The 458,206-nt window shown below is 36.8% G+C and carries 473 protein-coding genes, 24 tRNA genes, 2 rRNA genes, 3 pseudogenes, 2 riboswitches and 9 other annotated features (1 of these 513 only partly in view); of the genes and pseudogenes, 353 read left to right on the top strand and 149 right to left on the bottom strand.

Annotated features, from left to right (window positions below; translation table 11 throughout):
* The 24 genes from ACHZK0_RS23935 to ACHZK0_RS23820 form a co-directional block, all read left to right on the top strand.
* Nucleotides 1-1,413 (top strand): 23S ribosomal RNA (locus ACHZK0_RS23935); it begins 1,509 nt to the left of the window's first position.
* Nucleotides 1,414-1,514: 101 nt separating this feature from the next.
* A 5S ribosomal RNA gene (rrf, locus tag ACHZK0_RS23930) occupies nucleotides 1,515-1,630 on the top strand.
* Nucleotides 1,631-1,634: 4 nt separating this feature from the next.
* A tRNA-Val gene (locus tag ACHZK0_RS23925) sits at nucleotides 1,635-1,710 on the top strand.
* A 4-nt stretch (nucleotides 1,711-1,714) separates the two neighbouring features.
* Nucleotides 1,715-1,790, top strand: a tRNA-Thr gene (locus ACHZK0_RS23920).
* Between the two features lie 10 nt (nucleotides 1,791-1,800).
* Nucleotides 1,801-1,876 (top strand) — tRNA-His (locus ACHZK0_RS23915).
* A gap of 23 nt (nucleotides 1,877-1,899) precedes the next feature.
* Nucleotides 1,900-1,980 (top strand) — tRNA-Leu (locus tag ACHZK0_RS23910).
* 29 nt (nucleotides 1,981-2,009) lie between these two features.
* Nucleotides 2,010-2,084 (top strand) — tRNA-Gly (locus tag ACHZK0_RS23905).
* Nucleotides 2,085-2,100: 16 nt separating this feature from the next.
* Nucleotides 2,101-2,189: transfer RNA gene (locus ACHZK0_RS23900), tRNA-Leu, on the top strand.
* 3 nt (nucleotides 2,190-2,192) lie between these two features.
* Nucleotides 2,193-2,266, top strand: a tRNA-Arg gene (locus ACHZK0_RS23895).
* A 10-nt stretch (nucleotides 2,267-2,276) separates the two neighbouring features.
* Nucleotides 2,277-2,350 (top strand) — tRNA-Pro (locus ACHZK0_RS23890).
* A gap of 14 nt (nucleotides 2,351-2,364) precedes the next feature.
* Nucleotides 2,365-2,437: transfer RNA gene (locus tag ACHZK0_RS23885), tRNA-Ala, on the top strand.
* Between the two features lie 20 nt (nucleotides 2,438-2,457).
* Nucleotides 2,458-2,534, top strand: a tRNA-Met gene (locus ACHZK0_RS23880).
* 4 nt (nucleotides 2,535-2,538) lie between these two features.
* Nucleotides 2,539-2,615, top strand: a tRNA-Ile gene (locus ACHZK0_RS23875).
* A gap of 17 nt (nucleotides 2,616-2,632) precedes the next feature.
* Nucleotides 2,633-2,725 (top strand) — tRNA-Ser (locus ACHZK0_RS23870).
* Between the two features lie 27 nt (nucleotides 2,726-2,752).
* Nucleotides 2,753-2,829 (top strand) — tRNA-Met (locus ACHZK0_RS23865).
* A 3-nt stretch (nucleotides 2,830-2,832) separates the two neighbouring features.
* Nucleotides 2,833-2,908, top strand: a tRNA-Asp gene (locus tag ACHZK0_RS23860).
* A gap of 13 nt (nucleotides 2,909-2,921) precedes the next feature.
* Nucleotides 2,922-2,997: transfer RNA gene (locus ACHZK0_RS23855), tRNA-Phe, on the top strand.
* 14 nt (nucleotides 2,998-3,011) lie between these two features.
* A tRNA-Thr gene (locus tag ACHZK0_RS23850) sits at nucleotides 3,012-3,087 on the top strand.
* Nucleotides 3,088-3,097: 10 nt separating this feature from the next.
* Nucleotides 3,098-3,173: transfer RNA gene (locus tag ACHZK0_RS23845), tRNA-Lys, on the top strand.
* Nucleotides 3,174-3,186: 13 nt separating this feature from the next.
* Nucleotides 3,187-3,257, top strand: a tRNA-Gly gene (locus tag ACHZK0_RS23840).
* A gap of 10 nt (nucleotides 3,258-3,267) precedes the next feature.
* Nucleotides 3,268-3,344, top strand: a tRNA-Ile gene (locus tag ACHZK0_RS23835).
* Between the two features lie 7 nt (nucleotides 3,345-3,351).
* Nucleotides 3,352-3,426 (top strand) — tRNA-Asn (locus tag ACHZK0_RS23830).
* Between the two features lie 7 nt (nucleotides 3,427-3,433).
* A tRNA-Ser gene (locus ACHZK0_RS23825) sits at nucleotides 3,434-3,524 on the top strand.
* Between the two features lie 5 nt (nucleotides 3,525-3,529).
* Nucleotides 3,530-3,601: transfer RNA gene (locus ACHZK0_RS23820), tRNA-Glu, on the top strand.
* A 164-nt stretch (nucleotides 3,602-3,765) separates the two neighbouring features.
* On the opposite strand, the gene ACHZK0_RS23815 is transcribed toward ACHZK0_RS23820, so the two are convergent.
* Entirely contained in the window at nucleotides 3,766-4,989 is a 1,224-nt protein-coding gene (locus ACHZK0_RS23815; protein ID WP_395760953.1) for an MFS transporter, read from the bottom strand.
* A gap of 323 nt (nucleotides 4,990-5,312) precedes the next feature.
* Here ACHZK0_RS23815 and ACHZK0_RS23810 point away from each other — a divergent pair, with 323 nt between their 5' ends.
* On the top strand, nucleotides 5,313-5,912 hold the full coding sequence (locus ACHZK0_RS23810; protein ID WP_270341285.1) for a TetR/AcrR family transcriptional regulator: 600 nt from the start codon (nucleotides 5,313-5,315) through the stop codon (nucleotides 5,910-5,912).
* A gap of 417 nt (nucleotides 5,913-6,329) precedes the next feature.
* Nucleotides 6,330-7,274 carry an L-lactate dehydrogenase gene (locus ACHZK0_RS23805; RefSeq protein WP_000715331.1) on the top strand — a complete coding sequence of 315 codons (945 nt, stop codon included), beginning with the start codon at nucleotides 6,330-6,332 and terminating at the stop codon, nucleotides 7,272-7,274.
* A gap of 327 nt (nucleotides 7,275-7,601) precedes the next feature.
* On the opposite strand, the gene ACHZK0_RS23800 is transcribed toward ACHZK0_RS23805, so the two are convergent.
* The gene (locus tag ACHZK0_RS23800) at nucleotides 7,602-11,825 is read right to left on the bottom strand and encodes a S8 family serine peptidase (RefSeq protein ID WP_395760952.1); all 4,224 of its coding nucleotides are present in this window, start codon (nucleotides 11,823-11,825) and stop codon (nucleotides 7,602-7,604) included.
* Between the two features lie 32 nt (nucleotides 11,826-11,857).
* The gene (locus tag ACHZK0_RS23795) at nucleotides 11,858-12,463 is read right to left on the bottom strand and encodes a CalY family protein (RefSeq protein WP_262741753.1); all 606 of its coding nucleotides are present in this window, start codon (nucleotides 12,461-12,463) and stop codon (nucleotides 11,858-11,860) included.
* Nucleotides 12,464-12,934: 471 nt separating this feature from the next.
* Here ACHZK0_RS23795 and glgB point away from each other — a divergent pair, with 471 nt between their 5' ends.
* The 5 genes from glgB to glgP all read left to right on the top strand — a co-directional run bounded on the left by glgB (nucleotide 12,935) and on the right by glgP (nucleotide 20,974).
* On the top strand, nucleotides 12,935-14,872 hold the full coding sequence (glgB, locus tag ACHZK0_RS23790) for a 1,4-alpha-glucan branching protein GlgB (protein WP_395760951.1): 1,938 nt from the start codon (nucleotides 12,935-12,937) through the stop codon (nucleotides 14,870-14,872).
* Nucleotides 14,820-15,950 carry a glucose-1-phosphate adenylyltransferase gene (glgC, locus tag ACHZK0_RS23785; protein ID WP_395760950.1) on the top strand — a complete coding sequence of 377 codons (1,131 nt, stop codon included), beginning with the start codon at nucleotides 14,820-14,822 and terminating at the stop codon, nucleotides 15,948-15,950. The genes glgB and glgC overlap by 53 nt, the downstream gene beginning before the upstream one ends.
* 18 nt (nucleotides 15,951-15,968) lie before the next feature.
* Nucleotides 15,969-17,003, top strand: a complete 1,035-nt coding sequence (gene glgD / locus ACHZK0_RS23780; protein ID WP_395760949.1) for a glucose-1-phosphate adenylyltransferase subunit GlgD — start codon at nucleotides 15,969-15,971, stop codon at nucleotides 17,001-17,003.
* 113 nt (nucleotides 17,004-17,116) lie between these two features.
* Nucleotides 17,117-18,547 carry a glycogen synthase GlgA gene (glgA, locus tag ACHZK0_RS23775; protein WP_262741756.1) on the top strand — a complete coding sequence of 477 codons (1,431 nt, stop codon included), beginning with the start codon at nucleotides 17,117-17,119 and terminating at the stop codon, nucleotides 18,545-18,547.
* A gap of 18 nt (nucleotides 18,548-18,565) precedes the next feature.
* Complete coding sequence (gene glgP / locus ACHZK0_RS23770; protein WP_097865227.1) at nucleotides 18,566-20,974, top strand: glycogen phosphorylase; 2,409 nt, start codon at nucleotides 18,566-18,568, stop codon at nucleotides 20,972-20,974.
* A gap of 81 nt (nucleotides 20,975-21,055) precedes the next feature.
* Here glgP and ACHZK0_RS23765 read toward each other — a convergent pair whose 3' ends face one another.
* The 3 genes from ACHZK0_RS23765 to ACHZK0_RS23755 form a co-directional block, all read right to left on the bottom strand.
* On the bottom strand, nucleotides 21,056-21,190 hold the full coding sequence (locus ACHZK0_RS23765) for a hypothetical protein (RefSeq protein WP_097816484.1): 135 nt from the start codon (nucleotides 21,188-21,190) through the stop codon (nucleotides 21,056-21,058).
* Nucleotides 21,191-21,266: 76 nt separating this feature from the next.
* Nucleotides 21,267-21,989 (bottom strand): lipase family protein, encoded by a 723-nt coding sequence (locus ACHZK0_RS23760; protein ID WP_001260118.1) that lies wholly within the window; start codon nucleotides 21,987-21,989, stop codon nucleotides 21,267-21,269.
* Nucleotides 21,990-22,280: 291 nt separating this feature from the next.
* Complete coding sequence (locus ACHZK0_RS23755; RefSeq protein ID WP_395760948.1) at nucleotides 22,281-23,063, bottom strand: TIGR00266 family protein; 783 nt, start codon at nucleotides 23,061-23,063, stop codon at nucleotides 22,281-22,283.
* A gap of 320 nt (nucleotides 23,064-23,383) precedes the next feature.
* On the opposite strand from ACHZK0_RS23755, the gene cspD reads away from it, so the two are divergent.
* Nucleotides 23,384-23,584: a cold-shock protein CspD gene (cspD, locus tag ACHZK0_RS23750; RefSeq protein ID WP_001193053.1), complete on the top strand. Its 201-nt coding sequence runs from the start codon at nucleotides 23,384-23,386 to the stop codon at nucleotides 23,582-23,584.
* Nucleotides 23,585-23,628: 44 nt separating this feature from the next.
* On the opposite strand, the gene ACHZK0_RS23745 is transcribed toward cspD, so the two are convergent.
* Nucleotides 23,629-24,360, bottom strand: coding sequence for a yteA family sporulation protein (locus tag ACHZK0_RS23745; protein WP_262741757.1), 732 nt, complete (start codon nucleotides 24,358-24,360; stop codon nucleotides 23,629-23,631).
* A gap of 110 nt (nucleotides 24,361-24,470) precedes the next feature.
* On the bottom strand, nucleotides 24,471-25,424 hold the full coding sequence (locus ACHZK0_RS23740) for a 1,4-dihydroxy-2-naphthoate polyprenyltransferase (RefSeq protein WP_000425753.1): 954 nt from the start codon (nucleotides 25,422-25,424) through the stop codon (nucleotides 24,471-24,473).
* Nucleotides 25,425-25,618: 194 nt separating this feature from the next.
* On the opposite strand from ACHZK0_RS23740, the gene ACHZK0_RS23735 reads away from it, so the two are divergent.
* From ACHZK0_RS23735 to ACHZK0_RS23695, 9 genes are all read left to right on the top strand, one after another.
* Nucleotides 25,619-27,013 (top strand): isochorismate synthase, encoded by a 1,395-nt coding sequence (locus ACHZK0_RS23735; RefSeq protein WP_270341304.1) that lies wholly within the window; start codon nucleotides 25,619-25,621, stop codon nucleotides 27,011-27,013.
* Nucleotides 27,010-28,764, top strand: coding sequence for a 2-succinyl-5-enolpyruvyl-6-hydroxy-3-cyclohexene-1-carboxylic-acid synthase (gene menD / locus ACHZK0_RS23730; protein WP_262741760.1), 1,755 nt, complete (start codon nucleotides 27,010-27,012; stop codon nucleotides 28,762-28,764). Before ACHZK0_RS23735 ends, menD begins: the two co-directional genes overlap by 4 nt.
* On the top strand, nucleotides 28,761-29,573 hold the full coding sequence (gene menH, locus ACHZK0_RS23725; RefSeq protein ID WP_395760947.1) for a 2-succinyl-6-hydroxy-2,4-cyclohexadiene-1-carboxylate synthase: 813 nt from the start codon (nucleotides 28,761-28,763) through the stop codon (nucleotides 29,571-29,573). The genes menD and menH overlap by 4 nt, the downstream gene beginning before the upstream one ends.
* Nucleotides 29,574-29,641: 68 nt before the next feature.
* Complete coding sequence (gene menB / locus ACHZK0_RS23720) at nucleotides 29,642-30,460, top strand: 1,4-dihydroxy-2-naphthoyl-CoA synthase (protein ID WP_016079909.1); 819 nt, start codon at nucleotides 29,642-29,644, stop codon at nucleotides 30,458-30,460.
* 323 nt (nucleotides 30,461-30,783) lie between these two features.
* On the top strand, nucleotides 30,784-32,229 hold the full coding sequence (locus ACHZK0_RS23715; protein WP_395761742.1) for an o-succinylbenzoate--CoA ligase: 1,446 nt from the start codon (nucleotides 30,784-30,786) through the stop codon (nucleotides 32,227-32,229).
* Nucleotides 32,230-33,336, top strand: a complete 1,107-nt coding sequence (menC, locus tag ACHZK0_RS23710; protein WP_262741762.1) for an o-succinylbenzoate synthase — start codon at nucleotides 32,230-32,232, stop codon at nucleotides 33,334-33,336.
* Between the two features lie 178 nt (nucleotides 33,337-33,514).
* The gene (locus ACHZK0_RS23705) at nucleotides 33,515-34,213 is read left to right on the top strand and encodes a response regulator transcription factor (protein ID WP_262741763.1); all 699 of its coding nucleotides are present in this window, start codon (nucleotides 33,515-33,517) and stop codon (nucleotides 34,211-34,213) included.
* Entirely contained in the window at nucleotides 34,206-35,312 is a 1,107-nt protein-coding gene (locus tag ACHZK0_RS23700) for a HAMP domain-containing sensor histidine kinase (RefSeq protein WP_270605927.1), read from the top strand. Before ACHZK0_RS23705 ends, ACHZK0_RS23700 begins: the two co-directional genes overlap by 8 nt.
* Nucleotides 35,313-35,394: 82 nt before the next feature.
* Nucleotides 35,395-36,255 carry a M15 family metallopeptidase gene (locus ACHZK0_RS23695; protein WP_270341316.1) on the top strand — a complete coding sequence of 287 codons (861 nt, stop codon included), beginning with the start codon at nucleotides 35,395-35,397 and terminating at the stop codon, nucleotides 36,253-36,255.
* Between the two features lie 68 nt (nucleotides 36,256-36,323).
* Here ACHZK0_RS23695 and ACHZK0_RS23690 read toward each other — a convergent pair whose 3' ends face one another.
* Entirely contained in the window at nucleotides 36,324-37,553 is a 1,230-nt protein-coding gene (locus ACHZK0_RS23690) for a translocation protein TolB (RefSeq protein ID WP_262741766.1), read from the bottom strand.
* 192 nt (nucleotides 37,554-37,745) lie between these two features.
* On the opposite strand from ACHZK0_RS23690, the gene ACHZK0_RS23685 reads away from it, so the two are divergent.
* The 6 genes from ACHZK0_RS23685 to gntP all read left to right on the top strand — a co-directional run bounded on the left by ACHZK0_RS23685 (nucleotide 37,746) and on the right by gntP (nucleotide 43,856).
* Nucleotides 37,746-38,846 (top strand): amidohydrolase/deacetylase family metallohydrolase, encoded by a 1,101-nt coding sequence (locus ACHZK0_RS23685; protein WP_270341318.1) that lies wholly within the window; start codon nucleotides 37,746-37,748, stop codon nucleotides 38,844-38,846.
* Nucleotides 38,824-39,927 carry a DgaE family pyridoxal phosphate-dependent ammonia lyase gene (locus ACHZK0_RS23680; protein ID WP_098763538.1) on the top strand — a complete coding sequence of 368 codons (1,104 nt, stop codon included), beginning with the start codon at nucleotides 38,824-38,826 and terminating at the stop codon, nucleotides 39,925-39,927. Before ACHZK0_RS23685 ends, ACHZK0_RS23680 begins: the two co-directional genes overlap by 23 nt.
* A 1-nt stretch (nucleotide 39,928) precedes the next feature.
* Entirely contained in the window at nucleotides 39,929-40,684 is a 756-nt protein-coding gene (gene dagF / locus ACHZK0_RS23675) for a 2-dehydro-3-deoxy-phosphogluconate aldolase (protein WP_002191030.1), read from the top strand.
* Nucleotides 40,677-41,693 (top strand): sugar kinase, encoded by a 1,017-nt coding sequence (locus tag ACHZK0_RS23670; RefSeq protein ID WP_395760946.1) that lies wholly within the window; start codon nucleotides 40,677-40,679, stop codon nucleotides 41,691-41,693. The genes dagF and ACHZK0_RS23670 overlap by 8 nt, the downstream gene beginning before the upstream one ends.
* Entirely contained in the window at nucleotides 41,693-42,418 is a 726-nt protein-coding gene (locus ACHZK0_RS23665) for a GntR family transcriptional regulator (protein WP_061677598.1), read from the top strand. The genes ACHZK0_RS23670 and ACHZK0_RS23665 overlap by 1 nt, the downstream gene beginning before the upstream one ends.
* Nucleotides 42,419-42,530: 112 nt before the next feature.
* The gene (gene gntP, locus ACHZK0_RS23660; protein ID WP_395760945.1) at nucleotides 42,531-43,856 is read left to right on the top strand and encodes a gluconate permease GntP; all 1,326 of its coding nucleotides are present in this window, start codon (nucleotides 42,531-42,533) and stop codon (nucleotides 43,854-43,856) included.
* 85 nt (nucleotides 43,857-43,941) lie between these two features.
* Here the strand turns inward: gntP and ACHZK0_RS23655 are convergent, their stop codons facing one another.
* Both ACHZK0_RS23655 and ACHZK0_RS23650 read right to left on the bottom strand, forming a co-directional pair.
* Nucleotides 43,942-44,613, bottom strand: a complete 672-nt coding sequence (locus ACHZK0_RS23655) for a hypothetical protein (RefSeq protein WP_375808511.1) — start codon at nucleotides 44,611-44,613, stop codon at nucleotides 43,942-43,944.
* A gap of 46 nt (nucleotides 44,614-44,659) precedes the next feature.
* A complete protein-coding gene (locus ACHZK0_RS23650) occupies nucleotides 44,660-45,253 on the bottom strand; it encodes a TetR/AcrR family transcriptional regulator (RefSeq protein ID WP_375808509.1) in 594 nt (197 codons plus the stop codon).
* Between the two features lie 276 nt (nucleotides 45,254-45,529).
* Here ACHZK0_RS23650 and ACHZK0_RS23645 point away from each other — a divergent pair, with 276 nt between their 5' ends.
* Entirely contained in the window at nucleotides 45,530-45,721 is a 192-nt protein-coding gene (locus ACHZK0_RS23645) for a YjcZ family sporulation protein (protein WP_001290392.1), read from the top strand.
* 50 nt (nucleotides 45,722-45,771) lie between these two features.
* Here the strand turns inward: ACHZK0_RS23645 and ACHZK0_RS23640 are convergent, their stop codons facing one another.
* The 6 genes from ACHZK0_RS23640 to ACHZK0_RS23615 all read right to left on the bottom strand — a co-directional run bounded on the left by ACHZK0_RS23640 (nucleotide 45,772) and on the right by ACHZK0_RS23615 (nucleotide 54,341).
* A complete protein-coding gene (locus tag ACHZK0_RS23640; RefSeq protein ID WP_395760944.1) occupies nucleotides 45,772-47,751 on the bottom strand; it encodes an FtsX-like permease family protein in 1,980 nt (659 codons plus the stop codon).
* Nucleotides 47,748-48,500 carry an ABC transporter ATP-binding protein gene (locus ACHZK0_RS23635; protein ID WP_000393250.1) on the bottom strand — a complete coding sequence of 251 codons (753 nt, stop codon included), beginning with the start codon at nucleotides 48,498-48,500 and terminating at the stop codon, nucleotides 47,748-47,750. Before ACHZK0_RS23635 ends, ACHZK0_RS23640 begins: the two co-directional genes overlap by 4 nt.
* A gap of 19 nt (nucleotides 48,501-48,519) precedes the next feature.
* Nucleotides 48,520-50,475: an ABC transporter permease gene (locus ACHZK0_RS23630; RefSeq protein WP_270341334.1), complete on the bottom strand. Its 1,956-nt coding sequence runs from the start codon at nucleotides 50,473-50,475 to the stop codon at nucleotides 48,520-48,522.
* 80 nt (nucleotides 50,476-50,555) lie between these two features.
* A complete protein-coding gene (locus ACHZK0_RS23625; RefSeq protein WP_395760943.1) occupies nucleotides 50,556-52,526 on the bottom strand; it encodes an FtsX-like permease family protein in 1,971 nt (656 codons plus the stop codon).
* A gap of 94 nt (nucleotides 52,527-52,620) precedes the next feature.
* On the bottom strand, nucleotides 52,621-53,643 hold the full coding sequence (locus ACHZK0_RS23620; RefSeq protein WP_395760942.1) for a sensor histidine kinase: 1,023 nt from the start codon (nucleotides 53,641-53,643) through the stop codon (nucleotides 52,621-52,623).
* Between the two features lie 2 nt (nucleotides 53,644-53,645).
* Nucleotides 53,646-54,341 (bottom strand): response regulator transcription factor, encoded by a 696-nt coding sequence (locus tag ACHZK0_RS23615; protein WP_000276736.1) that lies wholly within the window; start codon nucleotides 54,339-54,341, stop codon nucleotides 53,646-53,648.
* 208 nt (nucleotides 54,342-54,549) lie between these two features.
* On the opposite strand from ACHZK0_RS23615, the gene ACHZK0_RS23610 reads away from it, so the two are divergent.
* Complete coding sequence (locus tag ACHZK0_RS23610) at nucleotides 54,550-54,822, top strand: autorepressor SdpR family transcription factor (protein WP_001070529.1); 273 nt, start codon at nucleotides 54,550-54,552, stop codon at nucleotides 54,820-54,822.
* Nucleotides 54,819-55,454, top strand: coding sequence for an SdpI family protein (locus ACHZK0_RS23605; RefSeq protein WP_029440261.1), 636 nt, complete (start codon nucleotides 54,819-54,821; stop codon nucleotides 55,452-55,454). Before ACHZK0_RS23610 ends, ACHZK0_RS23605 begins: the two co-directional genes overlap by 4 nt.
* Nucleotides 55,455-55,496: 42 nt before the next feature.
* Here ACHZK0_RS23605 and ACHZK0_RS23600 read toward each other — a convergent pair whose 3' ends face one another.
* Complete coding sequence (locus ACHZK0_RS23600; RefSeq protein WP_270341343.1) at nucleotides 55,497-56,369, bottom strand: AraC family transcriptional regulator; 873 nt, start codon at nucleotides 56,367-56,369, stop codon at nucleotides 55,497-55,499.
* A gap of 306 nt (nucleotides 56,370-56,675) precedes the next feature.
* Between ACHZK0_RS23600 and ACHZK0_RS23595 the strand changes: the two genes are divergently transcribed.
* Nucleotides 56,676-57,446, top strand: a complete 771-nt coding sequence (locus tag ACHZK0_RS23595) for an ABC transporter ATP-binding protein (protein WP_000859656.1) — start codon at nucleotides 56,676-56,678, stop codon at nucleotides 57,444-57,446.
* Nucleotides 57,433-59,382 carry an ABC transporter permease gene (locus tag ACHZK0_RS23590; RefSeq protein WP_270341346.1) on the top strand — a complete coding sequence of 650 codons (1,950 nt, stop codon included), beginning with the start codon at nucleotides 57,433-57,435 and terminating at the stop codon, nucleotides 59,380-59,382. Before ACHZK0_RS23595 ends, ACHZK0_RS23590 begins: the two co-directional genes overlap by 14 nt.
* 77 nt (nucleotides 59,383-59,459) lie before the next feature.
* Here the strand turns inward: ACHZK0_RS23590 and ACHZK0_RS23585 are convergent, their stop codons facing one another.
* The gene (locus ACHZK0_RS23585) at nucleotides 59,460-59,729 is read right to left on the bottom strand and encodes a YolD-like family protein (RefSeq protein ID WP_395760941.1); all 270 of its coding nucleotides are present in this window, start codon (nucleotides 59,727-59,729) and stop codon (nucleotides 59,460-59,462) included.
* Between the two features lie 257 nt (nucleotides 59,730-59,986).
* The gene (locus tag ACHZK0_RS23580; protein ID WP_395760940.1) at nucleotides 59,987-61,216 is read right to left on the bottom strand and encodes a helix-turn-helix domain-containing protein; all 1,230 of its coding nucleotides are present in this window, start codon (nucleotides 61,214-61,216) and stop codon (nucleotides 59,987-59,989) included.
* Between the two features lie 380 nt (nucleotides 61,217-61,596).
* Between ACHZK0_RS23580 and ACHZK0_RS23575 the strand changes: the two genes are divergently transcribed.
* Entirely contained in the window at nucleotides 61,597-62,175 is a 579-nt protein-coding gene (locus ACHZK0_RS23575) for a class I SAM-dependent methyltransferase (protein WP_395760939.1), read from the top strand.
* The gene (locus ACHZK0_RS23570) at nucleotides 62,175-62,774 is read left to right on the top strand and encodes a DedA family protein (RefSeq protein WP_395760938.1); all 600 of its coding nucleotides are present in this window, start codon (nucleotides 62,175-62,177) and stop codon (nucleotides 62,772-62,774) included. The genes ACHZK0_RS23575 and ACHZK0_RS23570 overlap by 1 nt, the downstream gene beginning before the upstream one ends.
* 71 nt (nucleotides 62,775-62,845) lie before the next feature.
* Here the strand turns inward: ACHZK0_RS23570 and ACHZK0_RS23565 are convergent, their stop codons facing one another.
* Nucleotides 62,846-63,229 (bottom strand): hypothetical protein, encoded by a 384-nt coding sequence (locus tag ACHZK0_RS23565; protein WP_395760937.1) that lies wholly within the window; start codon nucleotides 63,227-63,229, stop codon nucleotides 62,846-62,848.
* Nucleotides 63,230-63,301: 72 nt separating this feature from the next.
* Nucleotides 63,302-63,760, bottom strand: a complete 459-nt coding sequence (locus tag ACHZK0_RS23560; RefSeq protein ID WP_262740257.1) for a helix-turn-helix transcriptional regulator — start codon at nucleotides 63,758-63,760, stop codon at nucleotides 63,302-63,304.
* A gap of 205 nt (nucleotides 63,761-63,965) precedes the next feature.
* Between ACHZK0_RS23560 and ACHZK0_RS23555 the strand changes: the two genes are divergently transcribed.
* Together ACHZK0_RS23555 and ACHZK0_RS23550 are read left to right on the top strand one after the other, a co-directional pair.
* A complete protein-coding gene (locus ACHZK0_RS23555; RefSeq protein WP_262740256.1) occupies nucleotides 63,966-64,313 on the top strand; it encodes a YxeA family protein in 348 nt (115 codons plus the stop codon).
* A gap of 74 nt (nucleotides 64,314-64,387) precedes the next feature.
* Nucleotides 64,388-64,567, top strand: coding sequence for a hypothetical protein (locus ACHZK0_RS23550; RefSeq protein ID WP_395760936.1), 180 nt, complete (start codon nucleotides 64,388-64,390; stop codon nucleotides 64,565-64,567).
* A 122-nt stretch (nucleotides 64,568-64,689) separates the two neighbouring features.
* On the opposite strand, the gene ACHZK0_RS23545 is transcribed toward ACHZK0_RS23550, so the two are convergent.
* The 3 genes from ACHZK0_RS23545 to hpt all read right to left on the bottom strand — a co-directional run bounded on the left by ACHZK0_RS23545 (nucleotide 64,690) and on the right by hpt (nucleotide 67,334).
* Nucleotides 64,690-65,409: a hypothetical protein gene (locus ACHZK0_RS23545; RefSeq protein WP_395760935.1), complete on the bottom strand. Its 720-nt coding sequence runs from the start codon at nucleotides 65,407-65,409 to the stop codon at nucleotides 64,690-64,692.
* A 411-nt stretch (nucleotides 65,410-65,820) separates the two neighbouring features.
* The gene (locus ACHZK0_RS23540) at nucleotides 65,821-66,723 is read right to left on the bottom strand and encodes a diacylglycerol/lipid kinase family protein (RefSeq protein WP_270605937.1); all 903 of its coding nucleotides are present in this window, start codon (nucleotides 66,721-66,723) and stop codon (nucleotides 65,821-65,823) included.
* A gap of 83 nt (nucleotides 66,724-66,806) precedes the next feature.
* On the bottom strand, nucleotides 66,807-67,334 hold the full coding sequence (gene hpt, locus ACHZK0_RS23535; RefSeq protein ID WP_001019304.1) for a hypoxanthine phosphoribosyltransferase: 528 nt from the start codon (nucleotides 67,332-67,334) through the stop codon (nucleotides 66,807-66,809).
* 161 nt (nucleotides 67,335-67,495) lie between these two features.
* On the opposite strand from hpt, the gene ACHZK0_RS23530 reads away from it, so the two are divergent.
* From ACHZK0_RS23530 to ACHZK0_RS23500, 7 genes are all read left to right on the top strand, one after another.
* Nucleotides 67,496-67,711, top strand: coding sequence for a hypothetical protein (locus ACHZK0_RS23530; RefSeq protein WP_262740266.1), 216 nt, complete (start codon nucleotides 67,496-67,498; stop codon nucleotides 67,709-67,711).
* Nucleotides 67,712-67,894: 183 nt separating this feature from the next.
* Complete coding sequence (locus tag ACHZK0_RS23525) at nucleotides 67,895-68,227, top strand: hypothetical protein (RefSeq protein WP_270341371.1); 333 nt, start codon at nucleotides 67,895-67,897, stop codon at nucleotides 68,225-68,227.
* 166 nt (nucleotides 68,228-68,393) lie between these two features.
* Nucleotides 68,394-71,099 carry an S-layer homology domain-containing protein gene (locus ACHZK0_RS23520; RefSeq protein WP_395760934.1) on the top strand — a complete coding sequence of 902 codons (2,706 nt, stop codon included), beginning with the start codon at nucleotides 68,394-68,396 and terminating at the stop codon, nucleotides 71,097-71,099.
* A gap of 163 nt (nucleotides 71,100-71,262) precedes the next feature.
* Nucleotides 71,263-71,652: an LPXTG cell wall anchor domain-containing protein gene (locus ACHZK0_RS23515; protein ID WP_395760933.1), complete on the top strand. Its 390-nt coding sequence runs from the start codon at nucleotides 71,263-71,265 to the stop codon at nucleotides 71,650-71,652.
* A gap of 89 nt (nucleotides 71,653-71,741) precedes the next feature.
* Nucleotides 71,742-72,362 (top strand): class D sortase, encoded by a 621-nt coding sequence (locus tag ACHZK0_RS23510; RefSeq protein WP_395760932.1) that lies wholly within the window; start codon nucleotides 71,742-71,744, stop codon nucleotides 72,360-72,362.
* Nucleotides 72,363-72,401: 39 nt separating this feature from the next.
* Nucleotides 72,402-73,091, top strand: coding sequence for a response regulator transcription factor (locus tag ACHZK0_RS23505; RefSeq protein ID WP_395760931.1), 690 nt, complete (start codon nucleotides 72,402-72,404; stop codon nucleotides 73,089-73,091).
* The gene (locus ACHZK0_RS23500) at nucleotides 73,088-74,962 is read left to right on the top strand and encodes a sensor histidine kinase (RefSeq protein WP_395760930.1); all 1,875 of its coding nucleotides are present in this window, start codon (nucleotides 73,088-73,090) and stop codon (nucleotides 74,960-74,962) included. Before ACHZK0_RS23505 ends, ACHZK0_RS23500 begins: the two co-directional genes overlap by 4 nt.
* A gap of 209 nt (nucleotides 74,963-75,171) precedes the next feature.
* Here ACHZK0_RS23500 and thiT read toward each other — a convergent pair whose 3' ends face one another.
* Entirely contained in the window at nucleotides 75,172-75,840 is a 669-nt protein-coding gene (gene thiT / locus ACHZK0_RS23495) for an energy-coupled thiamine transporter ThiT (protein WP_270341377.1), read from the bottom strand.
* 86 nt (nucleotides 75,841-75,926) lie between these two features.
* Nucleotides 75,927-76,028, bottom strand: a riboswitch (TPP riboswitch).
* Between the two features lie 194 nt (nucleotides 76,029-76,222).
* On the opposite strand from thiT, the gene ACHZK0_RS23490 reads away from it, so the two are divergent.
* Genes ACHZK0_RS23490 through ACHZK0_RS23480 form a run of 3 tightly spaced genes read left to right on the top strand, consistent with a single transcriptional unit; the run spans nucleotide 76,223 to nucleotide 78,619 of the window.
* A complete protein-coding gene (locus ACHZK0_RS23490) occupies nucleotides 76,223-76,450 on the top strand; it encodes a FeoA family protein (protein WP_061677566.1) in 228 nt (75 codons plus the stop codon).
* Nucleotides 76,447-78,435: a ferrous iron transport protein B gene (gene feoB, locus ACHZK0_RS23485; RefSeq protein ID WP_270605942.1), complete on the top strand. Its 1,989-nt coding sequence runs from the start codon at nucleotides 76,447-76,449 to the stop codon at nucleotides 78,433-78,435. The genes ACHZK0_RS23490 and feoB overlap by 4 nt, the downstream gene beginning before the upstream one ends.
* 16 nt (nucleotides 78,436-78,451) lie before the next feature.
* Nucleotides 78,452-78,619, top strand: coding sequence for a FeoB-associated Cys-rich membrane protein (locus ACHZK0_RS23480; RefSeq protein WP_061677562.1), 168 nt, complete (start codon nucleotides 78,452-78,454; stop codon nucleotides 78,617-78,619).
* A gap of 37 nt (nucleotides 78,620-78,656) precedes the next feature.
* On the opposite strand, the gene ACHZK0_RS23475 is transcribed toward ACHZK0_RS23480, so the two are convergent.
* A complete protein-coding gene (locus ACHZK0_RS23475) occupies nucleotides 78,657-79,235 on the bottom strand; it encodes a lipoprotein BA_5634 family protein (protein WP_395760929.1) in 579 nt (192 codons plus the stop codon).
* Between the two features lie 404 nt (nucleotides 79,236-79,639).
* Here ACHZK0_RS23475 and ACHZK0_RS23470 point away from each other — a divergent pair, with 404 nt between their 5' ends.
* The 5 genes from ACHZK0_RS23470 (at nucleotide 79,640) to ACHZK0_RS23450 (ending at nucleotide 82,462) form a co-directional block, all read left to right on the top strand.
* Nucleotides 79,640-80,305, top strand: a complete 666-nt coding sequence (locus tag ACHZK0_RS23470; RefSeq protein WP_000110287.1) for a PspA/IM30 family protein — start codon at nucleotides 79,640-79,642, stop codon at nucleotides 80,303-80,305.
* A 79-nt stretch (nucleotides 80,306-80,384) separates the two neighbouring features.
* Entirely contained in the window at nucleotides 80,385-80,789 is a 405-nt protein-coding gene (locus ACHZK0_RS23465) for a DUF350 domain-containing protein (RefSeq protein ID WP_061677558.1), read from the top strand.
* A 21-nt stretch (nucleotides 80,790-80,810) separates the two neighbouring features.
* Nucleotides 80,811-81,317, top strand: a complete 507-nt coding sequence (locus ACHZK0_RS23460; RefSeq protein WP_000051744.1) for a DUF4178 domain-containing protein — start codon at nucleotides 80,811-80,813, stop codon at nucleotides 81,315-81,317.
* Nucleotides 81,318-81,329: 12 nt separating this feature from the next.
* The gene (locus ACHZK0_RS23455; protein ID WP_073516842.1) at nucleotides 81,330-82,145 is read left to right on the top strand and encodes a DUF4247 domain-containing protein; all 816 of its coding nucleotides are present in this window, start codon (nucleotides 81,330-81,332) and stop codon (nucleotides 82,143-82,145) included.
* Between the two features lie 98 nt (nucleotides 82,146-82,243).
* Nucleotides 82,244-82,462 (top strand): hypothetical protein, encoded by a 219-nt coding sequence (locus ACHZK0_RS23450; RefSeq protein WP_262740243.1) that lies wholly within the window; start codon nucleotides 82,244-82,246, stop codon nucleotides 82,460-82,462.
* A 95-nt stretch (nucleotides 82,463-82,557) separates the two neighbouring features.
* On the opposite strand, the gene ACHZK0_RS23445 is transcribed toward ACHZK0_RS23450, so the two are convergent.
* Nucleotides 82,558-83,430, bottom strand: coding sequence for a YitT family protein (locus ACHZK0_RS23445; RefSeq protein ID WP_097816536.1), 873 nt, complete (start codon nucleotides 83,428-83,430; stop codon nucleotides 82,558-82,560).
* 187 nt (nucleotides 83,431-83,617) lie between these two features.
* Nucleotides 83,618-84,652, bottom strand: a complete 1,035-nt coding sequence (locus tag ACHZK0_RS23440; protein ID WP_395760928.1) for a YdcF family protein — start codon at nucleotides 84,650-84,652, stop codon at nucleotides 83,618-83,620.
* A 710-nt stretch (nucleotides 84,653-85,362) separates the two neighbouring features.
* Here ACHZK0_RS23440 and ACHZK0_RS23435 point away from each other — a divergent pair.
* Both ACHZK0_RS23435 and ACHZK0_RS23430 read left to right on the top strand, forming a co-directional pair.
* Nucleotides 85,363-86,169, top strand: coding sequence for an S-layer homology domain-containing protein (locus tag ACHZK0_RS23435; protein WP_395760927.1), 807 nt, complete (start codon nucleotides 85,363-85,365; stop codon nucleotides 86,167-86,169).
* Nucleotides 86,170-86,251: 82 nt separating this feature from the next.
* Complete coding sequence (locus ACHZK0_RS23430; protein ID WP_270341394.1) at nucleotides 86,252-86,485, top strand: spore germination protein; 234 nt, start codon at nucleotides 86,252-86,254, stop codon at nucleotides 86,483-86,485.
* Nucleotides 86,486-86,650: 165 nt separating this feature from the next.
* On the opposite strand, the gene cydB is transcribed toward ACHZK0_RS23430, so the two are convergent.
* Complete coding sequence (gene cydB / locus ACHZK0_RS23425) at nucleotides 86,651-87,679, bottom strand: cytochrome d ubiquinol oxidase subunit II (protein WP_395760926.1); 1,029 nt, start codon at nucleotides 87,677-87,679, stop codon at nucleotides 86,651-86,653.
* Nucleotides 87,669-89,018: a cytochrome ubiquinol oxidase subunit I gene (gene cydA, locus ACHZK0_RS23420; RefSeq protein ID WP_395760925.1), complete on the bottom strand. Its 1,350-nt coding sequence runs from the start codon at nucleotides 89,016-89,018 to the stop codon at nucleotides 87,669-87,671. The genes cydB and cydA overlap by 11 nt, the downstream gene beginning before the upstream one ends.
* A 224-nt stretch (nucleotides 89,019-89,242) precedes the next feature.
* Here cydA and ACHZK0_RS23415 point away from each other — a divergent pair, with 224 nt between their 5' ends.
* The gene (locus ACHZK0_RS23415) at nucleotides 89,243-89,806 is read left to right on the top strand and encodes a beta-class carbonic anhydrase (RefSeq protein ID WP_000838167.1); all 564 of its coding nucleotides are present in this window, start codon (nucleotides 89,243-89,245) and stop codon (nucleotides 89,804-89,806) included.
* Here the strand turns inward: ACHZK0_RS23415 and yidD are convergent.
* Nucleotides 89,803-90,039, bottom strand: coding sequence for a membrane protein insertion efficiency factor YidD (gene yidD / locus ACHZK0_RS23410; protein WP_000809334.1), 237 nt, complete (start codon nucleotides 90,037-90,039; stop codon nucleotides 89,803-89,805). The genes ACHZK0_RS23415 and yidD overlap by 4 nt on opposite strands.
* 128 nt (nucleotides 90,040-90,167) lie before the next feature.
* On the opposite strand from yidD, the gene luxS reads away from it, so the two are divergent.
* Nucleotides 90,168-90,641 (top strand): S-ribosylhomocysteine lyase LuxS, encoded by a 474-nt coding sequence (luxS, locus tag ACHZK0_RS23405; RefSeq protein WP_001141371.1) that lies wholly within the window; start codon nucleotides 90,168-90,170, stop codon nucleotides 90,639-90,641.
* Between the two features lie 59 nt (nucleotides 90,642-90,700).
* On the opposite strand, the gene ACHZK0_RS23400 is transcribed toward luxS, so the two are convergent.
* The 6 genes and pseudogenes from ACHZK0_RS23400 to ytzI form a co-directional block, all read right to left on the bottom strand.
* On the bottom strand, nucleotides 90,701-90,931 hold the full coding sequence (locus ACHZK0_RS23400; RefSeq protein ID WP_262740238.1) for a DUF3953 domain-containing protein: 231 nt from the start codon (nucleotides 90,929-90,931) through the stop codon (nucleotides 90,701-90,703).
* Between the two features lie 11 nt (nucleotides 90,932-90,942).
* The gene (locus ACHZK0_RS23395; protein ID WP_262740237.1) at nucleotides 90,943-91,173 is read right to left on the bottom strand and encodes a hypothetical protein; all 231 of its coding nucleotides are present in this window, start codon (nucleotides 91,171-91,173) and stop codon (nucleotides 90,943-90,945) included.
* 24 nt (nucleotides 91,174-91,197) lie between these two features.
* The gene (locus ACHZK0_RS23390; RefSeq protein ID WP_262740236.1) at nucleotides 91,198-91,431 is read right to left on the bottom strand and encodes a DUF3953 domain-containing protein; all 234 of its coding nucleotides are present in this window, start codon (nucleotides 91,429-91,431) and stop codon (nucleotides 91,198-91,200) included.
* A gap of 28 nt (nucleotides 91,432-91,459) precedes the next feature.
* Nucleotides 91,460-91,690 (bottom strand): YczI family protein, encoded by a 231-nt coding sequence (locus ACHZK0_RS23385; RefSeq protein ID WP_262740235.1) that lies wholly within the window; start codon nucleotides 91,688-91,690, stop codon nucleotides 91,460-91,462.
* 63 nt (nucleotides 91,691-91,753) lie between these two features.
* Nucleotides 91,754-91,982, bottom strand: a pseudogene (locus ACHZK0_RS23380) (DUF3953 domain-containing protein).
* Nucleotide 91,983: 1 nt separating this feature from the next.
* Nucleotides 91,984-92,133, bottom strand: coding sequence for a YtzI protein (gene ytzI, locus ACHZK0_RS23375; protein ID WP_071721094.1), 150 nt, complete (start codon nucleotides 92,131-92,133; stop codon nucleotides 91,984-91,986).
* A gap of 83 nt (nucleotides 92,134-92,216) precedes the next feature.
* On the opposite strand from ytzI, the gene ACHZK0_RS23370 reads away from it, so the two are divergent.
* The 3 genes from ACHZK0_RS23370 to ACHZK0_RS23360 all read left to right on the top strand — a co-directional run bounded on the left by ACHZK0_RS23370 (nucleotide 92,217) and on the right by ACHZK0_RS23360 (nucleotide 93,750).
* The gene (locus tag ACHZK0_RS23370; protein WP_000448410.1) at nucleotides 92,217-92,534 is read left to right on the top strand and encodes a hypothetical protein; all 318 of its coding nucleotides are present in this window, start codon (nucleotides 92,217-92,219) and stop codon (nucleotides 92,532-92,534) included.
* A gap of 84 nt (nucleotides 92,535-92,618) precedes the next feature.
* A complete protein-coding gene (gene mutTA, locus ACHZK0_RS23365) occupies nucleotides 92,619-93,098 on the top strand; it encodes an antimutator 8-oxo-(dGTP/GTP)ase (protein WP_000276386.1) in 480 nt (159 codons plus the stop codon).
* 112 nt (nucleotides 93,099-93,210) lie between these two features.
* A complete protein-coding gene (locus ACHZK0_RS23360) occupies nucleotides 93,211-93,750 on the top strand; it encodes a DUF3267 domain-containing protein (protein ID WP_262740233.1) in 540 nt (179 codons plus the stop codon).
* A 99-nt stretch (nucleotides 93,751-93,849) separates the two neighbouring features.
* Here the strand turns inward: ACHZK0_RS23360 and ACHZK0_RS23355 are convergent, their stop codons facing one another.
* Nucleotides 93,850-94,521, bottom strand: a complete 672-nt coding sequence (locus tag ACHZK0_RS23355; RefSeq protein WP_395760924.1) for an HAD family hydrolase — start codon at nucleotides 94,519-94,521, stop codon at nucleotides 93,850-93,852.
* A gap of 93 nt (nucleotides 94,522-94,614) precedes the next feature.
* Here ACHZK0_RS23355 and ACHZK0_RS23350 point away from each other — a divergent pair, with 93 nt between their 5' ends.
* Both ACHZK0_RS23350 and ACHZK0_RS23345 read left to right on the top strand, forming a co-directional pair.
* Complete coding sequence (locus ACHZK0_RS23350; protein ID WP_262740231.1) at nucleotides 94,615-95,727, top strand: recombinase family protein; 1,113 nt, start codon at nucleotides 94,615-94,617, stop codon at nucleotides 95,725-95,727.
* Between the two features lie 209 nt (nucleotides 95,728-95,936).
* Nucleotides 95,937-96,164 (top strand): hypothetical protein, encoded by a 228-nt coding sequence (locus ACHZK0_RS23345; protein WP_000849119.1) that lies wholly within the window; start codon nucleotides 95,937-95,939, stop codon nucleotides 96,162-96,164.
* 33 nt (nucleotides 96,165-96,197) lie between these two features.
* On the opposite strand, the gene ACHZK0_RS23340 is transcribed toward ACHZK0_RS23345, so the two are convergent.
* The 3 genes from ACHZK0_RS23340 to ACHZK0_RS23330 are packed head-to-tail and all read right to left on the bottom strand — an operon-like array spanning nucleotide 96,198 to nucleotide 98,780.
* Complete coding sequence (locus ACHZK0_RS23340) at nucleotides 96,198-97,004, bottom strand: ABC transporter permease (protein ID WP_262740230.1); 807 nt, start codon at nucleotides 97,002-97,004, stop codon at nucleotides 96,198-96,200.
* Complete coding sequence (locus tag ACHZK0_RS23335) at nucleotides 96,997-97,761, bottom strand: ABC transporter ATP-binding protein (protein WP_262740229.1); 765 nt, start codon at nucleotides 97,759-97,761, stop codon at nucleotides 96,997-96,999. The genes ACHZK0_RS23340 and ACHZK0_RS23335 overlap by 8 nt, the downstream gene beginning before the upstream one ends.
* A gap of 11 nt (nucleotides 97,762-97,772) precedes the next feature.
* Entirely contained in the window at nucleotides 97,773-98,780 is a 1,008-nt protein-coding gene (locus ACHZK0_RS23330) for an ABC transporter substrate-binding protein (RefSeq protein WP_262740228.1), read from the bottom strand.
* Between the two features lie 120 nt (nucleotides 98,781-98,900).
* On the opposite strand from ACHZK0_RS23330, the gene ACHZK0_RS23325 reads away from it, so the two are divergent.
* The 3 genes from ACHZK0_RS23325 to ACHZK0_RS23315 all read left to right on the top strand — a co-directional run bounded on the left by ACHZK0_RS23325 (nucleotide 98,901) and on the right by ACHZK0_RS23315 (nucleotide 101,856).
* Entirely contained in the window at nucleotides 98,901-99,197 is a 297-nt protein-coding gene (locus ACHZK0_RS23325) for a DUF3986 family protein (RefSeq protein WP_000455571.1), read from the top strand.
* 11 nt (nucleotides 99,198-99,208) lie between these two features.
* The gene (locus ACHZK0_RS23320; RefSeq protein WP_073516824.1) at nucleotides 99,209-99,439 is read left to right on the top strand and encodes a hypothetical protein; all 231 of its coding nucleotides are present in this window, start codon (nucleotides 99,209-99,211) and stop codon (nucleotides 99,437-99,439) included.
* A 272-nt stretch (nucleotides 99,440-99,711) separates the two neighbouring features.
* Nucleotides 99,712-101,856, top strand: coding sequence for an LTA synthase family protein (locus ACHZK0_RS23315; RefSeq protein WP_395761741.1), 2,145 nt, complete (start codon nucleotides 99,712-99,714; stop codon nucleotides 101,854-101,856).
* 234 nt (nucleotides 101,857-102,090) lie between these two features.
* Here the strand turns inward: ACHZK0_RS23315 and ACHZK0_RS23310 are convergent, their stop codons facing one another.
* Nucleotides 102,091-102,897 carry an alpha/beta fold hydrolase gene (locus tag ACHZK0_RS23310; protein WP_262740227.1) on the bottom strand — a complete coding sequence of 269 codons (807 nt, stop codon included), beginning with the start codon at nucleotides 102,895-102,897 and terminating at the stop codon, nucleotides 102,091-102,093.
* Nucleotides 102,898-102,913: 16 nt separating this feature from the next.
* Nucleotides 102,914-104,944: a catalase gene (locus tag ACHZK0_RS23305; protein ID WP_395760923.1), complete on the bottom strand. Its 2,031-nt coding sequence runs from the start codon at nucleotides 104,942-104,944 to the stop codon at nucleotides 102,914-102,916.
* A gap of 184 nt (nucleotides 104,945-105,128) precedes the next feature.
* Here ACHZK0_RS23305 and ACHZK0_RS23300 point away from each other — a divergent pair, with 184 nt between their 5' ends.
* Both ACHZK0_RS23300 and ACHZK0_RS23295 read left to right on the top strand, forming a co-directional pair.
* Nucleotides 105,129-106,382 (top strand): ATP-binding protein, encoded by a 1,254-nt coding sequence (locus ACHZK0_RS23300; protein ID WP_262740225.1) that lies wholly within the window; start codon nucleotides 105,129-105,131, stop codon nucleotides 106,380-106,382.
* Entirely contained in the window at nucleotides 106,379-107,599 is a 1,221-nt protein-coding gene (locus ACHZK0_RS23295; protein ID WP_270605954.1) for an ATP-binding protein, read from the top strand. Before ACHZK0_RS23300 ends, ACHZK0_RS23295 begins: the two co-directional genes overlap by 4 nt.
* A 77-nt stretch (nucleotides 107,600-107,676) precedes the next feature.
* On the opposite strand, the gene ACHZK0_RS23290 is transcribed toward ACHZK0_RS23295, so the two are convergent.
* Entirely contained in the window at nucleotides 107,677-108,138 is a 462-nt protein-coding gene (locus tag ACHZK0_RS23290) for a hypothetical protein (protein ID WP_395760922.1), read from the bottom strand.
* A 28-nt stretch (nucleotides 108,139-108,166) separates the two neighbouring features.
* Between ACHZK0_RS23290 and ACHZK0_RS23285 the strand changes: the two genes are divergently transcribed.
* Nucleotides 108,167-109,048: a hypothetical protein gene (locus ACHZK0_RS23285; RefSeq protein WP_395760921.1), complete on the top strand. Its 882-nt coding sequence runs from the start codon at nucleotides 108,167-108,169 to the stop codon at nucleotides 109,046-109,048.
* Between the two features lie 474 nt (nucleotides 109,049-109,522).
* Here ACHZK0_RS23285 and ACHZK0_RS23280 read toward each other — a convergent pair whose 3' ends face one another.
* Nucleotides 109,523-109,726: a hypothetical protein gene (locus tag ACHZK0_RS23280; RefSeq protein ID WP_395761740.1), complete on the bottom strand. Its 204-nt coding sequence runs from the start codon at nucleotides 109,724-109,726 to the stop codon at nucleotides 109,523-109,525.
* Between the two features lie 90 nt (nucleotides 109,727-109,816).
* On the opposite strand from ACHZK0_RS23280, the gene ACHZK0_RS23275 reads away from it, so the two are divergent.
* Both ACHZK0_RS23275 and ACHZK0_RS23270 read left to right on the top strand, forming a co-directional pair.
* A complete protein-coding gene (locus ACHZK0_RS23275; RefSeq protein WP_000289565.1) occupies nucleotides 109,817-110,140 on the top strand; it encodes an iron-sulfur cluster biosynthesis family protein in 324 nt (107 codons plus the stop codon).
* A gap of 228 nt (nucleotides 110,141-110,368) precedes the next feature.
* A complete protein-coding gene (locus ACHZK0_RS23270) occupies nucleotides 110,369-111,274 on the top strand; it encodes a DMT family transporter (RefSeq protein ID WP_242241105.1) in 906 nt (301 codons plus the stop codon).
* 28 nt (nucleotides 111,275-111,302) lie between these two features.
* On the opposite strand, the gene ACHZK0_RS23265 is transcribed toward ACHZK0_RS23270, so the two are convergent.
* On the bottom strand, nucleotides 111,303-111,524 hold the full coding sequence (locus tag ACHZK0_RS23265; RefSeq protein ID WP_000639043.1) for a hypothetical protein: 222 nt from the start codon (nucleotides 111,522-111,524) through the stop codon (nucleotides 111,303-111,305).
* A gap of 292 nt (nucleotides 111,525-111,816) precedes the next feature.
* Here ACHZK0_RS23265 and ACHZK0_RS23260 point away from each other — a divergent pair, with 292 nt between their 5' ends.
* Nucleotides 111,817-112,200, top strand: a complete 384-nt coding sequence (locus ACHZK0_RS23260) for an ATP synthase subunit I (RefSeq protein ID WP_000624932.1) — start codon at nucleotides 111,817-111,819, stop codon at nucleotides 112,198-112,200.
* A 248-nt stretch (nucleotides 112,201-112,448) separates the two neighbouring features.
* Here ACHZK0_RS23260 and ACHZK0_RS23255 read toward each other — a convergent pair whose 3' ends face one another.
* Nucleotides 112,449-112,655 (bottom strand): hypothetical protein, encoded by a 207-nt coding sequence (locus ACHZK0_RS23255; RefSeq protein ID WP_262740221.1) that lies wholly within the window; start codon nucleotides 112,653-112,655, stop codon nucleotides 112,449-112,451.
* Nucleotides 112,656-112,919: 264 nt separating this feature from the next.
* Nucleotides 112,920-114,506, bottom strand: coding sequence for a phosphoenolpyruvate carboxykinase (ATP) (gene pckA, locus ACHZK0_RS23250; RefSeq protein WP_061676768.1), 1,587 nt, complete (start codon nucleotides 114,504-114,506; stop codon nucleotides 112,920-112,922).
* Between the two features lie 228 nt (nucleotides 114,507-114,734).
* Nucleotides 114,735-114,856, top strand: a riboswitch (SAM riboswitch).
* 169 nt (nucleotides 114,857-115,025) lie between these two features.
* On the opposite strand from pckA, the gene metK reads away from it, so the two are divergent.
* Complete coding sequence (metK, locus tag ACHZK0_RS23245) at nucleotides 115,026-116,225, top strand: methionine adenosyltransferase (RefSeq protein ID WP_000163113.1); 1,200 nt, start codon at nucleotides 115,026-115,028, stop codon at nucleotides 116,223-116,225.
* Nucleotides 116,226-116,266: 41 nt separating this feature from the next.
* Here the strand turns inward: metK and ACHZK0_RS23240 are convergent, their stop codons facing one another.
* The 3 genes from ACHZK0_RS23240 to ACHZK0_RS23230 are packed head-to-tail and all read right to left on the bottom strand — an operon-like array spanning nucleotide 116,267 to nucleotide 116,851.
* Nucleotides 116,267-116,446: a hypothetical protein gene (locus tag ACHZK0_RS23240; RefSeq protein WP_395760920.1), complete on the bottom strand. Its 180-nt coding sequence runs from the start codon at nucleotides 116,444-116,446 to the stop codon at nucleotides 116,267-116,269.
* A gap of 6 nt (nucleotides 116,447-116,452) precedes the next feature.
* A complete protein-coding gene (locus tag ACHZK0_RS23235; protein WP_000424805.1) occupies nucleotides 116,453-116,632 on the bottom strand; it encodes a hypothetical protein in 180 nt (59 codons plus the stop codon).
* A 15-nt stretch (nucleotides 116,633-116,647) separates the two neighbouring features.
* Complete coding sequence (locus ACHZK0_RS23230; RefSeq protein WP_395760919.1) at nucleotides 116,648-116,851, bottom strand: hypothetical protein; 204 nt, start codon at nucleotides 116,849-116,851, stop codon at nucleotides 116,648-116,650.
* 113 nt (nucleotides 116,852-116,964) lie between these two features.
* Between ACHZK0_RS23230 and ACHZK0_RS23225 the strand changes: the two genes are divergently transcribed.
* Together ACHZK0_RS23225 and ACHZK0_RS23220 are read left to right on the top strand one after the other, a co-directional pair.
* The gene (locus ACHZK0_RS23225; protein ID WP_262740218.1) at nucleotides 116,965-117,474 is read left to right on the top strand and encodes a MogA/MoaB family molybdenum cofactor biosynthesis protein; all 510 of its coding nucleotides are present in this window, start codon (nucleotides 116,965-116,967) and stop codon (nucleotides 117,472-117,474) included.
* Nucleotides 117,471-118,073: a molybdenum cofactor guanylyltransferase gene (locus ACHZK0_RS23220; RefSeq protein WP_262740217.1), complete on the top strand. Its 603-nt coding sequence runs from the start codon at nucleotides 117,471-117,473 to the stop codon at nucleotides 118,071-118,073. Before ACHZK0_RS23225 ends, ACHZK0_RS23220 begins: the two co-directional genes overlap by 4 nt.
* 282 nt (nucleotides 118,074-118,355) lie before the next feature.
* On the opposite strand, the gene ACHZK0_RS23215 is transcribed toward ACHZK0_RS23220, so the two are convergent.
* From ACHZK0_RS23215 to ACHZK0_RS23205, 3 genes are all read right to left on the bottom strand, one after another.
* A complete protein-coding gene (locus ACHZK0_RS23215; protein ID WP_262740216.1) occupies nucleotides 118,356-119,498 on the bottom strand; it encodes a glycosyltransferase family 4 protein in 1,143 nt (380 codons plus the stop codon).
* Between the two features lie 12 nt (nucleotides 119,499-119,510).
* On the bottom strand, nucleotides 119,511-120,044 hold the full coding sequence (locus ACHZK0_RS23210) for a phosphatase PAP2 family protein (RefSeq protein WP_061676773.1): 534 nt from the start codon (nucleotides 120,042-120,044) through the stop codon (nucleotides 119,511-119,513).
* Nucleotides 120,045-120,187: 143 nt separating this feature from the next.
* Complete coding sequence (locus tag ACHZK0_RS23205; RefSeq protein ID WP_000640203.1) at nucleotides 120,188-120,700, bottom strand: gamma carbonic anhydrase family protein; 513 nt, start codon at nucleotides 120,698-120,700, stop codon at nucleotides 120,188-120,190.
* A gap of 74 nt (nucleotides 120,701-120,774) precedes the next feature.
* On the opposite strand from ACHZK0_RS23205, the gene ACHZK0_RS23200 reads away from it, so the two are divergent.
* The 3 genes from ACHZK0_RS23200 to ACHZK0_RS23190 are packed head-to-tail and all read left to right on the top strand — an operon-like array spanning nucleotide 120,775 to nucleotide 122,952.
* The gene (locus ACHZK0_RS23200; protein ID WP_262740215.1) at nucleotides 120,775-121,578 is read left to right on the top strand and encodes an alpha/beta hydrolase; all 804 of its coding nucleotides are present in this window, start codon (nucleotides 120,775-120,777) and stop codon (nucleotides 121,576-121,578) included.
* Between the two features lie 37 nt (nucleotides 121,579-121,615).
* Nucleotides 121,616-122,680, top strand: a complete 1,065-nt coding sequence (locus ACHZK0_RS23195; protein WP_262740214.1) for a tetraprenyl-beta-curcumene synthase family protein — start codon at nucleotides 121,616-121,618, stop codon at nucleotides 122,678-122,680.
* A 59-nt stretch (nucleotides 122,681-122,739) separates the two neighbouring features.
* Complete coding sequence (locus tag ACHZK0_RS23190) at nucleotides 122,740-122,952, top strand: hypothetical protein (RefSeq protein ID WP_262740213.1); 213 nt, start codon at nucleotides 122,740-122,742, stop codon at nucleotides 122,950-122,952.
* A gap of 35 nt (nucleotides 122,953-122,987) precedes the next feature.
* Here ACHZK0_RS23190 and ACHZK0_RS23185 read toward each other — a convergent pair whose 3' ends face one another.
* The 6 genes from ACHZK0_RS23185 to ACHZK0_RS23160 form a co-directional block, all read right to left on the bottom strand.
* On the bottom strand, nucleotides 122,988-124,289 hold the full coding sequence (locus tag ACHZK0_RS23185) for a PepSY-associated TM helix domain-containing protein (protein WP_262740212.1): 1,302 nt from the start codon (nucleotides 124,287-124,289) through the stop codon (nucleotides 122,988-122,990).
* Between the two features lie 277 nt (nucleotides 124,290-124,566).
* Nucleotides 124,567-125,238 carry an aspartate/glutamate racemase family protein gene (locus ACHZK0_RS23180; protein WP_270605958.1) on the bottom strand — a complete coding sequence of 224 codons (672 nt, stop codon included), beginning with the start codon at nucleotides 125,236-125,238 and terminating at the stop codon, nucleotides 124,567-124,569.
* A 24-nt stretch (nucleotides 125,239-125,262) separates the two neighbouring features.
* Entirely contained in the window at nucleotides 125,263-125,943 is a 681-nt protein-coding gene (locus tag ACHZK0_RS23175; RefSeq protein WP_262740210.1) for an ABC transporter permease, read from the bottom strand.
* Between the two features lie 18 nt (nucleotides 125,944-125,961).
* Nucleotides 125,962-126,795, bottom strand: coding sequence for an ABC transporter ATP-binding protein (locus ACHZK0_RS23170; protein WP_395760918.1), 834 nt, complete (start codon nucleotides 126,793-126,795; stop codon nucleotides 125,962-125,964).
* A 136-nt stretch (nucleotides 126,796-126,931) separates the two neighbouring features.
* Nucleotides 126,932-127,504, bottom strand: coding sequence for a class I SAM-dependent methyltransferase (locus ACHZK0_RS23165; RefSeq protein WP_088064619.1), 573 nt, complete (start codon nucleotides 127,502-127,504; stop codon nucleotides 126,932-126,934).
* Nucleotides 127,501-128,460: a TIGR01212 family radical SAM protein gene (locus tag ACHZK0_RS23160; protein ID WP_000868034.1), complete on the bottom strand. Its 960-nt coding sequence runs from the start codon at nucleotides 128,458-128,460 to the stop codon at nucleotides 127,501-127,503. The genes ACHZK0_RS23165 and ACHZK0_RS23160 overlap by 4 nt, the downstream gene beginning before the upstream one ends.
* Before the next feature lie 111 nt (nucleotides 128,461-128,571).
* On the opposite strand from ACHZK0_RS23160, the gene ACHZK0_RS23155 reads away from it, so the two are divergent.
* The 10 genes from ACHZK0_RS23155 (at nucleotide 128,572) to leuS (ending at nucleotide 140,006) form a co-directional block, all read left to right on the top strand.
* Nucleotides 128,572-128,835 (top strand): YtzC family protein, encoded by a 264-nt coding sequence (locus ACHZK0_RS23155; protein ID WP_061676783.1) that lies wholly within the window; start codon nucleotides 128,572-128,574, stop codon nucleotides 128,833-128,835.
* Nucleotides 128,836-128,850: 15 nt separating this feature from the next.
* Nucleotides 128,851-129,000: a hypothetical protein gene (locus ACHZK0_RS23150; RefSeq protein WP_001129345.1), complete on the top strand. Its 150-nt coding sequence runs from the start codon at nucleotides 128,851-128,853 to the stop codon at nucleotides 128,998-129,000.
* A gap of 136 nt (nucleotides 129,001-129,136) precedes the next feature.
* Nucleotides 129,137-130,159, top strand: coding sequence for a DUF418 domain-containing protein (locus ACHZK0_RS23145; protein ID WP_395760917.1), 1,023 nt, complete (start codon nucleotides 129,137-129,139; stop codon nucleotides 130,157-130,159).
* 231 nt (nucleotides 130,160-130,390) lie between these two features.
* On the top strand, nucleotides 130,391-131,152 hold the full coding sequence (locus ACHZK0_RS23140; protein ID WP_029440190.1) for an ABC transporter ATP-binding protein: 762 nt from the start codon (nucleotides 130,391-130,393) through the stop codon (nucleotides 131,150-131,152).
* Between the two features lie 17 nt (nucleotides 131,153-131,169).
* Complete coding sequence (locus ACHZK0_RS23135) at nucleotides 131,170-133,029, top strand: FtsX-like permease family protein (RefSeq protein WP_395760916.1); 1,860 nt, start codon at nucleotides 131,170-131,172, stop codon at nucleotides 133,027-133,029.
* Between the two features lie 341 nt (nucleotides 133,030-133,370).
* Nucleotides 133,371-133,937, top strand: a complete 567-nt coding sequence (locus tag ACHZK0_RS23130) for a tyrosine-type recombinase/integrase (RefSeq protein WP_395760915.1) — start codon at nucleotides 133,371-133,373, stop codon at nucleotides 133,935-133,937.
* Between the two features lie 34 nt (nucleotides 133,938-133,971).
* Nucleotides 133,972-134,469: a cation:proton antiporter regulatory subunit gene (locus ACHZK0_RS23125; RefSeq protein WP_113935778.1), complete on the top strand. Its 498-nt coding sequence runs from the start codon at nucleotides 133,972-133,974 to the stop codon at nucleotides 134,467-134,469.
* 3 nt (nucleotides 134,470-134,472) lie between these two features.
* The gene (locus ACHZK0_RS23120) at nucleotides 134,473-135,696 is read left to right on the top strand and encodes a cation:proton antiporter (RefSeq protein ID WP_395760914.1); all 1,224 of its coding nucleotides are present in this window, start codon (nucleotides 134,473-134,475) and stop codon (nucleotides 135,694-135,696) included.
* Between the two features lie 237 nt (nucleotides 135,697-135,933).
* Entirely contained in the window at nucleotides 135,934-137,127 is a 1,194-nt protein-coding gene (locus ACHZK0_RS23115; protein ID WP_395760913.1) for an MDR family MFS transporter, read from the top strand.
* 185 nt (nucleotides 137,128-137,312) lie between these two features.
* Nucleotides 137,313-137,532, top strand: a binding site (T-box leader).
* A gap of 65 nt (nucleotides 137,533-137,597) precedes the next feature.
* Complete coding sequence (leuS, locus tag ACHZK0_RS23110) at nucleotides 137,598-140,006, top strand: leucine--tRNA ligase (protein ID WP_262740201.1); 2,409 nt, start codon at nucleotides 137,598-137,600, stop codon at nucleotides 140,004-140,006.
* A gap of 27 nt (nucleotides 140,007-140,033) precedes the next feature.
* On the opposite strand, the gene ACHZK0_RS23105 is transcribed toward leuS, so the two are convergent.
* Entirely contained in the window at nucleotides 140,034-140,462 is a 429-nt protein-coding gene (locus tag ACHZK0_RS23105; RefSeq protein WP_270605966.1) for a GNAT family N-acetyltransferase, read from the bottom strand.
* A 150-nt stretch (nucleotides 140,463-140,612) separates the two neighbouring features.
* Here ACHZK0_RS23105 and ACHZK0_RS23100 point away from each other — a divergent pair, with 150 nt between their 5' ends.
* The gene (locus ACHZK0_RS23100; RefSeq protein WP_395760912.1) at nucleotides 140,613-141,659 is read left to right on the top strand and encodes a hypothetical protein; all 1,047 of its coding nucleotides are present in this window, start codon (nucleotides 140,613-140,615) and stop codon (nucleotides 141,657-141,659) included.
* Between the two features lie 44 nt (nucleotides 141,660-141,703).
* Here the strand turns inward: ACHZK0_RS23100 and ACHZK0_RS23095 are convergent, their stop codons facing one another.
* From ACHZK0_RS23095 to ACHZK0_RS23075, 5 genes are all read right to left on the bottom strand, one after another.
* Nucleotides 141,704-142,126: a hypothetical protein gene (locus tag ACHZK0_RS23095; RefSeq protein WP_000180554.1), complete on the bottom strand. Its 423-nt coding sequence runs from the start codon at nucleotides 142,124-142,126 to the stop codon at nucleotides 141,704-141,706.
* Between the two features lie 188 nt (nucleotides 142,127-142,314).
* Nucleotides 142,315-142,500 carry a hypothetical protein gene (locus ACHZK0_RS23090; RefSeq protein WP_000038779.1) on the bottom strand — a complete coding sequence of 62 codons (186 nt, stop codon included), beginning with the start codon at nucleotides 142,498-142,500 and terminating at the stop codon, nucleotides 142,315-142,317.
* A 92-nt stretch (nucleotides 142,501-142,592) separates the two neighbouring features.
* Entirely contained in the window at nucleotides 142,593-143,678 is a 1,086-nt protein-coding gene (locus tag ACHZK0_RS23085; protein WP_262740198.1) for a Ger(x)C family spore germination protein, read from the bottom strand.
* Entirely contained in the window at nucleotides 143,648-144,748 is a 1,101-nt protein-coding gene (locus ACHZK0_RS23080) for a spore germination protein (RefSeq protein WP_262740197.1), read from the bottom strand. The genes ACHZK0_RS23085 and ACHZK0_RS23080 overlap by 31 nt, the downstream gene beginning before the upstream one ends.
* A 17-nt stretch (nucleotides 144,749-144,765) precedes the next feature.
* Nucleotides 144,766-147,123 (bottom strand): spore germination protein, encoded by a 2,358-nt coding sequence (locus ACHZK0_RS23075; protein ID WP_395760911.1) that lies wholly within the window; start codon nucleotides 147,121-147,123, stop codon nucleotides 144,766-144,768.
* Nucleotides 147,124-147,275: 152 nt separating this feature from the next.
* On the opposite strand from ACHZK0_RS23075, the gene ACHZK0_RS23070 reads away from it, so the two are divergent.
* A complete protein-coding gene (locus tag ACHZK0_RS23070) occupies nucleotides 147,276-148,400 on the top strand; it encodes an alpha/beta fold hydrolase (protein WP_395760910.1) in 1,125 nt (374 codons plus the stop codon).
* Nucleotides 148,401-148,449: 49 nt separating this feature from the next.
* Here the strand turns inward: ACHZK0_RS23070 and ACHZK0_RS23065 are convergent, their stop codons facing one another.
* On the bottom strand, nucleotides 148,450-148,632 hold the full coding sequence (locus ACHZK0_RS23065; protein WP_016085879.1) for a hypothetical protein: 183 nt from the start codon (nucleotides 148,630-148,632) through the stop codon (nucleotides 148,450-148,452).
* A 198-nt stretch (nucleotides 148,633-148,830) separates the two neighbouring features.
* On the opposite strand from ACHZK0_RS23065, the gene ACHZK0_RS23060 reads away from it, so the two are divergent.
* The 6 genes from ACHZK0_RS23060 to ACHZK0_RS23035 all read left to right on the top strand — a co-directional run bounded on the left by ACHZK0_RS23060 (nucleotide 148,831) and on the right by ACHZK0_RS23035 (nucleotide 155,995).
* On the top strand, nucleotides 148,831-149,136 hold the full coding sequence (locus tag ACHZK0_RS23060) for a rhodanese-like domain-containing protein (protein ID WP_097819376.1): 306 nt from the start codon (nucleotides 148,831-148,833) through the stop codon (nucleotides 149,134-149,136).
* 77 nt (nucleotides 149,137-149,213) lie between these two features.
* Complete coding sequence (locus ACHZK0_RS23055) at nucleotides 149,214-149,438, top strand: spore germination protein (protein WP_002067672.1); 225 nt, start codon at nucleotides 149,214-149,216, stop codon at nucleotides 149,436-149,438.
* A 20-nt stretch (nucleotides 149,439-149,458) separates the two neighbouring features.
* Nucleotides 149,459-149,782 (top strand): hypothetical protein, encoded by a 324-nt coding sequence (locus ACHZK0_RS23050; RefSeq protein ID WP_262740195.1) that lies wholly within the window; start codon nucleotides 149,459-149,461, stop codon nucleotides 149,780-149,782.
* A 121-nt stretch (nucleotides 149,783-149,903) separates the two neighbouring features.
* Entirely contained in the window at nucleotides 149,904-153,779 is a 3,876-nt protein-coding gene (locus tag ACHZK0_RS23045) for a BclA-related collagen-like exosporium protein (RefSeq protein WP_395760909.1), read from the top strand.
* A gap of 172 nt (nucleotides 153,780-153,951) precedes the next feature.
* Nucleotides 153,952-154,965 (top strand): GTP 3',8-cyclase MoaA, encoded by a 1,014-nt coding sequence (gene moaA / locus ACHZK0_RS23040; RefSeq protein WP_395760908.1) that lies wholly within the window; start codon nucleotides 153,952-153,954, stop codon nucleotides 154,963-154,965.
* A gap of 16 nt (nucleotides 154,966-154,981) precedes the next feature.
* Nucleotides 154,982-155,995, top strand: a complete 1,014-nt coding sequence (locus ACHZK0_RS23035; protein ID WP_097819372.1) for a molybdopterin-synthase adenylyltransferase MoeB — start codon at nucleotides 154,982-154,984, stop codon at nucleotides 155,993-155,995.
* Nucleotides 155,996-156,033: 38 nt separating this feature from the next.
* On the opposite strand, the gene moaC is transcribed toward ACHZK0_RS23035, so the two are convergent.
* Nucleotides 156,034-156,519: a cyclic pyranopterin monophosphate synthase MoaC gene (gene moaC / locus ACHZK0_RS23030; protein WP_395760907.1), complete on the bottom strand. Its 486-nt coding sequence runs from the start codon at nucleotides 156,517-156,519 to the stop codon at nucleotides 156,034-156,036.
* Nucleotides 156,520-156,602: 83 nt separating this feature from the next.
* On the opposite strand from moaC, the gene moeA reads away from it, so the two are divergent.
* The 7 genes from moeA to ACHZK0_RS22995 all read left to right on the top strand — a co-directional run bounded on the left by moeA (nucleotide 156,603) and on the right by ACHZK0_RS22995 (nucleotide 161,428).
* Nucleotides 156,603-157,892 (top strand): molybdopterin molybdotransferase MoeA, encoded by a 1,290-nt coding sequence (gene moeA / locus ACHZK0_RS23025; protein WP_395760906.1) that lies wholly within the window; start codon nucleotides 156,603-156,605, stop codon nucleotides 157,890-157,892.
* Entirely contained in the window at nucleotides 157,862-158,377 is a 516-nt protein-coding gene (gene mobB / locus ACHZK0_RS23020; protein WP_270605973.1) for a molybdopterin-guanine dinucleotide biosynthesis protein B, read from the top strand. Before moeA ends, mobB begins: the two co-directional genes overlap by 31 nt.
* The gene (moaE, locus tag ACHZK0_RS23015) at nucleotides 158,374-158,838 is read left to right on the top strand and encodes a molybdopterin synthase catalytic subunit MoaE (protein WP_000185928.1); all 465 of its coding nucleotides are present in this window, start codon (nucleotides 158,374-158,376) and stop codon (nucleotides 158,836-158,838) included. Before mobB ends, moaE begins: the two co-directional genes overlap by 4 nt.
* A gap of 2 nt (nucleotides 158,839-158,840) precedes the next feature.
* Nucleotides 158,841-159,074 (top strand): molybdopterin converting factor subunit 1, encoded by a 234-nt coding sequence (gene moaD / locus ACHZK0_RS23010; protein ID WP_061676801.1) that lies wholly within the window; start codon nucleotides 158,841-158,843, stop codon nucleotides 159,072-159,074.
* A gap of 241 nt (nucleotides 159,075-159,315) precedes the next feature.
* Nucleotides 159,316-159,735: a DUF3888 domain-containing protein gene (locus tag ACHZK0_RS23005; RefSeq protein ID WP_340421086.1), complete on the top strand. Its 420-nt coding sequence runs from the start codon at nucleotides 159,316-159,318 to the stop codon at nucleotides 159,733-159,735.
* Between the two features lie 36 nt (nucleotides 159,736-159,771).
* Nucleotides 159,772-160,629: a glucose uptake protein GlcU gene (gene glcU, locus ACHZK0_RS23000; RefSeq protein WP_395760905.1), complete on the top strand. Its 858-nt coding sequence runs from the start codon at nucleotides 159,772-159,774 to the stop codon at nucleotides 160,627-160,629.
* Nucleotides 160,630-160,642: 13 nt separating this feature from the next.
* Complete coding sequence (locus ACHZK0_RS22995; protein WP_063262115.1) at nucleotides 160,643-161,428, top strand: glucose 1-dehydrogenase; 786 nt, start codon at nucleotides 160,643-160,645, stop codon at nucleotides 161,426-161,428.
* Between the two features lie 73 nt (nucleotides 161,429-161,501).
* Here the strand turns inward: ACHZK0_RS22995 and ACHZK0_RS22990 are convergent, their stop codons facing one another.
* A complete protein-coding gene (locus ACHZK0_RS22990; RefSeq protein WP_227023483.1) occupies nucleotides 161,502-161,996 on the bottom strand; it encodes a CarD family transcriptional regulator in 495 nt (164 codons plus the stop codon).
* Nucleotides 161,997-162,250: 254 nt separating this feature from the next.
* Here ACHZK0_RS22990 and ACHZK0_RS22985 point away from each other — a divergent pair, with 254 nt between their 5' ends.
* Together ACHZK0_RS22985 and ACHZK0_RS22980 are read left to right on the top strand one after the other, a co-directional pair.
* Complete coding sequence (locus ACHZK0_RS22985) at nucleotides 162,251-162,487, top strand: DUF2553 family protein (protein WP_000533797.1); 237 nt, start codon at nucleotides 162,251-162,253, stop codon at nucleotides 162,485-162,487.
* Between the two features lies 1 nt (nucleotide 162,488).
* On the top strand, nucleotides 162,489-162,671 hold the full coding sequence (locus ACHZK0_RS22980; RefSeq protein WP_000621751.1) for a sporulation protein Cse60: 183 nt from the start codon (nucleotides 162,489-162,491) through the stop codon (nucleotides 162,669-162,671).
* A gap of 34 nt (nucleotides 162,672-162,705) precedes the next feature.
* On the opposite strand, the gene ACHZK0_RS22975 is transcribed toward ACHZK0_RS22980, so the two are convergent.
* Nucleotides 162,706-162,933: a DUF3973 domain-containing protein gene (locus ACHZK0_RS22975; protein ID WP_395760904.1), complete on the bottom strand. Its 228-nt coding sequence runs from the start codon at nucleotides 162,931-162,933 to the stop codon at nucleotides 162,706-162,708.
* 424 nt (nucleotides 162,934-163,357) lie between these two features.
* Between ACHZK0_RS22975 and ACHZK0_RS22970 the strand changes: the two genes are divergently transcribed.
* The gene (locus ACHZK0_RS22970; protein WP_262740187.1) at nucleotides 163,358-163,789 is read left to right on the top strand and encodes an SRPBCC family protein; all 432 of its coding nucleotides are present in this window, start codon (nucleotides 163,358-163,360) and stop codon (nucleotides 163,787-163,789) included.
* A complete protein-coding gene (locus ACHZK0_RS22965; RefSeq protein WP_000098837.1) occupies nucleotides 163,790-164,113 on the top strand; it encodes an ArsR/SmtB family transcription factor in 324 nt (107 codons plus the stop codon). It begins immediately after the preceding gene.
* A gap of 29 nt (nucleotides 164,114-164,142) precedes the next feature.
* Here ACHZK0_RS22965 and ACHZK0_RS22960 read toward each other — a convergent pair whose 3' ends face one another.
* Complete coding sequence (locus tag ACHZK0_RS22960; RefSeq protein WP_270341507.1) at nucleotides 164,143-165,585, bottom strand: MDR family MFS transporter; 1,443 nt, start codon at nucleotides 165,583-165,585, stop codon at nucleotides 164,143-164,145.
* Between the two features lie 264 nt (nucleotides 165,586-165,849).
* Nucleotides 165,850-167,121: an NAD(P)/FAD-dependent oxidoreductase gene (locus tag ACHZK0_RS22955; RefSeq protein WP_061676809.1), complete on the bottom strand. Its 1,272-nt coding sequence runs from the start codon at nucleotides 167,119-167,121 to the stop codon at nucleotides 165,850-165,852.
* A 297-nt stretch (nucleotides 167,122-167,418) separates the two neighbouring features.
* Here ACHZK0_RS22955 and ACHZK0_RS22950 point away from each other — a divergent pair, with 297 nt between their 5' ends.
* Both ACHZK0_RS22950 and ACHZK0_RS22945 read left to right on the top strand, forming a co-directional pair.
* Nucleotides 167,419-169,071, top strand: coding sequence for a putative polysaccharide biosynthesis protein (locus tag ACHZK0_RS22950; protein WP_262740185.1), 1,653 nt, complete (start codon nucleotides 167,419-167,421; stop codon nucleotides 169,069-169,071).
* A gap of 41 nt (nucleotides 169,072-169,112) precedes the next feature.
* On the top strand, nucleotides 169,113-169,841 hold the full coding sequence (locus tag ACHZK0_RS22945; protein WP_262740184.1) for a pseudouridine synthase: 729 nt from the start codon (nucleotides 169,113-169,115) through the stop codon (nucleotides 169,839-169,841).
* A gap of 82 nt (nucleotides 169,842-169,923) precedes the next feature.
* Here the strand turns inward: ACHZK0_RS22945 and ACHZK0_RS22940 are convergent, their stop codons facing one another.
* Nucleotides 169,924-170,145, bottom strand: a complete 222-nt coding sequence (locus ACHZK0_RS22940; RefSeq protein ID WP_000805512.1) for a DeoR family transcriptional regulator — start codon at nucleotides 170,143-170,145, stop codon at nucleotides 169,924-169,926.
* 357 nt (nucleotides 170,146-170,502) lie between these two features.
* On the opposite strand from ACHZK0_RS22940, the gene pepV reads away from it, so the two are divergent.
* The 4 genes from pepV (at nucleotide 170,503) to ACHZK0_RS22920 (ending at nucleotide 175,978) form a co-directional block, all read left to right on the top strand.
* Nucleotides 170,503-171,909, top strand: coding sequence for a dipeptidase PepV (gene pepV / locus ACHZK0_RS22935; RefSeq protein WP_395760903.1), 1,407 nt, complete (start codon nucleotides 170,503-170,505; stop codon nucleotides 171,907-171,909).
* A 219-nt stretch (nucleotides 171,910-172,128) separates the two neighbouring features.
* The gene (thpR, locus tag ACHZK0_RS22930) at nucleotides 172,129-172,674 is read left to right on the top strand and encodes an RNA 2',3'-cyclic phosphodiesterase (RefSeq protein WP_395760902.1); all 546 of its coding nucleotides are present in this window, start codon (nucleotides 172,129-172,131) and stop codon (nucleotides 172,672-172,674) included.
* Nucleotides 172,675-172,811: 137 nt separating this feature from the next.
* Nucleotides 172,812-174,953: a type I pullulanase gene (gene pulA / locus ACHZK0_RS22925; RefSeq protein WP_270605977.1), complete on the top strand. Its 2,142-nt coding sequence runs from the start codon at nucleotides 172,812-172,814 to the stop codon at nucleotides 174,951-174,953.
* 227 nt (nucleotides 174,954-175,180) lie between these two features.
* Nucleotides 175,181-175,978 carry a phosphotransferase family protein gene (locus tag ACHZK0_RS22920; protein ID WP_071722493.1) on the top strand — a complete coding sequence of 266 codons (798 nt, stop codon included), beginning with the start codon at nucleotides 175,181-175,183 and terminating at the stop codon, nucleotides 175,976-175,978.
* A gap of 3 nt (nucleotides 175,979-175,981) precedes the next feature.
* On the opposite strand, the gene ACHZK0_RS22915 is transcribed toward ACHZK0_RS22920, so the two are convergent.
* Complete coding sequence (locus ACHZK0_RS22915; RefSeq protein WP_001122236.1) at nucleotides 175,982-176,260, bottom strand: YtzH-like family protein; 279 nt, start codon at nucleotides 176,258-176,260, stop codon at nucleotides 175,982-175,984.
* 232 nt (nucleotides 176,261-176,492) lie between these two features.
* Between ACHZK0_RS22915 and trmB the strand changes: the two genes are divergently transcribed.
* Both trmB and ACHZK0_RS22905 read left to right on the top strand, forming a co-directional pair.
* Nucleotides 176,493-177,146, top strand: coding sequence for a tRNA (guanosine(46)-N7)-methyltransferase TrmB (gene trmB / locus ACHZK0_RS22910; protein WP_001239381.1), 654 nt, complete (start codon nucleotides 176,493-176,495; stop codon nucleotides 177,144-177,146).
* A gap of 69 nt (nucleotides 177,147-177,215) precedes the next feature.
* Nucleotides 177,216-178,070, top strand: a complete 855-nt coding sequence (locus ACHZK0_RS22905) for a YtnP family quorum-quenching lactonase (protein ID WP_270341527.1) — start codon at nucleotides 177,216-177,218, stop codon at nucleotides 178,068-178,070.
* A gap of 194 nt (nucleotides 178,071-178,264) precedes the next feature.
* Here ACHZK0_RS22905 and ACHZK0_RS22900 read toward each other — a convergent pair whose 3' ends face one another.
* A complete protein-coding gene (locus ACHZK0_RS22900) occupies nucleotides 178,265-178,576 on the bottom strand; it encodes a PepSY domain-containing protein (protein ID WP_000118541.1) in 312 nt (103 codons plus the stop codon).
* Between the two features lie 148 nt (nucleotides 178,577-178,724).
* On the opposite strand from ACHZK0_RS22900, the gene ACHZK0_RS22895 reads away from it, so the two are divergent.
* The 10 genes from ACHZK0_RS22895 (at nucleotide 178,725) to murC (ending at nucleotide 190,805) form a co-directional block, all read left to right on the top strand.
* Nucleotides 178,725-179,798: a M42 family metallopeptidase gene (locus tag ACHZK0_RS22895; protein ID WP_002123132.1), complete on the top strand. Its 1,074-nt coding sequence runs from the start codon at nucleotides 178,725-178,727 to the stop codon at nucleotides 179,796-179,798.
* Nucleotides 179,799-180,066: 268 nt separating this feature from the next.
* A complete protein-coding gene (locus ACHZK0_RS22890) occupies nucleotides 180,067-180,576 on the top strand; it encodes a DUF84 family protein (RefSeq protein WP_262740178.1) in 510 nt (169 codons plus the stop codon).
* 83 nt (nucleotides 180,577-180,659) lie between these two features.
* Entirely contained in the window at nucleotides 180,660-180,974 is a 315-nt protein-coding gene (locus ACHZK0_RS22885) for a thioredoxin family protein (protein WP_000838193.1), read from the top strand.
* Nucleotides 180,975-181,052: 78 nt separating this feature from the next.
* Nucleotides 181,053-181,865 carry a DUF1444 domain-containing protein gene (locus ACHZK0_RS22880; protein ID WP_000784603.1) on the top strand — a complete coding sequence of 271 codons (813 nt, stop codon included), beginning with the start codon at nucleotides 181,053-181,055 and terminating at the stop codon, nucleotides 181,863-181,865.
* Nucleotides 181,862-182,476, top strand: coding sequence for a YtpR family tRNA-binding protein (gene ytpR / locus ACHZK0_RS22875; RefSeq protein WP_001006763.1), 615 nt, complete (start codon nucleotides 181,862-181,864; stop codon nucleotides 182,474-182,476). Before ACHZK0_RS22880 ends, ytpR begins: the two co-directional genes overlap by 4 nt.
* A 195-nt stretch (nucleotides 182,477-182,671) precedes the next feature.
* Complete coding sequence (locus ACHZK0_RS22870) at nucleotides 182,672-183,016, top strand: thiamine transporter (RefSeq protein ID WP_262740177.1); 345 nt, start codon at nucleotides 182,672-182,674, stop codon at nucleotides 183,014-183,016.
* A gap of 40 nt (nucleotides 183,017-183,056) precedes the next feature.
* On the top strand, nucleotides 183,057-184,013 hold the full coding sequence (locus ACHZK0_RS22865; RefSeq protein ID WP_262740176.1) for an N-acetylmuramoyl-L-alanine amidase: 957 nt from the start codon (nucleotides 183,057-183,059) through the stop codon (nucleotides 184,011-184,013).
* 155 nt (nucleotides 184,014-184,168) lie between these two features.
* Nucleotides 184,169-188,062: a DNA translocase FtsK gene (locus ACHZK0_RS22860; protein WP_395760901.1), complete on the top strand. Its 3,894-nt coding sequence runs from the start codon at nucleotides 184,169-184,171 to the stop codon at nucleotides 188,060-188,062.
* A 61-nt stretch (nucleotides 188,063-188,123) separates the two neighbouring features.
* Nucleotides 188,124-189,242, top strand: coding sequence for a nicotinate phosphoribosyltransferase (locus tag ACHZK0_RS22855; RefSeq protein ID WP_000658380.1), 1,119 nt, complete (start codon nucleotides 188,124-188,126; stop codon nucleotides 189,240-189,242).
* A 252-nt stretch (nucleotides 189,243-189,494) separates the two neighbouring features.
* Nucleotides 189,495-190,805 carry a UDP-N-acetylmuramate--L-alanine ligase gene (gene murC, locus ACHZK0_RS22850; protein WP_000219461.1) on the top strand — a complete coding sequence of 437 codons (1,311 nt, stop codon included), beginning with the start codon at nucleotides 189,495-189,497 and terminating at the stop codon, nucleotides 190,803-190,805.
* A gap of 54 nt (nucleotides 190,806-190,859) precedes the next feature.
* Here murC and ACHZK0_RS22845 read toward each other — a convergent pair whose 3' ends face one another.
* Together ACHZK0_RS22845 and ACHZK0_RS22840 are read right to left on the bottom strand one after the other, a co-directional pair.
* The gene (locus tag ACHZK0_RS22845; protein ID WP_395760900.1) at nucleotides 190,860-191,522 is read right to left on the bottom strand and encodes an HAAS signaling domain-containing protein; all 663 of its coding nucleotides are present in this window, start codon (nucleotides 191,520-191,522) and stop codon (nucleotides 190,860-190,862) included.
* Entirely contained in the window at nucleotides 191,519-191,863 is a 345-nt protein-coding gene (locus ACHZK0_RS22840; protein ID WP_270605982.1) for a PadR family transcriptional regulator, read from the bottom strand. Before ACHZK0_RS22840 ends, ACHZK0_RS22845 begins: the two co-directional genes overlap by 4 nt.
* A 138-nt stretch (nucleotides 191,864-192,001) precedes the next feature.
* On the opposite strand from ACHZK0_RS22840, the gene ACHZK0_RS22835 reads away from it, so the two are divergent.
* From ACHZK0_RS22835 to ACHZK0_RS22815, 5 genes are all read left to right on the top strand, one after another.
* Nucleotides 192,002-192,550, top strand: a complete 549-nt coding sequence (locus tag ACHZK0_RS22835; protein ID WP_395760899.1) for a GNAT family N-acetyltransferase — start codon at nucleotides 192,002-192,004, stop codon at nucleotides 192,548-192,550.
* Nucleotides 192,547-193,038, top strand: a complete 492-nt coding sequence (locus tag ACHZK0_RS22830; RefSeq protein ID WP_395760898.1) for a GNAT family N-acetyltransferase — start codon at nucleotides 192,547-192,549, stop codon at nucleotides 193,036-193,038. Before ACHZK0_RS22835 ends, ACHZK0_RS22830 begins: the two co-directional genes overlap by 4 nt.
* 77 nt (nucleotides 193,039-193,115) lie before the next feature.
* Nucleotides 193,116-193,520 carry a PH domain-containing protein gene (locus ACHZK0_RS22825; protein ID WP_395760897.1) on the top strand — a complete coding sequence of 135 codons (405 nt, stop codon included), beginning with the start codon at nucleotides 193,116-193,118 and terminating at the stop codon, nucleotides 193,518-193,520.
* Nucleotides 193,517-193,699: a hypothetical protein gene (locus tag ACHZK0_RS22820; protein WP_395760896.1), complete on the top strand. Its 183-nt coding sequence runs from the start codon at nucleotides 193,517-193,519 to the stop codon at nucleotides 193,697-193,699. The genes ACHZK0_RS22825 and ACHZK0_RS22820 overlap by 4 nt, the downstream gene beginning before the upstream one ends.
* A 15-nt stretch (nucleotides 193,700-193,714) precedes the next feature.
* Nucleotides 193,715-194,149 (top strand): hypothetical protein, encoded by a 435-nt coding sequence (locus ACHZK0_RS22815; protein WP_262740169.1) that lies wholly within the window; start codon nucleotides 193,715-193,717, stop codon nucleotides 194,147-194,149.
* A gap of 36 nt (nucleotides 194,150-194,185) precedes the next feature.
* On the opposite strand, the gene ACHZK0_RS22810 is transcribed toward ACHZK0_RS22815, so the two are convergent.
* The gene (locus ACHZK0_RS22810; RefSeq protein ID WP_000654740.1) at nucleotides 194,186-195,301 is read right to left on the bottom strand and encodes an aminopeptidase; all 1,116 of its coding nucleotides are present in this window, start codon (nucleotides 195,299-195,301) and stop codon (nucleotides 194,186-194,188) included.
* A gap of 187 nt (nucleotides 195,302-195,488) precedes the next feature.
* Here ACHZK0_RS22810 and ACHZK0_RS22805 point away from each other — a divergent pair, with 187 nt between their 5' ends.
* The 4 genes from ACHZK0_RS22805 (at nucleotide 195,489) to ccpA (ending at nucleotide 199,069) form a co-directional block, all read left to right on the top strand.
* Nucleotides 195,489-196,001, top strand: coding sequence for a DUF948 domain-containing protein (locus ACHZK0_RS22805; RefSeq protein ID WP_001197726.1), 513 nt, complete (start codon nucleotides 195,489-195,491; stop codon nucleotides 195,999-196,001).
* The gene (ytxJ, locus tag ACHZK0_RS22800) at nucleotides 196,001-196,327 is read left to right on the top strand and encodes a bacillithiol system redox-active protein YtxJ (protein ID WP_001057490.1); all 327 of its coding nucleotides are present in this window, start codon (nucleotides 196,001-196,003) and stop codon (nucleotides 196,325-196,327) included. Before ACHZK0_RS22805 ends, ytxJ begins: the two co-directional genes overlap by 1 nt.
* 117 nt (nucleotides 196,328-196,444) lie before the next feature.
* The gene (locus ACHZK0_RS22795; protein WP_270341825.1) at nucleotides 196,445-197,461 is read left to right on the top strand and encodes a CamS family sex pheromone protein; all 1,017 of its coding nucleotides are present in this window, start codon (nucleotides 196,445-196,447) and stop codon (nucleotides 197,459-197,461) included.
* Between the two features lie 609 nt (nucleotides 197,462-198,070).
* On the top strand, nucleotides 198,071-199,069 hold the full coding sequence (gene ccpA / locus ACHZK0_RS22790; protein WP_262740166.1) for a catabolite control protein A: 999 nt from the start codon (nucleotides 198,071-198,073) through the stop codon (nucleotides 199,067-199,069).
* Between the two features lie 35 nt (nucleotides 199,070-199,104).
* Here ccpA and ACHZK0_RS22785 read toward each other — a convergent pair whose 3' ends face one another.
* The 3 genes from ACHZK0_RS22785 to ACHZK0_RS22775 form a co-directional block, all read right to left on the bottom strand.
* Nucleotides 199,105-199,467, bottom strand: coding sequence for a DUF4288 domain-containing protein (locus tag ACHZK0_RS22785; protein ID WP_395761739.1), 363 nt, complete (start codon nucleotides 199,465-199,467; stop codon nucleotides 199,105-199,107).
* Between the two features lies 1 nt (nucleotide 199,468).
* Nucleotides 199,469-199,705 carry a DUF3949 domain-containing protein gene (locus ACHZK0_RS22780; protein ID WP_262740165.1) on the bottom strand — a complete coding sequence of 79 codons (237 nt, stop codon included), beginning with the start codon at nucleotides 199,703-199,705 and terminating at the stop codon, nucleotides 199,469-199,471.
* A 69-nt stretch (nucleotides 199,706-199,774) separates the two neighbouring features.
* A complete protein-coding gene (locus ACHZK0_RS22775) occupies nucleotides 199,775-200,071 on the bottom strand; it encodes a hypothetical protein (RefSeq protein ID WP_262740164.1) in 297 nt (98 codons plus the stop codon).
* A 152-nt stretch (nucleotides 200,072-200,223) separates the two neighbouring features.
* Between ACHZK0_RS22775 and ACHZK0_RS22770 the strand changes: the two genes are divergently transcribed.
* The gene (locus tag ACHZK0_RS22770; RefSeq protein ID WP_061680140.1) at nucleotides 200,224-200,496 is read left to right on the top strand and encodes a DUF3917 domain-containing protein; all 273 of its coding nucleotides are present in this window, start codon (nucleotides 200,224-200,226) and stop codon (nucleotides 200,494-200,496) included.
* A 48-nt stretch (nucleotides 200,497-200,544) separates the two neighbouring features.
* On the opposite strand, the gene mscL is transcribed toward ACHZK0_RS22770, so the two are convergent.
* From mscL to ACHZK0_RS22755, 3 genes are all read right to left on the bottom strand, one after another.
* Entirely contained in the window at nucleotides 200,545-200,943 is a 399-nt protein-coding gene (gene mscL, locus ACHZK0_RS22765) for a large-conductance mechanosensitive channel protein MscL (RefSeq protein ID WP_000266996.1), read from the bottom strand.
* Nucleotides 200,944-201,071: 128 nt separating this feature from the next.
* Complete coding sequence (locus tag ACHZK0_RS22760) at nucleotides 201,072-201,998, bottom strand: Gfo/Idh/MocA family protein (RefSeq protein WP_395760895.1); 927 nt, start codon at nucleotides 201,996-201,998, stop codon at nucleotides 201,072-201,074.
* Between the two features lie 88 nt (nucleotides 201,999-202,086).
* On the bottom strand, nucleotides 202,087-202,758 hold the full coding sequence (locus ACHZK0_RS22755) for an ankyrin repeat domain-containing protein (RefSeq protein WP_262740162.1): 672 nt from the start codon (nucleotides 202,756-202,758) through the stop codon (nucleotides 202,087-202,089).
* A gap of 149 nt (nucleotides 202,759-202,907) precedes the next feature.
* Here ACHZK0_RS22755 and ACHZK0_RS22750 point away from each other — a divergent pair, with 149 nt between their 5' ends.
* The 3 genes from ACHZK0_RS22750 (at nucleotide 202,908) to ACHZK0_RS22740 (ending at nucleotide 205,448) form a co-directional block, all read left to right on the top strand.
* Nucleotides 202,908-204,362: a sensor histidine kinase gene (locus ACHZK0_RS22750; protein ID WP_395760894.1), complete on the top strand. Its 1,455-nt coding sequence runs from the start codon at nucleotides 202,908-202,910 to the stop codon at nucleotides 204,360-204,362.
* A gap of 1 nt (nucleotide 204,363) precedes the next feature.
* Nucleotides 204,364-205,053 (top strand): response regulator transcription factor, encoded by a 690-nt coding sequence (locus ACHZK0_RS22745; RefSeq protein ID WP_000821764.1) that lies wholly within the window; start codon nucleotides 204,364-204,366, stop codon nucleotides 205,051-205,053.
* Between the two features lie 167 nt (nucleotides 205,054-205,220).
* Nucleotides 205,221-205,448, top strand: a complete 228-nt coding sequence (locus tag ACHZK0_RS22740) for a hypothetical protein (protein ID WP_395761738.1) — start codon at nucleotides 205,221-205,223, stop codon at nucleotides 205,446-205,448.
* Nucleotides 205,449-205,668: 220 nt separating this feature from the next.
* Here the strand turns inward: ACHZK0_RS22740 and ACHZK0_RS22735 are convergent, their stop codons facing one another.
* The 4 genes from ACHZK0_RS22735 to acuA form a co-directional block, all read right to left on the bottom strand.
* Nucleotides 205,669-206,529 (bottom strand): alpha/beta fold hydrolase, encoded by an 861-nt coding sequence (locus ACHZK0_RS22735; RefSeq protein WP_395760893.1) that lies wholly within the window; start codon nucleotides 206,527-206,529, stop codon nucleotides 205,669-205,671.
* 121 nt (nucleotides 206,530-206,650) lie between these two features.
* Complete coding sequence (gene acuC, locus ACHZK0_RS22730) at nucleotides 206,651-207,817, bottom strand: acetoin utilization protein AcuC (RefSeq protein WP_395760892.1); 1,167 nt, start codon at nucleotides 207,815-207,817, stop codon at nucleotides 206,651-206,653.
* Entirely contained in the window at nucleotides 207,814-208,458 is a 645-nt protein-coding gene (locus ACHZK0_RS22725; RefSeq protein ID WP_000634568.1) for an acetoin utilization AcuB family protein, read from the bottom strand. Before ACHZK0_RS22725 ends, acuC begins: the two co-directional genes overlap by 4 nt.
* 17 nt (nucleotides 208,459-208,475) lie before the next feature.
* Nucleotides 208,476-209,108, bottom strand: a complete 633-nt coding sequence (gene acuA, locus ACHZK0_RS22720) for an acetoin utilization protein acetyltransferase AcuA (protein WP_000581394.1) — start codon at nucleotides 209,106-209,108, stop codon at nucleotides 208,476-208,478.
* A 176-nt stretch (nucleotides 209,109-209,284) separates the two neighbouring features.
* Here acuA and acsA point away from each other — a divergent pair, with 176 nt between their 5' ends.
* From acsA to tyrS, 6 genes are all read left to right on the top strand, one after another.
* Complete coding sequence (gene acsA / locus ACHZK0_RS22715) at nucleotides 209,285-211,003, top strand: acetate--CoA ligase (RefSeq protein ID WP_270605992.1); 1,719 nt, start codon at nucleotides 209,285-209,287, stop codon at nucleotides 211,001-211,003.
* Between the two features lie 85 nt (nucleotides 211,004-211,088).
* Nucleotides 211,089-211,646 (top strand): maltose acetyltransferase domain-containing protein, encoded by a 558-nt coding sequence (locus ACHZK0_RS22710; RefSeq protein WP_395760891.1) that lies wholly within the window; start codon nucleotides 211,089-211,091, stop codon nucleotides 211,644-211,646.
* A 67-nt stretch (nucleotides 211,647-211,713) separates the two neighbouring features.
* On the top strand, nucleotides 211,714-212,169 hold the full coding sequence (locus ACHZK0_RS22705; protein WP_270341849.1) for a hypothetical protein: 456 nt from the start codon (nucleotides 211,714-211,716) through the stop codon (nucleotides 212,167-212,169).
* Nucleotides 212,150-212,695, top strand: coding sequence for an RNA polymerase sigma factor (locus tag ACHZK0_RS22700; RefSeq protein WP_270341851.1), 546 nt, complete (start codon nucleotides 212,150-212,152; stop codon nucleotides 212,693-212,695). The genes ACHZK0_RS22705 and ACHZK0_RS22700 overlap by 20 nt, the downstream gene beginning before the upstream one ends.
* Complete coding sequence (locus tag ACHZK0_RS22695; RefSeq protein WP_270341852.1) at nucleotides 212,676-212,921, top strand: hypothetical protein; 246 nt, start codon at nucleotides 212,676-212,678, stop codon at nucleotides 212,919-212,921. The genes ACHZK0_RS22700 and ACHZK0_RS22695 overlap by 20 nt, the downstream gene beginning before the upstream one ends.
* A gap of 77 nt (nucleotides 212,922-212,998) precedes the next feature.
* Nucleotides 212,999-213,226, top strand: a binding site (T-box leader).
* A 70-nt stretch (nucleotides 213,227-213,296) separates the two neighbouring features.
* The gene (gene tyrS / locus ACHZK0_RS22690; RefSeq protein ID WP_395760890.1) at nucleotides 213,297-214,553 is read left to right on the top strand and encodes a tyrosine--tRNA ligase; all 1,257 of its coding nucleotides are present in this window, start codon (nucleotides 213,297-213,299) and stop codon (nucleotides 214,551-214,553) included.
* A gap of 79 nt (nucleotides 214,554-214,632) precedes the next feature.
* On the opposite strand, the gene ACHZK0_RS22685 is transcribed toward tyrS, so the two are convergent.
* Nucleotides 214,633-214,935 (bottom strand): YjdJ family protein, encoded by a 303-nt coding sequence (locus ACHZK0_RS22685; RefSeq protein ID WP_270341855.1) that lies wholly within the window; start codon nucleotides 214,933-214,935, stop codon nucleotides 214,633-214,635.
* 150 nt (nucleotides 214,936-215,085) lie between these two features.
* Here ACHZK0_RS22685 and ACHZK0_RS22680 point away from each other — a divergent pair, with 150 nt between their 5' ends.
* Nucleotides 215,086-215,214, top strand: a complete 129-nt coding sequence (locus ACHZK0_RS22680) for a hypothetical protein (protein WP_000050944.1) — start codon at nucleotides 215,086-215,088, stop codon at nucleotides 215,212-215,214.
* A gap of 54 nt (nucleotides 215,215-215,268) precedes the next feature.
* On the opposite strand, the gene rpsD is transcribed toward ACHZK0_RS22680, so the two are convergent.
* On the bottom strand, nucleotides 215,269-215,871 hold the full coding sequence (rpsD, locus tag ACHZK0_RS22675; RefSeq protein WP_000135322.1) for a 30S ribosomal protein S4: 603 nt from the start codon (nucleotides 215,869-215,871) through the stop codon (nucleotides 215,269-215,271).
* Between the two features lie 400 nt (nucleotides 215,872-216,271).
* On the opposite strand from rpsD, the gene megL reads away from it, so the two are divergent.
* The gene (gene megL / locus ACHZK0_RS22670; RefSeq protein ID WP_071724304.1) at nucleotides 216,272-217,447 is read left to right on the top strand and encodes a methionine gamma-lyase; all 1,176 of its coding nucleotides are present in this window, start codon (nucleotides 216,272-216,274) and stop codon (nucleotides 217,445-217,447) included.
* A 62-nt stretch (nucleotides 217,448-217,509) separates the two neighbouring features.
* Here megL and ACHZK0_RS22665 read toward each other — a convergent pair whose 3' ends face one another.
* The gene (locus ACHZK0_RS22665) at nucleotides 217,510-217,989 is read right to left on the bottom strand and encodes a GAF domain-containing protein (RefSeq protein ID WP_262740154.1); all 480 of its coding nucleotides are present in this window, start codon (nucleotides 217,987-217,989) and stop codon (nucleotides 217,510-217,512) included.
* Nucleotides 217,990-218,136: 147 nt separating this feature from the next.
* Between ACHZK0_RS22665 and refZ the strand changes: the two genes are divergently transcribed.
* Nucleotides 218,137-218,775: a forespore capture DNA-binding protein RefZ gene (gene refZ, locus ACHZK0_RS22660; RefSeq protein WP_061679867.1), complete on the top strand. Its 639-nt coding sequence runs from the start codon at nucleotides 218,137-218,139 to the stop codon at nucleotides 218,773-218,775.
* A gap of 11 nt (nucleotides 218,776-218,786) precedes the next feature.
* Here the strand turns inward: refZ and ACHZK0_RS22655 are convergent, their stop codons facing one another.
* Nucleotides 218,787-219,731, bottom strand: a complete 945-nt coding sequence (locus ACHZK0_RS22655; protein WP_395760889.1) for a DMT family transporter — start codon at nucleotides 219,729-219,731, stop codon at nucleotides 218,787-218,789.
* Between the two features lie 124 nt (nucleotides 219,732-219,855).
* Between ACHZK0_RS22655 and ACHZK0_RS22650 the strand changes: the two genes are divergently transcribed.
* The 8 genes from ACHZK0_RS22650 to ACHZK0_RS22615 all read left to right on the top strand — a co-directional run bounded on the left by ACHZK0_RS22650 (nucleotide 219,856) and on the right by ACHZK0_RS22615 (nucleotide 229,363).
* Nucleotides 219,856-220,698, top strand: coding sequence for a LysR family transcriptional regulator (locus ACHZK0_RS22650; RefSeq protein ID WP_395760888.1), 843 nt, complete (start codon nucleotides 219,856-219,858; stop codon nucleotides 220,696-220,698).
* Between the two features lie 208 nt (nucleotides 220,699-220,906).
* The gene (ezrA, locus tag ACHZK0_RS22645; protein ID WP_262740151.1) at nucleotides 220,907-222,619 is read left to right on the top strand and encodes a septation ring formation regulator EzrA; all 1,713 of its coding nucleotides are present in this window, start codon (nucleotides 220,907-220,909) and stop codon (nucleotides 222,617-222,619) included.
* A gap of 168 nt (nucleotides 222,620-222,787) precedes the next feature.
* Entirely contained in the window at nucleotides 222,788-223,930 is a 1,143-nt protein-coding gene (locus tag ACHZK0_RS22640; protein ID WP_063260703.1) for a cysteine desulfurase family protein, read from the top strand.
* Between the two features lie 6 nt (nucleotides 223,931-223,936).
* Nucleotides 223,937-225,151, top strand: a complete 1,215-nt coding sequence (gene thiI, locus ACHZK0_RS22635; RefSeq protein ID WP_000989279.1) for a tRNA uracil 4-sulfurtransferase ThiI — start codon at nucleotides 223,937-223,939, stop codon at nucleotides 225,149-225,151.
* Nucleotides 225,152-225,231: 80 nt separating this feature from the next.
* Nucleotides 225,232-225,426: an alpha/beta-type small acid-soluble spore protein gene (locus ACHZK0_RS22630; protein ID WP_042980319.1), complete on the top strand. Its 195-nt coding sequence runs from the start codon at nucleotides 225,232-225,234 to the stop codon at nucleotides 225,424-225,426.
* 176 nt (nucleotides 225,427-225,602) lie between these two features.
* Nucleotides 225,603-227,189: an acyl-CoA synthetase MbcS gene (gene mbcS, locus ACHZK0_RS22625; protein WP_262740149.1), complete on the top strand. Its 1,587-nt coding sequence runs from the start codon at nucleotides 225,603-225,605 to the stop codon at nucleotides 227,187-227,189.
* A gap of 103 nt (nucleotides 227,190-227,292) precedes the next feature.
* Nucleotides 227,293-227,724, top strand: a complete 432-nt coding sequence (locus ACHZK0_RS22620) for a VOC family protein (protein ID WP_270341870.1) — start codon at nucleotides 227,293-227,295, stop codon at nucleotides 227,722-227,724.
* A gap of 70 nt (nucleotides 227,725-227,794) precedes the next feature.
* The gene (locus ACHZK0_RS22615; RefSeq protein ID WP_395760887.1) at nucleotides 227,795-229,363 is read left to right on the top strand and encodes an amidohydrolase; all 1,569 of its coding nucleotides are present in this window, start codon (nucleotides 227,795-227,797) and stop codon (nucleotides 229,361-229,363) included.
* A gap of 198 nt (nucleotides 229,364-229,561) precedes the next feature.
* Here the strand turns inward: ACHZK0_RS22615 and ACHZK0_RS22610 are convergent, their stop codons facing one another.
* Together ACHZK0_RS22610 and ACHZK0_RS22605 are read right to left on the bottom strand one after the other, a co-directional pair.
* The gene (locus tag ACHZK0_RS22610) at nucleotides 229,562-230,044 is read right to left on the bottom strand and encodes a PH domain-containing protein (protein ID WP_262740146.1); all 483 of its coding nucleotides are present in this window, start codon (nucleotides 230,042-230,044) and stop codon (nucleotides 229,562-229,564) included.
* A 313-nt stretch (nucleotides 230,045-230,357) separates the two neighbouring features.
* On the bottom strand, nucleotides 230,358-231,161 hold the full coding sequence (locus ACHZK0_RS22605; RefSeq protein WP_000785181.1) for an NAD kinase: 804 nt from the start codon (nucleotides 231,159-231,161) through the stop codon (nucleotides 230,358-230,360).
* 205 nt (nucleotides 231,162-231,366) lie between these two features.
* Here ACHZK0_RS22605 and ACHZK0_RS22600 point away from each other — a divergent pair, with 205 nt between their 5' ends.
* From ACHZK0_RS22600 to ackA, 5 genes are all read left to right on the top strand, one after another.
* Nucleotides 231,367-232,005 (top strand): DUF2953 domain-containing protein, encoded by a 639-nt coding sequence (locus tag ACHZK0_RS22600; RefSeq protein ID WP_395760886.1) that lies wholly within the window; start codon nucleotides 231,367-231,369, stop codon nucleotides 232,003-232,005.
* 12 nt (nucleotides 232,006-232,017) lie between these two features.
* Entirely contained in the window at nucleotides 232,018-232,410 is a 393-nt protein-coding gene (gene ytfJ, locus ACHZK0_RS22595; RefSeq protein ID WP_063260710.1) for a GerW family sporulation protein, read from the top strand.
* Between the two features lie 134 nt (nucleotides 232,411-232,544).
* On the top strand, nucleotides 232,545-233,045 hold the full coding sequence (gene tpx / locus ACHZK0_RS22590; protein WP_000024525.1) for a thiol peroxidase: 501 nt from the start codon (nucleotides 232,545-232,547) through the stop codon (nucleotides 233,043-233,045).
* A 199-nt stretch (nucleotides 233,046-233,244) separates the two neighbouring features.
* The gene (locus ACHZK0_RS22585; RefSeq protein ID WP_000084362.1) at nucleotides 233,245-234,231 is read left to right on the top strand and encodes a class I SAM-dependent methyltransferase; all 987 of its coding nucleotides are present in this window, start codon (nucleotides 233,245-233,247) and stop codon (nucleotides 234,229-234,231) included.
* A 299-nt stretch (nucleotides 234,232-234,530) separates the two neighbouring features.
* Nucleotides 234,531-235,724: an acetate kinase gene (gene ackA, locus ACHZK0_RS22580; RefSeq protein ID WP_262740144.1), complete on the top strand. Its 1,194-nt coding sequence runs from the start codon at nucleotides 234,531-234,533 to the stop codon at nucleotides 235,722-235,724.
* 26 nt (nucleotides 235,725-235,750) lie between these two features.
* Here ackA and ACHZK0_RS22575 read toward each other — a convergent pair whose 3' ends face one another.
* Nucleotides 235,751-236,185, bottom strand: coding sequence for an NUDIX hydrolase (locus tag ACHZK0_RS22575; protein ID WP_270341879.1), 435 nt, complete (start codon nucleotides 236,183-236,185; stop codon nucleotides 235,751-235,753).
* Between the two features lie 72 nt (nucleotides 236,186-236,257).
* Complete coding sequence (locus tag ACHZK0_RS22570) at nucleotides 236,258-236,893, bottom strand: DUF1796 family putative cysteine peptidase (RefSeq protein WP_163096271.1); 636 nt, start codon at nucleotides 236,891-236,893, stop codon at nucleotides 236,258-236,260.
* Between the two features lie 137 nt (nucleotides 236,894-237,030).
* Here ACHZK0_RS22570 and ACHZK0_RS22565 point away from each other — a divergent pair, with 137 nt between their 5' ends.
* Nucleotides 237,031-237,864: an EcsC family protein gene (locus ACHZK0_RS22565; protein ID WP_262740141.1), complete on the top strand. Its 834-nt coding sequence runs from the start codon at nucleotides 237,031-237,033 to the stop codon at nucleotides 237,862-237,864.
* A gap of 32 nt (nucleotides 237,865-237,896) precedes the next feature.
* Here ACHZK0_RS22565 and ACHZK0_RS22560 read toward each other — a convergent pair whose 3' ends face one another.
* Nucleotides 237,897-238,559, bottom strand: a complete 663-nt coding sequence (locus ACHZK0_RS22560) for a YitT family protein (RefSeq protein ID WP_001244511.1) — start codon at nucleotides 238,557-238,559, stop codon at nucleotides 237,897-237,899.
* 854 nt (nucleotides 238,560-239,413) lie between these two features.
* Here ACHZK0_RS22560 and ACHZK0_RS22555 point away from each other — a divergent pair.
* Nucleotides 239,414-239,608: a hypothetical protein gene (locus ACHZK0_RS22555; RefSeq protein WP_262740140.1), complete on the top strand. Its 195-nt coding sequence runs from the start codon at nucleotides 239,414-239,416 to the stop codon at nucleotides 239,606-239,608.
* 28 nt (nucleotides 239,609-239,636) lie between these two features.
* Here the strand turns inward: ACHZK0_RS22555 and ACHZK0_RS22550 are convergent, their stop codons facing one another.
* On the bottom strand, nucleotides 239,637-239,954 hold the full coding sequence (locus ACHZK0_RS22550; protein ID WP_063245305.1) for a hypothetical protein: 318 nt from the start codon (nucleotides 239,952-239,954) through the stop codon (nucleotides 239,637-239,639).
* A gap of 166 nt (nucleotides 239,955-240,120) precedes the next feature.
* Between ACHZK0_RS22550 and ACHZK0_RS22545 the strand changes: the two genes are divergently transcribed.
* Nucleotides 240,121-241,326 (top strand): argininosuccinate synthase, encoded by a 1,206-nt coding sequence (locus ACHZK0_RS22545; RefSeq protein ID WP_073516716.1) that lies wholly within the window; start codon nucleotides 240,121-240,123, stop codon nucleotides 241,324-241,326.
* Nucleotides 241,323-242,714: an argininosuccinate lyase gene (gene argH, locus ACHZK0_RS22540; RefSeq protein ID WP_262740139.1), complete on the top strand. Its 1,392-nt coding sequence runs from the start codon at nucleotides 241,323-241,325 to the stop codon at nucleotides 242,712-242,714. Before ACHZK0_RS22545 ends, argH begins: the two co-directional genes overlap by 4 nt.
* A 54-nt stretch (nucleotides 242,715-242,768) precedes the next feature.
* Here the strand turns inward: argH and ACHZK0_RS22535 are convergent, their stop codons facing one another.
* Both ACHZK0_RS22535 and ACHZK0_RS22530 read right to left on the bottom strand, forming a co-directional pair.
* Nucleotides 242,769-243,335 (bottom strand): DinB family protein, encoded by a 567-nt coding sequence (locus tag ACHZK0_RS22535; protein WP_270606001.1) that lies wholly within the window; start codon nucleotides 243,333-243,335, stop codon nucleotides 242,769-242,771.
* A 96-nt stretch (nucleotides 243,336-243,431) separates the two neighbouring features.
* The gene (locus tag ACHZK0_RS22530; RefSeq protein WP_052943339.1) at nucleotides 243,432-243,611 is read right to left on the bottom strand and encodes a hypothetical protein; all 180 of its coding nucleotides are present in this window, start codon (nucleotides 243,609-243,611) and stop codon (nucleotides 243,432-243,434) included.
* 95 nt (nucleotides 243,612-243,706) lie between these two features.
* On the opposite strand from ACHZK0_RS22530, the gene ACHZK0_RS22525 reads away from it, so the two are divergent.
* Nucleotides 243,707-244,402, top strand: a complete 696-nt coding sequence (locus tag ACHZK0_RS22525) for a hypothetical protein (protein ID WP_262740137.1) — start codon at nucleotides 243,707-243,709, stop codon at nucleotides 244,400-244,402.
* 98 nt (nucleotides 244,403-244,500) lie between these two features.
* Nucleotides 244,501-244,923 (top strand): VOC family protein, encoded by a 423-nt coding sequence (locus ACHZK0_RS22520; protein ID WP_063260720.1) that lies wholly within the window; start codon nucleotides 244,501-244,503, stop codon nucleotides 244,921-244,923.
* A 204-nt stretch (nucleotides 244,924-245,127) separates the two neighbouring features.
* On the opposite strand, the gene ACHZK0_RS22515 is transcribed toward ACHZK0_RS22520, so the two are convergent.
* Entirely contained in the window at nucleotides 245,128-245,586 is a 459-nt protein-coding gene (locus ACHZK0_RS22515; protein WP_063260721.1) for a universal stress protein, read from the bottom strand.
* A gap of 147 nt (nucleotides 245,587-245,733) precedes the next feature.
* Between ACHZK0_RS22515 and ACHZK0_RS22510 the strand changes: the two genes are divergently transcribed.
* From ACHZK0_RS22510 to ACHZK0_RS22470, 9 genes are all read left to right on the top strand, one after another.
* Nucleotides 245,734-246,525: an SDR family oxidoreductase gene (locus tag ACHZK0_RS22510; RefSeq protein ID WP_262740136.1), complete on the top strand. Its 792-nt coding sequence runs from the start codon at nucleotides 245,734-245,736 to the stop codon at nucleotides 246,523-246,525.
* A 213-nt stretch (nucleotides 246,526-246,738) separates the two neighbouring features.
* Complete coding sequence (gene ald, locus ACHZK0_RS22505) at nucleotides 246,739-247,872, top strand: alanine dehydrogenase (protein ID WP_001219387.1); 1,134 nt, start codon at nucleotides 246,739-246,741, stop codon at nucleotides 247,870-247,872.
* 139 nt (nucleotides 247,873-248,011) lie between these two features.
* Complete coding sequence (locus tag ACHZK0_RS22500) at nucleotides 248,012-248,437, top strand: hypothetical protein (protein ID WP_375810561.1); 426 nt, start codon at nucleotides 248,012-248,014, stop codon at nucleotides 248,435-248,437.
* Nucleotides 248,438-248,481: 44 nt separating this feature from the next.
* Nucleotides 248,482-248,814, top strand: coding sequence for a cupin domain-containing protein (locus ACHZK0_RS22495; protein ID WP_375810562.1), 333 nt, complete (start codon nucleotides 248,482-248,484; stop codon nucleotides 248,812-248,814).
* Nucleotides 248,811-249,599, top strand: a complete 789-nt coding sequence (locus ACHZK0_RS22490; protein ID WP_395760885.1) for a GNAT family N-acetyltransferase — start codon at nucleotides 248,811-248,813, stop codon at nucleotides 249,597-249,599. Before ACHZK0_RS22495 ends, ACHZK0_RS22490 begins: the two co-directional genes overlap by 4 nt.
* Before the next feature lie 2 nt (nucleotides 249,600-249,601).
* On the top strand, nucleotides 249,602-249,946 hold the full coding sequence (locus ACHZK0_RS22485) for a DUF6176 family protein (RefSeq protein ID WP_063260726.1): 345 nt from the start codon (nucleotides 249,602-249,604) through the stop codon (nucleotides 249,944-249,946).
* A gap of 122 nt (nucleotides 249,947-250,068) precedes the next feature.
* Nucleotides 250,069-250,578, top strand: coding sequence for an RNA polymerase sigma factor (locus tag ACHZK0_RS22480; protein ID WP_375810568.1), 510 nt, complete (start codon nucleotides 250,069-250,071; stop codon nucleotides 250,576-250,578).
* Complete coding sequence (locus ACHZK0_RS22475) at nucleotides 250,559-251,572, top strand: anti-sigma factor (RefSeq protein ID WP_262740130.1); 1,014 nt, start codon at nucleotides 250,559-250,561, stop codon at nucleotides 251,570-251,572. Before ACHZK0_RS22480 ends, ACHZK0_RS22475 begins: the two co-directional genes overlap by 20 nt.
* A 63-nt stretch (nucleotides 251,573-251,635) precedes the next feature.
* Complete coding sequence (locus tag ACHZK0_RS22470) at nucleotides 251,636-251,842, top strand: hypothetical protein (RefSeq protein ID WP_001248905.1); 207 nt, start codon at nucleotides 251,636-251,638, stop codon at nucleotides 251,840-251,842.
* Nucleotides 251,843-251,856: 14 nt separating this feature from the next.
* Here ACHZK0_RS22470 and ACHZK0_RS22465 read toward each other — a convergent pair whose 3' ends face one another.
* On the bottom strand, nucleotides 251,857-252,684 hold the full coding sequence (locus tag ACHZK0_RS22465; protein WP_395760884.1) for a DUF2785 domain-containing protein: 828 nt from the start codon (nucleotides 252,682-252,684) through the stop codon (nucleotides 251,857-251,859).
* 92 nt (nucleotides 252,685-252,776) lie between these two features.
* On the opposite strand from ACHZK0_RS22465, the gene ACHZK0_RS22460 reads away from it, so the two are divergent.
* Nucleotides 252,777-253,151, top strand: coding sequence for a hypothetical protein (locus tag ACHZK0_RS22460; RefSeq protein ID WP_262740128.1), 375 nt, complete (start codon nucleotides 252,777-252,779; stop codon nucleotides 253,149-253,151).
* A gap of 20 nt (nucleotides 253,152-253,171) precedes the next feature.
* Complete coding sequence (locus tag ACHZK0_RS22455) at nucleotides 253,172-253,576, top strand: DUF3221 domain-containing protein (RefSeq protein WP_395760883.1); 405 nt, start codon at nucleotides 253,172-253,174, stop codon at nucleotides 253,574-253,576.
* Here the strand turns inward: ACHZK0_RS22455 and pepQ are convergent.
* Nucleotides 253,559-254,656 (bottom strand): Xaa-Pro dipeptidase, encoded by a 1,098-nt coding sequence (gene pepQ, locus ACHZK0_RS22450; protein ID WP_061677028.1) that lies wholly within the window; start codon nucleotides 254,654-254,656, stop codon nucleotides 253,559-253,561. The two genes, ACHZK0_RS22455 and pepQ, sit on opposite strands and share 18 nt — an antisense overlap.
* 149 nt (nucleotides 254,657-254,805) lie before the next feature.
* On the opposite strand from pepQ, the gene ACHZK0_RS22445 reads away from it, so the two are divergent.
* On the top strand, nucleotides 254,806-255,489 hold the full coding sequence (locus ACHZK0_RS22445) for a metal-dependent hydrolase (protein WP_270341907.1): 684 nt from the start codon (nucleotides 254,806-254,808) through the stop codon (nucleotides 255,487-255,489).
* Nucleotides 255,490-255,529: 40 nt separating this feature from the next.
* Here the strand turns inward: ACHZK0_RS22445 and ACHZK0_RS22440 are convergent, their stop codons facing one another.
* A complete protein-coding gene (locus tag ACHZK0_RS22440) occupies nucleotides 255,530-255,691 on the bottom strand; it encodes a hypothetical protein (protein ID WP_000976299.1) in 162 nt (53 codons plus the stop codon).
* Nucleotides 255,692-255,935: 244 nt separating this feature from the next.
* Between ACHZK0_RS22440 and ACHZK0_RS22435 the strand changes: the two genes are divergently transcribed.
* The 4 genes from ACHZK0_RS22435 to ACHZK0_RS22420 all read left to right on the top strand — a co-directional run bounded on the left by ACHZK0_RS22435 (nucleotide 255,936) and on the right by ACHZK0_RS22420 (nucleotide 259,161).
* Entirely contained in the window at nucleotides 255,936-257,249 is a 1,314-nt protein-coding gene (locus ACHZK0_RS22435; protein ID WP_262740125.1) for a CBS domain-containing protein, read from the top strand.
* Nucleotides 257,250-257,418: 169 nt separating this feature from the next.
* Nucleotides 257,419-257,742, top strand: coding sequence for a hypothetical protein (locus tag ACHZK0_RS22430; RefSeq protein ID WP_262740124.1), 324 nt, complete (start codon nucleotides 257,419-257,421; stop codon nucleotides 257,740-257,742).
* A gap of 126 nt (nucleotides 257,743-257,868) precedes the next feature.
* Complete coding sequence (locus ACHZK0_RS22425; protein ID WP_395760882.1) at nucleotides 257,869-258,810, top strand: phosphotransferase enzyme family protein; 942 nt, start codon at nucleotides 257,869-257,871, stop codon at nucleotides 258,808-258,810.
* Nucleotides 258,811-258,897: 87 nt separating this feature from the next.
* Entirely contained in the window at nucleotides 258,898-259,161 is a 264-nt protein-coding gene (locus ACHZK0_RS22420; RefSeq protein WP_061677033.1) for a DUF3949 domain-containing protein, read from the top strand.
* 18 nt (nucleotides 259,162-259,179) lie between these two features.
* On the opposite strand, the gene ACHZK0_RS22415 is transcribed toward ACHZK0_RS22420, so the two are convergent.
* Entirely contained in the window at nucleotides 259,180-259,476 is a 297-nt protein-coding gene (locus ACHZK0_RS22415; RefSeq protein WP_001144772.1) for a YtpI family protein, read from the bottom strand.
* Between the two features lie 160 nt (nucleotides 259,477-259,636).
* Here ACHZK0_RS22415 and ACHZK0_RS22410 point away from each other — a divergent pair, with 160 nt between their 5' ends.
* A complete protein-coding gene (locus ACHZK0_RS22410) occupies nucleotides 259,637-260,569 on the top strand; it encodes a DHH family phosphoesterase (RefSeq protein WP_080492535.1) in 933 nt (310 codons plus the stop codon).
* A 51-nt stretch (nucleotides 260,570-260,620) separates the two neighbouring features.
* Here the strand turns inward: ACHZK0_RS22410 and ytrI are convergent, their stop codons facing one another.
* Nucleotides 260,621-261,124, bottom strand: coding sequence for a sporulation membrane protein YtrI (gene ytrI, locus ACHZK0_RS22405; RefSeq protein WP_270341954.1), 504 nt, complete (start codon nucleotides 261,122-261,124; stop codon nucleotides 260,621-260,623).
* Nucleotides 261,121-261,534: a YtrH family sporulation protein gene (locus ACHZK0_RS22400; RefSeq protein WP_073516695.1), complete on the bottom strand. Its 414-nt coding sequence runs from the start codon at nucleotides 261,532-261,534 to the stop codon at nucleotides 261,121-261,123. Before ACHZK0_RS22400 ends, ytrI begins: the two co-directional genes overlap by 4 nt.
* A 42-nt stretch (nucleotides 261,535-261,576) precedes the next feature.
* Between ACHZK0_RS22400 and dnaE the strand changes: the two genes are divergently transcribed.
* The 8 genes from dnaE (at nucleotide 261,577) to ACHZK0_RS22360 (ending at nucleotide 272,407) form a co-directional block, all read left to right on the top strand.
* Nucleotides 261,577-264,903 (top strand): DNA polymerase III subunit alpha, encoded by a 3,327-nt coding sequence (dnaE, locus tag ACHZK0_RS22395; protein ID WP_395760881.1) that lies wholly within the window; start codon nucleotides 261,577-261,579, stop codon nucleotides 264,901-264,903.
* 133 nt (nucleotides 264,904-265,036) lie between these two features.
* Entirely contained in the window at nucleotides 265,037-266,245 is a 1,209-nt protein-coding gene (locus tag ACHZK0_RS22390) for an NAD(P)-dependent malic enzyme (RefSeq protein ID WP_168216092.1), read from the top strand.
* A gap of 14 nt (nucleotides 266,246-266,259) precedes the next feature.
* Nucleotides 266,260-266,904 (top strand): FadR/GntR family transcriptional regulator, encoded by a 645-nt coding sequence (locus ACHZK0_RS22385; RefSeq protein WP_061677038.1) that lies wholly within the window; start codon nucleotides 266,260-266,262, stop codon nucleotides 266,902-266,904.
* 185 nt (nucleotides 266,905-267,089) lie between these two features.
* A complete protein-coding gene (accD, locus tag ACHZK0_RS22380; protein WP_262740120.1) occupies nucleotides 267,090-267,959 on the top strand; it encodes an acetyl-CoA carboxylase, carboxyltransferase subunit beta in 870 nt (289 codons plus the stop codon).
* Nucleotides 267,947-268,921, top strand: a complete 975-nt coding sequence (accA, locus tag ACHZK0_RS22375; RefSeq protein WP_000818786.1) for an acetyl-CoA carboxylase carboxyl transferase subunit alpha — start codon at nucleotides 267,947-267,949, stop codon at nucleotides 268,919-268,921. The genes accD and accA overlap by 13 nt, the downstream gene beginning before the upstream one ends.
* A gap of 128 nt (nucleotides 268,922-269,049) precedes the next feature.
* Nucleotides 269,050-270,009 carry a 6-phosphofructokinase gene (pfkA, locus tag ACHZK0_RS22370; RefSeq protein WP_000821161.1) on the top strand — a complete coding sequence of 320 codons (960 nt, stop codon included), beginning with the start codon at nucleotides 269,050-269,052 and terminating at the stop codon, nucleotides 270,007-270,009.
* Between the two features lie 53 nt (nucleotides 270,010-270,062).
* The gene (gene pyk, locus ACHZK0_RS22365; RefSeq protein ID WP_063262648.1) at nucleotides 270,063-271,820 is read left to right on the top strand and encodes a pyruvate kinase; all 1,758 of its coding nucleotides are present in this window, start codon (nucleotides 270,063-270,065) and stop codon (nucleotides 271,818-271,820) included.
* 197 nt (nucleotides 271,821-272,017) lie between these two features.
* Nucleotides 272,018-272,407, top strand: coding sequence for an FxsA family protein (locus tag ACHZK0_RS22360; protein WP_097818355.1), 390 nt, complete (start codon nucleotides 272,018-272,020; stop codon nucleotides 272,405-272,407).
* A gap of 628 nt (nucleotides 272,408-273,035) precedes the next feature.
* Here ACHZK0_RS22360 and ytvI read toward each other — a convergent pair.
* Nucleotides 273,036-274,154 (bottom strand): sporulation integral membrane protein YtvI, encoded by a 1,119-nt coding sequence (gene ytvI, locus ACHZK0_RS22355; RefSeq protein WP_001081377.1) that lies wholly within the window; start codon nucleotides 274,152-274,154, stop codon nucleotides 273,036-273,038.
* 421 nt (nucleotides 274,155-274,575) lie between these two features.
* Here ytvI and ACHZK0_RS22350 point away from each other — a divergent pair, with 421 nt between their 5' ends.
* The 24 genes from ACHZK0_RS22350 to ACHZK0_RS22235 all read left to right on the top strand — a co-directional run bounded on the left by ACHZK0_RS22350 (nucleotide 274,576) and on the right by ACHZK0_RS22235 (nucleotide 300,177).
* A complete protein-coding gene (locus ACHZK0_RS22350) occupies nucleotides 274,576-275,037 on the top strand; it encodes a DUF441 domain-containing protein (protein WP_000625507.1) in 462 nt (153 codons plus the stop codon).
* Between the two features lie 386 nt (nucleotides 275,038-275,423).
* On the top strand, nucleotides 275,424-276,572 hold the full coding sequence (citZ, locus tag ACHZK0_RS22345; protein ID WP_170956880.1) for a citrate synthase: 1,149 nt from the start codon (nucleotides 275,424-275,426) through the stop codon (nucleotides 276,570-276,572).
* Nucleotides 276,573-276,732: 160 nt separating this feature from the next.
* Nucleotides 276,733-278,025, top strand: a complete 1,293-nt coding sequence (gene icd / locus ACHZK0_RS22340) for an NADP-dependent isocitrate dehydrogenase (RefSeq protein WP_000206899.1) — start codon at nucleotides 276,733-276,735, stop codon at nucleotides 278,023-278,025.
* A 19-nt stretch (nucleotides 278,026-278,044) separates the two neighbouring features.
* Nucleotides 278,045-278,983, top strand: a complete 939-nt coding sequence (gene mdh / locus ACHZK0_RS22335; RefSeq protein WP_000153234.1) for a malate dehydrogenase — start codon at nucleotides 278,045-278,047, stop codon at nucleotides 278,981-278,983.
* A gap of 216 nt (nucleotides 278,984-279,199) precedes the next feature.
* Complete coding sequence (locus ACHZK0_RS22330) at nucleotides 279,200-279,673, top strand: MaoC family dehydratase (RefSeq protein WP_000914190.1); 474 nt, start codon at nucleotides 279,200-279,202, stop codon at nucleotides 279,671-279,673.
* Nucleotides 279,674-279,962: 289 nt separating this feature from the next.
* Nucleotides 279,963-280,199 carry a hypothetical protein gene (locus tag ACHZK0_RS22325; RefSeq protein ID WP_262740118.1) on the top strand — a complete coding sequence of 79 codons (237 nt, stop codon included), beginning with the start codon at nucleotides 279,963-279,965 and terminating at the stop codon, nucleotides 280,197-280,199.
* Between the two features lie 159 nt (nucleotides 280,200-280,358).
* Nucleotides 280,359-281,078 (top strand): two-component system response regulator PhoP, encoded by a 720-nt coding sequence (gene phoP, locus ACHZK0_RS22320; protein ID WP_061677044.1) that lies wholly within the window; start codon nucleotides 280,359-280,361, stop codon nucleotides 281,076-281,078.
* Nucleotides 281,071-282,834 carry a sensory box histidine kinase PhoR gene (gene phoR, locus ACHZK0_RS22315; protein WP_395760880.1) on the top strand — a complete coding sequence of 588 codons (1,764 nt, stop codon included), beginning with the start codon at nucleotides 281,071-281,073 and terminating at the stop codon, nucleotides 282,832-282,834. Before phoP ends, phoR begins: the two co-directional genes overlap by 8 nt.
* Nucleotides 282,835-283,119: 285 nt before the next feature.
* Complete coding sequence (gene polA / locus ACHZK0_RS22310; protein WP_262740116.1) at nucleotides 283,120-285,753, top strand: DNA polymerase I; 2,634 nt, start codon at nucleotides 283,120-283,122, stop codon at nucleotides 285,751-285,753.
* Nucleotides 285,754-285,765: 12 nt separating this feature from the next.
* Nucleotides 285,766-286,596: a DNA-formamidopyrimidine glycosylase gene (mutM, locus tag ACHZK0_RS22305; protein ID WP_061677047.1), complete on the top strand. Its 831-nt coding sequence runs from the start codon at nucleotides 285,766-285,768 to the stop codon at nucleotides 286,594-286,596.
* 72 nt (nucleotides 286,597-286,668) lie between these two features.
* Nucleotides 286,669-287,301, top strand: coding sequence for a sporulation membrane protein YtaF (gene ytaF / locus ACHZK0_RS22300; protein WP_270341945.1), 633 nt, complete (start codon nucleotides 286,669-286,671; stop codon nucleotides 287,299-287,301).
* A 51-nt stretch (nucleotides 287,302-287,352) separates the two neighbouring features.
* Complete coding sequence (coaE, locus tag ACHZK0_RS22295) at nucleotides 287,353-287,955, top strand: dephospho-CoA kinase (RefSeq protein WP_262740115.1); 603 nt, start codon at nucleotides 287,353-287,355, stop codon at nucleotides 287,953-287,955.
* Between the two features lie 109 nt (nucleotides 287,956-288,064).
* Nucleotides 288,065-289,093, top strand: coding sequence for a glyceraldehyde-3-phosphate dehydrogenase (locus ACHZK0_RS22290; protein WP_061677050.1), 1,029 nt, complete (start codon nucleotides 288,065-288,067; stop codon nucleotides 289,091-289,093).
* A 388-nt stretch (nucleotides 289,094-289,481) separates the two neighbouring features.
* Nucleotides 289,482-289,865, top strand: a complete 384-nt coding sequence (speD, locus tag ACHZK0_RS22285) for an adenosylmethionine decarboxylase (protein ID WP_002003660.1) — start codon at nucleotides 289,482-289,484, stop codon at nucleotides 289,863-289,865.
* A 285-nt stretch (nucleotides 289,866-290,150) separates the two neighbouring features.
* Nucleotides 290,151-290,612, top strand: a complete 462-nt coding sequence (gene nrdR, locus ACHZK0_RS22280; protein WP_001203687.1) for a transcriptional regulator NrdR — start codon at nucleotides 290,151-290,153, stop codon at nucleotides 290,610-290,612.
* A 152-nt stretch (nucleotides 290,613-290,764) separates the two neighbouring features.
* Entirely contained in the window at nucleotides 290,765-292,171 is a 1,407-nt protein-coding gene (locus tag ACHZK0_RS22275) for a replication initiation and membrane attachment family protein (protein WP_395760879.1), read from the top strand.
* Between the two features lie 33 nt (nucleotides 292,172-292,204).
* The gene (dnaI, locus tag ACHZK0_RS22270) at nucleotides 292,205-293,143 is read left to right on the top strand and encodes a primosomal protein DnaI (protein WP_000400114.1); all 939 of its coding nucleotides are present in this window, start codon (nucleotides 292,205-292,207) and stop codon (nucleotides 293,141-293,143) included.
* A gap of 277 nt (nucleotides 293,144-293,420) precedes the next feature.
* Nucleotides 293,421-294,302: a putative sporulation protein YtxC gene (ytxC, locus tag ACHZK0_RS22265; protein ID WP_262740113.1), complete on the top strand. Its 882-nt coding sequence runs from the start codon at nucleotides 293,421-293,423 to the stop codon at nucleotides 294,300-294,302.
* A gap of 31 nt (nucleotides 294,303-294,333) precedes the next feature.
* Nucleotides 294,334-294,562 (top strand) — a binding site (T-box leader).
* Nucleotides 294,563-294,609: 47 nt separating this feature from the next.
* Nucleotides 294,610-296,547 carry a threonine--tRNA ligase gene (gene thrS, locus ACHZK0_RS22260; protein WP_000786073.1) on the top strand — a complete coding sequence of 646 codons (1,938 nt, stop codon included), beginning with the start codon at nucleotides 294,610-294,612 and terminating at the stop codon, nucleotides 296,545-296,547.
* Nucleotides 296,548-296,757: 210 nt separating this feature from the next.
* Nucleotides 296,758-296,878, top strand: a sequence feature (ribosomal protein L20 leader region).
* 62 nt (nucleotides 296,879-296,940) lie between these two features.
* Nucleotides 296,941-297,444, top strand: a complete 504-nt coding sequence (gene infC / locus ACHZK0_RS22255; protein WP_000973214.1) for a translation initiation factor IF-3 — start codon at nucleotides 296,941-296,943, stop codon at nucleotides 297,442-297,444.
* Nucleotides 297,445-297,465: 21 nt separating this feature from the next.
* Nucleotides 297,466-297,666 carry a 50S ribosomal protein L35 gene (gene rpmI, locus ACHZK0_RS22250; RefSeq protein WP_001125946.1) on the top strand — a complete coding sequence of 67 codons (201 nt, stop codon included), beginning with the start codon at nucleotides 297,466-297,468 and terminating at the stop codon, nucleotides 297,664-297,666.
* A 37-nt stretch (nucleotides 297,667-297,703) separates the two neighbouring features.
* Nucleotides 297,704-298,060 carry a 50S ribosomal protein L20 gene (gene rplT / locus ACHZK0_RS22245; protein WP_001138364.1) on the top strand — a complete coding sequence of 119 codons (357 nt, stop codon included), beginning with the start codon at nucleotides 297,704-297,706 and terminating at the stop codon, nucleotides 298,058-298,060.
* Between the two features lie 470 nt (nucleotides 298,061-298,530).
* Entirely contained in the window at nucleotides 298,531-299,022 is a 492-nt protein-coding gene (locus tag ACHZK0_RS22240; protein WP_000365056.1) for a dUTP diphosphatase, read from the top strand.
* Between the two features lie 69 nt (nucleotides 299,023-299,091).
* The gene (locus ACHZK0_RS22235; protein WP_000163547.1) at nucleotides 299,092-300,177 is read left to right on the top strand and encodes a M42 family metallopeptidase; all 1,086 of its coding nucleotides are present in this window, start codon (nucleotides 299,092-299,094) and stop codon (nucleotides 300,175-300,177) included.
* Between the two features lie 40 nt (nucleotides 300,178-300,217).
* On the opposite strand, the gene ACHZK0_RS22230 is transcribed toward ACHZK0_RS22235, so the two are convergent.
* Nucleotides 300,218-300,835 carry a TetR/AcrR family transcriptional regulator gene (locus tag ACHZK0_RS22230; RefSeq protein ID WP_395760878.1) on the bottom strand — a complete coding sequence of 206 codons (618 nt, stop codon included), beginning with the start codon at nucleotides 300,833-300,835 and terminating at the stop codon, nucleotides 300,218-300,220.
* A 297-nt stretch (nucleotides 300,836-301,132) separates the two neighbouring features.
* Between ACHZK0_RS22230 and ACHZK0_RS22225 the strand changes: the two genes are divergently transcribed.
* Together ACHZK0_RS22225 and ACHZK0_RS22220 are read left to right on the top strand one after the other, a co-directional pair.
* Nucleotides 301,133-301,786: an HlyD family secretion protein gene (locus ACHZK0_RS22225; protein ID WP_395760877.1), complete on the top strand. Its 654-nt coding sequence runs from the start codon at nucleotides 301,133-301,135 to the stop codon at nucleotides 301,784-301,786.
* 12 nt (nucleotides 301,787-301,798) lie between these two features.
* Nucleotides 301,799-303,598: a DHA2 family efflux MFS transporter permease subunit gene (locus tag ACHZK0_RS22220; RefSeq protein ID WP_270341947.1), complete on the top strand. Its 1,800-nt coding sequence runs from the start codon at nucleotides 301,799-301,801 to the stop codon at nucleotides 303,596-303,598.
* 21 nt (nucleotides 303,599-303,619) lie between these two features.
* Here ACHZK0_RS22220 and ACHZK0_RS22215 read toward each other — a convergent pair whose 3' ends face one another.
* Entirely contained in the window at nucleotides 303,620-303,982 is a 363-nt protein-coding gene (locus ACHZK0_RS22215) for an ammonia permease (RefSeq protein ID WP_262740110.1), read from the bottom strand.
* Between the two features lie 13 nt (nucleotides 303,983-303,995).
* Nucleotides 303,996-304,370 carry an ammonia permease gene (locus ACHZK0_RS22210; RefSeq protein WP_262740109.1) on the bottom strand — a complete coding sequence of 125 codons (375 nt, stop codon included), beginning with the start codon at nucleotides 304,368-304,370 and terminating at the stop codon, nucleotides 303,996-303,998.
* A gap of 146 nt (nucleotides 304,371-304,516) precedes the next feature.
* Between ACHZK0_RS22210 and ACHZK0_RS22205 the strand changes: the two genes are divergently transcribed.
* On the top strand, nucleotides 304,517-305,059 hold the full coding sequence (locus ACHZK0_RS22205) for a sigma-70 family RNA polymerase sigma factor (protein WP_262740108.1): 543 nt from the start codon (nucleotides 304,517-304,519) through the stop codon (nucleotides 305,057-305,059).
* Between the two features lie 21 nt (nucleotides 305,060-305,080).
* Complete coding sequence (locus ACHZK0_RS22200; RefSeq protein ID WP_395760876.1) at nucleotides 305,081-306,106, top strand: DUF4179 domain-containing protein; 1,026 nt, start codon at nucleotides 305,081-305,083, stop codon at nucleotides 306,104-306,106.
* Nucleotides 306,107-306,133: 27 nt separating this feature from the next.
* Here the strand turns inward: ACHZK0_RS22200 and ACHZK0_RS22195 are convergent, their stop codons facing one another.
* The 4 genes from ACHZK0_RS22195 to sspI form a co-directional block, all read right to left on the bottom strand.
* Nucleotides 306,134-306,808: a CPBP family intramembrane glutamic endopeptidase gene (locus ACHZK0_RS22195; protein ID WP_262740106.1), complete on the bottom strand. Its 675-nt coding sequence runs from the start codon at nucleotides 306,806-306,808 to the stop codon at nucleotides 306,134-306,136.
* 247 nt (nucleotides 306,809-307,055) lie between these two features.
* Entirely contained in the window at nucleotides 307,056-307,769 is a 714-nt protein-coding gene (locus ACHZK0_RS22190) for a CPBP family intramembrane glutamic endopeptidase (protein ID WP_262740105.1), read from the bottom strand.
* A 139-nt stretch (nucleotides 307,770-307,908) separates the two neighbouring features.
* On the bottom strand, nucleotides 307,909-308,466 hold the full coding sequence (locus tag ACHZK0_RS22185) for an HD domain-containing protein (RefSeq protein ID WP_395760875.1): 558 nt from the start codon (nucleotides 308,464-308,466) through the stop codon (nucleotides 307,909-307,911).
* Between the two features lie 178 nt (nucleotides 308,467-308,644).
* Nucleotides 308,645-308,854 carry a small acid-soluble spore protein SspI gene (gene sspI / locus ACHZK0_RS22180; RefSeq protein ID WP_000009509.1) on the bottom strand — a complete coding sequence of 70 codons (210 nt, stop codon included), beginning with the start codon at nucleotides 308,852-308,854 and terminating at the stop codon, nucleotides 308,645-308,647.
* 82 nt (nucleotides 308,855-308,936) lie between these two features.
* Between sspI and ACHZK0_RS22175 the strand changes: the two genes are divergently transcribed.
* From ACHZK0_RS22175 to ACHZK0_RS22155, 5 genes are all read left to right on the top strand, one after another.
* Nucleotides 308,937-309,734: a TrmH family RNA methyltransferase gene (locus ACHZK0_RS22175; RefSeq protein WP_262740103.1), complete on the top strand. Its 798-nt coding sequence runs from the start codon at nucleotides 308,937-308,939 to the stop codon at nucleotides 309,732-309,734.
* Between the two features lie 48 nt (nucleotides 309,735-309,782).
* Nucleotides 309,783-310,011: a binding site (T-box leader), on the top strand.
* A gap of 43 nt (nucleotides 310,012-310,054) precedes the next feature.
* The gene (gene pheS / locus ACHZK0_RS22170; protein WP_000388217.1) at nucleotides 310,055-311,089 is read left to right on the top strand and encodes a phenylalanine--tRNA ligase subunit alpha; all 1,035 of its coding nucleotides are present in this window, start codon (nucleotides 310,055-310,057) and stop codon (nucleotides 311,087-311,089) included.
* Between the two features lie 18 nt (nucleotides 311,090-311,107).
* Nucleotides 311,108-313,528: a phenylalanine--tRNA ligase subunit beta gene (gene pheT, locus ACHZK0_RS22165; protein ID WP_395760874.1), complete on the top strand. Its 2,421-nt coding sequence runs from the start codon at nucleotides 311,108-311,110 to the stop codon at nucleotides 313,526-313,528.
* A 134-nt stretch (nucleotides 313,529-313,662) separates the two neighbouring features.
* Nucleotides 313,663-313,914 (top strand) — a binding site (T-box leader).
* A 52-nt stretch (nucleotides 313,915-313,966) separates the two neighbouring features.
* Nucleotides 313,967-315,358, top strand: coding sequence for an asparagine--tRNA ligase (asnS, locus tag ACHZK0_RS22160; RefSeq protein WP_000432171.1), 1,392 nt, complete (start codon nucleotides 313,967-313,969; stop codon nucleotides 315,356-315,358).
* 99 nt (nucleotides 315,359-315,457) lie between these two features.
* Nucleotides 315,458-315,592 (top strand): YuzL family protein, encoded by a 135-nt coding sequence (locus ACHZK0_RS22155; RefSeq protein ID WP_046958756.1) that lies wholly within the window; start codon nucleotides 315,458-315,460, stop codon nucleotides 315,590-315,592.
* 42 nt (nucleotides 315,593-315,634) lie between these two features.
* Here ACHZK0_RS22155 and ACHZK0_RS22150 read toward each other — a convergent pair whose 3' ends face one another.
* The 3 genes from ACHZK0_RS22150 to rnhC all read right to left on the bottom strand — a co-directional run bounded on the left by ACHZK0_RS22150 (nucleotide 315,635) and on the right by rnhC (nucleotide 317,221).
* Nucleotides 315,635-315,886: a hypothetical protein gene (locus tag ACHZK0_RS22150; RefSeq protein ID WP_262740101.1), complete on the bottom strand. Its 252-nt coding sequence runs from the start codon at nucleotides 315,884-315,886 to the stop codon at nucleotides 315,635-315,637.
* A gap of 13 nt (nucleotides 315,887-315,899) precedes the next feature.
* Entirely contained in the window at nucleotides 315,900-316,169 is a 270-nt protein-coding gene (locus tag ACHZK0_RS22145) for a hypothetical protein (RefSeq protein ID WP_000925541.1), read from the bottom strand.
* A 116-nt stretch (nucleotides 316,170-316,285) separates the two neighbouring features.
* Nucleotides 316,286-317,221, bottom strand: coding sequence for a ribonuclease HIII (gene rnhC / locus ACHZK0_RS22140; protein WP_262740100.1), 936 nt, complete (start codon nucleotides 317,219-317,221; stop codon nucleotides 316,286-316,288).
* 124 nt (nucleotides 317,222-317,345) lie between these two features.
* On the opposite strand from rnhC, the gene zapA reads away from it, so the two are divergent.
* The 12 genes from zapA to srtB all read left to right on the top strand — a co-directional run bounded on the left by zapA (nucleotide 317,346) and on the right by srtB (nucleotide 332,571).
* Nucleotides 317,346-317,615, top strand: a complete 270-nt coding sequence (gene zapA, locus ACHZK0_RS22135; protein ID WP_000082701.1) for a cell division protein ZapA — start codon at nucleotides 317,346-317,348, stop codon at nucleotides 317,613-317,615.
* Nucleotide 317,616: 1 nt separating this feature from the next.
* Complete coding sequence (locus tag ACHZK0_RS22130) at nucleotides 317,617-318,156, top strand: CvpA family protein (RefSeq protein ID WP_000565411.1); 540 nt, start codon at nucleotides 317,617-317,619, stop codon at nucleotides 318,154-318,156.
* Nucleotides 318,157-318,211: 55 nt separating this feature from the next.
* Entirely contained in the window at nucleotides 318,212-319,930 is a 1,719-nt protein-coding gene (gene polX, locus ACHZK0_RS22125) for a DNA polymerase/3'-5' exonuclease PolX (RefSeq protein ID WP_262740261.1), read from the top strand.
* Nucleotides 319,931-319,949: 19 nt separating this feature from the next.
* The gene (locus tag ACHZK0_RS22120) at nucleotides 319,950-322,310 is read left to right on the top strand and encodes an endonuclease MutS2 (RefSeq protein WP_262740099.1); all 2,361 of its coding nucleotides are present in this window, start codon (nucleotides 319,950-319,952) and stop codon (nucleotides 322,308-322,310) included.
* Nucleotides 322,311-322,505: 195 nt separating this feature from the next.
* The gene (locus tag ACHZK0_RS22115; RefSeq protein WP_270344152.1) at nucleotides 322,506-323,195 is read left to right on the top strand and encodes a 23S rRNA pseudouridine(2604) synthase RluF; all 690 of its coding nucleotides are present in this window, start codon (nucleotides 322,506-322,508) and stop codon (nucleotides 323,193-323,195) included.
* A gap of 108 nt (nucleotides 323,196-323,303) precedes the next feature.
* Nucleotides 323,304-323,554: a binding site (T-box leader), on the top strand.
* A gap of 114 nt (nucleotides 323,555-323,668) precedes the next feature.
* Complete coding sequence (gene brnQ6 / locus ACHZK0_RS22110; protein ID WP_262743031.1) at nucleotides 323,669-324,994, top strand: branched-chain amino acid transport system II carrier protein BrnQ6; 1,326 nt, start codon at nucleotides 323,669-323,671, stop codon at nucleotides 324,992-324,994.
* Between the two features lie 500 nt (nucleotides 324,995-325,494).
* On the top strand, nucleotides 325,495-326,202 hold the full coding sequence (gene isdC / locus ACHZK0_RS22105; RefSeq protein ID WP_262743030.1) for a heme uptake protein IsdC: 708 nt from the start codon (nucleotides 325,495-325,497) through the stop codon (nucleotides 326,200-326,202).
* A 19-nt stretch (nucleotides 326,203-326,221) separates the two neighbouring features.
* On the top strand, nucleotides 326,222-329,053 hold the full coding sequence (locus ACHZK0_RS22100) for an NEAT domain-containing protein (protein ID WP_395760873.1): 2,832 nt from the start codon (nucleotides 326,222-326,224) through the stop codon (nucleotides 329,051-329,053).
* 69 nt (nucleotides 329,054-329,122) lie between these two features.
* The gene (gene isdE / locus ACHZK0_RS22095; RefSeq protein WP_395760872.1) at nucleotides 329,123-330,004 is read left to right on the top strand and encodes a heme ABC transporter substrate-binding protein IsdE; all 882 of its coding nucleotides are present in this window, start codon (nucleotides 329,123-329,125) and stop codon (nucleotides 330,002-330,004) included.
* Nucleotides 330,005-330,031: 27 nt separating this feature from the next.
* Complete coding sequence (locus ACHZK0_RS22090; RefSeq protein WP_097818329.1) at nucleotides 330,032-331,015, top strand: FecCD family ABC transporter permease; 984 nt, start codon at nucleotides 330,032-330,034, stop codon at nucleotides 331,013-331,015.
* Nucleotides 331,005-331,775 (top strand): ABC transporter ATP-binding protein, encoded by a 771-nt coding sequence (locus tag ACHZK0_RS22085; protein ID WP_262743026.1) that lies wholly within the window; start codon nucleotides 331,005-331,007, stop codon nucleotides 331,773-331,775. Before ACHZK0_RS22090 ends, ACHZK0_RS22085 begins: the two co-directional genes overlap by 11 nt.
* A gap of 31 nt (nucleotides 331,776-331,806) precedes the next feature.
* Entirely contained in the window at nucleotides 331,807-332,571 is a 765-nt protein-coding gene (gene srtB / locus ACHZK0_RS22080) for a class B sortase (protein WP_270344155.1), read from the top strand.
* 69 nt (nucleotides 332,572-332,640) lie between these two features.
* On the opposite strand, the gene isdG is transcribed toward srtB, so the two are convergent.
* Nucleotides 332,641-332,964, bottom strand: a complete 324-nt coding sequence (isdG, locus tag ACHZK0_RS22075; RefSeq protein ID WP_000587815.1) for a heme oxygenase — start codon at nucleotides 332,962-332,964, stop codon at nucleotides 332,641-332,643.
* 299 nt (nucleotides 332,965-333,263) lie between these two features.
* On the opposite strand from isdG, the gene ACHZK0_RS22070 reads away from it, so the two are divergent.
* A complete protein-coding gene (locus ACHZK0_RS22070; RefSeq protein WP_395760871.1) occupies nucleotides 333,264-334,463 on the top strand; it encodes a class I SAM-dependent rRNA methyltransferase in 1,200 nt (399 codons plus the stop codon).
* Nucleotides 334,464-334,502: 39 nt separating this feature from the next.
* Here the strand turns inward: ACHZK0_RS22070 and ACHZK0_RS22065 are convergent, their stop codons facing one another.
* Both ACHZK0_RS22065 and ACHZK0_RS22060 read right to left on the bottom strand, forming a co-directional pair.
* A complete protein-coding gene (locus tag ACHZK0_RS22065) occupies nucleotides 334,503-334,697 on the bottom strand; it encodes a YwbE family protein (protein ID WP_001014310.1) in 195 nt (64 codons plus the stop codon).
* Entirely contained in the window at nucleotides 334,698-334,871 is a 174-nt protein-coding gene (locus ACHZK0_RS22060; protein ID WP_001293582.1) for a hypothetical protein, read from the bottom strand.
* Between the two features lie 171 nt (nucleotides 334,872-335,042).
* Here ACHZK0_RS22060 and ACHZK0_RS22055 point away from each other — a divergent pair, with 171 nt between their 5' ends.
* The 7 genes from ACHZK0_RS22055 to ACHZK0_RS22025 all read left to right on the top strand — a co-directional run bounded on the left by ACHZK0_RS22055 (nucleotide 335,043) and on the right by ACHZK0_RS22025 (nucleotide 340,229).
* The gene (locus tag ACHZK0_RS22055; RefSeq protein ID WP_262743023.1) at nucleotides 335,043-335,735 is read left to right on the top strand and encodes a response regulator transcription factor; all 693 of its coding nucleotides are present in this window, start codon (nucleotides 335,043-335,045) and stop codon (nucleotides 335,733-335,735) included.
* 1 nt (nucleotide 335,736) lies between these two features.
* Nucleotides 335,737-336,672, top strand: coding sequence for a HAMP domain-containing histidine kinase (locus tag ACHZK0_RS22050; RefSeq protein ID WP_262743022.1), 936 nt, complete (start codon nucleotides 335,737-335,739; stop codon nucleotides 336,670-336,672).
* A 125-nt stretch (nucleotides 336,673-336,797) separates the two neighbouring features.
* On the top strand, nucleotides 336,798-337,721 hold the full coding sequence (locus ACHZK0_RS22045) for an ABC transporter ATP-binding protein (protein ID WP_262743021.1): 924 nt from the start codon (nucleotides 336,798-336,800) through the stop codon (nucleotides 337,719-337,721).
* Complete coding sequence (locus ACHZK0_RS22040; protein ID WP_002112131.1) at nucleotides 337,714-337,875, top strand: hypothetical protein; 162 nt, start codon at nucleotides 337,714-337,716, stop codon at nucleotides 337,873-337,875. The genes ACHZK0_RS22045 and ACHZK0_RS22040 overlap by 8 nt, the downstream gene beginning before the upstream one ends.
* Before the next feature lie 34 nt (nucleotides 337,876-337,909).
* Nucleotides 337,910-338,605 carry an ABC transporter permease gene (locus ACHZK0_RS22035; RefSeq protein WP_262743020.1) on the top strand — a complete coding sequence of 232 codons (696 nt, stop codon included), beginning with the start codon at nucleotides 337,910-337,912 and terminating at the stop codon, nucleotides 338,603-338,605.
* 34 nt (nucleotides 338,606-338,639) lie between these two features.
* Nucleotides 338,640-339,512 carry a DUF4097 domain-containing protein gene (locus ACHZK0_RS22030; protein ID WP_262743019.1) on the top strand — a complete coding sequence of 291 codons (873 nt, stop codon included), beginning with the start codon at nucleotides 338,640-338,642 and terminating at the stop codon, nucleotides 339,510-339,512.
* Between the two features lie 24 nt (nucleotides 339,513-339,536).
* Nucleotides 339,537-340,229, top strand: coding sequence for an ABC transporter permease (locus tag ACHZK0_RS22025; RefSeq protein WP_262743018.1), 693 nt, complete (start codon nucleotides 339,537-339,539; stop codon nucleotides 340,227-340,229).
* 61 nt (nucleotides 340,230-340,290) lie between these two features.
* Here ACHZK0_RS22025 and ACHZK0_RS22020 read toward each other — a convergent pair whose 3' ends face one another.
* From ACHZK0_RS22020 to ACHZK0_RS22010, 3 genes and pseudogenes are all read right to left on the bottom strand, one after another.
* Nucleotides 340,291-340,623 (bottom strand): spore coat protein C, encoded by a 333-nt coding sequence (locus tag ACHZK0_RS22020; RefSeq protein ID WP_262743017.1) that lies wholly within the window; start codon nucleotides 340,621-340,623, stop codon nucleotides 340,291-340,293.
* A gap of 138 nt (nucleotides 340,624-340,761) precedes the next feature.
* Nucleotides 340,762-341,265, bottom strand: a complete 504-nt coding sequence (locus ACHZK0_RS22015; RefSeq protein ID WP_262743016.1) for a DinB family protein — start codon at nucleotides 341,263-341,265, stop codon at nucleotides 340,762-340,764.
* 170 nt (nucleotides 341,266-341,435) lie between these two features.
* A pseudogene (locus ACHZK0_RS22010) lies at nucleotides 341,436-341,608 on the bottom strand (iron chelate uptake ABC transporter family permease subunit); the annotation flags it as partial.
* A 193-nt stretch (nucleotides 341,609-341,801) separates the two neighbouring features.
* Here ACHZK0_RS22010 and ACHZK0_RS22005 point away from each other — a divergent pair.
* From ACHZK0_RS22005 to uvrC, 8 genes are all read left to right on the top strand, one after another.
* Nucleotides 341,802-343,316: a BclA C-terminal domain-containing protein gene (locus tag ACHZK0_RS22005; RefSeq protein ID WP_395760870.1), complete on the top strand. Its 1,515-nt coding sequence runs from the start codon at nucleotides 341,802-341,804 to the stop codon at nucleotides 343,314-343,316.
* 190 nt (nucleotides 343,317-343,506) lie between these two features.
* Nucleotides 343,507-345,192 (top strand): long-chain-fatty-acid--CoA ligase, encoded by a 1,686-nt coding sequence (locus ACHZK0_RS22000; RefSeq protein WP_270339849.1) that lies wholly within the window; start codon nucleotides 343,507-343,509, stop codon nucleotides 345,190-345,192.
* A gap of 61 nt (nucleotides 345,193-345,253) precedes the next feature.
* Nucleotides 345,254-345,886 (top strand): TetR/AcrR family transcriptional regulator, encoded by a 633-nt coding sequence (locus tag ACHZK0_RS21995; protein WP_073516650.1) that lies wholly within the window; start codon nucleotides 345,254-345,256, stop codon nucleotides 345,884-345,886.
* 11 nt (nucleotides 345,887-345,897) lie between these two features.
* On the top strand, nucleotides 345,898-346,674 hold the full coding sequence (locus ACHZK0_RS21990) for an enoyl-CoA hydratase (RefSeq protein WP_000911294.1): 777 nt from the start codon (nucleotides 345,898-345,900) through the stop codon (nucleotides 346,672-346,674).
* Between the two features lie 78 nt (nucleotides 346,675-346,752).
* Nucleotides 346,753-347,526 carry an electron transfer flavoprotein subunit beta gene (gene etfB, locus ACHZK0_RS21985; protein ID WP_001029031.1) on the top strand — a complete coding sequence of 258 codons (774 nt, stop codon included), beginning with the start codon at nucleotides 346,753-346,755 and terminating at the stop codon, nucleotides 347,524-347,526.
* 36 nt (nucleotides 347,527-347,562) lie between these two features.
* Nucleotides 347,563-348,540 carry an electron transfer flavoprotein subunit alpha gene (gene etfA, locus ACHZK0_RS21980; RefSeq protein ID WP_061677092.1) on the top strand — a complete coding sequence of 326 codons (978 nt, stop codon included), beginning with the start codon at nucleotides 347,563-347,565 and terminating at the stop codon, nucleotides 348,538-348,540.
* A 211-nt stretch (nucleotides 348,541-348,751) separates the two neighbouring features.
* Entirely contained in the window at nucleotides 348,752-349,066 is a 315-nt protein-coding gene (gene trxA, locus ACHZK0_RS21975; RefSeq protein WP_001018946.1) for a thioredoxin, read from the top strand.
* A 148-nt stretch (nucleotides 349,067-349,214) separates the two neighbouring features.
* A complete protein-coding gene (gene uvrC, locus ACHZK0_RS21970; RefSeq protein WP_061677093.1) occupies nucleotides 349,215-350,999 on the top strand; it encodes an excinuclease ABC subunit C in 1,785 nt (594 codons plus the stop codon).
* 114 nt (nucleotides 351,000-351,113) lie between these two features.
* Here the strand turns inward: uvrC and ACHZK0_RS21965 are convergent, their stop codons facing one another.
* On the bottom strand, nucleotides 351,114-351,563 hold the full coding sequence (locus ACHZK0_RS21965; RefSeq protein ID WP_000042227.1) for a YslB family protein: 450 nt from the start codon (nucleotides 351,561-351,563) through the stop codon (nucleotides 351,114-351,116).
* Nucleotides 351,564-351,863: 300 nt separating this feature from the next.
* On the opposite strand from ACHZK0_RS21965, the gene sdhC reads away from it, so the two are divergent.
* From sdhC to ACHZK0_RS21945, 4 genes are all read left to right on the top strand, one after another.
* Nucleotides 351,864-352,490 (top strand): succinate dehydrogenase cytochrome B558, encoded by a 627-nt coding sequence (gene sdhC, locus ACHZK0_RS21960; RefSeq protein ID WP_000678354.1) that lies wholly within the window; start codon nucleotides 351,864-351,866, stop codon nucleotides 352,488-352,490.
* A gap of 13 nt (nucleotides 352,491-352,503) precedes the next feature.
* Entirely contained in the window at nucleotides 352,504-354,297 is a 1,794-nt protein-coding gene (gene sdhA / locus ACHZK0_RS21955; protein WP_000676747.1) for a succinate dehydrogenase flavoprotein subunit, read from the top strand.
* Entirely contained in the window at nucleotides 354,290-355,051 is a 762-nt protein-coding gene (gene sdhB, locus ACHZK0_RS21950; RefSeq protein WP_001291830.1) for a succinate dehydrogenase iron-sulfur subunit, read from the top strand. The genes sdhA and sdhB overlap by 8 nt, the downstream gene beginning before the upstream one ends.
* Before the next feature lie 92 nt (nucleotides 355,052-355,143).
* Nucleotides 355,144-355,590, top strand: coding sequence for an acyl-CoA thioesterase (locus ACHZK0_RS21945; RefSeq protein WP_000822734.1), 447 nt, complete (start codon nucleotides 355,144-355,146; stop codon nucleotides 355,588-355,590).
* 36 nt (nucleotides 355,591-355,626) lie between these two features.
* On the opposite strand, the gene ACHZK0_RS21940 is transcribed toward ACHZK0_RS21945, so the two are convergent.
* Nucleotides 355,627-356,406 carry a M15 family metallopeptidase gene (locus ACHZK0_RS21940; protein WP_088097912.1) on the bottom strand — a complete coding sequence of 260 codons (780 nt, stop codon included), beginning with the start codon at nucleotides 356,404-356,406 and terminating at the stop codon, nucleotides 355,627-355,629.
* Between the two features lie 264 nt (nucleotides 356,407-356,670).
* On the opposite strand from ACHZK0_RS21940, the gene motA reads away from it, so the two are divergent.
* Entirely contained in the window at nucleotides 356,671-357,465 is a 795-nt protein-coding gene (gene motA / locus ACHZK0_RS21935; RefSeq protein WP_395760869.1) for a flagellar motor stator protein MotA, read from the top strand.
* Nucleotides 357,455-358,243 carry a flagellar motor protein MotB gene (gene motB, locus ACHZK0_RS21930; protein WP_016080148.1) on the top strand — a complete coding sequence of 263 codons (789 nt, stop codon included), beginning with the start codon at nucleotides 357,455-357,457 and terminating at the stop codon, nucleotides 358,241-358,243. The genes motA and motB overlap by 11 nt, the downstream gene beginning before the upstream one ends.
* A gap of 26 nt (nucleotides 358,244-358,269) precedes the next feature.
* On the opposite strand, the gene ACHZK0_RS21925 is transcribed toward motB, so the two are convergent.
* Nucleotides 358,270-359,097, bottom strand: coding sequence for a 5'-nucleotidase, lipoprotein e(P4) family (locus ACHZK0_RS21925; protein WP_395760868.1), 828 nt, complete (start codon nucleotides 359,095-359,097; stop codon nucleotides 358,270-358,272).
* A 343-nt stretch (nucleotides 359,098-359,440) separates the two neighbouring features.
* On the opposite strand from ACHZK0_RS21925, the gene ACHZK0_RS21920 reads away from it, so the two are divergent.
* The 3 genes from ACHZK0_RS21920 (at nucleotide 359,441) to ACHZK0_RS21910 (ending at nucleotide 362,104) form a co-directional block, all read left to right on the top strand.
* Complete coding sequence (locus ACHZK0_RS21920) at nucleotides 359,441-360,325, top strand: ABC transporter ATP-binding protein (RefSeq protein ID WP_270339854.1); 885 nt, start codon at nucleotides 359,441-359,443, stop codon at nucleotides 360,323-360,325.
* 2 nt (nucleotides 360,326-360,327) lie between these two features.
* Nucleotides 360,328-361,554: an ABC transporter permease gene (locus tag ACHZK0_RS21915; RefSeq protein ID WP_262742300.1), complete on the top strand. Its 1,227-nt coding sequence runs from the start codon at nucleotides 360,328-360,330 to the stop codon at nucleotides 361,552-361,554.
* A gap of 118 nt (nucleotides 361,555-361,672) precedes the next feature.
* Nucleotides 361,673-362,104: an Rrf2 family transcriptional regulator gene (locus ACHZK0_RS21910; protein ID WP_000512998.1), complete on the top strand. Its 432-nt coding sequence runs from the start codon at nucleotides 361,673-361,675 to the stop codon at nucleotides 362,102-362,104.
* A 59-nt stretch (nucleotides 362,105-362,163) separates the two neighbouring features.
* Here ACHZK0_RS21910 and ACHZK0_RS21905 read toward each other — a convergent pair whose 3' ends face one another.
* Both ACHZK0_RS21905 and ACHZK0_RS21900 read right to left on the bottom strand, forming a co-directional pair.
* A complete protein-coding gene (locus ACHZK0_RS21905; RefSeq protein WP_000913204.1) occupies nucleotides 362,164-362,829 on the bottom strand; it encodes an MIP/aquaporin family protein in 666 nt (221 codons plus the stop codon).
* Between the two features lie 142 nt (nucleotides 362,830-362,971).
* Entirely contained in the window at nucleotides 362,972-363,937 is a 966-nt protein-coding gene (locus ACHZK0_RS21900) for a multidrug resistance efflux transporter family protein (protein WP_088028312.1), read from the bottom strand.
* A gap of 100 nt (nucleotides 363,938-364,037) precedes the next feature.
* Here ACHZK0_RS21900 and ACHZK0_RS21895 point away from each other — a divergent pair, with 100 nt between their 5' ends.
* Entirely contained in the window at nucleotides 364,038-364,610 is a 573-nt protein-coding gene (locus ACHZK0_RS21895) for a helix-turn-helix domain-containing protein (RefSeq protein WP_063261301.1), read from the top strand.
* A 65-nt stretch (nucleotides 364,611-364,675) separates the two neighbouring features.
* Here ACHZK0_RS21895 and ACHZK0_RS21890 read toward each other — a convergent pair whose 3' ends face one another.
* The 8 genes from ACHZK0_RS21890 to nikC all read right to left on the bottom strand — a co-directional run bounded on the left by ACHZK0_RS21890 (nucleotide 364,676) and on the right by nikC (nucleotide 371,786).
* Entirely contained in the window at nucleotides 364,676-364,861 is a 186-nt protein-coding gene (locus ACHZK0_RS21890) for a PspC domain-containing protein (RefSeq protein WP_000044337.1), read from the bottom strand.
* A gap of 236 nt (nucleotides 364,862-365,097) precedes the next feature.
* Nucleotides 365,098-366,393: a sodium:solute symporter gene (locus tag ACHZK0_RS21885; RefSeq protein ID WP_395760867.1), complete on the bottom strand. Its 1,296-nt coding sequence runs from the start codon at nucleotides 366,391-366,393 to the stop codon at nucleotides 365,098-365,100.
* 3 nt (nucleotides 366,394-366,396) lie between these two features.
* Nucleotides 366,397-367,092, bottom strand: a complete 696-nt coding sequence (locus ACHZK0_RS21880; protein WP_071720569.1) for a response regulator transcription factor — start codon at nucleotides 367,090-367,092, stop codon at nucleotides 366,397-366,399.
* The gene (locus ACHZK0_RS21875) at nucleotides 367,089-367,862 is read right to left on the bottom strand and encodes a sensor histidine kinase (RefSeq protein ID WP_395760866.1); all 774 of its coding nucleotides are present in this window, start codon (nucleotides 367,860-367,862) and stop codon (nucleotides 367,089-367,091) included. Before ACHZK0_RS21875 ends, ACHZK0_RS21880 begins: the two co-directional genes overlap by 4 nt.
* A 69-nt stretch (nucleotides 367,863-367,931) precedes the next feature.
* Entirely contained in the window at nucleotides 367,932-368,915 is a 984-nt protein-coding gene (locus ACHZK0_RS21870; RefSeq protein ID WP_262742296.1) for an ABC transporter ATP-binding protein, read from the bottom strand.
* 1 nt (nucleotide 368,916) lies between these two features.
* On the bottom strand, nucleotides 368,917-369,933 hold the full coding sequence (locus ACHZK0_RS21865; RefSeq protein WP_395760865.1) for an ABC transporter ATP-binding protein: 1,017 nt from the start codon (nucleotides 369,931-369,933) through the stop codon (nucleotides 368,917-368,919).
* A gap of 14 nt (nucleotides 369,934-369,947) precedes the next feature.
* Complete coding sequence (nikB, locus tag ACHZK0_RS21860; protein ID WP_000928487.1) at nucleotides 369,948-370,868, bottom strand: nickel ABC transporter permease; 921 nt, start codon at nucleotides 370,866-370,868, stop codon at nucleotides 369,948-369,950.
* Between the two features lie 18 nt (nucleotides 370,869-370,886).
* Nucleotides 370,887-371,786, bottom strand: a complete 900-nt coding sequence (nikC, locus tag ACHZK0_RS21855; protein ID WP_084669438.1) for a nickel transporter permease — start codon at nucleotides 371,784-371,786, stop codon at nucleotides 370,887-370,889.
* 328 nt (nucleotides 371,787-372,114) lie between these two features.
* Here nikC and ACHZK0_RS21850 point away from each other — a divergent pair, with 328 nt between their 5' ends.
* The 8 genes from ACHZK0_RS21850 to ACHZK0_RS21815 all read left to right on the top strand — a co-directional run bounded on the left by ACHZK0_RS21850 (nucleotide 372,115) and on the right by ACHZK0_RS21815 (nucleotide 380,542).
* Nucleotides 372,115-373,680, top strand: coding sequence for a glutathione ABC transporter substrate-binding protein (locus ACHZK0_RS21850; RefSeq protein ID WP_071720577.1), 1,566 nt, complete (start codon nucleotides 372,115-372,117; stop codon nucleotides 373,678-373,680).
* 72 nt (nucleotides 373,681-373,752) lie between these two features.
* Entirely contained in the window at nucleotides 373,753-375,003 is a 1,251-nt protein-coding gene (locus ACHZK0_RS21845) for an amidohydrolase family protein (protein WP_262742294.1), read from the top strand.
* Nucleotides 375,004-375,016: 13 nt separating this feature from the next.
* Nucleotides 375,017-376,261: an amidohydrolase family protein gene (locus ACHZK0_RS21840; RefSeq protein ID WP_262742293.1), complete on the top strand. Its 1,245-nt coding sequence runs from the start codon at nucleotides 375,017-375,019 to the stop codon at nucleotides 376,259-376,261.
* Between the two features lie 93 nt (nucleotides 376,262-376,354).
* Entirely contained in the window at nucleotides 376,355-377,254 is a 900-nt protein-coding gene (locus ACHZK0_RS21835; protein WP_163096193.1) for a DMT family transporter, read from the top strand.
* 38 nt (nucleotides 377,255-377,292) lie between these two features.
* Nucleotides 377,293-378,588, top strand: coding sequence for a purine/pyrimidine permease (locus ACHZK0_RS21830; RefSeq protein ID WP_262742290.1), 1,296 nt, complete (start codon nucleotides 377,293-377,295; stop codon nucleotides 378,586-378,588).
* Nucleotides 378,589-378,753: 165 nt separating this feature from the next.
* On the top strand, nucleotides 378,754-378,978 hold the full coding sequence (gene gerE, locus ACHZK0_RS21825) for a spore germination transcription factor GerE (protein ID WP_000659484.1): 225 nt from the start codon (nucleotides 378,754-378,756) through the stop codon (nucleotides 378,976-378,978).
* A 107-nt stretch (nucleotides 378,979-379,085) separates the two neighbouring features.
* Complete coding sequence (locus tag ACHZK0_RS21820) at nucleotides 379,086-379,748, top strand: type 1 glutamine amidotransferase domain-containing protein (RefSeq protein ID WP_270605840.1); 663 nt, start codon at nucleotides 379,086-379,088, stop codon at nucleotides 379,746-379,748.
* Nucleotides 379,749-379,903: 155 nt separating this feature from the next.
* Complete coding sequence (locus ACHZK0_RS21815) at nucleotides 379,904-380,542, top strand: TetR/AcrR family transcriptional regulator (protein ID WP_063261294.1); 639 nt, start codon at nucleotides 379,904-379,906, stop codon at nucleotides 380,540-380,542.
* Between the two features lie 50 nt (nucleotides 380,543-380,592).
* Here the strand turns inward: ACHZK0_RS21815 and ACHZK0_RS21810 are convergent, their stop codons facing one another.
* A complete protein-coding gene (locus tag ACHZK0_RS21810; RefSeq protein ID WP_270605841.1) occupies nucleotides 380,593-381,276 on the bottom strand; it encodes a type 1 glutamine amidotransferase domain-containing protein in 684 nt (227 codons plus the stop codon).
* 524 nt (nucleotides 381,277-381,800) lie between these two features.
* Here ACHZK0_RS21810 and ACHZK0_RS21805 point away from each other — a divergent pair.
* The 9 genes from ACHZK0_RS21805 (at nucleotide 381,801) to ACHZK0_RS21765 (ending at nucleotide 388,342) form a co-directional block, all read left to right on the top strand.
* Nucleotides 381,801-383,126 carry an MFS transporter gene (locus tag ACHZK0_RS21805; protein ID WP_262740346.1) on the top strand — a complete coding sequence of 442 codons (1,326 nt, stop codon included), beginning with the start codon at nucleotides 381,801-381,803 and terminating at the stop codon, nucleotides 383,124-383,126.
* Nucleotides 383,127-383,338: 212 nt separating this feature from the next.
* Nucleotides 383,339-384,148, top strand: a complete 810-nt coding sequence (gene racE / locus ACHZK0_RS21800; RefSeq protein ID WP_000774001.1) for a glutamate racemase — start codon at nucleotides 383,339-383,341, stop codon at nucleotides 384,146-384,148.
* A 272-nt stretch (nucleotides 384,149-384,420) separates the two neighbouring features.
* Complete coding sequence (gerM, locus tag ACHZK0_RS21795) at nucleotides 384,421-385,470, top strand: spore germination protein GerM (protein ID WP_242256444.1); 1,050 nt, start codon at nucleotides 384,421-384,423, stop codon at nucleotides 385,468-385,470.
* Between the two features lie 128 nt (nucleotides 385,471-385,598).
* Nucleotides 385,599-386,336, top strand: coding sequence for a ribonuclease PH (rph, locus tag ACHZK0_RS21790; RefSeq protein ID WP_016118680.1), 738 nt, complete (start codon nucleotides 385,599-385,601; stop codon nucleotides 386,334-386,336).
* An 11-nt stretch (nucleotides 386,337-386,347) separates the two neighbouring features.
* Complete coding sequence (locus ACHZK0_RS21785) at nucleotides 386,348-386,956, top strand: XTP/dITP diphosphatase (protein WP_063261290.1); 609 nt, start codon at nucleotides 386,348-386,350, stop codon at nucleotides 386,954-386,956.
* A 13-nt stretch (nucleotides 386,957-386,969) separates the two neighbouring features.
* Entirely contained in the window at nucleotides 386,970-387,473 is a 504-nt protein-coding gene (locus tag ACHZK0_RS21780; RefSeq protein ID WP_270605842.1) for a metallophosphoesterase, read from the top strand.
* A 109-nt stretch (nucleotides 387,474-387,582) separates the two neighbouring features.
* A tRNA-Gly gene (locus ACHZK0_RS21775) sits at nucleotides 387,583-387,656 on the top strand.
* Nucleotide 387,657: 1 nt separating this feature from the next.
* Nucleotides 387,658-387,731, top strand: a tRNA-Arg gene (locus ACHZK0_RS21770).
* Between the two features lie 410 nt (nucleotides 387,732-388,141).
* Nucleotides 388,142-388,342, top strand: a complete 201-nt coding sequence (locus ACHZK0_RS21765) for a hypothetical protein (RefSeq protein WP_000124458.1) — start codon at nucleotides 388,142-388,144, stop codon at nucleotides 388,340-388,342.
* Between the two features lie 85 nt (nucleotides 388,343-388,427).
* Here ACHZK0_RS21765 and ACHZK0_RS21760 read toward each other — a convergent pair whose 3' ends face one another.
* Entirely contained in the window at nucleotides 388,428-389,042 is a 615-nt protein-coding gene (locus ACHZK0_RS21760) for a PH domain-containing protein (RefSeq protein WP_270605843.1), read from the bottom strand.
* A 506-nt stretch (nucleotides 389,043-389,548) separates the two neighbouring features.
* Between ACHZK0_RS21760 and ACHZK0_RS21755 the strand changes: the two genes are divergently transcribed.
* From ACHZK0_RS21755 to ysxC, 7 genes are all read left to right on the top strand, one after another.
* Nucleotides 389,549-389,797, top strand: coding sequence for a hypothetical protein (locus tag ACHZK0_RS21755; RefSeq protein ID WP_071720601.1), 249 nt, complete (start codon nucleotides 389,549-389,551; stop codon nucleotides 389,795-389,797).
* Nucleotides 389,798-389,994: 197 nt separating this feature from the next.
* Nucleotides 389,995-390,993, top strand: a complete 999-nt coding sequence (locus tag ACHZK0_RS21750; RefSeq protein WP_395760864.1) for a hypothetical protein — start codon at nucleotides 389,995-389,997, stop codon at nucleotides 390,991-390,993.
* A 309-nt stretch (nucleotides 390,994-391,302) separates the two neighbouring features.
* Nucleotides 391,303-392,580 carry a trigger factor gene (gene tig / locus ACHZK0_RS21745; protein ID WP_061677124.1) on the top strand — a complete coding sequence of 426 codons (1,278 nt, stop codon included), beginning with the start codon at nucleotides 391,303-391,305 and terminating at the stop codon, nucleotides 392,578-392,580.
* A 264-nt stretch (nucleotides 392,581-392,844) separates the two neighbouring features.
* Nucleotides 392,845-394,104 (top strand): ATP-dependent protease ATP-binding subunit ClpX, encoded by a 1,260-nt coding sequence (gene clpX / locus ACHZK0_RS21740; RefSeq protein ID WP_063261287.1) that lies wholly within the window; start codon nucleotides 392,845-392,847, stop codon nucleotides 394,102-394,104.
* Nucleotides 394,105-394,210: 106 nt separating this feature from the next.
* On the top strand, nucleotides 394,211-395,881 hold the full coding sequence (lonB, locus tag ACHZK0_RS21735; protein WP_071720686.1) for an ATP-dependent protease LonB: 1,671 nt from the start codon (nucleotides 394,211-394,213) through the stop codon (nucleotides 395,879-395,881).
* Nucleotides 395,882-396,064: 183 nt separating this feature from the next.
* Nucleotides 396,065-398,395, top strand: a complete 2,331-nt coding sequence (lon, locus tag ACHZK0_RS21730; protein WP_061677126.1) for an endopeptidase La — start codon at nucleotides 396,065-396,067, stop codon at nucleotides 398,393-398,395.
* Nucleotides 398,392-398,988 carry a ribosome biogenesis GTP-binding protein YsxC gene (gene ysxC, locus ACHZK0_RS21725; protein ID WP_000869114.1) on the top strand — a complete coding sequence of 199 codons (597 nt, stop codon included), beginning with the start codon at nucleotides 398,392-398,394 and terminating at the stop codon, nucleotides 398,986-398,988. Before lon ends, ysxC begins: the two co-directional genes overlap by 4 nt.
* Nucleotides 398,989-399,023: 35 nt before the next feature.
* On the opposite strand, the gene ACHZK0_RS21720 is transcribed toward ysxC, so the two are convergent.
* Nucleotides 399,024-399,440 (bottom strand): organic hydroperoxide resistance protein, encoded by a 417-nt coding sequence (locus ACHZK0_RS21720; RefSeq protein WP_242254967.1) that lies wholly within the window; start codon nucleotides 399,438-399,440, stop codon nucleotides 399,024-399,026.
* A gap of 2 nt (nucleotides 399,441-399,442) precedes the next feature.
* The gene (locus tag ACHZK0_RS21715; protein WP_220775387.1) at nucleotides 399,443-399,895 is read right to left on the bottom strand and encodes a MarR family winged helix-turn-helix transcriptional regulator; all 453 of its coding nucleotides are present in this window, start codon (nucleotides 399,893-399,895) and stop codon (nucleotides 399,443-399,445) included.
* Between the two features lie 415 nt (nucleotides 399,896-400,310).
* Here ACHZK0_RS21715 and hemA point away from each other — a divergent pair, with 415 nt between their 5' ends.
* The 32 genes from hemA (at nucleotide 400,311) to pheA (ending at nucleotide 433,768) form a co-directional block, all read left to right on the top strand.
* A complete protein-coding gene (hemA, locus tag ACHZK0_RS21710; protein WP_242254964.1) occupies nucleotides 400,311-401,645 on the top strand; it encodes a glutamyl-tRNA reductase in 1,335 nt (444 codons plus the stop codon).
* 17 nt (nucleotides 401,646-401,662) lie between these two features.
* Entirely contained in the window at nucleotides 401,663-402,496 is an 834-nt protein-coding gene (locus ACHZK0_RS21705; protein ID WP_098819426.1) for a cytochrome c biogenesis protein, read from the top strand.
* 15 nt (nucleotides 402,497-402,511) lie between these two features.
* On the top strand, nucleotides 402,512-403,441 hold the full coding sequence (hemC, locus tag ACHZK0_RS21700) for a hydroxymethylbilane synthase (RefSeq protein ID WP_242254962.1): 930 nt from the start codon (nucleotides 402,512-402,514) through the stop codon (nucleotides 403,439-403,441).
* A 2-nt stretch (nucleotides 403,442-403,443) separates the two neighbouring features.
* On the top strand, nucleotides 403,444-404,196 hold the full coding sequence (hemD, locus tag ACHZK0_RS21695) for a uroporphyrinogen-III synthase (RefSeq protein ID WP_242254960.1): 753 nt from the start codon (nucleotides 403,444-403,446) through the stop codon (nucleotides 404,194-404,196).
* A 69-nt stretch (nucleotides 404,197-404,265) separates the two neighbouring features.
* Entirely contained in the window at nucleotides 404,266-405,255 is a 990-nt protein-coding gene (hemB, locus tag ACHZK0_RS21690) for a porphobilinogen synthase (RefSeq protein ID WP_001087079.1), read from the top strand.
* Entirely contained in the window at nucleotides 405,255-406,544 is a 1,290-nt protein-coding gene (hemL, locus tag ACHZK0_RS21685; RefSeq protein WP_097864812.1) for a glutamate-1-semialdehyde 2,1-aminomutase, read from the top strand. The genes hemB and hemL overlap by 1 nt, the downstream gene beginning before the upstream one ends.
* Before the next feature lie 109 nt (nucleotides 406,545-406,653).
* Nucleotides 406,654-407,637: a stage VI sporulation protein D gene (gene spoVID / locus ACHZK0_RS21680; protein WP_395760863.1), complete on the top strand. Its 984-nt coding sequence runs from the start codon at nucleotides 406,654-406,656 to the stop codon at nucleotides 407,635-407,637.
* 62 nt (nucleotides 407,638-407,699) lie between these two features.
* Nucleotides 407,700-408,725: a spore coat protein YsxE gene (gene ysxE, locus ACHZK0_RS21675; protein ID WP_000366996.1), complete on the top strand. Its 1,026-nt coding sequence runs from the start codon at nucleotides 407,700-407,702 to the stop codon at nucleotides 408,723-408,725.
* Between the two features lie 120 nt (nucleotides 408,726-408,845).
* Nucleotides 408,846-409,077: a binding site (T-box leader), on the top strand.
* A 38-nt stretch (nucleotides 409,078-409,115) separates the two neighbouring features.
* Nucleotides 409,116-411,761: a valine--tRNA ligase gene (locus ACHZK0_RS21670; RefSeq protein ID WP_242254954.1), complete on the top strand. Its 2,646-nt coding sequence runs from the start codon at nucleotides 409,116-409,118 to the stop codon at nucleotides 411,759-411,761.
* 92 nt (nucleotides 411,762-411,853) lie between these two features.
* Nucleotides 411,854-413,155: a bifunctional folylpolyglutamate synthase/dihydrofolate synthase gene (locus tag ACHZK0_RS21665; protein ID WP_242254951.1), complete on the top strand. Its 1,302-nt coding sequence runs from the start codon at nucleotides 411,854-411,856 to the stop codon at nucleotides 413,153-413,155.
* 165 nt (nucleotides 413,156-413,320) lie between these two features.
* The gene (locus ACHZK0_RS21660; protein ID WP_242254949.1) at nucleotides 413,321-414,283 is read left to right on the top strand and encodes a stage II sporulation protein B; all 963 of its coding nucleotides are present in this window, start codon (nucleotides 413,321-413,323) and stop codon (nucleotides 414,281-414,283) included.
* A gap of 221 nt (nucleotides 414,284-414,504) precedes the next feature.
* Entirely contained in the window at nucleotides 414,505-415,080 is a 576-nt protein-coding gene (locus ACHZK0_RS21655) for a Maf family protein (protein ID WP_242254947.1), read from the top strand.
* A gap of 47 nt (nucleotides 415,081-415,127) precedes the next feature.
* Nucleotides 415,128-415,805, top strand: coding sequence for a DNA repair protein RadC (gene radC / locus ACHZK0_RS21650; RefSeq protein WP_001013378.1), 678 nt, complete (start codon nucleotides 415,128-415,130; stop codon nucleotides 415,803-415,805).
* Between the two features lie 157 nt (nucleotides 415,806-415,962).
* Entirely contained in the window at nucleotides 415,963-416,982 is a 1,020-nt protein-coding gene (mreB, locus tag ACHZK0_RS21645; protein WP_000466737.1) for a cell shape-determining protein MreB, read from the top strand.
* 41 nt (nucleotides 416,983-417,023) lie between these two features.
* The gene (mreC, locus tag ACHZK0_RS21640) at nucleotides 417,024-417,875 is read left to right on the top strand and encodes a rod shape-determining protein MreC (protein ID WP_242240561.1); all 852 of its coding nucleotides are present in this window, start codon (nucleotides 417,024-417,026) and stop codon (nucleotides 417,873-417,875) included.
* A 14-nt stretch (nucleotides 417,876-417,889) separates the two neighbouring features.
* Nucleotides 417,890-418,435 carry a rod shape-determining protein MreD gene (gene mreD, locus ACHZK0_RS21635; RefSeq protein ID WP_242240559.1) on the top strand — a complete coding sequence of 182 codons (546 nt, stop codon included), beginning with the start codon at nucleotides 417,890-417,892 and terminating at the stop codon, nucleotides 418,433-418,435.
* Between the two features lie 35 nt (nucleotides 418,436-418,470).
* A complete protein-coding gene (gene minC, locus ACHZK0_RS21630; RefSeq protein WP_000391511.1) occupies nucleotides 418,471-419,157 on the top strand; it encodes a septum site-determining protein MinC in 687 nt (228 codons plus the stop codon).
* A gap of 2 nt (nucleotides 419,158-419,159) precedes the next feature.
* On the top strand, nucleotides 419,160-419,957 hold the full coding sequence (minD, locus tag ACHZK0_RS21625) for a septum site-determining protein MinD (RefSeq protein ID WP_000503310.1): 798 nt from the start codon (nucleotides 419,160-419,162) through the stop codon (nucleotides 419,955-419,957).
* A 133-nt stretch (nucleotides 419,958-420,090) separates the two neighbouring features.
* On the top strand, nucleotides 420,091-420,837 hold the full coding sequence (spoIVFA, locus tag ACHZK0_RS21620; RefSeq protein ID WP_242254945.1) for a stage IV sporulation protein SpoIVFA: 747 nt from the start codon (nucleotides 420,091-420,093) through the stop codon (nucleotides 420,835-420,837).
* Nucleotides 420,830-421,690: a stage IV sporulation intramembrane metalloprotease SpoIVFB gene (gene spoIVFB / locus ACHZK0_RS21615; RefSeq protein ID WP_242254943.1), complete on the top strand. Its 861-nt coding sequence runs from the start codon at nucleotides 420,830-420,832 to the stop codon at nucleotides 421,688-421,690. The genes spoIVFA and spoIVFB overlap by 8 nt, the downstream gene beginning before the upstream one ends.
* 67 nt (nucleotides 421,691-421,757) lie before the next feature.
* Nucleotides 421,758-423,146: an Rne/Rng family ribonuclease gene (locus ACHZK0_RS21610; RefSeq protein ID WP_270605850.1), complete on the top strand. Its 1,389-nt coding sequence runs from the start codon at nucleotides 421,758-421,760 to the stop codon at nucleotides 423,144-423,146.
* Between the two features lie 77 nt (nucleotides 423,147-423,223).
* Nucleotides 423,224-423,301 (top strand) — a sequence feature (ribosomal protein L21 leader region).
* Between the two features lie 14 nt (nucleotides 423,302-423,315).
* Complete coding sequence (rplU, locus tag ACHZK0_RS21605) at nucleotides 423,316-423,624, top strand: 50S ribosomal protein L21 (RefSeq protein ID WP_000270907.1); 309 nt, start codon at nucleotides 423,316-423,318, stop codon at nucleotides 423,622-423,624.
* Between the two features lie 11 nt (nucleotides 423,625-423,635).
* The gene (locus tag ACHZK0_RS21600) at nucleotides 423,636-423,980 is read left to right on the top strand and encodes a ribosomal-processing cysteine protease Prp (RefSeq protein WP_061677162.1); all 345 of its coding nucleotides are present in this window, start codon (nucleotides 423,636-423,638) and stop codon (nucleotides 423,978-423,980) included.
* A 3-nt stretch (nucleotides 423,981-423,983) separates the two neighbouring features.
* A complete protein-coding gene (rpmA, locus tag ACHZK0_RS21595; protein WP_000944957.1) occupies nucleotides 423,984-424,274 on the top strand; it encodes a 50S ribosomal protein L27 in 291 nt (96 codons plus the stop codon).
* Nucleotides 424,275-424,337: 63 nt separating this feature from the next.
* Complete coding sequence (locus tag ACHZK0_RS21590; protein WP_061677164.1) at nucleotides 424,338-424,886, top strand: sporulation initiation phosphotransferase B; 549 nt, start codon at nucleotides 424,338-424,340, stop codon at nucleotides 424,884-424,886.
* Entirely contained in the window at nucleotides 424,886-426,172 is a 1,287-nt protein-coding gene (gene obgE, locus ACHZK0_RS21585; protein ID WP_000497121.1) for a GTPase ObgE, read from the top strand. Before ACHZK0_RS21590 ends, obgE begins: the two co-directional genes overlap by 1 nt.
* 138 nt (nucleotides 426,173-426,310) lie before the next feature.
* The gene (locus ACHZK0_RS21580; protein ID WP_063261314.1) at nucleotides 426,311-427,018 is read left to right on the top strand and encodes a response regulator transcription factor; all 708 of its coding nucleotides are present in this window, start codon (nucleotides 426,311-426,313) and stop codon (nucleotides 427,016-427,018) included.
* The gene (locus ACHZK0_RS21575; protein ID WP_262740336.1) at nucleotides 427,008-428,090 is read left to right on the top strand and encodes a HAMP domain-containing histidine kinase; all 1,083 of its coding nucleotides are present in this window, start codon (nucleotides 427,008-427,010) and stop codon (nucleotides 428,088-428,090) included. Before ACHZK0_RS21580 ends, ACHZK0_RS21575 begins: the two co-directional genes overlap by 11 nt.
* Nucleotides 428,091-428,183: 93 nt before the next feature.
* Nucleotides 428,184-428,960, top strand: coding sequence for an ABC transporter ATP-binding protein (locus ACHZK0_RS21570; RefSeq protein WP_395760862.1), 777 nt, complete (start codon nucleotides 428,184-428,186; stop codon nucleotides 428,958-428,960).
* Nucleotides 428,935-430,857, top strand: coding sequence for an FtsX-like permease family protein (locus ACHZK0_RS21565; protein ID WP_395760861.1), 1,923 nt, complete (start codon nucleotides 428,935-428,937; stop codon nucleotides 430,855-430,857). The genes ACHZK0_RS21570 and ACHZK0_RS21565 overlap by 26 nt, the downstream gene beginning before the upstream one ends.
* A gap of 49 nt (nucleotides 430,858-430,906) precedes the next feature.
* Entirely contained in the window at nucleotides 430,907-432,820 is a 1,914-nt protein-coding gene (locus tag ACHZK0_RS21560) for an ABC transporter permease (RefSeq protein ID WP_395760860.1), read from the top strand.
* A gap of 96 nt (nucleotides 432,821-432,916) precedes the next feature.
* Nucleotides 432,917-433,768, top strand: a complete 852-nt coding sequence (gene pheA, locus ACHZK0_RS21555) for a prephenate dehydratase (RefSeq protein ID WP_097951044.1) — start codon at nucleotides 432,917-432,919, stop codon at nucleotides 433,766-433,768.
* A 77-nt stretch (nucleotides 433,769-433,845) separates the two neighbouring features.
* On the opposite strand, the gene ACHZK0_RS21550 is transcribed toward pheA, so the two are convergent.
* From ACHZK0_RS21550 to ACHZK0_RS21540, 3 genes are all read right to left on the bottom strand, one after another.
* Nucleotides 433,846-434,493, bottom strand: a complete 648-nt coding sequence (locus tag ACHZK0_RS21550) for an MOSC domain-containing protein (RefSeq protein ID WP_242254923.1) — start codon at nucleotides 434,491-434,493, stop codon at nucleotides 433,846-433,848.
* An 83-nt stretch (nucleotides 434,494-434,576) separates the two neighbouring features.
* Nucleotides 434,577-435,119, bottom strand: a complete 543-nt coding sequence (locus ACHZK0_RS21545; RefSeq protein ID WP_000812272.1) for a transcription repressor NadR — start codon at nucleotides 435,117-435,119, stop codon at nucleotides 434,577-434,579.
* Complete coding sequence (locus ACHZK0_RS21540; RefSeq protein ID WP_262740333.1) at nucleotides 435,119-436,261, bottom strand: IscS subfamily cysteine desulfurase; 1,143 nt, start codon at nucleotides 436,259-436,261, stop codon at nucleotides 435,119-435,121. The genes ACHZK0_RS21545 and ACHZK0_RS21540 overlap by 1 nt, the downstream gene beginning before the upstream one ends.
* Nucleotides 436,262-436,413: 152 nt before the next feature.
* Between ACHZK0_RS21540 and nadB the strand changes: the two genes are divergently transcribed.
* The 5 genes and pseudogenes from nadB (at nucleotide 436,414) to ACHZK0_RS21515 (ending at nucleotide 442,870) form a co-directional block, all read left to right on the top strand.
* Nucleotides 436,414-437,943, top strand: coding sequence for an L-aspartate oxidase (gene nadB / locus ACHZK0_RS21535; RefSeq protein ID WP_395760859.1), 1,530 nt, complete (start codon nucleotides 436,414-436,416; stop codon nucleotides 437,941-437,943).
* Nucleotides 437,944-437,962: 19 nt separating this feature from the next.
* Nucleotides 437,963-438,796: a carboxylating nicotinate-nucleotide diphosphorylase gene (gene nadC, locus ACHZK0_RS21530; RefSeq protein ID WP_098238413.1), complete on the top strand. Its 834-nt coding sequence runs from the start codon at nucleotides 437,963-437,965 to the stop codon at nucleotides 438,794-438,796.
* A 30-nt stretch (nucleotides 438,797-438,826) separates the two neighbouring features.
* Entirely contained in the window at nucleotides 438,827-439,933 is a 1,107-nt protein-coding gene (gene nadA / locus ACHZK0_RS21525) for a quinolinate synthase NadA (protein WP_098374098.1), read from the top strand.
* 226 nt (nucleotides 439,934-440,159) lie between these two features.
* A pseudogene (safA, locus tag ACHZK0_RS21520) lies at nucleotides 440,160-440,316 on the top strand (SafA/ExsA family spore coat assembly protein); the annotation flags it as partial.
* Nucleotides 440,317-442,222: 1,906 nt separating this feature from the next.
* On the top strand, nucleotides 442,223-442,870 hold the full coding sequence (locus tag ACHZK0_RS21515; protein ID WP_061677182.1) for a YhcN/YlaJ family sporulation lipoprotein: 648 nt from the start codon (nucleotides 442,223-442,225) through the stop codon (nucleotides 442,868-442,870).
* A 33-nt stretch (nucleotides 442,871-442,903) separates the two neighbouring features.
* Here the strand turns inward: ACHZK0_RS21515 and ACHZK0_RS21510 are convergent, their stop codons facing one another.
* On the bottom strand, nucleotides 442,904-443,338 hold the full coding sequence (locus ACHZK0_RS21510) for a hypothetical protein (RefSeq protein WP_063260733.1): 435 nt from the start codon (nucleotides 443,336-443,338) through the stop codon (nucleotides 442,904-442,906).
* 446 nt (nucleotides 443,339-443,784) lie between these two features.
* Between ACHZK0_RS21510 and ACHZK0_RS21505 the strand changes: the two genes are divergently transcribed.
* From ACHZK0_RS21505 to ACHZK0_RS21495, 3 genes are all read left to right on the top strand, one after another.
* Nucleotides 443,785-444,105 (top strand): ArsR/SmtB family transcription factor, encoded by a 321-nt coding sequence (locus ACHZK0_RS21505; protein WP_242253482.1) that lies wholly within the window; start codon nucleotides 443,785-443,787, stop codon nucleotides 444,103-444,105.
* A 67-nt stretch (nucleotides 444,106-444,172) separates the two neighbouring features.
* Complete coding sequence (locus ACHZK0_RS21500) at nucleotides 444,173-445,102, top strand: DMT family transporter (RefSeq protein WP_395760858.1); 930 nt, start codon at nucleotides 444,173-444,175, stop codon at nucleotides 445,100-445,102.
* 120 nt (nucleotides 445,103-445,222) lie between these two features.
* On the top strand, nucleotides 445,223-445,753 hold the full coding sequence (locus tag ACHZK0_RS21495) for a BofC C-terminal domain-containing protein (protein WP_212957567.1): 531 nt from the start codon (nucleotides 445,223-445,225) through the stop codon (nucleotides 445,751-445,753).
* 12 nt (nucleotides 445,754-445,765) lie between these two features.
* On the opposite strand, the gene ACHZK0_RS21490 is transcribed toward ACHZK0_RS21495, so the two are convergent.
* On the bottom strand, nucleotides 445,766-446,710 hold the full coding sequence (locus ACHZK0_RS21490; protein WP_242253471.1) for an iron-hydroxamate ABC transporter substrate-binding protein: 945 nt from the start codon (nucleotides 446,708-446,710) through the stop codon (nucleotides 445,766-445,768).
* A 188-nt stretch (nucleotides 446,711-446,898) separates the two neighbouring features.
* Here ACHZK0_RS21490 and ruvA point away from each other — a divergent pair, with 188 nt between their 5' ends.
* The 6 genes from ruvA to yajC are packed head-to-tail and all read left to right on the top strand — an operon-like array spanning nucleotide 446,899 to nucleotide 451,232.
* On the top strand, nucleotides 446,899-447,516 hold the full coding sequence (ruvA, locus tag ACHZK0_RS21485) for a Holliday junction DNA helicase RuvA (RefSeq protein WP_061677193.1): 618 nt from the start codon (nucleotides 446,899-446,901) through the stop codon (nucleotides 447,514-447,516).
* 5 nt (nucleotides 447,517-447,521) lie between these two features.
* Nucleotides 447,522-448,523 (top strand): Holliday junction branch migration DNA helicase RuvB, encoded by a 1,002-nt coding sequence (gene ruvB, locus ACHZK0_RS21480; protein WP_000344467.1) that lies wholly within the window; start codon nucleotides 447,522-447,524, stop codon nucleotides 448,521-448,523.
* Complete coding sequence (locus ACHZK0_RS21475; protein ID WP_000138162.1) at nucleotides 448,520-448,720, top strand: DUF2905 domain-containing protein; 201 nt, start codon at nucleotides 448,520-448,522, stop codon at nucleotides 448,718-448,720. The genes ruvB and ACHZK0_RS21475 overlap by 4 nt, the downstream gene beginning before the upstream one ends.
* 19 nt (nucleotides 448,721-448,739) lie before the next feature.
* Nucleotides 448,740-449,792 (top strand): tRNA preQ1(34) S-adenosylmethionine ribosyltransferase-isomerase QueA, encoded by a 1,053-nt coding sequence (queA, locus tag ACHZK0_RS21470; protein WP_242253469.1) that lies wholly within the window; start codon nucleotides 448,740-448,742, stop codon nucleotides 449,790-449,792.
* 12 nt (nucleotides 449,793-449,804) lie between these two features.
* Complete coding sequence (gene tgt / locus ACHZK0_RS21465; protein WP_000125362.1) at nucleotides 449,805-450,944, top strand: tRNA guanosine(34) transglycosylase Tgt; 1,140 nt, start codon at nucleotides 449,805-449,807, stop codon at nucleotides 450,942-450,944.
* A 27-nt stretch (nucleotides 450,945-450,971) separates the two neighbouring features.
* Nucleotides 450,972-451,232 carry a preprotein translocase subunit YajC gene (gene yajC / locus ACHZK0_RS21460; protein ID WP_001068068.1) on the top strand — a complete coding sequence of 87 codons (261 nt, stop codon included), beginning with the start codon at nucleotides 450,972-450,974 and terminating at the stop codon, nucleotides 451,230-451,232.
* A gap of 36 nt (nucleotides 451,233-451,268) precedes the next feature.
* Here yajC and ACHZK0_RS21455 read toward each other — a convergent pair whose 3' ends face one another.
* Nucleotides 451,269-451,652: a TIGR04086 family membrane protein gene (locus tag ACHZK0_RS21455; protein WP_000349143.1), complete on the bottom strand. Its 384-nt coding sequence runs from the start codon at nucleotides 451,650-451,652 to the stop codon at nucleotides 451,269-451,271.
* Between the two features lie 103 nt (nucleotides 451,653-451,755).
* Between ACHZK0_RS21455 and ACHZK0_RS21450 the strand changes: the two genes are divergently transcribed.
* Nucleotides 451,756-452,412, top strand: coding sequence for a DUF421 domain-containing protein (locus ACHZK0_RS21450; RefSeq protein ID WP_262740330.1), 657 nt, complete (start codon nucleotides 451,756-451,758; stop codon nucleotides 452,410-452,412).
* A 29-nt stretch (nucleotides 452,413-452,441) separates the two neighbouring features.
* Here ACHZK0_RS21450 and spoVB read toward each other — a convergent pair whose 3' ends face one another.
* The gene (gene spoVB / locus ACHZK0_RS21445) at nucleotides 452,442-454,001 is read right to left on the bottom strand and encodes a stage V sporulation protein B (protein ID WP_395760857.1); all 1,560 of its coding nucleotides are present in this window, start codon (nucleotides 453,999-454,001) and stop codon (nucleotides 452,442-452,444) included.
* 185 nt (nucleotides 454,002-454,186) lie between these two features.
* On the opposite strand from spoVB, the gene ACHZK0_RS21440 reads away from it, so the two are divergent.
* From ACHZK0_RS21440 to ACHZK0_RS21430, 3 genes are all read left to right on the top strand, one after another.
* Nucleotides 454,187-454,471 carry a post-transcriptional regulator gene (locus ACHZK0_RS21440; protein ID WP_242253439.1) on the top strand — a complete coding sequence of 95 codons (285 nt, stop codon included), beginning with the start codon at nucleotides 454,187-454,189 and terminating at the stop codon, nucleotides 454,469-454,471.
* Nucleotides 454,472-454,741: 270 nt separating this feature from the next.
* Nucleotides 454,742-457,006, top strand: coding sequence for a protein translocase subunit SecDF (gene secDF, locus ACHZK0_RS21435; RefSeq protein ID WP_061677198.1), 2,265 nt, complete (start codon nucleotides 454,742-454,744; stop codon nucleotides 457,004-457,006).
* 305 nt (nucleotides 457,007-457,311) lie between these two features.
* Complete coding sequence (locus tag ACHZK0_RS21430) at nucleotides 457,312-458,205, top strand: cation diffusion facilitator family transporter (protein WP_242253437.1); 894 nt, start codon at nucleotides 457,312-457,314, stop codon at nucleotides 458,203-458,205.
* The last annotated feature ends 1 nt before the right edge of the window (nucleotide 458,206 follow it).

Raw genomic sequence — 458,206 nt, 5'->3', positions numbered from 1 at the left:
GTGCACGTCCAAGCAATTAGGCTGATAAGTAGGCAAATCCGCTTATCGTGAAGGCTGAGTTGTGATGGGGAAGCTCCTTATGGAGCGAAGTCTTTGATTCCCCGCTGCCAAGAAAAGCTTCTAGCGAGATAAAAGGTGCCTGTACCGCAAACCGACACAGGTAGGCGAGGAGAGAATCCTAAGGTGTGCGAGAGAACTCTGGTTAAGGAACTCGGCAAAATGACCCCGTAACTTCGGGAGAAGGGGTGCTTTCTTAACGGAAAGCCGCAGTGAATAGGCCCAAGCGACTGTTTAGCAAAAACACAGCTCTCTGCGAAGCCGTAAGGCGAAGTATAGGGGGTGACACCTGCCCGGTGCTGGAAGGTTAAGGAGAGGGGTTAGCGTAAGCGAAGCTCTGAACTGAAGCCCCAGTAAACGGCGGCCGTAACTATAACGGTCCTAAGGTAGCGAAATTCCTTGTCGGGTAAGTTCCGACCCGCACGAAAGGTGTAACGATTTGGGCACTGTCTCAACCAGAGACTCGGTGAAATTATAGTACCTGTGAAGATGCAGGTTACCCGCGACAGGACGGAAAGACCCCGTGGAGCTTTACTGTAGCCTGATATTGAATTTTGGTACAGTTTGTACAGGATAGGCGGGAGCCATTGAAACCGGAGCGCTAGCTTCGGTGGAGGCGCTGGTGGGATACCGCCCTGACTGTATTGAAATTCTAACCTACGGGTCTTATCGACCCGGGAGACAGTGTCAGGTGGGCAGTTTGACTGGGGCGGTCGCCTCCTAAAGTGTAACGGAGGCGCCCAAAGGTTCCCTCAGAATGGTTGGAAATCATTCGTAGAGTGCAAAGGCATAAGGGAGCTTGACTGCGAGACCTACAAGTCGAGCAGGGACGAAAGTCGGGCTTAGTGATCCGGTGGTTCCGCATGGAAGGGCCATCGCTCAACGGATAAAAGCTACCCCGGGGATAACAGGCTTATCTCCCCCAAGAGTCCACATCGACGGGGAGGTTTGGCACCTCGATGTCGGCTCATCGCATCCTGGGGCTGTAGTCGGTCCCAAGGGTTGGGCTGTTCGCCCATTAAAGCGGTACGCGAGCTGGGTTCAGAACGTCGTGAGACAGTTCGGTCCCTATCCGTCGTGGGCGTAGGAAATTTGAGAGGAGCTGTCCTTAGTACGAGAGGACCGGGATGGACGCACCGCTGGTGTACCAGTTGTTCTGCCAAGGGCATAGCTGGGTAGCTATGTGCGGAAGGGATAAGTGCTGAAAGCATCTAAGCATGAAGCCCCCCTCAAGATGAGATTTCCCATAGCGTAAGCTAGTAAGATCCCTGAAAGATGATCAGGTTGATAGGTTCGAGGTGGAAGCATGGTGACATGTGGAGCTGACGAATACTAATAGATCGAGGACTTAACCATATAATATGAAGCAATGTTATCTAGTTTTGAAAGAATATAAAAAACTTGTTGACTTTAAAAGTTAAATGAGTTACAATAATTCTTGTCTTAAATGAATACAGTCTGGTAATGATGGCAGAGAGGTCACACCCGTTCCCATACCGAACACGGAAGTTAAGCTCTCTAGCGCCGATGGTAGTTGGGACCTTGTCCCTGTGAGAGTAGGACGTTGCCAGGCAAATGGAGGATTAGCTCAGCTGGGAGAGCACCTGCCTTACAAGCAGGGGGTCGGCGGTTCGATCCCGTCATCCTCCACCATTTAGCCGACTTAGCTCAATTGGTAGAGCAACTGACTTGTAATCAGTAGGTTGGGGGTTCAAGTCCTCTAGTCGGCACCAGAAAATCATGGCGGTTGTGGCGAAGTGGTTAACGCACCGGATTGTGGCTCCGGCATTCGTGGGTTCGATTCCCATCAGTCGCCCCATTTTTTCTTTAAATCATTAATATGCGGGTGTGGCGGAATTGGCAGACGCACTAGACTTAGGATCTAGCGCCTTTGGCGTGGGGGTTCGACTCCCTTCACCCGCACTTTTAATAAAATAACTCATACATGTCTTGCGGAAGTAGTTCAGTGGTAGAATACAACCTTGCCAAGGTTGGGGTCGCGGGTTCGAATCCCGTCTTCCGCTCCAATTTTCAATATGACATGCCGGGGTGGCGGAACAGGCAGACGCACAGGACTTAAAATCCTGCGGTGGGTGACCACCGTGCGGGTTCGACCCCCGCCCTCGGCACCATATGCGCCCGTAGCTCAATTGGATAGAGCGTTTGACTACGGATCAAGAGGTTAGGGGTTCGACTCCTCTCGGGCGCGCTTTTATTAACGGGAAGTGGCTCAGCTTGGTAGAGCACCTGGTTTGGGACCAGGGGGTCGCAGGTTCAAATCCTGTCTTCCCGATTTTCCAAAAACATGGGGCCTTAGCTCAGCTGGGAGAGCGCCTGCCTTGCACGCAGGAGGTCAGCGGTTCGATCCCGCTAGGCTCCACTTTTTTTAATATCATTTATGGCGGTGTAGCTCAGCTGGCTAGAGCGTACGGTTCATACCCGTGAGGTCGGGGGTTCGATCCCCTCCGCCGCTACCATAAAGGACCTTTAGCTCAGCTGGTTAGAGCAGACGGCTCATAACCGTCCGGTCGTAGGTTCGAGTCCTACAAGGTCCACCATTAGACGTTTCTATCTCGGAGGTATACCCAAGTTCGGCTGAAGGGATCGGTCTTGAAAACCGACAGGCGGCGAGAGTCGCGCGGGGGTTCGAATCCCTCTACCTCCTCCATTTTTTCTAAAGTAAATATTTTATTATCGCGGGGTGGAGCAGCACGGTAGCTCGTCGGGCTCATAACCCGAAGGTCGCAGGTTCAAATCCTGTCCCCGCAACCAAATGGTCCCGTGGTGTAGTGGTTAACATGCCTGCCTGTCACGCAGGAGATCGCCGGTTCGACCCCGGTCGGGACCGCCATTTTTTACATAAAGGCTCGGTAGCTCAGTCGGTAGAGCAGAGGACTGAAAATCCTCGTGTCGGCGGTTCGATTCCGTCCCGAGCCACCATTTTGAAGTCGCAAGCCGACTTAGCTCAATTGGTAGAGCAACTGACTTGTAATCAGTAGGTTGGGGGTTCAAGTCCTCTAGTCGGCACCACTTTCAAAATGAGCCATTAGCTCAGTTGGTAGAGCATCTGACTTTTAATCAGAGGGTCGAAGGTTCGAATCCTTCATGGCTCACCATTTACAATTTAATGCGGGTGTAGTTTAGTGGTAAAACAAGAGCCTTCCAAGCTCTGGTCGAGAGTTCGATTCTCTTCACCCGCTTTTCAATTATGGGCCTATAGCTCAGCTGGTTAGAGCGCACGCCTGATAAGCGTGAGGTCGATGGTTCGAGTCCATTTAGGCCCACCATAATTGTTCCGCAGTAGCTCAGTGGTAGAGCTATCGGCTGTTAACCGATCGGTCGTAGGTTCGAGTCCTACCTGCGGAGCCATATTTATAGAGAAGTACCCAAGTGGCTCAAGGGGCTCCCCTGCTAAGGGAGTAGATCGCGAACGCGGTGCGAGGGTTCGAATCCCTTCTTCTCTGCCAGAACTGGCCCGTTGGTCAAGTGGTTAAGACACCGCCCTTTCACGGCGGTAACACGGGTTCGAATCCCGTACGGGTCATACTAAAAGAGATAGCATAATCTGCTATCTCTTTTTTGTTGTGTATAAATATAAAAGAAGCTATAACAGATTATAAATAATCAATTTAAAAAAGTTATATTAATTTAAATAGGATTACCTCTTCTTATACATAAGAAGAGGTAATCCTATTTTTTGAATATGTTTTAACTCTCTGCTGAGCGGCCATCCGGTTTCATAACAGCATGACTATATGCGGAGTGAAGAGTTTTGTATCCTAAAAGTGCAATAGTTAAGGCAAGGCCTCCTGCTATAATAGCCACACTAAATCCTGCCCGAGCTCCAAAGTTATCAATAACTAAACCAGCTATCGCTGATCCTAGGGAGACTCCAATACCAAGTCCTGTAATTGCCCAAGTCATTCCTTCAGTTATTTTCGATTCAGGTACGATTTTTTCCACAAGCCCCATAGTAATAATCATTGTAGGAGCGACAGATAACCCTGCAAAGAAAACAATAACTACTAGCCAAGGAATAGTGTTTACGAAAACTAGTGGCAGCATTGTTATCATGGACAGTGTGACTGCTATTAAAAACTGATTATAGGGTGGAATATTGAGTTTAAGAGTACCGAAAATTAGACCTGCAAGGCATGAACCGATTGCATAGACAGAAAGCACAAAGCTAGCAGCTACCGTGTTTCCTTGATGTTCAGCAAAAGCTACACTAACGACATCTATTGTGCCAAATATAGTACCTATGCCGATGAGTGTGAATACTAGTACTCGTAAAGAACCAATTTTAAACACTGTTCCTTTGTTTGTAGTGTCGTGAGGGTGTACAGGCGGTTCTGTGCTTTTTTGCATGGTGAATAGGCATACCCCCATTGTAAGAAAAACAGATGATAAAAGTGGGCCTGCTTCTGGGAAGAACATAACGCTTAAACTGACAGATAATACAGGACCAATTATGAAGCAAATTTCGTCGACAACCGATTCGAAGGAAAATGCTGTATGCAATTTATGGGATCCACGGTATAGTTTAGTCCAACGTGCACGCACCATGGCTGACATGTTGGGCATACAACCTGCACATAAGGCGGATAGAAATAGCGTCCAATAAGGAGCTTCATATTTAGTACATAGAAGTAAGAGGATCGTAAAGAAAACACTGATACCTGTAGTCGGAAGAAGTATGCGAGATTGCCCTAATTGATCGGCCATCCGAGAAATATGAGGAGCTAGTAAAGCTGATGATAATGTAAAGGTGGCTGCAACAGCTCCAGCAAGCCAATAGTCACCACGTAACTGAGATAACATTGTAACAATACCAATGCCCATCATTGATATGGGCATCCGAGCTATAAATCCTGCTAATGAGAATCCTTTTGTACCAGGAGCACTGAAAATTTCACGGTAGGAATTAAACATAATAATCACCAAAGTATTTGACGTTTACATATACATTCTTCATTCTTTTAACTCCTCCTCTGTTTCATTAATACCTTCTATAAAAAGGGACAGTGAGTCAATGTAGGGTATGGGTAAGAAGTTATATTATCTTGTAAGCTAGAAATAATTGACATACGCACCGTATGCCAATATCATATTAACATACGGTGCGTATGTCAATTGAAATGTTTTATCTCTGGATAGAGAGCTGACGTTCAAAGGAGTTATTCTTTTACATAGAGAACGATACTATAATGCGATTTATTTTGAATAAAGAGAATGAATAGAAATAGGAGGAAAAGATGGTTAAAAAAACGAGAGCAGAAATGATTACTGAAACACGTGCTAAATTGCTGAGTGCAGCAAGAGAGGCTTTTGGTACAGTTGGATATGTAAACACGTCTATGGATGATTTTACAGCATCTGTCGGTTTAACACGTGGTGCAATTTATCATCATTTTGGTGATAAAAAAGGATTGTTAGAAGCAGTTATAAAAGAAATTGACATGGAAATGGATAATAAATTAGGGGAAGTATCAAATGAGGCGGAAGGAAAATGGGAAGGATTTGTTGGGCGTTGTCGTGCATATTTAACAATGGCACTTAATCCAGAAATTCAGCGAATCGTACTTCGAGATGCACCAGCAGTATTAGGAAATAGTTATTATCAATCATCACAGTCGCAATGTTTAACGACGATGGCGGAGATACTTCAACAATTAATGAAGGACTCTATTATTGAAAAAACGGACTGTGAAGCCTTAGCAAGATTCATAAATGGCGGACTAGTGGACCTTGCTTGTTGGATTGCGAATTCTGAAGATGCAGAGATGCAGTTGTCTAAAGCTTTGCATAGCCTATCACTTATATTGGATGGTTTATTACTAGAAAAGAACGCTTAATTTTAACGGATATTTTTTAATATACAGTAATGGTTAAAAGGGAGGTGATAAAGTATAGGCTAATTCATTTATTTCACCGTAGTCTATATAGGCCAACTGACGTCCAGCTTATAAGGGGATAATGTGTTAGTTTGATTATAGAAATTGAATTTAGTTATAGGGAATAATCGAATCACATTCTTTTTGTTCACAATCTAAAGAAAACGCCTCCATTGAGATTGATTTCATACTTGATTTAATAACTTTACACTCTATGTGAAAAAGTTCACAAATAGGTCATAATTTGTGAAGTAATTCACAATAATACGTGCTACAATATGAATGTAAAGAAGTTAAACAACATTAAATTAGTATTTTAATTAATTACTTAAACAATCATAAAAAAATATATGTGAACAATAGAGAGGGGAAATTACCATGAAAAAAGGTATCAATCGTGTAGTATTAGTAGGAACAGGAGCTGTAGGTTGTAGTTACGCTTACTCAATGATTAACCAAGGTGTAGCTGAAGAATTCGTACTTGTAGATGTTAATGAAGCAAAAGCAGAAGGAGAAGCAATGGACTTAAGCCATGCGGTACCATTCTCTCCAGCAGCAACAAAAGTTTGGAGCGGTAGCTATGCAGATTGTAAAGATGCAGATTTAGTTGTTATCACAGCTGGATTACCACAAAAGCCAGGTGAAACTCGCTTAGACTTAGTTGAGAAAAATACAAAGATCTTTAAACAAATCGTTCGCGGTATTATGGATAGCGGATTCGATGGAATCTTCTTAATCGCAACAAACCCAGTTGACATTCTAACTTACGTAACTTGGAAAGAATCTGGTTTACCAAAAGAGCGCGTAATCGGTTCTGGTACTACTTTAGACTCTGCTCGTTTCCGTTACATGTTAGGTGACTACTTAGATGTAGATCCACGTAACGTTCATGCTTACATCGTTGGTGAGCACGGTGACACTGAACTTCCAGTATGGAGCCACGCTACTGTAGGTGTACAAAAACTAGAAACAATTTTAGCTAACAACGAGCAGTACAAACAAGAAGACTTAGATAAAATCTTCGAAAATGTACGCGATGCAGCTTACCATATTATCGAACGTAAAGGTGCAACTTACTACGGAATCGGTATGTCACTACTTCGTGTAACTAAAGCAATCTTAAGCAATGAGAACAGCGTATTAACTGTATCTGCATACCTTGAAGGTCAGTATGGTGAGAAAGATGCTTACGTAGGTGTTCCTGCTGTTATTAACCGCCAAGGTGTACGTGAAATCGTAGAACTTGAGTTAAATGAAGAAGAAAAAGCGAAATTCGCTCATTCTGTAAAAGTATTAAAAGAAACAATGGCACCAGTACTATAATAATTGCTAAATAATTCAGAGGCGGGAAACTGCTTCCTACCTCTGAGTTTTTATCCCGCTTTAATGGGCAGTAAGAACCCCACCTCAAAATTCAGCGAAAGCAAAGAAGTTAGGTGGGGGGCGGGCTGCCCATAAAAGTCCGATTGGTGAGGGCTGATAATCAGCGGGGGATGAAGAAAACCCCCACTGATTAAAGTTTCACTTTATATAACTTAATATAAATTCCTTTTCCGGTTTCCCTTGTATATCCCCAATATACCCCTTTTGCTGGATCAGGGTCGTTTATAGAAAAGAGCACTCTACTTTTATGTAGAGTGCTCTTTGTTACTATTTTTTAGGAGTTAATCCTAATTTCTTTAAAATATCTGCTAGTGTACCGCTTTTTGATTTTTCAACAGGCGTTTGTGATTTAGATGCATCTGGACCTTTCTTCAAGAAGTTCTTTTCAACGAAGCGAATATCTTTTTCGTCGACAATGCCATCTTTATTAAGGTCGCCGTCTTTTACAGATAGTCCTTTTTTACCATAGTTGTTAGCGATAATTTCTGCATCTTTTATATCAATTACTTTATCTCCATTTACATCACCCGCAAGGTTTTCATCAAAGCGTGCATAGTAATATTGGCCAAGTAGCTTACCATCTTTTTCAGTACCTAATTTCGTTGTTAGACGGCTTGTTAAATGCCCTGGAACTTCTACGTACAAGTTGTAATCACGTTTATTAACAGGAAGTCCATTTAGTTTAAAGTAACCGTATTTATCGAGTGAACCTTCAAACTTATGACGATAAGAATCTGTTGCATATACTTTTACGCCAAGCTTTGTATAATCAAATTTTTCATCTAAATATCCACGTTCATTTAAGAATGCACCAGGTTTAATATTGCCTTCTACTAGTGAGTTTAAAGACATCACTGAGAATGTTTGATCTTGAAGGACACGCATTCTGTTTGGCTCTGATTGACCTTGTTTCCAGTAAGCGAACACTGCTGAATCTAATTGAGCATTTGCTTCATAAAATTCATCGTTTTCTACTTTGAAAGTTACATCAATGAACGGGAAGTCACCATCTAACCCCGCGAAGTTTTTGTCATCGATAGCTCCGCCTACTGTAACAGAACCTTCTTCTAATTTAGGTTCATTCACTTTTGCAGTTACACCTTTTTCAGAAAGGAGCTTTTCAAAAGCAGGATTCAATTTTGCATTTGCAAACTTGAAGTTTTTCTCTAGGAATTTTACGTTAAATTCTCCGGCAACAAATTGTTTTACGTGCTTCGTGTATAGCGTCAGAGTGAATTCATCATTTTTATATAATTCTTTTTTATCATAACTAGCTTTCGCATATTGAGCACCTTGAGGGATAAACCAATAGTTATTTACACCGCTCGGGTAGTCAGGGCCTGCAGTTGCATAATCGAAAATATATACGCCTGTATTCATTGGACCTTCAGTTTTAAAGGAATCAGGTGTAATGCCAACTTTAAAGTCACCATTTTCCGTAATAGGTAAAAACTTGTGCAAGTATGGAGAATAGTCATAGTACATAACGCCGTTCGCTTCTTGCGTAATGTTTAATCCTTTTCCTCTTAAGTAGTCAACGTTAGAATCATATACATTTCCTTTAATCCATAGTGCTTTTTTACCGTCTTCTACTGTATAGTTTTCTTCATTTAATTCATAAATACCAGGCTGTAATCCAGTTAATTTCACTTCTGGCGGTGTATTATCAATTACGACATAATCACCTTTCACACGTGCTTTACCGGCTTTATCATAGCCAACAAACTCAATTGTGTAATCACCTTCTGGTAAGTCGATTTTCTCATCACCAATTGGTTTTGCAGGATCATTTGTAAAAGGATATACTCTGCCGTTAAAGAATGAATCTAAGTAGTAATACACGTCCGTTTTTAGGCCACTCGTGTTTAATGTTCCAATGAAGCCGAGCGCTTTATTTGTTTTTGAATCTTTCACGATAAGATCTAACGTTTCCAGTTCGCTGTTTAATTGGAACGCCCCGTGAACATATGATTCACGGTATGGATTGAATTTAGATGTATCAGTTGAGATAGTTTTTCTTGATAATAGTGCATTTTCAATACCAGGCTCTGATACACGAATAGAGAACGGAATTTGATACGTTTCTTCTTTATTTTTCGTGTTTGTAATATGGATATATCCTTCATAGCGGCCTTGCTTTGCACCAGCAGGAATATTAATTTTTGCTTCAATCTCATCTGATTTACTAGCATCAATCGTAATTGTTTCAGAAGTAGAAACCTTTACACCGTTTGCGGCAGCATCGTTAATAGCAGAAGATGCTGGTGTATAAGAAATTTCTGTTTTAAATTCTTTCTTCTCTTGTTTATTGCGATTTTCAACTTTAATTTTTCGTTTTTGTTCAAGAGATTCCCCGTCTTTTTGATAGTACTTACCGAATGCAATGGATCCAGTTTCTTCAGGTACTTCAATCACTTCATCATTTACAATTGTTTTTGTCGTATCTAACACTTTAAAACTTGTTTCCGTATGAACAGAGTTATAAGCATCTACTCGTCCAGCTCCCACTTCATATACGGAATACTTTTCTTTTAAATCATCAGCTGTGTTCATAAGAGACGCTTTTACATCGAATGGAGAGTATTCTGGATGTTCTTGTAAAATAAGAGCAGCAACGCCAGCAATATGAGGAGAAGCCATAGATGTTCCTTGCATACGTTCATAGGAAACATCATAGTTTTCACCTTCTTGCGGGTCGTTAATATATTCAGGTACTGTTGAAAGTACCGCAACACCAGGTGCTGTAATATCAGGTTTAATATCATCATTTGATGTAACAGGGCCGCGTGAGCTAAAGTCTGCAAGATGATCGCCTTCTGTTTGAATGTAATTGATTTCATCGAAAGTTAATGATGTTTTACCTTGTTCAATTTGAGCTTTTAGTTTTTCGCCATCTTCTTTCGTTAAGCGGAATGCTGGAATGTATTTTGTATTTTCGCCGATGTAGTAAGGAATTTCTCCATCCACATTGTTATAAATAATAACTGCTTTTGCACCAGCTTGTTTTGCATTTGCAATCTTTTCATCAAATGAGAGTGTGCCGCGTGCAACGAGAGCGATTTTTCCTTTTACATCCTTTTTACTAAACTCGTCAGGAGTACCGATTCCAACAGATTCAATAGGGAGAGATTGTCCTTTGAAATCTTCTATTTTATCAGTGAAGTTTTTGCCGAATAAAATTAGGTTAGGGAATTGTAATTGTTCAGCATGACCTGATAGTTTCGGTAAGGAAATAGAGCTATCACTTGCTCCAACTGTAATAGCAAATGGAGAAGCACCTGGTGATCCGAGTGTCGCTGGGTTTGGACCAGAGTTCCCAGCAGCAACGACTGTAACAACACCAGAAAGCATCGCGTTATTAACAGCGATAGATGTTGGATCAAGCGGATTGTTGCTATCATCACCTAAAGATAAGTTAATGACGTTCATACCGTCAGAAATAGATTTGTCGATTGCAGCGATAATACCAGAACTATCTCCGCTTCCGTAAGGACCGAGTACGCGATAGTTATACAGTTCAATGTCAGGTGCCACACCTTTTACTGCGGAATCTGATTTATTTTTCTTTTGAGCAGAAACGATACCTGCTACGTGAGTACCATGTGCAGTGTAGAAGGAAGAACCACGATCATCAAATTCAGGAGCACCAGATTGTTGCCACTCTGTATAAGTTGTTTCCATCGGATCTGCATCGTTATTAATAAAGTCCCAACCTTTTACGGAGTTTGGGTCTACCTTACTAGAATCTTCACCTGCTTTTGCGCGATAGCCTTTATACACGTCTTTTAAGTCAGGATGATTGTAATCAATACCTGTATCTAATACACCAACTTTAATTCCTTTTCCAGTAATGCCCTCGCTATGTAACTTATCTACTCCAATTTGCGGAATGCTATCTGTTAGTTTTTGAGGTGCTTTCTGCTCTGCTTGTTTTGGTAAATTTAATTTCACTTCGTAATCTTTCCAAATACGTTTTACAACGCCAATTCGTAACAATTCTTCCACTGTATTTGCAGGTAACGTTAGAGCAACACCATTTATCGCATGCTTATAAGAACGTTTAATTTGTACAGACTGGAAATTCCCTGACTTTACTGATGGGCTGAATTGATAAAGACGTTTTAATCCTTTTTGGAATTCCTCATGTTCTTGATCAATACGCGCTTTTATATTGTCAGGAGCAGCTTGTAATCCTTTTTCTTTTTGTTTTAATTCATTAATCTTTACTGGAGCCGTTTGAAATTCTACAATGATATTTACTGGTTCGGAACTACTCGTATTAATATCTGGCGAAATAGTAAAACCAGGATTGGCATCTAACGTTTGTAATGCTTGACGTTGTTCTTTAGAAAGTTTTGATAGTAAAGACTGGGCGTTTGAAGAGTCAATTTGGTTAATAGGATTTTCAGCAAGTACATTGAATGGAAGGGCAGTTGAAAATAGAACGCCAGCCGTTACAATTCCGGTAACAAAACGATTTTTCTTTTTCATATATAGGCCTCCGATAATTTATATTTAAAAAATTATTTCTCCACGCCTGGTGTTTGCTCTGCGTGGAATGTCCAGTTTAGCTGTAAGGAATCACCCTGGAATTTATTTTGATCTTGATCGTTGTCTTCAAAGGAGAAGAGAACGTGTAAGTAATCTGTTTCACCAGATTTAATACCATCTATTAAGTTATGACGTTCTAGAGAAGTAGCTACATCCTCAGGTTTCATAGTTTTTAATTCTGATAGTTTTGTTTCCCACAAAATTTCGTGATCATCGTTTGGATTAGATGGCTTTCCATCATTCACTAAAAATTTGACGATGATGTGATCGCCTAAATCTTCACCATCGTTATTTTGCTTTGCATCTGTAACTTTATAGGATGTTTCAAGTGCTACTTTTGCAATATCCAATGTCCCTTTATTTTCAAGCTTGAAGTTTCTTTCAATCAAGTCACCTGGTTTTAAATCTTTCACATTAACGATTACACTTGGATTAATAGAAAGATCTAGTGTACCAGCTTGAAATGAGTTACTAGATGTTTCAGAATCACTGAAATAGGCGAATACACCGCCGAATGTAAGGGATAAGCCAAGTGAAGCTGTGACAACTCCCATCCCAACCTTTTGTTTTAATGACATAAGAAAGCCCCCTAGTTAAATTTTTATAGCGACCGTTCGTAACAAGGATAAATAAGTAAACATAGTAGTCCGCTATGAATTACAATTACGAAAGGTTAATGTTCTTTATTGAGAACAAGTATATGCTTATGAATTTTCCATTTCAATAAAATTATGACAAAAAATATTGAGAAACATTTTTTTATGACAGATTATTTTGTTGCGATTTTAAGTGATAAATAGCGGGTAAAATAGGGTTAATCTAATAAAATAAAGGTTGAGAAATAAATACTAGGATGAAAGACTAGTAGAAAATGAAGCGTTTGCAATGAATATTCGTCAAAATTCGATATTTTACACAGTAAATTTGAATATTTTAAGCGAAATTAAAGAAAAAAACGAATATTTTTTAAAAGATAACAAGGATATTTCAGTTTTTCGCAGAAATGATAAAGAGTAAAAAATTTCTGTCATCTTAGTGAGGTGAACATATTGGATGTAATAAATTGTGAAGAAGTGAAACGAGATGAGTTTCATACAGAAAAGTACTATGACAGTTATAACATCTTTGGGGCACATATTGTGACGGAAGATGGGATGCGAGGTGTACGATTCACAGTATGGGCTCCTCATGCGAAAGCAATGAGTGTTGTTGGAGATTTTAATGAATGGGATTATGAGCAACATAAGATGCTACAAGTGACAGAAGAGGGGATTTGGTCCTTGTTTGTACCGCATATTGAAGAGAATGAGATATATAAGTATGCGATTGAAACGATGGATGCTAACGTGATTTTAAAAGCAGATCCTTACGCAGTATATGCAGAAGTAAGACCAAATACGGCATCTGTAGTTTTTGATATAGAGGGATATGAATGGAATGATAAAAACTGGATTCGTAAGAGAAAGAAAAAATCGATTTATAAAGAAGCGATGACAGTTTATGAATTACATTTCGGTTCTTGGAAAAAGAAAGAAGATGGCGCTCTGTATTCTTACAGAGAAATGGCCGAGGAGCTCATTTCGTATGTGGTGGAACATCAATTTACACATATTGAAATTATGCCGCTTGTTGAGCATCCATATGATCGTTCTTGGGGATATCAAGGAACGGGATATTATGCAGCGACAAGTAGATTCGGCACGCCACATGATTTGATGTATTTTGTCGATGAATGTCATAAATATGGAATCGGTGTCATTTTAGATTGGGTGCCGGGGCATTTTTGTAAAGATGCTCACGGTTTATATTTGTTTGATGGGACACCGACTTATGAATATAAAGATATAGATGTGCAAGAAAATACAGTATGGGGGACTGTCAATTTTGATTTAGGAAAGAGGGAAGTACGTAATTTCTTAATTTCAAATGCGTTATTTTGGATGAAGTATTTCCATATTGATGGTTTCAGGGTGGATGCAGTTGCGAACATGCTGTACTGGAATAAAGAAGGACAAGAGCAAAGTAATGAGCACGCTGTTTCATTTTTACGAGAGTTAAATGAAGCGGTGTTTGCAGAAGATGAAGATTTTCTTATGACAGCAGAAGATTCAACGGCTTGGCCACTTGTAACAGCTCCAACGTATGAAGGTGGGCTTGGATTCAATTACAAATGGAATATGGGTTGGATGAATGATGTGCTGAAATATATGGAGTGCGCGCCTGAGTACAGGAAGCATATTCATGAGAAAATAACGTTCTCATTACTATATGCTTACTCTGAAAACTTTATATTACCGCTTTCTCATGATGAAGTCGTTCATGGGAAAAAGTCGTTATTAAATAAAATGCCAGGAGATTACTGGGATAAGTTTGCTCAACTTCGTTTATTATATGGATATTTCTTTACTCACCCAGGTAAGAAATTACTCTTTATGGGTGGAGAATTCGGGCAGTTTGATGAGTGGAAAGATCTTGAAGATTTAGATTGGAATTTACATGACTTTGAAATGCATCGTTATATGCATGATTACTTTAAAGAGCTCATAGCATTGTATAAGCGCTCCAAACCACTTTGGCAGCTTGATCATTCACCGGAAGGATTTCAGTGGATAGATGCTAATAATCATGAGCAAAGTATTTTCTCGTTTATCCGCCAAGGGGATAAACAAGAAGATGCGTTAGTTGTCGTATGTAATTTTACGAAAGCTACATATGAAAACTATAAAGTAGGTTTGCCAGATTTCGAGTATTATAACGAGATTTTAAACAGTGACGCTGAGCAATATGGCGGATCGGGGCAAGTGAATAAGAAACGTCTCAAGACGATTCAGGAACCGTATCATAATCAAGCGGCACATGTAGAAATTACAATTCCACCATTTGGCGTATCCATATTACGACCAGTGAAGACGAGAAAGGGGAGCAAAAAACAAGATGGCTCAAAAACAAAAGTGCGTAGCAATGTTACTAGCAGGGGGAAAAGGTAGTCGATTAAGTGCATTAACAAAAAATTTAGCCAAGCCAGCTGTTCCATTTGGTGGTAAATATCGCATTATTGATTTTACGCTAAGTAACTGTGCGAATTCTGGTATTGAAACAGTGGGGATTTTAACGCAATATCAACCACTCGAACTTCATAATTATATCGGAATCGGCAATGCTTGGGATTTAGACCGAGTAAGCGGTGGAGTCACAGTGTTACCTCCTTATGCGGAGTCTTCAGGGGTGAAATGGTACACAGGTACGGCAAGTGCCATTTATCAAAACTTAAACTATTTAAGTCAGTACGAACCAGAGTATGTTTTGATTTTATCAGGCGACCATATTTATAAAATGGATTACAGTAAAATGCTAGATTACCATGTGGAGAAAGAAGCGGACGTTTCGATTTCTGTTATTGAAGTGCCTTGGGATGAAGCGAGTCGTTTCGGTATTGTGAATACGAATGAAGAGATGGAGATTGTTGAATTTGAAGAGAAACCGCAATTTCCAAGAAGTAATCTTGCATCAATGGGGATTTATATTTTTAACTGGGCAATTTTGAAAGAGTATTTAGAGATGGATGCAAGAAATCCTGAATCTAGTAATGATTTCGGAAAAGATGTACTTCCGCTTTTACTAGATGAAGGGAAAAAGCTGATGGCGTATCCGTTTGAAGGATATTGGAAAGATGTTGGAACGGTGAAAAGCTTATGGGAAGCGAATATGGATTTACTTCGCGATGAAACGTCGCTGAATTTAAATGATCGTAATTGGCGTATTTATTCTGTGAATCCAAATGAGCCACCTCAATATATTGCCGAAAAGGCAAAAGTAGAAGAATCACTTATTAACGAAGGATGCGTCATTGAAGGGGACGTGAAGCATTCTGTGTTATTCCAAGGAGTGACGGTGGAAGAAGGTAGTATGGTTATTGATTCTGTCGTTATGCCAGGAGCGAAGATTGGTAAAAATGTTGTAATTGAAAGAGCGATTGTTGGATCGGAAATGGTTATTGAAGATGGAACAATTATTCGTCCAGAAAAAAATGTCGACGATGTAGTACTCATTGCTGAAGGGAAATAGAAAAGGGGGATGAAATGAATGGGAGAAAAAATGTTAGGAATTATTAATGCAACGGGAAGTTTTCCTTCCTTAAAGAAAGTAACAGGGCATCGTTCACTAGCGGCGTTACCGTTTGGGGGCCGTTATCGACTCATTGATTTCATGCTTTCAAATATGGTGAATTCTAATATTCATAGTGTAGCGGTTTTTACAAGTCATAAAAACCGTTCACTAATGGACCATGTTGGTTCAGGAAAACAGTGGGATTTAGATAGAAAAAGAGACGGACTGTTTTTATTCCCGCCAAATTGCCAATGTGATCAAGATGAATTTGGTTCTTTTGCACATTTTAGAAGACATATTGATTATTTTTTAAGAGCTAGAGAAGAATACGTTGTTATTACGAATAGCCATCTCGTAACAGCATTAAATTTCCAGGCGGTGTTAGAGCGACATATACATACGGCAGCTGATATTACTGAAGTTTGCCATGAAGGGGTTTCGCTTCAAACATACGTGTTAAAGAAACAATTATTGTTAGATTTATTTGAGACATATAAAGGTGTGGAGCAATACAGTTTATTTGATGTAGTGAGAGAAAAGCGCGGAAAATCACTGCATATTGCTACGTATGAGCATACAGGATATGTAGCTATTATTGATTCGATTGAAAGTTACTATAAACATAGCTTAGAAATTTTGCAGCCTGCTATTTGGAAGCAATTATTTAAGAAAGAAGCACCGATCTTTACGAAAGTAAAAGATGAGCCACCAACTCGTTACCTGAAGGGTGCAGCCGTGAAAAATACAATGATTGCAAACGGTAGTATTATCGAAGGTGAAGTAGAAAATAGTGTTATCTCCCGTTCTGTTAAAATTGGGAAAGGTTCAATTGTTCGTAATAGCATTATTATGCAGAAGAGCAAAATTGGAGATAATTGTATAATAGACGGTATTATTATTGATAAAGACGTGAAAATTGGTGACGGTGTTGTACTAAAAGGAAACGCCGATGAGCCATATGTTGTAGAAAAAGGAAGCATTCAAAATAGTACGATTAATAGTTATTCTTAAAAGAATCAGTGGGGGTTTTTCCTCCACTGATTAAAGCATTCATTTAAATGAAAACTCGAAGGGAGGAAGCTGCAAGGGAAGTAGTATAAGCTTTTCGTGCAGTGGGACAACAAGTGAATATTTTATTTGCAGTATCAGAATGTGTACCATTTGTTAAATCGGGAGGATTAGCTGATGTAGCAGGTGCGCTCCCAAAAGAGCTAAAAAAATTAGGCGTGGACGTTCGCATTATACTTCCAAACTATAGTCTTATTCCGCAAAAATTAAGGGATGGATGTACGTTACATAAAGTAATTAACGTCCCGCTTGGGTGGAGAAATCAATATTGCGGAATTTTAAAAGGTGAGCAAGACGGGATTACGTATTACTTAATAGATAATGAATATTATTTTAAGAGAGATTCTCTATATGGTCATTATGATGACGGAGAGCGTTTTTCTTATTTTTCGAAAGCAGTTTTAGAGTGTATTCCTCATCTGGATTTCGAAGTGGATGTTCTTCATAGTCACGATTGGCATACAGCTATGGTGAATTTCTTACTACGTGAAAAGTATCAAGATAATCCATTATATGAGCATATTAAAACGGTATATACGATTCATAACTTGCAGTTCCAAGGTGTATTTCCTCCTGAAGTGATGTACGACTTGTTAGAACTTGGTGACGAATATTTTCATAGTGAGCAGCTAGAGTTTTATGGAAATGTGAACTTTATGAAGGGCGGAATTATCGCTTCTGATCAAATTACAGCGGTTAGCCCGACATACAAAGAGGAAATTCAATATGAGTTTTTCGGTGAGAAGTTAGATGGGTTGTTACGAAAGAATAATGGTAAGCTTAGCGGCATCGTAAATGGAATTGATACGAGCGTATATAATCCAGAAACGGATTCGTATATTACTGCTCAGTACGATGCGGAGTCATTAGAGGAAAAGAATGAAAATAAACGCGCCTTGCAGCGTTATTTTGGTTTGCCAGAAAAAGACGATACACCAATTATTTCGATGGTAACGAGATTAACGAAGCAAAAAGGTCTTGATTTAGTACGTACTGTATTCCGCGAAATAATGGAGGAAGATGTACAATGTATTATTTTAGGATCAGGTGATTCGGAATATGAGCAATTCTTTGAGTGGATGGCATACGAGTATCCTGAAAAGGTAAAAGTGTATATCGGATTTAATGAAGAATTAGCTCACCAAGTATATGCGGGAAGTGATTTATTCTTAATGCCATCACTATTTGAACCGTGTGGACTTGGACAACTTATCGCATTAGCGTACGGTACGATTCCGATTGTAAGAGAAACAGGTGGATTAAATGATACGGTACAATCTTATGACGAAGAAACTGGAGAAGGAAATGGTTTCAGTTTCACGAACTTTAATGCACATGACATGCTGCACACGGTTCTTCGTGCAATTGAATTTTATCATGATAAACCGGTATGGGAGCAGCTTGTAAAGCAAGCGATGACGGAAGATTATAGCTGGGAGAAATCAGCTCTTGCCTATAAGAAATTGTATAAAAGTCTCATGGAATAACATGTAGGTGGTGAAGAAATGTTTACTCATGTTGAAAGCTTCAAATCAGCTTTTCTAGAAAAGTTAGAGACGATGTATGGGAAAAGTTTCAAAGATTCCACAACTCGTGATCAATACAATACACTTGGGTACATGGTACGTGAGTATATGAATAGTCAATGGATTGCAACGAACGAAAGCTATCGATCAGGAGAGCGAAAGCAAATGTATTACTTATCCATTGAATTTTTACTTGGGCGTTTGCTTGGAAGTAACATCTTGAATTTAGGCATCAGGGATGTATGTGAGCAAGGACTTTCTGAGCTTGGTATTTCGTTGCAAGAATTAGAAGAGGTGGAAGCAGATGCAGGTCTTGGAAATGGTGGACTTGGACGATTAGCAGCCTGTTTCCTTGATTCACTTGCATCGTTAAACTTACCAGGTCATGGCTGTGGCATTCGTTACAAACACGGCTTATTTGATCAAAAAATTGTTGATGGTTATCAAGTTGAATTTCCAGAACAGTGGCTTCTTCATGAAAACGTATGGGAAGTAAGAAGGCATGATCAAGCTGTAGAAGTAAGTTATTTCGGTAATGTTGAACCGCTATACATTGATGGACGTTTAGAGTTCAGGCATACGAATGCAGAAGTGATCATGGCAGTACCATATGACGTTCCGGTAGTAGGTTATGAGACGAGTACTGTAAACACACTTAGACTTTGGAATGCTGAACCAGTTCCTTTCCCGCAAAATTGCAAAGATATTTTGAAATATAAGCGTGAAACAGAAGCGGTATCGGAGTTTTTATATCCAGATGATACGCATGATGAGGGAAAAATACTTCGTTTGAAACAACAGTATTTCCTCGTATCAGCAAGTTTGCAAAATATCGTTCGTCTGCATAGAGAAAGATATGGTGACCTTCGTCAATTGCATGAGAAAATTGCGATTCATATTAATGATACACATCCAGTTTTGGCGATTCCAGAACTGATGCGTATTTTATTAGATGAAGAAAAACTAGCATGGGAAGAGGCTTGGCACATAACGACGCAAACGATTTCTTATACGAACCATACAACGTTATCAGAAGCACTTGAGAAGTGGCCAATTCACATTTTTAAACCGTTATTACCGAGAATCTATATGATTATTGAAGAGATTAATGAACGTTTCTGTCACGAACTTTGGGAACGTTATCCATATGAATGGCATCGTATTGAAGAGATGGCGATTATTGCGCATGATCTTGTGAAAATGGCTCATTTAGCAATTGTCGGTAGTCATAGCGTTAATGGTGTAGCGAAAATTCATACGGAAATTTTAAAGCAACGTGAAATGCGATTGTTTTATGAGTTCTATCCAGATAAGTTTAATAATAAGACGAATGGAATCGCTCATAGACGCTGGTTAATGAAGGCGAATCCGCAGCTGACGAACCTTATTTCAGAGGCGATTGGAACAGAGTGGAAGAAAGAACCGATTAAGCTTCAAGCGCTGCAATTAGTTCAACACGATGCGAGTTTCCAAGAGAAATTTGCAGAGGTAAAACAAGAGCGTAAAGAGATTTTAGCGGAGCGTATTCATAATAAAATGGGGATTACAATTGATCCTAATTCTATTTTTGATGTGCAAGTAAAAAGACTGCATGCTTACAAACGACAATTATTAAACGTTCTTCATATTTTATATTTGTATAACCGTTTGAAAGAGGATGCTAGTTTTACATTTTATCCGCGCACTTTTATTTTTGGAGCGAAAGCATCACCTGGCTATTACTATGCGAAAAAAATTATTAAATTAATTAATGAACTCGCAAGGAAAGTGAATAATGATCCGTACGTAAGCCAATATATGAAAGTTATCTTTCTAGAAAACTATCGAGTGTCTTTAGCTGAAGATATATTCCCAGCTGCGGATATAAGTGAACAAATTTCAACTGCGAGTAAAGAGGCATCTGGAACAGGTAATATGAAATTTATGATGAATGGTGCGATTACACTCGGCACGTTAGACGGAGCTAATGTTGAAATAAAAGACAGAGTCGGTGATGATAACTGCTTCATTTTCGGTTTAACGGCGGAAGAGGTTCTTCATTACTATCAAAATGGTGGATATCGTGCGAGTGATTATTATCACCACAATATGCATATTAAAAAAGTAGTAGATCAGTTAACGAATGGTTTCTTTGCACATTCAGGAGCTGAATTTGAAGCGATTTACGATTCTCTCGTAATTCAAAATGATGAATACTTCGTTCTGCGAGATTTTGGTCCATATGCGGAAAGACAAGAAGCTGTCGGTAGAGCTTATGAGAACCGAACGAAGTGGCTAGAAATGTCGATTTTAAATATTGCACAATCTGGTCATTTCGCGAGCGATCGAACGATTTTACAGTATAGTAATGAGATTTGGGGTATTGGAAATGCGGTTACGCAGTATTAAATGAAAGTCCCTTTTAAAAGAAGAATATAATCGTTTAAAAACCCGAGCTTAATCTCATTAAGCTCGGGTTTCTTTTTTTGCTTAAGAAAGAAATGGGATGGCAGTATACATGATACCTGTTCCACCGTATTCTCCTGTCGCAAAGTATGAAAATGTAAAGAAACCCGTAAACGAAAAAATTACAATGAGAAAAAGTGCAAAGATAAATTTTAGCATGTAAGGTCCCCTCATCCAAAAATAACTTCATATATTATTATAGTATAAGGATATTTAATTTCCAATTGTTTACTGTTCAAAAATGAGAAGTCAGACATGTTTTGTATGTTGTAATGGCATGATTATTCGTAATAGATTTTGTGTTCTTTGTAAAAGTCATGTTGTGATGAACGTGTGCATATTCCCAATCACGATCATTAAAATTTATGTTTCGCGGAGGGAGAAGAGGAACGACATCAAATAAATTAACAAAGCGAAAGCTACTAGCTACTTGTAGTTTATAATAATTACGAAATGCAATATCGCCCACTTTGGGAGAGGCAAATGTGTAAAGACCGTACTGTGCGAAGGCGGTGTTTATACGTGCATCGAGTATATGTAGTGTAGCGAGCGCGCCGCCTAAGCTATGACCTGTTGCAAGAAGCTTTTTATGGGCTGGTAGTGATACGAGCATATCCATAATAGAATCTCGGCAAGATTCATAAATGGAAAGAAAGCCGTTATGGACATTTCCGCTGTTTAAAGCATATGGGTATGGTTTTTGGTTAACGAGTGAATCGATAATCCAGTCTGTATCTGTTTGTGTCCCGCGAAAAGCTACAATAATCGTATCCTCAGATTCTAGTATGAATCCGAACCATTCTGTCGTTTGAATGGTTTTTCCTTGAAAGCCTTGTACATATTGAAAACCATCTGGTATTTCGAAAATCCCATTTTGTTTATATTGTTCATACGTTAACTCGCAACAAGAAGCTAACAATATGGCAGTATCTTTATCGAAGGATAAAGGAGTACGCATTAAGGAAGCCCTCCTTAAGAAAAAGTATAGTTCAATATATGCAGTGAGGGACTTGATTCATTCTTTTGAGGAGGTTTGAACCTTTATAAATATGAAGAAGCGCGGCCAAAAGAGGCTATGGAATTCAAAGAGATTTATACAGTTAAAAAAAAGATAGCTCCCTATGAAGGGGACTATCTCTTTTTTGTTTTACCCCGCTTTAATGGGCAGTAAGACCCCCACCTCAAAATTCAGCGAAAGCAAAGAAGTTAGGTGGGGGATGAAGAAAACCCCACTGATTAAAGTTTCACTTTATTCTTTCCCATCTAAAAGACGTCCAAGTCCGCCTAAAACGCTGCCTTCACCGCTATTTTGAGCTGCTGGACTTGTTAGGCGTGCTGCTAAACGGCTAAGTGTTAGAGACTGAATCCAAACTGTTCCAGGTCCTTCTAACGTTGCGAAGAATAAACCTTCGCCGCCAAATAGAGCGGTTTTTACTTTTCCAACGAATTGAACATCGTAGTTAACGTCTTTTGTCATGGCTACGAGACAACCCGTATCAATGCGAAGTCTTTCACCGGGTTTTAATTCACGTTTGTATACAGTTCCGCCTGCATGCATGAAAGCAAGTCCATCACCTTCAAGTTTCTGCATGATGAAACCTTCCCCACCGAAGAAACCAGTTCCGATTTTTTTCGTAAACTCGATTCCGATAGAAACGCCTTTTGCTGCACAAAGAAACGCGTCTTTTTGACATACTACTTTTCCTTGATATTCTGTTAAATCTACAGGAACAATTTTACCAGGATAAGGAGCAGCAAAAGATACGTGGCGCTTGCCGTGACCTGTATTTGTAAATACAGTCATAAACATGCTTTCACCTGTAACGAGACGTTTACCAGCACCCATTAATTTACCGAATAGCCCATTAGATTGGCCAGAACCATCACCGAAAATGGTTTCCATTTCGATATGATCTTCCATCATCATCATTGCGCCAGCCTCTGCGATAACGCTTTCTTCTGGATCTAATTCAATTTCAACAAACTGCATATCATCGCCATATAATTTAAACTCGATTTCATGTGCTTGCATTTTTTCACCTCATCATATGTAGTAATTATATTGTACCGAAATCAAAGAAATTAGAATACTGTAGATTTGTTAATTTTGAATAAAAATAGAATAAAAATTTAAGGTTATACTAGGATTATAAAAAACGATGGATTGAAAGTGTTCTCATTTGACGTTTTGGATATAGCATGATATAGTGAAAGCACTATTGAGCTACATAATGTGGTACGGAAATAAAGCACGTTGTATTAAAGGCTGTAAGCTTGTTATACATTCATGTCCTTTATATCCACCTTTTCATGTGGATTCATAGTTTCATTTTTATTTAGGAGGTACATGACATGCAAACAGGTAAAGTTAAATGGTTTAACGGCGAAAAAGGTTTTGGCTTCATCGAAGTTGAAGGCGGAGAAGACGTATTCGTACATTTCTCAGCTATCCAAGGCGAAGGCTTCAAAACTTTAGAAGAAGGTCAAGAAGTTTCTTTCGAAATCGTTGAAGGAAACCGCGGACCACAAGCAGCTAACGTTACAAAAAACTAATTAGCTAGCGATAAAAAGCATTCCGATTTTCGGAATGCTTTTTTTTATTCTTTGGAACTCGATTCATTTGAGGATAATTCGCCCTTAAAGGTACGCTCTTCAAAGTCATCAAGCATTTGTTCATATTCTTCATGCTCTTCTGTAGCGAAAACTTGCGGATTCTTTCCATACATATCTGTACCGATAAAGTTTTCGAAATCCTCTACGTAGCCTACATTTTCCTCGCTATTTACATACATGCCATTATAGTTTTTTGAATCTTGTCTTTCTAAATCAGACGGCGTTTCAGACGTTCCGTAATTGGCAACATCTTGCCATGCATCTTCCGCATCGTATTCAACAGAATGATCTTCATCATGTTTGTGGAAAGAAGGAGACAACACTTCTTCTTCAACTGGTCGTGTATTCATATTTAACTTACTTGTCGTGTGCTGGATGCATGTTGTAGCGGTCGGCATTGCTTCTAATCTTTCAAATGGAATTTCTTCGCCAGACACTTCGCAAATGCCGTACGTACCCTCTTCTATTTTTTGCAATGCGTGTTTCGTATCCTCTAGCTGTTTATGCCAAAGTTCAATAAGTCCGAAGTCTTTTTCACGTTCATATAGCTCTGTTGCCATATCAGCTGGATGGTTATCGTAGCTAGATAATTCTCCAACGGAATCACGTTCAGATGCACGATCTTCATTTTCGTGTGTTTGTATCGTTTGCTCTAGTTCTTGTTTTTGTTTTTCTAAAACGGATTTAAATTGATTTATTTGTTGTGGAGTTAACATAGTCGTCCACCTTCCTACAATTCAGTTTCTTTACATAGTATGAACGTTGCGAGTAGGAATTATGAGCTGAAATTGGTATATGAAAAAGGAGCCGCGTCAGCAGCTCCTTTCTATAGGAAATATCCAAGTAGTAATCCGATTCCCATTAAGAGACCGAAGATTGTATTTGTTTTTGCTGTTGCAATCATTGCAGGTACCATTTCCATTGGAATGCTTTTGCCGATAAAGCCTTTCGTCGCTTTAAATGCTTTCGGTGCACTTAAAAATACGATAAGCATCCATGGTGATACGATGCCCACGATAATTAAAGCAATTGTCCAAATGTAGGAAACGATGAACATAGAAGCAAGTACACCAACGGCTCTTTCACGTCCAACGAGAATTGCTAACGTTTTACGGCCATTTTCTTTATCGCCATCTAAGTCACGAATGTTATTAGCTAATAATATGGCACCAATTAAAATGGAGCTTGGAATAGATAGTAAAATGACTTCTGATGTTACAGTTCCAGTTTGAATAAAGAATGAAATCCCGATAATGATAACACCCATAAATAATCCGGCTGTTAACTCGCCAAATGGTGTATAGGCAATTGGAAGTGGACCGCCTGTATAAAGGTAAGCAACGGCCATACAAACAAGACCGATTGCTGCAAGCCACCAGCTAGAATTCATACAAATATAAACACCTAATAGTATTGCGATGCCGAAAAATCCAAATGCTAAGTTAAGCACTGTTTTTGGCTGAATGCCATCGCGAACGATAGCGCCGCCGATACCAACTGACCCTTCGTGATCAAGTCCTCTTTTATAATCAAAGTATTCATTAAACATGTTTGTTGCTGCTTGAATGAGAAGACAAGCAAGAAGCATCATAAGGAAAAGAGGGAGATGTATTTGATTTATGCCTCCGACCTGCATTGCATATGCTGTTCCGATGAAAACAGGAACGAAAGCTGCTGTTAATGTATGGGGACGTAGTAAACTCCACCAAATGCGCCAGCCTGTTTGCTTACTTGGCTTTGGCGCCGTAGGAGAGGAATTCGTTTCGACGTTCATTTCCATGTTGAATCCTCCTTTGGTCACATATTGTACACAACTAAGTGTAGAAAAAGCATCATTTAGTGTCAACGTTTATTTTCTAGGAAGAGAAGGTGAATTTCTCAAAATTGCTAAACGTTGACAGGCCTTTCGTTTGAGGTGTATCTTAAAATCAAGCGTAATTATGACTATTTTTCGCCCATAGGGGGGAGACAATTGTGATTCAAACGAAACAAGTAGGCTTGCAAGAAGTTCTTGCTGCAGCTATTAAGCGTGCAACTGATGAAAAAATATTGGTGAGCTTCGTAAAACAAATAGACTGGATGGATCCGCTTCTGTTTTATGCAGCAGGTAAAAGGATTGCATTCGAAAATAGATGTTATTTTGCAGACCCAGCTCAGCATGTAATATTTGCTGGAATTGGCTCTGTTTTCACTATAGCAACTGCTTCTCAAAAACGCTTTCAAACTACTCGTGACGAGTGGGATAAAGTAAAAGAGAAAGCATTTGTACAAAGAGAAAAATACGAATTTGGAACAGGTCCTCTTTTATTTGGTGGATTTTCATTTGATCAAGAAAAAGAGAAAACGGACTTATGGAAAGAATTTGATGATACGACATTTTCACTACCAGCATTTTTATTAACTGTAAAAAATGAAAAAGCATGGTTAACAATGAATACATTCGTTTCAGAAACAGATTGTGCAGAAACCCTTTATAATGAAATTGTTTCTTTAGAAGAGGAAATTTTACGAGAGAGTAAATGTGCACTAGAAGGATCGAAATTAACAGTTATTTCTAAAGTAGAAGTAGATCCGAAAGGCTGGATGAAGTCCATTGAGAAAGTGCAAGATGAAATGAAGCAGGGGAACGTGCAGAAGGTTGTATTAGCGAGGGAGCTAAAAGTAGAAATGGATCATCATATTGATTCTGCTCTCGTTTTAGAAGCACTTCGCATAGGGCAACCAGATTGTTACGTATTTTCTTTTGATTATAAAGGAGCATGCTTCTTAGGAGCGACGCCAGAGAGATTAATTCGCAAAGAAGATGAGAAGTTTACTTCGATGTGTCTTGCTGGTTCAACTGGTCATGGTCAATCTATAGAAGAAAGTAAACGAAATAGTAATGCGCTTCTTCATGATGAAAAGAATTTAGCTGAACACGGTTATGTTGTGAATATGATCCGAGGAGTATTAAATGAGCACTGCGAATCTGTTAATATTCCGGAAAGCCCGGGCTTATTAACAACGAAAAACTTAATTCATTTATATACGCCTGTAGAGGCAAAAGGCGATGCGAGTCTTTTAACAATGGTAGAAGAATTACATCCAACACCAGCTCTTGGCGGGACACCTCGTTTGGAAGCGATGAAACTGATTCGTGATGTTGAATTGTTAGACAGAGGATTATATGGTGCACCGATTGGCTGGATAGATGATGAAGGAAATGGTGAATTTGCGGTTGCGCTTCGCTGCGGATTATTAAATGGCGAGAAAGCATCCTTATTTGCCGGTTGCGGGATTGTAATTGATTCAGTACCGCAACTTGAATATGAAGAAACAAGTTTGAAGTTTAGACCGATGCTTGGTGCTTTGGAGGAATTAATGAAATGAACAATCATATAGAAGCATTATCATATTATTTAGGCGCGTTCGTGGATGAACTGACGCGTCTAAATGTATGTGATGTTGTCATTAGTCCAGGCTCACGGTCAACACCGATTGCTTTGCTAATGGAACAACATGAAGGAATGAACACATATTTACATGTAGATGAAAGATCAGCAGGATTTTTTGCGCTCGGTATCGCAAAAGCGAAAAAACGTCCTGTTGCATTATTATGTACGTCAGGAACGGCAGCAGCGAACTACTATCCAGCTGTATGTGAAGCTTTTCATTCGCGAGTGCCGCTCATCGTCTTAACAGCGGATAGACCGCATGAATTAAGAGACGTCGGTGCACCACAAGCGATGAATCAATTCAATTTATACGGTACATTTGTGAAGCAATTTACAGAGATGGCACTTCCAGAAGCGAGTGAAGCGATGTATCATTACGCTCGCATGACGACGCAGCGCACGATAGCAAGCGCACTTCTAGCGCCGCAAGGACCTGTTCATCTTAATTTTCCAGTTCGCGAACCGCTCATTCCAGACTTTTCATTAGAAAGTTTATGGGATAAAGGACGCGGGGAATATACAGGAGTAGTTCAGCAAGGGAACGTGATGATGCCGAGTGAATATGTAGATTCTCTTGTAGGGCGCCTTTCACATATGGAAAAGGGGCTTATTATTTGTGGAGATGATAGTCATTCAGAAATCGCAGCGTTTGCAACGCAACTAGCTGAAAAAACGGGATATCCAATATTAGCAGATCCACTTTCTAATATTCGTAGCGGACACCACGATAAAACGATGGTAATCGACTGTTATGATACATTTTTACGAAATGAATTGTTAAAAGAAACGTGGAAGCCAGAAGTTATGATTCGCTTTGGTGGTATGCCTGTTTCGAAAGCATTAACGCAGTTCATTAAAAAACAGACGAAAGCCGTTCATATTGTTGTTGAGGAATCTGGACAATGGAGAGATCCAGCTCTCGTTGCGACAGAAGTGGTTCAAGCGAGTGATATTGCATTTTGCAAGGCACTAATAGAAAAAATGCCAGTTATGAAAAAGAATGATTGGTTCGGAATGTGGCAACATATAAACGAAAAAACGAAGGAAACGCTTCGTGAAATGGAAACATATGATACTGCATTTGAAGGGAAAGTTATTACGGATATCGTCCGTGTATTACCAGAAGGGGCAACGTTATTTGCGAGTAATAGTATGCCAATTCGTGATACAGATTCATTCTTCTTCACATCGGACAAAAATATTCAAGTGATGGCAAACCGCGGTGTAAACGGGATTGATGGCATAATTTCCACTGCTTTAGGAGCGAGCATTATTTGCGATCCGCTCGTATTAGTTATTGGTGATTTATCATTTTATCACGATTTAAACGGATTATTAGCCGCAAAATTACATGAATTAAATATAACGATTGTTGTTGTAAATAATGACGGTGGCGGTATTTTCTCATTCTTACCACAGTATGAGAAAAAGGAACACTTCGAATCATTATTTGGAACACCGATTGGGCTTGATTATGAGCATGTTGTCAAAATGTACGGTGGTTCATTTAGCCGTGTAAATGGTTGGGAGCAATTCCGAGAAGAGGTACAAAAAGGAACGACGACGGAAGGTTTACACGTTGTAGAAATTTGTACGAACCGTGATGAAAACTTAACTTTGCACCGTGAACTATGGGCAAAAACGCAGGACGTAATTACTATATCGTTGCAAGGTGAATCAAAATGAACGTAACACTGCAAGGTGTATCGTATGAATATGAAGTAGTCGGAAGCGGGGAACCACTTCTACTTCTTCATGGTTTTACGGGAAGCATGGAAACGTGGGGTTCTTTCGTTCCTTCTTGGAGCGAGCAATTTCAAGTCATTTTAGTAGACATTGTTGGGCACGGAAAAACGGAAAGTCCTGAAGATGTGACTCATTATGATATTCGAAATGTAGCATTGCAAATGAAAGAACTACTGGATTATCTTCATATTGAAAAAGCACACATACTCGGCTATTCAATGGGCGGTAGACTGGCGATTACGATGGCATGTTTATATCCGGAGTATGTACATTCTCTTTTATTAGAAAATTGTACAGCTGGGCTCAAAAGTGAAGAGGACAGAAAAGAACGTCGTGAAAAAGATGAGCGACTTGCTCATAAAATTGAGCGAGAAGGCATCCAAAGCTTTGTATCGATGTGGGAAAATATTCCGCTGTTTGAAACGCAAAAAAGTTTACCACAAAACGTACAAGAAGCGGTGCGAAAAGAACGGCTTGTTAACGATCTAAAAGGACTTGCAAATAGCTTGCGCGGCATGGGAACAGGGGCTCAGCCTTCATGGTGGGACGAGCTTCCAAACTTAAAAATGCCTGTTCTTTTAATGAACGGGGAGTATGATGAAAAGTTCTTTCGCATATTAAAAAGCATCGAAAAATGCGTCTCTGACGCGAAATTTGTCAAAATTGATGGTGCTGGCCATGCAATTCATGTGGAACAACCGGAAAAGTTTGATACAATAGTAAAGGGATTTCTAAAAACTATGCAGTGATGCTTTTTCATCTAAGAAGGAAGCTACACTTATAGAGGAGATCAGAAATATACAAGGAGGTAGTTGTAATGGCTATTGAATGGGTAAAAGAAGGCAATTACGAAGATATTATTTATTCAACATACAATGGTATCGCAAAGATTTCGATTAACCGCCCTGAAGTACATAACGCATTCCGTCCTAAAACGGTAATGGAGTTAATCAACGCTTTTGCACACGCTCGTGATGATGCAAATGTTGGCGTTATCATTTTAACGGGTGAAGGTGGGCGTGCATTCTGTTCTGGCGGCGACCAAAAAGTTCGCGGTCATGGTGGATATGTAGGTGACGACCAAATTCCTCGTTTAAACGTATTAGACTTACAACGTCTAATTCGCGCAATTCCTAAACCAGTTATCGCAATGGTAGCAGGTTATGCAATCGGTGGTGGACACGTACTTCATATCGTATGTGACTTAACAATCGCTGCAGACAACGCTGTATTCGGACAAACAGGTCCTAAAGTAGGAAGCTTTGACGGTGGATACGGAGCTGGTTACTTAGCTCGTATGGTAGGCCACAAGAAAGCTCGCGAAATTTGGTACCTATGCCGTCAATACAACGCACAAGAAGCGCTTGATATGGGCTTAGTAAACACAGTAGTACCATTAGAAGAGCTTGAAGCAGAAACAGTACAATGGGCACAAGAAATCTTAGCAAACAGCCCAATGGCACTTCGTTTCCTAAAAGCTGCATTCAACGCAGATACAGACGGTCTAGCTGGTATTCAACAACTAGCTGGAGATGCAACGTTATTGTACTACACAACTGACGAAGCAAAAGAAGGTCGCGACGCGTTCAAAGAAAAACGCAGTCCGGACTTCGGTCAATTCCCTCGTTTCCCGTGATCAAACCAAAAGCGGAGCCGACTGTTTAGCCTCGTAGGCTAAGGTTCTTTCGCACAGAAAGTGTTCTTTACTTTCTCGTGCGGAAGGTTCTTAGACGGAAGGGGCTAGGAGGCGCAGCTAGATTTGACCAAAAGCGGAAGCAGCTCGTTCAGAATGTGAGGGGGAGGGAGCTTCTGACGTAGAGGCGCTTTTTGCCTCATAGGAAGAAGCAAAGCCACCGAACATTCTAGCTGCTGTAGCTAGATGAGATCAACAGGAAACAAAACAACTAAGAGACTTGATGTCATATCAAGTCTCTTTCTTTCATGAAAGGAGAATGTATGATGGAAACTATGCCAAATTGGTTAAAGCAACGTTCATTTTTAACACCAGACCGCACTGCAATTGAAATAGAAGAAGAGAAAGTTACTTTTATGCAGCTGCATGAAAAAGTAGTATCTGTTTGTGAACACCTCACGCATGTAGGAGTGAAGCGTGGGCAAAAGGTGGCTGTTCTGATGAAAAATGGTATGGAGATGATTACAGTTATTCACGCCCTATCTTACGTAGGTGCAGTAGCTGTACTTTTAAATACGCGTCTTTCAAGAGAAGAGCTACTTTGGCAAATGGATGATGCTGAAGTTATATGTTTAGTGACGGATCGGGATTTTGAGACTAAAGATGTTCCTGTATATTCGTTCGCCGAAGTGATGAATGGACCGAAGGCGGAAGCCTCTATACAAGAAGAATTCTCTCTAGAAGAAGCGATGACAATTATTTATACGTCAGGGACGACAGGGAAGCCAAAAGGCGTTATTTTGACGTACGGCAATCACTGGGCAAGCGCGGTTGGTTCTTCGCTTAATTTAGGGCTTCGTGATGATGATTGCTGGTTAGCTTGTATGCCGATGTTCCACGTTGGCGGGTTATCTCTTTTAATGAAAAATATTATGTACGGCATGCGCATTTTACTCGTTCCGAAATATGATGCTGACTTTATTCATAAAGCACTTCAAACGAGAGGCGTAACGATTATTTCTGTCGTTTCTAAAATGTTAACAGATCTATTAGAAAGACTTGGAGAAGAGACATATCCATCTTCTTTACGATGCATGTTACTTGGCGGAGGACCAGCGCCAAAACCACTATTAGAAACATGTGTACAAAAAGGAATTCCTGTGTATCAAACGTACGGTATGACAGAAACGTCGTCGCAAATTTGTACGTTATCAGCAGATTACATGTTAACGAAAGTAGGATCAGCCGGGAAACCACTATTTCAGTGCCAACTTCGTATCGAAAAAGATGGCGTAGTAGTAGCGCCGTTTGCGGAAGGCGAGATCGTAGTAAAAGGACCGAACGTAACAGGCGGTTATTTTAACCGTGAAGATGCGACGCGCGAAACCATTCAAAACGGATGGCTTCATACTGGTGACCTCGGTTATTTAGACGAAGAAGGATTTTTATACGTATTAGATCGCCGCAGTGATTTAATTATTTCTGGCGGGGAAAATATATATCCGGCTCAAATTGAAGAAGTGTTGCTTTCTCATCCGATGGTAGCGGAAGCTGGTGTTGTCGGCATGGCTGACGATAAATGGGGACAAGTACCAGCTGCTTTTGTTGTGAAAAGTGGGGCGGTAACAGAAGAAGAAATTCTTCATTTTTGCGAGGAGAAATTAGCGAAATATAAAGTGCCGAAAAAAGCATGTTTCTTAGAGGAATTGCCACGAAACGCTTCGAAAAAATTGTTAAGACGAGAGTTAAGACAATTAGTGGAGGAGATGTAGGTGGAAATAAAAAAAGCGACACTTCATATAACAGAAATGCCACTCGTAATCCCGTTTGCTGCAAGCTACGGAACGTATGAGAAGCGTGAGAGCATCGTGGTTGAATTAGAAGATACGGATGGACACATTGGATTTGGCGAGGTCGTTGCCTTCTCTGAACCGTGGTATACGGAAGAAACAGTGAAGACAGCGCTGCATGTACTACAAGATTTTTTATTACCTGATTTATTGAAAGCTGAAATTTCTCATCCGAATGAAGTGCCTGGTTTGTTCCAGCATATAAAAAGAAACCGAATGGCAAAGGCCGGAATTGAAGGGGCTGTTTGGGATTTATACGCAAAGCGTGAACAGAAATCGCTAGCGACGTTACTTGGCGGAACTAGGACTGAAATTGAAGTTGGTGTTGTAATTGGTATCAATACGATTCCGGTTATGTTAAAACAAATCGAGAAGTACGCAGAAGAAGGATACGAGCGTTTTAAAGTGAAAATAAAACCAGAGCATGACTACGAGTTATTGAAAGAAATTCGTAAAGAGTTCCCGCACATCCCGTTAATGGCTGATGCAAATTCAGCGTACACATTAGCGGATACGGAGAAACTAAAACGACTAGACGAATTTCAATTGATGATGATTGAACAACCGTTAGCGGACTACGATTTTCTCGACCATGCACAGTTGCAAAAGAAAATAGAAACACCAATTTGTTTAGACGAAAGCATCCATAGTTTAGAAGACGCGCGCGTTGCGATTACGCTTGGCAGTTGCCGCATCGTTAATATTAAACCAGGGCGAGTGGGTGGATTAACAGAATCGATTCAAATCCATAATTATTGCATGGAGCATAATATTCCAGTTTGGTGCGGCGGTATGGTAGAGATGGGGATTTCAAGGGCGCAAAATGTTGCGCTTGCTTCACTGCCAAACTTTACGATTCCAGGTGATATATCTGCCTCTAGTAGGCACTGGGAGAAGGATATTATTTCGCCGGAAGTGATGCTTGAGGACGGAAAAGTGATTGTACCGCGAAGCATTGATACTAAGTATGAAGTAGACCGCGGAAGATTGGCGGAAATTACGAAGCAGCGGATTGTTTTGGAGCGGTAGGTTGTGTCTTTAAAATAGAGGTCGAATTTCGTCGGTAAGTCGATATATTTCAATAATCGCTGATATAATTTTATTTACTAAGGTTACTCTCATGAGTAACCTTTTCGTATTGTACAAATTGGATAGACTAGTTTACAATCGATCGTATAAAAAGGGAATGAGAAACAGGGGGAGTAAAATGAAGCGCATTTCAATTTTAATAGCGGATGATGAGGCAGAAATTGCTGATTTAATTGAGATACATTTAGAAAAAGAAGGTTACCACGTCGTGAAAGCAGCTGATGGAGAAGAGGCAATTCATATTATTGAAACGCAGCTAATCGACTTAGTGGTTTTAGATATTATGATGCCGAAAATGGATGGTTATGAAGTGACGCGCCAAATTCGCGCGAAGCATCATATGCCAATCATTTTCTTAAGTGCGAAAACGTCTGATTTTGATAAGGTGACAGGTCTTGTATTAGGTGCAGATGATTATATGACAAAACCTTTTACACCAATTGAATTAGTCGCGCGTGTAAATGCACAATTACGCCGATTTCTTACGTTAAATCAGCCGAAAGTAGCGGAGAATAAATCTGCTTTAGAGGTAGGTGGAGTCGTTATTGATCCGGAGCGAAGAACGGTAAATGTGTACGGAGAACAAGTTGAATTAACACCGAAAGAGTTTGATATTTTATATTTATTAGCGAGCCATCCGAAGAAAGTGTACAATGTAGAAAATATTTTTCAGCAAGTATGGGCAGATGATTATTTTGAAGGCGGAAATACAGTTATGGTACATATTCGTACATTGCGGAAAAAACTTGGGGAAGATAAAAGAAAGAATAAGTTAATAAAAACAGTGTGGGGAGTAGGGTATACTTTCAATGGCTAAAAAGATGAGAAGCTTTCGCTCGAAGATGGTTATGCTATTTGCGTTAAGTATGATATTTGCTGGTGGCGTAACGTATATCATTTATGAAGGATTACGGATTTATTATAAATTAGTCGTTCGTTTTGAGGATCCGTTAGCTCAATTTCGTTCCATGGTAAGACAAATTGGGGATGTTAATTTCTTTTTAATTATTTTCATCCCTCTATCCATTATGTTTTTCTTCTTCCTTACTAGGCCTTATGTAAAATATTTTGATGAGATTTCAAGCGGGATTCATCATTTGGCGAACGGAAATTTTTCAAATGAAGTGCGCGTGTCATCAAATGATGAGTTTGGATATATCGCACGTGAAATAAATGTAGCGAGTGAAAAATTAAAGGAAGCAGTAGAACGAGGAGACTTTGCGGAAAGTAGTAAAGATCAGCTTATTGTTAATTTAGCTCATGATTTAAGGACGCCGTTAACATCTGTTTTAGGTTATTTAGATTTAATTCTTAAAGATGAGAATTTGACGAAAGAACAAATTAAACATTTTTCCACAATTGCTTTTACGAAATCCGAAAGGCTAGAAAGTTTAATTGATGAGTTATTTGAAATTACGAGAATGAATTATGGAATGCTGCAGCTGGAAAAAAGCTCGATTGATATAAGTGAGTTGCTTATTCAGTTAGATGAAGAGTTATATCCGTTATTAGAAAAAAAGGGCTTAGAAGCGAGATTGCATATCACGCCGCATTTGCCTATTAACGGTGACGGGAAATTGTTAGCGAGAGTATTTGAAAATTTGTTAACGAATGCAATTCGCTACGGATACGATGGGAAATTTGTTGATGTGAACGGATATGTTGAGAGTGAAGAGGTAGTCGTACAAATTATTAATTACGGAGACAGCATTCCAGAAGAAGATTTACCGTATCTTTTTGATATGTTTTATACAGGTGATAAGGCAAGATCAGAGCAGCAAGGTGGTACAGGCCTTGGGCTATTTATTGCGAAAAATATTGTTGAGCAGCATGATGGAAAGATTTCTGCTGAAAGTAATGTAATTAGAACGATATTTGAAGTGAGATTGCCAAAAGAAGAGAGCGAAGTAATTTAATAAAAATTTAAACTTTACCCCACTTTTTATTTTAATAGTTTTTTCTATTCTATACGTAAGTTACGTTAAGGAGGAACTAGAAATGAAAAGGTGGGTATTTATTTCTCTTTTTATAGCATGTACAATCTGTGTAGGTTTTTATATATCACCATTATTTCAAAAAGAAATCGATGTTAAAATTGCCGGCAAAGATAATACGGTAAGAGCTGCGAATACGAAAAATATAGAGGTTACAAAAGAAGAAATTTATAAGGGGGATCTGTTATTAGTTAATAAAGATTACCCAGTTAAAAAAGATAGCATTAGGTCTGACATTATAAATGTAAATCACAATAGTGAATTAGTAAGAGGCTATGTAATATTTGATAGAAATCTTCGCTTATCAAAGGGTGTTGTGGAAAGTTTTTTGAACGTTGTCGATGCAGCTGGAAAAGATGGAGTACAGCATTTCTTAATGACTAGCGGGTATCGAGATTTTCAAGAGCAAAGTAAATTGTATAAAGAAATGGGCTCTGACTATGCACTTCCAGCAGGATACAGTGAACATAATTTAGGATTATCGCTCGACGTTGGATCTACGCAAAAGAAAATGGAGAGAGCCCCTGAAGGAAAGTGGATTGAAGAGAACATATGGAAGCATGGCTTTGTTTTACGTTATCCGAAAAATAAAAGTCATATTACAGGCATTCAATATGAGCCGTGGCATATACGTTATGTCGGCTTACCTCATAGTGCGATTATGCAAAAAGAGAAAATTACATTGGAGGAGTACTTAGACTTCTTAAAAGAGAAAAAAGAAATTTCAACCGATGTGGAAGGTAAGAAATATACGGTTTCTTATTATAAAGTGTCCGGGAACAGGAAAGTGAATGTTCCAGCGAATAAGCAGTATGAAATTTCGGGGAATAATATGGACGGGGTTATTGTGACGGTACAGGAATAGATAATTTTGATTCTCCCATAATGGTGTTCTATCGTGGGAGAATCAAAATAGAGGAACATGTACAATTCTCAATGAATTTTATTCAGAGTAAAAAAGGTCGGAGCTTCATCAACATTCTTCAGCCATATATACTCTTGACTATGTAAGCTATCCTTCATCCAGACATCGCCTTTATATACATTTGTTTTCTTGCGAAGCCAAGTAAGATAAGGTCCAATAACTTGAGGGGCTTCATCACGTTCATTCTGTTTTGGGAACGAGATTTGTTTCTGTTCTTCTGTTTTTATATTGATCATATAAAGTGTTGTAAATATCGCCGGAACAGGACCTTCTTTCCATACCTTATTTTCTGTTGCACGAGCCACAATCACCTTGTTTGGTGAAAACCATTCTAAATCAAGGTCTACATAACCGACAGGTGTGTAGACCTTTTGTTGTTTTGCTGTTACCATGTCTGCAACTGTGAATTTTTTATTTTCTACAAAGAACCTTCCTTCTCCTGAAATATAGGCGAGTTGATTAGTTGATGGAGCCCACTTCATCCAATCTTTGAACCATAGCATGTTACCAATCGTTCGAAAGTGTCTTCCTTTTGATGAGATAACACATAATGTATTGCTATCCATTGCCAAAGAAGCAGTAGGACTAGCCAAAAAGCTAATCCACTTTCCATCAGAACTCCACTTGAAATAGTTAGCGTTAATCGCAAATAAATCAGTTTCATTTGTTTGAATCGTATAAAAAGGTTTTATTTTATCTTTAGCAAGATTTGCATCGACTGGTATTTTATAAAGTGGAATTGTGCCCCATCCGGTCGGACGCAAGCAGGATTGTGAGGAGACGATAAATTCCTTTCCGTTCGGGAACCATTCGAAATCACTAACCCCAAGTGATACATTTTCAAAACCTTGTGGGCGACCGTTTTTAATTTTTGTAACGTTTAATAAACCTTGATCAGTGTAAGCCAATTGATTTTTATTTGGTGACCACTTAAAGTCAGATGTTACGACTCTTACATAAGGCTGATAGTTTATTTTCTCTTTCGTATCATAAATGAATAAGTTAGATTCTTTACCCGCTTCATCACTATCAATATAGCCAATAAACCTACCGTCATAAGACCATTTTGGAGAATACACATATCGATTTTTTGTGATTTGTATTTCTTGATTTCCTGTCTTTATCCATAGCTGATGGTCCCGGATAAATGCAGCCGTGAGTGATGGAGGGGCTGCGCTAACCGTTGTTGGTACATACAAAGTGATTAAAATTATAAATAATAAAATTCGAAATCCCAAGAATATCCCTCCTGCTTATAGGGTGTCCGAATATGTAATGGAAACTCATATTTTAATATAAAATTAAACATTATAACGTTATATTTACTTTTCGTTTTTTTCATGTTACTCTAAATATGTGAAAGAGATATAAAATGAAATTTTAATGTAAGCGTATTCTTATGGCTTCTTATAGAAAAGGGTGGAAATACAATGACAGAACGATTCGTACTACGTAATGTGAAACGTGTGAACGGGGAAGAGATTGACATTGTAATTGAAAATAATAAAATCGCACAGGTGACGAAAGCTGGTGCTGGTGAGGGTGAAAAGGTTCTTGATTACTCTGGTACTTACGTATCGAGTGGTTGGATTGATTTACACGTTCATGCTTTTCCAGAGTTTGATCCGTATGGCGATGAGGTGGATGAAATTGGCGTTAAGCAAGGGGTAACGACAATTGTTGATGCGGGTAGCTGCGGAGCTGATCGTATTGCAGATTTAGTAAAAAGTAGAGAACAGGCGAAAACGAATTTATTTGCCTTTTTGAATATTTCTCGCATCGGTTTGAAACGAATTGATGAATTGTCCAATATGGAATGGATAGATAAAGAGAAAGTAATAGAAGCAGTAGAACAGTATAAAGATGTAATCGTCGGGTTAAAGGCGAGAATGAGTAAAAGTGTCGTTTGTGATAGTGGAATTGAACCGCTTCATGTAGCGCGCTCTTTATCTCGTGAAACATCATTACCGATTATGGTACATATCGGTTCAGCCCCTCCTCGCATAGAGGAAGTTGTACCTCTTTTAGAAAAAGATGATGTGATTACACATTACTTAAACGGGAAAGAAAATAATTTATTTGACGAAGAAGGAAAACCGCTACCTGTATTACTAGATGCAGTGAACCGCGGTGTTCATTTAGATGTTGGTCATGGCAATGCTAGTTTTTCTTTTAAAGTAGCAGAGGCGGCGAAGCATCACGATATTACTTTTAATACAATTAGTACAGATATTTACCGAAAGAATCGTATACACGGTCCAGTATATAGTATGGCTCACGTTCTTTCGAAATTCCTTTACTTAGGTTATCCGCTAGAAGAAGTAATTGATGCGGTGACGAAACATGCGGCAGAGTGGCTTAAGAAACCAGAGCTTGGCCGTATTCAAGAAGGCGATATTGCAAACTTAACTTTATTTACGGTGAAAGATGAGAAGGTTACGTTAATTGATTCAGAAGGGGATCAGCGCGTTGCTGAAAGAAGAATTGATACGAAAGGGGTTGTAATCAATGGGTCATTCATTGAATGCTAAGTACGGATTAAAAAGAGTGATTAATGCGAGCGGTAGAATGAGTATTTTAGGTGTATCCGCTCCTACAGATACAGTTATGGATGCGATGAAACATGGTGGACAAAATTATGTAGAAATTGCTGATTTAGTAGATAAAGCGGGAGACCATATTGCGAGAATTCTAGATTCAGAGGCAGCGGTTGTTGTAAATTCAGCATCGAGCGGAATTGCACTTTCTATCGCTGGTATCGTTACAGAAGGAAATCGTCGTAAAAGTGAAAGACTTCATCAAGAGGTCATCGCGAAAAACGAAGTGATTATGTTAAAAGGTCATAACGTTCAATACGGTGCTCCCGTTGAAACGATGATTTATTTAGGCGGCGGTAAACTTGTAGAAGTTGGCTATGCAAATGAAGGGAAAGCAGAGCATATTGAAGATGCGATTGGTGAAAATACAGCAGCGATTCTTTATGTGAAATCCCATCATGCCGTGCAAAAAAATATGATTTCTGTTGAAGAAGCATGGGAAGTTGCGCAGCGAAATAACGTACCACTTATCGTCGATGCGGCAGCTGAAGAAGATATTCAAAAATATGTGAAGTATGCAGACCTTGCCATTTATAGCGGTTCAAAGGCAATTGAAGGGCCGACGTCTGGTATTGTCGGCGGCAAACGAAAATATATTGAATGGCTGAAAGTGCAATTACATTGCATCGGAAGAAGTATGAAAGTTGGGAAAGAAACAACTTTCGGTTTACTTCAAGCGCTTGATGAGTACGGAGTAAAAGAAGATAAAAGTGAGCAAGAAAAAGAGTTATTACAAGTACTTATGCCGCTGAAAGAATTAAACGGTATAAATGTAACGATTGTTCAAGATGAAGCAGGAAGAGCAATCTTTAGAGCACGTATTCATATTAACGAGAACGAGTTAAATAAATCAGCAAAAGACGTTGTAACAGCATTACGCGAAGGGGAAATTGCCATTTACACACGTGATTACGGCGTAAGACAAGGATTCTTTGATATTGATCCACGTCCACTTCAAGGTGATGACATACATGTAATTGAAGAAAAAATGAGAGAAATTGTAGGGGGAAACTAAAATGACAAACATTCAAAAACGTTTTTATAAAGGTCGTGTAGCATTAAATGTATTGGCGAACAATACCCGAAATGCGAAAGATATTTTTGAAGCAGCAGAAGGTTATGTAGTAGTAGGGGTGTTATCAAAAGACTACCCAACAGTAGAAGAAGCAGTTACAGCGATGAAAGCATACGGAAAAGAAATTGATGACGCTGTATCGATCGGACTAGGAGCAGGAGATAATCGCCAAGCAGCAGTTGTAGCTGAAATTGCAAAGCATTATCCTGGTAGTCATATTAACCAAGTGTTCCCTTCAGTTGGAGCGACACGTGCAAATCTTGGCGGAAAAGATAGCTGGATTAATAGTTTAGTATCACCAACAGGAAAAGTAGGGTACGTAAATATTTCTACTGGTCCAATTAGTGCAGCTGGAGAAGAAAAAGCAATCGTTCCAATTAAAACAGCGATCGCACTTGTACGTGATATGGGCGGAAATTCATTGAAATACTTCCCAATGAAAGGTTTAGCTCATGAAGAAGAATATCGCGCAGTTGCAAAAGCATGTGCGGAAGAAGGATTTGCATTAGAACCAACAGGCGGAATTGATAAAGAAAACTTCGAAACAATTGTACGCATTGCGCTTGAAGCAAACGTAGAGCAAGTTATTCCGCACGTGTACTCTTCTATTATTGATAAAGAAACTGGTAATACGAAAACAGAAGATGTTCGTGAATTATTAGCGGTAGTGAAGAAGTTAGTTGATCAATATGCGTAAGAAAATTGCAGCATTCGGCGAAGTAATGATGCGCTTGCAAGTACCAGGATATGAATTGTTGTCGCAAGCTAACACATTAAACTACTCATTTTCTGGTACAGGTGTGAACGTTGCAGCAGCACTTTCTCATCTCGGGCATGAAGGTTTTCTTATTTCAACTTTACCGGAAAATTCGGTTGGGGATGCTGCGATATCTCATATTCAAAAGTTAGGCATTCAGGCGCCATTTATTTCAAGAGGCGGTAGATATGTAGGCATGTATTTTTTAGAAAATGGATTTGGTGCACGTGCAAGCCGCGTTACATATTCAAATCGATTAGAAAGTAGCTTCAATACGGCGTCTGAAGAGATGTACCAGTTTGAAGAAATCGCCAAGGAAATTGATATCGTTCATTTTTGCGGGATTACACTTGCGATGAATGATACGGTGCGCCATCATATGAAATCTTTAGCGAAAGCAGTTAAAGAAAATCGAGGCACTGTCGTTTTTGATTGCAATTATCGTCCATCGCTTTGGGGAGAAGATGGATATGAGCAGGCGAAACCGCATTATGAAGAAATGCTAGCTCTTGCTGATATCGTTATGATGAATGAAAAAGATGCAATGTTCGTTCTTGGAATGCAAACAGAAGAGACGGAGCGAGAAGCGCAACTAGTTGATCTTATTCCGAAAGTGGCTGAAACATATCATATCGCTACAATTGCTGGTACACATCGCTCTATTAATAGCGATAATACACATTCGCTTCGAGGGTTTATATGTAAAGATGGTGCGTTCACTTTTGCAAAAACACTTACGTTTTCTGTATATGATAGAATAGGTGCTGGAGATGCTTATACGAGCGGGATTATTCATGGCGAGATAGAAGAGTTTGCACCAGAGAAAGCTGTTTCATTTGCGTCAGCAGCTGGAATGCTTGCACATACAATCGTCGGTGATACGCCAATGTCATCAGAGAAGGATATACTTCGGGCAATGACGGCATCAGTAGGTGATGTAGAAAGGTAGTGGGTGTAACGGTGAACGTAACGAGAAAAAAAGGACCATTATATTTACAAATAAAAAATATTATTCGGGATCGAATATTGCATGGTGTATATGCGATTCATACGAATATTCCTTCCGAACCGCAGTTAGAAGAAGAGTTCAAAGTAAGTAAAATTACAGTGCGGAATGCAATTAAAGAACTCGCTCAAGAAGGATATTTGGAAAAGAAAAGTGGTAAAGGAACGAAAGTCATCCGTAATACTTCTGCGACAAAGTTGTCAAAAGGTAAGAAATTTACAGAAGTGTTAGTGGAAGAAGGATATAAAGTACAGAAGAAATTGCTAAAAGCAGAAATCGTTCATAACGAAGAAGGAACAGTGCCATTTCGATTATTCGGTAAGGAGAGTTTCCGTATCGAACGTTTATATGCGTTAAATGATGCACCGTATATTCATTATACGCACTATTTCTCAGCACACATGGCAAGTACAGATTTATCGGACTTTGATCTACAATCGCTTTACGATTTAGTCGAGGACAGAGGTATACATTTAGAAAACTTCAGAGATGAATTCGCTGTTGGACTTGCGCCTAATTTTGTTGCAGAAGCGTTAGGTGAAAAAGAGGGGACAGCGTTATTAAAACGTATGCGCTATTCTTACGATGAAGTTGGCGAAGTAATTGAATATAGTGAAGGCTACTATAACACAGAAATGCAGCATTATGTAGTGAATTATGACGTATAAAAAGAGGGGATTTTCCCTCTTTTTTTATAAAATGAAACTTCAATTGGATGCATCCTGCACCAATCAGGTGTTGCTGTCCACAAATACGGGGGAAAAGTAAGGGGAATGAGAGATGGATATATACTTATTAATTGTCACGTTACTTGCAATCGCGATTGTTATTTTAGGGGTATCATGGTGGAAATGGCATGCATTTATTAGTTTAACAGTTGCGAGTTTGTTTTTAGCCATCATGTCTGGACTGAATTTAACGAAAATAGTGACTGCCTATGAAACTGGTGTTGGTAGTGTACTAGGGCATTTAGTTGGTATTTTAGCTCTCGGAACCATTTTAGGGAAAATGATGTCCGATTCAGGGGCCGGCATGCAAGTGGCAGATTTCTTTATTCGATTTTTCGGTGTGAAGAAACTACCGTGGGCTATGTTATTTGCAGGTTTTGTTATAGGGATTCCGGTATTTTTCGAAGTGGGGATCGTCATTTTATTACCACTTGTTATTTCCATTCGAAAAACGACGAAGCAAAACATATTATTAATCGCATTACCTGTTATTGCGGGATTATCTATCGTACATGGGCTCGTACCACCACATCCAGGGGCGATGACAGCAATCGGTATTTATAACGCGAACTTAGGAAAGGTACTTTTATATTCATTACTTATCGCGTTACCAACAGCCATTATTGCAGGACCGATATTTGCACAGTGGGTACATAAAAGAGTTATACCTGAAAATGAACCAGAGCTAGTTCGAGTTACGACTGTATCAACTGATTTACCAAGTCGTAAAGTTTCATTCTTTATTATTTTATTGCCAGTTGTATTAATGATTTTATCAGTAGTAGCACCATATATTTCATTACCGAAAAAGATAACTGAATTTTTTGTCTTCATAGGAAGTCCAGTAATTGCTTTACTTATTTCATGTTTCGCAGCATTTTATTTACTTGGAATCAGACAAGGAATTAATAAAAAGGTCATTAAAAAATTAACAGACGAAAGTTTACTACCGGTCGGTTCCATTATTTTAATAATCGGTGCAGGCGGTGGATTTAAGCAAATATTAATTGAAAGCGGCGTTGGAACAGCGATTGCACAAATGGCAGAACATATATCGTTATCACCAATCGTCTTAGCTTTCATGGTAGCTGGATTAATTCGAATTGCAACAGGTTCAGCGACAGTAGCATTAACGACAGCAGCAGGAATTGTTTCACCAGTTATTCAGCACATGTCAGGTGTAAATTTAGAATTGCTCGTTATTGCAACGGGCGCGGGATCATTAATGTTTTCTCACGTAAATGATGCAGGATTCTGGCTTGTAAAAGAATATTTAGGTTTGACGGTAAAAGAAACATTTAAAACGTGGACGGTACTGGAGACATTGTTATCATTTATTGCATTTGGTTTTGCGCTTTTATTGAATATGTTTATTTAGGAGAGAAGAGCCGATTTAAACGAATAAAGCCCACAGAGGAAATGTAATTTCTCTGTGGATTTTATTCGTTTTTTTGTGCTTTCTATTACTTAATGGAACGGACATACTGATCTTCTCCATCGTCTTTGACAAAGACTCCTATCTCATTTAAATCTTTGCGTAAATGCTTCTTTTTTTTCGAGTTTCCTTCTCGAATGGCATTTCGTCTTTCATATAAAATAGTATTTACATTTTTACTAAATCGCTCATCCTCTAATTTCCATAGACTATAGTCTTGTTTATAAGGATCTTGTTCCACCCATGGAAAGCCGTGCAGCAAGAAAATATCTTTAATTTTACGTGGATTTATATCAGATGTTTCACGTAACCATTCGCGGTCTTCTTGATCAATGATAACCACTTGACGCTTATCTACAAAAACGGCTTTTACATTTGACCTGGTAATTTCCTTCTTTTGATCGTCCTTATTCACGTGAATGCTTTCCGAAGTAATGTTCATTTTTAAAGCTTCACTATAAATAATTAAAGAAAATAAAATTCCTGCAATAACACCAATGAGCATGAGGATAATTGTAAGCCAGAAGGGGTTAATAAAATTTAAAAGTTCTATAATTTTTGAATCAGAAAAGAGAGGAATATTTTTTATAATCTCTATTAATTTAGGTGAAAAATATCCAATAACGCCTAAAAGGATTGGACTTACTATAGCAAGTAACTTTTCTAAAAAACCTAATCCAATGACAGATACCTTTTTCATTTGTAGTTCATCCTTTCTTAATATATATTTTTCAAAATCAGGGCATTTAAACAGTGAGTTTCTTCACCATTTTTATGAGCTCATCCGAGTAATTTTCTATAGATATAGATGAATTCGCCTTTAGCATTCTTTCTTCGATTGCTCCTAAAATAAATGAAGCCAATGTGTCAATTCGGAAAGAGTTAGAAAACGCTCCATTTTGTTGACCAGTCTTCAAAATATCTAATAACATCGTTCTAAGAGCATCATCTTCTTCGTCATCTTCGATTCTGTAATAAGGAACATTCTCCTCATTTCTTGCATTAAAGACAATCTCAATTAAGGCAATATTATTTTTGTAATGAGTTTCTTGATAAGCCAAATGTGCTTCAATAAAAGCCTCTAGTTTGTTTATTTCAGATTGGGCTAATAGCACTCGATTGCTAATAAATTCATGTTGTTTATCAACTAAAAATTGTAATGTCCGATTCATAAGATAAAGCTTATCGTTAAAATGATAAGAAATAAGCCCAGTGCTAATCTTAGCTTTTTTTGCTACCTTCGTTAAGCTTAAGTTGTTATATCCAACTTCTTCTAATGTATCAATACATGCAAGAATAATTTGTTCACGCCTAGCCTCTGCAATAAAAGAATCAGTCACGCTATTCAACTCCTGATTTTTATAATTTGAATGTGTAATCAAAAAATTGATTGGTCATTCAATTAAATTTTAGTAAGGAATTAGAAGTATGTCAAATGCTTTATGCTTACATCTTGATAAGGGTAATTCGCCTATTGATCAGCCCAATTTCTAAAACAAGCCCGTTTTTAGGTAAGCCAAGCTTCCTATTCGCCCTGAAAACATACTATAAATGGAATCCCCTCATTTAGAACAAGAGGAACTTGTTATGAATGATACTAAAGGAGGAATAGGGTAATGAGCGAAAAGTGTGAACACAGACATGATGATTGTAACCGCAGACATGGTTGCGGAGGCGGTTTTGCGCTTCTAATCGTATTGTTTATTTTATTAATTATCATCGGTGCTAGCTGCTTCGGCGGAGGCGGCGGTTGTGGCTATGGTGGTTACGGCGGTTATGCTGGCGGCTATGGTGGATATTGCTGCTAATTAAAAACTATTGAAAATGGCCTTGTGCAATACGCACAAGGCCATTTTATTCATATTTTGATATGCTGTGATAATTTATTAATGTACAGAGAACGAATTAAGAAGAAGAAAACAATCTCGATAATCCCGAATAAGGTGAGTATAATCAATAACTCTTTTAGTAAAGAAAAAGCGAACATGCTTTGTAAAAACTGAATCGCAAATATTGTATGAATACCAGCAACGATATAAGGAATGAAAAATAATATGCCTAATTGAATCGTTGCAGAGCGAAACATTTCCGATTCTGTTAAGCCGAGTTTTGTAATCGTAATGTACTTTTGTTTTTCAGTTGTTAAGTCATTATACATACGGAAATATAAAACACTAGCTGCCCCGATAAAGAAAATAAAGCCGAGAAATGTCCAAATAAAGAAAGCGGCAATTGAATTCCCTTTACTGTAGTTTAGATCAACCGCAGCTGTATCAATATCAAACGGGGGAGAAGGAGCCAGTTCTGTATCTTTATATGCCTCATAGAAGATATCTGTATCCTTCTGAATATGTTTTAACATATTTTTCGTCGGAACAACTGTATTTTCCCAATTCTCAACGAAGTAGTTATACACTATGGTCGTTTCAATATGAGGAATCATATTATCAAATACATAATCTTGTACAACAATTACATGCGGAAATTTAAAGGCTGGTAAGATCCCTTTATTAATAAATCCTTTAATATGAAATTCCGTTTTATTTGATCCCAGTGTAATTGTATTTTGTTTTGCAAATGGATTGGATACAAGATTTACGAGTTCTGGCGAGTAACGAGAAATAATATAAACTTGTGTAGAATCAAGGGTTATTTCCGGCCTCTTTAACTGTTTCGCAAGTGTGTTATAGTCACTCATTTTCATAAGAGTAATGTCTTCTTTTAAAGCTGTATCTTGTAATACTGTAAACTTATGCTTATTGTATTGAAAATTAGCCTTTGTAAGCTCCGTTTCAATTGTAGCAATGTGTTTTTGTTCCAATTGATTTTCACCTTTGGACGTATACGTGAAGGGGAAAGGATATCGTTCTAATATCGATACTTTCGTATTATTATTAGCAGCAAATAGCCCGGTAATAATTGTAAATGCAAGTGCTGACAACATAGAAACGATAAAGAGCACATTAATATTACTACGTGTACGGCTAGCTAAATCTGAAATCCATAACATGTTTATTTGTTTCATATAAAACTTTCTCCGCCTTTTTAAGATAAAGATAAAGAGGAGAAACGTCTGTGAAAAGAATAAATATGTTCCGACTATTACGAGCGGTAAAATAGATAACATGATAAGGTATACAGATCCATTTTGTACGTTTTTTTCTGTTACGTAGCCTTGCGGATAACCAGCGATATAATAGCACAGGCCTAAACAAATTAAGGCAAACAATGAAATGAGTATAGATGGCCTTTTTTCATCTTTTTTATTTTTATTATTTTTAATTAATCGTGTTGTTTTCCGAGTACGAATGAACATCGGTGTAAATGTAGAAACGATGAAAAATAAAATAATAAAAGTTACTGTTGTTACGATAATAGCTTCTGTTGGCCAATATAAATAGAGACCTTTTGCATTTGTTAATTTAGAAGTAACGAGTAAGAAAAAGTTAGAGAACACAAGACCGCCTTGAATACCAGCAAAGATAGCTAGTATTCCAATAATCATATTTTCAGTAAACAAAAGACGTTTTAATTGTTTTTGAGATATACCGAGAACAGTTAAAACGCCAAATTGTTGTTTCCGTACATTTAAAAACGTCCCAATAGAATATAAGAGAAAGAAGAACGAGAACAAAACGATAACAAACTGTGCCATGCCAGCCAAGTTCATGAGCGGATCTTGTTCCTGTAATTTATTCATAATTTGTAAGCGTGGATGATACGCATATACAGTAAATGAAAAGAAAACCATGATAGAGAACGCACTACTTACAAAATAAGCGAAATATGCTTTCGAATTACGCGAGACATTTTTAAATGCGAATTGCCAAAATGTCATCCACGTCTTCCTCCTAATAATGCTAGAACATCTAATATTTCTTGATAAAATTTCTCTCGGTATAGCCCGCGGTGTAGTTCATTGTAAAGTTCGCCATCTTTAATGAAAATGACGCGGTTACAATAACTTGCTGCAAACGGATCGTGCGTAACCATTAAAATCGTTGCATCTTCTTCTTTGTTTAATTTCGTAAATAGCTCCATTACGTCAATTGCCGCTTTTGAATCTAAGTTTCCTGTCGGTTCATCGGCAAGTAGAAGGGAAGGATGATGAATAACAGCACGTGCTACTGCGGTACGCTGTGCTTGTCCTCCTGACACTTCAAAGATACGCTTGTCTAAAATATGATCAATTCCAAGCTTTTTTGAAATGTTATCAAGCTTTTCATCCATTTCTTTTAAAGGAACATTATCTAATGTTAAAGGTAGTACGATATTTTCACCGATTGTTAGTGTATCTAGTAGGTTAAAGTTTTGGAAAACAAATCCTAACTCTTGTCGGCGGAAAATAGCTAACTTCTCTCTACGAAATGTGTGTGGTTTTTTTCCGTTAATCACGACATCACCAGAAGTAGGTGAATCAATTGTCGAGATAACGTTTAAAAATGTAGATTTACCACTACCAGATGGTCCCATGATAGCGACAAATTCACCTTTATCTACATGTAAATTTATATTTTTTAAAGCAGTATGAGGAACTTTTCCTTCATACACTTTTGAGACGTTTTTTATGTGTAAAACTTCTTCCATAATAATCACCTTTCTAATTTTAAAACTTAATGTGTTGTGATAATTTTTGCATATAGAAGGAACGAATTAAAAGGAAAAATAAAATTTCAACTGTTCCAAAAATCATCAGTACGACTGTAATCTCAGCGAAGAACGAGAGATGTAAAATTTCTTGTAGCATCTTTGTCGCAAACATCGTATGAATCGATGCCGTAATGTATGGAACAAAGAATAAAATAGCAAGTTGAATTGTAGCAGATCGTTTCATTTCGGCTTCTGTTAAACCAATTTTTGTAATCGTTACATACTTTTCTTGCTCATTTGTTAAATCTGTATACATTCGGAAGTAAAGAACACTGCCAGCACCGATAAAGAAAATAACTCCTAGGAAAGTACCAATTAAGAAGAACGAAGCGACATTTAGTTTTGCTTTATATAGAGAATCACTCGCTTCACTTGCGTGGAAAGGAGGATGCTCTGCTTTGATCGCTTCACTTTCATTATAAATTTTTGTTGTAAATGCCGAACCGATGTTATGTGCTTTTTCCCAATCGTATACTTTAAAGCTATATACACTCATTTGTTTTGAAATGGTGGATAATGCTTCTACATTTTCATCAGATAGTATGAGCAATTGGTATATTAAGCGATTTGGGAATGGATTATAACTTTTATATTCTTTCACTTGTAGTTGTAAATTGTTTTGAGTAAGTGTAAGAGTATTTTTTTTGTCTTTATTATGAAGCGTTCCAATAACTTGATCATCTAAGTCTGTCATAAGAATATAAGATTCATTCTTATTTACCGTGAGCGTTTCCAAATTTAAAGCCTTAGCAAGTACATTATAGTCACTTTGTTTAATGGCATAATAGAGCTGCGTGTTATCTTCAGCTGAAGATACTTCATATATATCCGTTTTAAATTTTGTATAAGTAAAGTGCTCTTCATTAAATTTTTGCTCTAACCAGTTTAAATGTTCATCCGCTAACGTATTTTCAGTATGAGATAAATATGTAAACGGGAAAGGGTTTTTCCTAATTTCATCAAACTTTGTAAACTTCCCGAACCCATATAAGAAGGTAATCATTGTAAAAGCGAGCGTCGATAGCATCGCTACAATAAAGAGCATGTTAATGTTTGTCCGAATACGCGCTGCTAAATCAGAAATCCAAAGCATATTAATTCGTTTCATATAAAACTTTCTTCGCGTCTTTAATATACGAATGAGTAAGAAGCTAATCTGTGAAAAGAAAAAATATGTCCCAGCTGAAATAAGCGATGGAATGACAAATATACTAGAGACGGCATATAAAAGCCCAATGATGTCACCTAACGACATAAAATACAGTGGATTGGCTGCTAATACATATCCAGTTATTAAGCATGTCGCACCGAATAGAGAGATGAGCACGGATGCTTTTCTTTCTTTTTGCTGTTTTCCTTCTTTTAAAAGTCGTACCGCTTTTCTTGTACGAATGAGCATCGGTGTAAAAGACGATACGAGAATAAAGAGACCGAGAAAGATTACTATTGTTAAAATGATAGCACCTGTAGGCCAATATAAATATAGACCTGGTACATGCGTAATTTTTGCGGTAACTAATAAAAAGAACTGTGAAAAGACAAGTCCTAATTGAATACCAAAAAATATAGAAAGAATACCGATTAACATGTTTTCTAAAAAAATAAGTCGTTTTAGTTGTTTTTGAGATATACCAAGTACAGTTAAAATCCCGAACTGTTTTTTTCGTACTTTTAAGAAAGTACCGATCGAATATAGTAAAAAGAAAAATGAAAAGAACACAATGACAACCTCTGAAATTGTCATTAGTATGTTCAGAGCATAATTAACGTCTGTCATATGCAATTTCGGATGAAATAAATAAACTGCAAATGAGAAAAAAATTGCGATAGAGAACGCACTGCTTACAAAATAGGCGAAATAAGCTCTGGCGTTCCTTGTGACGTTTTTAAATGCAAACTGCCAAAATGTCATTCACCTAGACCTCCTAGTAGGATGAAGACGAAAAGGATATAAGAGATACCCTTTTCCCCTATTAAATACATTCATAAAATTTAACCATTCGTATACTCTGATAACTTTTGCATGTAAAAAGAACGAATGAATAAGAAAAAGACGATTTCAACTACGCCAAAAATAATAAGAACAGCTGAAATTTCTTTGAATAGTGATAGATCAATTACATCTTGGAGCATTTTTGTTGCAAACATTGTATGAATGGATGCCATAACATATGGAATGAAAAATAAAATGCTAAGCTGAATAGTAGCAGATCGTTTCATCTCTTTATCTGTCACACCGATTTTAGAAATGGTTATATATTTTTCGTGTTCGTTTGTTAAGTCTGTATACATTCTAAAGTAAAGAACGCTACCGGCTCCAATGAAGAAAATAACACCTAAAAATGTTCCGATTAGAAAGTATGCAGCACTACCAGATGTGATTCTGTATAATGAACCTGCTGATTCATAGGAGCGTATAAGAGGGCCTTCGTATTGGAATTCCTGTCGATCTCTTTGTATTTTTTTCATAAAATCATCAGCAATTTCATAAGTCTTTTCCCAATTTTGTACGTTATAATTGTACGCTGTTACGTGCTTTGTTGTATTTGGTAAGGTGTTTACAACAGCGTCAGGTAAAATTAAAGTTTGGTATGAAAAGTTAGATGGAATGGCCCCTGCTTGTTCATAGCCTTTTACTTGTAATTGCGTATTTGTGCTAGAAAGTGTAATAGACTTTCTATTGTAGCTTGGCTCAAATTCGCTGAATAAGGTTATATAAGCGTTACCTGTTAAGACATATGCTTCATTTTCGTTCATGAATAGTTGTTTCATTCGCAGGGAAGCTGCGAGTTTATTATAGTCACTTTGTTTTATTGCATATATGTCATTATAAGCTGTTATACCTTCGTCTTCTTTCAGTGGTGTTTCATATAAATCAGCCTTTATTTTCTTATAAGAGAAATTCTCTTTTTTTAATTGTTGTTCAAGCCAATTTAAATGATCGTTCACAAAAGGATTTGCGTCATAAGAAAAATAAGAGAATGGAAAAGGTGAACTTCGCGTAACCTCTAGCTTTGTAAACTTCCCGACTCCATATAGGAACGTAATCATTGTGAAAGCAACTGTAGATAGCATCGCTACAATAAACAACATATTAATATTCGTTCGGATGCGGCTTGCTAAATCCGAAATCCACAGCATATTAATCCGTTTCATATAAAACTTTCTTCTTTTCTTTAAAATATAAATAAGTAAGAAACTAATTTGAGAAAAGAAAAAATATGTTCCGATTGAAACGAGCGTTGGAATCACGAAAATACTTGAAACCATATATATAACGCCTACTTGCGAGTTTATTGAGAAGAAATATTTAGGATTTCCAGCTAAAATATAACCACTTAATAAACAGATAGCACCAAACAGAGAGATAAATATGGATGGTTTTCTTTCCTTTTGTTTCCTACCATTAGTTTTTAAAAGGTTTACCGTCTTTTTCGTACGAATTAGCATAGGTGTAAATGAAGATACAGCGATAAAGAGACCAAGAAACACAATCATTGTTAAAATGAAAGCATTCGTAGGGATATATAAATATATCCCTGGTAGATGTGTAATTTTTGCTGTTACTAATAAGAAAAACTGCGAGAAGACAAGTCCAAACTGCATACCAAAAAAGATAGATAAAATCCCAATTAACATATTTTCCATAAAAACGAGACGATGTAATTGTTTTCTCGATATTCCTAGAACGGTTAAAACGCCGAATTGCTTTTTTCGAACTTTTAAAAAGGTACCAATGGAATATAGTAAAAAGAAGAAAGAGAAAAATACAATTACTACTTCTGAAAATATCATTAATCCTGAAATTTCAGAGCCCATATTGAAGTTTTGTAATTTCGGATGAAATAAGTAAACTGCAAACGAAAAGAAAACAGCAATGGAAAAAGAACTACTTACAAAGTAAGCAAAATAGGCTCTTGAATTGCGCGTGACGTTTTTAAATGCAAACTGCCAAAATGTCATAATATGTACCTCCCACTAGAAGGCAAATATGTAGTTTTATTGCAAAAAATGTATGAGAGTGCGTTCTCATACATTTTGCTTGCATATGTTAGGGTCATGATTCAGTCACCTTCTCCGCATGTTCTGCTTGATTATTTGCAGCGTTGTGGAAGATGATTTTAATCGTCGTTCCTTTACCAACTTCAGATTCTAGTTTGACAGAGTGACCTAAATAATCACAAATTTTACTTACAATATACAATCCCATACCAGTAGATTCTCCGAATGCACGACCATTTTTCCCCGTGTAAAACGGTTCAAATACTCTTCGAATATCTTCTTGAGGAATACCAACACCTTCATCGCGAACTTCTAAAATAATATCTTTTCCGTTTCGGTAAGCAGATAAGAATACTTTCTTTCCGCGCTCACCAGAGTAACGAACTGCATTTGTCATTAACTGATAAATAATGAACTTTAACCATTTCGCATCAGAAGCAACCTTTAAATCGGAATGAACTTCTAAAACAGGGAAGACCCCGTTTCGAATGAATAGTTCTTTTAATCCATTAATATTTTTTGTTACCGCATCTTTTAATGAAATCGTCTCAACATGGAAATCTTCATGGAAGTTATTCAGCCTTGCCATATATAAAGCCATATCGAGTCCTTGATTTAATCGTTCTAATTCTTTTTTGAATTTCGGAATTAAATGTTCATCTTCCATTTCGAGTACCATAAGCTGCATAACAGATACAGGTGTCTTCATTTGATGTACCCAGTGGTTAATGAATAATTGATGTTCTTGTTGTTTTACTTCATACGATTGTAGTTCTTTTTGGAAGAGACGGTACTGTGTACGCACGAGTTCATTTACACCGTGAGGCATCGGAGCAGTTGCTCTTTCAATAAACGCATCTTCCATTTTTTCTGGTTGCTCACTTAATCTATGGTACATTCTACGATTGCGAACGTAACGATAAGCGAGGAAACAAATGAATAAATATAAACTTAAAACGACGAAGTAAAATTTATTATTTTGAAATCCATCTACTGCATCATAAAGAACGAAGATGATACCGAAGTTTAATACGTATAGTAGAAAAAATGCAAAATGATCACGTAAAAATAGCTTCATGCTTATTCACTCCAAGTTGCGTTAAAACGATACCCAAGTCCACGTACTGTTTCAATAGCATTTTCAATACCAAGCTCATTGAACTTTTTACGAAGACGCGTAATGTTTACGTTTAATGTATTTTCTTCAACGAAGCTTTCGTCATCCCATAGGGCAGCTAGTAAATCTTCACGGCTCGCTGTACGAGGGAATTTAGATAATAACATTTCTGCTAAAATCGCCTCTTTTTTCGTTAAAAGAACTTGCTCAGCTCCGAAATGAATTTCTGGACGCTCTGGGAATAATTTTAGTCCTTCTACTTCAACGATACGTTCAGAAATATTTGGCGCATAATCACCGTAAATACGGCGTAATTGTCCTTTAATTTTCGCCATTACAACGTCGTAGTGGAACGGTTTTGTAATATAATCATCCGCACCGCTCTCAATCGCCATAATTTGTTCCATCTCACCAGCACGAGCTGAAATGAAAATAATTGGACAAGTAGATTCATGACGGATTTGGCGGCACCAGTAGAACCCATCGAATTTCGGTAAGTTTACATCAAGTAAAACAAGATGTGGTTTCACAGCGTTAAACGATTCCATAATATCATCGAAATTCTCTGCAACAACAGCTTCATAGCCATATTTTTGAATGTGAGATTGTAGTAATGATGAAATATTTGGATCGTCTTCAACGATTAAAATTTTATACATATGTATATTCCTCCTAAAAAAACAATTGTAGATATAGTGTATCATGTGTTTCAAGTCTTTTCATTAAGTTGAAAGATAAGCTAGTAAACAGTATAGGTCAAAAGCGGAGAAAGTAAAAAGGGCTTCGTATATAATTGACAATTAACTGAAATCATTTTAACATTTAGATAAATATCTAAATGTCTAATTAGTGAAAGGAAGAAAGACATTGAATCAAGCATTCAAAGCGTTAGCAGATCCAACAAGGCGAAAAATTTTAGACTTATTAAAAGAAGGCGATCTAACCGCTGGAGAAATTGCTGAACATTTCAATATGACAAAACCAAGTATTTCACACCACTTAAGCGCACTTAAAAATGCTGAACTTATTCAAGATGAAAAAAAAGGCCAATTCGTTATGTACTCTTTAAACACAACTGTCTTTCAAGATTTATTAACTTGGGTGTTTACGTTTACGAATAAGGGGGAAGAGGGGAAATGAAAAAGCATCTTGTCGCAATTATATTGATTCTTATAACTGGTTTAGCTTGGGCATATGCATGGCCGAATTTGCCTGATACAATGGCAGTTCATTGGGGAATGGAAGGTGTAAATGGTTATGCTTCCAAATTTAATGCAATGTTGTTGCTACTTGGGATTATGATTTTTACTTACGTTTTATTAACAATTACCCCAAAGATTGATCCTAAGAAAAAGAATTATGATAAGTTTTCTAAAGGTTATATGATAATAAACTATAGCGTAGTAGTATTATTATTTTTAGTTAATATGCTTGTAATTGGAGTGGGGTTAGGCTATGACATTCCAATGAATAGTACACCGCTTATTCTTGTTGGTCTTTTATTTATAGTCATCGGAAACTATTTACCACAATGTAAACCAAATTACTTTGTAGGTATAAAAACACCGTGGACGTTAAGCAACGAAGAAGTATGGAGAAAAACGCACCGTTTTAGCGGAAAGGTGTTTGTTGTATTAGGAATTATTATGATTTTAAGTGTTTTTGTACCAGTAACGTGGAAATCTTTCATAATGGTTGGAATTATTATTGGTGCAGTAGGATTAACGATGGGATATTCCTATGTCGCTTATAAAAAAGAACTAAAAATGTAAAATAAAGCTGCTTTTCCTTTTCAGGAAGAGCAGCTTTATTCTTTATTTCTTCAAAACAGGTATCCAAATTTCACTTTTAAAATTTGGAGAAGATATATCTTTCTGCTCATTCCACAATATTTCCGGCCCTTCCGCTAGTTCATAATTGGAAGAAGGAAACCATTCAGAATAAATACGTCCCCATACATTTTGTAATGCATCAGGAAATGGTCCGACAGCTTCAAATATAGCCCACGTTGAAGCTGCGACTTCAAGTTGTGCGAATTGCTCTGGGCAATCTGCCGCCCTAGCTACGCCAATATAGTGATCGAGTTCGCCTTTTTCCTCCATTCTTCCTTCAGAAAAGTTAGTAGAAGCACTAATGATTCCATTCGGTTCCATGTTTGAAAGTGACTTTAACATTTCAATGGACTCTGGATTTAAACTTTTCCACATAGAAGCAATTTCTTCATTTACACCGTTAAAAACGATTGGTACGCGTTTTGTAATACCTATAATTCGAAATGGCTCTTTTTCTTCAATTCGATAGTTCATTTCATTTCCTCCTTGAATCGATAACTGGAAGGTCATTGGTGAATAAGCTTTCAAAGAATGACTACTATTTCGGGCCTCTGAAGGTGTTATGCCGTGCAAGTTTTGAAAGGCACGTGCAAACGAATCTGGTGAGTTGTATCCATATTTTATAGCGACATCAATGACTTTTGCATCGCTAACTTTTAGTTCAAAAGCAGCAAGAGTAAGACGTCTACAGCGAATATATTCTGATAGGGATATGCCAGCTAGAAAAGAAAACATTCTTTTGAAATGATATTCAGAGCAGTACGCTATTTTTGCGACTTTTTTAAAATCAATTTCATCTGTTAGGTTGTTTTCAATATACTGCATTGCTGCATTCATATTTTTAAGTGAATCCATACGATGACCTCCTTGTTAAATAGAATAGCAGGAAAAAAATAAGTCCATCCGACATTTCATGCACAACTTTGTAGGGGACATTTGTAACCTTACAAAATTGTAATGTTCCTGTAAGGAGAATGAATGGATGGCATGATATCCCAATGTTATAGTAACAAAGTACTTTCGTTCAGTAGGTTAAATTTTGATTTCTTTGCTTACCGGCCTTACATAACTGTCATGTTTGTGTAAGAAACATCGATAGTGGCAAGAGTAGAGAGTGTATATAGTTGAAAATAGAGAATAGAAGAAATGAGGGATGTCGAGATGAAAACAGTGTTAGAAGCAAAAAATATTGAAAAAGTGTATGACACGGGTGGTAATAAATTCGCAGCGTTAAAAGGTATTAACTTACAAGTAAAAGAAGGTGAGTTCGTTGGAATTATGGGACCTTCTGGTTCGGGGAAGACGACTTTACTAAACGTTCTTTCTACAATTGATAATGCGACGAACGGTGAAATTTTAATTGATGGAAAAGATATCGTGAAGATGAACGATGATAAGCTAGCGTTATTCCGCCGCGATCATTTAGGATTCATTTTCCAAGATTATAATTTATTAGATACGTTAACAGTGAAAGAAAATATTGCTTTACCACTTGCATTATCAAAGGTGAAAGCAAGTGAGATTGATCGCCGAGTTCTTGAAATCTCAAAGAAATTCGGTATTGATCATATTTTAAGTCAGTTCCCATATCAAGTATCTGGTGGACAGAAGCAGCGCTGTGCAGCATCGCGTGCGATCGTTACAAATCCTAGTATGATTTTCGGAGATGAGCCGACAGGAGCGCTTGATTCTAAATCAGCAACAGATTTATTAGAAAGTATGAAGTCGTTAAACGAATATGATAACTCTACAATTTTAATGGTAACGCACGATGCGTTTGCGGCGAGTTATTGTAAACGAGTTATTTTCATTAAAGATGGTGAGTTATATAAAGAGTTGCACCGCGGTGAATCAACGCGTAAGCAGTTCTTCCAAAAAGTTGTTGACGTAATGTCTTCTATTTCCGGAGGTATGGCTGATGACCTTATCTAGCATTGCCCTCCGCAACATACAGCGGAACTTTAAAGACTACTTTGTATATTTTGCATCTATGATCTTTAGTATCGTCATTTATTTTACATTTAAGGCACTGCAGTATAATTCTCAAATGGAAAAAGCCGCGGAAGGTTCAAAAAAAATTAGCGGTGCGTTTCAAGTATCAAGTGTTATGCTAATTATTTTCGTGGCAGTGTTCATTATATATTCAAACGGTTTCTTTACAAGGAAGCGTAAAAAAGAAGTGGGACTATATTCCTTATTAGGTATTCGTAAAAGACAAATCGGTAAAATGCTCTTTTATGAAAATATGTTAATGGGATTAATGTCTTTAATTATCGGGATTGCGATTGGTAGCGTGCTTTCAAAACTATTCCTTGAGTTATTAGTAAGTATGATGGGATTAAATTTAAATGTTCATTTTGAAGTACCGATGGCTGCCATTATTGATACAGCAATTATTTTCTTTGTGATTATTTTGTATACATCACTTCAAGGATATCGTTTAATTTATCGCTTTAAGTTAATTGAACTTTTCCGCGCCGAACGTGAAGGAGAAGCAATGCCAAAAGGATCTGTCATTATGGCATTAATTTCAGTTGTCTTAATCGGTTCAGGTTATTTCTTAGCATTAATGTTCATGAAGGCAGTTAAATATGCAGACTTTATGGCAGTTGCACTTTATATTTTACTGGCAACAGTATTAGGTACGTACTTACTATTCATGTTCTTTACAGTATTCGTATTGAAACGTGCAAGAACGAATAAATCATCGTTTTATAACGGTATGAATATGGTAACGACGTCACAGCTACTATATCGTATTAAAGGAAATGCAAAGTCACTTGCGACAATTTCTATTTTAAGCGCGGTAACATTAACAGCAGTTGGTACGTCAGTTACGATGTATTACAACACATTTACGCAATCAAAAGCAGTAGCACCATATAGCTATTCTTATGAGAAAAAAGATGCAGCGCTTGATAAGAAAGTAAATGCGATTTTTGCAGAAGAGAAGAAAAATCACCCGATCAAAGATCAATTTGAAATTGAGACAGTTCCTGTAAAAGGGAAGTTTGAAGGAGACAAAGTTGATTTCATTCTTAATATGAATTACACGATTTCAGAGAAATATCAGTTAATGTCTCAGTCGGAATTTAATAAACTTGCTAAGAAAATCGATGCAGAAACAGTGAATGTAGCTACTGATGAAGCATTTATATATGATAGTTCGTATATGGAAGGACATGAGTTTAGTCCACAATATAAAGGAAATAAAGCGGTATTCCAAATTGGAAACGAAACGAAGCAATTAAAAATCCAAGGTGCAAATGACGTTGCGATTACAAATTTAGGTGAATTAGTTGTTGTCGTTTCAGATGAAATGTATGAGCAAGCGAAACAAGCATTTGGAACACGCGTTGTAAAAAATATTGATGTAAAAGATGAAAAAGATAGTAAAGTGTTAACAGAAAAATTAACAAAAGTGATGCCAGCTGGTGAATCAGAAATGGTGCCATCATTTAGAGATTTCTACACTGGTTTCCATATGGGGCTTGAAGGAACAGGATTAATGATGTTTATTGGAATGTTCTTAGGTCTTGTATTCTTATTAGCAACAGGTTCTATCATTTACTTTAAACAATTAACAGAAGCAAATGCTGATCGTGAGCGTTATGTTGTGCTTCACAAAATAGGGGTCACAAAACAAGAAATGAAAAAAGCTATCGCAAAACAAGTAAGCTTTATCTTTGCAATCCCGTTAGTAATCGGAATCCTGCACAGCTTGTTTGCATTAAAAGGTTTAGGGAACATACTACCATTCGAAATTATGATTCCGCTCCTAATTAGTATTGGAGTATACGGCGTCATTTATATCGGATATTACTTCCTAACAGTTCGTTCTTATTATAAGATTGTGAGCGCGAAATAATAAGTGAAGCTGTGAGAAATTAAAAAAGCCATTTACCTAATTTTTTATGAGGTGAATGGCTTTTTTTGTTCTAAATACTACCGCGCATCGATTATGTCGATGAAACTAAAAGTATGTTTACGGTCAAAGGCATCTATGCATACTAAAGAACGCTTTAAAGGATTTAATTCAATTACAGCCATATAACTTGTAGGGAAATAACCATTTTTATAATAAGTGATCAATATTTCTTTTTCTGAAATGTAAGAGCGTAATAAAGTATCTTCAATTCTGTCTCTATCATCATATGGTGATACTTTTCGCGATTCTTTCATGTCAGTCGATTTTGATATTTTTGTACTACTCATGCTTTCTATTCTCCTAACAATATATTTTCTATATAGGAAGGTTAATCACTGGTAGCTACTACTGATTTCGTTTTAATGTGTATGATTGGAAGCCAAATTTGCTTAGTACTAAAAAATTATCAAATTCATTCACTTATTTATAGTAATTATTTGTCATTCTTGTACTTTTTTGAATGGGATTAATATTTTATTAGGGGGAATTTGGATGAAGGTGAGCTAGTATGATAACTATCTCACCTCCTATTAAGAAAGCGTTTCTATATCACAGTATGATTTTCACGATATTGTCTAGGCGTCATACTCGTAATTTTTTTGAAGACTCGTGTGAAATAACTTTGATCATTAAAATTAAGCCAGGCACAAATATCTGATAATGGATAGGTCGTTAATGTTAATAATTTTTTTGCTTCTTCTACTCGTTCTCTCTGAATATATTCAATTAAAGGAATTCCCACTTCTTTTTTAAACAGTTTTGATAAATAAGTAGGGGAAATATGTAAAAGATTAGCAAGGTCATTCAGAGATATTTCATCGTAAATATGTTTGTGAATATGATTGAGGCACGTAGTAATGGAATTAGAATATGCTTGATTATTATATTCTTTCACACGTTCTGCAAAAGTGCATAATGCATCTTCAATTAACCTATTTACGGAATACATGTTATCTAGTTTTTCAATCGTTTGTATATATAAAGTACCGAGTGAAAAAGCAATATGTGATGGAAGATTACCTTCTATTGCATATCGAATAGCTAGCGTAATGGCGATAATGCCATTATTTTTTTGGTTTCTAAGTTGATCTCCTTTAGATGAAATTGCCGCATCTTCTTGTGGATATGAATACGCATATTGTATGACCTTTTCTTTATTGCCTTCTTTAATTGCTGAAAAAAATTTACGTTCCAATGATATGTCATAATTTTGCGGATCATGGCGGCGACGTTTTGAAATATATAAATCAGGATTTACAATTTTATAAGAAACATCTTCGAGTAATTTATTCTCTTTCCAGACAATATCTCTATCTAATTTTTCATTGAAAATTACGTAATGTAACCAAATACTTATATCAATTAGCGTGCTTTTTTTAATCTCGGGTAGAAATTGATAGTAGTCTACTCCTTGTTGCATTTTATTATTACAGTTGAAATATTTCATAAGTTTAATTGCCATTTCATCTGATACCTTTGGGTAGGTAGTCGGGCCGATTATAATTGTTCCTTTTATATGTTCATGATTTGTTATATGGATGCTAATGAAATTCTCAAGATACTTATTCCCTTTGAAAATTGGAAAATTACAAGGAGCGTTTTCTTGATAAATTTCATTCAGATGTTCTTCTTTAGAAGAATAAAATGGACTACCAATCATATGAGAAGTAGATTCATATACAATTTTTTTATCAGTTGATAGAAATTGAACAGGAACATGAAACGTTCTATGTACAAGATCACATAAGTGCTGTAGGTTGATGGAATTATTCATTAGCTTCTCCTTTTAAATAGTTTTGAAATTACATATTAATTAGATCTACATTCGTTTTTATAAAATATAAATTTCTTATTATTTGAATTTTTTTCGCTCACATGAAAAGAATTACATATATTGGATAGGAGTGGAAGGTGATTTACGAATTAAATTCCGCAGATGTTGTATGAAAATAGACGTAGCGATGGTACCTTCCATAAAATTTCTTTTTATATCCATTATACCAAATTAATAAATATAAAAGAGGTATTTATATATGGAATACGAAATGTTTCATTCTTCATAAAATCTTAAGAAATCTCCTCAATTTTTGTTAAGAAACGATAGTTATACTTAGAAACAAGTTAAAACTATTGAACGAATGGGGAGAGGGTTACATGCAACTCATAACATTCTTACATGAATTTATTAAACATCCGAAACATACTGGTGCTATTGCACCAAGTTCAAAAATATTAGCAAAGAAAATGGTAGATGTAATTGATTTTAATAAGGCGAAGTGCATAGTAGAGTTAGGGCCTGGCACAGGGGTTTTTACGAAAGAGATTATGAAGAGAAAGAAGAAGGAGACAATATTTCTTCTTATTGAAATTAATGAAGTGTTTTGCAAAGAGTTACAGAGAAAGTTTAAAGATGAACAGAACGTCATTGTCGTACACGGTTCAGCTGAAAATATAAAGAAATATAAGGAAGAGTTCAATATAGAATGCGTTGATTACGTCTTATCTGGATTACCTTTTACATCTTTACCAGAAGAAGTTTCAAAGCGAATTTTAAACAATGTAATGGAAGCGATACACGAGAAAGGTGAATTTATTACATTTCAATATTCACTTGTGAAAAAAGGATTTATACAGCATTTCTTCCCTGAAATTACGCTCGAAAAAGTTTGGCTCAATTTCCCGCCAGCGTATGTTTTTAGCTGTAAAAAAGAGCTAAGGGGAGCATATGCATAATGGAATTACATGAATTATTATCTTATATTCAACAATACGGTTACTGGGCATTATTTTTCGGTTTATGGTTGGGTATTATCGGTATGCCAATTCCAGACGAAATGATCGTAATGAGCGGTGGTTTTGTCTCTTCACTAGGGATATTAAGTGTCATTCCTGCATTTTTATTAACTTATTTCGGCGTTGTATCTGGGCTATCGTTAGGTTATATATTAGGAAAAATATTTGGTACGAAAGTACTGGATAAGCTAATGAAAAAGAAAAAGGCGAAATATCTTTTGAAATCTAAACAAATGGTAGAGAAGTATGGTCATTATGCGTTAGTAACAAGCTATTTCATACCAGTTGTAAGACATATCGTACCGTATTTAGTTGGAATGAATAATATGTCATTTAAGATATATGCTTTGTATTCCTATACGACAGGGTTTGTTTGGACACTCGTTTACTTTGTGCTCGGTTCTTTATTTGGACAACACATTAACAGAATTGTAGCGATCGCAATAGAGTATGGCGTGTATTTTGGAGGAATTGTTTTTGTTGTTGTGGGTGGTGCATATTTGTACAAGCAAAGAAGAAGTACGGTGATGAGTAAGTAAATAGAATAAAGGTTTATGCTTATTGAGAGTAGTATAAAAGGGAGAGTTATTTTATAAAATAACTCTCCCTTTTAATGTAATAATTCCTTATTACTTTCATTAGGTGTTGTCTGAAATACAGTTATATAAATTGTTAATATGGTTGTATTGATTAGATTAGCTAATACAGTCATAAAATCACTTGATGAAGTGATAAGAACGAAGATTGAAAGTATGGCCGAAGCTAGTGGAATAAACTTTTGTAGCGTAGTTAACTTTCCGTCTTTATGAAGCTTTGAAGATTGAAAGAAGCAAAGTAAGAAAATAAAGGATGTAAATAATAATCCTAAATAGCCCCATCCATCTTCAATATACCAAGGTAAAAAGCTCATTCTTGATGTGAAAATAAATAGATTGAATACTAACGTGCTAATGATTAGTGTATTTAAAACCGTGATATTTGTCTGTTTTTCCATTTGAATTACACTCCGAAATTTATTTTATCCTGCTATTTGTGGACAGCAAAAAACACTGATTAAAATGGCCCTTTATTGAGATGCCTTTGCCATTTCCATAAATCGCTTTTCAATTTCATCTAATTCGAATGAATGGCATATTCTGCGGTCTTCGTTATCTAAAATTCGATAGTGCTGAGATAAAATATTTTGTTGTATTTGATAACCGTTTAATTCTTTTATTTGTCGCCACCACATTTTTCCTCCTAACGTTTTCGGGAAATTCGTATTGTAATGTGTAAAAGCGATTGTTTTTATAATTTCATTCACATCATCCCCAAATGTCATCTGAACTGTATCGCTCTGTTCGAAGAGTGTTACGACACAAACTGCACCTGACCATGTTAGTGTGCGTCTTCCTTTTTCAATTTCTACTAATGTTTTCTTCGATAAACCGATAATTTCTGACATTTTATCTTGAGATAAATCATTTTCAGCACGGATAAGTTTTAATTTTGAATTAACGAGTTCAATAAATTCTTGTTTATTCATTATGCATCTCCTTTTTCTTTATAGTGTAAAATTACACTAAAGGTGTAATTTTGTCAATTTAAGCGTGAAAAGTTTTTTGAGCTTACTAATTAATATTTCACTTTAAGTTTAAGAAAATGTTAAGAAACAGTACGAGTTTTTATTAAGGAATACGCCCTATACTTAGAAACATCTTAAAGAAAACATAATGAAAGGCGGCATATAGATGAAAAGATTTATTTTTGGATCACTACTTGTTATCGTCGCAGGAGCGGCATATTTATTAAATGAGAGTACTGCGATTGATAGGATGAATCCATTTCTTGATATAGAGCACCATTATGCAATAATTGATAACGATGGTAAAGAGTTAGGTGGAAATAAAAGTCGTGAATATAAAGTGAAAGCCTATGATGAAAATGGTAAGGAAAAAGAAGTTATAATTGACGGAGTAGATGAATTACCAAAAGGGTCGTACTGGTATGTGCTTACAAGAGGGAAGCTTTTGTATGATAAAGTACAAGTAATGTCAGATGAAATTCCTGATGGGGCGAAGGCGAAGTTAGGTTTATAAAGATAAAACCGATTCTCGATGTGGGAATCGGTTTTATTATTTTATGGTAAAATTTAGTGGGGGAGGCGAGAGTGATGCTACTTATTATTAGTCTTATTTTAATTGGATTTATGTGTAGTATGAGAATCGTATCTTTACATATGATAGAGCGAGAAAAGATAGAAGAGCGATATGTATATTGTCCAAAATGTGATGCGAAAATCCGAAGAGGAAATTCTGCTCCTTTTTGTTCGAAATGTAATTTAATATTTTAACTATAGGAAATTTGATAAAAAATAGCTTGAAACAATTCAAGCTATTTTTGAACCATTACATATGTTGTAAAGTAGGCTTTCGATTTGTAGCAATACCCACTACTGATTAAAGTTTCACTTGATTAGTGCCAATTAGCCCATTTCGTATTCAGCATCTTTCTTTCTTCTTCTGAAATTATATTATCTTTATACCAAGGTAAATGTTGACACGTAAAATTATCAGCGACCCTTACAGCATTATAAAATCCGTTACTAATAAATTTTTTATTGTAAACAGCAAAAGTCGTATCAATCCCAGCGTTGAAAACTTTAGGGTTATCGTATTTAGTTATAGGAAAAAGCCAATACTGCATTTCCCATTCTGTTATTGTACATTCCTCATTTGACATGAGATCCCAGTTGAAATTAGGCGTAGGCATAATGTCTAAAGCAAGACCCGCTTTAAAGAGTGAAAGCTCAATTGTTAATTGCTTTAAATACTCTAAAAAGTTATCTGGCATTTTTTCATTAAAAGCTAAATCGGGATCAGTTACAGCAAAAAAATCTGGAAGTAAATCGAAGAAACAAGGAGCTGCAAAAAAACGCGGTCCATAGTTTTCGGTGTTTTTAACTAAATTATATTTAGTTGATATTTGCTCATAAAATGTAAGTAGAGCAGGAGCGGTTGAATTATTATCCCAAATCCATATATCTTCATTTTTTATCTTCTTGTTTTCTAATTGTTTTAACATATTTTTTACATAAGTCAAATTGTTGAAGGCGATCACTATTATAGGAATGTTTGAATTATATTTTAAGTTTGCTATATTAGAGCGACTTAGTTCGTTTTTGCATTCGAACATGATTTGTAACACCTCCGAGAAAGAAAATAAAACAAACTAGATTAGAAGCAACATTTTAATATATGCGTAAGTAAGAGAAAGGGAGTCGGTGTGTCGCCTATATGTAAAAGTCGGTATCACGTATTAATCGCTCGTAAAAGTCCAATTGATGCGGGTAAATAATCAGGGGAGGATGGACAAAAACCCAATACCTTATGGAAGTTATAAGGTATTGGGGTGGAATTAGATTGGTTAATAGGTAAGAGAAGAAAGATCCAAGTATTATTGTGAGTAAGATTTCTAATACGCACTGGAAAAATTGGGTGGAGTTTGATTACGAAAATTTATATTAAAAATTACAGAGTAAATCCAAATGCCGTGCTAATAAAAAAGCCGAGCCAAAGTGTTGAAACTTTAGCTCGGCTTTTTGCATTACACAACCGCAGGATTATAAATCATCGTAAAGTGTCCTTGTAATAGTTCAATATGACAAGGTGTATGAAGCGAACTTTCTCCATCTGTATCTACTTCTTTTTCTTCTTCGGTTTCAATATGAATGGATTTCGCTTTTACGTGGAAGATGTCATTTTCATTTGAGTCTTCAAATAGTTTCTTTCCGATATAATCTTTAAACGCTTGAATGCCCGTTGATTTTACGACGAAAATATCAAGTGTTCCGTCGTCGCACTTTACGTTCGGAATAAAGGACGGGATTCCGCCAAGATATTCACCGTTTCCGACCATAACAAGGACAGCTTCGTCTTCATATACTTGTCCGTCGTACGTAATTTTTACGGGGAATGTTTCAGCATTCTTTACAGTTCGAATGGTGCTTAAATAGTAACCGATTTTACCAAGCTTTGCTTTCTCTTCTGCATCAATATTGTTTGATACTTCAGAGACGAGTCCAATACCCCAGAAGTTTAAGAAGTGTAGGTCATTTGCTTTTGCGACGTCAACTGGCTTTACATGTCCTTTTGTAATGAGTTTTGCTGCTTCTGCAATGTTTTGCGGAACACCGAGTGTGCGAGAGAAGTCGTTGCAAGTTCCGCCCGGAATGATTGCAAGTGTAGGTCTAGTTTCAAGAGGTGCTAAGCCATTTGTGCATTCAAATACAGTACCGTCACCACCAAAGACGATAATTAAATCTACTTTACTAGCAAACTCTTGGCAATATTTTGTTGCATCACCTTGCTTTTTCGTATGAAGGATATGTAAGTCAGGAAAGGCTGCCGCAAGAGGTGGTACGATTTTCGTTAAGTTCGTATGTAAATCGCCTTGTCCTGCTTTCGGATTTACGATGAGGAGTACTTTTTCAAATTTTGTCTTTGTCATTTTTATTCTCTCCCTTTGTCTTTTACGAATCGTGATAGAAAATAAACTTCCACCAGTAATTGATGGAAGTTTATTCTATTATATTATTCCGTTACAACTGAAGCGATAAATGGTAAGTTACGATATTTTTCTGCGCAGTCGATACCGTAGCCAACGATAAATTCGTCTGGAATTTGGAAGCCAACATATTCAGCTTTTAAGTCCACTTTACGTCGCTCAGGTTTATCAAGTAACGTACAGAATTTCAATGCTTTCGGTTTATGCATAAAGAAGTGATCTTTTAGGAAGTGAAGTGTTAAACCAGAATCGATAATGTCTTCTACGACAATTACGTTTTTGCCAGTAATGTTTACATCGATATCCTTTAATAGTTTTACTTTTCCAGTTGTTTCTGTTTGATTTCCGTAGCTAGATGCAGAAATAAAGTCGATTGTTACATCATTTTTAATGTGACGAATTAAATCAGCAGCGAATACGAAAGATCCTTTTAATACAGCGATTACTACGATTTCTTCTCCTTCAAAGTCACGTTCGATTTGAAGTGCTAGTTCTTTTACTTTTTCTTGTAATTGTTCTTCAGAAATTAAAGTGTCTTTTATTTCAATATTCATTGGAGTCCTCCTACAGTGTAAAACTTGTGAACATTTCGACTGTAAAGGAAAGAAAGGGAAAAGTCAAAGAAGATATAAGTTTTTTACAGAAATCCCCACAAAATCATCTGATGATATGATATACTAATCATATTAAGAAAACGCTTCCATAAAGGGTGATGATAATGAAGAAGAAACAGTACACAAGTGCAACATTTATAAAAGCATTGCTTTTAACAATTGTTCTTGGCAGTTTGGCTTACATAATTGATGTACCAGCGATTCGGATTTCACTAATTGGAATGACTTTAGTATTAGGCGCAATTTCCCATGGTATGATGTCGCAGCTGCAAGAAGCTGGAGTGGATCATATGAAAGATCATATAGATGAGAAATGAGAAACCTTCACGTATAGAGAGTGAAGGTTTTTTGTTTCTTACAAAAATGTAAGGTAGTTGTAAGGCAAATCGATAGTTGCCTAGTAGTGTTTTGGATAAACTATAAGTGTAAGGTAAAAGGCAAGCATATTTTAGGTAAATTAAGTTTTAGGCACTCTATATGTGAAAAAGGAGTAGGAGGGCATGGAGAAACGTTGGACGACCTTTTCTTTTTTAGCAACTAGCAACACCGTAATGCTAGCTGGCGAAATGGATTTTTTGCACTTGTTTGATCGAGAAGACGATCATTCTTCTTCTAAATTTACAATGAAATGGAATAAATGGAGCGAAAGTTGTAGGTTGGAAGAAGAGGCCCCTAACGAAGAGCAAAAGATTATTTTGACAAACCCTATTAAAGCGTGGGTTGTTCAACGTCGTAAGTGTAACGTCAAAAATCACTTAAAGAAAACTGAGCCGAGACAATTAGTTATCGCTCCAGCCCATTCTACTTCTAAAACACGCGAAAGTAACATGTAAATATTGAGACACACACCCGAAAAGAGCATTGTATCATACAATGCTCTTTTTCTTTTGGATAAAAAGTCTTTTATCTGAGGAAAAATTTGCTATGATTATGGAGGAATCTTACATTTTATATCAAGTTCATAAATATGAGCGTAATAAAATTTAAAAAGGTGTGTGCATGATGAAAAAGTATAGTGTAATTGCAGTAGCAAGTCTGTTAGCAACAAATCTATTAACCTTTCCTTCTAGTTCCTTGGCTGAAATTGAAAATAAAACGAGAAATAGTATAGAAGTTTTACCGTATATACAGAGCAATGAGAAAAGTGAATTGCAAAAACAATTAGAGTTTGTAAAAGAGAAACAAATAGAATTAGAAAAAAGAGAAGAAATTTTAAAACAGCAAGAAGATTTATTTGTTACAGCCGACAAATTAAAACAGAAAAAAGAAGAATTGTTAAAGCAAGATGGTGAGCATAAAGTACAACTGGAAGAAATACAGCTGCAATTAGATGAGTTGAAAAAGCAGCAAGAAGAACTTGAAGGGAAGAACCCGTTACAAGTAAAGGATAGCAGTGAAGAGAAAAAAACTGCTGAAGTAAAAAAACAAGAAGAACTTGAAGAGAAGAATGTATTAGAAATAAAAGAAAGCAATAGCCAAGAAGAAATAGCTCCTGAAGAATTAGAAGAACAAAAAAAGAAAGAAGAGCTAAAGAAGCAACAAGAGGAACTACAAAAGCAGCAGGAAGAGTTGAAAAAGCAACAACTAGAATTGGGGCAGAAAGTAAAACAAGAGCTTGAACTGAAGCAAAAGGAAGAACAGGCGAAACAAGAGCTTGAACTGAAACAAAAGGAAGAACAGGTGAAACAAGAGCTTGAACTGAAACAGAAGGAAGAACAGACGAAACAAGAGCTTGAACTGAAACAAAAGGAAGAACAGGTGAAACAAGAGCTTGAACTGAAACAGAAGGAAGAACAGACGAAACAAGAACTGGAATTAAAGCAAAAAGAAGAACAAGAAAAGCGAGAAATAGAATTAAAACAAGCTATAAGTATAATGAAGGCAGCGCCACAATCATTTCCTGATGTTCCAAGTTGGGCGGAAGAGTCGGTTTATTATTTAGTTAATAAACAGGTGATTTCTGGGATGCCGGATGGGACATTTGCGCCCAGTCGTGTATTAAGTAGAGCTGAAGCAGCTACAATTATGGCGAAAGTTTTAAGGTTAGAAGTGAAAGAAGGCGAAAAGCCAACTTTTACAGACTCTCAAGAAAATTGGGCAACTCCTTATATTGCTGCAGTGGAAAAAGCAGGGGTCATTAAAGGGGAAGGAAACGGAAAATTCAATCCGGATGGTCAAATGACAAGGGCTGCTATGGCAGCGATGTTGGTCCAAGCTTATCAATTAGACAAGAAAGTTAATAATGAATTACCAACGCTCTTTATTGATGTAAAGAATCATTGGGGAGAGAAGTTCATTAATATTTTAGTAAGTATGGGTATATCGAGTGGTGTTGATGGAGAGCATTGGCAACCAGATCGATCTATTACACGTGCAGAGGCAGCGCAGCTCGTCGCAGTTACAGATAAGTCTAAAGACAATGAAGTGAAGGTTAAGAAGGTAACCATTTCAAGAAAATTCTTTACGTATAATGGACCATTTTTATCATCTGGAATTGCAAAGGAATATGGACCTGGGGAAGTAACAGTGTATGAAGAGCGAGAGGGCGGCTGGGTTAGAATTCATACCGATGCTGGTTTTAAGTGGGTTTGTTTAGTTGAAAAGAAAGTGAATATGAATAAGAACTTTTTGACATACAATGAGGCATCCTTATCCTCTGGTATTTCAGGAGAGTATGCTCCGCAAATAGTAACAGTTGTTGAAGAAAGAGGAGACAATTGGATTAAAATTTATACTGGTTTAGGCTATAAGTGGGTATGTTTAATAGAAAAAAAGGTTCAGATTGATAGAGACTTTACTACTTATGATGCTCCTGCCCGATCTGCAAATATACTAGGTTATTATGGACCACAAGCAGTAACTGTTGTAGAGGAAAGAGGAACGTGGCTTCGTATACGTACATATACAGGTTATCAATGGTTAGATACGAAAAAAGAAACGAAGTATTTATCTAAAGTATTCTTTGCTTATGATAACCCAAGCTTTATATCTCGTGTATCAGGAAAGTATGCACCGCAGACAGTAGAGGTTTATGGAGAAAGAGAAGGTGGCTGGATTCAAATTCAAACTAGTAATGGGTTAAAGTGGGTTAATGAAGGAAATATTAATCGTAGTCAAGTCATACTAAATGTCCCGTCACTGTATCAATTCCCAGAATTGAATAATGGATGCGAAGTCGTTTCTTTACAAATGCTTGTGGAACATCAAATTGGTCGCTCATTAAATAAAGTAGCATTTGCATTTGAAATGCCATTTGATCAAACAAAGTTAAAAAATTATAAAACATCATCACAAATTTGGGGTGACCCCGATGTAGGATTTGTAGGTGATGTAACAGGCAATACGCCAGGTTATTCTATTAATCCAGAGCCACTAAAACGTTTGTTAGATAAATATGCAAGAGGAACAAATTTAACAGGAAATGATCTTTCTGTTTTAGAGGATTATGTGAGAAATGGGAAGCCGGTAGTGACATGGGTAACTGTAGCACTAAATAATCCAAGGGCAATTACAACGTGGAAAACGCCAGCTGGAAAAACAATTTATGCGAGAATGAATACGCATGCGGTTGTTTTAACAGGTGTGGATGATAATTATGTGTACTATAATGATCCATTTTATGGGACGAAAAATGTTAAAGTGAGTAAGAGCAGCTTTGCAAGTATTTATAATCAAATGGGCAAGAAGGCTTTAAGTGTAGATTAAATGTAGAAGGTTATCCAAAGAATATTTTGGATAACCTTTTTTTCTACAACGAAATCTTTAAATGAAATATATTTCATCTGCATCTTATATTTATATCTCTTGTTTATTCTAGTGATACATCCGATGCGAAGTGATGTAAAACGTATAAAAGGAGAGATATAAAATGAAAAAGAAACTATTACCAATCTGTGCAATGGCACTGTTAACAGTAGGATATTCTTCAGTAGCAAGCGCGGATACTGGAACAGTAACAAAGGAAGAAGCGGCGCAACTGCAGCAAGATAAAGCGAAAAAAGAAGCAGCGATTAAAGAACAGCAAAAAAGTGAAGAAGAAAAAAAGAGACTAGCGCAAGAACAGTTAAAAAATGATATGGCCAAAAAAGAAGCAGTAATGAAGGACGGTCAAAAGAAAGAAGTAGCAAAGCCAGTTGTACAAGGTGAAAAATTGCCAAACACAGCATCTAATAATGGAGCGATGATGGCACTAAGCGCATGTCTTGTAGGGATCGGGACATTATTTGGTTTGAATCGTCGCAATAAAGTTAAGGCGTAAATAAAATATTGTCCTATAAAGAATGGAATAATTTCATATATTAAAAATGGTAGGTTATTCCTACCATTTTTGGCATGGAGGGATGAAACATGAAGTTACTCAATTATATCGGTATTATATTGATGGCCATAGGACTATTCATGGGATCATATTACGCTATGGAATGGTATAAAGGGAAAAGCTCTGCCGGGCAATTAACGAAAGAAGAACTAAAGAGCCTTGAAAATATACAACATAATCAACTTTCTTACGAAACACCTGTAACTTCCCAAGTACCTTCATCTCAAACAGAACATAAAGAAGGGGAAAAGGTTGCACTATTAAATATACCGAAAATAAAGAAGAAGTTTTCTATATACTGGGGAGCGGATGAGGCAACGCTGAAAAAAGGAGTTGGAATGTTCGTTAGTGATGTAACGACAACGCCATCTGGAGGGGGACATACTGTACTGAGTGGGCACCGGGACACGGTATTTACAGATTTAGGAGAGTTAAAAGAAAAAGACACTCTTGTTTTAGAGTATGATAATAAAACGTACACATACGAAATTCAAAAGGTATGGATTACCCATGCGGATGATCGTACTGTTATTATAAAAAAAGAAGAACCGATATTAACACTGACGACTTGCTATCCGTTTGATTATATAGGGGATGCACCAGATAGATATATTATCGAGGCGAAGTTAAAGGCTAGTTATTCGAAATGAAGTTGTAGTTTTTGAAAGTGAAAGGGGGATATATGAGTTATGTCAAAAAATATTTTAATTGTGGAAGATGAAGATATTTTGCGTGAAATATTAAAGGATTATTTTTTGAGTGAGCAATATATAGTTTTTGAAGCAAGAGATGGGAAAGAAGCTTTAGTTGTATTTGAGGAAGAAGAGGTTGATTTAGTTATTTTAGATATTATGTTGCCGGAACTTGATGGATGGTCTGTTTGCCGAAGAATTCGTAAAACATCCGAGGTTCCTATTATTATGCTAACAGCTCGTGTTGATGAAGATGATACGTTACTTGGATTTGAGCTTGGAGCAGATGACTATGTGACGAAGCCGTATAGCCCACCAATTTTATTAGCAAGAGCGAAAAGGTTATTAGAAAGTAGAAAAGTAACAAAGCAACTGCTAGAGAATGAAGATGATACATTATCCATCCACGGTATTCACGTCCACTTCCCGTCTCGTACTGTTACGATAAATAGAACCGACATTAATTTAACACATACAGAGTTTGAAATATTAGCGTATTTTATGAAAAATCAAGGGATTGTTTTAACACGAGAGCAATTAATTTCAAGAATTTGGGGATACGAATTTGCCGGTGATGATCGAACGGTTAATAGTCATATTCGTAATTTGCGAAATAAATTAGGAGAGAAAGCGAAGTACATTACAACTGTAGTACGAACGGGGTATAAATTTGAGGGGAATGTATGAGAAAAGGGATTGTTCTCAAATTATTTACTCTCACAACAGCATTGTGCATGTTAATTTTAGCGACGATATTTATTGGACAAACGATATTTTTTAAACAATATTATGCGAATCGAAAAGTAGAAGATATTAAAGTGAATTTAAATTTCTTTGAGAAGAATTATTTGAATTATGCAGGAAGTGCAGAAGGATTTCAGAAGCTGGAACAAGACTTTTTTAGAGAAAATAATACGTGGATTACGGCATTAGATCAGAATGGAAATTTAAAACATGCGGATGATTTTTATGTAGAGGTTACTTTAGACCGTAGTGCAGAGAAAGAGTTTGGAAAAAAGGTAATTAAGATGCCTTTGTACTATCTCATGAGTATAGATGAAATAGAAGGTGGGACACTTCCTAAGTTGGAAGGGCGGTCAGTCTTTTTTTATGGACTAAAAAGAGACGATAGCTTCATCATATGTTATGTAAGTGTAGAAGGTATGAATTTGAGTTGGCTGAATAAACCGCTAGGTAAAAAATTAGCTGCAAAAGAAATTCATATGCGTGATGGACAGCCAAAAGTTGCTCAAGAGTCTAGCACTGTGGAAAGAAAAAAAGTTGCTGGAATTATGAGTGCTGAGGAACAGAAGATGGCGGCTCAAAATTCGGACTTTAATCTAACGGGGAAAATTACGAAAGTACAATTTCCTGATGTAAAAGGGCCTATAAATCCAATTTATAAAAATAATCTATTTTTGGATAATATAAAGGGATTTCAAGCTGAATTATTATTAAAAGAAGGTAAACAAATACAAGATGCAACACGAATAATGGATTATGAAAAGAATGATATAAAATATAAATTATTAATGAAACCAATAACAGAAAGAGATGGATCAGTTACATATATATATGCAATGGCTTCTTTACAGCCTGTAGATGAAGCTGTACAAATGGTGCAAGATTACTATATCTACATCATTGCATTTGTAGTCGTTCTCATTTTTCTAGCTTCGTTCTATTACTCTAAACAAATTGCAAAGCCGTTATTAAAAATAAATGATACAACGAAGAAAATAGCGCATTTAGATTTCACAGAACAAATACCGATTATTTCAAAAGATGAAATTGGGGATTTATCGAAAAATATTAATGTATTATCCAATAAACTCCATTCCCATATTGGACAGCTAGAACAAGATATTGAAAAGGAAAGAAAGTTAGAAAATACGCGGAAAGAATTTATTTCTGGTGTTTCGCATGAATTAAAAACACCGCTGAGTATTATGAAAAGCTGTATTTCTATATTAAAAGATGGAGTAGCTGAACATAAAAAAGAGTACTATTTTCAAGCGATGGAACGAGAAGTAGATAAAATGGATACGTTAATTTTGGATATGCTTGAGTTAGCTAAATTTGAGTCAGGTACATATAAAATGAAAAAGGATGCATTTTATATTGATGCGGTAATTGAAGATATATGTGAACACCTTTCTGTGGACATAGAGAAAAAAGAGCTTCATGTGCATAAAAATATATGCTCATTTGAAGTAGTCGCAAATCAGAATCGGATTGAACAAGTCATCGTGAACTTCATTACGAATGCTATACGTTACACACCAAATAAAGAGGATATTGTTATTTCTACAATAGATGAGAAGGATCGTATCAAAGTGTGTATTGAAAATAAAGGTACTCACATTGAAGAAGAGCAATTAGATAAAATTTGGGATCGTTTTTATCGCGTGGATGCAGCTCGCAAGCGTTCGCAAGGTGGAACGGGGCTTGGGCTTGCTATTTCTAAAAATATTTTAGAATTACACGATGCTGAATATGGAGTAAAGAATACAGAAGACGGTGTATTATTTTACTTCTACTTACCAAAAAAAGCGTAGATGATGCATGCTATGCTTTTTTTAATTTATTTTCATATTATCTTTACCTAATCTTTATTTTTAAACGATATAATCTGGGTAGAAAATGAGGTTATGTAAGGAGTCGATGAACCGTGCATAGCAATTGGCTAAGTATAATGGTATTTATTTTCTTTTGTGCATTTATTGTATTTTTAATTGATATTACGATATGAAAAAAAGAGCGCTCATTAAGCGCTCTTTTTCTTCGAGTTCAGTTGATAAGCATTGATGCTTTTGAATAAACGTGGTGAAGTAAGAAATAAAAAGATAAGTAAAACGGTACATAGAATATAGGAACCAATCATTACACTACCGTTTACAATTAATGAATATAGAACTGCTGATTGACCTTTCGGTGCATATTGTCCCCAGAAAATAATACCAGCGATAAAGTGACAGAAATAGCGAGCAAAGCTACCAACAAATGTAGCAAGAATAATGTAACCAATAACTTTCTTTCCTTCGTTTTTCTTTTGTGAAGGTTTGTCTTTACGGCTACCTAAATTGGATTGTTCTAAGCTATTTTCATTGGATGTTAAAAGTGCTTTTTGAATTGGACGATAGAATAAACCGGCAAATCCAATGAATGCGAAAGCAACGAAGTATTCAATTAGTACTTGAATTGGTGTGACGATAATGGCATCGCCTACGACAATTTGTAATAATCCCCAAATTAAGCCTCCTAAGAAAGCCATCTTGAAGCCCCAGCGGTATGCGATAATAAAAATAGGAATCATAGCGAATGAAATGGAACCGCCTGTTGGAAGTTTGATTGATATTGGTAAAATGTCGATGACCAAGGCGAAGGCTGCAAGAATTGCAGATTCGATCATCGCTTGTAAATTGGTGTTACGCATGTTGTCTCCCCCTAAATCCAAGTTGTACAAAAAAGAATAGATATCATAGGAGGATACGAAATACGTAAATAAAAAAGAGGTATGTATTTCGGACGTTTGCACAATCCCTGCGTTAGCATTAACTAACAGGTTCGAAGGGTCGGAACGAAGTGTTCCCTCTCAGCGGCATGGCTCCCCCTGTGATAACGAGATTCTTTATTTGTTATTGTTTATTGTAAGCGAAATGGATGAGAATGGCAAATGAATACAGTATGACAATGATTGAAATAGAATTGTAGCGAAATGTTAATAAATATGAAGCAAAAGGGTATAGTCCAATTGAAATAGAGTATGATATAATTTTTCTGAAAATAATTATCATTCTCTTCTGAGGGGGAAGGTTATGAGCTTAGTAGATATTAAAATTGGCGAGAAAGTGTTAGTAAAAAGTATTCAGTCTTTAGATCAGTTATTAAAGCGCAGACTAGCTGCTTTCGGCCTCGCGGAAGGAAGCGAACTTCGCATGAAGCAGAAAGCGATGTTCAAAGGTCCTTGTACATTGGAGTGTCGTGGACAGTTAATTAGTATTCGTCATTGTGACGCGAAAATGATAAAGGTGGAATTAGCGTGAATAAGGTAGCTTTGCTAGGGAATCCGAATACAGGGAAGACATCGTTATTTAATGCACTTACTGGTTCTTATGAGTATGTAGGAAACTGGAGCGGTGTAACAGTAGAAAAAAAGGTTGGTAAATTAAAAGATAAGCAAGGAACATTAATTGATTTACCAGGCGTTTATGATTTAAATCCAGTTTCGCGTGATGAAGGTGTTGTTACGAATTTTCTACTAACAGACGAATTTCATCATATGTTAAATATAGTGGATTCTTCGCAATTCGAGCGAAATATGCACTTAACATTGCAATTGCTTGAATTTGGTAAACCGGTTTCGATTGGTTTAAATATGGTTGATGTGGCGAAGCAAAGAGGAATTGTAATTGATGTAAAACGGTTATCAGAACTATTGGGTGTAACAGTTGTTCCGGTTATTGCAAGAAGCGGAAAAGGCTGTGAAGAATTACTTGCGACTCTTAAAGAAAATGACAAAAAAGAGAAAAAGCCATTCATTATTTCATATGGTGTACAAATGGATGAAGGAATTGGAGAGGTAATAGCTCTTTTAGAGACAGCGAATTATAAGCATCCAAGATGGTTAACCCTTCAATTTTTAAGCAATAACGAAGTAGTAGAAAAAGAAATGAAAGCATTACCAATTTATAAGGAACTTGTAGCCATTCGATCTCGCTTAGAAGGAAAACTTGATTGTACGTTGGAAGAGCACATTTACAAAACTCGTGAAGCGTATATTGAAAAGTTAAAAACAAATGTTATGCAACATGAGAAAGAAGGAAAAATTCCTTTTTCGGAAAAAATTGATAGATTAATTACACATAAAATTTTAGGGCTTCCAATCTTTTTAGCAGTTATGTTTTTTATTTTTCAGGTTACGTTTACGTGGATTGGTACACCTTTATCGGATATGTTAGATGAGTTTTTTGGTGGACAGCTTACGGATTGGGTAACAGCTGGGCTCACAAGTGTTGGAGCTTCTGATTTTATTCAAGCACTCGTTACAGAAGGTATTATTGCTGGTGTTGGTGCGGTATTGGTATTCGTTCCACAAATCTTTGCACTATTCTTTTTCATTTCATTGTTAGAAGACTCAGGATATATGGCGCGAATTGCAGTTGTGATGGATAGAATTATGGAGTTCTTCGGTTTAAACGGAAAAGCGTTCATTCCGATGATTATCGGTTTTGGATGTAATGTTCCAGGTATTATGGCAGCGAGAACGATTGAACAAGAAAAAGAACGTTTACTTACAGTTCTTGTAACACCATTTATGTCTTGTTCGGCACGTTTACCTGTATATGCATTATTTGCGGGAGTATTCTTCCCTAATAGTCAGGCAACTGTTGTATTTTCTTTATATATTGCAGGTATTGTTCTTGCATTACTCGTTACAAAAATTATGTCTCTTACAATTTTAAAAGCGGAAAAGTCTATTTTCGTCATTGAACTACCCCCTTACCGCGTGCCACAAGCGAAAACGTTATGGTTAAGCACGTGGGAGAAAGGGAAAGGATTTGTTCGTAAAGCAGGTACATTCATCTTCGGTGGTTCTGTTGTCATTTGGTTATTAAACTATGCAGGTCCATCAGGATTTGGTGTTGATATGGGAGATAGTTACTTAGCAATGATTGGTGGGTTTATCGCACCACTATTTGCACCACTCGGCTTTGGAACATGGCAAGCCGGGGCATCCCTGTTAACAGGGTTTTTGGCGAAAGAAGTTGTCGTTTCTACAATGGCAATTATTTATGCGGTGAAAGAAGATGTGCTAGGAAATGTAATGGGAGCACACTATACTGCGCTATCAGCATATGCATTTATGTTCTTTGTTTTATTATATGTTCCGTGTTTAGCGACAGTAGCCGTTATTAAACGTGAAACAGGGTCAGCGAAGTGGACGATTTTCTCTGTCGTTTATCCACTTGTTGTTGCTTATATATTAACGCTCATTATATACCAAGTTGGATCCTTACTCGGATTCTAGAAGGAGATGTATTAGGGTGATGGTCAATATTATAATTGGAGCTATCATTTTTGGTTATGCAGCATACACATTAGTTAATTTTGTAAAGAGAAGTAAAAAAGGAAAATGCGCAGCATGTTCTTTAAATAAGTCATGTCAGTCGCAAACTTGTAGTCCGGATATGGAGCACATTGCTCATAAATAGAAAAAAGCTTTGCGAATTTCGCAAAGCTTTTTTTGTTTTACTTTTTAATTTTTACAAGTTGAGAAGCTTCTACACCATTTGCTCCAGGTAGCTCTTTGCTTGGGTCTTTATCAAATTTCAAAATACCTACAGATTTTTCTTCGCCTTTTACATTTACATATGTTGCATCATCAACGATAGCAAACATGTCTGCATAAGAACGGCCATCACCGATAATTGTGTTGCCTTCATATTTTAATTTCGCTCCATCAAGCGTAGCATTTTCTACCTTCTCTTTTGCAAATAGCACGCCTTCTTCTGCTGTTACAGTTGGTAATTTATCGATCGCCTTTGTATCATCATTTTTACCGACTTTTTTAAGTAGCTCTTTCTTAACAAGTTCATCACCAGTTTTCTTATCCATTACAAGAACTTTTTTACCTTCTAATGTAGTCATTTTCATTTTATAGAAGTCTTTTTCTTTTACTTCTTTTTTATTTTGATCTGTAATTTTTTGAACTTGCTCTTCGGATCCGTATAATACTAATCCGTTCGCTTTCTCTCCTAATAAAGAACAACCTGATAATGCTCCAAGTGAAATTGCTGCTGCTAATCCAATTCCTATTAATTTTTTCATGATGATTTCTCCTTTTATATGTTTTATAGTCAATACATTTTTTGTATTAGTTTTGAAATGATGAGAAGCTTGTTTGTTGCTTCTGGTATTAGTGTATAAGAAATGTTGAAACGTAACTATCGAGTTAGCTTACAGTAACATTACAATCATGTAATTTAGTGAAAGTGCATAAAAATAAGTCAATTCTAAAGAGAATGAATGAGAATATATTAGGAATACAATGTTTTATATGGAATGTCATATTATATTGGCTGTATTTTGGAAATAACATGTAAGGACATCTTAGTTTTGTTATAATAAACACATAGGTTGTAAAAAATGAATATTCTTTACTGTAAAGGGAGATTTTTCAGTTTTCCAAGTAGTGAATTTGAAATATGAGGTATATCATAGGAGGAATTTGGATGTCTGTATTTAAACGATTAAGAGATTTAACTATGTCGAATGTGTATTCATTAATTGAAAAAGCGGAAGATCCAGTTAAGATGACGGATCAATATTTACGCGATATGCAAGCTGATGTACAAGAAGCTGAGAAAAGTGTAGCAGCTCAAATCGCACTTGAGAAGAAATTCAAAATATTATTTGAAGAGCAAGAAGCACTTGTGAAAAAACGTGAAGAGCAAGCTCATATGGCTGTTCAAGCAAGCAATCTTGACCTTGCGCGTCGTGCTCTTGAAGAAAAACAAAACGCAGAACAAAAAATGAATGAATATAAAGCAAGCTATGAGCAAAATAAAGCTGCTGCTGATAATCTTCGCCTGAAGCTAGAAGAAATGCGTAAGCAATTAACAGAGCTGAAAAATAAACGTGAAACACTTGTAGCACGTGTAAATGCAGCGAAAGCACAAAAGAATATTAATCAGGCGATGTCTGGATTTGATTCAAATTCAGCAAAAGCTGGTTTAAGCCGTATGGAAGAGAAAGCTCTTCAATTAGAAGCTGAAGCAGAAGCGAGCGGCGAAGTGTATAAAAAAGAAAAGTCATTAGATGATGAATTCGCAAGCTTAAACAAAAATTCTGCTGTTGACGATGAATTAGCTCGTATTATGAAGCAGTATGAGAAATAATATAGAATAGACAAAGAAACCGACATGTCTGAATAGAATTCATGTCGGTTTTCTATTATTTTTTAGAGGAGGTTTTGCAATGACATGGACAAATGTGTTAGCCATGCTTGTATGGACTGGAGCAAGTGCAGTACTTTTATTTGCAATTATGTGGGTTGATTCAATTTTTACGAAATACAATGATTTAAAAGAAATAAAGAGTGGGAACACAGCTGTAACAACGCGTTTCGTTATGAAATTATTCGCACAAGGGTACATTTTATCTCAATCCATAACGAAAGCAAACGACTTATGGCAAGCACTACTTGCATCAGCAGTTTCTTTCGTTATTTTATTAGTGGTAGAAATGTTTATCGAATTTGTGTTAAAGAAAATGGCTGGTTTAGATTTAGAAGAAGGTACGAAAGAAGGCAGTGTTGCACATGCGATGTTGGCCGGATCATTACATATCGTTGGTGCACTTATTTTAGGTGCTTGTTTATAAAGAGAGAAGGAGGGATAAATCATGAGTTTATTTAAACGAATTAAAAATATAATGAAGAGCCCAGAGCCGCCGAAACCAGAGAAAAGTTTGTTAACGTTAGCTCCTGGCGATATGATTGAAGTTTCATTAGTTATGTACGAATTAATTGGGAAAACGAGTATGCATTCTCGTAAAGAAATTGTTTTAACGCTGCAAGACGGGAAAGATATTCGTTATTTAAAAATTGAAGACCGTGAAAATACGTATTACAAATTATATACACCCATTGATGGTCGCTTAGATTCGATTGATGAAATTCCGACGACAATTGAAATGGATGATACAGAGTACCATATGGAAGAGCAATATAACGGACGTGTTGTTGTGATGGGGAAAACACCATTCTCTGCTTCAGAGGAACAGCATGTATGGGAATTCCAATCCGATAACCGAAAATTATTGCGTATTGAATGGCAAAATGGTCGCACAATGATGTATGAGGGAGAAGCAATTATTCCTGCTGATGTACAAATTATAAGAGCAACGTAAGGGGGCGTAATCATGTCAAACCGATTGTTTACCATGATTAAATCGTTCGTGATCCCTATACTTGCTATCGTTACATTACTTGTAGTTGCTGGATATGCCTTATCAGGTTGTCAAGGTGGACAGACAAAGTCGATTCAAGATCGTTATCCACTTGAGTCTGTTGCAAAAGAAGGTAAACAAGAATCTTACGTGTATAGGGCCGCCAATCGGTCAGTTCCTGAAGTCGCGAAGGAACTTATAGCCGAAAGGAAACCGAAGCAAGCATCTAAAGAAGACGAAAATCAAATGTTCCTCGTTTATTCTGACAAAATGTATAATTTGCAAAAGGATAAAGAGAAACCATCTGATACATTAATTGAAGTAAGCAATGAAGAATTTGTCCGTCAAAATTACCAACCATCCTTCCTGCAAGGATATATTATGGGAAGCATATTAAACGATATATTCGGTTCAAAAAGATCATCATCCGGTGATTACCGAGGATATAATGACAGACAAAATCATCAACCAGTTATTCCAGAAAGACCACCTACGAAAGAGGAAAAGAAAACCCCACCTCCAATTACGAAGGAAGGGAAAGGATCTATCATTAAGCGAGGCGATAATGTAGATTCGAAATCTTCTGTAGGAGATACAGGAAGTATTACGAAAAAAGGAAGTAGCACCCCTCCGCCGTCTACTGGAAGTAAAGGGACAATTACGAAAACACCAGGTGGCTCGAGCGGATCAGATGTGAAGCCAAAATCATCTATTAAAACGCCACCAAAGAATACATCTCCCCCAAAAACGAGGGTTGGTGGTTCAGGAAAGATTACGAAGAGAAGGTAGTTATAGAGACCGAAAAGTGGAATTTGCTTTTCGGTCTTTTTATTATGGGAATTAATTCCTTTTAGCTGGTACAATTAAGTTATAAGGAGGAGATTATTATGACTCTATATAAAAGGTTTAGTTTGATTATGTTCCTCGTCTTATTTCTCAGTTTGTTTATTAGCACAATGATGAAATTTCACTTTGTAGTAGGTATTCTATGGATATTATGTACATGCACTCTCTTTCTATATGTTCCGCTTCGCTTCCAACATGAAGTGCCTGCCTTTCAAAAATATGTAGCATGGATTCAGAGAGGAGGAAGATGGGGAGAGTAAAAATATATCAGTGATTATTAAAATATATCGACCGCAACTTAATAATAAGAAGAGGGTGTGCCAAATTGTTGGCACACCCTCTTTATTCATAATGATTAATGAATATCACGTTTCTTAAAGTTACCGCCTTTTACTTCTGCTACGTCATAAACTGTAATAAAGGCATTTGGATCGATTTCATTAATTAGATCCTTCATTTTACTTTCTTCTAAACGGTTAATTACACAAGAAATTTCTTTGAATTTCTCTCTTGAATAACCACCATATACTTCGTTATACGTTGCGCTTCGGCCTAAACGATCACGAATTGTTTCTACCATTAATTCAGGCTCTTTCGTAATGATTTTAAATGCTTTTGAACCACTTAAACCAACTTCAACGATATGAATCACTTTCGAAGCGATAAAGTAAGCAATTGCCGAAAGGATAGCTCCTTGAAGGCCGAATACTGTTGATACGAAAATAAATACGAACATGTTTAAGAATAAAATAAGGTCACTTGTTCCAAATGGTAATTTACGAGAAAGTAATACAGCTAGCATATCGATTCCATCTAACGCGCCGCCGTTACGTAATGCTAGTCCCATACCGAAACCAATAATAATACCACCAACAACTGTAACAAGTAATGTATCACCTTCAATAATAGCTGGTATTCCGTGCATGACAACGGTACCGATTGCTAATGAAGCGATCCCGATAATAGAATAAATTGCAAAGCTTTTACCTATTTGTTTATATCCTAACCAAACGAAAGGAATGTTAATAACTGCGATTAGTGCTCCTAATGGCAATCCAAATAATCTTGAACTAACGATACTTAAACCAGTCACACCACCGTCGGATACGTTATTTGGAATTAATACCGCTTCTAATCCGTATGCTGTGATAAATGCCCCAATAATAATCATCAAAGCTTTTGAAGCGATTTTTAGCTTATTGGGCTTGTTTTTGATAATTTTCTCCATGTAATTTCCTCGTTTCAGACTAGTTTCTTATTTGTTACGTAATTCACACCTACATTTTATTTTAACATTTTATTTGAAAAAATTCTCCTTTAATGGATGTATGCAGGGAATATTATCACCATATTATCTTTAAAATATTTTTGAAATCAGTATAAGAAATCCCATCCTTTCAAAGGATGGGAGATTATTAAGAAATGATAAAACTAAGTACGGATAGGAGTAAAAAGAATCCCAAAATAGACCCGCAAACTTTCATATGACGTTTACGTCCCATCACAACAATTGCAACATATTCACGAATCATTGCATTAGGCCAGTAATAAAATGCAGTTTTTGATCCGATTCCTTGGCTATTAAGCCCCGCTTGTCGTGCATATATACCAGCGCGGAAAAGGTGGAAATTATTCGTTGTAAAAATACTTCTATACTTACCTTCAGGTTTTAAAGAATCCATAATTTGTTTAGAGAAAGACATATTTTGATATGTGTTTACAGAGCGATTTTCTTGCACTGTATGTTCAAGTGGAATTCCTTTTTCAATCGCATAATTTTGCATCGCTTCTGCCTCTGGGAGGCCTTCATCTGGACCTTGTCCACCAGAGAAAATGATTGTTGGTGGTGTATTTACAGCGGCTTGTTTCCAGTAAAAGTCGATTGCTTTATTAATACGACTTGCAAGTAAAGGTGGTACTTTATCATTAATTAAGCCACTACCAAGAACGATGATGAAATCTTGATTACGCCTTGGTCTGTTGAATTGATATAGAAAATAAGCGCTTAAGAAATTAGATAAGTGTATAAAGAAATATACGGTTATAAGAGAAATTCCAACAAAGATAGGTTGGAAATGTGGTGAGAACAAACTTGCTGGATTTAGGATAGGGATTAACATCAAGAATAAAATCCCTAAAGCAGCAATAAGTGTTAAACAGTTAGTAAAGCGTCTGCCTTCTCGTTGCATTAAGATTCTCGCATTAAGAAATAACCCAAACATTAAAGCAACAACACCGAAAGGAATCAGAACGATAAGTGCTAAGGTAGGTAAAAATATAATATAGCGTAGAATATCACTATCAGAGTAATAGGATGCAATCATGCAAAAAACAAGGAAAAAACAGAAAAAGGCATTAAATAAAAAGCCGTTTATTATTTTTCGTGGATCTTTTAAGTAAGAGATAAGAAAAATAATAAACAATATAAGAGGAATAATTCCAAAATACATAAGTAGTGTACACCCCAATTTGTATAATAATTTGACATACCTTTTATATTACATGATTTTATAATTGAAAATGAAAGGAAAGATGATTTCGAATTTTCTCAATAATATATAAAGATACGTATGTTAAAATGTATGTAAGGCGATATATTAAAAGTAAAATGGTTGAAGAGGCACTCGATGGAGTGTCTTTTCTTTTTGGTATGTAATTATGCATATTATATTTATTTTCAAGTGAAGAGGATTAAAATATAAGTGGTAGGCAGACTATATAAAGCAGAATTGTAGACAAACATTTCCCTCTACTTTTTGTATCTAACAATCGTATAACAATAAAAAATTCTGTTTTATAGTGTTTGTTTATGAAAGGTGTCTTCTTTGAAGGCACCTTTATGTTGTTTTATGCAGGTACTTTTCACTGTTGATATAGTGGAAAGTATCTATACTAAACATTAGCAATCTTCCGTATAAATATTATCAATTTACTATATATTCCAGTGGTGTTAACCTACATATGAAAGGCTTTCTTTTTCAAAATATTACCCCTAATAAATTTTTGAAGAAGTCAACTGTCTCCAAAATTGCCATTCATGCTTAGCAAAAAAGAATCCTGCTGGATTCTTTTTTGTGTTCGACATAATTTGACAAAATACATTTAAATAATTTGTTATATTGTTAAATGGTTATTATCGGAAAAAGAAGGAGACTTAAATATGGGATTTAAAAAATTAATTTTAACAGGTGCAATTGTTGCAACTACAGCATTTACTTCAATTGGAACAGCGCAGGCAAGTGCAAATTTTAAAGATGTTCCAAACAATCATTGGTCTTATAAAGCGATTATGGATTTAGCAAATAAAAACGTTGTTGCTGGATATGGAAATGGGATTTTTGGATTTGGTGATGATGTAACACGTGAGCAAGTTGCAGCTCTTATGTTCCGTCATTTAAAACCGACAGTAAAAGAACAGTATAACAATCCGTATAATGATGTTACGGATCGTTCAACTATGTTTAAAAAAGAGATTCTTGCTTTAACAGAGATGGGTGTATTCGTTGGAGATAACACAGGGAAATTTAGACCGAAAGATGCGTTAACTCGTGAAGAGATGGCACAAATTTTGACAAGGGGATTCCAATTGCAAATAAGAGGCGATCATAATTTCCCGGATGTAGATAGAAATGGATGGGCGAATCCTGCGATTACTGCAATTAAATCAAATTATATTACGGCTGGAACTGGTGATGGTACATTCGCACCTAAAATGCATGTAAGTCGTGAGCAATACGTTCAGTTCTTATATAATGCAACGCTACCATTTGAAGAAAGACCAGGAGCAAAACAACCACAACCAGAAGTGAAGCCAGAAGTAAAACCTGATTCGAAACGTTTTGCTAACTGTAAAGAAGCAAACGATGCTGGATATTATGACATTACAAGAGACAGCCCGTATTATGGTAAGCATTTAGATCGTGATGGCGATGGAATTGCTTGTGAAAAAAAGAAAAAAGGTAAATAAGAAAAAGCACTCAAGCTGAGTGCTTTTTCTTATGGAAACATGCTATTTTTTTAGGCGCCTTTCATAAAATAAAAGTAACGAAATGAAAGTAGGTGACAAAATGCCGTCAATTGTGGAAGGTGTTATAATTGAAAATTGTAACGGAACAATTAACTTAGGTGATAAATATAACGTGCAGCCAATTGAAAAAACGAAAGCTTATAATGGAGCGGGATCATCCAATACAGGAAAAAAAGTACAAACATTTAGTGGTATTAGTACAACGGATGTAGGAGATAACGATGTGTATGATCAAGTAATCCAATCTACGTTATAATTTTTATATGCAAAATTGCATAAAGTAACATGTTTGTCCTGTGCTACAATCTAGCTGTGAGCTGTTAATGATTCTTCTGTATTATAGTTGTTAGATTAGAAATATAACATCTTATCAAAAATCATACGTAAAAAAGACACTTCAAACGAAGTGTCTTTTTTTATTTTAGTGATACCCTTTAGCAGAGTCTTTATGAATTTTATTTTTAAAGATACTGTAGCTCCAAAGTTGATATCCAATAACAATTGGTACCATAACCATTGCAACGAAGAACATAATTTTTAAGTTTAATTGACTACCTGCTGCGTTGTATAACGTTGTGCTGTATGCATCGTTAATACGTGACGGTAACATTCTTGGGAACATGCCTGCAAAGCCAGTTGTCATAAACATCGCGATTGTTAAGCAAACGAATGTGAAGGCAAGACCAATTTTATGTTTGTACACCATAATAAGTGCGAGTACACTCATTAACATAGCGAGTACTGGAAGAATGAATAGTACCGGATACTCTGTGAAGTTTTGGAATAAATTTGTACGATTTGCAGTTGCTACATAGAAAATAGCTAAAATGATAGCAGCTGCCATTGAAAATGGTCTTGCAATTTTATAAGCACGATCAGATACTTCACCAGTCGTTTTGATCATAACCCAAAGGGCACCAGATACGACGAATATAGCAGTGAAGAACAGGCCACCTAAAATACCGTAATGATTTAGTAAGCTAAGTAAATTTCCTTCATAACCATTTTGTCCAATTTGTAGTCCGTAATAAAGGTTAGCGAACGTAACTCCGAATAAGAAGGCGATTAGGAAACTACCGATTGTAAATGCCCATTTGCAAGTTTTTTGCCAAATTGGTGAATCGTCTTTATGCATAAATTCAAGTCCGGCAGCACGAGCAAACAGTGCGAGTAATACTAAAAATAGTGGTGTATATAGGTAACTAAACATATTTGCATACGTGATTGGGAAGGCAGCAAATGTTGCACCACCAGCTGTAATTAACCATACTTCATTACCACCCCAGAATGGGCCAATTGCTTCTTGTAATTGATTTCGTTCTTGTCGGTCTTTCGTAACGAATGGAAAAATTATTCCGTTACCAAGTGCATACCCATCAAGAATGAAGTAAACTGTCCAAATTACGCCCCATAAACCGAACCAGATGATTGCGAGCATATCATGAGACATGAGCTGTACCTCCTTCAGTAGCAGGTTCTTCTAATGCAGCAGGTCCTTTTTTCGCGAACTTTAGCATTAAGTATACGTCTGCAATTAAGAGTAGAGTATAGAACAATATTAAACTAATTAATGAGAACCAAATCTGCGGAACAGATATAGGTGATACAGATTCTGCTGTACGCATTAGTTTATAAACTGTCCATGGTTGACGACCTACTTCGGCAACAATCCAACCAGCGTTAATTGCGATATATGGTAGTAAAACAGACCACATTGTAATTTTTAAATAACGTTTTGAGTTTTCTAGTTTTCCTTTTCGGTTTAAATAGAAGCCATACCAAGTTAATGCCATAAAGAACATACCAAGTGCAACCATTAAGCGGAAGCTATAGTACACGAGGTTAACGTTTGGACGATCTTCTTTCGGAATATCTTTTAAACCGACAATCTCTCCATCAAATGAGTTTGTGTAGAAGAAACTTCCTAGTTTCGGAATCGTAAGGAATTCAAAGTTCTTTTCGTTTTTCACATCAGGAATTTGAACAATCGAGAAGCCTTGTCCTTTTCCCGTTTCCCAAACTGCTTCCATCGCAGCACCTTTAGCTGGTTGATATTTAGCTGCGGATACACCAGATTGATGTCCCATAAACGGCGTAACAGTTGCGGCGAATAAACCTAACATTAAACCAAATTTGAATGATTTTTTGAAGAATTCCACTTCGTTTTTACGTAATAAATGATAGGCACTAATGGCCATAACGAAGAAAGCACCAACGATATAACAGCCAATTACAGTATGGAAGAACATGTTCCAAGCATATGGATTTGTAACAAGTGCCCAGAAATCATTTAATTCAGCGCGGCCGTTACGTACGACGTAGCCAACTGGATTTTGCATAAAGCCGTTTGCTGTAATAATCCAAAGGGCGGAAATATTTGTTCCAAGTGCAACCATCCACATACAGAAGGCACGGAACTTTGGTGAGATTTTGTCTTTACCGAATAACCATATTCCCATGAAAGTAGATTCTAAGAAGAAGGCAACGAGTGCTTCGATTGCGAGAGGGGATCCGAAAATATCTCCCATATATTTGGAGTACTCAGACCAGTTTGTTCCAAATTGGAACTCCATCGTAATCCCGGTTATAATCCCCATGACGAAGTTAATTGTAAATAATTTACCCCAGAAATTTGCCATTTTGCGGTATGTTGGATTCAATGTGCGGGCGTATTGAGTTTCCATACATGCCACTAAAATAACAAGTCCGATTGTCAAAGGTACAAATAAAAAGTGATAAAAAATAGTAATTGCAAATTGAAAACGACTCAGTAACAGAACGTCGGACATAATAAATATTCACTCCTTTTTTACATTATCTACAATTAGTTTATAGTGAAAATAGGAGTGCAGTATGTGATACATGTTACAAAGCTGTGTGTATATTTTGAAAGAATTATGTCGGTTATCTGAAAATATATTGCTTTTATAATAATGCAATATACTTTTTGTGTTTTTTATATTTTGGTACACTATATAAGTAATGTAAATGAGAGAAAAGAGGGGCCTTTACTATGAAGTCATTAGAAGAGATTTTACAATACAATGAAAAATTCGTTGAAGAAAAAAAATACGAAGAGTACGAAACGGGAAAATTCCCAAATAAAAAAATGGTAATAATCTCTTGTATGGATACTCGCCTTGTTGAATTATTACCGAAAGCGATGAATATGCGCAACGGTGATGTGAAAATTATTAAAGTAGCAGGCGCTGTTATTTCACATCCGTTTGGAAGTATTATGCGTAGTATTTTAGTTGCTGTATACGAGCTTGGTGCTGATGAAGTTTGTGTAGTAGGTCACCACGATTGTGGTATGGCAAAAATTCAAGCGAGCAGCACAATCGAGAAAATGAAAGAGCGCGGTATCACAGAAGAGAAATTAGATACACTTCGTTATTCTGGAATCGATTTAGAAAGATTCTTACAAGGATTCTCTAGTGTAGAAGAAAGTGTAGAACATAGCGTATCAATACTTCGCAACCATCCGTTACTTCCTGAAGAAGTACCTGTTCACGGTCTTGTTATAGATCCTGACACAGGAAAATTAGATTTAGTTGTGAATGGTTACGACAATTAAGAATTTACTTTGTCATCCTTTTTATCTGGGACAGGATCAAATCCTCCCGGGTGGAAAGGGTGACATTTTAATATACGCTTGCAAGTTAGCCAAAATCCTTTCAAGGCACCATGTTTTTGAAACGCCTCTAATCCGTAATGAGAACAAGTTGGATAAAAGCGGCACGTTGGTGGTGTCATTGGCGAAATGAACTTTTGATAAAAGCGTATAATCCCAATAAAAATCTGTTTCATAATGGTCTCCTTTTCAGCATAGTCTTAAAGTATTATAGCACGACTGTACATAATACTTTACTAATGTTGATTTCCGTTATATCATATTGGATATAACGGAATTAAATTGAAAGCGGGAGAGATGTTGTATGCCATCAGTAGAAAGCTTTGAATTAGATCATACGATTGTAAAGGCGCCTTATGTAAGACATTGCGGAGTTCACAATGTAGGTAGTGACGGTATTGTAAATAAATTCGATATTCGTTTTTGCCAACCGAATAAACAAGCAATGAAACCAGATGTTATTCATACGTTAGAACATTTATTAGCATTTAATTTACGTAAATATATTGATCGTTATCCGCATTTTGATATTATCGATATTTCACCAATGGGCTGCCAAACAGGATATTATCTTGTAGTAAGCGGGACACCAACGGTTCGAGAAATCATTGATTTATTGGAACTAACATTAAAAGATGCGGTTCAAATTACAGAAATTCCAGCTGCAAATGAAACACAATGTGGCCAAGCGAAGCTTCACGACTTAGAAGGAGCACAACGCTTAATGAACTTCTGGTTAAGCCAAGATAAAGATGAACTTGAGAAAGTATTTGGATAAAGAAAAACTGCCTGTGAAAGGGCAGTTTTTTTATTTGTTAAGAGCGATCATGTTCTTTTTTATGAAAGTATACTAGACACCCCAACATATAAAATAAAGGCAGAACCGAGAAAATAAACAAATGCTTTTGCTTTTTGCCGTCCTTTTATTTCATCAATTCCAAAAAGGATCAGCATAATACTTAAAAGGATAAAGACGTAAGGTAAAAGGAAGGTGAAGTTTGCAAAGAAGCTAAATAGGGAAAGAGAAAGAGCAATAGTGGCGATTATAATTCGAATGTTTTTAAACATATAATTCTCCTTTAAAAGAACAGTATAAATGGAATAACAAAAACAATCGTAAAAAGACTTAAACCGATGCTAATAGCTCCAATTTGTTTTTGAATCGTCTCAATTCCTACTAAAATGCCATATAAACTAAAGAGGAGCAAAATGATAGGTGAAAAGATTTGAAAGTTCATTGTAAATGTGCTGTATAAACATATGATCAAAGTAATAAAAACGATGGTTAGCTGTAATTTTCTTATATGCATTTTAACCTCCTAGTAGAAAGTTAGTTATTGAGAGACAAAAATTATAATAGCAACGATTAAAGTGAATACACCAGAAAAGAAGGAGAGTGTACTGTATACTTTCTTTTGTTTCTGTTTTTCTTCTGCACTCATGATGAAGGTCATAATAGATAAGGCGATGAGCATATAAGGCATTATAATAAGTGCGTTTGTCAACATTCCGGATAGAGCGAGAGCGATGACGATAAGAGCGGATACAATTCGTAATGTTTTTAGCATACAAATCTCCACCTTTTAAATAGATTATTTACCGAAATAGTTCTGAGAAGCTAAGAAATAAAGCACCGGCTCCAGCCATGAAAGCGAGTATACCGCTAGATTTTCTGTCTTGTTTTATTTCTCCTAGTGCTACAGTGAAAGCCATTAATCCTAAGAAAAAGAACATATAAGGCATTATTTCTCTATTGCCAGTAAAAAATCCATAGATTGCTATACATAAAGCGACAAATGCAAAAGTAATTCGAACGCCATTTAACATAAAAACCCTCCTTCTATTTTATCCCGCATTTAACGGGCAGTAAGGCCTCCACTGATTAAAGTTTCACTTTATGTAGGTAATGAAGAACAATCCAAGAGAAACCTCCAGCAGTAATACAAATAAAGCCTGTTCCTGAATCCGTTTTCTTTATTTGTTCAATTGCGATGAGAAATAGTAAAGCTCCTAATAGAAATTGTGAAAGTGATAGAAAGTTATTTTGACCTGTATAGAGCCCACTTGCTGACATAATTATCACAGCAAGTGCGATTACAATGCGAAGTATACGAAGCATATTATGAACCCTCCTTATTATTTTTTGCGTAAGGATTATCTTCTGGTTTATCAACGGAATGTTTATATGCATAGCCTTTATTAATCGTCATGACGGAGAGTACTAGTATGACTAGGACGATTATAATACCGATAATTAATATTTTGAGCATAAAATCCCTCCTTTTCTTTATTTTACATAATTTTGTAATTGATGAAAACAATAGAAAATAAAAGGATGAAAGAAGGGTGTTACATGGAGACGAAAAAAACATATTATATATCAATAGGAAACGGTCAAATTTCACAAGTGAAGACGGCGGATACGTATAATTTTGAAATTTCCGCAAGTGATGAGGAAATTACGGAGTTAAGAGAGTACTTCGATCAAGCGTATGTAGAGGATTTAGGTTCGTTTGTACGTTCTCACGTTCCATTTGTTGAGTATCATCACGATTCAAATAATGACCGATATGATGAACAACTACAAAAAGCATATAAAATGATTTACGATTTAGGAAATCATGAGACGAAAGAATTAGTCGCGCAAATGGGAATAATCAATGGATTGTAATTGGATAATATTATGCAGAAAAGCGAGAATATGCTACAATTTGTGGTAGGAAAAACTTGTAACCATCAATAGGGGAGTAATGGCATGTACAAATTTAAAGATTATTACCACAACACTGTACAATTATCGTTTGAACGTTATCCATTTTCTCCTGAGCCAAAGCATGTTTGGGTTGTATGCCGGTACGGGGATCAATGGTTATTAACGCATCATTTACGTCGCGGTCTTGAATTTCCAGGTGGTAAAGTAGAACTAGGGGAAACACCGGAAGAAGCGGCAGTTCGAGAGGTTCATGAAGAAACCGGCGGCATAGTTTCTGATTTAACTTACTTAGGACAATATAAAGTATCTGGAAAAGACAAAATAATCATTAAAAACATTTATTTTGCAACAATTAGTGCGGTAGAAGAACATACGCATTACGAAGAAACGAAAGGGTCTGTGTTATTAACAGACATTCCTGACAATATTAAAACGGATAGAAAATTTAGCTTTATAATGCGCGACGATGTATTGGCGCGTACGATGAAACATATAGAAGAAATCGGCTGTTTTACGAAGTAAAGTGGCTGGTTTCTTTTTTTGTGCGTAAGAATAAATGTAAATATATCTTTATATTATTTTGGGTATATTATACAATTTTGTAAAGATATATTTACATTTTAGGAGGGGAAAGATGGATAAAGGAAAAGAAACGACTGTTACTGTTTCGATGGGGAAATTAAATTTCTATTCATGTTGTATAGCATTCGTTCTGGCGATTGGAGTTAGTTTTTTACATTCACTTCTTTCAGGCGGGGTTCAAATTGAAATTACGTTACCAACCTTGTTTCTTTTTGTTATCGCAATGATTGTTCTCGTTTGTATTCATGAAGCAATACATTTAATAGGATTTCGTTATATCGGAGGCGTTCCATGGAGGGAACTAAAATGGGGCGTTAATTGGAAATTAGGTATTGCATATGCGCATTCTAAACAGGCGATTACAGTACAGCAAATGAAGAAAGTGTTAATGCTTCCGTTTTTACCAACTGGAATTTTGCCGATTGTAATAGGGTTAGCTACGAATGTGCAATCCATCTCATTTTTAGGGATTTTACTAACAGCAGGCTGTATCGGTGACATTGCACTATATCAAAAAGTTTCAAAGTTTCCAGATGATGCGCAAGTGAAAGATCATCCGAGTAAACCTCAGTTTACAGTATATGAATTATAAGGGAAGAGGAGGCGCTAGAGTAGCGACCTCCTTTTGTCATTGTCATTTTTTTCGGTAAGTCGATATATTGCAAAAATCGCCGATATAATTTATTAACTATTATTTTGTTTTCATCTCGACCTCTAAAAACGAAAGCACCTCCAACAAATCGTTCACTACACGTGGATGCTCAAAGTCATCCCAAAGTGAATCTCTCTTCCACACACCAAGAATCCCTACTCGTTCAGAACCAAGCACATCGTTTTCTGGATGATCTCCAACGTAAAGACATTCTGTGGCCTTAACGTCTAGTTTTTGCAAAGCTCGCTCGAAAATTTCAGGATGTGGTTTTTTAATTCCTTCCGCTTCTGAAACGAGAATTGTGTTTGTATACGTATGTATGTTTAGTGCGCGAAGATTGTTTATTTGAAAGTCAGTAAAGCCGTTTGTAATAATGCCGATTTTAATATTTTGTTGTGTTAAACGCTGAAGTAATTCATGCATGTTTTGGAAAGGAATACAATGATGTTGAAAGTTGGTAATATAGTCGTGCAGCAGTTGCTCTGGTGTTAAAGTGGTAATGTTGTATTCGCAAAGGAGAGTAGCATATACTTTATCTTTCCACGTATAGCCATTATTATCGAGCTCCAGAAATCGAGAACAATACCCTGATTTTTCTATGTTCATTAAGTGAGGGGTAAAGCGATTATATTGATCATGAATAAATTGTTCTAGAGATTGGCGCCGATCTAATAGTGTTCCATCTAAGTCGAATAAGACTGCTTGAATCATGGAAACCCCCCTTACAGTTTATTTAATTAATTATCGCATATTCTTTAAAAATTGATTATGATATTTTTGTAGAATGGAACGACGGAGGTTTATATGAAGGAACTGTATGGCAAGTTAGTAGGGTTTATCGTCGCAATTGGTTTAATAACAGGATGCGATAGTTCTATGAAGAGTGTGAAGGAAAAAGAAATTTGTAAGACAGAAGAAGAATGCGTGGAAATAGGAGATAATAAACTTCAAAAAGTATATGAAAAAATAGATGGATTATCTGAGCTTGAAGCAGTAGAAGATTATGATATAGAAGAGCATGAAAGTGTGGATATGAAAGGAGCAGATAAGAAAAAAGAAGAAGATGAAAATTACTTCTTTTTAGCTTCTTATTATATTGATGGTGATGAAATTGTAGATCCTTATTTTGAAAAAATAGAACGGAAACGTTTAAATAAAGTATTCGCTGAAGATAAAAAAGCGAAAGAAGAGGTACTACAACAACGTCAAGATAGGGGGTATCATGAAGACTTATGGGATATGTACCGCACTCTTATCCCAGCTAAATATCGCGGGAATATAACAGAATTTGACTTAATAACGGATGGTTATGACGGTGTTGTTGCCCACGTTATGCCTAGTATGGAGAATCCGAAAGATTGGACGCTAAGCTTAGATACACTTGATTCTGCGGTAAATATCGATGAAGTGATGAAAACATTAATTCATGAGACGGCTCATGTGTTGACACTCGGACATAAGCAAATACCAGTGGATGAAAAGTATTTGAAGGATTTTGAAGAAGATAAAGATATTTCAACGTATAGAAGTAACTGTGAAACGCTTTTCTTACAAGAGGGGTGTGCGAGGGAGAAATCTTATATTAATCAATTTTATAACTCTTTCTGGAAGGATATCGAGCAGGAGTGGACAGAAAAGAAAGTAGAAGAAAGTGAAGAAACTCAAATTGAATTTTTTAAGGAAAAGCATGAGGAGTTTGTATCACAGTATGGAACGACCAATGTAGCGGAAGATATTGCAGATACGTTTACAGCGTTTATTTTGCAAGATTCCAAAAAGGTGAAAGAAGGATCGGAGTTAAAGTATAAAAAAATTGCGTTCTTCTATCAGTTCCCTGAGCTTGTAAAAATGAGAGCGGAAGTGTTGAAGGGATTATATGATGTTTCGAAAACGATGGAACAACAAAGTGGACACTAATACGAGTTTTTAGCCAAGAAAACGTAAAGAATTTTAGTTCTTTTCGTTTTTTTTTTGTTGATAAAATTGAAAATTCTGTCTTTTTATAAAAAGAAGAAGGAACTGAAGCTTTAAAAGAGAATTAGTATAAAAATGTCACAAATTAGACACAATTATAATGCGCATATTGTAGGGACTAAAAGTTTACTCTCAAGGAGGTAATGAAACGTATGAAAACGATTCTTGCGGTTGCTGGTCTCATTTGGGTAATGTCTCACGGTTTTCCGATTTTTGAAGGAGAGCAAATTCGTAGTGCATTAAATAAAAAGTATGATGATTATCATGTAATAGATCGAAAAGAAAATGTAGTTACAGTACGTGTGAAAGATTGTTTCCATACAGTTACGGTTGCGAATGGCAACGTTACAAATGAAACAAAGATGTGTGATAAAAGGTAAAGAAAGAAGCTGACTATAGTCTATCGTCCTAAGTCAGCTTCTTTTTCGTTTTCCAATTAGAAGTTTTTCAAATGCCTCAACAAACACATACATAAGTGTTGCGAGGACACAGGTGAGTAGTACGCTCAGTAAGACGAGCGTGAAATTAAATACTTGGAATCCGTAGCTAATTAAGTAGCCAAGACCTTGTTTAGAGACGAGAAGTTCACCGAATATAACACCGACCCATGATAAACCAACGTTCACTTTTAATGTGGAAATAATTGCTGGGAAGGATGCAGGGAGAACTACTTGCTTATAACATTGCCACTTATTAGCGCCAAATGTGTCCATCACTTTTATATAGTTAGAATCGACTTCTTGAAATGCGCTGTAAATAACGAGAATGGTAATGATGATGGAAATGATTACTCCCATTGCAATCGACGAAGAAATATTTGGACCGAAGATTACAATGATAATAGGTCCAAGTGCCACTTTTGGCATGGCGTTTAGGACGACGAGATAGGGATCGAGTACGCGGGCGAGGAGTGGCATCCACCAAAGGAAAGTAGCGATAATAGCGCCGAGCACTGTTCCAAGAATGAAACCTACTCCAGTTTCAAGTAATGTCGTCCATATGTGAACCAAAAGCGAACCGTCAATCCATTTACTAAGGAAGAGATCCCAAATACTTGAAGGGGAGCTAAAGAGTAAAGGATCAATCCATTCTTTTTTGCTAGCTATTTCCCATAGTGCAAAGAAAAGAATGAGCAGTAAAAGCTGCAGTGAGCGTGCTAACCATGCGCGCTTGCGTTCTTTTTTCTGAAACTGTTCATGTAGTTGCTTTATATTATCCAAGTCGCTCCAGCTCCTTCCATATATCTTGGAAGAAGGATGGGAAGTCACGGTGGTGGCGTGATTCTAACGGTGATAAGGAACGGATGCTTTCTGGGACGATAAATGTTTTTGCAATTTTTCCAGGATTCGCTTGTAGTAAATAAATACGATCACTCATCGCAATGGCTTCTTCAATATCGTGTGTTACAAGTAGTGATGTTTTTTTATAGTTACGTAATAATGTGAAGACGAGATCTTCTAGTTTCAACTTCGTTTGATAATCGAGAGCCGAAAAAGGTTCATCTAGCAATAAAATTTTCGGATCGGTCGCTAACGTCCGAACGAGAGCGGCACGTTGACGCATACCACCGGACAGTTCACGAGGGTATTGCTCTTCTACATCATGTAGACCGACCTGTTTTAAAAGTTGTAAAGTGTGTTCTTTCGTCTGTTCATTGTAAATTTTTCGAGTGTGAAGTCCAAGCATAATATTCTCTTTAATTGTTTTCCAAGGGAACAAGTAATCTTGCTGCAACATGTACCCCATAGATGAAGTTTTCGTTGTAATGGGTTCACCATCTAAAAAGACGATACCTTCAATTGGATCAAGCAGTCCGGCAATAATGGAGAGGAGTGTTGTTTTGCCGCAACCACTTGGACCGAGTATAGAAATAAATTCGCCTTCTTCCACTTGTAAACTCATATCTTCGAGAATCAATTTAGCATTCTCTTTTGCGAAAAAGCAGTGAGAAACGTTACGTATTTGTAAAAAACTCATACACTTCGCCTCTATTTCTTAATAACGCTTTCGGCAATTTTTGTATTGACGAGCGCTTCATGTGGAACTTCTTTTTGTAATTCGCCAGCTTCTTTCATAATCGTTTGGAGCTGTTTCCATTCTTCAGCATCTAATAGCGGATTTGTCGCGTAAGAATGTTGTTTTTTATACCGTTCAATTACTTTTACTGTAATGTCTTTTGAAGTGTCTTTAAATAATGGAGACACAGCATCAGCAATCTCTTCTGGACTATGTGTATCAACCCATTGTTGTGCTTTATAGAGCGCACGTGTGAACTTTTCAGCAGCATCTTTATCTTTCTTTAAGAAGCTTTCTTTTGCCATAAACGATGTATACGGAACAGTTCCAGATTCATTTCCGAACGAAGCGACGATATATCCTTTACCTTCTTTTTCGAATATACTTGCAGTCGGTTCAAAGAGCTGTACAAATTCCCCAGTACCAGATGCAAAGGCACTTGCAATGTTAGCAAATTCGATGTTTTGAATTAAGTTTGTATCTTTGTGAGGATCAATGCCATTTTTCTTTAAAACGTATTCTCCAACCATTTGCGGCATGCCACCTTTACGCTGTCCTAAAAACGTAACACCTTTTACGTCATTCCAATTAAAAGAGTCTAACTTTTTACGTGAAACTAAAAATGTTCCGTCTGTTTGTGTAAGTTGTGCGAAGTTAATGACGGGGTCTTTTGCACCTTGTTGATGAATATAAATAGATGTTTCAGAACCGACGAGAGCGATATCAATTCCGCCAGATAATAAGGCGGTCATCGTTTTATCTCCGCCAGCTGTTGTTTGGAGGTCAATATTTAATCCTTCATCTTTAAAAAATCCTTTTTCAATCCCAACATATAACGGGGCGTAGAAGAGAGAGTGGGTAACTTCGCCGATGCGAATGTTGTGCGTTTGTTCTTTCGTACCTTCTTTTTTACTACTGCAAGCAGCAAATGTGAAAACAGCTAGTAACATGATGCAAAAAACAGCTATAAATTTTTTCACTATATGACACCTCCTAGAAGTCACTCTACAAGCATGATATGTAGGTAAGTGCCCATATGTGAGTGTAGATAGCAGGAATTTTTTGGGTGATAAAGAAGTACAAATATAAGGGGTGATAAAATGGAGTACGAATATGATGATAGCGTACATTTACATCTTGATTATTTCGGAACAGAATGTGATATGGAATCGATTGCTTATAAGCGGAAGAATGAAGACGTGTGGGATGTGTATTTTAATTTTGGAGCATATGGTCTTCAGAAAGATGAAATCGAGACAGGTAGATTTATGGACGAATATGCTGGTCATTACGTTTTTTCTGTACATGCTCGTGATCTTAGCTGGGAATTTGGAAGTGCTCAATTTGAAGAGTGGGTTTTGAGAAATCAAATAGTAGAAAAATCGCTGCAAAAATAGGGAGGAATTTTGTGGTCGATTTTCTCATTTTCTTGTTCATTTTCGTAGTCGGATTTTTTATTATGCAAGTACTCATTTACCGATTTGCAAAGAAAAACATTCAAAAATATACAAAAATAAAATGGGTTCATATGTGGCTAGAGATGAATATGAAAAAGGGTCCGAGATTAGATCTTTTTGATTTTGTAGTTATCGTATTTGTATGTATTATATGGAAAGTATGGATGTATTCTCTTCTATAATACATATGCTCATGTCTGTTAAAATGAAGGAGAACCTGTCAGTGTTGAGAGGTTCTTTTTTTATGGTAATAATTTTGTGAGGCATGGTTCATTGATACTGATAGAATATAGAGCGAAGAAGGTTTATCACGTTCAATCCTGAATGGAGCGGACGCATTAAAGTTTCATTGTATTTTTAAGGGGAAGTTAAGGATACATGTGTATATTACAAGCACATAGGGAGACTAGCTGCATACAAATATGGTATTTTGTATAGGACAATATGTTTGTGGATGCGAGACGAAGGGGTAAAGGAAAGAGGGAATAAATTGCGTTTTGATTTTTTAACACAACAACGAAGAAGAGATGAATTTTATCTTAGTTTTTCTTCTCAAGAGCCGAGGAAGAATTTATTAATTTCTATCATTCTTAGTGGAATGTGGGCGATTTGTTTAGAAACGCTGTTTTTTGTTATGTTAAGATCTTTCGAATTCGAGAGAACTAAAGAATTTTTTAATGGGAAAATACAGCTAAGTATACTCATTATTGTTTTGTGGGGTGTACTACTATACACCATTCATTTAAATAGAGGTATCAGTCACAAGCTTAGGCCGGCTATTAGAGCTTACGCCTTACTATTTTTAATTGCTCATACAATGAATTGGATTTATATCATGATGCAGGAGAATATGAGCCTTGTATTAGTTAATAACTGGGTTTACCAGCGATACGGACAGTATATATTAAGCTTATTATTTATTTATATGATATATGTTTTTGTGTATAGTTTGCTTGGACGAATCTTTTTGAGTGTCACGATAACAAGTTTGGTGTTAATTATCTTTGGTATTGTGAACCATTTTAAACTTATTTTTAGAGGAGATCCATTCTATCCGTCTGATTTCATACAGATTACTCAAATGCAGTCCGTTATACCAATGGTTATGGACTATTTTAGTTGGTGGACTATATTTTTGGGAATATTCGGGATTACTCTGCTTGTATATTTAGTTATGTATATACGAAAGCATATTCCAGTTATAAAACCTAATAGAATTACGAGAATTATTTTAATATGTGGTTCTACGTTTATGGTGTATGCATATAGTAATTATCCTAATACATTTATGAGTAATGTATTGCAAAAATACGGGGTAACCTTCGTGGCCTGGAATCAAAATGTAAACTATACTGATAATGGTTTTGTATTAGGATTTGTCAGTAACTTGGACACAACTGTTATTGAGAAGCCAGAAAAATATTCAAAAGAAACTATGCTACAAATTTCAAATAATATAAAGAAACAATATGGAAACGATGTAGGAAAAAAAGAGAAGAGTGAGAAGCCGAATATTATATTTTTCATGAGTGAAGCTTTTTGGGATCCAACAAAGCTAATGAATCTTTCATTTAGCGAAGATCCGGTGCCGAATTTACATCACTATATTGAGAATTTTCCGGGTGGACAAACAGTATCTCCTGTATTCGGGGGAAACACAGCGAATACAGAATTTGAAGCGTTAACGAGCTATTCAATGAGCTTTTTAAAGCAAGGTTCTATACCGTATCAACAAGCGGTGACAGGACAAAGAGAAATTCCGTCTATCGCAAGTGAATTGAAAAAACATGGATATTATACGAATGCAATTCATGCTTATGGAAGATCATTTTATAAGCGGGATGATGTATATAATGTTTTAGGAATTGATAATTTCAATGCAGAAGATACAATGAACAACGTAGAGGTAGATGGAGATTATATTAGCGATGTATCTATTAGTAAAGAAATAATAGAGGAATTGAATAAGAGACAGCAACCTACGTTTATTCATGCAGTTACGATGCAAAATCATTTTCCATTCAATCCAGGACGATTTGAAGAGAAGCAAATAGAAATTAGCGGATTAACAGACGAGGGATCGAAAGCAGAATTAGAAACATATACTGAGGGTGTACGACGTTCTGATGAGGCTCTAAAATATTTAGTAGAACAAATTCAAGAGCTAGAAAGGCCTACTATATTGGTTTTCTTTGGAGATCACTTACCGATATTAGGGGTAAATAAAGCTATCTATGAAGAGGCTGGATATATAGAAAATGAAGAAACTCTAAATGAAAGATTAGCTATGTCAGAAACTCCATTGTTAATGTATGCAAATTTCGATTTGCCAAATGACAATTTAGGTTTAGTAAGTCCAATTTATTTTTCTAATCTTGTTTTTGATTATGCAGGGATAAATAAATCACCGTTTTATCAATTTTTATCGGAAATGCATAAAGAAATACCAGTCCTTAAAGATGAGTTAAAGGTTAATAAGGATGGGGAAGAGATAACAGATTTAACAAAGAAACAAAAAGAAATGTTAGAGCAATATAAAATGATTCAATATGATTTACTTGTTGGAAAGCAGTATAGTAAAGATATACTATTTAAATAGAAAAACAAAAAGAACTTGTATAACGATACAAGTTCTTTTTTTATAGTATTTAACGGGGTAACCAGACAAGCTGGGTTTAGGGAGTATTACTTGTACATTTAGTATAAATGAAAATATAATCGTTTTATCAATTGAATTGTGAGAAATATGTGAATTTTAGTTCTTGTCAAAACTCCATTCATATGTGTAAAATACAGCATTGATTTTTAATTTTTTTACATATGGATACATTTATCAATGCAAAAACTTTATAAGCTCTTCATTTAATTCATCCGCTTGATCGATTGGAGAGCCGTGACCGCTATTTGTAAGAGGATGTAACTGAGAATTTTTGATCCGCTTTTGCGTGAGTTCAGCACTTTTGTAAGGGATAAGTTGATCGTGAACACCGTGGAATATTTTTGTTGGGACGTTAATTTTACTTAAATCTTTCGTTACATCTTCAGTTGCGGCTGCTTGCAAGATTTTGATGAGAGCGTAGGAGGCAGACTGCATACCGAGATAAGAAAACCATTCTAACGTAGCTGATCCTAAGTTTCTATTAAAAAATGATAAAGATACATCATTTAAAAATTTGGGCATATTGACATACATTTGATTAATGAGGGTATCTGCTTGTTCTTTTGGGACACCATAGGGTGATTCTTGATTTTTAACGAAAGAGGGGGAAACAGCATCGACTAATACAAGTTTAGAAATGCGATGGCCATTATAGCGGGACATGTACCGAATAGAAAGAGCACCACCTACTGAGAAACCGACTAATGTAGCATTTTCCACTTGAAGTGCTTCTAGAACAATGGCGATATCGTCTGCTAAACGATCGTATGTGTAACCGGTCCACGGTTTATCAGATTGCCCGTTCCCACGTATATCCATAGCAATGCAGCGGAAACCATGCTGTGGTAACACATTGAGTTGATATTGATACATTTGATGATTTAAAGGCCACCCATGGACGAAGAACACAGTTTTACTACCGGGTCCGGGATTTACGTCTTGCACAAAAATATGCACATCTTTCTCCACAGTAACAAACATAAATTATCCCCCTAACTTATTCATATGCTCTATCCCAAAAGCGTTGTTTCGTCATAGCTTTAATAAATGCATTCGCCAGGAGCGTAGGGTTCTGTTCTACTAAGACACCAGGCTTTCCGTTAATATTTAAAGATTGAATAACAGTAGATCCATTTTGGAAGGCACCAATGGGCTTAAAGTGATTATAGGATTCTACGACAAATGAAGTCGCTTTATTAAGAAACTTTTCATCAAGGTTTCCTCCAATAAGAAGTAGCCCATCATAAAGAAGTGAGGATCCTGTTAAAAAAGTATCATTCACGTCCCAACGTACATTTTGCGTTCCTTGCACAGTACCTAATCGTTCGGAAACAATTACTGGCTGTAATCCAACTTGTTTGAATTGATTTAGTATATATTGCGCATTTTGTCCGTCATATCCATTTGTAACAATGACACCTACTCGTAATGTATTAGGACTAAATGTCGTATTTGCCATACTGAGTGCTGGCGATGATTTCGTAACGCTCGATTCTTGAATATTTGGGACTTTTGCTCCGACCGCTTCAGCGACTAACGTAGCTAATTCAGTACTAATATGTCCAATCATATTTACGACCTGTTGACGGACGGATTTACTTTTTACTTTTCCTAATTCAAAGGAGAAGGCTTGCATAATATGAACCTTCTCGACGTTACTCATACTATTCCAAAATAAACGTGCTTGAGAGAAATGATCTTTGAAACTGGCGGCTGTTTCTCTCGTTTTATGTCCTGATACAGTGGAAGGATATGTAACGAACCCACCCTTTGTACCGGGGAACGTGTAAGGAGTGTTATTTGCTAAGGAATTATTATGGTAAGCGACTTTTCCTTTATCAATTATATATTTAGAGGCACCATCTCTTTGGTTGTTATGAAATGGGCATACCGGCCGGTTAATCGGTAATTCTTGATAATTGGTACCGACGCGTGCCAATTGAGTGTCTGTATAAGAAAAGAGCCTACCTTGTAAGAGCGGATCATTGGTGAAATCAATACCACGGACGATACTTCCAGGATGAAGTGCGACTTGTTCCGTTTCAGCGAATACATTCTCGACGTTGCGATTTAATGTCATTTTTCCAATGATTTTAACGGGGAAATCTTCTTCAGGCCAAATTTTCGTCGCATCTAATATATCGAAATCGTATTTAAATTCATCCTCTTCTTCTAAAATTTGAATGCCAAGTTCGTACTCAGGATAGTTTCCGGCATTAATATTTTCCCATAAGTCACGACGATGGTAATCTGGATCAGCGCCGCCTAATTTTTGAGCTTCATCCCAAATTAATGAGTGAATACCAAGTTTCGGCTTCCAGTGAAATTTTACAAATCGTGACTTTCCATTTTTATTCACTAAGCGGAATGTATGAACACCAAAACCTTGCATCATTCGAAAGCTTCTTGGAATGGCACGATCAGACATAATCCACATCATCATCGCAGCAGATTCTTGGTTATTGGCGATGAAGTCCCAAAATGTATCATGTGCTGTTTGTCCCTGTGGAATCTCATTATGCGGCTCAGGTTTAAGGGCGTGAATAAGATCAGGGAATTTAATGCCATCTTGAATGAAGAAAATGGGAATATTGTTTCCGACTAAATCAAAATTTCCTTCTTCTGTATAAAATTTAACGGCGAACCCTCGTACATCTCGATTTGTTTCATTCGCACCTTTTGATCCAGCCACTTCAGAGAAGCGAACAAAAAGGGGTGTTTTTTTTGAAGGGTCTTGTAAAAAATGGGCCATTGTTAGCTCTTCTAAAGATTCGTATAGTTCAAAAATACCATGTGCACCGTATCCACGTGCGTGAACGACTCTTTCAGGAATCCGTTCACGGTCAAAATGAGCCAGCTTTTCTCGCATCAGGAAATCTTCTAGAAGGGTAGGGCCACGATCACCAGCGGTTAAAGAGTTTTCATCATTTGAAATTGTAACACCTGTATTTGTCGTCATTTTCTTTCCTTCATTTTCACGGGTGAAGGTTTCCAGTTGTTCTGTTTTTTTATTTTTTTTGCCGTCCATATAAAACACCTCCCATAATATACGTATTATTGTTTATAGCTTTTATGCGTATATATAGTCTGAAGATACTTTGCTTTATTGGGATGATTTTCCTCAAATGTTCGATTTATCTTTGTTTGTCTATGAAAATCATTTATTATAATAAATGGTATTCTTCGAGATATTATTTTGAAGGGGTGTTGAAGTGAAAGGAAGTTTTCTATCATATAAAGAAGAAGAAAGGAATGCAAAAATTTTTTTATGGGTGCTATATGTCATTGTTGTTTCATACCAACTTTTCTACGCAATCGTATTAGAGAATAAATCGCTAACGGATAAGGGACATAGTATACTATGGCAAGTTATTTGCGGAACTGCAATACTCGGTGTGAATGTATATTTAATAAAAAAAGAGAAAGCGAACCTTGTTAAATATACATGTGTATTTGCATACATAGGAATAGAAATCGTTAATATACTTTCGTATATGCTTTATAATGAGGCGGCATTTGATGGAGTAAATATAATAGAAATTATTTTCATCTTCTTTGTACCTATATTTTTAAATACAAAATATTTTGTGTTTGTACTTTCGACAATTGTAGGGAAATATGTTATTTATTTATTTGTATTAAAAGAAGTAAAAGGGTTTATGTTCCTCATTATGTATACACTCGTATTAATAGCGGCATACATCATTTTAAATCGATTTATACAATACCTTTCAGCGGTAAAGGAAAGTATTAAGATTGCTAGTGAATCACAAAAATTAGCAGTAATCGGAAAAATGGCAGCGACAGTGGGACATGAAATTAAAAATCCACTTGCTTCATTAAAAGGGTTTACGCAATTACAACGAGAGAAGCATGAGGAGGACCCTATTTACAAACAGATGATTTTTGAAATAGAAAATATGAATAATATGATAAGTGAGTTAATGGAAGTTGCTACGTGTAAACCTTCTGTTTATAAGAAACATAATATAGGTGAAATTGCATTACAAGCAGTAACAATTGTTCGTGAAAAAATGAATGAATCTAGCGTTCAGCTTATTTCTAATATGGAAGAAAAGACGATAGAAGTTGAATGTGATGAGCGGAAAATAAGAGGAGTCTTTCTATATGTCATAAAAAATGCTCTGGAGGCAATGGAGCAAGGTGGCACATTAGACTTGCGATTAGAAAATAAAGGACAAGATTATGTCACGCTAAGTGTAAGCGATAATGGTTACGGTATTAAGAAGGAAAATTTAGCCCGTGTTAAAGAGGCCTTTTATACAACGAAACAAGATAAAATTGGCCTGGGACTTACTGTAGCAGATCGAATTGTCAACGAGCACCTTGGTAAGTTACATATTTCAAGTGAAAGAGATAAGGGAACGAGAATAGATATTATTCTTCCAAAAAAGTGTGGAAATAATGAAATCCAAGTGGGAGAAAAGCTAGGAGTTACCGTATGAATAAAGATGATATATTTAAAAATGAAGAAATGAAGGCACTGAAAATATTTTTAAGTTTATTTTTTATTATATTTTTTGTATACGATCTTGCCTACGAATTTATTGTACCTTTAATAGGAGGAGAGCAAGAGGGAGTAGGACAATTTGAAGATGGTTTAGGTTTATGGCTTTATTTTCTAATGGTGATTTTGTTTTGTATTGGAGTATACTTCATGAAATGGAGAAATCCATTTGCAGTGAAATATATTATTCTAATTGGATATAACCTATTAGATTTTATCCATAATTTTATGATTTACTACGGCAGTGATGCTGAGTTTGATGGTGGGAATATAGTAGAAGGATTTTTTATTTTATTTGCCCCACTCTTTGTGAATAAAAGATATTTTTGGTTAGTTCCGAGTATACTTGTTGGGAAATATGCTCTTATAGGAATCATCATTCAATCGTCACTCGTTTTAATCCCGATGGCATTATATAGCGTATTTACTATCATATGTTGGATTATGTTTTTAAGGTTTCAATCTTACGTTCGTACGCTTGAGATGATGGATAAAGAAATACAACAAACAGAAAAGCTAGCAACTGTTGGGAAAATGGCTACAGTTATTGGTTACAAAATTAGAAGACCTCTAGCTAATTTGGATAAATTTGTTAATAAGCAAGCGATTAAATATCCAGAGGATAAAATATATAGTGATATTATGAAACAAGAAGTAGAACGAATTCATACAATCGCTACAGAACTTAGTGGATTTGAGAAATCTAAATCACTAGAATCAGAAGTTCATAATATAGAAGAAATTATTGCTTATGTTATTCGAGTTATGGGAAAGCCTGCTTTAAAGCAAGGAGTGCACATACAAGGTATTTATAGTAAAGACATACCAGCGATTACATGCGATGAAAAACGATTAAAACAAGTGTTTTTTAATTTAATTAAAAATGCGATCGAAGCAATGTCAGTTGGTGGAACGATTACGATTAAAGTGACTGTAGAAAATGCAATCATTGTTCAAGTTAAGGATGAGGGTTGCGGCATTCCAAAAGACAAAATTCCGAAGCTAAATGAAGCTTTTTACACAACGAAAGAAACGGGAACAGGTTTAGGGTTAGTAGTTACAGAAAAAATTATTAAAGATCACAACGGTAAAATGAGTTTTGAAAGTGAAGTTGGAGTTGGAACGACTGTGAAGGTTATATTACCGATATCATGAAAAACTATTTTTAAAAGGGAGATTACTTATTTGAGAGTGATCTCTTTTTTGTTAAATAAATTATTTTTAAGAGAGAACTAAATATTAGTGATTAGAAAAATAGAATATACTGCACTTTCAGTAATGCCAGGATTAATATAAAGTGATATCGCATCCCCTCTCGAAACTGGGTTTCCTGTTGTAGTACTAGTCCAAGTTACTGTAGCGGGACCTACGGCTGGGGTAGGGTTATACACTTGAATTTGTCCAGAGCCAGTATCCGTAGGCTTAATCGAAAATGTTATAGTTCCTGTAATTTTGTCAGTAGTAGTGAAAGTGATAGTAGATAGGATGTAACTAGAAGTAGGAGCAGTGAGGTTTGTAGGGATATTTCTGCAAATATCAATCGTATAAACAGCAGCAGGTAAGTTATTTACATTTATAGATGCAGCAAAGCCAACTATACTACCGTCTCCAGCAGTGACATATGGAATAACATTAGAGTCAATTCCTGGAGAACCCGCTATACGCTGAAACCCACCATTCTTTCCTTGGAACACAATACTTTTCGCTGATGCACTACCTGCAGTGCCAGTAGGCCCGGTACTGCCAGAAGGTCCAGTATTGCCAGTGGGTCCAGTGCTGCCAGTGGGTCCGGTGTTGCCAGTAGATCCCGTGTTTCCGGAAGGTCCAATATTTCCGGAAGGTCCAGTGTTGCCAGTAGATCCAGTGCTGCCAGTGGGTCCGGTGTTGCCAGTAGATCCCGTGTTTCCGGAAGGTCCAGTGTTTCCAGAAGGTCCAGTATTTCCGGTAGGCCCAGTGATGCCGGTAGATCCGGTACTGCCAGAAGGCCCAGTGTTTCCGGAAGGTCCGGTGTTTCCGGAAGGTCCAATATTTCCGGAAGGTCCAGTGTTTCCAGAAGGTCCAGTATTTCCGGTAGGCCCAGTGATGCCGGTAGATCCGGTACTGCCAGAAGGCCCAGTGTTTCCGGAAGGTCCGGTGTTTCCAGTAGATCCAGTATTTCCGGTAGGCCCAGTGTTTCCAGAAGGTCCCGTGTTCCCAGTAGGCCCAGTGTTTCCGGAAGGTCCCGTGTTCCCAGTGGGCCCAGTGTTTCCAGAAGGTCCGGTGTTTCCGGTAGATCCAGTATTTCCGGAAGGTCCGGTGTTTCCGGAAGGCCCAGTGTTTCCAGAAGGTCCGGTGTTTCCGGTAGATCCAGTATTTCCGGAAGGTCCGGTGTTTCCGGAAGGCCCAGTGTTTCCAGAAGGTCCGGTGTTTCCGGAAGGCCCAGTGTTTCCGGAAGGTCCCGTGTTCCCAGTAGACCCAGTGTTTCCAGAAGGTCCAGTGATGCCGGAAGGTCCAGTGTTTCCAGAAGGTCCAGTGATGCCGGAAGGTCCGGTGTTTCCGGAAGGCCCAGTGCTCCCAGAAGGTCCAGTACTACCCGTAGGTCCACTTTCTACCAATACGATATAATCTGGAGATATATTCGGAAACCCTTGAGGTGCATCTTTTTTTACAACATAGCCGCTGCTCGTATAAGTGACAACTTGTCCTGTTTTATAGGTGGGAGCGGCTGCTAGACTAAAGGCGGTAGTACTTTGTAAACCAGCCCCGGTAGATCCAGCACTCCCAGAAGGTCCGGTAGCTCCAGTGGGTCCAGTAGCTCCAGTGCTACCAGTGGGCCCGATACTGCCCGTAGGCCCAGTGTTTCCGTTAGAACCACTGTTACGTCTGCCGTCGCAACTAAAACAATTACGTGGGTACATGTACGCTCTCCTTTCTATATTTTGAAAATCTAATTTTACAAATAGAACTACTATATATATATTATGAATGCTATATTTTTGTGTGGTCGATCGTATTGTATGTCTAGATTTCAAAAATAGGGGAGAATTCTAGCGATGAGTGACATGTTTGTTTCTCCTGCTTAAAAGAATTCCTGCCTTGTTAGTTTTTCTTATTTTTCATCGCAAAATAGGAGGCGGATAGGAAACAAATAAAACCTGAAATCCAGCCAATAGAAGGAGAATAGGGAAGGATATATTGTAATACCATTCCGCTAGAAATAAAAAAGCTACTGAGTAGACCTAAGAAGATGGGGTATCGCAGTAATTTGAATATGAGTGATGCAACCGCCTTTATGACATATATTGTATGTTAGTCTTAATTTTCTGTATACAATGTTTTAGAAAAATAGTGGTACAATATATGAATGATACGAGAGAGGATGAGCATTAACATATGTACGTTACTGTAACAGAAGCAGCATATAAAAAGATTATGGATACGATTCCAAACGAAGCGAAATATATAAAGTTATTTTACGATAATGAAGGTTGTGGTTGTGTCATGAGTGGAATTATCGATTTAGTAGCTGTAGCAGAAAAAGATGAGCGCGATGTGGATATTGAATCTAGTACAATGAATTTTATTGCAGATCGCACAAAGCTTGTATTTATGGATGATAAGTTAACAGTTGATTGGCATGAAGGTGGAGGAACTTTTCAGTTGAAGAGCCCGAGTCAATTTTATAATCCAAATATGAAGTTACACGTTCGAGTGTAGTAAAGGAAAGGTGGTTCCAAAATATATTTTGGAACCACCTTGTTTATTGTATGAGTTACTATTATTATCGTTTTTTGTTGATAAGCCGATATATTAAAAAAATCGCTAATATAATTTCATGTGCCAAATAAAGCAAACCTCTCCATACAAATAAGAAGATTTTTTCACATAATGAAATGTACATATAATTGAATTTTCTGTATAATCTTATTTGCGGAGGGGATACACATGAGAAGATGGGGGATTGAGTTTTTAATTTTAACAGTCGTTATTATTTGGGGGATAAATTTTACGATTGCGAAATATGGGCTTTTAGAATTTACAGCAATTGAGTTTACTGCACTTCGGATGATATCGGCGGCACCGCTTATGTTACTCCTTACATTTTTTATTGAAAAGTCGGTTTACATGGAACGAAAGGATATACCTAGATTAATCATCGTTAGCGTTGTAGGTATTGTACTGTATCAAACATTGTTTATGGAAACTGTCAAATATACGTCTGCTACAAATGCCTCTTTACTCATTTCTATTTCACCTATTTTTACAACTGTATTTGCGATTTTTTTGAAACAAGAAAAGTTTTCTTCTCGAAAGCTCATCGGTTCTATTATTGCCTTTGGTGGTGCCGCATTAGTTTTAGTAGCAGGGCATTCACTTACTAGTTCTTTTTACGGGAATGGAATTGGACTTATTACATCAATATGCTGGGGACTTTATCCTGTTTTAGCAGGTCCATTAATTAAAAAATATTCAGCACTACGTGTTACCGCATGGTCAGCATTAGTTGGCGCGATTCCACTGTTATTGTTAAGTGGACCACATGTATTTATAATGCCATTTCACATTACACACGGAATGACACTATTTGCTTTACTATATTCTATTTTCTTTGTAACAGTATTTGGTTTAGTAATGTGGTATGTTGGTATTCAAAAAATTGGCGCGTCACATACGATGGTATATATGTATATAACGCCGCTTGTAGCTGTTTTATTTGCAGCTGTATGGGCAAATGAATATGTATCGTTTCAACAAATAATCGGTGGCATTATTATTTTCTTCGGTCTATGGTTTGTGAAATCGGAGAAAGTAAAAGCTCATTCTATTGCGGGGGAACCTATATCAAAATAGGAAAACAGATCATCTATAATCTGCTTTCCTATTTTTTTATTTTTGGTAAGAAGACGAGAAATAAGATAGCAGTAATAAGAGGAATTAAGTTTAAAAATGGAATACGGAAGAGTGTGATAAGAATAATACCTGGAAGAAGAACACCGAGGACAGCGTAAAAAATACTGTGATTTTTCGTGTACCAATACAATGAAAGTCCAATAAGTGCAGGGATAATGAGGTGAATGAGAGCCATTAAAAAATAAATCATTAGACGCCCCCTTTATTTGTGTGCTTATTACATCATATCCGTATGTTCATAGATTGATATCATTTTTTTCATAAATGGACGAAAAATGTTTGGAAAAACGTCACAAATTATAAGAATATGATGTTTGAAATCTTGTATAATATTATTTCCTGAAAACATTAAAAACAACATAAACAACCCGTTTATGTTGTTTTTAATTTGAGTGAAATGAATTTTAAGTAGTATGAACTCGAAAGAACTGAGTTATACAGCTTTTGTTGGATAGATAAAAATTACTGAAGAGGAGAACAGCATGATTAGTATGTCATTAAGATCGTTTAAAATTCAATCGTATTATTTACTAGGTTTTCTTTTATTAGGCTGGATGTTAACGCCGTTTTCAGCTCATTTTCTAGGTGCAGGAATTGGACTGATTGTAAGTATGTATTGTGTTTGGCTTTTAGGGAGACGAATTGAGAAGCTTGGAGATAGTATCGTAAAGAAAACGAAAGCACCGACGCTCGGTATGTTTAATCGTTTTGCAGCTGCTATTTTAGGTGCTATTATTATGTACGAAATTGAGCATCACATGGTTATGTGGGCATTTGCAGTAGGGATTCTGGGTGGCTATTTCTTAATCGTTGTGAATTTAGGCTACTATAGTATGAAAGACGAGGAAGAATTAACGAAGAGCTAAAAAGGTAAAAAGATAAAAAGCCTCTTTTTAGATGGAATAGAGGATCCAGCGAGGGATAGAAGCGGTCAGGGCCCTTTTTAGCCCGTGCGGTGTGAGACCAGATAGATGTAGTCATATGTTCGAAGCTGTGATTGGTCTGGGTGGAAATGGATTTACCCTGGGATAAGTGATGAAGTGATGGATAGTACAACAGGAAGCAAAACTTTGCACAAAATACAGGTTTCTGCTTCCAATAAGTTAACATGAAATCACGTATTCGTATGACTTTTAAGTTCTTTGAAAAAGTTGGATATAATACAACAAATTATTCCGATAATTAGAATAATATATTTTATCGTTTCACTTGTATGCTCAAATAAAGTAACGTTAAGCATCACAAGTCCCCAAAACATTTGAATCGCTCCGTAACTGAATAAAATTTTTCCTGTACGAGAAAATTTGTTCGTAGGTCTCACCCTTTCCTGTATATGTAAATTTTAACATAAAAAACGAAAAGTGAATGATTATAAAATGAATTTTCTGTATTTTTTTTGAACTAAGTTACAGATGAAAAGAGAAGATATAGAAAGAAGCTTACGTAAAAACGTAAGCTTCTTTTTTATGTAAGTGTGTATAACCGTTAAGCCGCATTGGGTTTTGTCGGTGAGTACGCTGAACTTTACGGTTACACGACACTTATTCATATGAGTAAAAGGGTTATTCCAACAGAAAGTTTGTACTTAAGCGATTGGACCGCCTAAGTTAATAATATTTTCAGAAACGCTGTCGAACTTTTTGAAGTTCTCTTTGAATTCGCTTGCAAGCTCGATTGCTTTTGCTTTGTAAGCAGCTTTATCAGCCCAAGTTTGTTCAGGCATTAACACTTCGTCAGGTACACCTGGTACGTGAAGTGGAACTTCAAGACCGAAGATGTCATGTTTAGCTGTTTCTGTTTTCGCAAGTTCGCCGCTTAATGCTGCTTGAATCATTGCACGAGTGTAACCTAAGTTCATACGTTTACCAACACCGTATTCGCCACCAGTCCAGCCAGTGTTTACTAAGAATACTTTCGCATCGTGTTTCTCGATTTTTTCACCAAGCATTTCAGCATAGCGAGATGCATCAAGTGGTAAGAATGGTGAACCGAAGCAAGTTGAGAATGTTGCTTGCGGTGATGTAACGCCGCGCTCTGTTCCTGCTAGTTTACTAGTGTAACCACTTAAGAAATGATACATAGCTTGTTCTTTTGATAACTTACTGATTGGAGGCAATACGCCAGATGCATCAGCAGTTAAGAAAATGATTGTATTTGGGTGTCCAGCAACACTTGGCAGTACGATATTGTCGATCGCATGCATAGGGTATGCAGCACGAGTATTTTCTGTTAAAGTAGTATCGTTGTAGTCTGCGATACGCGTTTGATCATTAATGATAACGTTTTCTAAAACAGATCCAAATTTGATTGCATCGAAAATTTGTGGTTCTTTCTCGTGAGAAAGGTTTACACATTTTGCGTAGCAACCGCCTTCAATATTGAATACACCGTTATCAGACCAGCCATGCTCATCATCACCGATTAATTTACGGTTTGGATCAGCAGATAATGTTGTTTTACCTGTTCCAGATAAACCGAAGAATAGTGCTACGTCGCCTTCTTCACCTACGTTTGCAGAGCAATGCATAGAAAGAATATCTTGTTCAGGTAATAAGAAGTTCATAATAGAGAAGATTGATTTTTTCATTTCTCCAGCGTATTCTGTACCACCAATTAGTACGATACGTTTTTCGAATGAAACCATAATGAATGCTTCAGAGTTTGTACCGTCAACAGCTGGATCAGCTTTGAAATTCGGTGCAGAAACAATTGTGAACTCTGATTCATGAGTTGTTAATTCTTCTTCAGTTGGACGAATGAATAATTGATGTACAAATAAATTGTGCCATGCATATTCGTTAATAACTTGAATTGGTAGGCGGTAATTGCGGTCAGCGCCTGCAAATCCATTGAAGATGAATAACTCTTCTTTTTCTTTTAAGTATTCTAAAACTTTAGTATATAATTTATTAAAATGTTCTTCAGAAATCGGTTGATTCACTGCTCCCCAAGCAATTTTGTCAGCAACCGATGCTTCTTTCACAATAAATTTATCTTTAGGAGAACGTCCTGTATATTTTCCTGTTGAAGCAGAAACGGCACCAGTAGAAGTTAATTTCCCTTCATTTCGCATTAATACTTTTTCCACTAATTGCGGAACACTTAGTTGAATCTGTGCATTGCTTCCGTTCAATAATTCGTGTAAACCAATTTGGACATTCACAGTACTCATATTTATATACCATCCTTTTCATTTAATGAAATATTTCTCGTAATCCCCAATAAGAGTATAACACAATTATATAAATAATGTATACTATTTATTTCTTTTTGTTTGTGTGAATGCATTATTTCCTTATTAATATTTCATTCCAGGCGTATTGAGAAAAACTTTCAGGAAAATGTGAATATTAATTGACAAATGAATATCATTTCTTTAGTATAGGTTGGGACGGATACTCTCTTATCCCGAGCTGGCGGAGGGACAGGCCCGATGAAGCCCAGCAACCTCACTTGTAGTGGTAAATACAGGTGAATAGGTGCTAAAACCTGTGCGAGGCTAACGGTCTCGAACGATAAGAGCAAAGGGCAAAAAGCAGTATGCAAGTAGCAAATTAAACCTTTCCTCTATGTAAAGTAGGAAAGGTTTTTCTGTATGCTTGTGTGGGAGAATAAATGTATGTCGCAGTTTGTGGCAAATTAAGGATGAGTTCCGTACAATATATACAATTACTGTAGGGAGGTTTACCACATGACAAAAAAACGTCATCTGTTCACATCTGAGTCTGTAACTGAAGGACATCCAGATAAAATTTGTGACCAAATTTCTGATTCAATTTTAGATGCGATCTTATCAAAGGACGCTAATGCACGTGTAGCTTGTGAAACAACTGTAACAACTGGTTTAGTATTGGTAGCGGGGGAAATTACGACTTCTACTTACGTAGATATTCCAAAAATCGTTCGTGAAACAATTCAAGGCATTGGTTACACACGCGCAAAATACGGATTCGATGCAGAAACTTGTGCAGTTTTAACATCTATCGATGAGCAATCTGCTGACATCGCTATGGGTGTTGACCAAGCGCTAGAAGCACGCGAAGGTCTAATGACTGACGCTGAGATTGAGGCAATTGGTGCAGGAGACCAAGGTTTAATGTTTGGCTTCGCATGTAATGAAACACAAGAATTAATGCCACTTCCAATCTCGCTTGCTCACAAATTAGCTCGCCGTTTAACTGAAGTACGTAAAGATGACACATTATCATACTTACGTCCGGATGGAAAAACGCAAGTTACAGTTGAGTATGATGAAAATGGTAAACCTGTACGTGTAGATACAATCGTAATTTCTACACAGCATCATCCAGATGTTACATGGGAAGAAATCGATCGCGATTTAAAAGAGCATGTAATTAAAGCTGTAGTTCCAGCAGAATTAATGGATGGAGAAACGAAATTCTTCATTAACCCAACTGGTCGCTTCGTAATTGGTGGACCACAAGGTGATGCTGGTTTAACAGGACGTAAAATCATCGTTGATACTTACGGTGGATACGCTCGCCACGGTGGCGGTGCATTCTCTGGTAAAGATGCAACAAAAGTTGACCGTTCTGCAGCATATGCAGCTCGTTATGTTGCGAAAAACATCGTAGCAGCTGGTCTTGCTGACAAAGCAGAAGTACAACTTGCATACGCAATCGGTGTAGCACAACCAGTATCAATTTCAGTTGATACATTCGGCACTGGTAAAGTATCTGAAGACGTACTAGTAGAACTAGTTCGTAACAACTTCGATCTTCGCCCAGCTGGTATTATTAAAATGCTAGACTTACGTCGCCCAATTTACAAACAAACAGCAGCTTACGGCCACTTCGGACGTACTGATGTAGATCTAACATGGGAACGTACAGACAAAGCTGCAGCTTTAAAAGAGCAAGCTGGTCTATAATATATGAAAAAAAGCTTTGCGCGGTGAGCGCAAAGCTTTTTTTATTTTGTTTTACTTACAATTTGAATGCATGAGCTACAATACACTTCGCCGTCTAGGTCAATATACTTTTTCATATTCGTCATGCCACTTGTCGGAAAGGGCATATGAATCCATGCTTTTTCATACGTTTGGATTTCTTTTTTACATGATTTGCAAAGGGTTGATTTCTTTTGGAACATATGTAATCAACCTTTCATTTGACGTGCTTTACCCGCGCAAAAAGCACTGCTTAGTAAAAATAGTGTTGCGAATATAATGCTTACTAATGTAGCGTATGGAATTGCGCCTTTTAGAGAAAAGCCAACAGTAATGGAAGCGACGAATAAGAGGATGAATGTTGTTGTTAGTTTTTTGTAAAGTTCCATAATATGTAGACCTCCTTATTTAGAGATAGAACGTTTAAATATAAAATCTACTATGTAGGCAAGTACGAGAGGAATTAATGTGCTAGTCAAATAGTAACGAATACCACCATCAGGCATAAGCACATACAATTTTAAAAAGTTAATATCAAGCCCGTAAGCGATACATTGAAAAAGGGATAATATAATTAGGAATGGTATAATGGGTACGTATCGTTTCATATTTTGAATCTTGTAAAGCTCCTTTATATGGATAAATATACTTATATTGTATCATATTGAATTCTTTAATTTATACATAATTTTACAAAGTTAAACGAAAGGAAAGATGAAAAATGAGTGTTAATGAACATAAAAAACAAGCGCCAAAAGAAGTGCGCTGCAAGATCGTGACAATTTCTGATACACGTACAGAAGAGACGGACAAGAGCGGACAACTCTTACATGAATTATTAAAAGAAGCAGGGCATACAGTGACCTCTTATGAAATTGTAAAGGATGATAAAGAAAGTATTCAGCAAGCGGTGTTAGCTGGTTATCGTAAGGAAGATGTTGATGTCGTGTTAACAAATGGCGGTACTGGCATTACGAAGCGTGATGTAACGATTGAAGCAGTGTCAGCGTTATTAGATAAAGAAATTGTCGGGTTTGGTGAGTTGTTCCGCATGATTAGTTATTTAGAAGATATCGGAAGCAGCGCAATGTTAAGTAGAGCGATTGGCGGTACAATTGGGCGCAAAGTTGTCTTTTCCATGCCAGGATCTAGCGGAGCGGTTCGTCTTGCGATGAATAAATTAATTTTACCGGAATTAGGTCATATTACATTTGAGCTGCATCGCCAATGAGTAAGTATGCTGGAATTGTATTGGCAGGAGGTATGTCGAGTAGATTCGGTGAGCCGAAAGCATTAGCGAGCTGGCAAGGTAGTACTTTTATTGAGCATATTGTGAAAGTGATGACGACTGCGTTGCAAGAAGTTGTAGTCATTAGTCACTCCGATATAAAAGAGAGGGTAGAGAAACTTGTACAAGTTTCTGTTATAGAAGATATTCCGCATTATAAAGGAAATGGACCACTTGCTGGAATTGTATCAGGAATGGAATATATAGAAGCAGATTGGTATGCTATTATGCCTTGCGATGCGCCAAATGTTTCGCAAGTATGGTTTACCATTTTACTAGAGCAAACGAGTAATGAATATGATGCAGTTATTCCTATTATTAATGGAAGGAAACAACCGTTACTTGCAGCGTATCATAACCGTGTGAAAGAAAAAATTTATGCTTTGCTTCAAGAAGAAAAAAGAAGTATGGGCCAACTTTTATCACAATGTAATGTGAAATATATTGCTGGTGAAGATGTGCAGGCGAATGCAGATTGGTTTATAAATGTGAATACGAAAGAAGAATATATGCAGGCTCAAAAAGACCTTTCAAATGAATGAAAGGTTTTTTTGATATACAGAAATTGGGGAACAATTACTGTATAAAGGTATGTGAGTAAGTTGATTTTAAGGGGAATCTCTTAAAATCATTATGCAGTAAAAATACTGTATAACCATATATTAATTTTTATGGGTTTTTATTACAAGTCTATTTAGTTATGTGTCTTTTTGTTATAATGAATATGGAAATAAATAGATATTACACCTAATGTATCATTTAGTAAACTAAAATTTATAACTGTGTAATAAACTCCCTTCGTTTTTTGAAGGGAGTTTTTCTGTTTAAGCGAGTAATTCTGATGCGGTGTGCTGAAGAACTTCTTCATATTGGTCAAGTAAGCCACGAAAGATCTCATCCCAACTTTGGGATTGGGCATAAGATGAAGCCGCGATGCCCATTTGCGTAAGTTGCTCTTCATTTTGCAATAAAGAATAGATGGATGATAGAAATGAATCCGTATTTTTGGGCGGACAAAGAACTCCTGTTTTTCCATCTGTAATAATATTTTTAACTCCGCCACTATTTGCACCAATGACAGGTGTACCACATGCAAGTGATTCTAGTACGACATTTCCGAACGTTTCAGTAGCAGATGGAAATACCATGATGGTAGAACAAGCATATGCTTCAGCTAAATCCTTTCCTTGTAAATACCCAGTAAAAGTAATATTTGTACTCGGAACAGATTCACGCAAATTTGTTGCTAGCGGACCGTCTCCCGCGATGAGCCAATGAATGTCGTTTCGAGTATGCGTCGTTTTCAAGATAAGGTGTTGCAACGTATCAATATCTTTTTCAGGGGCAATCCGTCCAACATAAGAAAGGACATACTTCGCTGTAATATTATATTTTTTTCGGAATAGGTCTGTATTGTAAGATGGATGAAAGAGTGTGCAATCTACACCACGTCTCCATATGGAGAGGGCCTGAAAGCCCTTGTTTTTTAGTTGGTGTAACGTTTCAAAGGAAGGAACGAAATTTTTTTGCATATGACTATGAAACCATTTTAAATAGTTCCAAAGCATATTAGAGAGAAATTCGATTTTGTAATAGCGTAAATAAGCATCGAAATCAGTATGATAAGAACCGACAACTGGGATGTTTAATTTTTTTGCATAATACAATCCACAAAGTCCCATGTTGAAAGGTGTAGCAATGTGAATAATGTCAGGTTTAAAGGAAAGAAGTTCCCGTTTAATACGCGGAGTAGGAAAAGAAAAGCGGCATTCTGGATATAATATTGTTAACGGGATACTTCTCATCTTGTTCACATTAGCTACGAAATCATCTTCAGCTGTATGCTGAGGGGCGAAAACAGAATAGGCGATCTTTTCTTTCTGAAAGTAACGTGTTAATCGTTCTAATGTTTTCGCAACCCCGTTGACTTGTGGTGTAAAAGTATCGGTAAAAATGGCGACTCTCATCATATCACTCCTTTATGTGAAAAGTGGGATGAATTGATAAAAAGAGATGATGCCAGAGCAAGTACCGAGGCACATACCGACAAATACATCAGACGGATAGTGAAGCCCTAAATAAATACGAGAAATACCGACGCATAATGCTAAAGGTAATAGAAAAACAAGTAAGTTTGGATTATAGCAAATAAATGGAATGAAGACAGAGAAAACGGCTGTGGTATGACCAGATGGGAAAGAGTGGTCTTTTAATGGATGGACTGGATATTTCGCATCCTGAATTGTTAAATAAGGACGTTTTCGCGGGTACCATCTTTTTAATATTTGTACAGGAATATGGCTAATTGCTAAAGAAATAGCAGTTGCGATTGCAGCTTGATGCAAAGTCCCTTTTGCAAAAATTAAAAAGAAAAGTGTGAGTGCGATTGAGAAAGTAGCACCACCGATATGAGTAATATTGCTGAAAAAAATATTTAATGTTTTTTGATCAAAATATCGGTTAATTCCTTTGAAAATGTAACATTCTATTTTATACAGTCCACTGACCTTCATGAAAATTCTCCTCCCTCGTTTACATATATATGGAGATATTAGCTTTTATTTTAATAAGATTTTATTGAGGGAGTAATAATGTTTTGTAAAGAAAAAGTTAGTTTTTATATAAAAAGCTGCCACTTTAATGGCAGCTGGAAACGTTACTTCTGTAATGATTTATAATACTGGCCTTTTTCAACATATTGTGTGCGAATGCGTTCCATGTCTTTACGGTCTTCCTCTGTTAACTCGCGAACGACTTTAGCTGGGCGACCGAAAGCTAATGTGTTTGGTGGGATTTTCTTTCCTTGTGAAACGAGGCTTCCAGCACCGATAAAGGCTCCTTCGCCAATTTCAGCACCATCCAATATAATAGATCCCATTCCAATTAAAGCATCTTTTTTAATATGACAGCTATGTAAAATAACTTGATGCCCAACTGTAACGTCGTTTTCTAAAATAAGAGGATACTGTGGGCTTTGGTGAAGTGTACATTGGTCTTGTACATTTACTCGGTCTCCAATGATTGTTGGTGAAACATCGCCGCGTATGACTGTATTAAACCAAATACTTGATTCTTCGCCAATGGAAACGTCGCCTGTAATGGTAACATAATCAGCGATAAAAGCACTACTCGCAATTTTCGGATTTTTTTCTTTATAAGGGTATATCATGTAAAGCCTTCCTTTCCTAGAGACTAGTTTCAGTGTATCAAATTATGAGAAAGAGTGAAATGGAGGAGGTCCGTATGTGGAATTATGAAGCAGAGGAAGCGAAAGCTGTCGTTATTATCGTGCACGGCGCAATGGAATATCACGGACGTTACGAAGCAGTTGCGGAAATGTGGAATCATAGCGGCTACCACGTCGTGATGGGGGACCTTCCGTCACATGGAACGACTTCAAGAAATAGAGGACATATTGATTCGTTTGATGAATACATAGAGGAAGTTAAATTGTGGGTGAAAGAGGCAAGGAAGTATCGGTTACCTATTTTTATATTCGGTCATAGTATGGGCGGTCTTATTGTCATTCGTATGATGCAAGAAACGAAGAGAGAAGATGTAGACGGCATTATTTTAAGTTCACCTTGCCTAGGAGTAGTGACCGGACCTTCTGCTCCGCTTCGAGTCGCCTCAAAAATATTAAATGTTATTGCTCCAAAATTGCAATTTGCAACGAATCTTACAGTGGAAATGTCAACTCGTAATCATGAAGTTAGGGACGCGATGGAGAATGATTCATTGTTCTTGCGCAAAGTATCAGTACGTTGGTATAGTGAATTGATTAAGTCTATCGAAATTGCTCATAAGAAAATAGATGATTTTCCAGATGTTCCGCTCTTGCTAATGCAAGCTTGTGAGGATAAACTTGTAGATAAAATACGTGTCCGCACTTGGTTTGATAATGTTAAAATAAGTGATAAGGCTTTTAAAGAATGGCCGAATTGTTATCACGAGTTATTAAACGAGTATGAGCGTGATGAAATTTTGAATTATATTCAGTCATTTACTGAAATACGCATCAATAACATAATAGAAACAAATAAGTAAATTATTTGTACATTGAATAGAGGAGATGAAGGAAGAAGTGAACGTACCGAGTAATCCCATAACGCTCATGGCGAAAGTATACCGTGATGTGTTTCCGGTTGTACACCATGAGCTAGCGATGTGGAAAGAGCGTGCCTACCATATTCCGAATGATGAGCTTCATAGTCAGGCAATCGCAAGTATTGAGCATAAAACGTTTCATTGTGAAGGCGGAGGCATTTTAGCGCTATTAGCAGATGAACACCGAGAGGAATGTATTCGTTTTATCGTAGCGTATCAAACGATCAGCGACTATTTAGATAATTTATGTGATCGCAGTACATCACTTGATCCAAATGATTTTGCCGCACTGCATGAATCGATGTTAATGGCATTATCACCTGAAGTAGAAGGTGGGGGTAATTATTATCGCTATCGTGATGATCAAGATGATGGTGGTTATTTAGATGAACTTGTTGAAACATGCCAAGATGTTTTAAAGAAAACGAAGCACTATGAAAAAATTGCTCCTGTTCTTCATGAACTTGCTTGTTATTATTGTGATTTGCAAATTCATAAACACGTGAAGTTAGAAGAAAGAGAACCACGCTTACAAAAATGGTTTGAGGCACATAAAGAAAACTTACCAGAGATGAGTTGGTTTGAATTTTCAGCATGTGCAGGTTCTACGCTTGGAATCTTTTGTCTTGTCGCATATGCATTTCATGATGAGTTACATGATGAAGATATTGCGAAAATTAGACAAGGTTATTTCCCTTACGTACAAGGACTTCACATTTTACTTGATTATTTCATCGATCAAGAAGAAGACCGTATGGGCGGAGATTTGAATTTCTGTAGTTATTATGAAAACGAGCAAGCAATATTAGATCGTATGAAACACTTTGTAGAAGAAGCAGAGAAGAGCATTGGTGATTTGCCTCATGCGAAGTTTCATCGTCTCATAAGCCGAGGGTTACTTGGTATTTATTTATCAGATCAAAAAGTATCAGCACAAAAGAATATGCACAAAATGGCACGGCGCATTGTAAAGTACGGAGGCCTCACTTCACGATTCTTCTATTGGAACGGGAAGATGTACCGAAAGAAAATGGCGCAGTGATGAAGAAAACCACTCATGTAGAGTGGTTTTTGTTATAATATGGTAAATGGGTGGTGGGAATGAAGCGTGTTTTTCGAAAGCTATATGACAATATTGAAGTAACATTGCTCGTGCTACTTTCCATTTCATTTGTAACTGGAATGTATGTGATGATGAATAAAGCTGGTGGTCCTACAACGATGGATTATGTAGCCCAAGTTATTATTGCATTGATTATTATAGTAGATATTGTCTTTTTAATAAGTGGTAGAAAAAAAGAAAATAGTAAATAAAAAGCATTTGTACACGAGAGTACAAATGCTTTTTATTATGATCGTATTTTTGCAAATACATATATGAGAAGTTCAATTGCGAAAATAACTAAAACAGATAGTCCGAATAAAGGCATGACAGCACCTAGTATAACCATCATGATAAAGAAAACGATTATGCTTTTCTTATCTCTTTGCTTTGGCGGTGCTGCTAATTTTCCTTTTGGTTTTCTTGCTAACCACATTTTTATTCCGTAATAAATGAGAAGTAATAAAGATAATGTCGTTAGTAAGCATAATATTTTATTTGGCCATCCGAATAAATGTCCTTCGTGAAGCGGGATACCATAAGTGAACCATTGTGCAAATAAGCCATAATCACGATAGTCCGTTTTGGAAATGAGTTCTCCGCTATATTGATCAAAGTACGCTGTTATTTCTTCATTTGGTGCGACATCCATACCTGTAATACCGGAACCGCTAGATTTCGAAACGGTGAATACACCTTTCGGATCAGCTGGTAGTGAGATAACATATGGCTTCTTTATTTCAATTCCTTTTTGTAATTCATCGACAGAAATTGCTTTCGGTTCATTTGAATTCGATTCAGGAGGAGCTTCTTTTCTTGTTGCCCATGGCAATTCTTTTACCTTTGATTCAGGCGGTGCCATATATAATTTCGGGTACCCAATTGATTCATTCGACGATGCGATTTTATAAATTTGGTTCCCCATAAATCCTGACCATGGCAATCCAGATGCGACTAGCAGAAAGAGAGGAATTGTAAATATAATACCGATAATAGAATGACGTCTTTTTGCTTTTTCTCGCTTATTGGATGATGGTGTGTTTTTGAATTGGCGTATACTCATGTACAATCCGGTTACGATTAAAAAGATTGTCCAGCATGCCGCAAGTTCTACAGTATAGTTGACGACAGTGCCACCAACTAAAAGAGAACTATGTAATTCCCTCATGATATTGGCAAACGTTTCACTTGCATTTTGATCCCCAACAATTTGATTATTGCTATCTAAATACACAAATTTTTGTTGCCCCGTATATTCATTTGAAATCGTAAGTCTCGTATTATAATCCCCATTAAACTCACTAATTTTCGCCACACTATAATGTGGATATTTTTTCTCTGTTAATGAAAGCGAATCAGCCATCGAAATAGATTCTGTTTGGGCGCTCTTCCCAAAATATAAATCTTTATAGATGAAATCTTCAACCTCTTCCCGAAATAAATACCCAATTCCGCTCAGTGACAAAGTAATTAGAAGCGGTGTAATAAAAAGCCCAGCGTAAAAATGCCAACGCCAAAAAATGTAATGAAGCGAACGATTTACTTTCATACTTTCAGTTCCCCTAACCTTCCCTATATGAATAGATTCCTCATTTTAATATAGCGAGATTAAGTGTGGATATTTTGAAGGAATTGTGAAAAATGTTAAAAGTTTTGGGATTTTCATCAAACATAAACCACATTTCAGAAAGTATGTTTTCTATGTTTATGAAGATTTCTTTTTATCCCGCTTTAATGGGCAGTAAGACCCCCATCTCAAAATTCAGCGAAAGCAAAGAAGTTAGGGGGGATCAACTGCCCATAAAAGTCCGATTGGTGAGGGCTGATTAAAGTTTCACTTTATTTGATAGATACATCCTAACAACCGCCTCAGCAAGACATTGAGCAGAATCAACAAAATCCTCATTCGCTACAACATTCAAATCAGTACATGCGATAATGGCGGTATCTACTTCGGTTTTTAACTGTACAACGAGCACACTCCATAAATTTCGAGCTTCTTCAATTTCTCCGCCTTTAATACAAGTAATAATTTGATTAATGCTTTCCTGCCATTGTTCGTTATGAATGTACTCTATATTACGTTTTGCAATCCCGTCTTGATAAATACTAGCTTGAATTGTCGCTTCTGTTGCGAGAAGAGCGACTCTTTTTGTATTTTCAGGAATTGCTTGTAACGTCTCATCAACGATATTTAAAATCGGAATGGACAGAGAATGCTGTAATTCTTCAAAATAAAGATGCGCCGTATTGCACGGCATAGCGATAAATTCTACGCCAGTACTTTCAAGTTTTTGTGCCCCTTCAATAATCGCTTTTTTCATTGCTTCGTGATCAATAGGACGATCCATGTAAAATGGTGTTGGACAAGAATAAATCATCATATGAGGAAAGTCCATATCATGCTTTGCTCCGTATATTGTTTGGCACTTTGCTACAACTGTATCGACGAATGGTCCAGTTGATTTTGGCCCCATTCCTGCTAGTATTCCGATCATTGGTTTGTCTCCTTTAATATGTAATTAAAAACGTTTTTTGCGAACGACAAAAAGAAATAAAGTAAGTAATAAAAATGAATATACGATAGCCCAAGCTGTGAGCCATAGTGTGTGAGTAAGTATATTATATTTGTATTGTCCAAGCATTAGAAAGCTTTCGATAGGTGGTAAAAACCATAGAAACTCTTTTTTAAACCGGATGGAGGCTATCGTTATAAGTAATATAAATGTCAGGCTAAGCCAAGCGGTGCCTGCTTTTTGAATAATATTTCTAGTAAATAAAGTTGCGATTGAAATTCCTAGTATAGAGAAAGACATGTGAGCGAGAAATCCGACTAAAAATAAAGAAACTGTCATTTCTTCATTAAACATTTGCAAAATAATTGGGTAGATTACGGATATAAAAGATAACACAGTACAAATGAGAAGAGCCGTAATATATTTACCAACATATAGTGCGGAAATATTATTTGTGTGAGAAATGGTGATTTGTTCTTGTACAGGGTCTTCCGTATGGAAAATCGTAACCGTAATCCAGGCGGATAATAAGTAAAGTGCGAGTGCTGTTTCTAAGTATGTCGGTACAATAGGAGTCGGTTTATATGTATATACAAAAAGTAAGCTCACAAAGTACATCGCAATAGGAGGGACGTACTTATATGATTTTGTATAGTCGAGAAAATGGTAACGAATAAGAGCAAACATAATAAACCTTCTTTCGATTTAAAAGTTAGGTTGTAGCAGTGTAATAGATGCTTTTTTATGTAATAAAAACTGTAGCATTTCGTTTGTATATTCTTTTTCGATTTGTAATTGAATAAGGTTTTGATTTGAATTGTGTGAAACGTGTATAAATCCTAATTGTTTCCGTAGTTCTATCGCTGAAAATGTTTCATGAACGATTGCTTCAATATAGACTTGTTCTGCTGATTTTTGCGCAGAGATATCTTCCGCGATTGTATGATTTGCTAACGTCACAATTTTATCGGCGAAGTTTTCTAGTAGTTGTTTTTCGTGACATGTGAAGAGTATAGATATGCCGTGTTGTTTTAATGAGAGTAAAATATGTTCTAATTCTTGTTGTGAGTTAGGATCAAGTCCAGAAAGAGGTTCATCTAAAATTAATAAATGGACGTCTGTAAGCAATGCTTGCATAATGCCTGTTTTTTGTTTCATGCCTTTTGAAAAGTTTCGTACAACGGAATGTTTTACATGATGTAAATGAAAAGATTCAAGAAGCATCGGAATTTTATCTTTTAAATATTTTGTTGATAAACCGTGAATGTGGCCGAGATGATATAGATAATCCTCTAATGTAAAACGAATCCCTTCAGGAAAATGTTCAGGTACATAGCCAATTTGTATATGTTCTTTTCTTTGAAGTGTCCCTGCTGTAGGTGAAATAAATCCTGCAATTATTTTGAGTAGAGTACTTTTTCCAGTGCCGTTCCCGCCGATGATAGCGAGTGCTTCTCCTTCTGGAATGGATAAATCGATGTTGTCTAGTATAAGTGATTTGCCGTACTTCTTTTGAATTCCCCTTAGTTTTACTAGCAAAGTTCTATCCTTCTTTCTTCAAATATTGTATACATCCATTATATAGGAGAATAAGAAAAAGACGTGCAATGAGTGCACGTCTTTTTTTGTTATGTTTTGTCGATAAGTCGATATAGTGTGTCGAATCGTCGATATATTATCGCTTTTCAATCGCCACAATAAATGGCGGGTTATTTTGCTGGTTAATGAAGCCATATCGCAGTACGTGAGCTTGTTTTTGGTCTAGTTCTTCTGCAAATTTGAGAACAGCGTCGCGTTCTACTTGTCCTTCTGGATGTCCGTGATAAATGACAAGGACGATGATACCTTCAGGAGCCATTACTTCTAGTAATTGTTCAATCGCCGAGAGTGTTGAGTTCGGTTTTGTAACGATATGCTTGTCACCGCCAGGAAGGTAACCTAAGTTGAAAATTGCGCCTGTTACTTTTCCTTTTGCGTCTTCTGGTAGTACGGATAAAAGCGTATCGTGACTATCGTGAACTAAAACAGTACGTTCGAAAAGCTCTTTTTCTTTTAAACGGATAGTGGAGCTTTCAATTGCTTCTTTTTGAATATCAAATCCAAATACTTTTCCGTTATCTCCAACGATTTCAGCTAGGAAGCAAGTGTCATGTCCATTTCCAAGCGTTGCATCTACAGCGTAATCGCCTTCTTTAACAGCTGTTTGCAGCAGTGTGCGAGCAAATGGTAATACACGTTCTAATTTCATTGTTGTTTCTCCTCATTTGCATATTTTCCTTGCCAGCTTCCGCGGCGTACAAATTCTGCATCGATGGAATTTAATACTTCCCATTTATTTAAGCTCCACATTGGACCAATCATTAAATCAGGTGGGCCGTCACCTGTGATGCGGTGCACAATTACGTCTTCTGGAATGATTTCAAGTTGGTCAACAACGAGACTTACGTAATCTTCAAGAGAAAGGAACTCGAGTTGCCCTTTTTCATATTGCTTCACCATTGGCGTTCCTTTTAATAAATGAAGTAAATGAATTTTAATTCCTTGTACATCAAGCTTCGCTACTTCACGAGCTGTTTCCATCATCATGTCATAATCTTCAAGTGGAAGACCGTTAATAATATGAGAGCAAACTCTAATGCCATGCTTACGTAATTTATTTACGCCTTCCACATAAGACGGATAATCATGAGCGCGATTAATAAGGTTTGCAGTACGTTCATGAACAGTTTGTAATCCGAGTTCCACCCAAAGGTATGTGCGTTTATTTAAGTCCGCTAAATATTCAACGACATCGTCTGGTAAACAATCTGGACGAGTCGCAATAGAAAGACCGACAACGTCTTTTTCTGCTAGAAGCGGTTCGAATTTTTCTTTTAACACTTCAAGTGGTGCGTGTGTATTTGTGTACGCTTGGAAATAAGCGATACATTTGCCATCTTTCCACTTTGAGCGCATTTTTTCTTTCATTTCATGATATTGCGTTATAACATCATCGCGGCGATCACCAGCGAAGTCACCAGATCCGGCAGCACTGCAAAATGTACAACCGCCATAAGCAACTGTACCGTCACGGTTCGGGCAATCGAAGCCAGCATCTAATGAAACTTTAAAGATTTTTTCACCAAATTCATTTCGTAAATGGTAATTCCATGTATGATAACGTTTATTGTCGTTTGTATATGGAAAAGGGTTTTGAACCTTCATTATTTTCCCTCCTAAGCCGAGTCAAAATGAAACAAAATCCATTATAACATACTCATAAGGTAGAGATGGAAGGGACACACTAAAGGGGAATTGAAGCAAGGAGGGACAATTATGGCAGAGCGTCAATCACTTGAATCGTATATTACACAAGCGGAGCAAGCGGTGGAATATGCGAAAGAACAATTAGATCTTGGTATGAGACAAGAGCATTACAATACGTTGGAGTATGGAGATGCGCAGTTACAATTAGAACAAGCATATAACGATTTACAAACGATGCAACAACATGCGAATGATGAGCAACGTGAGCAATTAAATAGAGCGCGCATGGCAATTCGCCAACTACAACATCAAATGATTATTACACCGCACTAATAAGGAGTGAATGTAATGGCGAAACGTTCAGATCAAAATAACCCAGAGCAAAAAACGCAAAATGGACATAACGCTGAGTTTTCAAATGAGCTTGATCCAGTGGTTCAAGTGAAACAGCGTAATAGTAAAAAAGGACAACCGCAAAGATCGAAGCAATCAGAGTAGACCAGGTCGCAATATGACCTGGTTTTATTTTATTATATTACAATAATGTAAGATTTCTGTAAGGTTTGTCGATAGTTATAAGCCGCTTTCTCCAGTAGAGTAAGGAAGGATTAAATTTTATACAAGGAGTTGCTTTATGGGGAACAATATAACAAACAAACGAATTGATGAGTTAGATTACATTCGTGGCTTTGCATTACTGGGGATTATTTTAGTAAATATTCTTGCACTACTTAACATTAAAACTCCAGAACCTAATACAGTGGATGCGAGCTATCAAAGATTTCTATACTTATTTGTAGAAGGTCGTTTCTTCTCAATCTTTTCATTCTTATTTGGAGTAGGATTCTATATCTTTATTTCAAGAGCGATTGCAAAAGGGAAAAATGGATATGTTTTATTTTTAAGACGCGTAGTGGCATTGTTTATTTTTGGATACATTCATCAAATGTTTCAGCCTGGAGAGGCATTAGCGTTATATGCAATTTGCGGGTTAATCGTTTTACCATTTTATAAAGCGAAAAAAGAAGTGAACCTAGTACTAGGGCTTATTTTGACAATTACCTTCAGTGTAATGGGTGCTAAAGAATTTTTACCGCTAGGTCTAATTTTATTAGGGCTTGCTGCAGGACAGTATAAAGTGTTTGAAAATCTTTCAGCGAAAATAAAGCAAGTTGCTATTTTTACAGCTATTATGTTTGTCTTAAGTGTTGTAGCTTTATGGTATCAATATGGGCACGTCCCTGCTGCTCCGTTTGTAAATATGATACTTGAGAATGAGGATGGGACAATGGATGCTGCAAGCCAATTTTTAAAAATTGGTGTGACAGTTGGACCAATTATTTCAGCTTTCTATGTAGGAGCATTAATTTTATTGCTTCAACTAAAACCAGTTCAAACATTGTTAGCGCCGCTGAAATATTATGGCCGTATGGCTTTAACGAATTATATTGGGCAAACTGCAATGATTTTAATCGCAGGAAGTGTATTTAACTTTGCAGAAAACTTAACTTACATGCAGACGTTATATGTATGTATCGCAATTTATGTAATTCAAATTGTATTTAGCGTAATCTGGATGAAAATCTTTAAAATGGGGCCATTAGAATGGATTTGGCGTGTTATTACGTATTGGACGGTAACACCTTTAAAGAAATAAAGAGAGAAGTGGGCTGCTCCTTTTGTGGAACAGCCTATTTTTATTGTTATCTTTTGTCGGTAAGTCGATATATTTTGAAAATCGCTGATAAAAATTCATTTACGAACGAACCTTACACGCGCCCATTTTTTATATTACAAAAGTGTAAGGTAAATGTAATGTTAACAAATAGCAGTTCCCCCCAAAAAAGCGCAAAATAGGTAATGGAAAAACAAGCGTAGGAGGATATATATGACGAAACCAGTTGTAGACGTGAAAAACGTTCAAAAAGTGTACGGTAAAAAAGGTGAGAACCAATCACACGCGTTAAAAGGTGTTTCATTCTCAATTCAAGAGGGTGAGTTTGTAGGAATTATGGGACCATCTGGTTCTGGTAAAACGACATTATTAAATGTAATTTCAACGCTTGATAAAGCAACGGGCGGCGTTGTTGAAATTGCGGGTACGGATATTACGAAAATGAAGCAAGGTGAGCTTTCTGATTTCCGCTCACAAAAATTAGGATTCATTTTCCAAGACTTTAACTTATTAGAGAACTTATCTATTTATGAAAACATCGCACTTCCATTATCTCTGCAAGGTGTTTCATCACGTAATATTGGACCGAAAGTAGAAAAGGTAGCTGATATGTTAGGCATTTCGGCAATACTTCAAAAATATCCATCTGAAGTATCTGGTGGACAGAAACAACGTTCAGCAGCAGCACGTGCTTTAGTGCATGAGCCAGCAATTATTTTAGGGGACGAGCCAACAGGAGCGCTTGATTCTAAAAATGCAGCGAGCTTACTTGATGCGATGACAAACTTAAATCAAGAGCAAGGTGTATCTATTATGATGGTTACACATGATCCGTATAGTGCAAGTTACTGTCAGCGTATTTTATTCATTCAAGATGGTGAGCTATATAAAGAAATTCACCGCGGCGGTACACGTGAAGAGTTCTATAAAGAAATTTTAGATGTACTTGCAGATTTAGGTACACAAAAAGCATAAGGGAGGAGGTCTAGGACATGTTATTCAAACTTTCCATGTCAGGGCTAAAAAGTAAGCTGAAAGATTATATCGTCTTACTTGTCGGCCTTGTCATGTCTATCTCAATTTTTTATATGTTTCAAACGTTAGCGCTGAATAAAGCGTTTATCGAATCTAACTCAGTTATTCAATCAATTGGATTCGTATTCCAAGCAGGTTCATTTTTACTAGCAATCATAACCTTCTTCTATATTTTATATGCGAACTCTTTCTTATTATCGCTTCGTCAAAAAGAGTTTGGTATGTATATGATGTTAGGAGCAAAAAAGCATAAAGTTACATTACTTATGTTTATTGAAACGATAGTATTAGGTGCTGCATCTCTTGCGATTGGTATTACAGTTGGTGTAGGACTTGCAGAAGGTATCGGGCAGTTATTAATGAAACAATTAGAATTTGCTGGTGAAGGCTATAAAGCATTTTACCTTCCATCTATGACTGTTACTTGTATTTTCTTCTTTGCATTATTTGTACTATCAGCAATTATGAATAGTATTAAGTTATCACGTATTTCAGTACTGCAACTTGTACATGCAGATGCACAAACAGAACGTGTTGTAGTAAAAGGAAAAATGACAGGTTTAGTTGCATTCCTAGCGGTTATTTTATTAGGAATTGGTTATGCATCAATGATTTACATGGAAAAACTAAGAGAAATGGGAATCCTTATTGCGTTAATTACAACAACAGCTGGTACTTACATGCTATTTGGATCACTTCTTCCGGTTATTATTAAAAAGTTAAAGAGCAATAAAAAGCGTAGTGAAAAAGGGCTTAACGCTTTTACGTTTGCACAATTAAATTTCCGTATTAATAGTTTAACGAAGGTGCTTGCGACAGTAGCGATGTTAGTTGCTCTTGGAGCTGGTGCAATTTCAGGCGGTATGGCGTTTAAAAATAACGTTATAAAAATGGTTGATGGTTTCGTAATATATGATTCAGTAGTTCATAATCCAACAACTGAAGAAAAGAAAATTTTAGACGGTATTACATTTAAAGAGAAAAGTGAATATCGTTACAAAGTCGATGATAAATACGTTTACTATGTAAAAGAGGATTTAGAAAAAAATCGTCCTTTAGTAAAAGATATGGAAAACATGAAGTCGATGAAGGATTTAGTCAAAACGAAAAAAGTTTCAGAGGAACTACCAGTGGGTGCAGTTTCTAGAGAAATGAATCAAAAAGATGCGAACATTAAAGAACTTCCACAACAATGGGACGAGGCTTTCAGAACAATCGAACCATTCTACGTACATGAAGATCATGCAATCAAAATTGTAGATCAAAAAATGTACGATACTGTAAATGGTAAAGAAGGAATCGTATTTACTGGAAAAACAGATGATTTTGAAGCACACACAAAAGAATGGAAAAAACTTGACGAGTTGCAACTAGATAAATATAAAAATGTAGCAGCTGAAAGATTAGATAGTAAATATCAAGCTTACGACATGTTCTACGGCGTTGCGAGCGGAACAGTGTTTATGGGATTCTTCCTTGGAATTGCGTTCTTAGCAATGATGGCAAGTTGTTTAATGTTCAAAATTCTTTCTGGGGCATCAAAAGATATTACGCGTTATCAAATGCTTCGTAAAATCGGGGTGCGCCGTGAATTATTAACAAAATCAATTTATAAAGAATTATTCTTAGTCTTCTTATTCCCAGCAATTGTAGGTATTGCTCACGTATTAGTAGGTATGAATATTTTCGGATTTATTTTAATCGATCCGTACTTCCGTATTTGGGTACCAATCGTAATTTTCGTAGTTATTTACACGATTTATTACTTCATTACAGTTCAATTGTATAAAGGAATTGTTCTTCCGAAAGAAGATTAATAATAAAAACCGAGCAAAAATGCTCGGTTTTTATTATTTTCAGAAAAAACACTTTAATGTTACTGAAATATATAATATAATATAAATAAGTAACATAATATATGAGTATCAGCAACCGAAAAGTGAAAGGAGGAATCCAATCTATAGAAAGAAGCTGAACTTGTATCCCCTATTTTTTCTACCCACACCGTATTTGTACAATCATAAATTTCCAAATGAAAAATTGTCGTAAAAGTATATTGTGAAAATAATGGATAATACATGGAAATCTCATAGCGTGATAAGGTAAAATGAACAGGATAATGAGAAAATTACCGTTCATAAGATGAGGAGATACATGTATGGAAGTTGTAGAGGCATTAAAAGATATAAGCCAAATTGAGGCTATGAAAAAGTATTTAAAAGAGCACTCGCTGCGAGATTATCTTTTATTTGTTATTGGAATTAACACTGGATTAAAGATTACTGAACTACTTAGTATGAAATTTGAAGAGGTATTAAATGAAGATAAGACTGTTAAAGAGTTCTACTCTCTTCCTGTGAAAGATGAAAAATTTAAACAAGATATTTATTTAAATACAAAAGTAAAAGAAGCCCTTTTAGAGTACGTACAAACTATTAATGCTCAAAGAGAAAATTACGTATTTCAATCTAATAAAACGACAAATTCAATCTCACGCCAACAAGCGTATCGTGTTATTCATAGCGCAGCTGAAGCGGTTGGGATTGTTGGGAAGATTGGAACGAACTCAATGCGAAAAACATTTGGATTTCATGCGTACAAAAGAGGAATAGCAATTGCGTTATTGCAAAAGCATTTCCATCATGCGACTCCATCAGAGACGCTCAAGTATTTAGGAATCTCAAAAGATGAGAAGTTTAAAACAGAGATTGATGTAGATTTGTAAAAGCCGTAACTAAAAACTTTAGGAGGCGGAAAATATGAATATTAGAGAAAGTGAACTACCGGGCATTGGTTGTAAGTTTGAAGTAATTACAAAAGGTAATGAAAAAATGGTTATTGTTATTCATGATGATGGCCGAAGAGAAATGTATCATTTTGATGCGGATCATGATGAGAGTATTTCAAGCATTTCTCTTCGTGATTCTGAAGCGAGACAAATTGCGGCTATATTAGGCGGAATGGTATATAGACCACAAGCGTTAGACACAATTGAGATGGCTTTTGAAGGATTATCAATTGAATGGTTTAAGGTGGAGAATAATGCACCAGTAGTACAACAAACAATTGGTAGCTTACATGTCAGAAAAACATATAACGTAACGATTATTGCTATTTTGAAAAAGAATATGAAGAAATTCTTTAATCCAGGTCCAGACTCTATTATTGAAGCTGGCGATATGCTCGTGTTATCAGGCGCGAGACATGAAGTGAAAAGAATTATTAATGAATTGCTTTCAGCAGGAGGTGATTCCTAATCGATGGATACTTTAATCTTTGAAGTTGGAACTGCGTTAGTATTAGTAGCTTTTGCAGCTATCCTCGCTGCGAAGTTAAAGTTCTCGATTATTCCGTTTCTCATTATACTCGGTATGTTAGTGGGGCCTCATGCCCCGGATTTAGGACTTATCGATTTAAGGTTTATTGAAAGCGGAGAAGTTATTTCCTTCCTCGGCCGTGTTGGCGTCATATTCCTCTTATTCTACTTAGGCTTAGAATTCTCAATAAAAAAATTAATTAAATCAGGAAAATCGATTGCTTTTGGGGGTAGTGTTCATATATCGCTTAATTTCATATTAGGTTTGCTTTATGGATATGTGATGGGCTTCCCCTTGTTAGAAACGTTAATTATTGCTGGAATCATTACAATTTCATCGAGTGCAATTGTTGCAAAAGTAATTGTTGATTTAAGAAGATCTGGTAATAAAGAGACTGAATTAATATTAGGAATCATTATGTTTGATGATATTTTTTTAGCTGTATATTTATCAGTCGTTTCAGGGTTAGTACTTGGGGGCGCAACGTCATTTGTAGGTGCTCTTACATCGGTATTAATTGCAGTAGGGTATATGCTACTATTCTTTGTAATTGCTAGAAAAGCTACGCCGTTTCTAAATAAAATATTAGATATTTCATCAAATGAAATTTTTATTATCGTAATATTCGCTATTTTATTCTTTGTAGCAGGATTTTCAGAAACGATTCATGTTGCTGAGGCGATTGGGGCGCTCTTGTTAGGACTCGTTTTTTCTGAAACAGAGCATAGCGATCGGATTGAGCATCTCGTCGTCCCGTTTCGTGATTTCTTTGGAGCTATATTCTTTTTCAGCTTCGGTTTAAGTATAGATCCGTTTTCACTTGGAGGAGCAGTGTGGTTGGCGTTAGGAGCAGTTCTTATTACACTCATCGGTAATTTTACAGCTGGAATGATGGCGGGACGTAAAGCCGGGTTATCACATAAGGCTTCTATGAATATCGGTTTAACACTCGTATCACGCGGGGAATTCTCTATTATTGTAGCCAATATCGGCATTGCGGGCGGTTTAATGGCAGCGATTAAACCGTTCTCTGCACTGTACGTTTTAATATTAGCATCGTTAGGTCCGTTATTAACGAAAGAGTCTGGGAGAATATACTCTCTATTAGATAAGATATTTAAATGGAGTGCGAAAGAACGTGCGAAGCGAGAAAAAGAAGTTGGGTAGTACAAAATAAAGGGAGACTGCATGAACTTCATGTAGCCTCCCCTTTTTTATATATTGTTACTGATGTCGTTTTTGTCGGTAAGTCGATATATTTTTAAGTGGCAATCAATATAATTTCATTTACCAGCAAACCGTTATCTGAATTTCATCAACTATTAATCAGTTGCCTTCCTATTTAAAAACGAATACAATTTTACTGTTATAGATGAACGAAAAAATAGAATAGGAGGGGAGACTATGCCAAGGAAAGTATGGCTATTAGTAGCTGGGATGATTATTAATGTCACGGGTGCTTCTTTTTTATGGCCTTTTAATACAATTTATTTGCATGATCACCTAGGAAAATCTTTATCTGTGGCCGGAATGGTATTAATGATCAACTCGCTTACTGGTGTAATCGGAAACTTGCTCGGCGGTGTTTTATTTGATAAATGGGGCGGTTATAAATCAACTTTAGTAGGGATTGTCATTACACTCGTATCGATTTTAGGTCTTGTGTTCTTCCACGGTTGGCCGTTATATGTTGTGTGGCTAGCCTTAATCGGTTTTGGTTCTGGAATGGTCTTCCCATCGATGTATGCGATGGTTGGTACGGTTTGGCCAGAGGGCGGAAGACGAGCATTTAATGCGATGTATGTTGGACAAAACGTGGGTATTGCGATCGGAACAGCGTGTGGTGGATTAGTTGCATCGTATCGTTTTGATTATATTTTCTTAGCGAACTTTATTTTATACTTTGTTTTCTTCTTAATTGCTTTTATCGGATTCCGTGGTATGGAAGACAAAAAAGAGCGGGGCGTACAAAAAGAAGTCGAAACGAAAAAAGGCTGGTCGCTTACACCTGGATTCAAAGCACTTCTTATCGTATGTGTAGCATATGCTTTATGCTGGGTTACATATGTACAGTGGCAAGGAGCGATTGCGACTCATATGCGGGAATTAAATATTAGCCTTCGCCATTATAGTTTATTATGGACGATAAACGGAGCGATGATCGTTTGTGCACAGCCACTAGTTAGTATGTTAATTCGCTGGATGAAGCGTTCTTTAAAACAACAAATTATGATTGGGATCGTCATTTTTGCGGCGTCATTCATTGTATTAAGTCAGGCGCAGCAATTTACGATGTTTCTCGTTGCGATGGTAACATTAACAATTGGTGAGTTATTTGTATGGCCAGCAGTTCCGACCATTGCAAATATACTTGCGCCAAAAGATAAGTTAGGCTTTTATCAAGGCGTTGTAAATAGCGCAGCGACTGTAGGGAAAATGTTCGGGCCGGTCGTTGGCGGAGCGATTGTGGATTTATACAATATGGAAGTATTGTTTATAGCAATCATGGTAATGCTTGTAGTAGCGCTTATAGCAACGAGCATGTATGATAAACGAGTAAAAATAGAAGAAACAGTTGAAGAAAAAATTGCAGTTTAGTTTGACGGAACATGTTAACATGTTTTAGAATATATTTAAATAAAACAACCTTTCGAACAAGGGAGATAGCTCGGGTGTCTTAAGACGAATTGGCTAGTTATTCTATAGTAACGATTAACCGAGAAACCCCGCTTTAAAGCTCTTAAGAGACACGAGGCAGAGGGTAGTTCACTTAACTCATATTTGTAATAACAGTGAGAAGGAGTAGTAGTAATAGAAGCTGGTTTAGAGAGTTGACGGTCGGTGCAAGTCAATCCACGTTTCGTTATGAACTCGCCTTTGAGTTGCAGTTGTGAAACTATTAGTAGCAATTGCCGTTAATCCACGTTACGGATCTAAGCGAATGTATATTTGTACATTAATTTAGGGTGGTACCGCGGGAATCTATAACCTCTCGTCCCTTTCTAGGGATGAGAGGTTTTTTGTATTTTGGGCGGTGAAAATAAATAGAATTTCAAGGAGGGTATCTCATGAGCTTTAATCATCAAGATATTGAGAAGAAGTGGCAAGGGTACTGGGAAGAGAATAAAACATTCCGTACGCCAGATGAGACAGAAAAACCAAAATTTTATGCACTAGATATGTTCCCATATCCATCAGGTGCAGGCCTACACGTAGGACATCCAGAAGGTTATACAGCGACAGATATTTTATCTCGTATGAAGCGTATGCAAGGATATAACGTTCTTCATCCAATGGGATGGGATGCATTCGGTCTTCCAGCAGAGCAATATGCACTTGATACTGGAAACAGCCCGGCAGAATTTACAGAGATTAATATTAATACGTTCCGTAATCAAATTAAAGCATTAGGTTTCTCTTACGATTGGGATCGTGAAGTAAATACAACAGATCCAAACTACTACAAGTGGACACAATGGATCTTCCTAAAACTATTTGAAAAAGGTTTAGCTTACGTTGATGAAGTACCTGTAAACTGGTGCCCAGCACTTGGTACAGTACTTGCAAATGAAGAAATCATTGACGGTAAGAGTGAGCGCGGCGGACATCCAGTTGAGCGTCGTCCGATGAGACAGTGGATGTTAAAAATTACAGCTTACGGAGATCGTCTATTAGAAGATCTAGATGAGCTTGATTGGCCAGAAAGCTTAAAAGATATGCAACGTAACTGGATCGGTCGTTCTGAAGGTGCAGAAGTACACTTCAATATCGACGGTACAGACGAGAAATTCACAGTTTTCACAACGCGTCCTGATACACTATTTGGTGCAACATACTGTGTACTTGCTCCGGAACATGCACTTGTTGCTGAAATTACAACAGCGGAACAAAAAGAAGCAGTAGAAGCTTACATTAACGCTGTAAAAATGAAGAGTGACCTAGAGCGTACAGAACTTGCGAAAGAAAAAACTGGTGTATTCACTGGTGCTTACGCAGTTAATCCAGTAAACGGTGAGAAATTACCAATCTGGATCGCTGATTACGTTCTTGCAACTTACGGAACAGGTGCTGTAATGGCAGTTCCAGCTCACGATGAGCGTGACTATGAATTCGCATCAGTATTCAATCTTCCAATGAAGGAAGTTGTAAAAGGCGGAGATATTACGAAAGAAGTGTACACAGGTGATGGTGCACATGTAAACTCAGCATTCCTTGATGGTTTAAATAAAGAAGAAGCAATCGCAAAAATGATTGAATGGCTTGAAGTAACGAGCGCAGGAAATCAAAAAGTAACGTACCGTCTACGTGACTGGTTATTCAGCCGTCAACGTTACTGGGGTGAGCCAATTCCAGTAATCCACTGGGAAGATGGCACAATGACAGCTGTGAAAGAAGACGAATTACCATTAGTTCTTCCGAAAACAGAAAACATCCGTCCTTCAGGTACTGGTGAATCACCACTTGCTAACATTGACGAGTGGGTAAATGTTGTTGATCCTGAAACTGGTAAAAAAGGTCGTCGTGAAACGAACACAATGCCACAATGGGCTGGTAGCTGCTGGTATTACTTACGTTACATCGATCCAAACAACAGCGAAGCACTTGTAGATCCTGAAAAAGTAAAACAATGGCTTCCAGTTGATATTTATATCGGTGGAGCAGAGCACGCTGTACTTCACTTACTATATGCTCGTTTCTGGCATAAAGTATTATACGATATCGGTGTAGTTCCAACGAAAGAGCCGTTCCAACAATTATTCAACCAAGGTATGATTCTAGGTGAAAACAACGAGAAAATGAGTAAATCAAAAGGTAACGTTGTAAACCCTGATGATATCGTAGCAAGCCACGGTGCAGATACACTTCGTCTATACGAAATGTTCATGGGACCATTAGATGCTTCAATCGCTTGGTCTGAAAATGGTCTTGACGGAGCGCGTCGTTTCCTAGACCGCGTATGGCGTCTATTCATTCAAGATAACGGTGAATTAAGTGAGAAAATTACTGATGCACCAAATAAAGAGCTTGAAAAAGCTTACCACCAAACAGTGAAGAAAGTAACAGAAGACTATGCAGAGCTTCGCTTTAACACAGCGATTTCTCAAATGATGGTATTCATCAACGATGCATACAAAGCTGAAACACTTCCAAAAGAATATGTAGAAGGTTTCGTAAAAATGATTGCACCAGTTGCACCTCACATCGGAGAAGAACTATGGAGCAAACTTGGATACAATGAAACAATCACATATGCAAGCTGGCCAACATTTGATGAGTCTAAACTTGTAGAAGATGAAGTTGAAATCGTTGTTCAAGTTATGGGCAAAGTTCGCGCAAAACTAACAATGAGTAAAGACGCATCAAAAGAAGAAATGGAACAACTTGCACTTGAAGCAATTCAAGACCAAATCGAAGGAAAAACAGTTCGTAAAGTAATTGTAGTTCCTGGCAAACTTGTTAACGTTGTTGCAAACTAATTCATTCTAAATAAAAGCTCAGAGTATTTATACTCTGAGCTTTTTTGTGTAGAAAATAATTTCAGGATCCCCTTCATCTAAATTTTCAACTATTCCACTACGTACAAATCCATTCGTATTAAAAACGGCTTGCATACTTGTATTCGATTCGTTCGTCGAAGAAAAGATTTTTTGAGTAGGAGAATGACTTAACATATATGAGATTAACGAGCTTGCATAGCCGTTCCTTCTTTTTGCTGGCGAAACAATAATTAATGAGAGGAAAGTACAACCAAAGAAATTTGTGTCGTATGTTAGAAAACCAGAGATAGAATTTTCTTCTTTTACAATGACGCACCTGCCCTCATTGATAGTGTGTTTAATATAATCTCGTCTACTATCATCTCCGATTACATCAATATCTATATGTAAGATTGCATCTAAATCTTTGATAGAAGCCTTTGTTACGTTTTTCAATAGAAATACCTCCTAGCAGAAATATTTAGTTAATTAATTTTATCATGAATGAAGAAAAAGGAGCGGAATTCCAATACAGACAAACACCTATTCTTCTATAGGAAATATGATAAAAAAGGTAGGCTAAATTGAGTAGAAGAGGTGAAAGGAATGAAAGGGATGGACAATAATGCACCACATGGCTTCTTCGGAGGCGAATCGGACAGTTATACACAAATGATGTTAATGGGAGGAGCTGGCCAACAAGGGTACGGTGGAATTCCGAGCTGGATGGGTGGAGCAGCAGGAGGATTTCCAACATCGGTAGCTGGCATGCAAACTGGAATGCCTACATTAATGGGAGGGTTTTCAACATCAGGGGCTGGAATGCCTACAGTAACCGGCGGATTTCCGACAGCAGTAGCTGGCTTACAGACAGGAATTCCAGTAGGAGTACCAACTACATTTCCTTCTTTCGTTGGAGGAGTGCAGACAGGATTTCCGGTACCGGGAGTAGGTGTTGTAGCAGGCGGAGTAGGTGGTTATCCGCAAGGTGTTCACGGTCATCATGTACACCACCATCATCAAGGCCAACAAGGCCACCATGTACACCATCACCACCAAGGCCAACAAGGCCACCATGTACATCATCACCACCAAGGCCAACAAGGTCATCATGGTCATCACCACCATCACGGACATCAACAACAAGTACATCACCACGGTCACCACCACATTCATCCACAAGCTGTTCTTTACCAAACGCACCAAGGCCAGCAAGGTCATCATGGTCATCACCACCATCACGGACATCAACAACAAGTACATCACCACGGTCACCACCACATTCATCCACAAGCTGTTCTTTACCAAACGCACCAAGGCCAGCAAGGTCACCATGGTCATCACCACCATCAAGGCCAACAAGGTCACCATGGTCATCATCACCACCAAGGCCAACAAGGTCACCATGGTCATCACCACCATCAAGGCCATCAAGGCCAACAAGGTCATCACCATCAAGGACACCAAGGCTATCAAGGTCAACAGAGCCATCAAGGTCAGCAGGGGCAACAACACCAACAATATCAGCAATATCAACAACAGCAACAATCTTCTCCTTGGACAGGTGGAATTGGAGCAGGAGGAGCAGGGGCAGCAGCAGGAGCGGCTAGTATTGGTGGAGCAGCAGGACACGCGGGACATGTGGGTCATTAATGACTTGCAGAAAAAAAGACATAATAAAAAACTGCTAGGAAATCCTAGCAGTTTTTTTCAGCTTCTTGGCGTTGGCGTTCGATTTCAGCACGAAGTTGTGGCTCTGGTGCCTGCCAGCCTTCTGGTTTTAGAATTTTGCCATCGCCTTCGCGGAATCGAGGTTTCCCATCAGGGAATAGCTTTGCCATGTTAGCGTTGTTTACAATTTCAAATCCTTTATCTGGACGTACGCCCATTTCTGCAAACGTTCCGAATGCAAAGTAAATAAGGTCAATAAGTGCATCGTATTGATCTTCAACAGTCGTTGCTTCTAGAAATTCTTCTAGCTCTTCTTGCATAAAGCTAGCACGAATTTTTGCGCGCTCTTCTGTTAGTTTTGTTGGAGTATTTGTCACAGGATGCCCGAATACTTCATGCATTTTCGCAACAAGTTCGTATCCTTTATCTAAACCTTTTTCGTTTGTCATGTTGTTTCATCCTTTCTCGTTTTGTCCGAATCTCATTGTAACATAGGGTGATTATGAAATGAAAAGGCACTGTCTAAAAGTTTTATCTTTTAGTTTAGATAGGGAAAGATTATATCGACTAAACAACAAAATATAACCCATTAAAAAAAGAAAGCCATCCCGGAATACTTTTGGGACGGCCCTGCTCGTTATTCTTCTTTTTTTATTAAAATGGATAAAATAAGATCGATGCCAAATATACCAACGAGTAACATTGGTATAACGACAAGTAAATAACGTGTGAAAGAAACATTTTTTAAGTATGTATGAGCAAATAAAAAGACGCCGAGAAATAAAATACCATTTAAAATAGGCTTTACTAATTTTTTAGACATAAGCTCCCCCGTAAATATCTTCTCTCTCTATTTGGTAATAAAAAACTCCTCTCTCCGTTGTATCATGCTGGAGAGAGGAGTTCAATCATTTCTCATTCAATTACACCAGAATTTGTAATATTTACGGTGTATTTTATATGAACCGGAACATCTTTATACATTTGTCTCCATTCTTCTAATTTGAATGGGCGATAATGTTGTTTATACTTTGCACCTAGCCCGAGAGGATCTACGTTTAAAGATTTAAACTGCTTAATTAATTTGGTAGCCTGTACATCCAATTGTTTTTGGACATTTTTTTCAATGTTTTTTGTGTTCTTGTTATTTTCTAAGTTAATTTGCTTCGATAGTTCTTGAATACGTGCATCAAGATGAACATGAATGAAAAAAGAAGGCTTCCCGTTTTTAATTTTTATATCGTAAGTTGGAACAGAACGAATATTATTAATCATTACGTACGCAGAATCTGTTTTAAATTCGTGTGAATCTAATTTGTGTTTCTCTAATAGTCCTTTAAATATGAACATATCTTTTTTCGCGATTTTACCGATATACTTATCCTTTTTAAAAAGACCAATTCCGTTAATTTTTATTTTATCACCATGTTTCTTTAAAATTGGAATATAGTAGTCTTGCCCTTCTTGGTAATAACGGAATGCTCCTACATGCAGATTATCTGTTGGTAAAGGACCGGTCTCCATATTATGTTCTAACAACTTTTTTATATAAATTGCAACGTTGTATGAAGTCGTATATTTTCCTTTTAAAAGTTCAGTACCATTCCCCTCTAATAAGCCAACATACAAAGCGTTCCCTATATTCACATCTCGAAGTAATGTATCGAATGAAGTAGACATTCCTGTTTTGGCAAGTCTTATCGTATATAGAGCAACACGCATTTGTCCGCTAGCAAAAGGTTGAGAAGATTCTAAAGATGTGTCTGCTTTTACTTGCTTTACCGCATTTGCGCTGCCTTCAAAAACTTGAACTTTATTACCTTTTTTCTGAATGGGACAAACGAATGTCACTTTTACTTTATTATCTTTTGCTACATCAAAAACGGTTCCTTGAATAAGTTGTACATCGTCGATAATATTTTTTTGTAAACATCCAGTTAGACTAAAGAATGTTATACAAGAAATAAGCATTAATTTGCTCGTGCTTTTGATTTTTTCCATTTTCTTTTCACCCACACAATAATAAATAGAATTGGGATGTATACATAAATGAGCCAAAAACTAACTTTTGCTGCATTACTAATAAAATTGTTAATATCGTGCCTGTTTGTTAAAAGTTGTGAAATAATAAGCGTGATAAAGATAAAAGCAATTAAAATACCTCTTTGTTTTACGCGAAATATTTCGTGAGTGCCTCTCATTGCGGCCCATAACGGAAGGATAAAACTTGAAATAATAACGAGTGCATAGCCTGAAATCGCGATATATTCTAGCCTTTCTATGAATGGTAATTGAATGACTTGGGTCATAGAAAGTTGTGACCATATCGTTTTTAACAATTGTTTCTCACTAAAAAACGCAAAGGCTAAAAGGGTACTAAATAAATATAGAAGATTTGAAAATAATGCCCCGTATTGAGCGTATTTATGAGATTGCATAGGTTTTTTCACAAATGGATAAACCATGAGGTAAATCTCAAAGCCTGTCATACTGTAGATTGACAGATTGGCGGCTTTTAAAATATCTGAAAAAGAATGTGTGAATATAGGAAGTAAATTATCCCAATGTGAGTATTTCAAAACGAATGAGCTAAGAATTAAATATCCTAGTGTACCACCAACAGAGATGACGCAAATGCCAGTAATGACACGAAATCCAGAAGAAATAATGTAATAACTAACTAAGCATAAAAAGAGTGTTAACATAAAGGTGGAAGCGGTAGGGAACATCCATACTTGAATAATTTCAACGTATGTTCGAATGACGGAAATGCTGACGATTAAAAAATAAGCCATAAAGATGATGCTAATACCATTTCCTAGCCACTTTCCAAATGTTTGCCGATGTAAATCAATTAAGTTTCCATTTGTTTCTTTTAATAAGACGTACATCATCCATATAAGAATATGGATACCAATTCCTGTGATAATAACTCCTATCCATCCATCGTATCCAGCAGCTTTTGCAATAATCCGAGCGAAACCGAGAACGCCAGCACCAAACTGTGCACCGTGAATTAAGAAGAAAACAAAGGCAGGAGATATTTGATATTTTTCTTGAACTTTACTCATCGAATGCACCTCATTTCTTAATCATCAAAGTCCGATCTATGTTTTGTTGAAATTCCTTTCGCAGCTTTTTTTACATGTTGTGGTCTTGCTTGTACATCTCTTGTATCAATCATTGTTAATGGAAAACGGATCCAAGAATCTTTAACAGATTGTTGTCTTGTCGGATAAAACAAAGCATACGGCTTACGTAAGGAAGTAAGTCTGAATAGATGAGTAAATAAAAAGATAAATCCAAGAGAAATTCCAAACAGTCCTCCGATTTCTGCAAAGATAAGAAATGGGAATCGTAGTAATCGAACTGCATTACCCATTTTATAAATAGGTGTAATAAAGGAAGCAAGTGCTGATAAGGCAACGATAATTAATAAAATATTACTCGTTAAACCAGCTTGTACAGATGCTTGCCCGATTACGATACCGCCTACAATACCGAGCGTTTGACCCACTTTCATCGGTAATCTTGCGCCAGCTTCTCTTAATAAGTCGATTGCGAGTTCTAAAAAGAGTGCTTCAATTAAAGGCGGGAATGGTACTTGTGCCCTTGATAAAATCAAAGTTTCAAGTAAGTCACTTGGAATAAGTTCATAATGATAATTTAAAACTGCAACGTATAACGGTGTAGCGCATATCGAGAATAGAACGGCGATAAGGCGTAAAATGCGTGAAAATGTAGCATATAGCCAAGAGACGTTATAGTCTTCTGGTGAAATGAAAAAATCGAAATAGGATACAGGCGTTAGTAGAACGCTTGGAGAACCATCCACAAAAATAGCAATTTTCCCATCAATAAGTGCTTTTGTAACTCTATCAGTACGCTCTGTATTGATATAGAGGGGGAAAATTGACTTTTCTCCCATTAGTTCTTGTATATAAGCACTATCATTAATTTGATCATATTCAAGAGCGCGTAATGACTCCTCGAGAAAATCTACATTATCTTTTTCAGCGAGGTTGTCTAAATACATCATGACAACTTTTGTTTTGGAAAACTCGCCGACAATCATTTCTTTTGTTTGTAAATCCAAAACAGGAAGACGTTTTCGAACTAAATTAATATTTGTATCAATATCTTCTACGAAACCTTCTTGAGGACCGATAACAGTCGATTCGTTTAAAGGAGGAGTTGGTGCACGATAATTATCAATCGCGATGTTTGCAAGCATACATTTTTGATCTTGCTGGTTCAATTGAATAATCGCATGTCCTTTTAACACCATATCCTCAATTTTTTGTAAATCGTTCGTAATTGTAATCCCGCTCATCGGAATATGTTCTTTCAGCTCTTCTAGTGAGGCGTTAGGTCGTTCTAAAAGAGTAGGCATTAAATACTTTTGCAATTTCTCACCATCAAGCGAAGGTCGATAGTAAGAAATCCAATAAGGCATCGTTTCATCATCAGATGTATGGTAATTAACAAAATCACTAGACTTTTTGAGCTTTTCTATTAAATTTTGTAGAGAATGAATACGGTCTTTTCCTGGTTTCGTAAAATCATAAATACTATTATTTCCAGAGTTTTGCTGCTGATTTTGATCCGATTTACCTTGTTTAGAACTTTGCTGTTTATCCTGATTCGAATCATCTTGTTTAGAGCTTTGTTGTTTATCTTGATTCGAGTCGCTTTGCTTAGAATGTTGCTGTTTATCTTGATTCGAGTCATCTTGTTTAGAGCTTTGCTGTTTATCTTGATTCGAGTCATCTTGTTTAGAGCTTTGCTGTTTATCTTGATTCGAGTCATCTTGTTTAGAGCTTTGCTGTTTATCTTGATTCGAGTCATCTTGTTTAGAGCTTTGCTGTTTATCTTGATTCGAGTCATCTTGTTTAGAGCTTTGCTGTTTATCTTGATTCGAGTCATCTTGTTTAGAGCTTTGCTGTTTATCTTGATTCGAGTCATCTTGTTTAGAGCTTTGCTGTTTATCTTGATTCGAGTCATCTTGTTTAGAGCTTTGCTGTTTATCTTGATTCGAGTCGCTTTGCTTAGAATGTTGTTGTTGATTGTGATTCGAGTCATCTTGTTTAGAGCTTTGTTGTTTATCTTGATTCGAGTCATCTTGTTTAGAATGTTGTTGTTGATTGTGATTCGAGTCATCTTGTTTAGAATGTTGTTGTTGATCCTGATTCGAGTCGTCTTGTTTAGAACTTTGTTGTTGATCCTGATTCGAGTTGTTTTGTTTAGAACTCTGTTGTTGATCCTGAGAAGGCTCTTTGTGCTCCTCTTTTTGTTGCTCGCTATTGTTACCTTTATTATGTTTCATACTTCTAGTCTGTTCTTTGTTATCATCCTCTTGATTGTTAGGTTGTTGTTCCGAGTTATCTGTTTCGTTTTTCTCTGCTTTATTTGATTTTTTTTTCTTACGTAGCCAATTCCAAATCATATGTATTCCCTCTTTGATTGTGTAATATAGTGCTATTTTGTGGCTAATTTTGTATATTATTCATTTATTTATGAAAAGAAGAAGGAGTTTGGTTTGCATAGAAAAAAACATGTAGTAAGCAGTTCATACTATAACGGGAAGAGGGAGAGTCTGTGCAAATTGTAAAAAAAGAGAAGTTTCTTTTAAAAGAATTTACGTTTGAAAATGGTAGGGAAATTCCTGTTCAAATGGGGTATGAGACGTACGGTATTTTAAATAGAGAAAGGTCAAATGCGATTTTGGTATGCCATTATTTTAGTGCAACGAGTCATGCGGCAGGAAAATATACAGCGCATGATGAGGAGTCTGGTTGGTGGGATGGTTTAATTGGACCTGGAAAAGCAATTGATACAAATAAATACTTTGTTATATGCACTGATAATCTTTGTAATGTGCAGGTAAAGAACCCTTATGTGATTACAACAGGACCGAAATCAATTGATCTGAAAACTGGAGATGAATATGCGATGGATTTTCCGGTTTTTACATTTCTTGATGTAGCTCGTATGCAATATGAGTTAATAAAAGATATGGGAATCGCAAGGCTACATGCTGTAATGGGGCCGTCAGCTGGCGGGATGATTGCGCAGCAATGGGCTGTTCATTATCCTCATATGGTAGAGCGGATGATTGGTGTTATTACGAATCCGCAAAATCCAATTATTACGTCAGTAAATGTAGCGCAAAATGCTATTGAGGCCATTCAACTAGATCCAAGCTGGAAGGGCGGAAAATATGGAGAAGAGCAGCCAATGAAGGGGCTTCATTTAGCGAATAGAATGATGTTTATGAACGCGTTTGATGAGCATTTTTATGAAACAACATTCCCTCGTAATAGTATAGAAGTAGACCCTTATGAAAAGGTTTCTACATTGACGTCATTTGAGAAAGAAATAAATAAAGTGACATATAGAGGTATAGAGTTGGTAGATGCAAATTCGTGGATATATACTGCGAAAGCAGTTTTATTACATGATATTGCGCATGGATTTTCGTCTTTAGAAGAGGCGCTGTCTCATATAGAAGCAAATGTACTTATGATTCCGTGTAAACAAGATTTGCTTCAGCCGTCACGTTATAATTATAAAATGGTAGACATGTTGCAAAAACAAGGGAAGTATGCGGAAGTGTATGAGATAGAAAGTATAAATGGGCATATGGCGGGAGCATTTGATATTCATTTATTTGAAAAAAAGGTTTATGAGTTTTTAAATCGGAAAGTATCTAGTTTTGTGTAGAAAAGAAATGGTGTGAAAAAGGTGCAATGTATGTAGTAGGCACCTTTTTTTACATGATTTGTAGACGGAAAATATATGTGGCAATTGCTATACCGAAGAACGCTATACTAAGTAATAAAAATAAGAATGATATTTCTTGTGGTGATTTTATCTTTTTATTATTTTTCATACTAAGAGCAATAATTGCAGCGATTAAGAAAATGATGCCGGTAATGAAAAGAAAAAGTGTCATTTTCATTGGCTCCTTTCATAAAACAAGTATATTGAGGATACAATGCACGAGTTATGTTTGTAAAGAATAAGTTTTGCGAGAAAATTGAGAAATAAATTTTGCATTCTTTGCGTTCTTTCTTTCGCATGCTAAAATTGATTAGACATGCTTTTTAAGGAAGAGACTAAAGGCTTTATTGTATATAAGGAGGAACGAAATATGACAGAAGTTAAAACAATTACTACAGAAGAAGTGCAAGAACGTTTAGAAAATGGTGAAACGTTATTTTTAGTAGACGTAAGGGAAGATGAAGAAGTAGCAGCGGGGAAAATTCCAGAAGCTGTACATATTAAAATGGGTGATATCCCAAATAAAGTAGATTTCTTTGATAAAGAGAATGAATATATCTTTATTTGTCGCTCGGGAATGCGCAGTGAAAATGTATGCCATTATTTAAATGAGCAAGGATTTAAAACAGCGAACATGGTTGGCGGTATGCTTCAATATGAAGGTGAAACGAAATAAGTAGTTTAAAAAACTTGAAACGTGTTTGTTTCAAGTTTTTTTCTTTTGCATACAGTATACAAAAGGGGGAGGGGGAAATGGGGATTAACATGCGTAAAGTAAAAATTATTAACAATACAGGAGCTGTTAATGTTGGCGACTGTTATAATATCGCACCTTTAGCTGTAGCAAAAATATATGCAGGTGCTGGAGGTTCGAGTGCGGCAGTTTTTTTAAATGGGAAAAGGCAGCCAGAAGCAGTGATTCGAACATCGGTGTTTCTTCCGCCGTTAGCAACGAGTACACGTACATTAGGTTCATAGAGGAAAGGTAGAGTGTAATTATGCCTGCTCATATAAAAGAGTTTGTTATTGTGAATAACACTGGGAATATATTTACCGGTGATAATTTGAGTGATACTTCATTTACTGCTTCGAAGTCGTATAGTGGTTCAATGGGGTGCACTTGGATTGACGTTGTTACAGTAATAGGGACGGAGACGAAGCTTTGTTTACAGCCAGGAGATTCGGTGACGACAACATATACAAAAGGTACTCCTGCTGGTACTGTAACAGGAACAAATATGGGGCAAAGTGCAAATGTTTCGAGTATAGCACAAGCTGTCCCTAATACAGATAATATGGATTCAGTTGCTGGACTCCCTTAAGGAATTAAGGGAGTTTTTATTATTTCAAATAAAAATAGTCTTTGAGTTTGTTTTTGTAAATACATATTAAGAAGAAGAGGTTTGTTTAATGTAAAAAAGATGGTGTGCAGGTGGTGAAAGTGTGAGAGAGCGCGATAAAAAACATTCATTAAACTCTAATTTCAGAATTCCACCAAATCTTATTGGGCCTACCTTTCCACCCGTTCCAACGGGATTTACTGGTATTGGAATTACTGGTCCAACCGGTCCGCAAGGCCCGACTGGCCCACAAGGACCAAGAGGATTACAAGGTCCGATGGGGGAGATGGGCCCGACAGGACCTCAAGGTGTGCAAGGGATACAAGGACCGGTTGGACCAATAGGTGCAACGGGACCAGAAGGACAGCAGGGGCCACAAGGATTGAGAGGGCCACAAGGAGAAACTGGAGCGACAGGACCGGAGGGTGTGCAAGGGTTACAAGGCCCGATTGGTCCAACCGGAGCGACTGGGGCACAAGGTATACAAGGGATACAGGGATTACAGGGGCCAATTGGAGCGACAGGACCTGAGGGATCTCAAGGAATTCAAGGTGTGCAAGGAGTACCAGGAGCAACTGGTCCACAAGGAATACAAGGAGCACAAGGGATACAAGGATCACAAGGACCGAGTGGAAATACAGGAGCAACCGGAGCGACTGGTCAGGGGATAACAGGACCGACGGGAGTAACCGGTCCAACAGGGATCACTGGCCCGTCAGGAGGACCACCTGGTCCGACGGGGCCGACAGGTCCAGGTGGTGGACCGAGTGGAAGTACAGGTGCGACTGGAGCAACGGGGAATACTGGGGCTACAGGAAGTACAGGGGTAACAGGAGCAACGGGAAGTACAGGTCCGAGTGGAAGCACAGGAGCACAGGGCTTGCAAGGAATACAAGGGATTCAAGGGCCGATTGGGCCAACAGGTCCAGAAGGTCCGCAAGGTATCCAAGGTATTCCTGGTCCGACGGGTGTAACTGGTGAACAAGGAATACAGGGAGTTCAGGGGATTCAAGGAATCACGGGTGCAACTGGTAATCAAGGTCCGCAAGGTATACAGGGGGCTATAGGGCCTCAAGGTGTAACAGGAGCGACCGGAGATCAAGGTCCACAAGGTATACAAGGAGTACCGGGTCCATCAGGAGCAACAGGACCACAAGGAGTGCAAGGAATACAAGGTTCGATGGGAGATATAGGACCAACAGGTCCAGAAGGCCCAGAGGGACTTCAAGGCCCACAAGGAATACAAGGAGTGCCAGGGCCAGTTGGAGCAACGGGTCCAGAGGGGCCACAGGGGATACAAGGCATACAAGGACCGGTAGGAGCAACGGGCCCACAAGGTCCACAAGGAATTCAGGGAATACAAGGTGTGCAAGGGATAACGGGAGCAACTGGAGTACAAGGAGCAACTGGAATTCAAGGGATACAAGGGGAAATAGGAACAACGGGTCCAGAGGGTCCCCAAGGAGTACAAGGTGCTCAAGGGGTGATTGGTCCAACCGGTCCGATGGGGCCGCAGGGAGTGCAAGGAATTCAAGGGATTCAAGGAGCAACAGGTGCACAAGGAGTGCAAGGACCACAAGGAATTCAAGGGATACAAGGCCCGACGGGAGTAACAGGAGATACGGGAGCAACAGGTGCGACAGGGGAAGGCGCTACAGGCCCAACAGGAGTAACCGGTCCAACAGGGGTGACTGGCCCGTCAGGAGGACCAGCAGGACCGACCGGCCCAACGGGGCCATCAGGTCCGGCGGGAGTGACAGGTCCATCAGGTGGACCACCTGGTCCGACAGGAGCAACAGGTGCGACAGGAGTAACAGGAGATACCGGGGCGACAGGCTCAACTGGAGTGACAGGAGCGACAGGAGAAACGGGAGCAACCGGAGTGACGGGTTTACAAGGTCCGCAAGGAATCCAAGGAGTGCAAGGAGAGATAGGTCCGACGGGTCCCCAAGGTGTTCAAGGTCCGCAAGGAATTCAAGGAGTAACGGGGGCAACAGGAGATCAAGGTCCGCAAGGGGTTCAAGGCCCACAAGGCGACATAGGTCCAACCGGCCCACAAGGAATTCAAGGCCCACAAGGTTCTCAAGGAATCCAAGGAGCGACAGGGGGAACAGGAGCACAAGGCCCACAGGGAATCCAAGGTCCGCAAGGTGACATAGGTCCGACTGGACCACAAGGCCCAACTGGAATCCAAGGGATACAAGGAGAGATAGGTCCAACCGGTCCAGAAGGCCCAGAGGGACTTCAGGGCCCGCAAGGAATCCAAGGTGTGCAAGGGCCAGTTGGAGCAACGGGTCCAGAGGGTTCTCAGGGGATACAAGGTATTCAAGGACCGGTAGGAGCAACAGGCCCACAAGGTCCACAAGGAATACAGGGAATCCAAGGTGTGCAAGGGATAACGGGAGCAACTGGAGCACAAGGAGCAACTGGAATTCAAGGGATACAAGGGGAAATAGGAGCAACGGGTCCAGAGGGCCCCCAAGGAGTGCAAGGAGTACAAGGAGCGATTGGTCCAACCGGTCCGATGGGGCCACAAGGAGTGCAAGGAATTCAAGGGATTCAAGGAGCAACAGGTGCGCAAGGAGTGCAAGGACCACAAGGAATTCAAGGGATACAAGGTCAGACGGGAGCAACAGGAGATACGGGGGCAACTGGAGCGACGGGAGAAGGAACTACCGGTCCAACAGGAGTAACCGGTCCAACAGGGGTAACAGGCCCATCTGGAGGACCAGCAGGACCGACCGGTCCAACGGGGCCATCAGGTCCGGCGGGAGTAACAGGTCCATCTGGTGGACCACCTGGCCCGACAGGAGCAACAGGTGCGACAGGAGTAACGGGAGATACCGGGGCGACAGGCTCAACTGGAGTGACAGGAGCAACGGGAGCAACCGGAGTGACGGGTTTACAGGGTCCGCAAGGAATCCAAGGTGTGCAAGGAGAGATAGGTCCAACCGGTCCACAGGGTATTCAAGGTCCCCAAGGAATCCAAGGAGTAACAGGGGCAACGGGGGCACAAGGTCCCCAAGGAATTCAAGGCCCACAAGGCGACATAGGTCCAACCGGCCCACAAGGAATTCAAGGTCCACAAGGTCCTCAAGGAATCCAAGGAGCGACGGGGGCAACAGGAGCACAAGGCCCACAGGGAATCCAAGGTCCGCAAGGTGACATAGGTCCGACCGGCCCACAAGGCCCACAAGGAATTCAAGGCCCGCAAGGAATTCAAGGTCCAACGGGAGCTACAGGAGCAACCGGAGCGACAGGTCCGCAAGGAATTCAAGGTCCGCAAGGAATTCAAGGCCCGCAAGGAATCCAAGGTCCAACCGGAGCTACAGGAGCAACGGGAGCGACAGGTCCCCAAGGAATTCAAGGCCCCCAAGGAATTCAAGGCCCGCAAGGAATCCAAGGTCCAACTGGAGTCACGGGAGCAACCGGAGCGACAGGTCCCCAAGGAATTCAAGGCCCGCAAGGAATCCAAGGTCCAACGGGGGCAACAGGAGCAACCGGTTCACAAGGTCCAACTGGAGATACAGGTCCAACCGGAGCTGGAGCTACTGGAGCCACTGGAGTTAGTACAACTGCAACATATGCATTTGCGAATAATACATCAGGAACCGCTATTTCCGTTTTATTAGGTGGTACGAACGTACCATTACCGAACAATCAAAATATTGGCCCAGGAATAACCGTTAGTGGTGGAAATACTGTATTTACAGTTGCGAATGCAGGAAACTATTATATAGCTTATACAATTAATTTAACGGCAGGATTAGTTGTAAGTTCTCGTATAACTGTAAATGGCAGTCCGCTTGCGGGAACGATAAACGCCCCGACAGTGGCTACTGGTTCATTTAGTGCAACAATAATTGCTAATTTGCCTGCTGGAGCTGCTATTAGTTTGCAGTTATTTGGATTAGTTGCAATAGCTACATTATCTACGACAACGCCAGGAGCTACTTTAACTATTATTAGATTAAGTTAATAAGAAGAGAACCTTGGAGCTTTTATGCTTCAAGGTTTTTATCTCATTATTTGTAGGTAGTCTAATTGGTTAGGAAAGTTTTACTTTATTCACTTAAGCAAAAACATCGCAGTTCGAAAATATATTATAATAGAATGAAAAGAGAGAAATTTGGCAGAAAGGGAGGGTGGCGATGCAGGAGATGGTTACAGATTTTTTTGAACGCCCACTTCAAGATTTGCGCATATCTGTCATTGATCGTTGTAATTTTAGATGTACATATTGTATGCCAGCGGAAGTTTTTGGGCCAGATTATGCTTTTTTGAAAGATGAGTTTTTATTGACGTTTGATGAAATTGAGCGTTTGGCAAAACTATTTGTTAGCATCGGTGTACGAAAAATTAGACTTACTGGTGGCGAGCCGCTGCTTCGTAAAGATTTAACAAAGCTTATTGCACGTCTCGTGAAAATTGACGGGCTAGTAGATATAGGGTTAACGACAAATGCGATTCATTTAACGAAACAAGCAAAAGTATTAAAAGAAGCTGGATTACATAGAGTAAATGTTAGTTTAGATGCAATAGATGATGATGTATTTAAGGGTATTAATGGCCGGAATATTAATACGAAACCTGTTATAAAGGGAATTATGGCTGCAAAAGAGGCCGGGCTTGATGTAAAGGTAAACATGGTTGTGAAAAAAGGGATGAATGACCATCAAGTACTTCCGATGGCTGCTTATTTTAAAGAGCAAGGAATCACGCTTAGGTTTATTGAGTTTATGGATGTTGGTAGTACAAATGGATGGAACTTTGATCAAGTTGTTACAAAGCAAGAATTAATTGAAATGATTCATAGCGTGTATCCGCTTGAGCCGGCTGAAGCGCATTATTTCGGTGAAGTTGCGAAGCGATATCGTTACGTTGGAACAAATGTCGAAGTCGGTTTTATTACTTCTGTTTCTGAATCGTTTTGTTCCTCTTGTACGAGAGCGAGAATTTCGGCAGATGGAAAGTTTTATACTTGCTTATTTGCGACCGAAGGATTGGATATAAGGGAACTTCTTAGAGGGAATCTTTCGGATGATGAGTTATTAAGTGTTATACAAGATGTATGGATGAATAGAAAAGATAGATATTCGGATGAACGGACAGAAGAAAGTGCAAAAAATCGTCCGAAAATTGAAATGTCTTATATAGGAGGATAAGGAAGGGGGCTATCGTATGCAGGAGCGATATTCAAGACAAATATTATTTGCTGGTGTTGGAGAAGAGGGACAGAAAAAAATTAGAGAGAAACATGTGCTTATTATTGGGGCTGGAGCTCTTGGTGCAGCAAATGCAGAAGCGATTGTGAGAGCAGGTGTTGGAAAAATAACAATTGCAGATCGTGATTATGTAGAATGGAGCAATTTACAAAGGCAACAATTATATACAGAAGAAGATGCAAAGCAGTATAAACCAAAGGCGGTAGCAGCAGCAGAACATTTAAAGGCGATTAATTCTGAGGTGGAAATAAATCCAGTTGTGACAGATGTAACGGTGCAAGAAATGGAAGAGCTAGTGAATGATGTAGATTTAATATTAGATGCGACAGATAATTTTGAAACGCGTCTTCTTATTAATGATATTTCACAAAAGTATAATATTCCGTGGATATATGGTGGTTGTGTAGGAAGTTACGGGGTAACGTATACAATTTTACCAGGAAAAACACCATGTTTCCGCTGTTTAATGGAGCATCCGGCGAGCGGAGCAACATGTGATACGGCTGGTATTATACAACCGGCAGTACAATTAGTAGTTGCACATCAAATAACGGAAGCGCTGAAAATATTAGTAGAAGACTATGGGGCACTTCGCGAAACGATGTTATCGTTTGATCTTTGGAATAATCAACAGATGGCATTTAAAGTGAATAGGCAGAAAAAAGACACGTGTTTATCTTGTGGAAGATTACGTACATATCCAAGTTTAACATTTGAAGCACAAACAAAAACAGAAGTGTTATGTGGCCGGAATACAGTACAAATCCGTCCAGGTGCGCGGAATGAATTTAATTTAGAGGAAATTAAAAAGCGCTTACAAAGAAGTGTGGATGTAAAAGCTACTCCGTATTTATTATCATTTCCGGTAGAGGAATTTCGTTTTGTTTTATTTACAGATGGCAGGGCGTTTATTCATGGGACGAATGATATCAATGTGGCAAAACGTTTATATGCAAGATATATAGGTTGAACCTAAAGGGAAACCCTTTAGGTTCAACGGAGAGAAGGTTAAGACTTTCTCGTATAACCTCCACTTTTTCCACCTGTTTTTTCAAACAAGTACGTTTCGCCAATAATCATACCTTTATCAACAGCTTTACACATATCGTACACAGTAAGAGCGGTAGCGGAGGCAGCTGTTAAAGCTTCCATTTCAACACCGGTGCTACCTTCTGTTTTAACTTTTACTTCAATAAGTAGTCGATATTGTTCTTCGGATTGTTTCCAATCAAAAGAAACGTCAACACCTTTTAATAATAAAGGATGGCACATTGGGATAATATCAGAAGTGCGTTTCGCAGCCATAATACCTGCGATTTGTGCAACTGCTAATACGTCACCTTTCCCGATTTCATTGTGAGAGATTTTATCGTAAATTTCTTTTGTAACAACAATGCTAGAGCACGCAATTGCAGTTCGAACGGTTGTTTTTTTGTCACTTATATCAACCATCTTCGCGCGTCCTTGGTCATTAAAGTGTGTGAATGAAGACATGGAATTCCTCCTTGAAGTAATTTCTATTTAATATATAAAGTTTAATCGAGATAAAAAAAATTGCAAATATGAGGTGAGAAACGATGGTAGAAAAACGAATTCCGATTCAAGTTGCTGAGGCAGTGGAGAGAGTAATGGAATATGCGAAGAATGGTGAAGTAGAAGAAGTTTCTATTACGGAAAGTTACGGGAGAATTCTTGGAGAGGATGTTGTCTCTGATCATGACGTTCCTCATTTTGATCGTTCTCCTTACGATGGTTTCGCAATTCGTGCAGAAGATACGAAAGAAGCAAATCAAGAGAATTCGATTGAGTTTGAAGTAATAGGAGAAATTGGGGCGGGATTTGTTTTTACAGAAGAAGTAGGGGCATTTCAGGCGGTTCGTATTATGACAGGAGCAGCTATTCCAGAGGGTTGTAATGCAGTCGTAATGCTAGAGCTGACAGAAGGTTTTGAGAAGAACGGAAAAACATATATGAAGTTAAAGCGTCCTTTTCATAGTGGTGACAACGTGTCATTTAAAGGGGAAGATATAAAACAAAATCAAGTTCTCGTTAAGAAAGGTGTTGCAATTAATCCAGGTGTTGCGGCCTTATTAGCGACGTTTGGATATAGTACTGTGAAGGTTGTAAAACAGCCTGTTGTTGGTATTGTGACGACAGGAAGTGAATTATTAGAAGTACATGAGTCGTTACAGCCGGGGAAAATTAGAAATAGTAACTCGTATATGATTGCCGCTCAAATTATGAAAGCTGGAGGGAAAGTTCGTTATTATGGCCAACTTGCCGACGAGTTAGATGCATGTTTTACAGCCGTTCAATCAGCAATGAATGAGGTTGATATTTTAATTACGACAGGCGGTGTGTCGGTAGGAGATTATGACTACTTGCCGGCCATTTATGAAAGATTACAAGCGAATGTACTCTTTAATAAAATAGCGATGAGACCAGGTAGTGTAACGACAGTAGCTGAAGTTGATGGGAAGTTACTTTTCGGTTTATCAGGAAATCCTTCAGCTTGCTATGTAGGCTTTGAACTATTTGTGCATCCGGTTATAAAAACATATTTGTATGCGAAGGAGCCTCACGTATATAGAGCTGATGCCATTTTACAAAAAGATTTTCCAAAGCCAAATCCGTTTACTCGTTTTGTAAGAGCAAACGTGACAATCGTGGACGGGGCATTACAAGCGATGCCGGTTGGTTTAGATAAATCAAGTGCGGTATCTTCACTTGCTGATGCGAATGCTTTTATTGTGTTGCCTGGAGGAACGAGAGGATTTGAGGCAGGAATGAAAGTATCGGTATTATTGTTAGAGCACGCCGAGGGATGTGATTGGCCATGGGAAAAGCCCCTTCAATCTTACAAATAGTAGGGTATCAAAATAGCGGGAAAACAACGCTTGTTGAGAAAATAGTGCATGCGTTAGCTGAACGGAAAATGAAAGTTGCTACCATTAAACATCACGGGCACGGAGGTTTTCCAGAAGTAGCGCAAAAAGATAGTGAAAGGCACCGAAAGGCGGGTGCGGTTGTCAGTAGTGTAGAAGGTGCGGGATTATTTTCGCTGTCGTCATTAAAAGAGGAATGGTCCTTGCGAGAAATTATTCGCTTATATGAGTTTTTTGAAGTGGATACAATTTTAATAGAGGGCTATAAAAAAGAGAGCTATCCGAAAGTAGTGTTACTTCGTTCTGCCGAAGACGTTGAACTTTTACATAAAGTAGAAAATATAGTAGCGGTTATTACGTGGCATGATGCTCCCGCAAACTTACGAGAAGAATATAAAGTATTTCATATAACAGAAGAAGAGTTGTATATAGACTGGTTTGTACAAACGGTAAGGAGTCCGCAATGACAAATACGTATTATGAAGTAATTGATACCGAAATCTCAATTGAAGAGGTAGCGAAAAAAGTAATTCGCCGTGAATGCGGTGCCGTTACAACATTTATTGGAACGGTTAGAGAGTTTACGAAAGGGCGTCGTACATTATACTTAGAATACGTCGCTTATAAAACGATGGCAGAAAAGATGCTAGAGAAAATTGGCTTAGAAGTGAAAGAGAAGTGGCCAGGTACACACGTTGCGATTACACATCGCATCGGTACACTGCAAATTTCTGATATCGCGGTTGTTGTTGCTGTTTCAACACCGCATCGTAAAGCGGCTTATGAAGCGAATGAATATATTATGGAACGCATAAAACAAATTGTTCCAATTTGGAAAAAGGAGTTTTGGGAAGATGGAGACTCTTGGATTGGTGATCAATTAGAAAAAACGCCATATCCGGCGGGAGAGCCTGGGAAGGAGCTATAAGTATGATTCGAGTATTGTTATTTGCGCACTTGCAAGAGGAAGCAGGAACAAGTGAATTACAAATAGAGAAAGAAAATATTACGGTTGCAGAGTTAAAAGATGTTGTTGCTAAAGAATATAATGTGCCAGTGACAGAACCAATTATGGTTGCGATAAATGAAGAATATGCAAATGAAGATGACAAGATCCAATCTGGTGATATTGTTGCACTTATCCCACCGGTGAGCGGTGGTTAATATTGGATTTATCCCGCTTTAACGGGCAGTAAGACCCCGACCTCAAAATTTAGCGGAAGCAAAGAAGTTGGGGGATCAACTGCCCATAAAAGTCCGATTGGTTCAACTAATAATCAGTGGGGGGAAGACCCCCCCCACTGATTAAAGTTTCACTTTATTAAAACGACTTTCCTACATAGGGGGAAGTCGTTTTTTTTATGGCATTTTTGCGAACACTAATTTATAGAAAAAGGAGGGTATTATGAAAAAAATATGTGTAGTTATGACAATGATATGTTCGGTCTTTTTCTCTTCTCCAAGTGATTCTTTTGCGAAAGAATCAAGGGAACAGCTTTTAGAAAGTGCATTATCGAATAGGTACTATTCAATTATTAGACAAGTGACAGAAGATCAATATGAATGTGCTTCAGTTATAAATATAAAGCGTCTTGGCAAGAAAGATGAGTTCGTTCCTAGATTTGAAATTACGCTACAATTTCTCACATTCCAAGGTGCACATAATCCGCCAAATGATAAAGTTACACTTACTTTGGAAGATCATTTAGATCACGTAAAGATAAAGAAGGTGGAGCGAGAAAAGAATGTTTCTGGTGATGTTGCAGAAAAGGTTTGTGAACGCGAAAAGGAAAAAATAAAAGCTCACTCTAATGATTCAGAGTAATAACCCATGACATTCAGTAAAGAAAGGTAATGAGCGATGGACATACTTTTAGCGATTTTACCAGCTATATTTTGGGGAAGTATTGTGCTATTTAACGTGAAACTGGGCGGAGGACCGTATAGTCAAACGCTCGGTACAACGCTTGGCGCACTTATTTTCTCGATTGTTGTTTATATTTTTGTGAAGCCAGTATTAACTCCTACTGTTATTGGAGTTGGGATTGTGTCAGGTTTATTTTGGGCGCTCGGTCAAGCGAATCAATTAAAAAGTATTGATTTAATGGGCGTTTCGAGAACAATGCCCATTTCGACAGGACTGCAATTAGTTGCGACGACTTTATTTGGAGTCATCGTATTTCATGAGTGGTCCACGACAATATCAGTCGTCCTTGGCGTTTTGGCACTCGTTTGTATTATTATCGGTGTTATTTTAACATCACTTCAAAGTGAGGAAGAAAAGAGTGCAGAGCAAACGGGAAATTTTAAAAGGGGTATTATCATTTTATTGATTTCAACAGTCGGTTATTTAGTTTACGTAGTAGTGATTAGACTTTTTAACGTAGATGGTTGGTCAGCTTTATTGCCACAAGCAGTTGGTATGGTGTTAGGAGGCATTTTGCTTACGTTCAAACATCATCCATTTAATAAATATGCGATACGAAATATTATTCCAGGATTAATTTGGGCAGCTGGAAACATGTTTTTATTCATTTCACAGCCGCGTGTTGGAGTGGCAACAAGTTTCTCTCTATCACAAATGGGAATTATTATTTCAACGCTTGGCGGAATTCTTATATTAGGTGAAAAGAAAACGAAACGCCAATTAATGGGGATTGTTGCCGGTATCGTTTTTATTATTGCAGCTGGAATTATGTTAGGTGTTGCAAAAAGTTAAAGGGGGTATTGAAATGTATAGTGATTTAGCAGGGAAAGTTGTTGTTATTACAGGATCGGCAACTGGTCTTGGAAGAGCGATGGGAGTAAGGTTTGCTAAGGAGAAAGCAAAAGTGGTTATTAACTATCGCTCACGAGAGTCAGAAGCGCATGATGTATTAGAAGAAATTAAAAAAGTAGGCGGAGAAGCGATTGCTGTAAAAGGAGATGTCACGAATGAATCTGATGTTGTGAACCTCATTCAATCTGCTGTGAAAGAGTTTGGTACACTTGACGTTATGATTAATAATGCAGGGATAGAAAATGCGGTACCATCGCATGAAATGCCGCTAGAAGATTGGAATAAAGTAATCAATACAAATTTAACAGGTGCTTTTTTAGGAAGCCGTGAAGCGATTAAATATTTTGTAGAACATGATATTAAAGGGTCTGTCATTAATATGTCGAGTGTTCATGAGAAAATTCCGTGGCCGTTATTTGTGCACTATGCGGCCAGTAAGGGCGGTATTAAACTGATGACAGAAACGTTAGCATTAGAATATGCACCAAAAGGTATTCGAGTAAATAATATTGGGCCAGGTGCAATAAATACGCCAATTAATGCAGAGAAGTTTGCTGATCCTAAAAAACGTGCTGATGTGGAAAGTATGATACCGATGGGCTACATCGGAAAACCGGAAGAAATTGCAGCCGTTGCAACGTGGCTCGCTTCATCAGAGGCAAGTTACGTAACTGGAATTACGTTATTTGCAGATGGTGGAATGACGTTATATCCATCGTTCCAAGCAGGACGTGGGTAATAGAAAAGGACAAAGAGTTTTAGCTCTTTGTCCTTTTTTACAAAAAAAAAAATAGCGGCCAGCTATTTTAAATTTAATGATTAATTGTATCTTGAAGAAATTCTGTTGCTTGATTTTCAGAAACATTTTGTACGAGTGCAACTTCGCTAATCATCATTTTTCGGGCATTATCTAGCATTTGTTTTTCGCTCGCATTTAAAGCTCTCTCTTTATTGCGGCGAAGTAAATCGCGAACAACTTCTGCACTATCTTGCAGATTGCCGTTTTTCATTTTTTCCATATTCATTGTATATCTTTGTTTCCAGGAAAGTGATGGGTCTGATTCCCCGTTTTGAAATTCAAGAAGTATATCATCTAACGTACCTTTATCTACGATATAACGAATACCTGATTTTTGTAATTGATCCATAGGAAGCATTACTTGCATATCTTTACTAATGATACGTATCACACAATATTGACGTATTGTTCCTAATATTTCTTTCTCTTCAATGGCTTCGATGACTCCTGCGCCGTTCATTGGATAAACGATTTTATCACCAATTTGAAACAAATCATCCACCTCCATATGTGGTAACCATTTTTAATGATAACATAAGTGAATAAAAATGTCAAATTTTATATAATACCATAATAATTATATCTGAGTCAATAAGTAAAAACTCTTTTTTTGTATATTTTTTTGCTCTTACTTATCTATGATTTTTTTAGAAAAATAGTACAGGTGAAGAAGGGAGGCATATCCACTTATTTTTAAGCATAAAATGTAAAATCGCTAATACAATATACCTAAATCCGTTCTTTGCAAAGGAGGGAGAGAAGGTGGGGCGCACAATAAAAATTGATATTACAAATAAAGTTGTAGCTAAATTTAGACCAGATTGTTTGGAATTATATACGAGTAAATTTATGATAGGTAAGTTTTATGTCTATACTGAAGGTAAACAATATGTGTTAGAAGACGGATATATATATGAAGACGGAAAATTTTATCGCATCATAGATACGCACCGTGGCAATAATCAAGCGGCGGAGGGCTGCGATCTAGGATGGTGTTAACATGATTCGTGTGAAAGTGTTTGATGAAAGTCATGAAAAAGACTTAGAAGACGCTGTAAATGTTTTTTTGAAAAAGATTGATGATAGTAACTTTGTAGATATTAAGTACCAAGTTGGTGTTTCCATTAACGATGATGAGAACCAAATTTATTGTTTTTCAGCAATGATCGTTTATAAAGCATAAAAAAGAGCTGGGTGAGCCAGCTCTTTTTTATGCTTTATGTTGGGACAACGTGTGTCGGTAATACGTTCATAATAGATTGGGGTGTACCTAATTTCTTTGTCGTTAAAAGAGTCTCCCCAGTCTCATGGTTTTGGGCATCTGTACACATACCAAGGTGATAACGATCACCTAAAAATGGATCAATATAAAAACCGTTTTTGAATACTTTATCATTCGGATGTTTTTCATGGTGAATATCAGAGCAGTTAATGCAATAGAACATAGCGTTCATCCCCTTTTTATTTTTGTTTGAAAAAAGTGAGTCGGTAGTCATTTCGCTCCTAAGGAAATGTTGAGGAGAAGAGAAATAACTACCTACTCAAATGGTGGGCATATTCCTTCTGATTTTTCATATCTCGCGTAGTGTCCCCGAGGGAAGGAGGAGAGACGAAATACGCATGATATACGTAAGGCTCTTCTTTCAAGATGAATGATGGAGTTTCATGTTGAGAGAAGTTTTATTTTTTGTTGCCTTTGTGAGTATATTATGAAGGAATGCTGAGAGGGTGTTTGTCCTGTTGAAAAAATGTTGAGAATTTCTCAACAGTAAAAAAAGAATTAGCGTTGACATGAAACTAAAAGGTGTTATATTATCTAAATGTAACCAAAAGGTGTTGTAATTTATCGCTGAATAAAGGAGAAAGAAAATGGAACAACAAAATACATTAAATGATATTAAACAAACAATCGTTTTCAACGCGTCTATTCAAAAAGTATGGAATGTAGTATCAACTGCAGATGGAATCGCATCATGGTTTATGCCAAATGATTTCGCATTAGAGGTAGGACATGAATTTCATGTACAATCACCATTTGGTCCATCACCATGTAAAGTGTTAGAAATCGATGAGCCAAATCATCTATCTTTCTCATGGGATACAGATGGCTGGATCGTTTCATTTAATCTGAAAGACCTAGGAGATAATAAAACAGAATTTACGTTAATTCACGGCGGCTGGAAACATCCTGATGAAATTCTTCCGAAAGCGAATGCGAAGAGCTCTATTATTCGCGATAGAATGAGCGGAGGCTGGGTAGCGATTGTAAATGAAAAACTGAAAAAGGTTGTCGAAGGCTAAGTGTCCTCATCAGCAGCGAAATATGATGTATTTCAAGCAATTGCTGATCCAACCCGCCGAGAAGTAATACGGTTATTAAGTGATAAAGAGTTACCGATTTCTAAAATAACGGATCATTTTCCAATGAGTCGTACTGCGGTTGTAAAGCACCTTCATATTCTTTCAGAAGCGAATCTAGTAAGCGGAAGAAAAAGCGGAAGAGAGAAGATATATCGCTTGCATCCGGAACCATTAGAGGAATTACAACAATGGCTCTCGTATTATGAGCGTTTTTGGGATAATAAATTGTCCATGCTGAAACATATTGTGGAGAATGAAGAATAAAAAGAGGATGACCATTTTGGTCATCCTCTTTATTTTTGCTCACTTGTTTGTGTAGCTGGCTTTAATAAAAGCCAAGCTATAATTAATGTAAATACTGCTAATACGAAAGTGCTCATATAAATGACGTGTACACTTGATGCTAATGCCTCCTGCGATTCGGTTACTACGTTTGCTGTAGTTCCTCCGTGTCCGCCACCAGATACAAGATCAAGATTTTTAATACCACGTGCGTGAATCATCGTATTGAAGATTGTTCCAAAGATTGCAGCACCTAATGTTTGACTAAATGTATTAATAAATGTGTTTAAACCAACGGCTGTTCCGCGTGTATGAGCTGGTACGGCTGCTTGAATTGTTACCATGTAAATTGGTGTTACAAGCCCCATTCCTAAGCCGAATAATCCGACTGCTACATAAATAAGGAACGATGGTGAATTTGTTGATAATGTAAATAATAAGAACGTAGCGACTGATAAAATGCTAGCTCCAAGTAAAATGATTTGTTTCGTTTTTAATTTGCCCACTAAGTTACCTGAGAACATTGCACCAAATGTCCACATAACAGGAATCGGCATTAAAATGAGTCCGGCTTCTGTCGCGTTTTTTCCTAATACACCTTGGCTCCAGATTGGAAGGTATACTGTAATACTAATAATCATGGCACCGGCAATGAGAGTTAGTATGTTTATCGTAGATAATGTACGGTTAGAGAAAAGTGCTAACGGAATTAATGGTTCCGGAGATTTTTTCTCGATGAATAAGAAAATAATGAATGAAACGACGGCGAAGATTAATAGGGCGATAATTGTTATGTCTCCCCAGTTTTGCTTACTGCTACCTGTTAATAATGCGTATAGTAAAGCGATTGTGCTTAATGAAAAGACTGTAGCCCCAAGATAATCGATATGTTGCTTAGATGATTTAATAGATTCTTTGTAATAAATGGCGATCATTAAGCAAGCGATAATTCCAAATGGAACGTTTAAGAAGAAAATATAACGCCAAGAAAGAGAATCAACTAAAAATCCGCCGACTAATGGTCCGATAACACCAGATACACCCCAAACGGCACTCATCCAGCCTTGTGCTTTCGCGCGGTCTCTTGCTTCGCTATATAAGTCGCCGATAATCGTCATTGTGATCGGCATAACAGCACCAGCACCAATACCTTGAAGAGCGCGGAAGAAGATTAATTGTTCCATTGATGTAACGACTCCGCAAAGTGCAGAACCAATTAAGAAGATTGTAGCGCCGATAAGTAAAACTTTTTTACGGCCGAATAAATCAGCGAGCTTTCCGTATATTGGAGTCGAAACAGCTGTTGCAAGCATATAAATTGCATATACCCAACTAACAAGTTCGACGCCTGACAAATCACTCGTTATACGAGGGATTGCTGTACTAACAATCGTTCCTTCTACCGCAGAAAGAAACGTCATTAGCATTAAAGACATCATGACTTTTTTTCTCATATTTTTTCCCCTTACCCTTTTTCAAATATTCAACAATATAAAATATAAAGGTACTAAGGTATATAAAGCAACAAAAAAGCAATGGGAAGTTAAGTGGATCGTATATTTGTCGCTTCTTGTCGGTAAGTCGATATATTTAAAAAATGGCTGATATAAGTTAAAGAATCGCTGATAAATTCGGGGAATCGCCGATATAAGTTGAGAAATCGCTGATATAACTTCATGTACCTATAAAAAAAGAAACAGGAATCCCTGTTTCTTTTTTTAATATTTCATTTTCGCGTTTTCTCCAGCTGTAGTCCCGGCAATTCTACCAGTAACGAGAGCAGATGTAATGTTATATCCGCCAGTATAACCGTGGATATCAAGAACTTCGCCGCAGAAATATACGCCGTTCGTGAATTTAGAAGACATTTCTTTCGGGTTAATTTCTTTAACGGATACACCGCCGCCAGTAACGAATGCTTTTTCAATTGACTGCGTACCATTTACATTCACAGTAAACTCTTTAAAGTCTTTTACAAGTGCACGAATCTTTTCGTGAGAAACTTGTCCAGCTTGTTCACTACCGTCAATTTCATTTTTTTCTAATAAGAATAGGAAGTAACGTTCAGGTACATAACCTTTTAAAACGTTTTTAATTCCTTTTTTCGGATCTTCTTTCATTTGTTTCAGCATGCGCTGGAATAGTTGTTCACTATTTTCTTCTGGCAATGCATCGATGCTCATTTGAATCGTATTCGTTTTAAACTTTTTCAGTGCTTTCACGACAAATTGACTACAGCGAAGAGCAGCAGGACCAGATAGGCCGAAATGAGTGAAGAGCATGTCCATTTTGTGAGAAATGATAGCTTTTCCTTTCGGGTTTAATACGCTTAAATTTACATCGCGTAAAGCAAGACCTTGTAAGGAACGATCACGAATAAATGGTTCGTTTGAAAGGATTGGTACTTCTGTTGGAAATAATTCTGTAATTGTATGTCCAGCCTTTTCAGCCCAAGCATATCCGTCTCCAGTAGAACCAGTTTGAGGAACAGATTTTCCGCCAACAGCGATAACGACGTGATTCGTTTCTAACACTTCGCCAGTTTGCAGTACGACTGCTTTCGTTTGACCATTCTCATATTCAATCGTTTCAACAGGTGTATTTGTACGGATTTTAACACCTAAGTCTCTTAATCGTGTTAAAAGTGCATCTACTACTGATTGTGCTTTATTTGATACAGGGAACATGCGACCATGATCCTCTTCTTTCAGTTTTACACCGAGATTTTCGAAGAATGTAATAATATCTTCATTATTGAAAATAGAAAAAGCGCTGTATAAGAAGCGGCCATTTCCTGGTATATGTTTAACGATTTCATCAAGTGGTAGACGGTTCGTTACGTTACAACGGCCACCACCAGAAATCGCAAGTTTACGTCCTAGTTTATTTCCTTTATCAAGAAGTAAGACATTTGCGCCTTCTTCTGCAGCACCGATTGCAGCCATTAGCCCAGAAGGCCCGCCGCCGATGACAATAACATCATAATGCATAATATATCGACCTCATTTTCTACATTTCCTGCCTAAAAGAATAGCATGTTTTCCCTTAAAAGAAAAATAGTGTGAAGTACTGCTTAAGGAGAGAATTGTGGTACAATACAAAAGTTAGAGTTCAGCACTATCCTGCTATTTGTGGGCCATAAGACGAAAACCTTATGATGTAAGAGAAATAAAAAGGGATTTGATAGCCCGTAAATGGTCGAATAGTTCAACTAATAAAGAGTAGGGAGTGAACACCTTCCCTGCAAATTATAGTTTCACTTTATGTAGATGTAGGAGGATTTTTGTATGTCCGATTCGAAATTTCTGCGCGGAACGCTTATTGTTACGTTAGGGACATTTTTAGTAAAGTTCTTAGGCATGATTTACGTCTTTCCGTTTCATGCATTAGTAGGTACAGAAGGCGGAACGCTCTATACATATGGATACATTCCATATACGATCTTTTTAAGTATTGCAACGGCAGGGGTACCACTTGCTGTTTCCAAATTTGTTTCCAAATATAATGCGCTTGGCGATTATAAAACGAGCCGGAGAATGTTCCGCTCGGGAATGGTTATGATGATAGTAACAGGAGTTCTTTCGTTCCTAGTTCTATATATGTCGGCGCCATTGTTTGCAGAAGCAATGCTTGGTAAACAAAGTATACACAGTAATGTAGAAGAAGTTACGACGATTATTCGTCTTGTAAGTTTTGCACTTATTGTTGTACCAGCAGCGAGTTTAATTCGTGGTTATTTCCAAGGTCACCAATCTATGGGACCGACTACTGTTTCGCAAATTATTGAACAAATTATTCGTATCGTCTTTTTATTAGCGGGTAGTTTTATCGTTATTAAAGTGCTTGGCGGTACAGTTGCAACAGCAGTTGGGGTAGCGACATTTGCTGCGTTCGTTTCAGCAGTTGGAGCACTCGGTGTATTAATTTGGTACTGGTTAAAACGTAAAAAACATTTGGATCAATATTTAATTGAACAAACTGTACCAGAATCGACAGTGAGTACCGTTCAATTATTTAAAGAATTATTTGCATATGCGATTCCTTACGTTGTAATTGGGTTAACAATTCCTTTATATCAACAAATTGATACATTGACATTTAACTCAATTATGCAAGCAATTGGCCAAGGTGATATCGCAGAGCGAGCACTTGGTATTTTCACAATGTGGACGCATAAATTAATTATGATTCCTGTATCACTTGCAACAGCGTTTAGTTTAACGCTTGTACCAGCAATTACAAAATCATTTACTGAAAAACAATACCGTTATTTAAAGTTACAAATTACACAAACATTCCAGGCAAATATGTTCTTAACATTGCCAGCAGTTGTCGGTATTTCAACACTTGCATATCCAATTTACACTGCGTTCTATGACTCAGATCCATTAGGTGGACAAGTGTTAATGTGGTATGCACCGGTTGCGTTGTTATTCGCTTTATTTACAGTAACAGCAGCAATTCTGCAAGGGATTAACCAACAAAAACATGCGATTGTCGCGCTTATTATGGGTGTTATTTTGAAATTCGTATGTAACGTAATCTTTATTCGTTATTTCGGTACAGTTGGAGCAATTTTAGCAACAGCAGTCGGCTTCTTAGCTTCCGTATGGTATACGAATAGACAAATCAAAAAACATGTACACTATTCATTTGGTGTTGTATATAAGAGAACATTCCAAATTGCAATATTAACACTTGTAATGGTCGTTGCTGTAAAGTTATCACAATGGATTCTATCCTTCATGATTTCGCCTGATGGACGAATTGGTGCTCTTGTTACAGTTGTGATTTGTGCAGGTATTGGTGGTCTTGTGTACGGATTGTTAGCGATTCGCACAGGAGTACTGGAAAGAGTATTTGGCGGAGAAGCGTTAGAGAAAATCCAACGTAAACTTGGCAATAGATTCAAAATAAAGTTGAAATCAAAAGGGGCGTAATTACGTCCCCTTTTCTATGATAAACAAAGAAGGTGAAAAGCGTGAGATTAGATAAATTATTAGCGAATATGGGATATGGAAGTAGAAAAGAAGTAAAGAAATTATTGAAAGACGGCGTTGTGAAAATTGATGGAACGCCAGTGAAAGATGCAAAGGTTCATGTAAATGTAGAAGAGCAAGAAGTTATGATTCACGGTGAAGTTGTGGAATATAAAGAGTTTGTTTACTTAATGATGCATAAACCACAAGGTGTTATTTCAGCGACAGAAGATGATAATCATGAAACAGTAATAGATTTATTAGAGTTAGAAGATGCAATCTTTGATCCGTTCCCAGTTGGAAGACTTGATATTGATACGGAAGGTTTCTTATTGATAACAAATGACGGGAAGTTATCACATCAATTGTTATCTCCGAAAAAGCACGTGCCGAAAAAATATTATGCACACATTGCAGGAGTCGTAACAGAAGAGGATGTAAACGAGTTTGCTAAAGGTGTTATTTTAGATGATGGCTATGAAACAAAGCCAGGTGCACTTACAATATTAAAAAGCGATGAGATTTCTGAAATCGAGCTTGTCATTACAGAAGGAAAGTTCCATCAAGTAAAGCGTATGTTTGAAGCGGTAGGGAAAAAAGTAGTCTACCTAAAGAGAACAGAGATGGGACCGTTAGTATTAGATGCAGAGTTAGAACTTGGAGAATACCGAGAGCTATCAGATGAAGAAGTAGAAATGTTAAAAACATATCAAGTAGATACTGAGAAATAGTGCTGTTTTTCGGCGCAGAAAAGACCCCTTTCTAATGAGTTAGAAAGGGGTATGTATTTATTTACATACAATTATTTTTTCATTATGAGGTCATTCTCACTTTCTTTCCTGTTGTTGTCCACTTACCGCGGCAAGGGCTATACACGAGTTCATTAAACTGCAACACATTTAGATCACGTTGTATCGTTCGCGGTGTGATCCCGAACTCATCTACAAGGTCTTTCGTCGTTACCGTTCCGTTTTCATTGATGTACATATAAATTGATTTAATGCGTGTTAGCATACGAGTAGTTGTAGGTTTCAAGAGAAAACCACTCCTCTACTAGTTTTTTTGACCCCATTCAGGAAAGAAGGTCGTTACTACCATTGTACTCTACATGATAAAATTCATGCTTTAATCTACTTAAATTTTACAAAAGTTTAACAAATATTCATATAGAAAAATATTGGTAGTTGACATTGTATATATGGTCAGTCAACTAACACATAAAATTCTACGTAAAACGCCAAATTCCTGCAAATTTTTTTGAAAAAACAAAAGAAAAACTAATGGGAAATATCTGAAATATTACAATTGTTCGGTATTTAAGTTTCGTGTATGGCATAAGAGATTTCGGTTTGTTATGATGAAAGAAACAATATAGTGAAGGATGGATGCGTGATGTCGGCAATTAATTGGACAGAAGAAGTTGCAAAACGAAAAGAAGATTTAATTCGTGATACACAACAATTTTTACAAATTAAAAGTGTATGGGAAGAAGAATCGGCGAAAGAGGGCGCACCATTCGGTGAAGGCGTAAAAAAAGCGTTATCTTTCATGTTACATAAAGGAGAAGCTGAAGGTTTTACTTCTAAAAATTTAGAAGGATATGCAGGTCATCTTGAAATGGGACAAGGAGAAGAATTATTAGGTATTCTTTGTCATGTTGACGTTGTACCTGAAGGAGATGGCTGGACGACTCCTGCATATAGTGCAGATATTCGCGACGGAAAGATTTTTGCACGTGGTGCAATTGACGATAAAGGCCCAACGATGGCAGCATATTATGCGATGAAAATTGTGAAAGAATTAGGTTTACCTCTTTCAAAACGCGTTCGTATGATTTTAGGAACAGATGAGGAAAGCAATTGGAAATGTGTAGATCACTACTTTAAAAACGAAGAAATGCCAACAATCGGTTTTGCGCCAGACGCGGATTTTCCAATTATTAATGCAGAAAAAGGAATTTCTGATATACAAGTTGTGCAAAGTGGTAGTGAAGAGAAGAAAGGTACATATGAACTTGTTTCATTTGAATCAGGTCGCCGTTTAAATATGGTTCCTGATTTTGCAGAAGCAATTATTACAGGAGAAGATGTAAATGCACTTACAGTAGCATATGAAGAGTATTTACAAACTGCTAAAAAAATAGGTGAAGTAATTGTAGAAGGTAATACGGTGACGTTGCAAATTAAAGGGATTTCAGCTCACGGATCTACCCCAGAGAAGGGCGAGAATGCAGGTTTATTACTAGCAAAATTCTTAACGAAAGTCGCTCTTGATGGAAAAGGAGCTTCGTTTGCAACATTTGCAACAGAGACATTTACTGGTGATATTTATGGTGAAAAGGCTACTATCGCCTATAAAGATGAAGTTAGCGGTCCGTTAACAGTGAATGTTGGTCGTCTTTCTTATACGAAAGAGACTGGTGGTAATTTGGGATTAAACGTACGTTACCCAGTTACGACTAACTTTGAAGAGATGATTGCGAAGTTAAAAGAATACGTTGGTACTCATGGATTTGAAGTAGCGGATTATTCAAACTCTCGTCCGCATCACGTTGATAAAGACCACGTATTAATTCGTACGTTGCAGCGCGTATACGAAGAACAAACAGGTGAAAAAGCAGAACTATTAGCGATTGGCGGCGGTACTTACGCTCGTTCATTGGAAGCTGGCGTTGCGTTTGGTCCGTTGTTCCCTGGAAAAGAAGAACTTGCGCATCAAAAAGACGAGTACATTGAAATTGAAGACTTATTAAAAGCGACAGCAATTTACGCGCAAGCAATTCATGAATTAGCGAAGTAATAGATATATAAATAATAAGAGGCCGTCCCGATACATATTTTGGGACGGTTTTCTGTTACGTATCGTTTGTTGGTAAGGCGATATTCTTTGTCGAAATGTCGATATAGTTTCATTTAGTATTGCAATCTTAACTTGGTTAGACTGTTAGGAAAGTTTGATTCTTTTTCATTGAATGAGATACGAAAGAAAAGCAACAATAGAGAGAAGGAGAAGATGTACATGGAGCCGCATTATTTTGTCGCAATCACTTTACCAAATCATATAAAAGAAGTGCTGTCTAACTATAAAGAGGAAATGCAGGGAGAATTACCATTTCGTTCGTGGGTACATAAAGAAGACTATCATATTACCCTTTCATTTTTAGGGAGTGCGACAGAGGAACAATTAGAGGGAATAAAGAATGGATTACAAACACTTACAGAAACAAAGGAACTATTCTTCACATTACAAGGATTTTCAACGTTTGGTATGGAAGATAGGCCACGTATTTTTTGGTCGAAGGTAAGTGAGAATCACGATTTGTTCCAGTTACAAAAGCAAGTACACGCTATTTGTGAAGGGAATGGATTTTCTTTAGAAACGCGCCCGTATCATCCACATATTACTGTTGCTCGTAAATGGGTAGGAGGAGAGAAGTTTGATTTAGAACATATAAAGGAAGTGCCAGAAATATCATTTCAAGCGGATACAATTACTTTATACGAATCTCACGTGAAGGAGACACCGAAGTATAAAGCGATTGCTGAAATAAAATTACAAAAATAGAATGTATGAAAACGTTTTTTATACAGGTGAATATACTATAAAGAATAATGTGTTACTGTATAGAGCTTCGTTGATAAGAAAGGCCTTATCATTTGCAGCTCGTTTCATTTAACTTTAAGAATGATGGTGATTTTTTTATGTTGAAAGTAAAACGTCCATTTGATGCCTATTTAGATGAAATGAATAAAATTACAATTTTGCTCCCACATGCGTATGGAACAAGTCGGACATTTCGTTTGCAAGAAGGAAGTAACGTGAAAGATTTACCGATTGCTCATACAATTGCGCTTCCGGATGCAACGAAGTATGAGTGCTTTATAGAAGAGCCGCTAGATGTGGGGAAGTATTATACAGTACGAGATGAACGGAATGAAGAAACAGATTTACAAATAGGTGCTGTCATAAGAACAGCGATTTTCGATGAAAAGTATTATTACGAAGGTACCGATTTAGGGGCTGTGTATCAAAAAGAGGCAACGACATTTAAAGTATGGGCTCCAACTGCGAGGCTTGCGAAAGTAAGGATTTATAAAAGTGATAAAGAATATACCGATCATGAAATGTATAGAGGAGAAAATGGAGTTTGGACTCATACATTACAAGGTGATTTAGCTGGAGCAAAGTATACATTTCTTGTTTGTATTAATTTAATATGGAATGAAGCGGTGGACCCTTACGTAAAGTCAGTGACTGTAAATGGGAAGTACGGCGTTGTTATCGATTTAGAAAAGACAAATGTAACAAAGGGGGAGCAATTACCACCATTACAGGCAATGACAGATGCCATATTGTATGAACTGCATATTCGCGATGCTACTATTCATCCGGGCAGCGGAGTGAGTAAAAAAGGAACATATAAGGGGCTAATGGAAGAAGGAACAACAGGGCGAAATGGGACGTTAACAGGCTTGTCTCATATAAAGGATTTGGGTGTTACACATGTTGAATTATTACCTTTATATTGTTTCGGTGGTGTAGATGAGGCGAATCCTTCCTCTGCATATAATTGGGGTTACAATCCATTATATTACAATGCGCCAACGGGATATTATGCTACAGACCTCTCTGATCCGTATAACAGGATAGTAGAGTGTAAACAGTTGATCGAAACATTTCATGAGCATGGCATTAGGGTGATTGTAGATGTTGTATATAATCATGTGTATGAAAGAGAGCTATCATCATTTGAAAAACTTGTCCCAGGATATTATTTTCGTCATGGTGAAGATGGCATGCCTTCTAATGGGACGGGAGTCGGGAATGATATAGCATCTGAACGGAAAATGATGAGGAAATTTATTGTAGAGTCTATTTTATATTGGCTTACTGAATACAATGTTGACGGATTCCGATTCGACTTAATGGGGATTTTAGATGTCGATACAATGAATATAATAGAAAAAGAAGTGCGAAACATAAAGCGAGATGCATTATTATTAGGAGAAGGGTGGGATCTACAAACACCACTTCCCGCTGAAGAAAAAGCAACGTTAAATAATGCAAAGAAAATGCCGTATATTGCGCAATTTAATGATCAATTTCGTGATGGCATAAAAGGGAGTACCTTTCATATAAATAAACGCGGTTTTGCGTTCGGTGGGCATGTAGACTGTAATCATTTGCAGTATATAGCATCAGGAAGTCTTTTGAGTAGGAAAGAAACAGGTTTGTTTTTAGAGCCTGTGCAAAGCATTAACTATGTAGAATGTCATGACAATATGACGATGTGGGATAAACTAATGCGCAGTAATGAAGAGCCAGAAGAGATTCTGAAAAAACGTCACCTTCTAGCGAGCGCAATGGTAATTCTTTCGCAAGGTATTCCTTTCTTACATGCTGGGCAAGAGTTTTATCGGACGAAGCAAGGAAATGAAAATAGTTATAATGCAAATGATGGAATTAATCAATTAGATTGGGATCAAAAAGAGAACGAGATAGAGACTGTTAACTATATAAAAGGTTTAATTGCGATTCGTAAAGAGCACGGAGCATTCCGATTACAAAACGCAGACCTTATAAAAAAGCATATGACTTTTTTGCAAACCTCTCCAGAAGTACTTGCATATCACCTAGTGCATGCAGAATCGTTTGGACCGTGGAAAGAGATTGTAGTTTTATTTAATAGCGGTTTAGAAGCTAAAACGGTGCAACTTCCGAAAGAAGAAACGTGGCATGTGTTAGTAAACGAAAAGCAAGCAAAAATAGAGCCAATTTCTTCATTTAGAGGAAAGGAACTTCAGCTGGCTCCAATTAGCACGTATATATTGACGATAATGTGACAAATCGCTACTTGACGATGAGAATGTAATAAATGTAGAATTGACAAAGGTGACGATTTTGATAAGTTGTCATTCTATGACTGGTTTTGTAAAATAAAATAGAGAGTTTTTGGCTTATGCCAAGTTTTCTTTTCATTTACAATAAAATATATGAATCCACAACATGTGTAGAAATGTTGCGGTTTTTCTTTTCATAACTATAAAAGATAAGGATTTGTTAACGGGTAATGAATATGGAATGGTTGGAACAATTATTAGGAAAAGAGTGGAGTCTTGTACCGGCTGGTGGAGTAACGGGCGATGCATATATTGCGCAAAACGGACAACAGAAGTTATTTTTAAAGCGGAATACATCGCCCTTTTTAGCGGTATTGTCAGCAGAAGGAATTGTTCCAAAATTACTTTGGACAAGAAGGGTAACGAACGGTGATGTAATTTCTGCTCAAAAATGGCTTCCGGGACAGAAGCTAGAGCCAGAGGATATGAAACTAGAACGTGTTGCAAAACTTTTGAAGAAAATACACTCCTCTAAAGCGCTTGTACAGATGATTCAAAGACTTGGGAAGCAGCCGCTTCACGCACAAGAGTTATTACAACAACTGCAACTTGTTTTAAGAGGAGATATAAGGGATGATGAAGCAATTCAGCAAGGCCTTCAATATTTAATGGATTCATTAAAAGATATTGAACACAATGAATTCGTTGTATGCCATTGTGATGTAAACCATAACAACTGGCTATTGTCGGATGAAGATGAGCTGTTTTTAATTGATTGGGATGGAGCTGTAATTGCTGACCCAGCTCTAGACCTCGGTATGTTATTATATTGGTACATTCCGCGCCACGAATGGAGCGGGTGGCTCGAATATTATGATATTGAAATGGATGAATCGCTGCTTAGGCGTATGAGGTGGTATGTAATAGCGCAAACGATTTTGTCTATTCAATGGCACACAACAAAAAAGCAGCAAGCAGAAACTGAATATTGGCATCAATATTTACAGCAACTACTTGCTTCGGAGTAATACTTAAGAAAAATTGTCCATTCCAGCAATCCACTGAGTAAGTTGTTCTTGATTATTGGAAATGTGGTTGTCCAAATTAGAGGAAGATTTACCCGATTGACTATAAGAATATACATCATTTAGCATTGCTTTAGCGTCACTACTTATACTATCGTTTGCGAGTAACGATTGAATGAGACGCTCTAATTGCTCGCATTCAGAAACTGTCCCGCAACAATCACTTTGGTGATTGACTAAAATATCTTTCAGCACTTCTAATTGATGTTGTTGATTAATTGGCATGAACGGATCATCCTTTCGATTGTTTTTCTCTTCCTAGAAATGTAAGAGAAAAAGCTGTTTCGTCATGGAATGTTTAATGCTGTATGTAGTTTTTATCAAAATGGTACATCTTATACTTGAAAGAAACGGACCGAGTGCTCGTACGTACTTGGTTTTTTGTTTGGTAGAGTGATTAAAACAGAAAGAAGGAATTATTCCTTTAAAATAGCTATGTAAAGAGAGGGAAACATCTATGCGTTTAAGACATAAACCATATGCAATGGATCGAATTAATGAGTATTCACATATCGTAATCGGAAACCCAGAGGAGCGCGCTGGTAACTGGAAAGAAGTATTTGGAAATGAACAACCAATTCATATTGAAGTAGGTACAGGTCGTGGCCGCTTTATGTATGATATGGCAAAAGCAAATCCGCATATTAATTATATTGGAATTGAAAAATTCACAAGTGTTGTTGTAGATGCACTTGATAAATTAATTGAAGAAGAATTACCGAACTTAAAGTTAATTAATAAAGATGCTGAAGATTTAACAGTTTTCTTTGCAAAAGGTGAGATTGATCGCGTTTATTTAAACTTCTCAGATCCATGGCCAAAGAAACGTCATACGAAGCGTCGTTTAACGTATAAAACATTTTTACGCAATTATGAAGAAGTGTTAGTAGAAGGCGGAGAAATTCATTTCAAAACAGATAACCAAGGTTTATTTGAATACTCTCTAATGAGTATGGCTGAGTATGGTATGTTATTAACTTACCTTAGCCTAGATCTTCATAATAGTGATTATGAAGGTAATATCATGACTGAATACGAAGAGAAATTCTCTAGTAAAGGTCATCGTATTTACCGAGTGGAAGCGAAATATCGTACAGAGCCTATGCAGTAATGCATAGGTTTTTTGTGGCTAAAATAACCAGAATTTTATGTTAATATTAATGTAAAAGGGGGATGCGTAATGGAACAGTTACAAATTGGAGATATAAAAGTGACGTGGCTAAAAGGTGGGAACACACATTTAGACGGGGGAGCAATGTTTGGAGTTGTGCCGAAAGTACTTTGGTCACGTAAGTATAAACATAATGATACAAATCATATTTATTTACGAACGGATCCGTTACTTTTGCAAACGAAAGACGGGAATATGCTCATTGATTCTGGAATAGGAAACGGTAAATTGAATGAGAAGATGAAGCGAAATCAAGGTGTAACCGAAGAATCATCGGTTTATGAATCATTAGAAAAACTAGGATTAAAGCCTGAAGATATCCACTACGTTTTAATGACGCACCTTCATTTTGATCATGCATCTGGTTTAACAAAACGGGAAGGTGATGGCCTTGTACCAGCTTTTCCGAATGCGAAAATTTACGTAAGCGAAACAGAATGGGATGAAATGAGGAACCCAAATATTAGATCACGCAATACATATTGGAAGGAAAATTGGGAGCCAATTGTAGATCAAGTTATTACGTTCCAACAAGAAATAGAAATTACAGATGAAATAAAAATGGCGCATACAGGCGGTCATAGTGATGGGCATGCAGTTATTGCTTTAGAAAGCAAAGGTGAAACGATGCTTCATTTAGCAGACCTATTGCCGACGCACGCCCATCAAAATGTACTATGGGTAATGGCATACGATGATTATCCAATGACATCGATTGAAAATAAGCAAAAGTGGATGAAGTACGGCGCTGAAAACGATGCTTGGTTTACGTTTTATCATGACGCATATTACCGTGCCGTAAAGTGGAATGAGGAAGGGCATATCGTAGAAAAAATAGAACGAAAAACGAGTATAGAAGCATAAAAATGGGAGGGTGTTCCAACAGTCTGTTGGAGCAGTCTTCTTTTTGTTGTCGTATTTTGTCGGTAAGTCGATATGTTTCAATAATCGCTGATATAAACTGAGTTGCGCCGATAAATTTAGAAAATCGCCGATATAATTTCAATTACTATCCATAATTAAAAAATAAGAGGTTCACCTAATGGGAACCCTCCTTTTTATGCTGCTATAACCTCTAAAACAGTACCTGTTTTAGCATCAACTAAAAATTCAAATCGTTCTTGTATATCATCTAACATCGTTGTAAGACCGCCGCGATAAACTTCATATGCGACATCATATTTTTCAAATGTCTCTGGAACCATATGTACCCAAGAGCCAGTAATTTCACCTTTATGACTTAATGCTTGTTTCACCATTTTCAATGCTTTTTCTGAAGAAATATGGGATTGTTCTTGGACTTTGTTTGCAACAAGATAACCAGCTGCAAATCCAACGCCAAGACCTGCTACTAAACCTTTCCAGCTCATATATTCACCTCAATTCTATAAAATAAAAATAGTGTACCAATAATAATTATAAAGCAAATACAGCTAAAAAAGAAGAAACTAGAAACATTTCGAAAATTTCGTTACAATAAAAGAGGTATTCTACTAAGGTTTGAAAGAAGGGGACTTCGTGAATAAAGAGACATTACAATTATTTCGTACGTTAACAGAATTACAAGGTGCATCAGGTTTCGAACATGATGTACGCCGTTTTATGAAGCAAGAATTAAGCAAATATGCGGATGAAATTGTGCAAGACGGTTTAGGGAGCGTATTTGGTCTGAAAAAAGGGGACGAAACTGGCCCACGTGTTCTTGTAGCAGGTCATATGGATGAAGTAGGTTTCATGGTTACGCAAATTACGAAAAACGGGATGCTTCGTTTTCAAACGTTAGGCGGCTGGTGGAGCCAAGTTCTATTAGCACAACGTGTACAAGTTATGACGAAGAATGGTCCTGTTATTGGGGTTGTTGGTTCTATTCCTCCTCATTTATTAAGTGACGCGCAACGTGCAAAACCGATGGATATAAAAAATATGTTAATTGATATAGGTGCAGACAGCTATGAAGATGCGATTGAAATTGGTATAAAACCAGGACAACAAATCGTGCCAATCTGCCCGTTTACGCCGATGGCAAACGAAAAGAAAATTATGGCGAAAGCTTGGGACAACCGTTACGGATGTGGCCTTGCAATCGAATTACTAAAAGAATTAAAAGACGAAACATTACCAAACACATTATACTCTGGCGCGACTGTACAAGAAGAAGTTGGTCTTCGCGGTGCACAAACAGCTGCAAATATGATTCAACCAGACATTTTCTATGCGCTTGATGCAAGCCCAGCGAACGATGCGTCTGGTGATAAAACGCAGTTCGGTCAATTAGGAAAAGGTGCTCTTCTTCGTATTTACGACCGTACGATGGTAACACATAGAGGAATGCGTGAATTTATTTTAGATACAGCAGAAACACACAACATTCCGTACCAATACTTTATTTCACAAGGTGGTACAGATGCGGGCCGTGTACATACAAGTAACTCAGGTATCCCATCAGCAGTAATTGGCGTTTGCGCGCGCTACATTCATACACATGCTTCTATTTTACATGTTGATGATTATGCGGCAGCGAAAGAGTTAATTACGAAGCTTGTAAGAGCAACAGATAAAACGACGTTAGAGACAATTAAGAATAACGCGTAGAGAGGAAGGGCGAAAAACCCTTCTTTTTTTAGGTTGAATAGATGACCCAGCGGTGTGTGGTGGCGGTTAGTGCCTAAGTGGTGCTCGAATGGTGTATTAAAAACCGCGGGTAGGAAAAGAGTGGAAAGTTGTTTTTGGGTCGAAGACGGTAATGGTGAGGGAATCCATCTTCTTTTTGAGGTTGAATAGATGCCCCAGTGATGTATGGTAGTGATTGATGTTTAATTTAAGTAGGGCGAAATGATGAATGTATATAGAGGTGAATGAAATGAAAGTAGTAGTTGGATCGAAGAATAAAACGAAAGTTGGAGCTGTGGAGAAGGTTTGGAATGATGCTATAATTACATCTCTTTCTGTTCCTTCAGGAGTAGCAAACCAGCCGTTTTCAGATGAAGAGACGATGCAAGGAGCGGTTAATAGAGCGAAGCGAGCGCTAGAGGAAGGAGAAGCTCAAATTGGTATTGGGCTAGAAGGCGGCGTAATGAAAACGGAGCACGGTTTATTTATGTGTAACTGGGGCGCGTTAGCAACAAGTGATGGTAAAACATTCGTTGCTGGCGGTGCACGTATTAAGTTACCAGACGATTTTTTAGCACCTCTTGAAGATGGCAAAGAGTTAAGTGAAGTGATGGAAGAGTTTGTGCAGAGAAAAGATATTCGTAGTCACGAAGGTGCAATCGGTATTTTTACAGATGATTATGTCGACCGTACGGAATTATTTGTACACGTTGTTAAGTTACTTGTTGGGCAATATAAGTATGACGAAAAGCAAGCATAAACCTTGCACCATGCGCGATGTATGGTAGTATAAAAGAAAGATTATAACATGAAAAAATGCACTCGTTAGAGGAGGAAATATAGATGAAATCATTAGAAAGCATGGAGCAATTCCAACAATTAAAAAATGAAGAGAATGTAGTCTTTATGTTCTCAGCAGAATGGTGCCCTGACTGCCGTTTTGTAGATCCATTTATGCCAGAAGTAGAAGAGAAATATAGTGATTTCTCATTTTACTATGTAGATCGTGATGAGTTTATTGATCTATGCGTAAAATTAGACGTATTTGGCATTCCGAGCTTTGTAGCGTACAATAAAGGTGAAGAAACAGGTCGCTATGTAAACAAAGACCGTAAAACACAAGAACAAATCGAAGAGTTCATTGAAGGTTTAAAATAAGGCAATTTGCCAATTGAATTGTAAAACAACCTCTACCTTCGCGGGGGAGGTTATTTTTTTGGAAGGGAGGAAAAAGAGATGAAGATGACAAGTAAAAAGATGAAAGACGAGTTAATGAAGAAATTATCTCGCCCGGAATGGGACTTTCAGTATGATAGCGAGAAAGAAGTTCTACGTATAGAGCAAAAAGACTCGAAAAAAGGTATTAACGTATCGCTTCCAGGAGTTGTGGCAAAATGGGAAGTGAATAAAGAAAAAGCAATTGAAGAGGTTGCTTATTACGTACAAGAAGCGTTAATTGCGATGCATAAAGAAGAAAATAGCGCGGCGAAAATTTTACCTGTTATTCGCTCTACTTCTTTCCCGAAACAAGCAGAAGAAGGAAATCCGTTTATTATGACGGATCATACGGCGGAAACACGTATTTACTACGCGTTAGATTCGAATAAAACGTATCGATTAATTGATGAACGTCTATTACAAAAATTAGGACTGACAGAGCAACAAGTGCGTGAAATGGCATTATTCAACGCTCGCTCATTAGGTTATGAATTTAAACAAGACACAGTAGCAGGGAATACATTCTACTTTTTAAACACAAATGATGGGTATGATGCGACTCGTATTTTAAACGAATCGTTACTACAATCGATGCGTGAAAAGATTTCTGGTGATATGGTTGTTGCTGTTCCTCACCAAGATGTATTAATTATTGCTGATATCGTCAACGAAATCGGTTATGATATTATTGCACAAATGACAATGAAATTTTTTGCCGAAGGGCATGTTCCGATTACATCACTTTCATTCGTATATGAAGATGGGGACTTTGAACCAATCTTTATTTTAGCGAAAAATCGGAAGAAGACAGATGGAAAAGAGAAAGGATGAACGAAGTGAACGTTTTTTACAACCTTGAAGGAATTGGTGACACTCTAATTGTTGCCTTACAAGATATTACTTTAGAGAACCGTACTTTTGATCGCAAAGGAGATGTTGCACGCGTATACGATCGTGAAAGCAACGAAACAGCAGGATTCAACATCTTTAATGCATCTTCTTACTTAGAAGTAAAAGAAACAGGTAACCTAACATTAACGAAAGAACTTGTAGAACAAATCAACGGAATTTTAGCGAAGAACGGCTTTGAAGAAACAGTAGAAGCAGATCTTTCTCCAAAATTCGTTGTAGGCTATGTAGCTGAAAAAGAGAAGCATCCAAATGCTGATAAGTTAAACATTTGTAAAGTAGAAATCGGTACAGAAACATTACAAATCGTATGTGGCGCACCGAACGTTGATGCAGGACAAAAAGTTGTCGTTGCAAAAATCGGCGCTGTAATGCCAAGCGGTATGTTAATTAAACCAGCTGAACTTCGCGGAGTTCCTTCTTCAGGAATGATTTGCTCAGCACGTGAATTAGAGCTTCCAGATGCTCCACAAGAAAAAGGTATTCTTGTATTAGAAGATAGCTTTGAAGTTGGACAAGAGTTCAAATTTTAATTGATGTTAGAAAAGAGAGGTTGTCCTTTTGGACAACCTCTCTTTTCTATTGAATCGATGATATATTGCGAGCTGTGATAGGTATATGTAGAAAATCGTTCATATTCATAAGGATGTCACCTTTTTTCTTAAAATCTATATTGTGTTTTATAAACAAAATAGTTAAAATTTAGAAAAATAGAAGGGGATAGAGGTATGAAACAACAACTAAAAATCGCAGAACTTCTGAAACGAATTGAAACTTCAAAACAGCAAGATATCGAGTTAGGTTCCTATGAAATCTATTTGTTTAGTGAAAATGAATTAGAAAAAGGACAAATCGGTTATCGATATGATAAACATAAAAATTCATTAATAAGTGAAGAACATGGAAAATGGAAAGAGGAATGGATTGTTATCGGATACGAAACAGATATGGGGGATCCAGTTTTCGTAAATGTGTCTGATGATACGTATTTAGTTTATACTGCAGAGCGTGGTACTGAAACGTGGCAACCCGTTCATATTGGAAATATGGATGAGATTATAAAACAATTATAAGAAAAACTTTGAGACCGGTGCAAAGTGATGGGAGAAAAATATGAAGTATATAAAAGTAATGAGCATGATTGCATTCATTGGCATATATATGGGTGGTTGTTCGCAAGAAGAGCCGAAACAAGAAGTAACATCTTCTATGCAGGAAAAAAACAAAGATAACAAGGAAGACGCACCGGTAGAAAAGCAGCAAGAAGAACAAGAAAAGAAAGAAGAACCGCAAGCAGTTCAAACAACTGAGCAAGTGGAGCATAAGCAGGAGGAAGTGCCGGCCGAGGAAAAGAAAGAGGAAGCAACGCCAGTGCAGCCAACTGAGCAACCACTGCAAAATAATGAACAAAAAGTAGAGAGTAATGAAAAACAAGGAAAGTTTCTCGTTGTTATTGATCCAGGGCATCAACAAAAAGCGAATTTAAATTTAGAGCCGATTGGGCCAGGAGCAGCGACGCAAAAATATAAAGTAACAGATGGTACAACGGGTGTTGTGACGAAAAAAAGAGAGGCTGTTCTTGTATTAGAAATGGCTTTCGTATTAAAAGAAAAGTTAGAAGCAAAGGGAATACAAGTATTAATGACGAGAACGTCACAAGATGTGGATATAAGTAATAAAGAACGCGCGACATTTGCGAATGATCATAAGGCGAATTTGTTTTTACGTCTTCATGCAGATGGTTCTGAAAATCCGAATCAAAGTGGATTTGCTGTATTAACACCGGCAGAAGGAAGTCCGTATACGAAAGAGATTTATGCTGAAAGTCTTCAAATCTCTCAAACGATTGTAAATAAAATGAGAGAGAATCAGCAAGTGAAAGTGAATGGAATTAAATTCAGGGATGATCTTTCTGGATTTAATTGGTCCAAAGTACCTGGTGTACTATTAGAACTTGGGTTTATGTCAAATCCTGAAGAAGATAAAAAATTATCTGACTCGCAGTATGTAAATTCTTTATTGCAAAGTGTAACGGATAGTGTAGAGGAATATCGGAAGAGTAAAGCTTAAACGCAGTCTTATATGTAAGGCTGTGTTTTTCCATATGAAAATACTCGTAAATTAGAATGTTATGGATAAATATGACATGCTTAATTTTACCTGCACTTTTTGCCGAATGCTGATACAATAAAGGATGTTACTATTTAGTAGAAAGAGTGGTAAGCATGTTAGATTGGATGAAAAAGCTGTTTAACAAAGAGGAAGAACAAACAGCGATGAATAAAGAAGTGTTAAAGCAAGTTGAAAGTCAGCCGAAAATTCCTCGTGTAAACCACTACACTGAAGCAAGAGAAGCACAAATGGCAAGTAGGAATGCAGGTAAATGCCGTTTTCCATTAGTACCTGATAATGGGTTTGATGAAGAGGATGTTATAGAGACAGGGCATTTTGAAGAACAGCCTGTTCAAGCTGTAACATATGAAAATCAGCCTACTCAAAGAGGAATCAAAGTGGAAAGAAGTAGACGACAGTATGTGGAGAAGGTAGTTTCTACATATGAAGAGCCGGAAATGCAATATGAACCGGAGCGAGAGCCTGTCGTAAAGAAAGCATCTGCACCTACGCAAGAAAGTAACCGTAGACCATTTCGTCCAACAGAAATGATTTCGCCAATTTACGGATATAATCGTCCTTCAGTAGAGAAAAAGGTAGAAAAGCAGGAGGAAGAAAAGGAAAGAGAAGACCTTGAAATATCTGTAGAGGGCAAATCAGTCGTTGATGCATGGTTAGAGAAAAAAGGGTATGCATTATCTGATTTCTCAGAAGGACAAGCAACGAATTCTTCCAGTCATGAAGGAGTTGATCAGCGAGATCAACAAAATAAAAAGGAAGAAAAGTCAGTTGTCGATCAATGGCTAGAGAAAAACGGTTACGAAATTGAACGCCAAGAACCTATAGTAGAAGAAAAAGAAGTGGTTCAAGAAATTAGTGCACCGCAGGAAGTTCCAGCGGCTGAATTACTTCATGAAACAATTGCGGAGAGCATGGAAGATACGAAGCAAGAAAGTGATGTAGTGGCCAAAAACACTCTACAAGCAGAATTAGTAGATTCTAAAGTAGAGCACGAGGATACAATATTATTAGAAGAAACTAAACGTAATACAGAAATAGAACAACCTACTATTGAAGTAGAAAAACAAGCACCAGAAGAATCAGTGATTGTTAAAGCAGAAGAGAAACTTGAAGAAACAATCATTGTGGAAATACCAGAAGAAGCGGAAGTAATTGCAGAAACAGAAGAGTTAGAAGAAGTGGAAGTAATTGCAGAAACAGAAGAGTTAGAAGAAGTGGAAGTAATTGCAGAAACAGAAGAGTTAGAAGAAGTGGAAGTAATTGCAGAAACAGAAGAGTTAGAAGAAGTGGAAGTAATTGCAGAAACGGAAGAGTCAGAAGAAGTGGAAGTAATTGCAGAAACAGAAGAGTTAGAAGAAGTGGAAGTAATTGCGGAAGAAGAAGCGGAAGTAATTGCGGAAGCAGAAGAGTCAGAAGAAGTAGAAGTAATTGCGGAAGCAGAAGAGTCAGAAGAAGTAGAAGTAATTGCAGAAACAGAAGAGTTAGAAGAAGTGGAAGTAATTGCGGAAGCAGAAGAGCCAGAAGAAGCGGAACCTGTAGCACTTGAGGAAACGCAGCAAGAAGTATTGTTAGATGAAGCAATTGCACAAAAGAATGAATTCATACATGTTGCTGAGGCTGATGAACAAACGAAGAAAGATGTTCAAAGCTTTGCGGATGTTTTAATTGCGGAAGAACAACAAGTTGTAGAAGAAGCACCGATTGCAGAAGAACAACAAGTTGTAGAAGAAGCACCGATTGCAGAAGAACAGCAAGTTGTAGGAGAAGCACCGATTGCAGAAGAACAACAAGTTGTAGAAGAAGCACCGATTTCAGAAGAGCAACGAGTTGTAGAAGAAGCACCGATTGCAGAAGAACAACAAGCTGTAGAAGAAGCGCCGATTGCAGAAGAACAACAAGTTGTAGAAGAAGCACCGATTGCAGAAGAACAGCCAGTTGTAGAAGAAGCACCGATTGCAGAAGAACAACCAGTTGTCCAAAAAGAAGAACCAAAACGTGAGAAGAAGCGTCATGTACCATTTAATGTTGTTATGTTGAAACAAGACAGAACGCGATTAATGGAAAGACATGCGGCTAGAGCAAATGCAATGCAATCTTCTATGAGTGAACGAGTAGAGAATAAGCCTGTACAACAAGTAGAAGAAAAAACAGTGCAGCAAGTGGTAGTGGAACCACAAGTGGAAGAAAAGCCAATGCAGCAAGTAGTAATAGAATCACAAGTGGAAGAGAAACCAATGCAGCAAGTAATGGTAGAATCACAAGTGGAAGAAACACCAGTGCAACAAGTGTTGGTAGAATCACAAGTGGAAGAAACACCCGTGCAACAAGTGGTAGTGGAACCACAAGTGGAAGAAAAGCCAATGCAGCAAGTAGTGATAGAATCACAAGTGGAAGAAACACCAGTGCAGCAAGTGGCAGTAGAACCACAAGTAGAAGAACGCCAAGTGCAACAAGTGGTGGTAGAGCAAGTACAAAAGCCAATTTCAAGTACGGAAGTACAAGAGAAAGCATATGTTGTAAATCAAAGAGAGAACGATATGCGAAATGTATTGCAAACACCACCGACATATGCAATTCCGCCATTAACATTGCTATCGATTCCGCAGCAAGCAGCGTTAGATAATACAGAATGGTTGGATGAACAGAAAGAATTATTAGATACAACGTTTAATAATTTCCATGTTGGCGCACATGTTATTAATGTATCGCAAGGTCCAGCAGTAACTCGTTTTGAAGTACAGCCAGACCCAGGTGTGAAAGTAAATAAAATTACAAATTTAAGTGATGATATTAAGTTAAGCTTAGCAGCGAAAGATATTCGTATTGAAGCACCGATTCCAGGGAAGAGTGCGATTGGAATCGAAGTTCCAAATAAAGAAAGTAAGCCAGTATTTCTTCGTGAAATTTTAAGAAGTCCTGTGTTTACAAAGAGCGAATCACCGCTTACGGTTGCGTTAGGGCTTGATATTTCAGGAGATCCAATTGTAACGGATATTCGAAAAATGCCACACGGACTTATTGCGGGTGCAACGGGTTCTGGTAAAAGTGTGTGTATTAACGCAATTTTAACGAGCATTTTATATAAAGCGAAACCACATGAAGTGAAGTTAATGTTAATCGATCCGAAGATGGTTGAGCTTGCACCATACAATTCTGTTCCGCATCTTGTCGCACCTGTTATTACGGATGTAAAGGCAGCGACAGCAGCATTAAAATGGGCGGTTGAAGAAATGGAGCGCCGTTATGAATTGTTTGCGCACGCAGGTGCTCGTGATTTAACTCGTTACAATACGATTGTAAGTGAGCGAGAAATTCCGGGAGAGACATTACCTTATATCGTTATCGTCATTGACGAGTTAGCTGACTTAATGATGGTAGCACCTGGTGATGTTGAGGAAGCGATTTGTCGTATTGCACAAAAAGCACGTGCTTGTGGTATTCATTTATTAGTAGCGACGCAGCGTCCATCTGTAGATGTTATTACAGGTTTAATTAAGTCAAACATTCCAACGCGTATTGCGTTTACTGTATCATCTCAAGTTGATTCGCGTACGATTATTGATATTGGTGGCGCGGAGAAATTACTTGGCCGTGGTGATATGTTATTCTTAGGGAACGGTACATCTAAGCCTGTTCGTGTACAAGGTGTATATGTATCGGATGATGAGATTGAAAAGACAGTTGATCATGTGAAAAAGCAAATGAAGCCGAATTACTTATTTAAGCAAGAGGATTTATTAGCGAAAACAGAACAGGCTGAGTCGGAAGACGAATTGTTCTTTGATGCATGTCAATTTGTTGTAGAACAAGGGGGAGCGTCCACATCTTCTGTACAGCGAAAATTCCGCATCGGTTATAATCGCGCGGCACGTCTCATTGAAGAGATGGAATCGCAAGGGATTATTTCTGAGGGAAGAGGAACGAAACCAAGAGATGTCCTTATTTCTGAGGATGAATTCGCTGCTATGCAGGAAACAAATGTATAGTAAACGGTTTTGCTGTATACTAAGAGAAAATGTTGGATAGTAAAGTAGGGAGTAAAGCGACATGAAAGAAATTGAATTAAAATTAAAAGGTGAAATAAATAGACTAACAAATAGAACATTTAAATTTGACGAACGCGTTGGAGAAGGTTGGTTCTCTGCCGTTTACTTTTTAAAGACTAGAGAAATCATTGAAGAATTTCGCCCGAAAAGTGTTGTAACGATGCAATTTTTCCAAAAGGAAAATGCAGTTCTTTGCGGAACAGATGAAGTAATTGCATTACTACAAACATTCGCTAAAAATCCTGAGGAACTTGAAATTAACTCTTTAAAAGATGGCGATAATATTAGTCCGTTTGAAACAGTGTTAACAATTCATGGTCCTTATGAAAATTTCGGATTTTTAGAAGGTGTTATTGATGGGATTTTAGCTCGTCGTACATCAGTTGCGACAAACGTATATAACGTTGTCCAAGCTGCGCGTAGCGTAGATAAAGAAAAACCAGTTATTTTCATGGGAGACCGTGACGATCATTATACACAACAAGCTGGTGACGGTTATGCAGCATACATCGGAGGTATGAGCGCACAGGCGACGCATGCGATGAATGAATGGTGGGGCAGAAGTGGTATGGGGACGATGCCTCACGCATTAATTCAAATGTTTAATGGTGATGTTGTGGAAGCGGCAAAAGCATATCATAAGAAATTCCCAGAAGATGAATTAGTTGTATTAATTGATTACAACAATGATGTCATTACAGATGCACTTCGCGTAGCGCGTGAATTTGGATCAACATTAAAAGGTGTACGTGTAGATACGTCGCGTACGATGATTGATCAATACTTCATTCGCCACCCAGAAGTACTTGGAACATTTGATCCACGTGGTGTAAACCCATCGCTTGTATTCGCACTTCGTAAAGCACTTGATGAAGAAGGATTCCAGCATGTAGACATCGTTGTAACTGGTGGATTTGATGAGAAGCGTATTCGTGAATTTGAAGCTCAAAACGTACCTGTTGATATATACGGAGTAGGAAGTAGCTTATTAAAAATGAATATTGGCTTTACTGGTGATAACGTAGAATTAAATGGAAAACCAGAAGCGAAAGCTGGTCGTAAATATCGTCCAAACCCACGTTTAGAGCGTGTGCAATTAGAAAAAAGAGAAGATATGTAAAAGAGAGAAAAACTGATAGGTGATTGACCCTATCAGTTTTTCTGTTATCATAGTATAGCGGCTTCTTTTTTGCTATAATGGATTTGTTATGGACATAAAAAAGAAGTACGTACGAGTTTATCCTGATAAGTGAAGGGAAGAATAACTTCACTACATCAAAAATGTATGATGATTACCAAAATAAGAAAAGATTCATATACTGTCTTATAGATAGGCCGTTGTATTAGTTCGAAATGTTGGAGGTTCTTTAAGATGACAGTTTACCATTTTGTAGGAATTAAAGGAACAGGAATGAGTTCATTAGCTCAAATTCTTCATGACATGAAGCATACTGTTCAAGGGTCTGATTATGAAAAGCGTTTCTTTACACAAACAGCGTTGGAAAAGCGTAATATCTCGATCCTTCCTTTTGATAAAAATAATGTAAAAGAAGGACAAGTGATTATTGCAGGAAATGCATTTCCTGATACGCATGAAGAAATCGTAGCAGCAAAAGAATTAAACATCCCAGTACATCGTTACCATCACTTCTTAGGTGACCTTATGAACCAATACACAAGTGTTGCTGTAACTGGTGCACATGGAAAAACATCAACAACTGGTTTGTTAGCCCATGTAATGCAAGGTGCACACCCTACATCTTACCTTATTGGAGATGGAACAGGGCATGGGGTAGAAAATAGTAAGTATTTTGTATTTGAAGCTTGTGAGTATCGTCGTCATTTCTTGTCTTACAATCCAGACTATGCGATTATGACAAACATTGATTTTGATCATCCAGATTATTTCTCAGATATCAATGATGTATTCAATGCATTCCAAGAGATGGCATTGCAAGTGAAGAAGGGCATTATTGCATGTGGAGATGATGAAGAACTTCAAAAAATTCAAGCGAAAGTACCTGTTATTTTCTATGGATTTGGAGAAGATAATGATTTCCAAGCACGTAACATTCAAAAGAGAACAGATGGTACTATTTTCGATGTATTCGTTCGTAATACGTACTATGACACGTTCAAAATTACAGGATACGGCAATCACAGCGTATTAAATGCATTAGCAGTAATCGCGCTTTGCCATTATGAAAACGTTGATGTAGAAGCAGTTAAGCATCAGCTAACAACTTTTGAAGGCGTAAAACGTCGCTTTAATGAAAAGCCAATGGGAGAGCAAGTTATTATTGATGACTACGCACACCATCCGACAGAAATTAATGCAACGATTGAAGCAGCTCGTCAAAAACATCCAGAGCGTGAAGTTGTCGCTGTATTCCAGCCGCACACATTCTCACGTACAGAAAAGTTCTTAGATGAGTTCGCTGAAAGCCTAAGCAAAGCTGACCAAGTATACTTATGTGATATTTTCGGATCAGCACGCGAAAACAAAGGTGAATTAACAATCGAAGATCTGCAAAAGCGTATTGACGGTGCAGAACTAATTACAGATACAACAACGGATGTACTAAAGAAACATAAAAACGGCGTTCTAATTTTCATGGGCGCAGGTGACATCCAAAAATTCGAAGCAGCTTACGTAAAAGAAGTTCAAGTTGCAGAGAAGTAATAGAAAAGACGCATAGCTGTGGCTGTGCGTCTTTTTTGTTGTGTTCCATATATTTTAAAAAGCGTTGATATGTTGGTATTGTTCATTCTTTTTGTATAGTTGTTTTAATAAGAAGATATATAGCGAACTAAAAAGTACATATCCAATTAAATAATAGAATGAAAACATATCGAATTGTTTTGTTATCATAATTCGAATCGCGAAAAAGCTGAATGGGAGAGCAATTAGCAGTCTTGAACTGATGGAAATAATTGTTTTAAAGTATTTTAATAAATCTATATTCCAATGGTTTTCTCTAAAGATAAACCAAATATTGCTTGCAATAAAGGCTAGTAAAAATGGTAAATTAGCAGAAAAATTTATAAAACCGAGTACAATAGGCACTGATAAAGCGCCGAGTGGACCGATAGATAGGCCGGAATAATATTTAATAAATGTATTTGTAGATTGCTGTGCATCTTGAATAACATCTGTATATTCTCCTGCAATTTCCTTTGCTAATTCTTTTGGAGGAAGAAATTCTGAAATCACTTGTGAATGGATGATTTCTAATGGTATCCCTTCACTTTCTTTACTTAATGCATTTTCATATAAATCCGATTTGATCTCTAGCACATGTTGTTCTCTTGCTGACGCAGGTAAGTTCATTAAACCTTTATGAAGATCGTGTAAGAAAGAAGTAATGAGTTCATTTGAAAAGAATTTTTCTTTGTTCATTTTTTATCCTCTCCTTTAGCTAGTAACATTAGAGCATGATACACTGCATCATAATCATGTAAGCGACTATTTAAAATTTCTCTCCCTTCGTCTGTAATTCGATAGTATTTTCTTTTTGGGCCATCACCGGACTCTTCCCAATAGGAAATAGCCCAATTGTTTTTTGTGATTCGATTTAGTATAGGATAAATCGAACCATTTGGGATATGAAACACAGGGATATCTTGTAATGCACTTGTAATTTCATATCCGTACATAGGTCGTTTGCTTATTAAAGACAAAATAGCGAGATCAAAAACACCTTTACGTAATTGAATTATAAAATTATCATTTTTTTCCATACTTTAACTATATATGATTGATATCTAGATATCAATCATATATAGTAGTTGTTCGTATATACAATTAAAATAAAGTGTGAATATTAAACATTTTTCATCTAGAAATGTTAGAATAATAAGAAAAAGGGGCTAAAAAACATGTTCACACTTCGAGTAGACGATGAAATCGAATTACAGTTATTAGAGAAGCATCATAAAGAGGAACTATATCAATTAATAAACCAAAACCGTAGTCATTTACGAAGATGGCTTCCTTGGGTAGATGGGATGAAATCTGCAGGTGCGTATGATGAGATTTGTCCGATGTGGTTAAAGAAGTTTGCAGAGGGAGACGGTTTTGAAAGTGGCATACGTTATAAAGGAAAGCTCGTTGGAATGGTAGGCATTCATCCGGTAAGTTGGGGGAAGAAAGCGGCGAGTCTCGGGTATTACCTTGCAGAAGATGCTGGCGGGAAAGGCATTATGACGCGTAGTGTGAAGGCTGTACTTCACTATGCATTTGAGAATTTAAAATTAAATAAAATGGAAATTAGATGCGGTGTTGAAAATGTGCAAAGCCGCGCTATTCCAGAGCGTTTAGGATTTAAGTTAGATGGTATTTTAAGAGATGATGAATGGCTATATGATCATTTTCACGATATCGCTGTATATAGTTTACTAGCTTCAGAATGGAAGGAGATTCGATGAACGAGAAGATACGCATTATTCCGTATGAAAGTGCGTTTCAAGATGAAGTAGTAGATCTTATCGTTCATATTCAGCAAAAAGAGTACAATGTTCCTATTACGAAAGAAGAACAGCCAGACCTACTTGAAATAGGAACGTTCTATCAAAGGGATTATGGAAACTTTTGGGTTGCAACTTATGATGGGAAAGTAGTTGGAACAGTAGCTTTATTAGATATTGGGAACGATCAAGTAGCGCTACGGAAAATGTTCGTAAAAAAAGAATTTCGCGGAAAAGAGTGGGGCGCATCACATAAGTTGCTCCAAACAGCAATTTCGTGGGCTGAGAATAAAAAGCTGAAAGATATTTACTTAGGAACGACAGTGAAATTTTTAGCAGCGCATCGTTTTTATGAAAAGAATAATTTCCAAAGTGTGAGTATAGACGAGTTGCCAAAAAGCTTTCCAGTGTTGCAGGTGGATAAGAAATTCTATAGATATATCGTTTAAGAAGGTCATGTGAAAATGGCCTTTTTTTATGAACTAAAATGGAAAAAGTGGTATAATTTAGGTTAGGGGGTGCGTGTATGAACATTCCGATTCAAAGAAGTAAGTCGGTAGTAATTTTCGTTTGTCTCACGTTATTTTTTATGTTCGTATATCCACTTGTCATGCTTTTCGCAAATAAAGAGCAGTGGATGTCAGCGTTAATTGGAATGGGTTTATGCTTCCTTGTAAATGTACCACTCGTTTGGGAAGTATTTATTAAAAAGCATAAAGTAGAAAATGGTGTATTGAAGTACGGCATTTTAAATGATGATGTTGTATTAAAAGATATTAGAGTTGTTCGTCAAGTTGGAAAGTATCTTGAAATTACGACGAACGCATACAAAGTACATATGGTTGCGATGCCGCAACATATGAAGGAATTCTTGGCGCTTATCGAGAAAGAAAATCCACATGTGAAAATAGAAATGGTAGGTAAGAAATGAAGTATGTAAAACCTTTATTCTGTTTGGAAATTTTGTTTGTGTTTGTTGGCTGCACTAGAGTATATATGAAATGGGATCTGTCCTTATATGTACCAATATTAATAGGTACTATCGCAGTGGCGCTTTTATATTATTTGCATTTTCAGCAAACAAAAAACGAAAAAAGTAGATCTATGTAGTTAGGAGGATTAGAAATGAAAAAAGTTCTTACGTTATTTTTACTTCTGCTAACCGCATCAGTTCTTTTAATAGGGTGTAGTGCGAAGAAGGAAAAGGCTGATATGAATCTTGAAAAGGCACAAAAGGTTGAGATTGAATCACTTACAGATTCAAGTGATAAAAAAGTAATTACCGATAAGAAAGAAATTGAAAAGCTGTTTGAAGTCATGAAAATGGATAAGTGGGAAATGCAATCGGCTCCTTTAGATACTCCGCAAGGGAAAACATTTAAAATGTATCAAGAAGACACACCAAAATTATCAGAGTCGAGTAAAGATAAAAAAGAGTTACATGAAATTGGTACAATGACAGTATATAAAGATGTCCCTTATGTCGAAGTTGAAATGAAAAATAAGAAGATGAGTTTTAAAGTGCCAGAAGATGTGGCGAAAGACTTATTAAAGTATTAAAAAAACGCTCGGAGAAAATTCCGAGCGTTTTTATTATTATTTTAAGTTCTCTGGGTTTAAAGCTTCTAGTTCAGATACAACGAAGCGTCCGTCTTTACGGATTAGTACGTCGTCGAAGTAAATTTCGCCACCGCCGTATTCAGGGCGCTGGATGCATACTAAATCCCAGTGAATGTTCGAGTTGTTGCCGTTCCATGCATCGTCGTAAGCTTGTCCAGGAGTGAAGTGGAAGCTGCCATCGATTTTTTCATCGAATAAGATGTCTCCCATTGGATGTAAGATGTATGGGTTTACGCCGATTGCGAACTCACCAACGTAGCGTGCACCTTCGTCTGTATCGAAGATTTTGTTAATGCGCTCTGTATCGTTTGCAGTTGCTTCAACGATTTGGCCATTCTCAAACTTAAGTTGTACATTTTCAAATGTATAACCGTTGTAAGGAGATGGCGTGTTGTAAGAAACTGTACCGTTAACAGAATCGCGAACTGGTGCAGAGTATACTTCACCGTCTGGAATATTTAAATGACCTGAGCATTTAATAGCTGGAATGTCTTTAATAGAGAATGTTAAGTCAGTTCCAGGGCCAGTTAAGCGAACTTTATCTGTTTTATTCATTAATGTAACAAGGCTATCCATCGCCTTATCCATTTTACCGTAGTCTAAGTTACAAACTTCGAAGTAGAAGTCTTCGAAAGCTTCTGTGCTCATTTTAGCAAGCTGCGCCATAGAAGCATTTGGGTAGCGAAGAACAACCCAGCGCGTTTTCGGAACGCGGATGTCTCTATGAACTTTCTTACCAACTGTTTGACCGTGAATTTGCATTCTTTCACTTGGTACGTCAGCTTGTTCGTTAATGTTATCGCCAGAGCGAAGACCGATATAAGCGTCCATATCTTTCATTACGCTTGCTTCATATGCAGCGATTTGTTCGAAGTGTTCTTCAGTAGCACCCATTAATAAAGAGCGATCTACTTGATGATCTTTTAAAGAAACGAATGGGAAACCACCAGCTGCATATGCTTCTTTTACAAGTGCAGTTACAAGTTCTTTTTGTAAGCCAAAGTTTTCAATTAATACTTTTTCGCCTTTTTGTAAGCGAATAGAGTAGTTAATTAAATTGTATGCTAACTTTTCAATGCGTGGATCTTTCATATGTAAAGCCTCCCTACTAATTATGTATCCTCTCCTATTGTAACCTACTTAGTGGAATTTGTTGAATCATTTATGTTAAAGTTAACGAATAAGTATGAAAATTCTAATGAAAAGATAAGGATTAGAACGAAACGGAAAATGATTGTATAATAGGAGAAAGTATGAAAAAGATAAAGGAAGTGATGAAATGCAAGTTCTTTTATATGTAAGTGCGGCTATTATCGCGGTTGCTTTCGCTGTATTAGTAGTGTATGTATGCAGAACGTTGTTATCGGTTCAAAAGACGTTAGAAAACGTTGCGAGCACGTTAGAAGGTTTAGAAAAGCAAATGCAAGGGATTAGCGTAGAGACGGAGCAATTATTACATAAAACAAATGCGTTAGCAGATGACATTCAACAGAAGTCACAATCATTAAACAAAGTAGTATCGGGTGTAGATGGAATTGGAACGACAATCCATTCTTTAAATACGAAACTTCGTAATGTATCAGAATCTGTTACAGACGAAATTGAAAACAATGCAGATAAAGTAGCGCAAGTTGTACAGTGGAGCAGCGCAGCAATTGAAGTATACAATCATTATCGTGCGACAAGACAAGAAAAAAAGGTTGAAAAAGAAGAGCGTAAATTAGAAAGACTTGAGAAAAAGGCTGAAAAGAAAGAGAAGCGCTCTAGACTTCGTATGAGAGGTGAATCGTGATGAATATGACAAAAGTTGAAACAATTGAAGAGCTTGAAGTATTAGTAGAAAAAAATGAGCCTTATGTTCTTTTTAAACATAGTACGACATGCCCAATTAGTCACGGTGCATATACAGAATTTCAAGCGTATTGTAGTGAAGAAAGAGCGGTACCAGCGTATTACTTATACGTACAAGATGCGAGAGATGTTTCGAATCGTGTTGCAGAACAGTACAGCATTAAACATGAATCTCCGCAAGTGTTATACATAAAAGATGGGATGGTAGTATGGAATACGTCTCATTGGAACATTAAAAAAGACGCTTTAGAAGAAAATATTAAGTAAAAAGAAGCAAGCTAAAGGTGCTTGCTTCTTTTTTTTGTTTTTGTTGAAATATATTTAATGGTACACTGTTAATAGTTCAAATTAAATAACTAGATTGTTGAAAGTAGGTTTTAGGTAATGAAGAAAATGGCATTATCCTTCGCGGTCGTAAGTTTATTACTAGGAGCTTGTAGTAATGATACGATTAGTAAGAAGGATGAAGTTATACAAAAGGATACGAAAGAAAAAAGCATGATTCCGAGAACTGCTGTTTCTAAAGATTATTATAGAACTGTAATTCCTTTAAAAGAACAAAAGGTTATAAATACAGCTAATATAAAAACAAATTCTAAATTAGATTTAGCAGAGTATGAGAATGGTTTAATGAATATTGCAAAAGAGCAATTTGATACAGAAAATCATGTACTACAATTAAATCAGTATATCCCTGAGAAATTAGTTGATGAACTAGTCGCGAAAGTAGAAGCGCCAGTTTTGACAAATATTATAGAACAAGACTATTTCGGGAAGCAGAATTCAAATGAATTAAGTTTATCTGGCGTTGTGATTGGGTTAGCTATGTCTTCAAGTGTATCGAATGAAGAAGCTATGTCTAAGGGGGCTGAAGTTGCCAAGCAACTTACTGAAGCTATTAATAAAAATGACAAGTATAATAAATCTCCAATTACGTTTGCTATCTTTAAGCAAGAAAGTACAAGTTCTTTAAAAAATGGTACGTATATTGCTAGTGCTACTGTTCAAAAGAATGATACGAACCTTGGAAATTGGAGCATGATCGATGAACAAGCGTTTTCATATCCTTCTGATGAATTTAAACAAGCACATGGAGAAGATAATACAAAAATAACTGAGTTTGCTAAGGCAATGAAAGATTTTTCTCCGGCAGATTTTATCCCAGTCAATGCTAAAGTTTCTTATAAGAAAAATCAAATGGATACATTGAATATGAATATTGTTATTAAATATAATGGTAAAACAGAATTAATGGCCCTTACTCAAATGGCTGCTCAAAGTATGTTAGAAAAATTACCTAAAGATGCGAAAGTACAATTGCAGATTAAGTCCGAGAGCAAAATCGAGGCAATTATTATAAAAGAGAAAAACAGCGATAAACCGTTTGTTTCCTTCTTGTAAAAAAAAGACAGTGTTTAAACTGTCTTTTTTACTTGTAAGTGAAAATGTACGATGGGAAAGAGCGCGTCATACTTCCGCTGTGCCAATTGTAAAGGAAGAAATATAGTTACCCTTGTTGTTCTTGATATAACGCATTCTACAGGGCGCCGCGCACCTCCAAATCCGGCGCATCAAATGACTATCATTGTCGGTTTCTGTCGGTAAGTCGATATATTAAAAAAATCGCTCATATAATTTCAGTTGTGATCGATATATTTGGAAAATCGCCGATATATTTCGAGTTGCGGTCGATATATTCGAAAAATCGCCGATATAAATTTCATTTACTATCGTACTGCTTAAAATAAGGTTTCTCCGTATGGAATATCTATATTTTTACAAAAAATGCCCTTTTTTTCATAAAAAATACGAAAATACGAGAAAAGAAGCGAATTTTTTCGAAACTTTTGCGGGAAAATATTGTATGAGCCTGCGTTTTTATCGTATCATTAGTAAAAGGAAGAACTCGGGACGATTGGTGGCATCTGCAAATAGAGTTGATGTCTTTTTTTCATTCAAGTAACCGATACATAAAAATAGATAACAAAAATAGAAGGAGTGTGCGATGAGATGAACGTAACAATCTATGATGTAGCGCGCGAAGCGAACGTTTCAATGGCTACCGTATCACGTGTTGTGAACGGTAACCCAAATGTAAAGCCTACAACAAGAAAGAAAGTATTAGAAGCAATTGATCGTTTAGGATACCGCCCAAATGCGGTAGCACGTGGACTAGCAAGTAAGAAGACAACTACAGTAGGTGTTATTATTCCTGATATCTCAAATACGTTTTATGCAGAACTTGCTCGTGGAATTGAAGATATCGCAACAATGTACAAATATAACATCATTTTAAGTAACTCTGACCAAAACAAAGAGAAAGAGTTCCATTTATTAAATACGATGCTTGGAAAACAAGTGGACGGAATTGTTTTCATGGGTGAAGATATTACAGACATTCATATTGAAGAATTCAAAAAGTCTCCAGTACCGATCGTATTAGCAGCGTCATTTGATGAGCAAAATGAAACGCCATCAGTAAATATTGATTATACACAAGCAGCTTACGACGCAATGAAGCACTTTATTGAGCAAGGACATAAGCGTATCGGTTTCGTCTCTGGTCCTTTCATTGATAAAGCGGGAAGCGCGAAGAAGTTACAAGGTTATAAAAAAGCTTTAGAAGAAGCAAGTATTTCATATGATGAAAATCTTATAATTGATGGAGATTACACATATGATTCAGGTATCGAAGCATTCGAAAAGCTTTGGAGCAGCGATGAAAAGCCAACAGCAATCTTCGTATCTTCTGACGAAATGGCACTAGGTGTAATCCATGCAGCACAAGACGCTGGGTTAAACGTACCAACTGATGTAGAAGTACTTGGTTTCGATAATACACGCCTTGCATTAATGGTTCGTCCACAACTTTCAACAGTTGTACAACCAATGTATGATATCGGTGCAGTAGCAATGCGTCTATTAACAAAGTATATGAACAAAGAAAAAGTGGAAGATCACACTGTTATCTTACCTCACCGTATCCAATTTAGAGATTCAACGAAGTAAGTATAAAAAAAGCTCACAGCATTCGCTGTGAGCTTTTATTCGTATTCGGGATAGTATTTTTGTACGATTGTATCTACCGTTTCATTTTTCTTAACGTGTAAAAATCTTGCGTATAATTCTTTTCCAGTTTCAAATGGTGTATCGTCTAATTCAAACACATGCAGCACTTTTCGGAATTTCCATTTCACTTGCTCATCATACATGTTATCGTACGTATCCTCAGATTGCATCGCGATTTTTTCACCTAGTTTGTGTGCTTCTTCTAAACTGTTTGCTTTAACGAGAATAATACTTTCTTCAAAAAGTGTATCGTGATTCTCTTCATAATGCTCATCTATTTTCGTAGGATCAGGCTCACCAGAATGAACAGATTCAAACAATAATTTTACAGCGTACATATTATACTGCATGTTTCACTCTATAAATAATACTTGCGACAAGCGAAGCAGGTATTGTAAATAAGTTACTTTGATAATGATAGTGTATTTGGGATTCATCATAAGACATGTTGTCATATAGTTCGTTTTGTGACATGTTCATTTTTTTCTGTTTTGTCTTGAGCATCTTAATATAGTTATATTGTATTGGAACGAGAATGATGAAATAGGCTAATACGATTAGTGAAATCCAAATCATTATGAACACTCCCTTATAAAGAATATTTATATATGGTAATTATATCAATAAAAATAACCATTTTTAGAGCTAGTTTTCTTCTAAAAATGCGAACAGTTCCCTTTTGTTTCTTAAATTGTGTTCAATACATGTTTGAGCGGTACATTTCAATCCTTGTAATAATGCTTCTATGTGAAAAGTATCGTACTGAATTATATTTCCCTCTACCATCGTTTCGTCTTTTTCCAAGTTGATTGATATTTTTAGTACAGCTGTATTGCTTTGTAAATTTACAACTTCGATATAAAAAAATTGTTTTTCTAAGTCAATCGTAACGTAATCAAATCGTTCGGTTAGTTCCAAATTACATATAGTATTATATTCCAAATGAAAGCCTCCTTATTGTGTAAGTATATGTAATAATGCTTTCGCTATAGTGAGAGGTATTCCTTGTTATATGTCACATAAGTGCAAATTTAACTATTATAGGGCAATGTCATGTATAATAGAAAGAAAAGGCTTGTGAGGGGGGAAAAGAGATGATCGTTCTTTGGATAATTACGCTTTGTATGACTGCTATTTTTGCATATATGACGTTAAAACAAAATGGCTTAAAGCGATTTGTTCCAGGAAGTATTCTTGCAGGAATTGCCCTTATCACGTATGTAATTTCTATTTTTATTGAAAGTGTATCAGTGGACATGAGCACAAGCTTAATGTTCATGGGTATTACACTATTTGCAGGTAGTGTAATGGTACTTATGGTTGCTGGTATTATTTTATTTATTCATATGAATTCGGAAACGTTATAACATATAGAAAAGGCATGTCCCGAGGGACATGCCTTTTTATCCGTTCAATTATGCTCTATCTTTAGAAGAATTTTGTTGTTTTAATAAGTCGCGAATTTCGCCAAGAAGTTCTTCTTCTTTTGTTGGTTCTGGAAGTTCTTCCTCTTTTTCTTCTTCTCTTTTAGATGTTAGTTTGTTGAATACTTTAATGAACATAAAGATAGCCGCTGCAATAATTAAGAAATCAAAAATAGTTTGGATGAAGTTACCATACATAATAGATGATTTACCGAATGTAATTTTTAAATCTGTAAAGTCAACGCCACCTAATACCATACCAAGTAATGGTGTGATGATATCTTTTACTAAAGAACTAACAATTTTACCGAATGCAGCACCGATTACAACCCCGACAGCTAAATCGATTACATTCCCTTTGAATGCGAATTTTTTAAATTCGTTCCACATGTGTTAATCCCATCCTTTCCACGATTCATTATGAAATTTATAATTCCTATCAACATATTCTATAGAAATTTGTGAGAGAAATAAAGAGGAAATGGGAATGAAAGTAAATTCTGAAAAATGTATCCGTTTTAATTTTTATTTACATTCTCCAGTAGAGATTGCAATAGTTGCTGCGTTTTTAGTCCTTCTAATCCATCTACAACAGGCTTTGTATCTCCGTGCACACATTCGATAAAATGATGAACAGCATCTTCAAAACCACGTTGTTTTAACGTTGTATCCCATGATGGTGAACCAATCTGAGAAACTGTATTTTCCTGCTCAACTTCAAATGTGTTCATATTTTTTACGCGAATGATTTTCCCTGTCGTTACAAGTTCAATGTGTTCTAAATTTGTACCAGCATGGCGATGCATCGCGGTAGAAAGTAAGAGTCCGCTTGGAGTTGTATATGTGTGATGTCCGTAAAGAAGTTCATTCTTTTCATTGGTTTGCATCATATTATGAACGACGTTAAGATCATCATTAGCTAACCAGCGAGCAGTATCTACAATATGTAAGTAATCATCTAACATAGTAAAGTCGTACGTATATGGTCCTACTTTATTTGTACGGTGCTTTTCAATTCGAATCCATGAAATATTATGAGCTTGCTCTTTTGCAGCAACATACATAGGAACGAAGCGGCGATTAAATCCAACCATTAACTTTCGGTTATACTTTTCACTCAATTCGACTAGTTTCTCAGCCTGTTCTACTGTAGCAGCTAAAGGCTTATCAACATAAACGTCGATTCCTTTTTGCAGAAGTTCAGAAACGATTTCATAATGTGTAGCAGTTGAACTATGAACGAAGATTGCATCACATTCGGAAGCTAACGTTTCAATAGAATGGAAGTCTTGAATCCGGTATTGCTGACAAACTTGTTTCCTTTTCTCAGCGTTAGGTGTAAACGCCCCTACAAAATTCCAATCTGTTTCTTTTGTAAGTGTTGGAAGATAGGCTTTTTGCGCAATACTTCCAAGTCCAATCATCCCAATTTTAGGTTTGTTCATGTTTATTCCCACCCTATTAATATTGATGTAACGGGTTAAATGTAGCATAGGATGGGAGAGGAAGGCAAAAATTAGCTTTTTACTTACGTCACTCTAACAAAATCTTCTCTATCTCTTCAAAGTTATGAGCGCGCGCATGCTCTAGCGGGGTAACACCATCGTTGTCTGGAATATTTACATCTGCACCGTGTTCAATAAGAAGGCGAATGACTTGTTGTTGTGTTTCGTTTCCGTTACTTAGTACGATGGCTTCCATTAAAGCGGTCCATCCGAGATTATTTACATGGTTAACATCAATAGTTGTTCGCGTAAGGAGTTCCTTAATAACATCAATATAGCCATGTTCTGAGGCGGGGATAAGAGCTGTTCCGCCGTAACGATTTGTAAGTGATGGATCTGCGCCGGCATCAATCGTTAGTTTTAAAATATCTAAGTAACCTTCAGCACCGGCGTATAGAAAGGGATTATTTTTCATATCATCTTGGATGTTTACGTCAGCACCAGCTTCAATAAGCGCTTTTGCGGTCTTTACATCATTTTTGTATGTAGCAATCATAAGAGGAGTACGTCCTTTATTGTCTTTTATATTTATGTTAGCCCCTTTTTTGAGTAACGATATAATAGTATTCGTTTCTTGTTTCTCAGTAGCTGCTAGTAGCGCTGTCTCCATGTTTGTCATCTCCTTTTTAACTTCTTGTTCTTGCGAGCATCCTTGCAAAAAAATTACGCAACAGATCATGCTTACTGTTTTTTTGAACATGGAATTTCAACCTCCTCATTTCAACTGTAAAATAAGAACATTAAATTTTTATAAACTGACGCTAAAATTACTATAAAATCGCTTGAGTATTTGAACATATATTTTTATGCTTATGGGAAAGAAGGTTTCGTAAAGTGAGGATGTAAGATATGTCTATTAAAACAAGATTTTTATTCTCTTATATTGCTGTTATTCTCGTTTCCATTACGCTCATATTAGTTGCGGGATTTTTAATTGTTTTTTCCATAACAGGAGACTTGGAATCAGTGAAAAATTTCTATAAAAGTTCCTATATTCAAAAGCCGCTTACGCCAGAAGAAGAAAATACGTATATTGAATTGAAATTGGCGGCAAAGAAAAATCAATCACAACTATTAGATGAATCGTTCGTTTCATCGCTTGAAAAAGAAGGTGTGAAGATAGTTGTAAGAAAGGGAGAAACCATTTCTTATGCTACAAAAATATTTGAAAGTATATCTTTAAAAGAAGCTCTTCCGAAATTTGAATCAGCAAATATTAATAGTCGTGGTACAGCGGAACTAGGCGATACATTTTATCGATATGTAAAATTTGATTTTTATTTTCCCGGAGATGAAGAAGGGAGTATATTTGTACTAAAAAGGCAAAGTTCATTTGTTGATCTTACACAAAAATTATTTCCGATTTTATTCGTAGCGCTTTTACTGCTAGCGATATTACTCATTGGATTAGTAAGTTATTTCGTCTCAAGAAGTGTGATAAAACCAATTTTTGTATTGAAAGATGCGACTACGAGAATTAAAGAAGGGGATTTAGATTTTCAAATTCCAGTTACATCTCATGATGAGATCGGGCAATTAAATCAAGGGTTTGAAGAAATGAGGAAGAAGTTAAAAGAATCGATTGAAGTACAAACGCAGTATGAAGAAAATCGAAAAGAACTTATTTCAAACATATCTCATGATTTAAAAACACCGATTACATCTATTATAGGATATGTGGAAGGTATAAAAGATGGGGTAGCAAATACGCCAGAAAAAATGGATAAGTATTTAACGACCATTCATACGAAAGCAAAACATATGGATACACTCATTGATGAGCTCTTTTTATTTTCGAAGCTTGACTTGAATCGAGTTCCTTTTCAGTTTGAAACGATAGAATTAAACATGTTTATGCAGGAATTATTAGAAGAGATGCAGATGGATTTAAGTGAGGAAGGCATAGAAGTTCACTTACAATTACATTCATCACCACTATATGTAACGGCCGATTGCGAAAAGATAAATAGAGTGATATCCAACTTAGTTCATAATAGTGTGAAATACATGGATAAAGAAGGGAAGAAAATTACTGTAACAGTATTGAGTGATAACAATACTGTTATTGTTAAAGTAATGGACAATGGATCAGGTATAGAGGCTGATACGCTACCGTATATATTTGAGCGGTTTTATCGTGCAGAGCAATCGCGAAATTCTAGCACAGGTGGAAGTGGACTTGGCTTAGCGATAGCAAAGCAAATTGTTGAAGAGCATGGCGGAGAAATTTTGGCGGAAAGTAAACTTGGGGAAGGTACAAGTATTTTCTTCTCATTGAAAAAAGTACAGGAATGTGGTGAGTAGAATGAAGAGAATTTTACTAGTAGAAGATGAAATAAGTATTGCAGAATTACAGCGAGATTATTTAGAAATTAGTGATTTTCAAGTGGATGTAGAACATTCCGGAGAAATAGGTTTACAAATGGCTCTTCAGGAAGATTATGATCTAATTATTTTAGATATTATGCTTCCGAAAATGAATGGTTTTGAAATTTGTAAACAAATACGTGCTATAAAAGACATTCCGATTTTACTTGTTTCAGCAAAGAAGGAAGATATAGATAAAATTCGCGGACTCGGTTTAGGGGCGGATGATTATATAACGAAACCGTTTAGCCCAAGTGAATTAGTCGCAAGGGTAAAAGCACATATTTCTCGTTATGAAAGATTATCAGGAAATGTGAGTAAGCAACGCGATACGTTATACATTCACGGAATTTCTATTGATCAGCGAGCGAGAAAAGTTTTTATAAACAATGAAGAAATCGCGTTCACAACGAAGGAATTTGATTTATTAACATTCTTTGTAACGCATCCAAACCAAGTATTAAATAAAGAACAGTTATTTGAACGTATTTGGGGACTAGACTCAGCTGGCGATTTAGCCACTGTCGTTGTTCACATTAGAAAGCTACGTGAAAAAATTGAAAGAGATCCCGCCCACCCGCAATATATTGAAACAGTATGGGGAGCTGGTTATCGCTTTAACGTGTAATGTACCTGCCGAGTAATTGGCAGGTTTTTTTATTGTTATCTGGACTAAAAGGGGGAATAGGTAATTTATGTTAAAATGTAGAGAGGTAAAACATAGGGGAGTATGAGAGGGCGTGCTACATTTTGGGGGATACATGAAAAGATAATAAATCAAACAAGGCTTTAAAGATTGGAACGAATATCGTACTTATCTTATTAATTATCGGTGCCATACAAATGTTTTATGATGAAGATTCTACGAATGATCATTTCGGTGGGTTATTTATGATGGTCTTTTTTGGAATGAAAATAATTTCTAGTTTTATAATAAGTTTAAAAGAAGGAGATAAAAAGGCAGTATTTATTGATTTAGGTTTAGTGATTTTGTTTGTTCTTCTTTTAATTGTTACTAGTTGAAATATTTCTTTTGAAAAAAGCTCATAGTCTTATAGAGACTGTGAGCTTTCCTTAATAATAGCGGTACTAGTGTAACGATTTATCCCGCTTTAATGGGCAGTAAGACCCCCACCTCAAAATGCAGCGAAAGCAAAGAAGTTAGGCGGGGGGCGGGCTGCCCATAAAAATCCGATTGGTGAGGGCGAATAATCAGTGGGGGATGAAGAAAACCCCCCACTGATTAAAGTTTCACTTTATAAAATGTTTGAGTAGTAGAAGTAAAATGAGCAGCTTCTTCTAAAAAAGGATAATGGTTACTCTCCTCAAATGGAATGAAGATAGAATTACGTATCCTCTTATGCATCTCGATAGAATATTGAATCGGGCACTGTACATCATGTCTTCCACATATAATAAGTGTCTTTGTTTGGAGGGAAGGTAAAGATTCTCTTAAATCAAATGACGAATATTCATTGGCGAAAGCGTTCATCCGGCTAGTAGACATTGTTTTTTGCATTGGTTTACAAAAATAAGAGTTGTAGTTTTCCGGTTTATACAATGATAATTTTGTTCTCTTAGTAGATAGCTCTTTCCGTTCTTCACTTGTAAGGAGAGGGTTTTTTAAGTTTTCGATGAGTTGTTGCATATAATGGAACTGTGGATGTGCTGGGTGATAAATGCAAAAGGGTGTTTCGGTGTAGTTGCTTGCTGCGGCTCCAACGATGACTAATGATTGTAAAGAATTTGGATATGTAATCGCATATAAAAGTCCAAGCATACCACCTGTTGAATGACCGGCGAAATGCCATATTGGAAGTTGTAAAGCGTCTCGTATTGCTTCTAAGTCGTGAACCGTTTCAATCATACGTAATTCTTTTGCTGAATTGGCTTTTGCTGAGTTACCAGCGTCTCGTAAATTAAAGAGGAATACACGATGTGTAGCAGTGAAGACATCCGCAAAGTAATCACCAGTTTCATTAAATTGTGAATAGTGATGTGTAATACAAAGTGGTTCACCATTTCCTTTTGTAAAGAGTTCAAATGTGCCACGTTTTGTGTTGATTATTTGTTGCTTCCACATAATATCACGACCTTTCCACATAAAAATTGGGTCAAATTGTTACTAAATAAAAATATATCAGCGATTATCAAAATATATCGATTCACCGACAGAAACCGACAATAAATAAAAGGAGGCTATTCAAAACGAGCCTCCTTTTCGTTTAGTACAAAGATTTTGTCATATTATTCCGAATTATTTCAAGGGATTTCGTTACAGTTAATGCATTCTTTTCTTCAATTTCTGGTTTGCGGGGGATAGGTTTATACATGTTGTCTGGGTCTTCCCATGTGAGGGGAAGTTCTGTTTCGGCTTGTCCTTTCCAAGCGTCAATCCATTCTGGAGGGAGGTAACCTGAGATGTTTTGGATGTTGTTCATTTCGAGCCAAATAAGTGCCCAAGCTCTTGGGACGACGCGCCAGTGGTCATAGCCACCGCCGCCGACAGCGATCCAGCGACCTTCGCAATATTCGTTAGCGATTTCGCGAGCGAGCTTCGGTATTTCACGGTAAATATTCATCGTTGCGCAAAGGTGTGTAAGTGGGTCGTAATAATGTGCGTCAGCGCCGTTTTGCGTTAAAATAATATCCGGTTTAAAGTATGCGGCAACTTCTTTTACGACAGTTCGATATGAATCTAAAAACGATTTGTCTTCTGTAAAGGCATCGAGTGGAACGTTAAAAGAATAACTATAGCCATTACCTTGTCCACGTTCATTTACAGCGCCAGTTCCAGGGAATAAATAACGCCCAGTTTCATGTAGTGAAATGGTGCATACGTTAGGATCATCGTAAAAAGACCACTGTACACCATCACCGTGATGAGCATCTGTATCAATATATAAGACGCGTAAACCGTATTTCTTCTGAATATATTTCATTGCGATGGAACTATCGTTATAAATGCAAAAGCCAGATGCTTTGCCACGGAAGCCGTGATGTAAGCCGCCGCCTAAATTAAGCGCGTGTTTTACTTTTCCGGAAAGAACAGCATCGACTGCTGTTAACGTACCGCCAACGAGTAATGCGCTTGCTTCGTGCATATTTGGAAACATCGGTGTATCTTCTGTTCCGAGTCCATATGTCATCGCAATTGATTTTTCTAACTTACCTTCTCCAGCACGTTTTACCGCATTTATGTACTCCTCTGTATGAACGTAGGCAATCTCTTCATCTGTAGCCATCCGTGGTGCGATGATTTGGGAAGGAGAGATAAAACCGCCCTTTTGTAATAAATCATACGTGAGTGTGACGCGCAGTTGGTTAAAAGGATGATCAGGACTAAACGAATAGCCCCGAAAGTCATCCGAATAAATAAATGCGCTACTCATGCTTGCATCCCCATAATGTTTGGCCATAATACGCGGTAGCCTTCTGCTTCAAGTGCATCAATCACTTTTAGCGGATTCATCGTTTGAATGCGGAAAACGAGTACTTTATCATTCTCATCTTTTGCTGGGTAGACGAGAACGCTCACGATATTGATTTGTAACTCACTAAAAATGGCAACGACTTTTCCGAGAATACCAGGTTCGTTTTTTACTTGAATTTCAATTTGTGAACTCGGTTGATGTGCTCCTGTTAATTTCACTAACGTGTGCAGTACAGTAGATTCAGAGATGATTCCTACTAACTTGCCTGCTTTTGTAACAGGAAGACAGCCGATTTTATTTTCGAAAAATAAAGTGGCAATTTCCTCAACGAAATCGAGAGGATGGCAAGTCATAACAGGATGTTTCATAATGAGTTCAAGAGGTTGCTTCAGCATATCGAGTGAAACTTGTTCATCTAAAATAGACGGACTTGCATCTCTTACATCCCGATCAGAAATAATGCCTACGACATGATTATTTTGATCGACAATTGGAATGTGCCGAATGCCTTTCGTGCGTATCGTTCGGATTGCTGTTTCGATTGTATCGTTTGGGTGTAGTGTCACCACATCTTGATTCATAATTTCTTCTACAATCATTCCAGTTGCCCCCTTTATTAATACATAAAACGATTGTGAAAACGTAGACGATCAAATGCTTGAATGGAATCCGTATCAACGCGTTTACCGATGCGGACCATTAAACAGTTAGCCGGATGTGAACAAATTTCAGGATCATCTGTAGCCATCCATTGTAAGCCACCAGCATTCATCATCTTTTCCATTACTTTTCGGTACTCCCAAACATTTAAGCCTGTTTGCTTTAAATCCCAGTGCCAATAATATTCAGTCGTCAATATAATGTAATCTTCCATATGGTCGTCCATCATTGAAACTTCTAATAAGTTCTTTCCGACAGCGCAACCGCGGAAGGCAGGGACAACTTCAATCGCCCCAAGTTCAATTAAGTTTTCTATCTTTCCTTCTGACCATCGTTCGAGTGGATCAGGATACAAGTATGTAACATATCCAACAATCGTTTGGTCGTGTCTAGCAATAATGAGACGAGCTTCTGGTAATTTAGAAATTTCGACAATTGCTTTATATTGCTGCTCGGCAGGACGAAACGCAACTAAATCTGGATGGAATTCATACATTTCTAAGTTATGTGTAGAGACAGGACCTTCAATAATTAAAGTGCCTTTCGCTGTTTTTAAGTTTCTAGCATTATATATTTTTTTATGAATCAATGTATTGCTCACCACCTTGAGGGTTTGTGAATCTATTCATATCGTACTTTATAATATATGCGATGTGAATCGAAATTTGTCATTAAAAATTTGTCTAAAAATCAACAAATATACTGAAAATTTTAAATAATATCATTATAATAGATAATAGAATACATAGGAGGGGGATGTAAAGTATGAAAGTAGAAACGCTTCCTGTCATTAAAGGAGAAAATAATTTGCCGAATTATGATGAGGCATACGCGAATTTTAACTGGGAAGAGGTTAATAAAAACTTTACTTGGAATGAGACAGGCCGAGTAAATATGGCGTATGAGGCAATTGACAAGCATGCGAAATCCGATCGTAAAAATAAAGTAGCCCTTTATTATCAAGATGGATCGCGAAAAGAGAAGTATACATTTAAGGAAATGAAGGATTTTTCTAATAAAGCAGGAAACGTCCTGAAAAATTATGGCGATGTAGAAAAAGGCGATCGCGTTTTTATTTTTATGCCGCGTTCTCCAGAATTATATTTCGCACTTCTTGGTGCAGTGAAATTAGGGGCAATTGTAGGTCCACTATTTGAAGCGTTCATGGAAGGCGCAGTTCGCGATCGTTTAGAAGATAGCGAAGCAAAGGTGTTAATTACAACGCCTGAATTGTTAGAGCGCGTACCATTAAATGATTTACCTGCTTTAAAAACAGTCTTCCTTGTTGGAGATAATGTAGAAGAAGGCGGTAAAACGGTAGCGTTCAATCCTTTATTTGAACAAGCTTCAAAAGAATTACATATTGAATGGTTAGGCCGTGAAGACGGTTTGATTTTACATTACACGTCTGGTTCTACTGGTAAGCCAAAGGGTGTGCTTCATGCGCAAAATGCAATGGTGCAGCACCATCAAACGGCGAAATGGGTATTAGATTTAAAAGAAGACGATGTATATTGGTGTACAGCTGATCCAGGCTGGGTAACTGGAACAGCTTACGGTATTTTCGCACCGTGGTTAGTTGGGGCATCAAATGTTGTTTTAGGTGGCCGCTTTAGTCCAGAAGCGTGGTATGAAGCACTGCAAGATTACGGTGTAACAGTTTGGTATAGTGCACCAACAGCGTTCCGTATGTTAATGGGAGCTGGACAAGACGCAATTAAAAAATATGATTTATCACAAGTTCGTCACGTATTAAGCGTTGGTGAACCGTTAAATCCAGAAGTAATTCGCTGGGGTATGAACGCATTTGGACTTCGTATTCATGATACGTGGTGGATGACAGAAACAGGTGGACAAGTTATTTGTAACTACCCTTGTATGGAAATTCGTCCAGGTTCAATGGGTAAACCGATTCCAGGTGTGAAAGCAGCGATTGTTGATAATGAAGGAAATGAAGTTCCTCCATACACAATGGGGAACTTAGCAATTGCGAAAGGTTGGCCAGCCATGATGCGTGGAATCTGGAATAACCAGCAAAAGTATGAATCTTACTTTATGCCGGGAGATTGGTACGTATCAGGTGACTCTGCTTATATGGATGAAGATGGATACTTCTGGTTCCAAGGGCGTATTGATGATGTAATTATGACGTCAGGTGAGCGAGTTGGTCCGTTTGAAGTAGAAAGCAAATTAATTGAGCATGCTGCTGTTGCAGAAGCTGGTGTAATCGGTATTCCTGATCCAGTGCGCGGAGAAATCATTAAAGCATTTATCGCGCTTCGAGCAGGATACGAACCATCTGAAGAATTAAAAGAAGAAATTCGTCAATTTGTAAAAAAAGGCCTAGCAGCTCATGCAGCGCCACGACAAATTGAATTTAAAGATAAATTACCGAAAACGAGAAGTGGTAAAATTATGCGCCGCGTATTAAAAGCGTGGGAATTAAACTTACCAACAGGTGACTTATCAACGATGGAAGATTAAGAGAGGAAGGTCTGAACGAAATAACGTTCAGGCCTTTTTTTATGTTATTATAAACTTATATATATAAGTTGGAGGGGGTAATAAAATGAAAACAGAAAAAGAAAAGATGATACATGGGGAAATGTACATACCGGCTGATCCAGTTTTAGTACAAGAGAGGGAGCAGGCTCGTATATTAACGAGAAAATTAAATGATACGCCAGAAGTACAATTAAAAGAGCGTAGCGAAATCGTAAAAGAATTATTGGGAACGACTGGAGATAACATTCATCTTGAATCTTCTTTCAGATGTGATTATGGCTATAACATTCACGTTGGTGAAAATTTTTACGCGAACTTTGATTGTACGATTTTAGACGTATGCCCGGTGACAATTGGAGTGAATTGTATGTTAGCTCCAGGTGTTCACATTTATACTGCAACACACCCGCTTGACCCAGTAGAGCGCATAAGCGGATCAGAATACGGAAAACCAGTTACAATTGGCGATAACGTATGGATTGGCGGAAGAGCAATTATTAATCCAGGTGTAACAATTGGACACAACGCGGTTATCGCATCTGGCGCCGTTGTAACGAAAGATGTGCCTGATAATGTAGTAGTTGGCGGGAATCCTGCAAAAATTATTAAAAAAATAAAATAATATTTGAACGCATTGCCTTCCTCGTCTGTATACATTTATGAAAGAATAGATGAGGGAGGCTTTTTATATGTCTAATAAGTTACTTCTTACTTTTGCTCTAATTGGAATTATAGTCGTATTTTCTTGTGGTTTGCTATTACCGATGCCAATCGGATTTAAAGTATCAATGATTACAGCTGGGGTTATGATGATTGTTATGTTTTCAATCATTATTCCGTTTGATAGAAGACATATAGTACGGAAAAATGGATATAAAATTGATTTTACAAAAACAAAAGTGTATTTTCGCTGGAATGTATTTGATACAATTTCGGCTTGTCTTGCAGTGTATGCATGTATATGTGTGCAAGCATTAAACTTTTTAGTTTCAACTGGGCAGACAATTCAAAACCCGTATGTTCAATTTTTTACGAATCAATCACAAGTATGGATTATTGTCGCAAGTGCATATTTAATTTCCCGTATTTCATTAACGTTAAAAGGAATAAAGGAGATCAAAAATCATGGCGCAGATTGGGATTGAGGAGGAACTCATGCTTGCGTATCAAAGTGGAGATAAACAGGCTGGAGAAAAACTATATGTTTTAATCAAACCAGCGCTATACACATTTTTATATCGATTTAACCGAGATGAACAATTAAGTATTGACCTTGTGCAAGATACGTTTTTGATGCTAGAACGAAAGAAACATATGTATGAACCTGAAAAAGGCAGAATAAAAACGTATTTATTTCAAATTGGTTATCGTCTTATGATTAATAAATTAAATAGAAGAAAAAAGTGGCGTACGCTTTTGCCATTTTTAGTGCCAATTCAAGAGGTAGAGTTTTCACAAGAAGACCGTCTTACTGTAAGGGACGCAATTTTGAAAGTTCCTGAAGACCAGCGAGCTGTCCTCATCCTTTTTTATTATCATGATATGCAGCAAAAAGAAATTGCAGAGATATTAAACATTCCGATTGGAACAGTGAAGTCGAGACTGCATAACGGGATAAAGAAATTGAAACAATTGCTGGAGGTGGATGAAATTGAGCGAAAATCCCTTTAAGAGTGAATATAAATTACAGCAACATTTAGATAGTGACCATGTAGAAATACCGGATTTTCCAAAAACGGTAAGTCGCTTCGACCGATTCATTGGCTTTCTTGGTTCTCCAGCGAAAGATCCTGTGGAGGCGACGATTGGGAATGATTTATCAGTTGTGTTTCACGTATCGTTATTAGTTGGGGTTCCAATTCTTTCTCTTATTACGATACTCTTTGCGACGTTGTAAAGGATTGGCAAGGAGAGAACACCTACCTCTATTTGACATGCCTATATAAATGATGGTATAAAGAAAAGTATATGAATAATTGAGCGTGGAAAGGGAGAAGTAGTGATCATTTCCCTGTTTTAGAGAGCTGATGGCCGGTGAAAATCAGCACATAGATGATCGCGAATTACGCCCCTAGAGCATCTTTTTTCGATTGAATTGTATTCAAAAGGGAAAAGACGGTGCTAAGCCGTTATGTAAATAAGGTGGTAGGCTTTTTTGCCTGCAACTAGGGTGGTAACGCGATAATCAAAATCGTCCCTTATTTCAAGGGGCGATTTTTTTATGTTTTCAACCTTCACGCCAGTAATGAACTTAAAGGAGAGTATGTAGGATATGGGTATTTTACAAGATCTTGAATTTCGCGGTTTAATTAATCAGCAAACAGATGCTGAGGGACTTGAGCAATTATTAGAAAAAGAAAGCGTTAAATTATACTGTGGTTTCGATCCGACAGCGGATAGCTTACACATCGGTCATATGTTACCAGTATTAATGTTACGTCGTTTCCAATTAGCTGGTCACCAACCAATCGCACTTGTTGGCGGTGGTACTGGTATGATCGGTGACCCAAGTGGTAAAAAAGCAGAGCGTACATTAAATACGAAAGATACAGTTGCTTACTACACAGAAAGCATTAAAAACCAACTTTCAAACTTCTTAGAGTTTGAAAACGTGGACAACCCAGCAACGATGGCTAATAACTATGATTGGCTTGGTAACTTAGATGTCATTTCATTCTTACGCGATATCGGTAAAAACTTCGGTTTAAACTATATGTTAGCAAAAGATACAGTAGCATCTCGTTTAGATACTGGTATTTCATTCACTGAGTTTAGTTATATGATTTTACAATCATACGACTTCTTAAACTTATACCAAAACCATAATTGCCGCTTGCAAATCGGTGGTAGTGACCAATGGGGTAACATTACAGCTGGTCTTGAATTAATCCGTAAATCAGAAGGAGATGCGAAAGCGTTCGGTTTAACAATTCCACTAGTTACAAAATCTGACGGTACGAAGTTTGGTAAAACAGAAGGCGGCGCAATTTGGTTAGACCCAGAGAAAACAACTCCTTACGAGTTCTACCAATTCTGGATTAACACAGATGACCGTGACGTTGTTAAATACTTAAAATACTTCACATTCTTATCTCATGAAGAAATTCTTGAGCTTGAAAAGCAAGTAGCTGAAGCACCAGAAAAACGTGCAGCACAAAAAGCATTAGGTGCTGAAATGACAAAACTTGTTCACGGCGAAGAAGCATTAGAGCAAGCGATTAAAATTTCAGCTGCATTATTCAGCGGTTCTGTAGCAGAACTGACTGCAAGCGAAATCGAGCAAGGATTCAAAGACGTACCATCTGTAGAACGTACTGCAGAAGATACAGTATTAATCGACTTACTTGTAGAAAGCAAAATCTCTCCATCAAAACGTCAAGCACGTGAAGATGTAACGAACGGTGCAATCTACGTAAACGGTGAACGTACACAAGCATTAGACTACGTTGTAACAGAAAACGACCGCATCGAAGGTAAATTCACAATCATTCGCCGCGGTAAAAAGAAATATTTCTTAATTCGTTACTAATCAGAAACGAATATAAAACAAATAGTACCCCGAATTGTAGGCTGAAAAGTTTATGATTCGGGTTTTTTTATGTATAAATTTAGATTGCCTCACGAGTTCTTGTAAATAGAATATGAAGAATTAATACGAGCATATAAAGTAAGCTAATGAGCATAACAATAAATGCTGTTGGATAAAATTTTGCTGCATATATAAAGAAATCGATTTGATAAATATCTTCGTAATCTGAAACGGTGCCTTTAAAGTAATTCGTAAATTTAGCGCTATATTTCCATTCATCAGGATCATCTATTAAATTACTTCCCTGATACCAATTAATAAGCGCGGAAGTAATAAAGAACATACATGCACTACCTAATTGAACCATTTGATTTATTGTCAAAATGAATCGACCTCCTATTTAATGGTTATTATAGCGTGCATTCATATTCCTGTAACCTTTTTGTTGTAATCTCCTTTTCGAGTTCATACGGAAATCACATGTAAGCGGTATGATAAATGTATAACAACTAGAAAGGAGTGGTAAAACAAAATGTCACTAGAAGCGCTCATTATTTTTTCTTTGCTAAACGCGGGTCAGCTTGCAGAGAATTCGAAGGTGGATGTACATAAAGAGCAGAAAGATGCTTATGTATACGTTCAAAAAGAGGAAAATAAATAACTTTATTTTATATATAAACGAAAAAAGCCAATCCAGAGGATTGGCTTTTTGTCATTAACGAGAGTAGAACTCTACGATTAATGCTTCGTTGATTTCAGCTGCTAACTCAGAACGCTCAGCGTGACGAGTGTAAGTAGCTTCTAATTTATCAGCATCGAAAGTTAAGTATTCTGGTACGAAGTTGTTAACTTCGATCGCTTCTTTAACAACAACAAGGCTGTTAGATTTTTCGCGAACGCTGATAGTTTGACCAGGTTTTACACGGTAAGATGGGATATCTACGCGAGATCCATCAACTGTGATGTGACCGTGGTTTACTAATTGGCGAGCTGCACGACGAGTGCGAGCTAAGCCCATACGGTAAACTAAGTTGTCAAGACGAGCTTCAAGAAGGATCATGAAGTTTTCGCCGTGCTTACCAGGCATTTTACCTGCTTGGTCAAATGTGCGACGGAATTGACGCTCAGTCATGCCGTACATGTGACGAAGTTTTTGTTTCTCTTGTAATTGTAAACCGTATTCTGAAAGTTTCTTACGTTGGTTAGGACCGTGAGGACCTGGTGCGTAAGGGCGTTTTTCTAATTCTTTTCCTGTGCCGCTTAGAGAGATTCCAAGACGACGAGACAGTTTCCAAGCTGGACCTGTATAACGAGCCATAGTTGACTCCTCCTTTAAAAATGTTTTTATTTACGTAAAATAAAAACAGACGTAATCGATATTTACGGGCATTTTGTTTTCATGTACCTTCGCTCCAGCAGCAGGGAGTTACGAGATACACCTCCGTAGAGGAACAAAATACAAACGATAAACTCACATTACAAGGCTGCCTTTTTATTTTACACAAACGCTATTATATCTTTTACCCAGAGTTTCGTCAAGCGAGTACGTTTTTGTTTTATGCATATAAATTTTGGAAATTAACAAGAAGGAATTTAAAACGATATAAAAGAAGTGATAGAAACACAAATAAAACGCTTACATAAAATGTAGTAAAAAACATTCATCAAATTTTTGTTGGTGAACATGCGGAAATAAAAACATAAAAGGGGATGTTTTTATGAAAAAGAAGCATATGGAGACAGCGTTAATTCATCACGGTTATACATCTGAGGAACATAAAGGAAGTTTGACACCACCGTTATTTCAAACGTCTACATTTACATTTGAGACTGCGCAGCAAGGGGAGGCGAGTTTTGCGGGAGTGGATCCGTCTTATATTTACTCAAGACTTGGAAATCCAACCGTAAAATTATTTGAAGAACGTATGGCGGTGTTAGAAGGAGGAGAAGAAGCTCTTGCCTTCGGATCCGGTATGGCAGCTATTTCCGCAACGTTAATTGGTTTTCTAAAAGCTGGAGATCATATTATTTGTTCAAATGGATTATATGGGTGCACGTACGGTTTTTTAGAAGTATTAGAAGAGAAATTCATGATTACGCATTCGTTTTGTGATATGGAGACAGAGGATGATGTCGAAAATAAAATCCGTCCAAATACAAAGGTTATCTTCGTTGAAACACCGATTAATCCAACGATGAAATTAATCGATTTAAAACAAGTGATTCGGGTTGCAAAGCGAAATGGCTTACTTGTCGTTGTTGATAATACGTTTTGTTCACCTTATTTACAAAGACCGCTTGAGCTTGGTTGTGACGCTGTTGTGCATAGTGCGACAAAATATATTGGCGGTCATGGCGATGTAGTGGCGGGTGTAACGATTTGTAAAACGAAAGCGTTAGCTGAAAAAATTCGCCCGATGCGAAAAGATATCGGCGGTATTATGGCGCCGTTTGATGCATGGTTATTGTTACGTGGATTAAAGACGTTAGCGGTAAGAATGGATCGTCATTGTGATAATGCAGAAAAAATTGTATCGTTTCTGAAAAATCATGATGCGGTAGAAGGTGTTTGGTATCCAGAAGGTGAGTTAGCATCTCGCCAAATGAAACGGGGCGGCGGTGTGATTTCTTTTTCAGTAAAAGGCGGAAAAGAAGAGACGCAAGCGTTTATCAATGACCTTCATTTTATTACAATTGCCGTAAGTTTAGGGGATACAGAAACGTTAATTCAGCATCCGGCAACGATGACGCACGCTGCGATTCCAGCTGAGTTAAGACAAGAAATGGGTATTTACGATAATTTAATACGTTTATCTGTCGGTTTAGAATCATGGGAAGATATCGTTTCTGATTTAGAGCAGGCGTTAAAGAAAATATCTACTGTGAATCAATAAAAAAGAGTGAGCTATCGGTTTCGTACGTGATGTACGCAATCGATAACTCGCTCTTTTCTTTTTTAAATATGTTTTAAGAGTGTTTCCACAAATTTTTCTAAATAGCGCTGATCTACTTCATCAAAACGATTTTTTTCAGGGCTATCAATATCAAGTACACCAATGACAGTTTCTTCTTTCACAATCGGTACAACGATTTCTGAATTCGAAGCACTATCGCAAGCGATATGTCCTGGGAATTGGTGAACGTCTGCTACAAGCTGCGTTGTTTTCGTTTCAGCTGCAACGCCGCAAACGCCTCGTCCAAATGGAATGCGCACGCAAGCAGGCATTCCTTGGAATGGTCCAAGAACAAGCTGATTTCCTTCTGTTACATAAAAGCCAACCCAATTCACACGATCTAAAAATTGGTTTAATAATGCGGACGCATTTGATAAGTTTGCGACTACGTTCGCTTCGCCAGTTAATAATGCATCCAGTTGTTTAATTACTGTCTCGTATTGCTGCACGCGAGATCCTGCATAACTTTCTTTAGTAAACATGGAAACAGCCCCTTTTTTATCGAGATGTGTAAAATATTAGCAAAATACGATGTATTTCACATGACTTTGTCGATAGAAAATTAAAGGAATTTGTCTTAAAAGTCAAGAAATTTAAACTATAGCTGTTCAGTGAGAGGAAGTGAGCGCATGAAACAGACGAAACAAAAAGTAATTGATGCGGCAATATCGTTGTTTAACACGAAAGGTTATGATGGAACGTCGGTGCGAGACATTGCAAAGCGAGCGGATGTGAATGTAGCGAATATTTCATATTATTTTGCTGGAAAGCAAGGCCTATTAGAGCAGCTTATTACGGATTTTTTAGAAGGGTATATTCATGTGATTGAAACGTCCTTTGAACAGAGAGAGTATTTGTCGGCTAAAGATGTAATGGTGCAAATGGTGCGTGGGATTTTACGATATCAATTTGAAAATAGGGAACTGACACGTTTCTTCTACCGAGAGCTTTCACTGGATACGACATTAATTCGCGAAGTGATGACCATTTATTTTTCTAAAGAAAGATATTATATAGAGCAAATCATAAAGCAAGGACAAATGAAACGAGAGTTTAAGAAGGTATCTTTTACAATGTTTATGACGCAATTAAAAGGCATGATGAATATGCCGTTTTTATATCCGCAATATATATCAGAAGTGCTGCATTCTTTTCCGTCGGAGACATTTTTCATAGAAATGTACACGAAGGAAATTGAACAATGGATGGAACAAACATTATGTATAACGAATATGTATCAGGAATGGCCAAGAGCTGTTCATATGTGAAAAATCCCCACCTAACGAACTGAGGTGGGGATTTTTGTGCTTTCTTTTCTTTGCCATACATTGTTGCATAATAGCGCGATAATTGTTAAAGCCGCTCCGGAAATTTCGATTTTGTCGACCGTATAACCTTGAAAGATGGAACCGATAAGTGCAAGTACAGGAACTAAATTCATAAATAATATGCCGTTAATAGATGAAATATAGCGATTTCCTGTGTTCCAGCAAAATACAGCGATAACACCTGCAATAATCGACATATACAAGAGTTCAAAACGAACGTTCATAATTGTACGTAACGACGGTACAGTAATGACGTTTGTGTAAGTGAAGAAAGTGACGATAACGATGAGTGAAATCGAGCCGAATAAACAAGTTAACGTCGTATACCTGAGTGGTGACCAAGATTGAAAACGAGCACCGCCGTTCGTGTAAATGACCCAGCAAGTAACGCCGCATAGCATAAGTATATTTGTTGAGAGGTGACTGGCAGCTCCAAATAATAAGTGAATATTTCCTTTTGAAATGACAAGCATAACACCGAATAGTGCAACGAACATACAAAGGAATGTGTAGTTTTGTGGACGTTTATTTTTTGTTAGCCACTGCAATAATAAAGCGATAAGCGGCATAAGGGACTGAATCATCGCGGCATGGATGGCTCCAGAAGGTCCGGCAAGTTGTTGACCGTAAAAAACGAGAAAACCGTATCCAGCGAAGCCGACTGTTCCGTAAAAGAATAACGAAAATGTTCTTTTTTCTAAGCGTAGTGAAGTTTTTCCTTCAGTAATGAATAACAAAATAAGAAAAATTATAGCTGCTGATCCGTACCGGATAGTTGTGAAGAAGAACGGATCGATAAACTGTAGGGCATTTGCCATGACAGGAAACATAAATCCCCAAGCCGTTACGGCAAGAAGGCATAGGAGGGATCCGAGTAGCATTTGTTTTTTGTTCAAGAGTTTCATTCCCCTTTATATTTCGTTATAGTAAGTTGATGAAATAAGTATAAAGAGTAATTGTTTATAGAAGGAAATATCGATTTTTTATGACAGTTATAACTTTTTGTTAGAGGTGTGTACGATGGATTTGGAGGCAGTACGATCGTTTATTGAAGTAAAGAATACGCGAAGCTTATCGAAGGCGAGTAAACTTTTACATATTTCTCAACCGGCGCTTAGTAAGCAAATTCAAAGATTAGAAGCGGATTTAGAGGTTACTTTACTGAAGCGTTCTGCGCAAGGAGTGGAGTTAACAGAGGCTGGAGAGTTATTTATAACAAGAATGTTACCGATTTTGAAACACATATATGAAGTGAAAGCCGAAATGAAGACTTTTCAAGAGAAGCGGAAAATTTCTATAGGTATATTGCCCAGTTTAGCAGCTCATTACATATCAAAATGTAAAGATGTATTAGGTGAAGGATTCGAAGTAGAATGGAAAATTGAGCACACGAAAGTACTAATGGGACTCTTTAAAGAACGGAAAATTGAAGCGATGTTCGTCGATTCAGTAGTAGAAGGCGCTACGTGTATAAAAGAAATGCGAGAAGAAAAAATTGTTTGTGTCGTTTCAAATGATCATCTTTATAAAGAGAAAACAGTGATCCGAATGGAAGATTTGCAAAATGAAAAGTTAATCGTATATCCGGAAATCTGTGATGTAAGGAAAATGATTACGAATATGTTTCAGGGGATAGGTGCGAAACCAATCATTGCATTTGAAACTTCTTATGCAGAACCGATGCTTGCGATGGTTGGAGCTGGACTTGGCATTACGTTACTTCCAGAAATGTCAGTAAAGCAAGCAGTAAAGCAAGGGAATGTGCATGCGATTTCTATTGAACCACCACTTGCACGCAAAATTTATTTCGTATCCCATATGAAAGAGAACCTGTTATTACAATCATTTGATGATGGGAGATAATCCAAACAGAAGATTGAGAAAGATTACAATTGCATTGAAAGAAACATGAAATTTTAAAAAAAAACTAGGTCAAAAACAAGCCATTACATGGTATGATTAGTACATTGTTAGTTGTTAAATATAGGGGAATTCCCTTTTTATACATAATGCCTTCCATTTCATAAACGGAACGGACAAAAAAAGAGATATAACTAGGAGGCTTTTTTGCATGGATTCTATCCTGACGATCGTTATCATTGTAGTAAGCTCTATTCTAGTGCTGCTCATGATAGAGCTTGTGATAAGAAATCGTTCATATAAAGATATTGAAGCACTTGAGCAGTGGAAACAAGAGATAAAAGATAAACCTGTGGCAGATGAACTAAAACGGGTGAAAGATTTAAACATGACGGGTCAAACAGAAGAACTGTTTGGTAAATGGCGTGAAGAATGGGATGAAATTGTATCAACAACCCTTCCGAAAGCTGACAAAGATTTAGCGCAAGCGCGAAAATTCGCCTCGCAATTCTCCTTCCGAAAAGCAAAGCATGCGATGAATGAATCCATAAGTGGTTTAGATGACGCTGATAATCGTATTACAGATATTTTAAATGAATTACAGCAATTGTTAGAAAGCCATGAAAAAAATAGCTCGGAAATTGAAGGGTTACGTGATACATATCGTAGCATGAAGAAGAGTGTTCTTGCTCATAGACATATGTATGGAGCAGCAGAGCAGAAAATCGAAGAGATGCTAGATGCTGAATCTAATAAATTTAAAAGCTTTGAAGAGGCAACAGATAATGGTGACTATTTAAAAGCGAGAGAAATTGTTATTAGTTTAGAAGAAGGTTTGGCAAGCTTAGAAATCATTATTCACCAAATTCCAGATTTATTGGTAGAGTGTCAAGCGACGTTACCAGTTCAGCTGGAAGACTTATTACACGGACATAATGATATGGTAAGACAAGGTTATGTATTAGAGTATTTGGAAATCCCTAAAGAAGTTCGCGATATGACGACACAACTACACACATGTTTAATGGATATACAGGAGCTTCATATAACGGAAGCATCTGAAAAAGTAGAAAACTTAAAAACGCGTTTAGATGGCTTCTATGATCAACTAGAACAAGAAGTACATGCGAGACATTATGTGGAGCAAAAAACACTTTCTGTTTATGAAGACTTAGAAGAAATTCGCACTGAAACGATTGAAACAAAAGCAGAAACACAACTTGTGAAACAAAGTTATCAGTTACAAGATAAGGACATTGAGTCTCAAAAAGTAATTGAAAAGCAAATGCATATTTTAACGAAACGTTTTGAAATGCTGCAATTACGCGTTGCGGAACAAGATATTGCCTTCTCTATTATTCGTGAAGAACTAGAAGAGGTTTATGAGCAATGTGAGACATTGAAAGTACTTCATGCAGAATATAAAGAAATGCTGCAAACGATGCGTAAAGAGGAATTTGAAGCGCGTGAGAAGTTGCAAGAAATGCGAAATATCATTTTTGAAACGAAACGTTTTATGCAAAAGTCGAATTTGCCAGGTCTTCCAGAAAGCATTATGGAAGATTTAAAAAGAGGACAAATGGCAATGCAAGCTGTATATGAACAGTTAGAAGTGAAGCCGTTAAATATGAACGCTGTAAATAGCAGTTTAGAAGAAGCGTACACAACTGTTAATGGGGTAGCTGAAATGACAGAAGAGTTAATTGGACAAGCGTATTTAGTTGAAAAATTAATTCAATACGGTAATCGTTACCGCAGTCATGATGAGAACCTTGCAGAGAGCTTAAATTATGCGGAGAAATTATTCCGTGAATATCAATACGATGCAGCTTTAGAACAAGCGGCTTCTGTACTAGAGCAACTTGAACCTGGCGTTGTTCAAAAAATAGCTGAATATGTAGACAATGAACAAACCCTTTCATAAGGGTTTGTTTTTTTGTGTAATTTTGCAGGCGATGTTGCTATAATGAATAGCGGAATACAGTAAGGTTATTCGTATTAAAATATAACGGAACCTTTTAGTAGTCTTAGCGTAATGACACGTATTTGTGATATGATTATATGATGTGACAGCGCTGAAAGGGGAAGAACGATGATCTATTTTGATAATAGTGCGACGACGAAGCCATATCCAGAAGCTCTTCAATCGTACGTAACGGTTGCTGGAAAATATTTTGGGAATCCTTCTTCTATTCATTCGCTTGGAGGAGAGGCAGAGCGTCTATTAACACAATCAAGAACGATTGCAGCGCAGCTTCTTCACGTTAAACCTTCTGAGATTATTTTCACATCAGGTGGAACGGAAGGGAATAACCTTGCGATTAAAGGAATAGCGATGAGGAATCGTTCGCGCGGTAAACATATTATTACAACAAATATTGAACACGCGTCTGTGTTTGAAGCATATAAACAATTAGAAGATCTCGGTTTTGATGTAACATATTTACCGGTTAATGAGCATGGTGTTGTATCGGTAGAGGATGTGAAACGAGCACTTCGTGAAGATACGATTCTTGTGTCAATTATTCACGTGAACAACGAGACTGGAGCAATTCAGCCTGTTGCTGAAATTGGAACGTTATTATCGAACTATCCGAAAATAAGATTCCATGTGGACCATGTACAAGGGATAGGAAAAGTACCGCTTGATTTATATGCTTCTCATATTGATCTTTGCTCAATATCTGGACATAAATTCCACAGTGTAAAAGGAACGGGTCTTCTTTATGTGCGTGATGGCGTAAGGTTAGATCCAATTTTATCCGGTGGTCAACAAGAGCTTAAGTATCGCTCTGGTACAGAAAACTTACCTGGCATTGTAGCGATGGTGAAAGCACTTCGCATGACAATGGAACAAGTGAAAGAAAAGATAGCTCATTTGCACAATTTACAAACAGAGCTTGTCCGTTTCTTTAAAGAGATGGAAGATGTAACGATCAATACGTCGCTTGCCTATGCAGCACCGCACATTTTAAATGTATCATTTGTTGGTTTAAAACCAGAAGTGGTCGTTCATGCTTTAGAAGAGCACGGTGTATATGTATCGACGAAGTCTGCTTGTTCTTCAAAAGCAAATGAAGTGAGCAGAGTGTTAGTGTCAATGGGAGTACCACATGCCGCTGCTGCAAGTGCTATTCGCATTAGTTTGGCACCAGAAAACACGATGGAAGAAGTAAAACAATTTGAAGGTATTGTGAAAGAGACGATGCCAAAATTACATGAAGTGATGAGGTAAAGGAATATGATGACATATGAATATATTTTAGTTCGTTATGGAGAAATGACGACTAAAGGTAAGAACCGTTCTAAATTTGTAAGCACATTAAAAGATAACGTAAAGTTCAAACTGAAAAAGTTTCCAAATATTAAAATCGATGCAACACATGATCGTATGTACATCCAATTAAATGGCGAAGACCATGAAGCAATTTCTGAAAGATTGAAAGATGTATTTGGTATTCATAAGTTTAACTTAGCGATGAAAGTACCATCAGAATTAGAAGATATTAAAAAAGGTGCATTAGCAGCTTTCTTACAAGTAAAAGGCGATGTGAAAACATTTAAAATTACAGTGCACCGTTCTGATAAACGCTTCCCGATGAAGACGATGGAGTTACTTCCAGAAATCGGTGGGCACATTTTAGAAAACACAGAGGATATCACAGTAGATGTTCATAATCCAGATGTGAATGTACGTATAGAAATTCGCAGTGGTTACACATATATTATGTGCGGTGAGCATATGGGAGCTGGCGGTTTACCAGTTGGCGTTGGCGGAAAAGTAATGGTACTTCTTTCTGGTGGGATTGACAGCCCAGTAGCAACGTACTTAACGATGAAACGCGGTGTGTCTGTGGAAGCAGTTCACTTCCATAGTCCACCTTTCACAAGCGAGCGTGCAAAACAAAAAGTAATCGATTTAGCACAAGAGTTAACGAAGTACTGTAAACGTGTAACGCTTCACCTTGTTCCATTTACAGACGTGCAAAAAACGATTAATAAAGAAATTCCATCTAGCTATTCAATGACAGTTATGCGCCGTATGATGATGCGTATTACAGAGCGTATCGCAGAAGAGCGTAATGCACTTGCAATCACGACTGGTGAAAGTCTTGGACAAGTAGCAAGCCAAACATTAGATAGTATGCATACGATTAACGAAGTAACAAACTATCCAGTTATTCGTCCACTTATTACGATGGATAAATTAGAAATTATTAAAATTGCTGAAGAAATCGGCACATATGATATTTCAATTCGTCCGTACGAAGATTGCTGTACAGTATTCACACCAGCAAGCCCAGCGACGAAGCCGAAGCGTGAAAAAGCGAATCGTTTTGAAGCAAAATACGATTTCACACCATTAATCGATGAAGCTGTAGCGAACAAAGAAACAATGGTATTACAAACGGTAGAAGTAGTGGCGGAAGAAGAAAAATTCGAAGAACTTTTCTAAAACCATAAATTACCATATCTAAAACGTGTATGAAGTCATGTTGTTTATCACACTCTATACTCACAAGGAGGTGATACAACATGGCAAGCACAAATAAATTAGCAGTATCTGGTGCTCAAGCAGCATTAGATCAAATGAAATACGAAATCGCTCAAGAGTTTGGTGTTCAACTTGGAGCTGATGCAACAGCTCGCGCTAACGGTTCTGTTGGTGGCGAAATTACTAAACGTCTAGTTTCACTAGCTGAGCAACAATTAGGCGGTTACCAAAAATAATCCCATATAAGATGGCTTAGAAAGAGCGGGTTCTCCCGCTCTTTCTTCTTGTTGTTTACATCGTTATACATTCCGTTCGACATAGACATAAAAAATTTGTCAAAAGAAGAGGGTTCAAAATTAACTGAAAATTCTTTATTATATAAGGGAGGCATAGAAATGGAGGAGGATATTGTATGAAAAGAGAAGAATTGTTAGCGCCGCCGTCTTATAATTTAGTTTCTGAAATAGAGAAATATACAGGTGATAAAGAGAAGCTTGCTTTAATTTGGCAAGATGATAAAGGGAATAGACGAGAAGTTACATACACTGAGTTAATGCAAGGTGCGAATAAAATTGGAAACGCTTTTATAAAGAGTGGTCTACAAAAAGGGGACAAGCTTCTTATCATGATGCCGCGTTTAATTGAAGCGTACATGACGTATATCGCTGCAATTAAAGCAGGATTTGTCGTAATTCCAAGTTCGGAAATGTTACGTAAAAAAGATATTGAATATCGAATCGAGCACGGGGAAGTAAAAGCGATTGTAAGTTATGAGCCGTACATTGGCCAGTTTGATGATATAGAAGCGATGGAGTCTCTTCAAAAATTCGTTCTGAGCGAGCAGTCAGTAGATGGATGGATTAATTTAAAAACAGCGTTAGAAACAGAAAGTGACCTGTTAGAAATGGCGAAGACAGATAAAGAAGATATGGTCTTTTTATCTTACACGTCAGGAACGACAGGAAATCCAAAAGGTGTTGTTCATACGCATGCGTGGGCATACGCTCATTTACGTACGAGCGCTCCAAATTGGCTCGGAATTGAAGAGAATGATGTTGTGTGGGCAACAGCTAGTCCAGGCTGGCAAAAGTGGATTTGGAGTCCGTTTGTAGCAACTCTAGGATCAGGAGCAACAGGATTTGTATATCACGGTAAGTTTGAACCAAAAACGTATTTAAATTTATTAGGTGATAATAAGGTGAATGTGCTTTGTTGTACGCCAACTGAGTATAGATTAATGGCAAAAGTAGAAGACTTAAGTGAGTACAATTTAGAAGCGTTACATAGCGCTGTATCGGCAGGTGAGCCGTTAAATAGAGAAGTCATTGAAACATTCCAAAAGCACTTTAATATTACAGTAAGAGACGGCTATGGACAAACGGAAAATACATTACTTGTTGGGACAATGAAAGGGATGGACATTAGACCAGGATCAATGGGAAAACCGACGCCTGGAAATCATGTTGATATCGTAAATGAAGAAGGAGTTCCTGTACAAGTTGGAGAAGTTGGTGATATTGCTGTTCACATTGAAACACCAGCTCTTTTTAAACAATATTATAAAGACGATGAACGCACAGCGATGCAATTCCGCGGTGATTATTATATTACCGGTGATAAAGCGAAGAAAGATGAAGACGGCTATTTCTGGTTTGAAGGGCGCGGTGATGATATTATTATTAGCTCTGGCTATACAATCGGGCCGTTTGAAGTAGAAGATGCACTTGTAAAACATCCCTACGTAAGAGAATGTGCGGTTGTTGCAAGTCCAGATGAAATTCGCGGAAGTGTCGTGAAGGCATTTATCGTATTAAGAGAGAATATAGAAAAGAGCGAAGAAACATTAATTCCAATACTTCAACAACACGTCAAAGAACTCACTGCACCATATAAATACCCTCGTAAAATTGAATTTGTAGATGAACTACCAAAAACGATTTCCGGAAAAATTCGCCGTATTGAACTTAGAAAACAAGAGATGGAGATTCCTTCAAAATAATTTTGAAAATAGTGAAGTAAATAGTTGAATGAAATGTTAAACGTATGTTATTATAAAAACGAACATAAGTTCGATTTTATAAATTAAAAAAAGAGGTGTCCGTATGATTTTAGGTATTAATCCGTACTTAGTTTTAGATGGTAGTGGGCAAGAAGCTGTACAGTTTTATAAAGAGGCGTTAGATGCAAAAGTAGAAGTCATGCAAACGTTTGGTGACATGCCTGAAAATCCAGAATATCCGATTCCAGCTGAAGCAAAAGAGCGCGTTTTACATGCTACTTTAAAAGTTGGTAATACGGACCTTATGATTTCTGATACATTCCCAGGTAAAGGGCATGCAATCGGATCTCAAGTAACAATTGCAATTCAAATTAGTGATGCAGAAAAAGCGAAAGAAGTATTCGAAAAGTTACAAGAGGGCGGAGAAGTTATTATGCCACTTCAAGAAACGTTCTGGAGCCCAGCATACGGACAACTTAAAGATAAATTTAGCATTGAATGGCAAATTACAACGTCTACTACTGAACAAAAGTAATTTTTAGAAAAGCACCATGTTTTGAAATGGTGCTTTTTTTTATACAATAAAAACAAAGGAGATGGGATATATGGGAGAAATTTGGTATGGCGGCACCATTTACACGATGCGAGAAGAGAATGAAAAAGTAGACGCTGTTTATGTTGAAAACGGTATGATCGTTGATGTTGGGAGTAAAGAAGAGTTAGGAGACCGATATGCTACGGTTAAATTGCACGATTTAGAAGGCAAAACGATGATTCCAGGTCTCGTTGATAGTCATATGCATCTTATTGGGCATGGAGAGAGGTTACTCCGTCTAGATTTATCAAACTGCACATCTTATAGCGAAGTGCTGACTTTCGTGCGGAAGCGAGTGGAAGAAGCTCCAAAGGGTTCTTGGATTATTGGAGAAGGATGGAATGAAAATAACTTTATAGATACGAAAGATGTTCATGTGAAAGATCTAGATGAAATCTCGAGAGAACACCCCATTTTATTAAAACGTGTTTGTCGTCACGTGACATGGGTGAATTCATACATACTGCGAGAAGCGGACATAACAGAAGCGACGCAAGACCCGAAAGGCGGAAAAATTGGCCGTGATGCGTCCAATAGTTTAACAGGACTTTTATATGAACAAGGGCAAGAATTAATTAAACATGTTCAACCAGAAATTGATGAAGCTTATTTACAAAGCGCTTTGCAAACAGCGATTAAAGACTGCTGGCAATATGGTCTCGTTGGTGGTCATACGGAAGATTTAAATTATTACGGTGGTTTTAGAAAAACGCACAATGCGTTTTCTCATGTTATAAAGGAAATGCCATTTAAAGCACATTTACTCGTTCACCATGAAGTAGCACATGAACGAAAAGAATATGAAAATGAGCATTATATTGAATTTGGGGCGATGAAAATTTTTTCTGATGGTTCTTTTGGCGGAAGAACAGCTTTATTAAGTGAACCGTATGAAGGTGCGCAGGAAACAAATGGAGTTGCAATCTTCTCACGCAAAGAGCTTGCGGAGTTAGTGAAAAAAGCACGAGATTTACATATGCCAGTAGCGATTCATACAATCGGTGACTTATCGCTAGAATATGTCATTGATGCACTTGAATTATATCCACCAGCAGAAGGATTACGCGACCGTATTATTCATTGTCAGCTCGCTCGTGAAGAGTTGATTGAGAGAATGAAAAACTTACAAGCCATTATTGATATACAACCAGTTTTTGTTTCATCAGATTTTCCATCAGTCATTGAAAAACTAGGAGAGCATCGTCTTCGTTATGCGTACGCTTGGAAGACGTTACTGGAAGCGGGATTACACTGCAATGGTGGATCTGACGCGCCAATTGAACAAGTGAATCCGTTTTTAGGCATATATAGCGCTGTTACACGCAGAAGTTTTATTGACGGTATATGTTATATGCCGGAAGAGAGATTAACGGTATATGAGGCTGTCTCTTTATTTACAACAGGAAGTGCCTATGCAATCGGAAAAGAAGCGAAGCGAGGACAAATCGCAAAAGGATATGAAGCGGACTTTACGATAGTAGATCGCAATATTTTTGAAATAGAGGCTGAAGAAATAAAAGAAGTACAAGCAGAAATGACCGTAATTGATGGGAAGATTGTGTATAGGAAAGACGTGTGAAAGTTTGAGGAAGTGGCTCTGAAAATACATGTTGGTGCGCTTCCTCTTTTTAGAAAGTTTGATGATGTAGTTCGTTTTTTCAGTAATAATTACAGGCTTGTCAGATTTTCTATTAAAAGGATAACGGATAAGTACGATAAACATATATATTTGCTTTTGTGATAGAACTTAATAAATAAAAGCACTCATTAAGAGTGCTTATTTTAATTGATTACGAATAGCTTGTAATACTGAATCAACGTTGTAATCAGGAATATTTCGTATAGTTCTTTTTTTCGTACCAAACATTTTTTTGATCTCTAGATAAATGATACCCGTATTCATAAGAGAAATACCAAACGCTCCCTCAATGATATCAAAGTCCACTTCTTTAATATCTTTGTATTTCACAACTTCGGCTTCAGCACCACCAAATAAGCCGCCTTTCATCATCACCAAGTATAAATTATGTTCTCCGACAACAATGAATCCGGTTTTTGTTAGTTTAGGATGTGCAACTTCGAAGCAATATATTGCTTCTTGTGATTTCATAACTTTCTTTAAAGCATCAAATGCATATTGATAAAACTTCCGTTCAGTTTTCGGAAACTCTTTAGATATGTCAATCATCTCATTTAGCGTAACGGGATATTCGATTACGCCAAATCTCTCATCGACTTTAGTATATTTTGGATTAGTCATACTGTATCTCCTTTTAAAATGAAAAATTGCTCATCTCATGGTAGCAAATAAGTTATTTACAAGCTGTCGTATTTTGTCGAATGAAAAATAAAAAAGAGAGATGGCAGTTCTTTTTTGAAAAGGTAAATTGTGTAATTTTCAATTTCAGAATAAGGGGGATATGAAATGTGAGTGGTTACAAGTGGAGGAAGTGTAGGAGGAGAAATTATTTGCCTGAAAGATTATTGGACAAAGAAACGGATACAAGTAAAGCGCTAAATAAATAAAAAACCGCCGCATTATGGAATATCATAATGCGGCGGTTTTTTTCATGCTATAAAAACGTTCTCTGCACTTTTTCCCAGAAGGAATTGTTTTTCAATTTAACTGTTTTAATTTGTTTATCGCTTAAGCGTACAACAGCTTTTTCTACTTGCTTAATGCTAAGCGCTTCATTATCCAGACCGATAACAGGATAATCGTTACCGTCTGGTTTTAGTTTTAAAGTTAATGTACGTTCGTGATTTAAAATGAATGGTGAACCGAGCGTACGGTATGTGTTGTTATTTAATGATGCTAGTTCGCTTACTTGGAAGCACGGAATAAGTGGGTCAACAACCGCGCCATGTAATGATTTATTGTAAGCTGTACTTCCCGTTGGGGTAGAAACAACTAAACCGTCCCCTCTAAATGTTTCGAAATATAGATCATCAACGTGAACATCTACAACGAATGTTTTAATGATGCTAGAACGTAATGAGAACTCATTTAAACAATAGAAAGATGTACTGTGATCTACATCTACCTGAATTGTTGGATATTTACGCACTTCAATTTCATTTTTTGTAATTTCTTGAAGGGCTGTATCAACGTGATCAATATGGAAATCGCAGTAGAAAGAAATCTCATCTTTCGTAGAAATCCCTGCGTATAAGCAATCTTCTCTAAAACCAGTTTTACGAACGGCTTGTAAGAAAGTTGCATCATCTCCAACACTGACGATAGCGTTTGCATTTTTTGGATGATCTAATATGGTAAATCCATTCTCTTCTAAAATACGATAGATTGGTTTCATTTTTTCAACGAGCGTTGCTTTGTCATCACCATAAAAGAAAAATAAATTGCGACGATCTGCCATTATGTATCCCTCCACTGCAGTTAAATTTTCTGTTCTTTGTGCTACGTATCATCAGAATACGTTTCCCGACGATATGTTCAAATAATATATTTCGATATAAAATGTCAAAATCCCTTTTTATTTTTAGAAAAATTTTTATATTCAATCTTATGAGATTCTGTTTAATGATGAATAAACTTGTCGATAATGGGTATGGAGTGAAAGGATGATACGTATGAAGTGGCTCGTAATTGGAATAATAATTCTTCTCCTTTTTATTTTGCTTATACTATTGTCGAAAATAAAGCTTAAAGTGACATTTTTATATTCAGAAATGGAAAAGCAATGTTTGTTTCAAGTGAAAATATGGATGATTCAATATACATTCGATGTATTGGAAAGAATTGAAAAGCAACAGAAGAAGACAGGACAAAAGATCGAGAAAGCTGAAGAGGACGGCGGATTAGATAATAAAATTATAGCGCAACTTGATAGTATGGGGGAGCTGATAAAAAAGCTGCAAGAAGTTCATACTATTGTTAAAGATTTTCTCAAACGAGTGAAAATCAATGGTTGGAGATGGCATACGCAAATTGGTGCAGGTGATGCAGCTAGTACTGGAATTGTCACTGGATATGCATGGGGGACAAAAGGAATGGCTGCTGGAGTTGTAGGACAATATATGCATATTGTCGATGTACCGGAATTTGAAATTACGCCTGTTTTTCAAGGGAAAGGATTTGCGTCAAGATGTGAGTTAACAGCATCTTTTCGTATATTCCGTACTATAAAAACAGCGGTGAAATTGCTCATGTTTATGAGAAAGCAAAAATCTGGTGTGACAGAAAAATCTGTTCAAGCATAGGGGGGATATAGAATGGACCATCCAATTCAAGGTTTAATGACAACCGCAATGCAGCATTTAAAACAAATGACTGATGTAAATACAATTGTTGGTGATCCGATTAAAGCGGCAGATGGAAGTGTAATTCTTACCGTTTCGAAAGTTAGTTTCGGCTTTGCCGCTGGTGGAAGTGAATTTGGTAAAGAACAAGCAGGCCGTCATCCATTTGGCGGGGGAAGTGGTGGAGGAGTTTCTATTAATCCTGTTGCTTTTCTTGTTATAAATGGAGACGGTGTAAAAGTGTTGCATTTAGATAAGCAAACACACGTCATCGATAAAATAATTGAATTAGCGCCACAAGCTGTTGATAAAGTGAAGGAAATGATGGATAAGCGAAAAGAAGACGATCCTGAATTTCAAATTTAACGAATAAAGAAGCTGATCAATGGATTGGCTTCTTTAATTTTTTTGTAAATAAAGCGATTTTATTTGCATTATCGATAGGGACAAACTATCATTTACAGTGTACATATTTTGTTTAAATAAGGGAGGATTTTCAAGTGGCAAACGTAACTTTTAAAGGTAATCCAATGACTTTAGTTGGAACAGAAGTTAAAGTTGGCGATCAAGCGCCAAACTTCCAAGTATTAGCAAACGACTTATCTCCAGTAAGTTTAGAAACATACAAAGGCGAAGTAAAATTAATTAGTGTTGTACCTTCAATCGACACAGGTGTGTGTGATGCACAAACACGTCGTTTTAACCAAGATGCAGCAGGTATTGAAAACGCGAAAGTATTAACAATTAGCGCTGACTTACCATTCGCTCAAAAACGCTGGTGTGCAGCAAACGGTTTAGAAAATGTTGTAACACTTTCTGACCACCGTGACCTTTCATTCGGTGAAGCTTACGGCTTAGTAATGAAAGAGCTTCGTTTACTTGCTCGTGCAGTATTCGTAGTAGATAGCAACGACAAAGTAGTTTACGCAGAGTACGTAAGCGAAGGTACAAGCCATCCAAACTATGAAGCAGCATTAGAAGCAGCTAAATCTGCAAAATAATGTGAAGGAAATGACCTCTTATAAAGAGGTCGTTTTTTCTCATATATTGCTGCGTAACGGTACCAATATATGAGAAAAAACGTTATATCGCATATAACTGAAAGGGGAGCTCTTTGCAGGAGGTCGCTTTTTCTTTTTGGAAAAAAACACTTTGTGGTATGATATAAGTTATGTGTAAAAGAGAGAAGGAGGAATGTACGTGAGTCAGACAGTAGAAACATTATTTTCTATTTTTGATTCTTCTGCGGTAGTTTTACGTAAAGAATTAGATGTAACATATTTAGAGGCGCTTGTAGAAACAGGTGATAACTTGTTTGAAGGAGCGATTTTACAAGAGGAATTATCTGAGTCAGCAATTGAAAGGCTGAATCGTGAATATAGTACGTTTAATGAAGAAACATATAAAGGTGAAGAAATTCGTAAAGCATTTCAGTTAGCCATTTTAAAAGGAATGAAAGAAGGCGTACAAGCGAATCACGAAATGACGCCTGATGCAGTTGGCATGTTCATGAGCTACTTATTCCATAAATTTATGCAAGGTCAAAACGAAATTACGGTGTTAGACCCTGCAATTGGAACAGGTAACTTAATGACTACAGTGTTTAATAGCGCCAAAGAAGGACTAGCAATGAGTGGGTTTGGTGTAGAAGTGGATGAAGTGCTAATTAAACTTGCTTTAGTAAATGCGAATTTACAAAAGCATGCAATCGAATTCTTCCATCAAGATGGACTAGCGCCACTTTATATCGATCCGGTTGATGCAGTCGTTTCGGACTTACCGATTGGTTACTATCCAAATGAAATCGGTGCAAGTGAATATAAGTTAAAAGCAGATGAAGGAATGTCGTATGCACATCACCTATTTATTGAACAAAGTGTGAAACATACGAAAGAAGGCGGGTACTTATTCTTCCTAGTGCCAAACTTCATCTTTGAAAGTGATCAAGCACCAAAATTACATGCATTTATTAAAGAAACATGTTTTATTCAAGGGTTATTACAGCTACCTGTTTCCATGTTTAAAAACGAGAAAAATGCAAAAAGTATATTTGTTCTTCAAAAGAAAGGCCCTAGTGTAACGATGCCAAAACAGGCGTTATTAGTGGAGTTGCCTAAATTCTCCAACATGAAGGCGATGGAGAACATTATGGATCAATTAAATACTTGGTTTGCAACGCATAAATAAGGCTAGGTATATGTAACAGGGTTAGTAATTCATGTAGTACAGTTTTATATGATATGTCATATTTTTAAATATATACTAGATTTAACTGAATTTTTTTGAAATCTGTAATATATATTTTTTCTTGGTGTTACAATTTTTTCACTTGAAATATATGTCGGACGATGTTTAAATTAAAATCGTGAGTATAAAATTTGCTAATGATGAAACGTTTTCATATGTAGTGAATTTAATTAGATAAAATCGAGCGGTTTGTGGACATATCCACACAACTACCAAGAGAAAAAGGGGCGAAAGACTAGATGTCAAAAATCATCGCGATTAACGCAGGAAGCTCTTCCTTAAAATTCCAATTATTTGAAATGCCAAGTGAAACAGTATTAACAAAAGGTTTAGTAGAACGTATCGGTTTAGAAGATAGTATCTTCACTATTACTGTAGATGGCGAAAAACAAAAAGAAATTACAAACATTCCAGATCACGCAGTAGCAGTTAATATGCTTCTTAACAAATTAACTGAAAACGGAATCGTTAAATCTCTAGATGAGATTGGCGGTATCGGTCACCGTGTTGTTCACGGCGGCGAAAAATTTGCTGACTCTGTTTTAATTACTGATGAAGTATTAGCTGATATCGAAGAATTAAGCGATTTAGCACCACTTCATAACCCAGCAAACCTTGTTGGTATTAAAGCATTCCAAGAAGTATTACCAAACGTACCAGCAGTAGCAGTATTCGATACAGCATTCCACCAAACAATGCCGGAATCTGCATTCCTATACAGCTTACCATATGAGTACTATGAAAAGTTCGGCATCCGTAAATACGGTTTCCACGGAACTTCTCATAAATACGTAACTGAGCGTGCGGCTGAATTATTAGGTCGTCCACTTGAAAGCTTAAGCTTACTTTCTTGTCACTTAGGTAACGGTGCAAGTATCGCAGCAGTAGAAGGCGGTAAATCTATCGATACTTCTATGGGCTTCACTCCACTTGCTGGTGTAACAATGGGTACACGTTCTGGTAACATTGACCCTGCGTTAATTCCATACATCATGGAAAAAACAGGCCAAACAGTAGAAGAAGTAGTTAACGTATTAAACAAGAAGAGTGGTATGTTAGGTCTTACTGGTTACTCTAGTGACCTACGTGACATCATTGCGAAAGAAGAAGAAGGCGACCACCGTGCGAAAGTAGCACTTGATGTATTCGTAAGCCGTATCCACAAATACATCGGTTCTTACACTGCTCGTATGAAAGGTGTAGACGCAATCATCTTTACAGCTGGTGTAGGTGAAAACAGTGCAATTATTCGTGAGCGTGTATTAGAAGGCCTTGAGTACATGGGCGTATACTTCGACGTAAAACGTAATAACGTATTCGGTGAAGAAGCATTCATCAGCTTCCCACACTCTCCAGTAAAAATTATCGTAATTCCAACTGACGAAGAAGTTATGATCGCTCGTGACGTACTACGTCTTGGAGATATTGGTTAATATATTATATAAAAAAAGACGAGATCCTATAGGATTTCGTCTTTTTTCTTTTGGATATAGTTTAAAATTCCATCTGGATATAGTACTTTTTCATTCTGAATGAAAGTTGTAATGGGAATCCATTTCGCATACGATACTGTTTGCTCATCTTGTATATTCATTTTTTTCATTTCATATAGTGATGTGTCTAATAAGCATACAGAATATAGTTGAATGATTTCATGACCCATTTCTCCATCAAGATGAAAGATGTTTTCTAAGCATCCTAAATAATTGGTGATTTCCACTTCTGTATGAAGCTCTTCTTTAAATTCACGAATAACGGTATGTGCTGATTTTTCACCAAGTTCAATTGATCCACCAAGAGGTCGGTAAAATGTTTCATCGCCTGTATGATATTCTTGTACGAGAAGGCGACCTTGATGTATAGCAAGACCAAAAGCTTTTGCACGTGGATACATATTGCAATCACTCCTTATTTATTTTGTATAAGCATGATTATAATGTGTTTTGTAATAAAAGGTGTCGTGTATTTAAGCCTGTGGTCTAATCGTTATTCCATCAAATAAGTCATTCCAAAATGCTTCATTATACTGAAATACATCCATAATAGGGCATTTTATAGCGCAAATATTTTGTAATCCCCAATCTTCTTCTACAACAGTTGGTACATCTTCAGGAATGAGTAATAGGACAGAGAATGTATGTTTAACTATTTGAGATAAAATGTGTTCCAAGGAACGCGCTTCTTCGTATGTTCCTCCAGTTCGAATAAACAATATGGATTCTTCCGTTTCAATTGTAGTTAGAAAACGATGAATTCGATGCTCATAGTTTAACTTAATTTCTGTATAAGAAGGCCAAGAAGTTGGTGTGTTTACATCTGTTTTAAAATCATGGCAGGAGTCGATTTCATATAAGTTATCACGGAGTCTTAATTTCGCATTATCATCCCAAAATGAGATGAAGGATAAGTTTTCGAACTGTAAAAAACGGTCAAATCGATTTTGTAATAATACATTCACTTTTTCTAATGAAGGGCTTAGCATAAAATCGATAACACCAAAAAATGGTGATAATTTGAATTGATATAAAGCCCAAGCAGGCCAGCAGTTTTGCCCTAAGCTGAATACTGCATTATATTCTTTTTTTATATTGGATAGATTCATGTGGTTCATCTCATCCTTTTTGTTAATATTTTATGTCATTAAAAAATGGTATGTGAATCAAGATAGACAAGCATATTTGCAAAGAATAAGCAGAAATATGTTACAATAGAAAAAAATCGAACGAGGTGGTTGTTACGATGCGATCGAAGCGAGAACAAGCCATTTTAGACAATATAAAAGAATGGGAATCGCAATTAGTTGAGCAAGAAGCGACTGATTTTCAAAAAATGTTTGATAAATGGGTACATACGACAATTGCGAAATTACCTGAGAAAAAACGAAAAGATTTCTTTACGAAAGCAGATGGATGGCTCTTTCATTTGCATGCATTGATTCAAAGCTCACAATCACAGTTAGATGCACGTAATCGTATTTTAGGAACGTCGAGATTATTTGATGAATCGATTGAACAACTGGAAGATTTAAAAGCGTTATCTATTGATCAATTAACATACATAGCAGAGCAGCAAACAGCACGACATCGCTTATATTCATTCGTACAAGGCGGAGCAACGGGTGCTGGAGGTTTATTATTATTAACAGCTGATTTTCCGGTTATGATCGCGTTAAATGTGAAGGCAGTCCAACTTATTGCTACATCATTTGGACATGATGTGAACAAGCCTTATGAAATGATGCTTGCACTAAAGGTGTTTCATGCGTCATTACTACCAGGAAGGCTTCAGCAATACGCATGGTACAATTTACTGCAAGAGCTAGAGCAAGAAGATTCGTTCTTCTACGAAGGAGACGAAGCGGTGTTACAACCAGCTTCTACTGAAGTTGTGTTAAAACAAATTTTGAAAACATTTTCGATTTATGCTCTTCGTCGTAAATTATTCCAAGGTATTCCGGTAATTGGAATGGCAATTGGGTCTACAGTGAATTATCGTTTAACAAGAAACGTTACTGAATTTGCAAATAGATTTTATCAAGTGCGCCACATAGTCGAGAAGGAAAAAAGAGTATAAAAAAAAGCGAGAGGCCGAAGCCTTTCGCTTTTTTAATTTGTTGCATGCTTTTTGGACATTGGAATAGATACTGGTTGCTTTTCTGCTTTCTTCTCTGCTTTTGGATAATAAATTAAATCCAATGTTTTTGCCTGTACGGCAATCGAAAGAATAGTAAAAGCAATTTCTGTCCAATTTAAATAATATAATGAAAGCGCAAGAACAATCGCGTCAAAGACGAAGAAAATTTGCCCAATTGTAAAACGAGTTCGTTTACTTAATACAATTGTTAAAATATCGTCCCCGCCGGTTGCACCGCCAAATCGCAATATAAAACCGAGTCCAATACCAGCTAATGCACCGCCAACTACTGCAGCTATAAATAAATTGTTTGATAAATCGACCGTAAATGGAGAATAATTTTCCATAAGAGAATAAAATACTCCGAATGAAATCGAACCTAGGAATGAATAGCCAACCATTTTTCTACCTAAAAATGAAGCACATAGTAAAATAATTGGGATATCCATAATTACAGTTGAAATAGATGGTGAAATATCATAAAAATTTTGGATGAATAGTGCAATTCCTACAAAGCCACCTTCTGTTAAGTGGTTTTGGAAGTGAATGTGATATAGCGCTGCTGCTAAAATAAATGAACCGATTAAAACCATAAAAATTTCTTTAATAATTTGTCGACTTTGGATGTTCCTCATCGTTATTCCTTCTTTCCGTAGTTAGTAGTCCTGTTTGTGTTGTAAACTAACTACGAGCTCACATGTAGCTTTCAGTTAGTTTACGAAAAAACTAACTACGCTATATGTCGCTGAAGAAATAACGAATAATCCTCTCGTCCATCAATTCTCCCTACCTTCGTTTTAGTTTAAGTCTTAAAACGACTAAACAAAACGTGGAGTAGGATTCTTCATTTAGCAATCCTGCTCTTCTTTGTTTTGTTTAGCTAGTAACAATTAAGTCCTAAACAAAACGCTATGTGTAAGAAGAGTCTTTTTTTTGCCAAATTATCCTTCGGGCAATCATAATTTCCCCACTCTCGTATTTTTTTCGCTAGACTAAAGTATCTGAGCTGAAAAATACGCTACGTGTATGATTCGTCAATACGATGCCACATGCTCCTTCGAGCGATCATGATATCAAAATCCCTTCCTTCAAGATTTATATTATTATATCATACTTTCAAAAAATGTATGCGGATGGAAACCGACAATAAACGGAGGGAATCTACAAAAATTGTTATGTTTAAATATTTTTGTAGAAAAGCCTAAGTTATTTCGCTAAGTTGGACAGTTTTTTTAGTTTGTCCAATAAGTAAGAAAAAAAGAGTTTTTATTCAGTTGTATTCTTTTCATCACTTTTATCTTTAAAAAACGTATCCCAGCTAATCACACTTAAAAATGTTAAAGCGATAATAACGAAAGCGCGCATAAATTTTAGACCTCCTGTTGTACACAGTATATGAATCGTTCACTTTGGAATGTGTCATTTTTTTACAAATCTTAACTATTATGAGAGTATATTAATATAGATAGATAAAGGGGAGAGTGGAGATATGCTAAAAGACATGTTCAAAAGAAAAGAATTAACATGCATTTCATGTCAGAAAAAGATTCAATATGAAGAAGAGCTTGTTGCTTTTGTAAAGTTACCGAAAGAAAGAAGTATATTAGTTGGTCCATTTGATGTATGTTTGGCAAAAACAGCGCAAGAAATATATTGTAAATCGTGTTACGACAAAAAAGCATGACCCAAAGTAATTGAGGGGCATGCTTTTTTCATTGGTGTGCCTTCCCCTCAGATACATTTTGAGTGAGTCGATACCAAAGCCAAAGGTCATTAATGATGGAAGCGAGATCGGCAATTTCTGAATTCAGTTTGCAAGAAATTTCGAAGTCTTCTTCGTTATTTAAATGATGCTGTTTTGCATTAATAGAGTGCTCGAGTTCTTTTATTCGATCAGGAATCTTTCCGCGAACTTGTTCCCATTTCAATAAAATAGCATGCTGCATTTTTTCGGGGATATCTTCCCAATCTTCTTGTAAATGAGGAATTTCAATTCCTAGATGATCATCGTATAAGAAATATTTTTCCATAAGTTCACCCCCGTTTTCCTGCTTATATTGTACATGAAAACAGAAAGAAGCTCGACGAAATTGTTTGAAAAAATTTGAAAATGACTCTTGATACATTTTGTGAAAGGTGTTAAAGTGTGAATTATTATAAAAGAAAATGAATATTTATTCTTTAGGGGGATGCAAAATGGAGAAGAAAAAAGTGGTATTGGCATATTCCGGAGGTCTTGATACTTCCGTTGCAATTAAATGGTTACAAGAGAAGAATTATGATATTATCGCGCTTTGTTTAGACTTAGGGGAAGGTAAAGACTTAGCATTTGTAAAAGAAAAGGCACTTTCAGTAGGTGCAATTAAATCATATATGATTGATGTTCAAGAAGAATTTGCAAATGAATATGCATTGATGGCGATGCAAGCGCACACGTTATACGAAGGGAAATACCCTCTCGTTTCTGCGTTATCACGCCCGCTTATCGCGAAGAAATTAGTAGAAATTGCAGAACAAGAAGGAGCGACTGCAGTTGCACATGGATGTACAGGGAAAGGGAATGATCAAGTTCGTTTTGAAGTTTCTATTCAAGCATTAAATCCTTACTTAGAAGTGATTGCGCCTGTACGTGAATGGAAATGGTCACGTGAAGAAGAAATTGCCTATGCAAAAGAAAATAATGTACCAATTCCGATTAATTTAGATAGCCCGTTTTCAATCGATCAAAATTTATGGGGACGCAGTAACGAATGTGGCATTTTAGAAGATCCATGGGCAGCGCCGCCAGAAGATGCATATGAGATGACATTGGCATTAGAAGATACACCGAATAAACCAGAGTTTGTAGAAATCGGTTTTGAAGCAGGCGTACCGACGACTTTAAATGGTACTGCATATTCACTTTCAGAACTAATTAAAACGTTAAATGCACTTGCTGGAAAACATGGCGTTGGACGTATCGATCACGTAGAAAATCGTCTTGTTGGTATTAAATCGCGTGAAGTATACGAATGCCCAGCTGCAATGACGTTAATCACAGCACATAAAGAGCTGGAAGATTTAACGCACGTAAAAGAAGTAGCTCATTTTAAACCGGTGATTGAGCAGAAAATAACAGAACTTATTTATAACGGTTTATGGTTCTCTCCTTTAAAACAAGCACTTCATGCATTCTTACAAGAAACGCAAAAGAATGTAACAGGTACAGTGCGCGTGAAATTATTTAAAGGCCATGCGATTGTAGAAGGACGTAAATCTGAGTACTCTTTATATGATGAAAAACTAGCAACATATACTGCCCAGGACGAATTTAATCATGAAGCAGCAGTTGGATTCATTTCATTGTTCGGTTTACCGACGAAAGTATACAGCCAAGTGAATCAAAAGAAGGTGGAAGCGTGAGCAAACTCTGGGGCGGACGTTTTACAGAAGAAGCGGAAGCATGGGTTGAAGAGTTCGGAGCGTCCATCTCCTTCGATCAACAATTAGTAAATCAAGATATAAAGGGAAGTATTGCGCACGTAACGATGCTAGCAAAGCAAGGCATCGTTACGAAAGAAGAAGCTGAAAAAATAAAGGTAGGGCTTCAATATTTATTAGAAGAAGCGAAACAAAATAAATTACATTTTTCAGTTGAAGCGGAAGACATTCACTTAAACATTGAAAAAATGTTAATTGAACAAATCGGTGAAGTAGGAGGGAAACTTCATACTGGCCGAAGCCGTAATGATCAAGTGGCGACTGATATGCATTTATATTTAAAAGAAAAAGTAGAACATATTATAAAAGCTACAAAACAATTGCAAACTGTTCTTGTTCATCAAGCAGAAAATAATATTGAAACCATTATGCCTGGTTATACGCATTTGCAGCGCGCCCAGCCAATTTCATTTGCTCATCATATTCTCGCTTATTTTTGGATGTTAGAGCGTGATGTGAATCGTTATGAAGATTCGTTAAAGCGTATTAACATTTCGCCATTAGGAGCAGGAGCGTTAGCTGGGACAACATTTCCGATTGATCGAGAATATAGTGCGGAGCTTCTTGGATTTCATGGAATCTATGAAAATAGTTTAGATGCAGTGAGTGATCGTGATTTCATACTGGAGTTCCTAAGTAACTCATCTATGCTTATGATGCACTTATCACGCTTTTGCGAAGAACTTGTTTTATGGAGTAGCCAAGAGTTTCAATTTATTGAAATGAGCGATCAATACGCAACGGGAAGCAGCATTATGCCGCAAAAGAAAAATCCAGATATGGCGGAACTTATTCGTGGTAAAACAGGCAGAGTATACGGTAATTTATTTAGTTTACTTACAGTTATGAAAGGATTACCGCTCGCTTACAATAAAGACTTACAAGAAGATAAAGAAGGAATGTTTGATACAGTAAAAACAGTAGAAGGGTGCCTTCATATTATGGCAGGCATGCTAGAAACGATGACTGTCAACAAAGAAAAGATGGGGCAAGCTGTAACCAAAGATTTCTCAAACGCAACAGAAATTGCTGACTACTTAGCAAGTAAAGGACTACCATTCCGTCAAGCTCATGAAATTGTTGGGAAGCTAGTGCTACACTGCACACAAAAAGGAATTTATTTAGTAGATGTACCACTTGCAACGTATAAAGAAATGAGTTCGTTATTTGAAGAAGATTTGTATGAAGTTCTTTCACCATATGCAGCTGTGAAACGTCGTAACAGTGCTGGCGGGACTGGGTTTGAGCAAATTGAAAAAGCTTTGGAGAAGGCGAAGGGATTAACTGTAGAGTTTGTAGGTATTAAATGATGCATAATATAGAAGGTAAGGTGCTTTTTTAGAAAGTACCTTACCTTTTTGTATTTAGATTTTTAGGGGAGTATCTATCATTTCATAGTTATGTTTCATAATCATAAAATGATGTTTCTCATGTATCGCTAATAGTTGAATAGATTGAATCAGGTTAGGGTAGTGAGCAATTGGATCGAAAAATACGATATGTCCTGCAATATTTTCTTCTATATTTTGAACGAGCTTTTTTATTTCATCTGTTTCACGTGTAAGTAATTGTTCTAATTCAGTTACATTCATAGAGTGATAGACTTTTTTTGAGGGGATTAAAATCCAAGGAGCTCTCATTCCCTTGCCATGCTTTTCTTTATATTCGGCATAAATGTCATGTATGTCAGTTGCAAATGGGGTATTTCTTCTTAGCTTTGCATAAGGGATAAGAGTGAAAGAGAATTTAATCGCTACTTTGAGCATCTTTGCAATTAAATATAAGTGATAAAAGTGTTCACCAGTAGACCATTTTTTGTCCTCTGTTCTATACCATAGTTCTTCTTGTGATAGTGAATGGAGCTGAGGAAGGAACTCGTTCCTTTGTACATGTAATGTATGAAAATGTTTTGATATATTTTCAGATTTCATATTTTCGTATCCTCCACACTTTTTCCTAATTATAACATTTTTCGTGTGAATGTAAGTAAGCCTAGAGCAATGTGCTCCAGACTTATAATGTATCGATTAATCATACTTATGTCGATCTTCCGTAATTCGAATATACTCAATATCCATTAAATCTCGTAGTAATGCACCGTTACTTAGTTCAATTCCATGTGTCTCTTTAAAATGTGCACGAATCGTCTCTAACATTTCAATTTCTTTTCCATTCACATCTAAAATAATACGTTCAGAATCATCCATGTAGCATCCTCCTTTTTTTAACATCTATATTTTGTCCGTCTATTTCTAAAAAATGTATGTTAACCTAAAGTTAGGAAATAAGAAAGGAATGGAAAATGAGACGTATTTATTTTATAGGGATAATTTTGTACACATTAATTGTATTACACGCTGCATTCCCAAACATCTTTTCATTTAAGGATGTAGAAACAGTACAGGTTGGGATATTTATCTTTATTCTATTTATAGTAGATTGCTGTATTTCGATATGGCTTTCGAAAAGAAAACATGTACAAAATAAAAAAGAAATGGAACGGAAAAAGAGAAAACGTTCCTTTTGGATGATGACGTACTGTTTGTCTTTATCGCTTACTGCTGTTTTTTTTAGTGAGCATATTCCATTAGAAAGATTAGATATTGGATTTGGAGCGTTCGTATTTGCATACTATTTTTTCATGCACTTTCTTCCTTATATGAAAGAAAAGCGAGGAGAAGAGGAAGATCCGCTTGTAGAAGAAGCGAGAGAACAAGAGCATAAGAGAATAGAAGAAGATATACAGAAACTTGGAGAACAAAAATGGTATTTAAAATCTAAAATCATATATGTTCTGTGCTTTATCACGCCGCCAATCGGTTATTTGTATGTGTTCTTGCTTCGTAAAAAAATGACAGAAGATGCAAAGCAAACATACTTAACGGTTGCGACGATTATGATGGCATTATGGTCTTTGAAGTTCTTACCGCCATATGTGCTGGCAGTAGCTGTTGTAGTGATTGTTTGTCTTGTGTTTATAGTGAAGTATGTGAAATGAAGAAAAACAAGAGCCTATGTTATTAAGCTAATAGATAGATGAAAGCAAGCAATGTTATACTATAATTTGCTTATTCAGTAATAATAGGAGGGATAATAATGGTTCAATCAATAGTTCATATCGCATTAGTAGTAAAAGACTACGATGAGGCAATAGAGTTCTATACAAAGAAACTAAATTTCACATTAGTCCAAGATATATATCAGCCAGAGCAAAACAAAAGATGGGTAGTGGTATCTCCTCCTGGTTCAGTCGGCACCACAATATTACTGGCTAGAGCATCTAAACCTGAGCAAGATTCTTTTATCGGTAACCAATCAGGCGGCAGAGTGTTTCTTTTCTTAAATACTGACGATTTTTGGAGAGATTATAATGAAATGATTTCAAGAGGAATAGAATTTGTGAGAGAGCCGAAAGAGCAAGAATATGGAATAGTTGCAGTATTCAAGGATTTATACGGTAATTTATGGGATTTATTACAACTAAAAGATAACCATCCAATCGCTCAAAGAATTAAGTAGAATATAGCTTAAAATTGATTAAACAATCAATTGGAAAATGAGGATTTTAAAATCCATGTCGTGAAAAAAAGGAGTGGATTACCCACTCCTTTTTTTCTTTTCTTATCATTGTTTAACAACATGTATTTATCGTTCATTCGAGCCTCAAGCTTCATTTCCCTTATCCTTCAGTAAAACAAGTGGACTTGGTGTTTTATTTATGAATTAAAGATCACCTTGCTCCTCATCACCACGAACAACAAGGACATCGCATTTCGCATAGCGAATAATATGTTCAGAGACGCTACCAATTAGGAAACGCTCAACAGCATTTAAACCAGTTGCACCACACATAATTAAATCTACTTTATGGTTTGGAGCGATTTCTTTTGAAATTTTAGATTTAGGATTACCAAATTCTAATACAGTTTCAATTTTTTCAAGACCAGCTTCAAGCGCAGTTTTTTTGTAGTCTTCTAATAAGTCTTCTGCAAATAGATTTGCACGTTCAGCAATTGCACGGCTATAAGCTTCTACTGCTGAGTATGCTTTTACATCAACGATATGAGCAATTGTTAATGTTGCATCGTTTCGTTTTGCGACTTGAATTGCTTTTTTAAAGGCTTTTTCTGCTTCTTTAGAACCATCCACCGCGATTAAAATATTTGTATATGTATTATTCATAGTAAATTCCTCCCAATCATTTTTATTACCGTTTACAACTTTATTATAAAACAAATTTTGGTAATGTGCTTGTCGGAAACGTTACAGAATTTTGAAAACTTTATTTCAATTCATTTTAGTTGTAATTGGTGCGAGAACTTGTTACATATGAAGTATAGCAATTTAAAAGGAGGCATGTTTGTGAGACACGCGCTCATTACAGCCGGTACGAAAGGTTTAGGAAAGCAAGTAACAGAAAAGCTATTGGCTAAAGGATATTCAGTAACAGTAACATATCATAGCGATATAGCTGCTATGGAAACGATGAAAGAAACATATAAAAATATGGAAGAGCGTCTACAATTCGTGCAAGCGGATGTCACGAAAAAAGAAGATTTACATAAAATAGTAGAAGAAGCGATAAGCCGTTTTGGAAAAATTGACTTTTTAATTAATAATGCTGGTCCATATGTATTTGAACGAAAAAAGTTAGTTGATTATGAAGAAGACGAATGGAATGAAATGATTCAGGGTAATTTAACAGCGGTGTTTCATTTGTTGAAACTTGTCGTTCCTGTTATGAGAAGACAGAACTTTGGTCGTATTATTAATTACGGATTCCAAGGAGCAGATAGCGCACCAGGATGGATTTATCGTTCAGCTTTTGCAGCAGCGAAAGTAGGACTTGTTTCATTAACGAAAACAGTTGCTTACGAAGAAGCGGAATATGGTATCACTGCAAATATGGTATGTCCTGGTGATATTATTGGTGAAATGAAAGAAGCGACGATTCAAGAGGCACGTCAGTTGAAAGAACATAACACACCAATTGGTAGATCTGGAACAGGTGAAGATATCGCAAGAACGATTTCGTTTTTATGTGAGGACGATTCCGATATGATTACCGGTACAATTATTGAAGTAACTGGTGCAGTAGATGTTATTCATAGACATCGATAGAGCGGAATAAAGTGAAGTTTCGAGTAATTGGACAGTTTATCTTGTACGCTGAGAGGCGCGGATAATACTGTCCTTTAATGTAAAATTAAATCTATCGGAAAACTTGTATTATTTTTTGTCAAATATTGAGATATTATGTTAAAATATAAGAGCGTAGAAAGCGCTTTAAAAAATGATTCAGGGGTCATTTCATAACTCAAGGGGGAACTAATAATGCGTATCGGTATTCCAACAGAAATTAAAAACAATGAAAACCGCGTGGCAATGACGCCAGCGGGAGCAGTACATTTAGTACAAAATGGTCATGAAGTTTTTGTTCAAAAAGGAGCAGGTATAGGATCAGGCTTTACAGATGAAGAATACGTACAAGCTGGTGCGAAACTTGTTGAAACTGCTGAAGAAGCATGGAATCAAGATATGGTTATGAAGGTAAAAGAGCCAGTTGCAAGTGAATATGGTTATTTCCACGAAGGTTTAATTTTATTCACATACTTACACTTAGCTCCAGAACCAGAATTAACGAAAGCATTAATTGATAACAAAGTTGTATCAATTGCATACGAAACAGTGCAATTAGACAATCGTTCTTTACCATTACTTGCACCTATGAGTGAAGTAGCTGGTCGTATGTCTGCACAAATCGGTGCACAATTCCTTGAGAAAAACAAAGGCGGTAAAGGTATTTTACTTGCAGGCGTTCCAGGGGTAAAACGCGGCAAAGTAACAATTATCGGCGGTGGTCAAGCTGGTACAAACGCAGCGAAGATTGCAGTAGGTTTAGGTGCAGATGTAACAATCATCGACTTAAGTGCAGAACGTCTTCGTCAACTAGATGACATTTTCGGTAACCAAGTAAAAACGTTAATGTCTAACCCATACAACATTGCAGAAGCTGTAAAAGAATCTGACCTTGTTATTGGTGCGGTATTAATTCCAGGTGCAAAAGCGCCAAAACTTGTAACAGAAGAAATGATTCAATCAATGGAACCAGGTTCTGTCGTTGTAGATATCGCGATTGACCAAGGTGGTATTTTCGAAACAACTGACCGCATTACAACTCATGACAACCCAACTTACGAAAAGCATGGCGTTGTTCATTATGCAGTTGCTAATATGCCAGGTGCGGTTCCACGTACATCAACTCTTGCATTAACAAACGTAACAGTACCATATGCAGTACAAATTGCGAACAAAGGCTACAAAGATGCTTGCCTAGGCAATACTGCATTACTAAAAGGTATTAACACATTAGACGGATATGTAACATTCGAAGCAGTTGCAGAAGCTCACGGTTTACAATACGCTGATGCGAAAGAGCTTCTTGAAAAAGCTCCTGCTTTATCATAATAGAAATACATTTGAGACCTTCCTTTATGAGGAGGGTCTTTTTTATAAAAAAATTGTAAAAATTTGTTGTATATTACTATAAATAATTAGTGATTGTGATAATTTAGAATTATATAAACTTTGGAAGGGAGGGATTAGATTGGGCAGAAAAAGTAAGCGAAGGAAGCATAAAAAACAAAGAGGAGTGATAAGGAGTAAACATGAGTTAGTAGTTACGAAAAAGAAGCCTAGGTCTAAAATTGCAAGTGGTTTAATAGATGCGGCGAATGTTATGTATTTTATTGTCATGGGTATTATTTTTATTAACTTAATTAAGTTACCAGTTTCAAATTTATCTTTACATGTATTTGTACTTATTATTTTTTTAATGTTAGCTATGTTAGTACATGTTTTAGTGTTTGGAACATTACTATCAACTAATAAGAATGGTGGAAAAAAAGTACAAAAAAAGAAAAGAAATTCTTCTTATTATGCAAGCTCATCAAGTGGATTGGGTGATTACAGTAGCAACGATTGTAGTAGCTCAAGTGATAGTGGAGGAGATTGCGGAGGTGGTGGAGACTAAGTTATTTTTTCAGAAGAACGACTAATGAAAGGGTGGGACGAAATATGGAAACTGTAAATTTGATAGAATTAACAAAGAACATTCAAGATCAACATAAAAACTTCGTCGTTTCAAATGTAAATAGTCATTGTTTACGAATCGCTGTATTTACGGGTGAATATGATTGGCACTATCATTCTAATTCAGATGAATTATTTATTGTGTTAGAGGGAGAACTACTTATCGATTTTGAAGACGGAGAAACAGCGGTATTAAAGCCAAATGATTCTATTTTAATTCCAGCATGTACGATTCATAGAACGAGAGCATTAAAGAGAACGGTAAATCTTTGTTTTGAAAATATAGAAGCTGATACGATTAAAGTGGAGCAGTTATGAAAAAATTATCTGTAGCCGAGTATAGAAAAATCATTCCGATTTTAGAAAGTAATACAAGAACGACGACGTTTGCTTATGCGGTATGTGACCAAATGATAGATGGTGAGATTTTTGCCAACGAGAAGTTAACAGCAGGATTAATTCGTACAACTAACGGTATCTATTATTTATTTGGTCATACGGATGATCAAAATTATAATGAAGATCTATTTGCGTATTTAAAAATGGCTATTGAAAAAACAGAGAAGAGATTTACACTCTTCGCTTCAAGTGAAGAGTGGGAAATGATGATTGAAGGGCGTTTTAGTAATGCACTTCGGAATATGCCACGAATGAAATTCCAAAGAGAAATCTTTGAAGAGAGAAAACAAGATGCAAATAAAAATACATATGAAGTGAAGTGTATTGATAAAAGTGATATAGCACGAAGCAATGAATTTACAGAGAAGTATTATAAAGAATATTGGGGATCAAAAGAACTATTTTTGAACGGTGGTTTCGGATTTTGTATAGAACAAGATGGGATAATTGTAGCTGAATGCGTCTCAATATTTAGAGGGAATAGTTTTGCTGAAATCGATATTGCTACGCATAAAGCATATCAAGGGAAAGGATTAGCTCAAGCTGTTGCAACGCGGTTCATTGAACATTGCATGCAAAATGATATTACACCGTGCTGGGATTGTTATGTAGATAATATTCCTTCGCAAAAATTAGCTCGTAAATTAAGTTTTCATAATCCAATAGAATATAGATTGTTTGTACGGAAGAAAACGGGGGAATAAAAATGAATGTGGAGTTAACGAGATTTAAAGTGAAGCAAGGTAAAAGTCATCGTGTAGATGAATGGATGCAGCTTCTGAATGACAATATGAAAGAAGTACTTTTGACATTAAACGACGAAAAGATGTACGTTGAGACAATTTTCCGGGAAATAAGAGATGGAGAAGAGTACTTATATTGGTATTCTGTGCAAGGAGAAGGCGGGGCTCTTGTCGAAAATTCTCATCATGAAATTGATAAAAAGCACTTAGCTTTTTGGTATGAATGTATTGATGAAGAAGTACAGTCTGTTGATATGAAAACAGAAGTTGTTATGATTCAAGATGTTGTGAAGGAAGCGATGAAATAATAGAATAGTATGTTGGAGAGAAGCGCATCAAAATGGATGTGCTTTTTATTTTGAAAAAAATTATAGGAAAGCTGTATACATTTTACGCTCTCAAACGTTGAGTATATAGAAAGGAGAGCAGGATGAGCCATGATACGTTTGAAACATTATTAATAGAGAAGTCAAAAGCTGTGTTTGGATATTTAATTAAGATTGGAGCAGATAGAAAAGAAGCAGAGGATATTGTGCAAGATACGTTGTACAAAGCTTTATTACTTATGGAGGAAATACCGTTAGAGCATTTAACACCGTGGCTCTTTAGAGTTGCGATAAATCAGCACCGAGATTTACACAGGAAAGAAAAAAGACTAAATCCCATTGCGATTGAATCTGTCGTTCTTATTGGTCAAAAGTCGTTAGATGAAGTGCTTTTAACAAGTGAATTACAAGGTGAGGTACAAAAAACATTGGAGACGATGACGGAGGATTATCGTCATATTTTACTGTTGAAATATGAATATGAACTATCTTATAAGGAAATTGCCATTTTATTAAGTATGAAAGAAGAAACAGTGAAAACAAGTTTGTACCGTGCAAGAAATCAATTTAAAAAATTGTATAGGAGGAGAAACGATGAGTCGGAAGGACTTTGATTTGAATATGGATGATAAGCAGATGAAAGTTTTGATGAAGAGAGCGAAGCGGAAGCAACTGTGGAGAAATTGGCTTATTTCTATTTGTGCGTCCATTATTGTTATAGTAAGTTTGTTTTTGGGAGCAGCTTACTTTTCTCAGCAAACGTTTAGAAAAATGGAAAGAGAAATGAATGCACTACATATGGTTCAAGGGCCTAATATCCGTTTCAGCGGAAGCATGTATTTAAGCCTTGGTATGACAGGAAGTACAGTAATATATAACTCTTATAAAAATATAGCCGGTCAACCAGTGAAATGGGTAAATGATATATACGAATCTGGTATATGGGATTATAGTATGAAACACTACAATGGTGAGCTTGTTAGTTTAGATGAGGAAAAAAGAGGTGAAGAGGCTGTTACGATACCAGATTATAATGTGCAAACAATGCAAAGGGAAATGAGGTTTTATTTACCTTTCGTTACTTATAAAAATTATGTAGATGACTTGAAAAATATTGGGGATTTGCAAAATAAAGTTGCAGAAGTAGCTTTATCTTTTGATAAATCGTATACAGCTGAACAAATTACTGAGATGCTTCCGAAAAGTGTACAGCCAGTTTGGTTTTGGGTAGATACATATAATGAACAGAAAAGTGATTCTTATGTAGGGTTAAAAGATCCAAAAAATGGCGCAATATTAAATGCGGAAATGGCTAAAAATGTTTTTGGATTTGAAGGAAGTTATGCAAAAGTAAAAGAAGATGTGAAAAACGATTTAACAATAAACTCAAAAGAGTTTCTATACCAAATGAAGTATTTAGCAAAAAATAGTGAAGGTATACCAAGTGATTATTTTGAACAATATTATAAAGAAATAAAAAACACCAAACCAAAAGAACTACCAATATACGGTGTAGTTGTAACAGGCAAAACAGAGGATTTACAAAGTTTACAAGGAGCACCATATATTAAGGCGGCTGTTAGAGGTGTAACAGTTGAGAAATATTAATCACAAACGATTAATGTGAATAATCAGAAAATTTATGTTATAATATGGGAAAAGGAGGTTCATATGAGGCAAATACATGGAGCAATTTATATTTACATAACAATGTTTTTCGTGGCTATATCTTATGGATTAGGGCACGTGTATTCGCATCCTATACTAACTTTTTTAAGCGGAGCATGTATGGCGTTTGCGCTTCTTGTCCACCTTTTCTCAGTTTGGATCGTGAAATTTCAATTAAATATTAGTGAAATAGAAGAAGGCACTTTTTAAGTGGCCTTCTTTTTTTAATAATATTTTGGAAGCTCTTGTAGCAATTTTTCAATGTTACATTCGGTTTCTTTACATATAGACAGTGTACGTAGTCTGAAAAATAAGCTGCGTAAGAAAGATTTTATATTTCCGTATAAGTACTCATACGATTTAATATGTAATGTTTGTTTTTGGACGGGTAATTGAGCTACTAAATCATGAATGGCTAATATGAGAGCCTCTTCCTTTAGACCATTTTGTAGCATTGAGACAATCGGATAAACGAGGCGCTCGTCTTCTTCATATTTGTAGTAAATAGAATGGACACACACTTTGTTTAATAAAGTGTGTAATATTTCTTCGTAATATAAAGTTTCTAGTTTAGGGCTATTCACAAGCGCCTCAAATGTATCAGAAGCATGAGCGATACTATGTGCCCAGCCGTGGTCTTGAACATATCCACGGAAATCATGTTCATTGTTCATATATAGAATTAAGTGATCTTTTACAGTTAAAATATCATTCTGTGATAAGAAATTATATTTTGTATCCGCATCAATAATGAGTGCAAGTAATAATGTCGTAAATGCGCGGGTAAATACAGCATCTTTGTCATCTGAATGAATGTTATACAATAAATAGTTTTCACTAATGCTTTCTAATAATAATTTCTGTAAGTGTGTGTGTGAAATGTAGTCCTTTTTGATGAGATGGTAAAAAGTAGAGTAAATAAGTTTGTCTCTTAAATAGCTATCAGTAACACCGATATGTTTAAGCAAATTTGAACTTAAAGAATCAATGTTAATTGTGTTATCCATTATGTAATTATTATTACGAATTTCTTCTAACTGTTGTTGTAACATATAAACCCCCTATTTTAGAAAATTCTGTATTTTAATAGTATAATAAGAGGAAGAAATAGACAATAAATAAATGCTTTTGAATGGAGGGCATGATGAAGAGAGCATTAGTCTTTTTTATTAGTATTTTCTTTTTAGGGAGTTGTTCAATTTGGTATGTTACTTTTTCTAGCGAGAGCAAAAGTTGGACGGGACAATATAAGGGCCATATTAAGGACGACAGTGAAGATGGAGTGTTTACGTTTCAATATAAGGGTGGAGATGGAAATATAGAATTTAAAAATTTAGAGATTGCTATTAATGGAGCCTTTAGCACAATGACACAAACGTCAGAAGTTCATAATGGAGCAAAGATTGAAATGAAGTCTTCCTGTGTAAGTTGTGCGCCCCTATCCAAAGATGAACCGATAGAGGTTGTGATTAAATGGGATGATAAGTATGAGGAGAAGATGGTGTTAAATTTGAAATAGCCTAGAGTAAGGAGTTAAAAATGAATAGGCATATGAAAAAATTAATGTTTTTAAGTGTATTTCTAATCATATTATCAGCGTGCACTACAAAACAAGTAGAGGTAAAAAAAGTACCTGAAGAAGGGTATGTCATAGTAAGAAATGACACGGTATTTTTCGTCAGTGATAAAACGTATGAAACAAAAATAGAGTTACAAAATTATATAGAACAACAAATGAATAAAGAGTATCCATCACATATAGTTTTGAGCTTTAAAGATAAAGGTGCATTTAAACAGTTAAAAACAGGGGATAAAATAAAAGTATGGACTTCTCAAACGCTTGAAAGCTATCCAGCAAAAATGATTGTAGAGAAGTTTGAAATATTAGAGAAACAGAAAAAGGCAGCAATCACGCTGCCTTTTTTCTTATTTCACAAATTGTAATTCTTTCGGGAATTTCGTTAAAATTTCTGACCCGTCTTTTGTGATATAAATATCATCTTCAATACGAACGCCACCTACGTTTGGTACGTAAATACCTGGCTCGATTGTGAAGACCATACCTTCTTTTAATGGAGACTCGTTACCAGCTTTCACATCTGGATATTCGTGTACGCTAATTCCAAGTCCGTGACCAAGGCGGTGCGGGAAGAAGTCGCCGTAACCTGCATCTGCGATCACAGAACGAGCAGCGTTGTCGATTGCGCCAAGTGTAACACCTGGTTTACATGCTTCAACTGCTTGTAGTTGTCCAGCAAGTACAGTGTTATAAATGCGAGTTTGCTCTTCTGAAAGTTCACCGAATGCTACTGTACGTGTAATATCAGAGCAATAACCTTCAATGATTACGCCTAAATCAAATAGTACGAAATCGCCGCGTTTCATTTTGTTTGCACCTGGAATACCGTGTGGAAGAGCAGAGTTTGCACCTGCTAATACCATCGTATCAAATGACATTTTATGTATGCCCTTTGTTTTTAATTCGTGTTCAATAATTGCTAGTACTTCTAGCTCGCTACGATCTTCTTTAATTGCATTTACACCAACTTCAACAGCGTAGTCCGCCATTTTAGCTGCTTCACGTAAAATAGAAAGTTCTTTTTCATCTTTAATTAAACGAAGTTCGCGAACTTTTTCTTCAGCTGATTTGAAAGCTGCATTTGGGAATAGTTTTGTTAATTCTTCGTAACGTTCTACGTTTAAATGTTCTTTTTCAATTGCAACTGCGTTTGCATTGATGCCGCGGTCTTTAATTGCTTTTGCAATCATATCCCATGGTCTGTCAGTATCAGTAAATCCGATAATTTCATGTGCCCAGCCAGCGTTACGCGCTTGACCTTCTTCCATTTTAGGACAAATTAAAATAGGCTCTTTTTCTTGGAATACAAACATACCAAGAAGTCTTTCGTGTGGTTCACAGTGGAAGTTTGTCATGTAGAAAACGTTTGGTGTAGAAGTTAAGAACGCAGCTTCTACGTTTTTTTCTTTTAGCCATTGCATTAAATTTTCTAATCTAGCATTCATCGATTGGCACCCCCGAGATATTTAATTACAAATATAACTTTACATCGGAGGAAAGCGTTATGACAAGTAAATAGATGTTAGAAAAGACAGGGAATTTAAAAATCATGTAGAATAAAAAGTGAGAATGTGAATAGGGGAGGAATGTAGTAATGAAAGTATCTTATCACGGGCATTCAGTTGTAAAGATTGAAACGAATGGAAAAGTGATTTTAATTGACCCATTTTTAACTGGAAATCCTACAACAGATTTAAAGGCTGAAGATGTTAAAGTAGATGCGATTCTTTTATCGCATGGACATGGTGATCATGTTGGAGATACAGTAGAGCTTGCGAAGAAAAATAATGCAGTTGTTGTGGCACCATTTGAACTAGCGACCTTTTTAAGTTGGCAAGGTGTGAATATACATCCGATGCATATTGGTGGTTCGCATGAATTTGACTTCGGAAAAGTGAAGTTTACACAAGCATTCCACGGTTCTAGTTATATTGATGAAGACAATAAGACGATTACATATACAGGTATGCCAGCAGGTATTTTATTTACAGCAGAAGAGAAAACTGTGTACCATGCAGGAGATACCGCTCTATTCTCTGATATGAAATTAATTGGGGAACTGAACAACATTGATATAGCATTTTTACCAATTGGTGATAATTTCACAATGGGACCAGAAGATGCTGTTTTAGCAGCGAAATGGGTTCAAGCGAAAACTGTTGTACCGATGCATTACAATACGTTCCCAGTAATTGAACAAGACCCATATCAATTTGTAGAAAAGCTACAAAATTGTACAGGGAAAGTATTAGAAGCTGGAGAAAGTATTACACTATAGAAAAGAAACCCTTCATTTGAAAAGACAAGTGAAGGGTTTTTTACGTGTGTAGGACAGCTTTTAAAGTTTGTACTTGTTTTGGTGATTCTTTTCTTTTTGGAAGTGGCTGTTCAGGTGTTTCATTCAATTCCATTGCAACTTTTTTCCCGTCTACGAAAGCTAAAAATACAGCACCTACAACTTCTAATAATTTTTTCATCATGTATCCGCTCCTTTGTTTCATTTCTTGTCTTCATTGTATATTGAAGCGGCTGGACAAACTATCGAACGAGATGACAATACCATTACATTGTTGTAATAGAAGAAGTAGTATAATGTAAGGCGTATTTTGTTATAAAAAAAATAGTACAGATATACAAAGAGAGAGTGTAACAGTTTTGAAAATATAGTATACTGAAAATACAACACATGAAGAATTTAGGGAAAAGAAAGTATGGTGAAACCATTTGGCTACCAAGCATAACCAAATTTTAGAACATATTAATAGCCTGCCAGTAGGGCATAAAATTTCTGTAAGGCAAATTGCGAAAGATTTGAGTGTAAGTGAAGGGACAGCTTACCGTGCAATTAAAGATGCAGAAAATAAAGGATATGTTAGTACGATTGAACGTGTCGGAACAATTCGAATTGAACAAAAGAAGAAAGAGAATATTGAAAAGCTGACATATGCAGAAGTCGTTAACATTGTCGATGGTCAAGTACTTGGGGGCAGAGAAGGACTACATAAGACGTTAAATAAATTCGTAATCGGGGCAATGAAATTAGAAGCGATGATGCGCTATACAGAAGCAGGGAACTTACTGATTATCGGTAACCGTACGAACGCACATCAATTAGCGTTAGAAGCCGGAGCTGCGGTATTGATTACGGGTGGATTTGATACGGAAGATCATGTGAAGAAATTAGCAGATGAATTAAAACTGCCGATTATTTCAAGTAGTTACGATACATTTACAGTTGCGACGTTAATTAACCGTGCGATTTATGATCAGCTTATTAAGAAAGAAATAGTACTCGTTGAAGATATTTTAACACCAATTGAAGAGACACTATATTTAAAACCAGGTGATACAGTACAGCAATGGCATGCGTATAACGAAGAGACGATGCACGGAAGATATCCAATTGTTGATGAAAATAAAAAGGTATTAGGTATTGTAACTTCAAAAGATATGATCGGTGTAGCGAAAGAAACACCAATTGATAAAGTGATGACAAAACATCCAATTACGGTAAATGGAAAAATGTCTGTCGCGGCTGCGGCACGTATGATGGTGTGGGAAGGTATTGAGTTACTTCCTGTTGTTGATGAAGGAAATAAACTGCAAGGTATTATTAGCCGTCAAGATGTACTTCAGGCGTTGCAAATGATTCAGCGTCAACCACAAGTTGGGGAAACAATCGATGATATTGTAACGAATCAATTCATGACACCGAAAGAAGCAAAAAATGAACATCTATATCAATTTTCAGTGACACCGCAAATGACCAATTCAATCGGAACGTTATCTTACGGTGTATTCGCAACGATTGTGACGGAAGCAACGAATCGCGTTATTCGTGCGCAAAAGAAAAGTGATTTAATTGTTGAGAACTTAACAATTTATTTCGTAAAACCAGTTCAAATTGACAATGTTGTATCGGTTCATCCGAAGGTATTAGAAATTGGACGTAAATTTGGTAAGGTGGATGTAGAAGTACATCATGAAGGTAATGTTGTCGGGAAAGCATTACTTATGGTGCAGTTGATCGATAAATAAAAAGATGGAGCAAGCCGCTTTGGTTTGTTCCATTTTTTTTTTAAGAACGCTATAGTAGGGAGTTTTTTAATGTAGTTAGCAACTGAATCTATCACGTTCTGTTTCATATTTATAAGTAGGGGCACGCAATCGCTTGAAGATGCTTGAACAATAATTGTGGAGGTGTCGAATGGGAGTAATAGTTCTCGTTTTAGGGGTAGTATTTGCAATAACTTTTCATGTGTTAACACATAGAAGAATGGATTCAAATAAAAAGAAATTGTATATAGTGAGTTTGGTTTTCGCTATTATTTGTTCCTTTATCCCTACAACTGGAGAAAATAAGAGCGATTTTCTTTACTTTGGTATACCAGCAGAAAATTTCATTTATTATGGTGGATGGGAAATTTCGTTTAATCCATTAGGTTTTTTCTTTAACTTTATTTTGTTTTATTTGGTTTTGAAGTTAATGCTTAAGCTACGTAAGAGTTCGGGTAGAGAAGTGAAAAAATAGAAGGATATGTATCAATGTGGATAGAAAATTAGTTGTTAGTCGATTACGCTACTAATCATTAAAAGATAACAATCGTGTGATTGGATAGGGAAACGATGCTTCACTATATGAACTAGGGGGAAAAGAATGGATTGTCACACTAAAGAGCAGTTATGTAAGCAATATAATTTAAATAGTCTTACGAAAATTTCATTGTTGCATGGGGGAGAAAATCAAACATATATATTCGAATCGGACAAAAATAAATTTGTAGTTAGGCAGTATAGAGAAGGACGTTATACAGCAGAGCAGATAGAGGCTGAAATACATTGGTTAATAGCGATACAAAAACAAATGTTAGTACCAGAAGTAGTTGCAAATAAAAATGGTGATTGGATTACATCTGTTATGAAAGATGAGGGAAGTATTCGGTATTTTGTTGTCTTTAGGTTTATAAACGGAAGTGAAATTTTAGAACCAAGGGATAAGGATTATGAAAAACTTGGGTCACTAATGCGAATGTTTCATGAAAAAACAAATGAAGTGCTCAAAAGAGTACCGCAAACTTGGAGAGGTTACGAAAGGCCGATATATAGTGAGCAAAAGATAATCCACGAGCCTTTACAGCGATTACTAAATGCTTCATTTCTATCGCATGCGGATAAGCATAAATGCATGAAAATCGCAGAAAGAATACAAGAACTCACAAATTCAACTCAACTAGGAGAAAAACAATTTGTTCATGGGGATATGCATTTTGGTAATGTTCTTATAGACAAAGAGGATTTGTATTTACTTGATTTTGATGAATGTGGATTTGGGTATAAAGAGTTTGATATTGGGGTTCCGAGATTACATTTAATTGCTTCGGGACAGTTAGAAGACGTATGGGGGAATTTCATGATGGGATATGGGGAAAATATTTCGGAAGCAGCCATGCGACTTGGGACTGCCTTGAGAATTTTTTATATGGCGGGAAAGATTCCGTTAAGACTTGATATCGAGCCTATTAGAAAAAATCCCGGTGCTTTTATTCGGCGATATGTTCAGTACGCTGAAAAAGAGTTATGTGGAGAGACGGTTATATAAAGAAGACAGAATAGTTATTTAATTAGGTTATATACTATGTTATAATTAGATTGTAAGAAAATGGATTATAGAAAGGCGGTATGCATTATGTCATCAGAGGTACTCTTTTTTGGTGGAATCGCACTATTTTACTTTCTTGTGATGATACCGTTTCAATATTTATATTTACAAGGTTTACATGAAAAAAAGAAACGAACAGGCTTATCTCAGCGAGAACTATATGAAAAAATGTCTTTTGAGGAAGAACAATTACATTTTCACGTACAAGGAAATCCCTTTAATATACCGTCTGCGTTTGTTGCATATATGATTTTGAAAGTTAGGGGACGTAAAAAAGCATCACAATATTGATGCTTTTTTTACGTTGCTTCAGACAGATTCAGCTTCTTCAACGGCTAATGGTAAGAAATGTTTGTATTGGCGAAATCCATTAAATACACTTGCACTACCAAATAGAACAAATAAAACACCAACGATAATACGAGCGGTTGAAAGTTCTAAAAAGAATTGGTTTATCCCGAAGAATAAGACGAATGAACCGAGTGCCATTGCGGATTTTCCTGAGAGCCAACCTTTCTCCATTGGGCGGTTTGTACGAAAGTATTTTGTTTTGTAGAAGAGATACAACATAAATGAGACGATAATACAGAAGACTAATACTGGCATAATGCACACTCCCATCGCTTTATGAAAAATAATAGTGGAGAAAAAAGAAATATCTAAACTTTCTAACTTTTATTATAAAGCAATTGTTCGCATGTATGAAATACTTTCCGTTATAATGGAAGATAAAGTGAAGAAGTTGAGTAAAAAGGAGATTATACATATGCATGAGCAAATTTTAGGAGCAATTAAAGAGTTTGATACAATTATTATTCATCGCCATGTGCGTCCAGATCCAGATGCGTTAGGTTCACAGGGCGGTCTTGGTACCATTCTACAAGAATCGTTTCCAGAGAAAAATATTTATACGGTTGGGTATAATGAGCCGTCACTAGAATATTTACGAGTAATGGATGATATTGAAGATAGTGTATATGAAAATGCACTTGTAATCGTATGTGATACTGCGAACCAAGAACGTGTTGACGATCAACGCTATGCAAAAGGGAAGATGTTAATTAAAATTGACCATCATCCAAATGAAGATCCCTACGGAGATATTACGTGGGTAGATACGACAGCAAGTTCTACAAGTGAAATGATTTATGAGTTTTACAGTTATGGAAAAGATAAAGGATTACAGATAACAAAAGAAGCAGCTCGTCTTATTTTAGCGGGGATTGTTGGGGATACAGGTCGTTTCTTATTCCCGAATACAACAGCGAAAACACTTCGTTATGTAAGTGAACTTGTTGATATGGATGTGAAATTCACAGATTTATACAATGAAATGTATAAGACGAAAGAAAAGATTGCTCGTTTGAACGGCTATATTTTACAAAACTTTACGATGGTAGAAGAAGGAGCAGCTTACATTAAATTAACGAGAGAAGTATTAGAAAAGTTTGATGTACTCCCTTCTGAGGCATCTGGCGTTGTTGGAGCACTTGGTAATATTGATGGATTAAAGTCGTGGGTTCTATTTTTAGAGGAAGACGATGTGATTCGTGTTCGTCTTCGTTCAAAAGGACCAGTTATAAATAAATTAGCAATGCAATATAATGGCGGAGGGCATCCGATGGCTTCGGGTGCAAAAGCATCTTCTTGGGAAGAAGCGGATCGTCTTTTTGCTGATTTACGTGAGTTGTGTAGATAAGAGATTATATATGAAAACGAAAAGAAGGAGCGGCGCTAAAGCCCTCCTTCTTTATTTTTCTTTCTCTATAGTAATGCTAATTTCAAGCACAGTATCAAAAGATATTGTATCGACTTTAAAGCGGTATAGACGATCGTAATGTTTGTACGTTTTGTTTTCGATTACCTTTTTGAGTAGGTCTTTATTTTTTGCGATACTTTGTATGTTTTTCGTTAAAAGGTGCTGGAGGTCATTATGAATAGAAGTGGTCATATTTTCGAGTGTAAGATTGTCTAAATCGTATTTTTCTCGATTAATTATTTTTATTTTAATCTCTTGAATAGTTAAGAGTCGTTTATTTTCTGTATTCAATTTTTCTTGATCTTCGAGAAGGACGTGGAGCTTTGCTTCTTGTTTTTCTATAATTTCTCGTTGCTCTGCTATTTTACTAGCTTGTTCTTCTTGAAAAACACCGTATATGTACAAAAAAATAAACCAGCTCAATACGCCTCCAACAGCAGCACCAGCTAAAACTAAATACCATTTTTTTGCTGTATTGGCACTTGGTACTCTCATACATGTTCCTGAGTTAGCCATTTAATAATAGTAAGACCTGTTTGCATACCACCCGTTGCGAAAAAAATAAGGAGAATTTGTTTTACGATATCTTTCATATCTCCGCCAAAGAAACTTCTTTCAAAGCTATAAAAAGTATCAAATGTTCCGCCAATTGCTGCAACGAGTGCCCAAATCCTTAAATTTTGGGCGAATTGATTAATGTAGGTTAGAGTTGGTTTTCCGATAAGGAATGCACCAAAGCCGCCAATTAATGAACCACCGAGTATAACCCCAAAGGCAATAAAATAACTAATAATAAGCAGAGAGAAAAAAGTGTGTTCTCTTACATCCATCGTCATTCCCCTTTCTTCTTCATATATATGGACAAAGTATAAGAAGTATGTTTTGATTTCCGCTTTCCTCATCACCTATAATAAAAGTAGTCAAATTGGTAAAGAGAGGGTACAACAGTGAAGTTTGTGCATTTACAATGTCAAACCGTTTTTAGTTTATTAAAAAGTGCTTGTAAAATTGATGAGCTTGTAGTCAGGGCGAAAGAACTTGGTTTTTCATCACTGGCTATTACGGATGAAAATGTTATGTATGGCGTTATTCCGTTTTATAAAGCATGTAAGAAACATGGTATACAGCCTATTATCGGCTTAACAGCTTCTATTTTTAGTGAAGAAGATGAGAAATCTTATCCGCTTGTTTTACTTGCTGAAAATGAAATAGGCTATCAAAATTTATTAAAGATTTCTAGTAGCATTATGACGAAGTCAAAAGAAGGTATTCCGAAAAAGTGGCTTGCCCATTATGCGAAAGGATTAATTGCTATTTCACCAGGTAAAGATGGGGAAATAGAACAATTATTATTAGAAGACAAAGAGAGTGAAGCTGAAGAAGTAGCTCGCATGTACCAAAGTATGTTCAGCAATTTTTATATGAGTTTGCAGCATCATGCGATTCAAGATGAACTGCTTTTGCAAGAGAAATTACCTGCATTTATGAGTAGGATAAATGTTCCAGTCGTTGCAACAAACGATGTACGCTACATCAATCAAAGTGACGCACTTGTTCATGAGTGTTTATTATCTGTTGAAAGTGGATCGAAAATGACGGATCCAGATAGGCCGAGGCTGAAAACAGACCAATATTATTTAAAATCATCAGATGAAATGGAAGCACTATTTTCTCACGTAGAAGAGGCGATTTACAATACAGTAGAAATTGCAGAACGTTGCAGAGTAGAAATACCATTTCATGTAAATCAATTACCGAAATTTCCTGTTCCAGCTAACGAGACGAATGATATGTATTTACGCCGTGTTTGTGAAGAAGGGTTGCAGAAACGTTATGGTACGCCGAAAGAAGTACATATCCAGCGTTTAAATCATGAATTAAACGTTATTTCTAGTATGGGGTTTAGTGATTATTTCCTCATCGTATGGGATTTTATGAAGTATGCGCATGAAAATCATATTTTAACAGGACCAGGACGTGGGTCGGCAGCTGGATCACTTGTTTCTTACGTATTAGAAATTACAGATATTGATCCGATTGAATATGATCTATTATTTGAAAGATTTTTAAACCCCGAACGTGTGACACTTCCAGATATTGATATCGATTTTCCAGATATAAGACGTGATGAGATGATTCGATATGTGAAAGATAAATATGGTCAGCTTCGTGTTGCACAAATCGTAACGTTTGGGACGCTTGCAGCAAAAGCAGCAATTAGAGATATTGCGCGTGTGATGGGGCTTCCGCCGCGAGATATTGATATATTCTCAAAACTTATCCCATCAAAGCTTGGTATAACGTTAAAAGATGCATATGAGGAATCACAATCACTCCGTGAGTTCATACAAGGGAATCTTCTTCATGAGCGTGTGTTTGAAATTGCAAAACGTGTAGAAGGCTTACCACGTCATACGTCTATTCATGCAGCTGGCGTTATTATGAGCCAAGAGCCGTTAACAGGAAGTGTTGCAATTCAAGAAGGGCATAACGATGTGTATGTGACGCAATATCCAGCTGATGCATTAGAAGAACTTGGTTTGTTAAAGATGGACTTTTTAGGATTACGTAATTTAACATTACTTGAAAATATTATAAAGTTTATCGTGAGAAAAACGGGGACACAAATTGATATAAGAAATTTACCACTTCAAGATGAAAAAACGTTCCAATTGTTAGGTAGAGGGGATACAACAGGTGTATTCCAGCTTGAATCAGGTGGTATGCGAAATGTACTTCGTGGGTTAAAACCGAATGAATTTGAAGATATTGTCGCTGTTAACTCGTTATATAGACCAGGCCCAATGGAACAAATTCCGACCTTTATTGAATCAAAGCATGGAAAAAGAAAAATTGAATATTTACATCCGGACTTAAAGCCAATTTTAGAAAGAACGTACGGTGTAATTGTATATCAAGAACAAATTATGCAAATTGCGTCGAAATTAGCAGGATTCTCGCTCGGAGAAGCAGATTTATTACGCCGTGCAGTGAGTAAAAAAAATCGTGATATTTTAGATCAGGAACGTAAGCATTTTGTGCAAGGTTGTTTACAAAATGGTTATGACGAGACATCTGCAGAGAAAATTTATGATTTAATTGTAAGATTTGCGAATTACGGTTTTAACCGAAGTCACGCAGTTGCCTACAGTATGATTGGATATCAGCTTGCCTACTTAAAAGCGAATTATACGCTGGAATTTATGACAGCACTATTATCAAGTGCAATTGGAAATGAAGATAAGATTGTGCAGTATATACGAGAAACGAAGCGAAAAGGTTTTCACGTTTTGCCGCCGTCTCTTCAGAGGAGTGGTTACAATTTCCAAATAGAAGGCAATGCGATACGTTACAGCTTACTTTCCATTCGAAACATCGGAATGGCTACAGTGACAGCATTACTCGAAGAACGAGAGAAAAAAATGTTTGAAGATTTATTTGAATTTTGTCTTCGCATGCCATCAAAGTTTGTAACAGAGCGAAATTTAGAGGCGTTCGTCTGGTCTGGATGTTTTGATGATTTTGGTGTTTCGAGAACGAATTTATGGAAAAGTCTTAAAGGAGCGTTAGAGTACGCAAATCTTGCACGTGATTTAGGAGATGCTGTTCCGAAATCAAAATACGTACAAGGAGAAGAGCTCTCTTTTATTGAACAGTTAAATAAAGAAAAGGAAGCATTAGGCTTTTATTTATCAAGCTATCCGACAGCGCAGTATGTAAAGTTAGCGAAAGAATTAGAAATTCCATCTCTCGCTCAAGCGATGCGGCATAAGAAAAAAGTACAAAGAGCGATCGTGTATATAACAAGCGTGAGAGTAATTCGTACGAAAAAGTTGCAAAAGATGGCGTTTATTACATTTTGTGATCAAAATGATGAAATGGAAGCAGTTCTTTTCCCTGAAACGTATATACATTTCTCAGATAAGTTACAAGAAGGGGCAATTGTATTAGTTGACGGTATGATTGAACTTAGAAATCATAAGTTGCAATGGATTGTAAATGGGCTATATCCGTTAGAAGAAATGGATGTGTATGAAGAAAAGAAAGACGCATCTGTTTACGTGAAATTGCCGTCTCAGTATGAGAAAAAGTTGTTAAATCAGGTTACTAAAATATTGTTTGACTATTCGGGTTTTGCGAAAGTACTAATTTATTATGAAAAGGAACATAAAATGGTACAATTATCACGAAGTTTATCGATTCATCCAAGTGAAGAATGTTTAGGAGCACTTCGTGAAATTGTCGGGGAAGAAAATGTGGTTGTGAAAATATAATGGACAATTTCCCTACACTTCGATTATTATAGTAGTAGTGTTCGTGGTCAGACCACTTGGAGAAATTGATATCAGCTAGAATAATTTGAGGAGAGTGGATAGTTTGTCAACACTTCGTGAAGAAGCACTTCACATGCATAAAGTGCATCAAGGAAAATTAGAAACTGTATCAAAAGTAAAAGTAGAAAATGCAAAAGATTTAAGTCTTGCATATTCTCCAGGGGTTGCAGAGCCTTGTAAAGAAATTTATGACGATAAAAGTAAGGTATATGAATATACGATGAAGGGAAATATGGTAGCAGTTGTGACTGATGGAACGGCTGTACTTGGTCTTGGTAACATTGGACCTGAAGCATCTCTTCCAGTAATGGAAGGTAAAGCTGTATTATTCAAGAGCTTTGCTGGTGTAGATGCATTCCCAATTGCCTTAAATACAAACGATGTAGATAAAATTGTTGAAACTGTAAAATTAATGGAGCCAACTTTTGGCGGCGTTAACTTAGAGGATATCGCAGCACCAAACTGCTTCATTATTGAAGAACGTTTGAAAAAAGAAACAAATATTCCTATCTTCCATGATGATCAACACGGAACAGCTATCGTAACAGTAGCAGGTCTTGTGAACGCGCTAAAATTAGTTGGAAAGAAAATGTCTGACATTAAAGTTGTCGCAAATGGCGCAGGTGCAGCAGGTATTGCAATTATTAAACTTTTATATCGCTATGGTGTACGCGACATTATTATGTGTGACCGTAAAGGTGCGATCTATGAGGGTCGTCCTACAGGTATGAATCCTGTGAAGGATGAAGTTGCAAAATATACAAATAAGAATCGTATCGAAGGTTCTTTAGCTGATGTTGTACAAGGTGCGGACGTATTCATTGGTGTATCTGCAGAAGGTGCATTAACAGAAGAGATGGTTCGTACAATGAATGACGATGCAATTATTTTTGCAATGGCGAATCCAGTTCCAGAAATTATGCCAGAATTGGCAAAAGCAGCGGGCGCAGCTGTTGTTGGAACGGGTCGTTCTGACTTCGCAAACCAAGTAAATAATGTACTAGCGTTCCCTGGTATTTTCCGCGGTGCACTTGACGTACATGCGACACAAATTAACGAAGAAATGAAGATGGCAGCTGTACAGGCTATTGCTGAGCTTGTAGCAGAAGATGAGTTGAATGCAGACTATATCATTCCTGCACCGTTTGACGCGCGTGTAGCGCCTCAAGTGGCAGCTTACGTTGCGAAAGCTGCAATGGAGACAGGAGTAGCTCGCCGTCAAGTAGATCCAAATGAGATTGCTGAGAAAACAAAACAATTAGCGCTGATTGGTAAAGAATAAGCGAGGAATTTCCATTGACATCATCAAATACAAAAGTATATCTCGAAATTGTAAAAAAAATCCGTTCCATTATGGAAGAAGATGGATTGGTGGCGGGGGATCGTTTGCCGTCTGAGCGTGAGTTAAGTTCACGTTTAAACGTAGGGCGTTCCTCTGTAAGAGAAGCATTGCGTGCTTTAGAACTGGTAGGATTGATTGAAACGAGACGTGGTGAAGGGACGTTTATTCGAAACTTTTACGATAACGGTCTTGTACAATTGATTGCGCCATTCTTGCTGCAAGATGAGAAAACAATTCGTGATTTATTACAAACAAAACGATTGCTTGAGAAAGATATGATTCGAATTGTATGTAATTTACCGAAAGAAACGTTTTCTAAAGTGCTAAGTAAATTACACAAAGTACTTGAAGAAAATGAAAACTCAATTCCGATGCTTCATCAAACGTTCTTTAAAACACTTATTGAACAAGTCGATAATTATTTACTTTATCGCATTTGGATGATCGTAAATGATTACGTATCAACTCTTTCTTGTAAAGTTTCAGGAGATTCTATCGATATGTATAGAAAGCTTTATGCTACTTTGGAAGAAAAACAAGAAAATGATGCACTAAAAATTTACGATGAATTAGTAGAGAATATACAGTTTCACTCGTAATGTATAAAATTTGTCGAAATGACCATGACACGTTATGACAAACATTCTATCGCGTAGCGGTTAAAGTTAAACGTAAAGAGTGAGGTTATTAGACAGATTGAGAAGATAAGGCTAACATCAAACTTTGGTGTTAGCCCAATTTTCTTCTTGCGCTAACCTTAGCTCTCAACGAAGGGGGTCAAATTGTGCTAAGAGATTTATTCGTGAAAAAGAAAAAGTACGCTGCAATACCTTCAGAACAAGTACGAAAAGATGTACCGGATGGCGTTATGACAAAATGTCCGAAATGTAAAAAAATCATGTATACGAAAGAGGTTCTAAAAAATTTAAAAGTATGTGTGAATTGTGGATATCATCATCCTATGAATGCATGGGAACGTCTTGATAGTATATTGGACGAAGGGTCATTCCGTGAGTATGACAAAGAAATGGTTTCAGTAAATCCACTCGAGTTTCCAGGATACGAAGAGAAACTAGAGAGCGATCGTAAGAAGACTGAATTAAACGAAGCGGTTGTAACTGGTGAAGGAACAATTGATGACATGCTTGTTGTTGTTGCAGTAATGGATTCTCGTTTTCGAATGGGCAGCATGGGCTCTGTTGTAGGAGAGAAAATTGCCCGTGCAGTTGAAAAAGCATACGACTTACAAGTTCCATTTATTATCTTTACTGCGTCGGGTGGTGCCCGTATGCAAGAAGGGATATTAAGTTTAATGCAAATGGCAAAAACAAGCGTAGCTTTGAAAAAGCATAGTAATGCAGGAGGGTTATTTATTTCTGTTATGACTCACCCAACGACGGGCGGGGTTTCAGCGAGTTTCGCTTCACTTGGTGATTACAATCTTGCAGAGCCAGGTGCACTTATCGGATTTGCTGGTAGACGTGTAATTGAACAAACAGTGCGTGAGAAACTACCGGAAGATTTCCAAACGGCAGAATTTTTATTAGAGCACGGTCAATTAGATGCAGTGGTGCATCGTGATGATATGAGAGAATCGCTCCGTAAGATTTTAGAAGTTCATCAAGGAGGGGAAATGGCTGTATGGCAGAGCTAGAATTTGAGAAACCAGTTGTTGAGCTAAGAAATAAGATTCGTGAACTGAAAGACTATACGAAAAACAGCCAGATGGACTTCAGTGAGGAGATTCGTATTTTGGAAGACAAGTTAGAAAAATTAGAGGAAGATATATACGGCAATATGAAAGTATGGGACCGTGTTCAAATTGCTCGTCATGCAGAACGACCGACAACGCTCGATTATATTGAGCACTTATTTACTAATTTTTTTGAATGTCATGGAGATCGCCTATTTGGCGACGATGCAGCGATTGTCGGCGGCATTGCGAAATATAAGGGGATGCCAGTAACTGTAATTGGGCATCAACGCGGAAAAGATACGAAAGAAAATATCCGTCGTAATTTTGGGATGCCTCATCCAGAAGGATATCGAAAAGCACTGCGTCTAATGAAACAAGCGGAAAAGTTTAATCGTCCTATTATTTGTTTCATTGATACGAAGGGAGCTTATCCTGGTAAAGCAGCTGAAGAACGTGGACAAAGTGAAGCGATCGCCCGTAATTTATTTGAAATGGCGGGTTTAACTGTACCTGTTATTTGTATTGTTATCGGTGAAGGTGGTAGTGGTGGTGCGTTAGGTCTTGGAGTAGGAGATTACATTCATATGCTGGAAAATTCCACGTATTCTGTTATTACACCAGAGGGTGCGGCGGCAATTCTTTGGAAAGATGCTGGTAAAGCAAAAGAAGCTGCAGAAGCGATGAAAATTACAGCATTAGATTTGAAAGAATTAGGTGTAATTGACGAAATTATTCCAGAGGCAAAAGGCGGAGCACATCGTAATATTTTAAAACAATCAGAAAATATAGATTTAATGCTTAAGAAAACTTTTGAACAATTAAGCGGAATTTCGAAAGATGAATTAATCGAAAAACGTTATGAAAAATATATGAAAATTGGGCAAGTTTCGTTTTCAAACGCTTCCATTGGGATAAAATAATAAAAGCGTGCGTTCCTCTTCGCGAATGCACGTTTTTATTATGAAAAGACACATCTTCTCCATTGTGTTTTTATATTTTTTCGTGTTATTTTATTATAAGGCAAATAATCTTTATGAGGTGAGTACAAATGAAACGTATTGGTGTATTAACAAGTGGTGGAGATTCACCTGGTATGAATGCTGCCATTCGTGCAGTTGTTCGTAAAGCGATTTTCCATGATATTGAAGTATATGGTATTTACCATGGATACGCTGGTTTAATTTCTGGTCATATTGAAAAATTAGAACTTGGTTCTGTTGGCGATATTATCCACCGTGGTGGTACAAAATTATATACAGCAAGATGTCCTGAGTTTAAAGATCCAGAAGTACGACTAAAAGGTATCGAGCAATTAAAGAAACACGGTATCGAAGGACTTGTTGTTATTGGTGGAGATGGTTCTTACCAAGGTGCTAAAAAATTAACTGAACAAGGATTCCCATGTGTTGGTGTACCAGGTACAATCGACAATGATATTCCTGGAACAGACTTCACAATTGGTTTCGATACAGCTTTAAATACTGTTATTGATGCAATTGATAAAATTCGTGACACAGCTACATCTCATGAACGTACATATGTTATCGAAGTAATGGGACGTCATGCTGGAGATATCGCATTATGGGCTGGTTTAGCTGATGGTGCTGAAACAATTTTAATTCCAGAAGAAGAGTATGACATGGAAGATGTTATTGCTCGTCTGAAGCGTGGTAGTGAACGTGGTAAAAAACACAGTATTATCATTGTGGCTGAAGGTGTTGGAAGTGCAATTGACATCGGTAAGCATATTGAAGAAGCAACAAACTTTGATACTCGTGTAACTGTGTTAGGTCACGTACAACGTGGTGGATCACCAAGTGCACAAGACCGTGTATTAGCAAGTCGTCTTGGCGCAAGAGCAGTTGAATTATTAATTGCTGGTAAAGGTGGACGTTGTGTAGGTATTCAAGATAATAAACTTGTTGATCATGACATTATCGAAGCGTTAGCTCAAAAGCATACAATCGATAAAGATATGTATCAATTATCTAAAGAATTATCCATCTAATCGGCTTAATGTCGGATATTTGGGAACGGTTTCATAATTTTCGGAGGTGCAATATGCGTAAAACTAAAATTGTATGTACTATAGGTCCTGCTAGTGAAAGTATTGAGAAATTAGAACAATTAATCGAAGCGGGTATGAACGTTGCTCGTTTAAACTTCTCTCATGGTAGCCATGAAGAGCACGGCGCTCGTATTAAAAACATTCGTGAAGCTTCAAAGAAAACTGGTAAAACAGTTGGTATCTTACTTGATACAAAAGGTCCAGAAATCCGTACTCACGACTTCGTAGACGGACAAGCTGAGCTTGTAACAGGTGCAGAAGTAGTTCTTTCTACTGAGCAAGTATTAGGTACTGCAGAGAAGTTCTCTGTATCTTATGCTGGTCTTTATGACGATGTAGACCCAGGTTCTCGTATTCTAATCGATGACGGTCTTATCGAACTAGAAGTAATCGAAAAAGCTGACGGAAACATCCGTACAAAAGTTCTTAACAGCGGAACTGTAAAAAACAAAAAAGGTGTTAACGTACCAAACGTAAGCATTAAGCTTCCTGGTATCACTGAAAAAGACGTAAAAGATATCATTTTCGGTATCGAGCAAAAAGTTGATTTCATCGCAGCTTCATTCGTACGTAAAGCATCTGACGTATTAGAAATCCGTGAATTATTAGAAGAGCATAAAGCTCAATATATCCAAATCGTACCAAAAATCGAAAACCAAGAGGGTATCGATAACATCGATTCAATCTTAGAAGTTTCTGACGGTTTAATGGTAGCTCGTGGTGATATGGGTGTAGAAATTCCACCAGAAGAAGTACCATTAGTACAAAAACGTCTAATCAAAAAATGTAACGTGTTAGGTAAACCAGTTATTACTGCGACACAAATGTTAGATTCTATGCAACGTAACCCACGTCCAACTCGTGCGGAAGCAAGTGACGTAGCTAACGCAATCTTCGATGGTACAGATGCAATCATGCTTTCAGGTGAAACAGCTGCTGGTCAATACCCAGTAGAAGCAGTAACAATGATGGCTAACATTGCGGTACGTGTTGAAAAATCATTACAGTATGAAGATATGTTCAAAAAACGTATTAAAGAGTTCACTCCAACAATTACAGATGCAATTAGCCAATCTGTTGCGCATACAGCACTTGCTCTTGATGTAGCTGCAATCGTAGCTCCAACAGAAAGTGGATATACTGCGAAAATGATCTCTAAATACCGTCCAAAATCTCCAATCGTAGCTGTAACATCTGACGAGCAAGTAGGACGTCGTCTTGCACTTGTTTGGGGTGTACAAGCATTTATGGCTGGAAAACGTGCAGCGTCTACTGACGAAATGTTAGATACTGCAATTCAAACAGGTATGGATGCAGGTCTAATTGGACTTGGAGACACTGTAGTAATCACTGCTGGTGTACCAGTTGCTGAAACAGGTACAACAAACTTAATGAAAATCCACGTTGTTGGTGAAGAAGTTGCAAAAGGACAAGGAATCGGTCGTAAAGCTGCAAAAGGTAAAGTAGTTGTAGCGAAAACAGCTGCTGAAGCTGTAGCGAACGTAAACAAAGGTGATATCCTTGTTACAACAAGCACTGATAAAGATATGATTCCTGCAATTGAAAAAGCTGCTGCTCTAGTTGTAGAAGAAGGTGGCCTAACAAGCCACGCGGCTGTTGTAGGTGTATCAATCGGTATTCCTGTTATCGTTGGTGTAAACGGCGTAACAGCAACTTTAAAAAATGGCCAAGAAGTAACAGTTGATGCGGCACGCGGAATTGTTTATAATGGACATGCGGAAGTGCTATAAGTAATACGGAGAGAAGGATCGGAGTCCTTCTCTTTTTTTTACACAAAAATGAGGTATAACTAGCTTGAGACGTCTGAAATTGCTTTTAAAAGCTATTTATTATGAGGTTTGATAAGAAATGTATTCGGATTTTATATGGTGTATATGAGCGTTGTGAGGGCGTTTAAAGCGATGGTATATGAGAGGAGTGTAGAACTATGAAGTGGTTACTATTCTTGTTTATTTTAATACCGGCGATTGAGATTACAGTCTTAATTGGATCGAGTCATGTAATAGGTTTATGGTCTACGTTCGCTATGATTGTATTTACGGGTGTTGTAGGTGTCTATTTGGCGAAAAGGCAAGGATTTAAAGTACTTGGAGAGATTCAATCTAAGTTGAATAGAGGAGAAATGCCAGGAGCGGCAGTACTCGATGGTATTTTTATCTTTGTAGGAGGTATTCTTTTGGTACTTCCTGGATATGTAACGGATATAATAGGTTTGATCTTTGTTATCCCTGTGACGAGGGCTTTATTGAAGCCATTTGTTATGAAATGGATGGAATGGAAGTTTAGAAAGAACTCTACTATTATCGTTCAGAAATAGTGCTTAGATTATAGCGATCTAAGCACTATTTTTTTTGCCCGCAAAAGGATGGGGGTGGATGAAGCTCTGTTAATTAAAGTTTTGTTATATCATGCTTTAAAATTTGGTGAGTGCGAAGGAGTTAAGTGGAAGTTGGATTGCCCATGAAAGTTAATAATCGGTGGTGGGCAAAATTCTTATTAATCGTTGTCTTACTTTGTTGCATTCGCTATGTGTTTTGTGATTGGATATGTAATTTGGGGAGTTGGTAGCTTTTAATGAGTGTGCTGCAAGAAAAAAATGTGAACTCAAACTTGGTTTTGTATATAAAAAGAATCAATTGTCATCGAAAAAGTTAGATACGAGTAGGAAAGTTATTAGTTTAAGTCTCATTCTAAGTTGTTTTGTATATTTATTCATTTACATAAAAAGTAATAAATGTAAGTAATAATTATGAAAATGATAGAATAAATATGTAAAAAGACATCAAAATATGCGTTTTTTATACAAAAAAACAAGAGAATGATCCTTTTTGGGTGCAATTCTCTTGTTGGATGTAATGAGTATGAAAAATAAGTACAAGGAATAATCAGTGGGATTTTCCCCACTGATTACATGTAAGTTTTTGTTGTATATGAATTAGAAACCATTATTTTGAAGGTGAGCCTTTAATATATTTCCATAAATCATGGAATACACGAGCTTTGTGCAATGTATTAAGTAGTACTAAGGTGACTGGACCGATGATTAATCCTAAAAAGCCAAAGAGTTTAAAGCCGACAAATAGAGCAATCAGTGTTGCTAATGGATCGAGGCCGATATTAGAAGAAAGTACTTTAGGCTCCATAATTTGTCTTTGGACAATCACGACGATGTATAAGATGAGAAGACCGATGGCGAAAGCTGTGTCGCCAGTGAAAAATACGTATATAACCCAAGGAACGAAGACGGCGCCTGTTCCTAGATAAGGGAGTAAATCTACAACCCCTGTAATAATCGCGATAGTAATGGCGTATGGTACGCGTAATATTAACAGTCCGATTAGTACAATAACAGTTGTCATAGATACGAGTGTAAGTTGAGCTTTAACAAAACCAAATAAAGCTTTTCTTAAATCAACAAAAATAGTTTTTCCATAGCCATGAACACGATTGGGCAAAAATTTTCTTACTTTCTGAGCAAGACGGTGCCAATCGTAACTAATAAAGAAAGTGGCTAATAAAACGAATACAAGAACAGTTAAAGTTGTTGGTAATGCACTAATGAAATTTGTTAACCCGCTTATAATAGCAGTTAAAAGTTCTTTCATTTGCGTCGTTGCTTCGGTTCCTAAGTTTTGAATGTTTTGTGTAATCGTATAGCGCTGTGGTTCCCCAAGATGATTAAATTTAGAAATTAAATCATCATAGAGAGGCATAATATGATTAAGTGCAAATTGTTGCGCGAATGCAACGATATCTGGAAACTTTACTGTAACAAGTTGTAGTAAGTATGTTGTGGCAGATATTGCTTCTGTTACAAGGTATGTAACGAGTCCGACGATAGCTCCGAATACGAGAATTAAGCTAACGAGTACTGCTAGTGCGCGAGGAAATTGTAGTTTTTGATTAAGGAAATTGACGACAGGATTAATCAAATAAGCAAATGCGAAAGCGATAATAAAAGGGTAGATAAGTCCTGACATATATAGTAATGCATAGAACCCCGCTACCGTTGCTACAATGACAAATATGAGTCGCAATATCATATATAGTAAGTTTCGGTTCAAAGATGTATACCTCCCATTCCAGTTTGGATTATCCTAATTCGTTCAACTTATAACGAGTGTGTCGCCACTGATTAAAGTTTCACTTTATGTTATAGTGGAATGATGGATTTTCCCTGCTTTTTCAGTATATGAGTGACCGGAAAAGCTTGGTGTTGATGCTTCTACTATATGGTAAAAACTTCATTTTCTCTTCTTTTTATTTTACCTGTTTCTTATTAGAAAAGAAAGGAGAGACGACCGTTTTTAAAAATGTATACACGCTTAAATTTTTGATGGTTAGCGTTTCAATTTATCATTTTAAAATATGTAAAAAATGAAGTGGCTATTGTTGCATATACATCGATATAGCATGTATAACGATAGGTTTAAAGGTATTTTTGTTTGGAAATGAGTTCATTATTTTCAGAAAGGAAGTGCAAACATGATTAGTCAGTCAACGTTATTTTTATTCATACTACTTATTATAGGACTTATTGCGAAAAACCAATCGCTTACTGTAGCTATTGGTGTGTTGTTTTTATTGAAATTTACGTTTTTAGGGGACAAAGTCTTTCCTTATCTACAAACGAAAGGGATTAACCTTGGTGTTACGGTTATTACAATAGCAGTGCTCGTACCGATTGCGACGGGGGAAATAGGTTTTAAACAACTTGGAGAAGCGGCGAAATCGTATTACGCATGGATTGCTTTAGCTTCAGGGGTAGCGGTTGCTTTGTTAGCGAAAGGCGGCGTACAATTATTGACGACGGATCCTCATATTACAACTGCGCTCGTTTTCGGTACAATTATAGCGGTTGCTTTATTTAATGGAGTTGCTGTAGGTCCATTAATTGGGGCTGGAATTGCCTATGCAGTTATGAGTATTATACAGATGTTTAAATAAGAAATTTTATAGTAATATAAAATTTTTGAATTCTTTCTGTTCACAAAAGTCAGATAATTGTTTATAATAGGATTAGAAACTTTGAAAAGTTACATAACAGCAGAGACTTTACACCAGATAAAATAAAAACAACATAAAACAATTTTATAATGATATTGTTTTATGTTGTTTTTATCATAAAACTCTTCGGAATTAATTTTCCTCACTAACTTGTTGTTTTGAGCGTGAGGATTCGGGGAGACATTCACGCTCATGCTTTCCATGTAAGCAATGGACATAAGAGGGGAACATCGCAACAAATTTGCATGATCGTGCATTTTGCTTGCCTAAAGAGTGAACGGGCGTTCATAATTCAAAAGGGGAGCAAATAGATATAAGGAGCAAGGTTGGGAGAATTTTCAGGAAAAGGAGAGAATGTCATGACTGTTATTCGAGGTTTAGAAGGGGTAGTAGCAACAACATCATCTGTGAGCTCTATTATTGATGATACATTAACGTATGTTGGGTATAATATTGATGATTTAGCTGAGAATGCTACATTTGAAGAAGTAGTGTACTTATTATGGCATCGCAAGCTTCCTAATGAACAAGAACTAGCGAAATTTAAAGAGACTGTATCGGAATACTATAAAGTTCCAGGTGAGATTTTAACATATTTGAAACAAGTAGATTTAAAAATTGCACATCCGATGTCTGTTTTACGAACTGCAATTTCCATGCTATCATTATACGATGAGAGCGCTGAAATTATGGATGAAAACTCCAATTATTTGAAAGCGGTTAAATTGCAGGCTCAAGTAGGAACTTTAGTTGCTGCTTATGCAAGAATTCGTAAAGGTTTAGATGTTGTTGAGCCTAGAAACGATTTATCATTAGCTGCAAACTTCTTGTATATGTTAAATGATCGCGAGCCAAATGAAGTTGAAATTGAAGCTTTTGATAAGGCACTTGTACTTCATGCAGATCATGAGTTAAATGCTTCTACATTTACTGCACGTGTTTGTGTAGCTACACTGTCAGATGTATATTCTGGTATTACGGCAGCAATCGGTGCGTTAAAAGGTCCTCTTCACGGCGGGGCAAATGAAAATGTAATGAAGATGTTAACTGAAATTGGCGAAGAAGAAAATGTAGAATCATATATTCATAATGCTCTTCAAAATAAAGTGAAAATCATGGGCTTTGGCCACCGTGTATATGAGCAGGGTGATCCGCGTGCGAAACATTTACGCGAAATGTCCAAGAGATTATGCGTGCTTTTAGGAGAAGACAAATGGTATAATATGTCTATCAAAATTGAAGACATTGTAACAAAAGAAAAAGGTCTTCCACCAAATGTTGATTTCTATTCAGCTTCTGTATACCATTGTTTAGGAATTGACCATGACTTATTTACACCTATTTTTGCAATTAGCCGTATGTCAGGCTGGTTAGCTCATATTCTAGAACAATATGAAAACAACCGTTTAATCCGTCCACGTGCTGATTATAATGGGCCAACACATCAAGTGTATGTTCCAATTGCACAACGATAAGCGAAAAACACTATTTTGATAGTGAAAATACGCTTTCAAAAGTCTGATTTTTTCGGAAAGACGTAATGATTAGAATATTTTAATTTGAATAACGGTTTGAACTGAGGGGTTATTCCCTCAGTTTCATACATATGAAATTTCAAACATGGGGGTTATCACATTGACGACAGGTGAAAAAATTACTGTAACTAACGGTGTTATGAATGTACCAAACAATCCGATTATTCCATTTATCGAAGGAGATGGAATTGGTCCTGATATTTGGGCAGCTGCATCTCGTGTACTAGAAGCAGCAGTTGAAAAAGCTTATGATGGTGAGAAGAAAATCGTTTGGAAAGAAGTGCTTGCAGGGGAAAAAGCATTCAACCAAACAGGCGAGTGGTTACCAGAAGAAACTTTAAATTTAATCCGTGAATATTTAATCGCGATTAAAGGTCCACTTACAACTCCAGTTGGCGGTGGTATTCGTTCTCTAAACGTAGCACTTCGTCAAGAGTTAGATTTATATGTATGTCTACGTCCAGTTCGTTATTTTGAAGGTGTTCCTTCACCTGTAAAACGTCCGGAAGATACTGATATGGTTATTTTCCGTGAGAATACAGAAGACATTTATGCTGGAATTGAATATGCACAAGGATCTCCAGAAGCAGAAAAAGTTCTTGCTTTCTTAAAAGAAGCAATGGGTGTTAATAAAATCCGCTTCCCAGAAACATCTGGTATTGGTATTAAACCAATCTCAGAAGAAGGGACAAAGCGTCTTGTTCGTGCTGCAATTCAATATGCAATTAACGAAAAACGTTCTTCTGTTACATTAGTTCATAAAGGAAACATTATGAAATTTACAGAAGGTGCTTTCAAAAACTGGGGTTACGAAGTAGCGGAACAAGAATTCGGCGACAAAGTATTTACTTGGGCTGAATATGACCGTATCGTTGAGAAAGATGGTAAAGATGCAGCGAATAAAGCGATGGCAGATGCTGAAGTGGCTGGAAAAATCATCGTAAAAGATTCGATTGCAGACATCTTCTTACAACAAATTTTAACTCGTCCACGTGAGTTCGATGTTGTTGCAACAATGAACTTAAACGGAGACTATATCTCTGATGCACTTGCTGCACAAGTAGGTGGAATTGGTATTGCACCTGGTGCAAACATTAACTATGTGACTGGACATGCTATCTTTGAAGCTACACACGGTACAGCTCCAAAATATGCAGGGTTAGACAAAGTAAACCCATCTTCAGTTCTTCTTTCAGGTGTATTATTATTAGAGCACTTAGGATGGAACGAAGCTGCGAAATTAGTAACTGCTTCTGTTGAGAACACAATTGCTTCAAAAGTAGTAACTTATGATTTCGCACGCTTAATGGAAGGTGCAACAGAAGTGAAATGTTCTGAGTTCGCTAATGAACTTATTAAAAACATGGATGTAGCGATAATCAAAAACGCATAATTAAAGCGGGGGGTAAATTATGACAATCAAACGCAAGAAAGTTTCAGTCATCGGTGCAGGATTTACAGGAGCAACAACAGCATTCTTATTAGCACAAAAAGAACTTGCAGATGTTGTATTAGTGGACATTCCACAACTGGAAAATCCAACAAAAGGGAAAGCGTTGGATATGTTAGAAGCGAGCCCAGTACAAGGTTTTGATGCTAACATTATTGGAACATCTGATTACGCAGATACTGCTGATTCTGACGTTGTCGTTATTACAGCAGGTATTGCACGTAAGCCTGGTATGAGCCGTGATGACTTAGTAGCAACAAACTCTAAAATTATGAAAAGTATTACGCGCGACATTGCAAAACATTCACCAAATGCGATTATTGTTGTATTAACAAATCCAGTTGATGCAATGACATATTCTGTATTTAAAGAAGCAGGATTCCCGAAAGAGCGTGTTATCGGTCAATCGGGCGTATTAGATACAGCTCGTTTCCGTACATTTATTGCACAAGAATTAAATCTTTCTGTGAAAGACATTACAGGATTTGTTCTTGGTGGCCACGGTGACGATATGGTACCTCTTGTACGTTATTCTTATGCAGGTGGCATTCCGTTAGAAACGTTAATTCCGAAAGAGCGTTTAGAAGCAATCGTAGAACGTACCCGTAAAGGTGGCGGCGAAATTGTAGGCTTATTAGGAAACGGTAGTGCATATTACGCACCAGCTGCTTCTTTAGTTGAAATGACAGAAGCAATCTTAAAAGATCAACGCCGTGTATTACCGGCTATTGCGTACCTTGAAGGTGAATATGGTTATAGCGACCTTTACTTAGGGGTACCAGTAATTCTAGGTGGTAACGGAATTGAGAAAATTATTGAATTAGAACTTCTTGCAGATGAAAGAGAAGCGTTAGATCGCTCTGTAGAATCTGTACGTAATGTTATGAAGGTTCTTGTTTAATAATTAAATATAAGCGGAAAAAGATTCGGGGCCCCGAATCTTTTTCTACTATTTATTCAAATGTTTTTTTGAAATAATATGAAAACGCTATCATTTGGTGTATCCTATAATGAAACTATAGATTTATACTATACATTGCCCTCATCATAGTAAATTTCGGATTAGGTATCGGTTTTAGTAGGATAATAAGGTGGAAAAATCGGAGGGGGTTGTAACATGTTAAAGAAAAAAGTTCAAATTGGTCGTAGAATGGATGAAATTACAGTAGGAGAGAAATTATCTATCACTGAAAAAATTGAGGATAAAGATTTGTTATTGTACTTAGGGTTAACGAATGATGCCAATCCATTATATATTCAGCATGATTACGCATCCCAAACTCCGTATGAAAAGCCGATTGTACCAAGCATTATGCTAACGGGAATGATTACAACGGCAGTTACGAAATATTTACCAGGTCCAGGTAGTCATATTACAAGGAAGGACCTTACGTTCGTGAAGCATGTTCACCATTATGAAACGTTACAAATCCACTTTGAAGTTGTGGCTGTTTCCGAGGAGGAACATACAATTGATATGCTTGTATCTGCCCATGATGAAAAAGGAGAAACGGTTGTAAAGGGCTCTTTAACAGTAACGCCACCTTTTAAATCAGTTTCTATTATGGAAAAAGCATTAGATAATTTTTAAAACATGAAAATATGAATAGCGCTAGCATACCTTTCTATAAGGGAGCTAGCGCTATTTTTAGTTGAAGAATCCTTGTGTGAATCCTTCGGCGAAATCGGAACAACCTGTTTTAATCGTGTCCCAGCTTGGGACGTTGAATGTAAGAATGCACGTTACTATTAAAGATAGAATAGGTAGCACTAGTCGCATAATAGAGTCTCCTTATCTTTTATATTAGGATTTTTAGATTAACAATATTTACTATATCGTGATTTGATAATTGAAGTCAATTGAAGGAGTGGTTTTTAAGATGAGATGGAAAAGAGAAGACGTTATCTTTGAAACGATAAGAGAAGCTGAAGTGTGGGCAGACGGGGTCGCGAATGAAATGTATGGAAGAGTATTTGATGGATATGAAACGCTAGACTATAAAGTAGCGTATGCTCTTGCGTTTTTGTTAGCGCAAAATCGAGAATTTAATATTCATACGGAAGTAGAATTTAATGAAACTATAGAAGTGTATAAAGTATGGATAACAATAAGTTAATTAAGCCAAGTGTAATTGTTTTTAGGAATAATGATAGTACAAATGAGCTTCATGTATAGACAATTATATTGAGAGGGACCTTGTTTTCTAGTATGATGAGAATAACGGGGAAAATACTAGGATGAAGAAGGTTTCAAGTCTATAACTTGGAGGAAAAGAATGAACAATCGTATTTTAGTAGTTGATGATGAGGAGTTTATCTTAACTTTAATTGAATTTAATCTACAACAAGCTGGGTTTGAAGTAATAACAGCGATGGATGGAGAAATGGCGCTTCAAAAAGCGACAACAGAACGCCCAGATTTAATTATATTAGATTTAATGCTTCCAAAAATGGATGGTATGGAAGTGTGTAAAGAATTACGATTGCAGCGCGTTATGACGCCGATTTTAATGTTAACAGCAAAAGATGATGAATTTGATAAGGTGCTAGGTCTTGAACTTGGGGCAGATGATTATATGACGAAGCCATTTAGCCCAAGGGAAGTTGTTGCGCGTGTGAAGGCAATTTTGCGCCGCACGAAATTGCAACAAGAAGAACAAGTTAAAGAAACATCAGATGAAGAGAGCATCACAATTGCTGAACTTAAAATTTTGCCGGAATTTTATGAGGCTTATTTCCAAGGAAGAAAGCTTGAATTAACACCAAAAGAATTTGAACTACTTGTTTATCTTGCGAAAAATAAAAGTCGCGTGTTGACACGTGATCAATTATTAAGTGCTGTATGGAACTATGATTTTGCTGGTGATACACGAATTGTTGATGTTCATATTAGCCATTTGCGCGATAAAATTGAACAAAATACGAAAAAACCGACGTACATTAAAACGATACGTGGTTTAGGATATAAATTAGAGGAGCCAAAAGGGGATGAATAAATTTCGTTCCAGGCTTCTTTTTACATTTGTTTCTCTTATTGTTTTTATTTTAGTTGGACTAGGTTTATTGCTGGAAACTGTGTTTGAAAACTACTATATAGAACATGCCAAAGAGAGAATGGTAAAAGAGACAGAGTATGTTGCAGTATTAGCAGAAGAACAAGGTTTTGATGATGTTTTAAAAAATCCATATGTATTTGAAAAGTTAGAAGAAAAAATACAGGCGTCTATTGCATTTGTAGATGAAAAAAAGAAAGTGCAATATAGCGGCGGAGAACAGTCTGCGTTTAGCCAAGGGATGATGAAAGAACTTACTTCTGAAACAACGAAACAAAGAAATAAAGTCATTACGAAAGAAACAGATCAGAATAATGAATTTTACCATGCGGTATTCGTTCAGGATGTAGCAGGGAAACAAGGATACATTTTGGTGAAAAGTACAATTGAGCCTTTGAAAGCTGTTCATCAAAAAACGTGGGGATTATTAATTATCGGATTTGTTATCGCTTGTCTCGTAGTCGTATTTTTAGGTATGAAAATTACAGGGCAATATATTAGGCCGATTGAATCCGTTACGAAAGTGGCTATCGAATTAGCGAAGGGAAATTATAAAGCGCGCGCTTATGAAAGTCATTCGGATGAAACGGGAATGCTGAGTAAAGCGATTAATATTTTAGCCCGTAATTTACAAGAGATGACACTTGAGCAAGAAATGCAACAGGATCGTCTGCATACGTTAATTGAAAATATGGGAAGCGGAATGATTTTAATTGATAGCCGCGGTTATATAAACCTTGTAAACCGTTCGTATAAGGAGACTTTCCACGTAACAGATGAAGAATATTTAGATCGTTTATATTATGAGTCGTTTCATCATACAGAAATTATAGAGCTCGTGGAAGAAATCTTTATGACAGAAGTGAAAGTGCGTAAACAAATATTATTGCCGCTTGGAATTGAGCGAAAGCATTTTGAAGTATATGGAGCACCGATTATCGGGACGAACCATGAATGGAAAGGGATTGTCCTTGTATTCCATGACATTACTGAGCTAAAGAAATTAGAACAAATGAGAAAAGACTTTTTAGCGAATGTTTCTCATGAACTAAAGACACCGATTACTTCTATTAAAGGTTTTTCAGAAACGCTCTTGGACGGAGCTATGGATAATAAAAAATTCTGCGAACATTTCTTGCACATTATTTTAAAAGAAAGTGAACGCATGCAAGGGTTAATTGAAGATTTATTAGATTTATCAAAGATTGAGCAACAAGGATTTAAATTGAGTATGGGGACCGTTGATATGAAGGGACTTCTTGAAGACATTCATATGGTGCTTGATAACAAAGCAGGAGAAAAAGAAATTTCTTTACAAGTAAATGCGCTAAAAGGAGTCTCGGTCATTGGAGATCCGAGTCGTTTGAAGCAAATCTTTATTAATTTAATAAATAACGCAATCGTATACACGCCGGCTGGAGGCGTTGTTTCTGTAGAATTAGCAGAAGATAAATATAATGCTTATATAAAAGTATCGGATACGGGAATTGGTATTAGTAAAGATGAAATTCCGCGTATTTTTGAACGCTTTTACCGAGTGGATAAAGCGAGAAGTAGAAATACTGGTGGTACAGGCCTTGGGTTATCAATTGTAAAGCATTTAGTTGAGGCACATCACGGTACGATTACAGTGGATAGTGAAGTTGGGGAAGGGACAACATTTACAGTTGTTTTACCAAAATCAGCAACTGAAAAATAGGATGAAGGATGTTTACAATATATTAACAATGGCTTAATTAAATATTAATAAAGGTCTGTTAATATAATACATGAAAACCCCTTCATCCAAGGAGTAATTTTGGACGAGAATAGTTATGCTGTTCTCGTCACTTCCCTTTTATATTAGTAAACGTTTGTATATATGATAGAAAATAGCCGTTATTTTTCTTCTCTCTATTAGTCATGTTAATATAGAGAGAGGAAAGGAACGGTTTTTTTTTCTGTGAAAAAAATCATTTCAAATTTGTATGGGGAGGTTTCTGTTTTGGAAAAAAAGGTCGTATTAGTAGATGGTAATAATATCGCGTATCGTGCTTTCTTTGCACTACCGCTTTTAAATAACGACAAAGGTATACATACGAACGCAATTTACGGTTTTACAATGATGTTAATGAGAATATTAGAGGAAGAAAAACCGACGCATATGTTAGTAGCGTTTGATGCGGGTAAAACGACATTCCGTCATAAAACGTATAGTGATTATAAAGGAGGACGTCAAAAGACTCCACCTGAATTGTCAGAGCAATTCCCGTTTATTCGTGAGATGCTTGATGCATTCAACGTACCGCGTTATGAATTAGAAAATTATGAAGCGGATGACATTATGGGAACGCTAGCGAAAGAAGCAAGTGAACAAGGAGCAAATGTAAAAGTTATTTCAGGAGATAAAGATTTACTTCAGCTTGTTTCTGATAACACGCTTGTATGCATTCCTCGAAAAGGGATTACGGAAGTAGATGAATATACGAAAGAAGCTTTATTTGAGAAATACAGCTTATCACCAAAGCAAATTATCGATATGAAAGGTTTAATGGGAGACCAATCAGATAATATTCCAGGGGTACCAGGAGTTGGTGAAAAAACTGCGATTAAATTGTTAACACAGTTTGGAACGGTTGAAGAAGTGTATGAAAATATAGAGCAAGTAAGCGGGAAAAAATTAAAAGAAAAGCTAGAAGCAAATAAAGACCAAGCTCTTATGAGTAAAGATCTTGCAACTATTATTACAGATGCGCCGATTACAGTGCATGTGGATGATATGGAGTATAAAGGATATGAAGCAAGTGATGTCATTCCAATGTTCGAGAATTTAGGATTTACATCTCTTTTAAATAAATTAGGTGTTACGCCAGAAGAAACGGCTCCAGCTGAATTAGATGATATTACATTTGATATTGTGGAAGAAGTTACAGAAGAAATGCTTCAGCAAGATAGTGCGCTTATTGTTGAAGTGCAAGAAGATAACTATCATAAAGCGGACATTCAAGGTTTTGGTATTCAAAATGAAAATGGTTGTTACTTTATTCAGAAGGACATTGCATTTGCATCTGATGCTTTTAAAGAGTGGCTTGCAGATGGAGAAATGAGAAAGCATACATTTGATGCGAAGCGTGCGATTGTGGCACTCAAATGGAATGATATAGATATGCAAGGGATTGACTTTGATCTATTAATCGCTGCTTATTTACTTGACCCAGCTGATACGGATAAAGATTTCCGTACTGTAGCGAAAATGAAAGAAACGCATGCCGTGAAATCCGATGAAGAAGTTTACGGAAAAGGTGCAAAGCGTGCTGTTCCAGAGCTAGAAGTAGTAGCGGAGCATGTAGCTCGTAAAGTGCACGTATTATATGATGTAAAGCAAACATTCGCAGAAGAGTTACAAAAGAATGAGCAATATGAACTGTTTACAGAGTTAGAATTACCACTTGCGCGTGTATTAGCTGATATGGAAGTAAAAGGTGTAAAAGTTGATACGGAGCGTCTTCGTAATATGGGAGAAGAACTTGCAGGTAGATTAAAGGAAATGGAACAGGAAATTTATAAGCTTGCGGGAACAGAATTTAATATTAATTCACCGAAGCAGCTTGGTGTTATTCTGTTTGAGAACTTAAACTTACCGGTTATTAAAAAGACGAAAACAGGTTATTCTACGTCAGCTGATGTACTAGAAAAGCTTATGGATCGCCATGAAATCATTCCAAATATTTTACATTATCGTCAATTAGGGAAACTAAATTCAACTTATATCGAAGGTTTATTAAAAGTTGTACACGAAGATTCATCTAAAATTCATACTCGTTTCAATCAAGTATTAACGCAAACAGGTCGATTAAGTTCAACGGATCCGAACTTGCAAAATATCCCGATTCGATTAGAAGAAGGAAGAAAGATTCGTCAGGCATTTGTTCCATCAGAAGAAGGATGGATTATGTACGCGGCAGATTATTCGCAAATTGAACTTCGTGTATTAGCTCATATTGCAAATGATAAAGGGCTAGTTGACGCGTTCCAACATGACATGGATATTCATACGAAAACAGCTATGGATGTATTTGGCGTTGAAAAAGATGAAGTAACTTCAAATATGAGACGACAAGCGAAAGCTGTTAACTTCGGAATTGTGTATGGTATTAGTGACTACGGTCTTTCACAAAACTTAGGAATTACAAGAAAAGCAGCAGCGGAATTTATTGAAAAGTATTTAGAAAGCTTCCCTGGTGTACAAGAATACATGGACGACATCGTAAAAGATGCAAAACAAAAAGGATATGTGGCTACATTATTAAATCGCCGTCGTTATATTCCGGAAATTACGAGTCGTAATTTCAATTTACGTAGCTTTGCTGAGCGTACAGCTATGAATACACCAATTCAAGGTACTGCAGCAGATATCATTAAAAAAGCGATGATTATTATGGCAGATCGTTTAGAAGAAGAAGGATTACAAGCGCGTCTTCTTCTGCAAGTACACGATGAATTGATATTTGAAGCGCCACAAGAAGAAATTGAAAAATTAGAGAAGCTTGTACCAGAAGTAATGGAGCATGCGATTGAACTTGCAGTTCCGCTGAAAGTTGATTATTCTTACGGTCCAACTTGGTACGACGCAAAATAAGGAAGTGATGAGATGCCTGAATTACCAGAGGTTGAAAACGTCAGACGGACACTTGAAAATCTTGTAACAGGAAAAACGATTGAAGATGTCATTGTTACGTATCCGAAAATAGTAAAACGACCGGATGATGCAGAAATTTTTAAAGAAATGCTAAGAGGCGAAAAGATTGAAAATATAAAGCGAAGAGGGAAGTTTTTGCTTTTATATGTAACGAATTATGTTATTGTTTCACATTTGCGTATGGAAGGTAAGTTTTTACTGCATCAAGAGGGTGAACCAATTGATAAGCATACGCACGTCCGTTTCTTATTTACAGATGGAACTGAATTACATTATAAAGATGTGAGAAAGTTTGGTACGATGCATCTCTTTAAGAAAGGTGAAGAGTTGAATCAAATGCCTCTTGCTGACTTAGGTCCGGAGCCATTTGATGCTGAATTGACACCGCAGTATTTACAAGAAAGATTGCAAAAGACCAATCGTAAAATCAAAGTTGTGTTATTAGACCAGCGTCTTTTAGTAGGGCTTGGAAATATATATGTAGATGAAGTTTTATTCCGTTCTCAAATTCATCCGGAACGAGAAGCGTCGTCTTTAACAGCAGAAGAAATTGAACGAATTTACGAGGCGACTGTTACAACGTTAGGTGAAGCGGTGAAGCGAGGCGGAAGTACAATTCGAACGTATATCAACTCGCAAGGGCAAATTGGTTCGTTCCAAGAACTTCTAAATGTATACGGAAAAAAGGGAGAACCGTGTGTAACTTGCGGTACGATATTAGAAAAAACAGTTGTTGGCGGAAGAGGAACGCATTACTGCCCAATTTGTCAGCCAAGAATATAGAAAAGAGATAACATCGGATAGGCATTTGTCATATACATACAGCAGAGCTATGTATAAGGGAGGAGCTTACCGATGTACCTTTATTTATCTCTTATTTTATTAGCTTTTACATTAAGCTTAGATAGCTGTAGTGTAGGGCTAACATATGGTTTAAGAAGCGTAAGAATTCCACTAAGATCAATTATAATTATCGGAATGTGTTCAGCGGCTGTTATGCTTGTTTCAATGGGAATTGGACATATGATCGCGAAAATATTTTCACCTGTTATCGCAACGCGTATCGGTGGGCTTGTTCTTATTGGGATAGGAATTTGGGTATTATACCAATTTTTTCGAAGTGAGAAGAAAGAAGAACCGAAGCAAGAGGAGAAGGTATGGAAATTAGAAATTGCTTCGCTCGGGTTAGTGATTCAAATTTTACGGAAACCGACTGTTGCAGATTTTGATAAATCAGGCACCATTTCTGCAGGAGAAGCGTTACTTCTTGGTATCGCTCTTTCTATAGATTCGTTCGGTGCTGGAATTGGTGCATCTTTATTAGGGTATGCACCTGCTATGATGGCGATGTTAGTTGCGGTTATGAGTTCTTTGTTTTTATTTATTGGAATGAAACTTGGAACGGTTTTATCAAATATGAAATGGTTACAAAAATTTACATTCCTGCCTGGGGTATTACTCATTATTATTGGAATTTGGAAAATGTAAGTATGGGCGTGGAACATTAGTTTCGCGCCTTTTATTATGAGGAGGGGTATGATGACAGTAGTAATTGGATTAACAGGAGGCATTGCAAGCGGGAAAAGTACGGTATCAGACATGTTTCGTGAACTGAGTATACCAGTTATTGATGCGGATATTATTGCGAGAGAAGTTGTAGAGCGAGGAAAACCAGCATATAACAAAATAGTAGAAGTGTTTGGAACGGAAGTATTACAAGAAGATGGAGAACTGGACCGGCCGAAATTAGGAAGTGTCGTTTTCTATAATGAAGAAAAACGATTGCAGTTAAATAAAATCGTTCATCCTGCAGTGCGTGAGGAAATGAATACGCAAAAGGAAATGTACATAAAAGAAGGTATGCAAGCGGTTGTGTTAGATATTCCTCTTCTGTTTGAAGGGAAATTAACAAGTCTCGTTGATCGTGTTTTAGTTGTAGCAGTTAAGCCACATACACAATTAGAACGTTTAATGAAACGAAATAATTTTTCAGAAGAAGAAGCAACGGCGCGTATTCAATCTCAAATGCCGTTAGAAGAAAAAGTGAAGAATGCAGATGAAGTGATAAATAATGATGGCACAATTATGGGAACGAAAACACAATTACAGGTGATTTTAAAGAATTGGAACATTATTGACTAAAAAATTGTGAAATTAATGAAAATGCTTAGTGACATATCCCCTTTTTGTGTTATACTATTATTGGGATTGGAGATAAATAGTATAACGCATTCAAGGGGGATAACATATTATGACTCGTGTGGCAATTAATGGATTTGGACGTATTGGGAGAATGGTATTTCGTCAGGCAATAAAAGAAAGCGCATTCGAAATTGTAGCAATCAATGCAAGCTATCCATCTGAAACGTTAGCACATTTAATTAAATATGATACAGTTCACGGTAAGTTTGACGGAACAGTAGAAGCATTTGAAGATCACTTATTAGTTGATGGGAAAATGATTCGCCTTTTAAACAACCGCGATCCAAAGGAATTGCCTTGGACAGATTTAGGTGTTGAAGTTGTAATTGAAGCAACTGGTAAATTTAATTCAAAAGAAAAAGCAATTCTTCATGTTGAAGCTGGAGCGAAAAAAGTGATTTTAACAGCGCCTGGTAAAAATGAAGATGTAACAATTGTAGTTGGTGTGAACGAAGACCAATTAGATATTACAAAACATACTGTTATTTCAAATGCATCTTGCACAACAAACTGTTTAGCGCCTGTTGTTAAGGTGTTAGATGAGCAGTTTGGAATTGAAAACGGTTTAATGACAACTGTTCACGCTTATACAAATGACCAAAAAAATATTGATAACCCACATAAAGATTTAAGAAGAGCGCGTGCTTGCGGACAATCAATCATTCCGACAACGACAGGTGCAGCGAAAGCGCTTGCAAAAGTTCTTCCGCACTTAAACGGAAAACTTCATGGTATGGCACTTCGTGTACCAACACCAAACGTGTCTCTTGTTGACTTAGTAGTAGATGTAAAACGTGATGTGACAGTTGAAGCTATTAATGAAGCATTTAAAACTGTTGCAAACGGTGCATTAAAAGGTATTGTAGAATTCAGCGAAGAGCCTTTAGTATCTATTGACTTCAATACAAATACACACTCAGCTATCATTGATGGTTTATCTACAATGGTAATGGGTGATCGTAAAGTAAAAGTACTTGCTTGGTATGATAACGAGTGGGGCTACTCTCGTCGTGTTGTAGATCTTGTAACGTTAGTTGTTGACGAATTAGCGAAACAAGAAAATGTGCAACATATTTAAGTAAATAAGGGAGAGGGCAATTGAATATTTGCCCTCTTTTTTTTATTTTTTTCTGAAAAGGAAAAAAATTATATAAGTATATTTTTGAAAGTGGACATACCACGAAACGTTGTGTTTACTGAATTTGTGAATCATTTATTTTTTTTAGGGAAAAGTAAAGAGGAAAATATGACAGAAAATCGAAAAAACTGTTGTTGCAAAATGAAAATAAACAAAGTATACTAACACTCGTAAACTTAAGAGCTGAGGTACGTAGTCACTACTTAAAGGGTTAGGACCTCTCTGGACTAACTTTCCCCCGTGGTAGTGGAGCAAGCCAAATTGCAAATTAGTTTTCAATTCGAACAGTTAGAATAAATTTACAAGGGGGAACTGTAGAATGGATACTATGGATACGATGGGTCGTCACGTGATCGCTGAACTTTGGGATTGCGATTTCGACAAGCTTAATGACATGCCGTATATTGAACAATTATTTGTGGATGCAGCACTGAGAGCTGGTGCTGAAGTACGTGAGGTGGCTTTCCATAAATTTGCACCACAAGGTGTAAGTGGAGTAGTAATTATCTCGGAATCACATTTAACAATTCATAGCTTTCCGGAGCACGGTTACGCAAGTATCGATGTTTATACTTGTGGGGATCGTATTGATCCAAATGTTGCTGCAGAATATATTGCAGAAGGTTTAAACGCGAAAACGCGTGAGAGCATCGAGCTTCCTCGAGGCACTGGTAGCTTCGAAATTAAGCAGAGAGAAACAAAAGCTCTTTAAAAAAGAACATAATTGATTTAAAATGTAAAGAGGTGTATAATGCACCTCTTTTTTAGTTTATAAAAAAGGAAAAATATAACGTACTCGTTAGTTAGATAAATTGAGCTCTTATGAATAAGTTAACGCCTCGTCTCCCATCTTATTTTTGAAAACGAGATGATAAAATAATGTGCGTAAACTTAAACTGGTAAGAGAGTTAGAATGAGTTATATAATATTGTATATATATTGTCAGATGAAGTAAGTAGAGGAAAAATAAAGAGTATAGTGTAAAGGAGTGAATATATTGCGTTGTCCATCCTGTTCTCATAATGGTACAAGAGTGTTAGATTCGCGTCCGGTAGACGAGGGGCGCTCTATTCGAAGAAGGAGAGAGTGTGAAAGTTGTTTAAGTCGCTTTACGACATTTGAAAGAGTAGAAGAGTCACCTCTTATCGTTGTAAAAAAAGAAGGCACACGTGAAGAGTTTAATAAAGAAAAGATTTTACGCGGCTTAATTAAAGCGTGCGAAAAAAGACCAGTATCTTTAAGGCAATTAGAAGAAGTAACTCAAAGTGTGGAACGTGAACTTCGTAATTTAGGTATATCAGAAGTGAAAAGTGATATGATTGGTGAAATTGTTATGGAAGAACTGCGTGATATTGATGATGTTGCTTACGTGCGTTTTGCTTCTGTATATCGCCAATTCAAAGATTTAAATGTATTTATTGAAGAATTAAAAGATATACTGCAAAAAGAAAGAGAGTAGAAGTTGTATTTTATTCTCTTTACATACCGTAAGGAATGAGATAAGAGAGCTAGAAGCGAAAGCTAATAGCTCTTTTTCGCTAAGAAATTATATAATGAAGATAGAACGAATGAAGTAGAGGATAGATTGGATGAGAGAAAGGAAAAGCAAGAATGGAAAAACAGTCATGGATGGAGCTATTGCCAATTGATCGTTATAAAGTAAGTGCGAAAGGGTTACTGCATAATTACGACCGAAAAGTGTTAACGATGTTGTATCAGCCATTAGTAGGTAGTAGAGCTTTTAGCCTGTACATGACGCTATGGGGAGAGTTAGAGCAAGATCGTGTGTTTGGAAAAGAGAATACACATCATTCCCTTATGGTGACCATGCAAATGCAGCTTCCCGAAATATATGAGGAACGAGTAAAGTTAGAGGCAATTGGGCTTTTGAAGGTATATATTAAGAAAGAAAAAGATATTCGAATGTTTATATACGAATTGCAACCACCTTTATCTCCGAAACAGTTTTTTGATGATATTGTGTTAAGCATCTTTTTATACAATCGATTGAGCCGGACAAAATATAATCAAGTAAAGCAATATTTCTTAGAAGAAGAATTTGATTTTGCTTCTTATGAAAATGTTACGCGTTCTTTCAATGATGTGTTTGGTTCGTTTAATCCAGGACAGCTTGAGCATGCGCAAGAAGATCTTCGTATTCCAAAAACGACAGCTATGCCAAGTAACGAGAAGGGAGACGCTCCAAAAGTTTGGAATGATTTCTTTGATTTCTCCTTATTTGTAGATGGCTTGTCCGCGCTTGTCCCTAAAAAGGCGATTACAGATCAAGTGCGAGAATGTGTCATTACACTTGCTTACGTGTATGATGTAGATGTGTTATCGATGCAAAACATCGTTCTAGGTACGGTGACAGAGCTGCAGACAATTGATATCGAAAGGCTTAGAAAAGGAGCACGTGATTGGTATCAGTTCGAAAACGGTCAAGCGTTACCTGTATTAAGTGAAAGAGTACAACCTCACGCTGCACGTATGATGGAAGGAAAAGAGCCTTCTACGCAAGAAGAGATGTTAATAAAGCAGTTAGAGGAAATCTCACCAAAACAACTATTGAAAGAAATCTCTGGTGGTGCAGAGGCGACAAAGGCTGACTTGCAGATTGTTGAAGATGTAATGATCAGCCAAAAATTAACGCCAGGTGTTGTGAATGTACTTATTTATTACGTTATGCTACGCTCAGATATGAAACTTGCGAAAACGTATGTGGAGAAAATTGCGGGTCATTGGGCACGTAAAAAGGTCGGTACAGTAGCGGAAGCAATGGCGTTAGCGAAAGAAGAAAATCGTCAATATCAAGAATGGGCTGAGACGAAGAAAAAAGGCCGTACGTCGAAGAAAACGATAAGAAAAGAAATGGTACCAGATTGGCTAAAAGAAGAGCCGAAAGAACAAGAGAAAGAAACAGTGAAGAAAGATGTAAGTAAGAAAAAAGATGCAAGTACGTTAGATGATGAACGAAAACGACTAGAAGAAGTGTTAAAAAAATATAAGCGTGATTAATAGAAGAGAATGAACGCTCTTTGAGGTGAGAAAATGGAGCATATTCAAAATTCATTTGCAAAGTTAATGGAAAATAAAAATTTTAAAAATAGATATGAAGTATTAAAGGCGGAAGTAATGGCACATCCGCGTGTGAAAGAATTTATAGACGAACATCAAGGTGAAGTAACAACTTCTATGATTGAGCGCAGTCTTGTGAAGTTATACGAATATATCGGACAAAGTGTAGGTTGCGCAGATTGTCCAGATCTAGGTTCGTGTAAAAACATGCTGCAAGGATATGAGCCGAAGCTCGTTATCCAAGGGAAGATGATTGATATTCAATACGATCGTTGCGTTAGAAAAGTAGCATATGACGAGAGAAAGAAATATGAAAAACTCGTTCAAAGTGTATATATGCCAACTGACATTTTACAGGCAACGATGGAAAACTTAGATCCTTCAGATTTAGATGCGCGTATTGATGCAATTGGTGCAGCCAATGAATTTTTAAGTACATATGAACCTGGTAAAAAAGTACAAGGTTTATATTTGTACGGTAAATTTGGTGTAGGGAAAACGTATTTGTTAGGAGCAATGGCGAACGAGCTTGCTCAAAAGAAAATAAGTTCGATGCTCGTATACTTCCCTGAATTTCTACGTGAAATTAAAAGTTCGATTCAAGATAATTCGATTGGGGAAAAGATTGATGCGGTGAAACGCGTACAAGTTTTAATGCTAGATGATATCGGAGCAGAAGCGATGTCAAGCTTTGTACGTGACGATGTGCTTGGGGCAATTTTGCAATTCCGTATGTTAGAAAACTTACCGACGTTCTTTACGTCTAACTTTGATTTTAAGGAATTGGAACATCATTTAACGTATACACAGCGTGGTGAAGCAGAACAAATGAAAGCAGCACGTATTATGGAACGAATTAAATATTTAGCGAAGCCAATTCCAATTGGCGGGAAAAACCGACGTCATAAGTAAAGAGTAAGCTGAAAAGCTTGCTCTTTTTTCGTTTTGAACACTTTTTAGACTAGGTGAATTGTAAAACGAAAAGTTCTTATGGAAAATTCATTGTAGCTTGTATCATTTTTTTCTCCCTCCCTTAATATATATAAAATTAGTAAGCCATATCGAGTGGATTTTCTAACGATAGGAAATGTAATTCTACTAAGAGTGAACTTCACGCGGGACGGACTCTTATAGGATTTGTAACGTATAGATACAATCCTTTAGAGCAGGGATAAAAGGGGGGACAAAAGTGATTGAAATTTGCTTCGAAGAAAAAAATGATGCTATGCATGTATATAAACAACTATTGAAAAGGGCTGAACTGTTATATAAGGAAACGAGTGTGTATTTACAGGAACAAAAAGTGGTGATTCACATACCAGTATGTGAATCGAATTATATTGAAAAGATTTTATTGCCAGTTATGGTATATTTCATTGTGAATGTAAAGCAAAATGAGTGGATTTATACAATCTTAAAAGAAAAGTTTTTTTATGAAGAAGAGGAAGAGTGTCATCAAATATTGCAGATGGCACAAGAGATTTTAAAGGGAAGAAGAAAAGGGATTGCTCATGAATTAACACGTCATACATTTGAATCATATATTAAATCTTCTTTAAATAACTGGCTTTGTGATCCGCTTTCGTTCTCTTTTTCATCATATATTCGTTTTCGCCTTCGTACATATAGGGAAATGGTAGCTAAGCTTGCTGAAGTGTCGATTGATGAGTATAAGTTGGAACAAGAATATCAAATGTTTATTGAGACGCTAAGGCAACAAGTGCGTAGCCGAAAATCACGTTTGTCCTGTGTGCATCTTATTTTTGATGAAAGCTTTATTTTCTATGATGATAAAGGTAGGCGTTTAAAACAGGAGAAATTGGTCCAATATATAGATGAGGAATTATTAAAGCAAAAGGATGTATATATTGATACGAAAGTAATTGCACCACTTCTCTCTATTTCCCCGAAAAAAATTTATTTATATACGAAAGAACAAGACCATAATATGATTATTACTTTGCGAAATGTATTTCAAGAACGGGTCCAATTACATGGATTACATGAGTTTGAACGCAATGTGAAAAATTTAAAAAATAAAGGTAACGCCCTTGATTTTCTAAGTTTTTGAGCATATAATTACCTACATAAATGAAATATATTGAAATGTCATGATGAGGACATGAGTAGTTTTCTACGATTTTCAGAGAGGGAAGCCTTAGGGTGTGAGCTTCCTAGTACGGGATTATTACTTACCACCTCTAAACTTTAGCAGTGAACGGTTTTTCTAGTAATTGCTAACGGACAACACCGTTATGTTGAACTTGAGCAATTAACGATAAGGTTAATTGGAACAAGGGTGGAACCACGAATTCAACACTCGTCCCTTTTTACGGGATGAGTGTTTTTTATTTTGAAAAAAAGAGGAGTGACCAGTGATGGCAGATGTAGTTAAAATTACTTTCCCTGATGGAGCTGTGAAGGAGTTTCCAAAAGGCGTAACAACTGAAGAAATCGCAGCTTCTATTAGCCCAGGCTTAAAGAAAAAAGCTGTGGCTGGAAAATTAAACGATGAGATGATCGATCTTGTTACACCAATCGAAGAAGATGGTGCAGTTTCTATTATTACATTAGATTCTGAAGATGGCTTATACATTTTACGCCATTCAACAGCCCACCTTTTAGCGCAAGCGTTAAAACGTTTATATAAAGATGCTAAGCTTGAGCTTGGTATTGGTCCAGTAATCGAAAATGGCTTCTACTACGATATTGATATGGAAGAAGCAATTACAGTTGAAGACTTCAAGAAAATTGAAAAAGAAATGCAAAAAATCGTGAACGAGAACTTAGAAATCGTTCGTCATGAAGTACCACGTGCAGAAGCACTTCGTCGCTTTGAAGAAATCGGCGATGAGTTAAAATTAGATTTAATTAACGATCTTCCAGAAGATGCAGTTATTTCAATCTATGAGCAAGGCGAATTCTTCGACCTTTGCCGTGGTGTTCACCTTCCATCTACAGGGAAAATTAAAGTATTTAAATTATTAAGCGTTGCAGGTGCTTACTGGCGCGGCGACAGCAATAATAAAATGTTACAACGTATTTACGGTACTGCATTCGTTAAGAAAGCAGAATTAGATGAGCACTTACGTATGCTTGAAGAAGCGAAAGAGCGCGATCACCGTAAATTAGGTAAAGAATTAAAACTATTTACTAATAGCCAAAAAGTAGGACAAGGCTTACCGCTTTGGTTACCAAAAGGTGCAACTATCCGTCGTATTATCGAGCGTTATATCGTTGATAAAGAAGCAAGCTTAGGCTATGATCACGTATACACTCCAGTACTAGGAAGCAGAGAGCTTTATGAAACTTCTGGTCACTGGAATCACTACCGTGATGGTATGTTCCCATCAATGGAAATGGATAATGAAGAGTTAGTTCTTCGTCCAATGAACTGCCCTCACCACATGATGGTTTATAAAAATGATATTCACAGCTACCGTGAATTACCAATCCGTATTGCGGAACTTGGAACAATGCACCGCTATGAAATGTCAGGTGCGTTATCTGGATTACAGCGTGTACGCGGAATGACTTTAAACGATGCGCACATTTTCGTTCGCCCAGATCAAATTAAAGAAGAGTTAAAACGTGTTGTAAACTTAACTCTAGAAGTGTACAAAGATTTCGGTTTAGAGAACTATTCATTCCGCCTATCTTACCGTGACCCAGCTGATACTAAAAAGTACTATGCTGATGACGAGATGTGGGAAAAAGCACAAGGTATGCTAAAAGAAGCTATGGATGAAATGGGTCTTGATTACTATGAAGCTGAAGGTGAAGCGGCATTCTACGGTCCAAAACTTGACGTTCAAGTTCGTACTGCTCTTGGAAAAGACGAAACACTTTCAACTGTACAATTAGACTTCTTACTTCCAGAACGCTTTGAATTAGCTTACGTTGGTGAAGACGGAAAACAACATCGTCCGGTTGTAATTCACCGTGGTGTTGTATCAACTATGGAACGTTTCGTAGCCTTCTTAATTGAAGAATACAAAGGTGCATTCCCAACTTGGTTAGCTCCAGTTCAAGCGCAAGTAATTCCGGTTTCTCCGCAAGTACATTTAGACTATGCGAAGAAAGTACAAGATGAACTACGTCGTGCTGGCATCCGTGTTGAATTAGATACTCGTGAAGAGAAAATTGGTTACAAAATCCGTGAAGCACAAATGCAAAAAATTCCGTATATGCTTGTAGTAGGTGACAATGAAGTAACTGAAAACGGCGTAAACGTACGTAAATACGGTGAACAAAAATCAGAAACAATCGCATTAGATGCTTTTGTTGATATGATTAAAGTAGAAGGAAAACGATAAGACAGAGCCGCGGTATACCGCGGCTTTCGTATGTATTATAAAAAAGAAAAACTAGAAAAAATAACCAAACAATACTTATCATAAAAAAGTATTGCAAGTATGTTAGTTGTTTGTTACAATATTTCTTGTTGTTAGTAAAACACATCGCGTCTTCTTGACAGACGTCATGTCCTATGATAAACTCATCAAGGATAATAGAATATTGTTTTGTGGAACAAGTAGAAGCACCCGCTTCTCACCTGATGGACGCATTCGCAGTTTACAGGTAAATGTATTTCTTACTTAAGAATTTACAAGTGTGGGTGTCGTATGCCCGCACTTTTTTTGTCGGGTTCTATGACTACAAAATATGTTCTGAGAAAACCTTGGAGGTGGCTTACTATTAGCAAGGATATGATGATTAACGAGCAAATTCGTGCACGTGAAGTACGTTTAGTTGGTGCCAATGGCGATCAACTTGGAATCAAGTCTCGTAATGACGCTTTAGACTTAGCTGCAAATCTTAATCTTGATTTAGTATTAGTTGCTCCAAATGCGAAACCGCCAGTATGCCGCATTATGGACTACGGTAAATTCCGCTTTGAGCAACAGAAGAAAGAAAAAGAACAGCGCAAAAATCAAAAAGTAATTAGCATGAAAGAAGTTCGTTTAAGTCCAACAATTGATGAACACGACTTTAACACAAAACTTCGTAATGCTATCAAGTTTTTAGAGAAAGGCGACAAGGTTAAAGCGTCAATTCGCTTTAAAGGACGTGCCATTACTCATAAAGAAATCGGTCAACGTGTTTTAGATCGCTTCTCAGAAGCTTGTGCTGAAGTTAGTACAATTGAATCTAAGCCTAAAATGGAAGGACGTAGTATGTTCTTAGTTTTAGCACCGAAAAACGATAAGTAATAGATAGAGGAGGAAATACCTATGCCTAAACAAAAAACTCATCGCGGCTCTGCAAAGCGTTTCAAAAAGACTGGATCAGGTAAACTGAAACGTTCTCACGCTTACACAAGCCATTTATTCGCTAACAAATCTACAAAAGCTAAACGTAAACTACGTAAAGCTGGTGTAGTAAGCGCTGGTGACTTCAAACGCATTCGTCAAATGCTTGACAACTTAAAATAAGTTCGGCTGATATATAGAACAATTAGGAGGTAATATTATGCCAAGAGTAAAAGGTGGTACAGTTACTCGTCAACGTCGTAAAAAAGTTATAAAATTAGCAAAAGGTTACTACGGTTCTAAGAGTACATTATTCAAGGTTGCTAACCAACAGGTTATGAAATCTCTAATGTATGCATTCCGTGACCGTCGTCAAAAGAAACGTGACTTCCGTAAATTATGGATTACACGTATCAACGCAGCAGCTCGTATGAATGGTCTTTCTTACAGCCGCTTAATGCACGGTCTTAAAAATGCTGGCATCGAAGTTAACCGCAAGATGCTTGCTGACTTAGCTGTTCATGACGAAAAAGCTTTCGCTGAATTAGCAACAGTTGCAAAAAACAACATTAACTAATTAATTAGTTGAAACCTTAGAAGATTTTTCTTCTAAGGTTTTTTATTTGTATGCAAAGAGAAGTATGTCGTTATCGATATGACAAAATCAATATAAAAGCTATAGCGATATAGAAGAATATACATATGAAGCCAGGAGAATTCTCCTGGCTTTTTTCAATTATCTCCCTTTGGAAAGAAGAGTATCTTTCCTACCTGAAACGACACTGCTATAATGGAAAGATGATATGGAACTTTCATCAGATAAAATAAATTTTTTTATCAGTGGACAATCCCCGGATAATGATTAACTATCACCAATCGGAGTGAATAATCTAATCGTGATGATTGAAACGTATTTGTAAATTAAGGACAAGCTATTTTGTAAAGAGATAAATGGCTGACTTATTAATAAGAAACGAAAAATAATAATGAACTTTGAGATGAAACAACATTGTTGCGTAAAATGCGATGTTGGAGGAGGACAATAGAATGGACTTACTACAACTATTTAAATTACAAAAAGAATTAGATGACCGTATTGTGAAAGAGCATGACTTACAACCGAAAAAATTGTTAAAAGAAAAAATGTTAGCTCTTCTTGTAGAAATCGGAGAACTTGCAAATGAAACACGTTGTTTTAAATATTGGAGCAACAAACCAGCATCAGAACGTGAAGTAATATTAGAAGAATACGTAGATGGTTTGCATTTTATTTTATCAATCGGAATTGATTTAGGTATTGATAAAAACTTCCTATTCTATAAATGTGCACAAACGAATAAAACACAAGTAGAAATTTTCTTAGACACATATGCGAAGGTGATTCGCTTTACAGATCAACCATCTATTACGAACTATATTGAATTATTTACAAGCTACCTTCGACTTGGACAAGCGCTAGAGTTTGAACAAGAAGAGATTGAAAAGGCATATTTAGATAAAAACGAAGTAAATCATGAGCGTCAAACACAAGGATACTAATTTAATTTTTGAATATTTCAATTTCCTTTTGTATAATGAAGTGACTGAAGAAAAAGGAGGGTGTTGGCAATGACAAAATTAGACGCGACATTGACAATGCTAAAAGAATTAACAGATGCACGTGGTATTGCGGGTAACGAGCGTGAACCACGTGAAGTAATGAAGAAATATATCGAGCCGTTTGCGGACGAACTTTCTACTGATAATTTAGGAAGTTTAGTTGCGAAAAAAGTAGGGGAAGAAAACGGCCCGAAAATTATGGTTGCAGGTCATTTAGATGAAGTTGGCTTTATGATTACGCAAATTGATGACAAAGGTTTCCTTCGTTTCCAAACAGTTGGTGGCTGGTGGTCACAAGTTATGCTTGCACAGCGCGTGACAATTGTAACGCGTAAAGGAGATGTAACAGGTGTAATTGGTTCAAAACCACCGCACATCTTACCCCCAGAAGCGCGTAAAAAGCCAGTAGATATTAAAGACATGTTCATCGATATTGGTGCTTCTAGCCAAGAAGAGGCAATGGAGTGGGGCGTACGACCAGGAGATCAAGTTGTACCTTACTTTGAATTCCAAGTGATGAAGAATGAAAAAATGTTACTTGCAAAAGCATGGGATAACCGAATTGGTTGTGCAATTGCAATTGACGTATTAAAACAATTAAAAGATGAAAAGCATCCAAACGTTGTATATGGCGTAGGGACTGTACAAGAAGAAGTCGGTCTTCGTGGTGCGAAAACATCTGCAAACTATATTAAACCAGATATCGCGTTCGCAGTAGATGTTGGTATCGCTGGTGACACGCCTGGTGTAACGGCAAAAGAAGCACAAAGTAAAATGGGTGATGGACCACAGATTATTTTATATGATGCGTCTGTTATTGGTCATACTGGTTTACGTGACTTTGTAGTTGATGTTGCTGACGAATTAGAAATTCCATATCAATATGATTCAGTAGCGGGCGGTGGAACGGATGCAGGTGCAATTCACATTGCTGTAAATGGTATTCCGTCTATGGCAATTACGATTGCAACGCGCTACATTCATTCTCATGCGGCAATGTTACACCGTGATGACTATGAAAATGCAGTGAAGTTAATTGTAGAAGTTATTAAACGTCTTGATAAAGAGGCTGTACATAACATTACATTTAATTAATAGAAAAAGCGAAGGAGCCTCTCCTTCGCTTTTTTATGTTTTAAAAAGGTCGCTCTAATCCAGCGGCAGTATGAGCTCCTAAAATAATTAAGCGAGTTAATTGCATGGCCATAAAATGCGGGGTGTATATCATCCCTTTTTTTAACCATGACATAATCATCCCGATATGAGCCCCTGTTACATAGCTAATCAAAATATCACGAGGAACCATAAGATCTTTATCATCTGGCTGTGAAATCGATAAGCTTAATGTTAAGTGAGTTTGTATTGTTTTCATCATTTTATAAGAGTAGTTTCCAGCGGCTTTATCACCAAGCATAACGTTATAGAAGGTCACATTTTCTGCAATATGTTCGAACAAAGCTAAAAAGGTTGGATGTGGTGAATCAAATGTAAGTTGAAACTCTTCTTTATTTCTATTTTTTGGTTTAATAACTTCTGTTAATTTCTCTAACATTTCTTCAATGCTTTTGTCTAATAGGTCATACTTATCATGGTAATGGCTATAAAACGTAGCACGATTTACAGGAGCACGTTCTGCGATATGTTGAACAGTTACATCGTCAAATCCTTTTTCGCCTACTAAAGCGACAAAAGCATCCTGTATGAGTTGTCTCGTCCGCTTTACACGTGGATCATTTGTATTTTTAATAGACATTTTTACTTCTCCTTGTTTAATTTTATATACTTAAACAACATATTGTTATTATATTGTTGTTTAAGCAACATTTCATACTTAAATTGTCGGTTGTAGATTCGAAATAATTATTTATAATTATAAACGATAGTCCTTCAGAAATCAGCACCGCTCGCAGGTAGATAAATTTCGATTTACACCGCAGATGGTGTGATTTTTTTGTTTAAAAGTTAATATAATTAACAATTAAACAATCTAAACAATAAGGACGTAAATAGTTTAGAAAAAAATTATATGCGATATAAGGAGAGGAATGCAATGAATCAGTTTCGAAGAATGGTAATTATCAACATTATCACATTAATTGTACTAGTTGGCGGCGGTATTGGCGGTTACTACTATTACAACCAAACGGAAAATTACTTAAAAACAGACAATGCAAAAATTGATGGAAAGGTAATTCCGGTTGCTTCACCAGTAGCAGGTAAATTAATTGAATGGAAAGCTGAAGTAGGTAAGAACTACAATGAAAATGATAAATTAGGTGCGGTTACTGTAGCGGCAGCAAATGGAGAACAAACAGTAGACGTAACAATTCCGCAAAATGCAACAGTTGTACAATCAAACGCAACGACAAATGCTTTCGTTGGAGCAGGTAGCCCAATTGCTTATGCATTTGATATGAACAATTTATGGGTAACAGCAAACATTGAAGAAACAGTGATTGACGATGTTCAAAAAGGTCAAACAGTAGATGTATATGTAGATGCATACCCAGATACAACGTTAACAGGGAAAGTAGAACAAGTTGGATTAACAACAGCAAATACATTCTCAATGTTACCATCAAGTAACGCAACAGCGAACTATACAAAAGTAAAGCAAGTTGTACCAGTTAAAATTTCTTTAGACCATAGTAAATCAGTAAATATTGTTCCTGGAATGAATGTGTCAGTTCGTATTCATAAGTAAGGGGGAGATGAGATGTCCTCAATTGCAATTGTAGGATATGCACTATTTTGTATAATCGTCTTCTTCCTTGTAAATCGTCTTTTACGAAAGAAAAAAACGAACGTGGGAGAAGAACAAGTCCCAGCCGTAAGTAAAATAGAAGTAAGTAAAGTGGAAACAGAAGAGAAAGAAATAGAACAAAAGCAAGAAGTAGAAATTTCTAATGTAGTTGAATTAGAAACAAGCAAGCAAGAAGAAGTAAAACAAGAAAAAGAAGTACCGAAAAAACAAACGTCTATGCCTATAGAGAATGTAAATGTAAAAGCAGTTGTAACAGTATTAATTCTTGGTATGTTCGTTTCTATTTTAAACCAAACGATCATTAACGTTGCGTTGCCACCGCTAATGAATGAATTTAACGTGTCAACATCAACAGCCCAATGGTTAATTACAGGATTCATGCTTGTAAATGGTATTTTAGTACCGATTAGTGCCTTTTTAGTTTCACGATTTACGTACCGTAAATTATTTGTAGCGGCCATGTTATTCTTCACGGTAGGATCTATCATTTGTGCTACATCAGGAAACTTCACAATGATGATGACAGGCCGTATTATTCAAGCGGTCGGTGCAGGTATTTTAATGCCGGTTGGTATGAATATCTTTATGACATTATTCCCGCCTAATAAGCGCGGAGCAGCGATGGGATTACTAGGTGTTGCAATGATTTTAGCACCAGCTATCGGACCAACTGTAACGGGATGGGTTATTGAAAACTATAGCTGGAACTTAATGTTCTACGGAATGTTTGTAATTGGTTTAATTATTACGTTCCTATCTTTAAAATTCTTTACACTAGCTCAGCCAGTGTCTAATACGAAATTAGATGTATTTGGTGTAATTAGTTCAAGTATTGGACTAGGTAGCTTACTGTATGGATTTAGTGAAGCTGGAAATAATAGTTGGACTAGTGCCGAAGTTGTTATTTCACTTGTTATCGGTGTAATTGGTTTAGCGTTATTTATTTGGAGAGAGTTAACAACAGAGAATAAAATGCTTGATTTACAAGTATTTAAATATCCGGTATTTACTTTTACTTTAGTAATTAACGCAATCGTTACAATGGCATTATTCGGAGGTATGTTATTACTTCCAGTATATCTGCAAAACATTCGCGGCTTTACGCCGATTGAATCAGGTTTATTATTACTACCGGGATCATTAATTATGGGTATCATGGGACCTATTGCAGGTAAACTATTTGATAAATATGGTATTCGTCCGTTAGCGATTGTTGGATTAGCCATTACAACGTTTGCGACATATAAATTCACAACGTTATCGATGGATACACCATATAGCGTTATTATGACGGATTATATTATACGTTCAATTGGTATGTCATTCATTATGATGCCAATTATGACAGCTGGTATGAATGCATTGCCGATGAAATTAATTTCTCACGGTACAGCAACGCAAAATACGTCAAGACAAGTAGCTGGTTCAATTGGAACAGCGATATTAATTACACTTATGACGCAACAAACGACTGCTCACGTAGCAGATTACGGCAACATGTTAACAACGTCAAATCCAATTTTAGTTGATAAAGTGCACGGTATGGGCCAAAGTTTAGCAGCGATTGCTGGATCGGCTCAAGCAGGAGATGTGATGAGCACGCAACTATTATTTGGACAAATTTCGAAGTTATCGGCAATTAACGGTATTAACGATGCATTCTTAATTGCAACGATACTCGCAGGGATTGCTTGGGTGTTATCGTTCTTCTTACCATCAGGTAATAAACCAAATAGAAAAGCAGGGAATTAATTTCCCTGCTTTTTTGTCTTGTTAAAGAGTGAGATATAAAAAATGATAACCAGTTACGGAGCACAGCCCTGTTATAAACAACATTGTCCCCATAGAACGAATACTTGATACTTGTCTTCCACTTATAATAGCTAATAGTCCAGCTAAAGAGAAGAAACACCAATATAAAGTTCCCGAAATTGGAACCATCCCCTCTAAATCTATTCCATAACCTATACAAATGATAGGAACAACGATAAGCGATATGCTAATTAAACCTGCTATAACGATAAGTGATTTTCGATATTTAATTCCGGCAGCAATTAAAAAAATGCCAACGATGCCTTCACATAATAACAAAATAGGGGCTAAGATAAGCCAAATAAATAAACCGGTAGATTCCATATGTAATAACTCCTTAATTAATAAAAGATGAATCAGGCATGGACATGAGTTGATAGCAAATAGCTGCAAACAGTCCTATTGAGAAAATAATGAGTCCCATGTTGCGTATACTCTTAATTTTTGAATGTACCCCATTCAATCCTGCTAATAAACCAGCTAGAGAGAAAAGTATCCAATATAGGACAGGTGGAATGTGGAGAACGGCCTCTCCATTGATACCTTTGTTAAAAAAAATAAAAGGCATTATAACGAATGAAAAGCAAATAATCCCCATCAAGATAACAAGTAATTTCCGATGTTTAATTCCTGTTACCATTAAAAAAATACCACCAGCAATCCCGCATAGTAAGAGAAGTGGCATAAAAACCATCCAAATAATACTGAACATATGTAAACTCCTTTATAATAATCAAGTTATATTTTACTACATGAGGTTTATTTTGGATATTATTAATAAATATGTATAAATTGATAGAAATGAGTAGTACCGATACGAATTAATAGATATAGAGCATGTTAGAGAGGAGGGAGCATATGAAAATTACAGAAGAAAATGTTGCGCATCAGCTAAGGAACAGGAGCGAAAAAGCATTATATTTTATTATCGACCAGTACGGCGGACTAATAAAAAGTATTATTCAGAAGCATTTAGCTTCGTTTCAGGATGTGCAAGAGGAATGTATGGATGATGTGTTATTAGCGATTTGGAATCATATTGAAAAGTATGATGAAGAGAAAAATACGTTAAAAAATTGGATTGCAGCTATTACAAAATATAAATCTATTGATTATGCGAGAAAATATGCGAAGACAGTAAATGAAAAAGGGATAGATCAAATAGGTGAAATAGCGGTACATACCGATACTACTAAAAGAGAAATTAGTAATGATATGGAACATATATTAAATCATTTAAAGAAGAACGATAAAGAAATCTTTATGAAGCATTACGTGGAAGAGGATAGTGTAGAAGCTATTGCGGAGAAAATGGGGGTGAAAACTTCTTTTATATACAATCGTCTATCAAGAGGTCGAAAGAAGTTAAGGGCATTATTTTTACATAACCGGATGAAATAAATAAGAAAAGAGGTGAAGGAAATGAAAGATCCATATGAAATGTTAAATGATATAAAAATGGATGAGAATGAATATGAAGAGATTAACTTAACTCACATAGAGAAAAAGAAAATAAAAAAGCGAATTCGTAAAAAAATAAATAAGAACAAAGCCCATACGAAACGGAATGTAGCGATTATAACATCCGCTGCGGCATTATTTATCATAATGATGACTGTAGATATGAGAAGGATGATTGCGGATATACCGTTAATCGGAAGTAAAATGGAAGACTACGTAAACAGTAGAGGAGAACCTTTAAAAGAATATACAACGACAATAGGACAAACAGTTTATGATAACGGTGTAGAAGTGCGGTTAGATGAAGTGATGATAGATGAAGGGCAGATTATTGTTAATAGTACGTTTAAGTCTAGTCGTATTAATTTAGAAGAGTCCCATCCTAGTCCTGATATTTATATAAATGGAAAACTGTTAAATGGCAGTGGTAGTGGCGGAGACAAAAAAATAAACGAGTATACGTATACATTTTTCTCAAATGTAGATTTAAAAGATGATGAAATGAATCCTCTAGAAATTCGTGGAGAATGTGATATACAAGTTGTATATAGAGATATTGTTTTAAAAAATGGGAAATCAACATGGAAAGGAGAATGGGGATTTTCTTTTAAAGCATCTGGAGACAAAATAAAAGCTGAAACGAAAACAATCCCAATCCATAAACATTTTAAATTGGAAAATGGTCAAAAAATAGAAGTGGAAGGTTTAAAAGTTTCTCCTATATCTACGAAATTGAACTATAAAATGTTGAATGGAACAAAATTAGAGGTGAAATTTATCGCGAGAGATCAAGATGGAAACGAGTTAATACCACATTCAGGTCTTACCTTATCCAAAAATAGTTATTGGCGATTTGAAAAGCTAGAAGATCGTGTAACGAAAATTATACTGACGCCTGTCCTAACTTCTGGTGAAGAAGGAGAGAAGAAAACGGATTATCGAAAAGTGTTAACGGAAGAAGAGTTTGAAGTTGTTATAAGAGAGTAAAGAGAGGTATCGTGATGATACCTCTCTTTATCCTAAAAAGGCTAACATATTATTCATAATATGAAGTAATATAGCTGGAATAATGGATTTTGTTTTTTTACATAAAATGGCCATAAATAGCCCCATGATGAACATACTAAACATCACACCAGTTGAGTACATATGACCTATTCCGAAGAGGAAGCTAGACCCAAACGCTGCAATCCAAAATGGGAAGCGCTGTTGTAGGAAGTGAAGAATAATACCACGGACTATAAGTTCTTCAAAAATAGGTACAAGTATAGCGCCACCTATTAGCAATAATAGTTTGTATTGTTTTAACATTTCTAGGTCTAAAGCGGATGACTGCTCTTTTACCGCATCAGGAAAAATATTATTAATTATAAATATATCATTAACGATATGTAGTCCATAAAAAAGAATGATATAGATGTATGTGCTTACTTTTTTTAATGCTGTAAAGTTTAGTGTTGGGACAATTAAATTTCTTAATGGCTTATATGCATAAATTAAAATTAATAAAATGCACAATACAAATAAATGCCTTCCAAAAGTAGTAAGTGATTTTGTTAAAGCAATTTGTTTTGGATCGGTTAAGCCTTCTGTATAAATAACGGTAGGAAGACCTATAAAGAGGTCGGCTAGGAATCCTGTTCCCCAAATCGCAAAAACGATTGAAAATAGAAATTGTGAGAGTGACATAGGGTATTTTTGTGGGTAAGTTAGTTGCGTGGCTTGTATAATAGTGAATCACCTATCCTTGCTTGTTTTATAGTTATATATAAAGATTATAGGATATTTATACAAAAAAGTCATCAGTGTAGTAAAAATGATATTTTGAAGCTAATATTTACAGACAGTAAGGATTTTACATTGATGTTCTGTGCAAACGGAAGAGTTTGAAGTTGTGATAAAAGAGTAAAAAGAGGTATCACAATGATACCTCTTTTTAGCTCAAAAATGCCAACATATTATTCATAATATGAAATAACATAGCTGGAATAATGGATTTTGTTTTTTTACATAGAATAGCCATTAATAATCCCATGAAGAAAGTAATTACCATTACTCCAAGTGAGTATGTATGAGCGATACCGAAGAAGAAACTTGTTATGATGGCTGCAATCCAAAATGGAAAGCGTTCTGAGAAGAAGCGGAGTATAAAACCACGGAAAATCAGCTCTTCAAAAATTGGTGTAAGTATTGCAAAACCGAGAAGTAATAATATTTGATACTGCTTAAAAACATCTAAGTTTAATGCGGAAGATTGCTGCTTTGTTGCGTCTTGGAACACATAATTTAACAAGATGTAATTGAGTAAAATGTTTATAGCGAAGAAAAGAAGTAAATATACGTATGTACGCCATTCTTTAAGTGCTTTAAAGTTAAATGATTGTAGTAGTAATTTTTTTGCGGGTTCGAATTTGAAAATGAAGAATAACAACACGGCTAGTTGTAATACGATACTTGCAGTATTTACGATCGATTCATACAGGGCAATTTGTTTTTTATCTGTAAGTCCTGCTGTATAGATTGTTAAGGGCATTGCGAGGAACACAGTAATAAGTCCGGTTCCGAAAAAAGCGAATAAAACGGAGCTAATAAATTGTCCCCATGACATAGAGTATTTCTGTTCATTAGAAAGTTGTGTAGCGGGTTGCATTTATAAAATCACCTCTTTATATTTGTATATTTAATTATAAAGTATTTTACTTTTAGTTGTAATGTTTAAATATTACATACAAAGGTGTATTTTCCATAAAATAATAAAAGAGGTATCACCCTATAGTGATGCCTCTTTCTCATTGATAACTATGCTCTGCCTTGTTATGCGATTTCGATTGCTCTATTTGCAATTCACGTTCTACCAATCGGTCTAACTGTTGAATAGCTTTTAATGCTTTTTCGTAAGAAATTGTTCTATAATGGTGCGCTCCGCCTGGTTCTTCATCTGCTTCGTCTGCCCATTTAATAATGTTTTGAAGAGATGTTCTTTCAATTTCTTGCTGTACTAAGAAAGAATCTGTATGAAGAAGAATCGCGATAGAAATTTCTTTTGCTAGTTTCGGATGTTCTCCTAATCTAATAAGCAATTTATGAGCTCTTTCTGCTCCTTTAATTGCGTGTATATCATTCTTTTTATATAAATCATAGTCCCATTCGCCGCCTGTGTACCACGTATGGTGTCCGATATCATGAAGGAAACCAGCTTTTGTTGCAGCATCGACTGAGGCATGATGCTTTTTCGCTAAGTGAAACGCATGGTAAGCGACAGCGATCGCGTGGACCATCCCAGAACGATTTACGTATTTTTGTGTAATATGGTGTCTGAAAATTTGTTCAAGCGTAATACGGTGCATAAAACATTCACTCCTTTTATCTTATGGTGTATATGAAGAAAAATCGATCGGTTTAAATGTATTTTGAACATTGTACTCCATCATAGTTCGTTAGTAAAGTAGAAATGTTTAGGAGAAGAAAAAAATTTTTTCGTGAAAAAAATCACCTTAGCTTATGCGAAGGTGATTTTCAAATTGCTTATTTTTTTAGTCCTTGCTCTAATGTTTCTAACATTTCGTGCTTTTCATTTTCATCAGCGTTTTTCCAAATGACTTCGAATAAAACACCAAGACCTGGAAGCATTTTTTCTTCACCGCTTTGAATTGCATCGACAATTGTTTCTTGTAATTGATCTTGTGAATTTCCAGATACATTTGCTAATACAGCACCACGTAAATTAAAACTCATTGCTTTCACCTCTTCTTCAGAATTGAAACTGACGTTAGTTTTTGTTCTTTTTTATGTAAATATGTATGAAAAATAGGCTATAATGATAAGACAAGAAGAGAGGGAAATACATATTATGAAAAACATTGATTCAGTACAAAATCCGCGTGTGAAGCAGTGGAAAAAGCTGCAGACGAAAAAAGAGCGCGATAAAAAAGGTTTATTTTTTGTAGAAGGATTCCACTTAGTCGAGGAAGCTTTAAAAGCAGGAGTTGTAACGGAACTTATCGTTTCTGATCAGACAGATCTTCCGAAAGATTGGACAGTTAATGATGTGGAAATGTATATCGTACCTGAAGCAATCGTAAAAATGCTTCGCGAAACAGAAACGACGCAAGGTGTATTTGCTGTTTGTGAGAAACACGAGAGTGAAGTAGCTCTTGCTGATGGGAAGTTTCTTTTATTAGATGGCCTTCAAGACCCAGGTAACTTAGGGACAATTATTCGTACAGCTGATGCAGCTGGTATTCATGCCGTTGTGCTTGGAGAAGGATGCGTTGATGCATATAATAGTAAAGTGCTTCGCTCTACACAAGGGTCTATTTTCCATTTACCAGTTGTAAAAGGGAACTTAGAAGAATGGGTAGACAAGCTAAAAGAACAAAACGTTCCTGTATATGGAACAGCTCTTGAAAATGGAGTTCCGCATGTTGAAGTAACACCGGCCGGAAGTTTTGCATTAATTGTAGGAAATGAAGGAAGCGGCGTAAGCCAAGAAATTCTTGCGAAAACGGATCAAAACTTGTATATTCCGATTTACGGCGGGGCAGAATCATTAAATGTTGCGGTTGCAGCAGGGATTTTAACGTATTATTTGCAAAGCCCAGTTGCGAACAAATAAAAAACTTCTTATAATAAGTTGAAGTATATTATATTAAAAGTTAAATAACGAAAAACGTTGATAGAGAAGAGTAACTTACAAAATCGCCATATAGGGAGAGAATGCCTTAGACTGAAAGCATTCTTATGGTAGACGGAAGTGAATTCACCTCTGGAGTTGACGCCAGGACCATATATATGTAAAGGCGTTCCGGTCAGAATTGATCGTTATAACTAATGAGTGGGCAGACTTGTTCTGTCAATTTAGGGTGGTACCGCGAATTTACCTCGTCCCTTTTTGGGAGCGAGGTTTTTTTATTTTTAAAATTAGGAGGGTTCCAAATGGAAGCACGTTTAAAAGAGCTAAAGCAAAAAGCGTTAGAGCTTATTGAAGAAGCGAAAGAGCTAAAAGGCTTAAACGACGTACGCGTAGCGTACTTAGGAAAAAAAGGTCCAATTACAGAAGTATTACGCGGCATGGGAAAATTATCAGCAGAAGAGCGTCCACGTATGGGAGCATTAGTAAATGAAGTGCGTGAAGCGATTCAAACGCGTCTAGACGACAAAATTGGTAACTTAGAAAAAGCAGTAATTGAAGCGAAATTAGCTACTGAAACAATTGATGTTACACTACCAGGTCGTCCTGTTGAAACAGGTTGTCACCATCCATTAACAGCTGTTGTTGAACAAATTGAAGATGTATTCATCGGTATGGGTTATGAAGTAGCTGAAGGAACAGAAGTAGAAAAAGACTACTACAACTTCGAAGCATTAAACTTACCGAAAGATCACCCAGCGCGTGATATGCAAGATACATTCTACATTACAGAAGAAACGTTACTACGTACACATACATCTTCTGTGCAAGCACGTACGATGGAAAATAATAAAGAAAAAGGACCGATTAAAATTATTTGTCCTGGTAAAGTGTATCGCCGTGATGACGATGATGCGACGCATTCACACCAGTTCATGCAAATTGAAGGTCTTGTAATTGATAAAAACATTCGCATGAGTGACTTAAAAGGTACACTGCAAGTATTCGTGAAAAAGATGTTCGGTGAAGATCGTGAAATCCGTCTTCGTCCAAGTTTCTTCCCATTCACAGAGCCATCTGTAGAGATGGATATTTCTTGTATGATGTGTCACGGCAAAGGTTGCGGCACTTGTAAAGGAACTGGCTGGATCGAAATTTTAGGCGCAGGTATGGTTCACCCGAACGTACTTGAAATGGCTGGTTATGATTCAAAAGAATATCAAGGTTTCGCATTCGGTATGGGCGCAGAGCGTATCGCAATGTTGAAATACGGCGTAGATGACATTCGTCATTTCTATACAAATGATGTACGTTTCTTACAACAATTCAAACGAGCGTAAGGGAAGGAGAGGATAAGTATGTTCGTATCATATCGTTGGTTACAAGAGTATGTAGATATTAAAGATGTAACAGCACAAGAACTAGCAGACAAAATCACGAAAAGTGGTATTGAAGTAGAAGGTGTTGAAGTATTAAATAAAGGTGTAAAAGGTGTTGTAGTTGGTCACGTATTAGAATGTGAAAAACACCCAGAAGCTGATAAATTAAGCAAATGCTTAATCGATATCGGTGAAGAAGAGCCGGTTCAAATTATTTGTGGAGCTGCTAACATTGCAAAAGGTTTAAAAGTACCAGTTGCAAAAGTTGGCGCTGTACTTCCTGGCAACTTCAAAATTAAAAAAGCAAAACTACGTGGTGAAGCTTCTCACGGTATGGTTTGTGCTCTTCAAGAGCTTGGTATTGATGGGAAACTAGTTGCGAAAGAATACGCAGACGGTATCTTCATCTTCCCAAGTGACGCTGAAGTTGGTGCAGATGCACTTGAAATTTTAAACTTACATGATGAGGTACTTGAGCTTGGTTTAACACCAAACCGTGCAGATTGCTTAAACATGTTAGGTGTTGCATATGAAGTCGCTGCTATTTACGGCCGTGAAGTAAAACTTCCAGCTATCAACTTACAAGAAACAGCAGAAAAAACTGCTGATTACATTTCTGTAAGTGTAGAAGCGAAAGAAGAAAACCCATTATATATTGCAAAAATGGTAAAGAACGTAAAGATTGGTCCATCACCAATGTGGATGCAAACGCGCCTTATGGCAGCTGGCATTCGTCCAATTAGCAACGTAGTTGATATTACAAACTACATTTTAATGGAATACGGTCAACCGTTACATGCATTCGATTACGATAAATTAGGTTCAAAAGAAATCGTTGTTCGTCTTGCAAAAGAAGGCGAAAAAATTGAAACGTTAGATGATCAAGAACGTACATTACAAGAACACCACCTTGTAATTACAAACGGAACAAAAGCTTTAGCTGTTGCTGGTGTAATGGGCGGAGCGGATTCTGAAGTTACAAATGAGACAGTGAACGTTTTAATCGAGTCTGCATACTTTGCAGGTCAAACAGTACGCCGTACATCAAAAGACTTAGGTCTTCGTAGTGAATCAAGTGCACGTTTTGAAAAAGGAATCGATCCAACACGTACATTTGAAGCAATTCAACACGCAGCTGCTTTAATGGCGAAATACGCTGGCGGAGAAGCACTTGAAGGTGTAGTAGAAGCTGATAACTTACAAGTACAAGAGCGTACAGTATCTGTTACTGCTGAAAAAGTAAACCGTGTATTAGGTACAAATATTTCTGCAAGTGAAATGGGTACAATGTTTACAAACTTAAAATTCCCATTCACAGAAGTAGAAGGAACATTCCATGTGAATGTACCAGCACGTCGTCCTGATATTACAATTTCAGAAGACTTAGTAGAAGAAGTGGGTCGCCTATACGGTTATGACCACATTCCAGTTACATTACCTTCTGGAACGATGACTCGTGGTAAATTAACATCAGCACAAACGAAACGTCGTAAAGTACGTCGCTTCTTAGAAGGTGCTGGTTTATATGAAGCAATCACGTATTCATTAACAAGCGCTGACAAAGCGAAACAATATATGGTTGAGCCAAACGAAAAGTCGCCTGTAAATCTTGCACTTCCAATGAGTGAAGAGCGCAGCCAACTTCGTTTAAGCTTAGTGCCACAATTGTTAGAAGCAGTTTCATACAATGTTGCACGTAAAAACGATAACGTTGCTTTATACGAAGTAGGTTCTATCTTCTTACCAACAGAAGCAGGAGAACTTCCGAAAGAAGAACAACATCTTGCAGGTGTTATGACAGGTCTTGCTCTTCACCATGCATGGCAAGGTGAGAAAAAAGTAGTAGACTTCTTCGTTGTGAAAGGTGTACTAGAAGGATTATTTGACGTACTTGGCGTTGCAAACCAAATCACTTATGCACCAGCAAAACGTGAAGGTATGCATCCAGGTCGTACAGCTGACATCGTATTAGATGGCGAAGTAATTGGTTTCATCGGTCAATTGCACCCAGAAGCAGAAAAACAATTAGATGTGAAAAATACATTCGTATTCGAACTATCTCTTGTAAAAGTATTCGGTGCAGATGCAGAAGAAACTTACTACGCAGCAATTCCACGTTTCCCATCTATGACACGTGATATGGCTGTTGTCGTAACAAAAGAAACAAAAGCTGGTGAAATGAAGCAAGTCATTGCTGAAGCTGGCGGACAACTGCTGAAAGACGTAATACTATTCGACTTATACGAAGGTGAAAAAATGGAAGAAGGCAAGAAATCACTTGCATTCTCTATGACTTACTTCGATGCAGAACGTACGTTAACAGATGAAGAAGTAACAGAAGCACATAACCGTGTATTAACAACGGTAGAAGAGAAATTTGGTGCGGAGTTACGTAAGTAATAAAAAATTGCCGGATTAAGTCCGGCAATTTTTTTATGGCACGATTGTCGATATATGATAAAAATCGCCGATAAATATTAAGGCATCTTGCATCTTTCTCTCGAATGTAGTACATTAATTTTAGTTTAACAAAATGAAAGACGATGATAAGGAAAAGTAGTATATACTATAATCCAAAGCGAGTCAGGGACGGTGAGAGCCTGATGAGGCGGTATATGTGAAGAACACCTTGGAGTTGCTAACCGAAATTGAATCTTGTATTCAAGAGTAGACTTAGACGGGAATCCGGCCTGTTACAAACCGGGAAGTATGTATTACATACGAGTTAAAGTTGGTCTTTATGACAAATTGGGTGGTACCGCGAAGTTTAACCTTTCGTCCCTTTATGGATGAAAGGTTTTTTTGTATTTAAATATATGTGCAAAGGAGAATTTCACTATGGAAAACACATTAGTAAAAAGTCTGTATAGAGATACAGATAAATATGCAGGTCAAACAGTACAAGTATCAGGGTGGATTCGTAACTTACGTGATTCAAAAGCATTTGGTTTCATCGAATTAAACGACGGTAGCTTCTTCAAAAGCGTTCAAATCGTTTTCGATACAGAGTTAGAAAATTTCAAAGAAATTGCAAAACTTCCACTTAGCTCTTCAGTTAAAGTAGAAGGTAAAGTAATTGCAACGCCTGGAGCGAAGCAACCATTTGAAATTAAAGCAGAAAAAATTGATATCGAGGGCTTATCAGATTCTGATTACCCACTTCAAAAGAAACGTCACACGTTTGAATACTTACGTACAATCGCTCACTTACGTCCAAGAACAAATGCATTCTCTGCAACGTTCCGTGTACGTTCTGTCGCAGCATTTGCGATTCACCAGTTCTTCCAAGAGCGTGGATTCGTACATGTTCACACACCAATCATCACTGGTAGTGATACAGAAGGTGCAGGCGAAATGTTCCGCGTAACAACGCAAGATTTAAACAACGTACCAAAAGGCGAAGACGGACAAGTTGATGAATCAAAAGACTTCTTCGGCAAAGAAACAAACTTAACAGTAAGTGGACAGCTGAACGCTGAAGCTTATGCATTAGCATTCCGTGATGTATACACATTCGGACCTACATTCCGTGCAGAAAACTCTAACACAACTCGCCACGCTGCTGAGTTCTGGATGGTTGAGCCGGAGATTGCATTCGCTGAATTAGGCGATGTAATGGATCTTACAGAAGATATGCTGAAATATGCAATGAAATACGTACTAGAGCATGCACCAGAAGAAATGGAATTTTTCAACAGCTTCGTTGATAAAACAGTTCTAGAGCGCATGAACAACGTAATCAACTCTGACTTCGGTCGTATCACATATACAGAAGCAATTAAAGTGCTTCAAGAGTCAGGTGCTGACTTCAAATACCCAGTAGAATGGGGTATTGACTTACAAACAGAGCACGAAAGATACTTATCAGAAGAAATCTTCAAACGCCCTGTATTCGTAACTGACTATCCAAAAGACATTAAAGCGTTCTACATGCGTATGAATGAAGATGGAAAAACAGTAGCTGCTACTGACCTTCTAGTTCCTGGCATCGGCGAATTAATCGGCGGAAGTCAACGTGAAGAAAGAATGGACGTTTTAGTAGATAGAATTAAAGAACTAGGCATGAACGAAGAGGACTACTGGTGGTACTTAGAACTTAGAAAATACGGCGGCACAAAACACGCTGGATTCGGTCTAGGTTTCGAGCGCTTCCTAATGTACATCACAGGCATGGCTAACATCCGTGACGTAATTCCATTCCCAAGAACTCCAGGTTCTTCTGAGTTCTAAAATATGAAAAAAGCGAGAGGAATTCCTCTCGCTTTTTATTTTGTATATTGTATAGTTTATTCTCCCGTAGCAAAAAGTAACGCGAAGGGGTGAATATAAATGAGTAAAAAAGTAAAAAAAGATCATTCAAGATCAAGCCTTGGTTCTCCAGAAGTAGAAGGACAAGGAACGACGACACATGAAACAGGTTCTTATAAAGTATCTTCATCAAATAAGAAGCAGAAACGAAGCTAACATAAAAAAGGGAGAGTCTTGGCGGCTCTCCTTTTTTATGTATTATATCTTATTACCATTAATCTCTTTTGTAATCTTATCTACATCTTTATCTAATCGATCTAAATAGAAAAACCATAGTAAGCTCATAAGCACGTAATAGATGGCCATCACACCAAGATTATCAGATATATTTTCGAATGTGGATTTAGTAGTGAAAAAAGCTCCCCAAATGGTAGAAATAGTGAGGAAAGAAAGCGGGCCAACGAGATGTACGAAAACATATAATAACTTTTTAACCTTTAAAGCGTTCATATGAATTCCATCCCTATGTAAATAATCTTTTTCTTCTAATCATACATTCAAGTTCCTCACAGAAGTGTTGTAGTTTTGCTGGATTATGTATTAACAAGCGGGCATCATGTTTCCCGATAAATCTTCGAATCCGAAAGTTCAATAAGAAAGACCGGCCGTAACGCTCTATTAAATCGTTGAACTCTCGTTGCTCACTTAGTAGCTGAATGTTTTCTCTAATTTCGAACTGTCTTTCGTGTGGATCACCTAGTAAAATATTTAGAATCATTTGTAGAAGTAGCAATGGGAATTCTCTCCTATGTTAGAATAATCTGTATATTTCAATTGTAACAAAAATAAAAGGACAATAGTAGAGTGAAACAAAAAACAGGAGTTTGTAGGCTCCTGTTTTTGTCGATACTATTTTAATAAGCGAAGCGCCTTCTCCCTATTAGCGAAATGCATTTTCACAAACTCAGGTAATCTTTCTTCACCAAGTTTTTGAATTAATTTAGCAGCGGCGATATCAACTTGTTTACCAGCACCTTTTGGAAGTGGCATACCAGCTTTTTTGCTTAGTTCGTCAAACTGTTTTACGAATGAGTAACGAGCTAAAATAGAAGCAGCAGCTACTGCTAAATGAACGCTCTCACCTTTCGTTGCGAAGTAAACATTTTCACGCTGTACCTGTTTTTGTTTTGCTAAATATTTGTAGTATGTATCAGGTTGTGTGAATTGATCGATTAAGACGCCTTCAGGTTTTGTAGGTGCGATTTTTGTTAATAAGTTTGTAATAGCTTTATTATGTAGCAAAGCTTTTAACTTACCTTGGTTGTTTCCTTTATCAAATAGTTCGTTATATTTTTCGTTATGAAGGACAAGAGAGCTGTAAGGAACAACGTGTAGAAGTTGTTTCGCAATGGCAGAAATTTGATCGTCATTTAAGTTTTTAGAGTCTTTTACACCAAGTTCTTTTAAAAGTGGAATTTGCTTAGCGTCCACATATACAGCAACTACTGTCATCGGTCCGAAGAAATCACCAGTGCCAACTTCATCTGACCCTACGATAGACATTGTACCGATGGAAGCAGGCGGTGCATAACGGTGTGAATCGACAGATTTTTTTACAGCTGTTTTCGGTGTTTGAGAGACAGATTGCCAACGAGAAGCTTCTGCTTCAGCACGGCCTCCTTGGAACATTACTTTTCCAGATTTATAAGCTGTAATCGTGCAAGATGGCACCTTTGCCATGAAGATCCCGCCTTGTGGGGTTTTTGGGCTAAGTGCTTGTTTATATTGTTGTTTCATGTCTTCAATTACTGTAGAACTTGTTTGTATTACGATAGAATTTGACAAGATGGTCGCTCCTTTTTTTATATTGCTATTTTTATCATATCGGATTGTTCTTTCTGTTTCCATAATATGATGGTTCATGGTATGATAAACTTTAGGATTCTGTACGTGATTGGAGGCCGGTGAGTTGTCACAACAAAAGGGAAAGAAAAGTCGAATTAATGTAGAAATCTATGGTCAACAATATTCAGTTGTTGGCGATGAAAGTACAAGTCATATCCGCATGGTAGCAGCGATTGTGGATGATAAAATGCGCGAACTCAATGCCAAGAATCCTTCGCTTGACACGAGTAGACTAGCGGTATTGACGGCGGTAAACGTCATACACGATTACATAAAATTAAAAGAAGAACATGAGAAATTGAAAGAAAGTATGACAAAAAAAGGAATGGAATAACATGATTGATATTATTATCATTTTACTGCTTGTTATGGGATTTTTCCTCGGCTTACGCAGAGGGTTTATTCTGCAACTTGTAAAGTTAACAAGCTTTATTATCGCATACCTTGTTGCATACTGGTACTGTAAAGATTTAGCGCCAGCACTTGCGAAATTTATTCCGTATCCATTTGATAAAAACGTATCTGTTCCAGAATGGATTGATGCAAATAATATTGAGACAGTATTTTATCAAGCACTTGCGTTTATCATATTGTTTATTATTACAAAAATTGCACTTTCATTACTTGGTAATTTGTTAAATATGTTTGCAGAAATACCGGTTTTAAAGCAAGTTAATGCGTTTGCGGGGGCAATCCTCGGATTTTTAGAAGTATATATTATTTTGTTTGTTTTAATTATCGTTGGAAACATCCTTCCGATTGAGCAAATACAAACACCATTACAAAAATCATCAATTAGCAAAATAATTGTAGACGATACACCGATTCTCTCTGAAAAGGTGAAGGAACTATGGCAGACAGGTAGCAGAGTATAACTTCTCTTTTTTCGGAAAGAGGAGTTTTTTTCTATGAAAGAAAGGCGGGGTAATGATGAAAGTAAATAAAAAACAAGTTATTAAATTATTAGAGACAATTGGCCTGTTTATGGAACTAAAGGGCGCGAATCCATTTAAAATATCTGCATTTCGTAAAGCGGCAGCAGCACTAGAAAGTGATGATCGTAGTCTTTCTGAGATTGAAGATTTCACTAAGATTCCGGGCATTGGAAAAGGAACAGCAGCAGTTATTCAAGAATATATAGAATCGGGAACATCTGAAGTGTTACAAGAGCTTGAACAAGAAGTGCCAAGTAGCTTATTACCGTTATTAAAATTGCCAGGCCTTGGTGGTAAAAAGGTAGCTAAGTTATATAAAGAACTTGGTGTTGTTGATATGGAATCGCTAAAAGCGGTTTGTGAGGAAAATAAAGTACAAGCTTTAGCAGGTTTCGGTAAGAAAACAGAAGAGAAAATATTAGAAGCAATCGATCAAGTAGGATCTCGTCCAGAGCGTTTACCAATCGCAATGGTATTGCCTATTGCCGGGGAAATAGAGGAGAAATTGTCGAATATTGCTGAAGTAATTCGTTTCTCGCGCGCTGGTAGTTTGCGCCGTGTTCGTGAAACAGTGAAAGATTTAGACTTTATCATTGCAACGACAGAACCAGCGGCAGTACGTGAGCATTTACTGCAATTTGATAATATGATTGAGGTAATCGCAAGTGGAGATACGAAAGTTTCTGTTCGTCTTCAATATGAATATGATATTTCAATTGATTTCCGTTTAGTACAACCGGAAGAATTTATTACAACTCTTCACCATTTCACAGGATCAAAAGACCATAACGTAAAAATGCGTCAAATCGCGAAAGATAGAGGCGAGAAAATTAGTGAGTACGGTGTAGAAAACTTAGAAACAGGTGAAGTGAAGACATTTGAAACAGAAGAGGAATTCTTCGCTCATTTCGGTCTTCCATTTATCCCGCCAGAAGTGCGTGAAGATGGAAAAGAAATTGAATTAATTAAAGAGTATCCAAACTTAATTCAGTTCTCTGATATACAAGGTGATTTACATATGCATACAACGTGGAGTGACGGTGCCTTTTCAATTGAGGAAATGGTACAGGCATGTCGTGCTCGTGGATATAAGTTTATGGCAATTACCGACCATTCACAATACTTAAAAGTAGCGAACGGTTTAACGAAAGAGCGCCTTCGTGAACAAGCGAAAGAAATTGAACGCATGAATGAAAAGTATCCAGACATTACAATTTTACGCGGAATTGAAATGGATATTTTACCGGATGCAACACTTGATTTTGATGATGAAGTATTAGCAGAATTAGATTATGTTATTGGGGCGATTCACTCTAGCTTCTCACAAGACCGTGAAACGATTATGAAACGTCTTCGCGCTGCGCTAGAGAATAAGCATGTTACAATGATTGCTCATCCGACAGGACGTCTTCTTGGACGACGCGCAGGCTATGATGTAGATACAGATTTATTAATCGAACTCGCAAAAGAAACAAATACAGTTTTAGAATTAAATGCGAATCCAAACCGTCTAGATTTAAGCGCGAAATTATTAAAACAAGCACAAGATGCTGGTGTAAAAGTAGCAATTAATACGGATGCTCATACGCTTGAAATGTTAGAAGATATGGAAACAGGTGTAGCAGCAGCACGTAAAGGTTGGATTCAAAAAGATAACGTGATTAACACGTGGGATATTGAACGTTTATTAGACTATATTAAACGTAATAAGTAACACAAGGGGGACCTGCAACATGTTAGAAAGAACGTTGCGCGTATTAGAATATAATAAAGTAAAAGAACAATTACTTGAACATACAGCCTCTTCACTTGGTCGTGACAAAGTGAAGCATTTAGTGCCGAGCACTGATTTTGAAGAAATTGTAGAAATGCAAGATACAACGGATGAAGCGGCGAAAGTCATTCGTTTAAAAGGTAGTGCACCATTAGGGGGTATTACGGATATTCGCTCAAATGTGAAGCGTGCAAAGATTGGAAGTATGTTAAGCCCAAATGAACTACTTGATATTGCTAATACGATGTATGGTAGTCGCAATATGAAACGTTTCATTGAAGATATGGTTGATAATGGTGTCGAGTTGCCAATTTTAGCAACTCATGTCGCTCAAATTGTATCTTTATATGATTTAGAAAAGAAAATTACAAATTGCATTGGTGACGGCGGAGAAGTAGTCGATAGCGCAAGTGATAAACTGCGTGGTATTCGTACTCAAATTCGTACTGCAGAAAGCCGTATTCGTGAAAAGTTAGAAAATATGACGCGTTCTTCAAACGCGCAAAAGATGCTATCTGACGCGATTGTAACGATTCGTAACGAACGTTACGTAATCCCAGTAAAACAAGAATACCGAGGCGTATATGGCGGTATTGTTCACGATCAATCAGCTTCTGGGCAAACGTTATTTATTGAACCGCAAGTCATTGTAGAATTAAATAACGCGCTTCAAGAAGCACGAGTGAAAGAAAAACAAGAAATTGAACGCATCTTATTAATGTTAACAGAAGAAGTGGCAGTAGAAGCGGATATCGTTTTATCTAACGTAGAAGTAGTTGCGAATCTTGACTTCATTTTTGCGAAAGCTTTTTATGCGAAGCGTATTAAAGCAACGAAGCCAATCGTAAATAACGAGCGTTATATGGATTTAAGACAAGCACGCCATCCGCTTATTGATCCAGAAATTATCGTGCCAAATAACATTATGTTAGGTAAAGATTTCACGACAATTGTTATTACAGGACCGAATACAGGTGGTAAAACAGTTACGCTGAAAACAGTTGGTATTTGTGTATTAATGGCGCAATCTGGTCTTCACATTCCGGTAATGGATGAGTCAGAGATTTGTGTATTTAAAAATATCTTTGCTGATATCGGTGATGAGCAATCGATTGAACAAAGTTTAAGTACGTTCTCTTCACATATGGTGAACATTGTTGATATTTTAGAAAAAGCTGATTTTGAAAGCTTAGTTTTATTCGATGAATTAGGTGCTGGAACAGACCCGCAAGAAGGGGCTGCACTAGCAATTTCAATTTTAGATGAAGTATGTAATCGTGGTGCTCGCGTTGTTGCTACGACGCATTACCCAGAATTAAAAGCATACGGATATAATCGTGAGCAAGTTATTAATGCGAGCGTTGAGTTCGATGTGAATACATTAAGCCCAACGTATAAATTATTGATCGGTGTACCAGGACGTAGTAATGCCTTTGAAATTTCGAAGCGTCTTGGCTTATCTGATCGCGTGATTGATCAAGCTCGTAGCCACATTAGTACAGATACAAACAAAATTGAAAATATGATTGCGAAGTTAGAAGAAAGTCAAAAGAACGCAGAGCGTGACTGGAACGAAGCAGAAGCACTTCGCAAGCAATCTGAAAAACTGCATCGCGAATTACAGCGTCAAATTATTGAATTTAATGATGAGCGCGATGAAAAATTGTTAAAAGCGCAAAAAGAAGGGGAAGAAAAAGTCGAAGCTGCGAAGAAAGAAGCAGAAGGCATTATTCAAGAACTTCGACAATTGCGTAAAGCACAGCTTGTGAACGTGAAAGACCATGAGCTTATTGAAGCGAAGAGCCGTCTAGAAGGTGCGGCGCCAGAGCTTGTGAAGAAACAAAAAGTAAACGTGAAAAACACAGCGCCAAAACAACAATTACGTGCAGGCGATGAAGTAAAAGTATTAACGTTCGGTCAAAAAGGTCAATTACTTGAAAGGGTAAGTGATACAGAGTGGAGCGTACAAATTGGTATTCTGAAGATGAAAGTGAAAGAGTCCAATATGGAATACATTAATACACCGAAACAAACAGAGAAAAAAGCAGTAGCAAGTGTGAAGGGTAGAGATTACCACGTTTCATTGGAACTTGATCTTCGCGGTGAACGTTATGAAGATGCAATGATGCGCGTTGAAAAATATTTAGACGATGCACAGCTTGCAAGCTATCCTCGTGTATCAATCATTCACGGTAAAGGAACAGGAGCACTTCGCCAAGGTGTACAAGATTACTTGAAGAAGCATCGCGGTGTGAAGAATTACCGTTACGGTGACATGGGCGAGGGAGGCCTAGGCGTAACAGTTGTCGAATTAAAATAGCAAACAACGAAACAAAGGGGAAACCATTATATGTTTATGGACAAACTTGCAAAAGTATTGTTAGCTTGTTGTGGAATGTTTTTGGTGATTGGGGTTATTTATTTAGTTGTTTTTGCGAAGTAAACGAGCGTCAATCGTGGCATAATGATATTGCCATAGATTGACGCTTTTAATATATATGAAAAGGAATAAAACATGAAAATCAACCAATACATAAGCGCAGCAAAATCTTGCTCAAGACGCGAAACAGACCGCCTTATTAAAGCAGGAAGCGTAGCTATTAACGGTGAAATTTGTAAGCATGGTGCACTCGTGAGTGATGGTGATGTTGTAACGATTGATGGACAGGTTATTGCCAAAGAAGAGAAGGGAAAGGTGTATATCGCCTTTCATAAACCAGTTGGTATTACTTGTACAGCAGCCGATCATATTGAAGATAATATTATTGATTATATTAATTATCCAGAGCGTATCTTTCCTGTTGGACGATTAGATAAAGCGTCGGAAGGACTTATTTTATTAACGAATGACGGCGGGATTGCGAATCAAATTTTACATGGTGATCATGAGCACGAGAAAGAATATGTTGTTACTGTCGATAAGCCGTTTACAGATTGGTTTATTAATGAGATGTCCAGCGGTGTAAAGATTAGAGATGGAATGACGAAGCCATGTACAGTGACGAGAGTGGATCAATCTACATTTCGCATCGTTTTAACGCAAGGAATGAACAGACAAATTCGTAGAATGAGCCGTGCTTTCGGGTTTACTGTAACAAAGCTAAAGCGAGTTCGTATTATGAATATAGAACTAAATGGACTGAAATCTGGAAAGTGGCGGGATATTACAGCCGAAGAATTAGAAATATTAATAGGACAGTTATAGGGAGGAAAAATTTTCTCCCTATATTTTTTTGTCAGAAAAAATAAAACTATTGATTTTTTAAAAAATAGCCCATATAATAAAAAACAACAAGTTTCGACAAGATATTTTATAAAAGTAATGATGAGGACATGAGTTGTTTTTGACGATTCTCAGAGAGGGAAGCCTGGGCTGTGAGCTTCCTAATACGGAAAGACAAACTTACCACCTCTAAACTTCAAGAGTGAACTGCATGATGCATTGTAATTCTTGGCGGATAAAACCGTTATCAATTTACACGAGCTATAAAGTGAGCTTATTTTGTTATAAATTCATTTTATTAGAATAAGGGTGGAACCACGATTTCAACACTCGTCCCTTTGTTAGGGACGGGTGTTTTTTGCGTTCTTTTACGGGGAAGTATGCTTGAAAGAGGACATATGACGGATTTTAATTCAGAATATTTTGTTAATAAATCATTTAGGAGGTTAGTAGAAATGAAATCATCTTTAAAGTTTTCTGAGATGTTTGCAATAAGTTTAATGTTATTTGCACTATTTTTCGGTGCAGGTAATATGATTTTTCCGCCAGCGTTAGGACAAGGTGCTGGAACAGATGTATGGATTGCGTTGTTTGGTTTCATCGTAACAGGTGTTGGGTTGCCTTTATTAGGAGTTATCGTTATCGCTCTAAAGGGAGATATTAATGAGTTAGCAGGACGTGTGCACCCTATATTCGCATTAGTTTTCATCACTGCAATTTATTTATGTTTAGGCGTATTCGTAAGTGTGCCACGTACAGGAACTGTTGCTTATGAAATGAGTGTTGCACCGTTTTTACCAAGTGAGATAGCTGGTCAATCGTATCCACTTGTTATCTTTACATTCATTTTCTTTGCCGTAACTTTCTATTTAGCTTTAAACCCATCGAAATTAGTGGGCCGTATCGGTAAAGTATTAACTCCGATTTTATTAGCTGTTATTGCAATTATTGTAGTGAAAGCACTTATTACACCAATTGGAGAATTTGGTGCACCGACAGAAGCATATAGTGCTCCGCTCTTTAAAGGTTTTATTGATGGATATTTAACTTTAGATGGACTTGCAGCACTTGTATTCGGAAATGTTGTTATTAATGCGTTAAAAGCAAAAGGTGTTACAAATAAGAACAGCATTGCAAAAGTAACAATCTTTGCAGGATTTATTGCAGCGCTCGGTTTACTACTTGTTTACTTAGTACTTGCTTATCTGGGAGCTTCTAGTGTGTCTCTTGGAATGGGAGCAAATGGAGGAATAATTTTAACAAACGTTGTAAATCATTTATTTGGTAGTTACGGAACTCTATTACTAGGAATCGCAATTACAGCAGCATGTTTAACAACTTCTGTAGGTATTGTGGCAGCTTGTGGGGAATATTTTTCTTCCTTATTACCAAAGCTTTCTTATCAAAAAGTCGTTTTCATCTTCTGTGTATTAGCATTTATGGTAGCAAACCTTGGGTTAACTCAGTTAAACGCATTAGCATTACCGATTTTAATTGCAATTTACCCAATTGGTATCGTACTGATTGTATTATCACTTGTTGAAAACTACATTCGTCTTCCTTTAGTAATGTATATAGGTGGTATCGTAGGAGCATTCATGATCAGCTTCTTTGATGGATTGCACAATGCGAATCTTCAAATTGCGGCATTAGCACCTATTTTAAATAAAATTCCATTATATAGTGTAGGGATTGGTTGGTTAGTTCCTGCTCTAGTAGGTATTGTAATTGGATATGTCATTTCTTTGTTCCAAAAGCAAGAAGCTGCTGTAGAAAAATAGAGAAAAGAGGCTTTCTATGAAAGAAAGTCTCTTTTTTTGTAGAAAAAATTGCATATAGGGAAATTTAGATATTAAAAATTTTATACGTAATATAGTTGACAAAAAAATTAGCATTAGGCTAAGATTGACTTAGTTGTGGAAATATTAGAAGGAAAGTGAGGAGTGAAAGGTATAAGGTTTTCTATAACGATATCATTTTGTAGATAGAGGTGATAGAGTAGGAGAATGGTGAGTGTTATTTTTTTTGAGATTCATTGAGAATGATAATCAACAAAAGGGATAGGGACTTATGTTAAAATATGAATCGCTCTTTATAAGGAATAGGGAGGGATATTATTTTTAACATACACTGAGAATGATAATCAATAATATCTATATTACATAAACAAATTACAATTAAATAATGATAGAGGATTATTATTTTTTTCTCATAAATTGAGAATAATTATCATTTTCAAAAAGAGTATGGATGAAGGATAAACAAGGAGGAAGTAAGCCAAATGAGAAAGATTTCTGTATTACCCGCTTTTATTATAACGTTCGTATGTATGCTAGCTTTTCTTGTCATGCCATATGGGAAAGTTTCAGCACAACTAGCTGACGGTACGTATGATATTAACTATGTCATTCAAAAAGCGGAAAATGCCTCAGCATCTATGGCAAATGATTATTTTGAGAAACCAGCTAAGCTAGTTGTGAAAAATGGCGAAATGAGAGTACAAATTCCGATGAATCATAGTGCTTGGATTACAGAATTTAAAGCACCTGAGAACGGGAATTTTGTTGATGCAAAAGTTGTTAGTAAAGATGAATCTGCAGATAAAAGAACTGTAGAGTTTAAAATAGACGACTTATCTAAACCAGCAGCTGCAAAAATTCACGTTGTTGTACCAAACGTAAATTATGACCATAACTACACAATCCGCTTTGCGTTTGATGCAGATGTAAAAGCGGTAGGTGGAGAAAATAAAGCAACTACTGCAACAAAGAAGAATGATCAAACAAAAACAGATACACAAGTAAAAGAAGAAGTGAAGAAAGAAGAGAATAAAGAAGCAAATAAAGAGGCGAACAAAGGAACAAATGAAAGTGGTAAAGCTGAAAAAACAGATAACCCAAAAACAGGCGATGAAGCACGCATCGGATTATTTGCAGCGTTAATTCTTATTTCAGGTGTTTTCTTAATTCGTAAAGTACGTCAAAACTAAATAAAGGAGCGTTATTTCATTGAATAGATATCTTAAAATTGTTGTTGCGATGTGTTTAATGATATTTACATTCGTATCAACATTACAACCTCTTGCAGTTCAAGCAGCTACTAAATTAGCCGATGGTGAATATTCAATTGGTTTTCAAGTTATTAAAGACACGTCAGATGAAATATCTAAAATGAATGACTATGTTATAAGTCCAGCTACTTTAAAAGTAAAAGATGGTAAACAAAAAGTCTCATTTACTTTAAAGAATAGTGAATGGATTACGAAGTTTACAACAGAAAAAGCTGGTCAGTTTGTTGATGTAAATGTGCTAGGGGAGGATAAAGAGAAGAATACTAGAGTAGTAGAATTCGATGTAGTCGATGTAGCAAACCTTTTAAATGGAAAAGTAAAAGTAGATATCGATGCAATGGATTATCATCATGTTTTTGACGTTCGCATTAAATTTGATTCAAGTAGTATTACACTAATTAAAGCAGAAAAGCCAAATGAAAAAGAGGATCCAGCGAATAAGCCAGATCCAAATGAAAAACCGGATCCAAGTCAGAAGCCCGACCAAAAGCCTGACTCAGATCAACAACCCAATTCTAACACAATTAACGATGGGAATTATAGCATTCCATTTAAAGTGTTAAAAAACAAGACAGATGAAGAATCTAGAATGAAAGACAAGTTAATAAGTCCAGCCGTATTAAAAGTAGCAAACGGTAAGAAAAAAGCGACTGTAACATTAACAGATAACGCATCAATTAAAAATTTCCAAACAGAAAAAGATGGTTCATTTGTTGATGCAAAAGTAATCAGTGAAAATAAAGAGAAAAATACAAGAGTAGTAGAATTTGAAGTAGACAATTTATCTAAAAAGTTAAATACAAAAGTATTTATTGAAGTGGCATCACAAAATTATAAACAAACGCATGAATTACAACTTCAATTTAATCAAGAAAAACTTGAGCCAATTAAGAACGAAGAAAAGCAACCAGATGGTGATAAGAAGCCAGAGGTAGAGAAACCAGAAGTAGAGAAGCCGAATGTTGAAACAATTAAAGACGGCGAATACAGCATTAACTTTAAAGCGTTAAAAGATCAATCAGAAGAAATTTCAATGATGAACACGTACACGAAGAGTCCAGGTTTGTTAAAGGTGAAAGATGGTAAAAAATATGTATCATTCACATTAACGAACAGTGCGTGGATTACAAAGTTTGAATTTGAGAAAAATGGTTCGTTCGTTGATGCAAGTGTATTAAGTGAAGATAAAAAAGCTGATACACGCGTAGTGGAAGTAGCAGTAGATGATTTATCAAAAAAATTAAATGCAAAAGTAAAAGTAGATATCGATTCAATGAATTATCACCATTTCTATGACATTCAATTTGCATTTGATAAAGGTAGCATTAAACCGTTAGACAACCAAGGTGGAAACAATAACCAAGGCGGAAACAATAACCAAGGCGGAAACGACAACCAAGGCGGAAACGACAACCAAGGCGGAAATGACAACCAAGGCGGAAACGACAACCAAGGCGGAAACGACAACCAAGGCGGAAACGATAACCAAGGCGGAAACAATAACCAAGGTGGAAAAGACAACCAAGGCGGAAACAATAACCAAGGCGGAAACAATAACCAAGGTGGAAAAGACAACCAAGGCGGAAATAATAACCAAGATAATAACACAACCATTGATCCAAAAGCTCTTAAAGATGGTGACTACAGTATTGGCTTTAAAGTTTTAAAAGATAAAACAGAAGAAATTTCAATCATGAACACATATACAAAGAGTCCAGCTGTACTAAAAGTGAAAGATGGTAAGAAGTATGTATCGTTTACATTAATGAATAGTGCATGGATTACAAAATTTGAGTTTGAGAAAAATGGTTCTTTTGTTAACGCAAAAGTGTTAAGTGAGAATAAAGAGCAAAATACAAAAGTAGTAGAGTTAGAAGTAGATGATTTATCGAAAAAATTAAATGCAAAAGTAAAAGTAGATATTGATGCAATGAATTATCACCATTTCTACGATGTTCAATTTGTATTTGATGAAAATAGTATTAAAGCTTTAGGTAACCAAGGCGGAAATGATAACCAAGGTGGAAATAACAATCAGGGCGGAAACGATAACCAAGGCGGAAACAACAATCAGGGCGGAAACGATAACCAAGGTGGAAATAATAAACCAAAGGTAATAGTTGATCCAAAAAATTTAGTAGATGGTGAATATGATATTCCATTTAAAGTGTTAAAGGATAAAACAAATGAGCTTTCAAAGATGCATGACTACACTGTACATCCAGCAAAATTAATCGTGAAAGATGGTAAAAAGTACATTGAAATGACGCTGAAAAATAGTGCGTGGATTACGAAATTCCAAACAGAAAAAAATGGTCTATTTGCTGATGCAAAGCTAGTGAGTGAAGATAAAAATGCAAATACAAGAGTAGTGCAATTTGAAGTAAGTGATTTATTTGCAAAATTAAATGCAAAAGTAAAAGTTGATATCAACGAAATGAACTACCATCATTTCTACGATGTCCAAATTCAATTTGATACAAATAATATTGGTGGGTTAGGAACGATTAAAGAGGATCCAAAAAAAGATCCGAAAAATGATTCGAACAATCCAGTGATTACACCGCAAGTAGATCATGTAAAAAAAGTAGAAAATCCTGATTTTAACCGAAATGCAGATGATAAGAAGAAAAAAGAAGACCAAAAAAATGATTCGAAAAAAGAGAAAAACTCAAAAACGGCAGATACAGCACAACTAGGCTTATACATGGTGCTACTGCTTGGGTCACTTGCTTTACTAGTTCGTAAATATAGAGCAGGTAGATTGTAATTTTTGAAGTCTTGATGCATGTTCGCATGCATCAAGACTTGTTTCATATTGTTCGGAAAGGAGTGGTGATTGAGAGTGAAGAAACTTGCAAGTGTACTAATGGCTATCATTTTATTAGTGAGTATAGCTGGATGCTCGGCGCCCAAAAAAGAAGCAGTAAAGCAGGTAAAGAGTGAGAGTAAAGAGAGAGTTGTTGCCACGACAGTCGCTGTTACTGAAATTATGGATGCGTTAGAAGTCGATTTAGTTGGTGTTCCAACGAGTACGAAAGATTTACCAAAGAGATATAAAGGTTTACCTGAAGTCGGGAATCCGATGAGTCCTGATATGGAAAAGGTAAAATCATTAAAGCCGTCAGAAGTATTATCCGTGACAACACTTGAATATGAATTAAAGCCAGTTTTTGATGGTATAGGTATGAAAGCAAACTTTGTAGACTTAACTAGTTTGGAAAATATGCAAAATTCCATTAGTAAATTAGGTAAGCAATATGGACGCGAAAAACAGGCTGAAGCAGTTGTAACGAAGTTAGATAACAAAGTTGCAGAAATTAAAAAAGCAGTAAAGGGAAAGAAAGAACCGACAGTGCTTATTTTATTAGGTGTGCCGGGAAGTTATTTAGTAGCAACAGAGCATTCTTACATTGGTGATTTAGTGAAACAACTAGGTGGTAAAAATATTGTACAAGGTGAACAAGTAGAATATTTAGCTTCTAATACAGAGTATTTAAAAAAAGCAGATCCAGACATTATTTTACGAGCAGCTCATGGTATGCCTGATGAAGTTGTGAAAATGTTTGATAAAGAATTTAAAACAAATGACATATGGAAGCACTTCGCTGCAGTTAAAAATAACCGTGTTTACGATTTAGAAGAGCGTTTATTTGGGACGACAGGCAATTTAGCAGCAATTGAAGCGTTAGATGAATTGAAAAAAATGATGTATCCGTGATGCATTTTAATATAAAGGAAGAGTGGAATGAATAAAAAAACTTGGAGTTTCCTCATTGTTACTGCATTGCTTATTGTTATGACATCATTGTCAGCAATGAAAGGGAGTTTAGAAATAGGGATAGTGGACCTTGTACAAGGGATATTTACAGGGACCAATGAAGATGTTGAAGTAATTAAAGATTTACGTTTCCCGCGTATTATTATTGCGCTGTTCACCGGGGCGGCTCTTGCTGTTTCAGGTGTGCTTTTTCAAGCTGTTATGAAGAATCCACTTGCTGATGCTGGAGTAATCGGTATATCTTCAGGGGCGAGTTTTATGACACTTGTTATTATTACGCTGTTCCCACAATTCTTTTTCTGGACACCGGTATTCGCCTTTTTAGGTGGTGCGTTCGCATGTTATCTCGTTTATGCATTTTCATGGAAGTCAGGGTTAAGTCCACTTCGTATTATTTTAGTTGGTATAGCGATTAATGCGATGTTCACTGGATTAAATGAATCGTTCATTACAATTTGTGGATATTTCATTAAGAGTATTAAGCAAACGACGACTTCTAACATAACGATGAAGACGTGGGGCGATGTAGAAATAATGGTTACGTATGGAACAATTGGTCTTATTCTTGCTCTGTTTGTAGGAGCTTGGTGTAACTTATTATCGTTACAAGATAAGACTGCGAAAAACTTAGGGCTGCACGTGACAAGAGTTCGTCTTATTATTTCTGCTATTGCAGTACTTTTAGCGGCGGTATCAACAGCGATTGCAGGAGTTATCGCTTTCGTAGGATTACTCGTTCCGCACATTTCAAGACAACTAGTCGGTTCAGATCATAAAGTATTAATTCCATTTTCTGCTCTTGCAGGAGCGTTATTAATTTTGACGGCGGATACGATTGGAAGGTTAATTGTGCCACCTAACGAAATTCCAGCGGCGACGATTATGGCAGTTATTGGTGGGCCATTCTTAATATTCTTGCTTAGAAAGAGTGATAAAGTTCATGGAAATTAAAAATGTAACCTTTTCGTATGATAATGTAACGGATCGATTAAAGTCGGTTAGTAGTGAAATAGAAGTTGGTAAAATTACAACAATTATTGGTCCAAACGGTTGTGGGAAATCGACATTACTTGGCGTGATGTCAAGAAATCACGATCCTCGTAGCGGAGAGGTAATACTGGATGGAAAGGCGATTAGCCAATATAAACCGAAAGAGTTTGCTAGAAAGTTAGCCGTTGTCCATCAACAAAATGAAGCACCGGCAGATATGACGGTGGAGAAATTAACAAGTTTTGGTCGTATGCCTCATAAAAATATTTTTTCCTCGCAAACTGATGAAGATAGAGAAGCAATCGAAAGGGCTTTAGCATGTACGAATTTATTAAGTAAACGTGATAAAGAGATTCATGCTTTATCTGGTGGAGAAAGACAACGTGTTTGGATTGCTATGACGTTAGCTCAGAAAACACCAATGCTCTTTTTAGATGAACCGACCACCTATTTAGATATTTATTATCAACTTGAAATATTAGAGCTAGTAAAAGAGTTAAATGAAGTACATGGATTGACGATTGTTATGGTATTACACGATATTAATCAAGCGATTCGCTATAGTGATCATATCATCGTTATGAAAGACGGCGAGATTGTTACGAAAGGTAAGCCGAATGATGTTGTGACAGAAAGTATGATAAAGACGATATACGGTGTAGATGTCGTTGTAAAGCAAGATGAAGATACAGGATTGTATATGGTCCCAATGGGTATTTAAATATGCGAACAATCCGTTTTGAGGTGATAATTTGAGTAGTAAAAAAGAACGGAAGAAGAATTCTTTTTTTCAACGAATACTTACAGTTGTTTTTTTAGGTACCTTTTTCTATTCAGTATATGAATTAGGTGATATTTTCATGGATTACTATGAAAATCGTAAAGTAATGGCCGAAGCACAAAACATTTATGAAAAAAGTCCGATGGAAGAGCAATCACAAGACGGGGAAGTGCGTAAACAGTTCAAAGCTTTGCAGCAAATTAACCAAGAAATAGTTGGATGGATTACGATGGATGATACACAGATTAATTATCCAATCGTTCAAGCGAAAGACAATGATTACTATTTATTTCGTAATTATAAAGGTGAAGATATGAGAGCAGGAAGCATCTTTATGGACTATCGTAATGATGTGAAATCTCAAAATCGAAATACTATTTTATATGGTCACCGTATGAAAGATGGTTCTATGTTTGGAAGTTTAAAGAAAATGTTAGATGAAGCGTTCTTCCTGTCACATCGTAAATTATATTACGATACATTATTTGAAGGATATGATCTTGAAGTGTTCGCGGTGTATACAACAACAACTGATTTTTATTACATTGAAACGGATTTTAGCAGTGATACGGAATATACATCATTTTTGGAGAGAATCCAAGAAAAATCGTTGTACAAAACGGATACAAAATTGGCAGCAAGTGATCAAATCGTAACACTTTCGACGTGTGACTATGCGCTTGATCCGGAAGCAGGAAGGTTAGTCGTGCATGCGAAACTAGTAAAAAGACAGTAAATAAAAAAGTATAGAATATGAGAAGTGGTAACGCTTCTCATATTCTATACTTTAAAAAAAGAAATATGTTTACTGTGCTGCAGCCATTGGCATACGTACAACTTTCACATCATAGTAAGAGATTTTATTATCAAGAATATAATCTGGCATTCCACCTTGATGTGAGTGAGCTGCTTTAAATGCTGGGCTCTTCGTCCAACCTTGGAAATCTTCTTTTGCATTCCAGCGTGTGCTAATTGTTACTTCATCATAATCAACTGTATTTTGCGTTAAAAGAACTTCTAATCCTAAAAAGCCTGGCATCGTTTCAACTTGACCTACTTTATTAAAACGATCAATTAATTTATGTCCATTTCCCTTTGTAATTTTAGCTGTATTTGTAACAATAATCATGTTTTATTCCTCCTATTAAATGTAGCCTGTATTTTCGAGAACTCATATACATTAAATGATAATGAAAATCATTATCATTGTCAATGGTAAATGTGAAATATATAAGGATTTTTTCTATTATGTTGGACAGTAAGAATTTCAGTTCAAAATGTAGTAAATATGGGGCCGTTAAGCGAGAGTATGAGCGAGTTGTACTAGCAAAGCAATAATATGGTATAGTGAAACGAGGCTGTTTTTTCAGTCTCGTTTTTTAAATGCTTCCTGTAGAGAAAGCATGCAAATGGAAAGGAAGTTATTATATGCGATCAGAAGTTACTATAAAAATAAAACCGAAATTTATAAAAGAAATTAAAAGTGGATATCCGCTTATTTTAAAAGATGCAATTCAAAATTTAAATGATGTTCAGGAAGAAGGAACAATCATTAAAGTAGTAGATGAGAAGAACCATTTTGTTGGAAAAGGTTATTATGGAAAACAAAATAAAGGATACGGCTGGATTTTGACGAGAAAAGAGAGTGAACAAATTAATCAATCTTTCTTTGAAAGTAAAATTAAATCTGCCTTACATAAACGAAAGCAATTTTACAAATCAGGTGATACGACAGCATTCCGCGCCCTAAACGGTGAAGGTGATGGTCTTGGTGGCTTAATCATCGATTATTATGATGGCTATTATGTAGTAAGTTGGTATAGTGAAGGGATTTATACTTTCAGAGATGAGATTATAGCAGCTCTTCAAAAAGTAGCAAACTTTAAAGGTATTTATGAGAAAAAGCGTTTTGATACGAAAGGGAAATACATTGAAGGCGATGATTTCGTAGCAGGAGAGCGCGGTGAATTCCCGCTTATCGTAAAAGAGAATGGCGTGAACTTTGCGGTGTATTTAAACGACGGAGCGATGGTTGGTGTATTTTTAGATCAACGAAACGTTCGAAAACAAATTCGTGATAAATATGCAAAGGGAAGAACCGTGTTAAATATGTTCTCTTATACAGGCGCTTTTTCTGTATTTGCAGCGCTTGGTGGAGCGAGTAAAACGACGAGTGTCGACCTTGCAAATCGTAGTTTAAGTAAAACGATTGAGCAGTTTAGTGTAAATGAAATTGATTATGAAGCGCAAGACATTATTGTAGAAGATGTCTTTCTGTATTTCAAATATGCAGCTAAGAAAAAGATGAAATTTGATATGGTCGTACTTGACCCTCCAAGCTTTGCACGCTCAAAGAAATATACATTTAGTGCAGCGAAAGATTATAAAAACTTATTAAAAGAAACAATTGCGATTACAGAAAATAACGGGATTATCGTTGCTTCTACAAATTGTAGCGCATTTGATATGAAAAAGTTTAAAGGATTTATCGATACGGCATTTAAAGAAATGAATGGCAAATATAAAATATTAGAAGAACATTCTTTACCAGAAGATTTCCGTACCATTGATCAATTTAAAGAAGGAGACTATTTAAAAGTAGTTTTCATCGAGAAAATTAGAGGTTAATAAAGAAAAAGGAGCTCGAGTTTACTTGAGCTCCTTTTCTTATTGAACGATATTTTGTACTCTACCGACTTGCCCGTCTTGTAATCGCACTTTAATGCCATGCGGATGAGAAGGGGAGTTTGTCAAAATATCTTTTACAATGCCACGTGTTAGTTTGCCCGTTCGTTGATCTTGTTTTAATACAATATCAACTTCAAGACCTGGTGCGATATTAGAACGCTTTTGTCCGTTCATTTATACACCTGTACGTCTACGTTGGTTGTTTGTTTTCTTCGTTTGTTGGTTTTGTAATTTTTTTGTTTCTTGGCTTTGGTTTTTGGCAGTTTGACCATTACCGTTACCTTGCTTTTTCTTTGCAAGTTGTTCGCGCATTAAATCAGCTAAGCTTACTTTTTTGTTTTCTGACATGATAAAGTCTCCTTTATATAAAGTTAATTATGAACTATCGTAGTAAATTTCATCATATCATTGTTATGGAAGGAAGGGAAGTTGGTTTGAAAATTCATATAATTCTTCACAGTGTTCAGTCGTTACGATACAATTAAAATGTTAATGTTTGTAAAAAAAGGGGATAGACATATGTCACATCATATTTTATTAGTTGAAGATGATATTTCAATTCAAGAGATGGTGGAAAAGTATTTAATAAAAGAAGGCTTTCAAGTAACAATTGCGTCTGATGGAGAAGAGGGCGTGAACACATATTTAAAAGGTTCATTTGATTTGATTATTCTCGACATTATGATGCCAAAGTTAGATGGCTTAGAGGTTGTGCGAATTATTCGAGAAAAAAGTGCTGTTCCGATTTTAATGATGTCAGCAAAAGATACCGATGTTGATAAAGCTGTTGGATTAGGACTTGGAGCAGATGATTACATTTGTAAGCCATTTTCTATGATTGAATTAGCTGCACGTGTAAAGGCAGGTATTCGGAGGTCTACGAAATATTCAGCTACAGAAGAAACAGAAAAGATGATTCAAATTGGTGATTTAACAATTGATCCAATTAATTTTACGGTAGAAAAAAACGGGAAGCCTCTCAAACTTACTTTAAAAGAATTTGAGATCTTAAAACTGTTCGTCAAAAATCAAAATCGTGTATTTACGAAAGCACAAATCTATACGTTAGTTTGGAACGAAGAGTATTACGGTGACGATAACGTTATTAATGTTCATATGAGAAGATTGCGAGAGAAAATCGAAAGTGATCCATCTAATCCAGAATATATTAAAACGTTATGGGGCATCGGTTATAAGTTGGAAGTGATGTAATATGGTCAATTTGTTACTAGGTATTATTTTTATATTGTTATGCGTCATTTACATACAATATAAAATGAGAAAAAATAGTAGTAAAAATTTACGATACACATATGAAAAGTTAGAAAGTATTGTAAATGGACAAACAGGCGAGAAGTTACTCGTTATGACAGATGATCTAGAATTGCAAAAATTATTAGTGGCAATTAATCAATTATTAGATGCAAAACAGAAAACGAATGCAGATCATGCAAAGGTAGAAATTTCGATGAGAAAAATGCTTTCAAATATTTCACATGATTTAAAGACGCCACTAACAGTTATTCTTGGATATACAGAAATGTTAAATAAGGATAAAACGATGAACAAAGAAGAACAGCAAATATTACTTGAAAAGGTGCATGTGAAAACACTAGAAGTAATGGAACTAATTCATAAGTTTTTTGATTTAGCAAAGCTAGAATCTGGTGACAAGGCAATCGAGATGACAAAAGTAAATATGAATGAAGTTTGTCGGGAGAAGATTTTATCTTTTTATGATTTAGTGACGACGAAAGGGTTTCAAGTTCATATTGATATACCAGAAAGAAATATATTTGCACTTGGAAATGTAGAAGTAATAGGCAGGGTGTTGAATAATTTAATATCAAATGCGATTACATATGGAGGCGATGGAAAGACACTTGGTATGACGTTAAGAGATGATGAAACGAGTGTGTATATAGATGTATGGGATACAGGAAAAGGAATTGACGAATCTCATATTGATAAAGTATTCGAACGTATGTATACACTGGAAGATTCTAGAAATAGATTGTATCAAGGAAGCGGTTTAGGGTTAACGATTACGAAAAGGCTTGTGGAAGCGATGGATGGAAAAATACATCTTTCTAGTAAGCCGTATGAAAAAACAATTTTTACAGTTGTATTAAAAAAGATGCTGTTTTAGCTTGTAGAGAAGTAAATTCTACAAGCTTTTTTTCAGCGTAAGGAATTTGTAAGGAACCGGTAAGAAAAAAGAGATTTCCGTTGTCTATTATAGAAGTATAAGGTAGTGCGAAAGGAGACAGTGACATGACATATATATTAAAAACGAATCAGTTAACGAAAGTGTTTAAAGGGAAAGAAGTTATTTCTAGCGTTAACATGCATGTGAAAAAAGGCGAGATATACGGTTTCTTAGGACCGAATGGTGCAGGTAAAACAACGATTATGAAAATGATCACAAATTTAATAAAACCGACGAGCGGTGATATTGAAATTTTTGGTGAGAAGTTAACGGATACATCTTATGAATTGTTAAAGCGCATGGGGACAATTATCGAATATCCAGTCTTTTATGATAAATTAACGGCGAAGGAAAACCTAGAATTACATTGTGAATATATGGGGTATTACGATAAAAACGCAATTGATCATGCTTTACATTTAGTGAAGCTGCACGGTATAGATGATAAAAAAGTAAAAGATTTTTCATTAGGGATGAAGCAACGACTTGGTATTGCAAGGGCGATTATGACGAAGCCAGAATTACTCATTTTAGATGAGCCAATTAACGGTTTAGATCCAATTGGTATTAAAGAATTAAGAGACTTATTTAAAATGCTTTGCAAAGAATATGGTATTACGTTACTAGTCTCTAGTCATATTTTAGGCGAGATGGAACTAATGGCAGATACAATCGGTATGATTCAAAATGGAAAACTAATAAAAGAAGTTTCAATGAAGAGTATTAACGGAAAACAAACAGAGTACATTGAAATTACTGTTCCTGATGTGAAGCGTGCAGCTTATATTTTAGAAGATAAACTCGGTATAAAAAATTACAAAATAATGAGTGGAAACATGATTCGTGTGTATGAATTGAAGGCGACGCAGCAAGCTATTTCAAAAGCACTTATTATGAACGATGTAGAAATTGAAAGTATTAATAAAAAACATAGTTCCTTAGAAGAATATTTCTTAAATGTAATGGATGGAGAGGGCATTCATGCTTAATGGATTGTTAGTGAATCTAGTAAGTGGATTGATTGTAATGTTCATAAGTGGGATTTTATATTATAGAAAACCTGAGCGGAAATGGCCGTTAATTTTACTAGTGATAGGAATAGTAAGCGTAGTTACGGCTGGAATTAGAATGTTAGTAGCATAGAGATCGTTATGTCAGTAATGGAGGTGTGGTTTATATGTTTAAATTAATGAAACTTGAATGGAAGAAACATAAATTATCTAGTTACTGTAAAGGGGTAGCCATTTGTATTATAGCAATTTTTGCTGCGGTAAGTTTTATGGGGTTGGGAGCGAAAGGTGAAGGAGATGCGGCGCTCACTGATTTCACAAAGTATATGATTTTAGCAAACCTATTTATTAGGATGACTTTTCTTATTTTTAGTGCGGTCATTTTATCACGTTTAGTAATTGATGAGTATAAGAACAAAACGATGCAACTATTGTTTATGTATCCACTACAAAGGAAAAAGTTAATGAGAGCGAAATTAACAATTGTTTTTAGTTTTTGTTTTGTGAGCATGATTATTGCTACTTTCAGTATTAGTTTGCTCATATTTCTTATGAATCCAATGATGGGGCTGTTTGAAACACCTATGACGATGGGGGAAATAATAGCTACCGTTCCAGCTACTTTTATAAGTGCATTTATGATATCTGGAATAAGTTTAATTCCTTTATTTTTTGGGATGAGAAAGAAATCGGCACCGACAACGATTACGTCTGCAGTAATAATTGGGATGTTAGTGAACAGTAACTATGGAAATGGTGTAAGCTTTTATGATTATATTGTTATTCCAATTACACTCTGTTTATTAGGAATTTTCATTAGTTATCTATCGTATCGTAAAATCGACAAGATTGATGTGGCGTAAAATAAGCTTAAAACAACAATGAACTGGGGTATGAATGGTGAAAAAAATAATAGTAATTGCAATTTTGTTTCTGACAATTGCTAGTGCGATTTTTGGTTTTAAGACATTTCAGGGGAAGGATTTTAAGAAAGAAAAGTCTTTTGAGATAAATCATATAAAGGAAATAGAAGTGGACAATGAAAACTGGGATGTTGAATTTAAAGGTACAGACGCTAACAAAATAGTGATTTTCGCCCAAGGTCAACGAGCAGATAAAAATCTAGATCCCGTCGAAATAGAACATGAAGGAAATAAAGTTGTGATTAAGCAAAAGCAAAAGATGAACAGATTCTTTAATGGTTTTACGTTTAAGAAGAAAAATAGTATATCTATAGTTATTCCGAAGAAAGAAATAGATAACATTGTATTAAATAATAAATCGGGTGATGTGAAAATAAGCGATATAGAAGTGAAAAATATCGTGACAAAAAGTGAGTCTGGAGATGAAATGGTTGTAGGACTATCAGCGGAGAAAGGTGAATTCATATCGAAAAGTGGAGAGTTAGCTGTAAAAGATAGTTCAGTACAAGAATTAAATATAAAGTCTACGACTGGTGATAACTATATAACAAATGTAAGTAACTCAAATATGAACATCATTTCAACATCCGGTGAAGTATTACTGAAAGATATGAAAGAAGGAAAATCGTTATTTGTAGAAACAAAATCAGGAGATATTGGCGTACGGTATAAAGGTATTCCGACATCTTTAAAATTTACGGCTAAAAGTAATTCGTCTGACGTAATGGTGAATGTAAAAGGACTTAAGAAAGATAAAAATACAGAAAAGGTAAAAGCAGGAACCATTGGTGATGCAAAAAACGAAGTGAAGATTTTAAGTGAAACAGGAGCGATTTATATCGATTAAAATGTAAATGAAAGGAGGACTATTATGCTACGTCTTATGAAGCTAGAAATGAAGAAGTTTAAGCTTGGATGGTATGTAAGGGGAGCGATTATTGCAAATGTCGCTATACTGGCATTACTGATCTTTACGAGCATCGTTTCTCAAATAGAAGGAGATCCAGAAATGAGAGATCCACAGATGGTTTTGTTAATGGCTAGTACATTAGTAAGAGCAACATTTATTATTTTTGGTAGTGTGTTAATCGCAAGGTTAATAATTGGTGAATATAAAAACAAAACAATACTACTTATGTTTTCTTATCCTATTAATCGGAGGAAAATGATGAGTAGTAAGTTGGCCATTATAGCGCTAGTAACATTTATAACAGTTATTTTATCTAATATTTTAGTAGTAGGAATGTTCTTTGGGATAGATAGCTATTTTTCAATTCTTCCTAATTCATTCACAGTAGATCAATTGATGCGAGAAGGGATAAACCTTGTTCCTTTAGCCGTTGCAACTGCGGGAATAAGTTTAATCCCACTATATTTCGGAATGCGTAAACGTTCAGTGCCGACTACAATTGTTTCATCCCTTATAGTTGTATCAATTGCAATGAATAGCACTACGTTTTCTGTAGCAACTTTTCTTCCTCTTCAACTGGCACTTGCAGCAATTGGAGTTGTGATTGCATGTTACGGAATTAAAAATATAGAGAAGGAAGATGTAACTGTATGACAAGAATAAGAAAAAGAGTTGGCGTTACACCAACTCTTTTTTGTATATGTATGCTTCGTTACTACTCTGTAAATTTGGAGTGTTTGCTTAAATACTCTTGCACTCCTGGAGAAATATTAAAGTTATTAGGACTTTTATATTCAATAGTAAAATCTCCGTCTTTACTTGTTTCAAAGGAGATTGCATAGCTATTCATTTTAGCATCGTAAGAAGCATTTTTGACTTCTGCATCTAGATCAAAGTATTTTGTAATATATTCTTTTGATTCCGTAACTGCTGTTTGTTTCCCCCAAGGGGTACCATAACTTGTGAAATAAAGAGATACGCTAATAACTCCAATAATAGAAGTTAGTAAAATAGTTCCCATAACTATTTTTTTATTTTTTGTATTCAATTTGGTTGCTCCTCTTCATAATATGTATTCATTTTAACCTATCTTTTCCATAAAACAACCATTTAGTAAAAAATAGTTTCACATGAAACAAGTTACAGAAAAAGACAAGGTTTGTAAATCCCTTGTCTTTTTTTGTTGTTACATTTTAGGAGCTTCCATGCCAGCTGCAGCCCATTCTTCTTTTGCTGGGCCATATACGCCAGGAACTGTTAAGCCAGCTTGCCGCATTAAAACTGTCATTTGTCCGCGGTGATGATTTTGATGATTGATGAGTGTCATTAAAAATATAGAATTCGGCATAGGACGACCAAAGAAGTCATTAATAGTAGCTAAGTCTTTATCAGTCCATGCACCTTGAAGGGCTTCAACAAAAGCCGTATTCACTTTACGATACTCATCTGCAATTGTTGCTGCAGAAGTTGGTACAGGATAATCTTTCGTCTCTCCGTCAAACTTAAGTCCTGTGCCAGATAGCATAACAGGCATTGCCGTCACGATATGCCAAGCAACTCTGCCTAACGTCCAGTGCCCAGGTGCAATTTCTTGTGATAAAGACTCATCTGTTAATGCATCGAGCATTTTTTGAGTAGACTCAGCCTCGTATGTCCATGATTGCAAGAAGCCTTCAATAGTTTGGTACATATTTATCCCCCCTAGTTATGTTCATAGGTTACATTCGTGAAAAAAAGATAGTTTCCTTTTGCCCTATAAGAACGAATAAAAATGTAGGCTTTTGACAAGAAGCCTCTTTTTTAATTAATCTTCTTCCCACTCTTCCTCATCAACCATAAGAAATAAGGTGCTTCAAGTACAGCGACGTTCAAATTTGCACTAACGATAAAGATTTGAATAATCGCTGAGTCGAGAGCTGAAATAACGATTCCTATTAAAGAAAGGGCTGTTGGGCTAAATCCTAATTTTCATGAAAAGAAAAGACAATTCCAACTGTAAGTAGTCCTCCAATGAATGCACCAATTGGATTGAAGTTTATATGTATATGCAGAATAGAGAAAAAGAATTTCGTTTGAGCAAGAAGGCGAAAGTACAAGCAAAAGGAGTGAGAATTGCATGTAATAATTATTAGAATGTATGGAGTAAAGTTTTTCCGTGTTATTTGATAAGCGTTTTCTAAGTTGTTGTTTATACTTAAAAGATTGAATTTGAAGGAAGGGATCAACATGTATTCATGGAGTAATAATCAAAATGGATATTGTGAGTGTAATAATCAAAATGGTGTACATGTTGATTCATGCTGTTTTAGTTGTGATGGGACAGTTCCTAAGCTGGGCCCAACAGGTCCAACAGGAGCGACAGGCCCAACAGGATCAACGGGTCCAACAGGAGCGACAGGAATAACGGGAGCGACAGGCCCAACAGGATCAACAGGTCCGGCGGGTCCAACAGGAGCAACGGGAATAACAGGATCAACGGGTCCAACGGGTCCAACAGGTCCAACAGGTCCAACAGGAGCAACGGGAATAACAGGATCAACGGGTCCAACAGGAGCAACGGGAATAACAGGATCAACGGGTCCAACAGGAGCGACAGGAATAACAGGGTCAACAGGATCAACGGGATCAACAGGTCCGACGGGTCCAACGGGAGCAACGGGAATAACAGGATCAACGGGTCCAACGGGAGCAACGGGAATAACGGGAGTAACAGGTCCAACAGGAGCGACAGGAATAACAGGATCAACGGGTCCAACAGGAGCGACAGGAATAACGGGAGCGACAGGCCCAACAGGATCAACAGGTCCGACGGGTCCAACAGGAGCGACAGGAATAACGGGAGCGACAGGCCCAACAGGATCAACAGGTCCGACGGGTCCAACAGGCCCAACAGGATCAACAGGTCCGACGGGTCCAACAGGATCAACGGGAATAACAGGATCAACGGGTCCAACAGGAGCGACAGGAATAACAGGGTCAACAGGATCAACGGGATCAACAGGTCCGACGGGTCCAACGGGAGCAACGGGAATAACAGGATCAACGGGTCCAACAGGAGCGACAGGAATAACGGGAGCGACAGGCCCAACAGGATCAACAGGTCCGACGGGTCCAACAGGATCAACGGGTCCAACAGGAGCGACAGGCCCAACAGGATCAACAGGTCCGACGGGTCCAACAGGATCAACGGGAATAACAGGATCAACGGGAGTAACAGGTCCGACGGGATCAACAGGATCAACGGGTTCGACAGGATCAACGGGAATAACAGGCCCAACGGGAGCAACAGGATCAACAGGTTCGACAGGTCCAACGGGAGTAACAGGTACAAGTATCACGGCGACGTATGCATTTGCAAATAATACGTCAGGAACAGCGATATCGGTACTTCTAGGTGGAACGAATGTTCCGCTTCCAAATAATCAAAACATCGGTCCAGGAATTACTGTTTCTGGTGGAAACACAGTATTTACGGTTGCAAATGCTGGGAATTATTATATTTCATATACGATTAATATAACGGCTTCATTATTAGTCAGTTCACGGATTACAATTAATGGAGGGGCACTTGCTGGGACGATTAATTCTCCTGCGGTAGCAACCACATCATTTAGCGCAACAATTATTACAACTCTTGCAGCAGGAGATGCTATTAGTTTGCAACTATTTGGTTTGTTAGCTGTTGCCACATTATCAACAACTACACCAGGAGCTGTGTTAACGATAATAAGATTAAGCTAAATAATAACTCTCTTATTCTTTTATAGATTAGGAGAGTTTATACATATAATAAGAAGTTAATGGAGTGAAGCATAGTTATATAAAAGTCAGAATATTATGATTGTAACGTTATGGCGACTATAATATAATGAAAACAACCATCATGAATGAACATTCATTTATTTTTTATGTATTTGAAGGGGGAATGAAGGTGGAAAAACCATGGTTGAAAAGTTATCCAGAAGAAATTCCAAGTACGATTTCTTATGATATTCAGCCGCTTCATGGATATGTGGAACAGGTGGCTTCTCGCTATCCAGAAAAGAAAGCGCTTCACTTTTTGGGGAAGGATATTACATTTTCAGACTTCCACGATAAGGTGAAGAGATTTGCAAATTATCTTCAAAAGCTCGGTGTGGAAAAGGGTGATCGAGTTGCTATTATGTTGCCGAACTGTCCGCAATCTGTAATTGGTTATTATGGTACATTACTTGCGGGAGGTATCGTAGTACAAACAAATCCACTATATACAGAAAGAGAATTGGAATACCAGCTTCATGACTCGGGAGCAAAAGTAATTCTTTGTCTCGATTTAGTGTTTCCAAGAGTAACGAATGTTCAAGCTGCTACAAAAATTGAACATATTATCGTAACCCGTATTGCGGACTTTTTACCCTTCCCTAAAAATTTACTTTATCCATTTGTACAAAAAAAGCAGGCAAATCTTGTTGTGAATGTGTCGGAAAGTGAAACGATTCATCTATGGAAATCAGTAGAACGAGAAAGTAATGTTAATGTTGAAGTTCCTTGTGATCCTGAAAATGATCTAGCTCTTTTGCAGTATACAGGGGGAACAACGGGATTTCCAAAAGGGGTTATGTTGACGCATAAAAACCTTGTTTCGAACACTTTAATGGGAGCGCATTGGCTATATAATTGTAAAGAAGGAGAAGAAGTAATTCTTGGTGTTCTTCCGTTCTTTCATGTATATGGGATGACAGCTGTAATGAATTTAAGTATTATGCAAGGGTATAAAATGGTGCTGATCCCGAAGTTTGATATGAAGATGGTTTTTGAAGCAATAAAAAAACATAAAGTCACACTATTTCCAGGGGCACCAACCATTTATATTGCTCTATTAAATAGTCCCCTCTTAAAAGAATATGATATTTCTTCTATCGAGGCTTGTATTAGTGGATCTGCCCCGCTTCCTATAGAAGTGCAGGAAGAGTTTGAGAGAGTTACAGGTGGAAAATTGGTAGAAGGTTATGGATTAACGGAGTCGTCGCCAGTTACACATGGGAATTTTTTGTGGGAAAAACGCGTGCCAGGAAGTATTGGTGTGCCGTGGCCGGATACAGAGGCAAACATTATGTCACTTGAAACTGGAGAGGCTTTACCTCCGGGTGAAATTGGTGAGATTGTTGTAAAGGGTCCTCAAATTATGAAAGGGTATTGGAATAAGCCAGAAGAAACAGCCGCTGTATTACAAGACGGATGGCTCCATACAGGGGATGTAGGTTACATGGATGAAGATGGATTTTTCTATGTGAAAGATCGTAAGAAAGATATGATTGTTGCGAGTGGCTTTAATGTGTATCCTCGTGAAGTAGAAGAGGTATTATATGAGCATGAAAAAGTGCAAGAAGTAGTGACGATTGGAATTCCCGATCCGTACCGAGGAGAGACAGTTAAAGCATTTGTTGTGTTAAAAGAAGGCATGGAGTGTTCTGAGGCAGAATTAAACCAGTTTGCGCGTAAATATTTAGCGGCTTATAAAGTGCCGAAAGTATATGAGTTTAGAGATGAACTGCCGAAAACGACAGTTGGAAAAATTTTACGTCGTGTCCTAATAGATGAAGAGAAAAAAAAGAATGAGGATGAGCAAACGGGCTAAGGCCCTTTCTTTTTGAAAAAATAGGATTGACACTTTTCTAAATAGTCAGTATTATAAGAATATGAATGACTATTCATTCAGTCATCTTCTTGAAGGGGACAGTAAAGTGAAGAAAAATAGACCGAAATACAATCAAATTATTGATGCGGCAGTCATTGTGATTGCGGAGAATGGGTACCACCAAGCGCAAGTTTCTAAAATAGCAAAGCAAGCTGGGGTAGCTGATGGCACGATTTACTTATATTTTAAAAATAAAGAAGATATATTAATATCCTTATTCCAAGAGAAGATGGGAGAATTTGTCGAAACAATTCGTCAAAAAACAGCAGGAATTGAAAGCGCTGTATCGAAATTGTTCATGTTGGTAGAAACGCACTTCTTGCTGTTGTCACAAAATTTTCCTCTTGCTATCGTTACGCAATTAGAGCTAAGACAGTCCAATCAAGACTTACGCCTGAAAATAAATGAAGTATTAAAAGGCTACTTACAAGTTATGGATGAGATTTTAGAGACAGGTATAAAGCAAGGTGAATTCCAAGCGGATTTAAATGTTCGCGTGGCAAGACAAATGATCTTTGGAACAGTAGATGAAGTTGTGACCAATTGGGTAATGAGCGATCATAAGTATGATCTGGTCGCACTTTCAAAAACGGTACATGGGCTACTTATTGCAGCTTGTGGTTATCGTCAATAATGGGAGGGATCATGTTGAAATTCCTATCTGTAAGAGTTGAAGATCATATCGCGGTGGCGACGTTAAATCATGCGCCGGCTAACGCGATGTCTTCACAAGTTATGCATGACGTTACTGAATTAATTGATCAAGTGGAGAAAGATGATAACATTCGTGTTGTTGTAATTCACGGTGAAGGGCGCTTCTTCTCGGCGGGAGCAGATATTAAAGAATTTACATCTGTTACTGAAGCGAAGCAAGCGACAGAATTAGCGCAGCTTGGACAAGTTACGTTTGAGCGCGTTGAAAAATGTTCAAAACCAGTTATTGCGGCAATTCATGGAGCGGCACTTGGCGGCGGTCTTGAGTTTGCTATGTCTTGCCACATGCGCTTTGCAACTGAAAGTGCAAAACTTGGTTTACCTGAATTAACACTTGGCTTAATTCCTGGATTTGCAGGTACACAGCGATTACCACGTTATGTTGGGAAAGCGAAAGCTTGTGAAATGATGTTAACAAGTACACCGATTACTGGTGCAGAAGCATTAAAATGGGGACTGGTTAACGGAGTTTTTGCTGAAGAAACATTTTTAGATGATACGCTTAAAGTTGCAAAACAGATTGCTGGAAAAAGCCCAGCGACGACTCGTGCTGTACTAGAGTTATTGCAAACGACGAAATCGTCTCATTATTATGAAGGTGTACAACGCGAAGCTCAAATCTTTGGTGAAGTATTTACGGGTGAAGATGGAAGAGAAGGTGTAGCAGCGTTTTTAGAAAAGCGTAAACCTTCATTTAGTGGCAGGTAGTTCAATTATTTTTTTCATATAAATTAACAGAAAATTAGAATTGATAGAATCTTTCTGAAAAACAAGGGGGTAAATGGAATGAACATCTACGTACTCATGAAACGAACATTTGATACAGAAGAAAAAATCGTAATTAAAAACGGTGCAATTTACGATGGCGAAGCGGAATTCATCATCAACCCTTACGACGAATATGCGATTGAAGAAGCAATTCAAGTAAGAGACGCACAAGGTGGCGAAGTTACTGTTGTAACAGTCGGTGGCGAAGATAGTGAGAAAGAACTTCGTACGGCATTAGCGATGGGCTGCGATAAAGCGGTATTAATTAATATTGAAGATGACGTTGAAAATGGTGACCAGTTCACGACAGCAAAAGTACTTGCTGAATATTTAAAAGATAAAGATGCAGATTTAATTTTAGGTGGGAACGTTGCAATTGATGGTGCATCTGGACAAGTTGGTCCACGCGTAGCAGAAGCGTTAAATATTCCATACGTAACGACAATTACAAAACTTGAAATTGACGGTACGAATGTGAAAATTGAGCGTGATGTTGAAGGTGATACGGAAGTAATTGAAACTTCTTTACCAGTTTTAGTAACAGCACAACAAGGTTTAAATGAACCGCGTTATCCATCGCTTCCAGGTATTATGAAAGCGAAGAAAAAGCCACTAGAAGAAGTAGAATTAGATGATTTAGATTTAGAAGAAGATGATGTGGAAGCAAAGACAAAAACAATTGAAATCTATTTGCCTCCTAAGAAAGATGCAGGAAAAGTGTTACAAGGCGAGCTGCAAGATCAAGTAAAAGAACTTGTATCGTTGCTCCATACAGAAGCGAAAGTAATCTAATAAAATACGAAATTATATATGCAGGAGGGAAAATCTATGGCTCGTAAAGTATTGGTAATGGGTGAAGTTCGTGATGGATCGCTACGTAACGTTTCGTTTGAAGCGGTAGCAGCAGCAAAAACAATTGCAGAAGGCGGTGAAGTAGTAGGTCTTCTAGTTGGAGACAGCGTTGCCTCTTTTGCAAATGAATTGATTCATTACGGTGCAGATCGCGTTGTGACAGTTGAAAATGATAAATTAAAATCATATACATCTGATGGATATGCACAAGCATTTTTAGCTGTATATGCTGAAGAAAAGCCAGAAGGTATTGTATTTGGACATACAGCACTTGGTAAAGATTTATCACCAAAATTAGCAGCGAAACTTGAAGCTGGTCTAGTTTCTGACGTAACTGCTTTAGAAGTTGAAGGTGGAAATGTTATCTTCACTCGTCCAATCTACTCTGGTAAAGCATTTGAGAAGAAGATTGTAACAGACGGTATCTTATTTGCGACAGTGCGTCCAAATAACATTGCAACGCTTGAAAAAGATGAGTCTCGCAGTGGTGACGTATCTTCTATTACAGTAGATGTGAAAGACCTACGTACAATCATTCAAGATGTCGTCCGTAAAACTGCAGAAGGTGTTGATCTTTCTGAAGCGAAAGTTATTATCGCTGGCGGACGCGGTGTGAAGAGTGAAGAAGGATTCAAGCCATTAAAAGAGTTAGCTGACGTATTAGGCGGCGCTGTTGGAGCATCTCGTGGTGCTTGTGACGCTGAGTATTGCGATTACTCATTACAAATTGGTCAAACTGGTAAAGTTGTTACGCCAGACTTATACATTGCATGCGGTATTTCTGGTGCGATTCAGCATTTAGCTGGTATGTCTAACTCGAAAATAATCGTTGCGATTAATAAAGATCCAGAAGCAAGCATCTTCAAAGTAGCTGACTATGGTATTGTTGGCGATTTATTTGAAGTCTTACCTCTTTTAACAGAAGAGTTTAAAAAGTTAAAAGTACATTCATGATTTGAGTACCCTTGAGTTCCAAGTGAAGTACCCCTATATATAGAAAAAGGTGAGAGATCCCCTGTCTCTCATCTTTTTAGTATGTAATCCGTATTTTTATATAGTATAAAGGAACACTTTTTTGTTACAATACATAACGATACATATTATTCGCCACGTATATAAGTTAATGATATACTCTTGGTAGAATATACTTGAAGGAGGAAATAAAATGGCAATTGTAAACGCAAATGACCAAAGCTTCGCATCTGAAACTAGCGAAGGTGTTGTATTATTAGATTTCTGGGCACCATGGTGTGGACCTTGTAAAATGATCGCTCCTGTATTAGAGGAAATTGATGCAGAACTAGGCGAAAAAGTAAAAGTAGTAAAAGTAGACGTGGATGAAAACCAAGAAACTGCTCGTCAATTCGAAGTAATGAGCATTCCAGCTCTTTTCGTATTAAAAGACGGTAAAGTAGTTGATCAAGCGTTAGGTTACAAACCGAAAGAAGCGTTAGTAGAATTAGTTTCTAAACACTTTTAAAATAAAGGAGCTGCCATTTGGCAGCTTTTTTTATTTTCCTTTTTTACACCTTTCCGTTACAATGAAAGAACGTATGTTGGGTGTTTTGGCATAGTATGTTTTCATGTGAAAATAAAAATGCTAAGCATGTAGAAATGGAGGGTGACGAGTGCACGAACATTTAAAAGAGAAGCTGGCTATTTTACCAGATCAACCTGGTTGTTATTTAATGAAAGATAAGCAAGGAACGGTTATATATGTCGGAAAGGCAAAAGTGCTTAAAAATCGTGTGCGCTCGTACTTTACTGGTTCACATGATGGAAAAACACTTCGGCTTGTAGGAGAAATTGTAGATTTTGAATATATTGTAACCTCCTCAAATCTAGAGGCTCTCATTTTAGAGTTAAATTTAATAAAAAAACATGATCCAAAATATAATATTCAATTAAAAGACGATAAAACATATCCTTTTATTAAAATTACAGCTGAAAAACAGCCGCGATTACTCATTACGCGAAACGTAAAAAAGGATAAAGGAAAGTATTTTGGGCCTTATCCGAATGCACAATCAGCTCATGAAACGAAAAAATTGCTAGATCGTATGTATCCGCTTCGTAAGTGTTCAAATATGCCCGATAAAGTTTGCTTATATTATCATATGGGTCAATGTTTAGCACCGTGTGTGAAAGAAGTGACGGAAGAACAAAACAAAGAAATTGTAGATGAAATTATTAAGTTTTTAAATGGTGGACATAAAGAAGTTCGTTCAGAATTAGAAACAAAGATGTATGAAGCTTCAGAGAAACTAGAATTTGAACGTGCAAAAGAGTTACGAGATCAAATTGCGCATATCGATGCGATTATGGAAAAACAAAAGATGATCATGAGTGACTTAGTGGATCGTGATGTGTTTGGATATGCAGTTGATAAAGGATGGATGTGTGTTCAAGTTTTCTTCGTTCGAAAAGGAAAGCTAATTGAACGTGACGTTTCTATGTTTCCAATTTACGATGAACCAGAAGAGGGATTTTTAACGTTTATTGGTCAATTTTATGAGAACAGCAGTCATTTTAAGCCGAAGGAAGTTGTCGTTCCAGGAAGTATAGACTCAGAGTTAGTAGAGCGCTTTTTAGAAGTGGAAGCGACACAGCCGAAACGTGGTAAGAAAAAAGATCTTGTAGAATTAGCAAATAAAAATGCGAAGATTGCTCTTGAAGAGAAATTCTACTTAATTGAACGTGATGAAGAGCGAACGATTAAAGCGGTAGATCAGTTAGGAAAGCAGCTTGGGATTGAAACACCTTATCGTATTGAGGCGTTTGATAACTCGAATATTCAAGGGACGAATCCTGTTTCTGCAATGATTGCTTTTATCGATGGGAAACCAGCTAAGAAAGAATACAGGAAATATAAAATTAAAACGGTTCAAGGACCAGATGATTATGAGTCTATGAGAGAAGTTGTGAGACGCCGTTATACAAGGGCACTGAAAGAGAGTTTGCCTTTACCAGATTTAATCATTATTGATGGTGGAAAAGGTCACCTGGCAGCTGTAAGTGATGTTCTAGAAAATGAACTCGGTTTATATATTCCGATGGCAGGTCTTGTAAAAGATGACAAACATAAAACCTCCCATTTAATTATTGGAGATCCACCGGAACCTGTGATGCTTGAGCGAAATAGCCAAGAATTTTATTTATTGCAGCGCATTCAAGATGAAGTGCATCGATTTGCGATTACATTTCATCGTCAATTACACGGGAAATCTGTTATTCAATCAGCACTGGATGATATTCCAGGAATCGGTGATAAACGGAAAAAGGTATTGTTAAAACATTTTGGTTCATTAAAGAAGATGAAGGAAGCTTCTGTAGCTGAATTTGTCGAAGCAGGTATGCCGAAAAATGTCGCAGAAACGATTTATACTTATTTAGCGGATAAGAAGACGTTGTAGTTTACAACGTCTTCTATTTTTTGGTATAATTTCTGAAGATTTAAAATAAATGTAACTGAATGAAAATACAAAAAAGTCAACTAAACTTATATGTCTAGTTGACTGTAGGTAATGCTACACTTCAATGAGATCTTTTATATCCCATTTCACAAGAAATGTAATAGAGTCTGAACGTTTTTTCTTTTCTTCATAGGACTCTGCAACGACGTTTCGTTGTTTTTGAATTTGTTCAGCGATAAATCCAGCTTCTAATTGATAAGAAGAATGTCTGTTTTGTTTTTGGCGTTCAGCGATGAGTGTGCCTTTAAGTTGGAACTGCATTTCACGACGCTTATGTTCAATAATGCTTAAAGTGCCCCAGCCAGCTTTTTCGAAGAACTGAATGACTTCTTCAGTTGTTTCTAGTGGATATTTTCTTGCAAGGTTTCTACCGGACCAGTATAAAATACCATCTAAATCGTTACCGATTAAATCAGGTAGTAATTCTTCACGTAGCAATTCATAAGCGAAGGCGTTCAATGAAACATCTTCTAAAGATGTTGTATCGATTGTATTTTTACTCACAATATTCCCCTCTTTCTATAGGGATTATTATATAACATTTCTCATTTATAAAAACAGATTTTTCTTTGGGAAAATCTGAATATATAAGAAGAAAAAAAGAATTGGCAAATTATATGCAAATTATGTATACGTTTTCTTGACGCTTCGACAAAAATAGGAGTAAAATGAACTTGGTATCAAATTATGCTGAAATATTTCGAATAATTTTTTCAGTTTTTCTTATGCCAATAGTGAAAAAACATTATTGTTGTAAACTAATCTGAAAACAGCAGTCAAACATTCAAGGGGGGTAATGGGGACATGAAAGGCCGCGAGTATACGTTTCGTAAGTGGCACTCATTAATGGGGGTCATCCCGGTTGGTGTCTTTTTGACGCAACATTTAATTGTAAACAACTTTGCAACACGAGGAGCAGAGGCTTTTAACAAAGCTGCAGGCTTTATGGAGCTCCTTCCATTCCGGTACGCGCTAGAGATTTTCATCATCTTTTTACCGATACTGTACCATGCTATATATGGCTTATATATTGCATTTACAGCTAAGAACAATGCGGTTTCTTACGGTTATTTCCGTAACTGGATGTTCGTCTTCCAAAGAATTTCAGGTATCGTTACACTGATTTTCATTTCTTGGCACGTCTGGGAAACTCGTATTCAAGCAATGTTAGGTAAAGAGGTAAACTATGATATGATGGCAGATATTTTAAACAATCCAGCTATGTTTGCATTCTACTTAGTCGGTGTTGTTTCAACAATTTTCCACTTTGCAAATGGACTATGGACATTCTGCATCAGCTGGGGAATTACAGTATCTCCACGTTCACAAAGAATCTCTACTTATGTAACATTAGCTATTTTCTTAGGTCTATCTTATGTAGGTGTGAGTGCATTATTAGCGTTCATCGATCCACAGCTAGCAAACCAGTAAGGAGTGGGAGAGCATGAAAGGGAAACTTATAGTAGTCGGCGGTGGCTTGGCTGGCTTAATGGCAACGATTAAAGCGGCGGAAGCAGGAGTAAATGTTGAACTGTTTTCTTTAGTACCAGTAAAACGTTCGCATTCTGTATGTGCCCAAGGTGGAATTAACGGTGCCGTAAATACGAAAGGTGAAGGGGATTCTCCATGGATCCACTTTGACGATACAATTTATGGTGGGGACTTCTTAGCGAACCAACCACCAGTTAAAGCAATGTGTGAAGCAGCACCTGGTATCATTCATTTAATGGACCGTATGGGTGTTATGTTCAACCGTACGGAAGAAGGACTTCTTGATTTCCGTCGTTTTGGTGGAACACAACATCACCGTACAGCATTTGCTGGTGCAACAACTGGACAGCAATTACTATACGCGTTAGATGAGCAAGTACGTCGTCACGAAGTAGCAGGACTTGTAACGAAATACGAGGGTTGGGATTTCTTACGAGCTGTTGTGGATGACGAAGGTGTGTGCCGAGGAATCGTTGCACAAGACTTACAAACAATGGAGATTAAAAGTTTCCAAGCTGATGCCGTGATTATGGCAACAGGGGGCCCTGGTATCATCTTTGGAAAATCAACTAACTCTATTATTAATACAGGTACAGCAGCTTCTGCTGTATATCAACAAGGCGCATATTATGCAAACGGTGAGTTCATTCAAATTCATCCAACGGCAATTCCTGGGGACGATAAATTACGTCTTATGAGTGAATCTGCACGTGGTGAAGGTGGCCGTGTTTGGACATATAAAGATGGTAAACCATGGTACTTCCTAGAAGAAAAATATCCGGCTTACGGAAACCTTGTACCTCGTGATATTGCAACGCGTGAAATCTTTGACGTTTGCGTAGAGCAAAAACTAGGTATTAACGGTGAAAACATGGTGTACTTAGATCTTTCTCATAAAGATCCGAAAGAATTAGATATTAAACTTGGTGGAATTATTGAAATCTATGAGAAGTTTACAGGTGATGATCCTCGTAAACTACCAATGAAAATCTTCCCAGCAGTTCACTATTCAATGGGCGGGCTATGGGTTGATTATAAGCAGATGACAAGTATTCCAGGTTTATTTGCAGCAGGTGAGTGTGATTATTCTATGCACGGTGGTAACCGTCTTGGTGCTAACTCACTATTATCAGCAATTTACGGTGGTATGGTAGCAGGACCGAACGCGATTGAGTATATGAAAGGTCTTTCTAAATCATCTGATGCTGTTTCATCTACTGTATATGAACAAAATGAATTAATCGAAACAGAGAAATTTAACAATATTTTAACGCTCGATGGTAACGAAAATGCGTATGTTCTTCATAAAGAGCTTGGAGAATGGATGACAGATAACGTTACAGTAGTTCGTGAAAATAAAAAGTTATTAGAAACAGATGCAAAAATTGAAGAGCTAATGGCTCGTTACAAACGCATTAACATTAACGATACAGCAAGATGGAGTAACCAAGGTGCTTCATTTACACGCCAACTTGCGAATATGTTTGAGTTAGCACGTGTTATTACAATTGGAGCATATAACCGTAATGAGAGCCGCGGGGCGCATTACAAACCTGAATTCCCAAATCGTGATGATGCAAACTTCTTAAAAACTACGATGGCGAAATTTGAAGGAGAAGGAAATGCACCAGCATTCCATTACGAAGACGTGGATGTTTCCTTAATTAAACCACGTAAACGTGACTATTCTTCAAAACATGATGTAGCTGCTAAGGGTGAAGAGAAGGGGGATAAGCAACATGTCTGAGAAAACAATCCGCCTCATCATAACGAGACAAGATGGACCAGATGCACAAGAGTTTGACCAAGAGTTCGAAATTCCATATCGTCCAAATATGAACATTATTTCGGCACTGATGGAAATTCGTCGTAATCCGGTTGATTCAAAAGGAAACCAGACGACTCCGATTGCATGGGATATGAACTGTTTAGAGGAAGTATGTGGCGCATGTTCAATGGTGATTAACGGAAAACCACGTCAATCATGTACAGCTCTTATTGATCAGTTAGAACAACCAATTCGCTTAAAGCCGATGAAGACATTCCCAGTTGTACGTGACTTACAAGTTGACCGTAGTCGCATGTTTAACGCTCTAAAACGCGTTAAAGCTTGGATTCCAATTGATGGTACGTATGACTTAGGACCAGGACCAAGAATGCCTGAGAAGAAACGTCAATGGGCTTATGAGCTTTCAAAATGTATGACATGTGGTGTTTGCTTAGAGTCATGTCCAAACGTAAATAGTAAATCAGACTTTATTGGACCAGCACCGTTATCACAAGCTCGTTTATTCAACTCACATCCAACAGGTGAAATGCATAAAGCAGATCGCTTACGTGCAATTATGGGAGATGGAGGACTGGCAAACTGTGGTAACTCTCAAAACTGTGTGCAATCATGTCCAAAGGGTATTCCATTAACAACTTCAATTGCGGCATTAAACCGTGATACAACAATTCAATCGTTCAAAGATTTCTTTGGTAGCGACAATAACTATTAATAAATATTGCCTCTTCATGTTGAAGAGGCAATATTTATAACTTTATTTTTCTGTTTATTCTGTTTGTTTTAAGGCGAAAAGGAGAGGGAACAATGAAGAGAATTTCTTATATTGAAGACTTTGAGCAATGGGAAAGTGGTTTTTCATTTTATAATCCTGTAAAAGTTCGTTTTGGTGAAGTAGATATGTTTGGACATGTAAATAATGTCGTTGCCTTTACTTATTTTGAAGAAGCACGTATCGCATTGTTTAAAGAACTTGGATTTATGCAAGAATGGACGCATGCATCATCAGAAACAATGATCGTTGTTGCAGATTTACAATGCAATTTTATTAAGCAAATATATTTTGATGAACAGTTGAAAGTATATGTAAAAGCGGGTTCGGTTGGGAATTCTTCTTTAGATTTGCATTATATGGTGAAGAATGCAGCAGGAGAAGTTTGTTTAGTTGGTCGTGGAATGATGGTTCAAGCATCGAAAAAAACGGGAAGAGGCGAACCATGGCCTGAAGAGTGGAAGAAAAAATTACTACAATGATAGAGTGAAAGAAAAATAAGAGAGCAATTTGCTCTCTTATTTTTTGTCTTCCATCGCTTCTTCTAATGTTAAATGATGTTTATATATGTATGTAGCGTATGGATTGCCAACGTAGCGCAAATGCCACGGTTCGTATGCATATTCTGTTGTTTCTGTTTTATCTTCTAAATAACGAATGACAAAGCCAAATTCATGGGCATGTTTTGCAACCCATTTTCCTTCGGCTGTCTCTCCGAAAATAGGCTCTAATTGGAATTTAGCAGATTTTGAACTAATATCCATTGCTAAACCAGTTTGATGTTCACTCGTACCAGGAATGGCACTTACTGAATCAGCTTCAGCTTTTCCTTGACGTCTAACGTATGTATCATGTAATGATTTTTGGCGTTTGTAGGAACGATAACCAGATACAGCTGTAAGTTCGAGTCCTTCTTTCTTTGCCGCTTCAAACATATTTTCAAGCGCATCTGCAGCATCTTTACGCAGCAATGTTTTTTCCTTATCTTTTGGACTAGTAAATGGTACGTTCGGTCTTGTTAAGTCTTCAGGTGTGTATCCGTCTGGTAGTTTTCGGTGTTTATTAACTAAGACAAGATTAGACTCTGGATTTGTTACAACGGAAAAATCATTGTCTAGTTTCTTTGCATTATGATCAGCTTTTGGAAAAGCAGGAATCTCTTCTTTTTGGTGATTACTATGCTGTTGACTTTCGACAGCTTTCGCCCCATTTTGTAGTGGTGATTTAGAACCAAAGTAAGCGAAAGAAGTGATACCGATTACAATAGTAGCGGCAGAAATAATGATTATTTTTTTCATGATGCCTTGTAATCACAGTCCTTTCTTCATAAAATATGTATTGTTTTTATTATAAGTCTAGTTTGTTGAAAAAGAAATATAAGAGTCGTAACGTAATAGAAATGCAAAGAAAATGTCAGAAAATGTGTGAAATTGTAGTATTTTTTCATTTAATTCATTTCTTATCTTTCATGAAATGAATTTTTTATGTAATATATATACATAAGAAGATGTAGCGATTATCGAGAATAAAGAACTTCTTGTATAGACTAGGAGTGAATGGGAATGGATTTTGCAACAATTATTGGACTTATTTTAGGATTTGTAGCAGTGGTAGTAGGGATGGTCGTCAAGGGCGCTGACGTAAATGCCTTATTGAATCCTGCCGCAGCATTAATTATTTTTATCGGTACATTTGCTGCAGTATGTATAGCATTTCCGATGAATCAACTAAAAAGGGTTCCAAAATTATTTAAAGTTCTTTTTAGTTCAAATAAAAAGGATTTAAGTTATGAACAGTTGCTAGAATTGTTTGTTCATTGGACATCAGAAAGTAGAAAATACGGTATTTTGTCTTTAGAGCAACAATTAGACAAAATTCAAGATGAATTTCTTTTGCGTGGTATGAAATTTGTGATTGATGGCGTATCCGCAGAAGATCTAGAGCAAATTTTAGAAGCTGAATTAGAAGCAATTGAAGAAAGGCATGCAAAAGGAGCGGCAATTTTTTCACAAGCTGGTACATATGCACCGACATTAGGGGTTTTAGGTGCTGTTATTGGTCTTGTAGCTGCACTTGGTAATTTAACTGATATTGAAAAGTTAGGTCATGCTATTTCGGGTGCGTTTATTGCAACGATTTTTGGTATTTTTTCAGGCTATGTATTATGGCATCCATTTGCAAATAAGTTAAAGCAAAAATCTGCAGCTGAAATCGAGAAAAAACGTTTAATCATTGATTGTTTATTAATGTTACAAGAAGGTACATATCCGTTTATTATGAAGAACCGCATTTTAGGTTCACTTTCTGCAACTGAGCGTAAAAAGCTAGAAAAAGGAGCAGAAAAAAATGCGGAGTAAGAAAAATAGAAGAGGCAAAAAGAAAAAACATGATGAGCATATCGACGAAACTTGGTTAATTCCCTATTCTGATATGTTAACGTTGTTATTTGCATTGTTCATCGTTTTATTCGCAATGAGTAGTATAGATGCTGCGAAGTTCAAACAGATGGCGGTAGCGTTTCGAAGTGAACTAGCAGGTGGAACAGGAAATAAAGAATTTTTGAGTGATCAGAAGCCGAATGAAGAGAAAGAGTTATCGGCAAGTAGCCTTGAGGCAGAACAAGCAAAAAAACAAGAAGAAGCTAGAGCGAAAGAAAAAAAAGAGATGGATGAATTGAAAGCATTACAAAAAAAGATTGATCAATATATTAATGAAAAACAATTATCCTCTTCTTTTCAAACTAAATTAACTGAAAAGGGATTAATGGTGACAATATTAGAGAATATACTGTTTGATTCGGGGAAAGCAGATGTGAAATTAGAATCTTTAGGGATTGCAAAAGAGATGTCTAGCTTACTTGTTTCAGCGTCACCTCGTGAAATTACAGTATCGGGTCATACGGATAATGTCCCTATTGCCAATGCGCAGTTTGCGTCAAACTGGGAATTAAGTACGCAGCGGGCGGTTAATTTTATGCAAGTATTACTGCAAAATAAAGAATTACAACCAGAAAAATTTAGTGCGATTGGTTACGGAGAATACCGTTCGATTGCTCCAAATGATACACAAGAAGGAAAGGCAAAGAATAGACGTGTGGAAGTATTTATCTTGCCTTTAACAGAGAAAGCAAAATAAAAGAGGATGGCGAATGCCATCCTCTTTTATTTTGCATCGAATGATTTTAAGTTGTCGCGACGGATTTTATCTTTTTCTGCATCTGATTTTTTGAAATCATAATCATATAAAGCGCCTTCCCAATCACCATACATCGGATTCGGGAAAATAATAAATTTCTCACCAAATTGTGCTTTTGAATCTGCGACTGCTTGATTTCGATCTTTTACAGATTTTCCATCAAAACCAGTGAAATCAGATAAGTTATCGCCGAAGAATAAGACGATATCATGTGTTTGCGAAACGAGTTCACGGCGTTTTTCTTTTCCTTTTTCTTTCGGATCTTGTAGTAATATATGTTCTTTCGTTGCTTGAGGAGCACCTACACGCTCAAGATTTTTAATTGTTGCATCTAGTTGGTTCGTTTTACGATTTGAGATGTAGTAAATATCTACACCTTTAGATTCTGTATATTTTAAGAAATCAATTGCGCCTGGAAGAGCTTCAGCTTCCGCCTTATTAATCCAGTCATCCCATTTGTAAGGATAGCCTTTTCCTGTCTTTACACTCATTGCTTGATGAGGACTGTTATCTAAAACAGTTTCATCTAAATCCAGTACGATAGCAGGTTTTTTCTCTGTCCCTTTTGCAAGAATTGCATCGAGCTTTAATTGACCGATATTGTATCCTTGGTAGTAAAGTGCTTTCGTCTCACCAGCTGTTTGATACCATAAATCAGCCATTAATTGCTGGTCTGTTAATTTTGCCTTCTCTTCTTTCGCCACAGTTTTCTCTTGTGTTCCTGAACATGCTACAAGCGATGTAGATAGAACTGCTACAGATAATAAAGTGGTAATGCTCCTCTTCATCTTCATATGTATCCTCCTCGATGTTAGAAAATCAGTTAATATTATATATCGAAAAATAATATTTTTTGTATGAACATTTGCATATTGTCTTTTGTATATATAGTAGTATGTCCTATATTAGAAAGATGAGAAAAATGTTGGGAATCATTTTGACAAGTTTTATTGTCGAAATGACAATTATAATTGACAAATAAAACAATATTATTTACAATTTTAACTAAATAGAACAAATGATGGATTAAGGCGGTGCTACATATTAAAAGGATGAAGCGTAGTGCTATATTTTATCCTGCATAAACATAGTCTTTGAAAGAGAGTATGAATGATACTAAAGGGGAGGCTTTATACTTTGAGTTTACAAATTCAAAACTTAACGAAACTATTTGGAGAATCAAAAGCAGTTAACGGCTTGCAAATTTCGTTACCTAAAGGTGAAGTACTAGGATTACTTGGGCGAAATGGTGCAGGGAAAACAACGACAATCAAAATGCTTCTCGGATTATTAACGCCTAATGAAGGCTCTATTACATGGGATGGAAAATCATTTGGGACTAGTGGGGTAACAATTGGATATTTACCAGAAGAAAGAGGTTTATATACAAAAAGTAGAGTAATAGACCAGTTGCGATATTTTGGTAGATTAGAAGGAATGACGAAAAAAGAAGTAGACCTTGCTATTGATCACTGGTTAGATCGATTGGCAATACCGGAATATAAATTTAAAACGGCAGGAGAGCTTTCAAAAGGGAACCAGCAAAAAATCCAATTAATTGCTGCTCTTCTTCATAATCCTGAACTTCTCATTTTAGATGAACCGTTTAGCGGACTAGACCCAGTTAATGCTGGAATGTTAGCTAGCATTATTGAAGAACAAGTGCAGAGCGGAAAAACCATTATTTTATCTAGTCATCGTATGGAACAAGTAGAGGCTTTTTGCCAACATGTATGTATTTTGAAAAAAGGCGAAGCAGTCGTAAAAGGCCAATTAAGTGATATTAAAAAAGAATACGGTTTCCGTAATTTAACGATTGAAGATACAGAAGAGAATGAGAAGGGATTAGAAGCTATACATGTATTGTATGAAAAACAACAAGGCCTTCTTTATGTGCAAGTACAAGATGATGCAGAAGCTCTAAAGATTTTACAACAGTTGCAAGAACAAGGTATTACCTTACGACAATTTAAAATGTTAGAGCCGACGTTAAACGAAATCTTTGTAGAGAGGGCGAAATAACGATGCGTAAATTTTCTCACGTATTTTCATTTTATTTTAGGGAATCATTTTTATCTAAAAGATCATTAATTACGAGTGCGATTTTGTTTTTAATTGTATTTGGGATTTTTGCATTTAATCATTTTACTTCAAGTAATGATAAAAATAAGGATAAAGATAAAATTGCAGTTGTAGTAGAGAGTTCTACATATAAAATACAAAAAGAAGAGTTAAATAAGTTACTACCATCAGCTAAATTAACAATTGGTTCAAAAGAAGATTTTAATAAACTACATAAACAAGTAGAAGAAGGCGATTTAGACGGTTTATTCCGTGTGACTGAAAAGAATGGAGTTCCAGAAGTTACGTATATGTTTAATGGGTTCCCTAGTGAAACAACTTCTACAATTATGGCTAGTTATTTAAAAGCGCAATATACGGCAGTAACAATTGCTACACATAATGTTTCACCGGAAATTGCACAACAATTGCAAACTGAAATCTCAGTGAAACAAGAAGCGATTAAAGATCGTTCTGCTTCTTTCGGAATTGCCTATTTCTTTACATTTGCTTTGTATATGTTTATTGTCATGTTCGGAAGCACAATTGCGATGAATATTGCTTCTGAAAAAGCTTCTCGTGTTATGGAAGTCATGATTCCGAAAGTAAAACCGCTTACGATGATGTATGCGAAAATTTTAGCGGTTGTTTCAACGGCGTTATTACAACTTGTCATATTGGCATGTGGTTACCTAGTTCCTTGGTTACTAGGATGGGTGGATTTAGAAAATGGTTCCTTATTTGGATTGCCAATTGATTTTACAAAGTTAGATGCACAAGTTATCGGTATGTTCCTCATTTATTTTGTTACAGGATATTTCCTCTATGCGATGATGTATGCAGCGGCTGGTGCGGTTGTTTCTAAGACTGAGGATTTACAAGGTGTAATGATACCAGTATCGATTTTAATAATGGCAGCATTGTTTATAAGTCTTAAATCGCTAGGTGATCCAAATAGTACGATTGTTGTTGTAAGTTCTTACGTTCCATTCTTTACCCCAATGGTCACATTCTCACGCTTTGTAGCTGGTGAGACGGGTATGTTAGAAATTACGATAACACTGCTAGTTCTTTTAGCGACAATCGGCATATTAAGTGCTGTTACAAGCCGTATTTACGTAAACGGTGTAATGAATTACTCAGATAAAGTGAAATTTAAAGATTTAGCGAAGTTTATAAAGCGTCAATAATGAGAGAAAAGTATGATTTCCTATTGGAATCATGCTTTTTCTTTATGTATAAATTAAAAATAGTATATAATAATAAGAGTCGTCTTTTAATAGAATGAATACAAAGGAGGGTGTGCAGATGGGGATTAGTAGTCGTTTTACAGTAGGTGTTCATATGTTAACGTTACTTGCGATAGATCGAAACTCTCGCTGTACCTCTGAATGGATTGCTGGTAGTGTGAATACAAATCCAGTTGTGATTCGTCGCATTACAGGAATGTTGAAGAGAGCAGGACTTGTTGATGTACAAGCTGGTAAAGGTGGTACGACACTTGCTCGTGATTTAGAAGAAATTACATTACTTGATGTATATAAAGCAGTGGAAGTTGTAGAAGAAGGACAGCTATTTTCCTTCCATGAAAATCCCAACATTGAATGTCCAGTAGGAGCTAATATTCAGTCAGTATTAGAAATTATTTTAATGCAAGCGCAAGAAGCGATGGAAAACGTACTTGCAAATGTAACAGTAGATCAATTAGTTACAAACTTAAAGTCTAAAATGAAAGAGTAAAAAAGCGAGCATCCTCATAATGAGGGCTCGCCTTTTTTTATTCAGAAATATTGAAAGTTCTATTTTTCAGTATTTAAAATAAATTTACCAACAATAGCTGCTACGATACCACCAAGAATTGGTGCAACGATGAATACCCATAGTTGAGAAAGTGCTTCTCCGCCAGCGAATAAAGCTGGTGCGATACTACGAGCTGGGTTAACAGAAGTTCCTGTTAACGGAATTCCTAATAAGTGAACTAAAACTAATGTGAAACCAATTACTAATCCTGCCAGAGAAGAACTTCCTTTTTTACCTGTTACAGCAACGATAACTAAAATGAATACGAAAGTTAAAATGAATTCAACTAGAAATGCTCCAGATAAACCAAGAGTTCCAAAACCATTTTGTCCTAAATTATCTAAAGGTGTTTTAGCAGAGCGTAAAATCGTTACTAACGTTGCAGTTCCTAATAAACCACCTAAAATTTGAGCTAATACATAATAACAAAGTTCCATAGCGTTCATTCTTTTGTTGATGAACATAGCTACCGATACTGCTGGGTTAATGTGACATCCAGAAATTGTTCCGATGCTATATGCCATAGCCACAATAGATAGACCGAAAGCCATAGCGATTCCTAATGTTCCAATTCCTTCAATTCCGCCGCCAATGACAGCTACTCCAGTTCCGAATAATACAAGTACAAATGTACCAATAAATTCAGCGATTGCTTTTTTTAACATAATTTACCTCCTAATATTGCGCATGAAACGTATTATAACATAGGTTTTAGTATAAACAGCTAATGAAATACTATTCTGATAAGGCGAAATAGGGGGACAATAAAAAAGAGTATGGTTCTTTGTTAGAGAACCATACTCTTTTTTATGCTGTTTTTTTCTGCTTAACGATTGGAACAGATCGATTTAAAATGCTATTTGCAACCATTCCTAACATAATAATAATCATTCCAAGTAGGGAAAGGCCACCAGGGAATGAACCATTCAAGAAAACAATTTCGCCAAGCACGGTAAAGACCATCGTTCCAGCTTGCGTTGCTTCAACAGCTCCAAGTAGGGCGAGGTTATCTTTTGCTAAGTCAGTAGCAAAGAAAAATGTCATCGTTGCAATTACGCCAGAACATAATGCTAACAAAAAGCCTTGCAGCATTTGGCTTGATGTTGGAATACCGGTAGTAGAAAATCCATATATACCAAGTAAAATTGTTATAGGAAGACTGCCTATTGCCATTCCTAATACGCGTTGGAACGTATCGAGACGGCCGCCAACAAGCTCCATCATTTTTCGGTTGCCGAATGGATATAAGAAAGCAGCCACTACGACAGGTAAAAATCCTGAAATAAACTGAGTCATTGTAATATGACCTGCTGCAGTCGCTTGCATACAAATTACACCAAGTAAAATAAATAATGCAACATATAAACTACGAAGTGGAATTTTTCCGCGTACAAGTTTTGTTCCTGATTTCGTTTCTATTTTAACGAAGAACAATGGCGATAAGAGTAATCCTGCTAATATCGTAACTTGCCAAGTTCCAGCAACGAGCCACGCTGGAGAAAAGACAGCTGCAAAACTTAATAAAGAATAGAATCCAATACCAGCAACGGAACCCCATCCAATCCACGCTAATGGATGTTTCTTTAATTCTTCCCATAAACCCCTTAAGTTTTTGCGAAATAAAACGATAAGGAATAAAATAGGGAGAGCGAATAAAAAACGGAAGGAAGCTGTCCAAGCCCAGCTCGTTCCAGATACATTCATCGCTCTATTAATAATAAAGGTTGCGGAAAAAAAGGCTGATGATAAAAGGCCTAATAAAATTGCGCGCATGAAGTATAGCACTCCTTTCTGAATTTGATAATTATGTATAGTATAATATACTTAAAAATAATAAAAGTAAACTATTTTATACTTTAAGGTGGTTTTATAGATGAAAGAACATGAAGATATGCAAACGAAAGAGGTCATTCAGCAAGTAGGTCAGTTATTAAGACAAATTCGAAATGAACAAAAATTAAGTTTAGAAGAATTAGCCCAAAAAACAGGAGTGAGTAAATTAACATTAGGAAAGATTGAAAGAGGCGAAACGAATCCGACGTTAGCTGTCATTTGGAAAATAACGAAAGGGTTATCGATTCCTTTATCGAGATTGATGGTTGTTGGAGAACCTGTAGCTGTTGCGCGCTGCGGAGAAGGATTTGCAGTAGATGTGGGACAAGCATGGCATTTAGAAACGATGTTCCGTTATACGAAAGAAACAGGAATGGAAATGCATCGTGCTTGTTTAAGGGCGAATAGCATATATGAACCAGAAGCTCATCATGAAGGTGCTATTGAGCTTGTAACGGTAATGAAAGGGAAAGTATCGATTCAAGTGGAAAACGATGTATACGAATTGAATGAGTTTGACTCTATTCAATTTGAAGCGAACAAAAAACATAGTTATAGAAATGAAGAAGATGAAGTTGCAGTATTGCATTTAACGATGAAATATTCTTCATAAAAAAATCACCTATAGAATTCTATAGGTGATTTTTTATATTTCGATTAAGTATATGCAGGATGCCACTAGTATGAACGTGGCATAAGTAATAAACAAATAAAATAAACTAAAAAACCAGTCCCAAAACATAAAACAGCAATAACCCAAAGTATGCGAATGAGGGTAGAGCTAATATCAAAATATTCCCCTAAACCACCGCATATACCAAATAGCATTTTATCAGTTTCGGATTTACATAACCTTTTTGACATCTTCCAATCCACTCCTTTTTTAGCAAGCTATATACATCTATTCTATATGGAAATTTATGAGAAGACTATGCGGTTGTATTACAATTTTTTTGTAAAGTGATCTATGTTTTACAATTCAGATACGGGGTTATATAAACAATGAATTTAATTTATAGTGTAGTCCAATGGTTTTTGATAAAAGTAAAAAGGCCTTGGGTAGCAAAGCTAAACCACCAAAAGGGCCTCATATTATTGTTTCATTTGTAGTTCAATTGTCGGTGTACCCAATGTGAAAACCTATAAAAAATACTTAGTGAAAGAGTAACCGCTATACTAACCCAAATGCTTGTTAAAGGATTGATTAAGAAGTAAGTTACATAACCGGTAAGGGTACCAATAATCGAAATGATTGGTATAATGATGCTTATTTTTTGTTTACTAAAAATAAGGAATAATATTGTGATGATAAGAGATGTATAAAGAATACCAAAGAAAAAAATAATTTCTAAAATAGTATAGTTTGTAGTAATTGTAATGAAAAAAGCTGAAAATCCGATAGTTATAGAAATAAAATGAGTTGTATATAATTTGAAATTAATTTTTGTACGTATCATCGGTATAAAATCTCGAATGAGTTTAGTAAATCCATGCATCCAAGAAATAAAACTGGAAGTTATTGCGCTTAAAGAGCCGATAACGAGTAGATAAAATAAAATGGTAAATTCTATTTTTTTAGGAAGCTGAGCTAGAAGATCGTATAAATGATCTAAGCTCCCACTAAAGATAACTATCATAATTAGAGAAGCGAACGCCAAAGGGATAGTAATCCATATAAATCCTGATAGTAAAAAAGTCGGAATGATTTTTTTAGGATGAATGCGGAAAGCTTTATCCCAAGATGCAGGGCTTATTAATACTCTTCCTGTTTCGATGAGAATGCCGGCAGTAAGAAAATATATTCCATTTATATTTTCATAAAATAGCAGATAAGGGTGATATAAGCGAATTCCATCGTATACATGGGTAATGCCATCTTGTACAAAAAAATAAATTGGAATAATAATCATAGTAGAAAACATTAATACAGTTTGCATAATAGCCATTTTAGTGAATAGTTTAGCGTTACTTAACATTACAAATATTGTACAAAGGGTAATGAAAAGTAAAGAGCCCAATGTATATGGAATATGGAAAAAAACATTAAGTAAAATACTAGCAACTTTCGTTTGAATGAACATACTTTCTATACTTAATAGAACAAGGAAAGAGCATACAATTATATATCCTTTGTGAGAAAGTTTATATAATAAGTAATCGTGAATGGATTCGCCCTCTGGGAATGTAGAACGTATTTTTTTTATTAAAATCCCCAATAAAATAAGAGTGAAAGGGCCAATCATAGCGTAAAGAATACCAGCGATTAGCCCATAATTGATAATAGATTCAGGTAACGCGAGCGTCGATATACTTGCGACCCATTTAGATAATAAAAGAACAGTCCCAGTTCCGATACCTAATTGTAATGGTGTGAAAGCAGAGTTGTTTTTCGTCACAATTTATCCCTCGCCTCTATATTCTTTCGGAGTCATTCCGGTCATTTTACGAAAAACAGTACTGAAATAATGCTGACTATTAAAACCAGATCGTTCAGAAATTTGAGAGATACACCAATGTGGGTGTTCCGTTAAATATTTCTGTGACATTTCAATCCGATATTGCATGATATATCCGGAAAATGAAATACCTACTTCTTCATGAAACCTCCGGCTTAAATAAGTCGGATTTGTATGTACTTTAGTTGCAATGTCTGCTAAGTGTAGTTTGTCATGAAAAGTTTCATGGATGATGTCTAATGTATCTTGAATAATACGTGAGTAGGAAGGAGTATGGGAATCTCCTTTGTATTTTTGTAATATATCGATGAGTTCCTTTTCTATAATTGGCTTTGTTATGTAGTCAATGACGCCTAGACGAATAGATTGTTTTGCATAATCGAAATTTTGATATGCGGTTACGATGATGATATCCAAGTTAGCGTTATTATGTTTTAATTTTTCACCTAGTTGTAGGCCAGACATGCCTGGAAGGTGGATATCTAAAAGTGCCAAATGAATTGGGAATTTTTCATTTATAGCTAAAGCTTCATCCGCATCTAAAGCTAGGTGTAGTGTCCAATTAGGGAACTGACGGTGGATAAGAAATTCTAATTGTTCCAGTTCTAGTGGTTCGTCATCTACTAATAGTACGTTCATTTTTGTACTACCTCCTCTGTGTTTTTTTCTGTGATGAAAGGCCATGTGATTTCAACTTTCGTGCCGTTCTCTTTTGTAGAAAGTAAAGAGAACGTAGTTTGTTCTTGAAAGAATAACTGAAATCGTTGTTTTATATTTTCAAGTCCGTATCCACTTTCTTCCGTATGGGAAGTAAATGGTTCGTTTTGAGTACCGTTGTCGGATACTAGAAGTGTAATTCGGTTATTTGTATTGTATAGATGAATATTTAAAATTGCTTGACCAGCTTTTTTTTCTAGCCCATGTTTAAAGGAATTCTCAACTAACGTTTGAATAACGAAAGGTGGAATATAAGCATTGTGTAAATCTTCAGAAGAAGTAATGCTTACTGAAAGTCTCGAGCGAAATCGCATTTTTTGAATCTCAATATAATAATTTGTATAGGCCAGTTCTTCAGAGATAGGAATTAATAAATCAGTTGTTTTATATTTTCCTTTTAAAAATAGAGAAAAGATCTCGAGTGATTTGACAACTTCATCTGTTCTCTGTAGACGAGCTAAGCTTAAAATTGTATTTAATGTATTGAATAAAAAATGAGGTTGAATTTGTTGAGTGAGTTGATGATATAAAGACTGTTGCAATTCTCGTTCCAGTGCTATTTTTTTCTTTTCACTTTCTAGTAAGTCGATTCGTTTTTCAAAAATAAATAAAAATAATAAAATAATAGCTCCAAAAATTGGAGCTAAGACAAGTATAGTTATTAATACGGCAAATGCTTCATAAGTTAACATACATACCTCAATCTTGTTTTTTTATATTATACTAAAGTATTGTAAATATTTCTATTATTCAGATTAAGATTAGATAATATGACAGGCTACTTTGTGATCATCACTTACAGATTGAAAACTTGGTTGCTCTGTTGCACATTTTTCAATTGCGTAGGGGCAACGAGTATGAAAACGGCATCCTTTTGGCGGGTTTAGAGGAGAGGGAAGGTCTCCTTTAAGTTCAATACGCTCTTTTTTCGTTCCTGCACTAATGGTAGGAATTGCTGAGAGAAGCGCTTTTGTGTAAGGGTGTTGCGGATTGTTGAAAAGAGAATGTTTATCGGCAATTTCCACAATGGTACCAAGATACATTACAATAATGCGGTCCGATATGTGACGAACAACAGCTAAATCGTGAGAGATGAATAAATATGTTAATCCATATTGTTGCTGCAACTGCTTTAACAAATTTAAAACTTGTGCTTGCACTGAAACATCTAAGGCGGAGACGGCCTCGTCACAAATGATGAGTTTGGGATTAACAGCTAAAGCGCGTGCGATTCCGATTCTTTGTCGTTGTCCACCACTGAATTCATGTGGATAGCGCTTCACTGCATCGGGTGGAAGACCAACTTTGCCAAGCAACTCAATAACCTTTGCTTTTCTTTCTCCTTTTGGACATACATTTTGAATGGCCATAGCTTCTTCTAAAATATTGCCTACTGTTTGTCTAGGGTTTAAAGAAGCAAAGGGATCTTGAAAAATTACTTGTAAATCCTTTCGAACTTTTCTCATTGCTGATTTATTTAATTCTAGTAAATTTTTATCTTGAAATATGATATTTCCACTTGTTGCTTTATCAAGGCGTAATATTGCACGCCCGGTGGTGGACTTCCCGCAACCAGATTCCCCAACAATACTGACAGTTTCCTGTTCGTAAATTGTAAAGCTAATATCGTCAACTGCTTTAATAAAGCTAATAGAGCGTCCTAGAATTCCTTTTTTTATAGGGAAGTATTGTTTTAAATTTTGTACTTGTAATAACTCTCGTTTGCTTATTTGCGTAGTAGACATTTTATAATACCTCCAATTCTTCTGAAGATGATTTATCCCAAAGATCTGTAAACATCCAGCATCGAACTTCGCTTCCATCTTGCGTGAGTTGAAGTTCTGGAAGAGTGTTGTGACATAGTTCTTTTGCATGGGTGCATCTATCAGCAAAGCGACATCCGTTCGGCATATGGTACGGACTCGGTACGGATCCAGGAATCGTTTGTAATTCTTCTTGGTCTGCATCGAGTTTTGGAAGAGATTGAAGGAGTCCGATTGTATAAGGGTGTTTTGGGTTAGTAAATATATGATCGATATCTGCATATTCGACGATTTTTCCAGCGTACATAACGGCGACTCTATCGCATGTTTCTGACACGACTCCTAAGTCATGTGTGATCATGATAATTCCCATACCGAGTTGTTTTTGAAGTGATTTCATAAGTGATAATATTTGAGCTTGAATTGTTACATCAAGAGCAGTTGTTGGTTCGTCTGCAATGAGTAAATCTGGATTGCAAGCAAGTGCCATTGCAATCATAATGCGTTGTCGCATTCCTCCGCTTAGTTCATGTGGCTCTTGCTTTGCACGCTTTTCAGGAGAAGGAATCCCAACTAGTTTCAACATATCGACGGCTTTATTCCAAGCTTCTTTTTTACTTAATTTTTGATGGATACGAATTGCTTCTGCAATCTGTTCCCCAACAGAATATACTGGATTCAAAGATGTCATTGGTTCTTGGAAAATCATTGAGATTTGATTTCCACGAATTGCACGCATTTCAGCTTCTTTTTGCTGTAATAAATTTTTTCCTTTAAATAAAATGCTGCCTTCAATTTTACTGCCGCTTTCTCGGTCAAGTAATCTCATAATGGATAGAGAAGTGATACTCTTCCCACAACCAGATTCCCCTACGATGCCGAGTGTTTCTCCTTTAGAAACAGAGAAATTTAAACCATCAACCGCTTTGCTTACACCTTCGTCTGTAAAGAAATGTGTTTTTAAATCTTTAACTTGTAATACCTCTTCCTTTTTATTCATGTTTGTGCACCCCCTTAATTAAGCTCAATACGTTTATTGAAATGACGGTATAAAATATCAACAATAAGATTGACTAGAACGAAGATGACCGAGGCGATTAATACGCCCCCTTGTAACATTGGTAAGTCTCTCATTCGGATGGCGTCTACAATCAATCTTCCAAGTCCATTTATAGCAAAAACTGATTCTACTAAAACTGTACCACCTAAAAGTGCTCCAAATTGTAATCCAACAACAGTAATAACGGGAATTAATGCGTTCCTCAAAGCATGTTTATATATAACGACTCTTTCTTTTACTCCCTTTGCTCTTGCTGTTCGTATATAATCTTGGCGTATAACATCAAGCATACTTGAGCGAGTCATACGTGCTACGATTGCGGCGCCAGATGCACCTAGTGTAAGTGCTGGTAAAACCATGTGCATCCAAGTTCCCCAACCAGAAACGGGGAATATTTGAATTTGAACAGAGAAGTAAAAAATGAGCATAAGTCCAAACCAAAAACTTGGTAATGAGACACCTAATAAAGCGATAATCATAATGGAAACATCTGTCCAAGAATATTGCTTTGTAGCAGAGATGATACCAGCAATCATTCCGATTACAACTGTAATGACGATGCTACACAGTGCGAGTTCAATAGTGATTGGAAGGCGGATTAGTACTTCGTCTAACACTGGGCGGTTAGAACGAATCGAAACCCCGAAATCGCCTTGTAATATATTTCCGATATAAGAGAAATATTGCATGATAAAAGGTTTGTCCAATCCTAATTGGTGGCGTATTTGCTCGACAGTTTCTTTTGATGCTCCTTCACCAGCGATAAGGAGAGCTGGGTCTCCGGGTACCATTTGCATAATTAAGAAAACAACGAATACAACGCCGAAAAGAACGGGAATTAATTGTAGTATTCTACGAAATATAAACATTAGCATGTATCATCATGCCCCTTTCTATTTTTTAAGTCTCGGATCAAGTGCGTCACGTAACCCGTCACCAAACATGTTTAAACCGATTACGAGTGTAGACATTGCAATTCCAGGAAACATTGCGATATGCGGTGCGGTAAATAAAAAGTCACGTCCATTACTTAACATTGCTCCCCATTCAGGTGAAGGGGGTTGTGCCCCAAGTCCTAAAAATGATAATCCAGCTGCAGATAAAATTGCTGTAGCTAAGCGTAAAGTAGCTTGGACGATAATGGGCGATAAGATGTTAGGGAATATATGCTTCATAATAATGGTGAAATCCCTTGCTCCTAGTGCTCTTATAGCATCGATATACTCTAATTTTTTCACTGTTAATGTAGAAGCTCTAACGATACGAGCAAACATAGGGATTGAGAAAAAGCCAATAGCGATAATTACGTTCACAAGACTTGGTCCTAGCGCCCCTACAATGGCAAGAGCAAGTAAAATACCAGGAAAAGCTAGCATGATATCGATGATTCTCATAATCACTGTGTCAAACCATCCACCATAATAACCAGAAATAATACCGAGAATAATGCCGAACAACGCTCCTATAAATACAGAAGAAAATCCAACAAGTAATGAAAGGCGTGTCCCATGTAAAAGGCGGCTTAAAATATCTCTACCTTTATCATCTGTTCCCATCCAATGTTCCATGGAAGGTGGTTGTAACTTATTGACTAACTGAATATCAAATGGATTATAGGGTGCTAATAATGGGGCAAATATAGCAATTAAAATATAGAAAAGAACGATAATACCCCCGATAAATGCCATTTTGTTTTTCTTTAATTTTCGATAGCCAGTTATCAACTTCGATGTATTCTTCATTTGAATCGTTTGTAATGAAGTTTTTTCTTCTTTAGAAAGACGAACTTCCATTTTTCATACCTCCCTTTCTTTATGAATAAATTATCAGAAAATTAATTTGAGTCAACGGATTTAAAACAATAGGTAAAGAAAATGCAAATACAAGTAAAAATGTTTAAAAATAATTCAGAAAATTCAAATAGTAAAGAAAGTGCAAATAGAAGTAAAGATGTTTAAAAACTTTTTCCGCAAAGTTATTTATAATTACAAATACATAAACAAATTTGCAGAAGAGAAGGTAGTGAAATTATTCGCTATTAGAAAGTAGGTGAAATAGAACGATAGGTTTAAGGTTTCACTTTATGATGTAGAGATAAAAGAAAGTGGAGGGGGAAGGGCGATGAGGTTCAAAAGGGGACTTGTCATTTGCTTTATCACAATTTTATGTCTTTCAGTTTTTCTAGCGGGGTGTTCATCTAATACGAAGACAAGCAAAGAAGGATCGGGGAGCAAAGGGGCGAAAGAAGGCGGTGTTTTAACCATTGCTAGACTGTCAGATGCTGATAACTTAGATCCACATTTTATTACAAACATTCCTTCAGCGAGTGTTGTATACCATAAAGTGTATGAAAACCTTGTACAGCGAGATAAAAATATGGATTTTAAACCTATGTTAGCAAAGGAATGGAAACAAATTGATGATGTGAACTGGGAGTTTAAGTTACAACAAGGAGTGACATTCCAAGACGGTGCACCGTTTAATGCTGAGGCAGTAAAGAAAAACTTTGAACGTGTATTAGACCCGAAAGTAGGTTCAAATCGAGCAACTGTTTATTCCATGATTCAAGAAATAAAAGTAATTGATGAATACACAGTACAGTTCGTATTGAAATACCCATACTCACCTCTTTTATCTATTTTCGCAAGTAATGAAGGGAGTATTTTAAGTCCGAAAGCAATTGATGAAAAAGGAAAAGGTTTAGCTCAGCATCCGGTTGGGACAGGTCCATATACTTTTAAGTCATGGAAACCAGGTGAAGAAATTCGACTTGAAAAGAATAAAAATTATTGGGGCGAAAAATCAAAGGTTGATGAAGTTGTATTCAAAGTAGTACCGGAAGATGCAACACGTATTGGAATGATTGAAACTGGTGAAGCTCACATTGCAGAGAACTTACCTGTAACTGAGGTAGAGCGTGTGAAAAATTCACCATCCATGGAGTTAATTGAAAATGAAGGTTTAGGTGTAGAATATATTGGCTTTAATGTACAGAAAAAGCCATTTGACAATCCGCTCGTTCGTCAAGCGATTGCACATGCGATTGAAACGAAAGGGATTTTAAAAGGGGTATATAACAATGTTGGGACTGAAATAAACTCCGTAATGACTCCTAAAGTATTCGGTTATACGAAAGACGTAAAAGGATATAAGTATGACATTAATACCGCGAAAAAATTATTAGCAGAGGCTGGTTATCCAAATGGGTTTAAAACAACAATTTGGACGAATGACAGCAAGGTTAGAATGGCATTAGTGGAAGTAATTCAATCTCAATTAAAAGGGATTGGCGTTGATGTAGAAATTAAAGTTATGGAATATGGTGCGTTTTTAGCTGCAACGAATAAATCAGAACATGCGATGTTTGTTGGAGGATGGGGAAACGCAACAGGTGATGGTGACTATAATCAATATAATTTATTCCATTCTAGCTCACACGGAGCAACTGGTAACCAATTTTTCTATAGTAATCCGGAAGTAGATAAATTAATAGAAGATGCTAGAAAAGAAAAAGATGAGGCGAAGAGAAAAGAATTGTACAAACAGTTACAAGAGATTGAATTAAAAGATGCTTTACTCGTACCAATTCGAGGGATTAATCATATTGCCGCAACTACGAAAAATATAAAAGGATTTTGGATTGATCCATCTGGGTATTTACGACTGGAAGGTGTAGAGCTACAGTAAGATAGAAATTTTTATCTGTTTTTGTTTCGGTTGTGAAGTAGAAAAATCATATTGCGAAGGGAGATTGAAAAAGTGAGTGTAAAATCACAATATTGGTTAACGAATGTGAAACTTGAATGTGGGTACGTATATGAGGAATCGCGAATTACAAGTACAGAAACGGAAATTTGTAGTTTGCTTATTGAAGATGGAAAGATTACGAAGATATTACCTGGAATTGTATCAGAGCAAGATGGTGAAGTAGTAAATGCAAATGGTTTACTGGCATTACCAGCATTTGAAGAAATGCATATTCATATTGATAAAACGTATTATGGTGGACCATGGAAAGCATGTACACCAGTAAAGAGTATATTCACTCGTATTCATGAGGAGCAAACTATTCTTCCGAAGCAATTAGAAACTGCAAAGAGTAGAGCGGAGAAAATGTTGCAATTACTTCTTGAAAACGGAGCGACAAATATTCGAACACATTGCAATATTGATCCTGTAATTGGTCTTGGGAATTTAGAAGCAACGATTGCAGCACTGGAAACATATAAAGATAAGTTATCAGCAAAAATCGTAGCATTCCCGCAACACGGTTTGTTACGAAGTAATTCCGTAGGGCTTGTAAAAGACGCTATGCGTATGGGGGCTCATTTAGTAGGTGGAGTAGACCCAGCTACAGTAGACGGTAATATTGAAAAATCATTAAATACAATTATGGATATTGCAGTAGAGTTTGATTCAGACATTGATATTCATTTACATGACGCGGACCAACTCGGAACATTTACAATGAAGAGATTAGCTGCATTAACAGAAGAAGCAGGGTGGCAAGGAAGAGTTACGATTAGTCATGCTCTTGGACTTGGAGATGTGTCTGTTGAAGAAGCGGAGGAAATGGCTGAACGACTTGCGGCACTAGACATTGATATAACGTCAACAGTTCCAATTAGTAGACATGTAATTCCAGTTCCGTTATTAAATCGTAAAGGTGTAAAAGTTTCACTAGGAAACGATAGTATAACTGATCATTGGTCTCCATTTGGAACGGGAGATATGTTGCAAAAGGCAAATTGTTTAGCGGAGAGATTTAGATGGATTGACGAGCGCTCTTTAGGGAAAGCACTTCAGTTTATTACGGGCGGGAAATCTATATTAGATGATCAAGGAAATCGTCAGTGGCCAAAAATTGGGGATGAAGCAAATATCGTCTTTACAGAAGCGTCATGTTCAGCCGAGGTAGTAGCAAGACAAACAGAGCGTTGTGCTGTTTTATATAAAGGAAATGTTGTTGCGGGTAGTTTGCAAAAAACGGCTATAAATAATCTTGTTTGAGAGGATGATTGAAATGCAAAATGTATATTGGTTAACGAATGTACGATTAGAAACAGGTTACAAGTTTAATAATGAAGTAGTTACAGGTACAGAAACAGCTTTGCATCATTTACTCATACAGGATGGGAAGATTGAAAAGATTGTACTTGCGGATGTGCCGCTTCAAACAGAATATGAAACGAAAGATGCGAAAGAATTGCTTGTTCTTCCATCATTTGTGGAAAATCATTTTCACCTTGATAAAACAAAACTTGGTGGCCCATGGGAAGCATGTACACCAGTAAAAAATATTATTGAGAGATTAGAGTTAGAACAGCAGGAGTTACCAATTTTAGCTCAAACAACTGGAGAGAGAGCAGAGTTATTACTAAGAAACATTTTAAATGCTGGTTCGACTCATATTCGAACGCATGTAAATATTGATCCGTATATCGGTCTTAAAAACTTAGAATCTGTCCATCAAACTTTAGAGAATATGAAAGGTGCGTTTACATATGAAATTGTAGCATTCCCGCAGCATGGTTTACTTCGTACAGAAGCGCATGCTCTTATGAGAGAAGCGATGAAAATGGGTTCAACTTTAGTAGGTGGTGTAGATCCAGCTACTGTAGATAATAATATTGAAAAATCACTTTTTGATATGATGGAAATTGCTGTAGAGGCAAATGCAGATGTTGATTTGCATTTACATGATGCAGGACATTTAGGTATTTATACAATTAAAAAATTAGCTCAATTTACAGAGGAGGCTAATTGGGACGGGCGTGTTGCGGTCAGTCATGCGTTTAGTCTTGGCGATGTATCTAAAGAAGAAGGAGCAGATATGGCAGACTTATTAGCTGAGAGAGGAATGTCTATTATTACGACAGTACCAATTAACAGAAATATGCCGCCGGTACCATTGCTTACAGAAAAAGGTGTTTCCGTTTCTTTAGGTTGCGATAGTATGTTTGATTCATGGGGGCCATTTGGAAATGCTGATATTTTTGAAAGAGTAGGGCGTTTAGCAGAAAAGTATCGCTGGATTGATGAGAAGTCTTTGTCTTCTTCTTTGGCATATATTACAGGTGGAAAAACACCATTGGATCAAGAAGGGAATCAAGTTTGGCCTAAAGTAGGAGATAAAGCTGATTTCGTCTTCTTACAAGCTACTTGTTCAGCGGAAGGGATTGCTAGACGAGTAAAGCGACCAGCTGTAATGAAAGACGGAAAAATAGTAGCAGGTTCCTTGCAACATGTCCAAGGAGTATTGATTTAATTTACGTATCTCCCTAATTTATATATATTTTTTTAAGGGTTCCTAATGAAAGAATAGGAATCCTTCTTTTTTACGAGAAAAGGAGGGGAATAGGTGACACGTACATATATATTACTGTTTATATGTGTAGTAGTTTGGGGGAGTAACTTTATATTTGGTGCGATTTTAGTAAATACATTTCATCCGGTGTTGTTAACGACACTTCGTTTACTATTTATTAATTTGTTTTTTCTAGCGTACGCTATTATGTGTAAGAAAGACTTATATATAGAAAAGAATGAAATGAAAAGTGTATTATTAATTGGGATCATAGGTGTCGCGATTAATCAATGGTCTTTTTATGAAGGGTTACAAACAGCAGATCCAACAACAGCTGCGCTAATATTAGCGCTTACTCCTGTCATGACTTCTATTCTAGCGGTATTTATTTTAAACGAACCGTTAACAGCTAAGTTAGTAATAGGAGGAGGAATTGCTACTTTTGGAGTGTTTTTTGTAATTGGTGTTGGGCAGAGGTTCGTCTTTTCAGAAGGGCTAATATGGATTTTTATAACGATGCTATCTTTTTCTTTATCTATCGTTTTAATTCGGAAATTGGGGAACAGAGATGATATGTTTTTGATTACATTCTTTTCTTCAACTTTTGGTTTTTTAATCATGTTACCCTTTCTTGCTCTTACCTTTTCTCACATAACATTGAAATACTCTATAGAGAGTTGGTCGCTTCTCATTGTGACAGCAATACTTATGCATGGGATTTGCACATTAGTTTGGAATAATCAGTTAAGAAAAGCGCAAGCATCAACAGCAGCCATGTTTTTAAATTTAGAACCATTCGTTACGATGGTGGTAGGGTATATTATATTGCAGAAAAGTGTAACAGCCATTCAAATAATTGGAGCTGTTTTTATCGTTTGTGGAGTTTATATTGCAACATTTGGATACGGGAAGAAATCGAAGGGACAAAAAGTGTTGTTTCGAAAAGCTACGTAATAGTATAGTGTGTATTTCTGTGTTAAATGTATGGAAGGATGAAAGATTTGGACAATCAACATAATCAAAATCATATTATGGGAACTTTGCAATGGTTTATATTTTTATTAGCGAATTCAATCGCATTACCAATTGTCGTTGGCGGATTATTTCATCTTACGACGGAAGAGATATTTTATTTAATGCAGCGTACATTCTTTGTAGTTGGTATATCTTCTTTTTTACAAGGGTGGCTTGGACATAGACTACCAATTGCGGATGGACCAGCTGGATCTTGGGTTGGAGTATTTACCGTACTTGCTTACGCAACGGCCGGACAAGATCAATTACATAGTACGTTGCAAATTTTAGAATTAGGAATGATAATTTCCGGTGTTATTTTAATAGGATTAGGAGTAACTGGTTTTATAGGACGTATTTTATTTTTATTTACGCCGCTTGTGACAGGGACGTTTTTACTTTTATTATGTTTACAATTAAGCGGTGTATTCCTAAAAGGGATGCTAGGAATTACTGCTACTGTTTCTCAAATCGATGGATTTACAGCGATAATTGCGTTTAGTATATTTCTTTTCGTTATTATACTATCTAATTTTGGGAAAGGCTTTGTCAAAAGTTATGCGGTTTTAATAGGATTAATTAGTGGGTGGATTCTTTTTCTAATTGCAGGAAAAGTGACGATTCCATCTCAAGTAACTCATTTTGTGCAACTTCCACAAATGTTTGCTTGGGGACTTCCGAAATGGAATACAGGTATGGCTGTATCAAGTTTCGTTATGGTATGTATTTTAGTTTCTAATACAGTGGCAGCTATTATAGCAATTAATCAAGCTACCATTCAAAAAGGGATTATTGAACAGAAACAGTTGAAGGATGGTACGTGGGTTGGAGGGATTTCTCATATCATTTCTTCTGTATTTTCAACTGTAGGTGTCGTGCCATTGCCAGCAACGGCAGGATTTATACGTTTAACGAAACAAAAATATATACGATCGTTTTTACTAGCATGTATGTTACTAGTCGTAATGTCGCTGTTTCCGAGTATTATTCGTTACTTAGCATCGTTGCCATCCTCTGTCGCATCTGCAGTTTTAATGGCTTCGTTCGTACAGCTAATTGGAATTGGATTTCATAATATAAAACAAGTGCCAATGAGCGAAAGGAATGTAACGATTTTAGGAGTTGCTGTATTATTTGGAAGCGGTGTTATGTTTTTACCGTCTGGAGCACTTCAATCATTGCCGTCTGTTATGCAATATATATTCGGAAATGGTTTATTCGTAGGTACTGTTGTCAGCATATTACTAGAACAAATGTGGCGTGTAGAAAAGTGAGTGGATACAAAGAGTGTATGCACTGTATAAAAGTCTAAAATAACATGTGAAATAAAGCCCATTTTCATTCACCACCTGCACATTTCGTTCATACAATATCTTGACTAAATAAACACCCAACTTACACATACACGGCTCTGGCTTAAGCAAGGAGGGTTATACCAGTTGAAGGAAAAAGCGTATCAATCTAAACCGTTACTCACAAAGAGAGAGAGAGAAGTATTTGAATTACTGGTTCAAGATAAAACAACGAAGGAAATTGCAGGTGAACTTTTTATCAGTGAAAAAACAGTACGCAACCACATCTCAAACGCAATGCAAAAGCTAGGAGTTAAAGGACGTTCACAAGCAGTTGTTGAGCTTCTTCGCATGGGAGAGCTCGAACTATAAAAAGAAAGCCGACTTTTAAATGAAGAGTCGGCTATTTTTCTGCCTGTTTCATGTTCTATAAGAATGATAAGAACGCTCCATACATAAATAGGTAGTAAGGAGGGGATATGTTGAAAAGGATATTGTTAGTTTCAACAAGCGCTCATGATATGAATGGACACCCGACTGGTTTGTGGCTGGAAGAGCTCGCAGCTCCTTATAATGTATTTAAAAAGGCTAAGTTCGATGTTGATATTGTGTCGATAAAGGGTGGTAGAGTACCTATTGATAGAGTGTCGATTCCGAACGGGATACCTCGTGAGTTTAAGCATGTTGCTTCTTTATTGCAAAATACGAAGCCGATCTCAAAGGTTCATTTTTCGGATTATGATGCAGTTTTATTTGGTGGTGGGCACGGGGCAATTGTAGATTTTCCAGGTAATCCATATGTTGCAAATTTCATTGAGAATATGTACAACAATAACAGGATTGTAGCAGCTGTTTGTCACGGCGTAAGCTCTTTAGTCGGTGTGAAAAATAAAGATGGCTCGTTTTTTGTTGCTGGTAAGCGTATAACAGGTTATACGAATGATGAGGAAAAAGCTGTACATTTAGAAAATCGAGTGCCCTTTTTATTAGAAAGTAAATTGAAAGAAGAAGGAGCTTTGTTTTATGTTGCTCCAAAATTCACGCCACATGTCGTAGTAGATGGGCGTTTAATTACAGGGCAAAACCCGCAGTCTAGTATGGAAATAGGGAAAGCTATAAGAAGAGCTGTCGATAAATTATAGAAAAAGTGCTCGTTACTCATAAAGGTAGCGGGCATTTTTTCTATAGTATAAATGCCCCTTAAACTAAAAAGATGTATTGCGTATAGTGACTTCATTTATAATTAATCGTGAATTTGCTATACTGTTTTGTATGGACAAAAGGGGAGGCTCTTTTAATGAGAAAAGTTGCGTGTGCAAACACTTATATTAATAAAATAAAGCCCGTTATTAGAAGAACGAGTTTTAGTCAATTGAAAATAGATGAAATTGCGAAATATATGGATATTAGTAAAGCTACTTTATATAAACGTTTTTCTTCAAAAGATGAGATTATTGAAGCTGTGGTAGAAGATTTTATGAACTATCTTCTTGAAGGAGATGCGGATAATCAAGATGAAAGTATGTCTTTTGCAGAACGTTTCCAAAAGACGTTTATCCACTCTTTAAAATGTGTGACATATATTTCTGATGTTTTTTTACAAGATTTGAAAGAGGCATATCCGCACTTATCTGATCAGTTAGTCGCTGCACAACAAAATCGTAATCATAATTTGCAAATGTTTTTTGAAGCTGGTATGGAACAAGGCTACTTTAATAAAATGAACGCACAATTATTTATGGTGCAAGATGACGTGATGTTAAGACGTATTATAGATCATTCTTTTTGTATTCAGTACGATATTACGTTAAAGAAAGCGATACTTGATTTTTATCAACTAAAGAAGTATCAACTTTTTAAACCAGAGTATATAGAAGCAATTGATGATTCGGAAGTTGAAAAAGAAGTTATTGCTATTTTGCAAATGATTTCGTAAAAAAGCAGGTTTTCCTATAGTAATGGAAAACCTGCTTTTTTTATTACCTGTTATTTGTTTACGTATTGTAATACTAATTCAGCTACTGGGCCACCTGAAGCTGGGTTTTGACCAGTGATAACACGATTATCTTCTACAGCGTAAGCTTCCCAAGGCTGCGTAGCTTTTTCGTAAAGCCCTCCATTTTTAATGAGTTCATCTTCTGTTAAAAATGGAACGAATTGATCTAATTCAGCTAATTTCTCCTCTTCATTTGAGAATCCTGTTACTTTTTTGCCGCTAATTAAACGTTCTCCATTACTTAATGTGATATGAAATAAACCAGCAGCTCCGTGACAAACAGAGGAAACAATTCCGCCATTTTCATAAATGTTGCGGCTAATCATTTGAAGTTCTTTATTTTCTGGGAAGTCCCAAATTACACCGTGACCACCTGCGTAATAAATAACAGCGTAGTCTTCTGGATTTACTTCACTCGGCTTCATTGTAGAACCGAGACGATTCATAAATTCTTTCTTTTGATACCATTCCCAATCGATGCTCTCCGCCATTGCTAAACTATGCGGATCAATCGGTGTATAGCCGCCTTGTGGGCTAACATAATCTACTCCATAACCAGCTTCTTCAACCTTTTTAACGAAATGGACAGCTTCACCAAGCCAAAGACCAGTAGCTCGATTTAAATTTGGATATTTTTCTACGCTCGTTAATACGACTAACATTTTTTTCATCATAATCCTCCTGTAATGTTCCTTCTATATAAAAGTTCTTTATTTATTTGGTTTTATCCCGCGTTAACGGACAGTAAACTCCCACCTCAAAATTCAGTTGGAGCAAAGAAGTTAGGTGGGAGATCAACTGTCCGTAAACGTCCGATTGGTGAGGGCTAATAATCAGTGGAGATGAACAAAACCCCCACTGATTAAAGTTTCACTTGATTAAGTTAGAAATTGCAAACTTGAATAAACATGTCAGTCCTCCTTATATCGGATTCGAAATTAGTGTACAACAATTTTTATACAAAGTAAACTAAAAACACTAAATTAGTTCACTTTGTATATTTTTCGTTGACAAACTGTAATGCTGAAATTATGATAGTTCCATGAATATCGAACAACGTACATGTTTCGTTTCAAATTCAACTTGTCGCGCGATGAATATATACATTTGATGAAGTTGTTTAGTGGTAATAGAGGAGCTAAACAACTTTATTTTTCATTTTTATTTACAGCTACTACAATCAGGAGAGGTGTTACACATGGGGAAAGATATAAGTAATCATTCAAAATGGTTTGTTTTCACATTATGTTTTATCGTTTTATTAGGACCGATGAATGCAGTTTTATTTAATGTAGCGTTAGAGGATATGGCTCGTGATTTATCCATTAGCCAATCGAAGGTAAGTTGGGTTGTAGTAGGTTATTCCTTAGTTGTCGGTATTGGTTCGATGATATATGGGAAGCTGGCTGATCGTTACAGTGTAAAAAAACTATTAATTATTTCAATTATCATATTTGTAGCGGGTTCTATTATTGGATTTATGAATCAATCTTATACGATTACCATTCTTGCAAGGTTAGTGCAGGCGAGTGGAGGAGCGGCGTTTATTGCACTTAGTATGATTGCAGTGGAGAAATTAGTTGTTCCTGCTAAGAAGCCTGGTGCGTTAGCGATGATTAGTTCTTCTATTGCATTAGCAATAGGTATTGGTCCTTTAGTTGGCGGGGCTATTACGAACACATTGGGGTGGCCATATTTATTTTTATTTATGATTATTTCAGTAGTGGGGATTTTCTTGCTTTTAAAATTTATGCCGGAAGAAGCGCAGCATACGGATGGAGCGTTTCATTTTGATTACACCGGAGCGGCGTTATTATTTGCATTCATTACGACTGTTTTATTAGGGGTAAATATTAATAGTTGGCTATTTGTGTTATCGATTGCTTTCTTATTTTTATTCACGGTTCGTATGAAGAACGCGGAACATCCATTTATTGATATTGAGTTGTTTACAAATAAAACATTTCTTCGTTTAATAGCGGTCGGATTTATAATGAATGTGGCGCTATGTGCTAGTTTATTATTATTACCATTGCTGTTAGGAAGGGAGCATGGATTGTCTCCATTCATTATCGGAATTGCACTGTTTGTTGCATCACTCTTTGGTATTGTATCTAGTTTTCTTACTGGAAAGATCGTCCCTTCGTTTGGAAATGTGAATATGATTTATGTAGCGTCTGCCATTATGATCGTTGGCTTTTTAATTTTAGGGCTTATTCCAAACGAGAACATTGCTGTTATTGTATTGGCGATTATTTTAACGTTTATGAGTTATTCAGCTATTCAAGTATCAGTAAACACATTTATACCGAAAACATTACATCCAGCTAAAGTTGGAGTTGGTCTTGGTTTATACAATTTAATTAACTTTTTCGGTATGGCATTTGGACCAGCTGTAGCGAGCAGAATTATGGAATCTACAAATAGTTATCGTTTGAATTTTATTTTAATTGTCATGTTAATTTCTGCTCATTTTTTCTTATTAATAGGAATGTCTTCTTTTCAAAAAAAGATGGAGCAATAAATACGTACTTTATTATAGAAGAAACCGACTTTCATATAGGAGGTCGGTTATTTTTCTGTCTTGCAAATTATGAAAAAAAGGAGCAAAATAAAAAAGGTCCTAGTCTATACAGGTACAAATGAAAAATTTTCATACAGAAGCAGTTTAAGTGAGCGAACTTAAAGTGTGTAAAATATAATGATAAAATAAGATGATGAATGAGAAAACGGGTGATGAAGTTGAATAGAGCAATCGGTGTTATCGATTCAGGAGTTGGCGGTTTAACAGTAGCGAAGGAATTAATTCGTCAGTTGCCGAAAGAGCGCATTATATATTTAGGGGATACAGCACGTTGCCCTTATGGTCCACGTTCTCGAGAAGAAGTGCGTCAATTTACGTGGGAAATGACGGAGCATTTACTAGATTTGAATATCAAAATGTTAGTTATTGCGTGTAATACAGCAACTGCGGTTGTATTAGAAGAGATGCAGAAACAATTACCAATTCCAGTGGTAGGAGTTATTCACCCAGGATCACGTACAGCTTTAAAAGTGACAAACACGTATCATGTTGGGATTATCGGAACGATTGGAACGGTGAAAAGTGGTGCATACGAAGAAGCGTTAAAGTCTATTAATAACCGTGTTATGGTAGAAAGTTTAGCATGTCCGCCTTTCGTTGAGCTTGTAGAGAGTGGCAATTTTGAAAGTGAAATGGCATATGAAGTTGTAAGAGAAACGTTGCAACCGCTGAAAAATACTGATATTGATACACTTATTTTAGGTTGTACACATTATCCAATTTTAGGCCCTGTTATTAAAAAGGTAATGGGAGATAAAGTACAACTAATTAGTTCAGGTGATGAAACAGCACGTGAAGTAAGTACAATTTTATACCATAGTAAAATGTTGAATGAGGGAGAGGAACAAAGTGATCATCTCTTCTTAACAACAGGAAAAATAGGTCTATTTAAAGAAATTGCATCAAAATGGTTCGGTCAACCGATTGAAAATGTGAAACATATTTATTTAGAAAAAGAATAATAATAGAATTCATATAAGTGAGCTCCTGAGAAATCAGGAGTTTTTTGTTTATTAATGGGCAGTAAGACCCCCACCTCAAAATTTAGCGAAAGCAAAGAAGTTAGGTGGGGGATCAACTACCCATAAAAGTCCGATTGGTGAGGGCTAATAATGAAGAAAACCCCACTGATTAAAGTTTTACTTTATCCCGCTATTTGCCGGACAGCTAGTTCTAAAACATGAAACAGCTCGTATACATAATAGTACAAACTTAGATTTTAGGGGGGAATGGCATGCCTAAATCCACTTTTAAATGGGTTGTTGGTGCTACTGTGAGCGCTGTTTTACTAACAGGGTGTGGCTTTATAAATCAGGAGAAGGCAACGGAACAAATTGATCCGCCAAAACAAGTTACGTATACAGAGGGTGGAAAGAAAGAAGTAGCTAAGAAAGATAAGCAAGGACAAACAGTGAATAGAGAACTATACCTTGTTGATAAAAATGGTTATGTTGTACCGCAAACGTTAGCTGTACCTACTCCGAAAGCAAATGAGGTTATGCAGCAAACGTTAGAGTACCTTGTGAAAGATGGACCGGTAACGAATTTATTACCGAATGGGTTCCGTGCAGTCATTCCAGCGAATACATCAATGACCTTAGATTTGAAAAAAGATGGGACGGTAGTCATTGATTTCTCTAAAGAAATGAAAAACTATGCAAAAGAAGAAGAGCGTCAAATTGTTGAGTCAATAGCGTGGACGTTGACGCAGTTTAAAGAAGTAAAACAAGTGCAGTTCCAAATAAATGGCGAGAAATTGGCGAAGATGCCTGTTGGTGGTACACCGCTTGGTGAAGGGGTGAGCCGTGCTAACGGTATCAACTTCGATGATGAACAAGTAGCGGATGTAACGAATACAAAACCAGTTACACTTTATTTTATGGCGCAAAATAATAATAAACAGCAATACTACGTACCTGTAACACGCCGCGTTGTAGAAGGGAAAGAAAATGATTATGCAGCAATTATAGATGAGCTTGTAAAAGGACCGATTCATCAGTCGCTTCTAAATGATTTTAATCCAGGAGTTAAGCTTATTACGAACCCGAAATTACAAGATGGAAATCTTACATTAAACTTTAACGAAAATATATTTATAAACCCAGATAAAAATATGGTTTCAAATTACGTATTGAAGTCGTTAGTTTTATCTTTAACAGAAAAGAAAGGCGTGAAAAGTGTTTCTATTGAAGTAAATGGTAAAGCGAATCTGATAGATGAAAAGGGCGGAAAGTTAATAAAACCTGTAGATCGTCCAGAAAACGTGAATACAGGTAGTTTTTAATCGTCAATAATTTGATATACTTAAGTAAGAAAGGGGAATTGCTTTTTGGGTTCCTCTTCTTTTATTGTATACATATCATACATTTAAATTTGGCTATACTAACAAGTAGTTATGAGGAGGTTATTTTTATGCGAGTAGATGGTAGAGAGAAAACAGAATTACGCCATATACATATTCATACGAATTATTTAAAACATCCAGAGGGGTCAGTATTAATTGAAGTTGGGGATACAAAGGTAATTTGCTCAGCGACAATCGAAGAGCGTGTCCCGCCGTTTATGCGTGGAGAAGGAAAGGGCTGGGTAACAGCTGAATACGCGATGATTCCACGTGCAACAGAACAACGTACAATTAGAGAGTCAAGTAAAGGGAAAGTAACAGGACGTACAATGGAAATCCAGCGCTTAATTGGACGAGCTTTACGTGCGGTAGTTGACTTAGAAGCACTTGGTGAAAGAACAGTTTGGATTGATTGTGATGTTATTCAAGCGGATGGTGGAACGAGAACTGCTTCTATTACAGGTGCATATGTAGCAATGGTATTAGCGTTTGAGAAGTTATTACAAGCAGAAAAAGTATCTAAAATTCCAGTGAAAGATTATTTAGCAGCAACGTCAGTAGGGATTGTTGAAGAACAAGGTGTCGTTTTAGATTTAAACTACGTAGAAGATTCTAAAGCAGACGTTGATATGAACGTAATTATGACTGGAAAAGGCCAGTTTGTTGAAGTACAAGGAACTGGAGAAGAAGCGACGTTTAGCAGAGCACAGTTAAATGAATTACTTGATGCTGCGGAACAAGGTATTTTCCAACTGATTGACATGCAAAAAGAAGCGTTAGGCGACATCGTATCTCATATAGAGTAGAGGTGGAAAGTATGAAACAAGTTGTTGTAGCGACAAAAAATATGGGGAAAGTACGTGAATTTGCTGAGTTATTTGAGCGATTTGATTTAGAAGTAAAATCATTACACGATTTTCCTCATATTGAAGAAGTCGAAGAAACTGGTGAAACATTTGAAGAAAATGCAATCTTAAAAGCGGATAGTCTGAGCAAACAGCTGAATGCGATTGTAATTGCGGATGATTCAGGTCTTATTGTAGATGCTTTAAATGGAAAGCCAGGTGTGTATTCAGCTCGTTTTGCTGGAGAGCCGAAAGATGATCAAGCGAATATTGATAAAGTGTTACAAGAATTAAATGAGATAGCGTTTGATAAGCGTAAAGCTCGCTTCTACTGCGCATTAGCAGTGGCTTTCCCTGAAGGTGATAAAAAGCCTGTCATTGTAAACGGGACGTGTGAAGGGTATATTTTAGAACAGCGCCGCGGAGACAACGGCTTTGGATATGATCCGATTTTTTATGTGGAAGAATATAAAAAAGCGATGGCGGAACTAAGCTCAGATGAGAAAAATGCCATTAGTCACCGTGGACGTGCTCTTCGTAAGCTAGAAGAAAAAATCCCTGAATGGTTTTTAGGAGAATAAGGGAGAGAGATTGATGAAAGCTTTAATCGTAAGCGATAGTCATAGCTCTGTGAAGGAATTACAGCAGTTAAAAGAGAAATATGAAGGGAAAGTAGATATCATGATTCATTGTGGTGATTCAGAGCTAACGCCTGCTCATGAAGAGCTGCAAGGTTTCCATGTTGTAAAAGGGAATTGTGATTATGCTAACTTTCAAGATGAAATTGTAACTGATGTAGATGGCATTCGTTTCGTAGTTGTGCACGGACATCGTCATAACGTGAAAATGACATTACAAACATTATCGTACTATGCAGAAGAGGTAGGGGCGCAAGTTGCATGCTTCGGACACTCTCACGTATTAGGTGCGGAATTAATCGACGGCGTTTTATTTATTAATCCAGGTAGTATTTTATTACCACGTCAACGTGCAGAAAAGACATTTGCTTTATTAGAAATGGATGAAAATCAAATGGAAGTTCGTTTTGAAACATTAGACGGACAACTAGTTGAACAAGCAGTTTTTAAAAGAGGATAAGAAAAATTATCCTCTTTTAAAAAAGGTGTTGACTTTATGTATGGTTATACATATAATAAATATTGTCGATAGGGCAACGGCGCTAACGAAGAAAAATAAAATAACATATGCGGGTGTAGTTTAGTGGTAAAACAAGAGCCTTCCAAGCTCTGGTCGAGAGTTCGATTCTCTTCACCCGCTCCATGTCCCAGTAGCTCAGCCGGATAGAGCATACGCCTTCTAAGCGTACGGTCGGGAGTTCGAATCTCTCCTGGGACGCTAAAAAAACCTTGTTATCTTTTGATAACAAGGTTTTTTGTTTGCCTACAAATTGATGTATGTACAAGAGGTGTAAAGTATAACGTAATATATGATAATTATTATGTATTGCAGATTAAAGTACATTAAGAAAAGAGCGCTATTTATGCGCCCTATTCCTCTTATTTAATTTAAAGAATCAATAGGTTTATGATGGAACTCGAATTTATATCCAGATTCCCCTAATTAATCGCTTAGAATGTTATAAAACTTTTTACAATTCTAGTACGATTGAGCAGCTGTGATCGAAACTTATCCCCGACAGTGTGTTACAATTAATAGAAGCGGAAAACGAGAATCTCCAATTGACTGGACGTGTGATGGGTTGGACAGTTTAAGAAGGTTGTATAAAAAAGGGAGATGGCGCAAAGATGGCGAGATCAAATGAGAATGATTTAACGGAGAAATTGGCAGAAGGTCACCGGAAATATGGTGATGGCAACTTTACAGTACAGAACATCGGTGATGAAACTAACCCGGATTGGACTGTCGTAAAAAATGTGAGGAAGGGATCGGCAGGCATTCGCGAAGGCGAAGATATATTAAGACTGCGATCAAAATATATAAAATAGTACGGAAATGGGCGGAGTGGGAGTTCGAATCTCTCCTGGGACGCTAAGAAACCCTTGTTATCTTTTGATAACAAGGGTTTCTTGTTTAGTTATTAATAAACTTCTTAAAGACAAAACCATAATCTTTCACATTATATTGTTTCTTCGTATCAACGAGCCAGTTAAAGGCGATTTCGTTCATTTCTTTAAACTGTTCTGCTAAATTTACTTGTGCGTTTGAAATACGGCTAAAAGCGTTGGATGCCATATCTAGACTTTTGTGTGCATACTGCAATGTAATATCGTTGTCGTGTGAGATTTCTTCTATTTTAAGTAAAGCTTTATATAAATCCTTTAATTCTTCAATATGTTTTTTATGAACATCAATTGAATAATGTTCATCTCCCATTTGGAACTTAATTTCTACATCCAAATCAATCGTTCCGGCAGTTTCAAGTGCTACGTTTTTAATTTGATATTTACTATAGCTAAAGCGGCGTAATGTCCGTTTTTTACTCGTTGCGCTTGTACCATCTAAGTGGAGTAATCCTTTGTTTGTAAAACAATATTCATCTGATTTTGATTTAATTAGAAAATAAATTTTCTCCCCATCTTCATGCATCACGTAATCATCAGCGTCGACTTTATCGTAATCTTTCGGTGTAATGACAGAACCTACATCGCTTAGTCCTAATACATCCGCAGCCATTTTTTTAAACATACATAATCCCCCTTTTAAATCAAATTCTTAATTGTATAAAAATATATTAACACGATTTCAAATGTTTTCTTATAAATGAAAACATTTGAAGGTAAGTTAAGGGAAGTAACGAATAATTATTTCAACCCTAAGTTATTTAGTAAATCTATTAATTTTAAGAGTGGATCCTCCGAAAAGTAACCAAGAGAAAAACAAGTGAGTATACAGAAATTAAGTGATGTCACCTCAAGTAATATGAGGTGTTTTTCTATTCTTTTTTGAAATCTTACAATTCTGTAAGGTAACTGTAAGGAAGTTCGATGGTAACAAATTGCTAATCCTCTATAATGAAGGTAACAACGATAAAACGAGGAGGAAGAAATGATGAAGGGATTAATCGTAACGGGTTTAACAGTTGCTTTTGGATTTGTAGCGTATGAGAAATTAACGTATGTAGTTGATGTTGTAAAACATTTAATCGCTTAGCAAAAAAACTGCCATGAGAGGGAAAGGGAATGAGTGAATGAATGGAATGGTTATTTGGAATTATAGGTACTAGTAGTGTAGTGTTATTGTTCTTTGTCCCAAGTGGTATACTTAGTTCGACAACGAGTTTGTTCTTCTTGAGTTTGTTTGCTTGTACGATGCTTATTATTATGTTTTTAATGAAGCGAAGTAAACCAATCTTCTATTTTAGCATGATTGTTATGGCAATTATTGTTCTCCAAATTATTACCCTTGTTATATACCCCACTATTATAAAAGCTTTCCATTAATGATGAATCCTCTGCCTGAATTGCTGAGGATTTTTGTTTGCACATTTTTAATTTTTAGTAAGGATTTGTTTATATTGAAATATGAAAATTAAATATTTCAATATTTCAAACAAAGGGTTTTGGGATGTTGTGTTCTCATTACTCATTTGATATATTTACTTTAAAGATAATTAAAATCTAGAAAAAGAGGCGGACGTATGGATAAAAAAGAAAATACGGTCGTATTGTTTCCGCAGCTATCAGAGCGATATATTGATGAAGGTTTTTTAGCACTGAAAGAGCGGAAATTCGAAGATGCATTGCGATGCTTTGAAATATTACGTCAGTATAATGCAGAAACGGAACAAACGGAACTGGCTTCTGTTATTTGTTTGTTAGAATTAAAGCATATGGAAGAAGCGAAAGACAAATGTGAACAGTTACTTGAAACGGGAGCTGTATTATTTGGTGATATTCTTGAAACATATGTGACGATTTTAGTTCAAACAAATGATTATGAAGGTGTTATTGAAACCGTCGAAAAAGTTTTGCAAACGAAAGATATAATGCCTGAGCAAAAGGAAAAATTAGCACAGCTCGCTTTATTTGCGGAAGGTATGTTAAATGAAGTAGATACGTCACTAGTCGATTCGAATTTTGAATTAGATGAGTTTACTCATGAAATGTTTGGAGAAAACTTTGGGCAGAAGCTAAGAGCAATTCAGCAACTTTCGTTAAAAGACTTGGATCTTGCATTACCTATTTTAAAGAAATTTTTAATAGACGAAAAACAGCACCCTTATTTGAAAACTTCTATTTTGTATAAAATGATAGAAAATCAAATAGAAGAAGAGATTGAAGTGGAAAAGTTTGGAAATGCGATCAAGGTGATTCCAGCATTTACAGGTCATAATGAGGAGCAATCCGATAACATTATACATACATTATCAAGTCGATTAGAGCAAAATTATCCCGATATATTTGAAGCGATGGTTACATATTGGAAAGAGTTGCAAATTAGCGTTTTCCCATTCGCTCTATTAATGGATAAAGTGGAGATTTGGGCTGCTGTTTTAGAGAGAATTGGAAGAAAGCGTTTCGGATTGACTATTGATGAAGAAGAGCTTATGACAGCGTATAATATTGAATTAGAAGAGTTTCATATTGCCTATCAATGGTTATTACGTGTTGAAAGAGAAGGATATTTGCCCGTATAATTATGAAAAAGAATCGTTCGGTTCTTGAAACGAGCATATTCTATGTTATAATGTAAGGGTTGCAAAAGGCAGAAATCTGCCTGTTTGTAAGAGAAGAGAAGTGTAATTCTCTTACTTAATATGTTTCATATTATTCTCGAACAAAATATACCGTAGTTGTCTTTTAGGCGATTAGTAGATTGGAACATTATATCTGAAAGCTTTTGCTAGAGGATTATTTGTACTTTTGTTATTTCAAAAAAGAGATAATGAAGATCTTAATCTATAGAGGTATGTGCATACATTATTATAGTTGGAGGGAAAGAATAAATGGCTACAAAATGGGAAAAATTAGAAGGTAACGTAGGCGTTTTAACAATCGAAGTTGATGCTAAAGAAGTAAACAACTCTATCGACGCTGCATTCAAAAAAGTAGTACAAACAATCAACGTACCAGGTTTCCGTAAAGGAAAAATGCCTCGTCCGTTATTCGAACAACGCTTTGGTATCGAATCTTTATATCAAGATGCTATAGATATCATCTTACCAAAAGCATACGGTGAAGCGATTGATGAAGCTGGTATCTTCCCAGTTGATCATCCTGAAATCAACATCGAGAAGTTCGAAAAAAATGCTAACCTTATCTTCACTGCAAAAGTTACAGTGAAACCTGAAGTTAAATTAGGTGAGTACAAAGGTTTAGCAGTAGAAAAAGTTGAAACAACTGTAACTGACGAAGATGTAGAGAACGAATTAAAATCTTTACAAGAGCGTCAAGCTGAACTAGTTGTTAAAGAAGAAGGAACTGTTGAAAACGGTGATACAGCTGTAATCGACTTCGAAGGTTTCGTTGATGGCGAAGCATTTGAAGGTGGAAAAGGCGAAAACTACTCTCTTGCAATCGGTTCTGGTACATTCATCCCAGGTTTCGAAGAGCAAGTAATTGGTCTTAAATCTGGTGATTCTAAAGAAGTTGAAGTATCATTCCCAGAAGAGTACCACGCTGCTGAATTAGCTGGTAAACCAGCTACATTCAAAGTAACAATTCACGAAATCAAAACAAAAGAACTTCCTGAGCTAAACGACGAGTTCGCTAAAGAAGCTGACGAAGAAGTTGCAACTCTTGATGAATTAAAAACAAAACTTCGTACAAACTTAGAAGAAGGCAAAAAGCACGAAGCTGAGCACAAAGTACGTGACGAAGTAGTAGAATTAGCTGCTGCTAACGCTGAAATCGAAATTCCAGAAGCTATGATCGACACTGAGTTAGATCGTATGGTTCGTGAATTCGAGCAACGTTTAAGCCAACAAGGTATGAACCTTGAGCTTTACTACCAATTCACAGGTACTGACGCTGACAAGTTAAAAGAGCAAATGAAAGAAGACGCTCAAAAACGCGTAAGAATCAACCTTGTTCTTGAAGCTATCATTGAAGCTGAAAACATCGAAGTTACTGAAGAAGAAGTAACTACAGAAGTTGAAAAAATGGCTGAAATGTACGGTATGCCAGTAGACGCTATCAAGCAAGCTCTTGGAAGTGTAGACGCTTTAGCTGAAGATCTTAAAGTGCGTAAAGCTGTAGATTTCTTAGTAGAAAACGCTGCATAATAAAATAACAAGGCACGATTTTAATCGTGCCTTGTTTTATAAATATAGAAATATATTTATAAAACTTTTCGATGAAGAAGGAAAACTTCCTTTACAAGTCGAATATACATATTTCAAAAGTTTTAAAATTTTTTTATTTGTACATAACTAGTCATATTATTTGTATTTCTCGCCACGTAGTGACATAATATGTATTTACATACGATACATTTATCGTGTACATACGAAGGCAAGAGGTTAGCACTTTGTAAGGGGTGTGAAAATATGTTTAAATTTAATGATGAAAAAGGTCAATTAAAATGTTCTTTCTGTGGTAAAACACAAACGCAAGTTCGAAAGTTAGTTGCGGGTCCAGGTGTTTACATTTGTGACGAGTGTATCGAACTTTGTACTGAAATTGTACAAGAGGAGCTTGCGAAGGACGAAGAAGTAGAATTCAAAGATGTACCGAAACCGGTAGAAATTCGTGAAATCTTAGATGAGTATGTCATCGGACAAGATAACGCGAAAAAAGCACTAGCGGTAGCGGTATATAACCATTACAAACGCATTAATTCTAACAGCAAAATTGATGATGTAGAATTAGCGAAGAGTAATATTTCACTTATTGGGCCAACTGGTAGTGGTAAAACATTATTGGCACAAACATTAGCGCGTATTTTAAATGTTCCATTTGCAATCGCGGACGCAACATCTTTAACAGAAGCTGGATATGTTGGGGAAGATGTAGAAAACATCTTACTAAAATTAATCCAAGCAGCTGATTATGATGTAGAAAAAGCGGAAAAAGGAATCATTTATATTGATGAGATTGATAAAGTGGCACGTAAGTCCGAAAATCCATCAATTACACGTGATGTATCTGGTGAAGGTGTGCAGCAGGCACTTCTGAAAATTTTAGAAGGTACTGTAGCAAGCGTTCCACCTCAAGGTGGTCGTAAGCATCCGCACCAAGAGTTTATTCAAATTGATACGACGAATATCTTATTCATCTGTGGTGGAGCGTTTGATGGCATCGAGCCAATTATTAAACGTCGTCTTGGTGAAAAAGTAATTGGATTTGGTGCTGAGAAGAAAAATGCTGATGTGAATGAGAAGCATGTTTTATCTCACGTATTACCAGAGGATCTTTTAAGATTTGGTTTAATTCCAGAGTTTATCGGTCGTCTTCCAGTTATTGCGAACCTAGAGCCGCTTGATGAAGATGCTCTTGTTGATATTTTAACGAAACCGAAAAATGCACTTGTTAAGCAATTCCAAAAACTATTGGAGCTTGACGATGTTGAGTTAGAGTTTGAAGAAGGCGCACTAATTGAAATTGCGAAAAAAGCAATTGAACGTAAAACAGGTGCTCGTGGACTTCGTTCTATTATTGAAGGCTTAATGCTGGATGTAATGTTCGAACTTCCATCTCGCAAAGATATTGAGAAGTGTATTCTTACGAAAGAAACAGTAGCTGATAATGCACCACCAAAATTGGTGTTACAAGACGGCACTGTACTTGATACAAAAACATCTGCATAGTGTGAAGGAGAAACAGCAATTTTTATAATTGCTGTTTTTCTTTATGTTTAGCTATGTTCCTCCGCGGAAATACTAAGAGATAAAACATTGCGGGAGGAAATAAATGATGAGCTGGACAAATATATTTTTACTTGTTCAACTTGTTTTTGGTGTAATTGTCGGATTGTACTTTTGGCATTTACTTCGAAATCAGCGAACACAAAAAGTTTCAATTGATCGAGAATCGAAAAAAGAATTAGAACAGCTTCGTAAAATGCGCGAGATTTCTTTAACAGAGCCGCTTGCGGAAAAGGTGCGTCCTACATCCTTTTTAGATATTGTAGGGCAAGAGGACGGGATTAAGTCGTTAAAAGCGGCTCTTTGTGGCCCGAACCCGCAACATGTGATTATATATGGTCCACCAGGTGTTGGAAAGACAGCGGCAGCACGTCTTGTTTTAGAGGAAGCGAAACGAAATCCAAAATCTCCATTTCGCACGAATGCAACATTTATTGAACTGGATGCGACGACAGCTAGGTTTGATGAACGTGGTATTGCAGACCCGTTAATCGGTTCGGTACATGATCCGATTTATCAAGGTGCTGGTGCAATGGGGCAAGCGGGTATTCCGCAACCGAAAAAAGGTGCGGTAACAGATGCACATGGTGGTATTTTGTTTATTGATGAGATTGGTGAACTACATCCGATTCAAATGAACAAAATGTTAAAGGTGCTAGAAGATCGGAAAGTGTTTTTGGAAAGTGCATACTATAGTGAAGAGAATACGATGATTCCAACATATATACATGACATTTTTCAAAAAGGTTTACCAGCCGATTTTCGCTTAGTTGGGGCGACGACACGTTCGCCGGAAGAGATTCCTCCTGCTATTCGGTCACGCTGCTTAGAAGTGTTTTTCCGTGAGTTAGATACAGAAGAGATTCAAAAAGTAGCGAAGAATGCAGCTGACAAAGTGGAAATGCAAATAGGTGAAAATGGTATTGAAATGATTGGGATGTATGCAAGAAATGGACGAGAAGCGATTAATCTTGTGCAAATTTCTGCTGGAATGGCAATAAATGAAGAACGTTCTTTCATTAAAGATGAAGATATAGAGTGGGTGGTTCACTCTAGCCAACTTACACCAAAATATGAAAAACGTATTTATCCTATTCCAAGAATCGGCCTTGTAAATGGACTTGCTGTATACGGACCAAATACAGGCGCGTTATTAGAAATTGAAGTAACAGCAATCAAAGCGAAAGATAAAGGATCGGTAAATGTTACCGGAATTGTTGAAGAGGAAAGTATTGGTAGTCAAACGAAGTCCATTCGCCGTAAAAGTATGGCGAAAGGTTCTGTAGATAATGTATTAACGGTACTTCGTTCTCTAGATGTGTTGCCAGAAGGATACGATATACATATTAATTTTCCAGGTGGTATCCCAATTGATGGGCCTTCGGCAGGTATTGCTATGGCAACGGGTGTATATTCAGCGGTGCATCGTACGTATGTGAATAATGAAGTAGCGATGACTGGTGAAATAAGTATACACGGTGAAGTGAAACCTATTGGTGGTGTGTACGCAAAAATAAAAGCTGCGAAAAAAGCAGGTGCGAAGAAAGTTATTATTCCTGCTGAAAACATGCAACCGTTTTTGTACACAATAAAAGGAATTGAAATCATTCCTGTTCGTAAGTTAAAAGAAGTATTTGAGTTAACATTTATGCAGGAAAATATGCATCGAGACATTGATATACATACTACTGTAGATGAAACAGATGCACAATCAATGTGAGAATGAACGATAATAAAATTTGCCAGACTTCGTTTAAGTTTGTATGCTTAAGCGGAGTCTTTTTTCCTTTTTAACAGGGAGAAAAACGAGGGATTTACAATTGCGGAAAATCTCTGCAATTGCATCTAGATGTATTGTAATATAAAATAGTTGAACAGGAGTTTAATTTATTATGGAGGTGCTATGTCTAGTATGAATACGAATGAAAGAATCGTACCCCTCCTACCATTAAGAGGCGTTCTCGTATATCCAACGATGGTTCTGCATCTTGATGTAGGACGTGATAAATCGATACAAGCACTAGAGCAGGCGGCAATGGATGAAAATATCATCTTTTTAGCGATGCAAAAAGAAATGAATATCGATGATCCGAAAGAAGATGACATATATAGTGTAGGTACAGTGGCGAAAGTGAAGCAAATGTTAAAATTGCCGAACGGTACGCTTCGTGTCCTTGTAGAAGGTTTACATAGAGCTGAAGTAGTAGAGTTTATCGAAGAAGAAAATATAGTGCAAGTTTCCATCAAAACGGTAACGGAAGAAGTGGAAGATGATCTAGAAGAGAAAGCTCTTATGCGCACATTACTGGAGCATTTCGAACAATATATTAAAGTTTCGAAAAAAGTTTCAAATGAAACATTTGCAACGGTAGCTGATGTAGAAGAGCCAGGAAGATTAGCTGATTTAATTGCTTCTCACTTGCCAATTAAAACGAAACAGAAACAAGAAATCTTAGAGATTGTATCTGTGAAGGAACGATTACATACACTTATTTCAATTATTCAAGATGAACAAGAGTTACTTAGTTTAGAAAAGAAAATTGGACAAAAAGTGAAACGTTCAATGGAGCGCACGCAAAAAGAATATTTCTTACGTGAGCAAATGAAGGCGATTCAAACTGAACTTGGCGATAAAGAAGGCAAGGGCGGGGAAGTTGAAGAACTTCGTGAGAAAATTGAACAGTCGGGAATGCCGGAAGAAACAATGAAGGCTGCACTGAAAGAATTAGACCGTTATGAAAAGTTACCAGCAAGTTCTGCGGAGAGCGGTGTTATTCGCAATTATATGGATTGGTTATTAGCTCTTCCGTGGACAGAAGCGACAGAAGATATGATTGATCTTGCTCATTCGGAAGAGATTTTGAACAAAGATCATTATGGTCTTGAGAAAGTGAAAGAGCGCGTACTTGAATATTTAGCTGTACAGAAGTTAACGAATTCATTAAAAGGACCTATCCTTTGCTTAGTAGGACCTCCTGGAGTCGGGAAAACTTCGTTAGCGCGTTCGATCGCAACATCATTAAATCGTAATTTTGTCCGTGTATCCCTTGGTGGTGTACGAGATGAATCTGAAATTCGTGGTCACCGTCGTACGTACGTTGGAGCGATGCCAGGACGCATTATTCAAGGTATGAAAAAGGCGAAAACAGTTAATCCAGTCTTTTTATTAGATGAGATTGATAAAATGTCTAACGATTTCCGTGGAGATCCATCAGCAGCATTACTTGAAGTGTTAGACCCAGAACAAAACCATAACTTCAGTGATCATTACATTGAAGAACCGTATGATCTATCGAAAGTTATGTTTGTAGCAACTGCAAATACACTTTCAAGTATTCCAGGTCCGTTGCTTGACCGTATGGAAATTATTTCGATTGCCGGTTATACTGAACTTGAAAAAGTGCACATTGCCCGTGAACATTTATTGCCGAAACAATTAAAAGAGCATGGCTTACGAAAAGGTAATTTACAAGTACGTGATGAAGCGCTTCTTGAAATTATTCGTTATTATACACGTGAGGCTGGTGTTCGTACACTAGAGCGCCAAATTGCAAAAGTTTGTCGTAAAGCAGCAAAAATTATCGTTACAGCAGAACGTAAGCGTATTGTAGTAACAGAGAAAAACATTGTTGATTTACTTGGTAAGCACATATTCCGTTATGGGCAAGCCGAAAAAACAGACCAAGTTGGTATGGCGACGGGGTTAGCGTATACAGCAGCAGGCGGCGATACACTAGCGATTGAAGTGTCTGTAGCGCCAGGTAAAGGGAAATTAATTTTAACTGGGAAACTTGGGGATGTTATGAAAGAATCCGCACAAGCAGCGTTTAGCTATATTCGTTCTCGTGCAGAAGAGCTTCAGATTGATCCGAATTTCCATGAGAAAAATGATATTCATATTCATGTTCCAGAAGGAGCAGTTCCAAAAGATGGACCGTCGGCAGGTATTACGATGGCAACGGCACTTATTTCTGCACTAACAGGTATTCCTGTAAGTAAAGAAGTGGGGATGACAGGTGAAATTACACTTCGTGGTCGTGTATTACCAATTGGTGGTTTAAAAGAAAAAACATTAAGTGCTCACCGCGCAGGCTTAACAAAAATTATTTTGCCAGCAGAAAACGAGAAAGATTTAGATGATATTCCAGAAAGCGTAAAAGAAAACCTTACGTTTGTGCTTGCATCTCATTTAGATGAAGTATTGGAGCACGCATTAGTAGGAGTGAAACAATGAAAGTAACAAAAGCAGATATTGTAATTAGTGCTGTTAAACCAGAACAATATCCAGACAGTGATTTACCAGAAATTGCTTTAGCAGGTCGTTCAAATGTCGGGAAGTCTTCCTTTATTAATAAAATTTTAAATCGTAAAAAGTTAGTACGTATTTCTTCTAAACCAGGAAAAACGCAAACGTTGAACTTTTTCTTAATCAATGAGATGATGCATTTTGTTGACGTTCCAGGTTATGGATATGCGAAAGTATCTAAATCAGAGCGCGCAGCATGGGGCAAAATGATTGAAACATACTTTACAACGCGTGAGCAATTAGACGCAGCTGTATTAGTAGTTGATTTACGTCACCAACCAACAAACGATGATGTGATGATGTATGATTTCTTAAAGCATTATGAAATCCCAACAATTATTATTGCGACGAAAGCCGATAAAATTCCGAAAGGGAAATGGCAAAAGCATTTAAAAGTTGTAAAAGAAACGCTTGCTGTTGAAATTGGCGATGAAATTGTTCTATTCTCTTCTGAAACAGGACTTGGAAAAGAAGAAGCGTGGAAGGCAATTCATAAAATGACAAAAACAAAAAACGCGTGACGAATGTCGCGCGTTTTTTTATTTACTACATTTTTTTATTTTACGTTTAATGTAACCTCAATATTTCCTCTTGTTGCTTTCGAATAAGGACATACACCGTGAGCAGCTTCTACAAGTTCTTGTGCTTCGGCATGAGAAACGCCAGCAACGTGTACATCAAGTACAGCAGATAGGCCAAAACCACCATCTGTATCTTTTCCGATAGAAACGTGAGCAGTTACTTCTGTACTTTCTACTTTCACACGTTTTGTACGAATGACAAGTTGTAATGCACTATCAAAACAAGCGGCATAACCAGCAGCAAATAGCTGTTCAGGATTTGTTGCCTCTCCGCCTGCACCACCTAGTGCTTTCGGCATTTTTACATCAAGATTTAATATGCCATCATCTGAAACTACTTTTCCGTTTCGTCCACCTGTAGCAGTTACTGAAGCAGTATATAATTTTTCCATGTTTATTCCCCTTTTCTATCATTAATTGTTTTCATTGTTTCAATTAGTTTATTTAATTGAATTAATAAAGAACGATATTCTTGTTCTGTAATTCCTAAATTTGTTGCCATCGTTGTCGGCAATGAACAAGCCTTTTCTTTTAAATCTTTACCTTGTTCTGTTAATTCAATACAAACTTTGCGCTCATCTTCTTTAGAACGAACGCGTTTTACAAGATTTAATGATTCCATTCGTTTTAACATAGGTGTTAACGTACCAGAATCTAAAAATAGACGTTCTCCAATTTCTTTTACTGTTAGTCCATCTTGCTCCCATAGTACGAGTAAAGTAATGTACTGGGGATACGTAATACCCATCTCTTCTAAATATGGTCGATAAAAGCGGGTCACTTCTTTAGAACAGGCGTAAATGGAAAAACAAAGCTGGTTATCTAGATGTAAAGAATTCTCTGTCATACATAACTCCTTTCTAATTAAATTGTGAACAATTTAATTTTGTAAAATCAATATAACGAAAAAGAAATACAATGTCAAATACATTGTATTGAGAAAGTTTGTGCTACAATTTGGAACAATCATACATATTTTCCTTCATGATGAAAGAAGATAGGAAAGATGATGTTATAATTCATATGGAATAGTTTCCATCACTTGATTATGAGTGCTTTTTTTGGTAACGTACAAATAGAGTTATTAATTTATAATCATTATAAAGTAGAAAGTGTTTATTAATTTTACTGAATCTCCTTTATTACATACGGAGAATAAATAAAAAATAATCGGTTGTTCACACGATTGTCAGATTCATAAGAGGAAAGTTGTATTATGATAGTAGATAAAGTGATAAAACGGGTGAAGGGGGACATGCTGCGTGCATATTCTTGTTGTTAGTGTAAATTATCGAACAGCCCCTGTAGAATTTCGTGAGAAACTCACATTTCAGGCAGCAGAGCTAGAGCAAGCAATGACTACATTACAAAATCAAAAGAGCGTGTTAGAGAATGTCATTGTATCCACTTGTAATCGCACTGAGATTTACGCTGTTGTCGATCAATTACACACGGGACGGTATTATATTAAGAAGTTTTTAGCTGATTGGTTTCAGCTTGAAATAGAAGAAGTCGCACCATACTTAACTATTTTTGAACAAGATGGTGCAATAGATCATTTATTCCGCGTAACGTGCGGTTTAGATTCTATGGTAGTTGGAGAAACGCAGATTTTAGGTCAAATAAAAGATAGCTTTTTAGAAGCGCAACAAGTAAAAGCAACAGGTACAATTTTTAATGAATTGTTTAAGCAAGTGGTGACGTTAGCGAAACGTGCGCACTCAGAAACGACAATTGGTGAAAGTGCGATGTCGGTTAGTTATGCTGCTGTCGAGCTTGGGAAGAAAATATTCGGCGAGCTAACAGATTGTCACGTACTTATTCTTGGTGCTGGAAAAATGGGTGAACTGGCACTGCAAAACTTATATGGAAGCGGTGCTCGAAAAGTAACAGTCATGAATAGGACGTTTACGAAAGCGGAAGTAATGGCTGAGAAATATATGGGACATGCAAAGCCTTTAAGTGAATTGCAATGTGCATTATTAGAAGCAGATATTTTAATTAGTTCAACTGGTGCATCTGAGTATGTCATTACGAAAGAGATGATGGCAAAGGTAGAGAAAATGCGCTCTGGCCGTCCGTTATTTATGGTGGATATTGCAGTGCCGCGTGATATTGATCCAGCGATTGATGAACTAGAAGGTTCTTTCTTATATGACATTGATGATTTGCAAGGAGTAGTGGAAGCAAATCGTGCTGAGCGTTTGAAAGAAGCAGAGAAAATTCAATTTATGATTGAAGAGGAAATTGTTTTATTTAAAACGTGGTTAAGTACACTTGGTGTTGTTCCGTTAATAGCAGCTCTTCGTGATAAGGCACTTGCTATCCAAAGTGAAACGATGGAAAGTTTGGAACGCAAAATACCGAATCTTAGTGATCGTGAGAGAAAAGTAATTAGTAAGCATACGAAAAGTATTATTAATCAATTATTAAAAGACCCAATTTTAGTAGCGAAAGAAATAGCTGCTGAAGAGGGAGCAGACGAAAAATTAGCGTTATTTGCAAAGATTTTCGATCTAGAAATGGAAGACGTAGAGAGTAGTGCGGAAGAAGTAGAACATAAAAGAGCGTGGACACCATCCGTTCCATCTTTATAATTTGGAAGGATGATCGGATGAGTTTTTTTAATAACAGTATTATTTATCATATTGCAATTATTTTATATGCTTGTAGCATTAGTTTATATTTTATAGATTATTTCCAAAGTAACCGAAAGGCGAACCGATTTGCTTTTTGGTTACTTTCGATTGTATGGGTTCTGCAGTCTATCTTCATGCTACTTCGGGCTACAGATTCAGAAACGAACCCTATATTAACTTTACTATCAGGGATTTATTTTTATGTTTGGCTATTGATTACGATGTCGTTAGTCATTAATCGATTTATGAGAATCGACTTTCTAGTCTTTTTTACAAATGTTGTCGCATTTGGCGTAAGCGCTTTTTCTATTTTTACACCGCTCGGAAAGATGTCGCCGGTACTTGCGGAGCAATTAGTTTCGGAACTTGTATATGTACACGTCGGTATGGCTATTATTTCTTATGCAACTTTCACTGTATCGTTCATTTTTTCTATCATGTATTTATTACAATATCGCCTATTAAAAAAGAAAAAATGGAATGCGAGATTAAGAAGGTTAGGGAATTTACCGAAGCTAGAATCGATGTCTTACGGATTAAATTTATTTTCTGTTCCATTTTTCTTACTAGCTATTTTATTAGGATGCATATGGGGATATACGAAATTGGACAATTTCCATTGGTATGATACGAAAGTGATCGGATCTTTTGTCGTTCTATTTGTATATTGTGCTGGCCTATATTTACGAGTAGCAGATGTATTGCAAGGAAAGAAGATCGTACAGTGGAACATCGGAGCATTTCTCGTAATGCTAATCAATATTTTTCTATTAAGCAGTTTATCCAACTTCCACTTTTGGTATTTATAATGAGGAGAGAGAATTATGCGCAAAATTATTGTAGGGTCACGAAAGAGTAAATTAGCATTAACGCAAACAAACTGGTTTATTGATCGGTTAAAGGCGCTAGGTTTACCATATGAATTTGAAGTGAAAGAAATCGTCACAAAAGGTGATGTTATTTTAGATGTTACTCTTTCAAAAGTAGGCGGAAAAGGCTTGTTTGTGAAAGAGATTGAACATGCGTTACTTACGAAAGAAATTGATATGGCTGTACATAGTATGAAAGATATGCCGGCCGTACTTCCAGAAGGATTAATGATTGGTTGTACACCGAAGCGTGTTGATCCTCGCGATGCTTTTATCTCAAAAAGCGGAGCATCGTTTAAAGAGTTAGCAGAAGGCGCTATTTTAGGTACAAGTAGTTTAAGACGCAGTGCACAATTATTAGCTGCAAGACCAGATTTACAAGTGAAGTGGATTCGTGGAAATATCGATACACGTTTACGTAAATTACAAGAAGAAGATTACGATGCAATCATTTTAGCGACAGCTGGATTACAAAGAATGGGCTGGGATAATGAAGTTATTACAGAACATTTAGATGAGACGTTATGTGTACCTGCTGTAGGACAAGGTGCATTAGCGATTGAGTGCCGTGAGGATGATAAGGATTTACTACAGCTGTTAGCGCATATGAATGATGCAGTAACAGAAAAAACAGTGGCAGCAGAGCGAGTATTTCTTCATAAACTTGAAGGTGGATGCCAAGTTCCAATCGCTGGATATGCAACCCTTACAGAAAACGATGCAATCGAATTAACAGCTCTTGTCGGTTCTATGGACGGTTCTGTTTTATTGAAAGAGACAGTAGTAGGAACTAATCCAGCGGAAGTAGGATTAGAGGCTGCGGACCGTTTAATTAAACAAGGCGCAAAAGAACTCATTCTTGCTGCAAATAAGGGGCAACAATAAATATGAACGCTCTCGCTGGCAAAACGGTATTGATTACACGTGCCCAGCATCAAGCAAAACAAATGAGTGTAGTGGTGAAAGAAAAGAGCGGAATTCCATTGGAAATTCCGCTTTTGCGTATGGAAGGTATGTCTCATAGACAGATTCAACATATAGCAGGGCAACTACATTCGTATGACTGGGTTATTTTTACGAGTAAAAATGGGGTAACTTTTTTTCTAGATCGTTTGAGAAAGAGGCTCCCTGTAACGACTAAAATTGCTGCAGTAGGCGTGAAGACAAGGTTAGAATTAGAAAAACGGGGCTATAAAGTGGACTTTGTTCCAACTTCATTTGTTGCAGAAGTATTTGCAGAAGAGTTTGTAAAAAGACTAAGTGGAAACGAATGCATTTTATTTCCGAAAGGGAATTTAGCAAGAGATGTAATTCCAGTTGCACTTCGCCAAATTGGTGTTTCTCTAGATGAGCTAATCGTATATGGTACGAAAGAGAATGTAGAGAAAAAGCGAGAACTGATAGAAACGCTAGAAGTAGGGAAAGTAGACATTATTACATTTACGAGCCCTTCAACTGTTACTAGTTTTGTTCGTTTACTTGAGGGTACAAACTGGAGAGAATGGACAAAAAAATGTACAATTGCTTGTATAGGGCCTATTACGGAAAAAGAGGCGAGCCTTTATTTTCCGCATATTATTATGCCGAAAGAGTACACTGTAGAAGCATTACTACAATGTATTTGTGAATCTATAAAGTGAAACTTTAATTAGTAGGGTCTTACTGCCCGCAAATAGCGGGATAAAATAAAAGAATGGGGATAGAAATCTATGAACTCTTTACAATTTAATCGTCATCGTCGCTTAAGACAAAGTGGTAATATGCGTGCGCTTGTGCGTGAAACGTTTTTACATACGGAAGATTTTATTTACCCTATTTTTGTATTAGAAGGAGAAAACGTTCGTAATGAAGTGCCTTCTATGCCAGGCGTATATCAAATGTCTTTAGATTTATTGCAAGCTGAAATGCAAGAGGTTGTTGATTTAGGTATCCGTTCTGTTATTGTATTTGGTTTACCTGCTGAAAAAGATGAAGTTGGATCATCAGCATATTGTGATCATGGAATTGTGCAACGTGCAATTCAGCAAATTAAAGGTGAATTCCCTGAGCTAGTAGTAGTTGCAGATACATGTTTATGTCAATTCACAAGCCATGGTCATTGCGGTGTAATTGAAGATGGTATTATTTTAAATGACGAGTCTCTTGCAGTTCTTGCGAAAACAGCTGTCAGCCAAGCGAAAGCGGGAGCAGACATTATTGCGCCATCAAACATGATGGACGGATTTGTAACAGCGATTCGCCACGCATTAGATGAAAATGGCTTTGGGCATGTGCCAGTAATGTCGTACGCTGTGAAATATTCATCAGCGTTTTACGGGCCGTTCCGTGATGCGGCGCACGGTGCACCACAATTTGGTGACCGTAAAACATATCAAATGGACCCAGCGAACCGTATGGAAGCATTCCGTGAAGCAGAATCAGATGTAATGGAAGGGGCAGATTTCTTAATTGTAAAGCCAGCTCTATCTTACTTAGATATTGTTCGTGATGTGAAAAATAACTTTAATTTACCAGTCGTTGCTTATAACGTAAGTGGTGAATATTCGATGATTAAAGCGGCAGCGCAAAATGGTTGGATTAATGAAAAAGAAGTTGTACTTGAAAAATTAATTAGTATGAAACGTGCAGGAGCAGATTTAATTATTACGTATCATGCGAAAGATGCAGCAAGATGGTTACAAGAAGGAGGCGCTAAATAATGAAAAAGTTTGATAAGTCGATTGCGGCGTTTGAAGAGGCGCAAGATTTAATGCCTGGAGGCGTAAATAGCCCAGTTCGTGCCTTTAAGTCTGTCGGTATGAATCCGTTGTTTATGGAGCGTGGAAAAGGCTCTAAAGTATACGATATCGATGGGAATGAATACATCGATTACGTATTATCATGGGGTCCTTTAATTCATGGTCATGCAAACGACCGTGTTGTGGAAGCTTTAAAATCTGTTGCTGAAAGAGGGACAAGCTTCGGTGCTCCAACGGAAATTGAGAATGAATTAGCGAAACTTGTTATTGAGCGCGTACCATCAATTGAGATTGTACGTATGGTTAACTCAGGAACAGAAGCGACAATGAGTGCGCTACGTTTAGCTCGTGGTTATACAGGCCGTAACAAAATTTTGAAATTCATCGGTTGTTACCATGGTCATGGTGATTCGTTATTAATTAAAGCGGGTTCTGGTGTGGCGACGTTAGGTTTACCAGATAGCCCTGGTGTACCAGAAGGTGTAGCGAAAAATACAATTACAGTAGCGTATAACGATTTAGACAGTGTGAAGTACGCTTTCGAACAATTCGGTGACGATATTGCTTGTGTTATCGTAGAACCAGTAGCAGGGAATATGGGTGTTGTTCCTCCGCAGCCAGGATTTTTAGAAGGTCTTCGTGAAGTAACAGAGCAAAACGGTGCATTACTTATTTTTGATGAAGTCATGACAGGATTCCGAGTTGCTTATAATTGTGGACAAGGTTATTACGGTGTAACACCTGATTTAACTTGTTTAGGTAAAGTAATCGGTGGTGGCTTACCAGTAGGAGCATACGGTGGTAAAGCAGAAATTATGCGACAAGTTGCACCGAGCGGACCGATTTACCAAGCAGGTACTTTATCAGGTAACCCACTTGCGATGGCAGCAGGTTATGAAACGTTAGTACAGTTAACGCCAGAATCATATGTAGAATTCGAGCGTAAAGCTGAAATGTTAGAAGCTGGCTTACGTAAAGCGGCTGAAAAACATGGCATTCCGCATCATATTAACCGTGCGGGTTCTATGATTGGTATCTTCTTTACAGATGAACAAGTTATTAATTACGATGCAGCAAAATCTTCAAACTTAGAATTCTTTGCAGCTTACTATCGTGAAATGGTAGAGCAAGGTGTATTCTTGCCGCCATCTCAATTCGAAGGCTTATTCCTATCGACAGCACATAGTGATGCAGATATTGAAGCGACAATTGCAGCGGCTGAGATTGCCATGTCAAAATTAAAAGCTTAATCGAATAAAGAAAATCGCTCTCTATAAGGGGGGCGATTTTTTTTATTCATAAAGTCAGCTTTCCGTACATAAATCTGTAATGACATATAGTTTGGGAGGGGGAAAAGAAGTGGCAACAGATCATTCATTACGTTTTTCATTAAAAGAATCTGTTTGGTTCCAAAAAGGACAGGAAGTCGAAGAACTTTTGTCAATTTCGTTAGATCCAGACGTTGAGATAGAAGAGCTTGATCATGAAGTTATCGTGAGAGGGCAATTAGATTTAACGGGAGAGTATGTTGCAAGGCAAGATGATTCGACTTATTCATTGAGAGATCTATCACCAGCGAAGTCAATTGATTATGTAGAAACAAGAGAAGATGGGGTTAATGAACTTGTTCATTCCTTTCCGCTTGAAATATCAATTCCGAGAAACCGTGTGAAAGTAATTGAAGAACTATATGTATCTATCGAGGAATTTGATTATGAATTAAAGGAAAATGGTTGCTTACAATTATTAGCGGATATATCTATTACAGGTTTATGTGATGAAGAAAGAATTGAGGATGAAGAGGAAGAAACGGCGTATGCTGAGTTAGAGGATGATTCAGCACAAGAGTATGAAACTAGACCAACGCCGCACGTAGAAGAACCAGCTTATAAGGAATCAGATGAGTGGGAAGATTACGCATTTGAACCGTTCCAACTAGAAGAAAGAAAAGAGCAGGAAGTAGAGGAAGCGGAAATAGAAGAACATGAATTTGTAGAGCGTGAAGAAGAGAAAGAAACAACGCCGCAATTTGAATTGTTCGGACGAAAAGATTTTAAGAAAGAGAAAGAGAAAAAGAAAAAGCAAGAAGAGCAAGAAGAAGAAGCTTACTCACAGCGAGATGAAAATGCGCTGTATTTAACGAAAATATTTACGAAAGAACCAGAAGAAGAATTTACAAAGTTAAGAATGTATTTCGTGCAAGAAGGAGATACGATCGAATCTGTTGCAGATCGTTATGAAACGTCTGTACAAAACTTATATCGTGTCAATCAAACAGAAGATATATATTTAACGGCAGGACAAATTATTTATATTCCTGTTTCAAGAGCAAAAGCGAAATAAGTGAGTGTTTTTCACTCACTTATTTTTCTAAGGCTATGTTTTGAATAGAAAGGGTTATTCGTATGGATATGGAATTACGAAATCGCTATGAACCCATTGTAAGGCAATATAGATTGGATACGCAGCATATGGAAGAGCACGGAAGTGTAACGAAAATTTACACGAATCAAGGTCCATATGCGCTCAAGAAAATAGAAGGCAGAAAGTTAGAGCGGAATAACTTTCTGCATCATATTCAATATTTGAAGGAGAAAGGTTTTTCAAATTATGTACCTATATACCATGCGACGGATGGTAATTATATTTTAAGTGACGGAACGTATAATTATTATTTAATGCCTTGGTTAGAACGTGCGGAAGGGAACGGCGAGGATAATGATCAATACCATAAAATGTTCCAGACTCTCGGAGCGTTGCATCAAAAAACGGTAAAAGAAGAAACGTATACAGAAGAAGATTTAGAGAAACATTATACGAATATATCCGATCGTTGGGAAAATGATGGTGAGATGTTAGAAGAGTTTCTTGTAGAATCTGAAGCGAAGTGGTATATGTCTCCGTTTGAATTGCAATATTGTACGTACTATCATCATGTAATGAGGGCACGTGAGTTTGCAACGAAGCAATTAAATGAGTGGAACGATGCGATGAAAGAAAAAGAAAAAACACGTATTACTTTTGTGCATGGTAACGTATCACTTAATCATTTTTTATTTGATTATGAACGGAACGGCTATTTTATTAGTTTAGAAAAATCGAAGTTTGCAACACCGGTGCAAGATATAGTAGGGTTTTATTCTAGGTCGTTAAACACATATCCAATTGCGCGAAGTGATCGGTTTGAATGGTATCAAATGTACCAAAAAAATTTTCCTTTTACGAAAGAAGAGCAACTACTCATGTTTGCGTATATGACGTATCCATCACAATTTATTCGGCAAATCCAGTCTTATAAGAAAAGAAGAGAGAGTCGTAATGAGGAAAATGAACTTCTTGGAGTAAAGAGCTTGCAACAATCGCATTGGCTCGTTAGCAATATAGAATATTTTCTTTCGCAATTACAAGCTGCCCAGCAAGGGAACGGATAAAAAGATAAGTAGCATCCTCTACTTATCTTTTTTGTACGTCACAAAATTCGTAGTCTTAAATTTATCTTGACGAATAGGGTTTCGTTTTTTACACTATTGTATATAATAATTAACAATCATATAAATGCCTTGAAGGGGAAGAGTATAACAAGAAACGTCTTCAGAGAGGAGAATCATTAGCTGGGAGATTCTCTAGATAGTTATGTTAGAAGGTAGCCCTGGAGCATCTTTTCTGAACAGAATAGTTCTCATTAGGAAAAGACGGATTTGTCCGTTATCAAATTAAGAGTATAAGCAAATTCTGAATTTGTTTGTAAATAAAGGTGGTACCGCGATGTCCCTCGTCCTTTTTTGGATGAGGGGCATTTTTTATTTTAAGGAGGGAAAATAATGTCAAACACGGAAAAGAATTTACCAACTAAATATGATCATATGTCCGTTGAAGAAGGCCTTTATCAGTGGTGGTTAGAAGGCAAATATTTTGAAGCAACAGGAGACGAGAAGAAACAGCCGTATACAATTGTAATTCCACCTCCGAACGTAACTGGTAAGTTACACTTAGGTCATGCTTGGGATACAACTCTTCAAGATATTTTAACTCGTACGAAGCGTATGCAAGGATACGATGTATTATGGCTTCCAGGAATGGACCATGCGGGTATCGCAACACAAGCGAAAGTAGAAGGAAAACTTCGTGAAGAAGGTATTTCACGTTACGATCTTGGCCGTGAGAAGTTCCTAGAAAAAGCTTGGGAATGGAAAGAAGAATACGCGTCTCACATTCGTCAACAATGGGGGAAAGTTGGTTTAGGACTAGACTATTCTCGCGAGCGTTTCACATTAGACGAAGGTTTATCTGATGCAGTTAATAAAGTATTCGTTCAATTATATGAAAAAGGCTTAATTTACCGTGGTGAATATATTATCAACTGGGACCCAGCAACACGCACAGCCCTTTCTGATATTGAAGTAATTCATAAAGAAGTTCAAGGTGCATTCTACCATATGAACTATCCGTTAACAGATGGTTCTGGTCATATTCGTCTTGCAACAACTCGTCCAGAAACGATGCTTGGTGATACAGCAGTAGCAGTTCATCCAGAAGACGATCGTTACAAGCATTTAATCGGAAAAACAGTTACACTTCCAATCGTAGGCCGTGAGATTCCGATTATTGCTGATGAGTACGTAGAAAAAGATTTCGGAACAGGCGTTGTAAAAATTACACCAGCTCATGACCCGAATGACTTTGAAGTAGGTAACCGTCATGACTTACCACGTATCTTAGTAATGAACGAAGATGGATCGATGAATGAAAAGGCTGGTAAGTATAACGGCATGGATCGTTTCGAATGTCGTAAAGCGTTAGTAAAAGACTTACAAGAAGCGGGCGTATTAGTAGAAATCGAGCCTCATATGCATTCAGTAGGTCACAGTGAGCGTAGTGGTGCAGTTGTTGAGCCTTACTTATCAACACAATGGTTCGTAAAAATGGCTCCACTTGCTGAGAAGGCAGTAGCGCTTCAACAAAAAGAAGAAGAGAAAGTAACGTTCGTACCAGAGCGTTTCGAAAACACATATTTACGCTGGATGGAAAACATTCACGACTGGTGTATTTCTCGTCAATTATGGTGGGGACACCGCATTCCAGCTTGGTATCATAAAGAAACTGGTGAAGTATACGTAGGTACAGAAGCACCAGCAGACATTGAAAACTGGAATCAAGATAACGACGTACTTGATACATGGTTCAGTTCGGCACTATGGCCATTCTCAACACTTGGTTGGCCAAATGAAGATGCAGCAGACTTCAAACGTTACTATTCAACAGATGCACTAGTAACGGGTTATGACATCATCTTCTTCTGGGTATCTCGTATGATCTTCCAAGGTTTAGAGTTTACAGGAGAGCGTCCATTTAAAGATGTATTAATTCACGGGTTAGTTCGTGATGAGCAAGGACGTAAAATGAGTAAATCTCTTGGTAACGGTATTGATCCAATGGATGTTATCGAGAAGTACGGTGCAGATGCAATGCGCTATTTCTTATCAACAGGAAGTGCACCAGGTCAAGATTTACGTTTCAGCATGGAGAAAGTAGAATCTACTTGGAACTTCATTAATAAAATTTGGAATGCATCACGTTTCGTATTAATGAACATGGATGATATGAAGTATGAAGAAATCGATTTAACTGGCGAAAAATCAGTTGCGGATAAGTGGATTTTAACTCGCTTAAACGAAACAATCGAAAGCGTAACACGTAACATGGATAAATATGAGTTCGGTGAAGCTGGTCGTTCATTATACAACTTCATCTGGGACGATTTCTGTGACTGGTACATTGAGATGGCGAAACTTCCTCTATACGGTGAAGATGAATCAGCTAAGAAAACAACTCGTTCTATTTTAGCTTATGTATTAGACCAAACAATGCGTCTATTACACCCATTCATGCCATTCGTAACAGAGAAAATTTGGCAACATTTACCGCATGAAGGCGAGTCTATTACAGTAGCAGCGTGGCCAACAGTTCGCGAAGATTTACAAGATAAAGAAGCGGCAGCAGAAATGCACCTTCTAGTTGATATCATTCGCTCTGTTCGTAACATCCGTGCAGAAGTTAATACGCCAATGAGCAAAAAAGTTCAAATGCAAATTAAAGCAAAAGATGAGGCTGTACTTGCTCAACTTACGAAAAACAGCTCTTACATTGAGCGTTTCTGTAACCCAAGCGAATTAACAATTCAAACGGATTTACAAGCGCCAGAAAAAGCAATGACTGCAATCGTATCAGGTGCAGAGTTATTCTTACCATTAGCTGATCTTATCAATCTTGATGAAGAAAAAGCGCGTCTTGAGAAAGAACTTGAGAAGTTTGACAAAGAAGTAGAACGTGTACAGAAGAAACTTTCAAACCAAGGTTTCGTAGCGAAAGCTCCTGCAGCAGTTATCGATGGAGAGCGTGCGAAAGAGCAAGACTACCTAGAAAAACGTGAAGCAGTTCGCCAACGTCTAGCAGATCTTGAGAAATAAAATGTTTTTTAGAGACTCACTATATTGGTGAGTCTCTTTTCTTTGCGTATAATAGGAGGATAAAGGTTGTCTTTTGAAAGGGGAAAGCATACGTGATACATACATACGAAGAAGCGATAGGGTGGATTCATAGCCGATTGAAGTTTGGTATTAAACCAGGATTAGAAAGAATGAGATGGATGCTAGAAGAGCTCGGAAATCCAGAACGTCACATAAAATGTGTTCATCTTGCTGGTACAAATGGAAAAGGTTCAACGTTAACATATATGCGCTACATGTTAGAAGATGCAAAATATAAGGTGGGAACATTTACCTCTCCTTATATTGAAACATTTAACGAACGTATTAGTGTGAACGGAGCACCAATTGCAGATGAAGAGATTACTGAACTTGTAAAGATGGTAAAGCCAGTCGTTGAAAAACTAGATGAGACGGATTTAGGGGAAGCAACTGAGTTTGAAATTATTACTGTTATGGCAATTTGTTATTTCGGTAAAGTTAATTTCTGTGATGTTGTTTTATTTGAAACAGGGCTTGGAGGACGCTTTGATTCTACGAATGTTATTCATCCTGTTCTCACGATGATTACAAATATCGGCCACGATCATATGCATATTTTAGGGAATACACTAGGAGAAATTGCATATGAGAAGGCGGGAATTATTAAGTCTGGTGTTCCAGTTATTACTGGTGTACAAAATGAGGAAGCATTGCAAGTCATTCAAAAGGTTGCAAAGGAAAATCATGCAAACTTATACGAGATGGGTAACCATTTTACAGCGTTACATAAACAGTCTAGCAAAGATGGAGAACAGTTCGATTTCACTTGTCCTTTCGCTAATTTTGAAGATGTGCGAATCTCAATGAAAGGTAGTCACCAAGTAGGAAACGCAGCACTTGCACTTATGGCAGTCATGTATGTCAAAACATACTTATCATTTTTAATTGAGGAAGAAGAAATGAGAACTGGATTACAGGAAGCGTATTGGATTGGACGATTTGAAAAACTGCAAAGTAATCCAGATATTATTATAGATGGTGCCCATAATCCAGAAGGTATCGAAAGTCTTGTGAAAACAGTAGACTCACATTACAAAGATAAAAATGTAATAGTTTTATTTACTGCCCTTGGTGATAAACAGTTGCATAATATGGTAGGTCAATTAGAAACAATTGCCGATGAAATTATTTTTACAACATTCGCCTTTGATCGAGCTATTTCTGCTGATAAGCTTGCATCTTATGCAAAGAAAGAGTCAAAACTAGTTTTTGAAAATTGGAAAGAGGCAATTGATACAAAGGTTGAAATGATTGGAGAAAATGATGTTTTTATCATAACAGGTTCTCTTTATTTCATTTCGGAAGTTCGAAAATATATTCGCGAGAAAAACTAGATAGTCTTTGCTATCTAGTTTTTTTGTTCTACAAATGAAGTCAAATGCATACATATAAGATAAATATATAGGGTTATTTGGCGAATTTCTCTGACAAATATCTCGTTTTTTTGTGAAAGGAATATGATATGATGCGGACAACGATAAGAGGTGAGGTGTGAGTGTATGGACAAGCAATCACGAACGATCTCAGTGAAAGTGAATGGAACAGAAGCGAAGTATGAGGAGAAGAAGAAAGATGAATTTGAATGGATGGTAGTAGAAAGTGAAAGACCGAAAAACGTTGTTCCGTTCCAAAAAGCGAAATTAGTGTCTACGGAAAAAAAACGAAAGAAGTGGAGCAATACGTTAATTGCAATCGTTGCAACTGCGATTGTTATTGGTACGGCGTTTGGGATGGGAATGCTACAGTTACTTAAAGGGCAAGGGGCGACGGGGGAAAGTGAAGTAACAGCTTCGAAGCAGATGCAAAATGAAGAATCAAAGATGGGTGGAACGTCAGAACAAACACCAGCACCAAAAGAGGAAAAACAAAAAGCGCAGGCAGGAACGTCATTAGATACAATGAAATTATTTTTTGTTCAAGGAGGGATTTATTCTTCCGAAGAAAAGGGACAGGCCGCTCTTGAAGAGTGGAAAGGTAATGGAGGCGTAGCAGCTTTAAAACCGAGCGGTGATAAGTATGCATTAGTTGTTGGCATTGCTAGTGATGAACAAGATATAAACCAATTAATGACGCAGTATAAAAATGATAATGTCTCTGTATTGAAAAAGAACTGGGATATAACAGATAAAGCATTACTTAAAGATGATAAAGAAGTTGGTGCGTTTTTAACAAAAGTACAGCCATTATATACTCATTTAGCAAAATATGCTTCTAGCGTACAAGCTAGTGGAAAAAGTAATGCAAAAGATGTAGGTGCGATTGAAAAAGAGTGGAAAGCAATTGAAAAAGAAGGGAAAAGTATGAAGCAGGAAGAAGCGAAGAAATTGTATATGTATACGTCAGTAGCTGTGCAAACAGTGAAGGATGGAAAAGGTGATAAGGAATCTTTGACGAAATTAAATCAAGTTATTATTGATGGTATACTTTCATATGAAAAAATTGTTTCACAAAAGGTGAAATAATAGGATAATGAAATGACGAAGGAAGAAGGATAGGTACTTCTTTCTTTTCTTTTGAATTTAGAGCAAAGTGCTTTCTCTACGGCAGGAATATAATCGTATTTTAGTGAAAAAGTATTATTTTGTTTAGAAAAAATAATATTTCTTTCATTTGTGGACAAACTATTCCTTTGATACGATTGATATAAATGATTCTGCTTCATGTGAGAAAGGAAGGAGAAAATATGAGAAAAATTATTTTAGCATCAGGGTCACCTCGCAGGAAGGAACTGCTTGAGTTAGCGGATGTACCATTTGAAATCATTGTAAGTGAAGTAGAAGAAACGATTGGTGCGTACTCATCACCTTCTGATATTGTAATGTCCCTTGCCCTGCAAAAAGCATCTGCGGTAGCGGAAAATAACAGTGATCATATTGTGTTAGGTGCAGACACAATTGTTACATATGAATCGCGTATTCTTGGAAAGCCTTCTAATGAAGCTGAGGCGAAAGAAATGTTGCAATTATTATCAGGGAAAACACATGAAGTGTATACTGGTGTTGCAATTATAACAAAAGACAAAACAGTCACTTTTTACGAGCGTACAGAAGTTACGTTTTGGGAATTAACAGAAGAGGAAATTGACGCATACGTTGCATCAAAAGAGCCTCTTGATAAAGCGGGAAGTTATGGAATTCAAGGTAAAGGATCTATTTTTGTTCAACATATTCAAGGGGACTATTATAGTGTAGTCGGTTTACCAATTTCACGTCTTGTTCGGGAATTAAAACAATTCAATATTGATGTAACCCATGCGTAAAAATGCATGGGATTTTCTTTGAGATAACAAATAAAAGGGGTGGAGAAATGAACGGTATTCGTGATGTTGTCAAAGAAGAACAGCCACGGGAGCGTTTATTGTTAGAAGGAGCAGGAAGTTTATCGAATCGGGAGCTTCTTGCGGTGTTACTCAGAACAGGTTCTAAAGAAGAAACAGTTTTAAAGTTATCAGATAAAATTTTACATCACTTTGATGGTTTACGTATGTTGAAAGATGCAACGTTAGAAGAGCTTGTCAGTATACATGGTGTTGGGATTGCAAAGGCAGCCCAGCTTATAGCTGCTTTTGAACTTGGTAGAAGAATGGTACGTTTAGAATATCAAAATAGATACAGCATTCGAAGCCCAGAAGATTGTGCGAGATATATGATGGAAGAAATGCGCTTCCTGCAGCAGGAGCATTTTGTATGTTTATATTTGAACACAAAGAATCAAGTTATACATAGGCAAACGATTTTCATTGGAAGTTTAAACACATCAATTGTACATCCAAGGGAAGTTTTTAAAGAAGCGTTCCGCCGTGCAGCAGCCTCTATCATATGTCTTCATAACCACCCTTCAGGAGACCCCACGCCGAGCCGAGAGGATATTGAAGTAACAAAACGCTTAGTAGAATGTGGCCAAATTATCGGAATTGAAGTGCTTGACCATATTATAATAGGTGACCATAAATTCGTGAGTTTAAAGGAAAAAGGTCATATTTAAGACTATGCTTTTTACTTATTTTGTTTTATAATGTGATTTATGAGTTTTTTGTAGAAATTTATCTACAAGAAGGATAAAGATATAAAAAACGTACTGTTTTTATAATATAAAGTAAGAAAAAATGAGTCCGTGAAAACAAGAAAGGAAGATAAATAATATGTTTGGATTTGGTGGCTTTACTCGCGATCTTGGAATAGATTTAGGAACTGCGAACACGCTTGTATATGTAAAAGGAAAAGGTGTAGTTTTACGTGAACCTTCAGTAGTAGCGTTACAAACTGATACGAAACAAATCGTTGCTGTAGGTAGCGATGCAAAACAAATGATTGGTCGTACACCAGGAAACGTTGTGGCACTTCGCCCGATGAAAGACGGTGTAATTGCTGATTACGAAACGACAGCAACAATGATGAAATATTACATTCAACAAGCTCAAAAATCAAATGGATTCTTCTCACGTAAACCATACGTAATGGTATGTGTACCGTCTGGTATTACAGCTGTAGAAAGACGTGCAGTAATCGATGCGACTCGTCAAGCGGGTGCTCGTGATGCTTATCCAATTGAAGAACCATTTGCAGCAGCAATTGGTGCAAACTTACCTGTTTGGGAACCAACTGGTAGTATGGTTGTTGATATCGGTGGTGGTACAACAGAAGTTGCAATCATTTCTTTAGGTGGTATTGTAACAAGTCAATCAGTTCGTGTTGCTGGTGATGATATGGATGATTCAATCATTCAGTACATTAAGAAAAGCTACAACTTAATGATTGGTGAAAGAACAGCTGAAGCATTAAAATTAGAAATCGGTTCTGCAGGCGAGCCAGAAGGTATCGAGCCTATGGAAATTCGCGGTCGTGATTTAGTAAGTGGTTTACCAAAAACAGTACTAATTCAGCCAGAAGAAATCGCAGATGCATTAAAAGATACAGTAGATGCAATTGTAGAATCTGTTAAAAATACGTTAGAGAAAACTCCACCTGAATTAGCGGCAGACATTATGGACCGTGGTATCGTATTAACAGGTGGCGGAGCATTACTACGTAACTTAGATAAAGTGATTAGTGAAGAGACAAATATGCCAGTTCTTGTTGCAGAAGACCCATTAGATTGCGTAGCAATTGGAACGGGTAAAGCATTAGACAATATCGATCTTTTCAAAACTGCTGCTCGATAATATCGCAAAATAAAAATCAATGAAATTAAGAGGGTGTGAACGTGCCACAGTTTTTCTTAAACAAAAGATTAATTGTTTTGTTAGTTAGTATTATTCTTCTCGTGGCATTGATTGGAATCTCATTGAAAGAACGGAACAGTTTAACATGGCCAGAGCAGTTTGTTAAAGACACTGTCGGTGTTGTAGAACGTGTATTCCAAAAGCCAGCGAAATACGTAGCTGGATTCTTCGAAAATGTAGAGGATGTAAAGCGCACGTATGAAGAGAATAAAGAATTAAAAGCAAAATTAGATAATTATGCAGGTTTATCAGGGAAAGTAAAACAATTAGAAGATGATAACAAGAAGTTACAAGAGTTAACAGGTAAAAAAGAGTTAAATAGCCAATATACTGAAATTCCAGCTACTGTTGTTTCTCGTAATCCAGATAAATGGTACGATTTAATCGGAATTGATAAAGGAGCACAGCAAGGAATTAAAAAAGATATGGCTGTAGTAACTTCACAAGGTCTAGTTGGACGAGTGAAAAGTGTATCTCAGTTTACATCATCAGTAGAATTGCTAAGCTCTATGAGCCGAACAAATCGTGTTTCTGCTATCGTACAAGGTGATGAGAAAATCTTCGGATTGATTGAAGGTTACGACAAAGAAAAGCACTTACTTCTTTTCACAAAGATCGGCTCTGATGCTCAGGTAGCGAAAGATCAATTAGTCGTAACATCTGGACTTGGTGATATTTTCCCGAAAGGTCTTGTAATTGGGACAATTGTTGATGTGCAGCCAGATCCATACGGCTTAACAAAAACAGCTTATGTAAAACCGGCCGCTGACTTGAATGACGTAGAGCATATTATGGTTGCTAAACGTGCAACGCCTTCAGCGCCATTAGAATAGGAGGGGGAGAAGAGATGATGAAGATTTTAAAAAGAGCAGCTCTTCCTCTTTTGCTCCTTTTTGTTTTTCTATTTGAAAATATGTTTGCTACTATTGTTCCAACAGAGGTTTTTTGGAAAGACAGTATAGCAGCACCTCATTTCTTTATAATTGTATTATGTTTTATTACTGTGTACTATAGTCCGGTCCAAGGGATTTATTACGGACTCTTATTTGGTTTCTTATTTGATACCGTATACACAGAACTTGTCGGTATATATATTTTTGCGTATCCGATTTTAGCTTATTTAGTTTATAGTGTGATGAAGATATTACAATCGAATTTATTTATTGTTGCTTCTATTGTACTAGCAGGTATTGTAGCACTAGAGTATTATGTGTATGGATTTTTAACTTTGTTAGGACGTACTCATATGTCAGCGTATGTCTTTTTCACAGATCGTCTCCTGTCTACTGTATTGCTAAATGCAATTTTCTTATTGATAGTTTGTTTCCCACTGAGACGATATTTAGTGCGTCTTTCAAAAGCGATGGAAGAAAAAGAAAAAAGGATTTTCTAATTTTATGTCGAATTGAATCGGTGGGGTGAACTTTAGTGGAAGAAAAAAAGCAACAAAATGTAACAATAAAAGGGACAAAAGACGGAATAACGCTTCATTTAGATGATTGTTGTTCATTCTCTGAATTACTAGAGGAATTGGATGAAAAGCTTTCTACACATTACTATGATGGTGATGGGCGCTCTTTAATTGAAGTGCATGTGAAAGTGGGAAATCGTTATTTAACAGAAGTCCAACAAGAAGAGATTCGTACGTTAATTCGTAATAAAAAGAATCTTGTTGTGGATTCAATTGAAAGTGATGTTATAACTAAAGCAGAAGCAATAGCTTGGAAAGAAGAAACAGAAATTGTCCCTATTTCCAAAATTGTTCGCTCTGGACAAGTTTTACATGTAAAAGGAAATTTATTGTTAATTGGAGATGTTAATCCAGGCGGAACGGTTATCGCTGGGGGGAATATTTTTGTCGTAGGATCATTAAGAGGAATTGCACATGCTGGGTATTATGGGGATTCGGATGCTGTAATCGCTGCATCTGATATGAACCCGATGCAACTTCGAATTAGTGATGTGGCAATGCGGGCTCCGGAAGAGAAAGAAGACGGAGCGGAGGCGGCAGAATGTGCGTATATTAATGAGAACAATCACATTGTTGTCGATCGACTGCAACTTCTCACTCATCTTAGACCTAATTTAACAAAGTTAGAAAGGGGAATTGTATAGCTGTGGGAGAGGCAATAGTAATTACATCTGGAAAAGGCGGAGTAGGTAAAACTACAACGTCTGCGAACATTGGTACAGCCCTAGCGTTATCTGGAAAGAAAGTGTGCTTAATTGACACAGATATCGGTCTTCGAAACTTAGACGTAGTAATGGGGCTGGAAAATCGTATTGTATTTGATCTTGTTGATGTCGTTGAAGGGCGTTGCCGTTTACCTCAGGCGCTTATTAAAGATAAGCGTTTTGATGATCTTTATTTATTACCTGCAGCACAAACGAGTGATAAATCAGCGGTAACACCTGAACAAATGGATGAATTAATACAAGTATTACGTCAAGATTATGATTACATATTAATTGATTGTCCTGCGGGGATTGAGCAGGGATTTAAAAACGCGGTAGCTGGTGCGGATAAAGCAATCGTTGTTACGACGCCAGAGGTATCCTCAATGCGCGATGCAGATCGTATTATCGGGCTTTTAGAAAAAGAGGATATTGAACCACCAAAACTTGTTATTAATCGTGTGCGTAGTCATATGCTTCATGAGCAGGATATGTTAGATGTTGATGAAATCGTACGTACATTGTCAATCGAGCTTCTTGGTGTTGTCGAGGATGATGATGAAGTTATTCGTGCTACAAATACAGGTGAACCTGTAGCGTTGCAACCGAGCGGAAAAGCAGCGTTAGCTTATCGTAATATTGCAAGACGCTTGCTGGGTGAGAATGTACCATTGCAAGCATTTGAACAAGAAAAGGTATCGGTATTTACAAAGATGAAAAACTTCTTTGGAATCCGTTAAAAGCACTTCGCGCATATGCGAAGTGCTTTCTTTTTTCTTCACACGAATATCTTTCTTTTTTAGCTCATACATATGTACAAACTGTATACAACTGTTTCTATTTTAATTAGCTTAACGAAAGAAAGGAGACAGTATGAAGAATAAACGTGTAGAAGAAATTAAAAAACGGATTGCGAAAAGGAAGGCAGAGCAAGAAAGGATGGAGGAAGAGCAGTATTTTGCTGGAGGGAATTTTGATAGTGAAACAGTATTTATTGAAGATGGAGAAAAGGAAATTCATCCTTTATTTCGAAAAGAAGTATTTTTTTTCAAAGTTTTGTTATCAGCAATATTAGTTCTTTCTGTCGCTATTTTATATAAGAATGCACCCTCTTCTTTCGAAGGTGCTAAAGCTGTTACAGAGAAAGTGATGAAAGAAGAATTTCAGTTTGCTACTGTAGCGAAATGGTACGAAAAGCAGTTTGGAAAACCGCTTGTATTTTATTCACCTACTGAGAAAAAAGAAGGAACCATTCAGCAAAAAGATTATGCAATTCCTGCGTCTGGAAAGGTAATGCAAGGGTTTCAAAAAAATGGCCAAGGTGTATTTGTTCAAACAGCTACAAATGCAACTGTTGAGTCAGTGAATGAAGGATTAGTTGTTTTTGCAGGGAAGAAAGAGGAACTTGGTAATACAGTTCAAATTCAGCATGCAGATGGAACGGAATCTTGGTATGCGAATTTAAATGACATGTCAGTGAAATTATATGATTACGTTTCAAAGAAACAAAAAATTGGAACGGTGAATAATGATGCAAATAATAAAAATGGTAAGTTTTATTTCGCGATAAAAAAGAATGAAAAATTTATTGACCCGATTCAGGTGATTTCATTTGATTAAATATAGAGAAGTTTTAACGAAGATTTCAGTGCATCCGTTGTTTTGGGTTATTATTGTCATTGGTATTTTTACGGCACGTTTTAAAGAGTTACTCCTGTTATTTTGTATCGTTCTTATCCATGAACTTGGGCACGCCTTTGCGGCGGCACACTACAATTGGCGTATTAAAAAGATTCAACTTTTACCGTTTGGTGGCGTGGCTGAGCTTGAGGAACATGGGAATAAGTCATTGAAAGAGGAACTAGTTGTCGTAATTGCAGGACCTATACAACATATTTGGATGATGGCGGTAGGTTATATAGTGTTTGAAGCTGGTTGGCTTGGTGCGGATTTATATTATTTCTTTATGTGGAATAATATAATTATTTTAGCATTTAATTTACTGCCTATTTGGCCGCTTGATGGCGGGAAAGTATTGTTTAACGTATTATCATATCGTTTTCCTTATTTACAAGCACATGAAAAGATGATGAAATTATCATGTGTTTTTTTTAGTGTAATACTAGTGTGGCAGTTACTTTGGAATAGTAACAATATTATGATGTGGGTACTACTCATATTTTTAGCGGTGTCGTTATATCAAGAGTGGAAACAAAAACAGTATGCCTTTATGCGTTTTTTATTAGAACGTTATTATGGGAACAAAAGAGGAATTGAAAAGATTGCATCTATTGAAGTGCAATCAGAAGATCGTTTATATACGATCTTCACAAAATTTCGTAGAGGGTATAAGCACTCTATTATCGTCCATGGAAAATATAAAGAACATTACACATTGGATGAAAATGAATTACTCTATGCGTATTTTACTGAAAAACGAACAACTTCGTCTGTTGAAGAATTAATCGGTTAGTGTTGACGATAGCACTAACCTTTTATTATTGTAAAAGCAAAGAAGATTATAAAGTGAGGAAAGCATTTTGAAAACGTTATATATAAACTACGCAGGATCGGAAAAACGCGTTGCAATTGAAGAGAAGAAAAAAATTGTTGAGTTTTTATGGAAACGAAATGAAGAACAAGAGATTGTTGGGCATATTTATGCCGGACGTATCGTAAGAACAATCGCTGGAATGAACGCAGCATTTGTAAACATCGGTTTAGAAAAACATGCGTACCTTTCATATGATGATGTACCATCTTCCTATCGTATACATGAAGGGCAAGCGGTACTCGTACAAGTTGTGAAAGAGGCAATTGATACGAAAGGGCCGAAATTGACAGCAAACATAGAATTTACCGGGAAATATGTCGTTTATATGCCATACGATGAAATGCGTGCAGTTTCTCGAAAGATAAAAAATAATAAAAGAAGACAACAGCTACTCCAAATTGAGGTAGAAGGGACAGGAGGGTACATTTTCCGATCTGCTTCTGAGAAAGGAGAAATTGAAGAAATACAAGCTGAAATGCAAAGGTTACAGCAGTTATATGAAGAGTTAAAAAGAAAAGAGGGCCAGGGAAAGGCACCGTTGCTACTTCATCGACCGGCCACCTTTTTAGATCGTGTATTTCAAGAAAATCCAATTGAAACGATTGAAAGAGTAGTTGTAGATACAAGAAGTATAGTGAAAGAATTAGAAGAAAAAGTAGGGAAAGAAAAAGTATCTTTTTATAATGAAAAATCTTCAATGTTTAACCATTTTGGAATAGAGCGTGAGGTTGAGAAAGCACTTCAAAAAATTGTGTGGCTCCCGAATGGTGCTTATTTAATTGTGGAACAAATGGAGACGATGACTGTAATTGATGTGAATACGGGCAAGTTTACTGGAAAACAGAATTTACAAGATACAGTCCTTCGTACAAATGAGGCGGCAGCTGAAGAGATTGCACGTCAATTAAGACTGCGTGATATCGGTGGTATGATATTAATTGATTTTATTAATATGAAAAGAAGAGAAGATAAAGAAAAGGTAAGAGAATGTCTCATGGCTGCTATGCAAAATGATCGCACATATACGAGAGTGCTCGGTTTTACAGAGTTAGGGATTTTGGAGATGACACGTAAACGTAAGAAACATTCTTTACGCGACGTATTGCTAGAAGAGTGTATACCGTGCAAAGCGACAGGGTATGTAATGTCATATGAAACAATTGCGTATGAGTTAGAGAGAGAGCTAATTACATATGGCGATATAGAGGATGAGGCAGTATTAATCGCTGCACCTAAAGAATTACAAAAACAATTTTTGCAAAAAGAATTACAAAAAAATATTCCATTTGAAATTTATTTCAAAGATGATATGATCGAAAAGTACGCTATTATCCGTTTTGGAAGTAAAAAAGAAATTGCAGAACGGAAAAAATAGTTAGTAGAACTTTCATTGACAATAGTCAATGAATTATGGTAACATCTTTATGTTATAGTTTATAGCACCTAAACGGCTATATGCTACAACCGCACAAAACAGGTTCCCTAAAGACATTTATGTCTACCTCGTTTTTGGCGAGTCTTAGTAATTAAGAGGAGGTGCAAGTATGTACGCAATTATCGAAACAGGTGGAAAACAAATTAAAGTTGAAGCTGGTCAAGCAATCTACATTGAAAAATTAGATGTTGAAGCTGGTGAAACTGTTACTTTTGACAAAGTTCTTTTCGTTGGTGGCGAAAACGTTAAAGTTGGTAGCCCAGTTGTAGAAGGTGCAACAGTTACTGCGAAAGTTGAAAAACAAGGTCGCGCTAAGAAAATCATCGTTTTCAAATACAAAGCGAAAAAGAACAATCGTAAGAAACAAGGTCATCGTCAACCTTACACTAAGCTAGTTGTTGAAGCTATCAACGCTTAATCCAGGTTAACATGATTAAAATTACGATAAGTCGCACGAAATTAGGAAGTATCCAATCATTTAAAATGACTGGACATGCCAATTATGCGCCACATGGACAAGACCTTGTCTGTGCTGGAACTACAGCGGTTGTGTTTGGTTCTATAAATGCAGTGGAAGAACTTTGTAATGTGCAGGCAACTATTGAACTCGGAAGTGATGGCGGATTCTTAACGTATGAATTGCCTAATGATTTAGACGTTCATGCAGCAGAAAAAGCACAAACGCTTTTAGAAGGATTGGTTGTTTCGCTTAAGACGATCGAACTTGATTACGGAAAGTATATCCGTTTAATAGAAAAAGTGCAGGAGGTGTAACGTATGTTAAGATTAGATCTTCAGTTTTTCGCATCTAAGAAAGGTGTAGGTAGTACAAAGAACGGTCGTGACTCTCAGTCAAAACGTCTTGGTGCTAAACGCGCAGATGGTCAAACGGTTTCAGGTGGTTCAATTCTTTACCGTCAACGCGGTACAAAAATTTATCCAGGTGTTAACGTTGGTCGTGGTGGCGATGACACTTTATACGCGAAAGTTGACGGCGTAGTACGCTTTGAGCGTCTTGGCCGTGACCGCAAACAAGTGAGCGTATATCCTGTTGCTCAAGAAGCATAAGAACTCACGGAAAACTCTAACCTGAGTGCAGGTTAGAGTTTTTCTATATTAAGGGGTATCTAAATGAATGAAAAATGGACAATTATAGATGCATTGCGTCATTCAAGACATGATTGGCTCAATCGTATGCAGATGGTGAAAGGAAACCTTTCCCTTGGAAAAGTGGAAGAGATTCATAGTCTCATCGATCGTTTTGTCCAAGAAGCGAGACAAGAATCCAATCTGATAGGGCTATCAATGCCTTTATTTTCAGAGTGGATTTTAACATATAATTGGAAACAGCAGCCGTGCTTATTGGAGTACGAAGTATTAGGGAAATTACATAACTTATCTCACTTAGATGAGACTGTATGTACATGGACGAATCAATTTTTCTCAATGCTTCAGCATAGTTTAGACGTATATGTTGAAAATTATGTTTGTATCACAATTGAATGTGACGCGGAGAATGCTCGTTTCTTTTTTGATTTTCGTGGTAAGCTAACGAGTGTAGAAGAACTACAGAATTGGCTTGCGACCCAAAACAATAAATGGTATTCCATTTCTTATACAGTACGAGACGAAGAAGTCTCAGTTATATTACAACCAATTGAAAAAAGTGTGGTGAAATAATGTTTGTAGATCAGGTCAAGATATATGTAAAAGGCGGCGACGGTGGTAACGGAATGGTTGCGTATCGTCGTGAGAAGTATGTACCTAAAGGTGGCCCAGCAGGTGGCGACGGTGGTAAAGGTGCAGATGTTGTTTTCGTTGTTGAGGAAGGCTTACGTACATTAATGGACTTCCGCTACCAACGTCATTTCAAAGCTGATCGTGGTCAGCACGGAATGAGTAAAGGTCAGCACGGTCGTAAATCTGAAGATTTAATCGTAAAGGTTCCACCAGGAACAATAGTAAAAGATGAAAAAACAGGACAAATTCTTGCCGATTTAGTAACGCATGAGCAAACAGCTGTAATCGCAAGAGGTGGTCGTGGTGGCCGTGGTAACTCACGTTTCGCAACAGCAACGAATCCAGCGCCAGAAATCGCTGAGAACGGGGAACCAGGTCAAGAACGTGATGTCATTCTAGAACTTAAAGTGCTAGCAGATGTTGGACTTGTTGGATTCCCAAGTGTAGGTAAATCTACATTATTATCTGTTGTATCATCAGCGCGTCCGAAAATTGCAGAGTATCACTTTACAACAATCGTTCCAAATCTTGGTGTTGTTGAAACGGGTGATAACCGCAGCTTCGTTATGGCTGACCTTCCTGGACTAATTGAAGGCGCACATGCCGGCGTCGGACTTGGACACCAATTCTTACGTCATATTGAGCGTACACGTGTAATCGTACACGTTATTGATATGTCTGGTTTAGAAGGTCGTGAACCATATGAAGATTACGTAACAATCAATAATGAATTAAAAGAATACAATATGCGTTTAACAGAGCGTCCACAAGTTGTTGTTGCAAACAAAATGGATATGCCAGATGCAGAAGAAAACTTACAAGCATTTAAAGAGAAAGTGGGAGACGAAGTAAAAATCTTCCCAATCTCAGCTGTAACGAAACAAGGTGTTCGTGACTTACTATTTGAAGTAGCGAACTTACTAGAAACAACACCAGAATTCCCAATGTACGATGTTGTCGAAGAGTCTGAAGCAAGTGTAATGTACAAATTTGATGCTGAAAGTCTTAAATTTGAAATTACACGTGAAAGTGACGGCACATTTGTTATTTCTGGTTATGATATTGAGAAGACATTCAAAATGACAGACTTCTCACGTGATGAATCTATACGTCGTTTCGCTCGCCAAATGCGCGGAATGGGTATTGATGAAGCGCTTCGTGCGCGTGGTGCAAAAGATGGAGATATTGTAAAAATTCTTGAATATGAATTTGAATTTATCGACTAAGACTGCCGAAATATGGCAGTCTTTTTTTTATGTAAATGTCTGATTCGTATAGGAAAAAATACCCACTAATTAAATTTTCAATTTATAATAGAACAAGGAGTGGTGTTGGAAGAATTTTTTTATGGGGAGAAAACGAACATGTATAAAATATTAATTGTAGAAGACGATGAAAAAATAGCGGGAATATTAGAAGAGCATTTAGAAAGGTATGGCTATCAATCATTTAGAGCAAGTGATTTACGGCATATAAAAGATGAGTTCGTGAAAATAAATCCTCATCTCGTATTACTAGATATTAATTTGCCATATTTTGATGGGTTTTATTGGTGTCGTCAAATTCGTACTGTATCGAATGCACCAATTATTTTTGTTTCTGCAAGAACAGGGGAAATGGATCAAGTAATGGCGATTGAAAATGGTGGAGATGATTACATTACGAAGCCATTCCATTTAGATATCGTGATGGCAAAGGTGAAAAGTGCACTTCGCCGTGGCTATGGTGAGTATGCCTCTGTTGCTGAGAGTGATTGTTTAGGTGTAAATGGACTGTTATTATTTCCATCCCAACACATTGTTGAGTGGCAGGGGCAACAAACGGAGCTGACAAAAAATGAATTTTACCTATTAGAGTGTTTAATGAAACAAGCAAATCAATATGTAACGCGCGAAGAACTGTTAGAAGCCCTGTGGGATGAAGTAGCTTTTGTTGATGATAATACATTAACTGTTAATGTAAAACGCGTAAGGAAGAAACTAGAGGAGTTAGGTATTAAAAATGCAATTGTAACGAAACGTGGATATGGTTATGCGCTTCTTACAGAGTGGGGCGAAGGGCATGAAGGTTAAAAATTACCTCATGGACCGCTTTTCTTTACTTCTTTCTTATATTGTTAGCCTTTGTTTATTTGGGCTTGTACTGCAGTTGCAAAGTCTTTTAGAAAAGCGATCGATTGATTGGAGTACGTGGTTATATGGACTTTTATTAGGGGCAGTTGTATTTGCTGTATACCTCATTTACGATTATCGAAAACGGAGTGTATTTTTAAATAGGATTGAAAAGTATGTTACTGGCGGAAATACATTACACGATTCTTTACTTATTGATACTTCTTATACGTCAGAGCAAGAGATGGTCGTTGAATCGTTTACGCTATTAAGACAGCAATATATGAATGAAATTCATAAACAACATGCGAAAGAACAACAGCAAATGATATTTATGAACCAGTGGATTCATCAAATGAAAACACCAGTATCGGTTATAGAATTACTATTACAGAAGTTTGGTAAAGAGCATCGTGAAGCAAGAGCAACAGTTGAAAGTATTCGTGAAGAAAATAACCGTATACTAAATGGTTTAGATTTAGCGTTACATATGGCAAGGTTAGAACAGTTTGCAAAAGATTATAAAGTAGAAGTAGTAAATGTAGTAGATATTATTCGAGGCATTATTAATGAAAATAGAAAGTCGTTCATTCAATCGTCTGTATTTCCGAAAGTAATGTTTGATGAAGATACTTGTATGGTTGCATCTGATAGAAAATGGCTGAGTATTGCTATAGGGCAAATTGTTGTAAATGCAATTAAGTATACGAAAATTTCAGAAGTAGAGAAAAAGGAAATTCAATTTCAAATTGAAGAGAAAGATCAAAAGGTGTTATTACATATTAAGGACAATGGAATTGGTATTCCAGAGCAAGATGTAAAGCGAGTATTTGATCCGTTCTTTACAGGAATAAATGGCCGTAAAACGAGAGAAGCGACTGGAATGGGTTTATATATTACGAAGGAAATTTGCGATAATTTACATCACGGTATTTATGTGCAATCGGCTGAAGGAGACGGGACAACATTCACGTTCCAATTTGCAAAAGATGAAGAATATCATACATTAATGAGAAAAATGACAAAACTGTAAGATAACAAAACGTTTTGTAAGGGAAATCACTCGTTTCTATTTCTTATTTTTCTTATAGTAAATGTAAGAAGAAAACACATAGGGGGATTAGAAATGAGTGTTCTTGAAGTAAAAGGATTAACAAAGGTGTATCAATCAAAAGGTTCAGTAGCGACGACTGCTTTAAATGATATAAATTTTAGAATAGAAGAAGGCGAATTTGTAGGGATTATGGGTCCTTCAGGAAGCGGGAAAACAACGCTTTTAAATTTATTAGCAACAATCGATAAGCAAACTTCAGGTCATGTGCTTGTAAATGGCGAAGAAATTAATCAAATGCGTGCTGCAAAATTAGCGGAGTTTCGCCGTACACATTTAGGGTTCATCTTCCAAGATTTTAACTTACTTGATACGTTATCGATTAAAGAAAATATTATTTTACCACTTGTCATGGCGAAGAAATCTGTAAATGAAATCGATGTAAAGGTGCTTGAGATTGCAAAATTTTTAAATATCGAAGAAATTTTAAATAAAAAAGTATATGAAGTATCAGGCGGACAACAACAACGTGCAGCAGCAGCGAGAGCAATTATTCATGAGCCTACTTTAATTTTAGCGGATGAGCCAACTGGAAATTTAGATTCGAAGTCAGCAAAATCATTAATGAGCGCGTTGCAAGACTTACATGAACAAAAGAAAGTAACAATTGCAATGGTAACGCATGATCCGGTAGCGGCGAGTTATTGCGAACGTATTTTATTCATTCGCGACGGAGAAATTTTCTCAGAAATACATAAAGGAAGAACGAAACAAGCCTTTTTCCAAGAAATTCTGGACGTACTTGCGATGCTAGGAGGAGAATATCATGAACTTTCGCCAGCTCGCGCTTAATAACGTAAAAGGAAATTGGCGTAATTATAAAGCGTTTCTTATAAGTAGTTGTCTATCGATAGTCGTATTTTTCATGTATGCTTCCTTTATTTATCATCCAGATGTCGTAAGCGGTAATATTAGTATGAGGGATATGATTTCAAAAGGGTTAGAATCGATGAATTATATTGTAGTCATTTTCTCAGCACTCTTTATTTTATATGCAAATTCAACATTTTTACGAGCAAGGAAAAAAGAATTTGGTTTATTAACATTAATAGGTGGAACAAAATCTCAACTTGGCCGAATGATTATATTAGAACAGCTTATGTTAGGTAGTATTGCAATTGTAGTAGGTATTGGACTTGGTATGCTTTGTTCAAAGTTATTTTTTCAAGCATTAAGCGTAATATTGAAAATAGATAAAACACTTCCACTCGTATGGAATAGTAAAGCAGTTTTGATTACAGCAGGTGTATACTTTATTCTATTTTTAATCCTATCATTGTTTAGCGTTTGGACAGTAGGACGCTTGCAAATTATTGATTTATTAAGAGAAGCAAGAAAACAAAAAATAGAACCTTTTGCATTTACATGGTTATGTGTAGCGGGTATAGGATGTATTATTGTTGCATATGTACTTAGCTTCCAAGTGACATTTATGAATTTTATCATGCTGTTTTTACCGATTGTAGGGCTGACGATAGGCGGAACTTATTTGCTGTTTACACAAGGTAGTACAGTCGTGTTAAAGGCGTTACAAAAACGAAAAAAATCTTTTTATACATATCCAAATATGTTCGTACTTAGCAATCTTATTTATAAAATGAAAGATAATGCTCGTTTTCTATTTGTAATTTCTATCATTACGGCCGTTGTATCTTCAGCAGTTGGTACACTGTACGTATTTTTTGAGGATATGAGTTATAAGGCAGTGACTAGTACCCCGCATGCTATTTCGTATGAGGAAAAGGGAATAAATACGCATAATGTCATAAAAGATGGGAAAACAAAAGAATTAATAAAAAAACATGGATTTGAAGATGCGCGAGAAGTAATGTATGTAAAACTTCCTGGAACTCAAAAAATCACGATGTTTAACAGTGAACATGAAGTACCGATGGCGATTGTTTCAGAAAAAGAATATAACGCTGAAGTACGTAAACAAAAGAGAGAGCAAGTTAGAGAAGTTCATAATGCACCAGGTAGTGCAACGATGGTCATAATGGATATGGCGAACGATATGATGAAGATAGATCGTTCGAAACCGTATGAGATTAAAATTAACGGACAAACGCAGTCTGTTCAATTAAATGAACCAACTCCATTTTCTGTTTTTAATGATAGTGAATATCTCATTGTGAATGATCAAGATTTTGAGAAATACGCAAAGCTCGTACCAGATGAAGAAAAGACGAAATATTACGGTTATTATATAGAAGATTGGAAAAGTACCGAAGATCTTGTGTTAGATTTGAAAAAGGAAATTGCACCAGATAAGCAAGCGGAATTAAACAACTCGGTGCTCGCTTATAAAAATATAAGGGAATCAGGAGCAATTACGATGTTCATCGGTTTCTTTGTAGCGGTACTGTTCTTCTTCTTCGCTTGTAGTATGACATACTTTAAGTGGTTTAACGATAAAGAGCAAGATCGTATTCAATTTAAATCGTTAAAGAGAATCGGTATGACAGATAAAGAAATTCGAAAAATTGCAATTCGACAAATGGGTGTTATCTTCTTTATCCCAATTGTAATCGGTGCAATTCATAGTGGATTTGCTCTTCATACGTTAGGAAAAATGCTTTATCTCGATTTATGGAAATCAGGTGCGATTGTAATTGGAGCATACATTGTAGCTTCTGCGATTTACTTTATGATCGCGCAAAGAGGATATTTGAAACACGTAAAAAGCTAGGGAAACCTCTAGCTTTTTACGCATGTAGTAAGTTATAGGAGGACGATAGATGAACATTCGGCAATTAGCTTTGCAAAATATAAAAGGAAATTGGCGTAATTATAAAGTGTTTTTCTTAAGTAGTTGTTTTGCGATATTTGCTTCTTATGCATATATGTCTGTCATTGTGCATCCGTATATGCAGGAGACGCTGTGGTATCAAAACGTACGCTGGGGACTTATCATATGTAATGTTATAATCATTTCTTTTTTCGTCATATTTATTTTGTATTCTACTTCTATTTTCATAGAGGCACGTAAGAAAGAATTAGGATTATATATGTTAATGGGAGCAACGAAATCTAACGTAATAGGAATGATTATGACTGAGCAAATGTTGATCGGGGTATTTGCTAATATTTTCGGTATTGGGCTTGGTATGATCTTTTTAAAGCTCTTCTTCATGGTGTTTAGTATGTTGCTGGGGCTTCTGAAAGAACTCCCTGTCACATTTGACGTGGGAGCAATTGGGGTAACGTTCATTACATATATAGTTGTTTTTATTTTGTTATCTTTTATAAGTGCTTTACGTATATGGAATATAAAAATCATTCGGTTATTGAAAGAATTTCGAACTGATAAAAAAGAGAAGAAAACATCAATGTGGCTTTGTATATGTGGCTTTATTTGTTTAGGGACAGGATACGCGTTAGCGCTACAAGTGACGATGGAAACGATAGGATTATATTTTTTCCCTGTGTCTATACTTGTTTTTTTCGGAACGTACTTTTCTTTTACACACGGTACAATCCAATTGTTAGAAATGATAAAACGAAATAAAAAGATTATGTATACATACCCGTATTTATTTATAGTGAATCAATTGTCACATCGAATGAAGGAAAATGGTCGCTTTTTCTTTATGCTTTCTATGGCAACGACATTTGTAGTTACGGCAACAGGTACGGTGTTCTTATATTTTTCTAGCATGCAAGATATGTGGCGTGATGGGGGGGCACACTCATTTTCATACATAGAAAAAGGTATTTCTACCCATGAAGTCTTTGAGGAAGGTGCGGTTGAAAAGTTACTACATCAGTATGGGTATGATGATTTTCAATCTATGAGTTTTGTTGGAGTGTATGCATCTTTTCAGTCCAACAAGGGGGAAACAGAAGTAGCGCCGCTCATTAAAGAAAGTGAATACAATCAGGAGGCAAGAAAACAAAAAAAGAAAACGTATCATCCTAAAAAAGGAACTGTTACACTTGTTTATTATAATAAATACAATAATTCGAATGTATATAATCAAAAAGAGATTCAATTGCAAGTAATGAATCAAACGTATCAATTCGTATTTAACGGTCAGAAAGAAGGGGCGCAATTTAATTATCATCTCGCGCACATTAACGGTTTGTTTTTCGTTATGAATGATGAAGATTTTGACAGTATAGCAAATAAGATTCCTGATTCTGAAAAAATGATATATCGAGGATACACATTATCAAATATCGAAAATACGAAAAAATTAAATGAAGATTTACGGAAACATATGAAACAAGATGATAATAACGCATTTCGAAGTAATATGGAGTTATATGTGAATATGAAAGAGTTCGGCAATATTACTCTATTTATAGGCTCATTCATTAGTATATTATTTTTCCTTACATCATGTAGTATCGTATATTTTAAATGGTTTCATAATATTGCATCGGATAGAAAGCAGTACGGGGCACTTTCTAAACTGGGAATGACGAAGGAAGAAGTATGGAAGATTTCTCGCTGGCAATTGTGTATGCTATTTTTTGCGCCAATTATAGCAGGGAGTATGCATAGTGCAGTTGCGTTATATACGTTTCATAATACGCTCTTTATGGATGGTTCATTAAGAAAAGTAGGCTTGTTTATTCTATTTTATATCGCTGCGTGCATCATGTATTTCTTTTTCGCTCAAAGAGAATATAGGAAACATTTAGACTAGCGAATGCTAGTCTTTTTTTAATATTCGAAATTTACATAGAAGAATATAAAAAAGTATGGTATAACAGTAAGAAAACGAAAAAGAGGGGAAAAGACGATGATTCGAGTAGGATATTTAGGACCGGAAGCAACATTTACAAATATGGCGGTGAGTCGTTTTTTTCCAGAAGCAGAGCATGTACCGTATCGAACGATTCCAGATTGTATGGATGCAGCTGCAAATGGAAATGTAGATTATGCAGTGGTACCACTAGAAAACGCCATAGAAGGTTCAGTGAATATAACAGTTGATTACCTTGTACATGAGCAACCCCTTTCTATTGTAGGAGAAATTACAGTACCTATTCAGCAACATTTACTTGTACATCCGCAGTATGCAGAAGTGTGGGAAGAAGTATATGCAGTGCATTCTCATCCGCACGCTATTGCGCAATGTCATAAGTTTTTAAATGAAGAATTAAAAGGGGTCACTGTCCGAGATATGACATCAACAAGTGCTGCTGCGCAATATGTGAAAGAACATCCTGAAGAAAAAATTGCCGCTATTGCAAATGAAGCAGCTGCAGAAAAATACGGATTAACGATTGTAAGACGTAGCATTCATACACATAAAAATAATCATACACGCTTCCTCGTGCTCCATAAGAGAAAGAAAGCAATACTCCCAAATAACGGAGAAAACCGCGGAGAGAAAACGACGCTTATGATAACGTTACCTGCTGATTATGCAGGGGCACTATACCAAGTGTTATCAGCTTTCGCATGGAGAAAATTAAATCTATCAAAAATCGAATCGCGCCCGATGAAAACAGGTCTTGGAAATTACTTTTTCTTAATCGATGTCGATAAAGCATACGATGATGTATTATTGCCAGGTGTAACGATGGAACTTGAAGCACTCGGTTTTTCTGTTACTGTGCTGGGGAGTTATTCTTCTTATTGGTTGTAAGGAGAGTGTTTGTAGTTAAGTCGGTAGTATACTGTCTGATAGATAAATAAAATCCCACCTATAAATGGTGGGATTCTTTATTTTAACTTCACAAGGCGATCTTCTAACTGATCACGCCAAATATCAGCTAGTTCTGGAACAGCAAGAATCTTTTCAATACCGTCTTTATCTTTTCTATTATGAAAATAAATTTCGTTAGAGAATAAAACAGATACATTGTTTGATGGACGCTTTAGTAATGTAATTTTTGAATCTTTACGTACAGTACCTTCTTGAAGAACACGGCATAAGTAGCCAGTAAATCCAGTTGCTACAATGCGCGGCAAAATGCCAGGGATGCCAAGACGTTTTGAAATTGTGCTACAAGGTACGCGGGCTTGCGTCACTTGAATGATTGCTTCACCTAGTTGATATGTATCTCCGATGCATACATCACGCTCTAACATATTTGTTACGGTAATGTTTTCACCAAATGTGGAAGCTGGAAGCGTTGTTTGAAATTCCTCTTCCCATAGTGCGTAATGCTCATGTGGGTATACACAAACAGCGCGATCAGGCCCACCGTGATGTTTTAAATCTGCCACGTCATCACCAAGGAAGCCATCTTTTGAGAGAAAAGCTTCTTCTGTAGAATCTTTACATATACCTGTTATCATTTCTTTATCTTCGCCATATTTCATTTGTTTCGGTTTGCCAATGCTAAAGTGAACGAGTTCAATTCCCATATTTGATCTCCTTTACGATTGATTACAATATTATAGCACTAAAAAAGCACAGAGAATGATAAAAACTCTGTGCTTTACATGAATTAATAAACGAGAAATCCTGCCTTATCTAAAGCCTCACAAGCAGCGTCTAACTTTTCTTTAGAATCTGCCTCAATTGTATGTAAGTGAATACCATCTGTTAGTTGCGAGAGGTAGGAAGCGTTTGTATTTTCGATTTTTTGTAAATATTGCTCTACATCAAAGCGATTACTTACCATGATGGATGCTGTTAAGTCACCGTATACAGGATGCTCAACTTTTACATCTTTAATCGTAACGCCGTGGTCAACAAGCATTGTAAGTTCCTGACGTACTTCCGCTGGTTTATGTTGGCATACAATTACGCGTTCGAAAGCTTGTTGTTTCTCTTGTGGTTTTAAATATAAATATCCTTGAGCAGTTGCAATAATCGGTTCATTTCGTGCTTTAAGTAAGGAAATATCTTGCACGATCACTTGTCGACTTACGTTTGTCTTTTTCGATAGTTCATTCCCAGATAACGGTTCATTTGCAGCAAGAAGCCACTGAAGGATAAGCTGTCGTCTTTCTTCGCCTAAAATCTTTTTTTGTTCATTTTGTTTCATTATGATTTAACACCTCTATAAAATTGATTTCCAATTGTGTGTAGTGCATGAATAGTAGTATCAATTTGATCTTTCGTTGTTTGTTGCCCGAAAGAGAAGCGGACATATTGTTTCGCCTCTTCATACGTTTTTCCAATTGCAAGCATTGTTTTCGAAGGTTCTTGTTTACCGACTTGGCAAGCACTTCCGGTGGAAATGGCAATACCATGGCGATTACATTCTAGCATTGTATATTGACCTTCTATTTCTTTTATTGTAACCCCAATAATATGTGGTAAACAAGAAGTAGAATGACCTTCTACTTGAATTTCTAGAGGAAGTGTTTGTAATTGCTCTAAAAAGTAGGATCGTAACTCTTTAAAACGTAAGCTTTCTTCCAGTTGATTTTTTAATATATTCTCAGCGGCTGTTAAAAAAGATGCGATGCCAGGAACGTTTACTGTACCTGGGCGAAACCCTTTTTCATGAGAAGTTCCCGGAAATATTTGTGCCCAGCGAACTTGCGGATTTATATAGCAAGCACCAACACCCTTTGGTCCGTATATTTTATGTGCTGAAACAGAAAGACTATCAATTCCCATCTCAAAAACATTGATAGGAAGTTTACCAAATGTTTGCACACAATCTGAATGAAATAAAACGTTATATTTTTTTAAAAGTGCCCCGATTTCTGCGATGTTTTGAACGGTTCCAATTTCAGAGTTTCCGTGCTGTATGCTTGCTAGAACGGTATTTTCTGTAATAGCTGTTTCTAAATCATCTAAATGAATGAGCCCGCCTTCATCAACAGGAATTTCAGTAATTGTATAGCCTTCTGATTGTAAGGATTGAAAATAACTTCGAATGGATGCATGCTCCATAGGTGTTGTAATAATATGTTTCTCGCTTCTAGCCTTTAAAAGGGATTGAATCGCAAGGTAGTTGGATTCCGAACCACCGCTCGTGAAGAATACCCCTTGTTCCTTTCCACCAATCATGTCAGCAAATGTTTTTCTGCAAACTTGTAGTAAAGAAGAAGCTGTTCCTCCAATATCATGTAAACTTTGTTCATTTCCGAAGTATTGCGATGCTGCTTTCATATATGTTTGTAACGCCTTTTCACTCATAGGTGTAGTAGCTGCATAGTCAAGATATATCATCATGTAAGTTCCTCTCCTTAGTAAGAGTTACATTTCTTGTATTTTTTAAATGGTAGTGAAAATAAGAATTATAAAAAAACTCTTGTCATTATTTTAAAACTATGTAAATATAGGTGTCAAGACAGTTGAAAAGTGTAAAGTAGGAGGCAACAATTATGCCAAGTGCAGATGTCTTAATTATTGGAAGTGGCGTTGCGGCACTTCGTGTTGCGAAAGAGATTTGTCACGAAAAGAATGTGATTATTATCACAAAGGAAACGAATCGTAATAATAATACATATTTAGCGCAAGGTGGAATTGCAGCAGCGGTTGCTACATATGACAATCCAAATGATCATTTTGAAGATACGTTAGTAGCAGGATGTAATTATAACAATGAAGATGTGGTCCGTTATCTAGTCGAGGAAGGGCCGAAAGAAATGAATCATCTCATTGAAAGTGGAATGGAATTTGATGGAGATGAAACCGGTCCTCATCTTGGAAAAGAAGGCGCACATCGAAAGCGCCGTATTTTACATGCAGGTGGCGATGCAACAGGAAAGAATTTATTAGAGCATTTCATTCAAGAAGTAGCTCCGCACGTTACGGTAGTGGAACAGGAAATGGTGCTCGATTTTATTATAGAAAATGATAAATGTGTTGGAGTTTTAACAAGAACTAGTGAAGGGAAGTTGAAGCGTTACGTTGCAGATTATACGGTGTTAGCAACAGGCGGGATTGGCGGTTTATACGCCTTTACTTCTAACGATAAGACAATTACGGGTGATGGACTTGCGATGGTATACCGCGCAGGCGGGGAGCTCGTAGATTTAGAGTTTGTACAATTTCACCCAACAATGTTATATGCAAACGGTAGCTGCTGCGGCCTCGTCTCTGAAGCTGTCCGTGGTGAAGGAGCTGTCCTTATAAATGGAAAAGGTCAGCGTTTTATGATGGATATACACCCTGATCACGATCTCGCGCCGCGCGATGTAGTAGCAAGAGCGATTCATGAGCAGCTTTTGGCGGGTGAAAAAGTGTATGTAAATATCGAGTCTATCCAAAATTTCGAAGAACGTTTTCCGACTGTAGCATCATTGTGTAAAAAGAATGGTGTCGATATAAATGAAAAACGCATTCCGGTCGTACCCGGTGCTCATTTTCATATGGGTGGCGTGAAAACGAACTGTGATGGAGAGACGTCCATTCCAAATTTATATGCGGTCGGTGAAGTAGCTTGTAATGGCGTTCACGGTGCAAATAGGTTAGCAAGTAATTCATTATTAGAAGGTCTTGTGTTTGGAAAAAGAATAGGACAACATATTTTAACGAAAGCGGCAAAAGACAGATTGAACATCCTAGCTGAGAAGGAAAAGAAGTTTATCGTTTTGAATCATTTGCCGGCGAAGGAAGAAATACAAGAATGCATGATGAAATACGTTGGGATTGTGCGAACAGAGCAAAGTTTATCTTCTGCAAAGAGATGGCTTAGTAAGTACGGTGTTCGAAATATGATCTTACAACATGAGGCTCTTACAAATGAAGAGATAACGCTCATTAATATGTTAACAGTCTGTGAGCTTATAGTCGTATCAGCTTTGCAAAGAGAAGAAAGCATTGGTGGTCATTATCGAAGTGATTATCCGGATAGAAATAGAGTAAAAAAAGAGATTGTTCGAGTGAAAAGAAAACTACAACTTGTGTGATGAAGGGAAGAGGGGCTTTATGAACACGATAAAAGTGAAAGAAGCATTAAATCGATTTTTTCTAGAAGATATAGGAGAACGAGATGTAACATCTCAGCTTATTTTTCCAGACAATTTACTTTCAAAAGGAACGTTTCTTGCGAAGGATACAGGGGTCTTTGCGGGGCGTTTAGTAATTGAAGAAGGATTTAAATTAATTGATGAAAGAATTGAAGTGGAGCTTCATAAAAAAGATGGGGATCTTGTAGAAAAGGGCGAAATAATAGCAACTGCGCAAGGACCAATTGCTTCGTTATTAACGGCAGAGCGCGTTATATTAAACGTTATCCAGCGTATGAGCGGGATAGCTACGATGACACATAAAGCTGTGCTTGCTTTAGATAGCGGCCATACACGTATTTGTGATACGCGAAAAACGATGCCAGGGCTACGTATGTTTGATAAGTATGCAGTCGTGTGCGGAGGCGGATTTAATCACCGTTTCGGTTTATATGACGGTGTCATGATTAAAGACAATCATATTGCTTTTGCTGGTTCTATTACGAAAGCTGTTACATCGGTGAAAGAAAAATTAGGACATATGGTGAAAGTAGAAGTGGAAACAGAGACAGAGGAACAAGTGAGAGAAGCTGTAGCTGCTGGTGCGGATATCATTATGTTTGATAATCGTACGCCAGATGAGATTCGGGAGTTTTCAAAGATTGTACCAAGTGCCATCGTTACGGAAGCATCAGGAGGCATTATAATTGAAGATTTATCGGAATATGGAAAAACAGGTGTCGATTATATTTCACTTGGAGCGTTAACACATTCAGTGAAAGCACTTGATATTAGTTTCAATATTGAGGCGTAAGGAAAGTGGTTTAGAGGGGGAGAAAGGGATATGAGTATTTTAGAAAAAGTACAACCGATTGAAACGATGTTACCAGAGCGTTATTACACGATGTCAACAGAAGATATGGAAAAGCGTGTTCGTGAAATTAAAGAAAAAATGGGGAAAACACTATTTATTCCAGGACATCATTACCAAAAAGATGAAGTGGTACAATTTTCTGATGCAGCAGGAGATTCACTTCAGCTTGCGCAAGTCGCAGCGAGCAATAAAGAAGCAAAATATATTGTATTTTGCGGCGTACACTTTATGGCAGAAACAGCAGATATGTTAACGACAGACGATCAAATCGTTATTTTGCCAGATATGCGTGCAGGCTGTTCGATGGCAGATATGGCAGACATCGAACAAACAGAAAGAGCGTGGAAAGGGCTCACGAAGTTATTTGGAGATACGATGATTCCGTTAACGTATGTTAACTCTACAGCTGCAATTAAAGCATTTTGCGGTCGTAATGGCGGAGCGACAGTAACTTCTTCTAATGCAAAACAAATGGTATCTTGGGCGTTTACACAAAAAGAGCGTCTTGTCTTTTTACCAGATCAACATTTAGGAAGAAATACAGCGTACGATTTAGGTATCCCGTTAGATAAAATGGCAGTATGGGACCCGCATACAGATTCATTAGAGTACGATGGAGATATAGAAGAAATTCAAGTGATTTTATGGAAAGGGCATTGTTCGGTTCATCAAAACTTTACGGTGAAAAACATTGAGAATGTACGGAAGAATCATCCGGATATGAATATTATTGTACATCCAGAATGCTGTTATGAGGTTGTTGATGCTTCGGATTACGCAGGATCAACGAAATATATTATTGATATGATTGAAGCAGCGCCACCTGGAAGTAAATGGGCAATTGGTACAGAGATGAATTTAGTGAACCGAATTATTCAGCAACATCCAGATAAAGAAATTGTTTCACTTAATCCATTTATGTGTCCGTGTTTAACGATGAACCGAATTGATCTGCCGCACTTATTATGGGTGCTTGAAACGGTAGAAAGAGGAGAAGAAATTAACGTTATTAGCGTAGATAAACAAGTGACCGAAGAAGCGGTTCTTGCATTAAATCGTATGTTAGAGCGTGTATAAAGCAGCGGGATTTCCGTTGCTTTTTTTCGTACATATAATCATAACGAGAATGAAATGGGCATACATTGTTGTGAAGAAATCATTGCGATTTTCTTATGCTTATTCCACTTCTAATGATATTGAAAATCGAAGAAGTGATACAAGTGAAAAGAAGTTAACGTTATTTAGAAAGGGTTACTTCATGAGATTTGTTACTTATAGATAAGTTATACAGGAGGGGGAAAATTTGAAAATTCATATCGTGCAAAAAGGGGATACCCTTTGGAAAATTGCGAAAAAGTACGGAGTGGATTTTGATACGTTGAAAAATACAAATACACAACTTAGTAATCCAGATTTAATCATGCCAGGTATGAAAATTAAAGTACCATCAAACAGCGTTCATGTAAAACAACATGCTGGGGCAGGTTCAGCGCCTCCGAAGCAATACGTAAAAGAAGTGCAACAAAAAGAGTTTGCATCAACGCCAACTCCGCTTGGAATAGAAGATGAGGAAGAAGTTACGTATCAATCAGCGCCAATTACACAGCAACCTGCTATGCAACAAACACAAAAAGAAATGCAAGTAAAACCGCAAAAAGAAGTACAGGTAAAACCACAGAAGGAAATGCAAGTGAAACCGCAAAAAGAGGTACAGGTAAAGCCACAAAAAGAAGTGCAAAAAGAAAAGCCAATTCAAATAGAAAAACCAGTTGAAAAGCCGTCTGTTATTCAAAAACCACCGGTTATAGAAAAACAAAAACCAGCACAAAAAGAAAACACGAAGTTTTCGGTAAATGTGTTACCACAGCCGCCGCAACCACCAATCAAAGCGAAAAAAGAATATAAGATTTCAGATGTAATTAAAAAAGGAAGCGAGTTAATTGCTCCTCAAATTACTAAAATGAAACCTAATAACATCATTTCTCCGAAAACGAAAAAAGATAATATCGTGTCGCCACAAGTGAAGAAAGAAAACGTAGGAAATATCGTGTCACCGCAAGTAAAGAAAGAAAACGTAGGAAATATCGTGTCACCGCAAGTAAAGAAAGAAAATGTAGGGAATATTGTGTCGCCGCAAGTAAAGAAAGAGAACGTAGGAAATATCGTGTCACCGCAAGTAAAGAAAGAAAATGTAGGGAATATCGTATCGCCGCAAGTGAAGAAAGAAAATGTAGGGAATATCGTGTCACCGCAAGTGAAGAAAGAAAATGTAGGAAATATAGTATCACCAAATGTATCGAAAGAAAATGTAGTTATTCCACAAGTTATACCGCCAAATATTCAAGTGCCAAATATCATGCCGATCATGGACAATATCCAACCACCAAATATGATGCCAATCATGGATAACAATCAACCACCAAATATGATGCCAATCATGGATAACAATCAACCACCAAACATCATGCCAATTATGGATAATAACCCAATACCAAACATGATGCCGATAATGGATAACAACCAAATGCCAAATATGATGCCGATAATGGATAATAATCAAATGCCGAATATGATGCCGATAATGGATAACAACCAAATGCCAAATATGATGCCGATAATGGATAATAATCAAATGCCGAATATGATGCCGATAATGGATAACAATCAAATGCCGAATATGATGCCGATAATGGATAACAATCAAATGCCAAATATGATGCCGATAATGGATAACAACCAAATGCCAAATATGATGCCGATAATGGATAACAATCAAATGCCAAACATGATGCCGATAATGGATAACAATCAACCACCGAATATGATGCCATATCAAATGCCATACCAACAGCCTATGATGCCGCCAAATCCGTATTATCAACCACCAAATCCATATCAGCAAGGAGCACCGTTTGGACCGCAATATACGTCTATGCCAAATCCAAATATGATGCCAATCGATAATAATATGCCGCCGCTCGTGCAAGGTGAGGAAGATTGTGGATGCGGAGGAGAGAGTAGGTTATATAGTCCGCAACCAGGCGGTCCGCAATATGCGAACCCTTTATATTATCAACCAACTCAATCGGCATATGCACCACAGCCAGGAACGATGTATTATCAACCAGATCCACCAAATGTATTTGGGGAGCCGGTTCCAGAAGAAGAGGATGAAGAAGAAGTTTAAAAAAGGTGGGATTATTCCCACCTTTTTTGTATGTAAAGTCGTTCTGAAAATGGAAGATTTACATCAAATGTTAGAAAATCCCCAGTGAAATATTAACAGTGTAAAAACCTTCTCTGTTACTCATCATAAGAGGGAGCTTTTCAGAAGAGAAGTTCATTCTAACAGAGGGGGTTTTTGTATTGAATACGAAAGTAAAAGTGATTGCTGCTTCTTTGTTAGTTACCAGTGCGTTAGCTGCATGTGGTACACCAAAAGATAACAATGCAATGGATGGACGTAACTATAATTACGAGCGTACATCTTATAATGATACACATCAGTATCGTGATAATGTAACGCGTAATGATCGTTATACAGATTATGTAACATATAGAAATGGACGTAACGATACAGGATATAACAATTATTACCGCGATGTAAATTACAACGGTCAAATTGCTAATCCGCATCCAACACGTAATATTACAATGAACAATTCATACATTAACAATGATGGTAAAACAGCAGAAAGAATTACAAATCGTGTGAAACGTATGAATAACGTAGACCGTGTGTCTACAGTTGTATATGGAAACGATGTAGCGATTGCGGTAAAACCGCGTAATCCAGTATCGAATGAAACAGCGCTTGCAAATGAAGTTCGTCAAGCGGTTGTAAATGAAGTTGGAAACAGAAACGTATATGTTTCTGTAAGAAATGACATGTTTACTCGTGTCGATGCAATGAGTACACGACTACGTAACGGTACAGTTACAAACGATTTTAATCGTGACATAACAAATATGTTCCGAGATATTCGTTACGGTTTAACTGGTACTATGCGATAGCAAAGCAAAAGAGGAAGGGGGAGCCCTTCCTCTTTATTCATCGTTATCGTGTAAACGACGCTTTTTAATAAAATAACTAATGGAATAAGAACCTAAAAAGCAAATGAAGAGAATACCACCTGTTAAAATGGCTTCAAATAAAGGTCTTTCTGGACTAAAAATGATATAAATAATAGCCATAACGATTCCTATAATAAGAGAGCGTAAAATAATTTTGTAATAAGGAGTTAACTTTATCTCCTTTTCACTTTCTTCTACATCGATAGAAACGCTTAACTGTAAATAACTAAGTACGATACTTGTAAGGATAAACAATAGCCATAATGGAGATTTCGTAATTTGATCTATTCCTTCAGTGAATCCGATATAGCCTAAAATGCCAATTATACCAAGTGATTGAAAAAGAAAAGCAATTCGAATGTTTTTTAACGTTTGCAGAATGAGACGTTCATCCTTAATTTTTTTCATAATATCTATCTCCTGTTTATTATGATTTCGCTGTCATATTAATTGTAACATATATATTACATTTATCAATTTATAATTTACATATAATTTTTTTGTATGGAAGAGGAAATAAAATATTTTTATAAACATGTTGCACTTATACTTTATTAATGTTATATTAGCAAAGCGATGAGCTAATTTACGTAAGACGAGAGATATGCTTAAGTGCTAAACACGCGAATGTGGTCGCCTGGTCTCTCGCCGTAAACGCATCAAGACGCCTGCTTTGCAGGCGTCTTTCATTTTTATATGAATGTAGTGGGAAGAATGGAGGAATCCAAGCTTCCCTTTTTTATTGGGATAAAAGTCGGAAAATAAAGTTATTTACAAGTGTATGTGAAAGAGTTACTATTTAATGGTAATATATTACAAGTTTTTTAGATATAAAAGGTTGGGATGAATAGTATATGGAGAACTTTGAATGTAGAAATACAGAAGTTGTATTAGAGAAATTTCAGGTCGTAACATCTATATTTCAGGCGTTGGGAGATGAGAATCGTCAGCAAATTATTATGCTGTTATTAGAAAACAAACGGATGAATGTAACAGAAATAACAGATAAAATGGGGATTTCTAGACCAGCTGTTTCGCATCATTTGAAAATTTTAAAACAAGCAGAACTAATTGTAGCGAATCGAAATGGAAAAGAAATTTTTTATTCTATAATAGCTGGAGAATTTTTAAAACAGGTGAAGGATTTACTTCAAGCAATAGAATCAAATTATTAATTTTTTTTAACTAACACGTAAACAAGTTTAAACTTTTAAACTTGTTTACGTGAAAGGGGTAATGAAAATGAACAGAATAAATCGTATGTATGTCATTATGTTGCTTGTTCCGTTATTTTGGGGTGGATCTTTTGCAACAGCAGAGCATGTTATTACTGAAATTCCACCGATTACTGCGGCAACAATTCGTTTTGGATTAGCAGGTTGTATTTTAATAGGCATAGTTTTTATTAGATCTGAGTGGAATACACGTTTGTTATTAAAGAATTGGAAAGGGCTGTTATTTGTATCGTTAACAGGTATTTTTGGCTACAATGTTTTTTTCTTTATGGGACTTAACTATACTTCCACTCTGAATGGCTCGCTTATTATTGCTACAATGCCCGTTTTTGTAACAGTGGGAGCAATATTGTTTTTTAAAGAGTCTTGGAGTATAAAAGTTGGAATAAGTTTAATTTTGTCTCTTATTGGTGTAATAGTTGTTATTACGGGTGGTTCAATGAATATACTTATGTCTTTGTCCTTTAATAAGGGAGATCTTTTATTTATAGCTGCTTTAACCTGTGGGGTGTTATATGGTTTAACAGGAAAAAAAGTTATGAGTGGTGTCTCTCCTTTGTTAATTACAATGAGTATGACGGTATTGGGTACTGTGTTTTTAGCAGGCCTTTCTCTATATGAAGATGGGTGGGGAAAGGTTGCAACGCTCTCTTTACAGGGATGGATAGAAATGTTGTATATGGTCGTATGCGGGACGTTAGTTGGATATATCGTGTTTAATAAAGGGGTAGAAGAACTAGGTGCAAGCAAAGCGAGTATGTATTTAAATTTAACTCCTATTGTGGCTACTGGTATATCAGTTATATTGTATGGAGCAGCTGTTACGTGGCAACAAATAGTTGGGATGATAATCGTATTAATTGGAGTTTATATAGCAACGGTACAATCAAATAAAGGTATAAAAAAGTTTTCATGTAATCAATACGTTTCGAAATAGGTAGAAATCATTGCACTCTATAAGTCTTAATGAGAGTAATCTATGAATTAGGGATAAAACCCCCATTTCCGGAAAAGCTACTAATGAAAGTTTGATCTTGCCTAAAAGAGGTGAACGGAAATGAGATGGATACTGATTGCGATGCAAGCTTTCGTTATGATGTTTTGTTTCGTTTATGAAACGAATGTGAAGGCGGAAGGGCCAGTACCAGAAGTAACAGAAAAAGAGCCTGAAGTTACAATTTTATTAGAGCGAATGTATGTTGATGGAGAAGTAAGTGAGGAAATATTTACAGAAAAAGTAGCGGACTTAGAAAAGTTTTTACAGCAATATAAAGAATGGCAGCTCGTTGATCGTGATGATGTACAAATTGTATTACAAAAGAAGGTTGATGATATTTCTCCGTTATTAAAGACGAGCGGTTATTTCGGTGTGTCAGAGGAAGGGATACTACAAATTTTCAAAGGTGTACCGAAAAGTGATAATGCGATTCATTCCTTTTTTCAAATTGATATGAAAAAACTGGAGAGTTATGAGCGTGCGAAATTAAAGCGTGGTATTCGTATTAAATCAAAAGAAGGTTTTGTGAAGACGATTGAAAAAATGAAGCAATACGCAGTGCAAAATAAGAAAAAAAGCAGCTCATGGTGAGCTGCTTTTTTCTTATTTATTTTTATCTAAAATTTGTTTTGCGATTTCATCGATTAGCATGTCTTTTCCGATTGGATTGAATGCTTTCGTATTGAAGATTTCATTCGATACTTCGTATACGTGATTATTTTTAACTGCTTTGTTGTCTTTCCAAACGGCACTGTTTTTGTAGTCTTCGTAAACCTTATCAGCTTCACCGCCAAAGTTCACAATGAACATTTGATCAGGTTGGAATGCAACAAGACCTTCTAGTGATACTTGTGCCATCGTTTGTTTTAAATCTGTACCTTTTGTTGCTGGAAGTTTTAAGTCGTTAAAGATGATGTCACCGTATCCGAAGCTACCGTATACACGGAAGTTTTGTGGCGTAACTGCGATGAACATAAAGTTCTCATCTTTTGTTTTTTCTTTAATCTTTTTAGATAAAGAGTCTGCTTTTTTATCGTAGTCTGCAATCCATTTGTCTGCTTTCTTTTCTTCGTCAAATAGTTTACCTACTTCTTTAAACTTACCACGCCAGTCTTCTAAGTTTGTTTCTAGAACAACTGTCGGTGCAACTTTTTCTAATTGATCATAAATCTTCAATTGACGATTATTTAAAATAATTAAGTCTGGTTTTAAAGCCGTAACAGCTTCTAAATCAACTTTAGGTGCCCAGTACCAACCTACTGCTTTTACACCATCTAATTTCTCTGTTAAGTGATTTTGGATTTTATCTTTATATGTATTTGCCGTACCAACAGGTTTGTGTCCAAGAAGTAATAATTCTTCTGTTGATCCAGATAAGTCAACAATTCGCTTTGGATTTACTGGAATTGTAGCTTCGCCTTTAGCGTGTTTTACAACTTTTGTTTTCGGTTGTTCTTTCGCTTTTGCTTCTTCTTTTTGAGAAGAACAGCCAACGATAGAAAGAACGACTAGCATAATAGTAAATAAAATAAATAACTTCTGTTTCATCCTGATGTAACCCCTTTAATTAATATTGATAATCATTATCGACTTCTGTATATTAAGGTGCTTCGCGCTTTCTGTCAATGGAAAATAACAGAAGTTTCTAATAGAGAACATTTGTTGGGGTAGTCTCGCTTTTCTATCATTAAATATGTTAAAATGGAATACATGATTTAAGAGGGAGAGATCGTATTTTGTTTGAATATGTTACAGGTTACGTGGACTATGTAGGACCGGAATATGTCGTAATTGACCATAATGGAATTGGGTATCAAATTTTTACACCAAATCCGTATGTATTTCAAAGAAGTAAGCAAGAAATCCGTGTCTTTACATATCATTATGTGAGAGAAGATATTATGGCACTTTACGGGTTTAAAACACGTGAAGAGCGTTTATTATTTACAAAGTTGTTAGGTGTATCTGGCATTGGACCAAAAGGCGCTCTTGCAATTTTAGCTTCTGGTCAAACAGGACAGGTCGTTCAAGCGATTGAACATGAAGACGAGAAGTTTTTAGTGAAATTCCCGGGCGTCGGAAAGAAAACAGCACGCCAAATGATTTTAGACTTAAAAGGAAAACTAGCTGACGTCGTACCAGATGCATTTGTTGATTTATTCTCAGATACAGAACGTTTTGATGAGAAGAAAGGTTCATCAGCTGAGCTTGATGAGGCGCTGGAAGCTCTGCGTGCACTTGGATACGCAGAACGAGAAGTTTCTCGCGTTGTACCAGAGTTATTAAAAGAATCATTAACGACGGATCAGTATATTAAAAAGGCACTTAGTCTTTTACTAAATGGTAAGAGGTGAGTATAATGGACGAACGTCTCCTTTCAGGGGAATCTGCATATGAAGATTCGGATTTAGAATATTCATTACGGCCACAGACGCTCCGTCAGTATATTGGCCAAGATAAAGCGAAACATAATTTAGAGGTGTTTATTGAAGCAGCGAAAATGCGTGAAGAAACGTTAGATCATGTGCTTCTATATGGACCACCAGGACTTGGTAAAACGACGCTTGCAAATATTATAGCCAATGAAATGGGCGTTAATGTTAGAACCACTTCAGGCCCAGCAATTGAAAGACCAGGAGATTTAGCAGCTGTATTAACAGCGCTTCAGCCAGGAGATGTATTATTTATTGATGAAATTCATCGTTTGCATAGATCGATTGAAGAAGTGCTATATCCTGCGATGGAAGATTTTTGCCTTGATATTGTAATTGGGAAAGGACCGTCAGCACGATCTGTACGTTTAGATTTACCTCCATTTACATTAGTTGGAGCAACGACACGTGCAGGGGCATTATCAGCACCACTTCGTGACCGTTTCGGTGTACTTTCAAGATTAGAGTATTATACAGTAGATCAGTTGTCTGAGATTGTAGAACGTACAGCAGAAGTATTTGAAGTTGAAATTGATTCGTTAGCGGCACTAGAAATTGCAAGACGTGCTCGTGGTACACCTCGTATTGCGAATCGTTTATTACGACGTGTACGAGATTTCGCACAAGTTCGTGGTAACGGAACAGTTACAATGGAAATTACACAAATGGCGTTAGAACTACTGCAAGTAGATAAATTAGGTCTAGATCATATCGATCATAAATTATTGCTTGGTATTATTGAGAAATTCCGCGGTGGCCCAGTCGGATTAGAAACGGTTTCGGCAACGATCGGAGAAGAATCTCATACGATTGAAGATGTATATGAGCCATATTTATTACAAATTGGCTTTTTACAACGAACACCAAGGGGCCGAATTGTAACGCCACTTGCATATGAGCATTTCGGAATGGAGATGCCAAAAGTATGACGGAGATGCCAAAATTGCTTATTACAGCAGGTATCTTACTCATTGTTGTCGGATTAGCTTGGAAGTTCATTGGAAGACTTCCAGGCGATATTTTTGTGAAAAAAGGAAACGTTACCTTTTATTTTCCTATCATTACATGTATTGTGTTAAGTATTGTATTATCTTTTATTATGTATATAATAAATCGATTCAAATAAGAAATAGGTGGATATAGTTATGGATATAAATCTGTTTGATTTTCATTTACCAGAAGAACTTATTGCACAAGTCCCGTTAGAAGATCGTGAAACATCAAGATTAATGGTGTTAGACCGTGAAACAGGCGATATTGAGCATAAACATTTTTCAGACATTCTTTCTTACTTACATGAGGGGGATTGCTTAGTTTTAAATGAAACGAAAGTTATGCCTGCTCGTTTACACGGTGTGAAAGAAGATACAGGCGCGCACATTGAAGTACTTCTTTTAAAACAAGAAGAAGGCGATACGTGGGAAACGCTTGTTAAGCCAGCGAAACGTGTAAAAGAAGGAACTGTTATCTCTTTTGGCGAAGGGAAATTAAAAGCAACTTGTACAGGAACTGCAGATCAAGGTGGACGTCAGCTTGAATTTTCATATGACGGCATCTTCTATGAAATTTTAGATGAACTTGGAGAAATGCCACTTCCTCCATATATTAAAGAGACGCTAGAAGATCGCGATCGCTATCAAACAGTATATGCGAAAGAAATCGGCTCAGCAGCAGCGCCAACTGCAGGACTTCACTTTACAGAAGAGTTACTGGAGAAGTTAAAACAAAAAGGCGTCGGGTTAGCTTTCATTACACTTCACGTAGGACTTGGAACATTTAGACCAGTTTCTGCCGATACGATTGAAGAACACCATATGCACGCAGAATATTACCATATGTCTGAAGAGACAGCGGCATTATTAAATCGTGTGAAAGAGAGTGGTGGACGTATTATTACGGTAGGTACGACTTCAACTCGTACGTTAGAAACAATTGCGACAGATCATGCCGGCAAGCTTTGTGCTGCTTCTGGCTGGACAGATATTTTCATGTACCCAGGTTATGAATTTAAAGCAATTGATGGTTTAATTACAAACTTCCATTTACCGAAATCAACATTAATTATGCTTGTAAGTGCATTTGCAAACAGAGATAATGTACTTCATGCTTATAATGAAGCAGTAAAAGAAAAATATCGTTTCTTTAGCTTTGGTGATGCAATGTTCGTTGCATCTCACGCTAAAATGGGAAACAAATAAAAGGAGTAAATTATGACAGCAATTCGTTATGAATTTATTAAAACTTGTAAACAAACAGGTGCCCGTTTAGGACGCGTACATACGCCGCACGGTTCATTTGATACACCAACATTCATGCCAGTTGGTACACTTGCAACAGTTAAAACAATGTCACCAGAAGAATTAAAAGCAATGGATTCTGGCATTATTTTAAGTAATACGTATCATTTATGGCTGCGCCCAGGTCACGAAATTATTCGTGAAGCAGGCGGGTTGCATAAATTTATGAACTGGGATCGTGCAATCTTAACGGATTCTGGTGGTTTCCAAGTATTCAGTTTAAGTGACTTCCGTCGTATTGAAGAGGAAGGTGTTCACTTCCGTAATCACTTAAATGGAGATAAATTATTCTTATCACCAGAAAAAGCGATGGAAATTCAAAATGCATTAGGATCAGATATTATGATGGCATTTGATGAGTGTCCACCATTCCCAGCTACTTTTGAATATATGAAGAAGTCTGTAGAGCGTACAAGCCGCTGGGCAGAACGTTGTTTAAAAGCGCATGAGCGTCCACAAGATCAAGGTTTATTCGGTATCGTACAAGGTGGAGAGTTCGAAGAGCTTCGTCGTCAAAGTGCAAAAGACCTTGTTTCAATGGACTTCCCTGGTTACGCTGTAGGTGGTTTATCTGTTGGAGAACCAAAAGATATTATGAACCGTGTACTTGAGTTTACAACACCACTTCTTCCAGATAATAAGCCGCGTTACTTAATGGGAGTAGGTTCTCCTGACTCATTAATCGACGGTGCAATTCGTGGTATTGATATGTTTGACTGTGTACTTCCAACTCGTATCGCTCGAAATGGTACATGTATGACAAGTGAAGGTCGTCTAGTTGTAAAAAATGCGAAATTCGCAAGAGACTTCGGTCCGCTTGATCCAAATTGCGATTGCTATACATGTAAAAATTACTCTCGTGCGTACATTCGTCACTTAATGAAATGTGATGAAACGTTCGGAATTCGTTTAACGTCTTATCACAACCTTCATTTTCTGTTAAACTTAATGGAGCAGGTGAGACAAGCTATTCGTGAAGACCGTCTTGGCGATTTCCGCGAAGAATTCTTTGAACAGTATGGCTTTAATAAACCGAATGCTAAAAACTTCTAATACATAATTTAAAAGGAGGAAACAAAGATGAATCCAGGTATGATGAATATCGTTATGATTGTTGCGATGTTTGCGATTTTCTATTTCTTATTAATTCGCCCGCAACAAAAACGTCAAAAAGCAGTTGCTCAAATGCAAAGTGAGTTATCAAAAGGTGATGCTATCGTAACAATCGGTGGTTTACACGGTACAATCGAATCAGTAGATGATACGAAAATCGTTATTAAATCTGGTGGTTCACACTTAACTTTCGATCGCAATGCGATTCGTGAAGTTGTGAAAAACTAATGAGGAAGGCCCTGCATGAAATGTGCAGGGCTTTTTTTAGTTATTTTGTTTTGACATATTTACCCCGAAAATACCACCGAGTGTACTCGCCCCCATTAATGCTAATTGATAAAGTAACTGTGAGTTCGATAAAGTTTGAGAGAAGCCTAAATAGTTAACTAGAAAAACAAGTATAGCGAATGTAAGACCTGTTGTGAAACCTACTAGCCAACCTTTCCCCTGTGCCTTTTTGCCGGCAGTAAATCCGGAAATAAGCATAGATAAAAGAGCGAGTATAAAAATAGTAACGGCTAATGTCCCTTCATTCATATCTGTAAATTTTAATAAAAGAGCCATAACCATGCTAATAATTGTTGCCAGAATTAATAAGGTAATGATACCAAAGCCGATTGCAGTTGATAATTTTTTCGTTCCATCCATTTATACATTCCCCCTTTTTAATACAAGCATATTTTCTTTTTGCTGAAGTTAGACTAGTTTATTTTTTATAGGGGAGTCTATATGTAAAAAAGGAGATGTAGAAATGGAATGGGTATCAATTATTGGCCGGACGATGCTTTTGTATATCATCATATTAATTATTTTTCGTCTTATGGGTAAACGTGAAATTGGAGAGCTAAGTGTATTAGATTTAGTCGTATTCATTATGCTTGGTGAAATGGCTGTAGTCGCAATTGAAAATACCGATAAATCACTTTGGCATCAATTAGTTCCGATGACTTTTCTTATGTGTATACAAATCATTTTGTCAGTTATTTCGTTAAAGTATCAACGTTTTCGACATTTAATAGAAGGTGAGCCGGCTATTCTTGTAAATGCGGGAAAGATTGATGAAAAGAAGATGAGAAAGCAACGTTATAATATAGATGATTTAATGATGCAATTAAGGGAGCAGGGAGTCGGAGATGTAAGGGATGTAGAATACGCCATTTTAGAACCTTCAGGAAAGTTATCTGTCTTTCAAAAACAAAAAAGTAAAAAGAGTAAAAATGATATGCCGATTTTTACACTCCCGTTAATTATTGATGGAGAAATTCAATCGAATCATTTACAAATGATTGAACATACAGATGAATGGTTGATTGAGAAGTTAAAAAACTTAGGTTATAACGATATCAAACAAATTTTATACTGTAGCTTTCAAAATGGACAATTTTTTGTTGATGTGAAAGAAAACTAGGGGCTTACTATATGAAATAGTAAGCCTGTTTATTTCAAAAATGAAAGTTTTCGAATGATAGGGAGCCTACTTAACTCTTCTTTTCGAATGAGTTTGAAAGTGAAGAGGAGAACGATATAAACAAGTGTTGTTAAGGAGATTTCCCATAATGTTTGTACACCAAGTGAATGAGAAAAAATAATATACTTATGAAGGTAAAAACCGAAAGAGCCTGCAATGCCGATAGCAAGTCCGCCGAAAATATAGTCTTTTGCGTAAATGGTAAATGTAATTTTCTTTAAAACAGTAGCGTAATGAAGGAATGTTACCGTTACTATATTTGCAGCGATCGCGAGTGCAACTCCCATCATTTGAAATTCTGGCCTTGAAGCTAGTACAAAAATAACGATTAATTTCACGATTGCGCCAATAAATGTATTCATCATCGCAGCCCGTGCTAAGTTTAAAGCTTGTAAAACAGATGTAAGTGGACTTTGAAAGTAATGAAATAAAAAGCAAGGTGCAAGAAGCTGGATGAATGCTGTTGCACTATCCGATCCATACATAAGAGTTAAAACAGGAGAAGCGAATACGTATAATATAACGACTGACCACCCGCCGGTAATTAATGAGATCCGCAGGGCTTGTTGTAGGCGGTGTTCCACTAATTTATGCTGTCTTTTCGCCATCGCTTCACTAATGGATGGAACGAGTGCTGTAGAAAGGGCGTATGTAATAAAGGCTGGCAGTGAAAGAAGTGGGAAGGCATAACCGTTTAATATACCGTATTGCTGGGTTGCGACAGAGGCAGCAACGCCGGCAATCGCTAAGCTTTGCATAACGACGATAGGCTCAAAGAAATATGAAACGGAACCGATTAAACGACTTCCTGTAGTTGGAAGAGCGATATCCATAAGAGAATAAAATGTCCCTTTGCTTTCCTTTACAGTAGTGAAAAACCCAGAGCGTATAGATAAATGTTTTTCGCGCTGAAATAAGGTGAGTAAAAATAATAACGATGCAACTTCACCGAGAACGGCTGATAACATAGCGCCAGCTGCAGCATATTCTACACCGTAAGGTAAAAATAACTGAATGCATATAGCGATAATGGTAATGCGGACAACTTGTTCTATAACTTGGGCGTAAGCACTAGGTTTCATATTTTGTTTCCCTTGGAAATAGCCGCGTAAAACAGAAGAAACAGCAATAACGGGAACGACAGGTAAAATGGCCATTAATGGATAGTACGTTCTTTCATCAGTTAATAATGTTTTTGCTAAAGTAGGTGTGAGGAGCATAATTCCAATTGTTAAAATGATACTAATAACGGATGTAACTGCTAATGATACTGTTAATATTTTTTTAACTCTTTGTTTATCATTCACAGCTTCTGCTTCTGCTACAAATTTTGCGATTGCGACAGGAAGGCCGATTTGTGTTAATGTAATTGCTAGAATGAATGTAGGAACGGCCATCATATAAAGGCCAACGCCTTCTTCTCCTAAAATACGTGCCATTACAATCCGGTTAATAAATCCAAGGATTTTGGTAATAAAGCCGGCAATCATTAAAATAAATGCGCCTTTTAAAAAGCTTTGTCTCGTCATGGTCTTCTCCTACCTTCTCAAAATCAGTGGAATGATTTACAATAATTTATATGCACGTACGAGACAAGAATGACAAGCATTTGAGAGAGTGAAGTATGATCGTGCTCTTGAAAGTAGTTATTGCTGTCCATTAGAGCGGGATTAAAAGCGACTTTTCGTGCTGAAATAAGAAGGAGATGTTATATATGTTAGAAAAAGAGGCTTTGGTAGAATCGTACCGCGGACAGTTACAAGTCGTTTTAGAAAGTAAAGTAGAAGAGTTTCACATGTTTGGTTACGACCGAGTGACAGATAATGATATTTGGAAGTTTCTCAAAGTGAAAAAGTGGAAAAAGATAAACGGTGATGTTAGATTATATGAATTAGTAAATGATGTATTAAGAGTAAGTGCTAACGAATATATGACTTATTTAACTGTTGAAGCATATCAAGCACCACTTTGGTCGTTTGATGAATATGAAAATAATTAACCGACTGCAATTGGTTTGTTCTTCCTTTTGCAGTATAATGATAGGTATTGATAATGAGGAAATAATTATGTCTAAGATTATATATAAAGGGGGTAGTGAAGAGAAAAAATAAATAATGAAAGTGTAGGTATTGTGAGAAACTTACCAACACAGCTAGTGATGAACTAGCAAAATTATAGAAAGGAAGTCTACTAACTAGGCGTATGCACACGTGTAAAAGTGAATCGTAAGAGATTTATTTAAAGTGTTAGTAGCAGAAAGAGGGTACATATGGCAAAGCGTGGTACGAGAATTGCCGCCTTTTTCCTCATCGTTTTATTAATCGGTGGAGTAATTGGTGCGGCAGGAAAAGACATAGCAAAAGGAATTAGTCTAGGACTAGACCTTCGCGGTGGTTTTGAAATTCTGTATGAAGTAAAACCAGCCAAAAAAGGTGATAAAATCGATCGAGACGTACTTGTAAGTACAGTAGGTGCTCTGGAAAATCGTGTCAATGTTCTTGGTGTAAGTGAGCCGAACATTCAAATCGAGGGGCAAGATCGAATTCGTGTACAGCTTGCTGGTGTACAAGATCAGCAAAAAGCACGTGAAATGTTATCAACGCAAGCGAAATTAACATTCCGTGATGTAGATGACAACCTTCTTATGGACGGAACGGATTTAAAAGGCGGCGGAGCGAAGCAAACGTTTGATGAGCAAGGTCGTGCGAGCGTAGGTCTTACACTAAAAAGCGCTGAAAAATTCCGTGAAGTAACTGAAAAAATTTCAAAAATGCCACCACCAACGAATTTAATGGTAATCTGGCTAGACTTTGAAGAAGGAAAAGATTCGTATAAAGCAGAATCTGCAAAACCGAATCCGAAGTTCTTATCAGCAGCAACAGTAAGCCAAGTATTTAACCAGGCTGAAGTATCTATCGTAGGTGGAAACTTCACAGTTGAAAGTGCGAAACAACTTTCATCTTTATTAAATGCAGGTGCACTTCCTGTTGATTTGAAAGAAATGTATTCAACATCAGTTGGAGCGAAATTTGGTCAACAAGCATTAGAACAAACAATTTTCGCTAGTGCGATTGGTATCGCTCTTATTTTCTTATTTATGCTTGTGTATTACCGTCTACCAGGAATTGTAGCGGTTATTATGTTAGGTCTATACATTTTTGTTACATTACTTGTCTTTAACTGGATGCATGCAGTTCTTACATTGCCAGGTATTGCGGCGTTAGTGCTCGGGGTAGGTATCGCAGTTGATGCGAATATTATTACGTACGAGAGACTGAAAGAAGAGCTGAAAATTGGTAAATCCATGATGTCAGCATTTCGCGCTGGTAACCATCGTTCATTAGCAACAATTTTAGATGCAAACGTTACGACTCTTGCAGCAGCTGGTGTATTATTCGTTTATGGTAATAGCTCTGTAAAGGGATTTGCAACAAGCTTAATTGTAAGTATTTTAGTCGGTTTCATTACGAACGTATTCGGTACTCGTTTCTTACTAGGATTACTTGTAAAGAGCCGTTACTTCGATAAAAAACCAGGATATTTTGGTGTGAAACAAAAGGATATTATTCCGTTAACAAAAGGTGTAGTACATCCACCAACGAAATTTGATCGTATTAACTTTGTAAATATCGGTCATAAATTCCTTGTTTTCTCGATTGTAGTTGTAATTGCAGGTGCAATTATTCTTCCGATTTTCAAATTGAATCTTGGTATTGACTTTGCAAGTGGTACACGTATCGACTTGCAATCAAAACAAGCAGTTACTGTGTCTGATGTTCATAAAGATTTTAAAGAATTGAACATCGATGTGAAGGAAGAAAACATTGTACCGACTGGAGATGACAATAAAGGGTTCGCAGTACGTACTTTAGGTGTTCTATCAAAAGATGAAATTGCGAAAACAAAAACATTCTTCCACGATAAATATGGTACAGATCCAAACGTAAGCACAGTTTCACCGACAATTGGTAAAGAAATTGCACGAAATGCATTTATCGCTGTACTGATTGCTTCTGCGGTTATCATCTTATACGTAAGTATTCGATTCCGCTTTACGTATGCATTATCTGCAGTACTTGCATTACTACATGACGCATTCGTTATGGTTGTTATATTTAGTATTTTCCAATTAGAGGTAGACTTAACGTTTATCGCTGCAGTGTTAACGATCATCGGTTATTCTATTAATGACTCGATTGTTACATTTGATAGAAACCGTGAGTTATACAAACAGAAAAAACGAGTTCGCGATATAAAAGACTTAGAAGAAATCGTAAATGCAAGTATTCGCCAAACGCTTGGTCGTTCGATTAACACCGTATTAACAGTGTTATTCCCGGTAATTGCGTTACTTATCTTCGGTAGTGAGTCATTACGTAACTTCTCGTTTGCTCTACTTGTCGGATTAGTTGTAGGTACGTACTCTTCTGTTTTCGTCGCTTCTCAAATTTGGTTAATGCTTGAAAACCGTCGTTTGAAAAAGGGCAAAAACAAGAAAAAGGTTGAGAAAGTAGAATCTGAACCGCAAGTATAAAAAAGATGATGTCTCTTTATGAGGCATCTCTTTTTTCGTTTGTGGATACAATAAGATAGCAACTTTGAAATGGTTAAATGGAAGAAACTGGTGATGTTATCGCTATTTTTGCTACAATAAAGTGAAACTTTAATCAGTGAGGGTTTTCTTCATCCCCCACTGATTATTAGTTGAACCAATCGGACTTTTATGGGCAGTTGATCCCCCATCTAACTTCTTTGCTTGTGCTGAATTTTGAGGTGGGGGTCTTACTGCCCATTAAAGTGGGATAAAAAGATAGGTTAAGAAAAGAAGGGATTTTAATTATGGAAAAAGATGAACGTTTTAAACAGGCCGAGTTTGGTGCTATTGTCGGGATCGTTGGTAATATTATATTAGCGATTGTAAAGGCGGTAATTGGTTATATTGGGAACAGTAAAGCGCTATTAGCGGATGCCGTGCATTCTGCATCAGATGTAATTGGTTCGCTAGCTGTACTGTTTGGATTGCGAGCAGCAAAGCAACCGCCTGATGAAGATCATCCGTATGGTCATGGTAAAGCGGAATCGATTTCAGCTATTATTGTTGCAGTATTATTATTTATTGTGGGAATCGAGATAGCAATTTCGTCTATAAAAGCTTTTTCGCAAGAACTAGAACCACCGAAAGGAATTACGATTTTTGCTGTTGTTCTTTCGATTGTCGTGAAAGAAGGAATGTTTCAATATAAATTCCGATTAGGGAAGAGAGTAAATAGTGATGCAATTATTGCAAATGCATATGAGCACCGTTCGGATGTATTTTCTTCAATTGCAGCTTTAATCGGTATTTGTGCAGCGATTATCGGTGGTAAGTTCGGATTAGATTGGCTTGTATATGCCGATCCAATTGCAGGATTATTTGTTTCACTTCTTGTTGCAAAAATGGCATGGAGTATTGGGGCAGAAGCAATTCATGCAACGCTTGATCATGTTCTGCATGAGGAAGATGTTGTTCCGCTTAGGGAAGCAGTACTTCAAATAGATGGTGTGAAAAAAATCGGTTCTTTATATGCAAGGGAGCATGGCCATTACGTTATTGTTGATATTAAAGTTTCTGTAGATCCATACATTACTGTAGAAGAAGGGCACCGCATTGGAAAGCATGTGAAAGAAACGCTGATGGAACAAGATAACGTACAAAATGTGTTTGTACATATAAATCCGTATTCTCCAAATTAAA

The sequence above is a fragment of the Bacillus sp. 3G2 genome, assembly GCF_044324725.1.
Taxonomy (GTDB): Bacteria; Bacillota; Bacilli; order Bacillales; family Bacillaceae_G; genus Bacillus_A; species Bacillus_A mobilis.
This window is presented reverse-complemented; position numbering and strand designations above follow the sequence as displayed.

Bases quoted from the DNA above. Each gene is read 5' to 3' on its own strand.
- ACHZK0_RS23815 (WP_395760953.1), bottom strand. From the start codon at position 4,989: ATGTTTAATTCCTACCGTGAAATTTTCAGTGCTCCTGGTACAAAAGGA.
- ACHZK0_RS23810 (WP_270341285.1), top strand. From the start codon at position 5,313: ATGGTTAAAAAAACGAGAGCAGAAATGATTACTGAAACACGTGCTAAA.
- ACHZK0_RS23805 (WP_000715331.1), top strand. From the start codon at position 6,330: ATGAAAAAAGGTATCAATCGTGTAGTATTAGTAGGAACAGGAGCTGTA.
- ACHZK0_RS23800 (WP_395760952.1), bottom strand. From the start codon at position 11,825: ATGAAAAAGAAAAATCGTTTTGTTACCGGAATTGTAACGGCTGGCGTT.
- ACHZK0_RS23795 (WP_262741753.1), bottom strand. From the start codon at position 12,463: ATGTCATTAAAACAAAAGGTTGGGATGGGAGTTGTCACAGCTTCACTT.
- glgC (WP_395760950.1), top strand. From the start codon at position 14,820: ATGGCTCAAAAACAAAAGTGCGTAGCAATGTTACTAGCAGGGGGAAAA.
- glgD (WP_395760949.1), top strand. From the start codon at position 15,969: ATGGGAGAAAAAATGTTAGGAATTATTAATGCAACGGGAAGTTTTCCT.
- glgP (WP_097865227.1), top strand. From the start codon at position 18,566: ATGTTTACTCATGTTGAAAGCTTCAAATCAGCTTTTCTAGAAAAGTTA.
- ACHZK0_RS23765 (WP_097816484.1), bottom strand. From the start codon at position 21,190: ATGCTAAAATTTATCTTTGCACTTTTTCTCATTGTAATTTTTTCGTTT.
- ACHZK0_RS23760 (WP_001260118.1), bottom strand. From the start codon at position 21,989: ATGCGTACTCCTTTATCCTTCGATAAAGATACTGCCATATTGTTAGCT.
- ACHZK0_RS23755 (WP_395760948.1), bottom strand. From the start codon at position 23,063: ATGCAAGCACATGAAATCGAGTTTAAATTATATGGCGATGATATGCAG.
- cspD (WP_001193053.1), top strand. From the start codon at position 23,384: ATGCAAACAGGTAAAGTTAAATGGTTTAACGGCGAAAAAGGTTTTGGC.
- ACHZK0_RS23745 (WP_262741757.1), bottom strand. From the start codon at position 24,360: ATGTTAACTCCACAACAAATAAATCAATTTAAATCCGTTTTAGAAAAA.
- ACHZK0_RS23740 (WP_000425753.1), bottom strand. From the start codon at position 25,424: ATGGAAATGAACGTCGAAACGAATTCCTCTCCTACGGCGCCAAAGCCA.
- menD (WP_262741760.1), top strand. From the start codon at position 27,010: ATGAACAATCATATAGAAGCATTATCATATTATTTAGGCGCGTTCGTG.
- menH (WP_395760947.1), top strand. From the start codon at position 28,761: ATGAACGTAACACTGCAAGGTGTATCGTATGAATATGAAGTAGTCGGA.
- menB (WP_016079909.1), top strand. From the start codon at position 29,642: ATGGCTATTGAATGGGTAAAAGAAGGCAATTACGAAGATATTATTTAT.
- ACHZK0_RS23715 (WP_395761742.1), top strand. From the start codon at position 30,784: ATGGAAACTATGCCAAATTGGTTAAAGCAACGTTCATTTTTAACACCA.
- ACHZK0_RS23705 (WP_262741763.1), top strand. From the start codon at position 33,515: ATGAAGCGCATTTCAATTTTAATAGCGGATGATGAGGCAGAAATTGCT.
- ACHZK0_RS23700 (WP_270605927.1), top strand. From the start codon at position 34,206: ATGGCTAAAAAGATGAGAAGCTTTCGCTCGAAGATGGTTATGCTATTT.
- ACHZK0_RS23695 (WP_270341316.1), top strand. From the start codon at position 35,395: ATGAAAAGGTGGGTATTTATTTCTCTTTTTATAGCATGTACAATCTGT.
- ACHZK0_RS23685 (WP_270341318.1), top strand. From the start codon at position 37,746: ATGACAGAACGATTCGTACTACGTAATGTGAAACGTGTGAACGGGGAA.
- ACHZK0_RS23680 (WP_098763538.1), top strand. From the start codon at position 38,824: ATGGGTCATTCATTGAATGCTAAGTACGGATTAAAAAGAGTGATTAAT.
- dagF (WP_002191030.1), top strand. From the start codon at position 39,929: ATGACAAACATTCAAAAACGTTTTTATAAAGGTCGTGTAGCATTAAAT.
- ACHZK0_RS23670 (WP_395760946.1), top strand. From the start codon at position 40,677: ATGCGTAAGAAAATTGCAGCATTCGGCGAAGTAATGATGCGCTTGCAA.
- gntP (WP_395760945.1), top strand. From the start codon at position 42,531: ATGGATATATACTTATTAATTGTCACGTTACTTGCAATCGCGATTGTT.
- ACHZK0_RS23655 (WP_375808511.1), bottom strand. From the start codon at position 44,613: ATGAAAAAGGTATCTGTCATTGGATTAGGTTTTTTAGAAAAGTTACTT.
- ACHZK0_RS23645 (WP_001290392.1), top strand. From the start codon at position 45,530: ATGAGCGAAAAGTGTGAACACAGACATGATGATTGTAACCGCAGACAT.
- ACHZK0_RS23640 (WP_395760944.1), bottom strand. From the start codon at position 47,751: ATGACATTTTGGCAATTCGCATTTAAAAATGTCTCGCGTAATTCGAAA.
- ACHZK0_RS23635 (WP_000393250.1), bottom strand. From the start codon at position 48,500: ATGGAAGAAGTTTTACACATAAAAAACGTCTCAAAAGTGTATGAAGGA.
- ACHZK0_RS23630 (WP_270341334.1), bottom strand. From the start codon at position 50,475: ATGACATTTTGGCAGTTTGCATTTAAAAACGTCACAAGGAACGCCAGA.
- ACHZK0_RS23625 (WP_395760943.1), bottom strand. From the start codon at position 52,526: ATGACATTTTGGCAGTTTGCATTTAAAAACGTCACGCGCAATTCAAGA.
- ACHZK0_RS23620 (WP_395760942.1), bottom strand. From the start codon at position 53,643: ATGAAGCTATTTTTACGTGATCATTTTGCATTTTTTCTACTATACGTA.
- ACHZK0_RS23615 (WP_000276736.1), bottom strand. From the start codon at position 54,341: ATGTATAAAATTTTAATCGTTGAAGACGATCCAAATATTTCATCATTA.
- ACHZK0_RS23605 (WP_029440261.1), top strand. From the start codon at position 54,819: ATGAAAAAGCATCTTGTCGCAATTATATTGATTCTTATAACTGGTTTA.
- ACHZK0_RS23600 (WP_270341343.1), bottom strand. From the start codon at position 56,369: ATGGATTCACTTAAAAATATGAATGCAGCAATGCAGTATATTGAAAAC.
- ACHZK0_RS23595 (WP_000859656.1), top strand. From the start codon at position 56,676: ATGAAAACAGTGTTAGAAGCAAAAAATATTGAAAAAGTGTATGACACG.
- ACHZK0_RS23590 (WP_270341346.1), top strand. From the start codon at position 57,433: ATGACCTTATCTAGCATTGCCCTCCGCAACATACAGCGGAACTTTAAA.
- ACHZK0_RS23585 (WP_395760941.1), bottom strand. From the start codon at position 59,729: ATGAGTAGTACAAAAATATCAAAATCGACTGACATGAAAGAATCGCGA.
- ACHZK0_RS23580 (WP_395760940.1), bottom strand. From the start codon at position 61,216: ATGAATAATTCCATCAACCTACAGCACTTATGTGATCTTGTACATAGA.
- ACHZK0_RS23575 (WP_395760939.1), top strand. From the start codon at position 61,597: ATGCAACTCATAACATTCTTACATGAATTTATTAAACATCCGAAACAT.
- ACHZK0_RS23570 (WP_395760938.1), top strand. From the start codon at position 62,175: ATGGAATTACATGAATTATTATCTTATATTCAACAATACGGTTACTGG.
- ACHZK0_RS23565 (WP_395760937.1), bottom strand. From the start codon at position 63,229: ATGGAAAAACAGACAAATATCACGGTTTTAAATACACTAATCATTAGC.
- ACHZK0_RS23560 (WP_262740257.1), bottom strand. From the start codon at position 63,760: ATGAATAAACAAGAATTTATTGAACTCGTTAATTCAAAATTAAAACTT.
- ACHZK0_RS23555 (WP_262740256.1), top strand. From the start codon at position 63,966: ATGAAAAGATTTATTTTTGGATCACTACTTGTTATCGTCGCAGGAGCG.
- ACHZK0_RS23550 (WP_395760936.1), top strand. From the start codon at position 64,388: ATGCTACTTATTATTAGTCTTATTTTAATTGGATTTATGTGTAGTATG.
- ACHZK0_RS23545 (WP_395760935.1), bottom strand. From the start codon at position 65,409: ATGTTCGAATGCAAAAACGAACTAAGTCGCTCTAATATAGCAAACTTA.
- ACHZK0_RS23540 (WP_270605937.1), bottom strand. From the start codon at position 66,723: ATGACAAAGACAAAATTTGAAAAAGTACTCCTCATCGTAAATCCGAAA.
- hpt (WP_001019304.1), bottom strand. From the start codon at position 67,334: ATGAATATTGAAATAAAAGACACTTTAATTTCTGAAGAACAATTACAA.
- ACHZK0_RS23525 (WP_270341371.1), top strand. From the start codon at position 67,895: ATGGAGAAACGTTGGACGACCTTTTCTTTTTTAGCAACTAGCAACACC.
- ACHZK0_RS23520 (WP_395760934.1), top strand. From the start codon at position 68,394: ATGATGAAAAAGTATAGTGTAATTGCAGTAGCAAGTCTGTTAGCAACA.
- ACHZK0_RS23515 (WP_395760933.1), top strand. From the start codon at position 71,263: ATGAAAAAGAAACTATTACCAATCTGTGCAATGGCACTGTTAACAGTA.
- ACHZK0_RS23510 (WP_395760932.1), top strand. From the start codon at position 71,742: ATGAAGTTACTCAATTATATCGGTATTATATTGATGGCCATAGGACTA.
- ACHZK0_RS23505 (WP_395760931.1), top strand. From the start codon at position 72,402: ATGTCAAAAAATATTTTAATTGTGGAAGATGAAGATATTTTGCGTGAA.
- ACHZK0_RS23500 (WP_395760930.1), top strand. From the start codon at position 73,088: ATGAGAAAAGGGATTGTTCTCAAATTATTTACTCTCACAACAGCATTG.
- thiT (WP_270341377.1), bottom strand. From the start codon at position 75,840: ATGCGTAACACCAATTTACAAGCGATGATCGAATCTGCAATTCTTGCA.
- ACHZK0_RS23490 (WP_061677566.1), top strand. From the start codon at position 76,223: ATGAGCTTAGTAGATATTAAAATTGGCGAGAAAGTGTTAGTAAAAAGT.
- ACHZK0_RS23475 (WP_395760929.1), bottom strand. From the start codon at position 79,235: ATGAAAAAATTAATAGGAATTGGATTAGCAGCAGCAATTTCACTTGGA.
- ACHZK0_RS23470 (WP_000110287.1), top strand. From the start codon at position 79,640: ATGTCTGTATTTAAACGATTAAGAGATTTAACTATGTCGAATGTGTAT.
- ACHZK0_RS23465 (WP_061677558.1), top strand. From the start codon at position 80,385: ATGACATGGACAAATGTGTTAGCCATGCTTGTATGGACTGGAGCAAGT.
- ACHZK0_RS23460 (WP_000051744.1), top strand. From the start codon at position 80,811: ATGAGTTTATTTAAACGAATTAAAAATATAATGAAGAGCCCAGAGCCG.
- ACHZK0_RS23455 (WP_073516842.1), top strand. From the start codon at position 81,330: ATGTCAAACCGATTGTTTACCATGATTAAATCGTTCGTGATCCCTATA.
- ACHZK0_RS23450 (WP_262740243.1), top strand. From the start codon at position 82,244: ATGACTCTATATAAAAGGTTTAGTTTGATTATGTTCCTCGTCTTATTT.
- ACHZK0_RS23445 (WP_097816536.1), bottom strand. From the start codon at position 83,430: ATGGAGAAAATTATCAAAAACAAGCCCAATAAGCTAAAAATCGCTTCA.
- ACHZK0_RS23440 (WP_395760928.1), bottom strand. From the start codon at position 84,652: ATGTATTTTGGAATTATTCCTCTTATATTGTTTATTATTTTTCTTATC.
- ACHZK0_RS23435 (WP_395760927.1), top strand. From the start codon at position 85,363: ATGGGATTTAAAAAATTAATTTTAACAGGTGCAATTGTTGCAACTACA.
- ACHZK0_RS23430 (WP_270341394.1), top strand. From the start codon at position 86,252: ATGAAAGTAGGTGACAAAATGCCGTCAATTGTGGAAGGTGTTATAATT.
- cydB (WP_395760926.1), bottom strand. From the start codon at position 87,679: ATGTCTCATGATATGCTCGCAATCATCTGGTTCGGTTTATGGGGCGTA.
- cydA (WP_395760925.1), bottom strand. From the start codon at position 89,018: ATGTCCGACGTTCTGTTACTGAGTCGTTTTCAATTTGCAATTACTATT.
- ACHZK0_RS23415 (WP_000838167.1), top strand. From the start codon at position 89,243: ATGAAGTCATTAGAAGAGATTTTACAATACAATGAAAAATTCGTTGAA.
- yidD (WP_000809334.1), bottom strand. From the start codon at position 90,039: ATGAAACAGATTTTTATTGGGATTATACGCTTTTATCAAAAGTTCATT.
- luxS (WP_001141371.1), top strand. From the start codon at position 90,168: ATGCCATCAGTAGAAAGCTTTGAATTAGATCATACGATTGTAAAGGCG.
- ACHZK0_RS23400 (WP_262740238.1), bottom strand. From the start codon at position 90,931: ATGTTTAAAAACATTCGAATTATAATCGCCACTATTGCTCTTTCTCTT.
- ACHZK0_RS23395 (WP_262740237.1), bottom strand. From the start codon at position 91,173: ATGCATATAAGAAAATTACAGCTAACCATCGTTTTTATTACTTTGATC.
- ACHZK0_RS23390 (WP_262740236.1), bottom strand. From the start codon at position 91,431: ATGCTAAAAACATTACGAATTGTATCCGCTCTTATCGTCATCGCTCTC.
- ACHZK0_RS23385 (WP_262740235.1), bottom strand. From the start codon at position 91,690: ATGTTAAATGGCGTTCGAATTACTTTTGCATTTGTCGCTTTATGTATA.
- ytzI (WP_071721094.1), bottom strand. From the start codon at position 92,133: ATGCTCAAAATATTAATTATCGGTATTATAATCGTCCTAGTCATACTA.
- ACHZK0_RS23370 (WP_000448410.1), top strand. From the start codon at position 92,217: ATGGAGACGAAAAAAACATATTATATATCAATAGGAAACGGTCAAATT.
- mutTA (WP_000276386.1), top strand. From the start codon at position 92,619: ATGTACAAATTTAAAGATTATTACCACAACACTGTACAATTATCGTTT.
- ACHZK0_RS23360 (WP_262740233.1), top strand. From the start codon at position 93,211: ATGGATAAAGGAAAAGAAACGACTGTTACTGTTTCGATGGGGAAATTA.
- ACHZK0_RS23355 (WP_395760924.1), bottom strand. From the start codon at position 94,521: ATGATTCAAGCAGTCTTATTCGACTTAGATGGAACACTATTAGATCGG.
- ACHZK0_RS23350 (WP_262740231.1), top strand. From the start codon at position 94,615: ATGAAGGAACTGTATGGCAAGTTAGTAGGGTTTATCGTCGCAATTGGT.
- ACHZK0_RS23345 (WP_000849119.1), top strand. From the start codon at position 95,937: ATGAAAACGATTCTTGCGGTTGCTGGTCTCATTTGGGTAATGTCTCAC.
- ACHZK0_RS23335 (WP_262740229.1), bottom strand. From the start codon at position 97,761: ATGAGTTTTTTACAAATACGTAACGTTTCTCACTGCTTTTTCGCAAAA.
- ACHZK0_RS23325 (WP_000455571.1), top strand. From the start codon at position 98,901: ATGGAGTACGAATATGATGATAGCGTACATTTACATCTTGATTATTTC.
- ACHZK0_RS23315 (WP_395761741.1), top strand. From the start codon at position 99,712: ATGCGAGACGAAGGGGTAAAGGAAAGAGGGAATAAATTGCGTTTTGAT.
- ACHZK0_RS23310 (WP_262740227.1), bottom strand. From the start codon at position 102,897: ATGTTTGTTACTGTGGAGAAAGATGTGCATATTTTTGTGCAAGACGTA.
- ACHZK0_RS23305 (WP_395760923.1), bottom strand. From the start codon at position 104,944: ATGGACGGCAAAAAAAATAAAAAAACAGAACAACTGGAAACCTTCACC.
- ACHZK0_RS23295 (WP_270605954.1), top strand. From the start codon at position 106,379: ATGAATAAAGATGATATATTTAAAAATGAAGAAATGAAGGCACTGAAA.
- ACHZK0_RS23275 (WP_000289565.1), top strand. From the start codon at position 109,817: ATGTACGTTACTGTAACAGAAGCAGCATATAAAAAGATTATGGATACG.
- ACHZK0_RS23270 (WP_242241105.1), top strand. From the start codon at position 110,369: ATGAGAAGATGGGGGATTGAGTTTTTAATTTTAACAGTCGTTATTATT.
- ACHZK0_RS23265 (WP_000639043.1), bottom strand. From the start codon at position 111,524: ATGATTTATTTTTTAATGGCTCTCATTCACCTCATTATCCCTGCACTT.
- ACHZK0_RS23260 (WP_000624932.1), top strand. From the start codon at position 111,817: ATGATTAGTATGTCATTAAGATCGTTTAAAATTCAATCGTATTATTTA.
- pckA (WP_061676768.1), bottom strand. From the start codon at position 114,506: ATGAGTACTGTGAATGTCCAAATTGGTTTACACGAATTATTGAACGGA.
- metK (WP_000163113.1), top strand. From the start codon at position 115,026: ATGACAAAAAAACGTCATCTGTTCACATCTGAGTCTGTAACTGAAGGA.
- ACHZK0_RS23240 (WP_395760920.1), bottom strand. From the start codon at position 116,446: ATGTTCCAAAAGAAATCAACCCTTTGCAAATCATGTAAAAAAGAAATC.
- ACHZK0_RS23235 (WP_000424805.1), bottom strand. From the start codon at position 116,632: ATGGAACTTTACAAAAAACTAACAACAACATTCATCCTCTTATTCGTC.
- ACHZK0_RS23230 (WP_395760919.1), bottom strand. From the start codon at position 116,851: ATGAAACGATACGTACCCATTATACCATTCCTAATTATATTATCCCTT.
- ACHZK0_RS23225 (WP_262740218.1), top strand. From the start codon at position 116,965: ATGAGTGTTAATGAACATAAAAAACAAGCGCCAAAAGAAGTGCGCTGC.
- ACHZK0_RS23220 (WP_262740217.1), top strand. From the start codon at position 117,471: ATGAGTAAGTATGCTGGAATTGTATTGGCAGGAGGTATGTCGAGTAGA.
- ACHZK0_RS23215 (WP_262740216.1), bottom strand. From the start codon at position 119,498: ATGAGAGTCGCCATTTTTACCGATACTTTTACACCACAAGTCAACGGG.
- ACHZK0_RS23210 (WP_061676773.1), bottom strand. From the start codon at position 120,044: ATGAAGGTCAGTGGACTGTATAAAATAGAATGTTACATTTTCAAAGGA.
- ACHZK0_RS23205 (WP_000640203.1), bottom strand. From the start codon at position 120,700: ATGATATACCCTTATAAAGAAAAAAATCCGAAAATTGCGAGTAGTGCT.
- ACHZK0_RS23200 (WP_262740215.1), top strand. From the start codon at position 120,775: ATGTGGAATTATGAAGCAGAGGAAGCGAAAGCTGTCGTTATTATCGTG.
- ACHZK0_RS23190 (WP_262740213.1), top strand. From the start codon at position 122,740: ATGAAGCGTGTTTTTCGAAAGCTATATGACAATATTGAAGTAACATTG.
- ACHZK0_RS23185 (WP_262740212.1), bottom strand. From the start codon at position 124,289: ATGAAAGTAAATCGTTCGCTTCATTACATTTTTTGGCGTTGGCATTTT.
- ACHZK0_RS23180 (WP_270605958.1), bottom strand. From the start codon at position 125,238: ATGATCGGAATACTAGCAGGAATGGGGCCAAAATCAACTGGACCATTC.
- ACHZK0_RS23175 (WP_262740210.1), bottom strand. From the start codon at position 125,943: ATGTTTGCTCTTATTCGTTACCATTTTCTCGACTATACAAAATCATAT.
- ACHZK0_RS23165 (WP_088064619.1), bottom strand. From the start codon at position 127,504: ATGAAATTAGAACGTGTATTACCATTTGCTCGCACACTGCTGCAAACA.
- ACHZK0_RS23160 (WP_000868034.1), bottom strand. From the start codon at position 128,460: ATGAAGGTTCAAAACCCTTTTCCATATACAAACGACAATAAACGTTAT.
- ACHZK0_RS23155 (WP_061676783.1), top strand. From the start codon at position 128,572: ATGGCAGAGCGTCAATCACTTGAATCGTATATTACACAAGCGGAGCAA.
- ACHZK0_RS23150 (WP_001129345.1), top strand. From the start codon at position 128,851: ATGGCGAAACGTTCAGATCAAAATAACCCAGAGCAAAAAACGCAAAAT.
- ACHZK0_RS23145 (WP_395760917.1), top strand. From the start codon at position 129,137: ATGGGGAACAATATAACAAACAAACGAATTGATGAGTTAGATTACATT.
- ACHZK0_RS23140 (WP_029440190.1), top strand. From the start codon at position 130,391: ATGACGAAACCAGTTGTAGACGTGAAAAACGTTCAAAAAGTGTACGGT.
- ACHZK0_RS23135 (WP_395760916.1), top strand. From the start codon at position 131,170: ATGTTATTCAAACTTTCCATGTCAGGGCTAAAAAGTAAGCTGAAAGAT.
- ACHZK0_RS23130 (WP_395760915.1), top strand. From the start codon at position 133,371: ATGGAAGTTGTAGAGGCATTAAAAGATATAAGCCAAATTGAGGCTATG.
- ACHZK0_RS23125 (WP_113935778.1), top strand. From the start codon at position 133,972: ATGAATATTAGAGAAAGTGAACTACCGGGCATTGGTTGTAAGTTTGAA.
- ACHZK0_RS23120 (WP_395760914.1), top strand. From the start codon at position 134,473: ATGGATACTTTAATCTTTGAAGTTGGAACTGCGTTAGTATTAGTAGCT.
- ACHZK0_RS23115 (WP_395760913.1), top strand. From the start codon at position 135,934: ATGCCAAGGAAAGTATGGCTATTAGTAGCTGGGATGATTATTAATGTC.
- leuS (WP_262740201.1), top strand. From the start codon at position 137,598: ATGAGCTTTAATCATCAAGATATTGAGAAGAAGTGGCAAGGGTACTGG.
- ACHZK0_RS23100 (WP_395760912.1), top strand. From the start codon at position 140,613: ATGAAAGGGATGGACAATAATGCACCACATGGCTTCTTCGGAGGCGAA.
- ACHZK0_RS23095 (WP_000180554.1), bottom strand. From the start codon at position 142,126: ATGACAAACGAAAAAGGTTTAGATAAAGGATACGAACTTGTTGCGAAA.
- ACHZK0_RS23090 (WP_000038779.1), bottom strand. From the start codon at position 142,500: ATGTCTAAAAAATTAGTAAAGCCTATTTTAAATGGTATTTTATTTCTC.
- ACHZK0_RS23085 (WP_262740198.1), bottom strand. From the start codon at position 143,678: ATGGAAAAAATCAAAAGCACGAGCAAATTAATGCTTATTTCTTGTATA.
- ACHZK0_RS23080 (WP_262740197.1), bottom strand. From the start codon at position 144,748: ATGAGTAAAGTTCAAGAAAAATATCAAATATCTCCTGCCTTTGTTTTC.
- ACHZK0_RS23075 (WP_395760911.1), bottom strand. From the start codon at position 147,123: ATGATTTGGAATTGGCTACGTAAGAAAAAAAAATCAAATAAAGCAGAG.
- ACHZK0_RS23065 (WP_016085879.1), bottom strand. From the start codon at position 148,632: ATGACACTTTTTCTTTTCATTACCGGCATCATTTTCTTAATCGCTGCA.
- ACHZK0_RS23060 (WP_097819376.1), top strand. From the start codon at position 148,831: ATGACAGAAGTTAAAACAATTACTACAGAAGAAGTGCAAGAACGTTTA.
- ACHZK0_RS23055 (WP_002067672.1), top strand. From the start codon at position 149,214: ATGGGGATTAACATGCGTAAAGTAAAAATTATTAACAATACAGGAGCT.
- ACHZK0_RS23050 (WP_262740195.1), top strand. From the start codon at position 149,459: ATGCCTGCTCATATAAAAGAGTTTGTTATTGTGAATAACACTGGGAAT.
- moaA (WP_395760908.1), top strand. From the start codon at position 153,952: ATGCAGGAGATGGTTACAGATTTTTTTGAACGCCCACTTCAAGATTTG.
- ACHZK0_RS23035 (WP_097819372.1), top strand. From the start codon at position 154,982: ATGCAGGAGCGATATTCAAGACAAATATTATTTGCTGGTGTTGGAGAA.
- moaC (WP_395760907.1), bottom strand. From the start codon at position 156,519: ATGTCTTCATTCACACACTTTAATGACCAAGGACGCGCGAAGATGGTT.
- moeA (WP_395760906.1), top strand. From the start codon at position 156,603: ATGGTAGAAAAACGAATTCCGATTCAAGTTGCTGAGGCAGTGGAGAGA.
- mobB (WP_270605973.1), top strand. From the start codon at position 157,862: ATGGGAAAAGCCCCTTCAATCTTACAAATAGTAGGGTATCAAAATAGC.
- moaE (WP_000185928.1), top strand. From the start codon at position 158,374: ATGACAAATACGTATTATGAAGTAATTGATACCGAAATCTCAATTGAA.
- moaD (WP_061676801.1), top strand. From the start codon at position 158,841: ATGATTCGAGTATTGTTATTTGCGCACTTGCAAGAGGAAGCAGGAACA.
- ACHZK0_RS23005 (WP_340421086.1), top strand. From the start codon at position 159,316: ATGAAAAAAATATGTGTAGTTATGACAATGATATGTTCGGTCTTTTTC.
- glcU (WP_395760905.1), top strand. From the start codon at position 159,772: ATGGACATACTTTTAGCGATTTTACCAGCTATATTTTGGGGAAGTATT.
- ACHZK0_RS22995 (WP_063262115.1), top strand. From the start codon at position 160,643: ATGTATAGTGATTTAGCAGGGAAAGTTGTTGTTATTACAGGATCGGCA.
- ACHZK0_RS22990 (WP_227023483.1), bottom strand. From the start codon at position 161,996: ATGGAGGTGGATGATTTGTTTCAAATTGGTGATAAAATCGTTTATCCA.
- ACHZK0_RS22980 (WP_000621751.1), top strand. From the start codon at position 162,489: ATGATTCGTGTGAAAGTGTTTGATGAAAGTCATGAAAAAGACTTAGAA.
- ACHZK0_RS22975 (WP_395760904.1), bottom strand. From the start codon at position 162,933: ATGTTCTATTGCATTAACTGCTCTGATATTCACCATGAAAAACATCCG.
- ACHZK0_RS22970 (WP_262740187.1), top strand. From the start codon at position 163,358: ATGGAACAACAAAATACATTAAATGATATTAAACAAACAATCGTTTTC.
- ACHZK0_RS22960 (WP_270341507.1), bottom strand. From the start codon at position 165,585: ATGAGAAAAAAAGTCATGATGTCTTTAATGCTAATGACGTTTCTTTCT.
- ACHZK0_RS22955 (WP_061676809.1), bottom strand. From the start codon at position 167,121: ATGCATTATGATGTTATTGTCATCGGCGGCGGGCCTTCTGGGCTAATG.
- ACHZK0_RS22950 (WP_262740185.1), top strand. From the start codon at position 167,419: ATGTCCGATTCGAAATTTCTGCGCGGAACGCTTATTGTTACGTTAGGG.
- pepV (WP_395760903.1), top strand. From the start codon at position 170,503: ATGTCGGCAATTAATTGGACAGAAGAAGTTGCAAAACGAAAAGAAGAT.
- thpR (WP_395760902.1), top strand. From the start codon at position 172,129: ATGGAGCCGCATTATTTTGTCGCAATCACTTTACCAAATCATATAAAA.
- pulA (WP_270605977.1), top strand. From the start codon at position 172,812: ATGTTGAAAGTAAAACGTCCATTTGATGCCTATTTAGATGAAATGAAT.
- ACHZK0_RS22920 (WP_071722493.1), top strand. From the start codon at position 175,181: ATGAATATGGAATGGTTGGAACAATTATTAGGAAAAGAGTGGAGTCTT.
- ACHZK0_RS22915 (WP_001122236.1), bottom strand. From the start codon at position 176,260: ATGCCAATTAATCAACAACATCAATTAGAAGTGCTGAAAGATATTTTA.
- trmB (WP_001239381.1), top strand. From the start codon at position 176,493: ATGCGTTTAAGACATAAACCATATGCAATGGATCGAATTAATGAGTAT.
- ACHZK0_RS22905 (WP_270341527.1), top strand. From the start codon at position 177,216: ATGGAACAGTTACAAATTGGAGATATAAAAGTGACGTGGCTAAAAGGT.
- ACHZK0_RS22900 (WP_000118541.1), bottom strand. From the start codon at position 178,576: ATGAGCTGGAAAGGTTTAGTAGCAGGTCTTGGCGTTGGATTTGCAGCT.
- ACHZK0_RS22890 (WP_262740178.1), top strand. From the start codon at position 180,067: ATGAAAGTAGTAGTTGGATCGAAGAATAAAACGAAAGTTGGAGCTGTG.
- ACHZK0_RS22885 (WP_000838193.1), top strand. From the start codon at position 180,660: ATGAAATCATTAGAAAGCATGGAGCAATTCCAACAATTAAAAAATGAA.
- ACHZK0_RS22880 (WP_000784603.1), top strand. From the start codon at position 181,053: ATGAAGATGACAAGTAAAAAGATGAAAGACGAGTTAATGAAGAAATTA.
- ytpR (WP_001006763.1), top strand. From the start codon at position 181,862: ATGAACGAAGTGAACGTTTTTTACAACCTTGAAGGAATTGGTGACACT.
- ACHZK0_RS22870 (WP_262740177.1), top strand. From the start codon at position 182,672: ATGAAACAACAACTAAAAATCGCAGAACTTCTGAAACGAATTGAAACT.
- ACHZK0_RS22865 (WP_262740176.1), top strand. From the start codon at position 183,057: ATGAAGTATATAAAAGTAATGAGCATGATTGCATTCATTGGCATATAT.
- ACHZK0_RS22860 (WP_395760901.1), top strand. From the start codon at position 184,169: ATGTTAGATTGGATGAAAAAGCTGTTTAACAAAGAGGAAGAACAAACA.
- ACHZK0_RS22855 (WP_000658380.1), top strand. From the start codon at position 188,124: ATGAAAGAAATTGAATTAAAATTAAAAGGTGAAATAAATAGACTAACA.
- murC (WP_000219461.1), top strand. From the start codon at position 189,495: ATGACAGTTTACCATTTTGTAGGAATTAAAGGAACAGGAATGAGTTCA.
- ACHZK0_RS22845 (WP_395760900.1), bottom strand. From the start codon at position 191,522: ATGAACAAAGAAAAATTCTTTTCAAATGAACTCATTACTTCTTTCTTA.
- ACHZK0_RS22840 (WP_270605982.1), bottom strand. From the start codon at position 191,863: ATGGAAAAAAATGATAATTTTATAATTCAATTACGTAAAGGTGTTTTT.
- ACHZK0_RS22835 (WP_395760899.1), top strand. From the start codon at position 192,002: ATGTTCACACTTCGAGTAGACGATGAAATCGAATTACAGTTATTAGAG.
- ACHZK0_RS22830 (WP_395760898.1), top strand. From the start codon at position 192,547: ATGAACGAGAAGATACGCATTATTCCGTATGAAAGTGCGTTTCAAGAT.
- ACHZK0_RS22825 (WP_395760897.1), top strand. From the start codon at position 193,116: ATGAACATTCCGATTCAAAGAAGTAAGTCGGTAGTAATTTTCGTTTGT.
- ACHZK0_RS22820 (WP_395760896.1), top strand. From the start codon at position 193,517: ATGAAGTATGTAAAACCTTTATTCTGTTTGGAAATTTTGTTTGTGTTT.
- ACHZK0_RS22815 (WP_262740169.1), top strand. From the start codon at position 193,715: ATGAAAAAAGTTCTTACGTTATTTTTACTTCTGCTAACCGCATCAGTT.
- ACHZK0_RS22810 (WP_000654740.1), bottom strand. From the start codon at position 195,301: ATGAAAGATCCACGCATTGAAAAGTTAGCATACAATTTAATTAACTAC.
- ACHZK0_RS22805 (WP_001197726.1), top strand. From the start codon at position 195,489: ATGCAAGTTCTTTTATATGTAAGTGCGGCTATTATCGCGGTTGCTTTC.
- ytxJ (WP_001057490.1), top strand. From the start codon at position 196,001: ATGAATATGACAAAAGTTGAAACAATTGAAGAGCTTGAAGTATTAGTA.
- ACHZK0_RS22795 (WP_270341825.1), top strand. From the start codon at position 196,445: ATGAAGAAAATGGCATTATCCTTCGCGGTCGTAAGTTTATTACTAGGA.
- ccpA (WP_262740166.1), top strand. From the start codon at position 198,071: ATGAACGTAACAATCTATGATGTAGCGCGCGAAGCGAACGTTTCAATG.
- ACHZK0_RS22785 (WP_395761739.1), bottom strand. From the start codon at position 199,467: ATGTACGCTGTAAAATTATTGTTTGAATCTGTTCATTCTGGTGAGCCT.
- ACHZK0_RS22780 (WP_262740165.1), bottom strand. From the start codon at position 199,705: ATGATTTGGATTTCACTAATCGTATTAGCCTATTTCATCATTCTCGTT.
- ACHZK0_RS22770 (WP_061680140.1), top strand. From the start codon at position 200,224: ATGATCGTTCTTTGGATAATTACGCTTTGTATGACTGCTATTTTTGCA.
- mscL (WP_000266996.1), bottom strand. From the start codon at position 200,943: ATGTGGAACGAATTTAAAAAATTCGCATTCAAAGGGAATGTAATCGAT.
- ACHZK0_RS22760 (WP_395760895.1), bottom strand. From the start codon at position 201,998: ATGAACAAACCTAAAATTGGGATGATTGGACTTGGAAGTATTGCGCAA.
- ACHZK0_RS22755 (WP_262740162.1), bottom strand. From the start codon at position 202,758: ATGTTCAAAAAAACAGTAAGCATGATCTGTTGCGTAATTTTTTTGCAA.
- ACHZK0_RS22750 (WP_395760894.1), top strand. From the start codon at position 202,908: ATGTCTATTAAAACAAGATTTTTATTCTCTTATATTGCTGTTATTCTC.
- ACHZK0_RS22745 (WP_000821764.1), top strand. From the start codon at position 204,364: ATGAAGAGAATTTTACTAGTAGAAGATGAAATAAGTATTGCAGAATTA.
- ACHZK0_RS22735 (WP_395760893.1), bottom strand. From the start codon at position 206,529: ATGTGGAAAGGTCGTGATATTATGTGGAAGCAACAAATAATCAACACA.
- acuC (WP_395760892.1), bottom strand. From the start codon at position 207,817: ATGAGTAGCGCATTTATTTATTCGGATGACTTTCGGGGCTATTCGTTT.
- ACHZK0_RS22725 (WP_000634568.1), bottom strand. From the start codon at position 208,458: ATGATTGTAGAAGAAATTATGAATCAAGATGTGGTGACACTACACCCA.
- acsA (WP_270605992.1), top strand. From the start codon at position 209,285: ATGAAAGTAGAAACGCTTCCTGTCATTAAAGGAGAAAATAATTTGCCG.
- ACHZK0_RS22710 (WP_395760891.1), top strand. From the start codon at position 211,089: ATGAAAACAGAAAAAGAAAAGATGATACATGGGGAAATGTACATACCG.
- ACHZK0_RS22705 (WP_270341849.1), top strand. From the start codon at position 211,714: ATGTCTAATAAGTTACTTCTTACTTTTGCTCTAATTGGAATTATAGTC.
- ACHZK0_RS22700 (WP_270341851.1), top strand. From the start codon at position 212,150: ATGGCGCAGATTGGGATTGAGGAGGAACTCATGCTTGCGTATCAAAGT.
- tyrS (WP_395760890.1), top strand. From the start codon at position 213,297: ATGGGTATTTTACAAGATCTTGAATTTCGCGGTTTAATTAATCAGCAA.
- ACHZK0_RS22680 (WP_000050944.1), top strand. From the start codon at position 215,086: ATGTCACTAGAAGCGCTCATTATTTTTTCTTTGCTAAACGCGGGTCAG.
- rpsD (WP_000135322.1), bottom strand. From the start codon at position 215,871: ATGGCTCGTTATACAGGTCCAGCTTGGAAACTGTCTCGTCGTCTTGGA.
- megL (WP_071724304.1), top strand. From the start codon at position 216,272: ATGAAAAAGAAGCATATGGAGACAGCGTTAATTCATCACGGTTATACA.
- ACHZK0_RS22665 (WP_262740154.1), bottom strand. From the start codon at position 217,989: ATGTTTACTAAAGAAAGTTATGCAGGATCTCGCGTGCAGCAATACGAG.
- refZ (WP_061679867.1), top strand. From the start codon at position 218,137: ATGAAACAGACGAAACAAAAAGTAATTGATGCGGCAATATCGTTGTTT.
- ACHZK0_RS22650 (WP_395760888.1), top strand. From the start codon at position 219,856: ATGGATTTGGAGGCAGTACGATCGTTTATTGAAGTAAAGAATACGCGA.
- ezrA (WP_262740151.1), top strand. From the start codon at position 220,907: ATGGATTCTATCCTGACGATCGTTATCATTGTAGTAAGCTCTATTCTA.
- ACHZK0_RS22640 (WP_063260703.1), top strand. From the start codon at position 222,788: ATGATCTATTTTGATAATAGTGCGACGACGAAGCCATATCCAGAAGCT.
- thiI (WP_000989279.1), top strand. From the start codon at position 223,937: ATGATGACATATGAATATATTTTAGTTCGTTATGGAGAAATGACGACT.
- ACHZK0_RS22630 (WP_042980319.1), top strand. From the start codon at position 225,232: ATGGCAAGCACAAATAAATTAGCAGTATCTGGTGCTCAAGCAGCATTA.
- mbcS (WP_262740149.1), top strand. From the start codon at position 225,603: ATGAAAAGAGAAGAATTGTTAGCGCCGCCGTCTTATAATTTAGTTTCT.
- ACHZK0_RS22620 (WP_270341870.1), top strand. From the start codon at position 227,293: ATGATTTTAGGTATTAATCCGTACTTAGTTTTAGATGGTAGTGGGCAA.
- ACHZK0_RS22615 (WP_395760887.1), top strand. From the start codon at position 227,795: ATGGGAGAAATTTGGTATGGCGGCACCATTTACACGATGCGAGAAGAG.
- ACHZK0_RS22610 (WP_262740146.1), bottom strand. From the start codon at position 230,044: ATGACTAATCCAAAATATACTAAAGTCGATGAGAGATTTGGCGTAATC.
- ACHZK0_RS22605 (WP_000785181.1), bottom strand. From the start codon at position 231,161: ATGGCAGATCGTCGCAATTTATTTTTCTTTTATGGTGATGACAAAGCA.
- ACHZK0_RS22600 (WP_395760886.1), top strand. From the start codon at position 231,367: ATGATACGTATGAAGTGGCTCGTAATTGGAATAATAATTCTTCTCCTT.
- ytfJ (WP_063260710.1), top strand. From the start codon at position 232,018: ATGGACCATCCAATTCAAGGTTTAATGACAACCGCAATGCAGCATTTA.
- ackA (WP_262740144.1), top strand. From the start codon at position 234,531: ATGTCAAAAATCATCGCGATTAACGCAGGAAGCTCTTCCTTAAAATTC.
- ACHZK0_RS22575 (WP_270341879.1), bottom strand. From the start codon at position 236,185: ATGTATCCACGTGCAAAAGCTTTTGGTCTTGCTATACATCAAGGTCGC.
- ACHZK0_RS22570 (WP_163096271.1), bottom strand. From the start codon at position 236,893: ATGAATCTATCCAATATAAAAAAAGAATATAATGCAGTATTCAGCTTA.
- ACHZK0_RS22565 (WP_262740141.1), top strand. From the start codon at position 237,031: ATGCGATCGAAGCGAGAACAAGCCATTTTAGACAATATAAAAGAATGG.
- ACHZK0_RS22560 (WP_001244511.1), bottom strand. From the start codon at position 238,559: ATGAGGAACATCCAAAGTCGACAAATTATTAAAGAAATTTTTATGGTT.
- ACHZK0_RS22555 (WP_262740140.1), top strand. From the start codon at position 239,414: ATGCTAAAAGACATGTTCAAAAGAAAAGAATTAACATGCATTTCATGT.
- ACHZK0_RS22550 (WP_063245305.1), bottom strand. From the start codon at position 239,954: ATGGAAAAATATTTCTTATACGATGATCATCTAGGAATTGAAATTCCT.
- ACHZK0_RS22545 (WP_073516716.1), top strand. From the start codon at position 240,121: ATGGAGAAGAAAAAAGTGGTATTGGCATATTCCGGAGGTCTTGATACT.
- ACHZK0_RS22535 (WP_270606001.1), bottom strand. From the start codon at position 243,335: ATGAAATCTGAAAATATATCAAAACATTTTCATACATTACATGTACAA.
- ACHZK0_RS22530 (WP_052943339.1), bottom strand. From the start codon at position 243,611: ATGGATGATTCTGAACGTATTATTTTAGATGTGAATGGAAAAGAAATT.
- ACHZK0_RS22525 (WP_262740137.1), top strand. From the start codon at position 243,707: ATGAGACGTATTTATTTTATAGGGATAATTTTGTACACATTAATTGTA.
- ACHZK0_RS22520 (WP_063260720.1), top strand. From the start codon at position 244,501: ATGGTTCAATCAATAGTTCATATCGCATTAGTAGTAAAAGACTACGAT.
- ACHZK0_RS22515 (WP_063260721.1), bottom strand. From the start codon at position 245,586: ATGAATAATACATATACAAATATTTTAATCGCGGTGGATGGTTCTAAA.
- ACHZK0_RS22510 (WP_262740136.1), top strand. From the start codon at position 245,734: ATGAAGTATAGCAATTTAAAAGGAGGCATGTTTGTGAGACACGCGCTC.
- ald (WP_001219387.1), top strand. From the start codon at position 246,739: ATGCGTATCGGTATTCCAACAGAAATTAAAAACAATGAAAACCGCGTG.
- ACHZK0_RS22495 (WP_375810562.1), top strand. From the start codon at position 248,482: ATGGAAACTGTAAATTTGATAGAATTAACAAAGAACATTCAAGATCAA.
- ACHZK0_RS22490 (WP_395760885.1), top strand. From the start codon at position 248,811: ATGAAAAAATTATCTGTAGCCGAGTATAGAAAAATCATTCCGATTTTA.
- ACHZK0_RS22485 (WP_063260726.1), top strand. From the start codon at position 249,602: ATGAATGTGGAGTTAACGAGATTTAAAGTGAAGCAAGGTAAAAGTCAT.
- ACHZK0_RS22480 (WP_375810568.1), top strand. From the start codon at position 250,069: ATGAGCCATGATACGTTTGAAACATTATTAATAGAGAAGTCAAAAGCT.
- ACHZK0_RS22475 (WP_262740130.1), top strand. From the start codon at position 250,559: ATGAGTCGGAAGGACTTTGATTTGAATATGGATGATAAGCAGATGAAA.
- ACHZK0_RS22470 (WP_001248905.1), top strand. From the start codon at position 251,636: ATGAGGCAAATACATGGAGCAATTTATATTTACATAACAATGTTTTTC.
- ACHZK0_RS22465 (WP_395760884.1), bottom strand. From the start codon at position 252,684: ATGTTACAACAACAGTTAGAAGAAATTCGTAATAATAATTACATAATG.
- ACHZK0_RS22460 (WP_262740128.1), top strand. From the start codon at position 252,777: ATGAAGAGAGCATTAGTCTTTTTTATTAGTATTTTCTTTTTAGGGAGT.
- ACHZK0_RS22455 (WP_395760883.1), top strand. From the start codon at position 253,172: ATGAATAGGCATATGAAAAAATTAATGTTTTTAAGTGTATTTCTAATC.
- pepQ (WP_061677028.1), bottom strand. From the start codon at position 254,656: ATGAATGCTAGATTAGAAAATTTAATGCAATGGCTAAAAGAAAAAAAC.
- ACHZK0_RS22445 (WP_270341907.1), top strand. From the start codon at position 254,806: ATGAAAGTATCTTATCACGGGCATTCAGTTGTAAAGATTGAAACGAAT.
- ACHZK0_RS22440 (WP_000976299.1), bottom strand. From the start codon at position 255,691: ATGATGAAAAAATTATTAGAAGTTGTAGGTGCTGTATTTTTAGCTTTC.
- ACHZK0_RS22430 (WP_262740124.1), top strand. From the start codon at position 257,419: ATGGGAGTAATAGTTCTCGTTTTAGGGGTAGTATTTGCAATAACTTTT.
- ACHZK0_RS22425 (WP_395760882.1), top strand. From the start codon at position 257,869: ATGGATTGTCACACTAAAGAGCAGTTATGTAAGCAATATAATTTAAAT.
- ACHZK0_RS22420 (WP_061677033.1), top strand. From the start codon at position 258,898: ATGTCATCAGAGGTACTCTTTTTTGGTGGAATCGCACTATTTTACTTT.
- ACHZK0_RS22415 (WP_001144772.1), bottom strand. From the start codon at position 259,476: ATGCCAGTATTAGTCTTCTGTATTATCGTCTCATTTATGTTGTATCTC.
- ACHZK0_RS22410 (WP_080492535.1), top strand. From the start codon at position 259,637: ATGCATGAGCAAATTTTAGGAGCAATTAAAGAGTTTGATACAATTATT.
- ytrI (WP_270341954.1), bottom strand. From the start codon at position 261,124: ATGAGAGTACCAAGTGCCAATACAGCAAAAAAATGGTATTTAGTTTTA.
- ACHZK0_RS22390 (WP_168216092.1), top strand. From the start codon at position 265,037: ATGCATAAAGTGCATCAAGGAAAATTAGAAACTGTATCAAAAGTAAAA.
- accA (WP_000818786.1), top strand. From the start codon at position 267,947: ATGGCAGAGCTAGAATTTGAGAAACCAGTTGTTGAGCTAAGAAATAAG.
- pfkA (WP_000821161.1), top strand. From the start codon at position 269,050: ATGAAACGTATTGGTGTATTAACAAGTGGTGGAGATTCACCTGGTATG.
- pyk (WP_063262648.1), top strand. From the start codon at position 270,063: ATGCGTAAAACTAAAATTGTATGTACTATAGGTCCTGCTAGTGAAAGT.
- ACHZK0_RS22360 (WP_097818355.1), top strand. From the start codon at position 272,018: ATGAAGTGGTTACTATTCTTGTTTATTTTAATACCGGCGATTGAGATT.
- ACHZK0_RS22350 (WP_000625507.1), top strand. From the start codon at position 274,576: ATGATTAGTCAGTCAACGTTATTTTTATTCATACTACTTATTATAGGA.
- mdh (WP_000153234.1), top strand. From the start codon at position 278,045: ATGACAATCAAACGCAAGAAAGTTTCAGTCATCGGTGCAGGATTTACA.
- ACHZK0_RS22330 (WP_000914190.1), top strand. From the start codon at position 279,200: ATGTTAAAGAAAAAAGTTCAAATTGGTCGTAGAATGGATGAAATTACA.
- ACHZK0_RS22325 (WP_262740118.1), top strand. From the start codon at position 279,963: ATGAGATGGAAAAGAGAAGACGTTATCTTTGAAACGATAAGAGAAGCT.
- phoP (WP_061677044.1), top strand. From the start codon at position 280,359: ATGAACAATCGTATTTTAGTAGTTGATGATGAGGAGTTTATCTTAACT.
- phoR (WP_395760880.1), top strand. From the start codon at position 281,071: ATGAATAAATTTCGTTCCAGGCTTCTTTTTACATTTGTTTCTCTTATT.
- mutM (WP_061677047.1), top strand. From the start codon at position 285,766: ATGCCTGAATTACCAGAGGTTGAAAACGTCAGACGGACACTTGAAAAT.
- ytaF (WP_270341945.1), top strand. From the start codon at position 286,669: ATGTACCTTTATTTATCTCTTATTTTATTAGCTTTTACATTAAGCTTA.
- coaE (WP_262740115.1), top strand. From the start codon at position 287,353: ATGACAGTAGTAATTGGATTAACAGGAGGCATTGCAAGCGGGAAAAGT.
- ACHZK0_RS22290 (WP_061677050.1), top strand. From the start codon at position 288,065: ATGACTCGTGTGGCAATTAATGGATTTGGACGTATTGGGAGAATGGTA.
- speD (WP_002003660.1), top strand. From the start codon at position 289,482: ATGGATACGATGGGTCGTCACGTGATCGCTGAACTTTGGGATTGCGAT.
- ACHZK0_RS22275 (WP_395760879.1), top strand. From the start codon at position 290,765: ATGGAAAAACAGTCATGGATGGAGCTATTGCCAATTGATCGTTATAAA.
- dnaI (WP_000400114.1), top strand. From the start codon at position 292,205: ATGGAGCATATTCAAAATTCATTTGCAAAGTTAATGGAAAATAAAAAT.
- thrS (WP_000786073.1), top strand. From the start codon at position 294,610: ATGGCAGATGTAGTTAAAATTACTTTCCCTGATGGAGCTGTGAAGGAG.
- infC (WP_000973214.1), top strand. From the start codon at position 296,941: ATGATGATTAACGAGCAAATTCGTGCACGTGAAGTACGTTTAGTTGGT.
- rpmI (WP_001125946.1), top strand. From the start codon at position 297,466: ATGCCTAAACAAAAAACTCATCGCGGCTCTGCAAAGCGTTTCAAAAAG.
- rplT (WP_001138364.1), top strand. From the start codon at position 297,704: ATGCCAAGAGTAAAAGGTGGTACAGTTACTCGTCAACGTCGTAAAAAA.
- ACHZK0_RS22240 (WP_000365056.1), top strand. From the start codon at position 298,531: ATGGACTTACTACAACTATTTAAATTACAAAAAGAATTAGATGACCGT.
- ACHZK0_RS22235 (WP_000163547.1), top strand. From the start codon at position 299,092: ATGACAAAATTAGACGCGACATTGACAATGCTAAAAGAATTAACAGAT.
- ACHZK0_RS22230 (WP_395760878.1), bottom strand. From the start codon at position 300,835: ATGTCTATTAAAAATACAAATGATCCACGTGTAAAGCGGACGAGACAA.
- ACHZK0_RS22225 (WP_395760877.1), top strand. From the start codon at position 301,133: ATGAATCAGTTTCGAAGAATGGTAATTATCAACATTATCACATTAATT.
- ACHZK0_RS22220 (WP_270341947.1), top strand. From the start codon at position 301,799: ATGTCCTCAATTGCAATTGTAGGATATGCACTATTTTGTATAATCGTC.
- ACHZK0_RS22215 (WP_262740110.1), bottom strand. From the start codon at position 303,982: ATGGAATCTACCGGTTTATTTATTTGGCTTATCTTAGCCCCTATTTTG.
- ACHZK0_RS22210 (WP_262740109.1), bottom strand. From the start codon at position 304,370: ATGTTCAGTATTATTTGGATGGTTTTTATGCCACTTCTCTTACTATGC.
- ACHZK0_RS22205 (WP_262740108.1), top strand. From the start codon at position 304,517: ATGAAAATTACAGAAGAAAATGTTGCGCATCAGCTAAGGAACAGGAGC.
- ACHZK0_RS22200 (WP_395760876.1), top strand. From the start codon at position 305,081: ATGAAAGATCCATATGAAATGTTAAATGATATAAAAATGGATGAGAAT.
- ACHZK0_RS22195 (WP_262740106.1), bottom strand. From the start codon at position 306,808: ATGTCACTCTCACAATTTCTATTTTCAATCGTTTTTGCGATTTGGGGA.
- ACHZK0_RS22190 (WP_262740105.1), bottom strand. From the start codon at position 307,769: ATGCAACCCGCTACACAACTTTCTAATGAACAGAAATACTCTATGTCA.
- ACHZK0_RS22185 (WP_395760875.1), bottom strand. From the start codon at position 308,466: ATGCACCGTATTACGCTTGAACAAATTTTCAGACACCATATTACACAA.
- sspI (WP_000009509.1), bottom strand. From the start codon at position 308,854: ATGAGTTTTAATTTACGTGGTGCTGTATTAGCAAATGTATCTGGAAAT.
- ACHZK0_RS22175 (WP_262740103.1), top strand. From the start codon at position 308,937: ATGATAAGACAAGAAGAGAGGGAAATACATATTATGAAAAACATTGAT.
- pheS (WP_000388217.1), top strand. From the start codon at position 310,055: ATGGAAGCACGTTTAAAAGAGCTAAAGCAAAAAGCGTTAGAGCTTATT.
- pheT (WP_395760874.1), top strand. From the start codon at position 311,108: ATGTTCGTATCATATCGTTGGTTACAAGAGTATGTAGATATTAAAGAT.
- asnS (WP_000432171.1), top strand. From the start codon at position 313,967: ATGGAAAACACATTAGTAAAAAGTCTGTATAGAGATACAGATAAATAT.
- ACHZK0_RS22155 (WP_046958756.1), top strand. From the start codon at position 315,458: ATGAGTAAAAAAGTAAAAAAAGATCATTCAAGATCAAGCCTTGGTTCT.
- ACHZK0_RS22150 (WP_262740101.1), bottom strand. From the start codon at position 315,886: ATGAACGCTTTAAAGGTTAAAAAGTTATTATATGTTTTCGTACATCTC.
- ACHZK0_RS22130 (WP_000565411.1), top strand. From the start codon at position 317,617: ATGATTGATATTATTATCATTTTACTGCTTGTTATGGGATTTTTCCTC.
- polX (WP_262740261.1), top strand. From the start codon at position 318,212: ATGAAAGTAAATAAAAAACAAGTTATTAAATTATTAGAGACAATTGGC.
- ACHZK0_RS22120 (WP_262740099.1), top strand. From the start codon at position 319,950: ATGTTAGAAAGAACGTTGCGCGTATTAGAATATAATAAAGTAAAAGAA.
- ACHZK0_RS22115 (WP_270344152.1), top strand. From the start codon at position 322,506: ATGAAAATCAACCAATACATAAGCGCAGCAAAATCTTGCTCAAGACGC.
- brnQ6 (WP_262743031.1), top strand. From the start codon at position 323,669: ATGAAATCATCTTTAAAGTTTTCTGAGATGTTTGCAATAAGTTTAATG.
- isdC (WP_262743030.1), top strand. From the start codon at position 325,495: ATGAGAAAGATTTCTGTATTACCCGCTTTTATTATAACGTTCGTATGT.
- ACHZK0_RS22090 (WP_097818329.1), top strand. From the start codon at position 330,032: ATGAATAAAAAAACTTGGAGTTTCCTCATTGTTACTGCATTGCTTATT.
- ACHZK0_RS22085 (WP_262743026.1), top strand. From the start codon at position 331,005: ATGGAAATTAAAAATGTAACCTTTTCGTATGATAATGTAACGGATCGA.
- isdG (WP_000587815.1), bottom strand. From the start codon at position 332,964: ATGATTATTGTTACAAATACAGCTAAAATTACAAAGGGAAATGGACAT.
- ACHZK0_RS22070 (WP_395760871.1), top strand. From the start codon at position 333,264: ATGCGATCAGAAGTTACTATAAAAATAAAACCGAAATTTATAAAAGAA.
- ACHZK0_RS22065 (WP_001014310.1), bottom strand. From the start codon at position 334,697: ATGAACGGACAAAAGCGTTCTAATATCGCACCAGGTCTTGAAGTTGAT.
- ACHZK0_RS22060 (WP_001293582.1), bottom strand. From the start codon at position 334,871: ATGTCAGAAAACAAAAAAGTAAGCTTAGCTGATTTAATGCGCGAACAA.
- ACHZK0_RS22055 (WP_262743023.1), top strand. From the start codon at position 335,043: ATGTCACATCATATTTTATTAGTTGAAGATGATATTTCAATTCAAGAG.
- ACHZK0_RS22050 (WP_262743022.1), top strand. From the start codon at position 335,737: ATGGTCAATTTGTTACTAGGTATTATTTTTATATTGTTATGCGTCATT.
- ACHZK0_RS22045 (WP_262743021.1), top strand. From the start codon at position 336,798: ATGACATATATATTAAAAACGAATCAGTTAACGAAAGTGTTTAAAGGG.
- ACHZK0_RS22040 (WP_002112131.1), top strand. From the start codon at position 337,714: ATGCTTAATGGATTGTTAGTGAATCTAGTAAGTGGATTGATTGTAATG.
- ACHZK0_RS22035 (WP_262743020.1), top strand. From the start codon at position 337,910: ATGTTTAAATTAATGAAACTTGAATGGAAGAAACATAAATTATCTAGT.
- ACHZK0_RS22030 (WP_262743019.1), top strand. From the start codon at position 338,640: ATGGTGAAAAAAATAATAGTAATTGCAATTTTGTTTCTGACAATTGCT.
- ACHZK0_RS22025 (WP_262743018.1), top strand. From the start codon at position 339,537: ATGCTACGTCTTATGAAGCTAGAAATGAAGAAGTTTAAGCTTGGATGG.
- ACHZK0_RS22015 (WP_262743016.1), bottom strand. From the start codon at position 341,265: ATGTACCAAACTATTGAAGGCTTCTTGCAATCATGGACATACGAGGCT.
- ACHZK0_RS22005 (WP_395760870.1), top strand. From the start codon at position 341,802: ATGTATTCATGGAGTAATAATCAAAATGGATATTGTGAGTGTAATAAT.
- ACHZK0_RS21995 (WP_073516650.1), top strand. From the start codon at position 345,254: ATGAATGACTATTCATTCAGTCATCTTCTTGAAGGGGACAGTAAAGTG.
- ACHZK0_RS21990 (WP_000911294.1), top strand. From the start codon at position 345,898: ATGTTGAAATTCCTATCTGTAAGAGTTGAAGATCATATCGCGGTGGCG.
- etfB (WP_001029031.1), top strand. From the start codon at position 346,753: ATGAACATCTACGTACTCATGAAACGAACATTTGATACAGAAGAAAAA.
- etfA (WP_061677092.1), top strand. From the start codon at position 347,563: ATGGCTCGTAAAGTATTGGTAATGGGTGAAGTTCGTGATGGATCGCTA.
- trxA (WP_001018946.1), top strand. From the start codon at position 348,752: ATGGCAATTGTAAACGCAAATGACCAAAGCTTCGCATCTGAAACTAGC.
- sdhC (WP_000678354.1), top strand. From the start codon at position 351,864: ATGAAAGGCCGCGAGTATACGTTTCGTAAGTGGCACTCATTAATGGGG.
- sdhA (WP_000676747.1), top strand. From the start codon at position 352,504: ATGAAAGGGAAACTTATAGTAGTCGGCGGTGGCTTGGCTGGCTTAATG.
- sdhB (WP_001291830.1), top strand. From the start codon at position 354,290: ATGTCTGAGAAAACAATCCGCCTCATCATAACGAGACAAGATGGACCA.
- ACHZK0_RS21945 (WP_000822734.1), top strand. From the start codon at position 355,144: ATGAAGAGAATTTCTTATATTGAAGACTTTGAGCAATGGGAAAGTGGT.
- ACHZK0_RS21940 (WP_088097912.1), bottom strand. From the start codon at position 356,406: ATGAAAAAAATAATCATTATTTCTGCCGCTACTATTGTAATCGGTATC.
- motA (WP_395760869.1), top strand. From the start codon at position 356,671: ATGGATTTTGCAACAATTATTGGACTTATTTTAGGATTTGTAGCAGTG.
- motB (WP_016080148.1), top strand. From the start codon at position 357,455: ATGCGGAGTAAGAAAAATAGAAGAGGCAAAAAGAAAAAACATGATGAG.
- ACHZK0_RS21925 (WP_395760868.1), bottom strand. From the start codon at position 359,097: ATGAAGATGAAGAGGAGCATTACCACTTTATTATCTGTAGCAGTTCTA.
- ACHZK0_RS21915 (WP_262742300.1), top strand. From the start codon at position 360,328: ATGCGTAAATTTTCTCACGTATTTTCATTTTATTTTAGGGAATCATTT.
- ACHZK0_RS21910 (WP_000512998.1), top strand. From the start codon at position 361,673: ATGGGGATTAGTAGTCGTTTTACAGTAGGTGTTCATATGTTAACGTTA.
- ACHZK0_RS21905 (WP_000913204.1), bottom strand. From the start codon at position 362,829: ATGTTAAAAAAAGCAATCGCTGAATTTATTGGTACATTTGTACTTGTA.
- ACHZK0_RS21900 (WP_088028312.1), bottom strand. From the start codon at position 363,937: ATGCGCGCAATTTTATTAGGCCTTTTATCATCAGCCTTTTTTTCCGCA.
- ACHZK0_RS21895 (WP_063261301.1), top strand. From the start codon at position 364,038: ATGAAAGAACATGAAGATATGCAAACGAAAGAGGTCATTCAGCAAGTA.
- ACHZK0_RS21890 (WP_000044337.1), bottom strand. From the start codon at position 364,861: ATGTCAAAAAGGTTATGTAAATCCGAAACTGATAAAATGCTATTTGGT.
- ACHZK0_RS21880 (WP_071720569.1), bottom strand. From the start codon at position 367,092: ATGAACGTACTATTAGTAGATGACGAACCACTAGAACTGGAACAATTA.
- ACHZK0_RS21875 (WP_395760866.1), bottom strand. From the start codon at position 367,862: ATGTTAACTTATGAAGCATTTGCCGTATTAATAACTATACTTGTCTTA.
- ACHZK0_RS21870 (WP_262742296.1), bottom strand. From the start codon at position 368,915: ATGTCTACTACGCAAATAAGCAAACGAGAGTTATTACAAGTACAAAAT.
- ACHZK0_RS21865 (WP_395760865.1), bottom strand. From the start codon at position 369,933: ATGAATAAAAAGGAAGAGGTATTACAAGTTAAAGATTTAAAAACACAT.
- nikB (WP_000928487.1), bottom strand. From the start codon at position 370,868: ATGCTAATGTTTATATTTCGTAGAATACTACAATTAATTCCCGTTCTT.
- nikC (WP_084669438.1), bottom strand. From the start codon at position 371,786: ATGGAAGTTCGTCTTTCTAAAGAAGAAAAAACTTCATTACAAACGATT.
- ACHZK0_RS21850 (WP_071720577.1), top strand. From the start codon at position 372,115: ATGAGGTTCAAAAGGGGACTTGTCATTTGCTTTATCACAATTTTATGT.
- ACHZK0_RS21840 (WP_262742293.1), top strand. From the start codon at position 375,017: ATGCAAAATGTATATTGGTTAACGAATGTACGATTAGAAACAGGTTAC.
- ACHZK0_RS21830 (WP_262742290.1), top strand. From the start codon at position 377,293: ATGAAAGATTTGGACAATCAACATAATCAAAATCATATTATGGGAACT.
- ACHZK0_RS21820 (WP_270605840.1), top strand. From the start codon at position 379,086: ATGTTGAAAAGGATATTGTTAGTTTCAACAAGCGCTCATGATATGAAT.
- ACHZK0_RS21815 (WP_063261294.1), top strand. From the start codon at position 379,904: ATGAGAAAAGTTGCGTGTGCAAACACTTATATTAATAAAATAAAGCCC.
- ACHZK0_RS21810 (WP_270605841.1), bottom strand. From the start codon at position 381,276: ATGATGAAAAAAATGTTAGTCGTATTAACGAGCGTAGAAAAATATCCA.
- ACHZK0_RS21805 (WP_262740346.1), top strand. From the start codon at position 381,801: ATGGGGAAAGATATAAGTAATCATTCAAAATGGTTTGTTTTCACATTA.
- racE (WP_000774001.1), top strand. From the start codon at position 383,339: ATGAAGTTGAATAGAGCAATCGGTGTTATCGATTCAGGAGTTGGCGGT.
- gerM (WP_242256444.1), top strand. From the start codon at position 384,421: ATGCCTAAATCCACTTTTAAATGGGTTGTTGGTGCTACTGTGAGCGCT.
- rph (WP_016118680.1), top strand. From the start codon at position 385,599: ATGCGAGTAGATGGTAGAGAGAAAACAGAATTACGCCATATACATATT.
- ACHZK0_RS21785 (WP_063261290.1), top strand. From the start codon at position 386,348: ATGAAACAAGTTGTTGTAGCGACAAAAAATATGGGGAAAGTACGTGAA.
- ACHZK0_RS21780 (WP_270605842.1), top strand. From the start codon at position 386,970: ATGAAAGCTTTAATCGTAAGCGATAGTCATAGCTCTGTGAAGGAATTA.
- ACHZK0_RS21765 (WP_000124458.1), top strand. From the start codon at position 388,142: ATGGCGAGATCAAATGAGAATGATTTAACGGAGAAATTGGCAGAAGGT.
- ACHZK0_RS21760 (WP_270605843.1), bottom strand. From the start codon at position 389,042: ATGTTTAAAAAAATGGCTGCGGATGTATTAGGACTAAGCGATGTAGGT.
- ACHZK0_RS21755 (WP_071720601.1), top strand. From the start codon at position 389,549: ATGGAATGGTTATTTGGAATTATAGGTACTAGTAGTGTAGTGTTATTG.
- ACHZK0_RS21750 (WP_395760864.1), top strand. From the start codon at position 389,995: ATGGATAAAAAAGAAAATACGGTCGTATTGTTTCCGCAGCTATCAGAG.
- tig (WP_061677124.1), top strand. From the start codon at position 391,303: ATGGCTACAAAATGGGAAAAATTAGAAGGTAACGTAGGCGTTTTAACA.
- clpX (WP_063261287.1), top strand. From the start codon at position 392,845: ATGTTTAAATTTAATGATGAAAAAGGTCAATTAAAATGTTCTTTCTGT.
- lonB (WP_071720686.1), top strand. From the start codon at position 394,211: ATGAGCTGGACAAATATATTTTTACTTGTTCAACTTGTTTTTGGTGTA.
- lon (WP_061677126.1), top strand. From the start codon at position 396,065: ATGTCTAGTATGAATACGAATGAAAGAATCGTACCCCTCCTACCATTA.
- ysxC (WP_000869114.1), top strand. From the start codon at position 398,392: ATGAAAGTAACAAAAGCAGATATTGTAATTAGTGCTGTTAAACCAGAA.
- ACHZK0_RS21720 (WP_242254967.1), bottom strand. From the start codon at position 399,440: ATGGAAAAATTATATACTGCTTCAGTAACTGCTACAGGTGGACGAAAC.
- ACHZK0_RS21715 (WP_220775387.1), bottom strand. From the start codon at position 399,895: ATGACAGAGAATTCTTTACATCTAGATAACCAGCTTTGTTTTTCCATT.
- ACHZK0_RS21705 (WP_098819426.1), top strand. From the start codon at position 401,663: ATGAGTTTTTTTAATAACAGTATTATTTATCATATTGCAATTATTTTA.
- hemC (WP_242254962.1), top strand. From the start codon at position 402,512: ATGCGCAAAATTATTGTAGGGTCACGAAAGAGTAAATTAGCATTAACG.
- hemD (WP_242254960.1), top strand. From the start codon at position 403,444: ATGAACGCTCTCGCTGGCAAAACGGTATTGATTACACGTGCCCAGCAT.
- hemB (WP_001087079.1), top strand. From the start codon at position 404,266: ATGAACTCTTTACAATTTAATCGTCATCGTCGCTTAAGACAAAGTGGT.
- hemL (WP_097864812.1), top strand. From the start codon at position 405,255: ATGAAAAAGTTTGATAAGTCGATTGCGGCGTTTGAAGAGGCGCAAGAT.
- ysxE (WP_000366996.1), top strand. From the start codon at position 407,700: ATGGATATGGAATTACGAAATCGCTATGAACCCATTGTAAGGCAATAT.
- ACHZK0_RS21670 (WP_242254954.1), top strand. From the start codon at position 409,116: ATGTCAAACACGGAAAAGAATTTACCAACTAAATATGATCATATGTCC.
- ACHZK0_RS21660 (WP_242254949.1), top strand. From the start codon at position 413,321: ATGGACAAGCAATCACGAACGATCTCAGTGAAAGTGAATGGAACAGAA.
- ACHZK0_RS21655 (WP_242254947.1), top strand. From the start codon at position 414,505: ATGAGAAAAATTATTTTAGCATCAGGGTCACCTCGCAGGAAGGAACTG.
- radC (WP_001013378.1), top strand. From the start codon at position 415,128: ATGAACGGTATTCGTGATGTTGTCAAAGAAGAACAGCCACGGGAGCGT.
- mreB (WP_000466737.1), top strand. From the start codon at position 415,963: ATGTTTGGATTTGGTGGCTTTACTCGCGATCTTGGAATAGATTTAGGA.
- mreD (WP_242240559.1), top strand. From the start codon at position 417,890: ATGATGAAGATTTTAAAAAGAGCAGCTCTTCCTCTTTTGCTCCTTTTT.
- spoIVFA (WP_242254945.1), top strand. From the start codon at position 420,091: ATGAAGAATAAACGTGTAGAAGAAATTAAAAAACGGATTGCGAAAAGG.
- rplU (WP_000270907.1), top strand. From the start codon at position 423,316: ATGTACGCAATTATCGAAACAGGTGGAAAACAAATTAAAGTTGAAGCT.
- ACHZK0_RS21600 (WP_061677162.1), top strand. From the start codon at position 423,636: ATGATTAAAATTACGATAAGTCGCACGAAATTAGGAAGTATCCAATCA.
- rpmA (WP_000944957.1), top strand. From the start codon at position 423,984: ATGTTAAGATTAGATCTTCAGTTTTTCGCATCTAAGAAAGGTGTAGGT.
- ACHZK0_RS21590 (WP_061677164.1), top strand. From the start codon at position 424,338: ATGAATGAAAAATGGACAATTATAGATGCATTGCGTCATTCAAGACAT.
- obgE (WP_000497121.1), top strand. From the start codon at position 424,886: ATGTTTGTAGATCAGGTCAAGATATATGTAAAAGGCGGCGACGGTGGT.
- ACHZK0_RS21580 (WP_063261314.1), top strand. From the start codon at position 426,311: ATGTATAAAATATTAATTGTAGAAGACGATGAAAAAATAGCGGGAATA.
- ACHZK0_RS21575 (WP_262740336.1), top strand. From the start codon at position 427,008: ATGAAGGTTAAAAATTACCTCATGGACCGCTTTTCTTTACTTCTTTCT.
- ACHZK0_RS21570 (WP_395760862.1), top strand. From the start codon at position 428,184: ATGAGTGTTCTTGAAGTAAAAGGATTAACAAAGGTGTATCAATCAAAA.
- ACHZK0_RS21565 (WP_395760861.1), top strand. From the start codon at position 428,935: ATGAACTTTCGCCAGCTCGCGCTTAATAACGTAAAAGGAAATTGGCGT.
- ACHZK0_RS21560 (WP_395760860.1), top strand. From the start codon at position 430,907: ATGAACATTCGGCAATTAGCTTTGCAAAATATAAAAGGAAATTGGCGT.
- pheA (WP_097951044.1), top strand. From the start codon at position 432,917: ATGATTCGAGTAGGATATTTAGGACCGGAAGCAACATTTACAAATATG.
- ACHZK0_RS21550 (WP_242254923.1), bottom strand. From the start codon at position 434,493: ATGGGAATTGAACTCGTTCACTTTAGCATTGGCAAACCGAAACAAATG.
- ACHZK0_RS21545 (WP_000812272.1), bottom strand. From the start codon at position 435,119: ATGAAACAAAATGAACAAAAAAAGATTTTAGGCGAAGAAAGACGACAG.
- ACHZK0_RS21540 (WP_262740333.1), bottom strand. From the start codon at position 436,261: ATGATGATATATCTTGACTATGCAGCTACTACACCTATGAGTGAAAAG.
- nadB (WP_395760859.1), top strand. From the start codon at position 436,414: ATGCCAAGTGCAGATGTCTTAATTATTGGAAGTGGCGTTGCGGCACTT.
- nadC (WP_098238413.1), top strand. From the start codon at position 437,963: ATGAACACGATAAAAGTGAAAGAAGCATTAAATCGATTTTTTCTAGAA.
- nadA (WP_098374098.1), top strand. From the start codon at position 438,827: ATGAGTATTTTAGAAAAAGTACAACCGATTGAAACGATGTTACCAGAG.
- ACHZK0_RS21510 (WP_063260733.1), bottom strand. From the start codon at position 443,338: ATGAAAAAAATTAAGGATGAACGTCTCATTCTGCAAACGTTAAAAAAC.
- ACHZK0_RS21505 (WP_242253482.1), top strand. From the start codon at position 443,785: ATGGAGAACTTTGAATGTAGAAATACAGAAGTTGTATTAGAGAAATTT.
- ACHZK0_RS21500 (WP_395760858.1), top strand. From the start codon at position 444,173: ATGAACAGAATAAATCGTATGTATGTCATTATGTTGCTTGTTCCGTTA.
- ACHZK0_RS21495 (WP_212957567.1), top strand. From the start codon at position 445,223: ATGAGATGGATACTGATTGCGATGCAAGCTTTCGTTATGATGTTTTGT.
- ACHZK0_RS21490 (WP_242253471.1), bottom strand. From the start codon at position 446,710: ATGAAACAGAAGTTATTTATTTTATTTACTATTATGCTAGTCGTTCTT.
- ruvB (WP_000344467.1), top strand. From the start codon at position 447,522: ATGGACGAACGTCTCCTTTCAGGGGAATCTGCATATGAAGATTCGGAT.
- ACHZK0_RS21475 (WP_000138162.1), top strand. From the start codon at position 448,520: ATGACGGAGATGCCAAAATTGCTTATTACAGCAGGTATCTTACTCATT.
- queA (WP_242253469.1), top strand. From the start codon at position 448,740: ATGGATATAAATCTGTTTGATTTTCATTTACCAGAAGAACTTATTGCA.
- tgt (WP_000125362.1), top strand. From the start codon at position 449,805: ATGACAGCAATTCGTTATGAATTTATTAAAACTTGTAAACAAACAGGT.
- yajC (WP_001068068.1), top strand. From the start codon at position 450,972: ATGAATCCAGGTATGATGAATATCGTTATGATTGTTGCGATGTTTGCG.
- ACHZK0_RS21455 (WP_000349143.1), bottom strand. From the start codon at position 451,652: ATGGATGGAACGAAAAAATTATCAACTGCAATCGGCTTTGGTATCATT.
- ACHZK0_RS21450 (WP_262740330.1), top strand. From the start codon at position 451,756: ATGGAATGGGTATCAATTATTGGCCGGACGATGCTTTTGTATATCATC.
- spoVB (WP_395760857.1), bottom strand. From the start codon at position 454,001: ATGACGAGACAAAGCTTTTTAAAAGGCGCATTTATTTTAATGATTGCC.
- ACHZK0_RS21440 (WP_242253439.1), top strand. From the start codon at position 454,187: ATGTTAGAAAAAGAGGCTTTGGTAGAATCGTACCGCGGACAGTTACAA.
- secDF (WP_061677198.1), top strand. From the start codon at position 454,742: ATGGCAAAGCGTGGTACGAGAATTGCCGCCTTTTTCCTCATCGTTTTA.
- ACHZK0_RS21430 (WP_242253437.1), top strand. From the start codon at position 457,312: ATGGAAAAAGATGAACGTTTTAAACAGGCCGAGTTTGGTGCTATTGTC.